At 39.9% G+C, this 461,373-nt stretch carries 384 protein-coding genes, 9 tRNA genes and 6 pseudogenes (1 of these 399 only partly in view); 195 read left to right on the plus strand and 204 right to left on the minus strand.

Going from position 1 to position 461,373, the window contains the following annotated elements:
• Positions 1–105: 105 nt before the first annotated feature.
• Complete coding sequence (locus tag N5852_RS05740; protein ID WP_262099455.1) at positions 106–1,197, minus strand: serine endopeptidase; 1,092 nt, start codon at positions 1,195–1,197, stop codon at positions 106–108.
• 428 nt (positions 1,198–1,625) lie between these two features.
• Between N5852_RS05740 and N5852_RS05745 the strand changes: the two genes are divergently transcribed.
• Together N5852_RS05745 and N5852_RS05750 are read left to right on the plus strand one after the other, a co-directional pair.
• Positions 1,626–1,715: transfer RNA gene (locus tag N5852_RS05745), tRNA-Ser, on the plus strand.
• A gap of 302 nt (positions 1,716–2,017) precedes the next feature.
• Positions 2,018–2,827: a hypothetical protein gene (locus tag N5852_RS05750; RefSeq protein ID WP_262099456.1), complete on the plus strand. Its 810-nt coding sequence runs from the start codon at positions 2,018–2,020 to the stop codon at positions 2,825–2,827.
• A gap of 251 nt (positions 2,828–3,078) precedes the next feature.
• On the opposite strand, the gene N5852_RS05755 is transcribed toward N5852_RS05750, so the two are convergent.
• Complete coding sequence (locus N5852_RS05755; RefSeq protein ID WP_262099457.1) at positions 3,079–3,609, minus strand: hypothetical protein; 531 nt, start codon at positions 3,607–3,609, stop codon at positions 3,079–3,081.
• 478 nt (positions 3,610–4,087) lie between these two features.
• Here N5852_RS05755 and N5852_RS05760 point away from each other — a divergent pair, with 478 nt between their 5' ends.
• Positions 4,088–4,297, plus strand: a complete 210-nt coding sequence (locus N5852_RS05760) for a cold-shock protein (RefSeq protein WP_262099458.1) — start codon at positions 4,088–4,090, stop codon at positions 4,295–4,297.
• Between the two features lie 340 nt (positions 4,298–4,637).
• Here the strand turns inward: N5852_RS05760 and N5852_RS05765 are convergent, their stop codons facing one another.
• Positions 4,638–5,159, minus strand: coding sequence for a hypothetical protein (locus tag N5852_RS05765; protein WP_262099459.1), 522 nt, complete (start codon positions 5,157–5,159; stop codon positions 4,638–4,640).
• 248 nt (positions 5,160–5,407) lie between these two features.
• Between N5852_RS05765 and N5852_RS05770 the strand changes: the two genes are divergently transcribed.
• Entirely contained in the window at positions 5,408–6,337 is a 930-nt protein-coding gene (locus N5852_RS05770; RefSeq protein WP_262099461.1) for an ankyrin repeat domain-containing protein, read from the plus strand.
• 368 nt (positions 6,338–6,705) lie between these two features.
• Here the strand turns inward: N5852_RS05770 and N5852_RS05775 are convergent, their stop codons facing one another.
• The 7 genes and pseudogenes from N5852_RS05775 to lipB all read right to left on the minus strand — a co-directional run bounded on the left by N5852_RS05775 (position 6,706) and on the right by lipB (position 13,582).
• Positions 6,706–7,713 carry an aldo/keto reductase gene (locus N5852_RS05775; RefSeq protein ID WP_262099462.1) on the minus strand — a complete coding sequence of 336 codons (1,008 nt, stop codon included), beginning with the start codon at positions 7,711–7,713 and terminating at the stop codon, positions 6,706–6,708.
• Positions 7,714–7,764: 51 nt separating this feature from the next.
• Positions 7,765–8,181, minus strand: a complete 417-nt coding sequence (locus N5852_RS05780; protein ID WP_262099463.1) for a MerR family transcriptional regulator — start codon at positions 8,179–8,181, stop codon at positions 7,765–7,767.
• 141 nt (positions 8,182–8,322) lie between these two features.
• Complete coding sequence (locus N5852_RS05785) at positions 8,323–8,550, minus strand: hypothetical protein (protein ID WP_262099465.1); 228 nt, start codon at positions 8,548–8,550, stop codon at positions 8,323–8,325.
• Between the two features lie 155 nt (positions 8,551–8,705).
• The gene (locus N5852_RS05790) at positions 8,706–9,287 is read right to left on the minus strand and encodes an NADPH-dependent FMN reductase (protein ID WP_262099466.1); all 582 of its coding nucleotides are present in this window, start codon (positions 9,285–9,287) and stop codon (positions 8,706–8,708) included.
• 130 nt (positions 9,288–9,417) lie between these two features.
• Positions 9,418–10,488, minus strand: coding sequence for an A/G-specific adenine glycosylase (mutY, locus tag N5852_RS05795; RefSeq protein WP_262099700.1), 1,071 nt, complete (start codon positions 10,486–10,488; stop codon positions 9,418–9,420).
• A 115-nt stretch (positions 10,489–10,603) separates the two neighbouring features.
• Positions 10,604–12,532, minus strand: a pseudogene (parE, locus tag N5852_RS05800) (DNA topoisomerase IV subunit B); the annotation flags it as partial.
• Between the two features lie 315 nt (positions 12,533–12,847).
• Complete coding sequence (gene lipB / locus N5852_RS05805) at positions 12,848–13,582, minus strand: lipoyl(octanoyl) transferase LipB (RefSeq protein WP_410004235.1); 735 nt, start codon at positions 13,580–13,582, stop codon at positions 12,848–12,850.
• On the opposite strand from lipB, the gene N5852_RS05810 reads away from it, so the two are divergent.
• The 5 genes from N5852_RS05810 (at position 13,581) to gatA (ending at position 18,350) form a co-directional block, all read left to right on the plus strand.
• On the plus strand, positions 13,581–13,787 hold the full coding sequence (locus N5852_RS05810; protein ID WP_262099470.1) for a hypothetical protein: 207 nt from the start codon (positions 13,581–13,583) through the stop codon (positions 13,785–13,787). The two genes, lipB and N5852_RS05810, sit on opposite strands and share 2 nt — an antisense overlap.
• Positions 13,788–13,817: 30 nt before the next feature.
• Positions 13,818–14,489, plus strand: a complete 672-nt coding sequence (gene gmk, locus N5852_RS05815) for a guanylate kinase (RefSeq protein ID WP_262099471.1) — start codon at positions 13,818–13,820, stop codon at positions 14,487–14,489.
• Positions 14,490–14,810: 321 nt separating this feature from the next.
• Positions 14,811–16,280: a cobyric acid synthase gene (locus N5852_RS05820; protein WP_262099472.1), complete on the plus strand. Its 1,470-nt coding sequence runs from the start codon at positions 14,811–14,813 to the stop codon at positions 16,278–16,280.
• Between the two features lie 200 nt (positions 16,281–16,480).
• A complete protein-coding gene (gatC, locus tag N5852_RS05825) occupies positions 16,481–16,768 on the plus strand; it encodes an Asp-tRNA(Asn)/Glu-tRNA(Gln) amidotransferase subunit GatC (protein ID WP_262099473.1) in 288 nt (95 codons plus the stop codon).
• Between the two features lie 100 nt (positions 16,769–16,868).
• Positions 16,869–18,350 (plus strand): Asp-tRNA(Asn)/Glu-tRNA(Gln) amidotransferase subunit GatA, encoded by a 1,482-nt coding sequence (gene gatA, locus N5852_RS05830; RefSeq protein WP_262099475.1) that lies wholly within the window; start codon positions 16,869–16,871, stop codon positions 18,348–18,350.
• Positions 18,351–18,427: 77 nt separating this feature from the next.
• On the opposite strand, the gene N5852_RS05835 is transcribed toward gatA, so the two are convergent.
• On the minus strand, positions 18,428–18,868 hold the full coding sequence (locus tag N5852_RS05835) for a VOC family protein (RefSeq protein ID WP_262099476.1): 441 nt from the start codon (positions 18,866–18,868) through the stop codon (positions 18,428–18,430).
• Between the two features lie 261 nt (positions 18,869–19,129).
• Here N5852_RS05835 and N5852_RS05840 point away from each other — a divergent pair, with 261 nt between their 5' ends.
• The 3 genes from N5852_RS05840 to N5852_RS05850 all read left to right on the plus strand — a co-directional run bounded on the left by N5852_RS05840 (position 19,130) and on the right by N5852_RS05850 (position 21,243).
• Complete coding sequence (locus N5852_RS05840; RefSeq protein ID WP_410004236.1) at positions 19,130–19,723, plus strand: cold-shock protein; 594 nt, start codon at positions 19,130–19,132, stop codon at positions 19,721–19,723.
• A gap of 368 nt (positions 19,724–20,091) precedes the next feature.
• Positions 20,092–20,364: a hypothetical protein gene (locus N5852_RS05845; protein ID WP_262099477.1), complete on the plus strand. Its 273-nt coding sequence runs from the start codon at positions 20,092–20,094 to the stop codon at positions 20,362–20,364.
• Between the two features lie 276 nt (positions 20,365–20,640).
• Positions 20,641–21,243 (plus strand): YqgE/AlgH family protein, encoded by a 603-nt coding sequence (locus tag N5852_RS05850; RefSeq protein WP_262099478.1) that lies wholly within the window; start codon positions 20,641–20,643, stop codon positions 21,241–21,243.
• Between the two features lie 112 nt (positions 21,244–21,355).
• Here N5852_RS05850 and grxD read toward each other — a convergent pair whose 3' ends face one another.
• The 7 genes from grxD to purC form a co-directional block, all read right to left on the minus strand.
• Positions 21,356–21,688 carry a Grx4 family monothiol glutaredoxin gene (grxD, locus tag N5852_RS05855; protein WP_262099479.1) on the minus strand — a complete coding sequence of 111 codons (333 nt, stop codon included), beginning with the start codon at positions 21,686–21,688 and terminating at the stop codon, positions 21,356–21,358.
• A gap of 171 nt (positions 21,689–21,859) precedes the next feature.
• Positions 21,860–22,093 carry a BolA/IbaG family iron-sulfur metabolism protein gene (locus N5852_RS05860; protein WP_182419077.1) on the minus strand — a complete coding sequence of 78 codons (234 nt, stop codon included), beginning with the start codon at positions 22,091–22,093 and terminating at the stop codon, positions 21,860–21,862.
• Between the two features lie 158 nt (positions 22,094–22,251).
• The gene (gene purL / locus N5852_RS05865) at positions 22,252–24,459 is read right to left on the minus strand and encodes a phosphoribosylformylglycinamidine synthase subunit PurL (protein WP_262099481.1); all 2,208 of its coding nucleotides are present in this window, start codon (positions 24,457–24,459) and stop codon (positions 22,252–22,254) included.
• 197 nt (positions 24,460–24,656) lie between these two features.
• Complete coding sequence (locus N5852_RS05870) at positions 24,657–25,058, minus strand: hypothetical protein (RefSeq protein ID WP_262099482.1); 402 nt, start codon at positions 25,056–25,058, stop codon at positions 24,657–24,659.
• Positions 25,055–25,723, minus strand: a complete 669-nt coding sequence (purQ, locus tag N5852_RS05875) for a phosphoribosylformylglycinamidine synthase subunit PurQ (protein ID WP_262099483.1) — start codon at positions 25,721–25,723, stop codon at positions 25,055–25,057. Before purQ ends, N5852_RS05870 begins: the two co-directional genes overlap by 4 nt.
• Positions 25,724–25,872: 149 nt before the next feature.
• Positions 25,873–26,112, minus strand: a complete 240-nt coding sequence (gene purS / locus N5852_RS05880; protein WP_182419073.1) for a phosphoribosylformylglycinamidine synthase subunit PurS — start codon at positions 26,110–26,112, stop codon at positions 25,873–25,875.
• A gap of 211 nt (positions 26,113–26,323) precedes the next feature.
• Complete coding sequence (gene purC / locus N5852_RS05885) at positions 26,324–27,088, minus strand: phosphoribosylaminoimidazolesuccinocarboxamide synthase (protein WP_262099484.1); 765 nt, start codon at positions 27,086–27,088, stop codon at positions 26,324–26,326.
• Between the two features lie 200 nt (positions 27,089–27,288).
• Between purC and N5852_RS05890 the strand changes: the two genes are divergently transcribed.
• Positions 27,289–27,603: a DUF1476 domain-containing protein gene (locus N5852_RS05890; protein WP_262099486.1), complete on the plus strand. Its 315-nt coding sequence runs from the start codon at positions 27,289–27,291 to the stop codon at positions 27,601–27,603.
• 164 nt (positions 27,604–27,767) lie between these two features.
• Here the strand turns inward: N5852_RS05890 and N5852_RS05895 are convergent, their stop codons facing one another.
• Together N5852_RS05895 and N5852_RS05900 are read right to left on the minus strand one after the other, a co-directional pair.
• A complete protein-coding gene (locus N5852_RS05895; RefSeq protein WP_262099487.1) occupies positions 27,768–28,484 on the minus strand; it encodes an MgtC/SapB family protein in 717 nt (238 codons plus the stop codon).
• A gap of 410 nt (positions 28,485–28,894) precedes the next feature.
• A complete protein-coding gene (locus N5852_RS05900) occupies positions 28,895–29,281 on the minus strand; it encodes a flagellar export protein FliJ (protein WP_262099488.1) in 387 nt (128 codons plus the stop codon).
• Between the two features lie 697 nt (positions 29,282–29,978).
• Here N5852_RS05900 and ctrA point away from each other — a divergent pair.
• Entirely contained in the window at positions 29,979–30,680 is a 702-nt protein-coding gene (ctrA, locus tag N5852_RS05905) for a response regulator transcription factor CtrA (protein WP_182419068.1), read from the plus strand.
• 60 nt (positions 30,681–30,740) lie between these two features.
• Here ctrA and N5852_RS05910 read toward each other — a convergent pair whose 3' ends face one another.
• Positions 30,741–31,235 (minus strand): DUF7000 family protein, encoded by a 495-nt coding sequence (locus tag N5852_RS05910; protein ID WP_262099489.1) that lies wholly within the window; start codon positions 31,233–31,235, stop codon positions 30,741–30,743.
• A 372-nt stretch (positions 31,236–31,607) separates the two neighbouring features.
• Here N5852_RS05910 and N5852_RS05915 point away from each other — a divergent pair.
• Together N5852_RS05915 and N5852_RS05920 are read left to right on the plus strand one after the other, a co-directional pair.
• Positions 31,608–31,684: transfer RNA gene (locus N5852_RS05915), tRNA-Pro, on the plus strand.
• A 407-nt stretch (positions 31,685–32,091) separates the two neighbouring features.
• Positions 32,092–32,397 carry an ETC complex I subunit gene (locus tag N5852_RS05920; protein WP_182419066.1) on the plus strand — a complete coding sequence of 102 codons (306 nt, stop codon included), beginning with the start codon at positions 32,092–32,094 and terminating at the stop codon, positions 32,395–32,397.
• Positions 32,398–32,659: 262 nt separating this feature from the next.
• On the opposite strand, the gene N5852_RS05925 is transcribed toward N5852_RS05920, so the two are convergent.
• Positions 32,660–33,883, minus strand: coding sequence for a UbiH/UbiF family hydroxylase (locus N5852_RS05925; protein ID WP_262099490.1), 1,224 nt, complete (start codon positions 33,881–33,883; stop codon positions 32,660–32,662).
• Between the two features lie 413 nt (positions 33,884–34,296).
• Between N5852_RS05925 and pcsA the strand changes: the two genes are divergently transcribed.
• The 8 genes from pcsA (at position 34,297) to N5852_RS05965 (ending at position 43,519) form a co-directional block, all read left to right on the plus strand.
• On the plus strand, positions 34,297–35,019 hold the full coding sequence (gene pcsA / locus N5852_RS05930; protein ID WP_262099703.1) for a phosphatidylcholine synthase: 723 nt from the start codon (positions 34,297–34,299) through the stop codon (positions 35,017–35,019).
• A gap of 616 nt (positions 35,020–35,635) precedes the next feature.
• Positions 35,636–36,745: a septal ring lytic transglycosylase RlpA family protein gene (locus tag N5852_RS05935; RefSeq protein ID WP_262099491.1), complete on the plus strand. Its 1,110-nt coding sequence runs from the start codon at positions 35,636–35,638 to the stop codon at positions 36,743–36,745.
• A 182-nt stretch (positions 36,746–36,927) separates the two neighbouring features.
• Positions 36,928–38,151, plus strand: a complete 1,224-nt coding sequence (locus N5852_RS05940) for a D-alanyl-D-alanine carboxypeptidase family protein (RefSeq protein ID WP_262099492.1) — start codon at positions 36,928–36,930, stop codon at positions 38,149–38,151.
• Positions 38,152–38,221: 70 nt separating this feature from the next.
• The gene (gene tmk, locus N5852_RS05945; RefSeq protein ID WP_262099493.1) at positions 38,222–38,866 is read left to right on the plus strand and encodes a dTMP kinase; all 645 of its coding nucleotides are present in this window, start codon (positions 38,222–38,224) and stop codon (positions 38,864–38,866) included.
• Between the two features lie 87 nt (positions 38,867–38,953).
• Positions 38,954–40,051 (plus strand): DNA polymerase III subunit delta', encoded by a 1,098-nt coding sequence (locus N5852_RS05950; protein ID WP_262099494.1) that lies wholly within the window; start codon positions 38,954–38,956, stop codon positions 40,049–40,051.
• A gap of 303 nt (positions 40,052–40,354) precedes the next feature.
• Complete coding sequence (gene metG, locus N5852_RS05955) at positions 40,355–41,902, plus strand: methionine--tRNA ligase (protein ID WP_262099495.1); 1,548 nt, start codon at positions 40,355–40,357, stop codon at positions 41,900–41,902.
• A gap of 3 nt (positions 41,903–41,905) precedes the next feature.
• Positions 41,906–42,679 (plus strand): TatD family hydrolase, encoded by a 774-nt coding sequence (locus tag N5852_RS05960; RefSeq protein ID WP_262099496.1) that lies wholly within the window; start codon positions 41,906–41,908, stop codon positions 42,677–42,679.
• Positions 42,680–42,697: 18 nt separating this feature from the next.
• On the plus strand, positions 42,698–43,519 hold the full coding sequence (locus N5852_RS05965) for an MBL fold metallo-hydrolase (protein ID WP_262099497.1): 822 nt from the start codon (positions 42,698–42,700) through the stop codon (positions 43,517–43,519).
• Positions 43,520–43,799: 280 nt separating this feature from the next.
• On the opposite strand, the gene rpmG is transcribed toward N5852_RS05965, so the two are convergent.
• The 3 genes from rpmG to N5852_RS05980 all read right to left on the minus strand — a co-directional run bounded on the left by rpmG (position 43,800) and on the right by N5852_RS05980 (position 45,936).
• Complete coding sequence (gene rpmG / locus N5852_RS05970; protein WP_182419087.1) at positions 43,800–43,967, minus strand: 50S ribosomal protein L33; 168 nt, start codon at positions 43,965–43,967, stop codon at positions 43,800–43,802.
• Positions 43,968–44,062: 95 nt separating this feature from the next.
• Entirely contained in the window at positions 44,063–45,238 is a 1,176-nt protein-coding gene (locus N5852_RS05975; protein WP_262099498.1) for an MFS transporter, read from the minus strand.
• On the minus strand, positions 45,238–45,936 hold the full coding sequence (locus N5852_RS05980) for an NUDIX hydrolase (protein ID WP_262099499.1): 699 nt from the start codon (positions 45,934–45,936) through the stop codon (positions 45,238–45,240). The genes N5852_RS05975 and N5852_RS05980 overlap by 1 nt, the downstream gene beginning before the upstream one ends.
• A 307-nt stretch (positions 45,937–46,243) precedes the next feature.
• Between N5852_RS05980 and N5852_RS05985 the strand changes: the two genes are divergently transcribed.
• The 3 genes from N5852_RS05985 to N5852_RS05995 all read left to right on the plus strand — a co-directional run bounded on the left by N5852_RS05985 (position 46,244) and on the right by N5852_RS05995 (position 49,975).
• Positions 46,244–47,473, plus strand: a complete 1,230-nt coding sequence (locus N5852_RS05985) for a hypothetical protein (protein WP_262099500.1) — start codon at positions 46,244–46,246, stop codon at positions 47,471–47,473.
• Between the two features lie 104 nt (positions 47,474–47,577).
• Positions 47,578–48,684 carry a DMP19 family protein gene (locus N5852_RS05990; RefSeq protein ID WP_262099501.1) on the plus strand — a complete coding sequence of 369 codons (1,107 nt, stop codon included), beginning with the start codon at positions 47,578–47,580 and terminating at the stop codon, positions 48,682–48,684.
• Between the two features lie 82 nt (positions 48,685–48,766).
• The gene (locus tag N5852_RS05995) at positions 48,767–49,975 is read left to right on the plus strand and encodes a DMP19 family protein (RefSeq protein ID WP_262099502.1); all 1,209 of its coding nucleotides are present in this window, start codon (positions 48,767–48,769) and stop codon (positions 49,973–49,975) included.
• Between the two features lie 24 nt (positions 49,976–49,999).
• On the opposite strand, the gene N5852_RS06000 is transcribed toward N5852_RS05995, so the two are convergent.
• Positions 50,000–51,382 carry a MocR-like pyridoxine biosynthesis transcription factor PdxR gene (locus tag N5852_RS06000; RefSeq protein WP_262099503.1) on the minus strand — a complete coding sequence of 461 codons (1,383 nt, stop codon included), beginning with the start codon at positions 51,380–51,382 and terminating at the stop codon, positions 50,000–50,002.
• 90 nt (positions 51,383–51,472) lie between these two features.
• Between N5852_RS06000 and N5852_RS06005 the strand changes: the two genes are divergently transcribed.
• The 3 genes from N5852_RS06005 to N5852_RS06015 are packed head-to-tail and all read left to right on the plus strand — an operon-like array spanning position 51,473 to position 53,002.
• Positions 51,473–51,898, plus strand: coding sequence for a GNAT family N-acetyltransferase (locus tag N5852_RS06005; protein WP_262099504.1), 426 nt, complete (start codon positions 51,473–51,475; stop codon positions 51,896–51,898).
• 10 nt (positions 51,899–51,908) lie between these two features.
• Entirely contained in the window at positions 51,909–52,520 is a 612-nt protein-coding gene (locus tag N5852_RS06010) for an FMN-dependent NADH-azoreductase (protein WP_262099505.1), read from the plus strand.
• A gap of 2 nt (positions 52,521–52,522) precedes the next feature.
• On the plus strand, positions 52,523–53,002 hold the full coding sequence (locus tag N5852_RS06015) for a carboxymuconolactone decarboxylase family protein (RefSeq protein ID WP_262099506.1): 480 nt from the start codon (positions 52,523–52,525) through the stop codon (positions 53,000–53,002).
• A 314-nt stretch (positions 53,003–53,316) separates the two neighbouring features.
• On the opposite strand, the gene tig is transcribed toward N5852_RS06015, so the two are convergent.
• The 4 genes from tig to N5852_RS06035 form a co-directional block, all read right to left on the minus strand.
• On the minus strand, positions 53,317–54,840 hold the full coding sequence (tig, locus tag N5852_RS06020; RefSeq protein WP_262099507.1) for a trigger factor: 1,524 nt from the start codon (positions 54,838–54,840) through the stop codon (positions 53,317–53,319).
• Between the two features lie 232 nt (positions 54,841–55,072).
• Positions 55,073–55,155: transfer RNA gene (locus tag N5852_RS06025), tRNA-Leu, on the minus strand.
• A gap of 323 nt (positions 55,156–55,478) precedes the next feature.
• A complete protein-coding gene (locus N5852_RS06030; RefSeq protein WP_262099508.1) occupies positions 55,479–56,681 on the minus strand; it encodes an FAD-dependent monooxygenase in 1,203 nt (400 codons plus the stop codon).
• A gap of 248 nt (positions 56,682–56,929) precedes the next feature.
• Positions 56,930–57,181, minus strand: a complete 252-nt coding sequence (locus tag N5852_RS06035; protein ID WP_182419097.1) for a zinc-finger domain-containing protein — start codon at positions 57,179–57,181, stop codon at positions 56,930–56,932.
• Between the two features lie 364 nt (positions 57,182–57,545).
• On the opposite strand from N5852_RS06035, the gene N5852_RS06040 reads away from it, so the two are divergent.
• The 6 genes and pseudogenes from N5852_RS06040 (at position 57,546) to N5852_RS06065 (ending at position 64,192) form a co-directional block, all read left to right on the plus strand.
• Positions 57,546–59,735 carry an RNA degradosome polyphosphate kinase gene (locus N5852_RS06040; RefSeq protein ID WP_262099509.1) on the plus strand — a complete coding sequence of 730 codons (2,190 nt, stop codon included), beginning with the start codon at positions 57,546–57,548 and terminating at the stop codon, positions 59,733–59,735.
• Positions 59,736–59,759: 24 nt separating this feature from the next.
• Complete coding sequence (gene ppx, locus N5852_RS06045) at positions 59,760–61,277, plus strand: exopolyphosphatase (RefSeq protein WP_262099510.1); 1,518 nt, start codon at positions 59,760–59,762, stop codon at positions 61,275–61,277.
• 223 nt (positions 61,278–61,500) lie between these two features.
• On the plus strand, positions 61,501–62,913 hold the full coding sequence (gene tldD, locus N5852_RS06050) for a metalloprotease TldD (RefSeq protein WP_262099511.1): 1,413 nt from the start codon (positions 61,501–61,503) through the stop codon (positions 62,911–62,913).
• Between the two features lie 169 nt (positions 62,914–63,082).
• Positions 63,083–63,559 (plus strand): annotated as a pseudogene (locus N5852_RS06055) (DUF4424 family protein); the annotation flags it as partial.
• 5 nt (positions 63,560–63,564) lie between these two features.
• Positions 63,565–63,903 carry a DUF4424 family protein gene (locus N5852_RS06060; RefSeq protein ID WP_262099704.1) on the plus strand — a complete coding sequence of 113 codons (339 nt, stop codon included), beginning with the start codon at positions 63,565–63,567 and terminating at the stop codon, positions 63,901–63,903.
• 28 nt (positions 63,904–63,931) lie between these two features.
• Positions 63,932–64,192, plus strand: a complete 261-nt coding sequence (locus tag N5852_RS06065) for a hypothetical protein (RefSeq protein ID WP_262099512.1) — start codon at positions 63,932–63,934, stop codon at positions 64,190–64,192.
• 571 nt (positions 64,193–64,763) lie between these two features.
• Here N5852_RS06065 and N5852_RS06070 read toward each other — a convergent pair.
• Positions 64,764–65,999 (minus strand): annotated as a pseudogene (locus N5852_RS06070) (DEAD/DEAH box helicase); the annotation flags it as partial.
• Positions 66,000–66,654: 655 nt separating this feature from the next.
• Between N5852_RS06070 and dnaE the strand changes: the two are divergent.
• Together dnaE and N5852_RS06080 are read left to right on the plus strand one after the other, a co-directional pair.
• A complete protein-coding gene (gene dnaE / locus N5852_RS06075) occupies positions 66,655–70,146 on the plus strand; it encodes a DNA polymerase III subunit alpha (protein ID WP_410004237.1) in 3,492 nt (1,163 codons plus the stop codon).
• Between the two features lie 159 nt (positions 70,147–70,305).
• Positions 70,306–71,382: a hypothetical protein gene (locus N5852_RS06080; protein WP_262099515.1), complete on the plus strand. Its 1,077-nt coding sequence runs from the start codon at positions 70,306–70,308 to the stop codon at positions 71,380–71,382.
• A gap of 104 nt (positions 71,383–71,486) precedes the next feature.
• Here the strand turns inward: N5852_RS06080 and N5852_RS06085 are convergent, their stop codons facing one another.
• From N5852_RS06085 to N5852_RS06100, 4 genes are all read right to left on the minus strand, one after another.
• Positions 71,487–71,954, minus strand: coding sequence for an NUDIX hydrolase (locus N5852_RS06085; RefSeq protein ID WP_262099516.1), 468 nt, complete (start codon positions 71,952–71,954; stop codon positions 71,487–71,489).
• Positions 71,955–72,394: 440 nt separating this feature from the next.
• Positions 72,395–72,889, minus strand: a complete 495-nt coding sequence (gpt, locus tag N5852_RS06090; RefSeq protein WP_262099517.1) for a xanthine phosphoribosyltransferase — start codon at positions 72,887–72,889, stop codon at positions 72,395–72,397.
• 619 nt (positions 72,890–73,508) lie between these two features.
• Positions 73,509–75,647 (minus strand): Ig-like domain-containing protein, encoded by a 2,139-nt coding sequence (locus N5852_RS06095; RefSeq protein WP_262099518.1) that lies wholly within the window; start codon positions 75,645–75,647, stop codon positions 73,509–73,511.
• Between the two features lie 418 nt (positions 75,648–76,065).
• Positions 76,066–77,640, minus strand: coding sequence for a TerC family protein (locus N5852_RS06100; RefSeq protein ID WP_262099519.1), 1,575 nt, complete (start codon positions 77,638–77,640; stop codon positions 76,066–76,068).
• Positions 77,641–78,216: 576 nt separating this feature from the next.
• Here N5852_RS06100 and N5852_RS06105 point away from each other — a divergent pair.
• Positions 78,217–78,292: transfer RNA gene (locus N5852_RS06105), tRNA-Lys, on the plus strand.
• Positions 78,293–78,823: 531 nt separating this feature from the next.
• The gene (locus N5852_RS06110; protein ID WP_262099520.1) at positions 78,824–80,392 is read left to right on the plus strand and encodes an SNIPE associated domain-containing protein; all 1,569 of its coding nucleotides are present in this window, start codon (positions 78,824–78,826) and stop codon (positions 80,390–80,392) included.
• Between the two features lie 75 nt (positions 80,393–80,467).
• Here the strand turns inward: N5852_RS06110 and N5852_RS06115 are convergent, their stop codons facing one another.
• Positions 80,468–81,139 (minus strand): XRE family transcriptional regulator, encoded by a 672-nt coding sequence (locus N5852_RS06115; RefSeq protein WP_262099521.1) that lies wholly within the window; start codon positions 81,137–81,139, stop codon positions 80,468–80,470.
• A gap of 313 nt (positions 81,140–81,452) precedes the next feature.
• Between N5852_RS06115 and N5852_RS06120 the strand changes: the two genes are divergently transcribed.
• From N5852_RS06120 to N5852_RS06150, 7 genes are all read left to right on the plus strand, one after another.
• On the plus strand, positions 81,453–81,656 hold the full coding sequence (locus tag N5852_RS06120; protein ID WP_262099522.1) for a hypothetical protein: 204 nt from the start codon (positions 81,453–81,455) through the stop codon (positions 81,654–81,656).
• Between the two features lie 3 nt (positions 81,657–81,659).
• Entirely contained in the window at positions 81,660–83,108 is a 1,449-nt protein-coding gene (locus tag N5852_RS06125; protein WP_262099523.1) for a replicative DNA helicase, read from the plus strand.
• Positions 83,105–84,061, plus strand: a complete 957-nt coding sequence (locus tag N5852_RS06130) for a helix-turn-helix domain-containing protein (protein WP_262099524.1) — start codon at positions 83,105–83,107, stop codon at positions 84,059–84,061. Before N5852_RS06125 ends, N5852_RS06130 begins: the two co-directional genes overlap by 4 nt.
• A gap of 44 nt (positions 84,062–84,105) precedes the next feature.
• Positions 84,106–84,717 (plus strand): hypothetical protein, encoded by a 612-nt coding sequence (locus N5852_RS06135; RefSeq protein WP_262099525.1) that lies wholly within the window; start codon positions 84,106–84,108, stop codon positions 84,715–84,717.
• Between the two features lie 192 nt (positions 84,718–84,909).
• Positions 84,910–85,374, plus strand: coding sequence for a hypothetical protein (locus tag N5852_RS06140; protein WP_262099526.1), 465 nt, complete (start codon positions 84,910–84,912; stop codon positions 85,372–85,374).
• A gap of 254 nt (positions 85,375–85,628) precedes the next feature.
• The gene (locus tag N5852_RS06145; protein WP_262099527.1) at positions 85,629–86,150 is read left to right on the plus strand and encodes a hypothetical protein; all 522 of its coding nucleotides are present in this window, start codon (positions 85,629–85,631) and stop codon (positions 86,148–86,150) included.
• Between the two features lie 221 nt (positions 86,151–86,371).
• Positions 86,372–86,851 (plus strand): hypothetical protein, encoded by a 480-nt coding sequence (locus N5852_RS06150; RefSeq protein WP_262099528.1) that lies wholly within the window; start codon positions 86,372–86,374, stop codon positions 86,849–86,851.
• Between the two features lie 96 nt (positions 86,852–86,947).
• Here the strand turns inward: N5852_RS06150 and N5852_RS06155 are convergent, their stop codons facing one another.
• Positions 86,948–87,091: a hypothetical protein gene (locus N5852_RS06155; protein ID WP_262099529.1), complete on the minus strand. Its 144-nt coding sequence runs from the start codon at positions 87,089–87,091 to the stop codon at positions 86,948–86,950.
• A gap of 199 nt (positions 87,092–87,290) precedes the next feature.
• On the opposite strand from N5852_RS06155, the gene N5852_RS06160 reads away from it, so the two are divergent.
• The 3 genes from N5852_RS06160 (at position 87,291) to N5852_RS06170 (ending at position 89,183) form a co-directional block, all read left to right on the plus strand.
• Positions 87,291–87,818 carry a YagU family protein gene (locus N5852_RS06160; RefSeq protein ID WP_262099530.1) on the plus strand — a complete coding sequence of 176 codons (528 nt, stop codon included), beginning with the start codon at positions 87,291–87,293 and terminating at the stop codon, positions 87,816–87,818.
• A gap of 154 nt (positions 87,819–87,972) precedes the next feature.
• On the plus strand, positions 87,973–88,488 hold the full coding sequence (locus N5852_RS06165) for a hypothetical protein (protein ID WP_262099531.1): 516 nt from the start codon (positions 87,973–87,975) through the stop codon (positions 88,486–88,488).
• A gap of 164 nt (positions 88,489–88,652) precedes the next feature.
• The gene (locus N5852_RS06170) at positions 88,653–89,183 is read left to right on the plus strand and encodes a hypothetical protein (protein ID WP_262099532.1); all 531 of its coding nucleotides are present in this window, start codon (positions 88,653–88,655) and stop codon (positions 89,181–89,183) included.
• A gap of 44 nt (positions 89,184–89,227) precedes the next feature.
• Here N5852_RS06170 and galE read toward each other — a convergent pair whose 3' ends face one another.
• From galE to N5852_RS06235, 13 genes and pseudogenes are all read right to left on the minus strand, one after another.
• Positions 89,228–90,235: a UDP-glucose 4-epimerase GalE gene (gene galE, locus N5852_RS06175; RefSeq protein ID WP_262099534.1), complete on the minus strand. Its 1,008-nt coding sequence runs from the start codon at positions 90,233–90,235 to the stop codon at positions 89,228–89,230.
• A gap of 253 nt (positions 90,236–90,488) precedes the next feature.
• Positions 90,489–90,743 (minus strand): RHS repeat domain-containing protein, encoded by a 255-nt coding sequence (locus N5852_RS06180; RefSeq protein WP_262099535.1) that lies wholly within the window; start codon positions 90,741–90,743, stop codon positions 90,489–90,491.
• Between the two features lie 285 nt (positions 90,744–91,028).
• Positions 91,029–91,361 carry a hypothetical protein gene (locus N5852_RS06185; protein WP_262099537.1) on the minus strand — a complete coding sequence of 111 codons (333 nt, stop codon included), beginning with the start codon at positions 91,359–91,361 and terminating at the stop codon, positions 91,029–91,031.
• Positions 91,362–91,374: 13 nt separating this feature from the next.
• The gene (locus N5852_RS06190) at positions 91,375–95,136 is read right to left on the minus strand and encodes an RHS repeat-associated core domain-containing protein (protein WP_262099538.1); all 3,762 of its coding nucleotides are present in this window, start codon (positions 95,134–95,136) and stop codon (positions 91,375–91,377) included.
• Positions 95,137–95,163: 27 nt separating this feature from the next.
• Positions 95,164–96,489, minus strand: coding sequence for a hypothetical protein (locus N5852_RS06195; protein ID WP_262099539.1), 1,326 nt, complete (start codon positions 96,487–96,489; stop codon positions 95,164–95,166).
• A gap of 1 nt (position 96,490) precedes the next feature.
• Entirely contained in the window at positions 96,491–96,910 is a 420-nt protein-coding gene (locus N5852_RS06200; protein WP_262099540.1) for a PAAR-like domain-containing protein, read from the minus strand.
• Position 96,911: 1 nt separating this feature from the next.
• Positions 96,912–98,093, minus strand: coding sequence for a DUF2169 family type VI secretion system accessory protein (locus N5852_RS06205; RefSeq protein ID WP_262099541.1), 1,182 nt, complete (start codon positions 98,091–98,093; stop codon positions 96,912–96,914).
• 8 nt (positions 98,094–98,101) lie between these two features.
• Complete coding sequence (gene tssI, locus N5852_RS06210; protein ID WP_410004251.1) at positions 98,102–99,748, minus strand: type VI secretion system tip protein TssI/VgrG; 1,647 nt, start codon at positions 99,746–99,748, stop codon at positions 98,102–98,104.
• 96 nt (positions 99,749–99,844) lie between these two features.
• A pseudogene (locus tag N5852_RS06215) lies at positions 99,845–100,809 on the minus strand (type VI secretion system Vgr family protein); the annotation flags it as partial.
• Between the two features lie 160 nt (positions 100,810–100,969).
• The gene (locus N5852_RS06220) at positions 100,970–101,098 is read right to left on the minus strand and encodes a hypothetical protein (RefSeq protein ID WP_262098495.1); all 129 of its coding nucleotides are present in this window, start codon (positions 101,096–101,098) and stop codon (positions 100,970–100,972) included.
• Positions 101,099–101,126: 28 nt separating this feature from the next.
• Positions 101,127–101,642, minus strand: a complete 516-nt coding sequence (locus tag N5852_RS06225) for an Hcp family type VI secretion system effector (protein ID WP_262098477.1) — start codon at positions 101,640–101,642, stop codon at positions 101,127–101,129.
• Positions 101,643–103,725: 2,083 nt separating this feature from the next.
• Complete coding sequence (locus tag N5852_RS06230) at positions 103,726–104,586, minus strand: DUF4424 family protein (RefSeq protein WP_262099543.1); 861 nt, start codon at positions 104,584–104,586, stop codon at positions 103,726–103,728.
• Between the two features lie 46 nt (positions 104,587–104,632).
• The gene (locus tag N5852_RS06235) at positions 104,633–105,523 is read right to left on the minus strand and encodes a hypothetical protein (RefSeq protein ID WP_262099544.1); all 891 of its coding nucleotides are present in this window, start codon (positions 105,521–105,523) and stop codon (positions 104,633–104,635) included.
• Between the two features lie 491 nt (positions 105,524–106,014).
• On the opposite strand from N5852_RS06235, the gene N5852_RS06240 reads away from it, so the two are divergent.
• The 5 genes from N5852_RS06240 to mazG all read left to right on the plus strand — a co-directional run bounded on the left by N5852_RS06240 (position 106,015) and on the right by mazG (position 109,619).
• Complete coding sequence (locus N5852_RS06240; protein WP_262099545.1) at positions 106,015–106,473, plus strand: hypothetical protein; 459 nt, start codon at positions 106,015–106,017, stop codon at positions 106,471–106,473.
• 453 nt (positions 106,474–106,926) lie between these two features.
• Positions 106,927–107,190, plus strand: coding sequence for a barstar family protein (locus tag N5852_RS06245; RefSeq protein ID WP_262099546.1), 264 nt, complete (start codon positions 106,927–106,929; stop codon positions 107,188–107,190).
• Positions 107,191–107,486: 296 nt separating this feature from the next.
• Entirely contained in the window at positions 107,487–107,837 is a 351-nt protein-coding gene (locus N5852_RS06250; protein WP_262099547.1) for a contact-dependent growth inhibition system immunity protein, read from the plus strand.
• 69 nt (positions 107,838–107,906) lie between these two features.
• The gene (locus tag N5852_RS06255; RefSeq protein ID WP_262099548.1) at positions 107,907–108,431 is read left to right on the plus strand and encodes a hypothetical protein; all 525 of its coding nucleotides are present in this window, start codon (positions 107,907–107,909) and stop codon (positions 108,429–108,431) included.
• 342 nt (positions 108,432–108,773) lie between these two features.
• Positions 108,774–109,619: a nucleoside triphosphate pyrophosphohydrolase gene (mazG, locus tag N5852_RS06260; RefSeq protein WP_262099549.1), complete on the plus strand. Its 846-nt coding sequence runs from the start codon at positions 108,774–108,776 to the stop codon at positions 109,617–109,619.
• A gap of 50 nt (positions 109,620–109,669) precedes the next feature.
• Here the strand turns inward: mazG and N5852_RS06265 are convergent, their stop codons facing one another.
• On the minus strand, positions 109,670–110,161 hold the full coding sequence (locus tag N5852_RS06265; protein WP_262099550.1) for a SixA phosphatase family protein: 492 nt from the start codon (positions 110,159–110,161) through the stop codon (positions 109,670–109,672).
• A gap of 600 nt (positions 110,162–110,761) precedes the next feature.
• On the opposite strand from N5852_RS06265, the gene dksA reads away from it, so the two are divergent.
• Entirely contained in the window at positions 110,762–111,178 is a 417-nt protein-coding gene (gene dksA, locus N5852_RS06270; RefSeq protein WP_262099551.1) for an RNA polymerase-binding protein DksA, read from the plus strand.
• 632 nt (positions 111,179–111,810) lie between these two features.
• Here the strand turns inward: dksA and cobJ are convergent.
• The 5 genes from cobJ to cobG all read right to left on the minus strand — a co-directional run bounded on the left by cobJ (position 111,811) and on the right by cobG (position 116,723).
• Positions 111,811–113,265: a precorrin-3B C(17)-methyltransferase gene (gene cobJ / locus N5852_RS06275; RefSeq protein ID WP_262099552.1), complete on the minus strand. Its 1,455-nt coding sequence runs from the start codon at positions 113,263–113,265 to the stop codon at positions 111,811–111,813.
• Positions 113,262–114,014 carry a precorrin-2 C(20)-methyltransferase gene (locus N5852_RS06280; protein ID WP_262099554.1) on the minus strand — a complete coding sequence of 251 codons (753 nt, stop codon included), beginning with the start codon at positions 114,012–114,014 and terminating at the stop codon, positions 113,262–113,264. Before N5852_RS06280 ends, cobJ begins: the two co-directional genes overlap by 4 nt.
• Positions 114,015–114,049: 35 nt before the next feature.
• Positions 114,050–114,676, minus strand: a complete 627-nt coding sequence (locus tag N5852_RS06285; RefSeq protein WP_262099555.1) for a precorrin-8X methylmutase — start codon at positions 114,674–114,676, stop codon at positions 114,050–114,052.
• Positions 114,677–114,867: 191 nt separating this feature from the next.
• Positions 114,868–115,194 (minus strand): hypothetical protein, encoded by a 327-nt coding sequence (locus tag N5852_RS06290; RefSeq protein WP_262099556.1) that lies wholly within the window; start codon positions 115,192–115,194, stop codon positions 114,868–114,870.
• 185 nt (positions 115,195–115,379) lie between these two features.
• On the minus strand, positions 115,380–116,723 hold the full coding sequence (cobG, locus tag N5852_RS06295) for a precorrin-3B synthase (protein ID WP_262099557.1): 1,344 nt from the start codon (positions 116,721–116,723) through the stop codon (positions 115,380–115,382).
• Between the two features lie 68 nt (positions 116,724–116,791).
• Between cobG and cbiE the strand changes: the two genes are divergently transcribed.
• The 3 genes from cbiE to N5852_RS06310 all read left to right on the plus strand — a co-directional run bounded on the left by cbiE (position 116,792) and on the right by N5852_RS06310 (position 123,530).
• Positions 116,792–118,066: a precorrin-6y C5,15-methyltransferase (decarboxylating) subunit CbiE gene (gene cbiE, locus N5852_RS06300; RefSeq protein WP_262099558.1), complete on the plus strand. Its 1,275-nt coding sequence runs from the start codon at positions 116,792–116,794 to the stop codon at positions 118,064–118,066.
• A 503-nt stretch (positions 118,067–118,569) separates the two neighbouring features.
• Positions 118,570–122,121, plus strand: a complete 3,552-nt coding sequence (locus tag N5852_RS06305) for a DUF2339 domain-containing protein (RefSeq protein WP_262099559.1) — start codon at positions 118,570–118,572, stop codon at positions 122,119–122,121.
• Positions 122,118–123,530: a DUF3999 domain-containing protein gene (locus N5852_RS06310; RefSeq protein WP_262099560.1), complete on the plus strand. Its 1,413-nt coding sequence runs from the start codon at positions 122,118–122,120 to the stop codon at positions 123,528–123,530. Before N5852_RS06305 ends, N5852_RS06310 begins: the two co-directional genes overlap by 4 nt.
• A 767-nt stretch (positions 123,531–124,297) precedes the next feature.
• Here N5852_RS06310 and N5852_RS06315 read toward each other — a convergent pair.
• Entirely contained in the window at positions 124,298–124,726 is a 429-nt protein-coding gene (locus N5852_RS06315) for a hypothetical protein (protein ID WP_262099561.1), read from the minus strand.
• A gap of 402 nt (positions 124,727–125,128) precedes the next feature.
• Here N5852_RS06315 and N5852_RS06320 point away from each other — a divergent pair, with 402 nt between their 5' ends.
• Positions 125,129–125,506 carry a hypothetical protein gene (locus N5852_RS06320; RefSeq protein ID WP_262099562.1) on the plus strand — a complete coding sequence of 126 codons (378 nt, stop codon included), beginning with the start codon at positions 125,129–125,131 and terminating at the stop codon, positions 125,504–125,506.
• A 164-nt stretch (positions 125,507–125,670) separates the two neighbouring features.
• Here the strand turns inward: N5852_RS06320 and N5852_RS06325 are convergent, their stop codons facing one another.
• Positions 125,671–126,267 (minus strand): hypothetical protein, encoded by a 597-nt coding sequence (locus tag N5852_RS06325; protein ID WP_262099563.1) that lies wholly within the window; start codon positions 126,265–126,267, stop codon positions 125,671–125,673.
• Between the two features lie 350 nt (positions 126,268–126,617).
• Positions 126,618–126,968, minus strand: coding sequence for a hypothetical protein (locus N5852_RS06330; RefSeq protein WP_262099564.1), 351 nt, complete (start codon positions 126,966–126,968; stop codon positions 126,618–126,620).
• Positions 126,969–127,413: 445 nt separating this feature from the next.
• On the opposite strand from N5852_RS06330, the gene imm45 reads away from it, so the two are divergent.
• Entirely contained in the window at positions 127,414–127,740 is a 327-nt protein-coding gene (gene imm45 / locus N5852_RS06335; protein ID WP_262099565.1) for an Imm45 family immunity protein, read from the plus strand.
• A gap of 640 nt (positions 127,741–128,380) precedes the next feature.
• Here imm45 and lexA read toward each other — a convergent pair.
• Both lexA and hfq read right to left on the minus strand, forming a co-directional pair.
• A complete protein-coding gene (lexA, locus tag N5852_RS06340) occupies positions 128,381–129,133 on the minus strand; it encodes a transcriptional repressor LexA (protein WP_262099566.1) in 753 nt (250 codons plus the stop codon).
• Positions 129,134–129,366: 233 nt separating this feature from the next.
• Positions 129,367–129,603 carry an RNA chaperone Hfq gene (gene hfq / locus N5852_RS06345; protein ID WP_182417023.1) on the minus strand — a complete coding sequence of 79 codons (237 nt, stop codon included), beginning with the start codon at positions 129,601–129,603 and terminating at the stop codon, positions 129,367–129,369.
• A 370-nt stretch (positions 129,604–129,973) separates the two neighbouring features.
• Between hfq and N5852_RS06350 the strand changes: the two genes are divergently transcribed.
• The 8 genes from N5852_RS06350 (at position 129,974) to N5852_RS06385 (ending at position 136,877) form a co-directional block, all read left to right on the plus strand.
• Positions 129,974–130,570, plus strand: coding sequence for a hypothetical protein (locus tag N5852_RS06350; RefSeq protein ID WP_262099568.1), 597 nt, complete (start codon positions 129,974–129,976; stop codon positions 130,568–130,570).
• Positions 130,571–130,933: 363 nt separating this feature from the next.
• A complete protein-coding gene (locus N5852_RS06355) occupies positions 130,934–131,707 on the plus strand; it encodes a phosphoadenylyl-sulfate reductase (RefSeq protein ID WP_262099569.1) in 774 nt (257 codons plus the stop codon).
• Positions 131,708–131,709: 2 nt separating this feature from the next.
• Entirely contained in the window at positions 131,710–132,675 is a 966-nt protein-coding gene (gene cysD / locus N5852_RS06360; protein WP_262099570.1) for a sulfate adenylyltransferase subunit CysD, read from the plus strand.
• On the plus strand, positions 132,675–134,321 hold the full coding sequence (gene cysN / locus N5852_RS06365) for a sulfate adenylyltransferase subunit CysN (protein ID WP_262099571.1): 1,647 nt from the start codon (positions 132,675–132,677) through the stop codon (positions 134,319–134,321). The genes cysD and cysN overlap by 1 nt, the downstream gene beginning before the upstream one ends.
• Positions 134,322–134,713: 392 nt before the next feature.
• Complete coding sequence (locus N5852_RS06370; protein WP_262099572.1) at positions 134,714–135,205, plus strand: universal stress protein; 492 nt, start codon at positions 134,714–134,716, stop codon at positions 135,203–135,205.
• A 173-nt stretch (positions 135,206–135,378) separates the two neighbouring features.
• Positions 135,379–135,948 carry a NifU family protein gene (locus N5852_RS06375; RefSeq protein ID WP_182417062.1) on the plus strand — a complete coding sequence of 190 codons (570 nt, stop codon included), beginning with the start codon at positions 135,379–135,381 and terminating at the stop codon, positions 135,946–135,948.
• Positions 135,949–136,326: 378 nt separating this feature from the next.
• A tRNA-Ser gene (locus N5852_RS06380) sits at positions 136,327–136,416 on the plus strand.
• Positions 136,417–136,801: 385 nt separating this feature from the next.
• Positions 136,802–136,877 (plus strand) — tRNA-Lys (locus tag N5852_RS06385).
• Positions 136,878–137,045: 168 nt separating this feature from the next.
• Here N5852_RS06385 and N5852_RS06390 read toward each other — a convergent pair.
• Positions 137,046–137,735, minus strand: a complete 690-nt coding sequence (locus N5852_RS06390) for an HAD family hydrolase (RefSeq protein ID WP_262099573.1) — start codon at positions 137,733–137,735, stop codon at positions 137,046–137,048.
• Positions 137,736–138,103: 368 nt separating this feature from the next.
• Between N5852_RS06390 and N5852_RS06395 the strand changes: the two genes are divergently transcribed.
• Positions 138,104–139,237, plus strand: a complete 1,134-nt coding sequence (locus tag N5852_RS06395; protein ID WP_262099574.1) for a site-specific DNA-methyltransferase — start codon at positions 138,104–138,106, stop codon at positions 139,235–139,237.
• A gap of 69 nt (positions 139,238–139,306) precedes the next feature.
• On the opposite strand, the gene N5852_RS06400 is transcribed toward N5852_RS06395, so the two are convergent.
• The 11 genes from N5852_RS06400 to N5852_RS06450 all read right to left on the minus strand — a co-directional run bounded on the left by N5852_RS06400 (position 139,307) and on the right by N5852_RS06450 (position 155,092).
• Positions 139,307–142,801: an AAA family ATPase gene (locus N5852_RS06400; RefSeq protein ID WP_262099575.1), complete on the minus strand. Its 3,495-nt coding sequence runs from the start codon at positions 142,799–142,801 to the stop codon at positions 139,307–139,309.
• Positions 142,801–144,051, minus strand: coding sequence for a metallophosphoesterase family protein (locus tag N5852_RS06405; RefSeq protein WP_262099576.1), 1,251 nt, complete (start codon positions 144,049–144,051; stop codon positions 142,801–142,803). The genes N5852_RS06400 and N5852_RS06405 overlap by 1 nt, the downstream gene beginning before the upstream one ends.
• A gap of 308 nt (positions 144,052–144,359) precedes the next feature.
• Positions 144,360–144,773 (minus strand): DUF2155 domain-containing protein, encoded by a 414-nt coding sequence (locus N5852_RS06410; RefSeq protein WP_262099577.1) that lies wholly within the window; start codon positions 144,771–144,773, stop codon positions 144,360–144,362.
• Between the two features lie 246 nt (positions 144,774–145,019).
• Complete coding sequence (locus N5852_RS06415) at positions 145,020–145,415, minus strand: NADH:ubiquinone oxidoreductase subunit NDUFA12 (protein WP_182417056.1); 396 nt, start codon at positions 145,413–145,415, stop codon at positions 145,020–145,022.
• Positions 145,416–145,507: 92 nt separating this feature from the next.
• Entirely contained in the window at positions 145,508–146,005 is a 498-nt protein-coding gene (locus tag N5852_RS06420; RefSeq protein WP_262099579.1) for a GNAT family N-acetyltransferase, read from the minus strand.
• A 5-nt stretch (positions 146,006–146,010) separates the two neighbouring features.
• On the minus strand, positions 146,011–147,510 hold the full coding sequence (gene gatB, locus N5852_RS06425) for an Asp-tRNA(Asn)/Glu-tRNA(Gln) amidotransferase subunit GatB (protein ID WP_262099580.1): 1,500 nt from the start codon (positions 147,508–147,510) through the stop codon (positions 146,011–146,013).
• A 358-nt stretch (positions 147,511–147,868) separates the two neighbouring features.
• A complete protein-coding gene (locus tag N5852_RS06430; protein ID WP_262099581.1) occupies positions 147,869–149,176 on the minus strand; it encodes a hypothetical protein in 1,308 nt (435 codons plus the stop codon).
• A 244-nt stretch (positions 149,177–149,420) separates the two neighbouring features.
• Entirely contained in the window at positions 149,421–151,529 is a 2,109-nt protein-coding gene (gene recG / locus N5852_RS06435) for an ATP-dependent DNA helicase RecG (protein ID WP_262099582.1), read from the minus strand.
• Positions 151,530–151,713: 184 nt separating this feature from the next.
• On the minus strand, positions 151,714–152,991 hold the full coding sequence (locus N5852_RS06440) for a multidrug effflux MFS transporter (protein WP_262099583.1): 1,278 nt from the start codon (positions 152,989–152,991) through the stop codon (positions 151,714–151,716).
• Between the two features lie 628 nt (positions 152,992–153,619).
• The gene (locus N5852_RS06445; protein ID WP_182417050.1) at positions 153,620–154,171 is read right to left on the minus strand and encodes an RBBP9/YdeN family alpha/beta hydrolase; all 552 of its coding nucleotides are present in this window, start codon (positions 154,169–154,171) and stop codon (positions 153,620–153,622) included.
• A 114-nt stretch (positions 154,172–154,285) separates the two neighbouring features.
• Positions 154,286–155,092, minus strand: coding sequence for a TSUP family transporter (locus N5852_RS06450; RefSeq protein WP_262078117.1), 807 nt, complete (start codon positions 155,090–155,092; stop codon positions 154,286–154,288).
• Between the two features lie 283 nt (positions 155,093–155,375).
• Between N5852_RS06450 and N5852_RS06455 the strand changes: the two genes are divergently transcribed.
• Positions 155,376–155,813: a tellurite resistance TerB family protein gene (locus N5852_RS06455; RefSeq protein WP_182417048.1), complete on the plus strand. Its 438-nt coding sequence runs from the start codon at positions 155,376–155,378 to the stop codon at positions 155,811–155,813.
• 161 nt (positions 155,814–155,974) lie between these two features.
• Positions 155,975–156,370 carry a cobalamin biosynthesis protein gene (locus N5852_RS06460; RefSeq protein WP_262099584.1) on the plus strand — a complete coding sequence of 132 codons (396 nt, stop codon included), beginning with the start codon at positions 155,975–155,977 and terminating at the stop codon, positions 156,368–156,370.
• A gap of 182 nt (positions 156,371–156,552) precedes the next feature.
• Here N5852_RS06460 and N5852_RS06465 read toward each other — a convergent pair whose 3' ends face one another.
• The 11 genes from N5852_RS06465 to N5852_RS06515 all read right to left on the minus strand — a co-directional run bounded on the left by N5852_RS06465 (position 156,553) and on the right by N5852_RS06515 (position 168,055).
• The gene (locus N5852_RS06465) at positions 156,553–157,962 is read right to left on the minus strand and encodes an FAD-binding oxidoreductase (RefSeq protein ID WP_262099585.1); all 1,410 of its coding nucleotides are present in this window, start codon (positions 157,960–157,962) and stop codon (positions 156,553–156,555) included.
• A gap of 428 nt (positions 157,963–158,390) precedes the next feature.
• Positions 158,391–158,870: a F0F1 ATP synthase subunit B gene (locus N5852_RS06470; protein ID WP_262099586.1), complete on the minus strand. Its 480-nt coding sequence runs from the start codon at positions 158,868–158,870 to the stop codon at positions 158,391–158,393.
• 12 nt (positions 158,871–158,882) lie between these two features.
• The gene (locus N5852_RS06475; protein WP_262099587.1) at positions 158,883–159,443 is read right to left on the minus strand and encodes a F0F1 ATP synthase subunit B; all 561 of its coding nucleotides are present in this window, start codon (positions 159,441–159,443) and stop codon (positions 158,883–158,885) included.
• 122 nt (positions 159,444–159,565) lie between these two features.
• Positions 159,566–159,790 (minus strand): F0F1 ATP synthase subunit C, encoded by a 225-nt coding sequence (locus N5852_RS06480; RefSeq protein ID WP_182419182.1) that lies wholly within the window; start codon positions 159,788–159,790, stop codon positions 159,566–159,568.
• A 73-nt stretch (positions 159,791–159,863) separates the two neighbouring features.
• Complete coding sequence (locus N5852_RS06485; protein ID WP_262099706.1) at positions 159,864–160,622, minus strand: F0F1 ATP synthase subunit A; 759 nt, start codon at positions 160,620–160,622, stop codon at positions 159,864–159,866.
• A 24-nt stretch (positions 160,623–160,646) separates the two neighbouring features.
• Positions 160,647–161,027 (minus strand): AtpZ/AtpI family protein, encoded by a 381-nt coding sequence (locus N5852_RS06490; protein WP_262099588.1) that lies wholly within the window; start codon positions 161,025–161,027, stop codon positions 160,647–160,649.
• A gap of 431 nt (positions 161,028–161,458) precedes the next feature.
• A complete protein-coding gene (locus N5852_RS14725) occupies positions 161,459–162,745 on the minus strand; it encodes a cell wall hydrolase (protein WP_410004238.1) in 1,287 nt (428 codons plus the stop codon).
• Positions 162,746–163,500: 755 nt separating this feature from the next.
• Positions 163,501–164,931 carry a ribosome biogenesis GTPase Der gene (gene der / locus N5852_RS06500; RefSeq protein WP_262099589.1) on the minus strand — a complete coding sequence of 477 codons (1,431 nt, stop codon included), beginning with the start codon at positions 164,929–164,931 and terminating at the stop codon, positions 163,501–163,503.
• A gap of 3 nt (positions 164,932–164,934) precedes the next feature.
• A complete protein-coding gene (locus N5852_RS06505; protein WP_262099590.1) occupies positions 164,935–165,612 on the minus strand; it encodes a tetratricopeptide repeat protein in 678 nt (225 codons plus the stop codon).
• A 177-nt stretch (positions 165,613–165,789) separates the two neighbouring features.
• Entirely contained in the window at positions 165,790–167,136 is a 1,347-nt protein-coding gene (nhaA, locus tag N5852_RS06510; RefSeq protein WP_262099591.1) for a Na+/H+ antiporter NhaA, read from the minus strand.
• Between the two features lie 214 nt (positions 167,137–167,350).
• Positions 167,351–168,055 (minus strand): L,D-transpeptidase, encoded by a 705-nt coding sequence (locus tag N5852_RS06515; RefSeq protein ID WP_262099592.1) that lies wholly within the window; start codon positions 168,053–168,055, stop codon positions 167,351–167,353.
• A gap of 268 nt (positions 168,056–168,323) precedes the next feature.
• Here N5852_RS06515 and N5852_RS06520 point away from each other — a divergent pair, with 268 nt between their 5' ends.
• The 11 genes from N5852_RS06520 to N5852_RS06570 all read left to right on the plus strand — a co-directional run bounded on the left by N5852_RS06520 (position 168,324) and on the right by N5852_RS06570 (position 179,630).
• Positions 168,324–170,414, plus strand: coding sequence for a molybdopterin oxidoreductase family protein (locus N5852_RS06520; protein ID WP_262099593.1), 2,091 nt, complete (start codon positions 168,324–168,326; stop codon positions 170,412–170,414).
• A gap of 90 nt (positions 170,415–170,504) precedes the next feature.
• Positions 170,505–171,530 (plus strand): beta-N-acetylhexosaminidase, encoded by a 1,026-nt coding sequence (gene nagZ / locus N5852_RS06525; protein WP_262099594.1) that lies wholly within the window; start codon positions 170,505–170,507, stop codon positions 171,528–171,530.
• Between the two features lie 89 nt (positions 171,531–171,619).
• Complete coding sequence (locus tag N5852_RS06530) at positions 171,620–172,426, plus strand: segregation and condensation protein A (protein WP_262099707.1); 807 nt, start codon at positions 171,620–171,622, stop codon at positions 172,424–172,426.
• Positions 172,419–173,090, plus strand: a complete 672-nt coding sequence (gene scpB / locus N5852_RS06535; protein WP_262099595.1) for an SMC-Scp complex subunit ScpB — start codon at positions 172,419–172,421, stop codon at positions 173,088–173,090. The genes N5852_RS06530 and scpB overlap by 8 nt, the downstream gene beginning before the upstream one ends.
• A gap of 129 nt (positions 173,091–173,219) precedes the next feature.
• Positions 173,220–173,462, plus strand: coding sequence for a twin-arginine translocase TatA/TatE family subunit (locus tag N5852_RS06540; protein ID WP_262099596.1), 243 nt, complete (start codon positions 173,220–173,222; stop codon positions 173,460–173,462).
• Positions 173,463–173,614: 152 nt separating this feature from the next.
• Positions 173,615–174,286, plus strand: coding sequence for a Sec-independent protein translocase protein TatB (tatB, locus tag N5852_RS06545; protein WP_262099597.1), 672 nt, complete (start codon positions 173,615–173,617; stop codon positions 174,284–174,286).
• A complete protein-coding gene (tatC, locus tag N5852_RS06550; RefSeq protein ID WP_262099598.1) occupies positions 174,279–175,115 on the plus strand; it encodes a twin-arginine translocase subunit TatC in 837 nt (278 codons plus the stop codon). The genes tatB and tatC overlap by 8 nt, the downstream gene beginning before the upstream one ends.
• Positions 175,116–175,188: 73 nt before the next feature.
• Positions 175,189–176,469, plus strand: a complete 1,281-nt coding sequence (serS, locus tag N5852_RS06555) for a serine--tRNA ligase (protein ID WP_262099599.1) — start codon at positions 175,189–175,191, stop codon at positions 176,467–176,469.
• A 195-nt stretch (positions 176,470–176,664) separates the two neighbouring features.
• Positions 176,665–177,423, plus strand: a complete 759-nt coding sequence (gene surE / locus N5852_RS06560; protein WP_262099600.1) for a 5'/3'-nucleotidase SurE — start codon at positions 176,665–176,667, stop codon at positions 177,421–177,423.
• Positions 177,424–177,515: 92 nt separating this feature from the next.
• Positions 177,516–178,178: a protein-L-isoaspartate(D-aspartate) O-methyltransferase gene (locus N5852_RS06565; protein WP_262099601.1), complete on the plus strand. Its 663-nt coding sequence runs from the start codon at positions 177,516–177,518 to the stop codon at positions 178,176–178,178.
• Between the two features lie 126 nt (positions 178,179–178,304).
• Positions 178,305–179,630, plus strand: coding sequence for a LysM peptidoglycan-binding domain-containing M23 family metallopeptidase (locus tag N5852_RS06570; protein ID WP_262099602.1), 1,326 nt, complete (start codon positions 178,305–178,307; stop codon positions 179,628–179,630).
• A gap of 374 nt (positions 179,631–180,004) precedes the next feature.
• On the opposite strand, the gene N5852_RS06575 is transcribed toward N5852_RS06570, so the two are convergent.
• Both N5852_RS06575 and N5852_RS06580 read right to left on the minus strand, forming a co-directional pair.
• Entirely contained in the window at positions 180,005–180,496 is a 492-nt protein-coding gene (locus tag N5852_RS06575) for a hypothetical protein (protein WP_262099603.1), read from the minus strand.
• 362 nt (positions 180,497–180,858) lie between these two features.
• On the minus strand, positions 180,859–182,745 hold the full coding sequence (locus N5852_RS06580) for an ABC-F family ATP-binding cassette domain-containing protein (RefSeq protein ID WP_262099604.1): 1,887 nt from the start codon (positions 182,743–182,745) through the stop codon (positions 180,859–180,861).
• A 248-nt stretch (positions 182,746–182,993) separates the two neighbouring features.
• On the opposite strand from N5852_RS06580, the gene ndk reads away from it, so the two are divergent.
• Entirely contained in the window at positions 182,994–183,416 is a 423-nt protein-coding gene (gene ndk / locus N5852_RS06585) for a nucleoside-diphosphate kinase (RefSeq protein WP_262099605.1), read from the plus strand.
• A gap of 110 nt (positions 183,417–183,526) precedes the next feature.
• Here ndk and N5852_RS06590 read toward each other — a convergent pair whose 3' ends face one another.
• The 13 genes from N5852_RS06590 to N5852_RS06650 all read right to left on the minus strand — a co-directional run bounded on the left by N5852_RS06590 (position 183,527) and on the right by N5852_RS06650 (position 197,218).
• A complete protein-coding gene (locus N5852_RS06590; protein WP_262099606.1) occupies positions 183,527–184,402 on the minus strand; it encodes an META domain-containing protein in 876 nt (291 codons plus the stop codon).
• A gap of 611 nt (positions 184,403–185,013) precedes the next feature.
• The gene (gene purB / locus N5852_RS06595) at positions 185,014–186,321 is read right to left on the minus strand and encodes an adenylosuccinate lyase (protein WP_262099607.1); all 1,308 of its coding nucleotides are present in this window, start codon (positions 186,319–186,321) and stop codon (positions 185,014–185,016) included.
• A gap of 94 nt (positions 186,322–186,415) precedes the next feature.
• Positions 186,416–187,096 (minus strand): ribulose-phosphate 3-epimerase, encoded by a 681-nt coding sequence (rpe, locus tag N5852_RS06600; protein WP_262099609.1) that lies wholly within the window; start codon positions 187,094–187,096, stop codon positions 186,416–186,418.
• 375 nt (positions 187,097–187,471) lie between these two features.
• Positions 187,472–188,032: an invasion associated locus B family protein gene (locus N5852_RS06605; protein WP_262099611.1), complete on the minus strand. Its 561-nt coding sequence runs from the start codon at positions 188,030–188,032 to the stop codon at positions 187,472–187,474.
• A gap of 325 nt (positions 188,033–188,357) precedes the next feature.
• A complete protein-coding gene (locus tag N5852_RS06610; RefSeq protein ID WP_262099709.1) occupies positions 188,358–188,822 on the minus strand; it encodes a molybdenum cofactor biosynthesis protein MoaE in 465 nt (154 codons plus the stop codon).
• A gap of 17 nt (positions 188,823–188,839) precedes the next feature.
• On the minus strand, positions 188,840–189,091 hold the full coding sequence (gene moaD, locus N5852_RS06615) for a molybdopterin converting factor subunit 1 (protein WP_262099613.1): 252 nt from the start codon (positions 189,089–189,091) through the stop codon (positions 188,840–188,842).
• Between the two features lie 85 nt (positions 189,092–189,176).
• On the minus strand, positions 189,177–189,755 hold the full coding sequence (gene pgsA, locus N5852_RS06620; RefSeq protein ID WP_262099614.1) for a CDP-diacylglycerol--glycerol-3-phosphate 3-phosphatidyltransferase: 579 nt from the start codon (positions 189,753–189,755) through the stop codon (positions 189,177–189,179).
• A 260-nt stretch (positions 189,756–190,015) separates the two neighbouring features.
• On the minus strand, positions 190,016–190,555 hold the full coding sequence (locus N5852_RS06625) for an NADPH-dependent FMN reductase (RefSeq protein ID WP_262099615.1): 540 nt from the start codon (positions 190,553–190,555) through the stop codon (positions 190,016–190,018).
• A 62-nt stretch (positions 190,556–190,617) separates the two neighbouring features.
• Positions 190,618–192,693: an excinuclease ABC subunit UvrC gene (gene uvrC / locus N5852_RS06630; RefSeq protein WP_262099616.1), complete on the minus strand. Its 2,076-nt coding sequence runs from the start codon at positions 192,691–192,693 to the stop codon at positions 190,618–190,620.
• On the minus strand, positions 192,690–193,451 hold the full coding sequence (locus N5852_RS06635) for an SDR family oxidoreductase (RefSeq protein ID WP_262099617.1): 762 nt from the start codon (positions 193,449–193,451) through the stop codon (positions 192,690–192,692). The genes uvrC and N5852_RS06635 overlap by 4 nt, the downstream gene beginning before the upstream one ends.
• 220 nt (positions 193,452–193,671) lie before the next feature.
• Positions 193,672–194,211 carry a DUF1254 domain-containing protein gene (locus N5852_RS06640; RefSeq protein ID WP_262099619.1) on the minus strand — a complete coding sequence of 180 codons (540 nt, stop codon included), beginning with the start codon at positions 194,209–194,211 and terminating at the stop codon, positions 193,672–193,674.
• Entirely contained in the window at positions 194,204–194,794 is a 591-nt protein-coding gene (locus N5852_RS06645; protein ID WP_262099620.1) for a DUF1214 domain-containing protein, read from the minus strand. Before N5852_RS06645 ends, N5852_RS06640 begins: the two co-directional genes overlap by 8 nt.
• Before the next feature lie 240 nt (positions 194,795–195,034).
• Positions 195,035–197,218, minus strand: a complete 2,184-nt coding sequence (locus N5852_RS06650) for a transglycosylase domain-containing protein (protein ID WP_410004252.1) — start codon at positions 197,216–197,218, stop codon at positions 195,035–195,037.
• Positions 197,219–197,690: 472 nt separating this feature from the next.
• Here N5852_RS06650 and N5852_RS06655 point away from each other — a divergent pair, with 472 nt between their 5' ends.
• From N5852_RS06655 to N5852_RS06665, 3 genes are all read left to right on the plus strand, one after another.
• Positions 197,691–197,930 (plus strand): hypothetical protein, encoded by a 240-nt coding sequence (locus N5852_RS06655; protein ID WP_262099794.1) that lies wholly within the window; start codon positions 197,691–197,693, stop codon positions 197,928–197,930.
• Between the two features lie 66 nt (positions 197,931–197,996).
• On the plus strand, positions 197,997–198,665 hold the full coding sequence (locus N5852_RS06660; protein ID WP_262099622.1) for a response regulator transcription factor: 669 nt from the start codon (positions 197,997–197,999) through the stop codon (positions 198,663–198,665).
• A 140-nt stretch (positions 198,666–198,805) separates the two neighbouring features.
• Positions 198,806–200,128: a sensor histidine kinase gene (locus tag N5852_RS06665; protein WP_262099710.1), complete on the plus strand. Its 1,323-nt coding sequence runs from the start codon at positions 198,806–198,808 to the stop codon at positions 200,126–200,128.
• 46 nt (positions 200,129–200,174) lie between these two features.
• On the opposite strand, the gene N5852_RS06670 is transcribed toward N5852_RS06665, so the two are convergent.
• Positions 200,175–201,509 carry an NtaA/DmoA family FMN-dependent monooxygenase gene (locus N5852_RS06670; RefSeq protein ID WP_262099623.1) on the minus strand — a complete coding sequence of 445 codons (1,335 nt, stop codon included), beginning with the start codon at positions 201,507–201,509 and terminating at the stop codon, positions 200,175–200,177.
• A gap of 642 nt (positions 201,510–202,151) precedes the next feature.
• On the opposite strand from N5852_RS06670, the gene N5852_RS06675 reads away from it, so the two are divergent.
• Positions 202,152–202,556, plus strand: coding sequence for an RT0821/Lpp0805 family surface protein (locus N5852_RS06675; protein WP_262099624.1), 405 nt, complete (start codon positions 202,152–202,154; stop codon positions 202,554–202,556).
• 231 nt (positions 202,557–202,787) lie between these two features.
• Positions 202,788–204,023 (plus strand): L,D-transpeptidase family protein, encoded by a 1,236-nt coding sequence (locus tag N5852_RS06680; RefSeq protein WP_315973238.1) that lies wholly within the window; start codon positions 202,788–202,790, stop codon positions 204,021–204,023.
• A 93-nt stretch (positions 204,024–204,116) separates the two neighbouring features.
• Here N5852_RS06680 and N5852_RS06685 read toward each other — a convergent pair whose 3' ends face one another.
• The 3 genes from N5852_RS06685 to N5852_RS06695 all read right to left on the minus strand — a co-directional run bounded on the left by N5852_RS06685 (position 204,117) and on the right by N5852_RS06695 (position 208,460).
• A complete protein-coding gene (locus N5852_RS06685) occupies positions 204,117–204,512 on the minus strand; it encodes a (R)-mandelonitrile lyase (protein WP_262099625.1) in 396 nt (131 codons plus the stop codon).
• 91 nt (positions 204,513–204,603) lie between these two features.
• Positions 204,604–205,653 carry an NAD(P)-dependent alcohol dehydrogenase gene (locus N5852_RS06690; protein ID WP_262099626.1) on the minus strand — a complete coding sequence of 350 codons (1,050 nt, stop codon included), beginning with the start codon at positions 205,651–205,653 and terminating at the stop codon, positions 204,604–204,606.
• Between the two features lie 518 nt (positions 205,654–206,171).
• Positions 206,172–208,460 carry a TonB-dependent receptor gene (locus N5852_RS06695; RefSeq protein ID WP_262099627.1) on the minus strand — a complete coding sequence of 763 codons (2,289 nt, stop codon included), beginning with the start codon at positions 208,458–208,460 and terminating at the stop codon, positions 206,172–206,174.
• A gap of 421 nt (positions 208,461–208,881) precedes the next feature.
• On the opposite strand from N5852_RS06695, the gene ccmI reads away from it, so the two are divergent.
• The 4 genes from ccmI to N5852_RS06715 are packed head-to-tail and all read left to right on the plus strand — an operon-like array spanning position 208,882 to position 212,956.
• Complete coding sequence (gene ccmI / locus N5852_RS06700) at positions 208,882–210,003, plus strand: c-type cytochrome biogenesis protein CcmI (protein WP_262099628.1); 1,122 nt, start codon at positions 208,882–208,884, stop codon at positions 210,001–210,003.
• Between the two features lie 7 nt (positions 210,004–210,010).
• Positions 210,011–210,496, plus strand: coding sequence for a cytochrome c maturation protein CcmE (gene ccmE / locus N5852_RS06705; RefSeq protein WP_262099711.1), 486 nt, complete (start codon positions 210,011–210,013; stop codon positions 210,494–210,496).
• The gene (locus N5852_RS06710) at positions 210,486–212,495 is read left to right on the plus strand and encodes a heme lyase CcmF/NrfE family subunit (RefSeq protein ID WP_262099629.1); all 2,010 of its coding nucleotides are present in this window, start codon (positions 210,486–210,488) and stop codon (positions 212,493–212,495) included. Before ccmE ends, N5852_RS06710 begins: the two co-directional genes overlap by 11 nt.
• A 2-nt stretch (positions 212,496–212,497) precedes the next feature.
• Positions 212,498–212,956 carry a cytochrome c-type biogenesis protein gene (locus N5852_RS06715; protein ID WP_262099630.1) on the plus strand — a complete coding sequence of 153 codons (459 nt, stop codon included), beginning with the start codon at positions 212,498–212,500 and terminating at the stop codon, positions 212,954–212,956.
• Positions 212,957–212,981: 25 nt separating this feature from the next.
• Here the strand turns inward: N5852_RS06715 and N5852_RS06720 are convergent, their stop codons facing one another.
• From N5852_RS06720 to N5852_RS06745, 6 genes are all read right to left on the minus strand, one after another.
• Entirely contained in the window at positions 212,982–213,680 is a 699-nt protein-coding gene (locus N5852_RS06720) for a retropepsin-like aspartic protease family protein (RefSeq protein ID WP_262099632.1), read from the minus strand.
• A gap of 111 nt (positions 213,681–213,791) precedes the next feature.
• The gene (locus tag N5852_RS06725) at positions 213,792–214,793 is read right to left on the minus strand and encodes a bifunctional riboflavin kinase/FAD synthetase (RefSeq protein WP_410004239.1); all 1,002 of its coding nucleotides are present in this window, start codon (positions 214,791–214,793) and stop codon (positions 213,792–213,794) included.
• Between the two features lie 2 nt (positions 214,794–214,795).
• Complete coding sequence (locus N5852_RS06730; protein WP_262099633.1) at positions 214,796–215,644, minus strand: TIGR01459 family HAD-type hydrolase; 849 nt, start codon at positions 215,642–215,644, stop codon at positions 214,796–214,798.
• Positions 215,645–215,975: 331 nt separating this feature from the next.
• Complete coding sequence (locus N5852_RS06735) at positions 215,976–217,244, minus strand: M16 family metallopeptidase (protein ID WP_262099634.1); 1,269 nt, start codon at positions 217,242–217,244, stop codon at positions 215,976–215,978.
• A gap of 269 nt (positions 217,245–217,513) precedes the next feature.
• Positions 217,514–218,209 carry a P-loop NTPase family protein gene (locus tag N5852_RS06740; RefSeq protein WP_262099636.1) on the minus strand — a complete coding sequence of 232 codons (696 nt, stop codon included), beginning with the start codon at positions 218,207–218,209 and terminating at the stop codon, positions 217,514–217,516.
• Positions 218,206–219,435, minus strand: a complete 1,230-nt coding sequence (locus N5852_RS06745) for an AI-2E family transporter (protein ID WP_262099637.1) — start codon at positions 219,433–219,435, stop codon at positions 218,206–218,208. The genes N5852_RS06740 and N5852_RS06745 overlap by 4 nt, the downstream gene beginning before the upstream one ends.
• Positions 219,436–219,702: 267 nt before the next feature.
• Between N5852_RS06745 and purM the strand changes: the two genes are divergently transcribed.
• Entirely contained in the window at positions 219,703–220,779 is a 1,077-nt protein-coding gene (purM, locus tag N5852_RS06750; RefSeq protein ID WP_262099638.1) for a phosphoribosylformylglycinamidine cyclo-ligase, read from the plus strand.
• Positions 220,776–221,393, plus strand: coding sequence for a phosphoribosylglycinamide formyltransferase (gene purN, locus N5852_RS06755; protein WP_262099640.1), 618 nt, complete (start codon positions 220,776–220,778; stop codon positions 221,391–221,393). The genes purM and purN overlap by 4 nt, the downstream gene beginning before the upstream one ends.
• 309 nt (positions 221,394–221,702) lie before the next feature.
• Here purN and N5852_RS06760 read toward each other — a convergent pair whose 3' ends face one another.
• From N5852_RS06760 to N5852_RS06775, 4 genes are all read right to left on the minus strand, one after another.
• Positions 221,703–222,386 (minus strand): ABC transporter ATP-binding protein, encoded by a 684-nt coding sequence (locus tag N5852_RS06760; protein WP_262099641.1) that lies wholly within the window; start codon positions 222,384–222,386, stop codon positions 221,703–221,705.
• Positions 222,386–223,690, minus strand: coding sequence for a lipoprotein-releasing ABC transporter permease subunit (locus N5852_RS06765; protein WP_262099642.1), 1,305 nt, complete (start codon positions 223,688–223,690; stop codon positions 222,386–222,388). Before N5852_RS06765 ends, N5852_RS06760 begins: the two co-directional genes overlap by 1 nt.
• Positions 223,687–225,015: a proline--tRNA ligase gene (gene proS, locus N5852_RS06770; protein WP_262099644.1), complete on the minus strand. Its 1,329-nt coding sequence runs from the start codon at positions 225,013–225,015 to the stop codon at positions 223,687–223,689. The genes N5852_RS06765 and proS overlap by 4 nt, the downstream gene beginning before the upstream one ends.
• Positions 225,016–225,564: 549 nt before the next feature.
• Positions 225,565–226,713 (minus strand): anhydro-N-acetylmuramic acid kinase, encoded by a 1,149-nt coding sequence (locus N5852_RS06775; RefSeq protein ID WP_262099645.1) that lies wholly within the window; start codon positions 226,711–226,713, stop codon positions 225,565–225,567.
• A 108-nt stretch (positions 226,714–226,821) separates the two neighbouring features.
• Here N5852_RS06775 and tyrS point away from each other — a divergent pair, with 108 nt between their 5' ends.
• The 3 genes from tyrS (at position 226,822) to N5852_RS06790 (ending at position 230,993) form a co-directional block, all read left to right on the plus strand.
• Positions 226,822–228,075: a tyrosine--tRNA ligase gene (tyrS, locus tag N5852_RS06780; protein ID WP_262099646.1), complete on the plus strand. Its 1,254-nt coding sequence runs from the start codon at positions 226,822–226,824 to the stop codon at positions 228,073–228,075.
• A gap of 384 nt (positions 228,076–228,459) precedes the next feature.
• Entirely contained in the window at positions 228,460–229,146 is a 687-nt protein-coding gene (locus N5852_RS06785) for a LuxR C-terminal-related transcriptional regulator (protein ID WP_262099647.1), read from the plus strand.
• A gap of 53 nt (positions 229,147–229,199) precedes the next feature.
• Entirely contained in the window at positions 229,200–230,993 is a 1,794-nt protein-coding gene (locus N5852_RS06790) for a sensor histidine kinase (protein WP_262099648.1), read from the plus strand.
• A gap of 98 nt (positions 230,994–231,091) precedes the next feature.
• Here the strand turns inward: N5852_RS06790 and mltG are convergent, their stop codons facing one another.
• On the minus strand, positions 231,092–232,186 hold the full coding sequence (gene mltG / locus N5852_RS06795) for an endolytic transglycosylase MltG (RefSeq protein WP_262099713.1): 1,095 nt from the start codon (positions 232,184–232,186) through the stop codon (positions 231,092–231,094).
• 402 nt (positions 232,187–232,588) lie between these two features.
• Between mltG and N5852_RS06800 the strand changes: the two genes are divergently transcribed.
• Entirely contained in the window at positions 232,589–233,050 is a 462-nt protein-coding gene (locus tag N5852_RS06800; RefSeq protein WP_262099649.1) for a RidA family protein, read from the plus strand.
• Positions 233,051–233,110: 60 nt separating this feature from the next.
• Here the strand turns inward: N5852_RS06800 and pyc are convergent, their stop codons facing one another.
• Positions 233,111–236,569, minus strand: coding sequence for a pyruvate carboxylase (gene pyc, locus N5852_RS06805; RefSeq protein ID WP_262099650.1), 3,459 nt, complete (start codon positions 236,567–236,569; stop codon positions 233,111–233,113).
• A gap of 313 nt (positions 236,570–236,882) precedes the next feature.
• Here pyc and purU point away from each other — a divergent pair, with 313 nt between their 5' ends.
• Positions 236,883–237,767: a formyltetrahydrofolate deformylase gene (purU, locus tag N5852_RS06810; RefSeq protein ID WP_262097087.1), complete on the plus strand. Its 885-nt coding sequence runs from the start codon at positions 236,883–236,885 to the stop codon at positions 237,765–237,767.
• Between the two features lie 59 nt (positions 237,768–237,826).
• Here purU and cimA read toward each other — a convergent pair whose 3' ends face one another.
• A complete protein-coding gene (cimA, locus tag N5852_RS06815) occupies positions 237,827–239,449 on the minus strand; it encodes a citramalate synthase (RefSeq protein ID WP_410004201.1) in 1,623 nt (540 codons plus the stop codon).
• Positions 239,449–240,954, minus strand: a complete 1,506-nt coding sequence (cysS, locus tag N5852_RS06820; protein ID WP_262097088.1) for a cysteine--tRNA ligase — start codon at positions 240,952–240,954, stop codon at positions 239,449–239,451. The genes cimA and cysS overlap by 1 nt, the downstream gene beginning before the upstream one ends.
• Positions 240,955–241,655: 701 nt before the next feature.
• Between cysS and N5852_RS06825 the strand changes: the two genes are divergently transcribed.
• From N5852_RS06825 to N5852_RS06835, 3 genes are all read left to right on the plus strand, one after another.
• Positions 241,656–242,708: a zinc ABC transporter substrate-binding protein gene (locus N5852_RS06825; RefSeq protein WP_262097089.1), complete on the plus strand. Its 1,053-nt coding sequence runs from the start codon at positions 241,656–241,658 to the stop codon at positions 242,706–242,708.
• Between the two features lie 259 nt (positions 242,709–242,967).
• The gene (locus tag N5852_RS06830; RefSeq protein ID WP_262097090.1) at positions 242,968–243,825 is read left to right on the plus strand and encodes a glucose 1-dehydrogenase; all 858 of its coding nucleotides are present in this window, start codon (positions 242,968–242,970) and stop codon (positions 243,823–243,825) included.
• On the plus strand, positions 243,818–245,077 hold the full coding sequence (locus tag N5852_RS06835) for a D-mannose isomerase (RefSeq protein ID WP_262097091.1): 1,260 nt from the start codon (positions 243,818–243,820) through the stop codon (positions 245,075–245,077). Before N5852_RS06830 ends, N5852_RS06835 begins: the two co-directional genes overlap by 8 nt.
• A 329-nt stretch (positions 245,078–245,406) precedes the next feature.
• On the opposite strand, the gene N5852_RS06840 is transcribed toward N5852_RS06835, so the two are convergent.
• Positions 245,407–246,549 carry a tetratricopeptide repeat protein gene (locus tag N5852_RS06840; RefSeq protein WP_262097092.1) on the minus strand — a complete coding sequence of 381 codons (1,143 nt, stop codon included), beginning with the start codon at positions 246,547–246,549 and terminating at the stop codon, positions 245,407–245,409.
• 167 nt (positions 246,550–246,716) lie between these two features.
• Here N5852_RS06840 and comJ point away from each other — a divergent pair, with 167 nt between their 5' ends.
• Positions 246,717–247,289 carry a competence protein ComJ gene (comJ, locus tag N5852_RS06845; RefSeq protein ID WP_262097093.1) on the plus strand — a complete coding sequence of 191 codons (573 nt, stop codon included), beginning with the start codon at positions 246,717–246,719 and terminating at the stop codon, positions 247,287–247,289.
• Positions 247,290–247,365: 76 nt separating this feature from the next.
• Here the strand turns inward: comJ and N5852_RS06850 are convergent, their stop codons facing one another.
• Together N5852_RS06850 and pepN are read right to left on the minus strand one after the other, a co-directional pair.
• Positions 247,366–247,794 (minus strand): organic hydroperoxide resistance protein, encoded by a 429-nt coding sequence (locus tag N5852_RS06850; RefSeq protein ID WP_262097094.1) that lies wholly within the window; start codon positions 247,792–247,794, stop codon positions 247,366–247,368.
• Between the two features lie 312 nt (positions 247,795–248,106).
• Positions 248,107–250,785, minus strand: coding sequence for an aminopeptidase N (gene pepN / locus N5852_RS06855; RefSeq protein ID WP_262097095.1), 2,679 nt, complete (start codon positions 250,783–250,785; stop codon positions 248,107–248,109).
• Positions 250,786–251,104: 319 nt separating this feature from the next.
• Here pepN and N5852_RS06860 point away from each other — a divergent pair, with 319 nt between their 5' ends.
• Entirely contained in the window at positions 251,105–252,097 is a 993-nt protein-coding gene (locus tag N5852_RS06860) for a DMT family transporter (protein ID WP_262097096.1), read from the plus strand.
• 38 nt (positions 252,098–252,135) lie between these two features.
• On the opposite strand, the gene N5852_RS06865 is transcribed toward N5852_RS06860, so the two are convergent.
• The 7 genes from N5852_RS06865 to N5852_RS06895 all read right to left on the minus strand — a co-directional run bounded on the left by N5852_RS06865 (position 252,136) and on the right by N5852_RS06895 (position 258,225).
• Positions 252,136–253,020 (minus strand): uracil-DNA glycosylase, encoded by an 885-nt coding sequence (locus tag N5852_RS06865; protein WP_262097097.1) that lies wholly within the window; start codon positions 253,018–253,020, stop codon positions 252,136–252,138.
• Positions 253,021–253,187: 167 nt separating this feature from the next.
• Positions 253,188–254,255, minus strand: a complete 1,068-nt coding sequence (locus N5852_RS06870; RefSeq protein ID WP_262097098.1) for a nickel/cobalt transporter — start codon at positions 254,253–254,255, stop codon at positions 253,188–253,190.
• A complete protein-coding gene (locus tag N5852_RS06875; RefSeq protein ID WP_262097099.1) occupies positions 254,243–254,854 on the minus strand; it encodes a DUF1007 family protein in 612 nt (203 codons plus the stop codon). The genes N5852_RS06870 and N5852_RS06875 overlap by 13 nt, the downstream gene beginning before the upstream one ends.
• A gap of 333 nt (positions 254,855–255,187) precedes the next feature.
• Positions 255,188–255,601 carry a Fur family transcriptional regulator gene (locus tag N5852_RS06880; RefSeq protein WP_262097100.1) on the minus strand — a complete coding sequence of 138 codons (414 nt, stop codon included), beginning with the start codon at positions 255,599–255,601 and terminating at the stop codon, positions 255,188–255,190.
• Between the two features lie 60 nt (positions 255,602–255,661).
• A complete protein-coding gene (locus N5852_RS06885) occupies positions 255,662–256,462 on the minus strand; it encodes a metal ABC transporter permease (RefSeq protein ID WP_262097101.1) in 801 nt (266 codons plus the stop codon).
• The gene (locus N5852_RS06890) at positions 256,455–257,270 is read right to left on the minus strand and encodes an ATP-binding cassette domain-containing protein (RefSeq protein WP_315973207.1); all 816 of its coding nucleotides are present in this window, start codon (positions 257,268–257,270) and stop codon (positions 256,455–256,457) included. The genes N5852_RS06885 and N5852_RS06890 overlap by 8 nt, the downstream gene beginning before the upstream one ends.
• A 205-nt stretch (positions 257,271–257,475) precedes the next feature.
• Positions 257,476–258,225 (minus strand): SOS response-associated peptidase, encoded by a 750-nt coding sequence (locus tag N5852_RS06895; RefSeq protein WP_262097102.1) that lies wholly within the window; start codon positions 258,223–258,225, stop codon positions 257,476–257,478.
• Positions 258,226–258,404: 179 nt separating this feature from the next.
• Here N5852_RS06895 and N5852_RS06900 point away from each other — a divergent pair, with 179 nt between their 5' ends.
• From N5852_RS06900 to N5852_RS06910, 3 genes are all read left to right on the plus strand, one after another.
• A complete protein-coding gene (locus tag N5852_RS06900; protein WP_262097103.1) occupies positions 258,405–258,776 on the plus strand; it encodes a TIGR02301 family protein in 372 nt (123 codons plus the stop codon).
• A 191-nt stretch (positions 258,777–258,967) separates the two neighbouring features.
• On the plus strand, positions 258,968–259,225 hold the full coding sequence (locus N5852_RS06905; RefSeq protein ID WP_262097104.1) for a hypothetical protein: 258 nt from the start codon (positions 258,968–258,970) through the stop codon (positions 259,223–259,225).
• Positions 259,226–259,312: 87 nt separating this feature from the next.
• Entirely contained in the window at positions 259,313–259,978 is a 666-nt protein-coding gene (locus tag N5852_RS06910; protein WP_262097105.1) for a hypothetical protein, read from the plus strand.
• A gap of 231 nt (positions 259,979–260,209) precedes the next feature.
• Here the strand turns inward: N5852_RS06910 and sodC are convergent, their stop codons facing one another.
• Entirely contained in the window at positions 260,210–260,764 is a 555-nt protein-coding gene (gene sodC, locus N5852_RS06915) for a superoxide dismutase [Cu-Zn] SodC (RefSeq protein ID WP_262097106.1), read from the minus strand.
• Positions 260,765–260,992: 228 nt separating this feature from the next.
• Between sodC and N5852_RS06920 the strand changes: the two genes are divergently transcribed.
• The 3 genes from N5852_RS06920 to cysE all read left to right on the plus strand — a co-directional run bounded on the left by N5852_RS06920 (position 260,993) and on the right by cysE (position 263,143).
• Complete coding sequence (locus tag N5852_RS06920; RefSeq protein WP_262097107.1) at positions 260,993–261,466, plus strand: DUF192 domain-containing protein; 474 nt, start codon at positions 260,993–260,995, stop codon at positions 261,464–261,466.
• A gap of 6 nt (positions 261,467–261,472) precedes the next feature.
• Positions 261,473–262,243 carry an alpha/beta fold hydrolase gene (locus N5852_RS06925; protein WP_262097108.1) on the plus strand — a complete coding sequence of 257 codons (771 nt, stop codon included), beginning with the start codon at positions 261,473–261,475 and terminating at the stop codon, positions 262,241–262,243.
• Positions 262,244–262,312: 69 nt separating this feature from the next.
• Positions 262,313–263,143, plus strand: coding sequence for a serine O-acetyltransferase (cysE, locus tag N5852_RS06930; protein ID WP_410004202.1), 831 nt, complete (start codon positions 262,313–262,315; stop codon positions 263,141–263,143).
• A gap of 269 nt (positions 263,144–263,412) precedes the next feature.
• Here cysE and N5852_RS06935 read toward each other — a convergent pair whose 3' ends face one another.
• Positions 263,413–263,841: an HIT family protein gene (locus N5852_RS06935; RefSeq protein WP_262097110.1), complete on the minus strand. Its 429-nt coding sequence runs from the start codon at positions 263,839–263,841 to the stop codon at positions 263,413–263,415.
• Between the two features lie 609 nt (positions 263,842–264,450).
• Between N5852_RS06935 and N5852_RS06940 the strand changes: the two genes are divergently transcribed.
• Positions 264,451–267,840 (plus strand): type I secretion C-terminal target domain-containing protein, encoded by a 3,390-nt coding sequence (locus tag N5852_RS06940; protein ID WP_262097111.1) that lies wholly within the window; start codon positions 264,451–264,453, stop codon positions 267,838–267,840.
• A gap of 569 nt (positions 267,841–268,409) precedes the next feature.
• Here the strand turns inward: N5852_RS06940 and N5852_RS06945 are convergent.
• From N5852_RS06945 to N5852_RS06975, 7 genes are all read right to left on the minus strand, one after another.
• On the minus strand, positions 268,410–269,240 hold the full coding sequence (locus tag N5852_RS06945; protein ID WP_262097112.1) for a cell envelope integrity EipB family protein: 831 nt from the start codon (positions 269,238–269,240) through the stop codon (positions 268,410–268,412).
• Between the two features lie 496 nt (positions 269,241–269,736).
• Entirely contained in the window at positions 269,737–271,011 is a 1,275-nt protein-coding gene (gene clpX / locus N5852_RS06950; RefSeq protein ID WP_262097113.1) for an ATP-dependent Clp protease ATP-binding subunit ClpX, read from the minus strand.
• A gap of 296 nt (positions 271,012–271,307) precedes the next feature.
• Positions 271,308–271,931: an ATP-dependent Clp protease proteolytic subunit gene (locus tag N5852_RS06955; protein WP_262097114.1), complete on the minus strand. Its 624-nt coding sequence runs from the start codon at positions 271,929–271,931 to the stop codon at positions 271,308–271,310.
• Positions 271,932–272,148: 217 nt separating this feature from the next.
• On the minus strand, positions 272,149–272,940 hold the full coding sequence (locus N5852_RS06960; protein WP_262097115.1) for a glycosyltransferase family 32 protein: 792 nt from the start codon (positions 272,938–272,940) through the stop codon (positions 272,149–272,151).
• Between the two features lie 164 nt (positions 272,941–273,104).
• Positions 273,105–274,481, minus strand: coding sequence for a Trk system potassium transporter TrkA (gene trkA, locus N5852_RS06965; RefSeq protein WP_262097116.1), 1,377 nt, complete (start codon positions 274,479–274,481; stop codon positions 273,105–273,107).
• A 3-nt stretch (positions 274,482–274,484) separates the two neighbouring features.
• A complete protein-coding gene (locus tag N5852_RS06970) occupies positions 274,485–275,849 on the minus strand; it encodes a nitrogen assimilation response regulator NtrX (protein ID WP_262097117.1) in 1,365 nt (454 codons plus the stop codon).
• Positions 275,849–278,107 (minus strand): sensor histidine kinase NtrY-like, encoded by a 2,259-nt coding sequence (locus N5852_RS06975; RefSeq protein ID WP_262097118.1) that lies wholly within the window; start codon positions 278,105–278,107, stop codon positions 275,849–275,851. Before N5852_RS06975 ends, N5852_RS06970 begins: the two co-directional genes overlap by 1 nt.
• Positions 278,108–278,901: 794 nt before the next feature.
• Here N5852_RS06975 and rirA point away from each other — a divergent pair.
• The 4 genes from rirA (at position 278,902) to N5852_RS06995 (ending at position 281,866) form a co-directional block, all read left to right on the plus strand.
• Positions 278,902–279,360, plus strand: coding sequence for an iron-responsive transcriptional regulator RirA (gene rirA, locus N5852_RS06980; protein ID WP_262099715.1), 459 nt, complete (start codon positions 278,902–278,904; stop codon positions 279,358–279,360).
• 33 nt (positions 279,361–279,393) lie between these two features.
• On the plus strand, positions 279,394–280,611 hold the full coding sequence (locus tag N5852_RS06985; RefSeq protein ID WP_262097119.1) for a bifunctional 2-C-methyl-D-erythritol 4-phosphate cytidylyltransferase/2-C-methyl-D-erythritol 2,4-cyclodiphosphate synthase: 1,218 nt from the start codon (positions 279,394–279,396) through the stop codon (positions 280,609–280,611).
• A complete protein-coding gene (locus tag N5852_RS06990) occupies positions 280,608–281,126 on the plus strand; it encodes a CinA family protein (protein ID WP_262097120.1) in 519 nt (172 codons plus the stop codon). The genes N5852_RS06985 and N5852_RS06990 overlap by 4 nt, the downstream gene beginning before the upstream one ends.
• A 533-nt stretch (positions 281,127–281,659) precedes the next feature.
• Positions 281,660–281,866, plus strand: coding sequence for a DUF3126 family protein (locus tag N5852_RS06995; RefSeq protein WP_182419324.1), 207 nt, complete (start codon positions 281,660–281,662; stop codon positions 281,864–281,866).
• Positions 281,867–281,927: 61 nt separating this feature from the next.
• On the opposite strand, the gene radC is transcribed toward N5852_RS06995, so the two are convergent.
• The 3 genes from radC to sfsA all read right to left on the minus strand — a co-directional run bounded on the left by radC (position 281,928) and on the right by sfsA (position 284,446).
• On the minus strand, positions 281,928–282,746 hold the full coding sequence (gene radC / locus N5852_RS07000) for a RadC family protein (RefSeq protein ID WP_262097121.1): 819 nt from the start codon (positions 282,744–282,746) through the stop codon (positions 281,928–281,930).
• A gap of 144 nt (positions 282,747–282,890) precedes the next feature.
• The gene (gene map, locus N5852_RS07005) at positions 282,891–283,718 is read right to left on the minus strand and encodes a type I methionyl aminopeptidase (protein ID WP_262097122.1); all 828 of its coding nucleotides are present in this window, start codon (positions 283,716–283,718) and stop codon (positions 282,891–282,893) included.
• Positions 283,718–284,446: a DNA/RNA nuclease SfsA gene (gene sfsA / locus N5852_RS07010; protein ID WP_262097123.1), complete on the minus strand. Its 729-nt coding sequence runs from the start codon at positions 284,444–284,446 to the stop codon at positions 283,718–283,720. The genes map and sfsA overlap by 1 nt, the downstream gene beginning before the upstream one ends.
• A 725-nt stretch (positions 284,447–285,171) precedes the next feature.
• On the opposite strand from sfsA, the gene N5852_RS07015 reads away from it, so the two are divergent.
• Complete coding sequence (locus tag N5852_RS07015; protein ID WP_262097124.1) at positions 285,172–286,017, plus strand: RNA methyltransferase; 846 nt, start codon at positions 285,172–285,174, stop codon at positions 286,015–286,017.
• A 6-nt stretch (positions 286,018–286,023) separates the two neighbouring features.
• Entirely contained in the window at positions 286,024–286,818 is a 795-nt protein-coding gene (gene murI / locus N5852_RS07020) for a glutamate racemase (RefSeq protein WP_262097125.1), read from the plus strand.
• A 141-nt stretch (positions 286,819–286,959) separates the two neighbouring features.
• On the opposite strand, the gene N5852_RS07025 is transcribed toward murI, so the two are convergent.
• From N5852_RS07025 to folE, 4 genes are all read right to left on the minus strand, one after another.
• Positions 286,960–287,454: a GlcG/HbpS family heme-binding protein gene (locus tag N5852_RS07025; RefSeq protein ID WP_262097126.1), complete on the minus strand. Its 495-nt coding sequence runs from the start codon at positions 287,452–287,454 to the stop codon at positions 286,960–286,962.
• Between the two features lie 517 nt (positions 287,455–287,971).
• Positions 287,972–288,056, minus strand: a tRNA-Leu gene (locus N5852_RS07030).
• A 212-nt stretch (positions 288,057–288,268) separates the two neighbouring features.
• The gene (gene hisI / locus N5852_RS07035) at positions 288,269–288,679 is read right to left on the minus strand and encodes a phosphoribosyl-AMP cyclohydrolase (RefSeq protein WP_262097127.1); all 411 of its coding nucleotides are present in this window, start codon (positions 288,677–288,679) and stop codon (positions 288,269–288,271) included.
• On the minus strand, positions 288,676–289,299 hold the full coding sequence (gene folE, locus N5852_RS07040; RefSeq protein WP_262097128.1) for a GTP cyclohydrolase I FolE: 624 nt from the start codon (positions 289,297–289,299) through the stop codon (positions 288,676–288,678). Before folE ends, hisI begins: the two co-directional genes overlap by 4 nt.
• Before the next feature lie 323 nt (positions 289,300–289,622).
• Between folE and N5852_RS07045 the strand changes: the two genes are divergently transcribed.
• Entirely contained in the window at positions 289,623–290,054 is a 432-nt protein-coding gene (locus N5852_RS07045; RefSeq protein ID WP_262097129.1) for an iron-sulfur cluster assembly scaffold protein, read from the plus strand.
• Positions 290,055–290,066: 12 nt separating this feature from the next.
• Complete coding sequence (gene yidD / locus N5852_RS07050; protein WP_262097130.1) at positions 290,067–290,438, plus strand: membrane protein insertion efficiency factor YidD; 372 nt, start codon at positions 290,067–290,069, stop codon at positions 290,436–290,438.
• A 154-nt stretch (positions 290,439–290,592) separates the two neighbouring features.
• Here the strand turns inward: yidD and N5852_RS07055 are convergent, their stop codons facing one another.
• The 7 genes from N5852_RS07055 to N5852_RS07085 form a co-directional block, all read right to left on the minus strand.
• Positions 290,593–292,047, minus strand: a complete 1,455-nt coding sequence (locus N5852_RS07055) for an NAD-dependent succinate-semialdehyde dehydrogenase (protein ID WP_315973244.1) — start codon at positions 292,045–292,047, stop codon at positions 290,593–290,595.
• A gap of 166 nt (positions 292,048–292,213) precedes the next feature.
• Positions 292,214–293,491 (minus strand): 4-aminobutyrate--2-oxoglutarate transaminase, encoded by a 1,278-nt coding sequence (locus N5852_RS07060; RefSeq protein WP_262097132.1) that lies wholly within the window; start codon positions 293,489–293,491, stop codon positions 292,214–292,216.
• Positions 293,492–293,700: 209 nt separating this feature from the next.
• Positions 293,701–295,131, minus strand: coding sequence for a PucR family transcriptional regulator (locus N5852_RS07065; protein ID WP_262097133.1), 1,431 nt, complete (start codon positions 295,129–295,131; stop codon positions 293,701–293,703).
• 78 nt (positions 295,132–295,209) lie between these two features.
• Entirely contained in the window at positions 295,210–295,962 is a 753-nt protein-coding gene (locus tag N5852_RS07070; RefSeq protein ID WP_262097134.1) for an amino acid ABC transporter ATP-binding protein, read from the minus strand.
• A gap of 16 nt (positions 295,963–295,978) precedes the next feature.
• A complete protein-coding gene (locus N5852_RS07075; protein ID WP_262097135.1) occupies positions 295,979–297,139 on the minus strand; it encodes an amino acid ABC transporter permease in 1,161 nt (386 codons plus the stop codon).
• 1 nt (position 297,140) lies between these two features.
• Entirely contained in the window at positions 297,141–298,349 is a 1,209-nt protein-coding gene (locus N5852_RS07080) for an amino acid ABC transporter permease (protein ID WP_262097136.1), read from the minus strand.
• 89 nt (positions 298,350–298,438) lie between these two features.
• Entirely contained in the window at positions 298,439–299,440 is a 1,002-nt protein-coding gene (locus tag N5852_RS07085; protein ID WP_262099716.1) for an amino acid ABC transporter substrate-binding protein, read from the minus strand.
• Between the two features lie 307 nt (positions 299,441–299,747).
• Between N5852_RS07085 and metC the strand changes: the two genes are divergently transcribed.
• Both metC and N5852_RS07095 read left to right on the plus strand, forming a co-directional pair.
• Entirely contained in the window at positions 299,748–300,920 is a 1,173-nt protein-coding gene (metC, locus tag N5852_RS07090) for a cystathionine beta-lyase (RefSeq protein WP_262097137.1), read from the plus strand.
• Positions 300,921–301,147: 227 nt separating this feature from the next.
• Positions 301,148–301,463, plus strand: a pseudogene (locus N5852_RS07095) (choloylglycine hydrolase); the annotation flags it as partial.
• A 197-nt stretch (positions 301,464–301,660) separates the two neighbouring features.
• Here the strand turns inward: N5852_RS07095 and N5852_RS07100 are convergent.
• The 7 genes from N5852_RS07100 to lptF form a co-directional block, all read right to left on the minus strand.
• Positions 301,661–301,737: transfer RNA gene (locus N5852_RS07100), tRNA-Pro, on the minus strand.
• Between the two features lie 134 nt (positions 301,738–301,871).
• Positions 301,872–302,699: a 16S rRNA (adenine(1518)-N(6)/adenine(1519)-N(6))-dimethyltransferase RsmA gene (gene rsmA, locus N5852_RS07105; protein WP_262097138.1), complete on the minus strand. Its 828-nt coding sequence runs from the start codon at positions 302,697–302,699 to the stop codon at positions 301,872–301,874.
• A gap of 176 nt (positions 302,700–302,875) precedes the next feature.
• Complete coding sequence (gene pdxA / locus N5852_RS07110; RefSeq protein WP_262097139.1) at positions 302,876–303,886, minus strand: 4-hydroxythreonine-4-phosphate dehydrogenase PdxA; 1,011 nt, start codon at positions 303,884–303,886, stop codon at positions 302,876–302,878.
• Positions 303,886–304,839, minus strand: a complete 954-nt coding sequence (locus N5852_RS07115; protein ID WP_262097140.1) for a peptidylprolyl isomerase — start codon at positions 304,837–304,839, stop codon at positions 303,886–303,888. Before N5852_RS07115 ends, pdxA begins: the two co-directional genes overlap by 1 nt.
• A 116-nt stretch (positions 304,840–304,955) precedes the next feature.
• A complete protein-coding gene (locus tag N5852_RS07120) occupies positions 304,956–307,331 on the minus strand; it encodes an LPS-assembly protein LptD (protein ID WP_262097141.1) in 2,376 nt (791 codons plus the stop codon).
• Complete coding sequence (lptG, locus tag N5852_RS07125; RefSeq protein ID WP_262097142.1) at positions 307,331–308,425, minus strand: LPS export ABC transporter permease LptG; 1,095 nt, start codon at positions 308,423–308,425, stop codon at positions 307,331–307,333. Before lptG ends, N5852_RS07120 begins: the two co-directional genes overlap by 1 nt.
• Entirely contained in the window at positions 308,422–309,606 is a 1,185-nt protein-coding gene (gene lptF, locus N5852_RS07130) for an LPS export ABC transporter permease LptF (RefSeq protein ID WP_262097143.1), read from the minus strand. Before lptF ends, lptG begins: the two co-directional genes overlap by 4 nt.
• Before the next feature lie 207 nt (positions 309,607–309,813).
• Here lptF and N5852_RS07135 point away from each other — a divergent pair, with 207 nt between their 5' ends.
• The 4 genes from N5852_RS07135 to N5852_RS07150 are packed head-to-tail and all read left to right on the plus strand — an operon-like array spanning position 309,814 to position 312,195.
• Positions 309,814–311,295, plus strand: a complete 1,482-nt coding sequence (locus tag N5852_RS07135) for a leucyl aminopeptidase (protein ID WP_262097144.1) — start codon at positions 309,814–309,816, stop codon at positions 311,293–311,295.
• 3 nt (positions 311,296–311,298) lie between these two features.
• Positions 311,299–311,748, plus strand: a complete 450-nt coding sequence (locus N5852_RS07140; RefSeq protein ID WP_262097145.1) for a DNA polymerase III subunit chi — start codon at positions 311,299–311,301, stop codon at positions 311,746–311,748.
• Positions 311,749–311,916, plus strand: a complete 168-nt coding sequence (locus tag N5852_RS07145; RefSeq protein ID WP_262097146.1) for a hypothetical protein — start codon at positions 311,749–311,751, stop codon at positions 311,914–311,916. It begins immediately after the preceding gene.
• A 12-nt stretch (positions 311,917–311,928) separates the two neighbouring features.
• Positions 311,929–312,195, plus strand: coding sequence for a hypothetical protein (locus tag N5852_RS07150; RefSeq protein WP_262097147.1), 267 nt, complete (start codon positions 311,929–311,931; stop codon positions 312,193–312,195).
• A 103-nt stretch (positions 312,196–312,298) separates the two neighbouring features.
• Here the strand turns inward: N5852_RS07150 and N5852_RS07155 are convergent, their stop codons facing one another.
• Together N5852_RS07155 and N5852_RS07160 are read right to left on the minus strand one after the other, a co-directional pair.
• Complete coding sequence (locus N5852_RS07155; RefSeq protein WP_262097148.1) at positions 312,299–313,603, minus strand: MFS transporter; 1,305 nt, start codon at positions 313,601–313,603, stop codon at positions 312,299–312,301.
• A gap of 254 nt (positions 313,604–313,857) precedes the next feature.
• Positions 313,858–314,814 (minus strand): uridine-preferring nucleoside hydrolase UriH, encoded by a 957-nt coding sequence (locus tag N5852_RS07160; protein WP_262097149.1) that lies wholly within the window; start codon positions 314,812–314,814, stop codon positions 313,858–313,860.
• Between the two features lie 756 nt (positions 314,815–315,570).
• Here N5852_RS07160 and N5852_RS07165 point away from each other — a divergent pair.
• Entirely contained in the window at positions 315,571–316,806 is a 1,236-nt protein-coding gene (locus N5852_RS07165; protein WP_262097150.1) for an RNA ligase RtcB family protein, read from the plus strand.
• A complete protein-coding gene (gene prfH / locus N5852_RS07170; RefSeq protein WP_262097151.1) occupies positions 316,799–317,419 on the plus strand; it encodes a peptide chain release factor H in 621 nt (206 codons plus the stop codon). The genes N5852_RS07165 and prfH overlap by 8 nt, the downstream gene beginning before the upstream one ends.
• 43 nt (positions 317,420–317,462) lie before the next feature.
• Here prfH and cobS read toward each other — a convergent pair whose 3' ends face one another.
• Positions 317,463–318,233: an adenosylcobinamide-GDP ribazoletransferase gene (gene cobS / locus N5852_RS07175; protein WP_315973209.1), complete on the minus strand. Its 771-nt coding sequence runs from the start codon at positions 318,231–318,233 to the stop codon at positions 317,463–317,465.
• Positions 318,234–318,330: 97 nt separating this feature from the next.
• On the opposite strand from cobS, the gene cobT reads away from it, so the two are divergent.
• Entirely contained in the window at positions 318,331–319,368 is a 1,038-nt protein-coding gene (cobT, locus tag N5852_RS07180; protein WP_410004203.1) for a nicotinate-nucleotide--dimethylbenzimidazole phosphoribosyltransferase, read from the plus strand.
• Between the two features lie 270 nt (positions 319,369–319,638).
• Here the strand turns inward: cobT and moaA are convergent, their stop codons facing one another.
• The 10 genes and pseudogenes from moaA to parC form a co-directional block, all read right to left on the minus strand.
• Entirely contained in the window at positions 319,639–320,670 is a 1,032-nt protein-coding gene (gene moaA / locus N5852_RS07185) for a GTP 3',8-cyclase MoaA (RefSeq protein WP_262097152.1), read from the minus strand.
• A gap of 63 nt (positions 320,671–320,733) precedes the next feature.
• Positions 320,734–321,627 (minus strand): peptidylprolyl isomerase, encoded by an 894-nt coding sequence (locus N5852_RS07190; protein WP_262097153.1) that lies wholly within the window; start codon positions 321,625–321,627, stop codon positions 320,734–320,736.
• A 434-nt stretch (positions 321,628–322,061) separates the two neighbouring features.
• A complete protein-coding gene (narI, locus tag N5852_RS07195) occupies positions 322,062–322,781 on the minus strand; it encodes a respiratory nitrate reductase subunit gamma (protein WP_182419331.1) in 720 nt (239 codons plus the stop codon).
• A gap of 11 nt (positions 322,782–322,792) precedes the next feature.
• Positions 322,793–323,494, minus strand: coding sequence for a nitrate reductase molybdenum cofactor assembly chaperone (gene narJ / locus N5852_RS07200; RefSeq protein WP_262099719.1), 702 nt, complete (start codon positions 323,492–323,494; stop codon positions 322,793–322,795).
• Complete coding sequence (gene narH, locus N5852_RS07205) at positions 323,494–325,029, minus strand: nitrate reductase subunit beta (protein ID WP_262097154.1); 1,536 nt, start codon at positions 325,027–325,029, stop codon at positions 323,494–323,496. Before narH ends, narJ begins: the two co-directional genes overlap by 1 nt.
• Positions 325,026–328,775 (minus strand): nitrate reductase subunit alpha, encoded by a 3,750-nt coding sequence (locus N5852_RS07210; protein WP_262097155.1) that lies wholly within the window; start codon positions 328,773–328,775, stop codon positions 325,026–325,028. Before N5852_RS07210 ends, narH begins: the two co-directional genes overlap by 4 nt.
• A pseudogene (locus N5852_RS14695) lies at positions 328,772–331,515 on the minus strand (nitrate/nitrite transporter). Before N5852_RS14695 ends, N5852_RS07210 begins: the two are co-directional and overlap by 4 nt.
• A 633-nt stretch (positions 331,516–332,148) precedes the next feature.
• Positions 332,149–332,790, minus strand: coding sequence for a hypothetical protein (locus tag N5852_RS07225; RefSeq protein ID WP_262097158.1), 642 nt, complete (start codon positions 332,788–332,790; stop codon positions 332,149–332,151).
• Between the two features lie 185 nt (positions 332,791–332,975).
• Complete coding sequence (locus N5852_RS07230) at positions 332,976–333,449, minus strand: hypothetical protein (protein WP_262097159.1); 474 nt, start codon at positions 333,447–333,449, stop codon at positions 332,976–332,978.
• Positions 333,450–333,769: 320 nt separating this feature from the next.
• Positions 333,770–336,016 (minus strand): DNA topoisomerase IV subunit A, encoded by a 2,247-nt coding sequence (gene parC / locus N5852_RS07235; RefSeq protein ID WP_262097160.1) that lies wholly within the window; start codon positions 336,014–336,016, stop codon positions 333,770–333,772.
• A gap of 477 nt (positions 336,017–336,493) precedes the next feature.
• On the opposite strand from parC, the gene N5852_RS07240 reads away from it, so the two are divergent.
• On the plus strand, positions 336,494–336,955 hold the full coding sequence (locus tag N5852_RS07240) for a TspO/MBR family protein (protein WP_262097161.1): 462 nt from the start codon (positions 336,494–336,496) through the stop codon (positions 336,953–336,955).
• Positions 336,956–337,034: 79 nt separating this feature from the next.
• Here the strand turns inward: N5852_RS07240 and uvrA are convergent, their stop codons facing one another.
• A complete protein-coding gene (gene uvrA / locus N5852_RS07245; protein WP_262097162.1) occupies positions 337,035–339,935 on the minus strand; it encodes an excinuclease ABC subunit UvrA in 2,901 nt (966 codons plus the stop codon).
• Positions 339,936–340,309: 374 nt separating this feature from the next.
• Between uvrA and ssb the strand changes: the two genes are divergently transcribed.
• Together ssb and N5852_RS07255 are read left to right on the plus strand one after the other, a co-directional pair.
• Positions 340,310–340,873 carry a single-stranded DNA-binding protein gene (gene ssb / locus N5852_RS07250; protein WP_262097163.1) on the plus strand — a complete coding sequence of 188 codons (564 nt, stop codon included), beginning with the start codon at positions 340,310–340,312 and terminating at the stop codon, positions 340,871–340,873.
• A gap of 547 nt (positions 340,874–341,420) precedes the next feature.
• Positions 341,421–342,629 carry an aq_1923 C-terminal domain gene (locus N5852_RS07255; RefSeq protein ID WP_262097164.1) on the plus strand — a complete coding sequence of 403 codons (1,209 nt, stop codon included), beginning with the start codon at positions 341,421–341,423 and terminating at the stop codon, positions 342,627–342,629.
• 157 nt (positions 342,630–342,786) lie between these two features.
• Here N5852_RS07255 and thrS read toward each other — a convergent pair whose 3' ends face one another.
• On the minus strand, positions 342,787–344,769 hold the full coding sequence (gene thrS, locus N5852_RS07260) for a threonine--tRNA ligase (RefSeq protein WP_262097165.1): 1,983 nt from the start codon (positions 344,767–344,769) through the stop codon (positions 342,787–342,789).
• A gap of 399 nt (positions 344,770–345,168) precedes the next feature.
• Here thrS and N5852_RS07265 point away from each other — a divergent pair, with 399 nt between their 5' ends.
• Positions 345,169–345,909 carry an arginyltransferase gene (locus N5852_RS07265; protein WP_262097166.1) on the plus strand — a complete coding sequence of 247 codons (741 nt, stop codon included), beginning with the start codon at positions 345,169–345,171 and terminating at the stop codon, positions 345,907–345,909.
• Here N5852_RS07265 and N5852_RS07270 read toward each other — a convergent pair.
• The 3 genes from N5852_RS07270 to erpA all read right to left on the minus strand — a co-directional run bounded on the left by N5852_RS07270 (position 345,906) and on the right by erpA (position 348,747).
• Complete coding sequence (locus N5852_RS07270) at positions 345,906–346,994, minus strand: AbrB family protein (protein ID WP_262097167.1); 1,089 nt, start codon at positions 346,992–346,994, stop codon at positions 345,906–345,908. The genes N5852_RS07265 and N5852_RS07270 overlap by 4 nt on opposite strands.
• A gap of 188 nt (positions 346,995–347,182) precedes the next feature.
• A complete protein-coding gene (locus tag N5852_RS07275; RefSeq protein WP_262097168.1) occupies positions 347,183–348,166 on the minus strand; it encodes an RgsD C-terminal domain-containing protein in 984 nt (327 codons plus the stop codon).
• A 257-nt stretch (positions 348,167–348,423) separates the two neighbouring features.
• Positions 348,424–348,747, minus strand: a complete 324-nt coding sequence (erpA, locus tag N5852_RS07280) for an iron-sulfur cluster insertion protein ErpA (RefSeq protein ID WP_262097169.1) — start codon at positions 348,745–348,747, stop codon at positions 348,424–348,426.
• Positions 348,748–348,933: 186 nt separating this feature from the next.
• Here erpA and N5852_RS07285 point away from each other — a divergent pair, with 186 nt between their 5' ends.
• The 9 genes from N5852_RS07285 (at position 348,934) to N5852_RS07325 (ending at position 364,899) form a co-directional block, all read left to right on the plus strand.
• Positions 348,934–350,199, plus strand: coding sequence for a deoxyguanosinetriphosphate triphosphohydrolase (locus tag N5852_RS07285; protein WP_262097170.1), 1,266 nt, complete (start codon positions 348,934–348,936; stop codon positions 350,197–350,199).
• A gap of 82 nt (positions 350,200–350,281) precedes the next feature.
• Complete coding sequence (argS, locus tag N5852_RS07290) at positions 350,282–352,036, plus strand: arginine--tRNA ligase (RefSeq protein ID WP_262097171.1); 1,755 nt, start codon at positions 350,282–350,284, stop codon at positions 352,034–352,036.
• A 277-nt stretch (positions 352,037–352,313) separates the two neighbouring features.
• Positions 352,314–355,280 (plus strand): SPOR domain-containing protein, encoded by a 2,967-nt coding sequence (locus tag N5852_RS07295; RefSeq protein ID WP_262097172.1) that lies wholly within the window; start codon positions 352,314–352,316, stop codon positions 355,278–355,280.
• Between the two features lie 335 nt (positions 355,281–355,615).
• Complete coding sequence (gene rseP, locus N5852_RS07300) at positions 355,616–356,734, plus strand: RIP metalloprotease RseP (RefSeq protein WP_262097173.1); 1,119 nt, start codon at positions 355,616–355,618, stop codon at positions 356,732–356,734.
• 552 nt (positions 356,735–357,286) lie between these two features.
• Complete coding sequence (bamA, locus tag N5852_RS07305) at positions 357,287–359,716, plus strand: outer membrane protein assembly factor BamA (RefSeq protein ID WP_262097174.1); 2,430 nt, start codon at positions 357,287–357,289, stop codon at positions 359,714–359,716.
• A gap of 40 nt (positions 359,717–359,756) precedes the next feature.
• Positions 359,757–360,803: a UDP-3-O-(3-hydroxymyristoyl)glucosamine N-acyltransferase gene (gene lpxD, locus N5852_RS07310; RefSeq protein ID WP_262097175.1), complete on the plus strand. Its 1,047-nt coding sequence runs from the start codon at positions 359,757–359,759 to the stop codon at positions 360,801–360,803.
• Positions 360,803–361,270 carry a 3-hydroxyacyl-ACP dehydratase FabZ gene (gene fabZ / locus N5852_RS07315; protein WP_262097177.1) on the plus strand — a complete coding sequence of 156 codons (468 nt, stop codon included), beginning with the start codon at positions 360,803–360,805 and terminating at the stop codon, positions 361,268–361,270. The genes lpxD and fabZ overlap by 1 nt, the downstream gene beginning before the upstream one ends.
• 615 nt (positions 361,271–361,885) lie before the next feature.
• Positions 361,886–362,704 carry an acyl-ACP--UDP-N-acetylglucosamine O-acyltransferase gene (gene lpxA, locus N5852_RS07320; RefSeq protein WP_262097178.1) on the plus strand — a complete coding sequence of 273 codons (819 nt, stop codon included), beginning with the start codon at positions 361,886–361,888 and terminating at the stop codon, positions 362,702–362,704.
• 782 nt (positions 362,705–363,486) lie between these two features.
• Complete coding sequence (locus N5852_RS07325) at positions 363,487–364,899, plus strand: DegQ family serine endoprotease (protein WP_262097179.1); 1,413 nt, start codon at positions 363,487–363,489, stop codon at positions 364,897–364,899.
• A gap of 86 nt (positions 364,900–364,985) precedes the next feature.
• On the opposite strand, the gene argC is transcribed toward N5852_RS07325, so the two are convergent.
• Positions 364,986–365,903 carry an N-acetyl-gamma-glutamyl-phosphate reductase gene (argC, locus tag N5852_RS07330; protein WP_262097180.1) on the minus strand — a complete coding sequence of 306 codons (918 nt, stop codon included), beginning with the start codon at positions 365,901–365,903 and terminating at the stop codon, positions 364,986–364,988.
• Positions 365,904–366,180: 277 nt separating this feature from the next.
• Here argC and glyA point away from each other — a divergent pair, with 277 nt between their 5' ends.
• The 6 genes from glyA (at position 366,181) to nusB (ending at position 371,049) form a co-directional block, all read left to right on the plus strand.
• Positions 366,181–367,488 carry a serine hydroxymethyltransferase gene (gene glyA, locus N5852_RS07335; protein WP_262097181.1) on the plus strand — a complete coding sequence of 436 codons (1,308 nt, stop codon included), beginning with the start codon at positions 366,181–366,183 and terminating at the stop codon, positions 367,486–367,488.
• Between the two features lie 291 nt (positions 367,489–367,779).
• Positions 367,780–368,253, plus strand: coding sequence for a transcriptional regulator NrdR (nrdR, locus tag N5852_RS07340; RefSeq protein WP_262097182.1), 474 nt, complete (start codon positions 367,780–367,782; stop codon positions 368,251–368,253).
• Positions 368,250–369,353 carry a bifunctional diaminohydroxyphosphoribosylaminopyrimidine deaminase/5-amino-6-(5-phosphoribosylamino)uracil reductase RibD gene (ribD, locus tag N5852_RS07345; protein ID WP_262097183.1) on the plus strand — a complete coding sequence of 368 codons (1,104 nt, stop codon included), beginning with the start codon at positions 368,250–368,252 and terminating at the stop codon, positions 369,351–369,353. The genes nrdR and ribD overlap by 4 nt, the downstream gene beginning before the upstream one ends.
• A 2-nt stretch (positions 369,354–369,355) precedes the next feature.
• On the plus strand, positions 369,356–369,961 hold the full coding sequence (locus tag N5852_RS07350) for a riboflavin synthase (protein ID WP_262097184.1): 606 nt from the start codon (positions 369,356–369,358) through the stop codon (positions 369,959–369,961).
• 159 nt (positions 369,962–370,120) lie between these two features.
• Complete coding sequence (locus N5852_RS07355) at positions 370,121–370,579, plus strand: 6,7-dimethyl-8-ribityllumazine synthase (RefSeq protein ID WP_262097185.1); 459 nt, start codon at positions 370,121–370,123, stop codon at positions 370,577–370,579.
• Complete coding sequence (gene nusB, locus N5852_RS07360) at positions 370,576–371,049, plus strand: transcription antitermination factor NusB (protein WP_262097186.1); 474 nt, start codon at positions 370,576–370,578, stop codon at positions 371,047–371,049. The genes N5852_RS07355 and nusB overlap by 4 nt, the downstream gene beginning before the upstream one ends.
• Positions 371,050–371,186: 137 nt before the next feature.
• On the opposite strand, the gene N5852_RS07365 is transcribed toward nusB, so the two are convergent.
• Positions 371,187–371,849 (minus strand): DUF2268 domain-containing putative Zn-dependent protease, encoded by a 663-nt coding sequence (locus N5852_RS07365; protein WP_262097187.1) that lies wholly within the window; start codon positions 371,847–371,849, stop codon positions 371,187–371,189.
• Positions 371,850–372,289: 440 nt separating this feature from the next.
• Between N5852_RS07365 and N5852_RS07370 the strand changes: the two genes are divergently transcribed.
• A complete protein-coding gene (locus tag N5852_RS07370; protein ID WP_262097188.1) occupies positions 372,290–375,244 on the plus strand; it encodes a bifunctional [glutamine synthetase] adenylyltransferase/[glutamine synthetase]-adenylyl-L-tyrosine phosphorylase in 2,955 nt (984 codons plus the stop codon).
• 110 nt (positions 375,245–375,354) lie between these two features.
• Here N5852_RS07370 and N5852_RS07375 read toward each other — a convergent pair whose 3' ends face one another.
• The 3 genes from N5852_RS07375 to hemB form a co-directional block, all read right to left on the minus strand.
• Entirely contained in the window at positions 375,355–376,272 is a 918-nt protein-coding gene (locus N5852_RS07375; RefSeq protein WP_262097189.1) for an oxygen-dependent tRNA uridine(34) hydroxylase TrhO, read from the minus strand.
• Between the two features lie 214 nt (positions 376,273–376,486).
• Positions 376,487–377,629, minus strand: coding sequence for a COX15/CtaA family protein (locus tag N5852_RS07380; RefSeq protein ID WP_262097190.1), 1,143 nt, complete (start codon positions 377,627–377,629; stop codon positions 376,487–376,489).
• A gap of 254 nt (positions 377,630–377,883) precedes the next feature.
• On the minus strand, positions 377,884–378,897 hold the full coding sequence (gene hemB, locus N5852_RS07385; protein WP_262097192.1) for a porphobilinogen synthase: 1,014 nt from the start codon (positions 378,895–378,897) through the stop codon (positions 377,884–377,886).
• 241 nt (positions 378,898–379,138) lie between these two features.
• Between hemB and N5852_RS07390 the strand changes: the two genes are divergently transcribed.
• From N5852_RS07390 to rnhA, 12 genes are all read left to right on the plus strand, one after another.
• Positions 379,139–380,188 (plus strand): enoyl-CoA hydratase/isomerase family protein, encoded by a 1,050-nt coding sequence (locus tag N5852_RS07390; RefSeq protein ID WP_262097193.1) that lies wholly within the window; start codon positions 379,139–379,141, stop codon positions 380,186–380,188.
• Positions 380,185–380,616, plus strand: a complete 432-nt coding sequence (locus N5852_RS07395; RefSeq protein ID WP_262097194.1) for a DUF6163 family protein — start codon at positions 380,185–380,187, stop codon at positions 380,614–380,616. Before N5852_RS07390 ends, N5852_RS07395 begins: the two co-directional genes overlap by 4 nt.
• Before the next feature lie 259 nt (positions 380,617–380,875).
• The gene (rpsD, locus tag N5852_RS07400; protein WP_182419356.1) at positions 380,876–381,493 is read left to right on the plus strand and encodes a 30S ribosomal protein S4; all 618 of its coding nucleotides are present in this window, start codon (positions 380,876–380,878) and stop codon (positions 381,491–381,493) included.
• Between the two features lie 265 nt (positions 381,494–381,758).
• Positions 381,759–382,586: a tRNA 2-thiocytidine(32) synthetase TtcA gene (ttcA, locus tag N5852_RS07405; protein ID WP_262099720.1), complete on the plus strand. Its 828-nt coding sequence runs from the start codon at positions 381,759–381,761 to the stop codon at positions 382,584–382,586.
• A gap of 46 nt (positions 382,587–382,632) precedes the next feature.
• Positions 382,633–384,072 (plus strand): amino acid permease, encoded by a 1,440-nt coding sequence (locus N5852_RS07410; RefSeq protein ID WP_410004204.1) that lies wholly within the window; start codon positions 382,633–382,635, stop codon positions 384,070–384,072.
• A gap of 11 nt (positions 384,073–384,083) precedes the next feature.
• Positions 384,084–384,926: an LpxI family protein gene (locus N5852_RS07415; protein WP_262097196.1), complete on the plus strand. Its 843-nt coding sequence runs from the start codon at positions 384,084–384,086 to the stop codon at positions 384,924–384,926.
• Between the two features lie 492 nt (positions 384,927–385,418).
• A complete protein-coding gene (locus tag N5852_RS07420; protein ID WP_262097197.1) occupies positions 385,419–385,997 on the plus strand; it encodes a YdcF family protein in 579 nt (192 codons plus the stop codon).
• A 282-nt stretch (positions 385,998–386,279) separates the two neighbouring features.
• Positions 386,280–387,806, plus strand: coding sequence for a cbb3-type cytochrome c oxidase subunit I (locus N5852_RS07425; RefSeq protein WP_262097198.1), 1,527 nt, complete (start codon positions 386,280–386,282; stop codon positions 387,804–387,806).
• A 280-nt stretch (positions 387,807–388,086) separates the two neighbouring features.
• A complete protein-coding gene (gene cyoE, locus N5852_RS07430) occupies positions 388,087–389,034 on the plus strand; it encodes a heme o synthase (RefSeq protein WP_410004205.1) in 948 nt (315 codons plus the stop codon).
• A gap of 365 nt (positions 389,035–389,399) precedes the next feature.
• Positions 389,400–390,428: a 4-hydroxy-3-methylbut-2-enyl diphosphate reductase gene (ispH, locus tag N5852_RS07435; RefSeq protein ID WP_262097199.1), complete on the plus strand. Its 1,029-nt coding sequence runs from the start codon at positions 389,400–389,402 to the stop codon at positions 390,426–390,428.
• Positions 390,429–390,446: 18 nt separating this feature from the next.
• Positions 390,447–391,415 carry a homoserine kinase gene (locus N5852_RS07440; RefSeq protein ID WP_262097200.1) on the plus strand — a complete coding sequence of 323 codons (969 nt, stop codon included), beginning with the start codon at positions 390,447–390,449 and terminating at the stop codon, positions 391,413–391,415.
• A gap of 19 nt (positions 391,416–391,434) precedes the next feature.
• The gene (rnhA, locus tag N5852_RS07445; protein ID WP_262099722.1) at positions 391,435–391,875 is read left to right on the plus strand and encodes a ribonuclease HI; all 441 of its coding nucleotides are present in this window, start codon (positions 391,435–391,437) and stop codon (positions 391,873–391,875) included.
• Positions 391,876–392,021: 146 nt separating this feature from the next.
• On the opposite strand, the gene N5852_RS07450 is transcribed toward rnhA, so the two are convergent.
• From N5852_RS07450 to bcp, 4 genes are all read right to left on the minus strand, one after another.
• Positions 392,022–392,690: a DsbA family oxidoreductase gene (locus N5852_RS07450; protein ID WP_262097201.1), complete on the minus strand. Its 669-nt coding sequence runs from the start codon at positions 392,688–392,690 to the stop codon at positions 392,022–392,024.
• 73 nt (positions 392,691–392,763) lie between these two features.
• Positions 392,764–394,650 (minus strand): extracellular solute-binding protein, encoded by a 1,887-nt coding sequence (locus N5852_RS07455; RefSeq protein WP_315973211.1) that lies wholly within the window; start codon positions 394,648–394,650, stop codon positions 392,764–392,766.
• 44 nt (positions 394,651–394,694) lie between these two features.
• Positions 394,695–394,913, minus strand: a complete 219-nt coding sequence (locus tag N5852_RS07460) for a hypothetical protein (protein ID WP_262097202.1) — start codon at positions 394,911–394,913, stop codon at positions 394,695–394,697.
• 159 nt (positions 394,914–395,072) lie between these two features.
• Positions 395,073–395,546 carry a thioredoxin-dependent thiol peroxidase gene (bcp, locus tag N5852_RS07465; RefSeq protein ID WP_262097203.1) on the minus strand — a complete coding sequence of 158 codons (474 nt, stop codon included), beginning with the start codon at positions 395,544–395,546 and terminating at the stop codon, positions 395,073–395,075.
• Positions 395,547–396,185: 639 nt separating this feature from the next.
• Here bcp and trmFO point away from each other — a divergent pair.
• On the plus strand, positions 396,186–397,586 hold the full coding sequence (trmFO, locus tag N5852_RS07470) for a methylenetetrahydrofolate--tRNA-(uracil(54)-C(5))-methyltransferase (FADH(2)-oxidizing) TrmFO (protein ID WP_262097204.1): 1,401 nt from the start codon (positions 396,186–396,188) through the stop codon (positions 397,584–397,586).
• Position 397,587: 1 nt separating this feature from the next.
• Entirely contained in the window at positions 397,588–398,265 is a 678-nt protein-coding gene (locus tag N5852_RS07475) for an HAD family hydrolase (RefSeq protein WP_262097205.1), read from the plus strand.
• Between the two features lie 26 nt (positions 398,266–398,291).
• Here N5852_RS07475 and dusA read toward each other — a convergent pair whose 3' ends face one another.
• Positions 398,292–399,341, minus strand: a complete 1,050-nt coding sequence (gene dusA, locus N5852_RS07480; protein WP_262099724.1) for a tRNA dihydrouridine(20/20a) synthase DusA — start codon at positions 399,339–399,341, stop codon at positions 398,292–398,294.
• A 291-nt stretch (positions 399,342–399,632) separates the two neighbouring features.
• Between dusA and queC the strand changes: the two genes are divergently transcribed.
• The 8 genes from queC (at position 399,633) to N5852_RS07520 (ending at position 409,472) form a co-directional block, all read left to right on the plus strand.
• Positions 399,633–400,322: a 7-cyano-7-deazaguanine synthase QueC gene (gene queC, locus N5852_RS07485; RefSeq protein ID WP_262097206.1), complete on the plus strand. Its 690-nt coding sequence runs from the start codon at positions 399,633–399,635 to the stop codon at positions 400,320–400,322.
• 75 nt (positions 400,323–400,397) lie between these two features.
• Entirely contained in the window at positions 400,398–400,865 is a 468-nt protein-coding gene (gene queF / locus N5852_RS07490; protein WP_262097207.1) for a preQ(1) synthase, read from the plus strand.
• Positions 400,866–401,122: 257 nt separating this feature from the next.
• Positions 401,123–401,893 (plus strand): 30S ribosomal protein S2, encoded by a 771-nt coding sequence (rpsB, locus tag N5852_RS07495; protein ID WP_262097208.1) that lies wholly within the window; start codon positions 401,123–401,125, stop codon positions 401,891–401,893.
• Positions 401,894–402,005: 112 nt separating this feature from the next.
• Positions 402,006–402,929: a translation elongation factor Ts gene (gene tsf / locus N5852_RS07500; RefSeq protein WP_262097209.1), complete on the plus strand. Its 924-nt coding sequence runs from the start codon at positions 402,006–402,008 to the stop codon at positions 402,927–402,929.
• A 222-nt stretch (positions 402,930–403,151) separates the two neighbouring features.
• The gene (locus N5852_RS07505; RefSeq protein WP_262097210.1) at positions 403,152–403,964 is read left to right on the plus strand and encodes a protein-disulfide reductase DsbD domain-containing protein; all 813 of its coding nucleotides are present in this window, start codon (positions 403,152–403,154) and stop codon (positions 403,962–403,964) included.
• 728 nt (positions 403,965–404,692) lie between these two features.
• Positions 404,693–405,934 carry a DNA cytosine methyltransferase gene (locus N5852_RS07510; protein WP_262097211.1) on the plus strand — a complete coding sequence of 414 codons (1,242 nt, stop codon included), beginning with the start codon at positions 404,693–404,695 and terminating at the stop codon, positions 405,932–405,934.
• Complete coding sequence (locus tag N5852_RS07515) at positions 405,922–408,114, plus strand: ATP-binding protein (protein ID WP_262097212.1); 2,193 nt, start codon at positions 405,922–405,924, stop codon at positions 408,112–408,114. Before N5852_RS07510 ends, N5852_RS07515 begins: the two co-directional genes overlap by 13 nt.
• An 8-nt stretch (positions 408,115–408,122) precedes the next feature.
• The gene (locus N5852_RS07520; RefSeq protein ID WP_262097213.1) at positions 408,123–409,472 is read left to right on the plus strand and encodes a hypothetical protein; all 1,350 of its coding nucleotides are present in this window, start codon (positions 408,123–408,125) and stop codon (positions 409,470–409,472) included.
• Positions 409,473–409,856: 384 nt separating this feature from the next.
• On the opposite strand, the gene N5852_RS07525 is transcribed toward N5852_RS07520, so the two are convergent.
• The 3 genes from N5852_RS07525 to N5852_RS07535 form a co-directional block, all read right to left on the minus strand.
• Complete coding sequence (locus N5852_RS07525; protein ID WP_262097214.1) at positions 409,857–410,018, minus strand: site-specific integrase; 162 nt, start codon at positions 410,016–410,018, stop codon at positions 409,857–409,859.
• Between the two features lie 1,229 nt (positions 410,019–411,247).
• Positions 411,248–411,472: a hypothetical protein gene (locus tag N5852_RS07530; protein ID WP_262097215.1), complete on the minus strand. Its 225-nt coding sequence runs from the start codon at positions 411,470–411,472 to the stop codon at positions 411,248–411,250.
• A gap of 22 nt (positions 411,473–411,494) precedes the next feature.
• Positions 411,495–411,803: a hypothetical protein gene (locus N5852_RS07535; protein ID WP_262097216.1), complete on the minus strand. Its 309-nt coding sequence runs from the start codon at positions 411,801–411,803 to the stop codon at positions 411,495–411,497.
• Positions 411,804–411,958: 155 nt separating this feature from the next.
• Between N5852_RS07535 and N5852_RS07540 the strand changes: the two genes are divergently transcribed.
• Both N5852_RS07540 and N5852_RS07545 read left to right on the plus strand, forming a co-directional pair.
• Positions 411,959–412,108 carry a hypothetical protein gene (locus N5852_RS07540; RefSeq protein ID WP_262097217.1) on the plus strand — a complete coding sequence of 50 codons (150 nt, stop codon included), beginning with the start codon at positions 411,959–411,961 and terminating at the stop codon, positions 412,106–412,108.
• A 475-nt stretch (positions 412,109–412,583) separates the two neighbouring features.
• Positions 412,584–412,910, plus strand: a complete 327-nt coding sequence (locus N5852_RS07545) for a tyrosine-type recombinase/integrase (protein ID WP_262097218.1) — start codon at positions 412,584–412,586, stop codon at positions 412,908–412,910.
• 91 nt (positions 412,911–413,001) lie between these two features.
• Here N5852_RS07545 and N5852_RS07550 read toward each other — a convergent pair.
• The 8 genes from N5852_RS07550 to N5852_RS07585 all read right to left on the minus strand — a co-directional run bounded on the left by N5852_RS07550 (position 413,002) and on the right by N5852_RS07585 (position 419,739).
• Positions 413,002–413,077: transfer RNA gene (locus N5852_RS07550), tRNA-Thr, on the minus strand.
• A gap of 289 nt (positions 413,078–413,366) precedes the next feature.
• Positions 413,367–413,906 carry a gluconokinase gene (locus tag N5852_RS07555; RefSeq protein ID WP_262097219.1) on the minus strand — a complete coding sequence of 180 codons (540 nt, stop codon included), beginning with the start codon at positions 413,904–413,906 and terminating at the stop codon, positions 413,367–413,369.
• 344 nt (positions 413,907–414,250) lie between these two features.
• Complete coding sequence (trpS, locus tag N5852_RS07560; RefSeq protein WP_262097220.1) at positions 414,251–415,321, minus strand: tryptophan--tRNA ligase; 1,071 nt, start codon at positions 415,319–415,321, stop codon at positions 414,251–414,253.
• A gap of 122 nt (positions 415,322–415,443) precedes the next feature.
• Complete coding sequence (locus N5852_RS07565) at positions 415,444–416,043, minus strand: ABC-type transport auxiliary lipoprotein family protein (RefSeq protein ID WP_262097221.1); 600 nt, start codon at positions 416,041–416,043, stop codon at positions 415,444–415,446.
• Positions 416,044–416,199: 156 nt separating this feature from the next.
• Entirely contained in the window at positions 416,200–416,733 is a 534-nt protein-coding gene (locus tag N5852_RS07570) for an MlaD family protein (protein WP_262097223.1), read from the minus strand.
• Positions 416,730–417,695, minus strand: a complete 966-nt coding sequence (locus N5852_RS07575; protein ID WP_262097225.1) for an MlaD family protein — start codon at positions 417,693–417,695, stop codon at positions 416,730–416,732. The genes N5852_RS07570 and N5852_RS07575 overlap by 4 nt, the downstream gene beginning before the upstream one ends.
• Position 417,696: 1 nt before the next feature.
• Positions 417,697–418,542, minus strand: coding sequence for an ABC transporter ATP-binding protein (locus tag N5852_RS07580; RefSeq protein WP_262099725.1), 846 nt, complete (start codon positions 418,540–418,542; stop codon positions 417,697–417,699).
• A 27-nt stretch (positions 418,543–418,569) separates the two neighbouring features.
• The gene (locus N5852_RS07585; RefSeq protein ID WP_315973212.1) at positions 418,570–419,739 is read right to left on the minus strand and encodes an MlaE family ABC transporter permease; all 1,170 of its coding nucleotides are present in this window, start codon (positions 419,737–419,739) and stop codon (positions 418,570–418,572) included.
• A 747-nt stretch (positions 419,740–420,486) separates the two neighbouring features.
• Here N5852_RS07585 and N5852_RS07590 point away from each other — a divergent pair.
• The 8 genes from N5852_RS07590 (at position 420,487) to cobM (ending at position 430,193) form a co-directional block, all read left to right on the plus strand.
• Positions 420,487–421,266 (plus strand): SDR family oxidoreductase, encoded by a 780-nt coding sequence (locus tag N5852_RS07590; RefSeq protein WP_262097226.1) that lies wholly within the window; start codon positions 420,487–420,489, stop codon positions 421,264–421,266.
• Positions 421,267–421,396: 130 nt separating this feature from the next.
• Positions 421,397–423,769, plus strand: a complete 2,373-nt coding sequence (locus N5852_RS07595; protein ID WP_262097227.1) for an NADP-dependent malic enzyme — start codon at positions 421,397–421,399, stop codon at positions 423,767–423,769.
• A gap of 395 nt (positions 423,770–424,164) precedes the next feature.
• A complete protein-coding gene (locus N5852_RS07600) occupies positions 424,165–424,449 on the plus strand; it encodes an acyl carrier protein (RefSeq protein WP_182419414.1) in 285 nt (94 codons plus the stop codon).
• A gap of 179 nt (positions 424,450–424,628) precedes the next feature.
• Positions 424,629–425,807, plus strand: a complete 1,179-nt coding sequence (locus N5852_RS07605) for a beta-ketoacyl-ACP synthase (RefSeq protein WP_262099726.1) — start codon at positions 424,629–424,631, stop codon at positions 425,805–425,807.
• 14 nt (positions 425,808–425,821) lie between these two features.
• Positions 425,822–427,099 carry a beta-ketoacyl-ACP synthase gene (locus N5852_RS07610; protein WP_262097229.1) on the plus strand — a complete coding sequence of 426 codons (1,278 nt, stop codon included), beginning with the start codon at positions 425,822–425,824 and terminating at the stop codon, positions 427,097–427,099.
• A 202-nt stretch (positions 427,100–427,301) separates the two neighbouring features.
• A complete protein-coding gene (locus N5852_RS07615) occupies positions 427,302–428,330 on the plus strand; it encodes a zinc-binding dehydrogenase (protein WP_262097230.1) in 1,029 nt (342 codons plus the stop codon).
• Positions 428,331–428,336: 6 nt separating this feature from the next.
• On the plus strand, positions 428,337–429,269 hold the full coding sequence (locus N5852_RS07620; protein ID WP_262097231.1) for a lipid A biosynthesis lauroyl acyltransferase: 933 nt from the start codon (positions 428,337–428,339) through the stop codon (positions 429,267–429,269).
• Between the two features lie 186 nt (positions 429,270–429,455).
• Positions 429,456–430,193 carry a precorrin-4 C(11)-methyltransferase gene (cobM, locus tag N5852_RS07625; protein WP_262097232.1) on the plus strand — a complete coding sequence of 246 codons (738 nt, stop codon included), beginning with the start codon at positions 429,456–429,458 and terminating at the stop codon, positions 430,191–430,193.
• 162 nt (positions 430,194–430,355) lie between these two features.
• On the opposite strand, the gene N5852_RS07630 is transcribed toward cobM, so the two are convergent.
• Positions 430,356–431,027, minus strand: a complete 672-nt coding sequence (locus N5852_RS07630) for a YiaD family glycine zipper/OmpA-like lipoprotein (RefSeq protein WP_262097233.1) — start codon at positions 431,025–431,027, stop codon at positions 430,356–430,358.
• 179 nt (positions 431,028–431,206) lie between these two features.
• Positions 431,207–432,526, minus strand: a complete 1,320-nt coding sequence (locus tag N5852_RS07635; protein WP_262097234.1) for a replication-associated recombination protein A — start codon at positions 432,524–432,526, stop codon at positions 431,207–431,209.
• 743 nt (positions 432,527–433,269) lie between these two features.
• Here N5852_RS07635 and N5852_RS07640 point away from each other — a divergent pair.
• From N5852_RS07640 to N5852_RS07650, 3 genes are all read left to right on the plus strand, one after another.
• Positions 433,270–437,085: a vitamin B12-dependent ribonucleotide reductase gene (locus tag N5852_RS07640; RefSeq protein ID WP_262097235.1), complete on the plus strand. Its 3,816-nt coding sequence runs from the start codon at positions 433,270–433,272 to the stop codon at positions 437,083–437,085.
• Positions 437,086–437,729: 644 nt separating this feature from the next.
• Entirely contained in the window at positions 437,730–438,827 is a 1,098-nt protein-coding gene (locus N5852_RS07645) for a cobalt-precorrin-5B (C(1))-methyltransferase (RefSeq protein ID WP_410004253.1), read from the plus strand.
• Positions 438,814–439,593 (plus strand): cobalt-precorrin-6A reductase, encoded by a 780-nt coding sequence (locus tag N5852_RS07650; protein WP_262097237.1) that lies wholly within the window; start codon positions 438,814–438,816, stop codon positions 439,591–439,593. Before N5852_RS07645 ends, N5852_RS07650 begins: the two co-directional genes overlap by 14 nt.
• A 23-nt stretch (positions 439,594–439,616) precedes the next feature.
• Here the strand turns inward: N5852_RS07650 and N5852_RS07655 are convergent, their stop codons facing one another.
• On the minus strand, positions 439,617–441,602 hold the full coding sequence (locus N5852_RS07655) for a L,D-transpeptidase family protein (protein WP_262097238.1): 1,986 nt from the start codon (positions 441,600–441,602) through the stop codon (positions 439,617–439,619).
• A gap of 720 nt (positions 441,603–442,322) precedes the next feature.
• On the opposite strand from N5852_RS07655, the gene N5852_RS07660 reads away from it, so the two are divergent.
• From N5852_RS07660 to recA, 7 genes are all read left to right on the plus strand, one after another.
• Complete coding sequence (locus tag N5852_RS07660; RefSeq protein ID WP_262097239.1) at positions 442,323–444,200, plus strand: peptidyl-prolyl cis-trans isomerase; 1,878 nt, start codon at positions 442,323–442,325, stop codon at positions 444,198–444,200.
• A 13-nt stretch (positions 444,201–444,213) separates the two neighbouring features.
• Entirely contained in the window at positions 444,214–445,239 is a 1,026-nt protein-coding gene (gene trpD, locus N5852_RS07665; RefSeq protein WP_262097240.1) for an anthranilate phosphoribosyltransferase, read from the plus strand.
• Positions 445,233–446,027 carry an indole-3-glycerol phosphate synthase TrpC gene (gene trpC, locus N5852_RS07670; protein WP_262099727.1) on the plus strand — a complete coding sequence of 265 codons (795 nt, stop codon included), beginning with the start codon at positions 445,233–445,235 and terminating at the stop codon, positions 446,025–446,027. Before trpD ends, trpC begins: the two co-directional genes overlap by 7 nt.
• Positions 446,028–446,072: 45 nt before the next feature.
• Complete coding sequence (moaC, locus tag N5852_RS07675) at positions 446,073–446,549, plus strand: cyclic pyranopterin monophosphate synthase MoaC (RefSeq protein WP_262097241.1); 477 nt, start codon at positions 446,073–446,075, stop codon at positions 446,547–446,549.
• A 130-nt stretch (positions 446,550–446,679) separates the two neighbouring features.
• Complete coding sequence (gene glp, locus N5852_RS07680; RefSeq protein ID WP_262097243.1) at positions 446,680–447,897, plus strand: molybdopterin molybdotransferase MoeA; 1,218 nt, start codon at positions 446,680–446,682, stop codon at positions 447,895–447,897.
• Between the two features lie 204 nt (positions 447,898–448,101).
• Positions 448,102–449,322 (plus strand): aq_1923 C-terminal domain, encoded by a 1,221-nt coding sequence (locus N5852_RS07685; RefSeq protein ID WP_262097244.1) that lies wholly within the window; start codon positions 448,102–448,104, stop codon positions 449,320–449,322.
• A 366-nt stretch (positions 449,323–449,688) separates the two neighbouring features.
• Positions 449,689–450,771 (plus strand): recombinase RecA, encoded by a 1,083-nt coding sequence (gene recA / locus N5852_RS07690; protein WP_262097245.1) that lies wholly within the window; start codon positions 449,689–449,691, stop codon positions 450,769–450,771.
• A 353-nt stretch (positions 450,772–451,124) separates the two neighbouring features.
• On the opposite strand, the gene N5852_RS07695 is transcribed toward recA, so the two are convergent.
• The 4 genes from N5852_RS07695 to sufA form a co-directional block, all read right to left on the minus strand.
• A complete protein-coding gene (locus N5852_RS07695; protein WP_262097247.1) occupies positions 451,125–451,664 on the minus strand; it encodes a hypothetical protein in 540 nt (179 codons plus the stop codon).
• A gap of 234 nt (positions 451,665–451,898) precedes the next feature.
• Positions 451,899–452,873, minus strand: coding sequence for a YcjF family protein (locus tag N5852_RS07700; RefSeq protein ID WP_262097249.1), 975 nt, complete (start codon positions 452,871–452,873; stop codon positions 451,899–451,901).
• Complete coding sequence (locus N5852_RS07705) at positions 452,870–454,306, minus strand: YcjX family GTP-binding protein (protein WP_262097250.1); 1,437 nt, start codon at positions 454,304–454,306, stop codon at positions 452,870–452,872. The genes N5852_RS07700 and N5852_RS07705 overlap by 4 nt, the downstream gene beginning before the upstream one ends.
• A 93-nt stretch (positions 454,307–454,399) precedes the next feature.
• Positions 454,400–454,783 carry a Fe-S cluster assembly scaffold SufA gene (sufA, locus tag N5852_RS07710; protein ID WP_262097251.1) on the minus strand — a complete coding sequence of 128 codons (384 nt, stop codon included), beginning with the start codon at positions 454,781–454,783 and terminating at the stop codon, positions 454,400–454,402.
• Positions 454,784–455,072: 289 nt separating this feature from the next.
• On the opposite strand from sufA, the gene N5852_RS07715 reads away from it, so the two are divergent.
• Together N5852_RS07715 and N5852_RS07720 are read left to right on the plus strand one after the other, a co-directional pair.
• A complete protein-coding gene (locus tag N5852_RS07715) occupies positions 455,073–455,465 on the plus strand; it encodes a c-type cytochrome (protein WP_262097252.1) in 393 nt (130 codons plus the stop codon).
• 484 nt (positions 455,466–455,949) lie between these two features.
• The gene (locus tag N5852_RS07720) at positions 455,950–456,555 is read left to right on the plus strand and encodes a shikimate kinase (protein ID WP_262097253.1); all 606 of its coding nucleotides are present in this window, start codon (positions 455,950–455,952) and stop codon (positions 456,553–456,555) included.
• A gap of 357 nt (positions 456,556–456,912) precedes the next feature.
• On the opposite strand, the gene N5852_RS07725 is transcribed toward N5852_RS07720, so the two are convergent.
• Positions 456,913–458,427 (minus strand): D-alanyl-D-alanine carboxypeptidase, encoded by a 1,515-nt coding sequence (locus N5852_RS07725; protein ID WP_262097254.1) that lies wholly within the window; start codon positions 458,425–458,427, stop codon positions 456,913–456,915.
• A 402-nt stretch (positions 458,428–458,829) separates the two neighbouring features.
• Between N5852_RS07725 and clpS the strand changes: the two genes are divergently transcribed.
• A complete protein-coding gene (gene clpS / locus N5852_RS07730) occupies positions 458,830–459,162 on the plus strand; it encodes an ATP-dependent Clp protease adapter ClpS (protein WP_262097255.1) in 333 nt (110 codons plus the stop codon).
• A gap of 538 nt (positions 459,163–459,700) precedes the next feature.
• A protein-coding gene (clpA, locus tag N5852_RS07735) for an ATP-dependent Clp protease ATP-binding subunit ClpA (protein ID WP_262097257.1) crosses the window boundary here: on the plus strand, positions 459,701–461,373 show its 5' portion. Its footprint extends 688 nt past the window's final position; 1,673 of the gene's 2,361 nt are visible here — the first part of the coding sequence; its start codon is at positions 459,701–459,703; its stop codon lies beyond the right edge, outside the window.

The following is a 461,373-nucleotide window of genomic DNA, read 5'->3' on the forward strand; positions in this document are numbered from 1 at the left end:
AAATCAAATAAAAATTAGCAATAAAATCGATATGCAATAGCCCAAACTAAAAGTTATAATTATCTCAATTAGTTTGGGCAATTTTATTGGTAGCATAACGTGAATTTAAATATTTTCAACATGTGTGCAGCCGAATTTATTATCTGTACTTGCATAAGATGACGTGCCACACGAAAAGCAAAACGGTGAAAAATTGCTTTTACGACTATGACATTTATTGCAGTGGCTAAAAATATGTAGGCCGCAATGTGGACAAAAATCCGTTTTTTCGTCTTTAAGGTGAATATTGCGCTCGCAGCCAGGGCAACGCTCTTTTTGCAAAAAGGTTAAGGCCATATCATAATCGATCTTATTGCGGCGTTGCGTTTCTGGTTCGGTTTCTAGTTCTTTTATATTACGCAGATAGTTTTTAAACGCACGAATAAGATAAATGCCGATGATAATCGATAATATTATACCTGTGATAAGGCGCACATAACCACCATAGCTTGGAAGATATGGCACCAGCTCAACAAAAAAGCTAAATAAAGCAAATATTATAAAGCCCCAAACAAATGGCCAGTAATCTGTTTTGCGTTTTTGAATATAGGCCCAGCCCGCAATAACCAGCAAAGGTAGTGTTAAGGCTAGGCGATAGAAAAAGACCTTTAATTCTTGCCAAGCCTCAGTCTTTTCTAATGTAGTTGTGGCAATTGAATAGTGCTTGGATATTTCCTCATCAATTTCATGATCAACACTATTATATGCAAATTGGGCAGCTTGTACTTTTCCTTGCTGAATTTTATAGTCATGCTCGGCTTTTTGTTTAGCCTGTTGTAAGGCATTTAGGTCATTTGTCCGTGCGATTAATTGATTGTCTTGTGAAGCAGATTGTATGCTGCGCCGTGTTTCTAACCAATTATCAAATTCTGTCTTACTTGATTTATATAATTCGTTACTTAGCTCAACTTTTTCTTGAAGTGCTTGTAATATGTCTTGCTGTTGCTGCATTTCAGAACGGGGAAGATCACGCCGCGCTTCTAATTGTGCAATGGCTTCCTTATCAACAAAATCATCAACTGAAAGTGTTGCTTCAATTTTCGGCAAATCGGCAATAATATTGGAACCTAATTGCAATAGAAACCATGCGAAAACTAAAGTTAGCATCCAAAGAAATAGCTTGAAACATTTTTCAGTCCAGCGTTGAGACTTTTTCATTTTACAGCTCCAAAGTTTTTTAGTTAATGAACAATGTTCAATAATTAAAGAAAATGCAAGTGTTATTTTAACTTACTGCAAAAAATCTGTTAAACAGCATTTATTATCGGTGAAGCGATAACGCGTCTTAAATCTTGTAATTTGGCATATTGAAGACAAGCGGAAATTGATTCAATTTTTACAAAAAAGCTCTAAAGCGCGAAATAGCACTATTCTAGCTGAAACATAAGCAGTTAATTTAAATTGGGTTTAAAAGATGTAAATTATAGGCTAATAGCTAAGTAACTGTTTTATTTAATTTTTCTGTGGTTGTTACCGATGGTTTTTAAGTTTATTAAGAGATTTTCTAAAAAGAAAGTTAAATAATGCAATAATTTCAAATTTAGGGGTTGTGTAAAAGAAAATTATGGCTATATTGCCGCCTCAATGGTGAGGTGGCCGAGTGGTTGAAGGCGCACGCCTGGAACGCGTGTATACGGGAAACCGTATCGAGGGTTCGAATCCCTCTCTCACCGCCATAAATATTTATCAACCAAATATTTGCCTATTTTTTAGTAAAATAATCGATTTATTGGCACTTCTATTTCAGTGCATTTTACTATTTGGCAAAATTTATTTACCTCCCCATTAGCATCACTGGTTTGACTGGAAGATTGCAATCAAATTTCCTTTTATCTTATTATAATGCTGACGAAGGCCTTATTTCTTATAAAAACTAATATCGTAAAGTGAAGTAATAATAGGAAAATTGCTTAAAACTATGTAATGGAGTCGAAAAGCTACGCTAAAGGTAAGTTAAGATTGATTAAGGTTAGTTAGAATGTCTATTTCTCAGCAATTATTAATGTCTATTTCTCCGCAATTATTTACGAGAATTATTAGCTTGATATTTATTTTTGCGGTTTATTCAATCATTTTCACTGCAAAAAAGAAAAGGGGCGTTTTTCTCCTTTTATGGTTATTCCTTTCTGTACCATTTTATATTGGTCTCCTTATAGCTAATGATAGAAACGAAGCTTTAAGCCAAGGCTTTGAAAATCTGAAACAATATCGTATAGCAAACCAGATTGAGCGTCCTGTTTATATGTCTTGGATCAGTGATAAGGTCGAGGATTTTATAGTTATGGCTCAAAAATCTCGAGATAAGGTTGCCCTTCAAAATAATAAAAATGATAGTTTTTTGTTGGATAGATCATTTAATAAACCCACCCGCAATAATTTGAATAATATTCCTGCATTTACTCGTATTACTGAGCTATTTAATCGGCTCAATATTGCTTGGAGGCCAGTGACAGATGATAGCTGTCTTTTGTACAATAAATGCCAATTAGCTGTAAATAACACGACATTAACGATTGGTGATGATATGGTTTCTCTATTGCCTATGGATGAAATTAAAAAAGATGACTATATCCACATGTGCTCGCTCATATTCTCAGCATTGCGGAATAAGGAGACCAAAGCTGCAGAGGATGTTATGAAGCAAGCTTTTTTATCCGCCCCTAAAGATGCGATAATTTTTAATGATGCAGAAAATTTTGTAATCCAACCCTTTGATCGTGTTGGGCACGTATGTGGCTTTTACCTCGATAGGCGTGAACTTCCAATACCAATAAAATCGCCCCAATAACTATAACATCTCTTTAAATTGCAATTTAGTTGCCTCTCTTTCTATTCCTATCACGCTGATAATTTTATTTTTTCAGATTGTGATTTGAAGAAAAAGGGAGGCGCAAAATATAAGCATGCGGGAAGGGCACAAAACAGCTACAGGTAAAATCGTTAAAAAAAGCCTATCGGCTATCCGCGTTGCTTTTTGCTTTTCTGTTGTATTGTACGGTTTTGTGTTATTTCATTTAATAAAGGGCATAAAGCCAAGAATTATTGCGTGCTGTCGGGAATTGTTAAGTCAGCATCCTTAAAATAGGAGTAAATGGTCAACAAACTGTCCTTAGCTTCTGGATCTTGAATGTCCGTAAAATACCAAATTCCACTGACTTGAAATGCTATTACTACAAGCTTTGCATCTGATGTTTTATTGTCAATTGAAACGATATGTGAGTTATAAGGTATAAGGGCATATAATTTGTCATTAGAAGTTTTACGATAGACAATTTTTTCTGGATCAAAGTCAATTTTAATTGATTTTATATCGTCAAATCTTTGCTGCATTTCCTCTCGCAGATGCGCTTCAATTTTTAATGGAATAATCTGACGCTTATATGCGGTATATCGCATAAATCCGGGAGGGGTAGTGGCCACAACTCTATTGGCATCTTTCAATTCATATCCATGGAACCAATGGGCGGCAGCCTCTTGCAATTCTGTCTTAGTGCTGTCCTCCCACTTAGCTGCAACTGCTGGACTATTGAACAGCAAAAACGCAAATATAACATAGATAATCTTTTTCATATCTTTCCTCGCGATGATATATAATTAGTATGGATAGCAATAGAATTATAGGCTGTATAGCTAAAAAAAATTTTAGCTTGCTGTCGTTTGGATGTTTTTATTTAACTCAATAATATCGGTCTTCGGTGCGTATGAAATCTGCATTCTTAAGTTTTTAAAACATACAAAGCATGACAGTGAGGGCGCTTTTATGAGTAAGGTTTTTTAACAATATAGTGAAACGCACAAATTTTACCATTTTAAAACTAGAAGAGTGAAATAAAAGTGATTAAAATATAAATTATCTCAATGTTTTTTTATATTTAAAACAACAAAAATTTATTGACATATCAATAAATATACTATATTTATGAATGACGATATTTTTTTTCGAGTTGTTTCTTTTTCGCATTATGCGTCATAATTTTCCCTCTTCTCAAAAATCGGTATAAAAATGCAGTTTTTGCATTTGTCTCTTATTGCTATGAAAGGGTTTATTATGACCACAGGCACAGTTAAATGGTTCAACTCAACCAAAGGCTTCGGCTTCATTCAGCCAGATAATGGCGGCGCAGATGTTTTCGTTCACATTAGTGCAGTAGAACAATCTGGTATGCGCGAACTTAATGAAGGTCAAGCTGTTAGCTATGACATGCAGCAAGATAAGCGTTCAGGCAAAATGTCTGCTTGCAACCTAGCAGCTGCTTAAATATTGCTATCTGTTTTCCAATGACCACGGATGTACTGGCATTGTTGAAAATAAGATAACGACGTGAGGTCAGACGGATTGTCTGGCCTTTTTTATTGACCTATTTCAATTTTAATAGATATCGCTGCTACATTTGTATTAATGATGATAGCAGTGCAAGGCTTATATCGCTTTTGTTCTTTAACTTGTATTTAAGCTGAAAGATGTGCCCAAATATCACTTTTATTAAATTAAAGCGATAAGCCCCTTATTTGCGCGCATTATTTACCTATCAGACTTGGATTTACTCACAAAAATTGAGCTAATTTTTGTGAGTACTGCTTTAAGTGTAAAATTTTTCTTATGGATTTTTAATATCATTGAATTGCGGATAGGTAGCCTTTAGTATTGTAATTGTGTTAGAATTACGTTCAAGAAAATACCACTTGCCGTCAATTTTTACCGCAACAGCTTGATCGCTAAAGCTATCTTTGTCGCCCTCGTTAAAGATTGCATAGCTCGTATAATTGATAATTGCGTATTTTTCACCCCCTGCTGTTTGTAAATACTCAATATCCTTTTTATTGTTTTTTGTGTTTATTTCATAGGTGATGGATTTAGTAATCTGAAAACTTCTATTAATATCTTGATTTGCTTTTTTTTCAAAAGCACTTACTTCCAGATTTTGTTCTTTAGCAAGATAGGCAATATATTTGGGGGGATGCAACGCAAAGACACCAGCAGCATCTTTTTTTTCAAATGCACTAAAGCTAATAGAAAATGCTTTAATCATTTCGTTCTTTTCCTCAGCTGACCAATTATTAGCCAAAGCTGAACTATTGAATATAAATAGTGCTAAAAAAGTGTAGATAATCTTTTTCATATATTCCTCATTGTAAACGTATTATTATTAGCACCATATATATAATAATAATTTTATCGATAATATGCTTTATTGGCCTATATCAACGGTTATGATCTAGTATTTTTGTCTATTGTCTCATTGCTAAACTTAATAAAGGTATATTAGAGCGCTTTTCGATCTGACTGGATCAGATCGGCGCTCTAATCCATTGTTTACACCGCGTTTTTTGTCCGAAAACCGCTTCACACTTTTCGGAAAACGCTCTAATGCTTGGAAGATTGTTTTTTATTTTTTTATTTGGCTTCTTTTACGTAAATTTATCAAGCGGGCTAAAAGCGCAAGAAGCGCCTAAGGCAAAGCAAAATAGTATAGAAGCATGGGCAACAAAAGATGCAACATCAAGGACAGGGCTGCTTTTCAAAGATGCAGATCCTGCTATTTATGCTTTGGCACGTAAGATTGAGCGCAAAGAGCCTATAAGCTTAGAGGAAGTGAAAGCTCTACCTGATGGTTCAGTTAATGCGCGCTATGGTGAAGATATAACATTTTTGTTTCATGCCTTGGCGATGCATAATACAAAAGCCGTTGATATTTTGTTACAAGCCGGTGCTGACCCATATATGGTTGCACGTTCAAACCGAAGAAGCAGATTAAATTTACCATATTATCTGGGCTTTCCTGGAAGTGATGATCTTTCAGATGAAGGCTATGAATATATGGCAGAATTAATCCGTATCTATCTTAAAAATGGTGGGGACCCCAATTATCGTTTTGCCGATAAGGGGCAAAGTTTAATTTGGCATGTAACCCTTATAGGAAATTATAAAGGTACACGTATGTTACTTGATGCAGGGGCTGATCCATTGGTAATGGATGCCAATGGCATGGCTGCGGTTCTAACTCTTTCTGGCATTAACAGTCACCCAGAAGCAAGAGAGCTTTTACGTGAAATTATTTGCAAAGGATATTATGACCATGCTGATATGGAATATGTGAAGAAAATCTTACTTTATTTAACTCCCCTAGGGCCTGACGATCCTGAAAAAGAAGCTGTTAACCGTAAATTTGCCATGCGTATTTTGCGTAACCACCATGATTATAAAGATGATATTGCAACACAAGAGCATTTTAATGGCCCTATCCCTTGGAAAGATATTTTAAATGAGGGTGAGGGGGATGTTTGTAATGGCTTTTGATGCGGCATCTATTAAAGCTATTTAATAATAGCCATAAAACTTAAGCATTTATTTATAAGTAATTTTATGAAAAGAGAGTGTTCCTGCTCATACCTTAAAACATGCTGTAAGGCCTGTTTTTGTTTGCTATAATAAGTGTTTTTTGTCTATTTGTTGAAGTTAAGGTTAGCATTGCCACGCATTATTTGGCGCTGAAAGATGTTTTACATTTTCCAATAATTGTAAATATAAGCCACTTTTTACAAAAAATTTAAAGGAAAAATTGTTAAGAGCACGTCAATTGGTTTTAAGAAACGGTAACGTGCTCTAAGTTATTTTTTCGGCCATATTGGATCACTATAAAAGTAAATTAGACCTTTTTAAAAAGCTTAGCTATCTATTTCATGGCTTGAATAGTCAGGATAACGAGCGCCTTGGGCAGGGGGCAGAATTGCGCTAATCTCTTGCCAGATGGTTGCGTCAAGTTGAATATCCAAGGCGTGTAAATTTTCATTAAGCCGTTCTGGTTTGGTGGTGCCGAAAATTGGTACAATGTGGTCGCCTTGGGCTAAAACCCAAGCAAGTGCCAATTGCGCCGGTGTAATGCCTAGCTTAATTGCATATTCTTTAAGTTTTTCAACCACAAGTAAGTTTTTGTTAAAATTTTCCCCTTGGAAACGGGGAGAATGTTTACGATAGTCATTATCCGTAAAGTCAGCTGGTGTTTTAATACTGCCCGTTAGAAAACCACGTCCTAAGGGCGCATAAGGCACGATACCAATACCAAGTTCTTTACACGTATCCATAACCCCATTGGTTTCAATATCGCGCGTCCAAAGCGAATATTCGCTTTGCAGTGCGGTTAATGGGTGGACTTTATGGGCGCGGCGAAGCGTGGCTGCTGATACTTCAGAAAGGCCGATATGGCGGACCTTTCCCTCATCGACTAAGTCTTTCATTGCGCCGACAGTGTCTTCAATAGGAACATCACGATCAAGGCGGTGCATATAATATAAATCAATATAATCGGTTTTTAGGCGTTTTAGTGATGCTTCGCAGGCCGATTTTACATAATTAGGGCTGCCATTCACGGTCTTATTGCCATTATTATTATCAAGCCCTCTAACAAGACCGAACTTGGTGGCAATGATTAGCTTGTCGCGTTTCCTGCCTATCGCTTCAGCCACCAACTCCTCATTGGTATAGGGGCCATAAACATCGGCAGTATCAAAAAAATTGATGCCCTTTTCTATGGCGCTATGAATAGTGTTGATAGCTTGTTGGCGATCTACAACGCCATAGGCCCAAGTCAGCCCCATGCAACCAAGCCCCAAGGCACTTACTTGCAAGGCGGTATTAATTTCAGCTTTTGAATTACCAAGATCTCTCTTTTGCATGATTTTTCTTCCATTCGTTACGCTCAGTGCTTCTTGTGAAGCACCGGAAGATCAGGATTTTGCAAGTTGTCTAAAGCGGCTTTCCAAATCTGTATTGGTTGTGCCTTGTTCTATTTCTTGCTCAATGGTTTGGTAAGCGATGATTTTTTTATCAAGCGATTGAAGATTTTCTTGCAACTGTTTGATATCTTGCGCAACTTTTTTGCGGTGCTGTTCTAATGTTTGCCGTCGTTCGGTAATGCTTGCATCACCTTTATCGCGTAAAGTCGCATATTCAAGCATTTGTGCTAGCGGCATACCTGTTGCTTTTAAATTTTTTAAAAAACAAACCCAAGTTAAAATGGCCTTATCATAGTCACGCTGACCACCGCCATCACGGTCTGCATAGGGTAATAGCCCAATGCGTTCATAATAGCGGATAGTATGACAGGAAAGACCACTGCGTTGTGCAAGTTCACCGATTTTCATTGCATATCCTTTCAACGCATATAGATTTACGGCTTAGAGTATACTCTAAGTCAAGCGTAAAATAAAAAAATTACATATTTATTTTAATGCTGTTTTTAAGTGAAAAGTGATGGTTAGTTATCAATAATCGTTCAAAAACGATCACTTGACATCATTCAATGTGGGTAGCTGAGTTGATATAATTGAGTATTTTTTAATTGGAGTAATATAAGTTTGCTTTAGTCTAGACCTTAAAATGCGCTGCCCACTGGTGGTAAAAAGCTTATAGGCAAAGGCTTCTAACGGCCAATTCATTGAAGCGTTTATAATACCTTCATCATCTCCCCTTTTGGCAGACTTTAAATAAACGGTTTCAATAAGATCGCTCATAAACAAAAATAGCCTTTAATCGCGGCACGGCTAGCAATTGTTTATATAACACCAGACACTATAAATTTTGCCATCGATTATCTTTCCCATCGCCGTTCTAACGCCGACTATAGCTCCTGACGAAAGTCACATCAGGAGCGAAAATTAAAATTTTATCAGTTTTTATCTAAGTTACGAATGATTTTCAAACCTTGTTCAACCTTATGTAGTTCATCTAAAACACTTTTTACACTTTTCTCAATCAAGTTATTACCGGTGAAACTACCGTCATCACCAAGATTTTCATAATAATTAGGTACTGCAATTGTATCCAAAATTGGGTACATACGCACAGCAGTCAGCATCTGGCGCGCCGCTTCTGCAGCTCTTGTGCCACCTGATACCCCGCCATAACTTAAAAAGGCTACGCTCTTATAGGCCCATTCATTGCAAAGATAGGTAATTGCATTGATAAAACTTGATGGTGGCAAGTGGTCATATTCAGGAATGACAAAAATATACGCATCACCACGGGCAGCAATATTGCTCCAATATTTGGTATGGTTTTTGGTATATTGGCCAAGGCGCGGATGGTTAGGCTCATCAAAAAGTGGCAGGTTGAGCGCCGCAATATCGACAAGTTCAACATCAAAGCGACTGTCTGCATGAGCATGTTGCAAAAGCCACTGGGCAAGGGCAGGACCTTTTCGTCCAGGTCTTGTTGTTGTGATAATGATTTGTAAAACAGGCTTGGTCAATGCTTCACTCCAAAAAATTTTTGATTAAGGCTGAATGTAATTAGAGAGACGCAGATTTGAAAATGGTAAAAATATCAAGTTTTATTGAGCTTATGTGTTTGTGATAAAAATACCGAAATATTTTGCCAAACTATGCAGCTCTTTTTATTTTGAAAGCATCGGGCAGGGCAGTTGCGATAATTTTTTTCATCACCGTTGGAAGAGCTTCATCACGCAAATCATCAATTGCAACCCACCAACCGTTTTTGAAATTTTGTTCATCAATATTATTGGCAAGATAAACCGACATTTCAAGACGGAAATGGGTAAATATATGGGTTGCTTCACCACTATAATGCCAATTGGCTTTGCTTGGTGCTTGGTTGAGATCGTGTTTTTTTTCTAATAAACCAAAATAATTTGGCACTTCGCTCATTTGCGCAAGCAAGCCTTTTTCATGCCGCTTTTGTAAAAAAACATTGCCTTCTTTGGACAATAAGATAAAGGCCGCCCCTTGCCGTAAAGGCTTATCTTTTTTAGGAGCTTTAATCGGATAAATTTCGGGATCACCTTGTGCTAAAGCTTGGCAATTGGAGTTGATAGGACATAAAAAACAGCTTGGCCGTTTGGGGCTGCATAGGCTTGCACCAAGATCCATCATCGCTTGCGCAAAATCCCCCGGCCTATCATTGGGTGAAATAAGCGCCATTTTTTCACGGATCAATGGTTTTGCAGCAGGAAGCGGCGTTGATATGCAAAAAAGCCGGCTGATAATACGCTCAATATTGCCATCAACCACAGCTTCATTTTGATTAAAGGCAATGGCGGCAATGGCAGCGCTCGTATAATCGCCAATACCGGGTAGCTTTTTCAAATCAATTATAGTGCTGGGAAATATGCCATTATAATCCTTAACAATCCTATCGGCGCAAGCTTTTAAATTACGTGCACGAGAATAATAGCCAAGGCCTGCCCAAGCTTTTAAAACATCATCAAGTGATGCGGCGGCCAAATTTTCAACCCTTGGCCATTTTTGTATAAATTTGATAAAATATGCTTTTACCGCTTCAACGGTTGTTTGTTGCAGCATCACTTCCGATAGCCAAATCTTATAAGGATCAGGCTTTAAACCATTTTGTGCGTCTTTGGGACTAATACGCCAAGGCAGCACGCGATGGTGCCTATCATACCAATCCAATAATTGCTTTGCATATATTTCCATAGCATCGATATAGGTGAGATTAGAACTAATTGAAAGATGCGCAGCTGCTTTTGGCAGCTGCGCATCTTTATTAAATAACAATGGACTGCCCATTATTTATGGGCAGCCTTGCCTATTAAATGTCAAGACTTTCTGTATCGGCAAAGGCAGCATTTTCTTGAATGAAGCGAAAACGCGCTTCTGGCTTAGTGCCCATAAGGTCACTTACGGTTTCTTTGGTCGCTTCAACACTTTCATCATCAATTAAAACCCGCAAAAGTGTGCGTTTTGCTGGATTCATGGTTGTTTCTTTAAGCTGCTCGGCACGCATTTCACCAAGACCTTTAAATCGACCTATTTCAATTTTGCCACGGCCAGTAAACTGAGTTTTCATAAGTTCATCCTTATGAGCATCATTGCGCGCATAGGCAACATTGCCGCCTTGGCTAATACGGTAAAGGGGCGGTACCGCAAGATAGAGATGGCCGCCAGTTACAAGAGCTGGCATTTCTTGATAAAAAAATGTCATAAGTAGGGAAGCAATATGGGCGCCATCAACGTCAGCATCAGTCATAATAATGATGCGTTCATAGCGTAAATCTTCTTCGCGATATTTAGAGCGTGTGCCGCAACCAAGTGCTTGCACCAAATCAGCAATAAGCTGGTTAGCTGTTAATTTATCACGGCCAGCACTTGCGACATTCAAGATTTTACCCCGTAATGGTAAAATTGCCTGATTGGCGCGGTTGCGTGCTTGCTTAGCAGAGCCGCCGGCCGAATCCCCTTCAACTAAGAATAGTTCAGCGCCAAGGGCAGAATTTTGGGTGCAGTCGGCTAGTTTGCCGGGTAGTCGCAATTTGCGCACTGCGGTTTTGCGATTGATTTCACGTTCTTGGCGACGGCGCAAACGTTCATCGGCACGTTCAATCACCCATTCAAGCAATTTGGTCGCTTCTTGTGGGGAGCTTGCAAGCCAATGGTCGAAAGGATCGCGTATGGCATTTTCAACGATGCGCTGGGCTTCTGTGGTTGCTAGGCGATCTTTGGTTTGTCCTACAAATTCTGGCTCGCGAATAAAGACGGAAAGCATGGCTGCTGCTGAAATCATCACATCTTCAGTGGTGATGATTGAAGCACGTTTATTGCCAATGAGTTCTCCATAGCCTTTTAGGCCGCGCAAAAGAGCAATTCGCAAGCCTGCTTCATGGGTGCCGCCTTCGCCTGTTGGAATAGTATTACAATAAGAATGGACATAGGCGTCGCCGCCATACCAAGCTACTGCCCATTCAACCGAGCCATGGCCACCGCGTTGATCGGTTTTGCCTGAAAATATTTCTTGGGTTACTCTAAAATCTTTACCAAGCGAATTACCAAGAAAATCTTTTAAACCGCCGGGAAAATGAAATACTGCTTTTTCAGGTATTTCCTTATTCGGATCCAAAAGGCTTGCATCGCAATTCCACCGAATTTCCACACCGCCAAAAAGATAGGCTTTCGAGCGTGCCATGCGATAAAGGCGCTCTGGTTCAAAATGCGCTTTAGTGCCAAAAATATCAGCGTCGGGGTGAAATCTTACGCGCGTACCACGGCGGTTATGAACTTCACCAAGGTCTTCTAAACCACCAAGGGGAAGCCCACGTGAAAAACGCTGGCGATAAAGGCGACGACCACGGGCAACTTCAACCTCGCAATCATCGGAAAGTGCATTAACAACCGAAATACCAACGCCATGCAAACCGCCGGATGTTTCATAGGCTTTGCCGTCAAACTTACCGCCAGCATGAAGTTTGGTCATAATAACTTCAAGGGTTGATTTACCTGGTACTTGTGGGTGATTTTCAATGGGAATACCGCGACCATTATCAGTAACTGACAAATAGCCATTGGCATCAAGGGTTACATCGATAAAATTAGCGTGCCCAGCAACCGCTTCATCCATCGCATTATCAATAACTTCTGCAAAAAGATGATGAAGTGCTTTGGAATCCGTACCACCAATATACATGCCGGGCCGCAGGCGCACAGGCTCCAAACCTTCAAGCACACGAATGGCTGACGCATCATAGGCTTGTTCTGCTTTGGTCTCATTGGTGTTAGAAAGCGGTAAACTACTCATAAATGTTTCCAATTTGGATGGTTCAGATTTATCTGTCGCAGAAATAACTGATTTTGATGTTGTCGGTTCGCTAGTTGCAATAAGTGTATCGTTTTCTCTATGTTCTTGTAAAGTTCTTATATTGTTTTTACTCAAATCTTGCGGGAAAGTAGCGAAAAGGTCATCGTCTTTTTTATCGGTCATATTCTTTCTGCTTCTTCTGTCATGCTGAATAGCTCAATTGCTCTTAGCAATTTTAAAACAAAATTGCGATAGCTTTGGTCTTTATTGTTTATCAATATCACCAAATATCTCGGCAAAAGTTTTTGCAAGGGCATTATCAACATCATCCATGGTGACAGGTAAGCCTAAATCCACAAGGCTGGTTACACCATGATTGGCAATTCCGCAGGGGACAATGCCTGAATAATGGGTGAGGTCAGGTTCTACATTAATGGCAAGACCATGAAAACTTACCCATTTTTTTAATCTGATGCCAATCGCGGCAATTTTATCTTCCGCAGGCTCCCCTATAATTGTTGATGGGCGCTCCGGCCGCACAACCCAAACGCCAACGCGATCTTCACGCCGCTCGCCCTTAATATTAAACTCTGCCAAAGTGTCGATAATCCATTGCTCAATCGCTGCAACAAAAGCGCGAATATCCTCGCGGCGCTTTTTCAAATCAAGCATAATATAGACAATACGTTGCCCAGGGCCATGATACGTATATTCACCGCCGCGCCCTGCATCATAAACAGGGAAGCGATCAGGAGCAATCAAGTCGTTAATATTGGCGCTGGTGCCAGCCGTATAAAGCGGTGGATGCTCAACGAGCCAGATCAATTCTCTTGCATTATCGCTGCGGATAGCTTCTGCACGTTTTTGCATGAAGTCTAAGGCAAATTGATAATCCGTCAAGCCGCTTTCAATGCGCCATTCAACCGGCGAATTGTTAATTTGTGGCTTAAAGCTGTATTTAATATCGTTACGAAAACTGGGGCGTATATTTTGCGTCATGGCTCTTATTTATGATGTTCCTGTTAAGAATGCCAGTGTAAATATCAGTTACGCTTGCTTTTTAGGGGAAAAATTGGCTAATCTTATGGCATTTCCAGCAAAGATTGATTCAAGTTTTGCGTTTGGACAATGCGATAAAACTTGCGTTGGGAAAATGCGCCAAAATAAAGAATTTAGAGCACAATATTGCTTTAACAAAAAATAAGTGTGCTCTAACAAAAAGAAAAGGCAAAAAATGACATTACCTCAAGATACAGCAACCAAAGTTGATAAAGCAATTGAACGCCGTGGTTTAATGCTGGTATTATCATCGCCATCAGGTGCGGGTAAATCAACGATTACGCGTCTCTTGCGCGAAGACCCTGAAATGAATTTGGCACTATCTGTCAGTGTTACAACGCGTCAACGCCGCCCAAGCGAAGCTGATGGTGTTCATTATCATTTTATTAGTGTAAAAGATTTTGAGCGCCGCCGTGATAATAATGAGCTTGCCGAATGGGCAGAAGTGCATGGCAATTATTATGGCACATTACGCGATAGTGTTGAACAGGTATTGTCGCAAGGCAATGACATGCTTTTTGATATTGATTATCAAGGAGCGGCGCAATTACAAGAAAAAATGCTTGATGATGTTGTTTCAATTTTCATTTTGCCACCATCAATGAAAGAATTAATGGCGCGTTTGCATCGGCGCGCTGAAGATAGTGAAGATGTTATCACTATGCGGCTTGAAAATGCTCGCAAGGAGATAGCTCATTGGAACTCATATGATTATATCATCGTCAATGAAGATCTTAACATTTCGCTTACTGCAGTAAAGTCAATTATTGTTGCTGAACGATTAAAGCGCGCGCGCCGTCCTGGTATGCAAAAATTTATTGATTCACTCATAACAGAAGAAATTTAAATAATCATAATAAATATAAAACCGCGCTATACTTGTAATAAACAAGAATAAACGCGGTTTTCATATACTCAACAAGCTTTCATGATACGCAAACACTTATGAAAGCAATAAACTCCGGTACGCAGTACCAAATCCGGAGTGTGAAAGCAGCTTTAAGCAACCTTCGATTAGGATAAATAAAGCAATTGTGTTAATTCGAAGTTATCAATTGCTTAAATATTTATGAATTTTGCATTTTATTGCATGGGAAATGCACTTTTTTGCCATATTTTATAGGTGAAGAGTTTTTGTGGTTTTTCAAATTGACAATAGGAATGACATTTGACACGCGCAATCATGTTACAAGGCACCGGATCAGATGTGGGGAAAACTGTTCTGGTTGCCGGTCTTTGCCGTGCACTTTACTTGCGTGGCATTAAAGTTGCGCCTTTTAAGCCGCAAAATATGTCAAATAATGCCGCTGTTGCCAATGATGGTGGTGAAATTGGCCGTGGGCAGTGGTTGCAAGCCATAGCCGCAGGTCTTGAGCCGTCAATCCATATGAATCCGGTATTATTAAAGCCGCAAAGCGAAACTGGTTCGCAGGTTATAGTGCAAGGCAAGTTAACTACAACCGCACAAGGCCGTGATTATCAGGCTTTAAAAAAACAATTAATGCATGCGGTTTTAGATTCTTATCAAAAATTGCAAAAGACTGCTGATTTTATCATTGTTGAAGGGGCAGGATCACCAGCGGAAATTAATTTGCGCCAAAATGATATTGCTAATATGGGCTTTGCCGCTGCCGCCAATGTACCGGTGATTCTGGTTGGCGATATTGATCGCGGCGGGGTTATTGCTTCCATTGTTGGAACCCATACAATATTAGACCTAAAAGACCGCAATTTAATTGCTGGTTTTTTAATAAATAAATTCCGTGGTGATTTGAGCCTTTTTGATAAGGGCATTGCAGCAATTCAAAATTTTACTGGCTGGCAATCCTTTGGGATTGTACCTTGGTTGAAGGCTGTTGCCAATCTTCCAGCTGAAGATTCCGTCATTTTAGATCGGGATTTTCACCAAGCAAGTGCTGCTAAATCTCATGCAAAACTAAAATTTGTGGTGCCTATTGGCCGGCATATTGCCAATTTTGATGATCTTGATCCTTTAAAGTCCGAGGATTGGGTTGATCTTATTTTGCTTAAAAACGGTGCGCCAATACCAAGTGACGTTGATATTATTTTGCTGTTAGGGTCCAAGGCAACACTTGCCGATATGCGATTTTTTCATGAAAATGGCTGGGCTAAATCTATTCAAGATCATGCAGCAAGGGGCGGTCATGTCATTGGTATTTGTGGTGGCTTGCAAATGCTTGGCCAAATTATTGAAGACGCAGATGGCGTGGAAGGTAAAGCAGATAAAATTGCTGGTTTAAAATTATTGGATATTGCCACTAAAATGACCAAAACCAAAACAACACGCAATGTTAGCGGCATTCATAGGACCTATAATTGCTTGGTTCAAGGCTATGAAATTCATCTTGGTGAGACTTTAGGCAATGATTGCTTGAATAGCTCTATTTATCTTGATGGAAAACAAGATGGCGCCGCAAGTCGTGATGGAAAGATCTGGGGCACTTATTTACATGGGATATTTAATCAAGGTGTTTTTCGCTCAAAGTTTTTAAGTGGTTTTGGTGCGCTGTCTCAAGGCGTATCACAACAAAGCATTATTGATGATGCCTTAAATGATATTGCCGCAGAGCTTGAAAGGACGGTAAATATTGACCAATTATTGGCTATTGCACGTTAAAACTTTACGTATTTTTGAAAATGTCCAATGGCATATTAGGTTTTAAATGGCTAATGACGTCAAATAATGCCAAGAATTTGTGCTTTTATTGGCGATAAACAATGACAAATATTGCACTTATTGCCATAGGCATGTATAGGATCTAATAAATTTATCTTTATCAATTTAGTGAAGAATACCAGAATATCAGGAGATATGGCATGTCGGTCGATTTGTCGACAGTGAAACGGGTAGCCAATTTGGCACGTATCGCTTTAAGTGAAGACGAAGCTCAAGCAATGAGTGAAGGTCTAAATTCCATTCTGGGATTTGTTGAACAATTAAATGAAGTGGATGTAACTGGTGTTGAGCCGATGACATCGGTCGCGCCAATGGCACTTGTTATGCGTGAAGATATTGTAACCGATGGTAATAAGGCGAGCGATATTGTTGCCAATGCCCCACTTACTGAGGATAATTTTTTCCTCGTTCCTAAAGTTGTTGAATAAAGACATCAAAGCCGGATTTTTTCTAACTGATCAATCTGATTTTATATGATGTAAAACGATTGTATCCCTTATAGTTAGACCTCGAAAAGAGAGATTTACTATGACTGATTTAACCGCTCTAACCATTGCAGAAGCTCGCGACCGTATGAAGGCGGGCGATTTTTTGCCAAGCGAGCTGACAAAGGCTTATATTAGCAATATTGAAGCCGCAAATGAAACATTTAATGCCTATGTTACTGTTACGGCTGATAAAGCGCTTGATATGGCAAAGGCAAGTGACGAACGCTTGCAAAAAGGCGAGGGACGTGCGCTAGAGGGTATTCCTCTTGGTATTAAAGACCTATTTGCTACTTATGATACTCATACACAAGCGTGTTCCAACATTCTTAAAGATTTTAAACCGCGTTATGAATCAACGGTTACCAGCAATCTTTGGGATGATGGCGCGGTAATGCTTGGCAAACTCAATATGGACGAGTTTGCGATGGGGTCGTCAAATGAAACATCCTTTTATGGCCCAGCAATTAATCCATGGCGTAAAAATGGCTCAACTGATGCTTTAGCGCCGGGCGGTTCATCGGGTGGTTCTGCTGCTGGTGTTGCTGCACAATTATGCGCTGGTGCAACTGCAACCGATACGGGCGGCTCTATTCGTCAGCCTGCTGCCTTTACCGGTACCGTTGGTATTAAGCCAACCTATGGTCGTTGCTCGCGCTTTGGTGTGGTTGCTTATGCTTCGTCACTTGATCAGGCAGGCCCAATTGCAAAAGATGTGCGTGATGCTGCTATTTTGCTAAAATCTATGGCATCTTACGATCTTAAGGATTCAACATCGGTTAATATTGCAGTGCCAGATTATGAGGCCGCGCTTGGCCGTTCAGTCAAAGGTATGCGTATTGGTATTCCAAAAGAATATTATGTTGATGGCATGTCGCCTGAAATCGTTGAATTATGGAATAAGGGCAAGGAATGGCTTAAAGCTGCTGGTGCAGAAATTGTTGACATTTCTCTACCCCATACCAAATATGCCTTGCCAGCCTATTATATTGTAGCACCAGCGGAGGCATCTTCCAATCTTGCTCGTTATGATGGTGTGCGTTATGGTTTGCGCGTGCCGGGCAAAGATATTCAGGAAATGTATGAAAATAGCCGTTCTGCTGGCTTTGGCACTGAAGTAAAGCGCCGTATCCTTATCGGCACTTATGTGCTTTCATCGGGCTATTATGATGCTTATTATCTTAAAGCTCAAAAAGTACGTAGCCTTATCAAAAAGGATTTTGATGATTCATTTGCTGCAGGCATTGATGCAATTCTTGCACCTGCAACACCAACTGCAGCTTTTGCTATTGGTGATGAAAAATTGAAAGCTGATCCGGTTGCTATGTATCTAAATGATATTTTCACCGTAACGGTTAACATGGCTGGTCTGCCTGCTATTACTGTACCTGCTGGGCTTTCTAATGATGGTTTGCCTTTATCATTGCAATTGATTGGTCGCCCTTTTGGTGAAGAAACCTTGTTCCAGCTTTCGCATGTGATTGAACAGGCAACGGGCCATTTTCTACCAACCAAATGGTGGTAATAACGAGATTAAAAAAAGGCCTTAAATTTTTAAGGCCTTTTTCTTTATAAGGTACAAGCTTTATCCTGCAGCAATCCTTACCAAGTGCCAGTGTTTTTCATCGAAAGCCAAGGCTCAATGGGTTCTAGGCTCTTACCCTTTTGCAATATTTCAATTGAAATATTATCCGGCGATTTAACAAATGCCATATGGCCATCACGCGGTGGGCGGTTAATTACTATACCATTATCCATTAAGTTTTGGCAAAATTGATAAATGTCATCTACTTCATAGGCTAAATGGCCAAAATTGCGGCCACTATCATATTCTTGATCATCCCAATTATAGGTAAGTTCCAATTCTGGCGAGTTATCAGCCATAGCATCTTCACGATCATCTAATGCGGCAAGAAACACCAGCGTGAAACGACCTTCTTGGTTTTCTTTTCTATGGGTTTCAGATAAGCCGAATAATTTTTTATAAAAATGCAAAGATTGTTCTAAATCGCGCACGCGCACCATTGTATGAAGATAACGCATAATCGGCTCCTTTATTAGATCACATTGTTGGTTTATCCAAAATGGATGAAAGTTGACATCCACCATTCATCTTTTTTTAAAAAACAGAGTCAAATAGCGCCAACCCTATAAAGGTTGTGATCTAAATGGGAAAATACAAGGGGAGGTCTTGCTAGAATGGTTAACATAGATGTTATCTTAATATAAGAGAATCAAAACGCATCGAGCCATATTTTCTTGAATTGATTTTTCATGAAGCGATCTCGGGCAGGAAATGACGCGATGAAAGAAAAGCAACATTCTGATGACTTAAAGCAATTGCTAGATAAGATTGAGCCTATCTCAAACGAGATGGGTGAAATGGCTACTGCGCAAGTTACAGGGAAAATCAAATGGTTTGATATTTCTAAAGGATATGGGTTTATTACGCCCGATATTGATGGAACATCAGACATTTTATTGCATGTTAATGTTTTACGCGAAGGTGGCTTTCAAACAGCGCTTGAGGGAGCGCTTGTTCAATGTACAGTAAAACAAGGTGAGCGTGGGTTACAATGTGTAGCCATTCTTTCCATTGATATGACGACAGCCGTTCATCCCGCGGAATTACCACAAAGAACGCGCGAAATTGTCGTTCCAACCAGTGGTTTGGAGCGCGCTATCGTTAAGTGGTTTAATCGCAATAAAGGCTTTGGCTTTTTATCACGGGGCGAGGGGACCGAGGATATTTTTATCCACATGGAAACATTGCGCCGCTATGGCTTGGCTGAATTACGTCCAGGGCAAGTGGTGCTTGTGCGCTTTGGCAATGGCAGCCATGGTTTAATGGCGGTGGAAATCCATCCTGATAATCCAGTGACGTTTCAAGCCCATTAATAGGCCTATTAATTATGCATTATTGTCTTTGTTATCATTATGGGCAGGACCTGTTGATTTGAATGAAATGGCACAATAAACAGCAAAAATTTACAAGGAGGAAAGCGAAAAGTGGGTGATATACCCATTTGAGCTTTACGACGCAGTAGGTTACAGCTGTTTTTGTGTCTTTTCAGGATACAAGTAAATTTTCGCGATAACTTTGTCGAATATTCTTGAAAATATTCATATTTCTCGGCGGATATTCTCACCTTTAATCTTTGGGTTCTCACCAAAATTTACTCATACCATTTTGTTCAAATTAATAGGTTCTGACCCTAATAACAGGGACGATGATCAGGGGATAATTTTTAAAGACAGGGGTCAATATGTATAAAAGCATTCTTATGCTTGCAGGGGTGTTGATGCTTACGGGTTGTTTAACCTTAAATGGAAATTATCATATTGTTGAAATCGATGCCAAGGGTAATGAAGTTCCTTCCAAGTTGCATCTTTTTGCGCAAGGAAGAGGGATTTATACTATTCGTAATGCCTATTGCGCTACAAAGCCCAATGCTATTTTGCGCATTATCAATGACGATACGGGGCAGGAATTGAAGAGTGAAAGTCCTCATCGCTGCGGTAAACGTATTTTTAATTAATAAAAAGGCATTGCTTTTTATAAGTTTAAAAAGTGAAAAACGGGTACAATAAGTAGCAAGGAATTTTTCTCGCCTATTATTGGTTGAAATTGCGCATAGGGGCATCCTCCCCTGTGACTGCAATGGGCCTCAATGCCTATGGCGACATCACTATCGCAAAATTTAGATGAAATCTATAATTTCCATTGCAATAATTATTGCAAGAAAGTTTGTTAATTTACTGTAATTTTAATATTTCCTCTTGTTATTCTGAAAATAAGCCATAACCTTAATGTCATGGCAAATATTAATCTTGATCCTCATTCACATAATTACCTTAATGGTAAACTTATCGTCGCTATGCCCCATATGGCCGATGAACGGTTTGCACGCGCCGTTATTTATATCTGCGCCCATTCACGAGAAGGCGCTATGGGTATAATTTTAAATCAGGCGCAAAATTATACTTTTCCAAGCCTTTTGATGCAGCTTCGCCTGATTGATGAGGCGGCGGCTGGTCTTTTGCCGCAATATTTATGGGATTTACCAATTCGCCAAGGCGGCCCCGTAGATAGAGGGCATGGCTTTGTTTTGCATTCTGATGATTATTGTAGTGATAGCACTTTGCCCGTCTCTGAAGATGTAGGCTTGACTGCAACAGTTGATATTTTGAATGCTATTGCTCAAGGTCGCGGCCCTAAAAAATCCTTGGTGGCACTTGGCTATGCAGGTTGGGGGGAAGGGCAACTGGAAGATGAGATTATTGATAATAGCTGGTTGATTGCACCATGCTCTCAGTCATTGATTTTTGATGGTACGCTTGATGGGCAATATCATCGTATTCTAGCATCAATTGGAGTTAATCCTATGCATTTGGTAGGGCAGGTGGGAAATAGCTAATTATCTACAGAAAGGCAGTGCCTTGCTTTTTAAATCATAAAAAAGGACATTATCCATATGGAATAATGTCCTTTTAATTTATCACTTATGCTAAAATATTAAGTTGTATGGCTTAAGCGTTTTGTACGCTAATGCCTTTATCTTCCAACAATGTTTTAAGTTCACCCTGTTGGAACATTTCACGCACGATATCAGCACCGCCCACAAATTCGCCCTTAACATAAAGCTGAGGAATTGTTGGCCAATTGGAATATTCCTTAATTCCTTGGCGCAATTCGTCAGATGTGAGAATATTTATGCCCTTATAGGCAACACCAAGATAATCGAGAATTTGAACGACTTGGCCTGAAAAACCACATTGTGGAAAGCCGGGCGTACCTTTCATGAAAAGTACAATATCATTGCTCTTAACTTCATTATCAATGAAATCATTCATGCCGGTCATTCTATAATCCTTCCTGCGCAGCTTTGGGGCTAATAGCTGCATTATTTCAAGTGCTTTACCATTAAAAAGCAACCTTGCGTGATTTAATATTTAATTTTTTATATGGTTAGTTTCTTTTACTTAACCATAGTCATTTTAAAATTATGCGATTTAACTTAATAATAACGCAAATTATTCTGGCACACTGGTTTGCAATGCAAGTGCATGTAATACACCGCCCATATTGCCTTGCAATGCATCATATACCATCTTATGCTGCGCAACACGGCTTTTGCCGCGAAAGCTTTCCGCAATAACTTCAGCAGCATAATGTTCACCATCGCCAGCAAGATCGCGAATAGTTACTTTGGCATCAGGTATGCCCTCGCGAATGAGCTTTTCAATCGCATGCGCGTCCATTGCCATGAGAAATTCTCCTATTTTGAATTGTTACAATAATATAATGGCTGTTAGTTAAATGTCAAATCACTATGGCAGTACCAATAAAATTGCTTATTTAAAAAAGCCATCTTAAAAATAAAGCCCCAAATGAATATCCAATTCAATTGAGGCTTCAAAATGGTTTATTCCTGTCCCATAAAGTCAGGGAACCAACCTTCAAAGCAATTGTTTAATTGTTCAACCGACAGGCTAAAGCAATTAGCAATATCAAGCATCGATCCTTCAACTTGGCCAAGTTGGCGCAGTTCAATACCGTTTAAATAAGCGCGGTTGGTAATATCATCAAGATTTTCAGGCTTAATTGCTATTACATAACGCGCTTGATCCTCACCAAATAGCTCACTAACCCGCGTGCCATTACCTAGCGTTACCTTTGCACCTTTATTGGATTTGATGCACATTTCCGCAAGGCTAATTGCTAAGCCGCCATCGGATATATCGTGGCATGCTGTGACCAAGCTTTTTTCTATAAGCGAGCGAACAAAATCGCCATTGCGCTTTTCTACAGAAAGATCAACCTTAGGCGGTAAGCCTTCCGTGCGCCCTAAAATATCGCGCAAATAAATCGATTGACCAAGATGGCGACCATCACCGCCAATGAGCAATAATATATCACCCTCTTGCATGCCGCCAATAGTGGCCATATGCGCCCAGTCAGCAATAATGCCAACGCCCGCCATGGTTGGTGTTGGCAAAATAGCTTCACCATTGGTTTCATTGTAAAGCGACACATTACCCGAAACGATTGGGAAATTTAGTGCCTTACAAGCTTCACCAATGCCTTTAATGGCAAAAACTAGCTGCCCCATAATTTCAGGCTTTTCAGGATTACCAAAATTCAAATTATCGGTTGAAGCAAGGGGCGTTGCTCCTGTTGCTGTAATATTGCGCCAGCATTCAGCAACGGCTTGCTTGCCCCCTTCATAGGGAGAGGCTTCACAATAGCGTGGGGTGACATCAGATGAGAATGCAAGTGCGCGTCTATCATTGCTGTCAACACGAATGACACCGGCATCGCCGCCAGGGCAAACAAGGCTATTGCCTTGGATTAAGGTGTCATATTGTTCATAAACCCAGCGCCGTGAAGATAAATCAGGTGAGCCTAACAATTTTAAAAGATCACTGCCCAAATCGCCTTGGTCGGCAATTTCACTATCATTTAGTGCAGTTGGAAGCTTTGGCTCCACCCAAGGACGATCATATTCTGGCGCTTCGTCACCAAGCTCTTTAATTGGCAAATTGGCAACTTCAACACCTTGATGAAGGACACGGAAACGCAGATCATCGGTGGTTTTACCACAAATTGCAAAATCAAGACCCCATTTTTTGAAAATTGCTTCAGCTTCAGCTTCTTTTTCTGGCAGCAACACCATAAGCATACGCTCTTGGCTTTCTGATAGCATCATTTCATACGCGGTCATATTTGCTTCGCGTGCTGGCACAAGATCAAGATTAAGCTCAATACCAAGATCGCCCTTAGCGCCCATCTCAACGGCCGAGCAGGTAAGACCCGCCGCACCCATATCTTGAATAGCAATCACTGCGCCAGTTGCCATTAATTCAAGGCAGGCTTCAAGCAAGCATTTTTCAGTAAATGGATCGCCAACTTGTACTGTGGGACGTTTTTCTTCAATCGAATCGTCAAATTCGGCAGATGCCATCGTGGCGCCACCAACACCATCACGACCAGTTTTGGCACCAAGATATACAACGGGTAGCCCAACGCCTTCAGCTTTGGAATAAAAAATCGCATTGGTTTTAGCAATGCCGGCTGCAAAAGCATTGACCAAAATATTGCCATTATATCTTTTATCAAAATTAACTTCACCGCCAACTGTTGGAACGCCAAAGGCATTACCATAGCCACCAACCCCTGAAACAACACCAGAAACAAGGTGTTTGGTGCGTGGATGGCTTGGCTCACCAAAACGCAGCGCATTCATGGCGGCTACTGGACGCGCACCCATAGTGAAAACATCACGTAAAATACCCCCAACGCCAGTTGCTGCGCCCTGATATGGTTCAATATAGGATGGGTGATTATGGCTTTCCATTTTGAAAACCACACAATCGCCCTCGCCAATGTCGACAACGCCTGCATTTTCACCCGGCCCTTGGATAACGCAATCACCATCAATAGGCAGGGTACGTAGCCATTTTTTTGATGATTTATATGAGCAATGCTCATTCCACATAGCGGAAAAAATGCCAAGTTCAGTAAAGCTTGGTTCACGGCCGATAAGCTCGATAATACGGGCATATTCATTAGGCTGCAATCCATGGGCTGCGATAAGTTCAGGGGTTATTGCAACATCATTGCCAAGGCTCATCAGGTTTGGGCTCCGTATTCCCTAAGTGATAATAAATAATTGTTAGTCTAGCCAATCAAAATATCTATTAATGTTTGTCCTTACAACAGCTTGCTATATTTTACCCTTTAAAGGGTATTTCATATAATCTGTTGGCTCTTGATCTATTTCAACCAAACCCATTTTATTTTATAAAGGGCTTAGTTGATTTTATTCGTTCAACATTTATTGTCGCCAGCAGTCCAGCGTTTGATGCTATCCGTTATTCTGCCGCTTAAATTACTGCCCATTAGCGGACCATAATGCGAAACTTGTGCAGGGCTGCCCATGGCTTCCACCACCAAAAGTGGCCGATCAGTTGGTCTGTTATAGGCAACAAGCAAAATACGGGGCTTGCCACTATAGGATTGTAATTCAGGCGCAAGGCGATAGGCCTTGAATGCATTATCCCCTGATTTAAACCAGCAGCGATTAGCGGTTAAAGCAATGTGCTCCATGGTTGGTAAAGCTGCATGTTGGCTGTTAAAAACCGGTGGCTCAACAGGTAGAGTAACCCTATAACAGGCTGAAACACCTAGCAAACACGCTCCAAGTACTATGGTTTCCTTTAAGAATTTCATGCTGCAATACCTAAAGCGCCAGCAAAAAAGGCGCGTCCATCATCGCCACCATGAGCCTTTTCAATAAGGTTTTCAGGATGCGGCATCATACCAAGCACATTGCCTTGCTTATTGATGATCCCAGCAATATCGTTGAGCGAACCATTAGGGTTGGTGTTTTGTGCATAGCGTAAAACAACCTGACCATTATCTTCAAGCTGCTTTAGGCTTTCACTATCAGTAAAGTAATTGCCGTCATGATGGGCAACGGGACAGCGAATAATTTGCCCTTTTTGGTAGCCCGTCGTAAAAGCAGTATTTGCATTGACGATTTCAAGTTTTACTTCGCGGCAAACAAATTTTAGCGATGTATTGCGCATTAAAGCACCCGGTAAAAGACCCGCCTCAAGCAAAATTTGAAAGCCATTGCATACGCCAAGAACTTTAACGCCTTTGGCTGCCTTTTCCTTAATTGCTTGCATAACCGGCATGCGCGCAGCAATTGCACCACAGCGCAAATAGTCACCATAGGAAAAACCGCCTGGAATAACGATCAAATCAACATCAGGAATGGTTGTTTCTGTTTGCCAAACAGTGATTGGTTTGGTGCCTGAAATATCGCTCAAAGCGGTGATCATATCACGATCGCGATTTAAGCCCGGTAATTGGATAACAGCCGTTTTCATTTGCAAATCCTTGAAGATAACCAAGAGCACTTTTCTGGTTTAAACGGATTTTAAGCTAAAGTGCAGCACAAATTATAATCTTAAAATTGCCAATAATATCATAAACTGGTGGTATAAGCAGCTTGCATTATAGGCAATTTGCTTTGAAATTATAAAATTTCGATGGTGAAATTTTCAATAACGGTATTGGCTAATAGTTTTTCGCACATGGCTTGCAATTCGCTTTGGGCTACGGCTTTGTCATTGGTTGCAAGTTCAATATCAAAGACTTTGCCTTGGCGAACAGAATTAACACCACTAAAATCAAGTGCTTCCAAGGCACCAACAATAGCTTTTCCCTGTGGGTCAAGAACAGCGTTTTTAAGAGTAACGGTGACACGGGCTTTCATAACTTGTAATCTTTCTACTTGGCTGATTTATGGCTTGTTGACGCGCATAAGAGATTTAATAACCAATGGAATTATTAGAATGGAATTATAAGAATAGCATTTATAGGCTATATTTTCACTAAAGGTGCAACAAATGCCATATAAGGCAAATAAATGGCTCGTTTAAGTGAAAATAAAAGCCTATAAATTCATGTCAGTAAGAGCTGGTGAGCTATTTCACCAATACCGGACCTTTAGGGCGCGGTGCTTCATTTTCATTCATGATGCCAAGGCGACGAGCAACTTCTTGATAAGCCTCAACGAGGCCACCCATGTCGCGGCGGAAACGATCCTTATCCAGCTTGTCATTGGTATTAACATCCCAAAGACGCGAAGAATCAGGGGAAATTTCGTCAGCAAGGACAATGCGCATCATATCGCCTTCCCAAAGGCGACCAAATTCCATTTTAAAATCAACAAGGCGAATGCCTATGCCAATGAAAAGTCCGCTAAGGAAATCATTGATACGGCTTGCAATTGCCATAATCTCTTCAAGCTCAGAAGGGCTTGCCCAGCCAAGTGCAAAAATATGTTCTGCGGAAACCATTGGATCATCAAGTTCATCTTTTTTGAAATAAAACTCAATAATTGGGCTTGGTAATGGTGTGCCTTCTTCAATGCCTAAACGCTTTGAAATAGAGCCAGCGGCAATATTGCGCACAACAACTTCAAGGGGAATTATTTCAACCGCATGAATGAGCTGTTCACGCATATTAATACTTTTGATGAAATGGGTAGGAATACCTATTTCTTCTAATAGAGTAAATATACGTTCAGAAATACGATTATTAAGAACGCCTTTACCATCAATCACTTCATGCTTTTTAGCATTAAATGCTGTTGCATCATCTTTGAAAAATTGGATGAGCGTACCTGGCTCTGGCCCTTCATAAAGAATTTTGGCCTTACCTTCATAAATGCGACGACGACGGTTCATGGCAACTCTCTTCACTAAATTGAAATAAACTATTTAAGCTCACTATAGCAAATCGCAAAGAATCTCAATCATGCGCAGCCTTAAGATTGTAGAAAAAACAACATTGACAACAGTTTTTAACAATTGCGCCTTGATTGTTACGCTTTTATACGGCAAGTAGTTAAAGAAGTTTCTTTGTTGCCATGAATTCGGAGGGTGCAATGAGTGGTATGAGTGAACGCGGTGAAGCGTTAGAGAATAAATTTTTTCATGATGCTGATTTGCGATTCAAGGCTGAAGCACGCCGCAATCGCCAGCTTGGCTTATGGGCAGCTGAAAAGCTTGGTAAAACCGCTGCAGATGCAGATGCTTATGCTAAAGAAGTGGTTATTTCTGATTTGAAAGAGCCAGGCGATAATGATGTTGTTGAAAAAGTCATGGCAGATTTTAAAGCTGCAAATGTTGCTGTTAGCGAAGATGAATTGCGTGAAAAAATGTTTGTGCTTTTAGAAGAAGCCGTTAAGTCTCTTACTTAATATATTTATTTTAAACCAATCTATATTTAAACAGCGCAATATCAATAGTGGTATTGCGCTGTTTTTTTTATTGGCTTTATTGGCTTTATTGGCTTAGAGCGCGTTTTTTGTCCGAAAACCGCTTCACACTTTTTAAAAAAACGCTCTAATGCAGTGCTTGGTCTTTATTCGCGGGTACTGCTTTCCCAATTGGCATGATGAACATTGCGTTCTTTTTCAAGCACGTTAACCACCGCTTCAATTTCATCCTTATCAATAGCGGTGCTGACCAGTGTTGCAATCAGTTCCACTCTATCACCAGATAGATCATATATTTCAACATCACTTACTGGATATTGCGCTTTTTCCAATAGATCTACCATTTTTTCGCGCAGTTCTGGCGCAGAATCACGATTAACCGTTAAACGAATTTCATAGGTTGCTTCGCCCGTTTCTTCATTCAGTGGAATACGATTGATGAGATTGACAAGTCGCCTTAACACCGTATTGCCAAATATCACAAAAAAGGTAAGCAGTGCTGCTTCTGCAAGCATATCGCCGCCCGCACAAGAGCCAACCGCGGCAGAACACCAAAGGGTTGCAGCAGTATTTAGCCCACGAACATTCATTCCCTCTTTCATGATGACACCGGCACCCAAAAAGCCGATACCCGAAACAACATAGGAAATAACCCTTACAGCTTCGGCATTGCCTGCCAAACGATGGCCAAGATCAACAAAGGCGGCGGCTCCTACTGCAACAAGCACATTTGTGCGTAAACCAGCAGTTCTTTGCCTATATTGGCGTTCTGCACCAATTAATGTACCAAGTACAAAAGCAGTTAGCAGACAAATAGCGGTGTCAAGAAATGGTAAAAGTGCAAAGGTTTCAGTAAATTTCATTTGTCACCTATTGGTCTTTTGCTTAGCAAAAAGCTAGGCCATATTATTAGGGGTTTATCCCCAAAACATCACATGAAATTTAAATAATATAATTTATGGCAGGCTTAATTTTATTTTAAAAAAGCTAATATTGCTATGGTAATGCTTGTTTGCAGCTGCATAGGCAAGTTATATGACAGGAAAATGACAGATTTGTCTTATAGCTTTAATCTTTACTAGGCTGAATTTGTTTAGCTTAAAACTAACTTTAAAATGTGCTTTGAAACTTAGCAAATTTATCAGCTTTATAGCGTGATTTAAGTGACACTTATTTGCGGATATATAATCCGCAAATAAGTGCAATTGCATTTGGATAATTACCCGATTACTCAGCGGCTAAGCGATCACCCAATCACTGATCGGCTAAACGATCAACCAATCATTGAGCGGCGTTGCACAAAGCTTATCGCTTCTTCTAGCGTTGACGTGCCATCACGCTCTTCGATAGCTTGGGCTTTGGCAAGCTCTGCCTCTGCTTCTTGTAATGCAATCAGTGCAGCTGCCTTTTGAATGCTCAAATCATTTGCAGAGTTTAATAGGTTTTCACGGCGTTGTCGCGCAGCCGCCGCAAAGGTTGGATAGGCAAAATGGTTATGGTCGGTTATGCCCGCTTTGCGTTCTTCATTAGCGATTTGCGTTTCAAGCTCATTAGCCATGCGTTGAAACTCAAATGCCATGGTTTCAAGTTGGGTGATTTGTCGACGCTTTTCACGCACTTGGAATAGTTTTAGCCTAACAATCGTTTCACGAGGCTTCATACATAAACTCCCTCTATCATGAAGAAGCCTATGAAACTTCATCATGTGAAATACCCTCAAAATAAAATGCTCAAATAAAAAGCTAAACCTTGCAGCAAAATTTTTGCAAAATATTTGGCAAAATATTTGATTGAGATGAATATAAAAGGCGAGACTTAAAGGGAGGTAAACAACCTTTAAAAATGTGGCAATGCTGTGAAATTATATTGGAGGAGTGGTATTGATGAATGAAGAGGCTCGCATGTCATTGATGACACCCTATTTAGAATTGCGATATAATTGATATTTAAAGGCACAATGCAAAATTTTAATATGAAAATAGTCTTTACAATAATTCATTGTTTTTTAATAAAGATATTAATTACTTAGTAAATGTCATTTTATGATTGGTTTATTAGTCTTAGCTTTAATTAACTGAAATATATGATTTTTTTTATTTATGCGTTTTTAAGGATAGTTAATAGTAGAGAATTTTTTTTAAGGACTTGCATTACTGGATAACAATTTGTTAACCATTTTTCGGCAAATTAACAAACAAGGCAACGACAGTTCCGCGTGCTGCCAAAAGTAGATAAAATAAGGGCAATAGTTGCTTGTATTTTATGGTTAATTTTTTCAATTGAGGGGTCATTTTAAAAATTGACCCAATGTTTTGTTCGAGGCGGCCGATTCGTGGTTGCGGAAAAGGGAAATTATTATGCGCGTATTGTTGATTGAAGATGACAATGCAACAGCCCATAGCATCGAGTTAATGTTGAAGTCAGAAAGCTTCAATATTTATACCACCGATCTGGGCGAAGAGGGCGTTGATCTCGGCAAATTATATGATTACGATATTATTTTGCTTGATTTGAATTTGCCAGATATGTCGGGTTATGAAGTTTTGCGCACATTGCGCTTGTCAAAGGTTAAGACGCCAATTCTTATTCTTTCTGGCATGGGTGGCATTGAAGATAAGGTTCGTGGTCTTGGCTTTGGTGCCGATGATTATATGACCAAGCCTTTCCATAAGGATGAGCTTATTGCACGCATTCATGCCATTGTACGCCGTTCAAAAGGCCATGCACAATCCGTGATTGCAACAGGCGACCTTATTGTTAATCTTGATGCAAAAACCGTTGAAATTTCTGGTCTTCCGGTTCACTTGACCGGTAAAGAATATCAAATGCTTGAGCTTTTGTCTTTGCGTAAAGGCACTACCCTTACCAAGGAAATGTTCTTAAACCATCTTTATGGTGGCATGGATGAACCAGAATTGAAAATTATTGACGTGTTCATTTGTAAATTGCGCAAAAAACTTGACGCTGTTTCTGGTGGACAAAATTATATTGAAACTGTTTGGGGGCGCGGTTATGTTTTACGTGAACCTAATGGTGAAATCTTGCGTGAAACCGCTTAAAATTTAAGATTTGATTGCTGCATATAAAAGCCCTTACCTCCTTTAAGAGGTAAGGGCTTTTTACGTTTGGGTATTAGATTCAATGAAAACCAGAATTTCACCTATATATTGCGAAGCATTTTGTAAGATATTCTCCATCAGCGCATTTTCTTGGTTAAAATCAGGCTGGTCCATAAGTTGGACTTCCAAAGTGCTGTAGCGTGGCATCGTGCTATAATTTTGCATCCATGGGCTGGTTTTAAAAATGCGCCAAAAATTCTTTTGTATCAGAGTATTTTGCCCCATCAGCCAAAGCTCAAAGGCCATATTTTGGTGATTGAGTACAATGCCAAAGCGCAAGCCATGCTGCTTTAGTAATGCGTTGTAAAATGGGAAATAGCTATAGTCCATATAACCGGGTGAAACATTACCAAACGTAAAATTTTCACCTTTAGCCTTTATAAAAAAGCCTTTAAGGCGCATCATAAACTTTATTAAATATTGATATGCGACTTTAATTTGCGGATTTTTTAATTGCTCACTATAGGCTGCAATTATTTTATTAATATCTGTCATTTTCAAAACCCTCAACTCATAAAGTCGCTGCAAGAATCATGTTATTAAAAACACGATATAATATAGCGTCTATTATAAAAATTGCCGATATTTTATTGAGGCGTTTTTCGCCCATAGGAAAATAGTTGATTGCGACGTTAAAATTGCAGGGCATTTTTTTAAATTTAGCCGATAATTTTCAACCAAGCGCATAATAGATTTTAGATTTTAGCTTTTTGGGCCAAGTTTTTTCCACAGCAGCGGCAGAATTTTTAAAAAAATGAAAAAAATGACATTTTTTTTAAAAAAACTAAAAAAAGGGCTTGCACTTTCAAAGCAAACCTTTTAGACAGCAAACACGCTTGAGAGACACACCAACTCTTAAACAAAAGTCGGAGCGTAGCGCAGTCTGGTAGCGCATCTGGTTTGGGACCAGAGGGTCGTAGGTTCGAATCCTATCGCTCCGACCATTACTTTAAATAGTAATTTGATATAAATAAATATCAAGAAAAATATATCTTCAAAAAATAAAATAATACTTATTAGATGATAGATATTGAGTTTATCAAAAATTCTCCTAATTTTTATTAATCCCCAAAACAACTTATCTTATTATTCCCTATAGGTTTATCTATGGGGCTAAAGCGTAAATGTTTCATTTCCAACCCATGTTAGAATTATTTTAATTGCAATAATTGATTGTGCGCTGTATCGCTTAACCAAAGTTGATAAGAATGCCATGGCCGTGATTAAGAATCAAAATTCTTAGCATTGGAAGTTGTAAAATAATCTTGATGGTTATTTTATTCTTTTTCTGGCATAGTGTTCTATATAATATGCTTTCAATAATTGAATTGAAATTGAAGGGTAAGTGAATATGGTTGCGCGTATCTATAGTCCTGCAAAAAATGCAATGCAGTCAGGCCAAGCTAAAACAGGTTATTGGATTTTGCAGTATGAGCCAGAACAGGCCAAAATGATTGATCCTTTAATGGGGTATACTTCCTCTGCCGACATGAAAAGCCAATTGCGCGTGCAATTTGACACGTTAGAAGATGCTATTGCTTATGCTAAGGCTGAAGGCATTGCTTATCGGGTAGAACCTGCCCATAAGCCAAATAGAGCGAATGTTTCTTATTCTGATAATTTTAAGTCAGATAGAAAAGCGCCTTGGACCCATTAATATTTTTGAAAAATTTATTGGGGTAAATAAGGTTTTATTTACTAGCACAGTCAATTAAGCAAATTGGCTTAAAAGTTAGATTTCAAAAAATTGAATATAAAAAGGGTGCAGTTTTTTTACTGCACCCTTATTTTTTGTCTATTTCATATTTATTCTTATAGCAATGATTTGCTTTATTTTAAAAAAATTAGCAAAATCCAACACAGCCAAAACTCGCGCATATCACTGAGCCAAATTGAAAGTGATATGCTTTGATCAAGGTTTAAGCTTTTTGTTTTAAAAATTTTGGCTTTAAGCATGAAAAACCTTGGCCGGGTTGCATAGCTTCATGCATGAAAAGCGTACGTAAGGGCGAAAACTGTCGCAAAAGCTCCAAACCACCACTGCGCACCATTTGCACGGGTAGAAAATCTGACAATAAAGCACGGTTAAGCAAATGCACAAAGCCGGTACGCGCCCAAATGTCGGGCTTGCGGTGACGATTATAATCATTGATTGCATTGTCCGAGCCCGGATCTTCGAGGTTTTTTGCTGCGGCATTTGTCAAATCAACAACATCGCGAATTCCAAGGTTTAAACCTTGTGCGCCAATAGGCGGGAAAACATGTGCAGCCTCACCAATAAGGATTGTTCTATTACGGGCAAAATATTTAGGCACTGCACCGCCCATTGGCCATGCTTGGACGGGTGTTTCAATGGTGACTTTACCAAGCATTGAGCCCATTTTTTCTTCAATTTGCCTCGCTAAGGCTTCAGGCCCAAGGCCTAATAGTCTATTAGCTTTTTCAGGCTTTTGCACCCAAACGAGGCTCGACTTATTGCCAGGTAATGGCACTTGCGTAAACGGCCCTTCACTGGTGTGAAATTCGGTTGAGGTGTTTAGGTGTGGTAATGGGTGTGAAAAGCTTAAAATGACGGCAGTTTGCGGATAGGCCCATTGCCGTGTTTCAATGCTGGCAGCTTCTCTTGCTGCCGAGTTTCTTCCATCTGCTGCAACCAGCAATTGGGTGGTGATTATATCACCATTATCAAGGGTAACCTGCACTTCATTATCTAAATGTTCATAATGGGTAACATGGTTTGGTAATTGTGTTATTTTTTTGCATTGCTCTACCTCCGTTTTTAAAGCAGCATTCAGTGAAATATTAGGAATGTTAAAGCCAAAAGCTTGCTCGTTGATTTCACTTGCACGGAATGTAACACAAGGCGAGCGAATAAGCCGCTTGGTGCCATCTATGATCCGCATGGTAGCAAGGGGTGCAGCTTTGCTTGCCAAATCTTGCCAAATGCCAATTTCATCAAGTTGTTTGATGGCTGGCATCATAAGTGCGGTGGTGCGCATGTCATTTTGGTCGGTGCTTGGGCCAATGAGTAAAATATTATCAAAATGTCCCGCCAATTTAAGTGCCGCAAACATTCCAGCAGGTCCTGCGCCAACAATGGCGATTTTGCTTTTGGTGTTGAGAGAAATATCGGCATCTTGCATGACAGCATCCTTTTCATTTCATTATTTTGGCAATCTATCATTTATTTTTTGCAATAAAAAGCAAAGATTGACGGAGCTTTTGTCCAATAGACATATTTTATATAGATATTTTGCGCCACATTTATCATAAACACCTATATTAGCGCGCTAATGCCGTGATCACACCATTGGAGACTATTTTGATTTGATTGTGTTATAAAACCTTAGTTATGCACTTGATAAGCTGCTATACAAGGTGGTGCCTTTGATTAAAAAATGAATATTGGTTGCTTTATTACAATTCTTTGTTGTAGCTCTTTCACTTTAATACTATTAAAAGTGCAAGATCCGCTTTTGCGGATGGATTAAACAGGGATGATGCTCGCGTGAAAAATAGTCTTTCTGAAAAGATAAAAGATGGCAAAGAACGCCTAATGGCAAAAAAAGTAACTATGCCACAGGCGCGAGCCTTTTCGGTACATCTTTTAACTGCATCGGGATCATTTTTAGCTTTCTTATCACTTGTTGCAGCGTCTGAAAAACAGTGGACAGCCATGTTTTTTTGGTTGGGGTTTGCTTTATTTGTTGATGGCATTGATGGCCCGATAGCACGAAAACTAGACGTAAAATATGTTTTGCCGACTTGGTCTGGCGAATTATTGGATAATATTATTGATTACGTCACTTATGTGCTTATTCCTGCCTTTGCGCTTTATCAACGCGGCTTCATGGGCGAGGGGCTATCATTTTTATCAGGCGCGATCATTGTGATTAGCAGTGCAATCTATTACGCCGATACCGCAATGAAGACGAAAGAAAATTTCTTCAAAGGCTTTCCTGTTGTTTGGAATATGGTGGTTTTCACGCTTTTCGTTCTGGAGCCCGGTGAGTGGGTGGCTTTTGGTGTTGTTGTGTTTGCAGCGGTTTTATCCTTTGTGCCGATATATTTTCTGCACCCAGTTCGGGTTGTGCGCCTGCGGCCGTTAAACTTAAGCGTCTTTTTAGCGTGGTGTGGTTTTGGTTTTGTTGCATTACTTTATAACCTTGAAGCGCCTTATTGGACAAAGTTAGGTCTGATGATTACCAGTATTTATATTTTTGGTATTGGTTTTATTTTGCAGCTTTTCCCAAAACTTGGACTTAGGTCAAAATCATAAGCATTTTTGCGCAGGATGAAGTTTTAGAGCGTTTTTTGAAAAGTGTGAAGCGGTTTTCGGACAAAAAACGCGAAGTAAATAATTCATTAGAGCGCCGAACTGATCCAATCAGATCGAAATGCGCTCTAAAGTAATGGCAGCCATATAGAATAATATTGACGGCTAATTACGCCTATTTTGCAAAATACCAATAAAACTGATTTGTTACATTGCGTGATCAACTATATGATTCATTTAGGTGATTTAAAAAAATGCTCGCATTCGTGGGTAGATTTTGGCAATTTATTCAACTTTTTCAAATTATATGATAACATTTTAGCTTCAGGTTCTAAAGAGATAAATATTAACTATAATTTAAAGCAAAAATAGAGTTTTTGTAGCTGATTTTTCTTAAAAATCAATTACTTATATTAGGGTTTTAAAGATGTTAGTAAAAGCATTGTTGATAAGCGTAGAAGCGCGCTTGCTAGCACTAATCGCAATATGTTACCAATTTGTAACATTATTTGATTTAAACAATTTGTGTCTATGCGGCTAGTTTCTGGTTGGTCGTCAATAAAACCTCATCGCTAGGGTTTGCGATTTGGTTGCGGTTTCATTACAGAGCGGACGAAACATGAAGCAAAAATTACGAAAATTATCGCAAAGCTCCGCATCAACAGCGGTTAAGCTTACAGGGTTTGTTGTGTTGGTAGCTGGTTTGACAGCTTGTAATTCTACAGGTCCGCTATTTCCAAGCGAGAAAGAATTAGTACGTACAACGCCCGTTAAAGATGTTGAATATGGTGCACCGCTACCTGGTGTAAAAATTTTTCAAAATGCCGAAGCCCAAATTGCTCGTAAAGCAGGGCGCGTTTTTGTTGGAAAACCTTACAAAGTTAATGGTCAATGGTTTTACCCTAAGGCTGAAATTGGTTATAGCAAAGTAGGGCGCGCTTCTTGGTATGGCGCAGGATTTCACGGCCGTAAAACGGCAAATGGCGAAATCTTTAATATGAACCATTTGACTGCCGCTCATCCCACTATGCCTTTGCCAAGTTATGCAAGGGTTACCAATTTAAAAAATGGTGCATCTGTCGTTGTACGGGTTAATGATCGTGGGCCCTTTGCTCATAATCGTTTGATTGATCTTTCTAAAAAAGCAGCTGAGACTTTGCATTTTGCAGATCGTGGTGTTGCTGATGTTAAGGTTGATTATATCGGGCCAGCACCTGCGCAACCTCGTAAAGACAGCTATTTATTAGCTTCCTATCGTGGGCCAAATCAAAACGCGGGCTCTGCTGCTGCCTTTGTTGCAATTGAAGATAATCACAAGAATAAAGCAGCTGAAAAAGCCGTTAAAGCTGTGGTAAAAGATAGTTTTGATTTGTCAGAAGCAAAGCCTGCTCTTAATTTAGCGCCGCGTTTAACCTCTGCCTATGTTGAAGAATATATTGCATCAGGACGCAATAGTGATATTTTTGCGCAAATTTTGCGTGATGAAGGTGCTTATTCACAAGCTAAACAAGAATTTATTACTTTGGGTAATTTTGCCAATAAAAACGATGTTAATGAAATTGCTCAAAAGCTCAAATCTTTTGGTGATGTTAAGTTTGTTGAAGATAAAGACCAAAATGGCAATGTAATTTACTCGGCTCATCTCATGGTCAAAAACAATCTTGATGAAGCACTTGATGCTGCATGGCAAGCTGGTGCAAATGATGCGTTTATCGTGAGAGATCATTAGTTTTTGTCATATAAAATTGGTTTTATTTTAAGTAATTACTAAAATTATTTAAGGCTGCACGTCACAAAACGCGCAGCCTTTATTATTGTTTGAATTTAAAAAATATTAATAATGCCTCGCTAAGAATGGTGAAATATCGACTTTTAGATAAAATTATACGGGATGATTGGGACTATTGGGGTATGAAATCAATAAGCAAAAATTTTACCAATCATTTATTTCGGCGACTTTCCATCGTCATTTCGCTATTTTTGATATGCTTATGGCTGGTTTTTTTACGCGTGCCAGCTTTTTCAGCTATAGTGGACAAAGATTTTGAAACAAGTGCGGCACAGGCATTATTGATAGATAAAGAAACCGGCAGTGTTTTATTTGAAAAACAAGCCAATAGTCGCATAGCGCCAGCGTCACTTGCCAAATTGATGAGCGCAGAAGTTATTTTACATGCACTTAAGCAGAATATAATTTCATTAGATGATGAATATATCATTTCCGAAGATACGTGGCGGCGCGGTGGTGCACCATCACGTACAACCACAATGTTTGCGGCGGTAAAAAGCAAGGTCAGCGTTAATAATTTATTGCAGGGCTTAATTGTCCTACAAGCCAATGATGCGGCCCTTGCATTGGCTGAAGGTGCATTTGGTAGTGAAGAAGCTTTTGTTGATAAAATGAATGAAAGAGCGGCGGAAATTGGTCTTAAAAACAGCCATTTTGTCAATGCAACCGGCTTACCGCAAGACGGGCAATATACTACACTTAAAGATTTGGCATTGCTTGGCGCTTATTTAGAAAAAGAATATCCTGATCAAATAGCGCTATATAGCCAGCCAGCCTTTGAATGGAACAAAATATTTCAGCGTAACCGCAATCCGTTAGTAGCGGCCAATATTGGCGTTGTTGGCATGGCGAATGGCTTTACGCAGGGGCAGGGCTATTCGATTTTCTTATCAGTTGAAAAAAATGACCGTAAATTATTTCTTGCACTTGCTGGTGTCCCCAAAGAAAAAGAGCGCAATGAAGAGGCAATCCGTATTATCACTTGGGCAATGAATGAATTTGTAACCCGCCTTGTTTTCGATAAGGGTGAAAACATTGGGCAAGCCAAACTATTTGGCGGCGATAATACCACGATTGGCCTAAAGGTTAATGAAGTCGTTGCTGTCTTAATACCAAAAACCAAGATAAAACAAGTAGAGGCTAAAATTACCTATGAAGGGCCAATTACAGCGCCGGTGGAAGCCAATAAACAAGTTGGTTTGGTTAAAATTTTGCTTAATGGCGATAGTATTCTTCAACGGCCAGTATTTACGGGCGAAACGGCGACAGAGGCAAGCATAACCCAAAAGGCAAAAAATTCCCTTTATGAGCTTTCCATCGGTTGGATTAGGGCTTATTGGAATTAATTGGTTCTTACGCTTTTATATTTTAAGTTTAATCCATCATAAGTCTTTAAGGAAATGAAGGAATAGTATTTTGCAGCAGGGTTTTTTTATTTCTTTTGAAGGTGGCGAAGGTGCAGGTAAATCAACGCAAATAAAACGCCTTGCAAAAGCACTTGAACAAAAGGGCTATGATTTGGTCATTACCCGTGAGCCGGGTGGCACAGCAGGGGCAGAGGCGGTGCGCTATGTATTGCTAAGCGGTTATGGCGAAAAATATGGTGCTTCGCTTGAAGCAGCCTTGTTTGCCGCTGCAAGAGCTGACCATATTGATGTTTTGATCGAGCCGGCATTAAAATCTGGTAAAATTGTGCTATGTGACCGCTTTATTGATTCAACCCGTGTTTATCAGGGCACAGCTTCACCGCAACTTGCCACAACGGTTGATGCACTTGAACAGGCCGCAATAAAAAATATACGGCCAAATATTACTTTTATTCTTGATTTGCCGGCAGAAGTGGGCTTAGCACGGGCAAATTCGCGCCGAAGTGCTGATAGTGCGGTTGATCGGTTTGAAAAAGATGATGTCGCAATTCATGAAAATCGCCGGCAGGCATTTCTTGATATTGCACAAAAAGAGCCAGATCGCTGCGTGATTATTGATGCAGAGGGCGATATAGACCAAATTGCCAATGAAATTTTGTCTTGTGTAGAACAAAAATTACATCAAACACAATGATTAAAATAGGCTTTTTGCTTCATAAAAGTATAAAGCTATTATAGTAAGCGTTGAAGGCATTTTCGCCGCGTGACATTTGAGGTTAAGATGAACGACATTGTTAGTATTCCACAATATGATGATATTGATGGAATCATCAGTCCTGCACAAAATACTTTCTTTGTCGGTCATGAGGCGCAACGTGCGTTTCTTGCGCAAATGCTGGACGAAAACCGCTTGCATCACGCGCTATTAATGGAAGGCGCAAGGGGCATTGGTAAGGCAAGTCTTGCCTATCGCCTTGGTTATATTTTATTGGCAAAAAACATTGCTGCCAATAGTATAATGGCGCAAGACCTTCGTGATATTATTAATGATGACGCTGCAATAAATTTTGAAAATGAAAATATTTGGCGCAAAATTGCCCAAGGTGCTCATCCTAATCTTTTGCATATATCACGGGCGTTTGACCCTAAAACACAAAAGTTTCGTGGGGCAATTACTATTGATGATATTCGTAAGATTACCCATTTTTTACAGCAAACCTCATCTAATAATGATTGGCGCATCGTCATTATCGACTCTGCGGATGATATGAATAGAAATGGCGCTAATGCGCTGTTAAAAACCTTGGAAGAACCACCAAAGCGCACTATTTTTATGCTTATTTCCCATAATGCTGGGCGACTTTTGCCCACCATTCGTTCGCGTTGTCAGGCAATAATGTTTAAGCCATTGGATCATAATGATTTACAAATGGCATTAGCCCATGCGGCAGGTTTTGATAATGGATCTGCACAAATGCAAGATAATGACGAGTTAATTGCCAATTCTGAAGGAAGCGTTCGTAAGGCGGCTTTAATGCTAGCTTATGGCGGGCTCGATATTATCCATGCGGTTGAAGATATTTTAAACAATAAGGCATTTTCAGTTGATGGTGCTTTTAAGCTTGCCAGCGTGTTATCTGCCAAAGATGCCGAAGTGCAATTTTCGTTTTTTATTGATTATGTGCTTGATCGTGTGGCGCAGGTGTCGCGTGATAAAGCCATTGGTGGCGATCTAGCAACGGGTGAAAAGCTATCACAATTCTGGATTGAGATTGAGCAGCAAATACGTGATGCCACCGCCTATAATCTCGATAAAAGGCAATCTATCCTTGTTCTATTGCAAAAACTACATCAAAATTTGAACGACTGTTTGGGTTAATCATGGAATTATATTATCTTTTTAGGTGACAAAGGCAAAATCTAGCATTATGTCTTTAAAGAAAAGGCGATAATGTTTCTAATCTTATTCCGTCAGATAATCATGATAAAAATCATCGCTGACATTAGTTGAAAAACTATTCAATATTGATTGAAAAGATTATGCCAAGGGTTACAAAAACAATAGGAAGATAACAGCAATAAGGCTTGTTCACCCAATTTTTGTAGCCATTTTTAAAATATTGCAACCATTCGGGCCGCTATTTGAGCGTGCGCCGTAAGAGATAATGAAGACTGAAGTTAAATGCGTGAAAAATATTATATAACGACACCAATCTATTATCCTAATGGCGAACCACATATCGGCCATGCATATAATGCGATTGCCACCGATAGTATGGCGCGGTTTCAGCGCCTTGACGGCAAGGATGTTTTTTTTCTGTCAGGTACGGATGAGCATGGTTTGAAAATGCAGCAGACAGCGGAAAAGTTGGGCATTACTCCGCAAGAATTGGCCGATAAAAACTCAGCCGTTTTCCAAGAAATGCTAGCATCATTGAATATTTCTAATGATGATTTTATCCGCACCACCCAAAAACGCCATTATGATGCTTGTCAGACCTTGTGGAAAATTTTGGAAGATAATGGTGATATTTATCTTGATACCTATGCTGGCTGGTACTCGGTTCGTCAAGAAGCCTATTATGATGAAAAAGATACGATCGTTGGTGAAGATGGTATTCGCCGCGAAACTGAAGTTGGTTCACCAGTTGAATGGAACGAGGAAGAAAGCTATTTCTTCCGCCTGTCAAAATATCAAGATAAATTGCTAGATTATTATGAAAAGCACCCTGAATTTGTTGGGCCAAATGAGCGGCGCAATGAAATTATGAGTTTTGTGCGCTCTGGTTTGCGTGATTTATCAGTTTCGAGGACCAATTTTTCTTGGGGTGTTCCCGTACCGGGTAATTCTAAACATATCATGTATGTTTGGCTTGACGCGCTTACCAATTATTTAACCGCAACCGGCTATCCAGATCCAAATGCGCCGCGTGCTGGGTTTTGGCCAGCCAATGCACATATTATCGGTAAGGATATTGTTCGCTTCCATGCTATTTATTGGCCAGCTTTTTTAATGTCTGCAGGTATTGAATTGCCGAAGCGGGTTTTTGCCCATGGCTTTTTGCTCATGCGCGGTGAAAAAATTTCAAAATCGGTTGGTAATGTCATTGATCCTTTTGCAATTACCGCGCAATATGGCGTTGATTCCATTCGCTATTTCCTCTTGCGTGAAGTATCCTTTGGCCAAGATGGCGTTATTAACAATACCGCGATTATAAACCGCATTAATGCCGATCTTGCCAATGACCTTGGCAATCTTGCCCAGCGCTCTTTATCAATGATTGCTAAAAATTGCGATGGAAAAGTGCCAAATAAGGGTGAGTTATTGGCGCAAGATAGTGAGATTTTAGATAAGGCTATTGACGTGGTTAACACTGCACGTGACGCAATGGCAAGGCAGGCACCGCATTTAGCGTTAACGGCGATTTTTGCGGTCATTTCTGATGCTAATCGCTATTTTGCAGGTGAAGAGCCCTGGGCTTTGCGCAAAACGGATCCAGCACGCGCTGATACCGTTCTTTATGTAACCGCTGAAATATTGCGCCGTGTAGCAATTCCTTTGCAGGCCTTTATGCCCGCATCAATCGACAAATTGCTTGAACTTTTAAATATTGGCGAAGATCAGCGCATGTTAAACGATGTTGCAAGCCAGTGGATTGCGCCAGGAACTGCATTGCCAAGTCCAAGCGGTATTTTCCCACGTTATAAGCTTGAAGAGCTTGAGGGTTAAATTATGTTGATTGATAGCCATTGTCATCTCGATTTTGATGATTTTGCTCCCGAGCTTGATGAGGTAGTAGAACGCGCTCATCAAGCTGGTGTTAAGCGCATGGTGACAATTTCCACCCATGTGCGCCAGTTTGATCGGATCATTCGCATTGCCGAAAAATATGAGCATGTTTTTTGCTCAGTAGGGACGCATCCCAATAGCGCCCATGAAGAACCCGATATTACCGCAGAAGACCTATTGGCATTAACCAGCCATAAAAAGGTGGTGGCGATTGGTGAAGCTGGTCTTGATTATCATTATGACTATGCAACACCGCAGCAACAAAGAGCGAGTTTTCTTCATCATATTGATGCAGCGCGACGCAGTGAATTACCATTGGTCATTCATTCCCGTAATGCCGATGAAGATATGGAAGCGATTTTGCGTGAAGAAATGGCAAAGGGAAAATTCAAATTTATTTTGCATTGCTATTCTTCTGGTATGCAATTGGCAAAGGCAGGCATTGAGCTTGGCGGCTATTTATCTTTTTCAGGAATATTGACCTTTAAGGGCGCACCAGAAATTCGTGAGGTTGCAAAAATCGTGCCTTTGCAGCAATTATTGGTAGAGACCGATGCGCCTTACCTTGCGCCAGTTCCTTATCGTGGCAAGCGCAATGAGCCTTCTTATGTGGTGAAAACTGCGGAAGTTTTGGCCGAGCTGCGCTCTCTTAGCTATGAAGATTTGGCTAAAATTACAACTGATAATGCATTTCGGCTTTTTTCAAAAATGCAGTGATTGGTTAAACAAAATAGGATGGCTGAAATATCTGTAAAAGATAAATTGCGATTTACCATTTTAGGCTGCGGTTCCTCGCCAGGGGTGCCGCGACCAAATGGTGATTGGGGTTCTTGCGATCCCTTAGAGCCTAAAAACCTTCGCTATCGCACCTCGCTATTGGTTGAGCGTGTTAGCGCAAATGGAAAAACCAGCGTTGTCATTGATACAGGGGCTGATTTTCGCTCCCAAGCCATTGATGCTGGCATCACCAAAATTGATGGGGTGGTTTATACTCATCCCCATGCAGATCATATTCATGGCATTGATGATTTGCGCACTTTTGGCATTGGACAAAATAAGCTAATTGACATTTATAGCGATGCAGCCACGTTAAATCGCTTGCATGAAGCCTTTGGCTATTGTTTTAAAACACCCAAGGGGTCAAACTATCCACCCATATTACGCGCCCATCAAATTGGCCCCTATGACCATTTTAAAATTAATGGGGCAGGGGGTGAATTAGAGTTTCAAAGCCATTTGCAAACCCATGGCGATATTCACTCGCTTGGCTTTCGTATGGGGAGTGTGGCTTATTGCACCGATGTGAGTGCCTTTCCAGAAGAAAGTTTAACTAAGCTATTTGATCTTGATGTGCTTATTATTGGTGCTTTGCAATATCAACCACATCCAAGTCATTTTTCACTTTCGCAGGCTTTGGATTGGATTGATTATTTGCGGCCAAAACGTGCCATATTAACCCACATGCATATTTATCTTGATTATCGCACTGTTTTGCGCGAAACGCCAGATTATGTCGAGCCAGCTTATAATGGCTTGCAATTTGAGGTTGATTGCTAAGTCCAACCTCTTAGCTTTGGCAAAAGCTGTATCATGTTGGCTTTATGCGCTTTGTAGCTTTAGAGCGCATTTCGATCTGATTGGATCAGATCGTGCTAATGCATTGTTTACCTTCGTTTTTGTCCGAAAACCGCTTCACACTTTTCAAAAAAACGTTCTAATAAAGACAGTTTGATTGTTTCACAACTGTAATGGTCAGCATTTAATAGAATTAAAGATTTATTTTAGACATAAAAAAACACGGCTAAAAGCCGTGTTTTTAAACATAATTTATAAAAAATTACTTGATCTTTGTTTCGCGAAACTCAACGTGTTTTCTTACGATTGGATCATATTTGCGCTTTGTCATCTTATCGGTCATTGTACGGCTGTTCTTTGTTGTTACATAGAAGAAGCCGGTTTCTGCCGTCGACAAAAGCTTGATTTTGATTGTATTAGCTTTAGCCATAATAGAGAATCCTGTCTATTTGAATCACCACACCGCCTGAATGACCCGTGGCCTAAGACGATTTTGTCGCGACAATAAGCATTCAGGATAAAAAGTCAAGAGCGTGTTAACCTTACAACCAATCTTATTACAACTAAAGCGACATAAAGACCGAAAAAAAGTGCCATTGCCATGGAAAAACCGGTTACGGGAAAGATTTCCATAGCTTGTCCAATGATCGATGGGCCAATTAACATGCCAATACCATAGCAAAAAATGAAAGCGGCATTGGCGGCAGCAAGATCGCTGCCTTTGAGTCTTGCCCCCAATTGGGCAAGGCCAATAGTATAAAGACCAGCTGATACACCACCTAAAACAAATAAAACCGCGCCAAGTAAATAATAATGCTGCGTGATAAATGGCACGAGTAAAGTGCCAATAAGGCCAATGGTTGCGCAACCAGCCAAAGCATAGCGGCGGTCGGGCAACCGATCGCTAATCATGCCAATTGGTACCAAAAGCAGCACATTGCCCAAAGCAAGCAGGGTTAAAAAATGTCCAGCCTGCGCTTCGCTATAGCCCAAATTTAATGAAAATGGCGCGATTAGGGTAACTGCACCTAGCTGAACCGCACCATAAACCAGCACAGCCATGGTTGATGTTGGCACTTTGAAAATAAATGGCAAAAATGGCACATGTTCGCTGTCTTTGAAATTAGGGCTTAATTTCCATGCTGACATAATGGGAATGCTGGCAAGGGCAATAAGCAAGCACCCTATACCAAACGGTAAAAAGCCTTTGCTGCCAACATAGGAAAACAAAATTGGCCCTAGCGAAAAACCAAAACCAAAAGTCGCCGCATAAATGGCAAGAATCGCTCCACGCCTTGCTGGTGGGGCTGAGCTATTGACCCAAAATTCTGATAGGATGAACATAATCGTCATAGCAAAATGCAAGGTAAAACGTAAGATAAACCAAACCCATAGGCCTTGAAAGCAATAAAACCCTAAAAAGCTTAACGCGCCAACAATAAGCATGGTTAAAATCGGTTTGATAACGCCAAATTTTAGCGCGATTCTTGACGTACATGCCGCAGCAATGATGGTGGCAAGACCGCCAATCGTGCCGCTATAACCAATAATACTTTCAGAAATACCATGATCCAACATCATTGCTGAAATAAGGGGCGTTCCAAGGCCAATTGCTATACCTACCGCAGCAATTGTCGCTATCGCCGCAATGATCGCCCGCATGGCATGGTTTTCGCTTTGGCTATCCGTTTCACAAGTCATCAGCTAAATCGAACCTTTCTATAATGTCTTCCCCTCACGCTATAATATAGCGTAACTGGATGACATTGCTTTAACGCCATGTTAGGCGTTATGCAATCTTTTGTATCTTCCATGATTTGTTTTGTAATGTCATGAATTTTGATGTTTGGCGGTGAAAACAAATCAACCCATTGTAAATTAGATAATTCACTTGATGGCTGCATTTTATCAATATTATTGATATTTTCTGCAAAGGTTAGAAAAAAACGTGTGTCAAACCGCCTAATATGCCCCGTTGGGGTAATTGCCCTTGCAAAATAATGTAAAGCAGATGGGTTGGGCAGCAGTTGTTGATTTTGAAAAATGCGCCAAGCAGAATTTATACTTTTTCTTAACGGAGCCTTAGTTTTTACTCCAATAAGAAGCCCTGTTTCTTCTTGTGTTTCCCGAATAGCACATAATGCCAAAGCATTTGCGTGTTTTTCTGTAAAATGGGTCTTTTCACTGCGCATCATTTTTATATCACGCTCATGAAGTGAAGTGGAGTAAAGATGGGTAAAATCAGCACGATCCATTTTACCACCGGGAAAAACATAAAAATCTGGCATAAATTTATGCGCTTCATGGCGTTTTCCCATCAATACAAATGGCTTGCCATCTATAGCTTTTAATATCAATAATGTTGCCGCGCATTTGGGTTTTAAAATATGTTTTGTCACAATTGCTTCACTTGAAAAGACACAAAATATTTATGCTAGTATAGCTAAGTTTAGCACTATCAAGCATTGTTAATAATAAAACTTTTTTTAATATATAACTTCCCTTTATGCCAATATCGTTTACTTTAAACAAAAGACGAGTTCTTCAAATTTAATTAAAAGCATATTTTATACCATCTGTAACATTAGAGCGCTTTTCGATCTGACAGGATCAGATCGGCGCTCTAATCCTTTGTTTACCTTCGTTTTTGTCTGAAAACCGCTTCACACTTTTCGGAAAAACGCTCTAATAAAGTGAAAAATGATTATGCCTAAATTATTAAAATTTTTTCAGATTTTTTCTATTATTGCTCTTGTTCTTGGTGGAACTATGACGAGCAATGCACAAGAACAATGCGAAATTCGCTATTGGGATCAATCCAAACCATTCGACTTTAATCATATAAAAATTATAAGTTTTAATGAAACCATGCAGGCAGAGTTTCATCTTAATCTATTAAGGTTAAGTGCTCAATATTTTTCCCCTGTTTCAGAAGACGTTAAAAGAAGCGGACTGTTGGAAATAGACAGCGACCTCTTATCGGATAGTGATGACCTTCAAGATCTTTTCTGGCTTTTTGCCCTTGCAGAATATCCAGACACGAAAGATCTTTTTTCTGGCCGGTTTTCTGATTTTGCCCCCTATATGGTAAGGGCGTTAAAACGCCAAAATATGGATAAAATGGCCGATCAACTTTCAACTGCTATGGCAGCTTATGGTACGCGCTATCAAGATTTTGATCCAGAGGAAAAGTCAATAAAAGCCTTTTCAATCCCTATTAGTGAACAAGAAGCTGACAATGGTTGGGGCCCCGGACACCGTGCTTTGCTACAATATAAAAAGGCGCAAGCGGTGGATATGGATGATACATCTTTTGAACGGGAACATAAGCGAGAATATGAGATGCTTTATGCCCTGACCCCAAAAACCTTAGCTGCACAAAAATTAATGGCTGAATTTCCAAGCCAAAGCGAAATCTACAGCGCGATTTATGCGCGAATTTGTCAAAATCCAAATTTAAAAAATTGGTACTATCAAAAGTTTAATGCCATACCTCATGAAGAGTTCTTATCGCGCGTTGCGTTGACACTCAGTTTTAATAGAAAAGCATTTGGACCTTATGAAAATTGGCCTGTTTATTATCAAGATATTGCATCATTGACTGTATTCCAAGTTGAGATGATGGATACAGGAATATTTAGCTACTTTTATAGTGCCTCGCCAGAAGATATTGATCGCTTATTGAAAGCGTTAAAAAATTCAAATCTCGATGACGTTTTACAAATTGCCAAGGAGACGAACGCCTTTCATGAAAAACTGCAGTCTTTAAACGATAAATTTGATTTGTCATCGCCTAACGGCTTTGAACAAGCCGAAGAATATCTTGGTGTGTCGGTCGAGCAATTTGAAGCTAAAATTGATATTTATGACATAAATGACAAAATTGATCGCGCCATTTTAAAGCTTGGCTTAGATAACAAAATTATTTCACCCTAAGAGGCGCGCCTATGCGTTTAATGCTTGATATATGTCGCAAATGCAAAGTGCAAACCAAGTTGCAGCTTGTCATGCTTATATTAGTTTTTTTGGTTTTAGGAGGAATGATGCCGATTCATGCGCAAGAAAAATGTGAAATTTATTATGCACCTCGCGAAAAAGCCGTTACTTTCGATGATTTGAAACATTTGAATTTTGATGAAACTTTTGAAATCTTTTTTAAAGACAAACGCAATGAGTTTTTGTCAGCATATGGAATAATTCAAGCTGTTGAAAAACCAAGCAAAGATCTTTTAGACGAATACCAAAAAATAAGTGGCGATATTTTACAATGGCCAGCTAATGAGCAGGATTTATTTTGGTTATATTTTTTAGCGCAGTCTGATGGTGTTATTGCATTTTTTCGTCGTCGAGATGCGGATTTTGCACCCTTTATACATCAAGCTTTAATGCGCCAAAATATGGCTGAAGTTGCTGAGACTTTTAAAAATATTATGGATATTTTTGGTAATCGCTATAGCGAGTTTGACCCCAAAAGTGGAAAAATTATCGGCTTTCCTTTAGAAAAATCAAATGTTGCCCGATTCTTTGATGATAAGGATAATGGTCAGTATTTGATTAAAGCTGGTATACAAAAGTCTATTTCGCCTGACGCCTTACGGGCATTTCCACGTCCTCAACAACTCTATCAGACATTGCGCGATAATATATGTGAAAATGAAGCGTTAAAAAATTGGTATGATAAGCGTATTAAAGCTATACCAGATCAGCAGCGCGCCCTTATATTAGTTGCCAATTTATTCGATTTTGAAGAGGATCTCGGCGATTGGCAGGATTGGCCAGAACCATATCGCTATCTTTTTTTGCTAGAAATGTTAAATGGTGAATTTTTAAATGGTGGCCTTGGACAATATTTCTTTAATCAAAGTAATGAAGATATATTGGCTATGTATGATGCGTTGGAAAAATCTGGGCTGGTTGACTTAAAGGCCTATATTGGTGCGGCAGATGAGCTTTATGAACAATCACGTCAAAAAATAAGCAATTTTGATGTAAGGCGTGGCAATGATACTTTATCGCTTTATAGCGAGTTAATGAAGACGCCACCATTTTCTAATTTTGATGAAGACATGGATTTTGAAGGCTTTGTGAATAGGCTTAAAGATGCAATGACAGTCATTGCCCGTAACCATAATATTCTTCCGCGTTGATAATATTTTGCATTTTGGTTGGGGGGCGGTTGGTATCGTGTGAAAATTTGAAAATTCCATGTAAGGACGAAAGAGGTGCACATTGAAAATTTTTAAAATCTTAACAAGTTTGCTTGCTGGCGCAGTCATTATAAGTGGCGTCAATACCACTGCAATAGCCAAAGAATGCACCGTCTATTTTGATCCCAAAGGCGATGCCATTACCTTTGATGATCTAAAATATATTAGCCTTGATGAGGTGTTAAATTTTAAGTTCCTCTTTTTAATCTGGGACATGCATGGTTATCATGTAAATCCTAGTTTTTACGATAGCAGAAAGACGCCCGTTGAAGAAATATTGGCTTTTCCTGACGATGTACAAGACCTTTATTGGTTGTTTGTTTTCTTGCGTTATCAAACCGTGGTCAATTATTTTCAAAGTAATGATTCAGATTTTGCCCCCTATATTGGGCGCGCATTACGGCGGCAAAATATGAGTGACGCAGCACGCCAATTCCAGTCGGCTATGGAGGCTTTTGGCGGCCGTTATCAAAAATTTAATCCGTCAGAAAAAACCATTAAGCATTTTATTATTCCGGCAACACAAGCTGAACTTGATCAGGCCTTTTTAAAAAAATTAGATGCTATGATGGGCGAGGGTGACCCAGATGGTTATAAGAAAATGCAGTTAGACCAACGTAAGCAAGACAGAAAATTATTAGGTGGTGGCCCTGAAAAAGATACATTGGGCTATGCAGCGCTTTATGCAACGCATCCTGATGTCTTACAAGCGAAAGATAAGTTAAGGGATTTTCCAAAGCCCATCGCTATTTTTAAAGCATTGCGCGACAATATTTGCCAAAATGACCAGCTTCACGATTGGTACAAAGACATTGTTCAATCGATGACAGAAAAGGATCGCATGAATATTTTGGCTGAAAATTTATTTCTTCTTCAAGATAGGTTTGGCGCGAGAGAAAATTGGCCAAGTGTTTATCGAGATATTTTTGCACTCAATTTATTTTCAGCACAATTTTCAAATGGCGGATTTTACCAATATTTTGATCATAATCCAAATGAAGTTCCAGCATTGCTTGAAGCGTTTAAAAGGTCAAATTTACAAAATCTTGAAGCTGATTTGCAAAAAGCAAAATCCTTATTTGAAATGGTAAATAAGCTTTCTCCTAACGAGTTAGAAAATGGTAATCCTTTAGATGATTTTGAGGATAAGCTCGATTTTACTAAAATTCTTGACGAAGTTGGTGGTGCGATGCTGAAGCTAGCAAAAGAAAATGACATTCTACCTCAATAATTCTATCGCTTATAAGCGTTTTAATTATTGGGCAATTATGCGGCTTTCATTTGCAACTTTAGCCAATTGGTTGATTGCTTGTTCTAAACTGAGCACATTGGTGTAACCAATAATTAAGCCATATTTATCTGGTTCACCTTTATACCAATGAGATAGGGGTGATACCTTTAACCCGTGTTGCTGCCATAATTGCGCTAGCTCTTGATCTTTGCTGCCTCGTTTAAGGTAAGCAATTATGTGCATGCCACCATCGGTTAATTCTATATTCAATATATCACCTAAAACTTGCTTTAATGCAGCCTCCATAATAACGCGGCGTTGTTGATAAAGCGTACGCATTTTTTTAATATGGCGATAAAAATGGCCTTCACTCATAAATAAAGAAAGTGCTTTTTGGGTAAAAAGCGGCATACCACTTTCATAGATGTTACCAATTTGCATAAATAGCTTTATTGTTTCTTTCGGCATAACGATATAACCAGCTCGCAAGGCAGGCATTATGGTTTTGCTAAAGGAACCAGTATAAATAACTCTATCATGGGCATCGATACTCTTTAATGCGCTAATTACTTTTCGTTTAAAGTGAAATTCGCCATCATAGTCATCTTCAATAATCCAACTTTTATTATTGCAAGCCCATTCTAATAGTCGCTGTTTTCGTGGTAAAGACATTGAAACAGTTGTTGGGCTTTGATGGGTCGGTGTGACAATCGCAAATTTTGCATCACTATGATGCTTTAATAGATAGTCTGTGTTTAGCCCCTTATCATCAATTGGAATATAATGAAGTTTTGGGATAATAAGGTCGAGGAATTGGGCCGCAATAAAATATCCCGGATTTTCAAAAAGAACCGTATCATTAGGTGTGGATAGTACCGCAAAAATAAGCCGCAAGCTGGCGCGGTAACCACTTGTTATAAAAATTTGCTCAGGCGAGCAATTAAGCCCGCGAGAGATATTAAGATAGCTGGCAATATTTTCACGTAATGGCTGATAGCCCATAAAAGGTGGCATGATAAGATCATTTTCATCCATATTACGGGCAGCTTTTTTTAAAGTTAAAAGCCATTTTTTATAAGGAAAGCTTTCAAGGGCTGGAATACCAAGGCGCAAATGCTTGGGCTGTGCGTTGCTTTTTTGTGCAAATTCACTCTTTGCGCCATTAGTGTTGCTATTTAAAACAACTTCAATGTTAAGTTCTGGGTTCACATAGGTGCCTTTAGCGCCTTGGCTTACCAAATAGCCTTCCCCAACAAGTATTTCATAAGCTGATGCTACAGTTTTACGCGCGACATTCAATTCACTTGCTAAAACTCTAATCGATGGTACGCGATCGCCCGCTTTAAGATTGCCAATACTGATTTCATTTCGGTACCGCTCATAAATGCTTTTGTAGCCCAAAATCATGTCCTACCTTTTTTTGTTTATTTTGGCTCTTTCTAATATGACTTAGCAGTTTAAATTGTGCAACTCAATTTAGCTTAAACCGGAGAAATTATGGAAATAACGCATTACAGCACACCAAGCGAAATATTGCAGTGCTTTGATCTAATGGCGATGTTGCGTCCAAAACTATTAAGCAAAGAAGCCTTTATAGTGCAGGTGCAACGTCAACAGCAGCAAGGCTATGCATTGCTGGGAGTTACTAACGCTACCATGCCGCTCGCATTAGCTGGATATCGTTGTATGGAAAATTTTATCCATGGTCGATTTTGTTATGTCGATGATCTTATCACCCATCCAACTGTACGCGGGCAGGGATATGCAAAAAATCTACTCGATAGTTTGGGTAAATTGGCCTTTGAAAAAGGGTGTCAGCGTATGGTGCTTGATACTGGATTGTCGAATAAAACAGCGCAAAAATTTTACCAACAGGTGGGCTATACAACCACTGGTTATCATTTATATCGCGATTTATATTAAAGGAAAAATTATGAGATTACTTCATATTAAGGTGAGCCAAGATTTAGAAGGATCTTCATCTCGCAAAGCATCAGCGTATTTGGTGGATAAACTAAAGGCTTTACACCCCGATATTTCGGAAACAATTATTGATTTAGCCCAAAATCCACTGCCGCACTTAGATAGTGCAATGATAACGGCCATTTTTACCAAACCTGAACTGCGTAACGAGGCGCAGTGGGAGCTGCTAAAAAAATCAGATGAATTGGTTGATCAGCTATTTAGCCATGAGATTTTGGTTATTTCCTCGCCAATCTATAATCTTGGATTACCATCGGTGTTAAAGGCATGGTTTGACCATGTAACACGGGCGGGTCGCACTTTTGCATTTAAATCGGATGGTACCAAAACAGGGTTGGTTCATAACTTAAAAGCCTTTTGCGTTCTTTCAAGTGGAAGTATTTTTTCAGCCGGCCCCTTTGTAAATGATGACCAGTTTACGCCATATGTGCGGGTTGCCTTGGAGTATATCGGCATTACAGATTTAACGAATTTTCGTATTGAGGGTACTCAAGACGTAAAAACACGTGACACGGCTTTAGCCCATGGCTTGAAGCAAATTGATCATTTTTTTGAGGTGTAACTATGTCAAATCGAGTAAATTTATTCAAAACCCAGCCAGCATTAGCAAAAGCTATGACTGAGCTGTCCAATAAAACAAGTGGTTCAAGCATGGATAATACATTGAAGCATCTTGTTTATATCTATAGTTCCCAGCTCAATCATTGTGCATTTTGTCTCGATATGCATGTTAAAGAAGCTAAAATCGATGGCGAGCGTGAATTGCGTTTGTTGCATATTCCAATTTGGCGTGAATCTACACTGTTTTCAGAGCGGGAAAAGATAGCCTTAGAGTTGACTGAGCAACTCACTCGGCTTGGTGAAAATGGTATTGAAGACGAATTATATTCAAAAATGCAATTGCACTTTAATGACGATGAAATAGGCCAGTTAATCTTTGTAATAGCTGTGATTAATAGTTGGAACCGGCTTATGATTGCGTCTAACATGACGCCGGGCTCCTTAGATCACTTATATGGTTTGGATAAGGCAAATTTAAAATAAAAATAAAGCCAGCAAGAAATTGCTGGCTTTTTTTTAACAGGTTATTTTTGCTGTATTCAATATGCGTTAGTCATTAAAAACAGATAATGTTGTGATACAAATATCCAACTTTAGAGCGTTTTCCGAAAAGTGTGAAGCGGTTTTTGGACAAAAAACGCGGCGTAAACAATGCATTAGAGCGCCGATCTGATCCAATCAGATCGAAATGCGCTCTAATGCTGGGTTTAATCGGTAAGCTATAATTCAGCGCGGCATTGAATATACCAATCACCATTAACTGCGCAAAAAAAAGCCCGGTAAAACCGGGCTTTTTATTATTCGCTTTTAGGAGCTGCTTTTTTAGCAGGAGCTTTGCGAGGAGCTTTAGCTTTTTCAGCTTTTTCTCCATCCGCTTCTTCGCTTTTAGCGGCTTTCTTAGCAGCTGGCTTTGCATCTGCGTCAGCATCTTTTTTCTTTGCTGCAGCTTTCTTTTTTGGCTTAGCTGCGGCTTTTTCTTCTTCTTCTTCAGCCGATGCAACCAATTCCTCAGGAGAAACTTTTTTGTCGGTTACTTTGATCTGGCTTAAAAGATGATCAATAACTTTTTCTTCAAAAATAGGTGCACGCAAATTAGCAACTGCATCAGGGGTGCGACGGAAGAAATCCATGATTTCTTTTTCTTGACCTGGATATTGTTGCAATTGTGCATAGACAGCGCGCTGCAATTCTTCTTCAGATACCTTAACTTCAGCTTTTTCACCAATTGCTGAAAGTACAAGACCCAAACGCACGCGACGTTCAGCAAGCTTGCTATATTCAGCGCGGGCTTCTTCTTCTGTTGTTTCTTCATCTTCAAAACTACGGCCAGCTTGCTGTAATTCTGTTGTGATTTGGTACCAAATATTGTTGAATTCTGCTTCAACCAAAGTTGAAGGTGTTTCAACCTTATAATCACCATCCAATGCATCAAGGATCTGACGCTTTACTTTTTGGCGGGTAATTTCACCATATTGGCCTTCAAGCTGTTCGCGTACGATTTCACGTAGGCGGTCAAGTGATTCAATGCCAAGCTTTTTTGCAGCTTCGTCATCAATAACAAGCGCATCAGGTGCAGCAACTTCTTTTGCTTTAATATCAAAAGTTGCAACTTTACCAGCAAGGTGAGCGGCATTGTAGTCTTCTGGGAAAGTTACGGAAATAACCTTTTCTTCACCAGCTTTAATACCGATTAATTGTTCTTCAAAACCAGGAATGAAGCTTTTTGAACCAAGAACAAGCTGAGTATCTTCAGCTGCGCCACCATCAAATGCAACACCATCAATTTTACCTAGAAAATCGATAGTTACGCGATCGCCATCTTCAGCAGCGCCGTCTTTTGTTGCAAAATTGCGGGTTGAAGAAAGAATGCGTTCAATTTGCTGTTCAACTTCTTCAGCTGGAATTTCAACAACATCACGAGTGATTGAAATACCAGAAAAATCTTTAACATCAATTGTTGGTAGAATTTCATAATTGATGGTAAATTCGAAATCAGCCTTACCAGAAAGAACGTTTTCTGCGTCCTTTTCATCTTCACTCATAGTAACTTTAGGCTGAGTTGCTGAACGCTCATTGCGCTCTGCCAAGATGTTTTGTGGTGTTTGATTGAGAATTTCATTTACAACTTCTGCCATAAATGAACGACCATACATTTTACGAATATGCTCTGCAGGCACTTTGCCTGGACGAAAACCCTTTAACTGAACCTTGTCCTTGGCGTCTAAAAGACGTTCTTCAAGCTTCGCTTTCAAATCCTTGGCTGGAACCACGACTTTAACTTCGCGCTTCAGTCCCTCATTAAGCGTCTCGGTAACCTGCATTACACAACCTTCACTTCTTTTAGAACATGCTTTAATTGCTGTTCATTTCAATCAAAATTCTGCATTAATGTAGATATTTTGCATCCAATGAAAACTATTTGCAATGAAATCTAAGTGAAATCTTTGCTATGGAATGCAATTTGTATCAATAAATGCATCGTACCTGTAAATACAAAACTGCGGTACCCAACAAGTTGGAATACCGCAAAATTCTTTTTGTGGTCTTTTAAAATGGTGCGGATGGAGGGACTCGAACCCCCACGGTCTCCCGCCAGAACCTAAATCTGGTGCGTCTACCAATTTCGCCACATCCGCACATGCTTTAATCTACATGACCACAGCGCACGTTCCTATAGCACTCTATTTTTAACTAGCAAAGGGCAAAACGAACTTTTTTTTGAAAAAAATTCAAAAAAAATAAAAAGTAAAATAAAAACAGTAAGTTGTATGTGTATAAAAATCGTGGAATTTGCTTATGTTTGTTTGCTTTTTTATGCTTTAAGGTAAAAAAATCGCATTTTATGCCTTTTAAAGCGCTATTTTTGTGAATCGCTTAATTAATAATTGCTCATTTATGAATCATTTGGGGGCCGTTAGCGATCATTATTACAATCGCTAACGGCCCCCAGTTGCAAATATTAGATATTTCTAGCATCAAAATCATAAAGCCAATCAAGGTCAGTTAAGAATTTTTCTTGCGGGCGCATTTTCATAAATAGGTTGCGTGCCAGCGCAACTGGTCCGCTGGCATGATAAACAAAGCGATTAAAATCACCGCGTTTGGCAACTTTTGTTAATCTTTCATGGCGGGCGGTCTCATAAGTTGTAATAGCGCTTTCAAAATCCTTGTGTTTTAAAAGTGCGCTTGCAAGGGTTGCCGCATCTTCAATGGCCATTGCTGCACCTTGGGCGGCAAATGGCGTAACGGCATGGGAGGCATCGCCAACAAATATTTCATTGTTAAGGCCGCGAAAACGCAGGCTTGGCATTTTGAATAAGGGCCAATAGGTCCAATCATCGGCCTGTTGCATAATATCTTTGATATTTTTATGCCAGTTAGAAAAATGGCTCAAAAGCTTGGCCTTGTCACCAGTTTTGCTCCAGCTTGGGCCCGGATTCTCCCCAGCGGTAATTGCAACAAAATTATAAACTTCATTTGGCCTTGCTGGATAGGTAATGAAATGACCATCGCCATGCATATAAACGCCAATGGTAGGCTTTTTATTGGCAGCCATAAAATCGGCGGGTACTTGTTCAAAAGGTAAGGTTGCACGCCAAGAAATATAACCAGAAAATTGTGATTTTTCTTTTAAATGCTTTTGGCGTAACTGCGACCACACACCATCGCTTATGACTAAAAGATCACCATTGACCGTTGTTGTTGTCTCACCTTGTTTTAGTGTGACAGTATAGCCTTGATCGAGTGAGCCGCTATAATCGACAATTTCATGGTCCAAATAAATGTCTATTAAAGGATGTTTTAAAAGGGCGTCATAGAGGATTTTTTGCAAATTGGCTCGGTGGATGGTGACGTAAGGCGCTTTCCAACGGTTTAACGATACTTCTTTAACTGGCAGCATGCTAAGAAGATCATCTTTGCGGCCATCTCTCATCATAACAGTTTCGGGCTCAACGCCAAATTTTTGAATATCGTCCAAAATATCGAAGTCACGTAATAGTCTTGTGGCATTGGGTGCAAGCTGCAATCCTGCGCCAACTTCTGCAAGTTTGGCTACTTTTTCATAAATTGCGATTTTATATCCGTTTTTTGCCAATGCGAGTGCGCTTGCCATGCCAGCAATACCTGCGCCTGAAATGATAATTTTGGCTTTGTCGGACATTATTTTACCTATCTTTATTATTGTTACATATCTGCGCCAAATTTTAGATAGCCAATTGCTGTTCCTATTGGAGGTTCAATCCAAAATAGAAATTCCAAATTATATATTTCTTGATTGGCATGGTTGTAGCGACACATATAAAAGAACAAGATGTTTGTATTTGGGATAAATCAAACACCGTCTAAATATCAAAATCTAATATGTTAAAAATCCTCAATAACCATCAAGATTATTGAGGATTGATCATTTTAAACTGCTGTTGCCAATGGTTGGTAAAAACAGTTTTCAGGCTTTGATTGGGTTGGGCCAAGGGCTGGGTTATAGCGATATAGGGTTGAGCAGTAAGGGCAAATTTTTTCAACATCGCCACCCATATCAAGGAAAATATGCGGATGATCATATGGCGGATTGGCGCCAATGCACATAAATTCCTTAGCTCCAATTTCAATCATTTTATACCCGCCATCGTTTTGGAAATGTGGTATATGATGATCAGCCATTTAAATGCTCCATTAATTGCTGTTACGATCCTATCATAGATCTGTTGATAGTGTGGCAAAAACTGTAATACCATCACTTATCTGTAATAAAAGAGATGATAATGCAAAAAAGTTATTTGCTGCTGTTATCAGAAAATATCAGCAAATAATATAATTAACTGCCAAATGCTGCAAGCTTTTTGCTATGGGGGCTTAAAAATAAAAAAGATACAAGCTTATGGTGATATATTCGTGGCGCTTTTGGAATTTTGGAGTAAAAATACCATTGCAAGGTCGAATCGTTGAGATATACTTTAAAAGTAAAAATAATTTTGTGTAAATTTGTTTGCGATCCAGTACGACTATCATCGCGGAAGGGGCTTTTATGAATACCGTAAAAAATACTGACAATAATAAGGTTGATAGTGTAAAGACTGGTGATGGAGCAATTACTTTTGATAGTGTCGAGCGTTTTGTAAACCGAGAATTTTCATGGTTACAATTTAATAATCGTGTGTTGATGGAAAGTGCCAATGCGCAACATCCATTATTGGAGCGTGTGCGTTTTCTTTCTATTTCTGCAGCTAATCTTGATGAGTTTTTTATGGTGCGTATTGCAGGACTTGCTGGGCAAGTTCGAGCAGGTATCCAAACCCGCAGCGCAGATGGGCGCACCCCGCAAGAACAGCTTGATTTCATTTTGCCAGAAGTCGATAGATTGCAAAAAAATCAACAAATGCAATTGCGTTTGCTGCGCACTGCCCTTGTTAAAGAAAAAATTGAAATTGTCCGTCCTGATAAATTAAGCAAAACGGAAAGGACTTGGCTTGAAGATCATTTTAGCCAACGTATTTTCCCAGTTTTAACACCGCTTTCAATCGATCCTGCCCATCCATTTCCATTCATTCCTAATTTGGGCTTTTCCATCGCATTACAATTGTCGCGCCGAGCCGATAAATATCCAATGACTGCCTTGCTGCGTTTACCAACAGCGCTTGAGCGGTTTATTCTATTGCCAGATGAGGATCGCGGTTCGCGTTTTATCACGCTTGAGGATACGGTTGGGCTATTTATTGGCCATTTGTTCCCTGGTTATGAAGTTAGTGGTGCAGGTACTTTCCGTATTATTCGTGATAGCGATATTGAAGTTGAAGAAGAAGCTGAAGACCTTGTACGGCTTTTTGAAAGCGCGTTAAAACGCCGCCGCCGCGGTCAGGTTATTCGTATTGAATTTGATGCAGAAATGCCGGAAGATTTACGGATTTTTGTTGCAAGTGAATTGGAAGTACCAGAAAATCGCATTAGCGTGCTTGATGGTTTGCTGGCTTTAACCATGATTTCAGAGGTTGTAGATCTTCCACGTCCTGATTTGAAATTTGTGCCTTATAATCCGCGCTTTCCTGAGCGTATCCGTGAGCATGGCGGCGATTGTTTTGCGGCAATTCGCGAAAAGGACATTGTTGTTCACCACCCTTATGAATCCTTTGATGTGGTTGTACAGTTTTTGCGTCAAGCCGCAACTGACCCTGATGTGGTGGCAATTAAGCAAACACTATATCGCACATCAAATAATAGTCCAATTGTTCGCGCTTTGGTTGATGCGGCAGAGGCTGGCAAGTCGGTGACGGCGCTGGTGGAATTGAAAGCGCGCTTTGATGAAGAAGCCAATATTCGTTGGGCGCGTGACTTAGAGCGGGCTGGCGTACAAGTGGTATTTGGATTTATCGAACTTAAAACCCACGCTAAAATGTCATTGGTGGTGCGCCGCGAAGACCAGCGCCTTCGCACTTATGTGCATTTGGGGACTGGTAATTATCACCCAATCACCGCTAAAATCTATACAGATTTATCCTTCTTTACCACTGATCCAGATATTGGCCATGATGTTGGTGGCATTTTCAACTTTATTACGGGCTATGCACGGCCTGATGAAGATATGAAAATTGCCTTTTCGCCACTAACATTGCGTTCGCGCATGTTGCACCATATTGAAAATGAAATGCAAAATGCCCGTCAGGGCAAAAAAGCTGCTATTTGGATGAAAATGAATTCGCTCGTGGATCCGCAAATTATTGATGCGCTTTATCGGGCAGGGCAGGCTGGCGTTAAAATTGATTTGATTGTTCGTGGTATTTGCTGCTTGCGTCCTGGGCTTCCGGGTTTTTCAGAAAATATTCGCGCCAAATCTATTGTCGGGCGGTTTTTGGAGCATAGCCGTATTTTCTGTTTTGGTAATGGCAATGATTTACCGAATGAAGATGCGATTATTTATTTCAGCTCGGCTGATATGATGCCGCGTAATCTTGACCGAAGAGTTGAAACATTGGTGCCAGTTTACAATAAAACCGTGCATCAACAAGTTCTTTCACAAATAATGCTTGCTAATATCATTGATAATCAGCAAAGCTTTGAAATCCTTAATGATGGCACATCGACGAAAATTCAGCGTCTTGCTGAAGAAGAAGCGTTTAACGCCCAAGAATACTTTATGACCAATCCTAGCCTTTCAGGGCGTGGTAAGTCATTGCGGTCTTCAGCGCCTAAACTTATAGCTCGTCGTAGCCGTGAACGCTAAGAAAAACAACAAGATTGATTGATTATGACACGTGCAAATGCTCAAGGTCGTCTCAAAGGGCGTAAACCAATTGCGGTTATTGATATTGGCTCAAACTCGGTAAGACTTGTGGTCTATGAAGGGTTGGTACGCTCGCCCACGGTTTTGTTTAATGAAAAAATCCTCTGCGGTCTTGGCAAGGGTTTGGCAAAAACAGGGCGATTGGAAGACGAGTCGGTAAAAATAGCACTGGCGACCTTGCGGCGTTTTAAAGCACTTTGTAAGCAGATTGATGTTGATAATATTCATGTGCTTGCAACTGCCGCCGCACGCGAAGCGGAAAATGGCCCGCAATTTATTGAAGAAGCGGGCGAAATTTTAGGCTGTGAAATTCGTGTTTTAACCGGCAAAGAAGAAGCAACCTATTCTGCGTATGGTATTTTATCGGCTTTTTACCAGCCTTCGGGTATTGTTGGTGATATGGGCGGCGGCAGTGTTGAATTGGTTGATGTTCATAAAAACAAAATTGGTGATGGTGTAACAACCCCTTTGGGCGGATTGCGCCTTATGGATATGTCGGATAATAACCTTAGCGAAGCGGTAAAAATAGCACGGCGTTATGTGCGTAAAGCCACATTATTAACCAAAGCGCGTGGGCGTAATTTTTACGCGGTTGGCGGTACATGGCGTAACCTTGCCAAGCTCTATATGAGCTTTAAGGGCTATCCTTTGCCGGTTATGCATGCCTATGAACTTATTCCAGATGACATTGATTATTTTCTTCATCGCATAGCCAAAGGCGATATTGAAACAATCAAAGGGATTGAAACAATTTCAAAAAATCGCCGTCAATTATTGCCTTATGGTGCGACGGTGCTTCTTGAAATTATCCATGTGATGAAGCCTGCAAAAATCATTTTTTCTGGTTCTGGTGTGCGTGAGGGCTTCCTCTTTTCCTTGCTAAACAAAACAGTTCGCAATTATGATCCATTATTATCGGCAACAGAAGAAATGGCGGTTTTGCGCGCTCGTTCGCCGCGTCATGCCAAGGAATTAATGGCTTGGACATTGCAAGCCTTTGAAACTTTGCAACTAACTGAAAGCGAAGATGAAAAGCGTTACCGCGAGGCCATTTGCTATCTTGCTGATATTGCTTGGCGTATTCATCCCGATTATCGCGGTATGCAAGCGGCCAATCAAATTGCCTATGGTGTTTATTCTGGTATCGACCATCCGGGGCGGGTTTTTGCTGCTTTAACGGTTTTTTACCGCAATGAAGGCTTGGTGGGTGATAAAAACGCCCCAGAAATTATTAGCCTTGCAACGCCGGATATTATTTACCGCGCCAAGGTTTTGGGTGCTTTTATGCGCATTAGTAATTTATTTTGTGCATCTAATAGTGGTATTTTACCTGAAACCTTCTGGTCTATGGAAGATGGCTGTCTTTCGCTCAATATCCCACAAAAATATCAAGATTTGGTGTCTGATCGCCCAATTGGTCGTTTGCAGCAATTGTCTAAATTGGTCAATATTCCGGCGCAATATCGTATCATTAATGATTAAGTCTTGATGCGATATTGATTTGCGCGCAATGGCGTAAAAAACTTATTATACATCTATCTCGTTTTATCGCGTAGTTTCATAAAACTGCGCGATATTTGCATGAAATGACAACAGTTTTATTGCTTTGAAAAAAATTGTTAAATTTTGCTTATTTTACAAATTGTAATATGGTCTTGCTGTCTTTAAAATAAGGTTTCAGGATTTAAAAAGAATGGGTATTGTTATGAAGCCGTTAATTGATCAATTTGATGTTTCACAAGAGGCGGTGGAGCAGGTTGTAAAAAACACCTTGGAAAATGCCGATGATGGCGAGCTTTATATGGAGTATCGCGAAAGTGAAGCCTTAGTTTTTGACAATGGCCGGTTAAAAACCGGTGCTTTTAATCAAGATCGCGGTTTTGGTTTGCGCGCTGTCGCTGGTGAAGCAACGGGCTATGCCCATTCAGGCGAATTTTCATTGGCGGCATTAAAACGGGCAGGTGATGCAGCCAAAGCAGTATCAGCCAATCATAGCGGTACTATTGCTAGCGCACCGCGCGGTACCAACCATCATCTTTATGGTGATGAAAGTCCGCTTGGCGCACCAAGCTTTGAAGAAAAAGTTGCTTTGCTTGAAAAAATTGATTCTTATTTGCGTAACAAAAATGGCGATGTTCGGCAGGTTACAGTATCCCTTGCTGGCTCTATCCAGCAGGTGGAAATTCTACGTGCAGATGGGCAATTGCTGCGTGATACACGTCCGCTTGTTCGCCTTGGTATTGGTGTTGTTGCAGCTCATGGCGATAGGCTTGAAAGTGGCTTTTATGGTTGCGGTGGCCGAAAGGCTTTTGAAAGCTTTATTACCGAACATAATTGGCAAATGGCGGCTGATGAAGCCTTGCGCCAAGCCTTAATTAATCTTGAAGCGGAAGATGCACCAGCTGGAACCTATGATGTAGTTTTGGCAAATGGTTGGCCGGGTGTTATGCTGCATGAAGCGGTGGGACATGGCCTTGAGGGTGATTTTAACCGCAAAAAAACCTCGGCCTTTTCAGGGCTTTTAGGTCAGCAAGTGGCTGCCAAAGGGGTAACTGTCGTTGATGATGGTACAATTCCAGATAGGCGCGGTTCTTTAAGTATTGATGATGAGGGAACGCCATCTGGTCGCAATATATTAATCGAAGATGGTAAGCTTGTTGGCTATATGCAAGATAGGCTAAACGCCCGTTTAATGAATATGCAACCAACCGGTAATGGCCGGCGCGAATCTTATGCCCATGCGCCAATGCCACGTATGACCAACACCATGATGCTTGGCGGTGATGCAACGCCCGAAGATATTATCGCTTCGGTCAAAGATGGTATTTATTGTGTTTCTTTTGGCGGCGGCCAAGTGGACATTACATCGGGTAAATTTGTGTTTGAATGTACCGAAGCCTATCGCATCCATAATGGTGTTGTTGGTGCGCCCATAAAGGGTGCAACACTTATCGGTAATGGGCCTGATGCGATGCACCGTATTTCGATGATTGGCAATGATCCAAAGCTCGATAATGGCATTGGTATGTGCGGAAAAGCAGGGCAAAGTGTACCAGTTGGGGTAGGGCAACCACATTTGCGCATGAATGGCATGACAATTGGTGGTACGAAAGCCTAATTAAGAGATGAGGAGTAGTTTAACTTATGTTTAGAGTTGAACTGCTCTTATTGTTTAAAAAGATGGCGAGATAAGTCTGGCTATCTATGGGGTTGAGAGGGGGCAATAAATGAAAATAATTCAAATAGTTAAATATTTGCAGTGACCTATTCTTTGTGCCTTATTTTTAGTGGTTTCCAATTATAGTGCATTTGCCAATGACAGTCTTGCTAGCCTAACCACGGGTGGTTTGGTTTTAGTAAAAAATGATGACATCGCGATGATCTCAGAAGATCTTTACATATCGCGTAACGAAATTATCGTAAATTATGTTTTTGAAAATTTAACTGATAAGGACATTGATGCACTCGTTGCCTTTCCGTTGCCAGAAGCCCCTGAATCTTACACAGGCGATATATCGGGTGCAGAATATGATGATAACGGCAACTTTATAGCTGAGGATTTTATTGGTTTTCAAGTTTGGGTTGAAGGCAAAGAGATTAAGCCAAAACTCAAAATAGAGAAAAAATTTGGAATATCTCGCGTTTGGCGCGGTGAGGATGTTTACCAGTTAACTTATTATTGGAAGCAAAAATTCCCCAAAAACAAGCAAATCAAGGTGCGCCATTCTTATGCGGCGCTTTATGGTGGTCATTTTGGGCTAACGAGTAAATCTGTTTTTTTGATGACGAAACGCAGAAACTTTATTGCCTTGATAATTCTTTTCGTGCTGCGCTTTATAAAGAATTTAAAAAGGGAAAAAATTTGGCTTGGGGTAATAATCTTGGCTATATCTTAACTACTGGCGGCAATTGGGCTGATGGGGTTATTAGAGATTTTAGATTGGTGGTTGATAAAGAAAAACCAGATACCATTGTTAGCTTTTGTGGAACTAATGTAAAAAAGATAAGCCCAACCCAATTTGAAATGCGCGTAAAAAACTTTAAACCAAGCCAAGAGCTTTACTTTCTTTTTGTTGATAAAGACCACTTTACTTCAATAGGAAAATAGGATTGGGGCGTTAAGTTTGAGATTAGCTATGCAAATGCCAAAAGCTGGTTTATTGTTAAATATAATTGGAATGATGTTTGCGCGTGTGAGCATCATCATTTTCAGCAAGGCTATCTTGGTATTGGCGGTGATCTATGGCCGCAAGGAAATGCGAATAATCATACCGCCCCCCATACCACCCCATGGTGGCTATTCGTTAATTGAGACGAAGATTTTGGCTGCCGTCGTTTTGATGCCGGAAAAAAATATCTTAACCATCATGGCCTATTTCAAACGCGTGGTGCTATAAATCAGTTCATTAGAGCGTATTTCGATCTGATTGGATCAGATAGGCGCTCTAATCCTTTGTTTACACCGCGTTTTTTGTCTGAAAACCGCTTCACACTTTTCGGAAAACGCTCTAGTGAATTAGATTTAACCAAAGTGGAAGATCTTAAACATTATCTTGCTGTTTCGATTAGAGAAATTCCATTTTAAAATTGATAGTTTATAGGACACTTAAAGCAAAAAGGCGTTATTAAAAAATAACGCCTTTTTAAAAACTGCTTTATAAAACTATAATTTCAAGTCTTTAACCGTGTTGAGGTTAGCATAAAGGCTGGAATATCATCGCCAAAACCAATAATTGGGGCGTTATCATGCTTTTTGCGGTTGTGGTCAGAATGATTATTTCTTGAATGGGGTGGCTTTGTTGCTTGCATATTTTCTTTAACTTTTACCGCTTCAATTACGGGTTCTTTGCTTTGACCATTTGGCGCTTTGCTTTGATTGTTGGGCGCTTTGCTTTGATTATTTAGCGCTTTGCTTGGCGCGTCTTTGCCCACCGTCTCATCAATTAAGGCTAATGTATCATTGGTTAAAATTGGATCTTTTGCTTTTTTATTGGTATTCTTTTTATTGCGGCCAGCTTTACCCTTATGCTCGGTTTCTTCAGCCTTTTGCGGGGCAAGGGTTGAAAGATCGCCATCAAGCCAAGCAATTTCTTCCTTGTTCATTTTTTCAATAGCTTCAACATATTTCATGTCGGCTTTGGTAACAATGGTAAAGGCACTGCCTTTGCGGCCGGCTCTGCCCGTGCGTCCAATGCGATGCACATAATCTTCAGGATGAGTTGGTACGTCAAAGTTAAAAACATGGCTGACATCAGGAATATCAAGCCCGCGTGCCGCAACGTCAGATGCAACCAAAAGTTGCAATTTGCCTTCTTTAAAATTGGCAAGCATAGTCATGCGTGAGCGTTGATCCATGTCGCCATGCAAAGCACCCACGCTAAAATTATGGCGGGTGAGCGAACGGAAAAGCTCAGCCACATCTTTTTTGCGGTTACAAAATATAATCGCGTTTTTAAGCTCATCACCCTGTGCTTTAATAAGGTCGCGCAACACAGCGCGTTTATCCCAAGATTTTGGTGGCGATTTTACTAAATATTGGGTGATTGTGCGTGCGGTTGATGATTCTTTTGCAACTTCCACGCGCTCTGGCGCATGTAAAAACTGCTCGGTCAATGTGGTGATTTCTGGCGCCATAGTTGCCGAGAAAAACAAAGTTTGCCGTGTAAACGGAATAAGCTTACAAATGCGCTCAATATCAGGAATGAAACCCATATCAAGCATGCGGTCGGCTTCATCAATCACCAAAATTTCAACGCCAGTTAAAAGCAGTTTGCCGCGCTCAAAATGGTCAAGCATGCGCCCTGGTGTTGCAATTAACACATCTGCGCCACGCTCTAATTTGCGGTCTTGATCTTCAAAAGATGTACCGCCAATAAGTAAAGCGACATTTAAGCGATGATTAATGCCATATTTTTCAAAATTTTCAGCAACTTGCGCTGCAAGTTCGCGGGTCGGCTCAAGGATCAAAGTGCGCGGCATTCTTGCGCGTGCCCGTCCTTTTTCAAGCAAGGTCAACATTGGCAATACAAAGGAAGCCGTTTTACCTGTACCAGTTTGCGCAATACCTAAAACATCTCGCCGTTGCAGAATAAATGGTATTGCACCAGCCTGAATTGCGGTTGGAGTTGTATAGCCAGCTGCATCAACTGCTGCCGTTACTTTTTGGGATAAACCAAGTTCTGCAAAAGATGTTAAGGAGGACATATTCTCTTCAATTTTTAAGGGCAAATTTTGATCTTTGTTTTTAATATCTTAGATGATCGACTAACTAGCCTCTATATAATGCAATTTTAAAAAAAATAAAAGCATTATATGAAAGCTCATTAATCCTTGTAAAAACACCAAATGATAATTTTGGGGCTTTAACCGATAAGTCACACTATATTCTATATTCAATAAGTTTCAAAATCTATCAGCATTATATTCATTCAGTTAAGTTATTTAGTTTATAACAATAACATTAAGCACTATAAATATGACATTGATAAGTCAAAGAAGACTAAAAAAACGGTTAATCTGCTTCCTTAAAAAAGTCAATAGTTTAATTTAACACGATGAATTAAAGCTATTATAATGAAGGTCGGTTTTTAGCTTTAGGACTTTTGAATAATGGTAGTTGCTTTATTAATCTTGGTATTTAATATTATTTTTTTACCTATTTAAAACAAAAATTGATCTTTTTTTGCTAAGTAATTGATCTTTTATTGTTAAAAGCTTGGTATCTATTTGGTGCAGCTTTTAATAATTGCTACCTCTTTTAATTGTGAAATGAGACGTTTATATCAATTATGTATCGTGATTGATATATAGAAATAATTGGGTTAATAGCCATTATGCCAAGTTTCAAAAAATAGGATCCATGCTGGTGAGTGAAACAACAACACAAACGCCTAAATCACTTTCTTATCCTAAGTTTGTCCATTTGCGCGTCCATTCTGCTTTTTCATTGCTTGAAGGAGCGCTTAAAACTGACAAAATCGTTGCTCATGCAGCAAGCGACCATGAAGCGGCAATTGCTATTACCGATACCAATAATCTTTTTGGTGCATTAGAATTTACCCAAAAATGTTTTAAAGCGGGTATTCAACCCATTATTGGTTGTCAATTAGCGGTAGATTTTGAAGATGATGCGCGTGATAGCCGCATCGTTAAAATGCGCACCGCCGCAGATTTTCAATCAATGGTGTTTCTTGCCGCCAATGATACGGGTTATAATAATCTCGTTGATCTTGTAAGCCGTGCATATCTTAATAAATTGGATACTGATCCACCCCATATTAGAGCGCAATACCTTAATGAAATTGGTGATGGTATTATTGTTTTAACTGGTGGTTTAAATGGGCCTATTGCTGCTGCCTTTAAAGAAGATCGCCCTGACAAGGCTTTAAGCCGCATTGAATTTTTGCAAAAGGCAATTAAAGACCGGCTTTATGTTGAACTTGAACGGCAAGGCGATTATGACCGTGTTCTTGAGGCAAAGCTAGTTGAACTTGCTTATGCACGTGAATTGCCCCTTGTTGCAACCAATGAAGGCTTTTTCTTAAAGCGTGAGGATTATGAAGCCCATGATGCGTTGCTGGCTATTGCCGCTGGCCAAGTGGTGTCTAATGATGACCGCCGCCGCATAACGCCAGATCATTATATGAAAACGCAAGATGAAATGGTTGCGCTTTTTAAAGACCTTCCCGAAGCGATTGAAAATACCGTTGAAATTGCATTGCGCTGCCACAGTTTTACCCCAACCAGAAAGCCGATCTTGCCGCGATTTACCGGCCAGTCGGATGACCCTGATGCGGCTCTTGCCGCAGAAGCTGCAGAACTTAGCCGCCAAGCGCGAGAAGGTTTAAAATGGCGGCTTGAAACCGCAGGGCTTGCTGATGGCTATAGTGTCGAAGACTATGAAAAGCGATTGGAATATGAAATTGGCATTATTGAACGCATGCAATTTCCCGGCTATTTCTTGATCGTTGCCGACTTTATCAAATGGGCAAAGAGTAAGGATATTCCAGTAGGGCCGGGGCGTGGTTCTGGTGCTGGCTCGCTGGTTGCTTATGCGCTTACCATTACCGATGTTGATCCTTTGCGCTTTTCGCTGCTATTTGAGCGTTTTTTGAATCCCGACCGCGTATCAATGCCAGACTTTGATATTGATTTTTGTCAGGATCGGCGCGAAGAAGTCATTCGCTATGTGCAGGGTAAATATGGCCGCGAACAAGTTGCGCAGATTATCACCTTTGGAACGCTGCAAGCGCGCGCTGTATTGCGTGATGTGGGGCGTGTGCTTGAAATACCCTATGGGCAGGTTGACCGCTTAAGTAAGCTTGTTCCATCAAATCCAGCTAATCCTGTTTCGCTGTCAAAAGCTATTCAAGATGAGCCAAAATTTGCAGAAGAAGTGCAAAAAGAGCCAGTTGTTGGCCGCTTGCTTGATGTGGCGCAAAAGCTCGAAGGGCTTTATCGCCACGCCTCCACCCATGCGGCCGGTATTGTTATTGGTGACCGCCCCTTGTGGCAATTGGTACCGATGTATCGTGATCCGCGTTCGGATATGCCAGTCACCCAATTTAACATGAAATATGTTGAACAAGCAGGATTGGTGAAATTCGACTTTTTGGGGTTAAAAACCCTTACAGTCTTACAAACAGCGGTTAAATTTGTTGCGCGAAAAAACATAAAAATAGATCTTTCTCACATTCCCCTTGATGACGCGCTAACCTATGAAATGATGGCGCGCGGTGAAACTGTTGGTGTTTTTCAGGTGGAAAGTGCCGGTATGCGTAAAGCCTTGCTGGGCATGAGGCCGGATAGAATTGAGGATATTATTGCCCTTGTCGCGCTTTATCGCCCGGGGCCAATGGAAAATATTCCAACCTATAATGCCCGCAAACATGGCGAAGAAGAAATTGCCTCGATCCATCCACAAATTGATTATCTTGTTAAAGAAACGCAAGGCGTTATTGTTTACCAAGAACAGGTGATGCAGATTGCGCAGGTTTTATCTGGCTACTCGCTTGGTGAAGCCGATTTGCTCCGCCGCGCTATGGGTAAAAAAATCCGCGAGGAAATGGATAAGCAAAGATCGCGCTTTGTCGATGGCGCGATTGAAAATGGCGTGTCTAAACAACAAGCCAATACGATTTTTGATCTTTTGGCAAAATTTGCCGATTATGGTTTCAATAAATCCCACGCTGCCGCCTATGCTATTGTTTCTTATCAAACCGCCTATATGAAGGCGCATTATCCGGTTGAATTTATCGCCGCATCAATGACTTATGATATGAATAATACCGATAAGCTCAACGATTTTCGCCGTGAAGCCGAGCGTTTGGGCATCAAGGTAGTGCAGCCGTCGATCCAAACGTCCTATCGTATTTTTGAAGTTGGTGATAATTGCATTTATTATTCGCTTGCAGCCATTAAAGGCGTAGGTGAGCAGGCGGTTGACCATATTGTTGAAGTGCGTGGCAATAAGCCATTTTCTTCCTTGGAAGATTTTTGTGAGCGTGTTGATACCCATATTGTTAATCGCCGCGCCCTTGAAAGCTTGATTAGTGCAGGCGCCCTTGATTGTTTTGGCATTGGCCGCGAAGTTTTGGTGGCAGGCATTGATACTATCCTAGCCCGTTCGCATCGCGTGCTTGAAGATCGCAATAGTGGCCAAATTGATATTTTCGGCCTTGCTGATACCCCGGCTGAAAAGCTCATGTTACCACAAGCAACGCCTTGGCTTAGCGCGCAAAAACTGCACCGCGAATTTCAAGCAGTTGGGTTTTATCTATCGGCGCATCCGCTTGACGAATATAAAGCTTACCTTGAAAAAATGCGCGTCCAAGATTGGGCTGTATTTTCCAATGCAGTACGTAAAGGGGCTAGTGCTGGCCGCCTTGCTGGAACGGTTGCCACAAAGCAAATTCGCAAAACCCGCACTGGCAATAAAATGGGTATTGTGCAATTTTCAGATTCAACCGGTCAATATGAGGCCATTCTTTTTTCTGAAGGTCTTGCCCAATTTGGTGACATGCTGGAACCAGGCCAATCGGTGGTGATTACTGTTGCTGCGGAAAACCGCCCAGAAGGGGTGAGCCTGCGCATCCAAAGCGTTAATTCTTTAGAAGATGAGGCGGCGCGCCTTCGTAAAATGCTGCGTTTATTTGTGCGTTCTGCCGATGTGGTGGAGCATATCAAGACACAATTAACCACTATTGGTGATGGTGAAGTTAGCCTCATTTTATTAAAAGATGATGGTGAACGTGAGATTGAAATTTTATTGCCGCGCCGTTACCGCTTAAGTCCGCAAATTGCCGCGGCAATGAAAGCGATCCAAGGGGTTGTGGATGTTGAAATGGTTTAATTGGGCAAAAGTAACGATTATTTAGAGCGTTTTTTAAAAAAAAATGTGAAGCGGTTTTCGGACAAAAAACGAAGGTAAACAATGGATTAGAGCGGTGATTTGATCCAATCAGATCGAAATGCGCTCTAATAGGTTAATTCTAGCAGGATGGGGTGTTTCATGCAGAATATAGGTAAAGTTGAAGTCTTGCTGGCGGATATAGTCAAAGCTGATAAATCCGTGCGCTCGCCAGAGATGATGCCTATTTGGGTAAATTTTCAACAAGCTGTCAAGGAAATAGATGATCCATCCCTATGGATTAAACAAGTAGGCGAGCAATTAAGCCATTTTGTTTTGCCTGAAAATGCCGCCACCCTTGCTTTGGCCTGTGGCGGCCTTATTGAGGATGGGGTGGAACCAGCGCAATTTTTTGACCATGCTTGCGCATTGCTATTGCACTATTTAGCAGAGTTTGAACCTTTTATTGGTAATGAGCCTAATGAAAGTGACAGTCGACATAATGACAATAAAGCCGCATTTGAGCAAGATTTAAAAAATTGGCATCAGGTTAAAGAAAAGTTTGAAAACCTTGATAGTGATGAAAAAGCGCGATTAGCAGACCTTACGGAGACGATTAATTGGCTCATTCTTCCCATCATGGCATGCATCATTCATCATGATGATTATTTAGAGGCTTTTAAAGCCAACCAACAATTTATCGAAAAAATTTACGAAATTTATTATAGCGATCTCATTGATATTAGCCATCTTTATTTTCTTACCCAAATGACGTCAATGAGCAATCCTGACATGGTTGTACTATTACATTCCAATAAAACTGGTTTTATTGTTCGTGGTCACCACATAAGAAACGGTTTTCACGCTATTGAGTTGTTGCAACCCTTTATTGCAGAGCGCCAAGAACATCTAAAAATTGGCAAGGCCAATCCAGCTATATTGGTGGATGAAGCCGTGCAAAAATCCTTATATTCTTGGATTCCTTGGTCTAACTGGCAAGATGAAGTGCCGCAAATATTTCCGATTATTTTGGGCGAGCCAGCGGTAGATATATGGCCAAAATGGCAAGGAAAAGTGGTTTTGGTTGCGGTTGAAGATCAAGTTCAATCCATGATTAAGCGCAGCTGGGAAAATATGACGGATCAAATTCATGTTGCGCAAAATACACGGCTTGATTTTATCCGCTATCTAACTGAAGATGAGGTAGCTGAGCTAATGGAAGGTTACAAGGCCAATTAATTATCATAAAAAAACTATGGGCTACAGTTTAAGTCAAGTCGTAGCCCATTTGATAGCTTATTGCTATTTTAGGTGTTAACCGCATAATATTAAAATATGCAATGTTAGGCTATTGCTGCATTGGGTAGAGGATTGAAATCTAATAGAATTTCTTTTAATCCTTCTTCATCAACACGCTTTGCCGCCTCTTGTGGGCTTACCCACTCATATTGACGTTGCTGTTTTTCTGGCCATTTTTTTTCTTGATGAGAAAATAAAATTGGAAAAACATCAACCGTGAACAAGTTTTGTCCCTCTGGTAGGTCATATTTCTTATATTCATAAGAGCCAATTGCATGAGCTTCTGCGGTGCCGCGCACACCTGCCTCTTCATAGGCTTCGCGCAAGGCAGCTTGAGCCGAGCTGCGTCCTGGCATTGGCCAACCTTTTGGAAAAATCCAACGGCCAGTTCCACGGCTGGTGATTAATAAAACTTCTAGATTTTTGCCCTGATAGCGATAAACAAGGGCCGCAACCTGTAATAGATGCCCGTCATTTAATAATACAATTTTTGATGTTGCTACGGCCGACATGACTATATCCACTTCTTCTTATTATTGTAGGGGTCGTCGTTTTATGATGATGCGACCGGTAAGAGTTGATATTATTATAATGAGTCAAAGTCCGTTTGGTTCAATAGCTCAGCACATATTTTTTTGGTAGTTTAGTTTTTGATCGTTTAATGATTTCGTGGTTATAAAAATGTTAAAAGTAAAAATCTAAAAGCAGTTTTTAAAAAAAATAGTCAACTGCTCTATTGCTTTTTATAACAAAATTTAGATCTGAAATTTAGCACATTCTTATAGAATGGCGCAAATCATAGCATAAATATAGCATTATGCCAAGCCTTATAGAATAGAACACCTATAAGCTATAAAAAACGCTGCATTTAAGAAAATTATTTTCACTCAGTATTAAAATACTGGCAAGGCAACCACGCCTAATCGAGTGGATACCTTGCCAAAAGTATAAATTAGGCGCCGCCTTTTGCTATAGGTTCTTGATAAGCAAGCCCCATATCCCAAGGGAAATAAATCCAAGTATCCTGACTAACTTCGGTTACAAAAGTATCAACCAGCGGGCGACCTTGCGGCTTTGCGTAAACCGTTGCAAAATGCGCCTTTGGGATCATATTGCGGATAAGGCCAGCTGTTTTGCCGGTGTCGGTCAAATCATCAACCACCAATACGCCTTCGCCACCATTTTCTAACAGGTTTTCGCTGATGCCTTTTAATACCGCCATTTCACCCTGCTTACTATAATCGTGATATGAGGCAATACAAACGGTTTCAATAAGGCGGATATTTAATTCGCGGCAAATAATAGCGGCTGGCACCAAGCCACCACGTGTAATAGCAACAATGGCTTTCCACTCAGTGCCTTGCCCTGCAATACGCCATGCAAGAGCGCGTGCATCGCGATGAAATTGGTCCCAGCTAACGGGAAATGCTTTTTCAGGAAGTGACATGATGACTCCAAATAGATAATTGATTTATTGCAAACACCATAAATTATGCAGCGAGGATTATTAAGACAGAAATAGGCAATTTATAGGAATTATCAGAAAAAAACCAATAGTTATCCACTTGATAAGCAATTTGACGATTAGCTAACTGTTGTAATGTCTTATTTCGAGTTGAAATGTTTTATTTTGAAACAGTGCCACAATATATATTGGAAATGCTCATTATTGCTGGTTTAGCTGCCGCGATACAGCCAATGTTAAAGCATTTTTGCAAAAGCTAATTTATTTTTTTGTGTTGGTGATGCGGAAAAATAGAAATCTTAGGGGGCGGGGGCCGCTTTAATCATAAATCGGCAATATCCAGCGATGTTTTATTTTGCATAATTTAAATTTTTACCTAATAGCTCGATTTTTTGTAAATGATATAGGCAAGTTAAACCAATCATGCCTTAATTTTCTGGCCTTATTACGATTAACAATGACAAATTTATGCAATCAATATGGTTTTGGGTAACAGATTCAAAAAAAGCCTCACCGTAAATTTACGGTGAAGCTTTTTAAAATCATATTACTTTGGCACGATCACGTTTAAAAGCGAGATCATGCTTAAGTCATTTTGTGACTAGACATAACTTAAATGTTGTTCATCATAGATGTTTGGCATTTGCGAACTACTATACGCGTCAAAGGCAGGAATGTCGCTATAGCTTTCATTATTGGCAACGCTTGTATCACCATCTAATAGATCATCAATGGTTAGATCGGAAGCATCATTAGAAGCCTGATTATCTGCAACTTGAACCTCATCGGCCCCAGCGCCATCAGCCTGAGCATTGTCAGCCTGCACATCATCTGCTTGGCTGTTGCTATTTTGATCGCTGTTAACCTCACCATCGGTATTTTGGCTATCTGCGCTTTGAACATCTGCTGCTTGGCTGTCATTATCGCTTACATCGATGCCAATTTCACCAAGAATATCGCTTGTTGGCGTAATTGAGTCATTGGCAGATGCATCACTGGCAGAAGCGCTGTCCGCGTTTTGGCTATCTTCGCTTGAAGATGCTTGGCCGCTTGCAGTTGCATCGCTTTCATCCAAAAAGTTACCCAAACGATAAGAGAATTCATTGGCTGAATTATCGCTAGAGCTGCTAGAAGTGTCACTTTGCTGCGATGAAGCGCTATCATCGGATTGAACATCATCACTGCTGCTTGGATTAACTGCAGCGCTGCGCGCATTGCCAGAATTATCATCAGTATTATTGTCTGATGAATCTGTATCAGCACTAGCACTTGCTGAACCATCATCTGGCGTGCTGCTTGTGTCCGCAGCGTCGGCAGAAGTTGGTGTTGCTGCTGCTGAAACGATAAATTGTGCAACATTGGTTCTAGAACTGCGATTACCTGCAGCATCGATCGCTTCAAAACTAAAATTATGTGATCCGAGGCTAAGATCATTTTCTGGTGAAAACTGCCATTTACCATCTGTGCCAATTTCTGCTCGGCCAATAGAAATGCCATTATCAAAAATCTCAATCCATTTAGCATCATAGCCAGCGCCTACAGCATTGGCTATGCCGGAAAGAACGATTTTGCGCGCAGTTGTAGTGACGCTGTTACCGGTTGTAAACTGGGTTGCATCGCCGCCATTTGCATCACTCCAATAAATGGAGGTGGCACTAATTGCAGAAGGAGCAATTGTGTCAACAGTAAATGAAAATTCACTCGTTTTGCCGCTTTCATTGCCAGCAGCATCAGTTGCGGTAATTTGAACGCGATGGACGCCATCAGAAAGGTTTGTTCCAAGCTCAATCGACCATTTACCATCGGTTCCCGTTGTTGTTGTGCCAACAACCGTACCATCAACATAAATACTAATTTTAGATCCAGCTTCGGCAGTACCTTTAAATTCAGGTGTTGCATCATTGGTGATACCACCATTTGTAATGGTGCCGGTAGGCGTCACATTATCATTAACAGTTTCAAGCTGTGGAACATCTGGCGCAATTGTATCAACAGTAAATTGTAAACTGGTTTCTTCACTGGTGGCGCCGTTTGTGCCAATTTGAGTTACCACTACATTATAGACGCCATCGGCAAGCTGTGGGAAAGTATAGCTCCACTTACCATCTTGTCCAACTGTTACATAAACAGGATCGCCACCATTTACTTTAATCGCAATTTGTGCGCCAGGCGTCGCATCTTCACCCTGCAAGGTTGGGGTATTATCATTGGTTGATGCACCACTGCGGATTACTTCAGTGGGGTTTTTATCGTCATTGATAATTTCAGTATCTGGCGCCTCTGGACGGCCAAAAGTTGCGGTTGGCGCCGTATAGCTATCGCCTTTATCATCACTGCTTTTGCCAAATACAGAGTAAATACCTGCACCGCCTACCGCTACACCGCCAAGAATACCAAGCAATGTAGTAACCGATAAGGATTCGCCCAATTGCGTATATTGGATAAGACTATCATCAATGCCGTCACCCTGATTGGTAATTGCTTTGGTAAAATCAACTTCAATCCGGTTGCCATTTTCCACAATCATTAATTTGTGAAAAGCTGGCCCATTAATGAAAAAATTGTTGATGCGCAATTCCTCGCCCGAGGAAAACTGAACAATAAGATCATTTCCCCATTGAGCATAATTGCTAATACTGGACATGCCAGATGTGATTACATAATTTTGGGAATCAACCAATGGAGCTGAAACTTGTCCACCCACCCCTACGATAACATCCTTATCTGGGCTAACAATCATTGCGTATCCTACTTTAACTTTAACAATTAATAAAACTGCGACAACTATATTTGTAGACTATGTCTATAACATTAATAAAGCTATATGCAATAATAATTAACGAGTTTACAATGGATAAAGCAATTTTTTTATGGATAGTTGCATTTTTTATTTTGTATGATTTTTTTCTAAAATAAAAATCCAATATACACTTTGGAAATTTTTGAGTTTTTATACAATATAAGTTAAGTTTTGGATTACGCTCCACCATATATAGCCATAGTGAATAGGGGCGTTATAAATGTTAAATATAAATGATCTTTATTTATTGATTTTTAAATTAAATCTTGTTGTGTTTTTTTGCTGTTCCCCTTGTGAAGACTTGTGGTGTGATGACTTAGGGTTTCCACAAGGGGAGTATTGGTGAATATTATAGTTTTTAATTTAATGCATCCGCATCATTATTATTTATTTGGCTAATGCGAACTTTGCTAATATTGCGTCTTTCAAGCTCAATCACTTCAAAGCGCAGCCCTTGTGCATCAAACGATTCGCCAAGGCTTGGTAAGTGACCAAACTGCCAAAGCATATAGCCAGCAAGGGTCGTATAGCGGTCATTGTCATCAACAAGATCACAATCAAGAAAACCACTTAAACGACGAATATCGGCATAGCCTTCAACCACCAAACTATTATCAGCATTGCGCTCCACCAGCATTTGTTCTTCCTCGTCATCAGGGAAGTCGCCAGCAATCGCTTCTAATATATCGGTTGGGGTGACAACACCTTCAAAAGAGCCATGCTCATCAACAACAATGGCAAGCTGAATGGGCGAGCGGCGCAATTGTTCCATAAGGCGCAAGACATTGGTGTTTTCATGAACAACCAAGGGCTGGCGCATGGCTTTTTGCCAATCAATTTTTTTGCCCTCTGCCAAGCTTAGTAAAATATCCTTGGTTAAGGCAACACCAACAAATTCGTCAACTTTTTCGTGGGCAAGCACAATGCGTGTATGGCGAAAATTAGGAATTTCCTTACGCATTTCCTCGTCACTGCTAGAAACATCAAGCCATTCCACCTCCTGACGGGGCGACATGATCGAGCGCACAGGGCGTTCTGCAAGGTCAAGCACCGAACGGATCATTTGCTTTTCTTCTGGTTTAAAGACTTCAGACGCCGCCGATTGTTCGGCTATAACATCAACGGTTTCAGCAAGGTTACCCTCATTACGGCCGCCGCCAAGCAGGCGCAATACAGCGCCGGCTGTACGCTCACGCAGATCATTGGTGGACACCAATTTTTCGCGGTTACGCCGGCCAATCTGATTGAAGGCTTCGATAAGGATTGAAAAACCAATAGCTGCATAGAGATAGCCTTTGGGGATATGATAGCCAAGTCCTTCAACAATAAGGCTGAAACCAATCATCATCAAGAAGCCAAGGCAAAGAATAACCACGGTTGGGTGGCGGTTAACAAATTGCATTAAGGGGCCAGAACCCCACATCATCACGCCCATAGCAACAATAACCGCAATATACATAACCGCCATTTGTTCATGGGGGATCATGCCGGTGGCGGTGATAATACTATCAAGCGAGAATACCGCATCAAGCACAACGATCTGCACAATAACTTGCCAAAATATCGCATGGGTAGCGTTGGTTTTTTTGTCGTGGCTATCACCTTCAAGCCGCTCATGCAGTTCTAATGTGCCCTTGGCAAGCAGAAACGCACCACCAATAAGCAGAATAATGCTGCGCCAGCTAAAATCAAATTCACCGATAGAAAAAATAATTTCTTTTAGTGAAATAACCCAGCCGATAATAAGCAACAAGCCAAGGCGCATGACAAGCGCGAGCGAAAGGCCAGTTAGTCGGGCGCGGTTACGTTGGTGTGGTGGCAGTTTTTCTGCAAGAATTGCAATGAAGACAAGGTTGTCAATACCAAGTACAATTTCGAGAAAAATTAGTGTTACCAAGCCTAGCCATGCATGGGGATCGGCAATCCATTCCATAATTTTATCCTGCTGTCTTATATAAATAGTACAAGATTAAAAATCTTGCCAAAAAATAACATTTAAGAAATTTAAATTTTCATTTTGATTCGCATAATACTTGGCTATTCAAGCAATCTGCTTTCTGAAAAGTGTTTTTTGATGCTTCTTGAAATAGAAGAAAGAATAGCATTGAAGTTGAAAGCTGTTCGGCTTTTTAATGGTTTTACTTTTTTTGCTAAACTAATGTTTTTATAAGGAAAAAATGGCGGCATTAAATGCCGCCTCATACTGCTTGCAGGGTCTTCACATGATGTGCCGGGCATTACGCTCGATCAACCTTTTCAATAACACAGCTTTGGAAAAAATCGTCAAAGCCGAAGTTGGAAACAAAATACAGCATCTATAATGATATTTTTTGTTAAAACTATCAAGAGGCTATGTCGGGTTTTTAAGTAACGATAATGCAAATTGAAAATTTTCGCATGAAAATTTATGGATTATGACAAAAAAATGAAAAAAAATAATTTATGGACTAGACATGATGTTTTTTGATGTTTATAGATCGCGACACAAGTCGTGTGACTGATTTGGTAAGGGTGATTAGCTCAGTTGGTAGAGCAGCTGACTCTTAATCAGCGGGTCGCAGGTTCGATCCCTGCATCACCCACCAATTTTTCAAAAATTCAATATTTTTATGATATTTCTTATCACCTTAAGGTAATATGGCTTGCTCCTCTTTAATTTTGTCTAATCTTATATCCAATATGATAGTGCGCTAAAACAATAAGCCGTTCGCAGGTTAAAAGCCGCGGTTGCTTTTGTGGGCAAATGTGCCGCACCTTAATGGAATATTGGCTGGAACATCTGCGAAGCTTTTAGAATTAAAATTTTCTAATTGAGTTAAGCTAGCCTGCAAATTTTGTAAAAAGTTTCTGGTTTGTAGCGTTATCTGCTTGATTAGCCTTTAGTAGATTGCAGGTAAGGAATATGGTGCAAATAGGAGCGCGTAAAACAAATAAGGTCAATAATCAAAACGAGTGATTGACTATTATCGAAGATAAAAAATTATAATGCTTACAAAGCAACTCGATTGCTTATATAGGCTAAAGCCACAGTTGCAGGTTTTTGCATGACCCTCTCACATTAAGCAAACAAAGCGCGGTGGCTAGATTTGGCAAGGGTGCTCATAGCAAGAGATGTTATGTTGACAGACCATTTAAAGTTTGCAATCTTCTATTTATTTAGAGGAGGGATGCAAAAAGTTATGGATATAGTTTTTGCTTTTATACTTATTATTTGCCCATTTTTATTTGTTCTTTTTTTGGTTTTATATTGCTTGTGCAAACGCAAAATAAGTAAACAGGCAAAGGTAAATGTTACGATAGCTCATGCATTAATCGAAACGCAAGAAGGTTTAAAGGCTGCTCAAACTCGATTGGCAGATATGGAGCCACAGTTCGGTAATTTTGCCAATTTAGCAGCCGAAGAAAGACGGTTACAGACAAATATTGATAGTTTAGTAGCTAAAACTTTGAAAGTTTCTCAAATATATGATGAAGCTTATGAAGCGGAAATGAGGAACAGGAAACTTCAATTAGAAGAATTAGATAAAGATATTTTAAAAATCCGTGATGAGTATTCCAAGAAAAGAGAAATCTATGAGCGGCTAATCAAAGAAGTTGCAATTTTTGATGAACGATTATCTTTTGCTGAAATGGGTGTTTATGAACCCCACTTTGATTTTGACAGTAGCGACAAATATAAACAGCAAATTGAAAAAATAAGATCCGAACAAAAAAGTATGGTGAAATCCCAAGAAGCTGTATTTTGCAATACAGTTTGGCATGTTGAGGGTAGCGTAGCTAAAGGGAAGGTTTTAATTAACAATTCAATTAAGCTTGTATTACGTGCATTTAACAATGAATGTGATGCAGCTATCGCCAATGCACGATGGAACAATGCGATAGCAATGGAAAAAAGAATAATACGTGCGTCTGAGCAAATAGCTAAACTAGTAAATGCGCAAGCTATTGTCCTTTCTGGAAAATATTTAAATTTAAAATTAAAGGAATTACAATTAACTCATGAATATAAGGAAAAACTAAAGCGTGAAAAAGACGAGCGTGCAGAAATGGCACGTTTAGCGCGTGAAGAACAAAAGCTTCAACGTGATTTGGAGCAAGCTGAAGAAGATGAAGATAATTACAAACGCTTGCTGAAAAAGGCTAAAGACGAAGCCCAATCTTTATCTGGTGAAAAACTTACAGCCTTTGAAGAAAAAATTAAGTTATTAGAAGAAGATTTACAAAATGCACATGCGCGTGTTGAACGAGCACAGGCGATGGCTGAAAGAACACGGTCTGGTTATATTTATATCATATCCAATATTGGTTCATTTGGTGAAGGTATCTTTAAAATTGGCTTGACACGAAGATTAGATCCTATGGATAGGGTTAGAGAGTTAGGTAGTGCAAGCGTTCCTTTTATATTTGATGTGCATGCAATAATTTATAGTGATGATGCACCTGCATTAGAATATTCGTTGCATAAAGAATTCGACAAGGGACGTGTTAACATGATTAATCCGAGAAAAGAATTCTTTAATATTTCCATAAATGAGGTCCGCGAGGCGGTTAACCGCTTAGCGCCAGACGCACCGTTTTTTGATGATATTGAAGCACAAGACTATAAAGAAACTTTAGCTAAAAGACATAAGGAGTTACTCCCTGATGAGGATAGCCTCATTGATGGACTACCCAAAACTATTTAAAAGTGCAGTTGCTGGATTTGGCAAGGTAGGTTTAAAAGGGAAACCATAACTCAAACTTACTATTGTTGGTTTTTATTAAACCTCTCCAGCGACGGCAATAAAATGCACCGAAACCACTCGGGCATGGGGAAATTTTAATTCCATCGGTGGGTTGAATTGCGATAGCACCAATTCTTGCGCATTGTGGCGCACAAAGCGTTTGACAAAAGCATGAGGTGTCGAAAATTCATCCATTTGAATTTGTGCAACCACATAATCATTTTGTTTAACCCGTCTTTGTGGGTTGAGAAAAACAACCTCGCCATCTTCATAGCGCGGCGACATAGAGTCTCCGCTTACCACAACACCATAAGCATTTTGAACATCGGCTAATTGCGGTGGACACAAAACCTCGTAAAGAATATTGCCGTTAAGCATAAACTCGCCATTAATGCCAGCAACCGCTTGCCCGTAAATGGGGATCTTGCGGTTGGTTGCAAGTTTTACTGGCCCCAAAATCTTCGCATTAGGCTTTTCAGCTATCATTCTTGTGGCGTGCTCCGGCGTGCTTGCTTCCATAAGCTCAGCTATATCCAACTCAAGTGCCTGGGCTAATTGGGCAAATTTATCATTGCGAAAAGATTTTTTTCGTCCTGATAAAAAGTCGCGAATATAGCCCTTTTCAAGCCCAACCTTGGTGGCAGCTTCAACTGCACCTATGTTGAGCGCTTGCAAACGCTGTGCAATGATTTGACGTAATTTTTCCATATTTGATATTGTAGGATATATCCAACCAAAAGAAAAGAGGTAAATTTACGTTGCAAAGTTGGATAAAACCAACTATTATCCAACTATGGAAAATCGAGTCGTTACATTTTCTAAATTGGTTCAATTCAGATATTCTGAAAGTGGTAAGCTATGGCTTATGGGCTGCAACTGCGTATCTCGCGGTAATTTTTTAGGAGCGGATCCAACACACCAAAAATCACTTAATAATTGCCTGCCGCATAATTTGCGTGACTTGGCTTTGCTATTTATCGTTTCGCGTTGGTTGGAAATTATTTTAAAAAAGTGGGGGGCTATGAGTGAAATTTTTTCGCAAGCTGCAAAGCGCCTATTGGTAAGGCTTGATGTTAGGGAAAAATTAGTGCGCTTGCCGATGACGCCAGCTGGCCGCGCTTTATTGCGGCGCGACCTTGCGCAGGGCCGCCACATTGCGCTTGAAAGTCGTAATTTTGATTATGAAGCAATGAACAGTTTTAACCTTAAAACAAGTGAGCATTAATTTATGGCCGAATTTTTAAATGGAACGGTTAATCAAAATGCTTTTATACCTGAAATCGAGCAAGATTTGCTGGGTGGTTGCCTGTTGGAAACAGAATGTTTCATTAAGGCATCGGCTATTTTATCGGCCGATAATTTTGTTGAACCACTGCATCAAAGCGTTTTTAATGCCATGCAGCGCGGCTTTGATACCTATCAATCAACCACTTTGCCAATCATTGTAAAAGGCTGCCCTAAAGGTGTTGAAGAACAATTAAAGGCGCGTGGCTTAGTAAGCTGGGCTGAATATTTGGTGCGCCTTACGAGCAATACTATTACCCGTCCTGCTAGTGTTGAAGAACGGGCAATGCGCGTGCTTGAGCAATGGGGCAGGGTGCAATTATCCGATCACGCGCAAAATATCGCCATTGCTGCTAAAGACCCGTTAGCATCGCTTCAAGGGCTTGTTTCATCGAGTGTTGCAGCCCTTGATGATATTTTGGTAAAATGCCGTAAATCAACTAGCAAAAACGCTAGAACATCTCTTTCACGCGCTATGCAAAGTGCCTTTATTGCTGCAAGAAAAGCAGCAAGCTCTAATAACGGTTTAACGGGTTTAAACTGGGGGCTTGTTGATTTAAATGCGATTACTGGTGGTATTCAAAAGCGTGATTTAATTTTAATTGGTGCGCGCCCATCCATGGGCAAAACCACTTTTGCCACCGCCATTGCCCGTGCGGTTGCTAAATCTGGCAAGCATGGCGTTGGCATTATTTCGCTTGAAATGGATAAGGATAAGCTAGCCGCGCGTATGGCAAGCGATATTGCCTTTGATAAGCGCATGGATATTCCCTACACCCATATTATTAATGGCAAGATTGCGCTTAATGATTTGGAGCAAATGGAAGAAATTTGCCAAGCCATTGGTAATTTGCCCATTTTAATTGATGATCAATCAGGCATTACCATTGCGCAAATCCGCGCTAAGGTTGAAGCCATGAAAGCCGAATTTATCAAAGGCGGCGCTGAATTATCAGTATTGATTATTGACCATTTAGGGCTTATTCGCGCCAGCAACCGCTATTGTGGCAATCGCAATAATGAAATTGCTGAAATGACCGCAACATTAAAAGCTATTGCCCGCGATTTTGATATTGCTGTGGTGCTGTTATCGCAGCTTAACCGCGAGGTGGAAAAGCGCAATGATAAACGCCCTCAACTATCCGATTTGCGCGACTCTGGTGCCATTGAGCAAGATGCTGATACGATTATGTTTTTGCATCGTGAAGCCTATTATCTTGACCGCGAAAAATATGCTGATTTTGACATGGAAAGTGCGCGTGTCGAGCGCTTAATTGATACGCAAAATACAATGGAAATTATTGTGGCCAAGCAGCGCAATGGCCCGTTGAAAACCATTGGCGTTTTTGCCGATATGGCATGTGCGGCAATTAGAAATGGAGCAAGACCATGAGTATTAAAGCTGTTGCTTGGGTTTTAGATCAAACAATAAAAGACCCAACCGCCAAACTGGTGCTTATATCATTAGCCAATTGCTTAAACAGCAAAACAGGCAAATGCTTCCCAACTTTTGAGCGCATCAGCCAAGAAAGTAGCTGCGCGCGCAGCACGGTTATTCGCAAATTGCAATGGCTTGAGCAAAATGGCTGGATTAGCATTAACCGTGAATTTGGTGATGATGGCCGCCAACTTGCAAATAGCTATATCTTGCATTTTGCCGGTGGCAATTTGCTATCCGCGGATAGCATTTGCAAAGGCGAGGGTGGCAAGCTGCAACGGGAGGGTGTTGTGGCACATACGGGGGAGGGTTGCATTGTTGATACTCCTTATAAGAAACTGGAAAAAATACCAGAAGATTATTCTTTGTCGGAAAACCATTCCGACCTACAGGAAAACTTAGGTGAAAACCAAAAAGAAAAATCACAACAAGAATTATTCGCGTCAAAAGCTAAAAATAAAAAACCAAACTATCCACAAGCATTTGAAAATGCATGGAAATTATACCCAACTGACTGCAATATGTCAAAAAAACAAGGTTTTAGCGAGTGGCAGCGTTTAGATGCGAGCGACCGTGCTTTGGTGCTTGCTGCTATCCCTAATTTTAAGGCGCATTGCCAGAAAAACCCCGATTATCGCCCTGTACATTTTTGCCGTTTTATCAGCCAAAGGCGTTTTGATGGCTTTCAACCGCAAGAGGTAAAACCTTTGGCGCACGAGTGCAATATTGGTGGCTTTGATGATCAACGCTGGCAAAAAATACTAAATTTTGGCCGCAGCCGTAAAGAGTGGCAGGTAAGCCTTTGGGGCCCAATGCCCAATCGTCAAGGCTCACTTGTGCCAGCTAAGCTTGTTTTGCCAAATGATGGCATAGGCTGGGCTGAAACATATTTAGCCGCCGCACAATAGTGCCACAATAACGCAATTTATCAATTTAAAAAAGGAGAATGACTATGGCACAACAAAAAGCCAAAACAAAAGCATCTAAAACTGGGCATGTTACAAAAAGAGGCGGTCGTCCACGCATACATGGCAAATTGCGCGAGCCTAATGGGCGTGTTTCAAGGGCTAAAGGGCCACAAGAACCAATTGATAAATTAGCAATTGAAGTGCGGGCGCGCCGCTTTGGTTTAAATGTTCATGAGGCGAGAAACCCAATGGCCGCGACTTTTATTGGCCGGCTTGCGATGAAAGGCGCTGCCAACGGTTTAAGCCAAGATCAATATGATGCCGCGCTGCAATTTTTAAAAATCCGCAATGACTATCGCTGCTCGCTACTGTCGCCTGGTGCATTTTACGAAAAAACAGGGCAGTCCATGAATGTTGATAATATGCAAGAATATACCGATTGGGTGTTGCGAGCGCGCCAGCGTTATCAAAATGCGATGAAAGCCATACAAGAAGCGCAATTTGATAATGGCCATGAAAATCTTTATGCAGCACTGCAATATGTGATTATTAATGATGTTGAACTTGAAAATTTAATTGGCGCCGCCCGCATGGTTTTAAATGCATTAGTGCGCCATTTTTGCGCCAAAACCAACGCTCCCCGCCGTTTTTCATAAAAAATATTTTTGTCAATTTTTTTGTTGACGAAGCATATGTCATAAACCTCTTATATAAATTGCGACTAAAGAACAAAACGTGAAATTGGTTGCAGTTGTTAAGACCCTTCAAGACTTAGCAGTTATGAAATTTATACTACAAAGGCTTTTGTTAAAAAAGCCGGCATGTGATTTAAATGAAAGGAATTTAAAATGGTTGATTTTATTCAAACTGATAGTGATGGACGGAATTTAATTAAAGGCGGGGTGAAGATTGCTTATACCCAGATGACCGCTTTTACTAAAGATGGCTTTCTTGTACCTTTTGGTCATCCTGAAGGAATTGTAGTGGCCGGTGCTATCGCAACTTATGAAGGAGTTGATAACACTAATGGTCAAGATGGCGATGTGTCAGCTGCCGCTTATAATTTCATGCAAGGTGGTTTGAATATATTTGCATCAGATTTGACTGAAGAGTTTAAAGTGAAAATTGAGAATTTTTATCAACCAGTTTACGCATCTTCGCTTAAAACCCTTTATACTATGCCTGGTACCGGTCGTTTGCCTCTTGGCATTCTAACTGCAATTAAGAAAAATCATAATATAGATCCAAGCCGTGATCCAAATGAAATTGTTTATGAAATTGATACGAGCAAGATCACGCCTCTTTATCGTTAATTTTGGGTTGGCATGCTGCTGATAAAGCGGTGCTGTAAAGGCGATGCTTAATGCCAAATTCTCAGCAAATTATAAAAATATCTGCTTAGTTTTTTTAACGAAGCATAGGTTGGAGACTTCTTATATAAATTGCGGCTATAGAACAAAACGTGAATATAGCCGCAATTGCTGAATGAATTTAAACTGCCAAATTTAAAAACTGCCACTGCTAAAGCGAGGCGGGCAAAACGAAATTTATTTGAAAGGAATTTAAAATGACACATTCAATGATAGCTAGATATTATCCAGAAATAAATCGAGGAGTAAAAGGTGGTATCAAACTCGATTTTGATATGCTATGCGCATATACTAATGAGCGCTATTTGGTACCGATCGAGCATCCAGATGCCCTTATTTTTGCTGGAGTGACAGTCGAATTGCCTGCAACAAGAGATCCCGCAACAGGGGAAGCTGTGATTAATCAAGATTCTTATGATATGTTTATGCAGGGCTTTCTTGATAATACTAATGGCCAAGATGGTGATAAAAATGGTCAATGTTTTATAGGAACTTATGGTTTCCCTGTTGCAAGTTTAACCCAACCTTTGGAAGTTAGTTTGCAAGATCATGGCCAAATTATCTATGCGTCTGGCAATCGCACACTTCATAAAACGCCTGGTAAAGGCCGTTTTCCTATTGGTATTTATCTTGTGACTGCACCTATGCAAGGCGCAAATCCAACGGAGCTTTTCCATTGGATCGATACAAACGTTAACCTACCACGCTATAAAGCGTAAGCTTATATTGTAAAATATATAAAGGCAGCCAATATGGTTGCCTTTTACAAACAGTCTATTGGCTTGGAAAAGCATAAATCAGAAACTTCTTATATAAATTGCGGTTATAGAACAAAACGTGAATATAGTCACAATTACTGTATAGATACAGAATATAAAATTAAAAATGCCGCTGCTAAAGCGAGGCGGGCAAAACGAAATATACTTAGAAGGAATTTAATATGATTATTAAAGGTGTAACTGAGGCTTATATAGATAATAACTATCCAGTAAAAGCGGGCGTTAATTTGCGAGGAGGTAATTTATTAGCATTAACAAAGAATAGATTGCTTGTTCCAATTAGTCATCCTGATGCTGTTGTATTTATTGGTTACGTGTCAACACAATACGATGAGGGCATGTATGACAATACAAATGGAGAAGACGGCGATATTAAAGTTCGACCAATGCAGGGGGGGGACGTAACTTTTATGGCTGATGCTTTGGTAAAGCCATTAGACGTAACAATCGTTAATATTGGCCAAACTATTTTTGCATCAAATCATGATGCGTTACATTTATCACCGGGTGAAGGACGTTTTCCAATAGGCATTTTAAAAGACATTGCCCCAGCTACGCAATGGTCTATTCCTGTTGGGGGAGACGCCAATGCAATTTATTATCAGCTCTCATTAAACACTTTGCCTGTATTCTCTTCATAAATAAGATTTAAGGTTTAGCCCTAAATCTTAAAGTTCGGGCACTATTTACGAAAAAAATGTTGGGCAGTAACTAAAAAAAATTCTGCTCAACATTTTTTAATGCTGATCGACTGAAACACCATTTTCGTTAAGTTTAAGTTCAATGCCTGATGGCTGTTTTTCTTGTTTATAGGTATAGTAACTAAAACCAGCAACAACGACAATAAGCGCACCAATAATGAGATAGAGAAATCGGTTCATAATTACGATCCTAAAAATATTGTAACTTTAGATCTATATGGAGCGAAAATAAACGATTCAAGGTGTGGCGAAATATCATTATCGATTTTTGATAAGTTGTAGCAATTGTAGTTGATTGGTTTTGCTCTCTTAATTGTGACTTGCGGTTAAGCTAAATATGGATATTGATGCACATATTTCATGTGTTGGAAGTAATAATATGACGTCATTATTTGTTAGAACGAACCCCAAAGACAGGCTGTTTGGAATTGCGACTATTGTTGGTTTAGCCGGTGGCGTAATCTCAGGTTTTGTAAAATCTGGTATTGAAGGTGTTCTGCCTCCGCGTACCCCAGATAGATTGATCCCACCTGCCGAAGTGTTGCAAAGCTTTGGCATAGATTCCAGCAATATGATCTATCATTATTCTGACCATATTGTTAATTGGGGCATATCGGGTGTTCATTACTTATTTTCGATTGTTTTTGCCGTTGCTTACTGTATCGCTGCCGAAATCTTTCCAAAGGTAAAACTTTGGCAAGGTCTTCTATTTGGTGTTGTCGTAACCATTGGTTTCCATGGTTTGGTATTACCAGTTGGTGGATGGGCGCCGCCAATTTGGAAGTTGCCTTTTGATGAATTATTTTCTGAAAGCTTTGGACATCTTATGTGGGCATGGACGATTGAAATTTTCAGGCATGACTTGCGCTTTAGGATGAGTGGAAAAGCTGATGTCATGGCAGCTTAAATATAGTTTTTGCGACTATATTGGCAGATGTTTATATATTCTTTAAAAATTAGAAGGCTGCTAAAGTTAATTTGGCAGCCTTTTTATTTATTTATTTTATTTGAAATATTCATTATAGTATTGATTGAGATAAAAAATAAGTGGCAGCAAAATAATGACAACTTGTAATAAAATTCATATTGATGGGCTATCATTTAAACAATATGTAGCCATTAATAAGTTGGTTTTGTCTAAACTGGCAGTACCACAAACAAGAAAAAAACGGATATTGAAATATATTTTTGGTATTTTTATAATATTTGCTATAGTTAGCGTTTTAATTTCATTTTTTTTAGGTATAGATAAAGTCATTAATTCCTTTTTTTTAGGTTATTTTTTAGCAATATTTTTATGTTATATTCTGGCGATATACAATAATAATAATATTTTAAAAAGGGCTTATAATCAATCCACGATGATAAAAAATGGTTATGATATAAGCTTTGGAGTTGATAGCTATAAAATTGAATATAATAAAACTTGCACGATTACCAATTATAGCGCGATCGATACGCGAAAAAAATATAATGATATTTGGGTTTTTTCTTTAGGGCTTACTTATTTTTGGTTGCGCGATGAAGATCTTGCTGGTGCTGATGAGGAGGTAAAAAGATTGTTAGAGATTGCATAAAAATCCTAAATATCTTGGTAATTGGTTGATTGTTGGATATACCAACTTAAGGCTTACGCCGTTTGTTTTCCCAAGTTCGGTTTGCTAGTGCAATAGTCTCAATGATTGTATTTTACAAATAATTTTATGTATATTTTTAAAAACGAATAAAAGGCAGAAAGCCAATGATAAAATATAATACAGTTCATGTTGAGGGATTAACGTTCCAAGAATTTTTAAGTGTTAATAAGGCAGTTTTAATTCAATTCAAAAGATCCAATAAAACTCCATCATTGACAAAACAATTGGTGAGACTGTTAATAGTTGTCATTGCGACATTTATAATCGTTACACTTTTAACAAGATATGTCATAGATAAGAGTTATGTAAACAATTCTATGGTGTTTGTTGTAGTGTTAGCTTGGTTTATTTTTATCGTTCTGGGGCGATTTAACAACTATGTTGCGCTGAAAGATTACTATAATCAATCATATATGATGAAAAATGGTTTTGATTTAACCTTTGGTGCCGATAGTTATAAGAGCGAATATAATGACATTTATTCAATATGTAATTATAAAGCGATAGATAGTCGAACAAAATATAATAATATTTGGATTTTAATTATAGATCGCACGTTTTTTTGGGTGCGTGAGGAAGACCTTGCTGCCACTGGTGCACCAAATGAGGTAAAAAGATTATTGCAGATTTCATAAAATTATAAAGGGCTGCATTTACGATACGCAGCCCTTATTATTTATTATTGGTAACCTTCGGGGTTTTTTACTTGAAAGTTCCACATATCCGCGCACATTTTTCTTAAATCGCGGTTTGCTTGCCAATTTAATTTATGCTTTGCCGTTTCAGGATTGGCATAAAATTCGCCAATATCGCCGGCGCGGCGTGGGCCAATTTCATATTTAATTTCACGGTTTGAAATATGTTGAAATTCTTTAATCACTTCCAAAACGCTATAGCCTTTGCCACAACCAAGATTAACCACTTCGCAATTTGGTTTATCGGTCAGCTTTAACGCGCTAACATGGCCATTTGCTAAATCTTCAACATGGATATAGTCGCGCACGCCAGTGCCATCACGGGTTTTATAATCATTGCCCCAAATCATTAAATGGTCACGCCGTCCTGCTGCTACTTGTGCAACAATTGGCATAAGATTATTGGGAATGCCTTTTGGGTCTTCACCAATTAGGCCGCTTTCATGGGCGCCAACTGGGTTAAAATAGCGCAATATCACGACGCTCCAATCGGGTTGGCTGGTATATAAATCGCGTAGCATATTTTCAACGGTTAATTTGGTTCTGCCATAAACACTTTCTGGGGCAAGGGGATGTTTCTCATCATAGGGTAGATAGGCTGGCGTGCCGTAAACGGTGGCGGTGGATGAAAAGATGATCTTTTTAACGCCAGCTCGTTGCATGGCTTGCAACAGCCTTAAGGTGCCACTGACATTGCAATCATAATAAAGCAATGGCTTTTCAGCAGATTCACCTACGGCTTTTAAGCCAGCAAAATGAATGACTGCCGTGCATTTATGGCGGGTTAGTACAGATTCTAAAAATTCACGGTCACGAATGTCGCCCGGCTCATTAATTACCGTGCGGCCGGTAATTTTTTCAATGCGCTTGATAACCTCTGGGTGGCTGTTGTCAAAATTATCAACAATAACCACATTATAGCCAGCATTTAAAAGTGCTACACATGTATGCGAGCCGATATAGCCGGCGCCACCTGTTACAAGAATTGTCATCACATCATCCATTTATGATTTAAATTTTAGTTAGTTTATTTTACTTATATGAAATAGCCAAAATATGTTCAAAAAATATGTCACATTATTTTTATCATTAAGTTTTTATCTCGCCTTTTTAAATTATAGTGTCGTTTTAGTATTGAGTGGTCATTCTATATAGTGCTTTTTGCGCAATGCTGGCATTAATTTTAAAAATACGTCGCCCGAATGGATCATAATGATATGTCCAGCGTTCGCCCGTTGGTGTTGTTCAGCCAATCAGCCTATCTTTAGCATCCCATTGATATTTCCAGATTTTAATGCGGAAGCCATTTTTTTTAACCCGCCGTTCAATCACACGATTGCGGCTATCATAGGTTAGATGAACGCGCTCGCCATTAGGGCCTTTGGTCTCACTGATTACGCGGCCAAGGGCATCACGCTTGAAAGCAACGACAGCCGAATTATTTTCAGCACGGCTTAATAAGCCGGTTTGATCATAATGATAGATGGTTTCATCTTGCAAGCTGCCATCGCTAGCAAATACTTGTTCTTTTAATAAAAGACCTGATTTATCATAAGCAAAATTTAACTTTGCACCATCAGCATATTGCGTTGCTATAACGCGATCTGCTTTATCATAACTATAATTTTGAATAAGGCCGGCAAAATCTATTTCTTTAATGACGCGGCCAGCCGCATCACGTTCAAAAAGCCATTTTTGCCCTAACTGATTGCTTAGGGTTGATCTTACTAATGGCGCAAAAATATCACGCCATTATTCAAATGCAAAGTTATTCTGGCAATGCCCTTATTTAATTATTGCCCATTCCCAATTACTGGAAAGAACATCTTTTTTTGTAACATGAAACTTGGGGTCTTGATTATCACCGAACCAAATGCCGTTAGATACTTTATCATTGGCTGTAAATTCAAAACCACATTTTAAACATTTAAAATTTGAATCGTTTACAACTTCTTGTATATTGTCTGGGTTAAAGAAAAAACCTCCTTCATCATATTCATATAGATATATTGTTTTGCATTTAGGGCATTTAAAAAAATAAAAATCACAGCAATAGAGTTCTTCGCCTAATTTTTTTTTAAATTCTTCATAGTTAACTTTAATATCATTATTGAACATTTTAAAATCCTTTTTAAAGTGACGGGAAGGCAGTAATAACATGGTTTGTGCCAGGTTTAGTAATAATAGTTACGTTATTTAAAATAGGATTGCCTAGCTTTGCACCTTCGACACCACCCATTATACCCGCACCGGGTGCTGGAATTGTATACTTCCAGTTTCCGTACTTATCTAGTGTTGGTATTATGCCTTGTTGTTTGGCTATTGCCCAAGCATCTTCTACTTGCGTAATTGCATTGTTCGAAAAAACACCTTGAATATCTTTGGTGGGAATATCTGTTTCATGAGCAATTACATGGTCTTTACGTGATACTCCATGTTTATCAACACCACTCCAATCTAAATTCCCACTAGGCCCGCAACATGGCACTGGAACTGGTGCTCTTGCTAGCCCCCACGGATCAATCCATGCATTGGGATTGTGGACATAGCCATTAGACCTCAACCCACCAGCCAAACCAATAGGATCAGGAGAGATATATTGCGCGGCGAGTGGATCATAATAGCGATAGCGGTTGTAGTAAAGACCAGTTTCCGCATCTTCCCATTGGCCTTGAAAGCGGATGGGGCAGGTTTGCGCGGCTTGTGCCTCCACCGTGTCATACTTGAATGCTAAATTGCCACGTATTGGTGGCGGATAGGGGCCACGAATATCATTGTCATTATCTGCTTGCCATATTTTATGAATTGCGCCCCATGTGCGATATTGCGCTGCCCAAACAAGTTTACCGTCCTCGCTAAACATTTCGCGCGGTGTGCCAAGATGATCATTGACGATGTAGAACAGTTCACTATTTGCTGTTTCTTTAGCAATTGGCCTAAATGTATTAGGCTCATAATGCCATTTGGTGGCTTTATCCCAATCAGCTTCACCACTTGCTTTTAATGGTGCTTCTTCAGCTATTGTATGTGCATCCCATAGATAGGCTGTGCCGACGATAGTCTCCCCCGACATATCGCCACTGCCGCGTTGGTGTTTATCTTCATGATAAGCACCGCGATTCTTTTCCAACTCTGTCACATTGGGCGATTGTGCTAATAATGCCTTTTGCGCAATGCTGGCATTGATTTTAAAGATACGCCGCCCGAATGGATCATAATGATATGTCCAGCGTTCTCCCGTTGGGGGTATACAACCAATCAGTCGATTTTTTGCATCCCATTGATATTTCCAAATTTTAATGCGGAAGCCATTTTTTTCAACACGCCGTTCAATCACACGATTACGGCTGTCATAGGTTAAATGAACGCGCTCGCCATTGGGGCCTTTCGCTTCACTAATCGCACCACCTTGGCGCGATAGCCATTGCTCAAACTTTGCAGTATCTGCAGTGTTTCCACCAGAAAAGCCGCTAATATTTAAGGCACTATCATAACGGAAGCGTTCAACGGTGCCATCAATTGATGTGCTCTCGACTATTTGGCCATTAGCATCATAATTATAAGAGGTATTACCCCATCTTTTATCATCAATAGCAAGGGGTTCAAAACTTTTGTTCCAATTAAAATAGCGTTCAACTTGTGAGGTGGCTTTAGAAGGATCAATGCCTTGTTGTTGTGCGGCCATTGCCCCTTCAAGGCCACGACCTAATGAGGCAATGGCAAAGCCGCCAATCTGGCTTTTTAACTGGCCAAGCACATCATAGCTTTGGTTTAAAACAAAACCAGCCGCACTTTCACGTTTTAATTCACGCCCCAATGGATCAAGCGTCATTTTCAACGCTGCGTGATCACCAATTGTTAGTTCTGAAAAACGCCCCATCGGGTCATAAAGGGTTTTTACAAAATTCTTATCATTTATTAAACGCCCAACCCGCCGACCGCAGCAGTCAAAAATATTATCTACTGCGCGACCATTGAGCTTTTCTTGCGAGACGCGCCCAAGTTTATCGCGAATAAAGCTAATAACTGCGGAATTATTTTCAGTACGGGTTAAAAGACCGCTATCATCATAATTATAATTGGTTTCATCTTGTAATTGCCCATCGGGAGCATAGGCTTGTTCCTTAATTAATAAACCCGATTGATCATATTCAAAAAGGATTTTTGCGCCATCTACATATTGAACTTCAATAATACGATCTGCTTTGTCATAAATATATTTTTGTGTAAGGCCCGAAAAATCAATTTCTTTAACCACGCGACCAGCCGCGTCACGTTCAAATAGCCATTTTTGCCCAAGTTGATTGGTAACACTGGCTAATTTTTCTTGCCCATCATAAGTAAATTCGAGCTTGCCACCTTTAGCATCTTCAATGGTTTTTAAAAGTGCAAATGGCCCATAATTATAAGTGGTATTACGATTTTCACCATCTTTAGTGCTATATTGTGTACCATTTTTATCAATTTTTAATTCAATAAGAGCCCCATCAGGACGGCGAATAGCTGACGCTTGCCAAAAATTATATCCTGCAATATCTTTATAAAACAAAGATGTTTCATGCCCCATCGCATCAATGATGGTGGTTAAACGTCCAAATTCATCATAGTTATATTTAGATCTGGCAGAGCTAAAATCTGACGATATTATTAAATCGCCAAATTCATTATATTTCATTTGCTGTAAGTAGCCATCACTACGCATAACAGCTACGGGCCTGCCAAAATCATCATTGTTTATCTCCATAAGAACTTTGTCTTCTGGAGAAATGATTGCTACAAGACTACCATTTTCATCATAACGATAGCGCCATTTGCGCCCCCTACCATCAATATCAAGTTTAAGATTACCCCACTCGTCATAGGAATAAAAATGTTCGCGGCCTTCGCCATCATTAATAAATGTAATATTACCACTTTGATCATACTCATAAGATGTAATATTACCTTCACCATTTATTTCGCTAACAAGTTGGCGGTTCTGATTATATTCCCGTAAAACCTCTTTTCCTAAGGGGTGGATTTCACGATAGACTTGCCTATTATGATCAGAAAAAAATAAAATCTCTTTTTCTTTTTTTCCTTCAGGAAAAAAATGCGTTATACCATTTTCATCATAGGAAAAAGCATCACCATTATAAGGGCCATTGGTGATAGTTTTAACAACGCGTTTTTGATCATCATAATAATGTTTCGTATGCGTACCAAAAGAATCCGTCCACTCAACCAACTGATCTTTTTCATCATGAAGAAATTTAAAGCTTTTTCCATAATGATGAATAACAGCACTTAGATTTTTACGGCTATCATATTCATAGCTTAAAATATGCTGTTTAGTGCCTAGCCTACCAATTAAATAGATTTGTGTGCGTAAATTATTTTGATATAAAAATTCAAAAGAAAGACCGTTAGGAACAGTAATTTTAGCAAGATTAATATCAATATAGGTATAAATAATTTTATTGCCACAGCGATCTTCAATGGATTGAATGCGCCATTTGCCATCATCAAATTTTTGAAAATAAGTGGTGAGTTTTTGTTCTTTTAAAATAAGTTGACGGTTTTTACCGGCATATAATTTTAAACCACGAAAAACGTTATTAGATGAATACTTACCAGGCGATGGAATGGGACGGGCAAAATGCACATCACGACCAAGACCGTCAAAATAGTGCAATAATTTGGGATCATTTTCATCGGCTATGATAAAACTATCAATGGAAGAAAAGCGTGACCGGCCAAGAGGGGTGATATTGGATTTGGCTGACGAATAATGCCTATCAATAATAACGGGAATATCAAATGAAATAGCAAAATCAATATCACTTCCAATAAGCTTACCATCACTTACTGAGACCGGATCACTTACAACTCTTAAATCATTTAAAAAATTCATTTTCCCGCCTTTTAAAAAATAAAACTATCAATTACCTGCGCAGCGTGCGCAAGAAGGGTCTTTTTGCGAAGTATGAGTATCGCGCTGACCTTTGACGGCGGAATGTTCATTTTTAAGCTGATCCTGCCGCTGTTTAGCTTTTTCTTTAATCTCTTCTACAAGTTTTCTACGTTTAGCAGCTTGCTCTAACAAGGATTCTCGCATTTCTCTTGTTAAACCTGGGGTTTTACTTAATATTTCAGCAGCTCTTGCATGAGACATTCTAGCCAGGCTAGTGGCTTCACGTTCCAACAGTGCTGCACCGGCTTTGGCCTTTTTAACTGCCCAGGCAGCACCTTTACCCGCTGCTCCCGCTAAAGGAACGGCACCTGCCATTGAAAGTGCGGCATCACTTAACTCACCTTTAGCGGCATAATAACCAGCCAGTATTAGCGATGATGCAGTACCTAAACCCGGAATAAATCCGCATACATCCATGACGAAGACAAATTTTTCACCATATTGTTCATCTAAACTTCGAGAGGAATTGGCATCAAGCTTACTGCATTCTTCAACCTTTTTTGTATATTCATCTACAATAAGTTCAGGTGCTTTTTTTTTCAATTCTGCTAGGCGACTATTAACAGCGACATCATGCCCCCATCTTGCCATATACTCATCTTCCATAACTATGGGTCTATTGGGCCGATTGGCTACCTCTTGTTTAATTTCTGCAAGTTCAGCCTCATCTTCACTTCCGCTAAAAGTATCTCTATTTTTGTCATATCGATCTAATATTTCATCTTCTTGTGCTGCACATTGCATACACGTTTTCCAAGCTTCTAAAATACCACGCTTTTTCATAAATGGTTCTAAATCTATTGGCTTATTTATTTCTTTAGCCAATTTATAATATTGATCTGCAATAGAGCTTTCATTGATTCGTTTATCTATTAAATCACTAATTTCTTTTGATGATTTTCCTAATCTTACTTGAGCTTGATAAAAATCTTCCATGTTATAAGAATCATTTATACCTTTTCTCCAATCACTATTACTTTCCATAAAATTTTTGGCGTCTTTAAAAGCTTCAATCTTCGCACGCTTATCTTTTTCCGCTTCAGCTGTTACCTCCTTTTCTATACGTTGACACCAATTATCTGTTTCTATGGTATCAACTACCACTCGTGCATAAGCATTAGCATCATATAGAGCTTTTGCTTTCTTTAACTGATTTCTATAATCGATATTATTTTTTATAAATATTTGTCTAAATGGATCATATTCTTCAATCTTTTCAAGTTCTTCATCAGAAAGGTTTTGGATTGATTCAACATATGCAATATTACTTGAATAGTCTATTTTTTCATCCATTTTACGTCTCTTCGGTTTTCGTCAAGGTTATATTTATCCATGGAGCTTGCATTTCTTGCGCTTGCTCAGTTGGGCTATTGATCATCGCGGGGTCGCCATCTCTTACAATTTGAAAACCATTAGTATAAATATTGGATGTCGATTTTTTGGGCCCACCAAAAGCACAATAACCAGGCACAAAAATTCCTTTACCCGTACCAGGTTCATGGCCTGTTACACCTTTTGCACGAGTATTAAGATCAAAATCGGCAAGCTCATTATCATTAACATCATGTGATGCACGAGTTGAATTATCAAAAAAAACAATTGAATAATACGGTACAGGCACCTCAATTGATCCCATAGGTGTCCAGCACACATCTGGACCTATAGAATGGATAAAATTATCGCCTGCACGCCTTGTTGAAATTGGATGTGCCATATTAATTCTCCATTTTTTCAGCAACTTGATCGGGTGTGGGGGGCGGCAGAAGTGAAGGCATTAAATGCTCTGGTCGCATCCAATCTGGGCTTTTGTTGATTGATATGCTCTCAACATTTTTCATATTGTAAACAAAACGCCAAACACAAAAAATTCGCCATTTTTTTATATCTTTATCTAAAAAGTCACAAATGATGGTATCAAGATTGACATTATTATAGGTTTCGTTTTCCATATCATCGGTTACAACAGTATAGATAATTGGATTTGCTATCCTAAACTCCAAATTCCCTTTAACAGATAAATTTAAAAGTTTCAAATTTATATGATAACTGATAAAATTTCCTGTTTTTAATTGGCTTGATGACGTATTATTAAATTTAAAATCATAATCTTTTGGCCAGTTTGGCCAAACATGATCAACCCAGTTTTGATCATATGTTCCACCAAATTTTCTGCGAGGTAACCATGCTGCTGGTATTGCGCCGAAGCCTGCAGGTAGATAATCTTTATATGGTTCAACAACAGGTTGTCCCAACTCCTCAATTTGAGGGGCTGGAACAGGTTTGGTATGATCTGTAAATTGTTTATTTATACGTCCGCGCCCGACGGTATTGTATTCAAAAGCATCAATAATTGTTTTATCGTCAACAATTTTTTCAATTGTTCCACCATAAGCATATTCATAACGGATCGGTACCGATTTTATTTTTTCTGCCTCAGATAAAGACCAACCATCAAAGTAGTTTATATGATCTTTCCAGTCTAATTGTTCTTCTTCATTTAAACTTTTTTTCCATTTAGGAACCCAAAAACGTGGGCCATAGGCCTTTAACTTTTTGAAAAAATCTGTACCGTTCTGGTCGGTTATTTGAAAACCAAATTCCCATGATGAAGCTAACTCATTATTCGGCGCATAGGTGATGGCGTTTATAATAATATCTGTTTCAGGCTTATAACTAACCAAATCTGAAGGTTGTTTAACGGAGGTTTTATTAAGCTCACCATAAAACTCATCCGTAAAACAAAATGGCTCCTGTTCAAATGATGGTTTAAAAACACCATCATTTGTATAATCAAAAGCACATTTTACCATAATAATTCCAAATTCCCGCCCCTGATTATCAAGGTTAGAAAATCTCATCATTGGTAACTCAGTGAAATTTTTAAGTGTTATTGCCATTTTTGAAATCAATTCATTTGAATATTTTCACTACGTTCCTGAATAACATCTGAACCTTCAATTAATATTTTCTTGCCTTTCAAAACAATATTTCCTTTATTATCCATCATTAATAATGACATGGGTTCTTTGGTATCTTCATCCTGTCCAACGGCAAGGACGAATTGTTCACCAATGAACATCTGTTTTGTATGCCCAACTTGTTCAGTTGAAACTTTGCCAACAGTAGTTACCTTCACCTGTCCGACCTGTTCGGTCGAGCCTATACCAATGGTATTATTGTCAAATTTGGCAACGGTGGTATTGCGAATACCTGTTTCGATAAGCCCACTGATAATTTGTGATAGGCCTGAGCTTGCCGCTGCCATACCTGCACCACCGCCAGAGCGAAGCCCAGCTTGCGTGGCAACGTTTAGCGCACCGCGCAACATATCCATTTTCTCACCAGAACCAGCAAGTGAGGCAAGGGCAGAACCCGCTGATAAAATTTTGCTAAATCCCTCAGTTTCCTTTTGAATGGCTTCTGCACTATCTGATAAAGGCTTAATCATATTTTCAAGGCCTTTTTTCTCTAAGGCTTTTTCAGCCTTTCGCTCTTCACCAGCCTGTATCAATTGATCACGTGTTGATAGCTGTTTAGCTTGTGCGCCTTGGGTGGGTGATTTTTGCATTGGTGCTTGTTCGGTCATTGCCGCAGACTTTACTGCACTGCTGCCCTTATCATTGCCAGAGCCAGACTTTGCAGCGCTTGCTTGCATGGCTTGGGCGGCAATTGCCATGCCTTGTTGTAGCAGCCCTGCTGATTGCCCCATAAGGCCTTGTAAGACATTGCCCAATATTCCCGATGCAGCACCACCAACCGCCCCAACAACCATATTCATGCCACCGCCGACTTGGTGATTAACGTTTTTGGCAACTTCAATAGCTTGGTTAGCGCCGATGTTTTGAATAGCATTGGCATCGATGCGCTGTGTTTGGTTGTTTTTAACCTTGATCGTCTGGTCTTTTTCCGCATGCATAAACATGTTTTCTTGACCATTTTCATCCTCAAAGGATAGCTCATTAAAACCGCCATTGCCCTTATGAGAATTGGAGCGGATAGCCATTTTGGTTTTATGATCAGGCAGTTTATAGGGCGAAACATTCATTTCATGATAGGTTCTCCCCATGATAATTGGTTGATCGGGGTCGCCCTCGAGAAACTCAACAATCACTTCATGACCAATGCGCGGAATGGCAAGGTTACCATATTCACCACCACCCCATGCTTGGCTCACCCTTATCCAACATGATGAATCCTCGGCCTTTGGGTCTTTGTGGCGGTCCCATGGGAAGTGAACCTTAACGCGGCCATATTGGTCGGTGTGGATTTCTTCACCCTCTGGCCCAACGACTGTGGCTATCTGTGGGCCATCGATGAGAGGTTTGCTGGTCTGCGGTGCGCGGTAAGGCAAATGCGATGGCTGCACGGCAAAGGCATTGGCATAGACAGTGGCGTTATCTGCACCATTATTGTTGCTAGCAATGGCTAGCCCCATGCGACGGTTTAAACTCTGAGTAAGCAAGTTGGGGCTTTGCGATGAGGTCGTGCCAAAACTAAGGCCTGACAGCGTTGTACCATGCAAACCAGGCGCCACAATGCCGGTATCAGCCATGCCTATCCCTTGTGCATCCTCGCCCCATGCTTGCGGCTGCACACCCTCATGACGAATGGTGAGCAAACGCCATTTCTGGTTTAACCGATCATCAGGATGCTCAAACAATGTAATTGCATGGCCGGTAAGCAAATGCGGTGCATTGGAAACACCATAGCCAAGTGACGCATCAACACGGGTTGCTTCTAGCTTATAACGGGTGAAGGCTTTACCGGCACTATCCTTCTTATAGCGACCTGGATAATCATAAAGCTCATAATCATGCTTTTCGCCATTGGGGTTTGCGGTCTTTTCCTTATGCTCCTGATTATAAACTGGGTTCTTGAAGGTATAATCGCGCTGCACAACGGTTGTGGCGCGCAATTTTCCCGATAGGAAAGCGATGAGCAAAATAGTCCTTTGACGGAGCCTGATGAGAGAGAATTATATTCAATCTCTTTTAAGCCTGGGCAATCATGTAAAACATTGGGCTTATCGGAGATGATAAGCTTTAAAATCCCTTCCTTGTCATGCTCAAAGTAATAGAAAATGCCTTCTTCAGCCAAAATACGTTCAACAAAGCCAAGATGGCTTTCGCGATATTGCACGCAATATTCACGCGCATCATGAGAGCTTTTATCAATATCCCATGTAACATTGTCAATGCCATGCTTGGAGAATATCTCTTGTACAATGTCGTCAACTTTCTTGGTCTGGAAGATACAGCAATCAGAACCATGATCCAAACGATAAAGACTTGGCATAAGCACAAGACGATAGGCGGTACGGTGATGACCTCTGTCACCGCGCTCCGCCTCTACCACAACGCCGGAGAAGTGACGCAAAGTGTCCATATATTTATGATGCACGGTTAAAGTGCCAGGACTATCAAGCAAGGCTTGCAAATCAATATTATCATCACTGCTTGACAGCATGACTTCAATCTTCGTCATGCCAAAGATTGCTTCATCGACCGCAAAGGCAGTGACGACAAAGGTATCATTAGGCGCTTCCTTCATCCAATAGCTAAAGGCAATATCTTGATCTTGAAATTGTTTTGGCAATATTGGCATAGCGCTCATAGATATTCTCCGGATGATAAAGTAAAAGCAGGACTATTCAGAATTAGAAACAAGGCCCAAAGAGCCAAGTCTTCACTTCAATGAGGCAAAAAAATAAACATCGCCCCATTGTCTTTATTTAAAAAATATTATTTAATTTTATAAAGCCTTAAGTACATAGCTAATGGTTTAACAGCATCGGTATGGATATGCCCCGCAAAGCCATACCGATGCTTGTTCCCTCATTCATAGCTCTGATCTTATCAATGAGGGAGGTAAGCAAAGTGAAGCGTTTATTTTTAAACCCCATATAAACGCTTCATTCCTTGCCTAATGGCTTAAACCTTAGGCGCACGCCAGTCGTCAGCACCTGAAGTACCAGCAACAGCATGTTCCCATTCAATCTTACGATAGCTGAGTGATACAGTTACCAACTGGGTAAAGTCTGCATTTTTTGCATCTTGGCAATGCGGCATGTTGCAATCAATATCAACAATGATCGCATCGGTAAGCTTGGTGGTGAAGAAATGTTCTTGCTTACCAGATGTATTGGTACGATACCATTTTACTTCACAAGTGCTGAGCATCTCGCCTGAAGTAAGCGCATTATAAAGCAAAGGTGTTGCTTTGCTCAAAGCTGCTGTGAACTTGAAAGGCTTATGAACGCGCTGACCTGAAGGCTGACCTGATTGTGGATCACGAGGAATGGTTACAACATGGTCAATGGCCTGAACGAGGATTTCGTCTTCATGGCCTTCTTGCCAGATATTGCCGATTGAATCTTCAGAAGCTGCACCTTGAGTGATTGGGCCCTGTGTTGTACCTTCGATTTTAATATAGGCTGGTGTTGGCATTTCTTTATCCTTTTATATAAACAAACAAACTTACATTTTAAAAACTGACGGCACTTTACCCCCGATTGAGAGCTTAAAATGATAATAGCCAACAGTCCTGTGAGCAAAGAAAGTTCAAAAGAGAAATGAAAACCCTTGCCCACACCAAATATGAAGCAAGTTTCATGCCAATTTAGCGCAAATACAAAAATAAAAAGACAAGTAATTGAAAATAAAAATGAAAATAAATTTTAGCCCTCAAAACACAAAACATTAGAAAATACTAATAACTGCAAAAAATTGCAGTCATTTTTGGGTGAAAACAAATAAAAACGCACCTAACAAACGGAAAACAAACAGAAAAATACCGGACTGCAAGAAATTGCAGTCGACTGCAATTTCTTGCAGTTATTAGTATATTAATAATATTCTAATATAAAAAATCCTTGATATTTATCAATTGTATCAAGTAAACCGCAAAAAAACCAGAAAACAGCTAATATCAAGCCGCTTTAAACAAACCATCTCGCGATATGATTTATAATCTTTCGTAAATTATTAAATACAAATTGCATTTTACTAAAAGCTGCCCTTGAACATTATTGCTAAAGCTCAACCAGTCAATCGGCTTTCATAACTGTAAAAGATTTAGGCTTTTTACAAGAAATTGTTTTTATTATCATTAACTAAAGCTGTAACAACTAGACCTCGTAGAGCAAGATAGACGTTGAGCATTTATGCGAATAAGTTAGGAGTAATGTTTGTGCGTAGGCCTACATTATACATCTTGCCATACTCACTAAAATTTTTTTTCTTCAATCTTTATCAAACTTGTTCTTTTTATAAATTTTACTGAAGTACAATAACTTACAACAAAATGGAAGAAGTATGCATGAAATGGAACTAAAATGATAAAGTTGCCTAGGGTGCTGTACGCGTAGTCTTATATCGCAATAAAGACCTTATTTTTAAATTATTAGATCAAAAATATTCGCAAAAAATGATCTTGGACGAAATTTTTAAAAAATTGTTCAATTCAGATATCCCAACAGTCATTATCAAAGTTTATTAAACAATATAAAAATCAGGATAAGATTGTAAATTTCCATGATAAGCTACCTTAGAATATTAGATACTGTCTATTTGCCATTTAAATAATTATAGAGCGCGATATTATCTAAATTTATAGATAAAATTGAATTATTGTTAAAATCGTTTCTATGGGATTTATTTTAATTTTCTTTGGCATTTCTTTTTCTCTCAAGAGTGATAATTACATTTAAGCTGTTATAAATAGTTCAGGAAGGAGAGGATTTGAGAAATTTACTTAGATAAAATTGAATAGTTATCCATATGGTTATATGGTTAAATATATTAAGTTAAATTGCGCGGGTTGGGACAAAAAATATCTTTACAATCTATTGTAATTAATAAGCTATTTTTTTATCTGGTATCTAGATGCCCGTGTAGCATGGTATCTGGATGCCCGTGTTTTAACCCCTTATTGGTATCTGGATGCCCGTGCTAATTCACAGGCTATTTTGTTATTTTCAATAGGTTCATTTTGAAAAATAAATGACAATTAATTAAGTAAAAAAGTAATTCTGTAAAAAAGTAAAAATTAAGCTACTTAAAAAAGTATAAAATTAAAAGATCTTAGTATCTGGATGCCCGTGTCTCACTGATATGATTTTTATAATTTTTTATTTAAATTTCTGATTAGATCGGCAAGTTGTTTTCGTTCTCCCTCCTTATGCCTCTGATAAAAACTAACCATATCAGTATCTATATCAAAGTAAATTCTATTATCGGGTAAGTGCTAGCTAAGCGAAAGCTGCTTAATATTTTTGTGGTTGAGCTAGCAATTACAATACCGTCATAGAAAGTCGTACAAGCCGTGTATAATTTTGCTTACCATGAATAAAAGATGATGTTCCTTGCGCAATAACCCTTAAGCACAATGCATCGCGATGCAGCTCTAGCCTGCCATCAAACCAAGTGATTGAAAAATAGACTTTTAATTAAATTATTTTTGACGAATAAATGGTATGAAATGATGTTGCACATTTGAAATGGGCATGTTTTTCATGTGGCCTCGCTCGCATCAATCATGACCCCATTTTTTAATAATCATAATATCAAGATCTTTTTTCGGTTTAAAATTTTTTGCGCGCATTTCAAATTGAGTAGGACTAATTTTTTTTACATTATTACCGCAAAAAGTAATGACTGAACTAGGAGAGCCTTTATCAACGACTAAACGGAAATCTTCAATTGTGCCACCCGCCCAGTTGCCGCCAGTGGTTAAAATATAGCCAATTATTATTCGTGTTGCATTGTTAAAGCCATTTTGCTGCTTAGCTTTAATCGTTTTTTTAAAATTTAAGTCAGGACAGTATTCATCTGTAGCAATATAATCGAGGAAAATATCCAAAGGTTGAGGAACACCACTTCCTACCATTGGTGTATAAGCATGGCGAACTTTTATTTCTTTTTTAGCGGGAAATGTTTGTTGCCAATAAAATGAAGTTGAAAATGCTAAATTTCTATCATCTACTTCTTCGCCATCCATAAACTTTAGTCTTTTTTTATGCACTTTAGGCTTTATTTTAACACCATTAACAATAACCGTAAAGTTATAGTTATTTGCATCTTTTAAATCATTTTCTGCTAAAAAGTATTTTTCATCTTCTCTGGAATAATCTTCAATAATATGATCTGGTAGAGGAAAAACTACCGGTGTTGTTATTTCGTTATCTGTCATATTCTTGAAAATATAATTAACTTCTATTTTTTCTTCAGAAATGTATAAGTCTTCTGATACCATTTTAATATTTTCATTTTTTTTTAAAACAAGACCACCGGCAGCAAAAAATCCCTCAGTGTCATTTGCATATGCATTTATTGAAATTAGGTGAGTAATTACCAAAAAAATAAACATATATTTATGGTGTTTAGTAAGCATTTCTTATCCTTTTAAATACGACCCTTATCACCACCTAAAATAATGACTATTGATCATGATGTTCCATATCATAGTTAATCTGTGCTTGTTTTTCCCTAGTTACATGGTATTTTTTAGCTGTGATTAAATCACCACAAGCTTTTTGTATAGGATTTCTATTTTGCGCATCCATATAAAAAGATTGAAATCTTTGGCACATTGTTGGCACCATTATGTTCCATGCCTTATACCATTGCGGAAATGTTTTTACTAATTCTGGGGAGGCATAATTAATTAAAGTGCCATTTTGCATTTTTTCATCAAAATCTTCTGTAATAAATACAAAATCACCAACCGGAGCTAGTGTGACTAGCAACATAAAATGAAGGACATAGTCATCGCTTTGCTGCCTTAATAGTTTTAAAAAGGCATCCGTTCGTTCATGATTATAATCATCTGGTAGGTCAGCGCCAGGAAAAACAGGTAAGGCAATATTGGGGTCCATATAATTAGGTAGTTCATACCAATAAACACCATAAAAACTACCTAACTCACTAATATTATGTTTAAGATTTGTTATTTTATTAATATTAATAGGGTTTGCATTCATTACATCTTGATATTTTTTTATGATCATTTCAACAGGAACAATAGAAGGAGCTTTATTTATAAAATCAGAACATTGTTTACCTTCTGGCTGGTAAATATAATCCCATTCGTTTGTATATTCTGGCCCCATATAAAAACTTGTTGTACCTTCATCCGTCACCGGCAACAATAGATATATTTGTGCGGTGCGCTCTTCAATTGATAAATACTGGTTGGTGCAAATCGCTTCTATCTGCTTTCTGACTTTAATATAATCAAAATCCACCGCATCCTTTGAGAGTGTTGGGCTTATATTTAATATTAAACAGAATAAAATTAGTCCTATATTTCTTAATGTGTAATATAACATTTAATATCCCTCATCTTATAAAGACTTACATATGATGGCCTTTTTGCCAAGCTTATATTTGACATATTTACGCTTTAAATGCCATTTTAATTATTTTTAAACGATTTATACTTCCAAGTATATCGTGGTGCAATTGGTTTTACTATAGGGTAATCCACGCATTTTTTGACTCAAATTCTTTTAGTTTTGATACTGGCTCGAAGCCACTTATCCTTAGCTTAGCTGTCCTCAAATGATTGAAAGCCACAATAAATATTTGTAAAGAAAAAGAATTTTTTGGGGTAAGTACGAGTTAATCAGTTACGAAATATTTTTAATCGTTCACAATGGAATGGAAATCAATTTGATGTTATTAGAAATATTATTACGCCAGCTGGTCGACCATTAGAAATAACAACGGTGTGGCAGATAACAGAAAAGGGGGCGGTTGATCTCGTCACAGTTATGCCGCGTCGTTAATTTTATAATTATTTTAAATAAGGTAGAAAAAAATGGCACTAGAGTATGACACAAAAATAATAATTGGGTTTAATAAATATTATTTTGAAACAAAAGATGATAATACAAAATTATATATTAATGGCGAACTGAAATATGATATTCAATCTGATTTTTTTCCTACGAATATAACAATTGAAAATCAGAATAGTTTTTATTGTTGGTTTTGCACTCAAGTCCTTAAAATAGAAAATAATAAAGTAGTGATGGATTATATAGAAGATAATCAGGTTAGTGCTATATATATTCTCAAAAACAATTTGGTCCTTATCGTAACTGAGTTGTCTATTATGTGGAGATCAACAATTGATTGGTCTAAAGAATTTGAATATGATTATAATGAAGTAATTTTAAAGCATAAAATATTAAATGAAAACGAAGTTTTATGTGAAGATTTTTATCAAAAAAAATTTATTGTTAAAAAAGGGCAAAATATTATTAATTTAGATTAGAATTTCGGTGGGGTGTCTCGAACTTTCGCAAGTCATTTAATTAATTTTGAGCATATTTTAATATCCACCTATTCGTTTTAAGGGGGATTAAACTCAGATCAACCTTGATGACGCGCTCCAATAATTGCTCAATAATATCTCATTAGTTTAAATAAAAGTGGAGATACGTTGCTGCCACTTGAATAATGATTATTGCGTCAAATTGCCGAACTATTTAAATTGCCTTTAAAATCATTCATCGCATGACAATATAAGCTATCGACATATAAATGATGGTACGCCATTCAAGAATAAAGAGGGGAGATCACCAGTGAAGCCATATAGTTATTGCACTGAATATATCGTGCCAATATCTCTATTTAAAAAAGTTGGCCTACAATGATTGTTTATGGGTAAACGTACTTTACGCCAGACTATTATATAACTTTTATTTCAGTAAAGTAGGATAATATTATGCAAATTAAATTTTCAGATATGTGCTTATCAAAAACAATAGGTCATATATTTAATTTTAATGTTAATCCTTTTTTGAAAAATGAAGAGTTACTCTCGTTTTATTATTATTCCTTCTGGTTTCCTAAATATTTTGGCTTTAATTGGGATGCATTCGATGATTGTATGGAAGATTTAGAATGGATCGATGCAGATATAATACAAATAGATCACGGTGTAATGACTAACTTAAGCGATAAAATGCTAGGTTTTTATGCTAAATAATTAAATGCCATAATAGAATTTCATATGCAAAAAAACAGTAAAAAAATATCTGTTATATTTTTAGATAAACAAAAAAAATCTATTATGGATAAATATAATTGTACATTAGCTGAAGTAAAAATGTAGGATTTATTACCTAACTACATTATTCTAATTTGCTACCAAATCTAATGGCAGCAATCTCAATATTGTTAGCCCCGTTGATATCAAGGTTTTGGCAAAGGCTTAATGGTTTTTTAAAGAAAAGATTCATCAATGTCTATAGGATATAGAATACAAACAGGATTTCCAAAGCAATGAACATTAAAACTAAATTTCCAAGGTTATATTATTTTTTAGCGGCATATTTTCACGTAGATTGTCGTGCTGGTGGGGAAACTTTTGATGATATAGTTAATGAATTTATGGTCCAACATGATAACAATACTAAAGTTACACTCTTTACAGAAATTGTTGAGTTTTTGACCCTTTATCGCAATGAACTAAAAAAGACATATGTTGATAATTTTACATACGAAAATATAATGATTAAAGCTGGTGTTAGTTCTATGCCAATGTCTGATGATATGTCTGCTTATGACTGGTTGGTGATGATTAAAGAACGATTGATAAAAGAAATAGGTTCAAAGAATTTAAATTCCAAATAGTGAAAAACATCAATATCAGTATCACTTTAATAAGTTTTAGTTTTGTCAAAACGAATAAGTATTAGATCCATGATCAATCAAAAATTAATAAATTATCTTCGCTCAGTTTATCCCGAATTACCCTTTGATATAAGCTATGTAAGGGGATATACTGACAATGAAATTGCACAGATCGAGCGGCTTTATGATATAAAGATAACCGATCAACTTTACGATTTTTTAAGCTGCATGGGCCGTTGCAGTGGCGGCTTATTTGGTGATGATCCATTATTGTTTTATCGTGATCAATGGAGTGTGCGAGGCCAAGTATTATTTCAGAATGGCTATACAGATGAAGTAATTGAACTGAATATAATTGATTTAGCTAAGAGAAAACCTTTTTTTATTTCTATTGAATCAGAAACTCAGTACTATTTTTTGTTAACTGAAACTGATAATCAAAATTTAGTTTATCATTACGATACAAATTATAGCACAATAAGTGCTACCCAATGGACTTTTAATGAATATTTACGAAATTCTATTGATCAGGATACAAGAAGATATCCTAATTCTGTTCCTTTAGACCGTCACGGTGAATTAATCATCATTTAAATGAATTATCTTGAATTAAAAAACAATATATGTGCTATACCTGATCCAGGTGCCGTGAATTATTTTTATGTTCTGTCTTCACAATTTGCTTATATGAAACAAACTAAGTATCCAGATCTAGAAGTCGTCTTTTTTGATTTGATAGATATTGTTAAACAAGGGCATTTGTCATGCTTTTGGGATGGAAAATTTCCAAATGGTACATTATGGGTTTATTAAAGTTTAAATTACTATTGCTAGATTAATTTTGGATAATTAATTTTGTATAGAAAACACCTTTTCATCATTTCCATAGGCTAAAAGGTGTAAAAACTTTTCAAGCCAATAATGAAAGCCGATATAATGAGCCATTCTAACGCCGAAAAAAGCGTGGTAAAAGTGTCACGCGATATAAATGACCTTATTGATATTATGGCGGCATTGCGTGATCCTAAAACGGGTTGCCCTTGGGATATTGAGCAAAGTTGCGAGACGATTATTCCCTATACAATTGAGGAAGTTTATGAAGTTGTTGATGCAATTCGCCGCAATGATCCGGTTGATTTATGTGACGAATTGGGCGATTTGCTGCTGCAAGTTATTTACTATGCGCAAATATGCAGCGAAAAAAATCTGTTTTCCTTTGGTGATGTGGTTGAAGCCATTACCGCTAAAATGATCCGCCGCCATCCGCATGTTTTTGGAAGCGAGGAGGAGAGGCGGCAGGGCATGCAAAAGGGGCAGTGGCAGCAAATCAAACAAATAGAAAAAGAAATGCGCCGCTTAAAAAAACAGGCAACAGGAATGGCATTAGTGGTTGAACCGTCTATTTTATCAGATGTTGCAACCGTGTTTCCAGCGCCGATTGAAGCGATGAAATTGCAAGATAAAGCTGCGAGTGTCGGTTTTGATTGGCCCAAAGCGGATGAGGTGATTGACAAGCTAAGGGAAGAAACGGCTGAAATTGTTGAGGCGATAGAAAGCAATAATTTCCAAAATATAGAGGCAGAATTGGGCGATATTTATTTCACCGTGATTAATCTTGCCCGCAAACTTGATATTGATCCAGAAAAAGCCCTTGCTCGCACCAATGCAAAATTTCGGCAAAGATTTCACCATGTCGAAAAGCAAGTGGCGCAAGGTGGACAAAAGCTGGAAGATTGTCCCTTAGCCGAAATGGAAAAGCATTGGGTAAATGCCAAAGAATGATAGATTTATATTTTAAAGCTATTATTGGCTTTTGCTGCGTTTTTTACATCTTATGGCTGATGAAATGCAAGTAAATTGCCGCAATGGTGATTAAATTCGGTTTCATCTTTAGCAAAATCAAGTACCGCAAGCCCAGCAGTTGGATAGCTATAGGGCAATTTGATTTTAGATTTTGGTGCGGCTAAAAACTGCAATAATGCAAAAATAGATGGATTATGCCCAACCAATAACACGCTTTCATATTGGCTGTGGTTTTTTACAGTATTAAGATAGTCTTGTGGCCCCCCGTCATATAAATCATCAATAAAGATTAGGTCTGATTGGTCAAACAGTTGCAATGTCTCCACCGTTTGGCTTGTGCGCTTAGATGGTGATAATAAGACTTTTGCTGGCCTTTGGTAATCTTGCCCGATAATCGTGCCAATATTAGCCGCTTGGTGCAAACCTTGGGCACTTAAACAGCGATCAAAATCTGTTTGGCCTTTTTGCGCTGGCATTGCTTCAGCGTGGCGCAATAAAAAAATTCTCTGCAAGTGGGTCATAGTAAAGCCTATCAATCAAAATATTTAAAAAATCAACAGTTCTAGCTTAGCTGCAAATGGAAAAAAAAGAAATTATATTGCAACGATTTTTACTTTGATGCGTTAAATAACATGGCTTCAATTATATGCGGTCAAAGAAAGTTGAATTTTAATTGCGCTATCATTGCGATAAGGTAATGCAGTGAAAAGATTTTGATGATGGGAGAATCAAAACAGCTTTGATGATTATTCTCATTGCTATATTGGGGGTAGTCCCTATTTTTCCTTATGATCAAACGCGCTATAAAATATGGGACGAAATAGTTAAGAAAATTTGATTTTCTTAAAATAGATTTTATTAGAAAAAATGTAATATATTATATTGCTAATATAATAGAATTTGCTTTAAATCATGCATATTTTAGATGATTGATTTTAAATATAACTATTTTGTCATATAGATGAAATAATTTCATGTTATCTAGAAGTTTTATAATTTACGATATGCTCAATCCATTTGTTTTTTAATATAAAATTGTGTATTTTTTAAATTTTTGTGTTGTATATTTAAAAATACCACAATATATAGGGGCTCTCAACCAAGCTGTGGAGGCTTCGTACATGAGCGAACAAATAAATTTGGACTATCACCCAAGTGACGACGAGCCATTCATGAATGAGCGTCAAAAAGCTTATTTCCGCGCAAAACTTATCTTTTGGAAAAATGATATTCTAAAAGAGTCTCGTGAGACACTGGAAAACCTTCAACAAGAAAATGCAAATCTTCCAGATATGGCAGATAGAGCATCATCTGAGACAGATAGGTCTATTGAGTTGCGTGCGCGTGATCGCCAGCGTAAACTTATTTCAAAAATAGATTCTGCTTTACAGCGTCTCAATGAAGGCACTTACGGATTTTGCGAAGAAACAGGCGACCCAATTGGGCTTAAGCGTTTGGATGCAAGACCGATTGCAACCCTTTCTCTTGAAGCGCAAGAGCGTCATGAGCGCCGCGAAAAAGTGTATCGCGACGAATAGGCCCTGTTGATGAGCTGATGCGATGAGATGCGGCTATTGGCCCTGTTGATTGGCATTGTCTATTAGCTGATGCGGTTTAAAATAAACCGAATAAGCGTGGTGTTTATTCGGTGGTGCTGCAAAAGCGCTTAGGCTAAAGGTTAGGTGTGTTGCAAGGTGACGCGGTTTAGCGTTTTGCGATTTAATGCATTACATATGCTTGTAATGCAAATTACATGCATGTGACGCAAACTAAGCGCATGTAGTGTACGTGGCGAATAGTTATGCTATGCTTTGCGGTGTGATGCTTTGCGATGTGATGTGTTGGCGCATTCATAATATGGTTGCGTTGAAAACTTGCTAGTTTTTTGTTAAAAATGCTGGTGTAAAAAAGCATGAAAAATCTTGCTTTATTGCTATGGCTTCTATCAGGCCAATAGTTTTATCATGCCATTAATGGCACACAAATATTTCCCGTCGCGCAACTATTGAACTTATTCATAAGCTGTTAGGGTATGGGCGGTTGAGATATGGGTAATTTAAGCAAAATGCGCTGGTTACAGTGCTATGTCGCTTAAATCAGCAAATTATGCGGTTATCGCATTAAAAAACATTAAAAATCTTTACTGCCCAAATCATGATTTTTAAAATTGCTAATCATCACTTAAGTAAGATCTTGGTGTATAAAACCATTTTTTATCATTGGCACAAATGATTTTAGATTTTGACGAGCCGATGATGACAATGGTTCGGCTGGTAATATCATCAATATCAACTGCGCCAAGGGTGGTGATTTTAAGGTTTTCGGTCGGCCGTGAAATATCATGGCCAAGACCAATTGGCGTGTCACTTTTGCGAATAGTTTTTATAATATCCAATGCTTTGATGATCTGTTCTGGGCGGGCTTTTGATACAGGGTTATAAAGTGCCAAGGCCATATCAGCTTCGCAGCAGGATTTTAGCCGTTTTGCAATAATTTCAAAAGGTTTTAAATTATCGCTTAAGGATATGATCGCGAAATCATGGCCAAGTGGCGCACCCATTTTGGCAGCGCCAGCAAAAGCTGAGGTAATGCCCGGCTCAACAATAATATCAATATCGGGCATATGATCTTGCCCAGCTTCAATTCCCGTTTCGATTCCAGTTTTAATTATTGTATCAAGCATTTCAAAAACCGCCGCTGCCATGGCAAAAACACCTGGATCCCCAGATGATACAATCGCAGCTTTGCGGCCACCGGCTGCAAGTTCAATCGCATATTTTGCCCGCTCTAATTCTCGGCGGTTATCACTTTGGTGAATGGTTTGCTGTGGCTTAAATGGTGCGGCTAATTTGATATAAAAATCATAGCCTAAAATATCATCAGCCTCATCAAGGGCTTTTTGCGCCGATGGTGTCAAATAATTTTTGTCACCCGGTCCAAGGCCAATAATCGACACTTTTCCCTTGGGCAATTGCGCCTTTGCTAATTGATTATTGGAGCGTGTTTTTTGGTAGGTTAGGGTTTTTTGTTTAACTTCTATCACTTCATCATGGTCAATAAATTCAATGGATAATGATGATGCTTCATCTAAAGGTAATGATGCGCTATCAAGCCAAGCATGATTGCCAATCAGCCTAACCGTTTCGCCATTAATAATTTGCGATATAAAGGATTTGGCATAGTGCGGATTAATTAGCTTTAAACCATCTGGTGGATCAAGAAGGTTGATGCCAAGGCGTCTTTCGCCATTAGAAGTAATGGCGCAAAAGCCATCGGTGATAGAGGCAATTTCATTGGCAAGGCGATTGCCACCATTTGCCGCGCCAAGCAAGGGCACAATAAGCTTGCCATCTTCACTGATGCAGATAACTGGTGGTTCGCCATATTTATCTTGTAAAAGTGGGCTAAGGGCGCGAATAATAATTCCAGTGGCACAACAAGTAATCAGTGCAACATCTTGTTTATAAAGCTTTTGTACCAATTGGCTGAACGAACTAAAACTTGTGTCGCAGCATGTTACGCGCTTTTCAAAGCCATAAATGGTGGCGTTTTTAAGCTGGCTTTTAATCTTATCAGCAATGGCAAAAGCAGAATTGGATAATATGATAATTGCAATAGGTTTCAAAGGTTTACACCTTTGCTTTGTGTAAGTGCATAAGCCTCGCCGGGAATGAGAATAAGCGAAAAATAAGGCGTGCAGCTGCTATCGACTTCGCTTAGCGAGCATATTTTTTCATCTTTCATGCTGGCGCGCTCGATATAAAGTGCTTTATCAAAAAGATGTAACTCTTTTAAAATATTGATAATTTTGTCAATGTTACGCCCCAGCTTCATGATTGCAAAGGCACTTTTTTCTGCGAGTTTTTGTTTTAATATTGCTTCATCAAGCACAGCGGAAAGTACGGTAAATGTTTCATTGCGGTAGCATAGTGGCGTTGCAAGGGCAGCAGATGCGCCTGAAATGGAGGTAACACCGGGGATAATGGTTGTGTCAAATCTATCAGCCAAGCGGTCATGGATATACATGAACGAGCTATAAAATAGCGGATCACCCTCGGCCAAAACCGTTATAGTTTTGCCTTGTTCAAGATGGCTTGTAAGCTCTAGTGTGATGTCATCATAAAATTTTGACAAAATATCATCATAGCTAAGATTGTCGGGAGGTGCTTCAGTCGTAATTGGGTAGATAAGTGGCAAAAGGCTTTGGCTATCCTTTATCCAACATTCTGCAATGGTAAGCGCATTGCTTTTTTTGTTTGCTGCTTGATGAAAGGCGATAATATCTGCGCTTTCAATGGCTTTTAACCCCTTAATGGTGATAAGTTCGGGATCGCCCGGGCCAACGCCAACGCCGTAAATCTTACCTTTTTTCATGCCTATTGCCCTTATTCGCCTTATTTAATTTCGCTTTATTCAACTTCAGTTGCAAGGGCATTGACTGCCGCTGCTGCCATAGCACTGCCGCCACGCCGACCAGTTACTGCGATATAAGGAATATTAAGATCATTGTCGATTAAAGCCTGTTTAGATTCAGCCGCACCAACAAAACCTACGGGAAAGCCTAAAATAAGGGCAGGGCGCGGCGCACCCTTTGCCAACATTTCTAAAAGATAAAATAAAGCTGTTGGAGCATTGCCTATAGCAACAATGCTACCCTCTAAATGTTCGCGCCAAAATTCTAGTGCTACCGCAGAGCGCGTATTGCCAAGCTTTAATGCCAGTTCTGGCACTCTATCATCATTTAAAGTACATAATACTTCATTATTTTTGGGCAGGCGGGTGCGGGTAACGCCATTGGCAACCATGCGGGCATCACATAAAATTTTTGCACCATTTTTTATGGCTTCGCGGCCAATTGAACCAGCATTTTCAGAAAATTGCAGATTGTCAACAATATCAACCATACCGCAGGCATGAATAATTCTAACGGCTATTTTTTCCATGTCGCTAGCAATGCCAGATAGATTTGCCTCTTGTCGAATAATGGAAAAGGAGCGGTCATAAATATTTTGGCCGTTTTTTATATAGTCGTACATTGTTGTCCTTTTAAACCGAAAGGAAAGTGAGCCGTTTCGGTTTGATCCTTAAAATGCAATTTGCTTAGAATCCTTTCTTACTCTTTTTAGCGATAAATGCGAAACAAAATTCATTGATGTCCCCATCAGAAAGCTACACCCTAATGAGAAAGTTACACGTTAATGAGAAAGCTAAAAGCTAAAATAGTGCTTTATGGTTTTGAGGGTGGTTTCAAATGAAGTGACTCATAGGTTATTTGCCTATCTGCATATAAACGCGGTTGGCCTTTTAAAAAGCGATCCGCATCAATGGCTAAACTGCAAATATAATATATACGCTTTCTTTCTGGTATTCTTTGACATGCTTTTATTTCTTTCTCCCTTTCGTTTTGGTCAAGAACAAATTTTCTTATGAAAACTTCTTCCCTTGGCTGATCGCCAATGCGGTACGAGCTACCATAAAAATTGAAGTCAAAAGGCCCGCAAGCAGTTAAGAAAAAACACATGCTAATAATAATTATTTTTTTATTTCCAAACATCTTACAATCTACCCCTAATATAGTTGCGATATTTATAAAAATAATAATTTATATTAAATAAGTAATATTTTTTAAATATATATTTATAATATTAAGGCAAGATTTTGAAGTTATTTAAAAAATATGAAAATAACTAAGTTTAGATAAAACAACCAAATATTTTATATTTTTGCAGCTAATTTATCTCAAATAATCGGTAGGGCTTTGCGGTTAATCAGTTTGGCTGCTTGTTTAAGGTTAAGTTTGTGGCCAATTAATGTGCCAAATCCTTGTTCCTTTGGGGCAAGCGCGCTACTATAAATGTCATAAAGACCATTATCTATGGCGACAAAAGTTGTCGGATATGCCTTGGTTGCAGCACAAGATTTGGGGCAACCAGTAAGGTGCACATTATCCAAATCATCGGGTAAAAGTAAGCTCGCTAAGTTTTCTGCATCTAATAAAGTATTTGATAAGGCTTTGGCGCATTTTGGCGCACCGGCGCAAGCAATAATTTTGCCCCTAACGTCATTTATATCGACTATAAAGCCTTGCTCTGCCAAAATATTGTTGATGTCATTGGCTTGTTTTAGGCTGCAATTGGCAAATATTATGCTTTGCCAAGGGGTAAAAATAAGCCCTTGGCCTTGTGTGTACTCATCAACAATATTGGCGAGCAAATTGAGCATTAAAGGCGTTAACCGCGCCAAGGGTGGTTTTACCCCTAAATAATAGTGATCGGCTTTTAGGCTTGCATATATGCCAAGGTAATGGCTGGTTTTACTATTTCTTATAAAATGATCAGCTGGATAAATATCAAGCTGGCGCGATTTTAAATAGGCAATGATGTCTTCATTGCTTATTGCTTCTTGCAAATGTTTCATGCGCTGAAGCTGCGGCGCGTATTTTTGCCTTTCAAATAATAGATCAATCAGCGCATAAATAAGTTGGTGGCCTTGCTCAAAGACAATTTTTCCCAAAGCTTGTGTGCGGGATGTAGATGTGGTTGGGCAAGAGGCAACACCAAAAGCAAAATTTTGCCCCTCATCGCAAAGCGAAAGCCAAATATCACTTTTATGATCAAGCACGGCACATGATTCGCCGCCATCAATTAAAAAGGAAAATTTAGGCGAAAGATTTTGATAATGTGTCTGCACATAAAGTGATAATTCTTGGGCAAATGGCCTAATATCACGCAAGGCAAGGGGGTCAAAACCTGCGGTTGGATTAACCATGATATTGCGAACATCATCACCATTTTTAATCTTGGGGCCAAAGCCCGCCATGACCAGTTTTTGTGAAAGAGAAGCGGAATTATCAGCGGTTACCCCACGAATTTGCACATTTGCCCGCGTTGTCACTTCCAAAAGACCATCGCCAAAACCATCAACTAGCTTGGCTAAAGCGCGTAATTGTGTCGCATCAACCTGACCTTGCTCAAGCTTAATTCGGCAAATACCACCATCTGCAGACGCCGGCATTCGGAATAATCCGGGGCAGGCCCAACGCCGATCATCATGATTTTGGTTATTTGATTTAGTTTTAGTCATGTCATTTTCTTTTTCAAAAAGCAGCCTTTTGTCTTGCGCTTGATGCAAACTGATTTTATTGCTTATTCATGACAAATCAAGATGAAACATTGCCAAAGCGTGAAGATGATATAATTCAATCGAAAGCGTGGCTAAAAATAATTGGTATTGGTGAAAATGGTGTTGAGGGCCTAAGCGAAGCTGCTTGCCTTATCATTAGCAATGCTGAGCATGTTTTTGGCGGCATGCGTCACCTTGCCTTGCTTGATAAAATCATCCATGGCACTGCCCATATTTGGCCACAACCCTTTTTAAACGCTATTGAAGAGTTGAAATTATTGCGTGGCCAAGATGTGGTTGTGTTAACCACTGGCGATCCAATGCATTATGGCGCTGGGGCAACAATTTGTCGCCATTTTGATCTTTCTGAATTGTCAATTATATCACATCCATCATCTTTTTCTTTGGCCGCAGCACGCCTTGGTTGGGCCTTGCAAGATGTTGATTGTCTCTCCATACATGGTCGCGCTGTTGATAGCTTTGTTCGTTCAATCACCAATAAGCGCAAAATGCTTATTCTTGCCAATGATGGTGCTAGTGCGAGCTTCGTTGGTAAAGAGCTTTGCGCCCGTGGTTATGATCAAAGCCAAATTTTCGTTTTAGAGCATCTTGAGGGCAGACTAGAGGCAGTCCATTTCTTTCTGGCGAAGGATTTTGAGGGGCAGCATTTTGCTAAATTAAATATAATTGGCGTCAATTGCTTAATTGATCCAGCCAAACAACAATTGCCTAGTTTTTCAACGCTTCCTGATGATGCCTTTATCCATGATGGGCAAATATCAAAACGGGATATTCGTGCCATTACCATGGCACATCTTGCGCCAACCTCGCATGAATTATTATGGGATATTGGCGCCGGAAGTGGCTCTATTTCGATTGAATGGTTGCGCCTTGGCTATGATTGCCGCGCTATTGCCATTGAAAAAAATGTACAACGGGCCCAAAATATCCGGCAAAATGCCGATAATCTTGGTGTTTCTTCACATTTGACTTTAGTTGAAGCAAGTGCCGTCGATGTGTTAAAGCACTTAGAAGAGCCAGATGCTATTTTTATCGGTGGTGGTTTAAGCAATAATGGCCTTTTTGATCAATGTTGGCAAAAGTTGAAATTGGGTGGCCGCCTTGTGGTCAATGCAGTTACTTTAGAAAGTGAAGCATTGGTACTGGAGATCAGCCGCAAATATGGTGGGCATCTTCATAAAATTGTTTTAAGTTCAGCCGATGAACTGGGAAATTTCCACGTATGGCGGCAAGCATTGCCGATCACTATGCTCATTTTGCGAAAAAATACCACTCGGATGTAAAAATAGCTTTGACTTAAGTTTATCGATCGTCTTTCTCATTTGCTTTTTTCAAAAACAAATGCGCTCAGCATTTATGATCGCTCGTCTTTCTCATTTGCATTTTTCAAAAACAAATGAGCTCAGCATTTTATGATCGCTCGTCTTCTTCATTTGCTTTTTTCAAAAACAAATGCGCTCAGCATTTTATAGCCGCTCGTCTTTCTCATTTGCTTTTTCAAAAACAAGGCGCTCAGCATTTATGATCGCTCGTCTTTCTCATTTGCTTTTTTTCAAAAACAAATGCGCTCAGCATTTATGATCGCTCGTCTTCTTCATTTGCTTTTTTGAAAAACAAATGCGCTCGCTTTAAAAACTCTATTGGATTTTGTAGCAAAATGAAATATTATTCAAAATACTGATTTAGATCTATACTAAATTATTGCGTTAATAACCTTTAATTTATTTTATTTTACTTAAAATTATTACCAAAAATAATTGATTAAAGGCGGCTTGTAGGGGATTCTATGCACATTATAGGTATGGTATTGGGGTGCTTCTTAGGAGGTGCATTTTTTGGGTGGTGGGGTGCATTATTTGGCACATTAATAGGCCTAGGCATAACCGCGCAAATTGCTCTATCAGAATCAAAAAGCCAATTTTCGCTATTACAAAAAAAAGTAGAGTTTCAAGAAGCAAAAATATCTGAGCTTGAACAAATAGTTTCAAGCTTAACGCCAACATTGCCTGAAGAAACCACGCCTAATGAAATTATCTATAAATTTGGTGCTGCAAATGAAGCGGATATGATAAATGAGGCTGAAACGCCCCTTGATATTTCACAAGCACCGCAAAAGCCTAAAGAAGCCTTAGCTGTTAATCAACAAGCGATTGTTTTAGAAAAAGAAACGAATGAGGCTGTTATTTCTGAATTGCCAGAAAAAGCACAAGAAAAAGCACAAGAAAAAGCTCAAGAACAAGCTCTTAAACAAGAAGTTGAGCAGCCAAGGGTAAAAATCAATAAGGTTAATATCCCCGTTGCAGAACCAGTTTTTGTTTATCCTATTGGCCAAAAATCTAATAAGCCATTAGAGCGCAATGACAGTTTAGCAGATAATGTTAAAGATAAAAATCAAGCGCAGTCTTGGACTTATGAGAGCAGAGCCAAGCCAAAAAGTGAAAGCACTGAAGCCGAAGATTACGCCAACCAAGAAGATTACGCCAGTCAGGGTGAAAGTCAATATCGCGCCGATGATCTGCCGATTATGAAGTTGTTTGACAAAGTGTCACGCTGGTTTTTACGCGGTAATCCAATTTTAAAAGTTGGTGCCATTATTCTATTTCTTGGGCTTGCCTTTTTATTACGCTATGTCGCAGCCCATACTTATTTCCCTATTGAGCTTCGTTATGCGGCGGTGGCTTTTGCGGCCTTTGCGCTTACTGCTATTGGCTGGAAAGTGCGAACGAAAAACCCAGCTTCAGCTTTGATGCTGCAAGGCTTGGGAGTAGGGGTATTCTATCTTACTATTTTTGCGGCTATGAAGCTGCATCCGCTGATTGATCCTTATATGGGATTTGCCATTTTGGTGCTTGTTGCAGCCGCCGCAATTGTTTTAGCGCTTTTGCAAAATTCCTTAAGTTTAATGCTTGCTGCAACAATTGGAGGATTTGCTGCACCAATTTTGGCTTCAACCGGTGGTGGTAGCCATATTGCGCTATTTAGCTATTTTGCAATTTTGGATATCGCTATTTTAATTATTGCTTGGTTTAAAGCTTGGCGTTCGCTTAACCTTGTTGGTTTTTTTGGCACTTTGTCGATTGGCGGCGCTTGGGCAATGCGCTCTTATGAACCATCTTTTTATCTTAGCACTCAGCTCTTTTTGATTTTGTTTTTCTTGCTGTTTTTGGGCATTGCTTTATTATTTGCCAAGCGTCAGCTAATCGAAAGTTTAGACGGCAAAAATGGCGATATAACATCATTGATTAAAGCCGCACAGAAAACTTATTATGTTGATGGCACATTGCTATTTGGCGTGCCAATTGTTGGCTTTGGTTTGCAATATGCGCTGGTGCGCAATTTCGAGTTTGGCCCTGCATATTCAGCTTTTATACTTGGTGGGTTTTACATTATGTTGGCATTTGCCGTCTTAAAACGTGGGCAAAATGCATTACAATTATTATTTGAGTCTTGCCTTGTTTTAGGTTTAATCTTTGCGTCCTTAGCCGTGCCGCTTGCCTTTGATGCTGAGTGGACAACATCAATATGGGCGCTCGAAGCTAGCGCTATTTATTGGCTTTCATTGCGGCAAAATCATTTAACCTCACGCTATTTTTCCTTAGCAGTGTTAACGGGTGCCGTGATAAGTTGGTTTGCAACCTTGGATGCTAACGGCACAGACACTGTTCTTAACGCATCAAAACTTGGCACGGTGCTTATTGTTTGCTCCTTGGTATTTACATGGTGGAATGCATCAAGGGCTGATAAATCGCGTTGGAAAGAGTGGGAAAGCAATATTCCAGAAATATTGGCTGGTGCGTCGGTTGTGGCAATCGGTTTAAGCCCGTCGGTTTTCTTTGCCTATTATGGCGCAACAATTGTAACCGCAATTTTATCTACTATCATGGTTATTATTGGTCTAAAATTGCACAATTGGGTGGTTAAATTTTTTGCAACTATCTTCTTCTTTTATTCAGGGGTGGTTTATCTGCAGGGCATAAGTGTGCAAAATGCTTATGCTGAATTTAAGCCCGATTTTCTTCCCATATTTATTTTGTCATTGTCATTATTAATTGCCAGCTTTATGGCGCAATATCAAATTAAAAAAGATGACGCTAACAATGATGGCACTCAAAAAGAAGATTTGACCGATAGAATTTTCGAAGGAGTTTTTGTTGGTCTAATGGTGTTGTCATGGGCGTTTATGATTTTGGCAACCATTGATTATAATGCGGCTGGTTTAATCAAAGTTCATGGTGTTCTGGCTGTTTCTATTGCAAGTTTTATGGTTTGGGCTTTACTTGCACAAAAATTTCAATGGCGCATTTTGGCAAATATCTGCCTATGCTTTGCGCCCTATGCGCTTATTATCTTTGTTTGTGCCTTTACCCAAGATTTTTCGGCTGTGCCGAGCGTAGACGATATTTCTCAATTTGCTGTTGCTGCACTTTATAAGCCTTGGGCCAATTGGGGTTGGTTACTGTGGCCTGCAAGCTTGTTATTACATGGCGCAATGTTGTTTAAGCTATTGCCTTTAGGTCAAAAAGACATTGCGCGTGTTGTGCATATTGCTGGTGCTTGGTTGGCTGTTTGCTTGGCGTCTGCAACTTGCAGCGCGCTGCTTATCGATGTTGCAGGCAGCTTTAATGCATGGCGTTGGCTTGGCTGGCTTGTAGGGCCGGTTGGCTATCTCATTCTAGTTACAGCCAAGGGGCAAAAATGGCCGTTGACGAGTGATCCAATGGCCTATCATGTAATAGCAGCTACGCCTGTTGCTGCGCTTACTTTCGGCTGGATTTGGTTTGCCAATATTATTAATGATGGTAGTGCAGTACCGCTTCCTTATATTCCGCTGGTTAATCCACTTGATCTGGGGCTACTAATTTCGCTTTTTGCTTTGTTTATGTGGAGCGATCGTGAACTATTTATAAAGGAATTTTTGTCTCGTCAGGCCATTTTATTGATATTTGGTGTGACAGGTTTTGCTATTATAACCGCTATAATCTTGCGCTGCGTTCATCACTTTGCTGGTATTGATTGGCAAACGGCAACGCTTTGGTCATCAACTATTGCTCAAACAACCTTGGCAATTGCTTGGACGGTGATTGCACTTTCCGCTATGCTGATAGGTAATCGCAAAGGCTTACGCGTATTATGGATTTGTGGTACAACGCTTATTGGCGTTGTTGTTCTCAAATTGTTTACGGTTGATCTAGGCGGTAGCGGCACTATGGAGCGGATTATTTCCTTTACCGGTGTTGGTCTGCTCTTGTTGATTATTGGTTATTTTGCACCCATGCCACCTAAAGAAATGCAAAACCAGTTTAATCAGAAAAAAGACGGTGGGGAGCAAGAATTATGATGCGCTTTATATATGTTTTTGTAGCCCTTTTTATTGGTTTGCAAATACCAAAAGCACTACTAGCGGCAGAAGTAATTGAGAAAGATGCAAGCTTGGAGCTTGCTGGCAAAGGCCCTTGGTACCAGTTGCCGCTTGATGCTACGCTGCAATTACAATCAGGCAGCGCGGAGCTAGGCGATATTCGCATTTTAGACAGCGATGGCAAGGCGCAGCCCTATGCCTTTTTTAACCAATCTGATTTAAGATTAAACCAGCCTAATTTAGTGCGCCGCCGACAGCTACAAACGGAGCTTTATCCATTGCGTGGAAATGACGCAAAAAATGGCTACCAGTCTAATATAAGTATTAATAATAGCCGTGATGGCACGTCTATCATTATCAATAATGATGGTGTTAGTCGCCCCAATGATGACACCGTGCTTGGCTTTATAATAGATTTAAAGCAGGTTGTTACTGGCATTGAGCAATTGGAAATTGATTGGGCGCCATCAAAGGATGGCTTTTTTCCTTATCGTTTAGAAATTAGCGATGATTTGGTGCGTTGGCGCTCGCTTGAAAATGGTGAGCTTTATCGTTTAACCAATGATAATAGTGAAATTGCCAAAACAAGTCTTGATATCAGAGCTACTCAAGGTCGGTACTTGCGTTTAATGTGGCTTGATAAGACAAAGACGGCCACCATAAAACAAGTTGGTGTTAGTTCTCGCGAGGTTATCGCTGCAAATTTAAAGTTTGAACCAGTTTGGAGTGCTACTTTACCAGCTAAGCGTGTTTCTAAGGACAATTTAAGCCGTGAAATTTATGAGCTAACCTTTGCTGCACCGCATAATATAAATGGATTAAAAGTCCAATTACCTGATGGTTACAGCTTGGCACCATTTACGCTTTATGGTTCTAATTTTACCAATACTGGTAATTGGTTTTTGTTGCGCCAAGGCATGTTTTATCAACTGCAAGGAAAAGATGGCGAGTTAACCCGACTTGATAGTGTGGAATTGCGTGATAATTCCTTATCCCAGATAAGAATTGAAATTGATAAGCGCGGCGGTGGGCTTGATCTTGATGTTTTGCCCGTTGAAGTTGCTTTAGAGCCTACTAGTCTTGTATTTTTGGCTCGCGGTAAAGCACCTTTTTCCTTGCATATTGGCCAAAGGCAGCAAAATTCTATGGCGCTTGAATTTGCCAATCTTGTGCCAGGTGCCATTGATATTGATGATGAGCGCATTAGCCATGCAACCTTAATTGAACCGTTAAAAAATGTTGTTGAAGCACCGATTGTTGAGACGCCTGCTGAGACAAATTGGAAGCAGTTTGTGCTATGGGCCGTTTTGATTGTTGGGGTTGCGTTTTTGGTGTTAATGGCGTTTCAGCTCTTGCGGCAGGCCGAGCAAAATAAAAATAAAACGTAAAATTTAAAGCTTTGCTTTGATTAGATTTTCTGCAAAGGCATAAGGATAAAGATTTAAAGCTTCTCGAGTTATGAGGGGCTTTAACTTTTTATCCTATTACGTTTTCAAATCTTTCATCATCAATTTGTCATAAGTTTTCATTTTACACTGATAATTAGATTATCTGAATGTTGATGGTTAGAGTTTGCAGTTGCAAATTTTATATTTAAGACAATAAAACTCTAAGTTTAAATCCTATCCAACAGGCGATAAATGAGCCTGCAATATTACAGCATAAATAGTCATCAATCGATGAGAGCTATCTTCTAAGTTTTAAAAACATAGAAGAAAATTTAAAATTTTAACGCAAATTCTAACCTTGCTCAAAGGACAAAGCTATGCTGACCCTAAAATCACTGCCAATATATTATAGAAATATTTCATTGACATAGGCAAAATTAAATACCAAATAATCTATGCCAATCATCAAAACTAACCTTATTTTAATAATTGCAATGTTTTACATTATTATAGCTTGATGTTTTCAAGCTGCATTTACCTACCAATATAACAAGTTTAGATTTTCCCTTAAGCTAATTGCAACGATGCTTAACTGTTATGAACAGCGCCTGAAAGAATTGTAAAAGACTTAATGGATAACTATAAGCCATATAAGGTAAAATTAGGCTTCACGTACCCCAATGCTTGTATAGAGATTAAAACTTAATTGAGATATAATGCAGCTAACTTGAAGTTCGCGGAAAGTCCCTCACAATGCCCGAGCTTTTCTATTTCTTTGCAGTAAAAAACCGAAATAAAGATCCATCTGTAAGTTTACAAACACCTGTTGTATTGAGCTGTCTGATATTGACAATATATTCGCAATTTCCCCGCATACCGCTAGATGAGTAAATTGTAATAACACCCTGCATTGCAGAAGGTGATATATTTGACGACTGATAATTCGCGCTCGTACTCCCTCCAATCGCGACCGCACCACCATAAGAATTGCTCACATAGGCACTACCAGAGGTCTGAGAATAAATCGTCCCCCAATTCCGATAACTTCCGTCTACGGTCATAGCTTGTCCTTCGAAGTTTTTTCCTGACATTTGGAAATTGAAATTGACATGTCCCGTAAGTGGATCAACATAATCAAATTTTACCAAGCCGTGTTTACTTGCCGCAGAATTTAACGGATAAAGGGATGCCTGCATCAAAACACCACGATTATTTAACGATGTATTTTGTGTACATGCACACAATATAAAACAACAAGTTATAATGAAGGCCTTGTAAGAGTAGTGCATGTAGTCCTCATGAAAATGTTAAGAAAAATTGGAAAACTTAATAGCGAAGATAATTCAAAAAATTTAATTGTAAAGCGCCTCCAAAGCATTATATTTTTGTGACTGCTGTTTAAAGTAGTATTTACAACCAATAGAAATATTATGATATGTTAAATAACAATTGAGGGATGATATAGCTAAAAAATTCAAATCAATGATTTTAGAAAAAATGCCGCATTAAAAACGTAAATATTTGATGTAAACCATGAAAATGCATTAAATAAAAGCACATTTTAATCTTGTTATTCGTCGACTATCTAAAGGGACGTAATGATGAAATATATTATATTAATTAGTATGATATTTCTTTCTAATTTCTTATTTATTGATAATTCAATATCGAGCGATGCTGTAAAATATAATATAAATTATAATGGCTTAAGGGCTTGCTATATCGTTAAAGATAGCAGTATTAGCGTTGATAGCAAAAATATTGTGGTTAAATTTTTATCAAACAGTATAGGGCCACGTGGTATAGGTGGCTGTGGTTGTACCTCAGCCTTATTAAAGGTTAAAATTTTAAATACTATAAATGGCGAACAAATCGCCCAAAAAATCATTGATCCGCAATCAGATTATAAATTGGTGAAATTTAAAAATAAAGGTTATAAGCATATTGAACTGCGCCTTAGCTGTAATAATACTTAATTGGCAAAATCGATGTAACTAACGCGATGATATGCGCAGCAGCTAAAAGAAGCGTGATAGCTGTATAGCTTTGCTTATGACAAAACAGACCGCGCGGCTTGCCATTTATTACCAACCCTTTTTGGCCTAAAGTATAGCCAGCCTATATTTTAAAAATGAATAATTTATTGATAGTGCCAATTAGCTTCTAAACATAGCTTAACTGGTTCTTGCCAAACATTTTTATCACCTTTAAATGGATTGGTAAATTTTTTAAATTCATGTACATTCATTAATTTTCCATTTGCAAAGATAATTATTTTTTCTTTGTTTAAAGTTTCATCAAAGGCAACATCTTGAAAATGAAAATAGTAAACTTTTTCTTGCCCACGCTTTAAGGCTATTAATTTTAGTATTTCCTCGCTATACCATATTGGTTCCTCACGTAATGTGATGAAATTTTTTTTACTCTTATAGTTTTTGTAATATAAAACTATTGATTCATAATAAAAATCTTGTTGCCATTTTATGTCTTTATCATAAGCAGTAAAGCTTACGGCTATAAGGGGATATGTACTCTCAAATTTTTTGGAAAAATCTGTTTCAATCATTCGATTGGTTTGCTTATCAACCACGATAGGCGCGGTCACATATAATTTTACCTGCATACCATCGGTTATAATTTCGCTCTTGCAAATATCGTTTTCTAAAGTTTCAGCTTTTGTTTGAAAACTAGAAAACATTAAAAAGCTAAATAAAAAAAATCTACTTAACCTAGACATTGATAACCTCGTTACCGGCAATTAGAGCGCATTTCGATCTGATTGGATCCAATCGGCGCTCTAATCCATTGTTTATACCGCGTTTTTTGTCCGAAAACCGCTTCACACTTTTCGGAAAACGCTCTAAATGGTGGTTCTTTTAAATATGTTTTGCGGCCCAAAAAGATTAAAGGACAAGTTATTTAAGCATGTAAGAGTTGAGTTGGCAAACAATGATTGTGAAGGCCGTTTGAATTTTTTGCCACTTGGTTGCGTGTAAACGATACGGTTAACCTGCGTCATTGCAAATATATTGGTTATCAATTGCTATAACTCAAACATTAATAAAAAAAGCTTTTAGAATGTAGGACTTAATCCGCATATGACCATTCAATTTCTTGGCAGACGGTAAATGGTTCTTGCCAAATATTTTTGTCATTTTTATATGGATTAGTAAACTCAATAAAAGGGTCGATTTCTTTAAGCTCAGCTAATTGTCCCGATACGCCAACAATTGCTTTATAGCCCTGTTCTTTATATATTTGTTCAAAATACGGGCGATGCAAATGGTTGAAGACTACTATAGAGTTGCCTTGTTTTAGATTAAAAACGTTAAGGATATCTTTTTTTGTATGCCCATATGCTGTTAACGCACCATGAATATCAGCATGATCTTTCTCATTGGAGCGACGGTACCAACTGTAAATGCCTTTTTTATACAAATCTTTTTGTATTTTTATATCTTGATTAAGTGCAGTTAATATTACAACAAGGCCAGGAGACTCATAGTCTATACCGTTTAAAATAAAATTACCGTCATTAAGAATGTTATCGGTATCACGTTCACCCTAATGGTTTTGGGGACAAGTAATTCAATTTTCATATTGCTAAGGTAAAGGACATTTGGCAGTTATTAAAATCTATATCAGAAGCACTTGTTTTAGATATATGAAATAATAAAACCGTAAATAATAATATTCTGATTAGTATGACCACGATAAAATCCTTAATAAATCTAATTTACCAATATAAATATTTTTTAATAATAGGCGATAACATTATAGAATTTTAAATAATTATATATATTATACTTATATCAATAAATAATATTTAAATATAGCTTGCTAGCAACAATTTATTTTGGATGACACATAGGTCAATAATGCGATGATAAAATTAAAAGATTATAAAGAAGCATTATTAAGGCGAGGAAATGTATTGAGAGTAAAAGGCATATATCCTCATGAAGCGTTTGTTGACTTGATGATCTTTGAAACACAGAAAGCAATTTGTCCGCTAGGTCTTATAGTTACAACTGGGTATAAGGCTGGTTTAATTCTACAAACATATCCTGAGGAAGCTTATGCATATCCATTAAGCGGCATATATAAGCATTGGCTAGTAGAGAACTGGATAAAATGGGGGTATCCAAGCTGCGATATTGATGATGTATATATTATAGAACGTTATTTTACCGCAACGGTCTGTTTTTAATTCGGTAAAATTGGGCTGCCCGATTTTAAAAGGCTTAATGCCGGTTTTGCTTGGTTTCTTTCATTGAGCAGCATTGAAAACTAAATTGATAAATTTTAGCATTATTGAAGGTTTCATTGCAAATATCTCGGTTAAGCACTTGGCTTTTGTGTCGAGAGCCAATCTTGCAGCTTTTACCAATCCCTTTTACTAAAAACAGACGCATCGCCACCAAGTCATTTATTCATAGCTTTTGAAGGTTGAAAGCAAGCATATTTTGCTTTTGTTTTTTTAAATGGAGATTAGTTGTCTTTTATAAAGTATTAAGGCTGAGGAGGCGGTCATTTGCTAGCTTAAAGGGGAGGGGCTTTTAGTTGATAATTGTCAACTAGTCTCGCCTTATTGTTTCAATGAACATTGGCAACCTAAAAAGAAAATGTGTTGCTATCTCAATCTCAATCTCAATCTTTGCCAAGGGAATGGATTGGCAAAGAGTTTATTCTCCTTAAAAAACTTGCGAAAAAGGAATGATTGCTATTTGATGCGATTATAAAAAACTAAGGCCAATACCTTAAAAATTATTTTCCCATGACAAGAATATTCCCACATTACCTTTGTAATTTTTAAATATAGCTTATCATCGACATCAATAGCGCCAAGCCTAATAACTGCGGAATAATCCTACCAACTTTCCTTGAATATTAACGCGATTGGCTGGTAGAATGCGGCTTTCATAAGCGGGGTTTGCCGCCTCCAGCTCAATAAGATTTCCCTTTGGCTTATAGCGCTTCAAGGTTGCTTCTTCATCATCAACCAAGGCAACCACAATTTCGCCAGTTAGTGCCACGTCAGCCTTACGGATAATCACCGTATCGCCATCATGAATACCAGCTTCAATCATCGAATCGCCCTTAACCTCAAGGGCATAATGTTCGCCCTTGCCAATCATATCAATTGGCATAGTAATGCTGCTTGTTTGGTGCTGAATTGCCGATATGGGTACGCCAGCTGCAATTCGTCCCATAACAGGAATGTCAACATTACTATTAGCAGCGACAAGGCGATTAGCCGAAATTGTGCCATTGCCAGTGACTGTGCCATTACCAGCGACTGGAAATTTCGATTTGGCAAGCGAATTTGGCGAAGCCAAATTGCTATTATCCGCCATGCTGCCATAATTATAAGAGGGGCGGTGGGGCATATCGGGAAGTTTAATAATTTCCATTGCGCGGGCGCGGTTTGGTAGACGGCGAATAAAACCACGCTCTTCCAATGCGGTGATAAGCCGATGAATGCCCGACTTAGATGCTAGTTCAAGCGCATCTTTCATTTCATCAAATGATGGCGGTATTCCTGTTTCTTCCAGTTTTTCATGGATGAACATCAGCAATTCACGTTGTTTGCGCGTTAACATAAAAACCCCATAAGTCGAATCATTGGCACAAATAGTGAACATATCATATATGTTCCACTATTGTTCTGCAATAGGGGCAAATAATTTAAATTAAATTGCAATTTTGAAGTGGTATTGCATTTTTATAATTTGTTTAAGTACTGTTTTTATTGGCTTATTGGATTTGATGTTTTTAAACAAAAATGCCGGCTGTGTTAGCCGGCATTTTATCAAAAATATTGCATGTTGAAGAATTAATCTTCTTCATTTTCAAACATTTGCACTGGCTGGCTTGGCATGATTGTTGAAATAGCATGCTTATAAACCAATTGCGAATGACCATCTCTACGCAATAAGACGCAGAAATTATCAAAAGAGGTGACAATACCGGTAAGCTTGACGCCATTTACCAAGAAAATTGTCAATGAAATTTTTTGCTTTCTTACGGCATTCAAAAATAAATCTTGAAGATGTTGCGCCCGTTCTGCCATTGTTTTTACCTTTTATTGCGAACCGCATAACTAATTATTTTTATTTCATAGCATGCTAACAGCAAGGGCTGTCAAGTTAAATTCAAAATTATTACAATATATTACAAAATATTTTGTTTTTTGGCTTGTAATTGTAGGATTTTCGCCGCTAACGCTTTTGGTTTCGAGCAAAGATCGGCCGTTGGAGCGGTTGGCGTTATTTATGTTCAATTGGTTTAAACGCCCATTAATAATTATTGAATTGATAGGGCCTATACTCGCCTTAGTTTTGCGCTTTGTTCATTACTATGTAAAAATTGTTGCGGCAAGCTGTTCAGCAACAGTTCAGAATAATGGGCTATCTTTAAGGCAATGATACGAGGTTACTTTTATGAATAAGATTTCGGCACTTTTTTTGACATTGCTTGGAACGGCGTTGATAGCGCCATCGGTTGGTTATGCAAAAATGACAATTTATACCAATCCGCCAGCAGCTGCTGCGCCATTGCCACCAGCGCAACCAACACAACCCGCACCGCCACCACCGCCAGCACAAAATCAATATCCGGAGCGTCCTGTGCAGCCTGCACCACCACCAAGTGGTAATCGTCCGCAGCGCCCGATGCCACCGCAAAATGATAGGCCAATTGTTGTGCCAGGTCCCGTTGCGCCGCAATATGACAATGCCTATCCGCAGCGCCCAATGCCGCCACAATATGACCGCCCACAATATGATAGACCGCAATATGATAGACCGCATCCTCCGCGTCCTATGCCGCCGCAAGATAGCCATGGCTATCCCTTAGACACAAGACCAAATTATCAAGGACCAAATGGTCAAGATTACGATAGGCCAATTTATAATCCAAATGCACGGCCGCAATATAACCGACCAAATTATAACCCACCACGGCCAAGGCCACAAGACCAACGGCCAGTTTACCGTGATGATGATAGGGGCTATTATGATCGTCCATCGCTCTATTAAGAGTGGTGATGAAATAAAGTTAGTTTAAAAGTCAATTAAGGCTGGAAATAGACAAAAATTGGAAATGGTTTTGCCAATTCTAATAGTCTATTTCCAGCCTTTTATTATTTGTTACTGGTAAATATTGGGTATAAAACCTGTTATTGCATTAATCAACTGCCATAGTTTTTTGCCAACTGAGCCAAAATTTATCCCTATTGCTGCATGCAGATAAAATTTATCTCAAATGCAATGAATGTAAAAATTTGTTTCGGTTGTGTGGCATATTTTAAAAACCCTATCGGCGCAAAATAACTAGAATAAGTTTAAATTCCTGTAATCGGCTAACAAGTGCATTTTGCTATTTTGATTGCGGGGTTGGACATGACGGATTATTTAACCAATATTGCAGGTGAACTTAATAGCAAATTCGCGCGCTTAACTGTTCTTGAGCGCCTTGAAGCCGTTGCCACATCTTTTCCTAAGGGCTGTGTTTTTACCACCAGTTTTGGCCTTGAGGATCAAGTTCTTACTCATTTTATCGCGCAAAACCGTCTTGCTATAAAAATTGTTACCTTAGATACGGGGCGCTTGTTTCCGCAAACCTATAGTCTTTGGCAGGAAACAGAAGAAAAATACGGCATTAGAATTAAAGCAAAATACCCCCAAAGTGAGGGGCTAGAAGCATTGATTGATGATCAAGGCATTAACGGTTTTTATTTTTCGCCTGATATGCGCAAACAGTGCTGCTTTACCCGAAAAATCGAGCCTTTAGGCCGCGCATTAATCGGGCAACAGCTTTGGGTAACCGGTTTGCGTGGTGATCAATCTGCAGCACGTCATGATTTGGCATTTGTATCGTTTGATAGTGGTTACAATCTTATTAAAGCAAATCCGCTTTATGATATGAGCCGCAACGATCTTGTATTGATTGCGAAGCAAAATGACATTCCGATTAATAGCCTACACCAGGAAGGCTTTTTATCTATTGGCTGCGCGCCATGTACCCGCGCCATACGCGCTGGCGAGGAGGAGCGTGCTGGCCGTTGGTGGTGGGAAACTGAAACTGCCCGCGAATGTGGCTTACATGTGCAAAATAGCCATTCCTTGTCCGCAAAAACCACCAATCAAGCCCAAGCAGCTTTTGAGAAAGTTTGACAATGTATTTAGAACAAAGCGGCCAACCGCAAAACCCAAATAAACACCTAAACTCAAGTAAAAATCATGCTTCTCAAAGCCATTTGCAACGCCTTGAATCGGAAGCTATTTTTATCATTCGTGAAGTTGCGGCAACGGCTGATAATCCGGTAATGCTCTATTCCATTGGTAAGGACTCTGCGGTTATGCTTCATCTTGCCATGAAAGCCTTTTACCCCGGTATTCCGCCATTTCCATTGCTGCATGTGGATACGGGGTGGAAATTTCGTGAGATGATCGAGTTTCGCGATGAAACGGTAAAGCGTCTTGGTTTAAACCTTATCGTTCATAAAAATGAAGAAGGCATCAAGGCAGGAATTAACCCTTTTGATTCAGGTTCGCGCATCCATACCGATGTAATGAAAACAGCAGGCTTAAAGCAGGCATTGGACAAGTATAAATTTGATGCCGCCTTTGGTGGTGCAAGGCGAGATGAGGAAAAGAGCAGAGCAAAGGAACGGGTTTTCTCGCTGCGCTCAAGCGAACACCGCTGGGATCCTAAAAAACAACGGCCAGAGCCTTGGTCATTATTTAATACGCGCAAAAATAGTGGTGAAAGTTTTCGAGTGTTTCCATTATCCAATTGGACTGAAAAAGATATTTGGGATTATATTGCTTTGGAAAATATACCGGTTGTGCCGCTTTATTTTGCCAAACCTCGCCCTATTGTGCAGCGTGATGGCATGCTTATCATGCGTGATGATGATCGCATGGTTTTACGCGATGGTGAAAAGATTGAGCAATTATCAGTGCGCTTTCGCACTCTTGGCTGCTATCCATTAACGGGTGCCATACAATCAACTGCTGCAAATCTAGATGATATCCGCGAAGAAATGCGCCTATCTCGCACATCAGAACGGCAAGGCCGCGCGATTGATAAGGATGGCAATGCTTCCATGGAACAAAAAAAGCAAGAGGGGTATTTTTGATGTCGGCTGCTTTGAAAATAGATCATTCACCTTCTGATGAAGTTTCACCATCTGATGAGGTTTTAAAGTCATCGCTTGATGTTTCTTTGCCAGTACAAATGCCGCAACAACGCTCGCTATTGCGCTTTATTACCTGTGGTTCGGTCGATGATGGGAAGTCCACCTTGATTGGCCGGATTTTACACGACATTGGCGCTATTTTTGATGACCAGCTTGAAACATTGGAGCAAGATTCGCGCAAATTTGGCAATAAGGACGATGTATTAGATTTTGCACTTTTGGTTGATGGTCTTGCTGCCGAGCGCGAGCAGGGCATTACTATTGATGTGGCTTATCGCTATTTTTCAACGCCCAAGCGTTCCTTCATCATTGCTGATACACCAGGCCATGAAGAATATACCCGTAACATGGCAACGGGCGCATCAAGTGCTGATCTTGCTATTATTTTGGTGGATGCGCGAAAAGGCATTTTGCCACAAACCAAACGCCATTCCTTTATAACCTCAATGGTCGGTATCCGCTCGGTTATTGTTGCGGTTAATAAAATGGATCTCGTTGATTATGACGAAGAAACATTTCAACGCATAGAAAAAGACTATCGGGCATTGCTGCCAAGTTTGAATTTTCAAGATATTATCTTCATTCCAATGAGTGCCAAACTTGGCGTTAATGTCACCCAAAAAGATGATAAGCTCAGCTGGTATCAAGGGCCAACGCTGCTTGATTATTTGGAAGATATCACGCCATTGACATCAAGTATTAATTTTGATGAGCCACCGCGTTTGCCCATTCAATGGGTTAATCGTCCCAATCTTGATTTTCGTGGGTTTTGCGGCACGTTGAGCAGCGGTGTTTTAAATGTCGGTGATGAGGTAAAGTCCCTGCCAAGTGGTCGTACAAGCCGCATTAAGGAAATTATTGCCCCATCAGGCTATGTAACCCAAGCCATAAATGGCGATGCAATAACTGTTACGCTTGAAGATGAGATTGACAGTTCGCGCGGTGATGTTTTGGTGCGCCAAGATGATCCCATCCGCCCATCTAAAACGCTTAAGGGTGAAATCCTATGGATGAGTGAAACACCATTGGAAAATGGTCGGCGGTTGATTTTAAAACTTGCTAGTAATGTGACACCTGCAACCACGGACACAATCGAGCAAAAATTTGATATTCACAGCTATAAGGGTAGCCCTAGTCAATCGCTGCAAATGAATGAGATTGGTCATATTTATATCACGGTTGAAAAGCCAGTGGTGGCAACGCCTTATAATGATAATAGGGGGCTTGGATCTTTCATTTTGATAGATGCGATAAGCAATGAAACTGTCGCCCTTGGCGTTGTGCGCAATTGCTTTGATTATAAGTTTTCAAATGATGAAACTGAAAAGGCGACAGATACACCTACCTTATATCATCTGGCACAAATTTGGCTAAATGCGCCGCTCAGTAAAGCACCTGCAATTATTTTGCTGCGTGCCATTGCCTCGCTGGTACTTGCTGCTATTCCATTGGCTTTTGGTGCACCAGCATTGGCCGCTTGCGCAATTTTTGTGGTTGATTTTCTATTTCGCCCATTTTTACGACTGGTTATTGATGACCATACTAAAACAGGGCAAAATGACTTTGAAGAAGGTGCTGGCATTTAAATCAGGCAGATCCTTAACTGCTTTTTAACAGTTGAAAAAAAAGGGGCAAAGCTCCCTTTTTGGTTTTAATAAGATAATTTTTGCTAGGTGTTGTTTGCTTAAAATAACACCTAGCAAAATGTTCACCAGCCAAGCATTGATAATTATATTTTATGCCGATAGAGTAATCCTATCGGCTATTTGCATCTTGACCTGTGATAAACTATTAATAATCATTGATCGATCTATTATTGGTTTCCCTTTTTTTTGCCGTAGGATAAAATACAATTATTATGAGTTTGTATTTTATGGTTTTGGGTGTTTTCCTATTGGATCATAATGAATAAATTGGCGACCGTTATAATTGATATTTGCGTAAAACGGTGGCCAAAGCGAAATGGCAGGCGAATTATATGGTATCTAGAAGATTAAGTCATGAAGATGGGCATCGCCGCAAGTTTTTGGTGGTTATTGATGAGACGCCGGAATGTAAAAGAGCTGTTGCCTATGCCTCTCGGCGAGTAAAGAATACAAATGGCGCCCTTGTTTTGCTGTTTGTGATTGATAGTTCAGAATTTCAGCATTTCCTTGGCGTTGGTGATGTAATGCGGGCAGAGGCGGAAGAACGGGCAAAAACCACCTTGTCTCAAATTGCTGCCGAGGTGCGTGAAGGTTTGGGCATTGAAGCTGAACAAATTGTTCGCGAAGGCAAAGCTGCCTTAGAAATAGCAAGCCTCATTGAAGATGATCAGGATATTGCGGTTTTGATTCTTGCAGCTGGCGCTAATGCAGAAGGGCCGGGGCCATTGGTGGAGGCGGTTGCAGGGCGCAATTCGTCATTTGCAATTCCTGTTACCATTATTCCGGCAAATCTAAGCGATGCTGATATTGATGCTGTGACATAAATTCCTATATAAACGCCTAAAGAATATTAAAAATTAGGCTGCTTTTAGTATTATTTCTTTTTTAGAATTTTTTTGTCGCGCTGGTTAAGTTTTTAGTTAACGGAAATTGTCTTTAAGACAATTATTGGTGATGGCAGCTTATTAATAGCAGCAATAGAATAAGGTTATGCACTATGTTTATTCAAACAGAAACTACTCCTAATCCGGCAACGCTAAAGTTTTTGCCCGGTAAAATTGTTCTTCAAGATGGCGTTGAAGATTTCCGCGATGCCGAAACAGCCTCCGCGCGCTCGCCGCTTGCAGCTAAATTATTTGCAATACCAAGTGTTTCAGGGGTGTTTTTTGGCTTTGACTTTATAACTGTGACTAAGGCTGATGGCGAATGGGCGCATTTAAAGCCTGCTATTCTTGGCACAATTATGGAGCATATGATGGCTGATTTGCCGATAATGGCGATAAGTGCAAATCAGCTTAATCATGACGAGGAAGAATTTTTTGCCCCCCAAGATCAGGAAATTGTTGATACGATCAAGGAATTACTTGAAACTCGTGTCCGTCCTGCGGTGGCTCAAGATGGTGGCGACATTACGTTTCGTGGCTTCGAGCACGGTGTTGTTTATTTGAATATGCGTGGCGCATGCTCTGGTTGCCCATCATCTACTGCAACGCTTAAACATGGCATTGAAAACCTATTACGTCATTTTGTGCCTGATGTTGTTGGTGTTGAGGCAATGCCGCAATAGGTAATATGCGCGTTTTCGACATTTGCTGATAACTTGCTGTTAATGGAATAATCGCAGCATTTTTAGTTATCTATATGGTTTGCAATCGCCAAATCAAAGTGGCTATGCAGTTCTATTTAAGAAAGGCCCAAGTGGAATCACTTGGGCTTTTTTTATAAAACTGTTATGAATTAGTGCAGACTTAGCAATGATAATGAAAATTTATTCATGAGTGTTTTTTTTTGATGAATTTTTTAATTTTTGCTAACTAATTGATATTATTTATTTTATTTAAAGGTCTTACAGTTTTCTCTTTTATCTATGTCTTTTTTTTAAAAAAAATAACATTTTAATGTTGACGTTTCAGAATACTTCTATAAAGAGGTGTTCACCTAACAAGGAGGGGTGGCCGAGCGGTTTAAGGCACCGGTCTTGAAAACCGGCGTGCAGGAGACTGTACCGTGGGTTCGAATCCCACCCCCTCCGCCATTTAGACATTTTAATGTTTGATTTATGTCTTTTTACAAATCATCACAAAAAAAATAAAATTATTAGATTATGGCTTTGCTTTAGTCGTTGGGCGGGGCGCCACCAAATCTATTTCACTCATACATTGCCAAGTTGATCTGACCTCGCTTGATAATGGTTTAATGGTATCAGCAAAAAGGCCATGATTCTTAAAAATTGGCTCTGCGGTATGACGGTTTGTCTATTTATTGTATCTAATATAAGTTTTGTGTATTTATTTTTTTCTTTAAAAACAGTCTGTTAGATGTAGAATAAAAGAAAATTGTGTTTTTTGGATAAAAACTGTTGACGTTAGCGGTTCTCGAACGTATGTTCCGCCCACTTCTCGCAGAAACTTTCTGTAAGGGAGCGCGTAGCTCAGCCGGTAGAGCAACTGACTTTTAATCAGTAGGTCCAGGGTTCGAATCCCTGCGCGCTCACCATATAATTTTCCTTAATCATTCATCTCATATATTTTTGTTGAATTTTCATTCAATTTGCTTGGCTTGTTTTGCGTTTTAATGGCACTCAATCTAACGGTTTTTGGCAGATACAAAATGGGGCGCTATTTGTATGGATAGCGACCCAAGTCTTAAGCTTAAATGGCTTGGTTAAAGAACGTCTTGCCAACTTTCCATTGCGGTAATGACAGCTTTAATATCCTTATGGCGATTTACAACCGTTGCTGCACCGACTTCGGTTAAAGCGTCTGCTAGGCCGGGATAGACATGGGTGCCGCCGGTAAAGCCAATAACGCGCATGCCAGCGGCAACAGCAGCCGTTGCGCCAGGAACTGAATCTTCAATAACAACGGTATTTTCTGGCGCAATATTAAAAGATTTTGCCGCAGAAAGAAAAACATCGGGGGCAGGTTTTGGTTTTTTTGATCCAGTTTCTGGCGCCGAGAAAATCTTGCCTTCAAACAGGTCATAAAGAACGGTCGCCTGAAGCATTTTTTTGATATTTTCACTGATAGAGTTTGAGCAAATGCAATAGGGCAGATCAAGCGAGTTGACCAAATCACGAACGCCATCAATGGCAAGCAATTCACTATCTATCCGACGGACAAATTCACTATGGGCTTTATCGAGCAAATTGGCCGATAGTGGAATATCAATTTGCTTTTCAATTGCTATTAAAGTGTCTTCAAAGGTCATGCCATTATATCGTTCGGATAATTCTTCACCGGTTGTGGCAAAGCCAGCATCGGTTAATAATTCGGCTTTAACTTTCGACGATAAATATTCTGAATCAACCAGAACACCATCGCAATCGAAGATTACCAGTTTTATCGCAGTCATTGTTATTCCTTAAATCTAGCACTATTGGTAAAATTTATAATCATGCTTCTATAGATAAGGGTAACTGGCTTATATTGCAAAAAATATTGTCGATAAAATAAATTTCCATCCAAAATCTATTCTTAAATGGACTTAACCCGAATATCTAAATTGTGCCTTAGCCAAGACAGTGATGAGGCGAAGTTTTTAAATGGCTGGTTAGGCTTTGCTCAATAGTTTGCGACTCGCTAATGGATAAGAAAGTTTAAAAAAGGCGAAAAAATGCTTTCAACAAGAATTTTATTTGCCATGCTTAACGTCATGTTTACCATGTTGGGTGATTATGGGGTTCATTAGTAACGGTGTCCAAATTGTTAGTTGAGTATCCCATGCAAAAATTGAGTGTTGTGAATGCATTGCCAAAAGAAGCCACGGAATTAGAGTGGTGCAATACAATCATAAAAGGAGACTGCATTTCGGCATTGGAAAAATTGCCAACCCATTCTGTTGACGTTATTTTTGCTGATCCTCCTTATAATTTGCAGCTTGAAGGTGCGTTACACCGCCCCGACCAATCATTGGTTGATGCTGTTGACAATGATTGGGACCAGTTTGAGAGTTTTGAAGCCTATGACGCTTTCACCCGTGCATGGTTGCTGGCTTGCCGGCGTGTGTTAAAACCAACCGGGACGGTTTGGGTTATTGGTTCATACCACAATATTTTCCGTGTTGGCGCCATTATGCAAGATATGGGCTTTTGGTTGCTTAACGACATTATTTGGCGCAAAACCAACCCTATGCCTAATTTCCGTGGTCGTAGGTTCCAAAATGCCCATGAAACTATGATTTGGGCATCGCGCGATAAAAATGCCAAAAGCTATACGTTTAATTATGATGCTTTGAAAGCCGCCAATGAAGATGTGCAAATGCGCTCTGATTGGTTATTTCCTATTTGCACCGGCAGTGAGCGTTTGAAGGATGATAGTGGCCATAAGGTTCACCCAACCCAAAAGCCAGAAGCTTTACTTGCTCGTGTTTTGCTTTCGTCTACCAAGCCGGGTGATGTTATTCTTGATCCATTTTTTGGATCTGGCACAACTGGCGCGGTTGCCAAGCGTTTAGGACGTAATTTTGTTGGTATTGAGCGTGAACAAGATTATATTGATGCTGCAACAGCGCGTATTGATGCAGTAGAGCCTTTGGGTAAGGTGGAACTAGAACTAATGAAAGGCAAGCGTGCCGAGCCGCGTATCGCCTTTAACAGCCTTATTGAAGCAGGCCTATTAAAGCCAGGCATGGTGCTTTATGATAAAAAGCGTAAAAATGCGGCAATCATTCGTGCCGATGGTACAGTTGCTTGTAAGGGTGATGCTGGTTCAATCCATATGATGGGGCGTAAGGCGCAAAATAGTGAAAGCTGTAATGGTTGGACTTTTTGGCATTTTGAAGAAGATGGCAAGCTAAAACTCATTGATGAATTGCGCTCACAAATTCGCCGTGATCTTGCAGCCGCTGGCGCTTAATTCTTGTTAATTTTAAAGATGTGAAACTGATTGCTTTTAAAAGGCAATCAGTTTTTTGTTTTTAAGGCATTATGCTAAATTATGAATGGTTACATTATCAACTGCAGCAAGGGCTAAATCACATATATGGCGATGATGGGTTAAGTAAATGACTTGACCGCTTTTTGCCATTATGCCCATCAGCCGCAAGGCTTCACTTGCACGCGGTTCGTCAAAGGTTTCCATAATGTCATCAGCGATAAAGGGGATTGGCTCATGGTTTTGTGCAAATTCTTGATAGCCAGCAAAGCGCAAGGCAAGATAAAGCTGGAAGCGAGTGCCTTTGGAAAGGTCTGATGATAGTTTAGATTTACCGTCCTTGTCGATGGCGATAAGTGTTTCTTGGCTGCCTTTTAGCTGTGTGGTTAAACCGCTATAATGACCCGAAGTTATTTCATGAAAGGCTTGCGAAGCTCGCTTTAGCATTGAGCTACGATGGCGATCACGATAGTGTACTAAGGCTTCTTGTGCTAATCTTTCGCCTGTTTTGAGCTTTAAATATTGGAAGGCCAGTTCTTCTATTTCTAGCCTTATGGTTTGCCTTTCACTTTCAATCCTTGCCACTTTATCATCACCGCCAATGGCATCAAGTTGTTTGCGTTTTTCATCAAATAAAGCAAAGGCTTGTTCTTTTTCAGCGCTTAATGGTTGCATTGCAAGCTTTAACTCACCAAGCGCAATAATATCACTTGGGCCCCCATCTAAATCTATATTTTCAAGGGCCGCATGAATATCATCGCAATTATAGTCGCTTTTTATTTCATGCTCGCATTTGGCTAGCTCTTGTCTTTTATCGGTAATGTCTTTAGCCAATTCCAGCTTTTGTGCCAGATCATTTAAATCATCAACGGCAAAATCAGAATTGGCAAAATGGTCAAACCGTTGCTTAATTATTTGATGATGCGCCGCAAGGTCATGAATGATGGTTTGATATTGTTTTTCAACTTCCTGCAACTCTTTATAGTTTTTTTGATTTTGATCGGCTTTTTGGATTGCATCAAGAACATTTGTTTGTAAATCACTAAAAGCAATAAGCGGATCGTTAAAATCACTTTGATCAAAATCTGGTTTGGCAATGCGATAAAGCGACAAGACTTCATTATGAAAACTTGCCATATCCTTTTCCATTGCGGTTATGCGGTGCTGAAGATTATCGCATTGCTGCTTTAAATCGGGTAAAAGTTCTAACTTATTGATATAATGCTCAATAGTTTCAATAGGGGATATTTCTGCAAGCCAAAGGCCGTTTAATGCCTCATTCCACTCATTTTGCCATTGCGCGGCCTTTTGCAGGACTTGCTCGCTTGCTTTACGTCTTTCTGCAATATCGTGATTGGCTTTTTTAAAAGCACGTTCGCTCTCGCTTTTTTTATGCTTTTGTTCGGTTTGGCTTTCGATGAATTTTTTGCCAAGCACCATAAGTGCTTTAATATCCATAGTGTCATTGGCATTTGGCACATTTTGGCAAATATCGGCTTGGATTTTAGCAATATCTGCTTGCACCGCAGCAAAACGCGCCTGCATCGTGATGATTTCATTGCTTATTGTTTGATAATTTTGGCGTTTTATCAGCCAATCTTGCAAAAATTTCATTGCAGCAAGGCTTGGCATTGCTTGTTCAATACCAATTTTTTGCAAAGTCTCAGTTACAAATTCATCAATCTTGATGCGCTCTTGCTCTTTATGCTGCATGCTGTCTTCAAGGTTAATTTGCTTTTTTTGTTCCTCATTCCACTCTATTTGCGCTTGCTCTAACTGGGCAATGCGCTCAAAATGGGCGAGGCGGCCTTGTAACGCATCATCATAATCGCCCATAGCAAGAGAAAATTGATTGGCGCTTTCATGGTCAAGTTTATTATAATGGTTTTGCCAAGCAAGCAGCTTTTGCTGCGCCAATGTTTTTAAGGTTTCGCTGTCAACCAGATTGCTTTGCTTTTTAAGGGTTTCAATCCGTGTTTCAATATTGGCAAGCTTATCAGCAATTTGCCGTTTTTCTAAAGCAAAATCATCCAATTGTTGGTTTAATCGCTGAAACTGGTGATATTGCTCGTTCCAATAATCTTTGTCAGCAATAATTAGCCCATTAAGATCACTTATTGTGCCGCTAAATGGCGCAAGCGCAGCAAAAGCTTGCTGTTGTTCATTTTGCAAGCGTGTGAGATTGCTGGCAAGATTTTGGCTCTCAACAAGCATGCCTTTGTCGGTTAACTCAGTTAGCTTTGCTTCTAGCAAAAGTACTTTATCTTCATCAAAGGCAAGTGATGGGGTGTCAAAACCTGTTTCAAGCTCTTGCAAGGTTTTTTCAGCCAGTTGTAATTCCCCTTGTGTGGAGGCAATCTGACTATCGATTAAAGGCTTTTTGTGTAACAAATCTTTTAAAGGCGCAAGGCGTAATTTATTAATCAAAAGCTCATCTATCGAGCGTTCTGGTTGATTAAGTTGCTTTATAAGTGAAGAAAGTTCCGCTTTCTTTTGCATAAGCTCATCTTGGCGTTTTGCAATGTCATTTTTTGCGGTGATAAAGCGCGATTTTGGTTCATCTGCCAGCAGTTTTATGGTGTCGCCAAGCTTAATAAGCTTTGGTTCAAAATTACTTTGCTGAAGTTTTTCCTTTAAACTCGCAATTTGCGCGGTTAAATAGTCTTTCCTTTGCTTAAAAGCACTATCATTTTGCCAAAGCTGCGCCATTTCACTGCGCCAAAGGTTAAGTAAATCATTTGGCGGCACTGGAAAACCAGCAAAATGCTCAAGGCTTTGCACTATTTCAGTGTAGTTTTTTAATTTTTTGCGCAATTCAATTTGCTGGTTTAAACGGTCTATTTCATTTGTTTTGCTAAGTAGTGTTTGACTTTTTTGGTTATAATCTTCTTCTGCCTCGCGCTTTTCTTTAACCAATCTTTTATAGGCAGATGCCGCAACGTCAATTTCGGCACTTTCTTGCTTTAGCTCGATTAAGCGCTTCTTTTTTTGCTGGATTGCGGTTGATGACGCGCGGCTTCGATAAATGGCATCGGCAGCTTTTTCTATTTCTGCAAGTTTTTGGCTTACACCATCAAGGCCAGCAGTGGCGGAAAATAAAATTTCGCCAAGGTCGCCTTTGCTGTTTAATATATCATTGCCGCCTTTCTCAAGGCTGTCATCATCAAGGGAAAACATGGCTTGATAGCTATCGCGGTTAAGACCAGCCATATTGCTTAGTAAGGCTATTTCACTAAATGGGTTGGCCGCACCATCAATTAAGGAGTTTTTATTGGCTTTTATGCGTTGCAAATCTAATATTTGGTCGCTTGTTTCGAGCTTCGCACCGATTTTCATTGTGGGATATTTGTGTAAAAAACTATAGGAATTTTCTTTTCCCATGCCGAATAAAAAATCAAGCCAAGCGGTAAAAGTGGTTGATTTGCCAGCCTCGTTTAAGCCGTAAATAATATGAAAATCACTGATTCCTGCTTGTTTTTCGCCAAAATCCAAGGTGAAATCGGTAAATTTGCCATAACGGGTAAGGTGGAGCTGCTTAATTCTCATTATGCTTTTAACCGTGCAATAATATCACGGCTCCCCTCATTAATAAGCTGGTCAATGAAGCTATCAAAGCTTTCCTCATCATCGCCCATAAGGCTATTGAGGCCTAGTTGGGGATCATTGCGTAGTGAAGTGGCCGTTTCTTTGATGAATTTGCGTATATCGCTGCGGTTTTTTGCAATATCTGCCATAATTAATGCAAGTTCACTTGTTGGGTCAGCGGTGCTGTTTTGCGCAATTGCGGGCGTGGTGCGCACCAAAAGCTTATCAATCCACATATTGCCAATTTTCTCACCAATGAGTTTGGCTTCCTCTAACAATTGGCTGTCATTGATTAACCGCCAGTTTAAAGGCGTTGCACCAATTAATTCAATGCGGGCAACCAAATGCTGCGAGAGTGCTTTTTCCTTGGCAAGCAGCATAGCGTGTTCGATTTTTGGAACAACAGTATTAAAGTTTTCAATGCCGCTTACATCAACAGCAATAGGGTCAAACTGCGCTAGGCTTATAGGTTTTTCATCTAAGCTTATGCTGCCATCATCTGCCACCGTGACTAAAGTTACTGATTTATAGCCATTTTCATTAATATCTCGTCCTTGCGGAATACCCGGCATAACAATTGTGGTCTTTGTCGTTTTATCTTCAATGACTTGTCTTTTATGGATATGCCCCAAAGCCCAATAGTTAAAATCGCAATTTTGCAAATCTTTAACACTGCAAGGCGCATAGGGGTCATGGCCACTTTGGCCATCAAGGCTTGTATGCATGAGGCCAATATTAATATGGTCGGCAAGTGGCGCTTTATATAGCGGTAAAAGGCTATCGGGCGCCGTTTTTTCTTTAAAACTAATGCCGTGAAGTGCAATATTAAGCGTATCGGTTTTAATGGTTTCAACGCCGGCGCGTGTTTTAAAAACTGTTACATTTTGTGGTAAGGTCAATTCATGGGTAATGGTAGAAGCTGCATCATGATTGCCGCGAATGATGAAGCAGGCAATATTAGCGTCATCAAGCCGCTTTAACTCCATGCTTAAAAAACGTGCCGTTTTCATTGAGGTTTGGCTGCCATCATAAAGATCGCCAGCAATGATAACTGCATTAACCCTTTCTTCAATAGCAAGGTTAATAATGTTGGATAATACAGTGCGGCTGGCATTACCGATAAGATTGCCCAACTCTTCATCACGTAAGGATAGCGAGCGTAAGGGTGAATCAAGGTGAATATCTGCCGTATGAATGAAGCGAAACGCCATGATTATATCCCCGTATTTATATTAGCGCGCATTTCGATCTGATTGTATCGGATCGGCGCTCTAATCGGTTGTTTACACCGTGTTTTTGTCCGAAAACCGCTTCACACTTTTCGAAAAAAACGCTCTAACGGAAACAATAATACAGCGATTAATATAAGGCAAGCATTGACGCGCAACCGCTTTTATATGGAGAAATCTTTCACTATTTCAAGTCAAGTTTATTGCATGACTATCAATGATAAAATATCACAGCAATTAGGTTATAAAGCGTGAAATGACCATATGGTTTAAAAATCACCAAACAAAAACTAATTGGCAGCAGGTAGCTTTTGTTTGCAATTGGTAAGCCAAACATCATAAATTGGGTGTTCTACCGCATTTAGACCAGGACTATCAGCAAACATCCAGCCTTTAAAAATAGGTTTAATTTTTTGGTCCAAAGTGACCTCATTTACCTCAACAAAGCCATCGGTTTTAGTTGCTTCGTCGGCGCTGCTGGTAAAGCAGGCACGCGGTGTCACTTGTAAAGCGCCAAATTGGTAGGTCTCACCTATGGTGATATGAAAAGTGGTCGTGCGTCCAGTTATTTTATCAAGGCCAGAAAATTCGGCAATGGGATTGCTAATGCGCTCAGCCAATGTTGGGCTTGCAATAGCAGCTAGGGCCAAAACAGCAAGGCTTAAAGATTTCACGAAAGAAAAAGGCTTTAACAATTTTATCATAGCGACCATTCGAAACTTTAAATTATGTGGCTGTATTTGTTATAAATACAAGTCATGAGCTTTAAACACAAACTATGGCAATAAAAAACCAAATTTACAAATAATCATAATTAAATTGGCTTTTTTTAAAAAATAAACATGCATAAAATTAATTATGCATGTTTGGAATGTTTTATATCAACTGAAATAGAAAAAAGCTGCATCAATTCTGCTAAATTTCAAAGTCCAGTATAATATTTCTGCTGCTTATTCCGGTGACCAAGCATTATAATCGCCAGTAACTTTAGGGCGCTTACCATGATTCTCAATCGAGCCTTTAGGTGTATAAGCATTTGCTGAACCAGTCTGGTTTGACAAATGTTCTTTTTCCCATTCAAACGGCACATAATTTTCTGCAGATGGCGGTGTGTCAACGCGGTGATGCATCCAGCCATGCCAACCGGGTGGAATTGTTGACGCTTCAGAATAGCCATTATAGATTACCCAACGGCGTTTATAGCCATCTACGTGCCAACCACCTTCATAATAGACATTGCCAAACTCATCTTCACCAACGCGTTTACCCTTGCGAAAGGTGAAAAATCTTGTGCCAATTGTCGTACCATTCCACCAAGTGAAAACTTGTCTTATTAAACCGGCCATAGCCTTAAACTCCTCAATCATGCCAGCAAAGGGCACAAAATGAATATGTAGGGTCTCTTATGAGCCTATAATGGCATAAATGCAAGAAATAATTAGAATAGTTCTTTTTCCATTACAATTTCAAAAACATCTTTTTGCTCTTGAATGGGGGTTGGAACTCCAATTTTCTTGTAGCCTTGGCTTTCATAAAATTTCTGTGCGTCTGTACTTTTTTCCAATATTATAACACGGCATTTACGTGCATTGGGAAAAGATTCTTCAACCTCGATCAAAAGACGTTTACCAATGCCTTGACCTTGATATTTGGGGCGCACCATCAGCTGTTGAATAAGAACAGTTTCTGGAAAACCTTTTACGCCACCTTGTAAGGCATATGCCGCACCTTTTAATTCGTCACCATCATCTGCAACAATAAATTCAGAAGAGGGGCGGGTGAGGCACTTTTTAAAATGATCAACAGATTGCCATTTGCCAATAATCTTATCAACAGATTCACTGCTGATAAGATTATCATATAGTTCATGCCAAGTGGCAAATAACAGTTCGCGAATTGATTCTATATCATTTTTTGTAGCGGTTCTAAGCCACATAATATTTATTCCAACCCTAGTTTAGCCTTAACAATGTCATTAACTGCTTGCGGATTTGCCTTGCCACCTGTTGACTTCATCACTTGCCCAACAAACCAGCCAGCAAGTGTTGGTTTTGCCTTTGCTTGCTCCACTTTGTCTGGATTTGCGGCAATAACATCATCAACCGCCTTTTCAATGGCGCCGGTATCAGTTACCTGCTTTAACCCGCGGCTTTCAACAACTTCACGCGGATCACCGCCCTCAGTCCAAATAATTTCAAAAAGATCTTTGGCAATTTTACCTGAAATAGTGCCTTCAACAATAAGCTCAATGATAGTGCCGAGCTGTAACGGGCTAACAGGCGTTTCTTCAATTGAAAGACCAGCTTTATTTAAAGCACCAAGCAAGTCGTTAATCACCCAGTTTGCTGCAAGTTTGCCATCACGGCCTTTTGCTACTTCCTCAAAATAATCAGCAATGGCTTTTTCAGTAATGAGGATTGATGCATCATAGGCTGAAAGACCAAGAGAGGAAATAAGACGGTCTTTTTTATCGTCAGGTAGCTCAGGCAAGTCTGCGGCTAGTTGGTCGACCAATTCTTGGCTAAATTCTAGCGGCAAGAGATCAGGATCTGGGAAATAACGATAATCATGCGCTTCTTCTTTAGAGCGCATGGCGCGTGTTTCGCCCTTTGCTGCATCAAAAAGCCGTGTTTCTTGGTCAATTGTACCGCCATCTTCCAAAATTGCGATTTGGCGTCTTGCTTCATAATCAATGGCTTGGCCAACGAAGCGAATGGAATTAACATTTTTAATCTCGCAGCGTGTGCCAAATTCACCGCCTGGGCGACGAACCGAGACGTTAACATCGGCGCGCATGGAGCCTTCATCCATATTGCCATCGCAAGTACCTAAATAGCGAACAATAGTGCGCAATTTGGTGACATAGGCCTTGGCTTCATCAGCTGAGCGCATATCCGGTTTTGACACAATTTCCATCAAAGCAACGCCAGAACGGTTAAGGTCAATACAAGACATGGTTGGATGGTGATCATGGATTGATTTACCTGCATCTTGCTCAAGATGCAGGCGTTCAATACCAATTTCAATATCTTCAAATTGTCCCTTATTATCAGGGCCAACTGAAATGATAATTGCACCTTCGCCAACGATAGGTTGTTTGAATTGCGAAATTTGGTAACCTTGCGGCAAATCTGGGTAAAAATAGTTTTTACGATCAAAAACCGATTTTAGATTAATCTGCGCCTTTAGGCCAAGGCCAGTACGAATGGCTTGTTTTACACACTCAATATTAATAACTGGCAACATTCCCGGCATTGCTGCGTCAACCAATGAAACATTTGCATTGGGCTCAGCGCCAAAAGAAGTTGAAGCGCCCGAAAATAATTTCGAGTTTGAGGTTACTTGGGCATGTACTTCCAAACCAATAATGACTTCCCAGTCACCAGTGGCACCAGAGATGAAACGTTTTGGTTCTGGAATTCTATTATCAATGATGGTCATTGCCAATCCATATATTCAAATCAATTCAAAGAAATTCTGAAGATATTGGCTACTGCAAATGAGCAAAAAAGGCAAGAGGAAGCATTGGTTTAACATAGTGTTCCGCAAGTTTTTGATTAGTTTTGCAGTAATTTTAAAAAACAATGGAGAATATAAATCACGTTAGATGAGGTTTTGCCCAATGATCTTACAATTTTACTTTTTTAAAATATTGAGATGAAATCAAGCTAGCTGACGTTTTTTGTTATCTTAGTTAAGCATTGATCGGTAACTACACCACTTAAAAAGCAGCCTATTGCCGTTTAAGGATGCTGTACTCAACATCCTTAAACTGTTTAATTTTGCAAAATATCAAAACTTAGTTGCGCGCTATTTCAGAAGATTGAAATGCGCGATGCATCGCCTGTGCGCCTTCTTTTTGCATATTGATGCGCATTTTTTCTTCAGTTGCTGCTAATAATTTAGCAACGGTATTATTGCGCTTGGCAACGGGATTTCGCTCATAACCTTTACGCAAGAAAAAATTCGCAGTTGGCACAATTTCACGCAATTCTTGCGGCATGCTAATCATGTCATAGCCATTGCCATCACCAGTAAGGTTAAGCATTTCAAGTTCTGCGCCGGTTAATTGGCGCGTTACGCCTTTGGCATGAAGAAAATGCATCGATGTGCGTAATTTATGGGTTTGCAGTAGCGGCCCAACATCTTTGTCTAATGTCATAGCATGAATACCAAGGCCGGCTGGCGTTTTGGCAAGCTCTGCCTGCGCAGTCCATTGATGGGGTACGGTGCGCGCCCTTGCAGTCATTGCGCTAACAACATCTGCTTTACGCAATAAGCGTTGGCGATTTGCCCCTTGTGCCCTTTGCGCTTGGGCTTTAAGTTCGCGCACGATTTCAGGGCCAAACTCATGCATGACGCTAACACTTGCGGTTGCAACGAGCTGATTATAACCAATAGCGGTGGAAATTGGTCGCGCATTAGCATTGCTTTTTAGCATGCCGGCTTGCAAGTCATGAGTACCATCGCCACCTGTTTCAAAAGCATAAAGCGCAACCAGTTGGTAGCGTGTTAGGCCAGCTTGCGAAGCTGCATTGGCATAAGCGCGCATGAATTCTTCTTCATTGCGCGGGCGGTCGGGGGTAAAACCATAGACAGATTTAGCCGCAGCTAGAAAATCACCAGTACCTGGAATTCTTGCACTTGGTTTTGCTGGTGCTATTTGCCCAGGCATTGCGGGTTTTGGTGGACCATCATAGACTGGAGGCTGATTTAAAACATAATCATTTTGGGTGATGGCTTGGCCATTACGGCGTTTTTCATTGCGCTGTTTACGCTTTGCTGAAACATCATCCCAATATTTTTCCGCCTTTTTGCTGTAAGCGGCATGGGCGACTGCCCAGCTGTTGCTGGCCGGATTGGTTGGGCGATAGGCTGTAACGCTGGCTGTTGTCTCAACGGATGGTGTCGGGCGGTTTTGCGCAATTGCCGCACTAGGTGCTATATTGGCAGTATTGCTTTTAGGTGCAATGCCTTGCGATAAACCACTCATGGGATTTGAAAAACCACATGCTGTTATGGATAGTGATGCGGATGCTAACAAAAACGCCGTTAAAGCGGACTTGTTGAATTTGCCTGTAGCCTTGGTAAAAAAGCGAAATATCACTATGCTATCCTGTCATCGAGTTTAAAAGTTTAATCAGCATAGCAATTTTAAATATTTATGAAATAAAATATCTAATGCTTGGTTAGCCAATTATTAAAAATGCTCAACATTACCATAATTAGCAATGACGATTTGAATTAGTTTGTCATAGCAATTTTTAACAGAATATGAATTTTTGCCAAAACAAAGGTCATACACAGTTTTTTGTCAATCAACGGCAGTAATTTTAGTCAAATTGCCAATTTTACCCTGCGCGTAACAGGCGTATTGCATCATCACGCCTAAATAAATAGAGCAAAAGCCGTAAGGCTTGTCCTCTTGGCGAGGTAAGGTCTTGGTCTTTTTCAAGTATAAGACGCGCATCTTGGCGCGCCATTTCCAATAAATCAGCATGGCTTTCTAGATTGGCTAACTCAAAACCGGGAAGACCTGATTGTTTGGTTCCCAGCAATTCACCTTCACCGCGCAATCTTAAATCTTCTTCAGCAATACGAAAACCGTCTTCCGTTTCACGCATAACATTAAGCCTTGCAGTTGCAGTCAGCGATAATGGCGATTTATAAAGCAAAATGCACGATGATTCCTTGTTCCCGCGCCCAACACGTCCGCGCAATTGGTGCAATTGCGCAAGCCCGAAGCGTTCAGCATGTTCAATAATTATAATTGAAGCATCGGGAACATCGACACCAACTTCAACAACAGTAGTGGCAACTAGCAAGCGAATGTCGCCAGTTTTAAATTTGGCCATGGCTTCATCTTTTTCAGCATTAGCCATTTTGCCGTGGACTAGGCCAATTTTGTCACCAAAATATTTTTGCAAATTCAAAAAGCGATCAGTCGCCGAGGTGAGTTCCAGCACTTCTGATTCTTCAACCAAGGGACAAATCCAATAGATTTTGTCGCCTTTTTTTAATGCTGCATCAACCCGCTCCAATAATTTATCAAGCCGTTCTAATGGCAATGTGGCGGTTTGTATTGGTTTACGCCCTTTTGGCTTTTCACGCAGCTTTGACACATCCATATCGCCAAAAGCTGTTAACACCAAGGTGCGTGGAATGGGGGTTGCGGTCATCACCAGCATATCAGGGGCTTGACCCTTAGCTGTAAGTTGCAAGCGTTGATGGACACCAAAGCGGTGCTGCTCATCAATAATTGCAAGGACAAGATTATGATAATCGACTTTTTCTTGAATAAGCGCGTGGGTACCGATGATAATTGCTGCTTCACCACTGGCAATATCGTCCAAAATGGCTTGCCGTTCTTTGCCTTTTTCACGCCCTGTTAATAAAACTGCTTTAAGGCCAATATTAGCAATTAAAGGTGCAATGGTTGCATAATGTTGGCGCGCCAATACCTCTGTTGGTGTCATTAAAGCTGATTGGCCATTATTTTCTGCCGCCTGTAACATAGCATAAAGGGCAACGATGGTTTTACCTGATCCGACATCGCCTTGTAACAGCCGCAGCATGCGCTCAGAAGAAGCAAGGTCCTTTGATATTTCTTCAATGGCTATTTTTTGCCCTTGGGTCAGTTCAAAGGGTAGGTAAGATTTTAATGCATTGATATATTTGCCAGTGGTTAAAAGTGGGGTGCCGGAAAGACGTTTGGTTTTTGCTCGCACCAAGCCAAGCGCCAATTGTCCTGCTAAAAATTCATCATAGGCAAGCCTGCGGCGCGCTGGGCTTAAAAGCGCAATATCTTCAGGTGTTTTAGGCGTGTGGACTTGGCTTAAAGCATTTTGATAGCTTGGGAAGCTTTCGCGTTTTATAAGGTGTTCGTCCTGCCATTCGGGTAGGTTAGGGATGTGGGTTAAGGCGTCTATAATGGCGCGAGATAAGGTTTTAGGTGAAAGGCCAGCCGTTAGCGGATAAACGGGTTCTACCAGTAGCAGCTTTTCTTCTTCATCAGCGCTAATAATATGGTCCGGGTGCACCATTTGAGCGCGGCCATTAAAATGCTCCACCTTACCAGAAACAAGAACTTTCGATCCCACTGGCAGTAGGTTTTCAAGCCAAGCTTTTTGCCCACGGAAAAACACTAAGGCTATATCGCTGCTATCATCATGGCAATAAACGCGATAGGGAATATTCTTTCTATTTGCTTCAGGCGGGTAATGGGTATCAACCACCAGCTCCAAGGTTACAATTTCATCCTGTTTGGCGCCAGTAATGAAAGGTCGATTGCGGCGGTCAATTATTGATGTCGGCATTAAATGAAGAATATCCACCAAACGTGGTTCGCCAATATCATGGCTAAGGTCGAGCAATTTGCTTATTAAGGCACAAATCTTGGGGCCAACACCAGCAAGGCTGCGAATGGAAACAAAAAATGGATCAGTAATTGATGGACGCATTTAGCCAGCCTGAAGAGTGTAAATTAATTAGATTTCATTTGTTTTCAATTGGTGTTTTAGTTGACTTTAACAATAAATCAAAAAAGCTATTATTGAATGTATTTGGTAAAATATAAAACGCCAAAAATCCATTATCAATATAGAAAATGCCCCGTTAAGGGCATTTTGTTTCGTTTAATATCCGCTATTTAATAGTTTTCATTTTCGCTTTGCTGGGATCTGCACTTACTGTTCTAAATAATTTACCATCTTCAGCAATAAGAACGAGTATTAATGCTAAAATGCCAACAATGAAAAAGCCTGCGGCAATTGGGGTGATTGTGCCGTGGAAAAAATGGCTGATAAGTAAACCACCGCCAGCACCAATAAGCGTTTGCATAAAGCCAAAAACTGATGATGCTGTACCGGCAACTGCCCCTAAAGGTTCCATTGCCAATGAGTTGAAATTGGCGCCAATTGCGCCAAATGCAAACATAATGATGGTAAATAACAGCATATAGGGAATAAAGGGCACATGGGTTGGCGTTAGCCATGCCCATAAAAATAACACAAATGAGGCTGCCACAAAAGCTAAAAGTAGAAAATGTGAAATACGGCGCATGCCAAAGCGGCCAACAAAGCGCGAATTTAAAAATGCAGCCAATGCTTGGAAAGCAGCGACGGCGGCAAATGCGGCTGGAAACCATTTGCCTAAACCGTAAATTCCGTCATAAATTTGTTGGGCAGTGTTAAGTGCGCCAAAAAGCGCACTTAAAATAACCGAAAAAGCCAAATTATAGCAAAATGAAATCTTATTAGATAAAACAGTTTTAAAGCCTTGAGTAATGGCGGAAAATGTTAATGGGCGTGGAGCAAAAAGCGTTTCTGGTAAACGCTTCCAAACCCATATCGCCATAATAATACCGACTGCCGCCATGACAAAGAAAATAAGCTGCCATGGGCCAAGCATGAGAATACCTTGCCCTGTTGCTGGGGCAATAATTGGCACAACCATGAAAACCATCATCACAATGGACATGACTTCTGCCATTTGGCGGCCGCCATAAAGATCGCGAACGACTGAAACGCAAAGCACGCGCGTTGCTGCAGCACCAATGCCTTGTATGGCGCGCAAAATTAAAAGGCCGATAAAAGATGGCGCAAATGCACAGGCAAAAGATGCTATTGCATAAAATATCAGGCCAATAATTAACGGCACACGTCTGCCTAAACGGTCCGATAGTGGGCCGACAAATAATTGCGTAATACCAAAGCCGAGCAAATAGCAAAAAATAATATAATGATGCGCATTTTCGCCAAGTACTCCAAGGCTTGCTTTAATGTCGTCAAAAGCGGGCAACATAATGTCAATGGCAACGGCGTTGGTCGCCATGAGAGCGGCAATAAGAATAATAAATTCTTTAACGCCAACACGTTGCTTTATTGCTGCGATATGCTGTTCTTGTGCCATATCTTGGGTCATAGTTTTGTCTTTAGTCTTTCAATAATGGGCCGTATTTATTCGGCATATGGTCGGTTTATTTTTAAATATTTATCAATGGCTTAGGCTGGTTATTTAAACGCACTTTATTGGGTATAAATCCATATTATTTGTGGCACCTGACTTTAATTTATTGGCATATCAAAAAAAAATGAAGAATTATAGAAAAACAAATAAAATCAAAAAGTCAGGTTAAATGAGCACATAGACATATTTAAACACAGCATATCAACATTTAGGTGCTGACCCTATTGCGCTGTTTTTTAATATAAACATTTACTGAGCATTTTGCTTTTGTAATCTTACGGGCGCATTGCCCCAAAAATTGCGACCCAAAATTTGCCTAGCCATTTAAAGCCTGAAAACTGGTTATAGTATTATCTATAAGTTGAAAGGAATTGCAAAGCAATTCTAAAATCTGAGTTTGGTAAAAATATAAATCGATTTAAAGCTATAGGTTGAAAATGTGATATTATACAAATTTTTTGCATAATATTTTGTTTTAAAAGGTTTTTAGCCTTAAACGATCACTTGCATTAAATCATTATATGTTTTTGGGAAAATAAGGCCCATAATTGCTAAAATGAGCCTTATAAATGCAATTTGTCCCTTAAGATAAATTACCTATAAATTGCGTAAATACCATAAGGCCCTCTGGCCAAGGGCCGTGACCGGATTTGGTGTTAATGTGACCTGCTTCGCCAGCATCTAAAAATAGCGAACCCCAATCTTCCCCCAGCTTTTCAGCCACAGAAAACTCGCAATATTCATCATTCCGGCTGGCAATTAGAACTGATGGAAAGGGCAGCTTTTCGGTAGGGTAGGGTCCGAAAGTCATTAAATGCTTAGGCCGTATATTGGGGTTGGCAACATCGGGAGCAGCAACTAGAAAAGCGCCTTTTACGCGTTTGCCAAGTAAAGGTACTGCTTGCACAATGGTTGCAACGCCCAAAGAATGACCAACAAGCAAAACGGGACGTTCAGATTTTTCAACTTCTTCGCGAAGCCGCGCAATCCATTCGCTGCGCACTGGTTTTGACCATGCATCTTGCTCCACCCGACGCGCAGTCGTTAATTTGCGCTCCCAGCGTGATTGCCAATGGTTTTCATCAGACCCTTGGTATCCAGGTACCATTAATATATCTAATTGATTTGCTTTCATATTTTATTTTGTTGCCCGTTTTTGCAACATCCTTTATCAAATAATCAAACTGAGTTTTGTTAATATATAGCTATATAGTTGCTAAATAAAAGAAATTTAACCCTAATGGTCCTTTTATGATGGATTAAAAACACTGCGGATGAAGTGATTAAGAGGATTATCTGGCTCTAGCATTAATTTTATTGCTAATATTGTACATATGATAACAAGAAGTGGTTTTATAAGTTTGGTGCCGATTTTCATGGTTAGCCTTGCGCCAATTTGCGCGCCGATAAATTGGGCCACTCCCATGACAAGGCCAATTTTCCAATTAACGACACCAACTGCGGCAAAAGCTGCAAAACCACCAATATTAGATGAAAAATTAAGCAGCTTTGTATGGGCAGTTGCTTTTAGCATACCAAAACCAGCAAGAGATACAAAAGCCAGCATGAAAAAAGAACCGGTGCCCGGGCCAAAAACGCCATCATAAAAGCCGATTAAAGGCGGTATTGTCATGGTAAATAAAAATTGCCCCATGCGCCGCGTGCGATCAACATCGCCTATATTGGGTTTTAATGCAAAATAAAGCGCGACGCTTACCAGTAAAATCGGTAAAAAGGCAGTTAAGACTTCTTTGGGAAGCTTGGTTGCGAGCAATGCACCTAGTAGTCCGCCAGCAAATGCTAATAATGCCTCCCACCCTTGGCTTTTAAGGTCAACATGGCCAGCACGCGCATAAGCAATGGTTGCGGATAGTGAGCCAAAGAGTGATTGCAATTTATTGGTACCAAGCGCTGCAACCGGTGAGCCGCCAAGCCCTAGATAAAGGGCAGGTACAGTAATTAGCCCGCCGCCGCCAGCAATGGAATCAATAATACCAGCAATGAGAGCGGCTGCGATCAACATTAATGTTGTTGGATCAAGAAGAAAATCAATCATATCGTTCCCTTATATAGTATGATTTCAACATTCTTCTCATGATTGAAACCTTCAACCGTTTTGCACTATTTGATGATGCTCTGCAATTTCAAAATTGCGATGGTCATTTTAATGTGATGGAGCAAACTATACGGCTAATTATTTACGGAAAAAAATATTTTTTAAAACTGATTGAACTTTTTCAAAAAATATATGTTTATAAATGGGTTACCCAATTAAATAACAGTCATTAATCAGCTATGGTTTGTTAACTGCAAAATAGCTATTTACATCGGAGCGCTTGATGAGCGAAGGTTTCTTTCATAAAATTGCTAATTACTTCACTCGAAATAGTGTGGTAAGTAAAGTTGCAGGCGATCCAGCTATTGCAGCTGAGCTTCTCCTGCTGATCAAGATTATTTTTGCCGATGGTGAACGCGGCCACGCAGAAACAGAAGTTTTTGCGCAAATTGCACAGCAACAATTTGATATTCCTGCCGATGCACTGCCTGATGTAATCCGCTATTTGGGCGATTATGGATATGAAACAACCACCGCCCAAGCCGCAGCATTGTTTAGTGATTTAGCACCTGAACGACGCATATCATTGGTGCGTAATTTGATGGCGGTTGCCTCAGCCGATAATTATATTGATGAAAATGAAGTTGCCTTTATTGAACGCGTTAGCGCGATACTGGGTATTAGCCCCCAAGAGGTGGATGAAATTTGGAAAAGTAATTAGGGTAGAAATCACCAGCTAGAGCGCATTTCGATCTGATTGGATCAGATCGGCGCTCTAATCCATTGTTTAAACCGCGTTTTTTGTCCGAAAACCGCTTCACACTTTTCGTGAAAACGCTCTAATATTAGCTTCATTGTTTCACTATAAAGCCTTATGACATAATGATGTGTGATATAATTAAAAAAAAATATTGCTTAGCTGTTGGCGCCTCGTCCAAGGCTAATAATATTGATGCGGTAAAAGAATTACAACAAGCATTGGATGGACTTGAAATTCAATTCTCTTTTATTGCAACATTAGACAAGTTTCGCCATTCTGTATGGTTACCTTATCTTGAAAGCTATTTTGCGGTGCCAATTTTTCTTTTACCAATCAGTTCTTTACAAAAACATCAACCACATATTGAAAAACCTTCCATGAAGGTTTTTCAAGAAACCGGCTATTATGGTATTGCTGAGGCTTTAGCGCTTGCCGCCTTTGATGGCAATGCTAAATTGATTGTTCCTAAAACGGTTTGTTGTGGTTTCACCTATGCCATTGCGTGTGAAAATTTTTGATAATTGCACCACTGAACGTCTTGATAAGGTCAATTATTAAACTTAACCCTTTGATTAAATCAGTGTATTGCTTTTGCCGTAAATGCTAATTTCGCACGTGATGTGATGAAGGACTAAAACGTATACTGCCTAGCCCATTCATCATGTTTCCTTAGAAAATTCTTAACGCCGTTTGGATTGGATTAAAGCATTTTTCGCGGATTCATAATACTATTTGGATCAAAGGCTAATTTTATTTTTCTCATTAAATCGATAGCGACTGGGGATTTAAAGGCGACAAGTTCTTCTCTTTTGAGTTGCCCAATACCGTGTTCTGCAGAAAATGCGCCGCCATAGCGCATGACAAGTGTATGTACATGATGATTAACATCAGCCCATTTGTTCAAAAATTCTTGGCGATCCATGTTAATTGGTTGGGTGATATTATAATGAAGATTGCCATCGCCCATATGACCAAAGCAGACAATGCGGGCCGAAGGAATGAGAGTTTCAACCAATTCGCCTGCTTCAGCAATAAAATCAGGAATCGCAGCTACAGGCACTGAAATATCATGCTTAATAGAGCCGCCTTGTTTCTTCTGTGCTGGCGACATTTCTTCACGCATTGTCCAAAATTCGTTTTCTTGTGTTTTATTAGAGGCGATAACCGCATCTAGAATTATATTTTTTTCTAAGGTCTCGCTCAAAATATCTTCAATGAATTGGCGTGCTTCAGCATCTGAATGAGGAGAGGAAATATCAATCAACACATACCAAGGGTAGGGGGCAGAGAATGGATCGCGACTTTTAGCATTGTAATCGACCGTAAATTCTAGTCCTATGCGCGGCATAAGCTCAAATCCAGTCAGCATAGTACCAGCCTTATCATGGGCTATAGTAAAAAGTTGAAGTGCTTCAAAAGGTGATTTTACACCAACATAAGCAACGGCTTTGCCTCTAGGCTTTGGGTATAATTTTAGCACTGCCGCTGTAATAATACCAAGCGTACCTTCTGCACCAATGAAAAGGTCTTTTAAATCATAACCGCTATTATCTTTTTTTACTTGGCGTAAATCATCTAAAATGCGGCCATCTGGCAATACAACTTCAAGGCCAAGACATAATTCGCGGCTATTGCCATAGGATAATACAGCAGTACCACCAGCATTAGATGATAGGTTGCCGCCAATTTGACAAGAACCTTCTGACCCGAGTGAAAGCGGAAAAAGGCGATTGGCCTCATTGGCAGCGTCCTGCACATTCTTTAAAATAACGCCGGCTTCGGCCAATATAAGATTACCCTGTACATCTATAGAGCGAATTTTATTGAGCCGCGCAAGTGAAATAATGATTTGGTTGCCACTTGTATCAGGCTGTTGGGCGCCGACGAGACCAGTATTGCCTCCTTGCGGAACAATGGCGGTTTTTGTTTCATTGGCAAGCTGCATTATTTCTGAGACTTCTTGAGTAGATTGCGGGCGTAATACAAGCGGCGTCTTGCCGTGATAAAGCCCACGCTGCTCAATCAAATAAGAGCTTAAAATATCAGGATCCGTAATTGCATTATTTATGCCCACAATAGCAACAAAGCGCTCGATTAAATCTGGTGTCATGTTTTACCTCTTGAATCAAAAAAGTTGCTAATATTGGCACAGCTGCCAGCGTTTAAAGTAGTTATGATAAAGTTATATGAAAAGCGTTGACTTTAACAGTAATTAAAATTTCTTAAAAAGATTTTTACTCTCACCGCACCAAGTTTTTGATCCTCGACGGGCTTTCAGCTTTTATACAAACAAGGTGAAAAGTTAAAAACACCCATTAAAATTATTTGCCAAGTGAAGAGGCAAGTGAACAGCCAAGTAGTTTCGGCTTGTTAATAGGCTTAGCCAACTTTTCTCTATATCTAACCGTTTTTATTATCATTAGTGCTTTAAGCTTATGGCTTGGTATAGATGGTATTTTTAGTAAGGGGGCATAAAATAGTGTTTATAAAAGCAAAAAAGCCGCCCAGTGGGCGGCTTATTATTTGAGAAAAACAAACTTAATTAAGTTTTGTTTTTACCTGCTCAAGCGAATTATGAAACAATTTATCTGATTTATTGCTATCTAATTCTTCGCTAATTATTTTTCCAGCAGCTGCGATTGCAATGTCAACTGCTTTTGAACGTACTGCAGCAATTGCATCGGCTTCAGCAAGAGAAATTTTTTGCTCGGCCAAACGATTGCGGCGCTCTACATATTCTTCGGTCTTGCGACGTGCATCTTCAGTTAATGCTACTGCTTCGCGTTGCGCAACTGCAATAATGTCTGCGGCTTCCTTTTCCGCTTCAGAACGCTTGCGCTGATATTCTGCTAAAAGCTGCTGAGCGTCTTCACGTAGGCGGCGGGCATCTTCCAATTCAGAAGAAATGCGTTCCGAACGTGCATCCAACGCTTTGCCAATCCAACTAGGAACTTTTAAATAGGCTAGAATGGCCAAAAAAAGTATAAGCGCAATAAGGGCCCAAAAAGTATCGGTCATTATGTTCTCCTATTATTCGCTTACGGATTTAACGGCTTTAGATAAAGAATCAGCAGTTGCTTCGCTGCCAATAAAATCTTGAACAATTTGCTGCGCGGTATCGGCTGCTATTTGGCCAACATCTTGCATTGCACGGTCTTTAATATCACCAATGCGCTTTTCTGCTGCAGCTAATTTTTCTTCTAATTCAGCTTCTACGGTTTTACGTTCCCGTTCAGCCTTAGCTTTTGCTTCATCATTAGCAGCTTGTGCAATAACAAGGCCTCTTGCGCGTGCCTCTGAAAGTTCTTTTTCATAGGCGCTAACAGCAGCATCTGCTTCTTGTTTCATACGGGCTGCTTGATCTAAATCAGATGCAATACGATCGCGTCTATTTTCAATGACAGAACCGATGCGTGGAACAGCAACTCTTGCAATAAAAATATAAAAAAGACCAAAACAAATGATCAACCAAAAAAGATGGGATGCAAAATAGGTCGAATCAAAGGGAGGGAAACTGCTGCCACCATGCCCAGCTGAGGCATGCTCTGCGGTGGATTCAACGCCTTGTGCAAAAGCTGAGGACACGAACATCCAATTCATCCTTCATAGAAGCAATAAACCTTAATCGGCTTATCGAAGTGTAATCTGATACAATCTGGAACTATAGCTTAAAAGATGTGCCCAAATTAAAGGGCACATCTTTAAAAGTGTGATTATGCGAACAGAAGAATAAGAGCAACGAGCAATGAGAAAATGCCCAAAGCTTCTGTCACAGCAAAACCAAATACAAGGCGGCCGAACTGGCTGTCAGCAGCTGATGGGTTGCGCAATGCACCTGAAAGGTAGCTACCGAAGATGTTGCCAAGACCAAGAGCTGTTCCTGCCATACCAAAACAGGCTAGACCGGCGCCGATGTATTTTGCTGCTTCCGCTTCCATAAAATTCTCCTTTGAATAAAGCGCGTATGTGGTTTATGCGCATATTGGAATGTGGCGGTGGACCGCCGGTTGGTTAGTGACCAGGATGCACTGCATCATTGAGATACATACAGGTCAATACTGTGAACACATATGCTTGCAAGAATGCAACCAAAAATTCAAGTGCTGTAATAGCGACATTCATTACCAAAGGCAAGATGGCGCCGCCAAAACCAATTGGCCCCATTGCAGCTAAGCCAACGCAAAAACCTGCAAACACTTTCAATGTAATGTGTCCTGCCAACATATTGGCGAACAAACGAACTGAAAGGCTGATGGGACGAGATAAAAATGAAATAACTTCAATAACTGTAACGATTGGCACAATGATCGCTGGCACGCCCTTAGGGACGAAGAGTTTGAAAAATCCAAAGCCATGCTTAAACACGCCATAAAATACGACGGTCAATATAACCAACATAGCTAAGCCAAAGGTGATCATAATTTGTGTTGTAACGGTGTAGAAGTAAGGGAAAAGACCAATGAAATTGGCAATTAACACGAACATAAACAAGGAAAATACAAGTGGGAAAAACCGCATGCCTTGTGTTCCAGCAGATTCGCGCAGGGTATTTGCAACAAATTCATAAGCCATTTCTGAAACTGATTGACCGCGTGTTGGCACAAGGCCACGACTTGATGAGGTCAAAAGCAAAAATGCTGCTGAGGCGACAATAGTTATAACCATAAAAAGGGATACATTGGTAAATGATAAATTCCAACTACCGATATTAATATGGATCAGATCTATTATTTGAAACTGATGAATAGGATCCAACGTTGCCTCCTTAATGAGCAGTCAAATCAGCCTTGCGGCTTAATTATCTTTATCTTTATTCTGCTTGCCGATAGAGTTTTCATCCATCATACCAACAGAACGTAATACATTCATAACGCCAGCAGCAAATCCTAGAAAGAGAAAAACAATTAATCCCCAAGGATTTGTACCAATTAATTGATCAAAGCCAAGACCTAAAACAACGCCGACAACAATGGCTGCTAAAAACTCACTAGAAAGTTTTATCGCATAGCTTGTATTCGGTGGTGTTTTCTCTGGTTCTGGTTGTTTAAACGCTCCTTTTTGGATCAAAGCCTGTTCTAGGCGATGTTTGCGCTCATCCAAATCCATCATATCAGAGTGTTGATGCTCATCAATGGCGTCACTGTTTGGCTTGTCAGGCTGATTCCCTTTGGCCATAAATGTCCCCTATTAATGAGTGGCAACGTACTAACTTTAACCTTTTAGGTTGCGCGCAACATATTGTTACTGGAGCAATTCGTCAAGACTTGAAAATAGCCCTAACACAGAGAAAGTCCTAGTTTTTTGGCTGTTAGATCTTAAAATCACAGTAAATGGTTTTGCTAAAAGCAAATTGTGTCCATAATTTTGCCAAAAATTTAAATTTCTTCTTTCAAAGATCAAGTCTATTGAAGAATTTTTGCGCCTGAAAATGAAAGACTCAGTCGCTGGGCCTTGGCGTTAATGCTTATTTTAGCAGGGTATTTAATGATTCTATTGCATGATAAAATAGTAAAAGACACCAAAATTTAGTTTGGTATCTTTTGTTATCTATGATTGGATTTTATCCTAAAATATTTTGCGTAATAAGTGCTAATGAGCGCTAATTATTAGCCCCAGCCGCCATTTTTGGTACGGTAAAAAATATGAAGGCCAATTTTTTCCATCTTATACATTGAGCTTGCCCAATTAGGGCGTACATAGGAGGCATGGTAATGAGTGGAAGAACCAACATCTGGCAACCAAATTTGGCCTGCTGAAACTGCCTTAGCAATATCTTGGGCGATGCGCCAATGACGTTTTTCGGTGACAAGATGCTTTTTACCATCGCAGGCAAAAGAAAATTGGCAGCGATTGCGCCAGTTTACATTTTGATAGACAACACCACATATTGTATTAGGATAAGAAGGATTTCTGACACGGTTTAGAACGACCTGAGCTACTGCAGCCTGACCTTTAATTGTTTCGCCACGTGCTTCAAAATAAATTGCCTCAGCAAGGCATTTTTGTTCTTTTGCCGTAAATGAAGATGCAGGCAATGGAGTTGCTGCCCATGCATGGTCCTTTGGACCAATAGGTGGGATAAAGCGTCCAGCAGTTTTATCCGCATCGGTCAAAATAGAATCAAATGGCGATTCCTTAGCTGTCCCTGCATTGCTTGGTGCATAGCCAAGAGCGAGAATGTCTGGCTTATCATTGGTAACTAAAGATGCCAACATTTCTGGCACTGGAAGTTTTGGGAGTTCCTTGCGTTTTGGTACCGGAATGATTCCTAATGCAATTTGGAATTGGCCCTTAGCTTTCTCAGGTGGAACAAGGCGCGCTATATGTTTTTGCTCCAATTGGGACATTGCAGGCAATTTTATCGAGCGATCTATTTGTGTGCCTGCTAGTACAAGACGCAAATCCCCTGATTTGCGTGGCATGAAAGCTTGCTTGGCATGAGTATTTATGCGTTGTTCATTGGAAACGGAGCTTACCAAATCACCATCAAGTTTTGGCTCCAATAATAAACTATTTGCTAGTCCCTCACTCAGCTTTACTTTTTCATTAAACCGTTGGCGACTTGCTTCCAATGTAGCAACTGTATCATTTTGTAAAATACGATCAGACTTTTTATTCGCTGCAACTGTCGCAGAACTTACGAGAAGTGTCGTATTGGCTGCAATAAGTGGAGTGGTCATCTGCCTTTGTAGCGTTGACATGCCGACAATAGAAATTCCAGCGCCAAGTATGAGCGGAAAAATATAGCGGGTGGGGGAGCGTTTTTCAGGCAGCATTAAAGGTGCCTCGTAATAACGCCCTTCTGGCAAATGATAGCTGGCAGGGGCAGTAAGTTGGTATAACTGATGATTCTTAGGCGATTGGCGGCCAAAAAAGTTTTGAATAATGCTCACCGCTTAAACTCCAGCGCAATAAAAATAATTAAAGAATAGAATCACCATGTGTTCCACCCGTGTGATTTGGGTAGAATGCAACAGTAAACTTTATTTAAGGTTAACAATGTGTGTTCGAGCGAACGAATGGTTAATAACATTGGTTAACGCATTCGTATATGATTAATTTAGAAAGAAAGACATTTTTTTATTCGCTGTAATAAGCCGTGTCTATTATTGGTGGCATAAGATGATATTTCAGCGTATTTCTGGGCTTTTTCATAAGGCTTATTTTGAGCTTTTTTTAAAAAAATTTTTTTAATTTTTACCAAAGATAAAATGGTTAAGATCTAACTTAATAAATTTACGTTGCTCATCCGATAATTGCGTCTTGTATATTAACTATAATCTGCTGCGTGGAAAAATTAAAATGGTGCACAATAGACTTGATTGGTGCTTAAGTAAGTTGGGATTCATTTACTGAATATGTAGCGTGTAGGTTTTAAGGCAAAGCTTTTAGCGGTGCGCGCTCATAGCGCTATTAGTCATTCTTGAAAATTGGTAGAGTGACTGTGAGGTGTGATCTTTGATCTGCCGCTAATAATGCAAATAATATGGCTTTGATACAGTGTTTAAAGCGCATTAATATTTAAAACGCGTTGCTATTTAAAACTAGATCTTGCTTTTAAATCAAATAGTTGCAGATATATTTGAATGTGAAAAGCGCCGATGCTTTTATCGCAACGGCGCTTAAACTAATAATAAATATGATTAAATTAATGCTTTTTCTTAGCGCGTCCGGCAAATGGATTATCTGGTTTGCGCATCGATAATCTTATCGGAACGCCGGGCATCTTAAATGTCTCGCGTAAGCTGTTGACAAGATAGCGCAAATAGGATTGCGGCATAGCATCTGGGCGCGAACACGATATAACAAAGCCGGGTGGTCTTGTCTTAATCTGCGTCATATATTTAATTTTTAACCGGCGGCCGGATACTGCTGGCGGTGGATGGTGGGTAATAATCCCACCAAGCCAACGATTAAGTTTTGCTGTTGAAATGCGCCGGTTCCATATACGGTGAACCATTTCGACATTTTCCATCAGCTTATCAATACCTTGGCCGCGTTCACCGGAAATAGGAATAGCGCGTAAACCGCGAACTTGCGGCAGAAGCCTGCTGCATTTTTCGAGTAAGTCGGTTAAGGTTTCCTGCCGGTTTTCGATTAAGTCCCATTTATTGAAAGCAATAATTGGTGCGCGACCTTCACGTATAATAAGGTCAACAATTTGCAAGTCCTGCTTTTCAAATGGAATTGTTGCATCAAAAAGAACAATAACTACTTCGGCAAAGCGAACAGCTCTTAAAGTATCGGCAACAGAAAGCTTTTCCAACTTTTCTTGCACACGAGATTTACGTCTTAAACCAGCTGTGTCATGAAGTTTAATTTTTCTGCCGCGCCATTCCCAATCCACTGAAATAGAATCGCGAGTAATACCAGCTTCAGGGCCGGTCAATAAGCGGTCTTCCTCAAGCATGGTGTTGATTAATGTCGATTTGCCAGCATTAGGGCGGCCAACAATGGCGATACGCAGCGGCTTGGTATCGTCATATTCTGGCTCTTCAGCATCGGGATCATCAATGTCATCACCAATGGAAGCAGATTCGATCTTGAGGCGTTCTTCCTCTTTTTCTTTTTCAAATGCTTTTTCTGAACCAACGGCTTCAACGATGGCATCACGCAAGTCCGACATGCCAAGACCATGCTCGGCAGAAATAGGACATGGTTCACCAAAGCCTAATTTCCAAGCATCATAAAAATTGCCATTTGCATCCTTTGCTTCGGATTTATTGGCAATGAGAATGATTGGCTTGCCAGATTTTCGCACAAGTGAAGCAAATGTTGTATCAGCTGGCGTAAGGCCAGCTTTTGCATCAAGCACGAAAAGAATAAGATCTGCTTCTTCAATGGCCGCGCGTGTTTGCGCTCGCATACGGCCTTCAAGTGTGTCATTGGCAGCTTCTTCAAGGCCGGCGGTATCAATAATGTCAAAACGTAAATCTTGTAGACGCGCGGCATGATGCCGGCGGTCGCGGGTTACGCCTGGTGTATCATCGACAATTGCTAGCTTTTGACCAACTAGACGATTAAATAAGGTGGATTTCCCAACATTGGGTCTTCCAATAATAGCGATTGTAAGGGCCATAAATTAGCCTTTTGTACTTTCTGTGCGGCTATTGATCAGGCCCAACATAAGTTGAGCTCGGGCTGCTAAGCCTGTGCCGTCACTTTCACTTTCTTTAGTGATTTGTTGAAAATATTTTTTGGCTTCGGCTAAATTGCCAGCTTTCCATGCAGAAAGCCCCAAAATTTCCCATGCTGAAAATCGCATTGGATTATTATCGGAGGCGAAAACAGCAACGCGTTGGCTTAACTCGTTAAATGTTGCTGTGTCGACCAAGATATATGCCGCACGAATACTGGCAACATCTTTTAAGCCATTTGGGGTGTCGCTGTTTTGAGCTATTTTATCAAACATAGCAACAGCACCTTGTTTATCACCTTTTTCAAAGGTTAAAGCCGCTTGGCGCATTTGTGCAAGTGCTGAATAGCCACCAAAATTGGAATCTTCAACTTGCTTAAGACTTGCCATTGCTTCATCGATTTTGCCGCCTTTAGCAAGATCGGCTGCAAACAGCATTGTGTCGCCAATTCCGGCAGCTTTATTGTTTTGCCAATAGCTATAACCCTGCCAAACTGCAGTACCAAGAACAAGGGCAACAGCACCGCCGATAATCATCGGCCCAAAACGTCCCCATAAAGCACGCGCTTTTTCTTGACGAATTTCTTCGTTAACTTCGCGAATAAAGCTGTCGTCTTCTGCCATTACAAAACTCTCTATGGTAATTTATCTCGTTAAAGATAGCTTTTAAGCATAAATGCGGCAATAGCAAAGCTATTTTTTGCACTTGAATAATTTTTAACTGAACTTTGATCATTCTAGCACTTCATCAAAGCTTTTTTTTGAGGATAGCTTGTTTAAATTGCGATAAATTTGAAAAATTCAATCCAATTCAATACAATTTAATTCAATGTCATTGGCTTTTGCTGGAGTATTGGAGCGTTTAAGCGTTAGGCTGATTTTTTTGCTGATAAAACGTAAATATAAAAAACCATAAATTAGTCCAATAATTGCTGATAGTCCTGAACCTAATAACACACCGATCTTAGCGCTTGCTAATTGTTCGGGATTGCTAAAAGCCAACATGGCAACAAAAATTGCCATAGTAAAGCCAATGCCAGCCAATAAGCCAACCAATATCATGGCGCGCCAGTCAACTTGTGGGGGCAGGCGGCAGGCACCCAATTTAACGGCGATAAAACTCGTTAAAATAATGCCGAGCGGCTTGCCTATGATAAGGCCTGCCATTACCCCGATGGTTATTCCTAATGTACCATTAGCAGAAAGATTGATGTCGCCAAGGTAGATTCCTGCATTGGCAAGCGCAAAAACCGGCATAATAAAAAACGCAACCCAAGGATGAAGATGCTTTTCAACAATCGCGAGTGGATTTATCAAAGCCTTATGGGGCTTATTGTCTTTACCAAGCTGTAAAGGTTGATAAATAATTGGCGTTAAAAGTCCAAGAACGACACCCGCAAGAGAGGGGTGGATGCCGGCTTTCCAAAGGCCAAACCAAAGCACACTTGCTGGTAATGAATAAGCAAAAGCTGATGAAATACCAAAGAAATGAAAAATATAGATAAGACCAATAGCTGCAATAGCAATTAGCAGTGCTGAAGCGTCAATGCCATTGGAATAGAAAACTGCAATAATAAGTACGGCGATAATATCATCAATGATCGCAAGTGAAAGCAGTACTACGCGAATATTGCTCGGCAAAGAACGCCCAAGGAGGGCTAGAATACCAACAGCAAAGGCGATATCGGTGGCAGTTGGAACTGCCCAGCCGTGATGGCTAATTGGATCTGTGTTAAACAGCATATAAATGAGGGCTGGTGCTAAAACGCCGCCAAGGGCTGCAATAATTGGTAATGTTGCCTGTTTAATGCTTGAAAGTGCGCCATTATGGATTTCTTTCCTGATTTCAAGGCCAGCAATGAGGAAAAAAAATGTCATCAAGACATCATTGACCCAAAAATGCAGATCCCAATTTAAAGAAAACGCGCCTAGTGAAATACCAAGTTTTGTATGCCAAAAACCAACATAGGTTTCATAAAAAGATGAATTGGCCCAAAATAGCGCAATGGCTGCGGCAGCAATTAAAAGGACACCTGCAAAAGCTTCCAAGTGCATAAGCTTTTTGATTTGAATTAAAATGCAGAAATAAATTTTGGCAATGAAATGGGGTTTTGTTACCGATTGCGATGGTTGATCTTGATAGTTCATAAGTATAGCTCCGCTATCTCAGCGGCCCGACCAAGAACATTCCTGCCAATAGATTATTCTAATTGACACCCTCGCATTTATTATAAGATATTTTTTCGTTTATTCAACCGTTTCTCATATGACAAACGAAAATTGAATTTTATTGTCTAGCCATGGGAACCAACTTCTTCCCATGGCTTGTTTAAACTCTAATGTTTTCAGCTTGGTTCTTACACTAGATTTGTTGCGCGACTTGTTGGTGATCTGTAGTGCGAGGAATAACAACAACTTTACTACCCACAGTAACGCGGTTGTAAAGATCGATGATATCTTGGAATAGAAAACGGATGCAGCCAGACGATACGTTTTTACCAATACTCCATTCTTCCGTGGTTCCATGCAAGCGGAACAAAGTATCGCGCCCATTACGGTAAAGATAAAGTGCCCGAGGGCCTAAGGGATTTTGTGGGCCAGGTGCCATGCCGCCGCCAAGATGTCCATAACGCTCTGGCAATCTTCTCATCATGCTAGGGGTCGGTGTCCAAGATGGCCACATTGCTTTACGACCAATAATCGCATCGCCGCTAAAGTTTAGAGTATTATTTTCGGCAATGCCAACACCATAACGGATAGCCTGATCGTCTTCCATGACAAAATAGCAAAAATAATTATTAAGATCGACGACTAAAGTGCCAGGTGTATAAGAACTTGGATAAGCAACAATTTGGCGCCAATAGATTGGGTCTATTTTACTAATATCTGAAGCTTTGACGGGGTAAGGTTCACTGTCAATTGCACCATACATTTCAAGATAATAGGGATTAATTTTTTTGGCTGGCGCTGGGGTTGCGTCAGCAATATGGCGTCCTGTTGCACTGCATGCACCTAAAGCAAGCGGTGCGGAAAGCATAAATATTCTTCGGCTCAATTTACCTGACATTACTTCAACCTTGATTCGGATAGAAATTGTTTCGCATAATTGTGGATGTGGCTAATTTAAGAATTTGGCATAAACTTGTTGGTGATTATCTTTATAGATAATTATGAAAAAATTTCTTAATCATTGCTGATAAACGTGTATGATCACAAAAAGTTTCACGTTATCATGCTTATTTATTGGTAATAGCTTGGTTATATTTAAGATAATGGTTGTGATTAATAAAGCCTAAGTCATCAATTTTCTTGGTTTTAAGAGAGGCGAATTTCAAATGAATTTGCGTATAGGACATTCGGCATGTCCTCATGATTGCCCCTCGACATGCGCCTTAGATATAGAATTATTGGCAGATAATCGCATTGGTCGGGTAAGAGGATCGAAAGATAATAGTTATACTGCTGGGGTGGTTTGTGCCAAAGTTGCCCGTTATGCCGAGCGTGTCCATCATAGTGAGCGCTTATTAACACCTTTAAAGCGCATTGGTGAAAAAGGTGCGGGGCAATGGCAAGCTATCGGGTGGGAAGAAGCGCTAGATATTATTGCAGAAAAAATCACTGAGCAAGTTGAGCATTTTGGGTCACAAACGGTTTGGCCTTATTACTTTGCGGGCACAATGGGCTTGGTGCAGCGTGATTCGATTAATCGTCTACGGCATGCAGGAAATTTCTCCAAGCAGTTTTCTACTTTTTGTACCAATACTGCGGTGACTGGTTATTTTGCTGGAGCAGGGCGTATTGCAGGCGTTGATCCGCGTGAAATGGAAAAATCCGATTGCATTGTCATTTGGGGCACCAATGCTGCGGCTACGCAAGTTAATGTGATGACCCATGCCGTGCGCGCTCGTAAAGAGCGTGGAGCAAAGATTGTTGCGATTGATGTTTTTGAAACCGCAACGGTAAAGCAAGCTGATATTGGGCTTATCTTAAAGCCTGGAACTGATGCGGCGCTTGCTTGTGCGGTGATGCATGTGCTTTTTCGTGATGGTTATGCAGATTATGCCTATATGAAAGCCTACACCGATGATCCTTTTGGGCTTGCGGCTCATGTTGCCAATAGGGATCCATTATGGGCTGCGAAAATTACTGGTTTAAGTGTTGCGGAAATTGAAGAATTTGCCAAGGTGATTGGTGAGACCAAACGCTGTTTTTTTCGTCTTGGTTTTGGCTTTACCCGTCAACGCAATGGCGCTGTTGCTATGCATGCGGCACTCTCTATTCCTGCTGTACTTGGCTCTTGGCAATATGAAGGAGGAGGGGCATTTTTTTCCAATTCTGATATTTATGTGCTAAATCGTGATGAGATTACTGGAAAGAAATTGGCGGACCCTACTATTCGCAGTCTTGATCAGTCAAAAATTGGTCGTATCCTTTGTGGGGATAAGGATACGCTTTATGGTGGCCCTCCAGTCAATGTACTTTTTATTCAAAATACCAATCCAGTTAATGTCGCTCCTGAACAGCGCCTTATTCGGCAAGGTTTTCTGCGAGATGATCTTTTTACGGTTGTGCATGAACAGTTCATGACCGATACCGCAAAGCTTGCCGATATTGTTTTACCTGCAACTATGTTTGTCGAGCATGATGATATTTATTGTGGTGGTGGTCATCAACACATCATTCTTGGACCAAAATTGATTGAGCCACCTTTAGGGCCAAAACCTAATTTGTTTGTCATTAACCAACTTGCACAGCGTCTTGGCTTTGCAGGGTTTGATTTTGACGAAAAAACATTGATTGATGATTTATTGGTAAAAAGTGGTTTTGGTGGTTTTGAGGAGTTGCAAGAAAAACGCTGGTATGATGTGCAGCCATCTTTTGATGAAGCGCATTTTATCAATGGCTTTGGTTGGGATGATAAGCGCTTTCACTTTAAAGTAAATTGGCTGGATGAAAATTTTCCTAACCGTCCGCCAGCCTCAATGGGGTATCAGGGAAACTGGCAAGAAATGCCGCAATTTCCTGATCAATGGGATAATATTGAGCACATCAGTGAAGATTGCCCATTTCGATTGGCTACATCACCAGCGCATAATTTTTTAAATTCTACTTTTGCTGAAACGCCAACATCATTACAAAAAGAGAGGCGGCCGGAACTCTATATCCATCCAGAAGATGCTAAAGTGCTGGATATTGAGGATGGAGAGATTGTTGCAACAGGAAATGCACGCGGGGAAGTGCGGCTGCATGCTAAGATTTTTGCTGGGGTGCAACGCGGAGTGCTTATATCTCCTGGTATTTTCCCCAATAGTGCATTTATGGATGGCGAGGGCATAAATACGTTAACAGGCGCACAGTCACCTGCACCTAATGGTGGTTTAGCCGTTCATGATATTAGTGTGTGGGTTAAAAAATGCGCAAATTAAAATTGTTAGATTAATAGAATTTCAATCAACATAACGGCATTTATTCAGTTTTAATGAATCAGCATTGGGCTTGTGCCAAAGGAATATTAGATGGAAAATTGTAAAGCATTTATCACTGGCATTGCAGGTCTGTCATTAAATGATCAAGAACGTGCCTTTATTAAACAGCATAAGCCATGGGGATTTATCCTATTTGCACGCAATATTGACAATAGCGAACAATTATCTGCGCTTACTGATGATATAAGACTTGCATCTAATAATGAAAATACTTTGATTTTTATAGATCAAGAAGGCGGAAGAGTTCAGCGTTTACGCCCACCACTTGCTCCTAATTATCCAACGGCAGCCGCTCTTGGTGATATTTATAATAAAGATAGCGAGCAAGGCTTGCGCGCAGCTTGGCTCATGTCGCGGCTTCATGCTTTTGATTTAAAAAAATATGGCATTAATGCTGATTGTTTGCCGCTTTTAGATGTGCCAATTGCTGGTAGTCATGATGTTATTGGCTCGCGTGCCTATGGTCATACACCTGAGATTGTCACCGCAATGGGTAAAGCTGCAGCACAAGGACTTATTGACGGTGGTGTTTTACCGGTTATGAAGCATATACCTGGCCATGGCCGTGCCATGTGTGATACGCATTTGGCATTAGCGCGGGTAGAAGCCGATATTAATGAATTAAAGCAATCTGATTTCATTCCATTTAAGCAATTAGCGCATTTGCCAACCGCAATGACAGCACATGTTGTCTATGAAGCAATTGATCAAGAGCAAACGGCCACCCTATCATCCAAAGTTATTTCTGATATTATTCGTGGTGATATCGGCTTTGATGGCCTGTTAATGACCGATGATTTATCCATGAAAGCACTGTCTGGAACGATAGGTAATTTAGCACGGCAGGCATTTATAGCTGGTTGTGATATGGCTTTGCATTGTAATGGTAATTTTAGCGAAATGTTGGAAGTTGCTGAAAATAGCCCATATTTACAAGAAAAGGCCGCGCAAAGAGCCGCTAATGCCGAATGCTTTGTTGTAAATATGATAGCTGCTGATGAAAAAGAATTACGGCAAGAATTTGCTCAATTTTTTCCAGAAACGCTAAGTTTTTAATTGTTTTATGCTTTTTAATCAATAGGCTATAAGGAATATTTGTTATTTTGGCTTTAGCAGGAAAAACACCGCAATCTGATGCACCTCCCATGAGCGAATGGTGGGATGATGAAGCGCGCGGTGTGAGTGAGCCGGAATTGGTGGTTGATGTCCAAGGTTTTGAGGGGCCTATGGATCTTCTCTTGCATCTTTCGCGCACGCAAAAAGTTGATTTAACCCGTATTTCGATTGTCGCGCTGGTTGATCAGTATTTACAGTTTATCAAACAAGCGCAACAGGTAAGATTAGAGTTGGCAGCTGATTATCTGGTTATGGCTGCTTGGCTTGCTTATTTAAAGTCACGGTTATTGGTTCCTAAAAAACAAGGGGAGCAAGAAGCAAGTGGTGAAGAAATGGCGGAAATGTTGCAATTTCGCTTGCGGCGTTTGGAAGCCATGCGCGATGCTGCTGGTAAATTGATTAATCGCAACCGTTTGGGGCGCGATGTTTTTAAACGTGGCGCGCCAGAAATGGTTGTGGTTGAGCGAAAAAATCGTTTCAATACGACACTTTATGAGTTGTTAACGGCCTATACTGGAATAAGGCAGCGGCAGGCGGTCAGTCATGTTGAAGTTGGCAACCGTAAGGTCTGGCCACTTAAATATGCTCGGCAAATTTTAAGCCGTATGGTGGGTGAGCTTTCACATGATTGGTTGGCGCTTGATCAATATTTGCTTCGTTTTATCAGTGATGACAAAGAGCGTAAGACTGCAATTGCCAGTGCTTTTGCAGCAAGTCTTGAAATGGTGCGTGAAGGTCAGGTAGAACTGCGGCAAAGTGGGGTTTTTTTACCGCTTTATATGCGTGTTAAACAAGACGATAGAGATGAAGATAGGGAACAGCTTAGCAATGGTTGAAAAGCCCAAATTTGACAATTCGCCTTTGCTGTTACGGATGGTAGAAGCAATTCTTTTTGCGTCATCCGAGCCCGTCTCGCGCAATGCATTGGCGGAGCGATTACCAAAAAATAGCAATATTGATTCCATAATTAACGAGTTAACTGAAATTTATAGTGGTCGCGGTGTTAATTTATGTCTTGTTGGCAATGCATTTGCTTTTCGTACCGCTCCTGATTTAAGCTTTTTATTATCCAAGGAAGAGCAAACAGCGCGAAAGCTGTCACGTGCAGCCTTAGAAGTTTTGGCAATTATCGCCTATCATCAGCCGGTAACGCGTGCGGAACTTGAGGATATACGCGGCGTTGAAACCTCCAAGGGAACACTTGATGTTTTGATGGAGACCGGTTGGATAAAAATTCGCGGTCGAAGACGAACACCCGGTAGACCCGTCACTTATGGTACAACCCAAGATTTTCTTGATCACTTCACCTTACCCGATATTGGCGATTTGCCGGGTATGGAGGAGTTGAAAGGGGCGGGACTTTTATCCTCGCGCTTGCCTGAAAACTTTACTATACCGATTCCTTCGGTTCATGGCGATGAATTGAGTCTTGAAGAAGATCCTTACGAGGATATTGACTTGGAGCAGCTTGGGCTTTTGCCGCCTAAAGATAGCGATTAAGCTTTTTAGATCAATAAGTATTGATATGGGTTAATAAAATTGCCAAATTTGCATAGTAGCGTTTGAAACTTGGATGAAAAGCTTCTAAAGTGTTAAAGTTGAATTGTTGTAATAAGGAAATTGACGCAAATGGGTTTCGGTTCTATTTGGCATTGGATTGTTGTTTTAGTGATTGTGTTGCTATTGTTTGGTAGCGCTAAAATTCCTAATTTGATGGGTGATGTGGCAAAGGGTATTAAAAACTTCAAGTCCGGTATGAAGGATGATGAAGATGAAAAGCAGGCTGATACCAAAACGATTGATGCAAAGAGTGGTGACGCTGTTGCCAGCAATAAAGCATCGGTTGATGAAAAATCTTCAGAAAATAAATGATTTAACATGGGTTGGACTTTAAAATAGTTGTCCGCTTTAATGTTGGCTGTAGTAATTTAATAGGCTATCTTCCAATATCTAATTGTATTTATTAATGTATATAATCATTAAGTAGTCATAAAAAGCCATTATTTGTTGCGCGAGGGTTGTTGATGTTTGGAATTGGTTGGTCTGAATTTCTGGTTATTGCTATTGTAGCAATAATTGTAATTGGACCAAAAGATTTACCAAAGGTGATGCGTTCTTTGGGTAAGGCAACTGCAAAAATGCGCAGCACCGCAGCAGAGTTTCGTCAACAGTTTGACGACGCGATGAAAGACGCGGAGCTTGATGACGTAAAATCCGCGCTTGATGAGGTTCGCAATCTTGATCCAAGGCGCAGTTTTACGCAGGTATTTGATCCATTTCGTGATGCTGCTAATGATGTAAAACAATCACTAAGCCAAACAAATGATGCGTTGAAAGGTATTGCGTCTCCCTCACTAAAAGACCAAGCTATTTTGGATAGTAGCAATTTATTGCCGCCTGCAAATTATCATGATGATGATAATTATCTGATGAGTGAAAAGCCACACAGTGTAAATCAGCAAGACCATTACGCATTTGATGCTTCACCGCATCATCACGGTAAGGGTGTAAAACGCCATGCCAGCTTTGAAATGAAGCGTCCTTTGCGTAAACATCGCTTGAAGCATAATAGCGGGCGTTTTTCACGCAATAGCCATGGGAAAAAAGCCGCCTATTATTTCGAGCGATCTATAAAGTCGCCGCCATTGGGTCAAATTTTTAATAATAAGAATGGGGCGCAAAGTTCCGATGAGTGAAAGCAAAAATATAGCGGCAGATAAAGCAGAAAATATGGATGATAGTGCGGCGCCATTAATGGATCATTTAAATGAGCTGCGCTCAAGATTGATTTGGTGCATTGTCGCCTTCTTGATTGCTTTTGTTCTATGTTTTACTTTTGCTGTCGATATTTTTAATTTTATTGTCCGTCCTATGCAATGGGCGATGGTTTGGCATGGTGATGACCCTGCTAATTTAACTTTGATATATACTGATTTATTTGAATTTGTTTTTGCAAAGATTAAAATTGCCGCTTTTGGTGGCGTGGTTATTGCTTTCCCAGTTATTGCAATACAGCTCTATCGCTTTATTGCGCCTGGACTTTATAAAAATGAGCGCAATGCATTTTTACCATTTTTAATAGCTGGCCCTTTATTATTTTTGGTCGGTGCAGCTGTTGCTTATTATCTTGCAACGCCGATGGTGAGTTGGCTTGCGCTTTCAATGCAGCAGGTGCCGCAAGCTGGCGTTGATTTGCATGGAGCTGCAAAGATTGTATTATTGAACAAAGTGTCGGAATATTTGCGGCGGGTAATCTCCTTCGTGCTGGTTTTTGGTTTAATTTTCCAAATGCCAATTGTCACAAGTTTGCTGGTTAAAGTTGGTATATTATCCGCGCAAGGGCTTGCAAGTAAACGGCGATATGCAATTGTAGCTATGTTCGTTGTTGCGGCCGTTGTCGCGCCGCCCGATGTATTGAGCCATATTACGCTTGCACTTCCAATGGTGCTCCTTTACGAAGTATCGATTATTATTGCACGTATGATTGAAAGAGGACGAAAAGCAGCTGAAGATGATAGTGCTTAACTTGGCATTTGGTCTATAAAACCAAGTTTTATTTGTCTTCAAATCATTAGCTTTTTAAAAATGGTGAAAATTTATGCTTGATATTAAATGGATCAGAGAAAATCCACAAAGCCTTGATGAGGCTCTTCAAAAACGCGGCGCAGCTGCGCAATCTGCTGAAATCATAGCTCTTGATGCACAGCGTCGTGCCCATGTTTTTAATTTGCAAGAAATGCAAGAGCGCCGCAATGCTGCATCCAAAGAAATTGGTCAGGCGATGGCCAGTGGCGATAAAGAACGGGCAGAAAAATTAAAGGAAGAGGTTTCAGCCTTAAAGTCAGCCTTTAGTGAAGCAGAACAAGAAGAGCGCCGTTTAAATCAAGCGCTGGAAGATGTTTTGTGTCGTACGCCCAATATTCCGCTTGATGATGTGCCGGTTGGTCCTGATGAAAGTGCCAATGTTGAAGTGCGAAAATATGGCACGCCGCGCGAATTTAATTTTGCACCAAAAGAACATTTTGATATTGGTGAAGCATTAGGCGGTATGGATTTTGAACGGGCAGGGCGCATGTCTGGTGCGCGTTTTACGATTTTATCGGGTATGTTGGCGCGCCTTGAACGTGCACTTGGCCAATTCATGCTAGATCTTCATACCAATGAACATGGGTATCGTGAAGTGTCCGCGCCTATTCTTGTGCGTGATGAAGCGCTTTTTGGTACCTCGCAATTACCAAAATTTTCGGAAGATCTTTTTCAAACCACCGATGGCCGTTGGCTCATTCCTACAGCGGAAGTGCCGCTTACTAATTTGGTGCGCGAAGAGATTTTAGACGAAAGCATATTACCATTGCGCTTTACTGCATTAACCCCTTGCTTCCGCTCTGAAGCTGGTTCCGCTGGCCGCGATACGCGCGGTATGCTGCGTCAACACCAATTCTGGAAAGTTGAAATGGTGGCAGTAACCGATCGTGATTCTTCATTGCTTGAATTAGAGCGTATGACGGAATGTGCAGAAGAAGTGCTAAAGCGGTTAGATCTTCCATTCCGTACCGTTGTATTATGCACGGGCGATATGGGTTTTGGTTCTAAAAAAACCTATGATATTGAAGTTTGGTTGCCTGGCCAAAATGCTTATCGCGAGATTTCTAGCTGCTCGGTTTGTGGAGATTTTCAGGCTCGCCGTATGAATAGCCGTTATCGGGTAGAAGGTGAAAAAGCTTTACAATTCGTCCATACGCTTAATGGTTCAGGAACTGCTGTGGGACGTTGCCTTATTGCTGTACTTGAAAATTATCAGCAAGAAGATGGTAGCGTTATAATTCCTGATGCACTTGTTCCTTATATGGGCGGCGTCACGCGTATTGCTGCCCTTTGATATCATCATGCTGTCATAAAACGGCAGCATGTTTAATAAAGGATTATGCTGCTAAATAGCTTTTCTATTTTAAAAATAAGGCCAACATATTGGTAATAAATCTGATTTACCCAATATATTGGCCGTATAATTAAAGTTGCATGTCCATCATAATTCTATTCAACTTAGATTTTTAAAAATTTCAAGGAGTTTCAGATGCGGATTTTAATCACCAATGATGATGGTATTCATGCCGAAGGTTTAGCTGTCCTTGAAGATATTGCGAGATCTTTAAGTGATGATGTCTGGGTTGTTGCTCCTGAAAAAGATCAAAGCGGTTTGTCTCATTCTTTAACTCTTTCCGATCCCTTACGCATGCGGCAAATTGATGAACGGCATTTTTCGGTTCGTGGAACACCGACCGATTGTGTCATTATGGCGATCAAACATATTTTGCCGCAAGCACCCGATATTGTTTTATCTGGGGTAAATTCAGGTGGTAATCTTGCTGATGATGTTACCTATTCTGGTACCATTGCAGCTGCCATGGAAGGGACTTTATTAGGCGTGCGCTCTTTTGCTCTGTCGCAGGAATATGTAGGCGATAATAATGAACGTATTATTCCTTGGGATACTGCCCGCCAGCATGCACCAACAATTTTGCAAAAATTGATTGCTTTACCCCATAAGCAAGGCGTGCTGACTAATATTAATTTTCCAGCTTGCGCTCCAGATGAAATAGCAGGTATTGACGTGACCTGCCAAGGGCATATCGCCCATGATATTTATATTGATGAGCGCCATGATGGGCGTGGCTTTCCTTATTTTTGGCTCAAATTCTCTCGTAATAGAAGCTTGTGTGCTGAGGGAACCGATGCATATGCTATAGACAAAAACAAAATTTCTATCACGCCGTTACATCTTGATCTTACTGCTGATGAACAGCTTATTGCGTTAAAAAAAGCTTTTGCTTAAATATTGTTTGCTATGATTGGTGTGGTTTATATAACAAGGTGAAAAGCATCTAACATGCTTTTCATCCTTAGAATTGAAGAGTTTATAAAATTATGGTCGCTGAAAATAATGCAATGTCTGAATATGAGGCGTTGGCCAATTTAGCTTTGCGCTTGCGTTCAAAAGGAATTGACGTTTCAAATTTATTGTCAGCTTTAGAGCAGACGCCGCGACGCAATTTTATGGATCCTGCATTTTGCAATATTGCCTATAGCAATAGTGTTATACCCATTGATTGCGGCGAATATATCGAACGTCTTGACGAGCAGTTGATTTTGATTAATGCGTTGCAATTGGAGAAAAAAAGTCGGGTTTTAGAAATTGGCACTGGATCAGGATTTACGGCAGCGCTGATTGCGCGCTTTGCAGGAATGGTGACAACAGTTGAGCGTTATAAAACTTTGTGCGATGAAGCGCGTATACGTTTCCAAAATTTAATGCTTGATAATATTATACTAAGACAAGCAGATGCCATGCGCGGTATTTCATTTAACGGTCCGTTTGATCGTATTATTATTTGGCCATCAATGGTAAAAGAACCGCTGCCCTATATGGAATTATTAGCAGGTAATGGCATTTTACTTGTTCCGCTTGGCGTGGATGACGGAATGCAAACGATTATACGCTATTCAAAAACAGGCACACGATTTGAGCGTTCCGATATGTTTAAAGTACGTTATCAACCCTTTATTGAGGGGGTTGCTGAGATTTTATGATTATTTTAAGGCAAATTATAAGAAAAATTGCATTTTTTTAACATTTTTTTTCCAATCTTAACTCTCAAGTAAGATTAACCCTATTTAATGGTGCTTGACATTGATTATCGGGTACAGGCAAATCAGATGCATTTAAAAATAATTGATAAGGTTTCACGCCGTTACATTCAGGGGGCGGCACTCATAGTAATTACTGGTTTAGTTGCTGGTTGTAGTTCTGATACTATGCGGTTTACCGATGGTCTCTTTACAAATTCTACACCATCGCAGCAAGCAGCAGTAAATCGTCCTATTCCACAACAGCAGCCACAGCCGCAGCAATTGCCGCCGCCAGTGCAAAGCGGAACTATTCAAAGTAATGCTTTGCCGCCAGCGCAGCCGCAATATCAAGCTGCGCAGCAGCCACAATATCAAGCTCCGCAACAGCCACAATATCAGGCCCAAACGCCACAATACCCGCAGCAGCCAACCCACCAATTGGCACCGGGTCAAGTGGCTGGCACTGGTGAGCCACCACGTAATCTTGGTACATTGCCAGCAAGTGCTGTGCAAGGTGGTCACGCCTCATCAAGCGTTGGTAATCGCAGCTATATCGTGCAAAGTGGTGATACGCTAACGCGTGTGGCTAACCGTAATGGTGTTAGTGTTAATGATATTAAAAACGCTAATGGCCTTTCAAGTGGTGCTATTCGTGTTGGTCAAAATTTGATTATTCCAGGTCGTGGCTCTGCGGGTCAAGGAACAGCGGTTGCTGCTGCAAATCCGCCTGTAACTCCGGTAAGTGTTCCACGCACGCAAGCTGTGGGGCAAACCGCAGCCGTTAAACCTAATATACCTGCAGCGCAAACAACAACAGGAAATCAAAATACAGCGCAAAATACCAATCAAGGCAATGTAATTGAAACTGTTGCTGTGCGTATGGAACAGCCTACCACAGCACCGCAAAAAGTTGCTCCAGCCCAACAGGCGACACCGCAACAGCCTGCTGCACAAGCACAAAATGCTGTCGCTTCCAAAAATGATTCGATCGCCCAAGCTGAGCAAGTTGCTGCCGTTGCTCCACAAGCAACTGGTATTTCGCAAATGCGTTGGCCTGCTCGCGGACGTATTTTGAGTAGTTTTGGCCAGCTTGAGGGTACTGTAACCAATGATGGTCTTGATATCATGGTTCCTGAAGGCACATCAATCCGCGCAGCTGAAAATGGTGTTGTTATTTATGCTGGCGATGGCTTGAAAGAATTTGGCAATACAGTACTTATCCGCCACGAAAATAACATTGTGACGGTATATGGGCACAATAGTAAAATTCTTGTAAAGCGTAATCAGCAGGTACGCCGCGGCGATGAAATTGCAAAATCTGGCATGTCTGGTAATGCCTCAACGCCTAAATTGCACTTTGAAGTTCGTAAAAATTCTGTACCGGTTAATCCAGTCAAATTTCTTGAAAACTAATAAGCTATTATAATTAATGTAAAAATGACTATGTTGAAATTTTTCTATTAACCCGATGATACATAATAGTTAAGTATCAGCAATAGTTATTTTCACTCTTTGTTAAAAAAGCCTGGCAATCATGTCAGGCTTTTTTTGTGACTATTTAAAATGCTTTTTAAATATTTCTGCCGTTTATCAACCAAAAAATTTTTTCAATTTTGTAGTAAATGTTGCGTCATAAAGCTATTCAAAGCCCAATAGACTGTTAGATATCGCGAATACTTGGGTTGCACCATCGCCCAGCATGTATTTTTGATAATGTCACTTCGATTATTGGATAAGCATAAAAAACACAAAAAAACTGCTGTTTTAACTCATGATAAGTGGATATTTTAACTAGCAGCATTTGGGTTGTTTAAAATGAGCTTTTTTTCTAGCCGTTTAATGTAAAAACTAATGCCGTTCTCATTTTCTATTTTCTTATTCACTTCATTTATAAGAACAAATAAATGGTGGCAATCTTTTGCCGATATTTGCTTGTTTAAAAGAGGTGCGGCTTCATCAATGATAAATAAGCGGTCATTGAGTTTGAAATAAAGATTTTCAGCGACAACTAAGGACGAACGAGCATTTGCCTTGTCGGTCAATTGTGCCAATATATCGCTTTCAATCATATTGCCTAGTTCATTATCACTATCCTTATAAGATAGGCTTGCTAAACATAAGAGAGCCGCCAAAACCGTTGGCTCATCTTTAAGTGCTAAAAGTGAGGTTAATTTATCGTCAACTGGTTGACGTGGTAAGGAATGTTTATTTCTATTATTATTGTAATAATATACACCAATTAAAACACCAAGCAGAATAACAAACAATAAAAATGGCATGATACCCCCATAGATTAAATCGCCTTGCGCAATAAATTATGATTTTTAAATATATATATAATTGTTTAGGACTAGAACACCCTTAATAAATGTTTTATCACTTTTTAAGATTTATTATAATTTTTGAAAAAAAAGTTATGCTAACGCTCTAGTTAAATCGTATTAGCATTGATTGCGTTTTTATTATGGAAAGTGCCCAAATATCGATAAATATTTTGGTTTTGGGGATATAGAAAAGTTGTTAAATATATCGAGTTAAATTTCACCTATCAGACGTCACAGGTGATATCGATATGAAAGCTTGCAAAAATGGTTAGAAAAAAAGAACTACCATGAAAAAGCATGATAGTTCTTCGCAATTATTATTCAGCGATAGCGGCTTCATATTCTTCGGTTAATAAAAGCCAATTGGTTTCGCTTTCTTCCAATTGCTTTATGTAATTGGCTCTTTCAATTGATTTTTGTGAGGCTTTATCGGGTGATGAAGTATAAAGGCTTCCATCACTTAATTCCGTATCTAAACTCGCTATTTTTTTCTGCAATTTTTCAATGTTCGCTTCGTATTTTTGAATTTCTTTGCGTAAAGGCGCTAATGCCTGCCTTTTATCAGCACTAAGTTTACGTTGGTCTGATTTAGGCTTTTCGGGCTCGGCGATCACTTTTTTTTTAGAGTTAGAAGATTTATTCGAGTTGAGAATTTCAATGCGATAAGCATCCATATCGCCCTCATAAACGCCAACTCCACCATCGCGAACAATCCACAAACGATCCATAGTTGCGTCGATCAAATGGCGATCATGGGCAATAAGAATAACAGCTCCGTTAAAATCGTTAAGCGCTTCAACAAGCTCGGCACGGCTATCAATATCCAAATGGTTGGTCGGCTCATCAAGGATGAGAAGATTAGGGCCATCAAAAGTCGCCAACCCCATTAAAAGCCGAGCCTTTTCACCACCTGATAATTCTTTTGCTTTGGTCATCATCTTAGCGGTGGAAAGCCCCATACGCGCCACACGAGAGCGAATTTTAGCTTCAGGTTCTTGTGGCATTAAACGCCGTACATGCTCAATGGCATTTTCATCTGGATATAAATCATCTAACTGATGCTGAGCAAAGAAGGCAACCTTTAGATTTGGTGATAGGGTGATGGTTCCGCTTTCGCCTTTTAGTCGGCCAGCAATGAGTTTGGCGAAAGTTGATTTACCATTACCGTTTGATCCCAAAAGAGCGATGCGGTCATCATTATCGATTCGTAAATCAAGATTTTTCAAAATTGGTTTATTCGGTTCATAGCCAACATCGACATTCGAAAGCGCGATAATTGGTGAGGCCGCAACTTTTTCCGCATTAGGAAAGCTAAATGGTTCTACTCCTTCGCTTTTCCAAACGGTAATTGGCTTTAATTTTTCTAGCGCTTTTAAACGTGATTGCGCTTGCTTCGCCTTGGTAGCCTTGGCACGAAACCGAGCAACAAAAGCCTCCATATGGCTTTTTTTCGCTTCTTGTTTTACAGCTTGTTTTTGCTGAAGTTCCATGGTTTCGGCGCGTTGACGTTCAAATTGGTCATAATTACCGCGCCAAAAGGTAAGTTTTTGGTTTTCCAGATGTAGGATTGATGTGGCAGCACTATTCAAAAGATCTCTATCATGGCTAATAATCACCACCGTATGAGGATATTTTTTAATATAATCAATAAGCCACACTATACCTTCAAGATCGAGATAGTTGGTTGGTTCGTCCAATAATAAAATATCTGGCTCGGCAAATAAAACAGCTGCTAGTGCAACACGCATGCGCCAACCACCAGAAAAAGACGATGCTGGGCGCAATTGCGCCTCATTATCAAAGCCAAGGCCAGATAAAATGGTCGACGCACGCGCTTCAGCCGAATGGGCATCAATATCAGCCAATCTTATATGTATCTCAGCGATGCGCATTGGATCCGTTGCAGTTTCAGCTTCCTGCATTAAAGCATTGCGCTCTTTATCGGCTTCTAAAACAATTTCAATCAGTGATTGTGCAGTTGCCGGCGCTTCTTGGGCTACTTGGCCGATCTTAGCGCCTTTTGGTAACACAATTTTTCCAGTTTCCGTGCTGAGCTCGCCAACAATTGCTTTAAATAAAGTGGATTTACCGGTACCATTGTGGCCAACAAAACCAGTTTTCGAGCCCTCTGGTAAAATTGCACTACTATGGTCAATCAATAATTTGCCAGCCATTCGCACGGTAACATCATCTAAAATCAACATTTCAAGCTGGCCTTTTGTAAGTCTGTGGTTATTAAATTGTAAATGCCCAAAAAACTCCATAATCAAAGCTACAAAGGTGCATTTAGTCTATTTATGATGTTTAAATCTCACTTGGCCGATTATTTTAAAGCCATGTAGTATAAAAACAATGTTGAAAGTGATATAAGTCTTCTCGCTTCACTTGGCAAGCATGACGAACATCGCTATACCACAGATGCAATTGATTTTAACTTATAAAGGGCGAAAAAATGGCTATTGAACGCACATTTTCGATGATTAAACCTGACGCAACCCGCCGTAACCTTACTGGCGCTATCGTAGCTATGATTGAAGAAGCTGGCTTGAAAGTTGTTGCTTCTAAGCGCGTATGGATGAGCTTGCGTGAAGCAGAAGGCTTTTATGCAGTACATAAAGAACGTCCTTTCTTCCAAGAATTGACTGAATTCATGTCATCTGGCCCAACAGTAGTGCAGGTGCTTGAAGGTGAAAATGCAATTGCAAAATATCGCGAATTGATGGGTGCAACCAATCCTGCTAATGCAGAAGAAGGCACAATCCGCAAAGCCCATGCTTTGTCAATCGGCGAAAATTCAGTTCACGGTTCAGATGCAGTAGAAACAGCAAGTGAAGAAATTGCTTACTGGTTCTCACAGGTTGAAGTTGTTGGATAATGACTGCTAAATTAAGCAGCCATATATTTATGTAATAAAAAAGCCCGATTTTTTTAATCGGGCTTTTTTTAAAAACGACGATCAGTTTTTAAATGAGATTAAATAGGTTTTCAAATCGAATTATTGGTAACAAAACGCGCAATTATATGATTATATTCATCTTTAAGATTGAGGGTATTGTCTTTGTCAATCTCATAGCTACGTACTTTTGAAATCATATTAACGAAACGGTTTTCCTGTCCTGTAACCGTTTCTGGGCAGCTTATAAATGTCATTCCAAGTGGATCGAATGTCAATGTATTTTTTTTCTCGTTAATGAGTGCCATTGAAAAGAACCGGTTACACCCACCAGAACCATTGACAATATAATGATTGGCTACAGCTGAATTATTATTAATACCTAATGCTGGCATTTGCATAGGATTGCTTATGGTAAAATTTATGTTCAAACCTTGCGGCGGTTGTATATTATTGATTTCACGCGCTATCCATTCAGATCCAGTTAAACTTTTTATCTGGTTTGGAGCGGATTCTTGCTGACCAATAGACGCGAGGCGCATAATGTAACCAGACTGTTTGGGGTCAATAATTGTTGGTGTTTCACTTACATAGATAAGAGAATCACCAATAGAAATTCTGGCTTTCAAGCTGTATTTATGGTCCCTACTTAAATCTGCAAGTTCGATAGGTAATTTAAACTCAGTCTTTCCTGAATTGCTTGCAGGAATGCGCGCTTCACTAATTACTTTTTGCGAACCAGCTGTACTTTGGTCAATCAGTTGCACCAGCAAATTAGCCTGACTTGGCAGCGGACTAGCCTGATCATAATGCACTTGGCCAAAAATTTGCTTTTCAATGCCAGCAGCATGAGCATGACCAACGCCACTTATTTCAGTGTAATTTGCCATTATGTGGTCTTTGCTCAAATGCAAAAAAGCAACGAGAGCAACACCTATAGAAGCAAAAGTAATTAATTGACGTTTCATATAATGCAACTCATCCTCATTTATCAAAAATTGCTTGGCGGAAATTTGCCATCAAGATAAATATACGGTTTGGAGTATATTTAAAAAACAATCGTCTTGTTTGTTCGTCATCAAATTTTACATGCAAATTAAAAAACTGTTTTGACCTCGGTAAATTATGGAAGATAAGGTTTAAAATAGCTGCCTTTTTTTCTTCAACTTTCCTTAAAGCCTCATCTTTTGTGTTCTTTTAAAGTTGCACGATAACAAACATAACAAAACAGGGTTAATTAAGCACTAAAACAAGGCGAAAGGCTGGCAACGCACATCCTTATTGATGAAATAATTTTTCAAACTGCAAAAGCTTGTGAGATTCATAGGTTGTCAGCTAAATTTAAAAAAAAGCTGAAAATGTTGGCTAGGTTATATTTACGCTTTTTTTGTGATGGCTTTTTAAAAGGCGAGCTAAAAAAACTAAAAAATATGCAAATTAGGCTTTATGCTAGGTTTATAAACTAAAGTTAAAATCAATATTTGCTAGTTTGTAAGATATTAAAAAACGCACCCAGCATTTAATAAAATATTGGGTACGTTTAAAACTTATTTAAAAATTAGTGCATTAATTAAATTGGTTAGTGCATACCAAATACGCGATTGAAGATCGTGTCAACTTGTTTGGTATGATAGCCAAGGTCAAATTTTTCACGAATTTCTTCTTCAGATAATGCATTGCGAACATCCGCATCATTGAGCAATTCTTCTAAGAAATCCTTACCTTCTTCCCAAACGCGCATGGCATTGCGCTGCACAAGGCGGTACGCATCTTCACGGCTAACACCTGCCTGTGTTAAGGCAAGTAATACGCGTTGAGAGTGCACAAGACCGCGGAATTTATTTAAATTCTTCATCATGTTTTCTGGATAGACAAGAAGCTTTTCAATAACACCAGTAAGACGAGCCAAAGCAAAATCCAATGTAATTGTCGCATCTGGTCCAATATAACGCTCAACGGATGAGTGTGAAATATCGCGCTCATGCCAAAGCGCAACATTTTCCATCGCTGGCATCGCATAAGAGCGTACCATACGTGCAAGACCGGTAAGATTTTCAGTTAATACCGGATTGCGCTTATGTGGCATGGCCGATGAGCCTTTTTGGCCAGGTGAAAAATATTCTTCAACTTCGAGCACTTCAGTGCGCTGTAAATGGCGAATTTCAATTGATAAACGCTCAACAGATGAAGCTATAACCCCTAAAGTTGCGAAAAACATGGCATGGCGATCACGAGGAATAACTTGTGTTGAAACCGGCTCTGGGCGCATGCCGAGTGATTTTGCAACATAATCTTCAACGCGTGGATCAATATTGGCAAAAGTGCCAACCGCGCCTGAAATTGCACAAGTAGCAATTTCATTTTTAGCAGAAACAAGGCGGTCACGACAGCGGTTAAATTCGGCATAGGCTTGTGCGAGCTTAACGCCAAATGTTGTTGGCTCTGCGTGGATACCGTGGCTGCGTCCAATGGTAACTGTATCCTTATGCTCAAAAGCACGCTTTTTTAAAGCTGCAAGGAGCTTATCAAGGTCATCCAATAGGATGTCGCTCGCGCGCATTAATTGAACGTTTAATGTGGTGTCAAGCACATCTGATGATGTCATGCCTTGATGGATAAAGCGGGCATCAGGGCCGACAAATTCAGCAAGATGGGTCAAGAATGCGATGACGTCATGCTTGGTAACCGCTTCAATTTCATCAATACGGGCAACGTCGAAAACTGCAGCAGATCCTTTTTCCCAAATGGTCTTGGCAGATTCTTTAGGGATAACGCCAATTTCAGCCAAAGCGTTACACGCATAAGCTTCAATTTCAAACCAAATACGATATTTTGTTTCTGGGGACCAGATAGCAACCATATCGGGGCGAGAATAACGTGGGATCATTTGTTTCTTTCCTGTTTGGCAGATGAATTATTTGAAATATTTATACAAAAACAATCGATAGTTTAACACTAGACCTAAAATTGGTGGTAATAGCCTATTTCACCAAACCGCTTTCAGCAGCGCACCGAATAGCAGATATGCGCGGCCCGTAAGTTGCAATGTCACCACCCTTATAAATGGCAGAACCAGCAACAAGAGCATTGGCACCAGCCCGCGCAATAGCCTCAGCATTTTGTGCTGTTACCCCACCATCAACCTCTATTTCAATTGGGCGATCGCCAATCATAGCCTTAACCCGTGCTATTTTTTCAAGACTTGAAGGAATGAAGCTCTGACCGCCAAAGCCGGGATTTACGCTCATAACTAAAATAAGATCAATATCATCAAGAACATATTCAAGTGCGCTTTCAGGTGTAGCAGGATTTAACGCTACGCCAGCCTTTTTTCCAAAACTGCGTATGGCTTGCAGGGATCGATGTAAGTGTGGACCCGCCTCGGCATGAATGGTGATGATATCGCAACCAGCCTTGGCAAAGGCTTCAATATAGGGATCGCAAGGTGCAATCATTAAATGCGCGTCAAAAGTCGCGTCGGTCAATGGGCGTATAGCTTTTACAACATCGGGACCAAAGGTAATATTGGGTACAAAATGTCCATCCATGACATCAATATGAACCCAATCTGCACCTGCTGCCAGAACATCTTTTACTTCTTGACCAAGTTTTGAGAAATCTGAGGCAAGAATAGAAGGTGCAATAATTATTTCTTTGGACATAGCTATTTCCTATAAGCGCTTAATATTAGCAAAGATGCCATTTTTGAAATTTATTCAAATCGCATTGAATAAATCCAAATGAAAAAATGAGAAGTGCTTTTAGATTTCTTTTAATACAAGATAGAACATAACGCAAAAGATATAAAATGTAATCAAAAGGATTTTTATGTCAGCAAGGAAATGCGATGATCGTAGTCAATGCAATCAAATGTTTGGTGGTAATTAAACAGACTTTTAAATGGCAAGTGACATTTAATAAAGTCGATATTGTTAGCCCTAAAGTATAAAAGCATTTCAACACAATTTGGTGTTTAGAAATGCTTTTATCAATATTGGCGATGATTGCTTAAATTTATCAAATTGGTAAAATAAGGCTTATGGCAGCGCGTTATAGGCAGCCTTTACACCATCAAGACTGATGATGCCACCCACGCCATCTTGTGGGGTGGTGAAGACGTAGAAAGTTGCATTTTTACCATTTAAAAATGCGTTAAGCTCGGTGTTACTAAGCAGTGCTTCACCAACACAGCTATCACCCAAACAGCGACGGTACGGCATACTTCCCATATCTGTTGTACCATCAATCATAATGCCGATCCCCAGCTGCAACTCGACGCGAATGGGAACAATAACGCGTAATAATGTGCCTTGTTCTTGCGAGGGGCGTTTTATAAAAGACACGCGAAAAGAAATATCAGGACGATCTTTGGCGCGCGCACTTTGGGTTATTTCGCATTGTATATTGGGCGTACCGGAAGGTTGCGAACAAACCTTGGTCCAAGAACCGAATGTTTGATTTTGCGGAACATCTTGTTGGCTTGCAGACTGTGAAAAAGCCGGCATTGGAGCCATGCCTAGGGAAACAAACAATCCGGCTACAGCTGTAGCACGCATAGTTTTATTTAAAGATCTATAAAAATTTCCAAAAGCTGACATAAGAACTCCTGCTCGAATCACGCAATAGATTATCGCGTAAAAAGATGTTTAAAAAGTAACACCAATAAAAATAATTAGCCTATATGTTTTTTACCCCCAAAAAACACATAACTTGTACCTGTTCTTGATAATCTGTTATTCTTGAATAGCCTAACAAGGATATAAAAGAAAACTTAACCTATATAAGCGCCTTTTTAGTAGCGTTTAATATCTCTTTTTTAATAATATTAAAAACATTGTTTTAATAAATCATTTATTACCAAAGGGAAAGCCGATTTTTAAACAATATCAATTAAGATAAAAGCGGCCTTTAAAGAAAATGCGGCTAGCTGTTTTGCCAATGATCCCGCTTTATTTGGTCATCTTGTTTCGCTTCAACCCAATTGCCGATAGTGCCGTCTTTTCTATGTTCTTTTTTCCAAAACGGTGCATCGGTCTTTAAGTAATCCATAATGAAGTTGGCAGATTGAAAAGCTGCGCTGCGATGTTTTGAGGCGGTGATTACTAAAACAATATTTTCGCCTACTTCAATAAGACCATGACGGTGAATAACTGTTACGGCATCAAGCTCCCACTGCTGTGCAGCGTTTTCGGCCATTTTTGTAATTTGCTTTACTGCCATATTGGGGTAATGCTCAAGTTCTAAAGCTTTTAGCGTACCAGCTTCATCGCGGCAAAGGCCTAAAAAACTGACTACCGCACCAATGTTTTTATTGTTATTGGTTAATCGTGCAATTTCATCATTAACATCAAAATTTTTGTCTTGGATACTGATGAAGATGTTTTCCATTTTGCTATTAGTCAATATCAGCCTCCTGTCATCGGAGGAAAAAAAGCAATTTCTTGTGCGCCTGCAATAAGAGTATCGTGAGATACTTGTTCATGGTCTATTGCAACATTAATGATTGCCTGATTTTCAAAGGCTGCCGCATATTTTTCATCACTATTTTTTAAAAATGAAAAAAGCTCGCTAATGTCTTTGACCGCTTCCGGCAACTCAATATTTTCTTCTGCAGCGCCAATTTTTTCTCTGACCCATGCAAAATATACCAGTTTCATATTTAAATTTCCTTAGACAAATATTTAAGCGCTGTAATTAGAGAGTGGAAAAACGCAGCCAAAGCATTTCAGTGATGATTAAACCCTAAATTATATGCTTCAATCCAGCCCTGAAATAATCCCAGCCCGTAATTAAAGTCAATATTGCTGCAATCCACAATAAAACAAGGCCGAGTTGAGTTGTGTAGTAAAAATAAGGTTCGCCAGCTTCACCAATCAGCAAAATCATTAACGCTATCATTTGAACGGTGGTTTTCCATTTTGCTAGGCGCGAAACCGGAACACCTACTTTTAATTCAGCTAGATATTCACGTAAACCTGAAACCAGTATTTCGCGGCAAAGAATGATGATTGCTGCCCAAAGTGACCAGCCTGCAATGGTTCCGTTCGCTGCCAACACTAAAAGGCAGGTAGATACGAGCAATTTATCGGCAATTGGATCAAGCATGCGACCTATATTTGAGGTTTGTTTCCACATGCGTGCAAGATAACCATCAAAAAAATCGGTTATACTTGCAACTACAAAAATAATAAATGCAGCCCAATGGGCTGAGTTTGATGGCTTCCATTCACCTTCATGAAAAAAACAAAGCACAACCATAGGCACGGCTAGAATACGCGCATAGGTCAATATATTAGGAAAAGAAAGAGCATTATTTTTCATGCGTTGCGCCGTATTCCAACTTCTAGAGAGCTTTATATTTTACTAGCATGTCTTAATCGCGTTGTAAAATGACAGAAAATTTAAAATAGTTTTATTATTAAAATTTTTTCCATAAAAAATATCATATTTAAATAAATATTCCTTGTATTAAATATAATATTAAATTCATTTAATATGCTTTCATTTAGGATTTAAATAATATTATTTGATTGAAATGCTAATATATTAAATTGTAAATTTATAAAATTTACATTTTAAATTTATTTAAACATCTTATTGGTTTCTAGAATTAAATTATCTTTGTATTTTGATAAAATTTTCGAATAGGTATCATCACTAATATTTTGGCTAAAGTCAATTTCAGAAAGTTTTATTTCTATGTTACTTGTTGTGACCTTGATATGTACACTTTGTAAAACTTCTCTTAATTGGTTTGCAGCTTTGCCGCCTCCCATATTGGCATAGCTAACGATCACTGCCGGCTTATCAGCCCATTCGTGATAAAGATGATCGATAGCATTTTTTAAAGCTGCCGGATAACCCCAATTATATTGCGGAAAAACAAATATATAAGCATCACCGCCGGATATTTTTTTACTCCATAATTTTGTATGATCATTAATATAAATACCATCTGCTGGCAAATTAGGCTCATCATCCATTGGCAAATGCCAATCTTTTAAATCAATAATTTCGGTTGAAAAATCGGTAGCAATTTCCTTGTTTATCCAATTTGCAATATGAGGCCCTATACGCCCTTTGCGAACACTACCAATGATGATTTGAATATGCGGTTTCATCTATGTTTCCTGTGGGGTAACAAATTCATATTTATTAAAAATCAAAAAACTAAAAAATATTGTTATTTTTCATTAAAATGATCACTGATGAGCTTTGCTATTGATTGCGATATGCCTTCAACGCGCATAAGGTCTTCAAGAGCCGCGCGTGATACTGCTTTGGCGGTACCAAAATGGCTTAATAAGGCGCGTTTACGAGCAGGCCCAATACCTTCAATTTCATCAAGTGGATTTTTAATCATTTCTTTTTTACGTTTGGCACGGTGGGTGCCAATGGCAAAACGGTGCGCCTCATCGCGTAGTCTTTGAATGAAATATAGAACTGGATCACGGGGAGGCAATGTAAATGATGGCTTGCCTTCTACAAAAAAACGTTCACGGCCAGCTTCACGATCCATACCTTTAGCAACGCCGATAGCGATCATCACGTCATTTATTTCTAATTCGCGTAGAACTTCATGGACAACTTTCATTTGTCCTTGGCCGCCATCAATTAAAATGACATCAGGCCATGGCGGAAAACTATCATCATCTTGGCTAATATTTTCAACAGGTAAACCATTTTCCTTCAATAGTCGGGAAAACCGCCGCTCCATCACTTCACGCATCATACCATAGTCATCGCCCGGCGTGATGTCTTGAGATTTTATATTGAATTTTCGGTATTGGTTTTTGACAAATCCTTCAGGGCCAGCAACTATCATGCCGCCAACGGCGTTGGTTCCCATAATATGTGAATTATCATAGACCTCGATACGTTTTGGCACATGGTCTAGTTTAAATGTTTCCGCAAAGCCTTGTAAAAGGCGAGCTTGAGTGGAGGTTTCGGCTAATCGCCGCCCCAATGCTTCGCGGGCATTGGTAAGCGCGTGATCGACCAATTCTTTTTTTTCACCGCGTTGCGGTTGCGATATTGTGACTTTGCGATTTGCTTTTAAGGTTAGAGCTTGGGAGAGAAGCTCTTCTTCTTCAATTGCTTCGCTGATCAAAATCAGTGATGGAATTGGCTTGTCATCATAAAATTGGGCGATAAAAGCTGATAATATTTCACTTGTAGAAATGGATGAATCGGCTTTTGGGAAATAAGCGCGGTTGCCCCAATTTTGCCCTGTCCGGAAGAAAAATACTTGAATACAGCTTTGCCCACCTTCAAAGTGCAAGGCAAAGACATCGGCTTCATCAACCCCTTGCGGATTAATGCCTTGGTGGCCTTGAATATGAGCAAGGGCAGCAAGGCGGTCACGATAAACTGCTGCGTGCTCAAAATCCAACATTTGTGACGCATGCTGCATGGATTTCAGCATATCCTCTTTAACCGCATGGCTTTTACCTGAAAGAAAATCCTTTGCCTCTTTGACTAAAAGCGCATAGTCATTTTCAGATATTTCATTGGTACATGGGCCAGAACAGCGTTTGATTTGATATAAAAGGCAAGGGCGGGTGCGTGTTTCTAATACTGAATCAGTGCAAGTACGTAATAAAAAAGCACGCTGTAAACTGTTTATCGTGTGGTTTACCGCTCCGGCTGAGGCAAATGGGCCAAAATAATCACCTTTTTGGCTGCGTGCACCGCGATGCTTAAATAAGCCGGGGGCTCGATGGTTCTTGGTCAGAACGATGTAGGGGAAGGATTTGTCGTCCCGAAGTAAAACATTATATCTTGGCCGTAACCTTTTGATAAGATTAGCTTCTAATAAAAGCGCTTCAGTTTCAGTATTGGTAACCACAAATTCCATATTATGGGTCGCACGGATCATGCGGCTGATGCGGTTAGAATGGCCAGTAGGGCGAGTATAATTGGCAACACGCTTTTTTAAGTTGCGGGCTTTACCGACATATAGCACTTCATTGTTTTTATCAAACATACGATAAACACCGGCCTTGTTGGGTAGGCGCTTTACAAAAGCGGCTATAAGCTGCGCGCCCGTTAGTCCATCGCTATCGCGTTCTTCTTCTGAGTTTTCCCATTCTATAGCTTGCACTGCGTCGGCGCTTGCTTCATACAAGTCTTCATTATTTGTGTCATCCACATCACTATTGGTAAGCGCATAATTTTGTCCTGCAAGATCATTGTCCGCAGGGTCGTTTAGTTCCAGTGAATCAATATCGCCATGATTAGGTTTCTTAAGTTCATTCATTCATTTTGCCCAATTACATCAGGAGTTTGCCAAGCAAGATGTTGGCCGCCGTCAAGGGCAATCATTTGTCCGGTAACTGATTGGGTTTGCCATAAATAACGTATGGTTGCGCCAAACTCAGTTAATTGGGGACCATGTTCCAATAAAAGTGCATGGCATTGTTTGTCAAAATCTTCTTCACTTTGACGTGGGCTTTTAAGGCTAGGGCCGGGGCCAATGGCATTGACCCTAATACGCGGTGCAAGGGCTTGTGCGAGGGTTTGTGTCGCCGTCCATAGTGCTGATTTTGATAATGTATAGGAGATGAAATTGGGATTTAGTTTTAAAACCCTTTGATCTATCATATTAATGATTAGGCCCTTGTGGTCCAAGGGCAGTAATTTATGCATCGCATTGGCAAGCATAACAGGTACTTTAACATGCAGGTTGAAATGATTATCCCAGATTTGTTCATCAAAATGACCAATACTATCAGCTAGAAAAATCGACGAATTATTGACTAATAGGGCGATAGGCCCCATTTCATCACTAATCAACTGCATGAAACTGTCTAAATTAACGGTTAAAAGATCACATTGAAATGCTCTAGCTTGCAGCCCGCCCTCGCGCAATTTGTCAACAAATTCTTCTGCTTCGTCTTTGGAGTCATTATAATGGATCGCGACCTGAAAACCGTGCCGAGCAAGATCTTCAGCTATTGCAGCTCCAAGACGCTTAGCGCCACCGGTAATCAATGCTACAGCTTGGCGATTATTCATTAGATGTAGATCTCTTTCATTAGGGCCGTAGGTTTAAGTCTATATTGTATGGGTTTTTTGCCATTATTTTCCATATGACGTTGCTTATATAGAGTGCATATTGCGATTGTTCAACTGGATGGACAGGCGACAAAAATTATATTGATTGAATTTATAAGGCGTATTTTAGTGTTTCAAAACATGCCCAGTTTTGATAGGCTAAATATTGGCGGTATCGTAATTAATCCGATATCTCACTGCATTTTGCTGAACTGAAAAATGTGTCGATATTTTTTTGCCAATCGTTGCTAGGTTTTAAAACACGTAAAATTGCAAATCCGCGATCTAAGCTCTGTTGGGTAAGGACCGGTTTTTTTATCTTGTCAGCTATTATTTGACGATAATCCATAATTTGAATCGGATCGCCAAGCACAAGATCTAATATTTGATCAGGTGAGGTGCGGTCATTAATGCTATAAAGATTATCGCCTTTGTCATTATAAATCGAAAGTGACCAAAAAGCGACATTACCTTTTGCATAAAAATGAATAGGATTATTGCTTAGGTCAAAATGACATAATCTTATTTGGGCAATTGGATCTGTTTCTTGAATGATTGAGTTTTGGGCAGGCAAAGCGGTAAACTGATTAGCAGGTGCCAATTGTTTTATTTCCCCCCAAAAGACTTGTTGCTGCAATGTTGGATATAGAAATAATAGCGTAATATGGACGATAATTGCACCCAAAACGGCCATCAATGCAATATAAAAAATTCTAATCACAGCGGCCATCCTTTATGCGTTCAATTTTTGGCAATATTGGATTGACCAAACCTGTTTCTGAAGCGACCGGTGTATCATAAAGTGTCATAACAAGGCCGTAATGCTTGCTTGGCGCGACATAAAGCCAATTGCCGGCCTTGGCTGTAGACGAGATTGCAATTTCTATATCGCCATTGCTTTCAAAAATAAGCGCATCTGAGTTTAGTTTGGCCAAATAGGGGGGGGCTGCATCAAGCGGGCGAGCATTTTCATCAATGGCATAAAGGGTAAAAAATCGCAAAGCAGGCAATTGGCCAGTAATTTTATAATTGCAATTGGAGTTAAGGGGCTTGTCTTCCGTGTCGCGCCAAGCGTGAAATGTTAATCCTTCAGCTCTTCCAAGAGCAAAGGCGTTTTGTTGCAAGCGGTGCGCTCTTGCATAGACATCTGCTTCAATAGTACCAGCAAGTGGTGCAGCATGCCACGAGTTAATAGTGAATTGTGAAAATCCGCCAAAGTTTTTAAATATATATTCACTTCCATAAAAGCCGCTAGGAATGGCAATGAACAAAGCTATGACAACAGAAATTATGTAACGTATCATGAATACCAATGGTTCTAATAAAATGCTTGCAAAATAATCGGCCTATAGATCTACTGCTTTTAGGCTTACAATATGTTTAAAGGCAATATCATAATTCCTCGCACCATTAAAATCGCAAATACTATAATTTAGTATTAAATATGCTTAGCATATGGGAAAATTGCTTTTTAAAGGTCTGTTTGCCAATCCATTATCTTTAAAATAAGTTCTCACTTTAGAAAAATGTCTAAATATCATCTTTTATCGGATTTGTTGGATATCGGAGGATACGAGGCGCGTGCGATCAATACCGTTAAATTCTGGTGGTGATGATAAGGCGTCTTTAATCTCTTTTAAAATTCCAATCGAAGCTGGTGATAATACTTGCGGCAGGTTCGCAGATGGCGATGTATCTGCAGTATTGGCAACAATATTTTGATTGTTGGAAATATGGTTTTCTACCCCATAAAGTGGCTTTAATTCAATATTGTGATGAGCATATAGCATCATGCGCTGCCAAATCATAGCTGGTACTACGCCACCGGTTAATCTGCTCATTGGAGTAAAGTTATCATTCCCCATCCAAACCGCGGCGGAATAATTTCCCGTATAGCCTACAAACCATGCATCGCGATAATTTTGTGATGTACCAGTTTTGCCGGCAACGCGCGTCATGGGTAGGGCGGCACGGCGACCGGTTCCGCGTTCTGGGACTTGTACAAGCATGGAATTGATTGCTTGGGTGGCTTTTTCACTCATGACGCGGTGAGGTTTTTCGCCATCGCGTTGCCAATCCCATAAGATGCGGCCGTCTTCAGTCATGATTTGGGTAAAGCCATGACGATTGCCAGCCATGCCGCCATTGGCAAAAACATTAAAGCCAGTGGCTTGATCAAGCGGTGTCATGCCAGAGGTGCCAAGAACCATAGTTTTATGCGAGCTAATGGGAGATTCTATGCCCATTGCTTCAACAAGATCCACAATTTCTTTAGTGGAGCGGTTAAGGTATTGATAAGTGATGCGCACCGGTACAGTGTTTAAAGATTTGACGAGCGCTGTTGCAAGATCAACGCGCCCAGCATAACCGCGGCCATAATTTCGTGGCTGCCATCCTGCCCAGTTTATTGGCGCGTCTGATATTACTGTTTGTGGCGTAAGACCATGCTCCATTGCTATTGCATAAACATATGGCTTAAAGGATGAGCCAGCTTGGCGCTGCGCATGGGCTGCACGGTTAAACTGGCTTTTGGCATAGTCAACGCCGCCAACCATCGCGCGTACTGAACCATCATTTTCGATAATTACCGTTGATGCTTGGGTTGCGCGATATTGCTTGCCATATTGGCTGATGTGATATTCAACCGATTCTTCCGCAGCTTTTTGCAAGCCAAGATCAAGGGTTGTGCGCACCACTAGCATACGGGTCGATAATTTATCGCCCATTTTTTGCACTTCATCATAGATCCAATCAAGGAAATAGTCGGGGGCATCATTATTAAGGCTGGCAACAACCGTTGCAGGGTGAAGTCGCGCAGCTGCTACTTCACCATCACCCATAAAGCCAGCATCTACTAAATTAGATAAAACAACATTGGCACGGGCACGGGCGGCTGGTAAATTAATATGGGGGGCATATTTGCCCGGTGCTTTAAATAGTCCAGCAAGCATTGCAGCTTCTGAAAGTGATACGTCTCTTATATCTTTACCAAAATAATATTTTGCTGCTGATGCAATACCAAAATTACCGCCGCCCATATAAGCGCGGTCAAGGTAAAGCTGTAATATTTCTTTTTTACTAAGATTGGCTTCTAGCCAAAGCGCTAGATAGGCCTCTTTGACCTTACGTTTAAAGGTTCGCTCATTGGATAGAAATACATTCTTGGCTAATTGCTGGGTAAGGGTGGAGCCACCTTGAACCACACCATTTGCACGCATGTTTTGGCTAAGAGCACGCGAAAGGCCATAAAAATCTATACCCCAATGCTCAAAAAAACGGCGATCCTCCGTGGCAAGAACAGCCTTAATAACGAAATCTGGCATATCGTCAATGGCAATATTTTCTGCATGCATTGCACCACGTTGCCCAATTATATTATTATGGCGATCAAGCATAGTCATGGCAAATTCATCAGGTGCACGCCAGTCGCCATCAGTGGCCTTATAGACGGATAGTCCCAAAACGACAAATAATGTCAAGCCAATAAGACCAAGTGTCATTGCTTCGTCGGCTATTTCAACGAAAAATCGTTTTTTACCACGAACTCTGAACTTCTTTGAAAAAATTGAAAGTCGATCCCAAATGCGACCAAAGGAATAGGAAAATTTATATAATGCATTATCAACCCAAGCGTCTAAACCGATAAATAAAGGACTGCGAAAGCCTTTACCGGTTTTTGTACCCTTTGATTTTTGTTTCCGACCGACCATTATACTGCGCCTGCCTATGGGTTAGATAGAGTAATTATATTGATTTAAATCCGTTATATGCTTATTTTTTAATTAAATTTCCTGTGAAAGTTTTTAACCTTTCACTGCCTCCATTACAATCATTATCGTTAAAATTTGGTGATTGAGACTTAAAAAAATCGCAATTTGGTTAATGCTAATTATAGGGGATTCTAATATAATTAGTTTATTTTATAATGGTTATATTATCGGTCTGCGCTAGTTGACCGTGATAAAACCAGCAAAAAAAACGGATTATATGCTTTAATCGTTCTGTTCTTGCACAAAAAGTTTAAATGGTTAAATCAATTGATTAATGTCATTTTCAGAAAAGTGATTCTACTTGCAAAAATTTTATCAAGTAGGTTTTATTATCTGAAGGCTATGATTGTTTTTATGCCGGATATTTATAAAGGACAGTTGGTCGCTGTTCATGCAATATTCAGGTAAACTATATTATAAGAGGGTCATGATGAAAAAACTTACATATTCAATTATTGCACTTGGTTTAACTAGCATTAGCATTTCCCCTGCTTTGGCAGCAGATTGCAATGCAGTGGGTCAGAAAATTGCCGATGAACAAGGTGGTCAGCTCTCTAAGGCGACGCCAACCGTTCAAAATGGTAAAGATGTTTGCGTCGTGGTAGTTATTATTCCTGGTCGGAATGGAGAGCAGCCTCGCCGTGTAGAAGTTGCGGTACCAGCTAATTAAGACTTAATTCATCAAATAAATTGAATTTTAGTTTGGTCGCTATTTGGTCTAAAATCGGATTTTTTAATGCGTATTTTAATTGTTGAAGATGATCGGGAATTGAACCGCCAGCTTGTGGAGGCAGTGACTGAGGCTGGTTATGTTGCTGATTGTGCTTTCGACGGTGAGGAAGGCCACTTCCTTGGTGATACAGAACCTTATGATGCCGTAATTCTTGATATTGGCTTACCAATTAAGGACGGCATCAAGGTTTTGGAAGAATGGCGAAAAGACGGACATCGCATGCCAGTTTTATTATTGACTGCGCGCGATAGATGGTCTGATAAAGTAGCTGGCATTGATGCTGGCGCTGATGATTATGTTGCAAAGCCATTTCATATGGAAGAGGTTTTAGCTAGGTTGCGCGCTTTGATTAGGCGTTCTAGCGGTCACGCTTCAAGCGAATTTCATTGTGGCCCAGTGTTTTTGGATACGAAGACTTCCAAAGTGACTGTAGACAATCAAATTATCAAGCTTACCTCCCACGAATATCGTTTGCTTGCTTATCTCATGCATCATGAGGGTGAGGTAATATCGAGAACTGAATTGGTTGAGCATTTATATGATCAAGATTTTGATCGAGATTCCAATACTATTGAGGTATTTGTTGGGCGTTTACGTAAAAAGCTTGGGGTTGATATTATTGAGACTATTCGTGGTATGGGCTATCGTTTGAAGAAACCAACCGCTGTTTGATTGATTATTTATATATATTTTCTTTTTTATTTTTCTATTCAATGGGTTGAGTTAAAAAAATCACAAAAGGCGCTATTTTGAATTTTTTCTCCAGAAGATCCTTTACCTTACGCTTGGGGATATTCTCAACCCTTTGGGTAATGGTGGCCTTGATAATTGTCGCCTTTACTGCATCAGCCCTTTATCGCGAAGCAAATGAACAAAGCTTTGAAGATTTGCTATCTGCCCATTTATACTCACTTATCGGTTTTGTAGATGTTTCGCCACAAGGTGTTTTGCGCGGTAAGCCCGAGCTTGGAGATATCAGATATACAGATGCAAATTCGGGTTGGTTTTGGGAAGTGACGGCCGTCTCTTCTAATTTGCGTGGCAGATTGCAATCTTATAGCAGTGGGGCCGGGCGTGTATTATCACCATCTGAAAGTGAAGTGCCTTTTGATAGCCATTTTATGCGCTCGTATCGAGCCAAAGGTTTCCAAGGGCAGGATGTATTGGTTGTAGAAGGTGATGTGCTACTTGATCAGGAAGATCGTGTGGCAAGGTTTCGCATCATTGGTAATCTTTATGAAGTTGAAAAACAATTTATAAAATTCCGCGATACAATGAGTTTTTATCTTGCTGGCCTTTGTATCGCCAGTATTATTATCAATGTTATTGTTATATTGCTTGGCCTTTCGCCGCTTTTTAGGGTGCGCAAAACCTTAAAGGCTATTCGTACTGGTAAAGCAGATAGGCTTGACACAAATTTACCGCTAGAAATTGCACCTCTTGCGCGTGAGATGAATGCGCTTATCGATAATAATCAACGTATTGTTGAGCGATTTCGAACTCAAGTTGGTAATCTTGCTCATTCACTTAAAACACCGCTCGCCGTCTTGAGTAATGAAGCTGAAAAAATTGGTGGCCAACAAGGAAAAATCATTCGCGAACAAAGTTTAGCAATGCAAGTTCAGATTAAGCATTATCTTGAACGGGCGCGAATAGCGGCCCAGCGTGATAGTGTTGTTTACCGCACGGATATGGTACCAACTTTAGAGCCGATTATTCGTGTTATGCGCAAACTTAATCCTGATAAGCAAATTGAAAGCCAATTATATAACGGGCAGATTATTTTTGCCGGTGAAAAAGAAGATATCGAAGAAATTATTGGTAATCTTTTAGAAAATGCTGCCAAATGGGCTGTCAGTCTTATTAAAATAGATTTAGCATTGGCTGATCGTGACGATAAATCTCCTAAAAGATTTATAATTTGTATTGAAGATGATGGTCGAGGCCTTGATGAAAGTGATATTAGTGAAGCTTTAAAGCGTGGACGAAGATTAGATGAAACCGTGCCTGGTACAGGTCTGGGGCTATCTATTGTGGTTGATACAGTGCGCGAATATGGCGGCGAACTTAAACTTGATCGCTCACAATTAGGGGGATTGCGTATCCGTATTTATTTACCAGTTGCAGAAGATTGAAGCCAAGTTATTCATTTGAGGATAATATCGTATTTTAAACATTTTTTTAAATCAGAATAACGGATGATGCCGCTTTTAGTAATTCATAATCGGGTAAGTTATATCGCTGACGCAAGGTTTCACCAGCAATTGGTGGCGTGCGTAACTTGCGCTCTTCAAGAATGGGAATAACTGTTTTTCCAAATAGATCAAGTTCATTGGGCAATATTGGGAATATGACATTAAAACCATCTGCGGCTTCTTCATCAAACCATTTTTGCATATCATCAGCTATTTTATTGGGTGGCCCCATTAAAAGAAGGTGACCGCGTGAACATAAAAAACGTGCCTTAAACTCTTGCAAACTATAATTATTGCGTTTTGCTGCGTTAAGTAACAGTTTTGCTCGCCCTGGGGTCTGCGGATCCTCTGCCTTATCTAGGACACATGTCGGCAATGGATCACTAAGATTATATTGTGAAAGATCAAAGCCCAATATTTTAAACAGCTCGTTCCAAGCAAAATTTGCCGGAGCAAGATCGTTAAGTCTCGCTATTTTTTGCTCTGCTGCGCTATAAGTGTCGGCAATAACAGGCACAAGGCCAGGAAATACCAAAATTTTTCCTTGTCCGCGACCAGATTGCACCGCGCGTTGTTTTATATCTTTATAAAAATCCTGTGCGTCATCTAAATGACATTGCACAGTAAACGAAATATCTGCATATCGACTAGCAAAATCTCTACCATAATTCGATATGCCACCTTGAGTAAGAATTGGGTGTCCTTGAGGTGAAGGCGGAACGGTGAGAGGCCCCGAACTACGTATGTAATGGCCACGATAATTAGCTTTTTCAACCGCTTCAGCTTGAAAATATACGCCGCTTTCCTTGTCGGCTAACCGCGCATTTGGCTTCCAGCTCGACCATAAATAAGATGCAGCCTCGACCACGTCTTTTGCCCTTGCATAGCGCTCTTCATGGGGGGCAAGGACATCTCGTCCAAAATTTTTAGCCTCAGGAAGAGTGGAAGACGTAACAATATTCCATCCTGCCCGTCCATTGCTAATGTGATCAAGCGAAGCAAAGCGTCTAGCTATATGAAAAGGGTGGTCATAGGTGGTCGATGACGTGCCAATTAGTCCGATTGATTGGGTGACAGAAGCGATTGCTGATAAAACAAGAATAGGATCAAGCGAACCGATAATTTCAGCTGGAGATTCATGATGAAGTGCTAAAATTTCCCCAAGAAATATGGCGTCAAACCGAAATTTTTCTGCGCTTTGAGCAAGATTTTGCCAATAACCAAGCTTGGTTACTGCAAGTGGGTCTATTTCAGGAAGCCGCCATGCCGATATATGGCTGCCAAGTCCATAGATCATTGTATTTATATGCATGCGTCTCATGGCATTATCCATCTAGAATTATCAACTTAAAAAAAAGGGTTCTATTATAAAATATCATGGTTATGGATTTATGGCTCATAAACGAAATTCCGGTCATAAACAATAAAGCCACGCTGGTATTTATTCGTGTTTACTATTGTAGTTTGCAATAAAGTAAAATCGAATTTATTGCTATGTTGACTATTCAGGTTGTTTACTAAAATGGCCTATTTAAAAAGGAATGCGAGTCAAATTATTGCGAGCTAATGGCAATTTGCCAAATTGTTTAATTGAGATAGCCCAAATTGTTTAGTTGAAATAGCAAAGAATACAAAATTAGAAAGTCAAATCGTTGCTCAGTAAAGCAGTTTTTTAATGCATGACTTAACAACTTATTGTCAGCATAGCTTTTTTTGTGTTTTTGAGGCATTAATATAGCGACAATTTGTCTCCAACTATCTTTATATGAAAAGCATAAAACTAAAAATACAATAATAGAGCAATGTTTTTCCAATTTATTTTGTTTAAATGTTATATTTGATTGATTTTATCGTATTTTTTTCACTGGTATAGCTTCACAGTTTTTCAAAAATGCTCTAGTTATTCACTGTTTATATTTTTATGTGGCTATAATTTTAGCCGCACTGATTCATGGTATTGAAAATGAAAAAATCGGCTGTCCTTATAACAATGTTGTGTGTTCCTTCACTGGTTGCAGGTTGTGTCAACAAAACTCATCCTGTAACGACTGCGACAGAAAACCTGATCTATAATGCCATGGGTACGGGGCTTCTTGGTGATTCTATTTCGCAAATCCCTAGCAACCAGCGCAGCCGTGCATTGGAGGCCGAATATAAGGCGTTAGAATATACCCGTTCAGGCAATACAATTAATTGGGCGACTAATGATGGCGCTGCATCAGGCACAGTAACGCCGGGGCAGCCTTATCGTGTTGGTTCGCAAAATTGTCGCCAATATAGCCATAGTTTTACGATTCGTGGAGTTCCCCAGACCAATCGTGGCAGTGCCTGTCGAAATGACGATGGTAGTTGGTCACCGTTAAATTAATATATATATGCTAATGCATGCAAATTATAAAATTACATAAAATTTTGCTATTTAGGATTGCTGTTAATTAAGTGATTTTATGTCAAGAACATTATAGTTGACATTTTATCACCATAAAATAGTAGCATGGTCCTCGCTAATGTATCAGGCTTGACAAATATTAGCCTGTTTAAGGTTTTTTAAGGCTGTTTAATTATAATGTTAGCAGCTTTATCACATGGGTTTGTAGAAATGAAAAAACAGGTTAATCGCCGGATGGTATTGGGTTCTGCTCTTGGGTTAGGACTTTTCGGCTTGGTAAGTAGTGCAGGAGCACAAAGAGCTTCTTCTTGGGGTGATCAATTTGATACGCAGGCAGCTGGTGGCCAGCAGGTGGCTTCCAATATTCCTGTTTTAAGTGGTGCAACTGTAAGCTATACACAAGTTGCGATATCTCAATATGAGGCGATCGTTGCGCAAGGTGGTTGGCCTCACGTTCCAGCAGAGCAGGGCAAATTACAGCTTGGCATGAACCATCCCGCTGTAGAAATTATGCGTCAACGCTTGTTTATTTCAGGTGATTTGGCGCGTGAAGCTGGTTTGTCAGTAGCTTTTGATACTTATGTTGATGCAGCTGTTCGCCGTTTTCAGGCGCGCCATGGTTTGCCTGCTGATGGCGTTGTTGGTGATATTACCTACCGCGCCATGAATGTTAGCGCAGATGCGCGTTTGCAGCAATTACGTGTCAACCTTGATCGTTTGCAAAAAGAAGCTGCAAAAACAGCAAATGAACGTCGTTTTGTTATGGTCAATATCCCTGCCGCACAAATTGAAGCCGTTGAAGATGGCTCTGTTGCTCAGCGTTACACCGCAGTAGTTGGTAAGATCGATCGCCAAACGCCGCTTCTTGATTCAAAAATTCATGAAGTGATTTTAAATCCAACTTGGACAGTTCCTGCATCAATTATTAAAAAAGATATTATTCCATTGATGCGTAAAAGCCCCAATTATCTAACTGATAATAATATTCATCTCTTTAATGGGCAGGGGCAGGAAGTTTCGCCAGAATCGGTAAATTGGAACACGGATGAAGCGACAAGATTGCGCTTCCGCCAAGATCCTGGTAAAATTAATGCAATGTCTTCAACCAAGATTAATTTCCACAACACTCACTCGGTATATATGCATGATACACCGCAGCAGACGCTTTTCAATAATTTGATGCGTTTTGATTCTTCGGGCTGTATTCGTATTCATAATATTAGAGATTTTAACGTTTGGGTTCTGAAAAATACGCCAGGTTGGGATAGATCTCGGATGGAGCAAGTTATTGGTCAGCGCGTTAATACTCCAATTGCAGTAAGTGATCCAATTCCGTTGCATTTTGTTTATATTTCAGCTTGGTCTACAGGTAACGGCGTAACACAATTCCGCGGTGATATTTATCACATGGACGGTGCTAGTGAGTTAGCATTTACCGAAGCTTGAGATTAAAAAAATTGGTAAAAAAGCCGCCTTTGTTAACCATTGGCGGCTTTTTTTATCATTCAGTTATGTGCGATAAATGATTTCAAGTGTTTATTAGCGTGAATATTGTGCATCACTGACTGGTTCTAACCATTCAACGGTTTTGCCATTTTCAAGCTCTTGCACTGCAAAGTGTGACATGGCTGTGTTTGGGGAGGCGCCATGCCAATGTCTTTCACCAGGTTCAAACCACACAACATCACCGGGGCGCACTTCTTCAATCGGTCCACCTTCTTTTTGCACAAGGCCAAGGCCAAATGTAATAATAATTGCTTGGCCTTTTGGGTGAGTGTGCCAATTTGTACGTGCAGATGGCTCAAAAGTGACATGGCCACATGTAACATTGGCACCTTGATGCTCGTCAATCACCGCATCGAGGCGGGCAGTACCGGTAAAATAATCTGGCGATAATTTGACCGATGAGCGGCTGCCAGAGCGAATAATTTCCATAACACTAATCCTTTATTTAAGAATAAAATAAATATTATATAGATTGGTAGATGCTCTATCTCTTTTAAAAAAGCGGGGTATAATTAGTGGTTTAGGCTTTTGACATATCCATGACAAAACGGTATTTTACATCGCTTTTTAGCATTCGCGCATAGGCTTGTTCAATTTGACTTGGTGCTATGAGTTCGATATCTGCGGTAATATTGTGTTCGCCACAAAAATCCAACATTTTTTGTGTTTCTGCAATGCCTCCAATGGCTGATCCAGCAAAAGAGCGGCGATAGGGAATAAGGTTGAAAACCTGCACAGGGAGGGGCTCAACTGGCGCGCCGACTTGTACCAATGTACCGTCAACTCTAAGCAGATTAAAATATTGGTTGATATCATGCTGCGCGGCTACTGTGTCAATGATGAGATCAAGGCTTTTATTAGCTTTGGCCAAGGCTGTCGAATCTTTGGTCAATACGATGTTATCTGCGCCAAGACGATGTGCATCTTCAACCTTGTTGACGGATGTGGTTAGCATGGTGACTTCAGCCCCCATAGCATGGGCGAGTTTTACCGCCATGTGACCAAGGCCACCAAGACCAGCAACGCCTACTTTTGTGCCCTTGGTAACCTTCCAATGATTAAGGGGGGAAAAAGTGGTAATGCCGGCACAAAGAAGTGGGGCTGCCGCAGCAAGATCAAGATTATCAGGGATTGATAAAACGAAATTTTCATTCACGACAATTCGCTTAGAATAACCACCAAAACTATATCGATCAGGGCCGGTTTCTGGGTCGGGGCTGTTATAGGTTAATGTATTACCATTTTCACAATATTGCTCCAATCCTTGGCTACAATAATCACAGTTTTGGCAAGAATTGACCATGCAGCCAACGCCCACACGTTGGCCGACTTTAAATTTGGTTACTTTGCTACCGATGCGGCGAACGGTACCAACAATTTCGTGACCCGGAACGCAAGGATATTGGGTGCCAGCCCATTCACCACGCGCAGTATGCAGGTCAGAATGGCAAATGCCACAAAAGGCAATGTCAATATCAACATCAAAGGCTAGAGGATCACGGCGTTCGAAACTAAAGGGCTGAAACGTGTCGCTAGCTGAGGATACGGCGAAGCCGTCACAAATAAACATTTAAAAGCTCCAATTTAAATATTAAAATTATTGTTTAGGATCATTCCAGTTAGATTGGGTTTACATATAAAATTGCAAGTATTTGTATTTAGGTTCATTTTTATATGAGGAAAGTTAGCATCGGCCTTTTTATAAAATGCTTTGAGCCGGATCACATATGAAGTGGTGAAAGGTTAAAGTTAATTTATGAGAGATGGTTATGCTGTGATATAAAATGATAATTTTTCCAATGATGTTTCTTTTAATGGCGAGATTGAATGGTGCTATAAATACAAATATCTTTATGGTTTAATTTTACGTTATATAATTCTTTTCGATAATAGTTTATTTTCACTAATAGTTATGAGTGAAACTCATTAATGTGATGGCAGATTAAAAAATATTAAATGACTTTGTTTAATTCATGAGGCTGTTTTTTTTGTAATAGATAGAAAGCAAAAAGCCATTTCCAGTGGTTGGAAATGGCTTTAAATTTGGTGCACTTGCCGGAAAATATATAGTTTTGGCTTATAGGATTTTTAAAATTTTGCGCCTATATTAATGACAAAGCTGCGCCCCGATGTTGGAATAGCCCGTGACCCACCCATATAGGATGTATAATTGGTTCTATCGGTAAGGTTATAGGCATTAACACTAAAACGCCATTTTTCAGTTTCATAAGATGCCATTGCGTCAAGAGTAAAACTATGGGGAATGCGGCTTAGGCCATTGCTAGAAACTGGAACTGCATCGCGATAGGTCATTCCGCCACCGATCAATAATTTGCCATTCAAACTATTAAAATGCGGAGCAAGATCATAAGTTGTCCAAAGGGATGCGGCATTTTTTGCAGCACCAGGAACGCTGTTGCCGATCACTGAACTTGTTGCTGAGTCGAGAATTTTACTCTGCAGATAGGTATAAGAAGTATAGACATCCCACTGCTCTGTAATTTTTCCTGTAAGACCCGCTTCAAAACCGCGTACCCGCTGTTTTTCGCCAGATCTTGTAACAGAACCATCAGGATTATTATAAAGCGCGTTATTTTTTTCTACCTGAAATAATGCGCCAGTTAAACCAATGCGGCCATCAAGTAAGTCAATTTTACCGCCAAGTTCGAATAATTCACTTTTTTCCGGATCCCAATCAACGCGTGCAGCCGTAACTGGATTGAAATCAGAAGTGATATATTGTCCAAAAGGTAAGTTGTTAGATACAGACCATGAAAAATAGTAAGTTTGTTCTTTTGTTGGTTCCCAAATAACGCTTGCTTTAGGGCTTATATAATCTGCTTTTGCCATGAGCGAATTTATTCCCGCCGCTGTGGTTACATCATAATTAATTTTTTGATAATCCCAGCGTAAGCCCGCCATAATCGAGAATTGTTCATTAAGCCACATGCGGTCGCTTAAAAAAAGTGCCACGGAACGTGAGTTTGAGTCCTTGTAATTGTCAGGATTTGGCACAAGGCTATAATAGCTAGAATCCATGTTTTCTGTCCAAAGGCTTGGTGCGCCTAAGCTTTTGGGAGATGTATATCTATAACCTTGGCGTTGATCATCTTGATACATCATATCAAGGCCTAATACGGCTTGATGGCGGAATGCGCCAGTTTCAAATTTTGCAACAGCAGTTGAAATATTTTGCAACCCCCAGCTTTTTTGATCATAAGTGACACCGCCACCACCACCATAGGCCATAAGCGGATTTCCACCGCCGCCAAATAGGGCATTGGTACATTGAGCAGCAACCGCACAACGAATAGGCGTTGCGCTAAAATAGCGTTTGAAATGAGTATAGCGTGTGTCATTTGTAAAGGTCAGCCACTCATTGATCTCATTGCGATAATTTGAAGTGACCATGTGGATCTCGGATTTATCACGATCGCTATTTTTTCCGTAAAAAATGTTTCTTGGCAGACCATATTCAGTAGCTGGGCGTGAAATGCCATTTGGATCAGCAACAAATGGAATGCCATAATCGGGAAGGCGATCAGTTTTTTGGTAAAAGTAACCTAAATGCCATGTTTGATTTGTGCCAAGTCCAAAACCTGCAGATGTCGCTAAGCCCCAACGGTCAGATGTAACATGATTGCGGTCAACAACATCTTGCCAATTACCCATTACATTAAATCGGACAGCCGTTGTATCATTGATTTGCTGATTGTAATCGATTGTCGGACGATAAAGCGGACCGTTACCTGTTGAAAAATTTACAGCGCCAAAAGTACCTAAACGAGCGCGTTTTGAGGTCGAATTAACGGCTCCGCCCGTAGTTCCGACGCCAAAATTTTCGCCATTTGGGCCTTTAAATACCTGAACTTGTTCCATGTTGAAACTGTCGCGAACGTAAACGCCGATATCGCGCAATCCATCACTATAAGTGTCGCCGGTTGCGTCAAAGCCTCTGATTCTAAAGCGGTCGCCATTCATACCGCCACCGCCTTCACCAATCGTTGTGGTGATACCTGGCACATTTTGCAACGCTTGTTCGAGTGTCATGACGTTTTGCTCTATCAAGACATGCTCTGGCACCACATTCACAACTTGTGGAATGTCGCGGATTGTTCCTGGTAAACGCGAAGAGCCAGATTGCGCTGCATTGACATTGGAAATACTTGCATTGCCACTAATGGTGACTGTTTCTAAAGTAGAATTTTCACTGTCATTACTCGTAACAGTTGTTGCGTTGTTATTAGATGAAGTTTGGCTTTGCGCGCTTACTGCATTTGGAAGTGTTGCTAAAGATGCAACAAGCCCTGCTTTGATCGCCATATTACTAATGATGCGGCCATTACTGGTGGCCCCCCTGCTATTTAATAATTCCATGAAAATACCCTCATTTAAAATCCTTACCCTGCATTCATGACTTTAAAACTCATGTTTTATCAAGGACGTTGATATTAAAATTAGGCCAATTATTAAAATTTTTTAATACTGTTGTAATAAAGTAACGTATTATAATTATTCTTATTGTAAAAAGTAATATAATTTAATTTTTTAAATAATTTAAGTAAAACTTATATTTTGTAAAACTTATAAAGTAAAATCGTTATTTTTGTTATAATGTTGTTTGTTTTCACAAAGCGAAGGATTTCACATTTTAGGCTAATAGGCCTTGCTCCTAAAACTGCATTTATGAATTTGCGATTGAATTTTTATTTTCGTGATAACTATAAATAAAAGGTGAAAAAACACGAATTATAGGTATTGTTGTTAGACATTTTATCTGGATTAGTTTTTATAGCTTATGTTTTTTTGGTTTATTCTAACGCTTATAACTATTGGTGTTGTTTTTTGGCTTGTGCATGCACTTGGCAAGGATGTTGGTTTTTCTGTGTCTAGGTCTAATGATAATATTCAAAGCGATATTGCCGTATATAAAACACAACTTATTGAAATTAATGAAGAAGAAGAAAACAACCAGATTTCTCCTGAAAATGCCAAAGAGGCAAGGCTAGAGTTGGCACGACGTATCCTTGCGCGTGAAAAGACAGCTTATAAATTTACATTAAATAACTATAAGGACGCTAATAATCGATTTTTGCAACGGGTTCTCTTTACCGGTGTTTTGCTAATTATTACAGCAAGTTGGGGAATGTACTTTTTAATGGGAAATCCAGATTTGCCGCAAAAGCCTTTTGAAGTTTTAATGGCCAAGAATGATGACACTCTTGATCTTAATGCAAAAATTGTTAAGAGCGAAGCCTTGCTTGCTCGTGATCCTAGTAAAGGAAGCTTATTGGATGCGCTAGGAGAATATTATTTGGAAGCGGGGCGCTTTCGTGATGCGGTGAATATACTCAACCGATCTCTTAGTGTGAATGGCGAAAGTGCTGAAAGATTTTTAAACTATGGTGTCGCCCTTATGGCTCTAGAAAATGGTGTCGTTACTAAAGATGCTGAAAGCGCATTTCATCAAGCTATTAAGTTGGGTCCAGAAAATCCACAGGCGCGAATTTTCTTAGCGCGTGGCCTTATTCAAAATGGCCAGCAACAGCAGGCAATAGCATTGCTGGAAAAATTTGTTGAAGATCATGGTGACGGGCAAATTTGGGTAAAGGACATGCAGCAGGTCATTGAACAGTTAAAAGAAACTGAGCCACAGCCAACCCTAAATCTAACCAAGGAACAGCATGATCTTATCGCTAATAATATTGGAAATCTGGAAGAAAAGCTAAAAGGAACCCCACAGGACGTTGAAGCATGGTTGATGCTCCTCAATGCATATTTTCTTTTGGAACAACCAGAAAAAGTAACAGCCACTTATAATAATGCCTTAGAAGTCTTATCACCTGAAAATAGAAAAAGATTAATCAAGAGCTTAACCGCGAAGGGTTTTTCTGCGGCCGCTATAAAAGGGGCAAGATGATATGGTAATGCACGACAAGAAAAATAGCTTTCAATTGCATTTAAAAAAAGCACGAAGAAAACGATATATCTTATTGTTTTTAATAGTTTTTGTCATGGCTGTCGCCATTGGTTTGGTTTTTATTGCCCTTGGTGATACGGCAAGTTATTTCCGTATGCCATCAGAAATTACCGATGAAGATATGATGTCGCAAAGGCCATTGCGACTTGGTGGCTTTGTTGAAAAGGGCAGTGTGGTACGCAATAAAGGCACTGAGGTATCGTTTAATGTGACCGATTATAGCAAAGTCGAAACAGTAAAGTTTAATGGTGTTTTGCCTGATCTATTCCGTGAAGATCAAGGTGTTATTGTGGAAGGCAATTTTAATTCCGATAAGATTTTTATTGCCAGCCGTGTTTTAGCCAAGCATGATGAAAAATATGTCTCAAAAGATGTAGCCGATCGTTTAAAAGCCCAAGGCCTTTGGGAGGAATATCAAAATCGTGGTAAATGAAATTGGTTTTTTCCTTGCAATTCTCGCCTTTTGTCTTAGTCTTTTCCAAACTTTATTGGTTCCTATTGCCGTTTACAGTGGTCATATTGCAACCATGCTTGCCAATCGTTCGATTAGTATTCTCGTATTTATTTTAATTGGTTTTGCTTTTTTATCCTTAACCTATTCCTATATTATTTCAGATTTTTCAGTTTTAAATGTGGTTCAAAATTCCCATTCGGAAAAGCCGCTATTATATAAAATAACTGGCGTTTGGGGTAATCACGAAGGGTCAATGTTTTTATGGGTGCTCATTCTCACCTTTTTCAGCGCTTTGATTGCAATTTTTGGTAAAAACTTACCAATTAATCTTTCAACGCTAACTTTATGTTGTCAAAGCGCTATTGCCAGTGCGTTTTTAGCTTTTATTCTTTTTACATCCAACCCATTTACAAGAATTGATCCGCCAGCTTTGCAGGGCAATGACCTTAATCCACTTTTGCAAGACATAGGTTTGGCTTTTCATCCTCCTATGCTTTATCTTGGCTATGTTGGCTTTTCTGTTTGTTTTTCTTTTGCAATTGCGGCACTTATTACCGGTCGAGTAGATGCAGCCTTTGGTCATTGGATGCGCCCGTGGGCGCTTATTTCATGGGTGTTTTTAACCGGTGGCATTACCATGGGTTCTTATTGGGCTTATTATGAATTGGGTTGGGGTGGTTATTGGTTTTGGGATCCCGTGGAGAACGCATCTTTAATGCCATGGCTTGCAGGGACTGCCTTGCTACATTCGGCTATTGTGCTTGAAAAACGCGCAGCATTAAAAGTTTGGACTATTCTACTTGCCATCATTACTTTTTCATTATCGTTACTTGGCACCTTTTTAGTGCGTTCTGGCATATTAACTTCCGTCCATAGCTTTGCCGTGGATCCAAAACGCGGCATTGCTATTTTGGCGATTTTAGGGTTTTTCATTGGTGTTGCTTTGCTATTATTTGCAATCCGTGCACCCAATATTAAAAATAGCGGCCTTTTCCAGCCTATTTCGCGCGAAGGTGCGTTGGTTTTTAATAATATATTTTTATCGACTGCAGCTGCCACGGTGTTAATTGGCACAGTTTATCCTTTAATAGCTGAAATGCTATGGGGGCAAAAAATTTCAGTTGGTGCGCCATTTTTCAATATGACCTTTGGGCCATTATTTATTCCGCTATTGGTTGGTGTGCCATTTGGAACTTTGTTGGCGTGGAAGCGCGGCGATCTTTTATTGGCAGGTAGCCGTCTTTCTATGTGTTTTATTTTGGCACTTATCGCAATGATTGTTAGTTTCTATCTTAATGGCGACAAAAAGGTTTTATCCTGTTTAGGGATTGGGCTAGGTATTTTTGTAATCTTTGGTGCATTCGCTGAAATAGTGGTAAAAAGCGGCAAACAGGGTACATCGCTTAAAACACGTATTATGCGGCTTAAAGGTTTACCGCGTGCCGATTGGGGGGCAGCTTTTGCTCATATGGGGCTAGGTGTCACGCTTTTTGGTATTGTTGCTGTTGCGAGTTTTGGCCAAGAACGTATTTTGACCATGGAGCCGGGACAAAGTGTGGAAATTGCAGGAAAAAATATTCGATTTGATGGATATCAACCCTATAATGGTGCTAATTATCAAGAAAACCGTATGCATTTCACCATGTTCAATGGCAAATCCAATCAATATCTTGGTGAGGTAACCGCATCTAAACGAACCTTTCCTTCAAAAAACATGCAAACAACTGAAGCGGGACTTTTGTGGCGTGGATTATCTCAATATTATATAGCGCCAGGCAATTATGTTGAAGGTAATGCAATCATTGTTCATATTTGGTCTAAGCCAAATGTTTTAATGATTTGGGGAGGCGGCTTTTTAATGATGTTAGGGGGGCTTCTTTCTCTTTCAGATCGACGATTGCGCATAGGCGCGCCTAAAGGGGCTAAAACTCGCCAAAAGCTTTCGCTAAGTCCATTATTGGCTGAGAAGCAGGTATAGACATGAAAAAAGCTATAGGATTGATGTTTATTCTAGTCTTTATTGGGGCATGCTCTGCGGCAAAAGCGGTAGAACCCGATGAAATTTTGTCTGATCCTGTAATGGAGGCAAGAGCTCGCGATATTTCTGCACATCTTCGCTGCCTTGTTTGCCAAAATGAAACAATCGATGATTCTAATGCGTCACTTGCGCGTGACTTGCGCTTATTGGTGCGTGAACGCTTGGTCAAAGGAGACAGCAACGAGCAGGCAATGAGTTATATCGTTGCCCGCTATGGTGAATATGTTTTGTTAAAACCTCGCTTTGAAGGTGCAACTATTTTGTTATGGCTATCACCAATATTAATTCTCTTTGCTATTTTTACTTATGTTTTTTTTAATTTAAAGGGAAAAAGACATTCATCACAAGTGGAACTTACAGCAGAAGAAAAACAGCATTTGCAAAAAATATTAGATGAGTAGGGTGCATTATTTTTAGACGTTTAGCCTAATCAATCAAAATAAGTTGGTCGCCGCGAATTGATGTGCTTGATAGTGTATTGATAAAATTCATACCAAGCAAATTTTCAGATAAAGCCCCAGATGGTGCGATTAATGCGCTTATTTTTTTGCGGGTAATTGGCCCAATGCTTAGACTATCCAACCTTATCCGCGCGGTATTGAGTTCGCCGTTGGCTGTAGATACGTTTGTAGTATAATTTAAGTCATTAGCATCTATTCCAAGATCCATCGCGGTTTCAAAGGTAAGAACTGTAGCTGTAGCGCCTGTATCGATTAAAAAGTTTACTCTCTGATCGTTAATGCTACCACTTATTTGATAGTGGCCATTGCTACTACGATTAATGGTAACCGAGTCTCGCCCTGAAAGGTCAACGGTTAATATACTGGCTGGAATAAGACCGCCGCTAATATTATGCGCAATATCTTGCAAATGGTAACGATTATTATAGCCAATAATTAAAACAGAAATGATAGCCACCCAAATAAGAATGTTTTTGAAAATATGGCTTAGCTGAATACCGGAGGACAGTAAACCGGCTGCAAGGATCGTAACCCATAATCCGCCTGTTGTCATTCTTGCTAAGTCTGTATTACTTAAAGAAGATGACACCATATTATCATTGTTTAAATACAAAAACAAAGCAACGATACCGCAGATGGTAAGGCAAATCCATAATAAGCGCATGCTGAAAATCCTATTTATTATTAACTTATCAATATAATCGTATAAGACTATGCTTTATTGTAATAATCTATAGTTTTTATCAAGCTAAAAGCAAATAAATTTAAAGCTAGTTTATTTATTCCATTCATCAAAAGCTAAATATTGGTCTAGTTGGTTAAGTGGTGCTACATGGGTTAATATTTCACGCGCTTCTTCTTCATCTTTTTTGATTTGCTCAATCATTGGTTCTAAGCCATTAAATTTTAATTCGCCGCGCAAGTAAGAAAAAAAGGAAACAAAACAAGTTTGTCCATAAATATCTTCATTAAAATCAAAAATGAACGTCTCTAATAATGGCTCTTTTAGCTGATTAACCGTGGGGCGCAAGCCATAGCTTGAAACACCATTATAAATAGCTCCATTTTGCGTGCGAAAACGCACTGCATAAACACCAAATTTTAAGCCGGTTTCGCTATCTAATCGCATATTAGCCGTTGGGAAACCAATTTGTCGCCCAAGAGCTGCACCATGAATAACATTGGATCGAATTGTATAGCGGTAACCAAGAAGGCCAGCAGCCTCTTCCACTGCGCCGCAACTTAGGGCTTGCCTAATGCGGCTAGAAGATACGAGTTCGCTATTTTCATCAAGAAAGCCATCAACAATAACGACGTCAAATCCACAATTCTTACCCTCATTAATAAGGAAATCTGGCGTTCCCGTCCGTTTTGCCCCAAAGTGAAAATTATCACCTGTAACCACAACACTTGCTTTTAAACAATCACGCAGGATGGTGTCAGTGAATTCTTTTGCTTGGTGTGAGGAAAATTCCTTGGTAAAGCGTTGCTCAATAACCGCATCAAAGCCAAGCTGCGCCAAAATTTCCGCACGTTCATCGGCTGGCGTAAGGCGATATAACGGCTTGCCTGGATTAAAAAAACTGCGTGGATGCGGCTCAAAAGTAAGGACAATTGCTGGTCTTCCAAGAATACGCGCTTTTTCCAATGCCGTTTCTAATACAGCGAGATGCCCACGATGAACACCATCAAAGTTGCCAATTGCGATAACGCCGCCCTGTAAATGGTGTGGCAGCACACCAACATCGGGCAGGCGGATAATTTTTTTTGATTGCACGCCTATTCAAGCTCCATCATATCAAAATTCGGCACCAATGAATATGGAGCAAAGAATTCCTCAAGCCGCTCTTGGTCTATTTCGCCGTCAACACAATATTCATTGGCATGAACACCACGCGCAATATACAGCGTATCAAAGCCATTATTAACGCCGCCTTTAATGTCAGTTAAGACACCATCGCCGATGACTAGAATTTTTTGCTTATCGGTATCGCGCTTTAAAATGGCATGCAGTTTCTTTAACGCCAATTCATATATTGGATGATGAGGCTTGCCAGCAATCATGGTGCGACCACCCAATTGCGCGTAATCACGCGCTAGCGCACCAGCACACCAAACAAGCTTGTCGCCGCGCTCTACCATAATGTCGGGATTAGCGCATATCATTGGCAAATTGCGCATACGTAGCCGCTGCAATAGCTCCGCATAATTATCAGGTGTTTCAGTTTCATCATCATAAAGCCCTGTGACCACAACACCACTTGCTTCGAACTCCTCAACCAATTCACAGTCAAGCCCATCAAACAAGGCAAGATCACGATCAGGACCAATCAGAAAAAGCTTCTTTGGGCCTTCTTTAATTAAGTCTCTTGTCACATCACCGGAAGTGACAATATCATCATAACAATTGGTATCAACGCCCATATCTGTCAGCTGTTGGGCAACACCATCACGCGGCCTTGGTGAGTTGGTTATAAGAATGACGTGTTTGCCAGCTTCCCGCGCAGCTTTTAAGGCTGCTTGCGGCTTTGGAAAAACATGTATTCCATTATGTAAAACACCCCATACATCGCAAAAGAAAACATCGTATTGACCAAATATATTATCAAGGCGGTCGAGGTGTTTCATAAAGTGCTCCCAAAGTTAAAGGATTAATAGCCAATCAAAATTAAGCTGCATTCCTATATAGGCAATTCGCTTCCATTTGCCAACATGCAAAGTCTATTTGCATGATGGTCTGTATTCAAAAACTGCCCAAAGACGATGAATAAACAAAAATTTAAAAAGCGTTTATGGGTGTCATCAGTAAATGCATAAGCAATTTTGTCACCTCAATATGACGACTTTATTATAAAGCATGGTAAAAACTGTCAAATGCTTCGATCATGCTATTTGCGTGAGTTTGCAAGGAATAAAGCCTTGATTGCTAGCTTAAACGCTATTTCCACAATGTCATGATTTAATGGATTCGCAATTTCATTTGCATATCTTCAAATGGCATAAGCTTTCCAATCGGTCCGATCGCTGCCATCGTAGGTTTTGAATCCAAAAATAAACGCCTTGCAAGATCAGTGAGGCGATCGCTATTGACTTGCGAAAGGCGCTCTAGCAGTTCGGAATTTGGAATAACGCGGTTATAAAGCAATAATTGCCGTGCAATATGGTGTGCTTTACTCATAGAGCTTTCCGATGAAATCATTAAGCCGGCACGATACTGAGCTTTGGCGCGTTTAACTTCTGCCTCGGTAATGTTTTCACTCGCCTTATAAAGTTCATCAAGAATAACTGGCACAAGTGGTTCTAGGCCATCATGTCCGGTTGCCGCATGAATACCAAATAGTCCCGTGTCAGAAAAGCCCCAATGAAATGAGTAAATGGAATAGCATAGACCGCGATTTTCGCGGATTTCCTGAAATAGACGTGAGGACATGCCGCCACCAAGAACAATTGCTAAAAGCTGAGAGGCATAAAAATCACGCATATGGTAAGCGCGGCCTTCAAAGCCAAGTAACAATTGCGCATCTTTTAAATCGCGAAATTCTCGAAAATCGCCGCCGACATAATTGGCAAGATCAGGAATTGTACCAGAGGAATGGCTTCTAAAGTCGCCAAGACGCATCTCGACTTCCTTAACAAAGCTTTCATGCTCAACGGCCCCAGCGGCAACAACAATCATATGGCTGGCACAATAATGATCTTGCATGAATTTACGTAAATCATCTGCACTAAAACTTAAAACCGTGTCGGCTGTGCCTAATATGGGACGGCCAATGGTTTGGTGTCTGAAAGCGGTTTCAGAAAAATGGTCGAAAACAACATCATCGGGCGTATCATGTGCGGCGCCAATTTCTTGCAAAATGACGTTTTTTTCTAGTTCCAGCTCTTCTTCGTCAAAAAGCGGATTGGTTATGATATCGGATAGGATATCGATAGCAAGGGGTACATCATCAGCAAGAACGCGGGCAAAATATCCAGTTGTTTCAACGCTAGTTGCAGCGTTAATTTCGCCGCCAACATCTTCAATCTGCGTGGCAATTTGTAACGAAGTGCGCTTTGCCGTACCCTTAAAAGCCATATGTTCCAATAGATGGGCTATGCCATGTTGGTCGCTTTTTTCGTTGCGTGAGCCAGCCTTTATCCAAATGCCAAGTGCAACAGTTTCAACCTGCCGCATTGTATGGGTTGCAATTGTCAATCCATTGCTTAAACGACTTATGTCAACACCCATTACTCGATATGCTCCCAATAAATAATATTACTGCTTTTGTATAAAAAACCAGCTTAGAATTTTTCGATTATGTTGAAAAGCCTTTTAATCGGTTTTTTATTCACAATTATAGGAAAAACTATTTTCAATACAAATTTTTTTGACTGTGGATTGTAAGGCTGCGTTTTGCTTTTTTAAAAAGGCAAAAGATGATCTAATATTCACTGGCTTTAGAGGGTAAAATAGTCTTTTTGCTTGCCTTATAAATTTTAATAGGTTGATGCTAAAAACTAAGAATCAACCTCCATCTTTGTTAATACGTTGGCAATCAAGCTGCGGTTTATACGGCTTTTTTCTTCAAGCGCCATCGCATCGGTAAGTGCGACAAATTTTGCTGCCGCAGCTAAAGACCTTTCAATGCGGCTAGCAATGAATGGGATTAAACTAGCGTCGATATTAAGCTGCCTATCGGCAAATAGCTTGGTAATAACTGCACTTAAAAGCATTTCATCCGGTGGTGAAAGCTCTATTAGCGAAACAGCATTTAACCGTGAAGCAAGGTCAGGCAGTGCAACGCGCCAATCAATGGGGCGTAGGTGCGATGTCATTAATAGTGAGCTTTGTTTATTTTCAATGCGAGTTTGTCTTATGGTATTTATAAGATGAAAAAGTGCTGTTTCATCAAAACTATTTGGCTCCATATCTTCGATTAATATCGGCGTACCCAACAAAGCCGCTTTTATGGCGGCATCTATTTTTTGACTATTAAATTCATGGGCGTAGCTTTGTGCTGCCCAAACTGCGGAAAGATGGGTTTTACCTGCGCCTTTAGGGCCAACAAGTACCGTCACTGGTGAGGGCCAGTTTGGCCAACTCTCCAATAGATTAAATGCGGTATTATTGGCGGGTGTTACAACAAAATCGTCAATACTATAGCGCGCCTCGGGCTCTAAAGCCAAAGGTAGTTGCCTTGGTGTTACATTCATTCACCGCTCTCCGAGGCATCTTTGCCCTTATAAACGGGTGATTCTAAATATGTATGAAGTGCAAAGCGCACAAGTACTCCCACTGCCGCAGCTGCTGGCACGGCAATGAGCATGCCGGTAAAACCAAATATAGCGCCAAAAGCAAAAAGGGCAAACATTAACCAAACAGGGTGAAGGCCAACCGACGAACCAACCAGTTTTGGTTGTAATATATAGCCTTCCACAAATTGGCCAACAAAGAAAAGGCAAGCAACGACTACAATCCAGCCCCAATTATCTGGCCAATATTGAAAGGCTGCCATACCAACAGCCAATAAAAGCCCAATTGCAGAACCGACATAAGGAATAAAGCTAATAAAGCCAACAAAAAGGCCAATAAGCAAACCAAAATTTAAACCTGAAATAGTTAGTCCAATTGCATAATAACAACCAAGGATTAAGCACACCGAACCTTGCCCACGGATGAAGCCAGCAACTGCCCGATCCATTTGTGCAAAAATACTGCGAATAGTTGAAAGGTGATCGCGCGGAATCCAAGAATCAACTGTGTCAACCATTCGATCCCAATCGAGTAGCATGTAAAATGCCACGACTGGCGCCATAATCCATAAGATAAATACATTAACTATAGCACGCCCTGAATTTACGAGTGATTGAACTAGCCCCGTAAAAAATGTCGAAAGCTTATCGAAAAGGCCCTGTAAACTACCTTGTATGGTTGAGGTGTCAATATTGAATTGGCTCAACCAAGTTAGATCACGATGTTTCAAAAAGACAACAAGCGAGTTGACATAACTTGGTATGTTGTCACTAAAATTTGATAATTGTTGAACGAGTAGCGGCACGAGTAAGATTAATGCCAAAGCAAATATAACCACCACAAATATCACAATTGCAACAGTTGCCCACATGCGTGATAGACCTATTTTTTCTAAAAATTCTACCACAGGATTTAAAAAATAGGCTAGAGCAATGCCCGCAACAAAGGGAAGTAAAACATCACTAAAAACGATAAGAAAAATGATAAAAAACAATAAAGTACCAAGCCAAAAAAAGGCTTGCTTACGCACATTACCTTGCAAGGGTACCAAAACAAAATTGGCCTTAGAGCGCAAGGCTTGTGCTTCTTGGCGCTCTTTACGCTTTAATTGCCGCAATTGGCTGGCGGAAATCGTTACGATTTCATCGCTTTTATTTTTGCCACCATCTTGCTTTTCATTTTGCATATTGACCGCCTAATTTACCATAGCTCATTTTAGGTGAGCTTTTTTATCATTGCTTCATGACCACATAGTGACCAATCTTTGATAAAGATTAATGTACGCAAGTCTATTCAGATATGTTGAGAAATACCATTGGTCAAGGCTGCTATCCATAAGTCTTTTGCTTAAAAGTGTGTTTTTTTGCAAATTATGCGGTTTTTTCTTGCGGCTTTGGGCGTGGCATGGCAAATGCATAATTATTGCGCTATTTTAATGCAAGGAAACCTAAAAATGGTTAAAGATAGTAAAGACCAAACTGTCGGCCTCACTTATGCACAATCAGGTGTGGATATTGATGCGGGGAACCACATGGTTGACCTGATTAAGCCACTGGTGCGTTCAACAAGCCGGGCAGGGGCCGATACAGAAATTGGCGGCTTTGGTGGGTTGTTTGATTTAAAAGCAGCCGGTTTTAAGGATCCGATTCTCGTTGCTGCTAATGATGGTGTTGGTACCAAGCTTAAAATCGCGATTGACGCGGGCTACCATGATGAGGTTGGCATTGATCTTGTTGCCATGTGTGTGAATGATCTTGTCGTGCAGGGTGCTGAGCCGCTTTTTTTCCTTGATTATTTTGCAACTGGTAAACTTGACCCCAACCAAGGTGCCGCGATCGTATCAGGTATTGCAGAAGGCTGCCGTCAATCAGGTGCTGCATTAATTGGTGGTGAAACTGCTGAAATGCCGGGCATGTATCGTGATGGCGATTATGATCTTGCTGGTTTTGCTGTTGGTGCAGCAGAACGTGGTACGTTACTGCCCCATAAGGATATAGCTGAGGGGGATGTTATTTTAGGTCTCGCCTCATCAGGTATTCATTCCAATGGTTTTTCTTTGGTGCGTAAAATTGTTGAACATTCGGGCCTATCTTGGAATGATCCTGCACCGTTTAATCCAGCTTTACCACTAGGACGCGCATTATTAGCGCCAACGCGTATTTATGTGCGTTCCATATTATCGGCTATAAAGGCAACTCAATCCATTAAAGCCCTTGCCCATATTACCGGCGGTGGTTTTCCTGAAAATATTCCACGTGTTTTGCCTAAAAATCTGAGCGCAGAAATAAATCTTAATGCCGTAAGCGTACCGTCAGTATTTAAGTGGCTGGCAAATACTGGCAATATTGAAATGCATGAAATGCTGCGTACTTTTAATTGTGGTATTGGTATGATTGTTGTTGTTGCACCACAAAATCTTGATGCTGTTAAAAAAGCATTAGAAGACAGTGGCGAAACGGTCAGCGAGATTGGTCAGCTTATAACGCGGCAAGATAAGGGTGTTGTCTATAAAGGGCAATTAGTATTATGAGTCGTAAGCGGGTTGTCGTTTTTATATCGGGCGGCGGCTCGAATATGGAAAAGCTCATTGAAGCCAGCAAAGCGAAAGATTATCCAGCAGAAATTGTTGCTGTTTTTTCAGATAATGCCAATGCTGGTGGTTTGGCTAAGGCAAAATCACGGGGTGTTGAGACCTTTGGTTTTGAACGCGCGTCTTTTGCCTCTAAACAAGCTCATGAAGATGCAATTTTGCAGCAATTAGATGCGTTGGCTCCTGATATTATTTGTCTTGCGGGCTATATGCGTATTATTTCTGCAAATTTTATCAAGCCTTATGAAGGAAAAATTTTAAATATTCACCCTTCTTTATTGCCACTTTTCCCTGGGCTCCATACCCATCAAAGGGCAATTGAAGCAGGGGTGAAAATTGCCGGTTGCAGTGTGCATATCGTCACAGAAGGTATGGATGAGGGGCCTATTTTGGCGCAGGCCGTTGTCCCCGTTTTAGCCACCGATAATGCTGATAGTTTAAGTGCACGTGTTTTAAAGCAAGAACATCAGCTTTATCCGCAAACATTGCGCAATTTTATTGAAAAAAAATCAAATATTACCGATGAAAAGCAATTTATAATTTCCTTTGGTTGAGTATTTAATAAATTAGCTAATCTTGATTAAAGAGCCACTTAATATTCATTCTATTAAGTGGCTTTTTTATGTATAAATTTTGAAAAAATAGGGCTTTATCTCGTTGTGATATAAAGATTTGTAGCAAAGCTAATCTTGATTAAAATCAGTGTGAAAAATGAAAGGAGGGCATCTAGCCCTCCTTTTAAATTTATTAATGAAAAAAATGCCGAGCAAATCATTTGATTTATCAACTAGAAGTTAATAAAGGACAATAGAACTTTAAGCCCCTTGAAACCTTTAGTACCCTTGAGACAGTTGCGTTGGATTTTATGGCAACTCAACTATTTTTCCATTTTCAAGTGTGATGCGGCGATCCATTTGCTTAGCAAGTGCATGATTATGTGTTGCAATTAGTGCGGCAAGCCCAGATTGCTTAACCAAAGCTTGTAATGCTTGAAATACATAATTGGATGTAACTGGATCAAGATTACCTGTTGGTTCATCAGCAAGCAATACCATTGGTACATTTGCAACAGCGCGCGCAATAGCCACCCGCTGCTGCTCACCGCCGGATAATTCTGATGGCCGATGTTTAACCCTATGGCCAACCCGCATATATTCAAGTAGCTTTTCAGCGCGAGCCGCAGCTTCTTTCTTCTTTAAGCCGCTAATTAATTGCGGCATCATGACATTTTCAAGCGCTGTAAATTCTGGCAACAAATGATGGAATTGGTAGACAAAACCTACTTCGGAACGGCGTATAGCTGTGCGTTCTCCATCTGATAATTTAGAGCATGTTTTGCCACATAATTCCACTTCACCGCCATTGGGCTTTTCTAACAAGCCGGCAATGTGCAAAAGGGTTGATTTGCCAGCACCTGAAGGTGCAACCAAAGCAACTGTTTCACCGCTATTTAAGGTAAAGTTAGCTTTATCTAATATTGTTAAAGCTTGATCGCTATCATTATAGGTGCGATCAACATTAATGAGTTTTAAAACAGGCTCAGCCATTATTCATACCTTAATGCTTGAACGGGATCGAGGCGAGACGCACGCCATGCAGGCAAGATGGTTGCCAATAATGACAGCGATAAGGTCATAATGACGACGGTTCCAATCTGACCGACATCCAAACGCGATGGTAATTGCGTTAGCATATAAATTTGCGGATTAAATACTTCCTCTCCAGAAACCCAAGTGACGAATTTCTGAATATGCTCGATATTAAGGCTGGTAACGATACCGAGTAAACCGCCCAATAATGTGCCGATTACCCCAATAACCGCGCCAGTCATAATGAAAATACGCATAATTGCACCGCGAGTTGCCCCCATAGTGCGCAAAATAGCAATATCATGCCCTTTATCTTTAACCAGCATAACCAGTCCAGAAATAATATTAAGGGCAGCGACCAACACTATCAGCGACAGAATAATAAACATAACATTGCGTTCAACTTGTAGGGCTGAAAAAAACGTTTGGTTACGTTGTCGCCAATCAATCATATAGACATTTGGAATAGTGCCTTGGTCGATTAAAGGGCGAACTTCTTGTTCTATTGCCAATCGAATGTTGTCAACGTCATCGGGTTTTTCAATGAAAACCTCAAGAGACTGTACTTTATCTTCTTGATTAAAGAATAGCTGTGCTTGTGATAACGGCATAAATATCACCGCTGAATCAAACTCAAACATACCAACTTCAAAAATACCACCTACTTTATATGCTTTTTCGCGGCGGGTAACGCCAAAGGGGGTAACATCGCCCTCAGGACCAAGAATTGTGACATAATCATCAACGGTAACGCCAAGCTTTTGTGCAAGTCCACGGCCTAGCAAAATGGTTTCACCCTCATCAAACTTATTGATGCTGCCTAACTTAATATTATCAGCAACTGCTGACATTTTTTTTAGATCAGCTTCGCGCATGCCGCGTACAATGGCTCCGCTACCATTTTTGTCATATGTAGCAAAGGCTTGCCCTTCAAGCACAGGAAGAATAAATTTAATCCCGTGTAACTTTTCAAGCTGCGGAATAAGATTATTATAATTATCAATGGAGCCGCTGTCGGATTGCACAATTAAATGGCCATTAAAACCCAAAATGCGATCGAGTAAATCGGCTCTAAAACCATTCATAACCGACATAACCACAATCAATGCGCAAACACCGATCATGATTCCTATAAGGGATATGATGGATATAATTGAGGTGAAAGCTTGTTTTTTGCGTGGTATCATATAGCGAAAGGCCACCATCCACTCATAATAAGCGAATGGTTTGCCTTGATGAATTGGCTTTGTGTCGTTACTCATTGGGTTTCAATCATCCGGTTTAAGGCTGCATCAAGAGATAAAGTCATTTTTTCACCGCTTTTGCGATTTTTAATTTCTACTTCTCCATTTGCTGCACCGCGTGGTCCAACAACAATTTGCTCTGGCAGACCAATAAGATCCATAGTCGCAAATTTTGAACCAGCACTTGCATCTGTATCATCAAGCAACACATCAAAACCGGCATTATTAAGACGCTCATAAAGATTATTCGACATTTCATCGCATTGTTCGTTACCTGGCTTCATATTGATGAGGCCAATATCAAATGGTGCAAGTGCTTTTGGCCAAATAATACCCTTATCATCGTGAGATGCTTCAATTGCTGCAGCAATCAAACGTGAGGGGCCAATACCATAAGATCCCATTGAAACGAGATGATCTTTTCCATCGGGACCTGTTACCTTAGCACCCATTGGTTCTGAATATTTGGTACCAAAATGGAAAATATGTCCTACCTCAATACCGCGAGCCGCAACTTTCTTATCATCTGCAACAGATGCCCAAGCAGCTTCATCATGCATTTCTTCTGTTGCAGCATAGGGCGCTGTCCATTGTGCAACAATATTAGCTAATGCTTCGCTATCCTTAAAGTCGGTATCGGCACCAGGAACTTGCATATCAAGATATTTTTGATCGCAGAAAACGGCGCTTTCACCAGTATCTGCAAGAATAATAAATTCATGACTCAAGTCGCCACCAATAGGGCCTGTATCGGCTCGCATAGGAATAGCATGAAGGCCTGCACGAGCAAAAGTGCGAAGATAGGCAACAAACATACGATTATAAGCAGCTTTGGCGCCATTATAATCAAGATCAAAAGAATAGGCATCTTTCATCAAGAACTCACGCGAACGCATAACACCAAAGCGTGGACGTATTTCATCGCGAAATTTCCATTGAATATGATAAAGATTAAGCGGTAAATCCTTATATGAACGCACATAGGACCGGAACACTTCCGTCACCATTTCTTCATTGGTAGGGCCAAATAGCATATCGCGATCTTGGCGATCCTTTATGCGCAACATTTCCTTGCCATAATCATCATAACGACCGCTTTCACGCCAAAGATCTGCCGGTTGAATGGTTGGCATTAAGATTTCTAATGCGCCTGAACGGTTTTGCTCTTCGCGAATAATGGCACATACTTTGTCCAATACTTTTTTACCCATCGGTAACCAAGAATAAATACCTGCAGTTTGTTGATGTATCATGCCGGTGCGCAGCATCAACCGATGAGAAACGATTTCCGCTTCTTTAGGATTTTCCTTAAGGATAGGGAGAAAATATTGTGAAAGACGCATAGGTAATACCAATCCTGTAATGTAAACACGCGATTCGCGATTTTTAGTTTTTCTACAATAACGACAATCATTAAAGAATGAAATATAAGAACGTAAGCATGAATTTTTATCAAAAAATGGCGAGAATACGGCTAATCGTCACATTGTGGCAAAAATACGCCATTTATATTTTTTCTAATGACAGCCATAATAAAACATGATAGAAAATTGGTGATAACAAACTTAGGTAGATTAAACTGCCTAAATGACGCGAGAGTATTTGGGAGGATCAGGTTTTAGGGCGCGTATAACGCTGCCCCCTTAAGTTTAAGGATTAAAACCATCGCGTATAATTATCAAAGCAAGGCTTTCGAGCCTTGCTTTTTTTATGCCTTTTTTTAAACTATTTTAATTTCAGTTTTATGACATAATTGTTACTTATGTATAGATATGGATATATTAAAATAATCTGTAACTTGGTGTCATCAATCGCAATATCTTAATCTGCCGCTAATTTTGATAAATAAGCGAGTAAGCTCGATTAATTCATGAGATATAACACAAAAAATTTTATGGTTTTGCTGATACAAAGACACCACCACTTACAGCAGTTATACATCCTGTTGTTTTTGGATAAGTGAGCGGTAAAGATTTCATTGAACGTATGGCAAGGTATCCCCAAGCTTCCGCCTCGATAAAGGCTGAATTTAAACCAATGTCATCAGCCGCGATAATATCTATATCGAAAGGTTTCCCGAGGAATTGTAAATACTTAATGATCGCTTTATTTCTAACACCTCCACCACTAATAATCAGTTGCTTTGGCTTTTCACTTAAAAACTTAAAAGAAGAAAAAATCTGTTTGGCGGTTAAAAACGCTAAACTTGCTGCGCCATCTTCTAGCGATATGGTTTTATCGGTAAGCGGCTTGAAGTTTCTCCAATCTAGGGATTGTTTGGTGTTTTGTTGATAAACAATATCCAACATAATAGCATCAAGAACTTGTTGATTAACTTGTCCTGCTAGCCCCGCCTGACCATCCTTGTCAAAATTGCCTTGATTATTTAAAGTCATCCATTGATCAATTAACACATTGCCGGGGCCGCAATCAAAGGCAATGATATTATCATCACTTTTTAAATTTGGTGTTTTTACTAATGTGAGGTTGGATATACCGCCGATGTTAATAAAAGCAACTGGAAACTTTAAATAATCATGCCTCATTGCCGCAAGAGCCGCATGATAGATTGGCACGAGTGGCGCTCCTTGCCCTTGATAACGCATATCATTGGCACGCATATCGAAAACCACATCAATGCCCGTTCTCCTCGCAAGCAAAGAGCCGTCGCCTAATTGCAGTGTTAAGCCTGTATTGGGCCGGTGTAAAATAGTTTGCCCATGAAAGCCAATAACATCAATCAAGTCTGAATTTAGTTCAAGCTTTTCTAAAAGTGATTTAACAACCATCACATGTTCTAGGGTTAAATCATGTTCAAGCGCATCAAGTCGATGAGGCCGAGCAGTACGATCTGTAACGCCCTGCGCAAGATCAAGGCTTTGTTTCAAGCGATTGCGAAAATCGGTCGAGTAAGAATGGCTGAAAGTTGATATAATGCGCAATTGGCTAAGACCATCGCTTTCAATTAAGGCTGCGTCAATACCATCCATAGATGTACCGCTCATTAAACCGATCGCCATTTTTAAATCTTGTTTTTTCATTTCGCACCCAACACTGATTCCTTGTTATTTATAACCGATTCATGCTAGCAAGTGATAGCGCGTTTCAATGCGTGCATAATTTCAATTTTATAAATTCAGGAAAGATCGATGTCGGGCTTTAAATCAGATTTTCTTCGCGTCATGCAAGAGCGTGGTTTCATTCATCAAGTTTCAGATGAACAAGGTTTAGATGACCTTTTTGCGAAAGAAACCGTTTCAGCCTATATCGGCTTTGATCCAACAGCCAATAGCCTTCATGTTGGGCACATGATGCAAATAATGATGCTCTATTGGCTACAAAAAACAGGACACCGTCCCGTTGCACTCATGGGCGGCGGCACAGGTATGGTTGGTGATCCATCCTTTAAGGATGAAGCTCGTAAATTGATGACGGTTGAAACAATTGCAAATAATATTGAAGGCATTAAACATGTCTTTTCAAATTACATCACTTTTGGCGAGGGCCCTAATGATGCAATTATTGCAAATAATGCGGATTGGTTGCGCAATCTCAACTATCTTGAATTTTTGCGCGATGTTGGCCGTCATTTTTCGGTTAATCGCATGTTGTCTTTTGACTCGGTTAAATTGCGCCTTGAGCGCGAGCACTCACTGTCATTCCTTGAATTTAATTATATGATTTTACAAGCCTATGACTTTGTTGTGCTTAATCAACGTCATGGTGTGAGCCTACAAATGGGGGGCTCGGACCAATGGGGTAATATCGTCAATGGTATTGAACTCGGCCACCGCATGGGGACCAGCCAATTATATGCACTAACCACACCACTTTTAACCACTGCTTCTGGCGTAAAAATGGGCAAATCTTTAAATGGCGCCGTTTGGCTTAATGCTGACCTTGTCAGCCCATATGAGTTTTGGCAATATTGGCGCAATACTGAAGATGCTGACGTTATTCGCTTCATGAAGCTTTATACAACTTTGCCAATGGACGAAATTGCTCGCCTTGCCCAGCTGCAAGGTGCGGAAATTAATGATGTCAAAAAAATCTTAGCAACAGAAATCACTGCAATGCTACACGGCCGCGAAGCTGCTGAGCTTGCAGCAGAAACGGCCCGTCAAACCTTTGAAGAAGGGAAACTTGGTCAAGATTTGCCAGTGATGGAAATTGCAAGTTCTGAACTTTCAGATGGTATCGGCATCTTATCTCTATTGGTAAAAGCTGGTCTTGTAAAATCCAATGGTGACGCACGTCGCAATATTCAAGGTGGCGCTATCCGTGTTAATGACATTGCCGTAAGTGATGAAAGCCGCATCATCAATAATAGTGATTTAGGTGATGAGAATGTAATAAAGCTTTCTTTTGGTAAGAAAAAACATATATTGGTAAAACCAATTTAATTTCCGAGGCAGGACCTATTAATTTGAACAAAATGCTATAAGACATTTAATAGGTCCTGATCTGATATTCGTGATTTTTTCTATTTAAACATTAATTGATAAACCACGAAACAATGAAAACATCACGAACTTCTGGTGATAATTGTCACGCAGTAAGGTAAAATACCTAATTTCTTTATATCAATAGTTAAGAAGAATAATTTTGCGTTTGATTTTATACGCGTCAGTGTTGCAACTCGATCATAATTTAAATTATGAAATAGGTAATTTGTGATAAGAATTTATATATAAAAAAATAGATGCTTGTGATATTCTAGCTGAGACAAATTTCTTATCAGATGCAAAGACTATAATTCTTCTGCTATTTTTATAAATAGGAAAAAAATGGTTATTCAAACAATTGCCGCTGATTTGACATTGGAAGCACCAGTACTGTTGGTTGAAGATGATCCAATGGTTTATCGCAGGATAAAGACTTTATTACTTGCCATGGGATATGACGAACAAGCAATTGTGCATGCAAGCTCTTTGAGTGCTGCACGTCAATCTATCAAAAATTTGTCTTTTATAGCTTTGGCGCTTGTTGATCTTGGACTTCCCGACGGTAATGGAATTGATTTGATCAGCGAATTGCGAACTAGGGATATCAATCTGGGCATTCTTGTTATTTCTGCTTGGAGTACTCAGGACGTGACTTTTGCCGCTCTGCGTGCTGGTGCAACAGGATATATTGTCAAAGAGCGGGATGATTTAGAAATTGCGTTGGCTTTACGAAGTATTTTGCGTGGTGGCGCACCTATTGATCCATTTATCGCGCGTAGAATTATTAATGAACTACCCCTTCCAAAAGTAGAAGATCAAAATAGTGTCGAAATAGAAAGGCTAAGTCCGCGTGAACATGAGATACTGGTTTTGGTAGCTCAAGGACTAGGTAATCGCGAAATTGCCGATCAGCTTTCTCTATCGCGTTATACTGTTGAATCTCATATTAAACATATCTATCGAAAACTTGCAGTTTCGTCTCGAACCAAAGCTATAAATACTGCTCGCAGACGGGGTCTTATTTGCTAAGATTCATATTATTTTGCTTATTCTTTTTCATGGGGCAAGCATATGCCTGGACGATGAATACAAATACGTGTTTGTTTCAAGTTCTATCGGTTAAGACAACAAAGGCAGATGTGGATGGAAGTAAACCAGCAATGTGGGGCGCTTGGTTAGAAGTTACCTTGCCAGACAATTGGAATTTACGTCGCTCTAGTGTTGAAGATATAGTTTGGTATAGAATTGATTGGCAACGTATATGTGATGGGGGGAAAGTAGTGCCTGCCGCTTTGGTCTTACATTCCATCCAAATAGCCGGCGAGATATATGTCAATGATCAACAATTATGGCGAGATCAGCATCTCTCCGAGCCTTTGTCACGTAGTTGGAATATGCCACGATACTGGCAAATACCAAAAAGCTATTTGCGTAAAGGGATAAATACAATATGGATTAAAGCAATTAGTGTGCCTGGACAGCCAATTGGAATTGGCCGTATTTATTTAGGTGATCCTAGCGAGATGCAAACGCTTCATGATCGGCTTATCTGGAATAGTCGCTCCATAATTCTCGTAAATATCATTCTAATTTTTATAATGGCGATATTGCTGTTTTTTATCTGGATTGCTAATCGAAAGCAAAGTGCTTATGGACTATATGCAATAGCAGCACTGTTCTGGTTGTTTTTTCTTAGTTATTTTGTAACAAATAGTCCGTGGCCTTTCTCGACTACCTATATGAGTGCACGCGTAAATACTATTGCGTTGCTGCTTGCTGGTACATGCTTTTCTTTGTTTATATTGCGTTTTTCGAAGCAAAGATTAGTTCGCGTTGAGTTCTTTTTTTGGGTGGTCATAATAAGTTTAATAACATTATCTATATTTATCAATGATGTAAATATTGTTATTGCCCAAACAGCTGCGGTGGTGGCAATAACACTCATTATTTTATTCTCTTGTCTGCAAACACTTATCTATGGAATACGGCACAAGCTACGTTATATTATCGTTGTTTCATTGGCCTGGTTTTTGGCTTTAATATCTTATATACATGATCTATTACGTTTTTTAAATATGATAGACAGTCCTGTACCGCTGTCAGCCTATGTCGTTATCCTTGTGACGCTTTTAATGATTTGTTTAATTGGCTGGCGTCATGCCCATTATACCCAACAAATTGCATCATTTAATGAAGAGTTAAGTGAAAGTATTGCTAGGGCTAAAAGTGAATTATCAGCAGTTCTTAAGCAAGAATATGCATTGAGTATGGAAAATGTACGCCTGCAAGATCGCTTGCAGATTGCAAATGATTTACATGATGGTTTAGGAGGCTCGTTAGTCCACATGATGGCTTCTATCGAGATGACGAAATCACACTATAGCCCTAAAGAGGTTATCGCAATGTTGAGCCTCATTCGCAATGATCTTCGCCAAGCAATAGATAGTAGTTCAAGTCAAAGTGTAAAGGTTCCCGAAACCCCCAATGAATGGCTCGCGCCGGTGCGTCATCGTTATTCAACCCTTTTTGATGAGTTGGGAGTCGAATTCAAGTGGAATATTGAACAATCATGGCTGATAATTCCAACAGCTATACAATGTCTTGCTTTGACGCGTCTGATTGAAGAAGCTTTGACCAATATCATTAAGCATAGTCATGCTCATTTTGTTGAAATTAGCTTGAAACTACCAAAATGTGATGAACTTATTCTTATTATTGAAGATGATGGTTTAGGTTTTGATGTAGAAGCCGTAGCTCAATCGGGCATGAGTATTGGTATGCGCAGCATGAAAATGCGGATCAGTCGCGTTGGTGGTTCTCTAGACGTAACTTCCACTCCTGGAAAGACACGCTTGATCGCTACGTTAAAATTATAAATTTACCAAATACAATTGGCTGCTTCTTACATTATTTAGCGTCTTGGTAAAAATAGCCATGCTTTTAATTTAGCACAGCTATTTTTGTCGTTTTAAGTCTAGTTTGGAGATAAATTATTGGAGCGTTCAACCTCACGCCATTTGCGGACATTTTGGTTATGCTCATCAAGTGTCTTGGCAAAGGCATGGCCCCCAGAGCCGTCAGCTACAAAATAAAGATCTTCGGTCTTTGGTGGATTGGCAACGGCCATTAATGCATCCTTGCCGGGAATTGCAATTGGTGTCGGCGGCAGGCCATTAATCTTGTAAGTATTATAAGGTGTTTCCTTATCTATGTCTGAACGATAGATTGGGCGTCCAGAGGGCTTACCTGCACCACCAAAAAGGCCATAAATGATGGTAGGGTCTGATTGTAAACGCATATTTTTACGCAATCGATTAATAAATACAGCTGCAACTTGTGGGCGTTCAGATGCAATGCCAGTTTCTTTTTCAACAATGGATGCCAGCGTTACAAACTCATTGATGTTTTTGATCGGTAAATCTGCGGCTCTTGTAGCCCAAATTTCTTTTACCAGTTTGTCTTGGTTTTGTTGTAACCGCCGCACAATATCAGCTCGTGTTGTACCACGTAAAAATGTTACAGTATCAGCCATGAGGGCGCCTTCTGGGGGCATTTTATCACTGGCTAAATCACCTGTTAAAACGTCATTACCGCTAATGCGGTTTAGTGCTTGGGTTACCGTCCAACCTTCAGGTATTGTTATGCTATGCTCGATAGAGCGACCTAAAACCAATATATTCATGACATCGCGCATGGAAGCATGGGCTGGTATTTCATATTCACCAGCCTTTAGCGCCTTGGTTTTTTGTTCCCATCCAATGCCATAGACAAAGATTTGATCATTGGAAATTATATTATTGCTAGCAAGCAGTGTAGAGATTTCTTTTATACCTGACCCAGGTTTAATCCAAATGACTTCAGCCTGTTGCAAAGGGCCCTGGTCATTAAATGTTTTTTTTAAGTAATAAATACCAAATCCAGCGCCTAATGCGGCAAGTATAAGGAGTGAAAAAACAAGGTTCGCTAAAATAATAAAAGGGTTGCGCGCAGCCTTTGAGCGCCGTGTTTTCTTGGCTTTAGCGCTTGTAACCGCATTATTGGGCGCTGGATCAGCCTTGTTTAGTTCCATATTATTTTGCTCATTTGGGGCAGGAGATGTCATCGTAGCTTCTTTATGTTTGGTTTGGAGATTATCCAATTCAATTTCTAAATGGCTTTCAAACCAAGAATATTTTCAAGATAATGTTGCGTCAAGATAAATTTAATTGCTGCAATTTAATTAGATTTTGCTGCTATTTGGTTAAATTAACAAAGGCTTTTGGCTTTTAGATGGCATAAAGTGTTTTTTCTAAGGCCTATGCTGAAATAGACTATGCTATCAGTAGTTGTTAAAAGAAATGCGAGTTTTCTTGCTTAAGAAAGGATGTGGCGTTAAGTCGGGTTATTGATAGGCCTATATTTTTGTTTTGTCGCATTATTATTTAAATTGTGTATAAATGTGCTTGATTTATTTTTGATGGAAAGGAATATCATGTCAGATTCAATTAGCCAAAGATTAAGTGATTTAGGAATTACTATACCGCAAGCTGCGGTTCCTGTTGCCAATTACGTCACTTATGCGCAAAGTGGAAACCAGTTATTTATTTCGGGGCAATTACCACTCAAAGATGGTAAATTATTAGCTACGGGCAAAGTTGGCCAAGATGTTACCATTGAAGACGCTAAAAAAGCAGCGGAAGCCTGTGCGATAAATGTTTTGGCGCAAGCACAAGCCGCTCTTGGTGATCTTAATAAAATAAAGCGAGTTGTCAAAATTGTTGTATTTGTTGCAAGTTCGCCTGATTTCTTTGATATTCCGCAAGCAGCAAATGGCGCATCTGACTTGTTTGTAAATGTATTGGGTGAGGCGGGTAAACATGCACGCTCTGCGGTTGGTGCTGCTAGCTTGCCATTAAATGCCACAGTGGAAGTTGAGGCTATTCTTGAAATTTAAGCTTTAACCGCGAAACTTCCCTTTTTGAATGAAGGCAGGTTTCGCGGTTTTATTAAAAATCTATTCAAAAGTAATTAATAGGTCTTTGGCATCTATTTGGTCGCCTGGCTTTACAAAGACTTCAGCAATTATGCCATCTTTTTCTGCATGAAGTGCTGTTTCCATCTTCATAGCTTCAATAGATAGCAATACATCACCGGCTTGAACCTTGTCGCCAGTTTTTACTGCAACTTCTGAAACAACACCGGGCATTGGCGCACCAATCTGATTTATATTGCCAAGCTCAACCTTCGTTCTGGTTTTAACTGCGCCTGCATGTAGACGATCGGGTACTTTAACGCGCCGTGGTTGGCCGTTAAGCTCAAAAAATACCGTGATCATGCCATTTTCATCGCTTTCGCCAATTGCAAGATTGCGGACGACCAATGATTTGCCCTGTTCAATTTCAACCAATATTTCATCGCCATGGTTGAGGCCATAGAAATAAATTGGTGTTGGCAGCGTGGCAACTGGGCCATAAAGATTGGCAGCTGCGATAAAATCAGAAAAAACTTTTGGATACATCAAATAAGAAGCAAATTCACGGTCGCTAATTTTACGATTAGCTTTTTCTTCTATTTGCCGGCGCTCATTATTAAGATCAGCGTCTTCCAATAATGCGCCGGGGCGTACTGTAAAAGCTTGTTCGCCTTTTAATATTTTTTTCTGGAGTTGTTTTGGCCAACCACTTTCCGGCTGTCCCAAATCACCGCGCATCATTGATACGACCGACTCTGGAAAAGCGATGTCCTTGTTGGGATTTTCAACATCTTCAACACTTAGATCTTGCGATACCATCATCAAAGCCATATCGCCGACAACTTTTGATGAGGGAGTAACCTTAACAATATCGCCGAACATTTGATTTACATCAGCATAGGCTTGGGCAACCTCGTGCCAGCGCGTTTCAAGCCCTAAGGATCTTGCTTGTTCTTTTAAATTGGTGAACTGGCCGCCGGGCATTTCATGAAGATAAACTTCTGATGCTGGGCCTTTTAAGTCGCTTTCAAAAGCCGCATATTGTTGGCGCACCGCTTCCCAATAAAATGATACTCGCCGAATAAGATTAGTATCTAAACCGGTATCATGATCACTTCCCTTCAATGCTTCTACAATAGAGCCAAGGCAGGGTTGCGATGTATTGCCTGACAAAGCATCCATTGCGCCATCAACAATATCCGCACCACTTTCAATCGCTGCCAAAACAGTCGCGGCAGCAATGCCTGATGTGTCGTGGGTATGGAAATGAAGTGGCAACGCAGTTGTCTCACGCAGTGCTTTAAATAATATGCGTGCTGCGTTTGGCTTCATTAGTCCAGCCATATCTTTGATTGCAATAATATGGGCGCCAGCTGCTTCCACTTCACGGGCAAGTTTTAAATAATAGTTAAGATCATATTTAGGTCGAGCAGAGTTTAAAATATCGCCTGTGTAGCAAATAGCTGCTTCACATATTTTATTTTCTTCTAAAACGGCATCCATCGAAAGACGCATATTTTCAACCCAGTTAAGGCTATCAAAAACACGGAAAACATCAATGCCATTTTGTGCAGCTTGGCGAACAAAATATTTTACCACATTGTCGGGATAGCTTTTATAACCAACGCCATTGGCGCCGCGTAAAAGCATTTGCAATAAAAGATTGGGTGCAGCTTCTCGTATTTTATTCAAACGCTCCCACGGATCTTCAGTTAAAAAACGCATGGCAACATCAAAAGTTGCCCCCCCCCAACACTCGAGCGAAAACAACTCTGATAGGCCTTTTGCGTAGGTTGGAGCGATATTAATAATATCATGGCTGCGCATGCGGGTTGCTAATAAGGATTGATGACCATCACGCATGGTCGTATCTGTAATAAGGGCGCGTTTTTGCTCCCGTACCCATGCTGCAAATTGTTTTGGCCCCAATTCATCAAGTCTTTGCTTGGTGCCAGCTTTAATTTCTTGGCTTTTGGTTTGCGGAATAACTGGGGCAGCGGCATTGGCTGCAGGTGTTGCACGCCCTTTTGTTTCAGGATGGCCATTTACGGTTACATCAGCAATATAGGTTAATAATTTGCTGGCGCGATCTTGCCTTTTTACCGATTGGAAAAGCTCTGGTGTGGTGTCGATAAAGCGCGTTGTATATTTATTGGCAGCAAAATTAGGGTGGGAAATAATTGCCTCTAAAAAGGTAAGATTGGTGGCAACCCCACGAATACGAAACTCGCGTAAGGCTCGGTCCATTCGGGCAATAACTTCATCAGATGTTGGTGCCCAAGCCGTTACCTTTTCGAGCAATGGATCATAAAAACGCGTGATGACAGCGCCACTATAGGCGGTGCCACCATCCAAGCGAATGCCAAAGCCAGTTGCACCGCGATAAGCGATAATACGGCCGTAATCCGGGATGAAATTTTGCTCAGGATCCTCGGTAGTAATACGGCATTGCAAGGCATGACCATTTAGCCGAATTTGTGCCTGCGGCGGTACACCAGATTCTGCTGTACCAATCGTTTCGCCTTCAAGTAGCTTGATTTGTGCCTTAACAATATCAATACCAGTAACTTCTTCGGTCACCGTATGTTCAACTTGGATGCGCGGGTTAACCTCAATGAAATAGAATTTTTCTTCATCGGCATCCATTAAAAATTCAACTGTGCCAGCGCCAATATAATTGGTAGCATGGGCAATTTTTAATGCATAAGCAGCAATTTCTTTACGCTGTGTATCATTTAGATAAGGGGCTGGTGCGCGTTCAACCACCTTTTGATTACGCCGCTGGATAGAGCAGTCACGCTCATATAAATGTACAGCATTGCCATGGGTATCGCCTAAAACTTGCACTTCAACATGGCGCGCGCGCTCAACTAGCTTTTCAAGGTAGACTTCATCCTTGCCAAAAGCAGCTTTTGCTTCGCGTTTTGCTTCTAATACTTCGCGGGCTAAATCTTCTTCCTTGCGGATAACGCGCATGCCACGGCCACCGCCACCCCATGATGCTTTTAGCATGAGTGGAAAGCCAACGCTTTTTGCAAGTTTGGTTATTTCATCAATATTGTCGGGCAGGGGCTCTGTTGCTGGTACAACAGGAACGCCAATATCAATAGCAAGGTTTCTTGCTGCAACCTTATTGCCTAATTGGCGCATGGTTTCTGGTTTGGGGCCAATAAACAATATATTATTTTGCGCACAAGCCTCTGCAAATTCGGGACTTTCTGACAATAGACCATAGCCCGGGTGAATAGCATCAGCGCCAGAAAGCCTAGCAACACGGATGATTTCCTCAATCGATAAGTAGCTTTCAATCGGCCCCAACTCGCGTCCTAATTGTGGGTCACGGCCAATTTGATAGCTCTCATCGGCCTTGAAACGATGAAGGGCTAATTTGTCTTCCTCCGCCCAAATGGCAACGGTTTTAATGCCCAATTCATTGGCGGCACGAAATACGCGGATCGCAATTTCTGACCGGTTCGCCACAAGTAGCTTTTTAATGTGCATTATTAAGTTCCTCCAAACCTTATATGCCGATATTTAAATAATATAGTTGCTGACAATGCAAGCGAAACAAAATAGATTTTATAACAATTATTTGTAGTAATTTATTTTATATGTATATATTTAATATTGTTTTGCGTTTCTTTAGGATGATTAGGGTGCAATTAAGCATATATTGTCGACTGCTTTAGCTTTATTGCATGTTCTTAAATTTGGTTTTTTTGCAAATGCACTTTGAGAAAAAACTAGAATATGCAGATAAAAAGCTCTAAGTGGCATATCTTAAGAAATAGACCTATAGGGTGTTGGAGTTGTTATGAGTCGTTTTATTTTAACTGTTTCGTGCCAATCTATGCGTGGTGTGGTTGCAGCCATTTCAGGATATCTTGCCGATAAGGGTTGTAATATTATTGACTCTTCGCAGTTTGATGATCTTGAAACAGGTAAGTTTTTTATGCGGGTAAGCTTTGTGTCAGAACTTGGCGCAAGCTTGAGCGAACTTGAGGATGGTTTTGCAGATATTGCGCAAAAATTTACCATGGATACGCATTTTTACGACTCAAAAGAACGTATGAAAGTTGTCATCATGGTTTCCAGTTTTGGCCACTGCCTAAATGACCTTTTATATCGTTGGCGCATAGGCGCTTTACCAATAGATATTGTTGCAGTGGTATCCAACCATTTTGATTATCAAAAGATTGTTGCTAACCATGATATTCCATTTTATCGCATTAAAGTAACTAAGGAAAATAAGAAGCAGGCCGAACAAGAGCTGATGGATGTTGTTCGCCAAAGCGGTGCGGAATTGATTGTTCTTGCCCGTTATATGCAAATTTTGTCTGACCAGCTATGCAAGGAAATGTCGGGGCGCATTATCAATATCCACCATTCCTTCTTGCCATCTTTCAAAGGTGCAAATCCTTATAAGCAAGCTTATCAACGCGGTGTTAAGCTTATTGGTGCAACTGCTCATTATGTAACCGCAGATTTAGACGAGGGGCCAATTATCGAACAAGCGGTAGAGCGTATTACCCACGCACAAAATGCCGAGGATTTTGTCACCATTGGCCGTGATGTTGAAGCACAAGTTTTGGCGCGTGCGGTTCATGCGCATATCCAACATCGTAATTTTATTAATGGTGGCCGCGTTGTTGTTTTTCCGGCAAGTCCTGGAAGTTACGCGTCTGAACGTATGGGGTAGTTAAATTAATTTTTTAAAAAAGCCTGCTATCATTATTTGATAGCAGGCTTTTTTGGGTTTTAAGCACTTTGTTGGTTTAATAAATTCTCGTCTTGTATAGTGCGGTTTTTTACCAGCTTATACACAACAGAATCAAGTAATGCTTGGAATGAAGCATCAATAATATTATCGGATACGCCAACGGTGCGCCAACGCATGCCAGATTTATCTTGGCTTTCAATCAATACGCGGGTGATCGCTTCTGTGCCGCCATTTAAAATTCGCACTTTAAAGTCAATCAGTGACATATCGGCGATTTCACTTTGATACTTACCAAGGTCTTTACGCAGCGCAATATCAAGAGCATTGACAGGGCCATGCCCTTCGGCAACGGACATATGGATTTCATCATCAATACGTAGTTTGACAACCGCTTCTGACATTAAAGCAATGCTGCCATTGCCTTGGTGTCTTCTTTCAACACTACAGCGAAAAGATTGGATATGGAAAAAATCTGGTACAGTGCCAAGATGCTTGCGTGCTAAAAGCTCAAAACTTGCATCTGCTCCTTCATAGGCATAACCAGATGCCTCACGCTCCTTAACAATATTAATAAGGCTATCAAGCCGTGGATCACTTTTTTCAACCATAATATTGCGCTGATGGAGCTCGGCAATAAAATTGGCTTTGCCACCTTGGTCTGAAACCATGACGCGGCGGCTATTGCCGACTAATTGCGGTGGGATATGCTCATAGGTTTCAGGTTCCTTCAAAAGAGCTGACGCATGAATTCCAGCCTTGGTTGTAAAGGCTGATGAGCCAACAAAAGCTGCTTGCTCATTGCTGTTGCGGTTTAATATATCGTCAAAGCTGCGAGAGATTTGCGTTAATTTTCTTAATTTTTCAGGTGTAATTCCTGTTTTAAACCGTTCTGACCAAAAGGGTTTTAAGCCAAGCGTTGCCATTAATGTAATAAGATTAGCATTACCGCAACGCTCACCAATACCATTTAAAGTACCCTGCACTTGCCTCACACCTGCTTCAATTGCTGCTAATGAATTAGCAACGGCTTGGCCTGTATCATCATGGGTGTGGATGCCAAGATGATCGCCTGGTACCACTTTGGTTACTGCTTTAATAATATTGGTAATTTCACTTGGCTGAGTGCCGCCATTGGTGTCGCATAAAACCACCCAACGTGCGCCATTATCATAGGCTGCTTTGGCGCAGGCAAGGGCATATTGCGGATTTGCTTTATAGCCATCAAAGAAATGCTCGCAATCGACCATTGCTTCTTTGCCGGTATTGTGCACAAATTGCACAGATTCAGCAATTGATTGCAGGTTTTCATCGTTGCTGCAATTGAGTGCAACGCGCACATGGTAATCCCATGTTTTAGCAACTAAGCAAATGGCATCCGATTTTGCTTGCGCTAACATACTAAGACCTGGATCATTAGAAGCTGAAATGCCAGCCCGCTTGGTCATGCCAAAAGCGACAAATTTAGCTTTATGAGTTGGTTTTTGCGTGAAAAAAGCCGTATCGGTTGGATTTGCACCAGGATAGCCGCCTTCAATGTAATCAAGGCCAAAATCATCAAGCATTTTGGCGATTGTCTGCTTATCTGCAAGCGAAAAATCAACACCTGGTGTTTGCTGTCCATCACGTAGGGTTGTGTCATAAAGGGTTATATAATCACGCATTATTTTTTCACTTCCCAGCTGGTTACACGTTCTCCGGTTTCAGGATTTTTTCCGTCCTTTAATAAGATATTATGCTTGGCAAGGTTATCTCTAATTGCATCACCTTTTGCCCAGTCCTTAGCGGCTATGGCTTCAAGTCTTAAAGCAATTTGTTGATGAATTTCATCGTCTGATAGTTCCGCTTTGCGGTAAAATAGCGGGTTTTGTTGATTGTCAATCAAATCTTGGTGGAGAAGACCAAGCAAAGCCATACCTTCGCCCAATGCTCGTGCATCGCGTTCTTTGTAAAAGCGCCTTAAGGTGGTGATTGCATTCCATGTATTAAGATCGTCGGATAACGCCTCTATCACCTCATTATCCGCACTTGTATCGATGCTGCCATCAAACTTAATGTCTCGTAATAGCTCATACCAGCGGTAAAGTTCTTCTGCACCTTCGGTTAAACGTTGTTTCGTCCAATTTATTGGTTCGCGGTAATGGGTTTGCAACATAGAAAAACGTGCCGAGAGCCCCGCCCAAATGTTGCGCAATTCTTCGCTCACTTCACCAGTAAATTGCGGTAAATCTTCATTTAAAACTTCGCGAATGGTGATGAAATTGCCAAGGCTTTTTGACATTTTTTGACCTTCAACTTGTAAAAAGCCATTATGCAACCAATAATTTGCCATACGCTCATTGCCAAAAGCCGAGCAGCTTTGGGCTATTTCATTTTCATGATGAGGGAATATAAGATCAATTCCGCCAGCATGAATATCAAAAACATTGGCCATAGGGTCATCGCATTGTAGGCCACCACCAAAAGGCTGCAATAATTTTGCCATCGACATTGCCGAGCATTCAATATGCCAGCCAGGGCGCCCATTAACGGTTATTCCAGCTGGTGAGGGCCAGCCAGGTTCGCCATTAAGCGATGGTTTCCATAAAACAAAATCCATTTCGTCACGTTTATAGGCCGCAACATCAACGCGCGCGCCAGCAATCATATCATCAAGAGAGCGGCGCGATAAAGCGCCATAGCGTGGGTGAGCACCCATGCTGGCAACGGAAAATAATACATGGTCTTCAGCTACATAGGCGTGACCTGTTTCAACAAGGCGTTCAATCATGGCGCGCATTTCGCCAAGGTGGTCGGTAGCTCGTGGCTGTTCATCAGGTGGTAAGCAGCCTAATGCTGTAACATCGGCTTGAAATTGATTGTTGGTTTCTTCTGTGAGTTTTCTAATTGCATCATTCAGTGGCAAATCTGGATAATCACGTACGGCTCGCGCATTAATCTTATCGTCCACATCCGTAATGTTGCGGGCAAAAAGCACATGATCTTGGCCATAAATATGGCGCAATAAACGATATAGAACATCAAAAACAATGACGGGGCGCGCATTGCCTATATGGGCATAATCATAAACAGTTGGACCACAAACATAAAGGCGTACATTGTTTTGATCAATCGGATGAAAATCATCTTTTTGTCGTGTGAGGGAATTATAAAATTTCAACACTGCCATGGCACCAACCTTTATGTGCGTGAATTCTTGCCGCTGATCTGGGCGCTAATCTCTGCTTAAAGGGATAACAGTGATGAAAACAACCAGACCAGCAATGAGCTAGTCAATAATAATTGTAATAATACAAATTGTGGTTTCAAATGTTTTCATAAAACATATTTAGCGCGCTTTACTAATCTGCGTCAAGGGATGTTAGAAAAATTCAAACAAAGAAATTTTATAACATCATCTCAATTCAAATTTCAGTGAACACTTTATCTTGACTGGTGGATAGTTGTTTGCAGCAAAAATCTAAAAAACTTGATGTGGCCAAAGTTTAAGCAGCGTTTAATTAGGTTATTTGTTAATAATTATCATTAATTGTTTAAGTTAACTGGTTGAATGTTTATGATTTTAAATATTCTGTATAGTTAGATTTATGGTGGCTAAAAAATGTTGATTTATTTTTGCACAATGCATGCTTTACAGCGCTATACGTATAAATTCTGGTTAATGATGCTGTGGGCTGAAAATAAAATATTGTAACTTGATTTTTAAAAGCGTATGAGAGTAAATGTTATATTATAACATTGCATATGGTGATGGTTAAGTTGTGCGGGGCTTTAATGCCAGTCTGTTAGTGTTTCAGCTTTCACCTTATATGTGGGTTAGATTTGGTATTTAAAATTTTATCCGTCAATAACGCTCTTAAAGGATGCAAAATGACAAATTTGGTTAAAAGCTTTCGCAAGTTGCTTGCCGCTTCTGTTTTTGTTTCAGTTTCTGTTTTTTCAGCAAGTGCTTTTGCTGAAGTTCCTAAAGTTACCGCTTCTATTAAGCCAATCCATTCTTGGGTTGCAACGGTTATGGAAGGTGTTGGCACGCCTGAATTGATTGTGAAAGGCGCAGGATCAGAACATGGTTATTCCTTGCGCCCAAGTGACGCTGATAATTTGGCCAAAGCTGATATTGTCTTTTGGGCCGGGCCAAGCATGGAAACATTTTTGATTAAGCCTCTTGATAACCTTGCTGAAAAAGCAGACAAAGTTGCTCTTTCTGAAATTCCGGGCATTGAGCTTATTGATATGCGCGAAGGTGGTATGTTTGAAGCCCACAGCCATGATCATGACCATGAGCACGAACATGCAGAGGCTGACCACGATAAGGCAGAAATGGCCGATGCACATGACCATGCTCATGAGCATGCCCACGATCATGAGCATGAAAGTGCAGAAGCTGATCACGACCATGAGCATGAACATAAGGATCTACATTTCTGGTTGGATCCTGAAAATGCGAAAGTAGCAGTGAAAGATATTGCTGAAGTTTTAGCAAAAAAAGATCCAGAACATGCCGATCGTTATCGCGCAAATGCAACGGCTTACATAGCAAAACTTGATACCCTAATTAAGCAAGTTAATAGCGAGCTTGCACCGGTGCGCGGTAAGCCATTTATTGTTTTCCATGATGGTTATCATTATTTTGAAAAACGCTTTGATATTCCAGCTGCAGGTTCCATAACTGTAAATCCTGAGCAAGCACCAGGTGCAAAACGTATTTCAGAAATTAAAGAAAAAGTAAAAGATTTAAAGTCCGCTTGTGTCTTTTCAGAGCCTCAATTTGAACCCCGCGTTGTAAAGACTATTCAAGAAGGGGCAACGGTTAAAACTGGTGAACTGGATCCACTTGGTTACGATATTCCAGAAGGACCAATGCAATATGAGCTTATGATTGAGAAAATTGCCCATTCATTGAAACATTGTCTTTCTGAATAATTAAAACTTTTTGGCCCGCTTGGTTTATAAGCGGGCCATTTTATCTGCGACTTTAATTAAATTTGTGATTGGTAAATTATATTTTACTAAAATATTATGTATCAAAAATTGGCTTTTTAAATTTTATCTAATTGATATTTAACGCAATTTTTTTCTTTTTTTGGAAATACGGTTTAGCGTGCAAATTTAGCTATATTTTTAATGCAACCATTAATGCTTGCCTCCGTTTAGCTTTAATAACCCAAACGGAGTACGTATTATGAAAATTCCTCCACAATCTCAAGATCAAATGCCAGGTGTAGAGTCTAAATTAGTTCCACCAGCGCAACACATCCGCGATAGCTATAAAGGTTCAAGCAAACTAGCTGGTAAAAAGGCACTTATTACAGGTGGAGATAGTGGTATTGGTAGGGCCGCGGCTTTGCATTTTGCTCGTGAAGGTGCTGACGTTGCTATTATTTACCTTGCAGAAGAGGCTGATGATGGGCAGGAGGCAAAGAAACTCATAGAAGCAGAGGGTGTGCGAGCCCTAGCGCTTGAAGCGGATTTACGAAAAGTAGAAAATTGTAATAGTGTCGTTAAAACTGTTATTGAGCAATTTGGTGGATTAGATATTATCGTAAATAATGCAGGTATTCAAAAGGTCGCTAAAGACCTTGGTGAAATTTCTGATGATGATTGGCATTGGCATTTTGATATTAATGTGCATGCAATGTTTTACTTAACTAGGGCGGCGTTACCTCATTTACATAAAGGTGCATCGATTATAAACACGACTTCGGTCAATGCTTTTGCTGGAAACGATATGCTCGTCGCATATTCAACTACCAAAGCAGCTCAAGCAGGTTTTACGCGCGCTCTGGCATTACAACTAGCAGATAAAGGTATAAGGGTGAATGAAGTTGCGCCCGGTCCTATATGGACACCAATTCAGCCTGCTGGATTTGGACCTATCGATCCTCAGATCGTGGCCGATATGGGAAAAAGTGTTCCTTTGGGGCGCATTGGTCAGCCAAGTGAGGTAGGGCCGGCCTATGTTTATCTTGCCAGTGAAGATTCATCATTTATCACTGGGCAAACCATTCATGTTAACGGTGGCATGATTATCAATGGTTGACACATTAGCATCTGTTTCACCATCAGAACAAACATGGTTACATAGCCAGCGACATCATCGCTGGCTAGAACAGCAAGGGCAAAGGCTGTTAGATTTTTCAAAAGAGTCTCGCGTAAAAAACGGTTTTACCGCTCTTAACGATCAGGGTAATCTTCCGGACAACGCGGTTGCTCAAACAATCATAACTGCCCGTATGACTCACGCATACGCCTTGGGTTCTATATTAGGCTTACCTGGTTGCGCGCCGCTTGTAAAACATGGTATTAAGGCTCTTCTTGGGCCATTGCATGATGATAAGCATGGTGGTTGGAAACAGGCAGAAGATCAACCACAAGCAAGAAAAATTGCCTATCTTCATGCGTTTGTTGCCTTGGCTGCGTCATCAGCAGTTGTCGCGAAAACCGAAGGGGCTGAGCTTCTTCTTAAGCAAGCTGTTGATATCCTTGAAGAATATTTTTGGTCGGAAAATGAAGGAGCCATGCGCGAAAGTTTTGCGGCAGATTGGTCTGACGAGGAACACTATCGCGGTGCAAACAGTAATATGCATTCTGTAGAAATGTGTATGGCGCTTGCTGACGTGTTAAATTCTTCTATTTGGCGGCAAAGAGCTTTGCGGATTGCCCATCATATTATCCATACCAATGCGCGTGCACATAATTATCGAGTGCCGGAGCATTTTGATAAAAATTGGCTGTTAATGCGCGATTTTAATAAGGATAAACCTTATGATGATATGCGCCCATTTGGTATGACACCAGGTCATTTTTTGGAGTGGAGCCACTTGCTGCTAAAGCTTGAAGCGGCTTTACTTCTAAATGGTGAAGAAGCGCCATCATGGTTATTTGAAGATGCAAGCAAATTATTTGACGCAGGTGTGAATACTGGATGGGCAGCAAACGGCCAGCCGGGTATTGTTTACACAATTGATTGGAATGATAATCCTAATGTGAGTAATCGCGCTCATTGGGTGCAAGCCGAGGCTATTACTGCCGCCGCTGCGCTTTTAAAACGTACTGGCAATATTAAATACGAAGTTTGGTATCGTCGATTTTGGGATTTCCTCGATTTACACATGATTGATCGGAGAGGAGGTAGCTGGCATAATGAAGTTGATGGCGACAACAATCCCTCGAGTAAAATTTATGTAGGAAAGCCAGACCTTTATCATGCTTATCAATCAACCTTAACGCCGATATTGCCTTTAGCTCCTTCGCTCGCAACAATGCTTGCTCAACGTATGCATTCAAACTAAAATGAGTTTGTTCACCTGTTTAGTCATTTAATCATTTAGTCATTTTATCATCGGGCCTCATTGCATTTTTTTGAAATAGGCATAAAGCTGGATAGTTAAATGTAAGCGAAAATGAAAAAAATATAAATAAACATAAAAGGCGCCCCAAAATTGTTATAACTTATGCGCCTTTTATTTTTGATCTTAAGGTCCCTGCAAAATTTGTGTCATATATGAACAATAACGGGGAAGCCTTTTTTAATTACTTGCAACTCTTCCATAGGGATAAAGCTTAATTCATTAAAATATCGTGGTTTGTAAGACATTTTATGCTTTGATATAACGAGGTGTTAATTTAACGATTGTTTGATGTTTTGCAAAGCTTCTATTGCCTCTTGGTCTCCCTGAGTTGCGGCCATTTGATACCATTTGATGGCTTCGTAGGTGTCTTGGTTGACGCCATCGCCAACCAAGTACATCCTTCCCAGTCGAACTTGCGCTATGACATCATTTGAGCTCGCTGCCATTATGAACCATCGAGCCGCTTCTTTCTTGTCTTGCTTAACGCCATTACCATTATAATACATTGAAGCTAATCTATACTGATAATGAGTGTTGCCGAGCGCGGGTGCTGCGAGCCTAAGTAATTTAACTGCTTCATCCATGTTCTTTTCAACGCCATACCCATATTCATATTTAACGCTTAATTTAAATTGTGCTTCAGCGTGGCCGTGTTCTGCGGCGATCTTATACCATTTTAATGCTTTTACCTCATCTTCGGGAATGCTCGAAGCTCCATCATATAATCGTGCTAATTGATACTGGGCTTCAACGATGCCTTGTTCGGCTGCGAGCCGCATCCATTTAATCGCCTCAATATTATTATCACCAATACCATGGTGACCATCATACATTAGGGCCATATTATACTGGGCATTTGCGTCGCCTTGTTCTGCCGCCATTTTATACCATTTGATTGCCTCGTCCCTATCGCGTGGTACCCCATCGCCTTTAAAATATATTAAGCCTAATTTATATTGCGCCTCTGTAGCGCCTTGCTCAGCTGCGCGTTTAAACCATTTAATTGCTTCAGCCTTATCTTGTGCAACGGCATAGCCATTATAATAAATGATGGCTAAATTATATTGTGCGGGAGTTACGCCTTGTTCTGCGGCAAGTTTAAACCATTTAATAGCTTCACCCGTGTTGCGCATTAAACCATCACCCTCATTATAGATTAAACCCATATTATATTGGGCTTTAGCATGGCCTTGTTTAGCTGCCCGTCTAAACCATTTATTGGCGAGGTGCGGATCTTCATATTTAAATTTGCCATCATGGTATAATTGCCCCAATTCAGCTTGCGCAGAAGCAATTCCTAAATCAGCCTTAAGCCTTAATATTTCATTGTCTCGATAGTGAAAAGAAATAAAATTTATAAATATAATGCCGGTAAGAAATAAAAATAATGCAATTTTAATATATTTTTTCATATTAGTTTCCTAAAATATATTGGCTAAATTGTAATGATATTATACTGTTATACGGAGATAATAAATAATGCTTATTGTATTTGTGTGGATATAAAATTAAAGTGTTATATTATTTATCATGTAGTAAAGGTTGAAATATAATATTATAATTGAATTGGAAGATATTTATGCAAGATATGCTGTTACATTTATTGGCATTATTTGCTTTATGTTGCACATTTGGGGGAAGTGCATTGGCTGAAGAACATCAATATATAATTGAAAAGCCGATATCTATTACCCATGGTCAAGTAATTGTTTTTGATCAGTCAAATCCAAAATATTTATTGTGGACTGACGAGCATGTGGCACAAGGTTTTGGTTGGTTAAATGGATCAGTTTCCTTTGGTATCCCCGACCGTGATGGTTGGCCGCTTGTCAGGTTGAAAATAGTGGATGAGTTCCCCCCATTAACACCAGATGTAAGGCGAGCTATTAGGGTGCCTTTCCATAGTAATTCCAATATTGTAATTGCAACTATTGTTGATGACATACCAACCCCTATTGGCGCAGGAGATTACAGTATTGAATTTAGGATGGTAGATGTGCCGCCGCCAGCTGATGATCTTAAGGATCCTTCATATGTTATTGATTTTTTGATCAAAAAGGGTAAGTCAGACGAGTTTAAAATTTTAAGAAAGTCTGATGAAGTGACTTCAGATGATGTTATTACAAAAACTGGAAAGCCTGTCGGATTTTAGTTTGATAAAACAAAATAATAAAGGCGCCCATCCGATAGGGTGAGCGCCTAAATTTGAATTTTTTAATAATCAGAATTTAAACAATCTTGATTTGCACTTCCACATTGCCGCGTGTGGCATGAGAATAGGGGCAAATTTCATTATGGGCAGTAAGTGCCGCCATTTCAGCTTGTTGCTTATCAAGGCCATCAAGATGAACGTTAAGTGTTACAACTAATTGAAAGCCACCTCCCTTACGAGGGCCAATACCAACATCGGCTTTAACCCAGCTATCTTCACCAATTTTCATGCCCTTTTGGGCAGCAGCAAAACGGGTTGCTGATTCAAAGCAGGCTGCATAGCCAGCTGCAAAAAGAGTTTCAGGATTTGCGCCGACTTTGCCATTGCCGCCCATTTCTTTTGGTTTGATCAAGTCTAGGTTGATGGCACCATCTTGGGATGTAACATGACCTTCGCGGCCGCCTTTGGCTGTTGCACTTGTGGTATAAATAACTTTTTCTAACATGTTTGCTCCTAAAATCTTCAAGTGAATATTGCCCAATTGGGGGTGGAGTTAAGTTGTATGCTATTGAGTTAGGTTAATTCGTCAATTCTGTTTTATCGCAAAATTCTTACTTATTTTGCAAAAAAGTTTTTGCCTAAAAGTGGTTCTGCTGGTTATCACATCGTATATTGAGTAGCGATTGAACATTTTCATGATCCAAACAATTGATTACTATGCTGTTAAATTTTAGCATAGTAATCAAATATCTAATCAATATTACTCCATTATATAGCGTCTTGTTCTTATTGAACAAGATTATAAGTGGTCTTATAATCACTTATTTTTATGGTTCTTTTTATCGGTCTTTTTATCTTTATCACCACTTAGTAATCTGGCGATAATATCATTAACATCGTTGGATAAATTTTCTGCTTTGGCGATTTGTTTTAAGGCGTTTTCAAGCTTGTGACGGCGGTGTTGCTCTAGTGAGCGCCATGACCGTAGAGTTGTTAAAAGGCGAGCTGCAAGTTGTGGATTTTTTCGATCAATGTCGATGATCGTTTTCGCTAAATAGTCATAACTTGCTCCGTCTTTACGGTTAAAAGCAACGGGGTTGCCACCAGCAAAGGCACCAATTAATGCACGCACTCGGTTTGGATTGTCAAAGGAAAAATGTTTGTGCTTGGTAAGCTCTTGCACTTTTTCAAGGGTTTCCACCCTTGCGCTGCGCGCTTGTATACCAAACCATTTGTCGATAGTTAGCACATCATCGTCAAAACGCTTTTCAAAGTCATCAAGAGCTGATTGTGCTTCTTTAGATTGGGCAAAGTTTTGTACTAAAATATTAAGTGCGGCAAGCCGATCGGTCATGTTATCTGCCTGATTATATAAAGCACTTACTTGTTTAGGCGAGTTTTCAGCCATTGCAATATAATAAAGCAATGTATTAGCTAATGCGCGCTTTCCAGCATTAATTGCATCAGGCGTGAATGGCTTGGCAGGCGTGATAGCTTTATAAAGTGCGTTAAAACTTGCTTGATTTTCTTTCGCAATAATTTCAACCAATATTTTCCTTGCTTCATGGATGTGATCGGGATTGATATTTTTTTCGACAATTCGTGCAACTTCCGCTTCGCTCGGCATGGTCAAGGCTATCGCGCGGAAAGCTGGTTCAAGGCGCTCATCATTGGCAACATTGTCAACCAGCTTGGCAAGTTTAATGCATTGCTTATGGCGCAATTTTCCTTCATGATTATGCGCATGTACCAGTTCATCCATCAAAAGATCATTGAGTGCCTGCCAACGGTTAACTGGATCTTGATCATAGGTGGCAAGGAAAAAACGCTCCTTTTTGCTTAGATTTGTTTTAAGGATAATTGGGGCAGAAAAATCACGCAAAAGCGATACCAAAGGGCGTTGCTTTATCCCCTTAAAGTGGAAGCTTTGTTTGGCCTCGTTAAGCACCAAAAGATTATCTTTACCAGCGCTTTTGGCCACGCCACTCAGCTCGTTGCCCTCACCATCCAAAAGCGCAAAGCGAATAGGAATGACCATTGGTTTCTTTTTCTTTTGCCCTGGGGTTGGGTGGATTTTTTGCTCCAGTTTAATGGTAAGGGTTTCATGTTTTTCGCTATAATCGAATTTGGCTTTTACGTGCGGTGTACCCGCTTGATCGTACCAAAGCATAAATTGAGAAAAATCTTGTTTTGAAACCTTCGCAAAGCAAGCAATAAAATCCTCAATTGTACAAGCTTCACCATCATGGCGTTGAAAATATAGATCCATGCCTTTTCTAAACAATTTATCACCGAGCAAGGTGTGAACCATGCGGACAACTTCCGCACCTTTTTCATAGATGGTAGTTGTATAAAAATTATTGATTTCGCTATATTCGGTAGGTCGTACGGGGTGGGCAAGGGGACCAGCATCTTCCGGAAATTGCGCAATTTTCAATAAACGAACTTGGTCTATGCGTTGCACGGGACGCGAGCGTTGGCTTGATGAGAATTCTTGATCTCGATAAACCGTAAGCCCTTCTTTTAAGCATAATTGGAACCAATCACGGCAGGTAATACGGTCGCCAGTCCAGTTATGGAAATATTCATGGGCAACCACGCGTTCAACATTGGCAAAGTCCGCATCTGTTTCAGTTTCTGCAGCGGCAAGAATATATCGATCATTAAATATATTCAGTCCTTTGTTTTCCATAGCGCCCATATTAAAATCAGATACGGCAACAATATTAAATATATCAAGATCGTATTCACGGCCAAAAGCTTTTTCGTCCCATGCAAGAGATCGTTTCAGCGAGTCCATTGCATAAAGCGCACGCTCAGTCTTACCTTTCTCGACATAAATGCCAAGGTCAAGTGTTTTACCGCTCATTGTTTTGAAGCTATCACGGGTAACTTCAAGATTGCCGGCAACTAAAGCAAATAAATAGGATGGTTTGGGAAAGGGGTCATGCCATGTTGCAAAGTGCCGATCCTTGCCAATATTGCCGCTTTCAACACAATTACCATTAGATAATAAAATGGGGCATTGTTTTTTGTTTGCTTCAATACGTACAGTATAGACCGAAAGAACATCAGGACGATCATAGAAGTAAGTGATCCTGCGAAAGCCTTCTGCTTCGCATTGGGTGCAAAAAACACCGCTAGATTGGTAAAGGCCCATTAATTGCCGGTTAGCCTTGGGATTGATTTTTGTAACAATTTCTAAGGCAAACGGATCGCTAGGTGGATTGTCGATTTTTAATTGGCTTGGGGTGATGGTAAAGTCTTTTGGCTCTAGTGCAATATTATCAATGGCAACGCGCACCAGTTCTAGCTCATCGCCAATGAGAATAAGCGGTGTGCCTTTTTTTGTGCCATGCCGTCTTTCCAGTGCGAGTTTTGTTGTCACTACTGTGTTTTCTGCTTCAAGAAGAAAGTCCATATGGGTTGTTTTTATTTCATATGGGGTTGGCTTATAATCTTTTAAGCGAAAAACTGGACGCTTTACCGTGTTCATGAACTTAAATCCCGATTGTTAACTTGCTTTAAGGTAGGAATAGACTCTAAAGGCTGCAATAGATTTTTTAAAAAAATATCTATAATCTTTGCATTATACTCTATTAGTTTATTAAAAGAACAATGATATTAAATAAAGCGTTATGATAATTAATTATTTATTATATGCTAGTAAAGTAGATGTAAAATTGCACAAATAATGAGCATGTGTGGTTTTGGTTGGTTGGCTGATGAGGTGGTGTTTGCAATATTATATTTTATTAAAGTAATAATATGATTTAGTGTTGGGATGTTGGGATTGAAATGGTGTTGGCTTTAATATGGGATCTATAGATAAATCGCCTGTTATTTCAGGAAATGTAATGGTCGGTATCTGGATGAAGATCACCGCCGTTGCTCTTTTTGTCAGCATGTCCACACTACTAAAAGCTGCGGTTGGAATTCCTGTCGGCGAACTTAGTTTTTTTCGCTCTTTCTTAGGTCTATTGCCAGTTTTTATCTGGTTGTTTATGCGTGGTGAGTTGCGCAAAGCTTTTTATACCAGCAATATTATTGGGCATATTTGGCGAGGTCTATTTGGTATTTTGTCGATGATGTCAAGTTTTTACGCTTTAACCTTATTGCCATTGCCTGAGTCTATCGCCATAAGCTATGGCGCGCCACTTATTTTAGTTATTTTAAGTGTCATTTTTCTACGTGAAAAAGTGCGCTTATATCGCTGGAGCGCAGTTTTTGCAGGGCTTATTGGTGTTTTAATTGTTATTTGGCCACGTATGACCGTTTTTTCAGCACAGGAAATGGATACGTCAATTGCCTATGGTGCTATTGCTGCCCTTGCAAGTGCTGTGTTAACCGCTATCGCACTTTTATTGGTGCGCCGTCTCGTTTTTACCGAGCATACCACAACAATTGTGCTTTATTTTATGATTTCTGCAAGTTTATTTTCCTTGTTAACATGGCCACTTGGTTATTTTTTAGACCATTTTGGTATAAAAAGCTCATTGCTTAATATTTGGGTTTGGCCAGATTGGCATAGTGCTTGCCTATTAATTGGCGCAGGTCTTTTTGGTGGTGTTGCTCAAATTTTTATGACGGAGGCCTATCGCTATGCTGAGCCATCAACCGTTGCACCTTTTGAATATGTGTCCTTAGTGCTAGGACTTATCATTGGTTATGTGGTTTTTGGTGATGTACCAACCACGCAAATGCTGATTGGCAGCTGTATTGTCGTTGGTTCTGGAATTTTTATTATTTATCGTGAAAGTCGATTAAATTTGTTAAAACCACAAGAGCGGGCCGCAAATTCTAAATAAAATAGTTTATTTAATAATTGGGGACAGCCAATAAATTTCTAAAGAGGTTCGTTTGATAATTCACGCATTTTCATTTTTACACTAAGTAAATCTTGCCACGTAAATTTTTTATGAAGGGGATTTCTTAATAAATAGCGTGGGTGAAATGTCGGCATAATACCAATAGTTTTACCGCCAGAGGTTACAAATTTTAACCAATTGCCACGCATGCGCAAAATACCTTCATTAACACCGGTAAGCCATGTTGTCGTGGTGCCACCAAATGCTAGTATAATATCAGGATTTGCAAGTTCAATTTGCCGATAAATGAATGGTTTGCATAATTCTACTTCATGTGGTGTTGGTTCGCGATTACCGGGCGGACGCCATGCGATAACATTGGCAATATAAACATCTTCACGATTAAAACCTATTGCCGCTAACATTTTGTTAAGCAGATCACCTGAAGGACCGACAAAGGGTAGACCTTGTAAGTCTTCCTCACGTTCTGGAACATCGCCGATAACCATAAGCTTACTTTTTATGCTGCCATCAGCAAAACACGTATTTTTAGCGGTAATTTTTAGCGGGCAGTCATCAAAATTGGTTAAATTTTGACGCAACTCATCAAGACTATTTGCACGCATAGCAACTTCGCGTGCAAGTTTAATCTGGTCGTCAAGGGGAACATAATTGGTTTTACGAGCGTTGTTTGAAGGTCTTACAGGTGGCTTTTTATTGTCAGTCGCTTTTGTTGAGGTTTGCAGCGGTTGTTGATTAGCTATTGTCTTAGTTACAGATTGGACATTTGTAAGTGCAGGCTGCGCTATAAGCCGATTGATAGGTTCATCTAATATTGCGATATCAACACCAGACTCTTGATAGAAGCGTAAAAGCTCTTCAAATGTAAAGGCTTTTTTCTGTCCAATAAGGTTTTCGCTCACGCTTAGTCTTCCTGTTTATCGCCGTTAATTTATTAGGAAATAATGAGATTTAATAATCTCATTTGTTTGCACATTCAAGGCGTTAAATCTTATATTTTAAAGCAAATTACGTGGTTCTTAAATTTAAGCCTCTATCCAAATACTCACCATGCCACATTATAAAAATCTTAACTTATTATCGAGGTTAAAGTAAGCGAAAGACCCGTAACGAAGATAAAAATTGCGGCGCACCATTCCAATGCAGATTTGAAAAACTTAAAATGGCTTTGCCTATTGGAGATTTTAAGTGCTAATGCTTTTGCATAGACAGCAAGAGAAGCCAAAAGCGAAACGGTTATAAAAGTGCCAAGCGACATAGCTAAAACTGAGACAATGCCAATAAACCAAAGATGATTGAGCGACACGAAGCTCATAACAAATATTGCGCCATTGCAGGGCCGAAGTCCGACAGATAGGACTGCCATAAGGGCAGGGCGCCATTGTAAAGGTTCTTTTACAATATCGGGATTGATCATATGGGCTTGGCCACAATCATTGCAAATTTCACCTGTGCCGTCAAATACATGATCAATCCCGCCTTTTTCATAGTTTAATCGTGGCTTATTGTTTAATGTGCTTTTACCTGAAAGGCTTGAGCTTAAGCTTGTTGGTTGATTAAATGCTAGGGACGATGTGCTTTCAAAAACGGTGGTTTTAATATTTTTTTTGTGAAAATACGGTTTAATTTTACGCCAAATCATAAAGATTCCTAAAAGCGTAATCAGAATAAAACTGCCGGTTATTAGAAAATTTGTTGCCTCGGTCAAACGCGCAGGCAAAAGTAAGAATATCAATAGAACGAGAAAAATAGCGCTAACTGCTTGCAAAATAGATGAAAAAAAAGATAGGATTATTCCGCGCTTTAAACTTGCATCATTGGCAACTAGATAGGAAGAAATGACAGCTTTGCCATGTCCTGGCCCTGCTGCATGTAAAATGCCATAAACAAAAGAAAGACCAATAAGCCAAATTGCATTTTGTGGATTTTCTTTTATGCCAGTAAGATATCCGCCTATTGTGTGTTCAAAAACCTGTTGCCAGCGAAGAATATGCATATAAAACTGAGAAAAAATTGATGAACTGTCAATTTGCTGCTCAGGTGCGCCGATACCAAGCGGTGATCTCGCAAAGGCATTTGTTAGCATGCTATAAAAAAATAAAATAGCAATCAAAGGCATAAATTTTATTTGTCGCATATTACTTCCAATTTGGGCGCAAGGCGTTGGGCTAAGTCAAAACTTGCATCGGGATTGGCAAAAAAATCTTCTGTTTCATTGGCAAGACTTTTGGATAATATCTTGTCGCCATCAGGGCGAAGCATGTAGCCTTTGCAAAAGGAAGGTAGTCCCACGAAAGAAATATCGACATCTCGTTTAAAGTTTACAGCAACATAAAAAGTTGGATCATAAAGGGTAAAACTATAACGACCACCACGTTTAATATATAGTGGGCTTTGTGGCTTGTTCTCAATATGAAGCGAAAGCTGGTTATTCTTCATATCAGCAATGAGCTTATCAGGGTTGGCAAATTTTACCGATTTACCATCGACTGTTGCCGATTGAAAATAGTCAAACTCCGCCAAAGATTCGCGAATAGTTTTGCTAATTTCGGCAAGTTCTGACGGATCAAGAAAACGGTCGCCATTTTTGTCAAAATCTAAAATTACGCCAGCTGAAAATAGAGCATCAAACAACCAATCTTGCGTGAGTTTTTCAACCTTGCCATCTTTATCAAGTTGAATTTCAACTTTTGCATCAACGAAAATATGCGGATGCGCCTGTACAATCGCAGTCATTGACCCAATGAATAATGTACTTAAAAAAAACTTCGATAGAGTTTTGATCATTTAATTTAAAAAAACCTTACATGCATTCGTTGATTTTTGATCTATGCATAACAAACTGCTTTTACATATTGTTAATAGTTGAAAGCAAAGACAAATGTTGCAATAGGATCAAAAATTGCTCAAATTGATTCATTCGAGGAAAATATGCTTTAATTATGACAAAAAGAAAACACAGACCATAGAGTAAATAAAAAAATCTAATATCAGTATATTTTTAGCTTATTAGCTTTGAAATAACTTGCCAATAAGGTTGAATGATCGATATGAAGTCTATAGGTGATACTAGGCATTACTCGGTTCTTCAGCACAATTTTCGCAAAGGCCACGAATTTCCAAAGTTGTTGCATGGGGGCGGAAATTAATCTTATGCATGTGGTCGTGGACTTCATGTTCGATGACGTGATTACTAAATTCATGAACCTTGCCACAGTTTTTGCAAATAGCAAAAGCAACGAGATGATGGTCATCACAATCGGGATGGGCGCAGGCAATATAGGCATTTAAACTTTCAAGCTTATGCACTGCACCAATGGCAATCAATTTATCTAAAGCGCGATAAATTTGTAGCGGAGCGCGAAAGCCATCATTACGTAACTGGTCAAGAATTGCGTAAGCGCTTAACGGTGCCCGTTCTTTCTTGAGAACATCAAGAACGAATTTTTGGTTTTTTGTTAGATCACCAATTGGGGACATCATCGATTACTCTTTTCATAAGTCATACCAGCAAATATCAGCTGATAATCACGTTTAATGCAGCTAAGTTTTGTTTTTTAGCAAGCTGAATGGTAAAAGGCAAATAACAAAAAGGACAAAGGCGGCAACCACAATTGATGGCCCTGAAGGCGTATTGAATATTTTTGACATTTGCAATCCAGCTGTTGAAGAGATAATGCCGATGACGCTTGAAAGCAAGGCCATGATTTCAGGTGTTGATGATAAACGCCTTGCCGTAGCTGCTGGCAAGATTAAAAGAGCAGTAATGAGCAAAATGCCAATAATTTTTATAGCTACTGCGATGATAAGAGCTAGCATAAGCATAAAGATGATTTGCGCCACTTCTGGGTGCAGGCCTTCTGCTTTGGCAAGGTCATTGTTAACAGTGCCAGCAATGAGTGGTCGCCAAATAATACAAATTATCGCAATTGCTAAAACGCCACCAAGCCATATCATGGCAAGATCAAGCCTTGAAACTGATAATACGTCACCAAATAAATATGCGACAAGATCTTGGCGTACCGTTGTTAAAAAGCTTAAGATAATTAAGCTAATTGCAAGGCTGGAATGGGATAAAACACCAAGCAACGAGTCATTTGAAAGTGTGTGTCGGCGTTGCAAAAGTAAAAGGATAATAGCTAGCATTGTTGTGACAATGAAAATGCAGACAGTCATATTGATGTTTGACATAAGGGCGAGCGCAACACCAAGTAGCGCAGAATGGGCCATAGTATCGCCAAAATACGCCATTCGCCGCCAAACAACAATGCAGCCTAAAGGGCCGGCTGCCAATGCAATACCGATGCAACCAACCATGGCGCGCACAAAAAAATCATCAAACATTGGCCTTATCCTGTGGTTTTTCGTCTGGCTGGATTAAATGATGATGTTTGCCATTTTCGCCATATGTATCGCCTTGGCAAATACTACCATCTGGGTGGTGATTGTGATCATGTTGGTGGCGATAAAGTGCAGCAGAATTTTTGCCACTTCGTGAAAATAACGCAACATATTCAGGGCTTTTTGCGACTTCTTCTGGCTTGCCACTACAGCAAATATGGCCGTTGAGGCATATCACACGGTCGGATGCTGCCATTACAACATGTAAATCGTGAGAAATTAATAAGATTCCACAATTAAGCCGTTCTCTATATTGGGAAATCAAATCATAAAGCTCTGCTTCACCACTAAAGTCAACGCCTTGCAAAGGTTCATCTAAAACAAGTATATCAGGTTTGGTTGCCGCAGCTCGTGCCAACATTACTCTTTGTAATTCTCCGCCTGATAGGTCGAGAACCTGTGCGGACCGCAAATGTAATGCACCAACCTCAGCCAGTGCTGCATTGGCATCTTCTATTTTTAATTTATGGGTCAGTTCCATGAAGCGCCCGACACTCATTGGCATGCTACGGTCGAAATTAAGCTTTTGTGGTACATAGCCAACCCGTAAGTTCGGTGCTTGCCAAACGGTACCCTCATTGGGCTTTAAAATTTTGAGCGCCATTTTTGCAGTGGTGCTTTTACCTGAACCATTAGGGCCAATAAGAGTTATGATTTCACCACGCGATAATTCCATGTCAATATTGCGTACTAGCCAGCGATTATTACGAAAAATACCGGCATGTTGAAGTTTTATCAATGAGGACGACACGAAATTAAACTTTCTAACAAAGGGCTTAATCTATTGTTTAAATGATAAATAAATTGAGTATGTCCGCTATATACACATAAATGATTTGGCCTTGATAACAATCAATGCTTTAAAACATTATTGCGCTAGTTAAAGACATATAATTTTTATTGTTATAACATAACATTTAAAAACGCAATTTTTAAAATAAGCATTATTTATTTTTTTAAAAAAGGGAGAGCTGGTCAGGGTGGCTTTGGGATTTACTGGTTGTTTCTAATTCTTGTATTTCATCTAAAAGGTCTTCGCTGCGATAATTAACATCATTAACCTTAGTTGATATTTTTCGCACTAAGAATTTTTCCGTACCAAGTGGGCTTAGCATTCGCAAAACATCTTCACCACGGTAGTTGCGTACATCTAACCAGGTTTGATAGTTTTCTTTTGAAATAATAAGCGGCATACGTTGATGTATTATTTTTATGTCATCATTGGCGGCGGTGGTTATAATTCCTGCGGTATCAATTTCGGTACCATCTGCACCGCTCCATGTTTCAGCAAGGCCTGCAAAGCCGATGAGCGAACTATTGGCAGAGGTAATATAATATGGCTCGTTCTGCTTAGTTTTATTTTTTTTCCATTCAAAAAAACCGCTTGCCGGAATGATAATTCGCCGGTGGTTAAGAGCATTTCTAAATGATTTTTTTATGTGTACCGTTTCCGCCCTAATATTAAAGGTAAGCGGCCATTTATCCGGCTCTTTGGCAAAGGCTGGGATAAATCCCCAGCGCATTAGGCTGGTATCATGAGGAGGAAGGTTGCTGTTTTCAGGTCGTGCAGCTTCTGGGTGCTTAATGATTAGAATTGGCTGAGTTGGTGCAATGTTAAATAATTGTGGTACTGCTATTGGAACAATCGTGCCAAATTGTTCCTCAATTTTTGCTGTATCAGCCAAAAGGGTAAAGCGACCACACATGAAATATCCAGTTTAAAATTTTTCTTCATTATTATAGACTTAAATGAACAAAATAATAGATGCAAATAAGCAATATGTGTAAAAACTAAAAACTTAATAATAAAAAGATTTAACCTTATTTAACAAGTTTTTGACAAGATACGCCTTTGTTGCAGTCGTTTATTAAGGTATTTTTGTTCGTGAAAAACCGTGTTTTAGCTATTATTATTATTATCGCCAATATTATGCCTATATCTCAAGGCTTCACCCAAAATATTAGCTATGATAAGAAGTTAACGCGTTTATCTGAAGTGTTAGGTTCGCTCCATTATCTCTACAGTCTATGCGGTGATGAAACCTCATTATGGCGAGATAAAATGAATTTACTCCTAAATGCCGAGCAAGCTGATGCGTCAAGAAAAGCAAAATTAACTAATGCTTTTAATAGTGGTTATCGTGCTTTTTCAGAAAATTATTATCAATGCACCCCAGCGGCATTAAGTGCGATAAAGCTTTATAATGATGAGGGGCAAAAGCTTTCACAAGAGTTAATTGATCGTTTTGGTAATTAGTCTATTTGTTGAAGTTATAGCTTTAGTATTAAATTAGCATTCGTTGTTACGCCTAGCATCTCTGTGTCATTGGATTATAAGCAAATTAACCTTTTTTCCAGTTATATTACCAAAGCCAAAACAATTATGATATTCTAAGGTTGAATTATAGTGCCGTCGCTCTTTGCGTATCAATAGAGAGATAACCAAGAATGAAGAATAGTCAAAATGACCTGGCATTAATCATTGCTCAGGAAAAAAAGCTTGTTGCTAGTGAAACGCAGGCAGAAGCTTGGGCAAATGGTATATCTAACGGTATTGAACCGGAAATTTTGGCAGAGGCTGCCTTTGCGACTGCGCTCGAACATTTACTCTTGTTTAAGCAGGAAGAAGATGCGCTAAATTTTGTGGATGTTATTCGCGAGCGGATAATTATGGGGGAATTTCTTAACCATAAGACGGTACAATAGCCTCGTCGCCTACTATTCGTTGCAATATATGATTTTCAGGTTCAAATAGGCCGTTAATTTCATTCACAGTTATAAAATTTGGTAAACATGTTAAAAAGCATAAATCAATCTATTCTGGCACTGGGGCTTGCATTCATATTGGCAAGTGCTCCGTTGCAAAATGCTTTTTCAAAAATAGAACAGCCAGATTTTCGTGGAGTTATCGACAAGAATATCCCAGATCCAGAAAGTGCCTTTGGGCCATTTGATGATGATGCAAGTAAAGGCGATTTATTTGCTCATCCTTTACCTGTTGTTCTTTATGATCAAACTGCTTTGCCAGCAATAGTTGGTGATATGCGCTTAAAGATTATAAATGCTGCAAAAACGGGTGAGATAGAGGCATTAAGACCATTGCTTGGTACAGGTGACAATGAAACGCAACTCCGGCTCACCGATGAGGGGGGTGATCCAATTGAGTTTTTAAAAGAGATTTCTGGTGATGGAGAAGGCCTTGAAATCCTTTCGATCATTATTGATTTGCTTAATTCTGGCTATGTCCATCTTGATCAAGGTACAGACCAAGAAATTTATGTTTGGCCTTATTTATTTGCCTATCCAATAGATAAGTTGACCAAAGCCCAAATGGTTGAAACCTTTCAGATTATGACAGCTGGTGATTTCGAGGCGATGAAAGATATTGGCGCCTATTCTTTTTTTCGTATTGGGATAACACCTGATGGAAAATGGCAGTTTTTTGTCAGTGGGGATTGATTCTAAAGAATATATTTTAAATTTTTTTATAGCGTTGCAGGTACTCAATCTTCACCTTAACAGTAACATTTTTACGATTGGATAAAGAGAATTTTGCATAATATCTGTTGTTTTGGTAAAGTTATTTATTTTGTCTGTTGCGAATACATATTTTGAATAATTAGAGCACGCTTTTTGATTGTTGAAGCGATAACGCGCTCTAAATAATTTATTCTATTGTTAAAGGCATAATTATTTTATCACACCGCAAGCCATCCTAGCTCCGCCGCCGCCAAGTGGATGAGGATGATCTGAGTAGTTTTCGCCACCAATATGGATCATGAGTGATCGATTTTTAATGCTTGCAAGGTTTTTTAATTTCGGTGCAAGGACTGGGAGGTTGGCGTTGCCATCAGCATCAGCATAGAGCGGCGGTAAATCCCCTAGATGGCCTGTGTCATCCCAAGGCGTTGAATGCTTTCCAGTATTTTCTGGGTCTAAATGACCGCCAGCTAAACCCGCCGGAATTATTTTGTCTCCATCTTTTTTAGGGCCACAATCGGCATTACTGTGAACATGAAAACCATGGATACCATGTGTTAAACCTTTGATATGCGGAGTAAATACTAAGCCATAAGGTGATTGTTCCACATTAACTGTTCCCAATTGGCTTCCGTTGTCTTGATCTGTTGCCTCAAAGATTTCAATGGTTAAGTTATTTTTATTATCCGCATGAGTTTGCGCTTGTAAACTTTGTGGGATTAAAAGTGTTGCCAAAAAAAATGTTGTCGCTAAATATTTTTGCATTTCATCCTCCTAAATTTGATTGGGCATTTTAAAAAGTATAGTTTTTATCGTGCCGTTTATATTGTAACGAGTGGCCATTTCAAAAATATGGCACTGACCGTAAATTAAAAAAGGCAGACTTGGTTAAATATATTGCGATATGCTGCTCGCCATGATTTTATGAATTTTTGCTTGCAAAATAAGATCAGCTTTTGCAAGGTAAAGCAAATCATCGATGGGGATTTAAAGATGAAAACGATATTTGTAGCTATAGTTTCTATATTTATGCTTTCAATAAATGCAATGGCGCAGGAGCCAATGCGTTTGGAAGTTAATTCTGCGCCAATTAGTTTTTTAACCGCGAGTGGAACACATAATTATTCGGTTGAAATTGCGCAAAAACCTGAAGAACTAGAAGCAGGGCTCATGTTTCGTAGGGATTTTCCAACCGATCGGGCAATGCTTTTTGTTTTTGCAGCACAGCGCGATATCATGATGTGGATGAAAAACACGCCTTTACCACTTGATATGGTTTTCGTTGATAATGACGGTAAGGTTGTCTCCCTTGCATATAACACCACGCCGGAATCAACTATTCTTATCTCTTCTGGTTTTCCAACCCGCTACGTTGTTGAATTGAATGCTGGCGAAATTAAAAAAATGAATTTAAAGCAAGGTGATTGTGTGGTTCACCCTGCTATAGAAGCAAAATGTGTTAGGTAATAAAAAATGCAAAAAGATGATGTTAAATATTTTGAAAGTGATGGCTACACTCTTGCCTATCGAGATAAGGGTGAGGGGGAACCCATTTTATTGATCCATGGTTTTGCATCATCTTCATGGGTAAATTGGGTTGCACCAGGTTGGTTTCGTACCTTAAATGACGCGGGATATCGTGTTATTGCAATTGACAATCGTGGGCATGGTTTCTCCCAAAAACCTCATGACGAGCAAGCTTACACACCTGAGGCTATGGCCGATGATGCAGTGCGCCTCTTAGACCATCTTGCTATAGAAAAGGCTCATATTATGGGCTATTCAATGGGAGCAAGAATTACTGCATTTGCGTGTTTGCGGCACCCAAAACGTGTAAAAAGCGCTATTTTTGGCGGTCTTGGTATTGGTATGGTGACGGGAGCTGGTCGTTGGGAGCCGGTCGCGGAAGCCTTATTGGCAAAGGATGTCGATAGTATCACCAATAAACGTGGTTTGATGTTTCGCAAATTTGCAGATCAGACCCAGAGTGATCGTTTGGCTTTGGCAGCTTGCGTTATCACCTCAAAAAAAGAACTCACGGCTGGTGAGGTTTTCCAAATAAAACAACCGGTGCTGGTAGCTGTTGGTAGTGCTGACGAAATCGGCGGCGATCCTAGCGCGTTGGCAGCCTTATTGCCCAGTGGTGAATCCTTGATTATTGAGGGGCGCGATCATATGTTAGCTGTCGGCGACAAGATTTATAAAAAAGGTGCTTTGGATTTTCTCGCACGCCATGCTATCTAATAGAGGTAGAACCGTTCCAGTTTGGCGTTTTTATCAACGCTCAAAAATGCCAATTGAAAGATGAACTTGATGAATTCCGCCGCTAATCCAATATTTTTTGATAGAAAACTTGCTGTTGATGATTTATGGAACCGCATATATTTTGAAGCTGAGGCTGCCATTAAACATGACCATACAATGTCGGGGTTTATTTATCCCGCAGTTTTAAAGCATAAAAATTTGCGCATGGCGGTGATTAATCGTTTGGTTGATCGGCTTTATCATCAAGATCTTGATCAAGATGTTTTGCGGCAAACTCTAACCGAGGCCGCTGCAACAATTAAAAATTTTGATGAAATCTTGAGTGAAGATATTGCTGCTGTTTTTGATTTGGATCCTGCATGTCATCGTTTAATGGATGCCTTGTTATATTTTAAAGGCTTTCATGCTTTGCAAACCTATCGACTTGCCAATGCTTTATGGCAAGCGGGGCGCATAGATTTTTCCTATTATTTGCAAAGCCGATCATCTTCAGTTTTTCAAACAGATATTCATCCTGCTGCAACCATTGGTAAGGGTATTTTTCTTGATCATGCCACAGGTTTAGTTATTGGTGAGACCGCAGTTGTTGAAGATCATGTTTCCATCCTTCATAGTGTAACATTAGGTGGTACAGGCAAGGCTGGCGGTGATCGTCATCCTAAAATCCGGCATGGTGTTTTGATTGGTGCAGGCGCAAAAATTTTAGGCAATATTGAAGTTGGTCATTGTTCAAAAATTGCTTCAGGTTCTGTTGTTTTAAAAGATGTGCCTGCTGGCGTTACAGTTGCCGGAGTGCCTGCGCGCATCATAGGCGAGGCGGGCTGTACTGAGCCAGCGCGCAATATGGATCAAACCTTAATAGCTGGTGACGGCATTTGAAATCAATAAATTTTATACAAAATTCATTAAGCTGAATTTTTAAGTCAAAGCTAGCGTGCTTGGCCGTTAGAGTTTCACTTAATCTTTCTAGTTTGTGTGGCATAATTAGGTTAATTGATAATTTCATAACCATGTCTTTCTATTAAGTAATTGAAACCGATATTAATTTGGTTTCCTCATTCATAAAATTTAGGCATGGTCATGATCAGTTAGTTGAATATAAGTCAAATTTAAATTGGGGTAAGCTCTTAAATTATTGAAAAATATGATTATTTTTCAATGACTGCACGTATCTTTTTTGCTTGTTCTTCAAGGTGATTTGCATCTGCCATGCCGCCAATATGTGGTTTTAAGGCAATGCCATCAAAGCGCGGTATGACATGAAAGTGAAGGTGGAAAACACTTTGGCCACCTGCAGTCTCATTAAATTGCATAACGGTTACACCGTCGCTATTAAAAGCTTTTTTTACGGCATTTGCAATTTTTTGTACGGTAAGAATGGTCTTCATTAATGCTTCTGGTTCTGCATCAAGAATATTACGTGAAGCTTTGCGCGGAATAATGAGAACATGGCCTTCGCCTTGGGGCATAACATCCATAAGTGCAATCGTGTTTTCATCTTCATAAACACGAATTGAGGGAATTTCATCGCGTAAAATTTTAGCAAAAATATTGTCATTGTCATAGTGTGTTGTCATTTTATCTCTCCAATAATAACGGGGTAGCGGTTTTAAAATGGAAAATATGCTGATGGTAGCGAGTATAATTAAAAAAATCTCTATAAAAACCTAAAATAACATTAAGTACTTAAAATTCTAGTGGTTGATGTTGCTCCTACCTGTTCACACGAAAGATTTTAAACCAGATTTTTTATCTTGCGATAGCTAAGGCTGCGTATAAATTCATATATTTTTTAATTTCATTATATTATGAATAGTTTATATAAAATTATATGTAATTATAAGATTATAATTATAATTTGTATGTTGATTAAGAATGTTTAGTTGTAAATGATAAATAATTTATATTATTATTTATTAAATTAGTACTAAATTATTTTGTTTATTTAAAGAAAATTTGAAAAAATCTATTGATGTTTTCTGTGTTTTTATAGTATTGATGAACTAATTTTTATTCGGGGTTTTGCTTGGGGTTAGGAAGCAGTTTAATTTATTGCTAGGGTGTTTTAAAAGGCGATGATTACTGCAAATTATTTCAATGCAAAGAAATATGATTTGTTTAACTTCAGGCTTTTGGTTGCATAATGTTACCACATTGCTTGGTAGTTTTTGAAAAGGCGGGGAAATATGGCTGCAATATCATTTGTTGGAACTAGTACTTCTGATCACAAAATTCATCTTGGTTTTGATTCCAATCAGGAGAAAAAAGTTCTTTGGTTCAATATTGAAGATTGGGTGGCTGGCTCTGAGGTATTTTTAACATTATTAAGTAATCCAGGTGTTGTATATAATGGACAGTACGATGCGGCTACAGGTTATTGGATGGTCGATTTAACTAGTGCTCCTGATTTTAACCCTGGTTTTCTGTCGTTCTCAGCAAGTATAATAGCGCCCACAACGGCAGATAGTGCTAATCTTTCTGGTAGACTTCATATTTTGCCTCCGATAGCGGAGGTGCCAGAAATAAATACGTTTACTGATAATGTTGGACTTAAGCAAGGAAACTTTGATTCTGGTACTGAAACTGATGATCGTACAATTACTCTTAATGGTAAAGTTGGTGATGACTATCTAAATAATCCTGAAAAAGATTACTACAAGCTGGTCATCTATCAAGATGGTGTTCGCATTGGTACGGCAACTATTGATGCGAGTGGTCAATGGTCTTACGATGTACCTGATGTTTTGGAGCATAATAAAGATTATAAATTTGAAGCTCGTTTTGAAGATGATGGCGGAAATTTAGGCAATTATTCTAAAGCATTCGAAGTGGATGTTAGATTAAGTATTTCTGTAGATTCTCTCACAACAGAAGATACTACTCCAGTATTAACTGGTGATATAGGTTTTGAGGTGTTGCCCGGTGAATATGTTACTGTGACACTAAATGGCAAGACCTATAGTTCTGCCAATGGTCAGGTTGTTGTTGATCAAACCAAAATGACATGGTCTGTGCAAGTTCCGGATAGTGATGAATTAGATGAAGGAACTTATGAAGTAGTTGCAGCTTTACATAAGTCTACTGGCGAAATTATTGTACAAGATAATACTGCTAATGAACTGCATATTGAAATTCCTATACCACCACCAGTTGTTGAAGCCAATGATGATGAAAAAGCAACAGCGATGACGCTTGGCGAAAATGGCCAATGGAAAATTTTTACTAACGGAACTGTGCTGGATCAAAACGCAACGGATCGCAAGACTTTTGGCTCGTTTGATCAGACACATTTGCAGGGTAAAGATGTTTATGGTCCAATAAATAAGCCAACTGCTGGAACCCAAAATGGAACTTGGTTAGATATAAACCGTGATGGCTATATGGATTTTGTTTCCAATGATGGTAATGCTGAAACCGGCCAACAAATGTATTATAATATTGGCAACAATGTTTATTTGTCTTATCAAATTGGTAGCCAATATAGAAATGGACCAGATTATAATCCGAAGGCCAATGTAATGGCTCAATATGCCGGTGTTATTGGCTTTGACAAAAATGGTGATGGCTATGCTGATATTGCCTATGGTAACATCGCTCCCGGTCGTTCTGGTTTTGTTACATCACCTGGAAGTGGTTCAACTTCTAATCGTACATGGGACAGTCAAATCGTTAGCAATATCAACGGCAATGTCCAATCAATGGTAAAAGACAAAAACTTTACCGATTCTCGTCTTGGTGACTCTAATTTTAATTATTCTTCAAATGCCTATAATGCGCAGCCTGGCCCTGAAATTTCAGGTGTTGATCTCAATAATGATGGTATTGTTGACCTCGTTTATCATGGCGTTAGTGGTTATAGTAAGCTTGGTAATGAAAGGCCGGATGTTCGCCGTATGAGCAATGATCAACAACGTTTGGTTGTTGTGTCAAGTGACGGTAAAGATGGTTACTCTACAAGTCAGATTATTAATGGTGTTTTCCAGAATACAGGCAAAGCAAATTCCACGACCAGCAACGCTATTTCCATGACATGGGCCGATTTTAACGGCGATGGTTTCATGGATTTGTTTATTGGTCGGGGCAAGGCTCAAGATGGCCATTCTGAGTATGAAAGTCGTATTCTCTACAATGATGGCAAAGGCAATCTAGGCTCGACTGCTCCCAATGGCATTGGTACAGCTAATAATATCCATTGGTTAGGGGATGATTTGCAGGGTGGACCATCGATCGCTGTGGATTGGAATGGCGATGGTAAAATGGATATCATCGAATTACCGGCCTATTCTGTTGGTAATGGCGTTACTGCAGATGGTACGACGGGTACGGTTAATCTTTATACCAATAATTCAACTTCAGCTGGTAATAGCTTTACAACATCTAATCTTTTGGGCGGAACTAATACTATCGGTGTAAACGGTACAGTTAATGCTCATAAGAGTCCTGGTAAAAATGATCCGGTAACGGGTGCAATTGTTGCCGATATTAACTGGGATGGCGCGCAGGATCTTATGATTTTCACGCAACAAGGCAATACCGAAATTGTACGAAACAAGACGACAATTGCGCATGGTACTGCTTTGCATTTCCGCATTCTTGATCAAGAGGGCATCAATTCCTTCCTTGGTAATACGGTGCAATTATATGATTCAAAAGGTAATCTTGTTGCGTCCCAGATCTTAAATCCGCAGTCAGGAAACCAAACAAGTGATACATCAGGCATTGTTAATTTTTATGGATTAGATCCTAATGAGACCTATTCACTTAAATTACTACGTAACGTAAAAGGCGTAAGTGCAAATATCGACTCTACAGTTAATGAAGCTTGGGGCGGATTTGTAGCTGGTGAAGCATATGATGCCCATGTATTGACTGCGGAGCATGGGGATAGTTCAAAAAATGCTAATTTAGGTAACGGTATTGTAGGCACGGGGTATAATGATACATTCTATGCTACAAAAGGTACTGATAAATATGATGGTGCCGGTGGCTGGACTGTTGTTAATGGTGTAAAAAAGTGGAGTGATACTGGCGGTCTTGATATCATTGATTTTAAATTAGCTGGTAATACTGCGATTAATGTCGATTTAAGCAAGACAACCTATCAAAATACCGGGTTTAATACTGTGTCGTTGAAAAATATTGAAGGCGTTGCAGGCGGTAATGGTAATGATACCTTTACAGGTAATGACCAAGATAATTATTTCAATGGTCGTGGTGGGGATGACACCTTTAATCTGCATAATAATGGTCATCATACTTTGATTTATGAACGTATTGACCAAAATGATGCAACCGGTGGCAACGGGCACGATATTGCCAATGGTTTCACAGTCGGTGACTTTAATAGCAATGCCAATGCTGATCGCATTGATCTTTCTGGCTTGTTGATCGGTTATCAGGATGGAGTTAGTGATATTTCAGATTTTATTTCTGTGCAGCAACAAGGTAATAACACTATTATCTCAGTGGATATCGACGGGAAGAATTCACAGTTTTCGAGTTCTGCGATACTGACCTTAAACAATGTGCTGACGGATTTGGATACACTAGTTAATAATCATCAGATTATTGTTTAATCACTCCTATCGTTCAAATTTAAAATTTGCTTCTCATGCCATCAGGTGTGGGAAGCATTTTAATTTGTGCTGGGTAATTCTAAAAAATGCAAGCTCTAGGTTTCAATAATTAAAATGGAACGGCGCTATAGGCAGCAAGTTAGACCGCCGAAAAAATGGCTGATGGTTTGATTATGTTTTATGCCGAAGTTGAAGGCTTGTTTGGGCCCTTTTAAAATATTGTATTTTTATGTCGTGTTTGTTGGATAGGGCTGAAAATATGCGATTTCCAGCATTACTAGCTTTTATCTAATAACGTCAGTTTCTTTTATCCAATGAAAATTTCGCTTGCATTGGCTAAAAAATTAAAAAACCTGTGCCTAAGCTTTCTATGCTGGTTTGAATGTTAGGTGGGGCAGCCAAATCAAGATATTCAAATTTAAATAAAATGCAATTTGATGCTTTTTTTAAACAAAAAGTATTAAACTGCACTCCATTTTTTTGGTAAAAATACTTTTTTTATCCTTTTAGCTTGCCAGTATGTTTAAAAACTTCAGTTAACTCTAATTGCGTTGAAGTTGATTTAGCGACTAATTGCAGTCGGTCTGTCCCTTATCAAGCAATTCAATTTTAATCAGCTTTCCTTTAATGGAAAAATCGCCATAATCCATAACTAGGTCGCGGGTTACACCATTTTTGTAAAGTAAAAAACTGGTGCGATAGGTCGGGAGACCGTCTTGATTATTGCTATCATCAAAATAAGAAATATTCACAGGCCATGCTGGCTCTTCACCAAGCTTGCCCATGATTTTGGTCTCATCGTCGGGCTTTGGTGTGATTGATTTACCAATCACCACATTGGTTGGCGTTATTTTATCGGCATCTTCGGAGCCATCAAAAATATTGGTGTTAAAAAAATAATTATTATTCAAGGCATGATTGATGATTTCAATTGTATGGGCAGTTGGAAAAACAGCTTTTTCTAACTGGAGATTTGTTAGTTCAGGTTTTTTAAGTTCAATTTTTAAACCATCATCGTCAAGCTCCGCGCTACCATCTACTTCTTTGGTTAACTCTTGGTCGGTAAAGCTTTTGCTTTTAAAACTGAATTTCTTGCCATTGGCGCTTTCCACAGTTGTTACCTGTTGATCGCTCATTCGTTGGGGTAGTTCACTTAAATCAACTTTGCTAACAAAGCGAAAATTGGTTGTAAAACCTTTGCATTTATTGCCGGTGAATTCATAAACCATTCGGCCAGAAAAGCCAGAAATTCCTGACTTATCGCTGGCATTATCTAATTGTAATTCATAAACACCGCGATAGGGAGCAAGCTCATCGATTGTTGCGGCAAAACTAAGAGACGGTGTTAATGTTGAATATAAGCCGATTGTTAAAATCATTGGGCTGATATAGCGATGCATAGGCTTACTCCTAATCATGAAAATATCTCGGTTTGTTAATTAACTTGTCCCAAAAAATTGAGCAATATAGTTTAGACACTAACCATAAAAGGTAAATGAATTCCAATTTTTTTATCGTTGTTGAAAATAACTTAAGGGCAGGGCGTATCAATTAACAAATAAACCCGATAATCGCAAAAATTAAAATAAATAAAGCGGCAACTCGGGGAAGCCAAATATGCATTAAGATACTGACGATGTCGGCTTTTTTTATCTTTTGAGGATATAGGAAAGTTTTGTCACGAACTTATCGAGCAGCCACTAAATCGTTCATATTTTTATGCTTCTTCTCAAATATAGGCTTTTGGGAGCTTGCAAAAAAATGTTCATACTATTTTGTTTAAACGATTGGTTCGTTATCCTAGATACAAAAACCGCATATTGATAAGGCAATAAAGCATTTTCAATATGCGGTTTTAACATTTGATTTCTAAAATGAGGTAGCTAATACCTATCTTTATGCGGTTGCATTTTCCTTTGCGACCTTGCGATCTGCATAGATATAAAGTGGCCGCGCATCGCCGCTTACCACATCACCAGAGATAACGACTTCGCGCACGCCCTCCAATGTTGGAAGTTCAAACATAGTATCAAGCAGAATTTTCTCCATGATTGAACGTAAGCCACGAGCACCAGTTTTGCGTTCAATTGCTTTATTAGCGATAGCGCGCAAGGCATCATCATGAAAAGTCAATTCAACGTCTTCCATTTCAAAAAGGCGTTTATATTGTTTAACCAGAGCATTTTTAGGTTCTGACAAAATACGAACTAAAGCATCAACATCAAGGTCTTCCAAAGTTGCAATTACAGGAAGACGACCGATAAATTCTGGAATTAAGCCAAATTTTAGCAAATCTTCTGGCTCAAGCTCGTGGAAGATTTCGCCAAGCCGGCGATCATCAGGCCCTGAAACATTGGCTGCAAAGCCGATTGATGTTTTTGCTCCACGCTCTGAAATGATTTTGTCAAGGCCTGCAAAAGCTCCACCACAGATGAATAGAATATTGGTTGTATCTACCTGCAAAAATTCTTGTTGTGGGTGTTTGCGTCCGCCTTGTGGTGGGACGGATGCAACAGTACCTTCCATAATCTTTAGTAGTGCTTGCTGTACGCCCTCACCAGAAACATCGCGAGTGATAGAAGGATTGTCTGCTTTGCGACTGATTTTATCAACTTCATCAATATAGACGATACCGCGCTGAGCACGCTCTACATTGTAATCTGCTGATTGCAATAGTTTTAGAATAATATTCTCAACGTCTTCACCAACATAGCCTGCCTCAGTCAAAGTTGTTGCATCGGCCATGGTGAAAGGCACATCAATGATACGTGCAAGCGTTTGGGCAAGGTAGGTCTTGCCGCAACCAGTTGGCCCAACAAGCATGATATTAGATTTTGCAAGTTCAATATCCGAGTTCTTTGATTGGTGAGCAAGGCGCTTATAGTGGTTGTGGACAGCTACAGCTAACACGCGCTTTGCATAGGATTGGCCAATCACATATTCATCAAGAACCGTCATAATTTCTTGTGGGGTTGGAACTCCATCAGTTGCGCGTACTGAGGAAGATTTATTTTCCTCGCGAATAATATCCATGCACAATTCAACGCATTCATCACAGATAAATACGGTAGGTCCAGCAATTAATTTGCGAACTTCATGCTGGCTTTTTCCGCAAAATGAGCAATAAAGCGTATTCTTGGATTCGCCGCCGGTGTTTCCAACTTTGCTCATCACTGTTTCCTTTCATACAGATATTATACGGGTTTATAATATCTGCTATTTAATTCTGCTTAAGCAAGATATCTAAATCCAGAAAGATTAAATATCTTTTCCCCTTTTAAGCCATATTTCCAGTTTTTGGATAAATGGCTAGCAATTTTTTTGTTTTTCAATCAAGCCGTTTAGCCTAAAGAATGAAAAACTTGGCCAATTTTTATGTCAATATTAAAAAGCAAATATTATACACTTAAAAAGGACGTTTTAAAATCTTTAATCAATAGCGAGGTTGGGCCTCGCTAATAATTGTATTATTCAGCTTCATTAACAACGCGTTTTTCAATGACATCGTCAATGAGGCCAAAGTCTTTTGCTTCTTGTGCAGTCATAAAATGGTCACGATCAAGCGTCTTTTCAACCATTTCATAGCTTTGCCCAGTATGTTTTACATAGATTTCGTTAAGGCGTCGTTTTGCCTTAATTAGATCTTCGGCATGACGTTGAATGTCCGAGGCCGCACCTTGGAAACCACCTGAAGGCTGATGCACCATGATGCGAGCATTGGGCAGAGCAAAACGCGAACCTTTAGCGCCCGCTGTCAACAATAATGATCCCATAGAAGCTGCTTGCCCCATGCAAAGGGTTGAAACATTGGGGCGAATAAACTGCATTGTATCATAAATAGCCATGCCTGCACTCACCAATCCACCTGGTGAATTGATGTAAAGGTGAATATCCTTTTTAGGATTTTCAGCCTCAAGGAACAAAAGCTGCGCACAAACAGTAATTGCCATATAATCTTCAACAGGGCCATTTATAAAAATAATACGCTCTTTTAAAAGGCGCGAAAAAATATCATAAGCTCGTTCGCCGCGATTGGTTTGCTCGACCACCATAGGAACAAGGCTCATTGCAGTTTCAATCGATTCACTCATTATATGGCTTTCATTTAATTAATTTTAATCTACAAAAAATAGATCAAATCTTAGTAAAATCTCGAATCACTGACTAATAGCGATAAGTTTAGTAAAATAGATAGGGTACTAGTCCCCCCTTTCGCAATAGTGAAAAAAGATAAGTTTTGTGTTAATGTGTTTTTTTATCAACAAATAGGTGATTGCTGTCGGCAATCGCTTATCTTTTTTTACAAAATTACGAAAGTGGTGTTCTTTTAATTGCCCAATCAAAAAAACTACCTTCAATTGGTGGTTGCTCTGTTTTGGCTTTTTTGTGAATGTGAAAGCCGATAAAATCCTTATGCAGTGTTGGTACAATGCCAAAGGCTGGATCAAATATTTTCTCAGCATCACGCCCTGACCAGTAATAGAAGCTTTCTCGAGGTTTGGCTTTATCAAAAAAATGATATTTTTTTGCAAGTCGAGATAGGCCGTCATTGCCAAAAACCGTTATACCAAGTCGATTAGGCTGTACTGGTTCACCTTTTAGCTTAAGTAAAAATGGCAACCATACCCGCTTTTTAAAGCCAAGCCATGAGGGCACAAGATTACTTCCCTTTATATAGTTTTCAAAATCGTTGATAATTGGATTATCGTGTGGGAGATAAAGGGCTGAAACGCCAATGCGTCTGGCATTATCGCTGGCAAGCCAAACTTCGCTTGGATTTGGATGAAATTGTTTTACTAAATATATATCCGTATCAAGCCAAACGCCTTTTTGGTATTTCATCAGCATAACGCGAAAAATATCAGAAAACTGTACGATAGAGCGTGAGGGCTTAAAGTTTGGAAAGCTAGGGTCAAGCTTATAGAGCAGTGAAAGCGGCAGGATAGGTTCAGCATCGCATAGCTCAACACCTTCTGGCACACCTTCTACGTTATTATGCGCATATAATTTAACATGCTGGCCAGTTTGTACCATAGATGCAAGGCAAAGTCGGTCAATATAGCGGAGTTTCTCTCCATACCAGAAGGTACAAATATCCATAAACATTTCCTGATCAAAGTAGTGTTCTACTACTTTAGAGTATTTTAGAGGTCATTAAAATACGTAATTTGGCTGTTTTACGCATTTATTTTTAATATTTGTAACCTACGTTAATGTGCAAGGTGAAAATCAAGCGAACAAGTTTTTTAAAGAACAAATGCTCGTTAAAAAAATTCAAAGCTCACCCTAAACATTTGCTCTACTTCTTTGACTGCGTCAGCTAACGCGAAAATAACCACGCGATCTTTTGCTTGAAGCCGTAAGTCACCTGTAGGTCTTATTATTTCATCTTTACGATAAATAGCACCAATTCGTAAACGATTTGATAGTGCTAATTCCTTAATCGTTTTGCCAACTAACGGAGATGTCTCTACAGCCTCTACTTCTAATAATTCGGCCTTGCCGTCGGAAATAGAGTGTACCGCCCTGATGCGTCCGCGTCTTACATGCTGTAAAACTTTTGATATGGTTGCATTACGAGGGTTGATATGGGCATCAATACCATCAGTTCGCGTAAATTCTTCATAAACAGGATCATTGATAAGAACCATATTGGCCGATGTGCCAAGACGTTTTGCCATCATCGCACTCAAAATATTGACTTGATCTTGATTGGTCAAAGTTACGATAAGATCTGCGGTTTCAGCTCCTGCTTCTTGCAAAAGCTCTTGATCCAATGCGCTGCCATGCAAAACAGGTGTTTTTTTCAATCTATCGGTGATGTACAGAGCGCGTTCTTTATCAAATTCAATCATTTTGACTTTGGCAGGATGGTTCTGCTTTTCTATTTCTTGTGCAACATAAAGACCAATATGGCCACCACCTGCAATAATTATGCGGCGCGCCTCTTGTTCTTCATGGCCAAACAGCGCCATAGTGCGGCGTACTTGCTTATCTGCAACCGCAACATAAACCACATCACCAGCATTTAATTCATCATCAGCTTGTGGAATGAATAATTTACCATTGCGTTTTGTACCAACGACCGTTGCTTGTAGGTCGGGAAATAAACTGCTTAACTGCCGTAGAGGCGTATTTACCAAAGGACAATCATCACTGCAGCTAATGGCAAGAAAAATAACTTTACCATCACAAATACTTAAAACATCAAGAGCGCCAGGCTCAGCAAGGCGCCGTAAAATAAGCTTTCCAACTTCAATTTCAGGGGAAATAACAACATCTATGGGAAGGTTTTCGCGCGAAAAAAGATCTTGATAGCGCGGATCAAGATAGGCTTGGGAACGAACGCGGGCAAATTTTGTTGGTACGGCAAAAAGGGAATGGGCTACTTGGCAAGCAACCATATTAATCTCATCGTGGAGGGTAACGGCAATTAGCATATCCGCTTCATCAGCACCTGCGGCAGCTAGCATATCAGGATGAGAACCATGGCCGACAAGTCCGCGCACATCTAGTTCGTCTCTTATTGTAAAAATAAGATCGGGGGAAATGTCAATAACTGTCACATCGTTTTGCTCTGCTGCCAAGCGTTCGGCAATGCCATAGCCCACTTGGCCTGCACCACAAATAATAACCCGCATATTTTAATATACCCCTAGAGACTTTAATTTTCGATGCAAAGCCGAGCGTTCCATACCGACAAATTCTGCTGTGCGCGAAATATTACCACCAAAACGGTTTATTTGGGCAACAAGATATTGCTTCTCAAATAGTTCGCGCGCTTCACGCAATGGAAGAGCCATAATATGCTGGTCATTATCGGTCGGGACGCGGGGTAGGGAATCGCCAATTTCTGCAGGTAAGTGTTCAGCCGTAATCGGTTCTTCATTATTATCATCGCGGGTTAAAATCAGAAGCCGCTCTACATTGTTGCGCAATTGCCGCACATTGCCAGGCCAACTATGCGCCTGTAAAACCGCCATAGCATCTTCACTAATAACGCGTGGTCGGATTCCTGTTTGGCTAGCAATTTGCTTGACGAAAAAGTCAACAAGGGTAGGGATATCCTCTCTGTGGCGTGATAACGAGGGAACAGACAAGGGAACGACTGCTAGACGGTGGAAAAGATCTTCGCGAAATAAGCCTTCAGCAATCAGTCCTTCAAGATTTTGTGCGGTTGATGAAATAATCCGCACATCAACTTTGACCCGTTTATTACCACCCACTCGCTCAAATTTTTGCTCGGTTAAAACACGCAAAATTTTATTTTGTGTTTCGCGCGGCATATCGGCTACTTCATCGAGGTATAAGATACCACCATGAGCTTCTTCTAAAGCACCGATTTTGCGTTCGCCACCGTCCATTTCGGTACCAAATAGCTCAATTTCCATGCGCTCTGGTGTAATTGTCGCCGCATTTAAGGTGACAAAGGGACCGTTAGCGCGTGTCGATAGCGCATGAATCATCCGTGCTGCCATCTCTTTACCAGAGCCGGAAGGGCCCGTTATCATGATGCGACTATTGGTTGGGGCGATTTTTTCAATGGTTTGCCGCAATTGGTTAATAACTAAAGAATTTCCAAGGAGTTCTGGTGTATCGGTTACTTTTTTGCGTAGTTCTGTAACTTCACGCTTTAATTTTGATGTTTCAAGAGCTCTTTCTGCGACTAAAACTAGTCGGTCAGCTTTGAAGGGCTTTTCAATGAAATCATAAGCGCCACGTTTGATTGCTGAAACCGCTGTTTCAATATTGCCATGGCCAGAAATCATTACGATGGGAAGGTTTGGATATTGTCTCTTAATCTCATCAAGCAAAGAAAGGCCATCAAGACGGCTTCCTTGCAACCATATATCAAGAAAAATCAGGCGGGGAACGCGCTCATTAATAGCGGCCAATGCCTGATCTGCATCGCCTGCCATACGTGTCTCATGCCCTTCATCTTCTAAAATGCCAGCAACGAGTTCTCGAATGTCCATTTCATCATCGATTACAAGAATATCAGATGCCATTATTTTAAACCTTCTTCTTTAGAAGACATGTCTATGTCTATATTTTTATAGTTATTTTCTATTTTAGGAAAAATAAAGCGGATCATTGCGCCAATGCCATCATAAAAATCGCTAGGTGCATCATGCAATTCCATATAGCCACCATGTTCTTCAACGATTTTTCGCACAATTGCAAGACCAAGACCAGTGCCTTTTTCCCGTGTTGTCATATAAGGTTCTAGAAGTTTTTGCCGGTCATCTTTTGGTAGCCCTTTACCATTATCAATAATATCAACATAGATAGTACCATTTTTATCATAAGACCGCACGAATATATGACCATGAAAATCGTCGCGTCCCGAAACAGCATCAATCGCTTCGCTGGCATTTTTAATAACATTACCAAAAGCCTGCCCGATAAGGCGATTATCGAAACTGCCAATGAGAGGTTCTTCACCAAAATCCCGTTCGAATTTAATTTCATGGCGTGAAACTTCAACGAGGAAGCTAGCTTCACGCAAGGCATTACGTAAATCTGTGGTTGCCATGACCGGTTTGGGCATGCGTGCAAATGAAGCGAATTCATCGACCATGCGTCCAATATCACCAACTTGTCTTATAATTGTATCAACACATTGATCAAAAACTTCGCGGTCACTTGTGATAACTTTGCCGTAACGACGGCGGATTCGCTCGGCAGAAAGCTGGATTGGCGTTAATGGGTTTTTAATTTCATGGGCAATACGGCGGGCAACATCAGCCCAAGCTGATGATCGTTGCGCGTCGATCAGGTCGGTGATGTCATCAATTGTTACCACCCATGAATGTGCTTCGTTTTTTGAATCTTCCATTGTGGTTTGAACGCTAAACACACGTGCCCGACCATGATGAGTGATCGATATTTGTTCGCGATGAATTTTTTTAGCTGAAGAGCGCGCGACTTCAAAAACGCGGCCAATTTCGCAATGCACTGAAATGAGGCTGCGTCCAATAACTTCTTCTGGCTTGAATTCAAGCATTGTCTCGGCAGACTTGTTAATAATGGTAATGTCAGCGTGATCGTCAACACCGATAACAGCGGCACTTACTCCCGATAAAACTGTTTCTGAAAAGCGGCGCCGCTCATCAATTTGATCTTTGGCTGAAATTAACAAATTTTGTTGATTTTTAAGCTCAGCCACCATGTAATTAAAGGTCTTAGATAATTGACCAACATCGCCATCGCGTGCCCTTACTGGAACGAGAACATTCATATTGCCTGATGCAACATCATCTGCCGCACCAATTAATAGGCGGATAGGCAGAACGAGCTTATCAGCCACAGCAATTGCTGTCCAAATTGCCGATAAAAGCATGATGAGGAAAAGGCAAAAATAAAGAACAGCAAAAGCAATTTGCATGGTGACACGATTTGCTTCCATGTCGCGATAGCGGTTGGTATTATCTTCAGTTAAGCGAAACGCGTCCAAAACACGCGGATCAACTTGGCCGACCACATATAACCAAGCATTATCGATATTTTGCATCTTTAGGATAACGCCAAAATAATCATATTGACCCGGTCTAAAAGCAACAGGCTTGTCACTTTGAGCTTCTTCAATCCATTCTTTACGGGGGATGGGTAAATCTAAACCCTCAGCTTGATCACTTTGGACGATAATTGATCTATCTTCGCGTAGCAAAAAAGCGCCACTTAGATTTCGTCCGGTTACCTGCAAGGACAGTTGTCGTTTATATTCAACTGGATTTAAGTTTAATAATTGGCGGTTATCCAATTGTTGTGCCATAGTATAAGAGGCCGCTTGCAGCGAGTTTAGTGTCGCGCTTTCATATGCATTTGCAAAATTAACCGATGAATCAACAATTTGGCGGGTGTTCACATCAAACCAGCGGTCTAGCCCTAAATTAAGTGTAACAAGTGCGATGACCGCAATAACTAAAGCTGGAAGAGCGGCGACCAATGAAAAAAGCGCTATGATGCGAACATGCAGTTTTGATGCCGCCCGCCGTGCGCGCCATGCTTTAATGATTGGATAAAGCTCATGAATGATGACCGCAATCAAACAGATAATCATTGCCACATTGGTAAAAATTAACACTATTGTGACCGGACGGTCAGGGGGGATAGGCGTCAATCCAATAAGAATGAGAAACGATATTGCAGCTGTTAATAACGCAAGGACGATTATTGAAAGACCAAAAGCTGCACGCCGCTTTTTTAAAGCCTTTCCTTGAAGACGTTCTTCTTCAGTCAATCGGGGCGCTTTAAAACCTTTCATTGGATGGCCTTGCTTTTATTCTTTTTTACCAATGAATTGGTCATGATCTACCTTTTAAATATAAGGATCTAATGATAATTAAATTTTTGAATCTATAAGTTATTTTCAATTTAGTTAAGCTAATAAAAATGAATAAGGTCGAATAATGTTTGTGTTTAAAACGTTTTTCTAAGTTTGACTTAGCTTGAAAAAATTAATCGAGAATCTTAATAATTTAAAGCTTACAGGATTTCAGTGGTAATATTGCAACATTTTGTGTCGAAATTGCAACAAAGATGCATAAATGTGATAAAAATATGAAAAAAAATTAATCTGACTTTTTACAGTCATGTTCCTAAGACATAGAAAGCAAAATTTAGACAGTAAAGTTTTTTAGGAAAGATATTTGGTTTTATAATATTGTAAGCTTGATTTCCACCCAAGTAGACTTATGTAGTTGAAATATGCAATATGGTTTATGATTATTCACTAATTATTGTCGTGAACGGTGAAAAATGCAATAGTCTTGGATAAAAGCATGACATGATGTGTTTAAATGCCACATTGATAGTTTAGTTTTTTTGCTTATATCTCAAATAGATAATCTAAAATTATGATACTTGTTCAGTGGGTAGTTTGTTTTTAGGTTTATTTTGGAATTGATTTTTAATGTGATTTTTTGTTTTAACAGTATGAAATTTTAATATTAAAAAACACTTTCTTTTTTTTAGAATAGTTATAAACTGGCGCGCGTCAGTCAAGGCATTTGCCTTATGGAAATGGTCGTAAAGTCGGCCAATATGGAAGGAACTATTATGCGGCTTACAAAACAAACCAATTATGCAATTCGGATGCTTATGTATTGTGCCGCCAATGAAGGTGAGCTTAGCAAAGTACCTGAAATTGCTAAGGCCTATTCAGTTTCTGAACTATTTTTGTTTAAAATTTTACATCCTCTCGTTGAGGCAGGCTTAATGCAAACAGTAAGGGGCCGCAATGGCGGGGTTAAGCTTGCTAAGCCTGCTGTAGAGATTAGTGTTGCGGATGTTGTCAAAGTAACTGAAGAAAACTTTGCGATGGCGGAATGCTTTGAAAATGATGCTGTTGAATGTCCACTCGTCAATGCTTGTGGTTTGAATGCAACTCTATCAAAGGCATTAAAAGCTTTTTTCGATGTTTTGTCAGCGACAACCATTGCAGATTTGCAGCGTCCACAGTTTAGAAGTCGGTTGGGCATTGAACAAATTGAAGAAAGCTGCAAAATGGCAGGCTGATATTCTCAAAAGAGATGAGGCTTTATTATTTCAATGTCAAAAACGGTTGCAGCGATTATTCTTGCTGCCGGTCGCGGTGAACGTGCTGGTAGCGTCGGGCCTAAACAATATGAAAATTTGCAAGGCGAGGCAATTATATGTAAAACCGTGCAGAGATTTGTTGATTGTCCCAGTGTCGGACAAATTATTGTTGTTATCCACAAAGATGATTTAGATCTTGCAAAAGCAGCACTTCAGCGCTTTGAAGCGCGTATAAAGCTAGTTGTTGGTGGAGCTACACGGCAAATATCTACTTTGGCTGGTCTTGAATATTTATCATCATATTCACCAGAATTTGTGCATATTCACGACGCTGCGCGTCCCTTTATTACGGTACAACTTCTTGATAATATCCATAAAAATCTTTCAGTGGAAAGCGGGACTATCATTGCAATTCCTATCTCAGATACTTTGAAAAAGGTGGATGGTAATAATAATATTATTGCAACAATTAAGCGAGATGGTCTATTTAGCGCGCAGACACCGCAGACATTTCCTTTTTCGTTGATTTTTAACGCCCATAAGAAAGCTCATCAAAATCGGCAAGATCATTTTACTGATGATTCAGCTCTTGCTGAGGCTTTTGGTATTCCGGTCAAAGTATTGATAGGCTCTGCCGATAACATAAAAATAACATGGCCGGAAGATTTTGGTCGCGCCCAACAAATTTTTGCAAAGCAACAAGGTAAAAGCCAGCAGAAAGTGAATTGCATGTATCCTGATATACGTACTGGAAATGGTTATGATGTCCACTGTTTTGAAGCGGGGGATCATGTTACACTTTGCGGTGTGGATATTCCTTTTGATAAAAAGCTGTCAGGCCACTCAGATGCTGATGTTGCATTACACGCCTTGACCGATGCGTTATTAGCGACAAGGGGAGCTGGGGATATTGGTACCCATTTTCCACCATCTGATCCGCAGTGGCGTGGGGCTGCATCCCATATTTTTGTCCGCCATGCGGTGTCAATTGTTAAGCAATATGGTGGGCGTATTGCTAATATTGACATTACCTTAATCGCTGAAGCACCAAAAGTTGGGCCTCATCGTGATGCGATGCTTGCTGCATTAAGCGAAATGCTTGGTATCACCAAGGATAGAATATCGGTCAAAGCAACGACAAATGAAAAACTGGGTTTTATCGGTCGTGGTGAAGGTATTGCGGCAATTGCAACAGCCAATGTTATTTATCCAGGTGAGGTGCCTTTATGATTGATGCCAAGATTATTGATGAGCTTGCCCGCGAAGTATTAAAGATTTGCCGACAGCGAAAGCTTTTATTGGCAACAGTTGAATCTTGCACTGGTGGCATGATTGCGGCGGCACTTACCGATATTGCTGGTTCATCAGATGTCGTGGATTGTGGTTTTGTTACCTATTCAAATGAAGCCAAAATGAGCATGGTCGGTGTAGATCAATGTCTGTTAGAAAAATATGGTGCAGTTTCAGAGCCGGTTGCGGTTGCAATGGCAAAGGGCGCTTTGCTCCATAGCAGGGCGGATATTAGTATTGCAGTCACTGGTATTGCTGGACCAGATGGTGGCAGCAATGAAAAAACCGTTGGTCTGGTTCATCTTGCTGTGGCGTTAAAGCAATTTGAACCGTTGCATTTTAAAGCACATTTTGGCGATATAGGGCGAGGGAATGTAAGACAAGCTACTGTGATAAAAGCTTTTGAACTAATCGTTTCTTATGTAAAAAATAATGTAAAATGCTTGCCTCGTTGAGCTGTTATCATTTATTATAAGGAAATAAAAATAATTTTTATAAGGCTCGGCGCTATATATCTTAGGAGGTTGCTTAACCTTTTAAATGTTCTTTTGATTGTAAGCTTTAGTAACTGAACAGAAAAATTTTAATAGCTTTCATTTTGGCTAATTTCTTCTTTTTAAAAAAGGTAAGTAAAATCTGCAAATTAATTTTGCAAATCAATGCAACGGATGTGTTATTACTTAAAAAGTGATCATTGAAATAATTATTGATCGGCTTCGGTCATATTTAGGTGAAAAGGTACATATATCGCAATGATCAGTGGAAGTGATGCAGATTTTATACATTTAATAACTCAAAATTATTGTGTTAAGGCGTTTTTGTTTACTTCTATCAAATAAAGTTACATTTACGAGCATCTTTAACCGTAAAAATACCAACCTATATAATAATTACAATGGAATTAGATTTAAAATAAGTAGTAGCTAATATGATTGTTTATTTGCTATAGACATTTTAAAATGCAGTAAAATATTAGCAGGAGAGTCTTATGAAGCCTGAAGAGATCAAAAAATTAGATGCTTATTTTAAGCGTACATTCGGTAATGCGGCGATTAGTGTTAAGCCTCGGCCACGTAAAGATGATTCATGCGAAGTTTATATTGATGATGAATTCATTGGCGTTGTATATGTTGACGATGACGAGGGTGAGCTATCCTATAATTTTTCCATGGCAATTTTGGATATTGACTTGTAAGCATAGCCAATTGATACATGAAACGAAAGCCAGCTTTTTTCAATCGGAAAGTTGGCTTTTATTATATGAGATCAAGGGATTTTAGGCTGATATGGCCATTTCTTCCGATGATCAGATGGTCTATTATGGTTATATTTAAACCTTTGGCAACTTCCATCAGTTTTATGGTCATGGAAATGTCTTCTCGTGAGGGAGTAGGATCTCCCGATGGGTGATTATGGATAAGGATTATAGCCGCAGCAGAAAGTTCTAAAGCCCGCTTCATCACTTCTCTTGGATAGACAGGGATATGATCAATCGTTCCACTTTGATGAATTTCGTCAGTAATTAAACCATTTTTTTTATCAAGAAATAATATACGGAATTGCTCAATAGTTTCATGCGCCATGACAGATGTGCAATAATCTATAACCTTATCCCAAGATGAAAAAATATTGCGTTTATTAATGCTTGCCCTATTGGCTTTTGTGATTGTCGTGCCAATAATTTTAAGGTCTAATGCAATTGAATCACCACACCCTTTTACGTCAGTAAGGCGTTTTATATCTGCACCGAGCACATCTGCCAATGTGCCAAAATGTTGCAAGAGAGCTTTGGCTAGTGGTTTTGTGTCTGCACGAGGAACCGAGCGGAATAAAAGGAGTTCCAGCAACTCATAGTCAGCTAGTGCTTGCCCATCTGTTTCAATGAAACGTTGTCGAAGCCTTTGCCTATGCCCTTCATAATGCATTTTCTCTTTTGGCTGCTTGGTTTTACCTTTTTTCGTATCCAGCAATTTTGTATTTTCGTGGGTGTTCAATTTTACCTGCGGTGCTATTTGACCTACAAGGCTAAAAAAATCAGCTTCCTGAAAACTGCCTCTATTGTCCTTATCCGACATGGTTCTCCCCCTTACATGCCTGCATAAAGCCTCTTATTAGGTAATTGCAGATGACTTATATTATAGCATTTCAACAATCCTTTCCTGTTTTTAAGCCATCATAAACAGGAAGGAATCTTTAAGGATAAATATTATAAGTCTCACTCAATCTTGTGGCGGTATATAAAACATGTTGGCTGGAGATACTGTAAATATTTCACAACCATCTGCGGTAACCCCAACTGTGTGCTCATATTGCGCAGTCAAGGACTTGTCATTGGTGACGGCTGTCCAGCCATCTTTTAAAATTTTAACATCAGCCTTGCCAAGGTTAATCATTGGCTCAATCGTAAAAATCATGCCTTCACGCAGTTCTGGGCCATCACTTGGTACACCATAGTGAACTATATTGGGTGTATCATGGAATAATTGTCCAACACCATGACCGCAAAAATTACGCACAACTGAACATCGCTGACTTTCAGCATAGGTTTGAATTGCATGCCCTATCGCACCTGTTCTTGCGCCTGGTTTTACTGCCGCAATAGCAAGCATGAGAGATTCGTGCGTTACTTCCATTAAGCGTTCGGCCGCGCGTTTAATCTTTCCAACCGGATACATCCGGCTCGAATCGCCGTGCCAGCCCTCAACAATAAAGGTAACATCAACGTTAACAATATCACCCTCTTTTAATATGCGCGCGCCTGGAATACCGTGGCACACCACGTGGTTTAATGATGTGCAGCATGAATGGGTAAAGCCACGATAGTTAAGATCCGCTGGCAGTGCGCCTTCTTTGGCGCCAAAAGCGAAAACAAAATCGTCAATGGATTGGGTAGTAATGCCAGGTTTAATGAAGTCAATCAATGCATCAAGGCAGCGGGCTGCTAAATTGCAGGCCTTGCGCATGCCGTCAAAACCTTGCTTGTCAAAAATGCGGATCTGTCCTGTATATTCAATTGGTACTTTTTTATAATCTATATAGGAAACCATTAATTATCCATCGATTCTATAATTGGCGATTCTATAATTGGTAGCGGCCGATAAGCCTCAATTTTTTCAATATCTATTTTGCACCCTATAGCAAAAGCCTCAACCCCTTTTTTACGTGCAAGTTGAAATTCTTCACCATAAATAGGATCTAAATCGGCGCAAATTGACATTTTGTCGCAATCTTCTCGTTGAATAACAAAAAGCATGATCGCTCGTTTGCCTTGTTCTACCATCTTGGCTAATTCGCGTAAATGCTTAGTGCCGCGCGTAGTTACTGTGTCTGGAAATTCTGCTAAACCTTTTTCTCTCATAAAATGAACGTTTTTTACTTCGACATAAGTATCAACTTTATTCGTATCTCTTAGCAAGAGATCGACACGGGAATTGCTGCCATAGTGCTGTTCACGTAAAATAGAGCTATAACCAGACAAGTCGGCTACAAGACCTATTTGGATCGCTTCTTCAGCAATTTTATTGGGAATAGACGTATTGATCCCTACTAAAATATTGTTCGATTCTACGATTTCTAATCTATACTGATATTTTCGGGTGGGCGAAACAGAATGGGAGAGCCAAACCCTGCCATTTTCATGAAGTAATCCGCGCATGGAACCAGTATTTGGAACCGACACCGTTATTTCATCGCCATTTTCAAGAATGACATCGGCTAAAAACCGCTTATAGCGTTTAATGAGACGCGCCGGTGTAAGAGGAGAAGTAAAAAGCATAGCATATGATAGGATATGGCCAATGAAAAAGCAAATCGCTACCCATGGGAAATTAAAATCTATTTAGATTGAAATATTTATACGAGATCCTCGTCAATTAATCAGCTCTACTTATAGCACCTATCATAAAAATTAATATTCAATGATAATAAGCTAAGAATTGCAATTATTGAACAAAGTAATGAATAATATCTGAGATCGTAAGGTTTGCGCCAAAAACCATGATTATAGCAATAAGTCCTGTTGCAAAAAGCGCGACGGTTGTTCTTGTTTCACTTTTCATTTTGAACCTCATCAATCTGTCTATATCGGTCAAGTAAATTATTTCTATTTCATGAAGGCAAAACTGGACTGCAAACAAGGCTTCAGTTAGGCAAAAAAATGATCATCTCTGACCGTTTTTGTGATTTTTTGAAGAAAAAAATAAATAACTTAGAATAAGGTTGCTAAAAGGTTAATATCTACTGATGCTATGGGAATGCACTTTAATCGATATTAAAAAAAGCGCATGATCGGTTGAGTTAAGGATGCATAATTGCAAAGCGATTTTTATATTGTATGGTTAAGTAGATGTTGACTTACTTAGCCATGCTAAGTTTTGGTTCGCTATTGACTTTACCATGATAATGTCAAAGAACGATCAAAGGTTTTTTAACTTCTCTTTGTTGGTGATATTGATCTTTCAACAATGTTTAATTCAGGTGAAATAGAGAAAATATATTATTATGGCTGGTACAGATAAAAATCGCGCAATGATTAAAGAGGGGCCTGCAATCATTCTTGTTAATCCGCAATTGCCAGAAAATATTGGCATGGTAGCACGTGCAATGGCCAATTTTGGTTTGGCTGAATTGCGTCTTGTTAATCCACGCGAAGAATTTCCTAGCGAAAAAGCATTTTCTGCAGCAAGTAAAGCTGATCATATTATCGAAAATGCGGTTGTTTTTGATAATTTGCGCGATGCTGTTAGCGATTTGACATTTATCTATGCAACGACAGCCCGTGAACGAGATGGTTTTAAACCAGTGCGCAGTCCCGTCGAAGCAACACAAAGGTTACGAGTATTAGAAACAAATGGCCAAAAAACAGGCATTTTATTTGGGCGTGAACGTTTTGGACTTTCTAATGAAGAAGTTAGCCTTGCTGATGAAATTGTAACTTTTCCGGTTAATCCTGCATTTGCCTCTTTAAATATTGCGCAAGCTGTTTTACTTATGTCTTATGAGTGGATGAAGACCTCGTTAGATAAAAGCACTGACACCGCTTTTCGTGGCCCAGATTATATACCAGCTGAAAAACATAGTCTTTATGGATTTTTCGATCAATTGGAAGATGCTTTGGATGTTAGGGGCTATTTTAGACCGGTAGAGCGCAAGCAAGTAATGGTTGATAAAATTCGAGCGGTTTTAACGAGGGCAGATTTCGGCGATTCAGAGCTCAAGCTTTTACGCGGCGTTATCTCGTCACTAGATAGGTTTTCGCCGCAAAGGCCACGCGGGGCAGGTGCACCCGAGGGTGAATCACTGCGTAGGGGTAGGGTAGATAAAAAGCCAATCGATGATTGCGAGTAGGAATTTATGAGCGAGCGTATTCGTCCTGTTCTGTTTTTTGATAGCGGTATCGGTGGCCTATCGGTACTGCGTGAAGCACGTATTGTAATGCCTGATCGCCATTTTATTTATGTGGCTGATGACGCAGGTTTCCCATATGGTACTTGGGATGAGGATGCGTTGCGCGAACGTATTCTTATTTTGTTTGAATGGCTTTTACGCCGTTATGATCCTGAGCTTTGCATTATCGCTTGCAATACAGCTTCAACGCTTGTTTTGGCCGATTTGCGACGACATTTTAGCAATGTACCATTTGTTGGAACTGTTCCTGCAATTAAGCCAGCAGCCGAGCAAACATTAAGCGGAATTATCTCTGTTTTAGCGACACCAGGAACCGTAAAACGTGCCTATACCCGTGACCTTATCGCGTCTTTTGCGCAGCAATGCCAAGTGCGTTTGGTGGGGAGTGAAAGCCTTGCAATGATTGCAGAAGGCTACTTGCGTGGCATGGCTATTGATTATGAATTGGTACGCAGAGAAATTGCTGGTTGCTTTATTGAAAAGAGCAATGGCCGCACTGATATTGTTGTGCTTGCTTGCACCCATTATCCATTTTTAATCAATGTTTTTCGGAAAGTTGCCCATTGGCCTGTAGACTGGCTTGACCCTGCCGAAGCGATTTCGCGGCGTGCGGCCTCTTTGCTAAAGCCTTTATCTGAACAAATGGATCTTGCTGCAGATTTGGCTTTCTTTACATCTCAAACTTCAGATTTTGCAACGCGGCGTTTATTGCATGGATTTGGTCTTCAATGCGATTGGTGATAATCTCTTATCACATATTGTTTCTATGATTTGATATTTCATTTTCTATAGGCTAACTAGCTGTTTGAAACTGTCTATTCCAATATCAGTGATCCATATTGGAATAGCAGACGCGATTATGTTTCAAAATATTAGTGTATTCTAATTATTGTGGGCTTGAGCCAAGGATTTTGTATAGGAATTGGCAATTTTTTCAGCAATTTGAATTTCTACATTGCGTATAGCACCACTAACGCCAACTGCACCCACAACAACGTCATTATTGAGTACTGGTACCCCGCCACCAACTGGCACCAAATTAGGCAGCGTTGCGATAGCAGGTTCAGCGCTATTAACGCGATCCATATTGACCGATGTTTTAATTTTGTAAAGAGCCGCCGATTTTGCCTTTGCTATTGCGGCATCAATACAGCTGAGTGGTGCTCTATCCATACGTTGAAAGGCAATCAACATCCCTGATGGATCAACGATGGCAACGCAAATATTTGCCTTGGTTTCAATAGCGGCAGTCGTCCCTAAATTGATCATGCTTTGCGCGTCATTGCTATCAAGGGTTGAAATTGAGTATTCCGCAAGGGCGGGCATTGGTAAAGCAATTACACATGATAATATTGCCGATTTTAATATGGCTTTCATCAGAGTCTCCATAGGGCCGCAGACAGTTTTAATTAAGGTTATTATTCGTTAAAAAAGTAAAAAAAAATTGCACTTTTTTGATTAAAAGAAGTGTAGTAAACCAAGATAAAATTTTCTTATAGTCAAAATGCTACACGAATCTTTAAATAGCATCATTATGCAGTTTCTAATCCTTAATTAGGTACCATTTCTAGGCAAAGCTTAGTCAAAACTGTGACAATTGGTTTATTTTCCATGACCATTTGATATAAATGTTTGTTGTATAGAATTGCTTGGAATAAGTTGTAAATTATAATATTTGCAAAATAACTTTGTTTAGTGGATATCAACTGTGAGAGCTATCTGCATTTTTATAGAAAGCCAATTCTCTTAAGTATTTTTAGGAAACGCGATATTTTTATCAAAGTTAATGGTAGGCGCAGTTTAAAAGATATAATAAAGTGGAGAAAATTGCTGGACCAATCGAAAGGTAAAATAAGCAATAACACTTTTTTATCGAAATTTAAAAGTTAAAAAATGGTGCGGTCGAGAAGACTCGAACTTCCACGGGTTGCCCCACAGCGACCTCAACGCTGCGCGTCTACCAATTCCGCCACGACCGCACGTGGTAGAAGCTAAAATAAATCAGCTAGCGGCATGTAACAAATGTGTAACTTTATGACAAGCACTTTTTTTTAAATATAACAATTTTTTTAGATGTTGGTTATCTTAGCACTTAAATGAAGCAATATGTTGCCTAAAAGATGAGGCAAGTGCGTTTCAAGAGCTAATTTTAAAGCAAAGATGCTCAATGATTTCATTGAACCATTATTCGTTAAACTTTTAACAATAGTGATTTGCCGTTTTTAACTTGAATGCTACGATAAAAACAACTCTGTCTTCCCGTATGACATGTTGGTCCGTGACCTTCCACTTCAACTTTAAGCAAAAGTGCATCTTGATCACAATCGACAAGAATTTCTTTTATTTGTTGCATATTGCCTGAAGTTTCGCCTTTTTTCCAAAGTGACTGGCGAGAGCGTGACCAATAATGAGCAATGCCAGTGCTTAAAGTAAGCTCCAAAGATTCTTTGTTCATATATGCTAGCATCAAAACTTCGTTGGTTACATGGTCGCAAGCAATGGCTGTAATTAAGCCATTTTGGTCAAAGCGCGGCGCGAAAATATCGCCTTCTTCCTGCTTTTCCTTATCAATAAAAGGAGAAGAAAAATTTTCAGACTTCATCGAAATCCCCTTATCATATTCATAAATTGCGCTTGTTCTTGCGGATTATTTTGATAATGACCGCGAAATGCGACCGTTATCGTGGTTGAACCCTGCTTTTTTACCCCGCGCATTGCCATGCACAAATGTTCCGCTTCAACTAAAACAGCTACACCGCGCGGCTTTAAATTATTGTTGATTGCATCGGCTACTTGGGCGGTCATTGTTTCTTGTGTTTGCAGGCGCCGCGCAAAAACATCAACAACTCTTGGTAGTTTTGATAAGCCAACCACGCAATTATCAGGAAGGTAAGCAATATGAGCTTTGCCAATGATCGGCACCATATGATGTTCGCAATGGGAAAAAAACTCAATGTCACGAACAAGCACTGGATCATTGTAGCCAGCGACTTCTTCAAATACAGTTCCCAAGATATCTTCCACCGATTGCTCATAACCACCAAATAATTCACCATAGGCTTTGGTAACGCGTGCAGGAGTTTTAACCAAGCCTTCCCGATCAGGATCTTCGCCTGCCCATAAAAGCAATGTGCGAACGGCTTGCTCAGCCTCTTCACGACTTGGGCGTTTTTCAATAGATAATGGTTTTTTACTAACGGGATTCGGCACGAAAACATCCATTCTAAATTTCAAACTTTTAATTAATTTTACTCGTTTGCTTTATAAAATAATCATAAAGCTAATAGTCAACCTTTAATCACTTACAGTCCTATTTAGTTCCCTATATTCTTTATTAAATAACATAATTTAGAATATATCTAAGGGTGGCAGTAAGTTAATATGGTCTATTAATTTGAATCGGTTATAACTGATATCGCTTCATATTGGAGAATATATAGTTTACCTTTATATGGCATTAAAGGAATTTCATTCCTATATAATGGTTTATTCGTGGAACGAAAGTCCCAATCACTGGATTTAGAAGGATTTGGTATCAATAAATTATGATTGATGACATCTATAATAGCAAAATATTATCAGCCGCAGCTCATATTAGCCTAACTGGACGCCTTAGTGATGCTGATGCATCATCGCGCCAGCACTCTAAAATTTGTGGGTCGATTATCACGGTCGATATTAAAATAGCCAATGGTATTATTACAGAATTTGCCCAAGAGGTGCGCGCTTGTGCATTAGGTCAAGCCTCAGCATCGTTGCTAGCCAATCATGTTATTGGTGCAAGTACTCAAGAGTTAATTGAGCTCAAAGATGTTATGTATGCCATGCTTAAGGAAAATGGCCAACCGCCAATAGGCAAGTTTGAAGAACTTGGTTGTCTGCAGCCGGTAAAGGACTTTAAAGCCCGTCACGCATCGACTCTGTTGGTGTTTGACGCAGTTGTTGATTGTATCCAGCAGCTTGAAATTACAGGTTAGAAACCAAGGCTTATGGTAGATCAAAAACGCTATAATCGTAATTATGATGGTCCATGGCGCAAAACACCGAGCCGAATTATAGGCATTGTGTTTATTCGCTTTTATCAGCTCACGCTTTCATCACTGATTGGCAATCAATGTCGGCATCTCCCCACATGTTCTGAATATACTTATGAGGCAATAGCGCGTTTTGGACTGTGGAACGGTGGTTTTATGGGGTTATTTCGTATTGTCCGTTGTGGCCCGTTTGGAACCCATGGCATTGACCCTGTGCCAGTTGTTTTGGATGACTATTATAAATGGTATTTACCATGGCGGTTTTGGAAAATTGCCAAGAAAAAAAAAGATTCAAAAAAATGCAATTGCAAGGATATGGTTGAGTGATTGTTTATTTAAAGCAATTGGTTAAATTTGAATTTTAATCTTGTTTATGAATTTTTTAGCCTGTTTTTTTAATTAAAAAAGGCTTCATTAAAGAATGAAGCCTTCTTATCATTTTATAAATCTTATATATCTTATTGCAAGCACGTGTTATGGTTTAAGCAATTTCACCAAGGCAGACATATTTAATCTCAACAAAGTCATCAATGCCGAAATGTGAACCTTCGCGGCCAAGTCCAGATGACTTGATACCTCCAAATGGCGCTTCTGCCGTTGAAATGAGGCCAGTATTAACCCCAACCATGCCATATTCTAATGCTTCACTAACGCGGAATACGCGGGCTAAGTCCTTAGCATAGAAGTAGGATGCAAGACCAAATTCCGTATCATTTGCCTGTTGGATAACGTCATCCTCATTAAAAAAGCGGAAAAGAGGTGCAACAGGGCCAAAAGTTTCTTCACTGGCAACCAACATATCCTTGGTTACATCGGCAATAACGGTTGGTTCAAAGAAAGTGCCACCAAGGGCAGATGGCTTACCACCGGTTAATACACGTGCACCTTTGCTGACCGCGTCTTTAACATGCTGCTCGACCTTTTTAAGGGCAGGCTGATCAATCAGCGGGCCAAGAATAACGTCTTTTTCCATACCATTGCCAACTTTTAATTTAGCAATGGCATCGGTTAATTTTTTAGCAAATATGTCATAAACGCCATCTTGCACGTAAATACGATTTGCGCATACGCATGTTTGACCATTATTGCGGAATTTAGCAATAATACTGCCAGCAACAGCTGCATCAATATCGGCATCATCAAAAACGATAAAGGGCGCATTGCCACCAAGTTCTAGACCGAGTTTTTTAATTGTCGGTGCGCATTGCGCATAAAGCATTGCACCAACTTCTGTAGATCCAGTAAAGGTCAGTTTGCGTATAATTGGGCTGTCAGTCATAACTTTGCCAATTTCTCTCGCGCTACCAGTCACCACAGAGAAGAGACCGGCAGGGATGCCTGCTCGCTCGCCAAGTATAGCAAGGGCAATGGCTGAAAATGGAGTTTGAGCCGCAGGCTTTAACACCATTGCGCAACCAGAAGCCAAAGCAGGGCCAGCTTTGCGGGTAATCATAGCATTAGGAAAGTTCCATGGCGTTATCGCGGCGACTACTCCAATTGGCTGCTTCATCACGAGGAGACGTTTGTCGCGCTGATGGCCAGGGATAATTTCACCATTAATGCGGCGTGCTTCTTCAGCAAACCAATCAATAAAGCTTGCACCATAGTCAATTTCGCCAATAGCTTCATTAAGGGGTTTACCTTGTTCAAGGGTGAGAATTTTGCCAAGATCCTCGCGGTTCTCTACCATAAGATTGAACCATTTACGCAAAATAAGCGAGCGTTCCTTAGCCGTGCGTTTTGCCCATTCTTTTTGAGCCGTTTCAGCAGCTTTAATCGCTTCAAGCGTCATTTCTTGTGTGCAGTTCGGAATATAACCTAAAATTTCTCCCGTTGCAGGGTTAGTAACTTCTGTGCCATTGTCCTTGTTGCCTGCAATCCATTTGCCAGCAATATAGGCAGCCTGTTTAAAAAGTGTATTATCTTTCAACATTATATCAATCCTATCCCATTGCTTCTTATTCAATATTTTTGGCTTTACGGGAAAGCCTATCCGCTTAATTACAGCGAGAAAAACTAGGGCACCTTATTGTTACAAACCTAAGTGATTGTGCCCTAATGTTTTATTTTATCTATTTGATTGCAAGTGTTAAAGCCATCAACTAATTGGCGGCTTTGACTTCGCGGATTGATTGCTCTAAAATATCAAGGGCTTCATTGAAAATCTTGTCGTCAACCGTGATTGGCGCCAAAAAGCGGATAACATTGCTATAGACACCGCAGGTCAATAAGATAAGCCCTTTTTCAAGAGCCTTAAGGCGGATTTTATTAGCAAAGTCAGCTGATGGCTTGCCGTTTTTGTCAAAAAATTCAACTGCGGTCATGAAACCTGGACCACGGATATCCTTGATTTCCGGTACATCGTCCTGAATGGAAGCCAAACGTTGGCGCAAGCGTGATCCAAGATGGTTTGCTCTTTCACAAAGCCCTTCTTCTTCAATTACATCAAGCACAGCAAGCGCCGCTGCGATGGCTAATGGGTTGCCGCCATAGGTACCACCAAGGCCACCCACGCCTGGAGCATCCATGATTTCAGCCTTGCCAGTAACCGCTGATAGTGGGAAACCGCCGGCTAAGCTTTTTGCCATGGTGATGAGGTCTGGGGCAACGTCATAGTGATCCATAGCAAAAAGTTTGCCTGTTCTGGCAAAGCCTGTCTGTACTTCATCGGCAATCATGACAATGCCGTGTTCATCACATATTTCGCGAATGCGGTTCATCAGTTCTGGTGGTGCCTGATAAAAACCACCTTCACCCTGAACAGGTTCTAAAATAATAGCCGCAATGCGTTTGGGATCAATATCTGCTTTAAGCAACGTATTTAACGCATTTATACTATCTTCAACCGTTACACCATGTATAGCATAAGGGTAGGGAATGTGATAAATATCACCAGGCATTGCGCCAAAGCCAACCTTGTAAGGCACAACTTTGCCGGTTAACGCCATGCCCATAAATGTACGCCCGTGGAAACCGCCAGAAAAAGCAATAACGCCATCGCGTCCAGTATAAGCGCGGGCGATTTTAACGGCATTTTCAACCGCTTCAGCACCGGTGGTTACAAAAACAGTTTTTTTCTTAAAATTACCGGGCGTTGCTGCATTTAGTCTTTCTGCAAGCTCGACATAATTCTCATAAGGAACAACCTGATGGCACGTGTGAGTAAAGCGATCAAGCTGCTTTTTTACCGCTTCAATTACTTTTGGGTGGCGGTGGCCTGTGTTAAGCACTGCAATGCCCGATGCAAAATCAATAAAGCGTTTGCCTTCAGCATCCCAAAGTTCAGTATTTTCTGCTTTATCCGCAAAAATTGGCGTTGTTACACCAACACCGCGCGCAACGGCATCTGAGCGGCGCTTTGAAAGTTCTGCATTTCCCATGATTAAATCCTCCATCTTAGCTTAAAAACTGTATGATTGGATCAAAAGATAATTAGGTTGAAACTATTATAGATCATCCCAGAACTTATCATTTTGACACTGTTGAGGATAGATTAATCTATTTTTTGTCAAAAAATATAGACAATCTGTATAATCATATTTAATTTTTTATACATATTGGATATTTTTGGGGTCATTTATTGATGAGATTACACGGAAAATATTTTGGCAATTTTTAAAGCGAGCCATATTTTATTACGGCTTTCAGCATTTTGGATATCAAGACCCGTAAGGTCATTAAAGCGGTCAATGCGGTTGCGAATTGTGTGGCGGTGAACGTTAAGCTTTTGTGCCGTTTCATGGAGGTTAAAACCGCTATCCAACAGCATCTCGATGGTCGTAAGTAATTCAGCAGATAGATCTTTGTGAAGAATGGCGTTTTGGAAAGCTTTGGCTGAGACGGGGTCTAATAAACCAAGCATGGTTTCAATTGCCATATCATCACTATCATAAAGGCCTGCTGCTAAATTTTGCGCCAGCATTTGTGCTTGCCGTAAGCCCGTATGTAACTGATCTGCTTTAACTGGTTTACTAACCCCTATGCTACAGTTGGGACAAATAGTCAGCAATGGCGCTAAAAGTTGTTTAGGGGATAATCGGGATGAAATTGCAAAAAAAACAATAATTTCATTGTTGTAAATCTGAATTATTGAGTCTTTTGGTAAGTTCGTAGCAATTGAATCTGCTGTCTTTTTTAAATAACCATTAAGGGGGTGTATAACAGCAAATCCAAAATTGCTATCGGGGTCAAAGCCAAGTGAAAAAAGCTTGTGCCTTATTTCTTGTAAAGGTAAAAATGATTGCATCAGCATGGAAAACATATCAAGTTTTAAGCGGCTTTCAGCGCGCTTTACCGCATTGGTGCGATTGATAATGATTCTTGCTGCCAAAATCATTTCATGAATAAATGCCTTATCGGTTAATGAAAAATCTTGCGATTTGCGTTTAATGCGCAATTCAATTGTGTTGGTGCAAGAAAAGCTGGTTAAATCATTATGCTGGTTTATTGCTTCCTTGGCTTTTGCCCCTTTACTGCGTACCGCCTCGGCTAAGATATTTTTATCCTGCTCGATGATTTGGCAGTCTGCCAATAAGCTATTGGCTAGCCGCATCGTAATATCGGAAAGCTGTAATTTTTCATCAATGGCATCATCAAGAATTTGGCTGTAATAGGATGTATTGCCAAGGTGGCTTGGCTTATCGACAAGCTGTTCTGCGGCAATCTGCGTTATATGGGCAAAACTTAATTCATAAGGCACTTCGCATAAGGGGAGTTTAAGAGCATTTGCTCTTTCAATCATGATGGCTGGAATTTTACTAAATTTAAGCCCTATACCAAAGCCAATGCCAGCAACTCCACTTGAATAGAGTTGATCCATGTAGCGGATCATTGCCGCATCATCATTAAGGTTCCAACCTGATATGAGATTAAACTCACCACCTCTTAACCAACGACGTGGCTCGGGATTATCAGAAGCAATTACCCAGTTAATACGGTTTTTAAGCCCCTCAAGACCTGCAATGGGAATGAGAGCAGGTTTAGTCATGCTACAAAGGCGTTCAACAGTTAGGGGCATCATTTATAAACTTTAAGTTTTGCTTTTAGTTATTTACAATTAAATGAACTATAAATTTCTACATCATTTTAGCATGTTCATTTATAGTATTTGCTCTAAAAATGTTTTTGTGCGTGCATTTTGCGGATTGGTAAAAAGATTTGTTGGGGTATTTATTTCCATAATTTGTCCCTCATCCATAAAGATAATGCGATCTGCTATTTCGCGAGCAAAAGCCATCTCATGGGTAACGCAAATCATTGTCATACCAGTTTTGGCAAGTTCTTCGATTGTATCTAAAACTTCTTTTATCATTTCAGGATCAAGCGCCGAGGTCGGTTCATCAAAAAGCATGATTTTAGGGCTCATACACAAAGAACGAGCAATTGCTGCGCGCTGCTGTTGTCCACCCGATAATTGCCCGGGATATTTATTGGCCTGGTCCTTGATGCGAACCTTATCCAAATAATCCAGTGCTAAATCATTGGCTGCGCTGCGGTTCATATGGCGAACCCAAATTGGGGCTAAAGTACAATTTTCTAAAATGGTTAAATGGGGGAAAAGATTGAATTGCTGAAAAACCATACCAACTTCACTGCGAACCTTATCAATATGGCGGCTATTGGAATCAAGCTGGATACCCTCAACCGTGATTTGTCCGCTCTGATAGGATTCCAATGCATTTATGCAACGGATCATGGTTGATTTACCTGATCCTGAGGGACCGATAACCACAATTTTTTCACCCACCGTGACAGATAGATTAATATCACGCAAAACATGGTTGTCACCAAACCATTTATTGACCGTATTCATTGCAACGGCAAGGGGACTGTCATTTGTTTGGTCAATCATGATGTTATTCATTTCATTAGTTTTGTAATTTTCTTGAGGCATTGAGATGGCGCTCAATAAAATGGGCATAGCGTGACATGGCAAAACAAAATAGCCAAAAGATAAAGCCAGCAAAAATATAGGCGGTTGCAGGTGTTACCGGACTTATCCAATTGGGTTGTAGGGTGGCATTTTGGGCGGCACCCAGCAAGTCTTGCATATTAATTGTATAGATCAAGCTAGTATCTTTAAACATTCCTATCAAAATATTGATGACACCGGGAATAACAAGGCGAAAAGCTTGTGGCACAATGATAAAGCTAATCATTTGCCAATAACGCAGCCCGAGCGACCATGCAGCTTCATATTGCGCCTTAGGCACTGCTTGCAAACCGCCTCGAATAACTTCTGCAATATAGACTGAGGTAAAAAGCGCTACCGCAATAAGTGCTCGTAAAAAATTATCAAAATTTAGATCTTGCGGAAAAAATAATGGCAACATGACATTGGCGACAAAAAGCACTGCCACCAAGGGTACTCCACGCAAGGTTTCGATAAAAATTACACATAAAAAGTGAATGATTGGCTTTTTCGATTGCCGTCCAAGTGCCAACAAAGTGCCAAGCGGTAACGAAACGATTATGCTAGAATAGGCAATGATTAAAGTTGCAAGTAAACCACCCCAACGTGCCGTTGGCACGCTCGTTAATCCAAACGCACCACCATAAAGCAAGATATAGCAAAAGATTGGTACAAAAATAAACGATAAAAGGGCGTTGATGACTTTGAACCTTACTCTCGGCATCAATAGTGGAATATTGACTATAATCACCAATAACAATGCGCAATGAACCCGCCATAATTCGCTTTGTGGGTAAATACCATATAAAAATGAACTCATATTAGCGCGGACAAATGCCCAGCATGCGCCTGACCAACCATTGGGTTGAATGCCGCCTTGTATGATAGTTGCGCAAGCCGCACGATCATTGCCTATCCAACTCGCGTCAATAAACAACCAACGTAAAGTTGGAATGGAGGTGTAGATCAAGGCTATTAACAAAAATATGGTTATTAAGCCATCAAGTGGATTTGAAAATAGTCGGCGTTTTAGCCAGTGCAAAATACCGCTTTGGCGTTTGGGCGGCGGTAGTGCAGGTAGCAACAGCTTACGAGAAAAGGCGCTAATTCTTTCCATTTTAGCGTCCTTTCAAACTGGTTTTATAATTAAACCAATTCATCACCAGTGAAATAAGTAAGCTAAGGCTTAAATAAACGATTATCCAAATAACCGTCACTTGGATGGGCTGCCCTGTTTGATTGTAGATGGTATTACCAATCCGCATAATCTCGGTATAACCAATAGCTGTTGCGAGTGAAGTGTTTTTCATCAAGCTCATATATTGGCTGGAGAGTGGTGGAATAATGATGCGCAAGGCAAGCGGTAAAACAATAAGCCTTGTAATAAGGCGAGGCTTTAAACCAAGTGAAGCTCCAGCTTCCTTGTAGCCATAATCGACACCTTGCAAGCCACTGCGCACAATTTCAGCAATTAAAGCCGATGTGTAAATGGAAAGGGCTAAAAATAATGCGGTAAATTCTGGGGTTATACTTGTGCCGCCGCTGATGTTAAATCGCCCTGCTTGCGGTATATTAAAGCCTGAAAATTGTAAAATTGGCATAAGAATTAAAAAAACAGCAATAAAGATTAAAATATAAAATGGCCATAAAAGCAAAGCCTTACCGCTTTGCTCAAAGCGTTTTTTGCTCCAATGATGCAAAGAGATACATAAAAGAAGGCTAATAATAACTGCTACTGCAAAACTCAGCACAATCAACCAACCACTTTGGCCAAATATTGGCTGTGGTAAAAAGATACCACGTTGATTGATAAAAACATTAAACGGTAGTGCAATACTGTCACGCACCGATGGGAGTAGAGCTTGAATTATTGCAAAATACCAAAAAAATATCACCAAAAGTGGAGGAATATTACGAAAAGTCTCAATGTAAAATAGGCAAATTTTTGAAACTAACCAATTATTAGACAGCCGACCAATGCCAATTAAAAGTCCCAATAGGCTTGATGCTATGATGCATAGAACGGCCATCACTATTGTATTGACAAAGCCAGCAGCTAGCGCTGTGAGATAGTTAGAATCTTCGCTATAGGGGATAAGACTATTGGGAATAGAAACGCCAGCGCGCTGAAGTAGAAAGCCAAAGCCAGCAGTCATATTATTGGCTTGCATGTTGGTAATCGTATTAGTGATAATCCATTGGGCCGTTAATCCAATAAAAATAACTACCAGCAATTGAATAAGAAAGCTAACACTTAATATGGAACGCAAAAAGGTGCTAAACGCACCTTTTTTTATCGGGGAGGGCCGTGGTTGAATAGGTACCAAGAGTACAATGCCTCATAAAATTATTTTGGTAAGTAAAACAAGTTTTAAAAATAAAACGGGTGATCAATACCCGCTTTATTTACAGGTGGTTAACGAATAGGCACGCCATATTGTAAACCACCTTTGGTCCATAAGGCATTTATACCACGTGAAATTTTAAGCGGCGTGTTTTGTCCTATATTGCGCTCAAAAACTTCTCCATAATTACCAACATTTTTAATGATTTTGATAACCCAATCCTGATCAAGTCCTAAGTCCTTACCAATATCGTTACCTTGCTCTGCACCAAGCATGCGCTTAATGTCGGGATTATCAGATTTTGCCATATCATCAACATTAGAACTGGTGATACCAAATTCTTCGGCGTTAACCATTGCATAATGAGTCCAACGAACAATATTTGCCCATTGTGCATCGCCTTGGCGTACAGCGGGGCCAAAAGGTTCTTTTGAAATGATTTGCGGTAAAACAACATTTTTATCAGGATTTGCTAATTGCAAGCGAGTTGCATAAAGCGATGATTGATCTGTCGTATAAGCGTCACAACGGCCAGCATCATAAGCCGCATTGACTTCAGTGAATTTTTCAAAAACCACTGGTTCATATTGCATTTTATGGTTGCGGAAATAATCTGCTAAAGTCAATTCAGTTGATGTACCAGATTGAACACATATGGAAGCACCAGAAAGTTGCAAAGCAGAGGTTACGTCTTTTAACCGGTCAGAATTAATCATAAAGCCTTGGCCATCATAATAATTAATTCCAGTAAACTCGATACCAAGTGACGTATCGCGGCTCATCGTCCAAGTTGTATTGCGGATTAGCACATCAATCTGCCCAGATTGAAGCGCAAGAAAACGCTCTTTTGCGGAAAGAGGAACAAATTCAACTTTGGATTTATCGCCAAAGATAGCGGAGGCAACTGCTCGACAATAGTCAGCATCAAAACCTGTCCAATTGCCTTTTCCATCTCTGATGGCAAAGCCAGTTAACCCCGTATTGACACCGCATACCAAATGACCACGGGTTTTAACTGCTCGTAAGGTTGCACCCGCATTTTCAAGGCTAGGGTCGCCCAATGTTACTTTCATTTCGCTAGTAACTACATTGCCTTTAACTGGTGCTTGAGCTGCTTCACTTTGTGCATTTGCCAATTGGCTTTGAATGCCGCTTAAAGCTGTTATCGCCAATAAAGCTGTCAGAAATTTGGTATTTAATGCCATAATCACCCTCTTAGATTTAGTTTGCAGTTACAATATCGATTTGGAACGTAGTTTGATTGCAAGTTCAAGCAATTTTTTTCCATTGTTTTCTTGCAAGTTAGCATAAAAATAATCTAACCTAAACATCAAATTTGGTTCCATAGGTCGTAGAGCCTAAAAAGAGGATAATAAGGCAATGGCAAAAACTAAAGATATGGATAATTGGGGTGTTAATACAAAACTCGCTCATGGTGGATATAATCCCCATGATTATTACGGTTTTGTTAATCCACCAGTGGTCCGCGCCTCGACCGTTCTTTTTCCCGATGCCAAAACGATGGCTTTGGAAAACCAGCGCTATACTTATGGCACACATGGTACAACAACCACTGATGCGCTTTGCCATGCGGTAGATCTTCTCGAAGGCTCGGCGGTTACTGTGTTAACGCCATCTGGTCTTGCAGCTATTACTATGCCGTTGCTAGGTGCGCTAAGCAGCGGTGATCACCTACTTATTACGGATTCCGTTTATTTTCCCACCCGTCGTTTCGCGGATACGATTTTAACGCGCTTGGGAGTTGAGGTTGAATATTATGATCCGTTAATTGGCGGCGGTATAGAAAAGCTATTAAAAGACAATACGCGGATTGTCTTTACCGAGTCGCCAGCATCTAATACTTTTGAAATGCAGGATATTCCTGCAATAGCATCAGCTGCTCACAAAATTGGCGCTATCGTTATGATGGATAACACATGGGCAACGCCGCTTTTATTTAAAGCGTTAGATTATGGGGTTGATATTTCCATCAATGCGGCGACCAAATATCCTGCAGGTCATGCTGATGTGCTGATGGGGATGGTGTCGGCCAATGAAAAATATGCTGAACTTATCAAGGAAGCTCACAAAATTACCGGCATGAGTGTATCGGGTGACGATGCTTATCTCGTTTTGCGTAGCATGCGCACCATGAACATACGTCTTGCTCATCAAAGTAAAACAACAATTGCTCTTGCTTCATGGCTAGAAACTCTACCGCAAGTTGCTGAAGTCTTGCATCCGGAATTGCCAAGCAATAAGGGACACGCAATTTGGAGTCGTGACTTTAAAGGTTCAGCCACTATTTTTTCCATTGTTTTGCAAAATGGGGGTATCGAAGAAGCAAGTCGTTTCCTTGATAGCTTACAGCTTTTTGGGCTTGGCTATTCATGGGGCGGTTATGAAAGCCTTGCAGTTCATGTTAATCTAAAAGACCGTGTAGTCGCCAAAAAAGATTATGCAGGGCCTGTTTTGCGCTTGCAAATAGGTATTGAAAATTTTGAAGATTTGCAAAAAGACTTACAAAATGCAATCAATGCAACTGGCTTATAATTAACTCCATTTTTTGAACAACCAATGAAGCCTGAAGGCAAGGTCTACTGCTTCATTGGTTACATAATGGATGGGAGGTCGAAGAAGATTGCACAAACTATCACTTTACAATGGGCCTTGTGGCCTTCGTTGCAGTGCAATCTATGTTGGCAAACCCGGTTGCCAATGCATTTACTCGTTTTGTATATCATGGTGCAGATGATAAACTTATTACCGCTTGTTCCTTATTCTATGTAAATGGAATACCAAAAAGCCAAAGTCTTGTTAAAGCCATTGCAAGTTTTTTCAGTATTATTCCCAAAATATCAATCCTTACGGAATTACGACACCAGATCAGCCTAATATATTGTCAACGCGCTGGTGCACAGTTTGGGACCATAAATGTAAGCTATATTTTGGGGGCGATCTGACAAAAGTAGATTTTACTAAGGATACCGGCAAGGTCAAGAAGTTTGATTTTGGCCTAATCAGACTCATATCCATTTGCGCATGGCCAATGAAAATTTTAAAAAATTTGTGCCGTTCAAATTTCTTGGGCTATAATCGCGTAGCCCTATTGCTTTAATCTATTTTAAGCTTTGATCCAGGTTATTACCTAAGCATTGAGAAGAAAAATCGTAATTTTTTTATTTGATCAAATACTGTTCTACAATCAACAATTCAACTTGAAGCCATCTCAATATAGAAGTGCAAAATTAGCAGTTTTAAAGCTAATATGTCAATTTTGGGGGAAAATTACATGGTCGGAGCGGCGGGATTCGAACCCACGACCCCTTGACCCCCAGTCAAGTGCGCTACCGGGCTGCGCTACGCTCCGAGCCGTTAGGCTTGATAGAATATGATGCATATAAAGGCAAGCTTTTTTTCTAACATAGATTAAAAAAATCTATGATGTCATTTGATTCCAATTTAATGGAGTATAGGCACTGTAACATTTGTCCTTAGAAAATTTCATAATAAATTGGCAAGATTAACAAATTCTTCAATTTCAAGGGTTTCTGCTCGCCGCGTTGGTTCTATCTCGGCTTTATTTAGTAAATGTTCACCACCAAGGCTTTTGAGGCTTTGACGTAGCATCTTGCGTCTTTGCCCAAAGGCGGCATGTGTAATTTTTTCAAGTTTTGCAATATCAACGGCAAGCGGATTGTTTTTTGGTATGAGGTGGACGATTGATGACGTTACCTTAGGCGGTGGTGTAAAAGCCTGTGGAGGCACGTCAAAAGCGATGCGTGCTTGGGTACGCCAGCCAGCCAATACACCTAGGCGTCCAAAGTGATCATCATTGGCCTTTGCTACAATACGCTGTGCGACTTCCTTTTGAAACATCAAGGTAAGAGAATGATAAAAAGGTGGCCAATACTCGCCGACTAACCAATTAATTAATAATTGCGTTCCAACATTATAGGGTAGGTTGGAAATTATACGCGGCTTTTCATTGTAAGCTGAAAACAATTCTACACAATTTACCTCTAAAGCGTCACCATGGATAACATTTAAGCGATTTGGATAGGCTTGTGAAATTTGCTCTAATGCTGCAAGGCACCGCTCATCACGCTCAATTGCTGTTACTATTGCCCCTTGTGCTAGTAAGGCTCGCGTTAATCCACCAGGCCCAGGACCAATTTCTAGCACTGGCTTATCTTTTAAGTCTCCTGCTTGTTTAGCGATTTTTGTAGTTAGATTGAGGTCAAATAAAAAATTTTGGCCAAGGGATTTTTTGGCGGATAGACCAAAAGTTTCGATCACTTCACGCAATGGGGGAAGATTATCAATGGCCATGATTACACCTTATATTTTGACATACTTTCCGCATCGGTAAAACATTGCAATGGCAAATGCAAGATAGCATGCTTCTAGCGCATAATATCACTTTAAAAATTTTGATGAGCCACCAAATATTCACTTAAGTCATACCCTTAGATGGACCGCCAGACAAATTATCAATCTTGCATTTATTAATGTTTAAGTGCGGAATTTAAGGACAGTTTATCTGCTAATTGAATTGCTGCAATAAGACTATCAGGCATTGCAACTCCCTCATTAGCAATATCAAAAGCTGTGCCGTGGTCTGGTGAAGTGCGAATAAACGGCAATCCCAAAGTAACATTGACAGTTTCGTCAAAACCTATGGTTTTGACAGGGATGAGAGCTTGGTCGTGATACATACAAAGCGCAACATCGTAATTTTGGCGCGCGCGTGTATGAAACATAGTATCCGATGGCATAGGATCACTGACAATAATGCCTTGTTGGCGCAGCATATTAATAGCAGGCTGGATGATATCTCTGTCTTCTGTTCCCATCGCGCCCGACTCGCCCGCATGAGGATTTAGACCTGCAATGGCAATGCGTGGCTGCCCAATACCAAATTTTTCAATAAGGTCGCGATTGCAAATAGTTGCAACTTCAATGATAAGTTCTTGGGTGAGGTCTAGTGGTACTTGCTTTAAAGGAATATGCACCGTCACTGGCACTGTCCGCAAATGCGGCCCCGCCAGCATCATGACTGGTTTAACTGCTTTCCCAGTATATTGTTGGCTGAGGGCGGCTAAAAATTCTGTGTGCCCTGGAAACTTAAAACCCGCTTCATAAAGATTAATTTTCGCAATAGGGCAAGTGACAATTGCGCGTGCCTTTTTAGCAAAAATTAAACTGACACCTTGTTCTATTGATTCAATGATGCCAGCTGAATTCTCTTTCAACGGAACACCAACTTGATTAATCTGTTGCTGAGTGAGAGGCAGTACCGGTAGGGCAAAATCGAAATTTTTAGCAAGATTATCTTTGTTGGTTACTTCGATATCTACATCAAGGCCCAATAATTTTGCACGTTGTGTAATAATCGTGGCATCACCAATTATAAAAAAAGGTGAAAGCATTGAAGACTTGCGATTAAGCCAAGCCTTCAATGCGATTTCTAATCCGATTCCTGAAGGGTCTCCAGATGATATAGCAATAGGCAGCATTAAGGTGTTTGGATCCTTGCAGCTTTCCGAAGTTCGGCGATATATTTCTTTTCTAGTTGGGCTGCTTTGGCTTCACCATTACTGCCTTCTTGAATTGAAAAGACAAGCTGCGCTACCCTATCATCATTTACTTTGCGGATAGAGCAAATAGTTAAAAATTCGACACCGCGAGCGGTTTCTTGCACAGCTGTTGCTTTTCCAGAACTTGTCGCTTTTACGGTCTTTTCCCACTCTGGTGGCAATTGTTGTTCAAGAACACGGCCTAGATTACGAATTGTAATATCGATTTTGCCTTTGACCAATTCACGCGTTGAATCACAACCATTAACTCGTGCGCGCAAAGCGTTTGCTTCTTGGCGGCGTTGATTTAATATTGCGCCACGACGATTGGCGGGTATAACAAAGATCACCTGCTGTAAAAGATATTCATTGGCTGTTGGTTTTACACCGCCATTTTTCAACATGCGCTGCACAGCTTCACCTTCTGAAACCATACCTTCTGCTCGGTAACGCGCGCTAACCAAGCGCCCCCATCCCATTTGCACCATTATATAAGCTTTAAAATGGGCTGGTGTCAAACCTGCTTGCGTTAACATCTGCCCCATTTGCTGAGGGGACATATTATTACGTGCGGCAAAATTGTCATAGGCAGCATTAACTTCTTGTAGGCTGACTTCAATGTTGCGGCGTTTCATTTCTACACGCTTTAACATTTCGTCAGTTAACTCTTCGCGAGCTAACTGGGTAAGATTACCGCCGCGGTTTTGAACCTTTAGAAACGCTTTACGTTGTTCAATATCAAGATTTGTGATTGCATTACCATTTACCACCAATGCAACCGTTGTTGATGCTGCTTGAGCCGAATGCAAGCCTGCTAAATCACTACCAACAAAACTAACACTTAAGGCCGCGGACATTAAATATGCAAAAAGGCGGCTTTTTATTCTTACCATATTCCAAGCTCTCATCTTATTAAATGTCATAACGACATGTGTTTTAACGCTATTATAGTGAAATAAAAGGCAAAACAATGACAGGTTCAATTTGAACCCTATTAACAGAAGCAAAATTAACGGGCGGTCCCAGAACCGAAATCACCAATTGTACGAAACGATAACATGAAATTCCAATTATGCGAAGATGCTGTTTCGCCGGGATTACGTGTTTGCGAATAACCAAAAAGAATACCGAAACATTCATCTTGATAATTTATTGCAGTACCTGCACGCACCACCGTATCAGAAACAATATCATAACTAGTATTGGCCGTTACATTCCAATTCTCAATGATCTTAACACTTCCATTAACGGAAACTTCTTGTCTATCATTGGCATAACCATAATTTGCCTGACGTTCAATATAGGCATATTGAGTACCAAGCGATAGGCTAGACCATTGCTTGCGAAGATCTATTTCACCGCGCCGCACTTGAAGTGAGCGTTCATCAAATCGACCACGCGTGGCCAAGGATAGGCCTGATCCATCAGATAAGCCTAGCATTGCGACATAGTCTGAGCGTGAAGTCTCTAAACCAGAATTTGAGCCGACACTAACTAAATCGTTGCTGTCAAAGGAATTTATGCCTGCAAGTTGAAATGACTGACCGGCAAGACCATAAAGCGACCAATTATTATCAAAGTTTCCAGAATAGCGCACGCCAACATTGGCTCTTGTTCCACCCTCGACACGATCATAACCAGAAAACTTATCGCGCTCAAATAAGGTAGTTGCATCAAATACAAAACTCTGAGCATCTTCATTTATAAGCCGCCCAGCATATTGTTCATTATTACGAGCAAAAATTTGAGCTGTTGGCTCGATAATATGGGTTGAATTACCTGCGCTAATCAATATTGGATATCGAATTTCTAAGCCTGCTGTTGCTATGCCACGGAAGGCATTGTCCTTAATGTCGAAATTGCTATAGTCTATGCTGGACGACAGGGCCTTACTATAATTATCGTCCGGTGATATCACGATGCCATCGCCACGCAAGGCAAATAAAGGCGTTATCACCAAACCTTGGTCGGATATGAAATCACGCTTCCACTCGACTTCACCAGTAAGACGTGATGATGTTCCATTGATGCCGGCTAAACGCGCTCTGTCAAGTGCATTTCCATTCCAATCTGCAAAAGCATAATCGGCATTTTCTCTATATAGAGATTGGAAATTGGTCGTAACTTTTAATTCACCACCCAAAATAGCCTCATCAGGAATGAATGTGTAGTCAATCCTTGGTAAAACCCAAGGTTGCTTGGTATTGCGTTCATTGCTGTTAGATTTGAGTAGATCTTCTTGAACATCGAAATGATAGAAGCGCATGTCAAAATAATTGCGCTTATTCAAACCCGTCAAGTATATTTGCGACCGGTTAACCTCCGAATTATAATCAGCAATACCGTAGGTTCTGCTAAAATTACGATCTGATTGTGCAAGAATGTCCCAACCGAAATTCCAACGCGGATTAATATTAAAATCACCCTTCGTAGTCAAAGAGTAGCGATTAGTTTGGCGCTTATCAATTGACCAGCTATCAAAGTCATCACGATTTAATTGGTTGATATAATTAAGACGAATGTCATAGCTGCCATTTTCTAAGCGATGACGCCATTCACCCGAGACCAATGCGCCTTGCTTAGAATATCCTGTTGTCGACAGAGTAAAATCATAATTGGGTGCTAAATTCCAAAAATAGCCGCTTGAAACACCAAAACCTAAATTATCTTTATAAATAAAGCTAGGTGAAAGAAAACCGCTTTTTCTTTTGACTGAAGGATCCGCCATTTCAAAAACAGGAAACCAAGCGATCGGTACGCCATATACTTCAAAGCGGCTATCTTCAAAGCGCATGGTTTTAGTTGTGCCGTTCCAGATAATTTTGCGCGCCTTAACCTGCCAAAGCACTTCACTATCAGGCTTTTGGTAACAAGGCTCACAAGCTGTATAGGCTCCATTATTAAAGACGGTCATTTGTCCGCCGCTGCGCTCAGCGCTTTCAGCGGCAAAACGCGTATTATCGGCGGTTTCAGCACGAAGGCTATTTACAAATCCTTCACCAAGATCGTCGGTTAAATCAACCTCTTGGGCATATATTTTTACACCTTTTGCATCGACAATCTCTACATTGCCACGCCCCATCACACGCTTAGTTTGTTGGTTATAAGTAACTTCACGTGCAACAATACGATTGCCATTATATTCAATTTGAACATTGCCTCGAGCCGTTACTGTATGCTGATCTCTATCCATTACCATTTCATCTGCTGATAACAACATTGGAGCGTTATTATTAGCAGAATTATTAGTGGTTAAAGATCCGATATTTTGGGCATAGGCAGAGGAAGGTAGTCCTACAGTTCCTAAAACACAAGCAAGTGCAGTACCACAAGCCAAGGCTTGTAAGTAACCAATGTAATTACTGTGTTTATTTAATTTATTCACTAGCCATCCTCCTTATGGAGCAAAAATGAAACTCCAAAGAACATTGCAATCAAAACTGGTACCCATGCAGCAACTATGGGGGGGACATAGCCTGCATCACCAAAAGCTTTAACCATTACTGATACAACATAAAGCACGAAACCTGCAAGGATGCCAGCTAAAATCATTATACCAGACTGACCAAATCGTACAAATTTCAATGAAACAGTTGCTGCGATTAATGTCATTGCCACAAGAAGGGCAGGTAATGCAATGAGAGATTGCAATTGCATGTTAAAATTATTGGCCGAATAGCCAAAAGAGCGGGCAACTTCAATTTTACGAGGTAGTTCATAAAATGGAATGGTTGTTGGATCAGCTAGCCGCTCTTCCAGATATTCAGGGCGTAATTGAGTAGGTATTTCTAGGGTTTTAAAAGACTTAGGCGGCATTCCAGCGCTTGTTTGGGTAACATTGTTTAAAACCCACTTGCCGGATTCTAAGCTTGCGGTGCTAGCATTGAGCCAATCTTTTATTGTTTTGTCATCATTATAGCGAACAAATACGGCATCTTGTAAAACGCGACCTTTTTCGAGAATCAACGATGCGCCAATAGTGATCCTGCTATCCCCCGTACTTTGTGTTAGCCAAGGGACACGATTACCTTTAGCGCTAAATTCAATATTAGTCGGATTGCTCCATTGAGCTATAAGTCTTTCAGCTTTTGCTTGGCTCCACGCTGCAAGTGGGTTAACGATGACAACAGCTGCAAGGCCAAATAATAGTGCTCCCACACAAGCCGGCAATAAAAACTGCCAAGCAGAAAGGCCGATAGAGCGCGCGATAACAAGCTCGAATCGGCGATTTAGAGACATTAATGTTGCCATTGCAGAAAATAGCGCAACAAAGGGAAAGAGTTGTTGCATTATAAAAGGAATGCGTAAGGCAGATAAAGCTAAAGCTCCTAAAGCTGAATAGCCCGGCAGGGAAGCTAGTCGCCCAGCATTTTCTGAAAAATCTATTAGCATTGCAAGGGTAAAAATACCGATGACGAAATAAAAAGTAATACGGATATAGCGAATGAAAAAATAGCGTCCAAGTGTCCAACCGATCATTTAGGGACTCCTTCGTTTGCTGATTTTTCAGCTTTTTTAAATCGCATTTTTGAAAATATTTTTGCTAAGCGATCTTGCCAAATTTGCGGAATCGATAATTGACGATTAGTCAGCAATAAAAATAACAGGAACGCGATTGATAAAACGGGAACCGCATACAGAAAAGGAATATAAGCAAGATCATTGTCGGCCTTGTCACCCAAAAAATAACCGAGCCAAAAAATAAAAAACGTGCAGCCTAAGACAACCAAAATTGCTGATGCACCACCTTGCCTGTGAGAGCGCGCGTCGCCAACAGTTGTCAACGCAATCAAAGCGAATACAATTGGATAAAGCCATGAAGAAAACCTGCGGTGCAATTCGGCTGTATATTGTTGCGGACGCCGCTGAAAATTGGGGTCATTGGGGTTAGGGTGGCGTAATTCTGATAAAAATTGGTCTTTAGGGTAAGTGAATGAGGCACGTTCTTCGGGAGCAAGTTCACTTAAATCAAATGTATATTCGTCAAATTTAATAATGGTAATTTTAGCGGTCTTATATTCGCGACGTTGAACTTCGCCATTTTTTAATATTAAAAAATCTCCTTTTTTATTGTTGGCTACATAACCATTAACCGCGTAATAATTGACTTCAACGTTTGGGTCTGTGCGATTGACAATAAAAAGCTCACCAATTTTTCCATCAGCTGTACGTTCACCAATCTCTAGATAGATATTGGGCTGTATTTGACTAAAAGCTCCCGCTTGTAAGAATAAATTAATCAAATCTGAATTAGCTGCAGCTACCATTTGTCTCATATTGAGGCGCGCATATGGTGCCACATAATTTGTAATAGCAAAGGAGCTGATAGATGCCAAAATCGCTAATATTAATACTGGCCGCCAAATAACATAACGTGGACTACCCGCAGCAGATATAACGACGAGCTCCGAATCTTGGTTCATCATATAAAAAATGATTACAATCGCGATAACCAGCGCAAACGGAATAACGAGCGGAATAACCGATGGAATGATAAGGGTAGATAGATTAAAAAAAGTCCAAAAGGTTTGGCCGCTAGTTGTTAAAAAATTTATGTGGCCGAGTAGCTGGACAATCCAAACTATCCCGATTGAGCCCAGCAAAACGGCAAAAAATAAAGTTAGAATCCTGCGCAGGATATAGGTCTCGATTAAATGCATAAAAAGAGTTGAAACTCCTGCTCTCTTGGGCGAATAGGCCATTTAAAAATTATCAATTTGTAAAATGAAACTTAATTTATCATATTACCGATAAGAATCGCATATAAAGCTTAATTATTTTACTTTTGCCATAGGTTTTTACATTTTTTCAAGAAGCTATCACAAATTGTGTAATTAAACGGTAAATCCAAAACAAAGGGATGCTCAATGTCAAAGATTATTTCGCCTAAGATTTCCAGCGTTGCCAAGCCCAAAAAAGGTGCTTTTATAATATTTAATGGGGCCAATATAAGGCCAAGTGATAAGGTTTTAAAAATTGCCAATGAAGATTTCGTCAGCCAATTAATTAAAGTTCATGGTTTTAAAGGCGAAGTTTCAACCTCTGTCGAATCTATTCAAAGCACAGATCAGGGCTATGATCGCCTTATTCTAATCGGTGCTGGTGAGGTCGATAAATATAATTTTGATGACTGGATGAAGCTTGGTGGCTCAACTGCAGCACAATTTGGGGATAGTTCAAATATTACCGTTGCCCTTTCTTTTGCCGATATTACACTGTCAAAGCGTGATATTGTCGATTTTATAACTGGTATAATGCTGCGGCTTTATGATTTTGACAAATATAAAACTAAAGCAAAGAAGGACAATAAGGCGACGATAAAGCTGACTATTCAAACTGATGATGAAAAAATTCTAAGCGCTGCCTTTGAAAAGTCTCAACAAATGGTTGAAGCCATTATTTTAGCTCGTGATCTTGTTAATGAGCCTGCAAATGTTTTGGGCCCTGTTGAATTTGCCGAAGAAATACAAAAGCTTGAAAAACTAGGATTAAAAATTGAAATTCTTGGTGAAAAAGAATTACGCAAACTTGGTGCTAATGCTATTTTAGGGGTAGCGCGTGGTTCTGCGCGTCCACCGCGCCTTGCAATCATGCGTTGGAATGGCAGCGCATCGAAAGATAATCCTATTGCCTTTGTTGGTAAAGGCGTTGTGTTCGATACTGGTGGCATTTCGCTCAAAGGTGGTGCCGGCATGGAAGACATGAAGGGAGATATGGGCGGGGCTGCAGCTGTTGTTGGTGCAATGCGCCTTCTTGCTGCTCGTAAAGCCAAGGTAAATGCAGTTGGTGTTGTTGGCTTGGTTGAAAATATGCCAGATGGTGATGCACAACGTCCGGGTGATATTGTTACTTCCATGTCCGGGCAGACGATTGAAATAATCAATACTGATGCTGAGGGGCGTTTAGTTCTTGCAGATGCCCTTTGGTATACAAAAGAAAAGTTTAAACCAAAGTTGATGATTGATTTAGCAACTTTGACCGGCGCTATTATGGTGGCTCTTGGGCACGAGCATGCCGGTCTTTTCGCCAATGATGATGCATTGGCTGATCATCTGCTTGATGCTGGCCGTTTGACCGGTGAAAAGTTATGGCGCATGCCATTGGGTAAAGAATATGACAAAATTGTTGATTCCAAATTTGCGGATATGCGCAATAGCACTGGTCGCCTTGCCGGTTCGGTAACGGCTGCGCAATTCTTAAAGCGCTTCGTTGGTGATACCCCTTGGGCCCATCTTGATATCGCTGGCGCAGCAATTGATTCAATTAAAAATGAGTATAACCAATCATGGGCATCCGGCTTTGGCGTGCGTCTGTTAGACCGTTTTGTTGCTGAATATTATGAGGATTAAGTTTTGAGTGAGGTTCTATTCTATCACTTAACGCAAACAACATTAGACAAGACCTTACCGGGTCTTGTCGAGCGTTCATTGGAGCGAAAATGGCGAGTTTCAATTCAATTTGATAGTGAAAAACGCCGTGATGAAATGGATAATCATTTATGGGCATTATCACCCATATCATTTATTCCCCATGGGTTAGATAGTGATAATTGGCCTCAAGAGCAGCCTGTTATCTTGACCTGCACGGACGAAAATCCAAATCTTTCAACTGTACGATTTTGTATAGAGGGTGCACAGTGCAAAAATATTGATAATTATGAGCGCATTGTCATCATTTTTGACGGGCATAATAGCGATCAGCTTAATCGTGTACGCGCACAGTGGAAAGAGTTTAAAACAGCGGGCCACACAGTTACTTATTGGCAACAAAATGAAAACCAAAAATGGGAGAAAAAAGCTTAAATGCGTGTTACACCAATTTTATTAATAGCCATTGGTCTTTGGGGCTTGGCAAGGCCAGAAACTTTACTTGATCCAAATCATTTAGAATATGGCCGCTGGATTTTTGTTGTTATTATCGCCCTTGGTGGCTATGCACTGTGGCGGACAGTTAAATCTATGCGGCGTTGATAGGTTTTAAATATGTCGATTTTACAACGTATTTTTATTTTATCTTGGGCTTTAGCAGCTTCGTTACTAATGCTTTCATTCATTGGTTCCAGCAACCTTACCTCATCCATTTTTGGTGAGGCTCATGTTTCAATGGCAGTTGATGCAAGCTTCATAGTCTTTACTGTCATATTCGCCCTTATTTTTTCGCGGATTTTTAAACGACAATTTTCAATCCCTGTAACTATTTTATTGTTTTTGCCACCACTTGCCGTACTTTGGCTCGTTCTCGCTCCTTGATGGATTTAATTAAGTTTTATAAAAAGCATAGTTTTGCTTAAAAAGCCCTTTTATAATTGATAAAAGGGCTTTTTATTGTTTGCTATCTATTCATAAATTGCGGTTAGTGGCCGATTTCTTCGTCTTTGAAGGAGATAAAGGCAATTAAAGAAATAACTGCGCTTATGCAAAGATAAAAGCCAAGATAAGGAAGACTGTGGAGTTTATCAACGAGCCAAGTCGCGATAAATGGTGCAAAAGATCCACCTAAAATTCCAGCTAAATTGAAAGTCATTGACGCGCCACTATACCGAATGCTGGTCGGGAAAGGTGATGCTAATACAGCACCAATTGGACCATAGGTTAACCCCATAAGCGATAAGCCAATGATTGATATTGCAAATAGTCCCCAAATATCTTGACTGAGGAAATAGGGAACAGTGAAGGAAAATAAAGCGATAAAGATGGTAACGTAAATCATCAAGCGACGGCGACCAATTTTATCCGATATCCGCCCTGCAAAAGGAATGAAAAGTGCAAAAAACATTGCTCCAACGATTTCAACTTCCAAAGCTTCGGTAAAGCTTAACCCCACGTTATTTTGTGAATAAGTTAGAAGATATGCGGTGAATAGGTAAAACAAAACAAATGTAGTCATACCGGCAAAAGTGCCTAATGTTAGCGCGCGTAAATGTTTCGTAAAAACATCTCGCATAGGAACTTCTACGCGCTCCTCCCGTTCAATTGCAGCTTTAAATTGCGGTGTTTCACTGATGGAAAGACGAACCCAAAGGCCTATGACAATAAGGATAATGCTAGCGAGAAATGGAATTCGCCAGCCCCAATTATATATTTGCTTCATATCTAAGACAGTTAACATAACCCAAAACAAGCCGGCAGATAAAATAAGACCGATTGGGGCACCAAGTTGCGGAAACATGGCGTACCAACCGCGTTTTTCTGGTGGCGCATTTTCAGTTGCAAGCAGCACAGCTCCACCCCATTCACCACCAAGACCAATACCTTGACCAACGCGACAAAGTGTTAGTAGTAACGGCGCAAACCAACCGATATCCTTATAGGTAGGCAAGCAGCCAATGATAACAGTTGATATACCCATGGTGAGCAAAGCAGCAACTAAAGTGGCTTTTCTGCCAATTTTATCGCCATAATGACCAAATATAATGGCGCCAAGCGGTCTTGCAAAAAAGGCAGCGGAAAAAATAGCAAAAGAACTCAGTCTTGCAAGTAAGTCTGCGTCAGGGTTTGATATGTCGCCTTTTGCAAAGAAAATATCTGGGAAGAATAAAGCTGCGGCGATTGCAAAGACGTAGAAATCAAAAAACTCTATAGTCGTGCCAATAAGACTTGCGAGTAACACCTTCGCTATAGAGTTTCTAGGTGGGTGAATTTGAGAGGTGGTTGACATTTTATTACGATTCTACATTGTTAAAGGTATGATAATTACAAAAAATTAGTATAATTTATAATTTAATTTCTATTTTTTGTCTATAGTCATAAAATCACAATATAGAAAATCGTGGTAAAAAATTGTTGTTTTTGGATAGCTTCAGAGGAGGTTTAAAAAGCCAAGAATAGTTTTAAATATCATGTCTTTTAACTACAGAATTCTTTACAACAAAAGTTGAAAAAAAGGGCATCAAAGATGCCCTAAAATTCCATTTAAATATTTACTTCACCGATGCGATTTAATGCATCTATGATGAGATCCCAAAAGCCTTCGCGATCGAGTTCTGTTGCTACTTGCGTATGGCAGCTTTCATCAACTGGGAAGCGGAAGTCTGCAACAGTCATACCAAGTGTTAGTGTTCCTGTAAGTTCAATATCTACTGGAACGCGCTTGGTCTTGATAAGATTTGGATTGATAACATAGGCTACAGCACAAGGATCATGCACTGGTGGCGCGGTAAAGCCTTGCGCTTCTTTATACATTTTGCCAAAAAATTCTAAAAGCTCCACAACAAATTGCGCAGGTTTTGTGCCAATAGCAGCAATTTTTTCGACAATATCGGGCGTTGCAAGTGCTTGATGGGTAAGATCAAGACCTACCATAGTGAGCGGCCATTTTTCGTTGAAGACGATATGAGCAGCTTCTGGATCGATTTTAATATTGAATTCTGCAACAGCACTCCAGTTACCAACGTGATAACCGCCACCCATTAGTACCACTTCTTTTACCCGTTCAGCAATGCGTGGTTCTTTACGAACTGCCATAGCAATATTGGTAAGGCCAGCGGTTGGTACGATTGTGATCGTTTTAGGCGGGTGTGACATAATTGTGTCAATGATGAGATCAACGCCATGGCGTGGATCAAGATTTAATGTTGGCTCTGGTAGTACGGGGCCATCAAGACCAGAATCACCATGAATATCTGGCGCAACTTCAATCGCGCGAATTAATGGGCGCACACAACCTGCTGCAAAAGGTACATTGGTAATATTAGCGATACGTGCAACTGCAAGTGCATTACGTGTAACTTTTTCAAGAGTCTGGTTACCTACTACCGTTGTTACCGCGACCAGTTCAATATTTGGATTGCCATGAGCTAACAACATGGCAATTGCATCATCATGACCTGGATCACAATCTAAAATGATTTTTTGTTTTGTCTCGCTCATAGCTTTACCCTTATATCTTACAGTGTTTTAATCTGACTTAAGTTTAATATATTTGGCATAGATTTTACAACGATTCATCCAGCCGCGAAAGTTGTTGAACAAAAACTTTGATAAACTTTTGACCATATGCTTGCAATATATTAAATTTGTAAATTCTAATATATAATTTTAAGTAATGTTCTATTAAAAAATGAAACTAAGAGCATAAAGGTGTTCACAACAAAAAGGTAGAATGTGGTCTAATCATCGATTGATGTAATTATACAACATAGAGTAGAATTGAATTTTAGCCAGTCTTTTCTTTGATATTTAATATTGTAAAATGTTTAACAATATGGTTATTGTCAATTGCACAGATATTGTTATCTGTAGTTTAATTTAAAATACTTATTATAGGAGGGCTAAAAATGAAAATAATTAATAATAAGCCCGCATTGGCTCAATAATAGCATTAAATAGCTTATTTAATTTTAATCTAAATTATTGATTATATTTTGCTTATTTGACGCTTTGCCTTACTTTCCAATTTAAATATTACATATAAGAGCTTGGTCTGTATTGATCGAGCTCATAAATTGGCAAATCTGGTTGTTATAAATACAATCTAACTGAAGGCTAGAAAATTGTGCCTCTGCCCATGAGCTTTGTGCTCATTTTCAAAAAATTATAAATATAATCTTTGCATATAATCAAGCTCTGTCAGTGCTCTAAAGCACTTTGGGCATTGATGTATCATGCTCCATTGGATCGTATATTATGGGCAATTTTCCTTTGGTACATAAACCAAAAAAACTACAATTGGCTAATGAGCCAAATAAATATAATTTAACAAAAGTAAATAACTATTTTTCCGATGATTTTTGGGTTGAAGGTAAAGCCCTACAACAGCTTGATCAATTAGCGTTAAATAGCAATATTAAAAAAATTTCAGCTTTTCCAGATTTGCACCCAGGTAAATATGGACCAGTTGGTGCCGCTATCTTGGCAGATAAAATCTATCCGATGCTGATAGGTAATGATATTGGTTGCGGTATGGGCTTTTTTGAGCTGGATATTCCAGTAAATAAATTGAAACTTGGCAAAATTACTAAACGTTGGCGCGCTTTGGAAAACGGTAATTTAGAAAATACTGAGTGCTATCTCAATGAAGCTAGGTTAGATGATAGCCATATCAATAAGCTTGGCACAATTGGTGGTGGTAACCATTTTTGCGAGTTGCAGGTGGTTGATGACATTTTTATGGACGGATATTTGGATAAAGCAAAAGCCTATTTGCTGGTTCATTCAGGGTCGCGTTCGTATGGCAATATGGTCTTTGATGAAATGGCAATGGGGGCAGCATTAGGTTTTGATGCACATAGTGAAGAGGGGATTGCATATCTTGCAGCCCATGATCGCGCTGTTGCCTATGCTGCTATTAATCGCCGTTTGATTGCTGAGCATGCTGCTACGCTTTTAAATGCTAATATGCGTCTTATTGTTGATGTACCACATAATCTAATAGAAGCAACAAAGGATGGTTTTCTGCATAGAAAAGGTGCAGCTAAAGCTAGCTTTTCACTCGTGCCAATAGCAGGCTCAAGAGCTTCCTTAAGTTATGTAGTGCAGCCAAGTGCTAATATTGAACAAGCCTTATGCTCCCTGTCTCACGGAGCAGGGCGCAAATATGATCGCCGATCAATGTTTGAGCGCGGTGCTAAAACGCGCTCAGCACGCGATGCTTTAAAACGCAATGATTGGGGGGGGCAACTTATTTGTGATGATAAAAAACTGCTTATTGAAGAGGGAGCTGATGCTTATAAGGAAGCAGGGCAGGTAGTGAAGCAATTGCAATCTTTTGATTTAGTTACACCTATTGCCGCTCTTCGCCCTCTTGTTACTTTTAAATGTGCTAATACTGAAAGTGAAGAAGGAAAAGGCATTAAAACATTGGGTAAAAAATCTAAAAAACCGTTTTTACGTGTACAAAAGAAAGGATGGTTCGATGTCTAGTGCAACATTATTTGTAACAAGCGGCATGGGGCCAGCCGAATGTCGAATGGCGCTTTCATTTTTCTTACAAAAAATTGAACTTGAAGCAAAGGAAAAGTCCCTTAATATCGAAATAACAGTCAATCAAAAAGGGCAAAAAAATGGACCAGCATCGGCAATTATTGTTTTATATGGCGATGAAGCAAATAATCTTGCCAAAAGCGTGACTGGATCAATTTGTTTTAGCTTTACAAGTCCAAGGCGGCCAAATCACAAAAGGAAAAATTGGTTTATTGGTGTAAATCGAATTGATGATTTGATGCTTGAACCTGATATTGCTATTAATCAATGTGATATTCGTTTTGAGACATTGCGAGCAGGTGGCCCAGGTGGCCAGCATCAAAATACGACCGATAGTGCGGTGCGAGTGATTCATTTACCAACAGGTTTTATGACGGTTGCAAGAGAAGAGCGCTCACAACACCGTAATAAAGCCATTGCTGTAAAAAGATTGGCAACCATGCTAGCCCTTTTGAAAAACGATGCAGAAGAAAGTCGTAAGCAAAAGATGTTTCTTCAACACCGTCAATTAGAGCGTGGCAATCCAATTCGTCATTATAAGATGGAAAATTAACAACGCTATAACTTGCCCGATCTTTAAACCAGATTGGGCAAGTTTAAAATATTGAAACGCCGATGAGAAAGGCCAGCGCGGATATTTGCTGCAATGCGCCAAGGCAATCGCCGGTGATGCCAGCGATCTTACACTTGCAAAGCTGCATGAATAAAAAGGCTGTAAGGGCGGTTAGCAGACATGAAAGTATAAAATGAAAGAGGTTGAAAAACGGTACAATAAGAACAAAAAGTAATAGAATTCCTATAATTAAACCGCGTCCCATATTGCTTTGACTGGGTGCACCCGATGCAACAGCAACGCCATTGGCCTTCGCAAATGGCAAACTATACCAAAGCCAAATCATCATTGTGCGACTTATTGTTTCAGCACCAACCAAGCCAATGAATGCACAGCTTATACTAAATTGTGTAGCTAGATTATTCAATAAGGATATTTTTAGCGTAATTGATAAGATAAGTGACAAAGCACCAAAAACGCCAATGCGCGAATCTTTCATAATTTCAAGGCGCTGGTTGCGATCTTTGGGAGCAAAAAAACCATCGAAAGTATCGCTTAAGCCGTCTTCATGAAGGGCTCCAGTTAAAAATATAATAGCGATTGTGCTGATAATAGCAGCGACTAAATTTCCTAAGTTTAAAAATATCGCAATTAAAAAAAATGCAGCACCAAATAGACCAATCAGAAAACCTGCAATTGGAAAGCTTGCAGCGTCATCGCTTGGCAAATATGCCCCCTTAAACCATCTTTTATTGATTGGTAAACGAGTGAGGAAGCCTAAACTTCGACATATTGATGCAATAATCGCCAACAAGATAGTAAGATCCTTTGAAAAATCAAATTGAAAAGCGTATAAACCAACGCAAAGAGATTCACATTTATAACAATTAGAAGTCTAGCAGGATATTCTCGTGAGCAATATGGCAAGCCCCTTTGATGATTTTCGTGCGCTTTTGCACAATCTTCCAGAACAAAACCAAGAATCTATGGCGCAAGCGCGTCTGCGTCAGCAACAATTAACCAAGCCAGTCGGTTCGCTTGGCCGTTTGGAAGATATTGCCATTTGGCTTGCGGGTTGGCGTGGTCAAGATAAACCAGTAATTACTCGCCCATTAGTTGCGGTTTTTGCTGGTAATCATGGTGTGGTTGAAGAAAATGTAACGCCTTTTCCGCAAACGGTTACTCGTCAAATGGTTGATAACTTCGCAGCAGGCGGTGCGGCTATTAATCAGATTTGCATTACCAATGATTTAGGCCTTAAGATTTATGATCTTGCTCTTGATTATCCAACCATGAACATCACCAAAGATGCAGCAATGGATGTGCGCGGTTGTGCTGCAACCATGGCTTTTGGTATGGAATCGATTGCTGGTGGCACTGATCTTTTATGCATTGGTGAAATGGGCATTGGCAATACAACCGTTGCCGCTGCACTTTCTTGTGGTTTGTTTGGTGGCGATGTTGAAGAATGGGTGGGACCTGGTACGGGCTCTACAGGCGATTATTTCACCCGTAAGGTTGAAGCTGTTCGCAAAGCTGTGATGCGCAATGAAGGTCATTTAGACGACCCGTTCGAGGTATTGCGCCGCTTAGGTGGTCGTGAATTTGCAGCAATTGTGGGGGCAATTCTTGCCGCACGCATGGAGAAAATTCCAGTTATCTTGGACGGTTATGTCGTAACTGCTGCAGCGGCGGTTCTTTATCGCTGCTTACCAGCTGCTCTAGATCATTGCATGGTTGGCCAATTATCAAGCGAACCCGGCCATAAAAAACTATTGGATATTATGGGTAAGAAACCGATTCTTGATCTTGGTATGCATTTAGGTGAAGGTACTGGTGCGGCATTAGCAGCAGGTATTGTAAAAGCTGCAACGCTTTGCCATAGCCAAATGGCAACATTTGATCAGGCTGGCATTGATAAAAAGGCCGCTCCTCAATTTGATGCTTAAAACTAAATAGTTGTATTAGACCGATTAAGAAAAGCACTTTGGTGATTATTCACCAAAGTGCTTTTTTGTTGAGCTATATTAAATTGAGCTACCGAAGAAATTATTCTACTTTAATTTTTTCACAACTAAACATAAGCGGAAACTATTATAGCTTCATTCTTTGGTTGATTTAGCTTTATTTTCAAATAGCTGTGTGATTATAAGGCGAAAAAATTATGTAAGCCCACAAAAACCAAAAGATAAATGTGTTAAAGTGAAGGTTTAAAATGTCTAACCGCCAAGTTCGGACATATGACGAGCAATTCCAAAGACTTTGTCTTTTTCTATTAAAAAATCATGTCCCTTTGGCTTTCCTGCAATTGCCGAATATATTTTTTCAATCAAATGATCATTTGCTTCACTTGAACGTAGAACTTCGCGCAACTCGACCATACCAGTTTGTCCCATGCAGGGATATAAACGCCCTGTCGAGCCTATGCGAACGCGATTGCAATTGGAGCAGAAATCACAAGACAGTGGTGTAATAAAACCAAGCTGTCCGCCGGTTTCTTCAACTGTGACATAGCGTGCCGGACCGCCGGAGCTTTTAGCCGATGCGTTAAGCGTCCAACGTTGTGACAGACTTTCGCGTAGCTTAGTCAATGAAAGATGGGTTTCAGCGCGATCATGTCCCGTGTAGCCAAGCGGCATTTCTTCAATTAATGTAAGGTCCATGTTGCGCGCATGGGCAAAACGAATAAGTTCATCAACCTCACTTAAAAAATGCCCATTCATAGCAACGGTATTTATTTTAACTTTCAGCCCTGCTTCAAGTGCCGCGTCAATACCGCGAAAAACTTTAGCAATATCACCCAGTCTGGTTATATCTTCATAACGGGCAGGGTTCAGCGTATCCAATGAAATATTGACCCGCTTGACGCCATGGGACGCAAGTTCGCCTGCGTAGCGGTCAAGTAATGTGCCATTGGTGGTTAATGTTAGTTCATCAAGGTCTTTGCCAATATGGGGTGCAAGCATGGCAAATAACTGCATGATACCACGACGAACCAATGGTTCGCCACCGGTAAGGCGAATTTTTTTAATACCAAGATTAATCATGGTTGAAGAAACACGATAGAGTTCTTCAACGGTCAATAGTTCTTTTTTGGGCAAAAACACCATGTCTTCAGACATGCAATAAACACAACGCAAATCACAACGATCTGTAACAGAAAGACGCAAATAGCTTACATTTCGTCCAAAGCCATCTTGTAATTGCGAAGGCTTTACTGCTGATTTATTGTTTTTGATTGGGTCATGCATGTCTTTAACTTTCAATAAGTGTAATCACAAATATCACACTTCTAAAGTGAACGTAAATATCATTTATTGCACAAGTGGACCTTCAGATGGCAAGACTTCAATACCTTCAATTTTCGCATTTCCGGCCAAAATTAAAATATATTGTGAAACTGCACGCGACCAGCTTGATGCCTCCAGCCAAGCACTGACACGATCTTTTACCGCCTCAAAAGGAAGAGGGGTTCCTGGAATTTTACGAATAATGTCAACGACATGAAAGCCGTAACGGGTTTCAACCGGATTTTTAATTAGTCCAGCACCTTCAGCAATTTTTAATGCTTGTTCAAATTCGGGTACCGTACTACCAGTGGTTAATTGTCCAAGGTTGCCACCATGCATAGAAGAAGGACAATCAGAATATTCTTTTGCAAGCTCATCAAAACGTGATGGGCTTAATTCAAGGTTGCGGATGATTTCCGTGGCAATCGTTTTTGCGCCCTCACGGTCAGCCTGCACTTTAGGATCAGCACTAATAAGAATATGGCGCGCTTCTACAATCATATCAGACAAAAAGCGGGCGGTATTATTGCTGTAAAAGCGTTGGCAATCCTCAATGGTTGCATTTGGAACGGATATTTCTTGATCCATTAATTTACTGATTGCAATATCTTGCGGTGTATCACTACGCTGGTCGCTGATTAGATCATCGCTATAAAGATTGAGGCGTTTTGCTTCTTGTAATAATAATTCGCGGATAACCAATGCGCGTGCTGCTGCTGTAAGCGCTTCGCCAGGATTTTCAGCTGGATGGTTTTGTGCTTCTGCCAAAATATCTGCTTCTTCTATAGCAATGCCATTTACACTAATTTGGTTGAAAACTGGCTTTGCTTTTGGCGGAATACGAGTGTCAATATCCTGTTTTTTGCTATAGGGTTTTGGTGTATTATCTTCGGTTTTACTATTAAAAAGGGTTACCATAATTTACTCCATAGCGTTTGCAGGGTCTTTTATCAAAGATAATAAAACAAGTTTTTAATGTTTGTTATATTCGTAATAAAAACCGTATTTTTTATAATAGTTATAACTTAAATTCTGGTTGTGTCGCTAAAATTAGTAAAAATAATAGAATTTTTAACCGAAGTTTATCGACTTATCGGCGTTAAACGCATGATTAAACAAGTTGTTCCCAATTTGGAACAAAATCTAAAATTTAAACCATGGTCCTGCATTTGATTTAGGCTTGGCACCCTCAAGATGCGGGGAAAACTTGAGGGTGCCAAAACAGTTTAACTTCTAAGCCATTATTAAAATGGCTTTTCGAGTTTTTGTTTTTTAAAAAAGATATGAAAATTTTATTCTAAAGGGTGGGGATCCTTTAACGGGTGTATGGGAGGTAAAGGATCCCCTAACTGTTATTCTGCGGGTTCACGCACCATAGGTGCATTTTTTTCAGCCTTACGAACAATTTGATAACCTGGGCGCCAAATATAACGGACAGGAACGCTCAACATATGAACAAGACGAGTGAATGGGAAAACCAGAAGAATAGTAAGTCCAAGGAAAATATGCAGTTTGAACACAGCCGCTGTATCAATAATATAGCTTGATGCTGCAATGTTGAATGTAAAGATACCTTGAGCCCAATTCATAAATTTCACCATTTCATGACCATCAAGATGTCCAAGTGATAAAGGAATGGTTAGAAGACCAAGCATCAATTGAATCCAAAGTAAAATGATAATCATTGTATCAGAAAAACTTGAATTGGCGCGAACACGGGCATCAAACAAGCGGCGGTGAACAAGTAATGTTGCACCAACAATACCCATAGTACCAGCAACACCGCCAAGACAAATAGCTAGTAATTGCTTGAATGTATGGCTAATTCCTAATGCATCAAAAAGTGCAAGAGGTGTAAGCAGACCAACAAGATGGCCGCCAAAAATCAACAATACACCGACATGGAATAAAACCGAACCCCAGATAAGCTGTTTGCGTCTTAATAATTGGCTTGATCCTGAACGCCAAGTATAGGGATCAAGATCATAACGGGCAATACAGCCTAGGACCAAAACAGTGAGGGCAATATAGGGATAGATCCCAAATAAAAGTGTATTAATATACGAATACATGGGGTGTCTCCTTAATGATGGCTATGGGTCGCGTCGCGATTTGCCGCCCGCAGCCTTGTACGTAAACGATCTGGTCCGCAGGCGTTTTCACCTTGATTTGCACCAAATGTTACGGCTTCTTCTTCCCAGATGCGGTCAAGCGCTTCAAGGTCGTTTGGATCATCTTCTTCCATATTGCGAAGTTCATCTAGCAATGCCTTATCAGCGCCACCATTTGAAAGGGCTTCCAATGCGGTAAATGCTGCTGCATAAGGAGAATTGCGCTTTTGTAAACGCTCGCCGATTGCTGTTACAATGTGCAAGATATCGCTAATGGATTGACGAGCTTCATCTGCGGTTCTTGTTGAAAGATATTCAAGGAACATGGGCAGATAGTCAGGCAATTCACTGGCATTAATTTCAAGGCCAGCTTCTTCATACATGATTTTCAAATCAACCATCGCTTGTCCACGATCACGGCTTTCGCCGTGAACATGTTCAAAAAGATGTAATGAGAGTGAGCGTGTACGGTCAAACAAAGTGACATATTCTTCTTGGCTTTCGAAAATATCACGTTCACCAAGGGTTGCGATCAGTTGTTTGACCTTAGCTAATGTTTGCGCATCAAGCTCACTTGTCTCTTCTAACGTTGCCGCAAGAAGGCTAGCATCATTCTTTAGTGATTCTTCAGGGTAAGCTAATAGAATGGATAGAATTTTAAGATCCGTATGCATCATGCGCTCTCCTTCAACATTCCGCTTGCTGTATGGTGGCGAGGTTTTTTGCTACCAAAAAGCTCAGCAGTAGAACTACTACCTGAACAACCATTACCAAATGAAAATCCGCAAGATCCACGTATTTCATAGGCATCTTCACTGACTTCGCGATGGGCTGTTGGCACCACAAAGCGGTCTTCATAATTAGCAATCGCCATGACATGATACATGTGTTCAATCATTTCGCGGTCCATGCCAACTTTTTCTGGAATTGATGGATCAATCACGCCATCAACTGTTTTTGCACGCATATAAGCACGCATGGCTAGCATACGTTCAAGCGCTGAAATAACTGGCTCTTCCTTACCTGCGGTTAAAAGATTGGCCAAATATTTTACTGGAATACGCAATGAGCGAACATTTGGAATGAAATCATCCATTTCAATTTTACCAGCTTCAGCTGCTGACTGCAGTGGTGAAAGTGGTGGAATATACCAAACCATTGGCAAGGTGCGATATTCTGGATGAAGTGGGAAAGCCACTTTCCATTCCATTGCCATCTTATAAACGGGTGAATTCTTTGCAGCGTCCAACCATTCTTCAGAAATACCATCCTTGCGAGCCTGATCAATTACAGCTGGATCATTGGGATCCAAGAACATCTTCAATTGCTCTTCGTAAAGATCTTCTTCGCTCATAGTGCTGGCTGCATCAGAAATCTTGTCGGCATCATAAAGAATAACACCAAGGTAACGAATACGTCCAACGCAGGTTTCAGAGCAAACTGTTGGCTGACCACTTTCAATACGTGGATAGCAGAAAATGCATTTTTCTGATTTACCAGAAGACCAGTTATAATAAATCTTCTTATAAGGGCAGCCAGAAACACACATGCGCCAACCACGGCACTTATCTTGATCGATTAAAACGATTCCATCATTGTCGCGCTTATAAATAGCGCCTGATGGGCATGATGCAACGCAAGCAGGATTGAGGCAATGTTCGCAAAGGCGTGGCAAATACATCATGAATGTATTTTCAAATTGTCCATAAATGTCTTTTTGAACGCCGTTAAAGTTATAATCCTTTGAGCGCTTTTCAAATTCGCCACCAAGAATTTCTTCCCAGTTTGGACCCCATTCAATTTTTTCCATGCGCTGTCCGCTAATTTTTGAGCGCGGACGAGCAACTGGCATTGCTTTGCTTTCCTTAGCGGTTTGCAAATGCTCATAGTCAAAATCAAATGGTTCATAATAATCATCAATTTCAGGTAGGTCAGGATTGGCAAAAATCTTTGCCAATACCCGCCATTTTGAACCGATTTTAGGTTCTAGCTTACCGTTAGACTTTCTAACCCAGCCGCCGTTCCAACGTTTTTGGTTTTCCCAATCCTTCGGAAAACCAATGCCTGGCTTTGATTCAACATTGTTGAACCAAGCATATTCTACGCCTTCACGATTTGTCCAAACATTTTTACATGTCACCGAACAGGTGTGACAGCCGATACATTTGTCCAAATTGAGGACCATACCTATTTGTGCGCGGACCTTCATTGTGCCGCCTCCTTTGCTGCATGTTCGGGTAATTCATCATCCAACCAATCAACTTTTGCTAATTTGCGAACGACGACGAATTCATCACGGTTAGCACCAACCGTGCCGTAATAGTTAAAGCCATAAGAAAGTTGAGCATAGCCACCAATCATATGGGTTGGTTTAGTAATAACGCGGGTAACCGAGTTATGGATACCGCCACGTTGGCCGGTTAATGGTGAGCCGGGGACGTTAACAATTTTTTCTTGCGCATGGTACATGAACATTGTTCCGTCTTTCATGCGTTGTGAAACAACTGCACGGGCAACCAAGGCACCATTACTGTTATAAACTTCAACCCAGTCATTATCGACAATGCCAGCACGCTTGGCATCTGGCTCTGAAATCCAGACAACTGGGCCACCGCGGTTAAGCGTAAGCATAAGCAAGTTATCAGAATAGGTTGAATGGATACCCCATTTTTGGTGAGGTGTGATGAAGTTCAAAACAAGATGTGGCTGCCCATCGGCTTTGGCTTCTAATGCAGGTGTTACAGTCTTGGTATCAATAGGAGGACGGTAAACGCAGAAGGCTTCACCAAATGCCCGCATCCATAAATGATCCTGATAAAGCTGTTGACGGCCACTAATTGTACGCCAAGGAATAAGCTCGTGAACATTGGTATAGCAAGCATTGTAGCAAACTTCTTCAGATTCAAGCCCTGACCATGTAGGTGAAGAAATGATCTTACGCGGTTGGGCGACAATATCACGATAGCGAATTTTTTCATCTTCTTTTGGGATAGCAAGATGGGTATGGTCGCGACCAGTAATTTTACTTAAAGCAGACCATGCTTTAACTGCAACTTCACCATTTGTTTCCGGCGCAAGCGACAACACAACTTCTGTTGCATCAATATCGCTTTCAATCTTAGGCATACCTTTAGTTACGCCTTCTTCTTCCACAACACCGTTAAGTTTTGCGAGGAAGTCAACTTCATGATCAGTATTCCAAGCAATACCTTTACCGCCATTACCAATGTTTTTAAGTAATGGTCCAAGAGCTGTAAAGCGCTTATAAAGATTTGGATAGTCGCGTTCTACAACAGCAACTGTTGGCATTGTCTTACCAGGAATTGGTTCGATTTCGCCTCTTTTCCAATCTTTAACATCAAAAGGCTGTGCAAGTTCATTTGGAGTATCATGCAGAGTTGGTACAAGAACAACGTCTTTTTCAACACCAAGGACTTCTGGAGCAATCTCAGAAAAGCGCTTTGCAATGCCTTTAAAGATTTCCCAGTCACTGCGTGCTTCCCATGCAGGATCGGCAGCACTTGATAAAGGATGGATGAAAGGATGCATATCTGAGGTGTTAAGGTCGTTCTTTTCATACCATGTTGCGGTAGGCAAGACGATGTCAGAATATACACAAGTTGTGGACATACGGAAATCGAGCGTTACCAAAAGATCTAGTTTACCCTCTGGAGCTTCATCATGCCAAACAGCTTCAACCGAGCCGGCACGACCTTCTTCACCCAAATCCTTGCCAAGTACACCATTTGAAGTGCCAAGCAAATGCTTGAGGAAATATTCATGTCCCTTACCTGATGAACCAAGCAGATTTGAGCGCCAAACAAACATATTGCGTGGCCAATTTACTTCCGCATCTGGATCTTCACATGACATTTTCAATTTGCCTGATTTTAGGCTTTGTGCCACAAAATCCTTAGGCTCCATGCCAGCTTCTTGAGCTTGTTTTGCAAGATCAAGTGGATTGGTTTCAAGCTGCGGTGCAGATGGCAACCAGCCCATACGTTCAGCTCTGATATTATAATCAATTAATGAGCCTTCCCAAGGACCTTCAGGCGCAGTCGGTGAAAGCAAATCGCTTACCTTAACTGTTTCATAACGCCATTGATCGGTATGGGCATAGAAGAATGATGTTGAATTCATGTGGCGTGGTGGGCGCGCCCAGTCAAGACCAAATGCAAGAGGTGTCCAACCGGTTTGCGGACGGAGCTTTTCTTGTCCAACATAGTGGCTCCAACCACCACCAGATTGACCAATACAACCACACATAATCAGCATATTAATAATGCCGCGGTAGTTCATGTCCATATGGTACCAGTGATTCAAACCAGCGCCAAGAATTACCATTGAACGACCATTGGTCTTTTCAGCATTACGCGCAAATTCACGAGCAACAGAAATAATATTTGCACGTGGTACGCCAGTAATTTTTTCGGCCCAAGCTGGGGTGTAAGGAATGTTTTCATCATAGCTTGTGGCGCAGTTAGGGTCTTTGAAACCGCGTTCAAGACCATAATTAGCAACAAACAAGTCAAAGACTGTCGCAACCATAACTTCCCCCTCAGGAAGTTTCAATTTGCGGGCAGGGACCTTGCGTGTAAGGATGCTGTCGTGGTCTGTGCCTTCAAAATAATCATGTTCCTTATTGCCAAAATAAGGGAAATCAACATCTGCAACGGCATCATGGTCACCTTCAAGCATAAAGCTCATTTCCAAAGTGATGTCGCGACCCTTGCCATCTTTTTGTTCAAGGTTCCATTTGCCATCTTCACCCCAACGGAAACCAGCAGAGCCAGTTGGTGCAACATATTCGCCAGTTAAACTATCAACCGCAATTGTTTTCCATTCTGGGTTATTGTCTTCACCAAGGTTTTTATCAAAATCTGAAGCACGCAATAGACGGTCAGGAATATAATGACCATTTTTGCCAGTAAGGCGAACAAGCATTGGCATGTCTGTATAACGGCGGCAATAATCATCAAAATATTCAGCTTGGCGGTCAAGATGGAATTCACGCAAAATAACATGACCAAATGCCATTGAAAGGGCGGCATCAGTACCTTGTTTTGGATGAAGCCACATATCAGCAAATTTGGCTGCTTCAGAATAGTCTGGACAAACGACAACTGATTTTGCGCCTTTATAACGAGCTTCGCTATAAAAATGCGCATCCGGTGTACGCGTTTGCGGAACATTCGAACCCCAAAGCATCAAGAAGCCAGCATTATACCAGTCAGCTGATTCAGGAACGTCGGTTTGTTCGCCCCATGTCATTGGTGAGGCTGGTGGCAAATCGCAATACCAGTCATAGAAGGACATGCAAGTACCGCCAAGCAATGACAAGTAACGTGCACCAGCAGCATATGAGATCATTGACATTGCAGGAATTGGTGAGAAACCAATAACGCGATCTGGACCATATTTGCGCACAGTGTAGGCATTTGCCGCTGCAATAATCTCGTTCATTTCTGCCCAAGTTGCACGCACAAATCCACCAAGACCACGAACCTTTTGGTACTCGCGACGTTTTTCAGAGCTTTCCTGAATTGCAGCCCATGCACCAATGGGTGTTTTAAGAACGCGCTCGGTACGCCAAAGTTTTAAAAGGCGTGCACGAATAAGTGGGTACTTAACGCGGTTTGCTGAATACATATACCAGCTATAGCTTGCGCCGCGCGGACAACCGCGTGGTTCATGGTTTGGAAGATCAGGCCGGGTACGTGGGTAATCGGTTTGTTGGGTTTCCCAAGTAACGATACCGCCTTTTACATAGATTTTCCATGAACATGAACCCGTGCAATTTACACCATGGGTTGAGCGAACGATTTTGTCATACTGCCAACGCTTGCGATAACTATCTTCCCAGCTGCGGTCTTCATCGGTTGTTATACCATGGCCTTGGGAAAATTTTTCACGCTTATGGGCAAGAAAGTTGAGACGATCGAGTAAATTACTCATTTGTTTTGGTCTCCTGTCGATTGGATACGCTTTGCGCGTTGACCTTCAATGTGTAGTATTGCGCCCTTACGGGTGTAGCAAAACCAAGTAATAAAAAGGCAGATGAGGTAGAAAATTAGGAAGCCGAAAAGAGCTGCTTGTGGACCACCATAATAAAGCTTTGAAGCGTTAAAGCTGATTGGGATGATGAAGAAAGCATAAGCAGCGATTGCAGCAGTAAAACCAGTGATTGCAGCAGATTCACGCTCTGTTTGATGGCGTTTTTGTTCAGTTGTTGCATTTGGCATAGTGTTATCAATAACGCGGCTCATAATGGCTGGAATCATTTGGAATGTAGATGCATTACCAACGCCCGTTGCAAAGAATAGCACCATGAATGAGGTAAAGAAGCCACCAAAAGCAATTGGATTTTCTGGATTTGCCACAAAGTAGAGTGCAGCAAGAAGAGCAGCCATCATAATGATGAAAGAAATCAATGTCACACGGCCACCGCCAACGCGGTCACTCAAGCCACCGGAACCAGCACGTGCAAGAGCTGAAATTAATGGCCCCAAGAAAACATAATTAAGAACATTTACTTCAGGGAAAGTAACTTTCATCAAAAGAGGAAATGCAGCAGCAAAACCGATAAACGAACCAAATGTACCCATGTAAAGAACGCACATTAACCAGTTGTCTTTGCGCTTAAAAATAATTGCCTGATCAGCGAATGAAGCTTTAGCATCAGCAATATCATTCATACCAAACCAGCTAGCAATCGTACAAATAATGATGAAAGGCACAAAAACAAACGCGCCATTTTGTAACCAGATTGATGATGTTGCACCATTAGCTTGGGTGATTGTCTGTGGGTTGCCGCCGAGCCAGCCAAAAACGCTAGTGGCGATAACAAGGGGAACAACCAATTGAACAACTGATACACCAAGGTTACCAATGCCAGCATTTAAGCCCATTGCTTTACCTTTTTCGCTCTTTGGGTAGAAAAAGGAAATATTAGCCATTGATGATGAGAAGTTGCCGCCACCAAAGCCACAAAGCAATGAAAGTGCAACCATAACCCAATAAGGAGTTTCTGGGTTTTGTACGGCAAAACCAATACCAATTGCAGGAATTAGAAGCGATGCAGTGGTAAGAGCTGTCCAACGACGGCCACCGAAAATTGGTACCATAAACGAATAGAAAATGCGTAGAGTACCGCCTGAAAGACCGGGAAGAGCTGCAAGCCAAAACAATTGCGTTGCTGTATAATTAAAGCCAGCTTTAGGCAGTTCTGATACGGTTACGGACCAAACTTGCCAAATAGCAAAAGCTAAAAGAAGTGCAGGAATTGAGATCCAAAGATTTTTGTTAGCTATTGCTCGACCAGTCCGTTGCCAGAATGACGCATCTTCAGGGTTCCAAGTGGTTAGAACGTATTTATTATTAGGATTAGACATTAGCGTAGCTCCGGAAATTCGGCAAGGGTTTCACCCATTTCGGCAAGGCGTTGTTGTTCCATGCGGCGGATTGAAAAATGCATCCAAAGGAGGGAAACGGCGGCAATTGCGAAAAGCACCATAAAACAAGTAGTATAGACGCCGGTAATTTCAAGAATCTTTCCAAAAATGATAGGTAGTATAAAGCCGCCAAGACCACCAATCATACCGACCAGACCACCAACAGCACCAACATTTTCAGGGAAATAAACCGGAATATGCTTATAAACTGCTGCCTTGCCAAGTGCCATGGCGAAGCCAAGGATAAACACAATAATGGTGAAGGTAATGTAACCTGTTGCCATATGGAACGAGATTGGACCATTTATGCTTTCAATAGTATATTGTGTTGGCGGGTAACAAAGGAAAAAGGATGTGATAACCGATACAGTAAGCGTCCAATACATAACCTTACGAGCGCCAAGTGTATCAGAAAGATAACCACCGTAAATACGGAACAAACTTGCAGGGATTGAGAAAAATGCAGCAACAATACCTGCGGTTCTTAAATCAAACGCATAAACATTCATAAGATATTTAGGAAGCCATGCAGCAAGGGCGATAAAGCCACCAAAAACAAAGAAATAATACAGTGAAAAGCGCCATACTTGCAATTTGGCGAGCGGGGAAAGCTCTAGCCAGCTGCTATTAGGCTTTTGACCACTTTTACGTTGTGCAACAAGTGTAGGATCGTCTTTGGTAAAGACAAAGAATACAATACCAGTCACAGCAAGAGCTATGGCCCAAACAATTGCCACTGCATGCCAGCCACCGCCAATATTAGAAACAGTTGGTGCAAAAAGCTTTGTAACGGCTGCGCCAACATTGCCAGCGCCGAAAATACCAAGTGCGAGACCAAGGCGCGGGCTACCTTTAAACCAACGAGCAACATAAGCAACGCCAGAGGAAAAGGCACCACCAGCAAGACCGATACCAAGAGCTGCTAGAAGCATTTGATTATAGGTCGTGGCAAAGGTCAGTAGATAAGTAGCAATAGCAGCTAGAAGCATTGTTATAAGAGTAACAAGACGTCCACCATATTGTTCGGACCAGATGCCGAGCGGAATACGAACGAGCGAACCGGTTAAAATTGGTGTACCAACTAAGAGTCCAAATTGGCTTTGGGATAAACCTAACTGGTCTTGGATCTGAACGCCGATAATTGCGAATATAGTCCAGATGGCGAAACAAATGGTAAAAGCAAAAGTGCTCAACCATAACGCGGAGTTTTGCCCAGCGGGGGCCTTGATTTGTTTGTTTTCCATTTTTTTGTCCAGCAAATTTAGTCTGGTTAAAACGCAACACCAAAAAATTGGTTGCGTCGATGCTGGCAATATGGACCTAGAATAAATACAGTCGTTGATTTGAATCAATCTAAAGAAGGAAAGATAGCCGAACGTTATGCATTTGATTTTATTGAATCTGTATATGATTAATATGGAATATACGATTGATTTTTATTATTGCTCTAATTGATCTATATCAATTTACTGTTTAGCATTTAAGAAGTGAATCGATTGCTTACATGAAGTGATTTTAAACATGAATTGAGGGGAGGTTATTATTGGGAGGATTTTATTTGGTTTTTATAAAAAAACTGGCAATTGAAATGAAAGCAATAACTATCTGCTATCCAAGCTAAATTGATAATTACAGATCGATCTCATATTAAGCGTATTAGTAATTGCCTATAGCCTAATGTTTTGTGTTATTAGGCGAAGGACAATACGCATGTGCCTACCTTTTTAAATATTCATCTCATTGCGAATTTCAGTAGGCAATTATCACTTTAATTCATTTGGTGATTGTTCGCTTTATGCCATCCGCCTCTTGGCACATAGAATTAAACTTTCTTAGTGGTTTCTTTGACAAAAGATTAAAAAGTCTTCCTTGATCCATTATTCTTGCCTAATAATTTGTCCAAAATTATCTTCGTAAATAATGGTTCCATTTGAATAGGTGGTTTCTTCACCAACATTATTTGTGAGGATAGCAAGCCACGGATTGTGCATTGTTACATTCAGCCCCTGAATTAAGCGTTCGAGTAAAACATCTTTGCTACGGTATTCAATCTGTAGCCATAGATTAACATAGCGAAGTTGGTAGAAGTCGTTGCCTGCTAAAATACTAAGTACTGACCAAAATGTTAAACAATCCATTTCACCAAAATTTTGTTTATGGGCTTCGGTAAAATGGTCCGCAATTAATGCATCGCTTTGCAGTTGCGATAAATTGGAAACATATTCAGGTAGTGCAAGACGGAGAAACTCAAGCGTTAATTCACGCATAAGAGCTTCTTTATCGGCATCGGGATAATAGCGCAGCCGCAATAATCTTGATTGCTGCACATATTTTTTTGCATCTAATCGTGAAACTACCATCGGTTTGAGAGAGGGAGATGGCGGTTCAACTCTGGGCCATGGCCCCTTCAGTGGTTGGCTTTGGGTGAGGCTATTACTATGACGCGGCGGCCACAAATCTGGCCAATTAAGTATGCATAGCGCTGTTTCATCTAGCAAATGTGCATAAGTTTTTGCCACAGTTGCGTCACTCCCATGTGAGCATAAGGCCAAAACACAAGCCAAACTTAACTTATGCATTTGCCGCCGCGTAATTGATGAGAATAAGTTAAGATGATTTCCCATATAAAACCAGATAGTCGTTGCTTAACACTAATTTCCTAAGAATGTATTCTCAGATTTAAGCCAATTCTTAGGTCTAGCGTTTATTCGTATGAATCGTTCCAAAAACCAAACTTCGTCATTAATTCACGATCAACATGCCCCCGCTCCATCGTAATCCGGCTCCAAAGCTCTTCATCTGATATGCCGTGTTTGTAACGTGAAAATTCGCCATATTCGTTGAAAAAAATGATCTTATCCACTTGATCAGGATATTCTAAAGCAATTTTTTTTATGAACTCAAATAAAAAGATGGTAGATCCGTCTTGAAGACTAAATGCAGTTCCCTCTTCCGATATATAACCTGATATCTCCCCGACTTGCCAGCCAAGATCCGCGCCCCATACAATGGTAAACACATATTTAGGGTTACGCGTTTTCCTCCAGTCTAGATATTGCCAATTCTTTACATTCCAGTTTTTGCGGAACCATAGTTCAAATGCAGCAAAGTCTGTAATCAGTGGCTTGCTGTTATCATCGCTTAAAATGGAGGGTGCATCCAAATGTTCCATTGCCATCGTTAGAGCTTTCATTCAGAAGTAAAAGTTCTATGCCGTTTCAGTTATTTTTAAAATGGAAGATGCCTAATTAGTGTCGATAAATTTTTGATTTATTGTTACTATTTTAGGTGGTATTAAATCATATCCCATGATGAATACGATAATACATGGATTTATAAACGTCAATTAATCTACAAATCTGAACGCATAAAGTTTTAATATTGTTAATTACCCAAAATGCTATAAATTGCTTTTCCAATATGCTTTGGCTTTAAAGTATTTATATCATAAAAAAACGCCGAATAAATCGGCGCCTTAATTTTTAAACTTAAGAACTATTAATTAAACTTGCCAGACCGTGGAAAACCTTTCGGTACCATACGCCCTGCACCTGCACGGTTACCAATCCATTCAATCAGTTCTTCCTTGCTGCGAACAAAACTTCTATCAGCTGAATCTTTCCAAGTTAAACCATCATCTAAATTAAAGGTGATAATATCGCTCATGCCACCATCGCGATAGCGTTGCAAACGAACACCTTTGCCGCGCGACATTTCAGCAATTTGTTCAATCGGGAAAACTAGCAATTTACGGTTTTCACCAACAATTGCAACGCTGTCACCATTTACTCTAATGCAACTTGCCGCTTCATCAGGAGCTTTCACATTCATCACTTGTTTGCCTTTGCGGGTTGTCGCAATGACATCATTTTCAGGCACAATAAAGCCGTGGCCAAGATGTGACGTGATGAGCAACTTAGTATCTGCTTCATGCACAAAAGCAGTCAAAATGTCTTGGTCATTATCCATGTCAACAAGAATACGGATTGGTTCGCCATGTCCTCGCCCACCGGGCAAGCTATTTGCTGCAATAGTGTAAAACTTACCACCAGTGCTCAATACCAAAATTTTGTCGGTTGTTTGTGCGGGGAAGGCAAGTTTTAGGCTATCACCTTCTTTGAATGATAGACTAGAATAATCAGAAATATGACCTTTTAAAGCGCGTAACCAACCTTTTTCGGAAACAACAATGGTGATTGGTTCTTTTTCAATCATCGCTTGTTGAATGTCATCAATGTCATGGTCTGGTGCTTTTTCAAAGCTGGTACGACGTTTGCCAAGATCAGTATTTTGCGAAAAAATCCATTTAACTTTTGAAACTTCGGAAGAAATAGCCTTCCATTGTCGTACATTAGAGGCAATAAGTTCTTCAAGTTCTTGTTTTTCAACCGTTAGCTTGTCAAATTCCGTCCGGATTTCTACTTCTTCGAGTTTGCGCAGTGAGCGTAAACGCATATTTAAAATAGCTTCCGCCTGATTGTCTGTTAAATTAAAAGTAGCAATCAGTTGCTTTTTAGGCTCATCTTCTTCGCGGATAATACGAATAATCTCATCAAGATTAAGATAGGCAATGAGATAGCCACTCAAAAGCTCCAGGCGCTTCTCAATTTCTTTTAAGCGATATTGCGTACGGCGAATGAGAACTTCTTTTCGATGTTCAAGCCATTGTTTTAATGTTTGATCTAATGATAAGACATTTGGAATTTTGCCTAAGGTCAAAACATTTAAGTTAAGTGAAATCCGCGTTTCAAAATCAGTTAGTTTAAACAGAGATTCCATTAAAATCTCTGGGTCAACACTGCGGTTTTTAGGCTCTAAAACAATGCGAATATCTTCCGCAGATTCATCTCTAATATCTTCAAGTAATGGTAGTTTACGTTGAATTAAAAGCTCTGCTGTTTTTTCGATAAGACGGGCTTTTTGAACTTGGTAGGGGATTTCCGTTACAACAATAACGTATGAGCCGCGCGCACCTTCTTCTTTGTGCCAGCGCGAACGTAAGCGGAATGAACCGCGTCCTGTGCGGTAAGATTCCGCGATGGATTGCGTTGGCTCTACCAAAATACCGCCAGTTGGAAAATCTGGCCCTGGAATAAATTGAATCAAATCATCCGATGTTGCATCGGGGTGGGCAATAATGTGTAAGGCCGCATCACAAAGTTCGGCAACATTGTGCGGCGGAATAGATGTTGCCATACCAACGGCAATACCTGATGAACCATTAGCAAGAATGTTAGGAAAAGCACCCGGCAATACGATTGGTTCTTCATCTTCCTCATTATAGGTTGGACGAAAATCAATCGCGTTTTCAGTGATACCCTCAAGCAATAATGTCGATACTTCAGTCATGCGGGCTTCGGTATAGCGCATTGCTGCTGCACCATCACCATCAATATTGCCAAAGTTACCTTGGCCATCAATTAACGGATAGCGTACAGCAAAATCTTGTGCGAGGCGCACAAGTGCATCATAAATTGATGCATCACCATGGGGGTGAAACTTACCCATGACATCACCAACAATACGAGCGCATTTGGCATAGCCTTGATCGGGAAACAGCCGAAGAAGCCGCATAGCGTGAATAATACGCCGATGCACGGGTTTTAAACCATCACGTACATCGGGCAGGGCACGATGCATAATAGTGGATAATGCATAAGCAAGATAACGCTCTTCAAGAGCAGATTTCAAGCCGACTTTTTCGATATGCTCATCAAGAGCGGAAGGAATCACATTTTTTGCCATAAGATTGAATATCAATAGGTTTTTGTTGAAGCAAGAGTTTAGGGGCAGGACCCATTAATTTAAATGAAATGGCACAATAAACAGCAAAAATTTACAAGGAGGAAAGCGAAAAGTGGGTGGTATACCCAGTTAAGCTTTACGACGCAGTAGATTACAGCTGTTTTTGTGTCCTTTCAGGATATGATAAATTTTCGCGATAACTTTGTCGAAGCCCCTTGAAAATATTTATATTTCCTGCGGATCTTCTCCTTGTTCTCACAAAAATTTTCTCATACCATTTCGTTCAAATTAATGGGTCCTGACCCTAAGCAATAGATATATTCTATCTATTGTTTTTTTATTAAATTGAAATAATCTGCAACCAATTTCCAAGGTAAAACGTTTAATTTTTCTATGAGATTATGATTTACATCATTTGGTAAATGGTAAAATTATAGAGCTTTAACTTTAGGTTTTTATAAATCGCGGAAAGTAAAAATGAAAATTATGCACAAATCATTATATGCAGTTTTGTTTATTGTTGCGATTTTTATAATCGGTGGTGCGATTGGATATAATTTTGCACCAACGTCTTGGTATCAAGAATTAAATAAACCTTTTTTTACCCCTCCTAATTGGTTATTTGCTCCTGTTTGGTCAATTCTATATATAATCATTGGCTTTGTGGGCTGGCGGATATTTATTGATAGGCCAAATGATCTCTTAAAAACAATGTGGTCTGCGCAATTGGTGATCAACTTTGCATGGACACCGCTGTTTTTTGGTTTGCATCAAACAGTTATCGCGCTCTTTGCTTGTATAATCATGCTGCTATTGGCGATAATGATTATTTTAAAAGCATGGAATAGCGACAAATTGGTTGCCATTTTGTTTATTCCATACGCACTTTGGCTTGCTTTGGCAGCAGCATTGAATGCTGGTGTTGTTTTATTAAACTAAATATTTTTACTTTTTATATAACAGTGAATTACCCACCATATATCATTCATTTTCTTAAGATATATGGTGGGTGTTTACTTTAAGTTGGCCGGCGTTCTAATAATTCTTTGAGAAAATGACCGGTATAAGATCTGTCTTCTTTTACAATATCCTCAGGTCTTCCAACTGCTACAATTTCGCCGCCGCCGTCTCCGCCTTCAGGTCCAAGATCAATAACCCAATCGGCGGTTTTGATGACTTCAAGATTATGCTCGATAACTGCAACGGTATTGCCTTGATCAACCAATTCATGCAGAACTTCCAATAATTTTGCAACGTCATGAAAATGCAAACCAGTCGTTGGTTCGTCAAGAATATAAAGGGTCTTGCCAGTGGCTTTGCGTGATAATTCTTTGGCGAGTTTAACGCGCTGTGCTTCACCACCTGATAGTGTGGTTGCCTGCTGACCTACCTTTATATAGCCAAGACCAACTTTCACCAATGTATCAAGTTTGTCGCGCACGGCAGGCACGGCTGAGAAGAATGCTGCGCCTTCTTCTACCGTCATATCAAGGACATCGGCAATAGATTTTTCTTTAAAGGTTACTTCTAAAGTTTCACGATTATAACGCTTACCCTGACATACATCGCAGGTGACATAAACATCTGGCAGGAAGTGCATTTCAATTTTAATAACACCATCACCTTGGCACGCTTCACAGCGACCGCCTTTCACGTTAAAAGAAAAGCGTCCGGCTTGATAGCCCCGTGCTTTTGCTTCAGGTAAGCCAGCAAACCAATCGCGAATTGGTGTAAATGCCCCAGTATAGGTTGCAGGATTGGAACGAGGTGTGCGGCCAATCGGTGACTGGTCGATATCAATCACTTTGTCAATAAATTCCAACCCATCAATACGTTGAAATTCTGACGGTATCTCCCTGCTGCCCATGATGCGGCGTGATGCGGCTTTATACAAAGTTTCAATAAGAAAGGTAGATTTGCCACCACCAGAAACACCGGTTACACAGGTAAACGTGCCAAGCGGAATATCGGCGCTAACATTTTTTAAATTATTACCAGTAGCGCCAACAACTTTAATTGCTTTTTTCTTATCAATTTTTCGTCTTTGCTTCGGTAAAGGCACAAACATTTTGCCTGACAAATATTGCCCAGTTAAAGAAGCGGAATTATCCATGACTTCCTTTGGCGTACCTTTAGCGATGATATTGCCACCATGAATACCAGCTGCGGGACCAATATCCACCACGTAATCAGCGGTTAAAATTGCATCCTCATCATGCTCAACCACTATGACTGAGTTACCTAAATCACGCAAATGACGTAATGTTTCAAGTAAGCGTTCATTGTCGCGTTGATGAAGACCAATCGAGGGTTCATCAAGCACATAAAGCACACCGGTCAAGCCCGAGCCAATTTGCGAAGCCAAACGAATACGCTGGCTTTCACCACCAGAAAGCGTACCGGAGTTGCGCGCTAATGTTAAATATTCAAGGCCAACATCATTCAAAAAACGCAATCTTTCACGAATTTCTTTCAAAATTCGTTCAGCAATGCCCCGTTGCTTATCAGTAAAACCTTTGTCAATAGAGCTAAACCAGTCATCGGCTTTGGCAATTGACATGGCAGTTACTTGCCCAATATGCAGTCCACCAATTTTAACTGCCAAAGCTTCTGGCTTCAATCGATAGCCATGACAAGCAGGGCAGGGCGTTGCGGTCATATAACGCTCAATCTCATCGCGAGACCAAGCTGAATCTGTTTCTTTCCAGCGGCGTTCCATATTAGGGATAACCCCTTCAAAAGGCTTTACAGCCTTGTAGGATCTCGCACCATCATCATAAACAAATTCAATATCTTTTTTGCCCGTACCATATAGAACTGCCTGTTGGGCTTCCGGCGTTATTTTATTCCATATATCGGTTAGTTTGAAACCATAAGTGCGGCCAATAGCTTCCAAAGTTTGATTATAATAAGGTGATGAAGATCGCGCCCAAGGAGCGATAGCTCCAGCTTTTAAGGTTATGCTATCATCAGGTACAATTAATGCCGCATCAATTGCTTGTTTTTGACCAAGGCCATCACAAGTCGGGCAAGCGCCTACTGGATTATTGAAGGAAAACAGCCTTGGCTCAATTTCTGCAATGGTAAAACCGGAAACGGGGCAGGCGAATTTTTCTGAAAATAAAATGCTTTGATGCGTGTCGTTTTTGGATTTATTGGCTGAATTGGATGCTAATTCAGCCTCAGGTAAGGGCTTATCCGCAAATTCGGCAATGGCCAAGCCATCAGCCAAGCGCAAACTTGTTTCTATACTATCGGCAAGTCTGGTTTTGAGATCATCACGCACCGCAACGCGGTCAACAATGACGTCAATATCGTGCTTAAATTTCTTATCAAGATTAGGCACATCGCTAATTTCATAAAAAGTGCCATCAACCTTAACCCGTTGAAAGCCTTTTTTTTGTAATTCGGCAAATTCCTTTTTAAACTCACCTTTTCGACCGCGTACGAGTGGTGCAATAATATAAAGTCGCGTTCCTTCGTCTAAAGTCATGATGCGATCCACCATTTGGCTAATCGTTTGACTCTCAATAGGTAACCCAGTCGCAGGTGAATAGGGGACACCAACACGGGCAAATAAAAGCCTCATATAATCATAAATTTCGGTAACTGTGCCAACTGTCGAGCGCGGATTTTTACTCGTTGTCTTTTGTTCAATTGAAATTGCGGGTGAAAGACCATCAATTTGATCAACATCCGGCTTTTGCATCATCTCAAGAAATTGACGCGCATAGGCTGAAAGGCTTTCAACATAGCGTCTTTGCCCTTCCGCATAAATAGTATCAAAGGCTAATGACGATTTACCAGAACCTGATAAGCCTGTCATAACAATGAGTTTATCACGGGGCAGGTCAATATCAATGTTTTTAAGATTGTGCTCGCGCGCGCCACGGATAGAAATATACTTCTGCTCAGACATAAAAAATCCAAAATTAAAGAGTAGAACAAAAAAAGAACAATTGCTAAATAATGTAATTTCATCTATATTACAATATGGCAAAATGATTTGTTTTAATGGTTAAAACTAATATAAGATTAAAATGCTAATTTACGAGGGTAAGGCACGAAAATGTTAACATCTGTGGAAAGGATGTTTATTTATCGGTATTTGTTTTAACCTTGTGAATAAAGCGTATAAGGTGGCGTTTCAAAATACAAAATATTTACCTCTTTTGTTGAGTTATGATGTATTTATAGTTTTTAAACAATGGGTTGAGTATTTTATCCCGATGAGGGAAAGTGATAGGGTGAACTGATTCACCATTTTAATTTGCATAATATATGGAGATAGTAATGGCCGGTAGCGTAAACAAGGTAATCTTGGTTGGTAATCTTGGAGCCGATCCAGAAATTCGCCGTATGAGTTCTGGTGATGCCGTTGCAAGTTTTCGCATTGCTACCTCAGAAAGCTGGCGCGATAAAAATACTGGCGAGCGTAAAGAGCGCACCGAATGGACCAATGTTGTGATTTTCAATGATAATTTGGTTAAGGTCGTTGAGCAATATGTCAAAAAAGGTGCTAAGCTTTATATTGAAGGGCAGTTACAAACCCGTAAATGGCAAGATCAAAACGGCAATGACCGTTACACAACTGAGGTTGTTTTACAAAAATATCGCGGCGAATTACAAATGTTAGATAGTCGCGGTGACGGTGGTAATGCAGGGCGCGGTGAAGTAGGTAATTATAATAGCGGTGGTTATAATAATAACCGTAATTCTAATTTCAATAATTCCAACAATTCGAATAATTCTGGTAATTCTAATGAAGATCGCGGCTTTGGCGGCGGTAATGATTTTGGCAATCAAGGCGGTGGGGGCAACTTCTCACGCGATCTTGATGATGAAGTACCATTTTGATTAAAATGCAAATTTTATAACGAATTGATTTGACTGGTTTTATTTTAAAAAACGGTTGAAATCCAGTTTTTTGGTTGTTTAAATTATTAGCCCCATTAATTTGTTATAAGATTGATGGGGTTTTTCTTTGCTGGTATTCCTGTAATATAATGCGTTTACCGTACACATAGGCAGGTTTCATAAGTGATAGGCTCTGAGCCTGAAGGCTTGCGGTTTTAACTAACTTCCCAATGTTGATGATGTTAATATTTTTTTGGAAGATATGTTTTTGCTATGTCATTTTCATAATCACTCATCATATCTATCACTAGAATAGATCATCGCTTACTTTCAAGATTATGCGATATTGTTAAATCTTACAAAATTGTCATTATTAAAAATTGTTATTATTAAAGAATGGCCTTGCAGGTCGAAACTGTTGTTGCTAACACTTAATCCAGCAATCATGGGGGTGCTTTTAGGGGCAAGGTTTAAGATTGAATAAGGGTTTCTTTCTTTAACTCCACGTCATGACGTATTATTTATCTTTAACTAAGAAAGTTATGCTATGAAAATTGTTTCACGAATTAATAAGTCACTTAAAATATTATCTCTTACTGCAGCTCTCGGCGTAGGTTTTTCTTTGCCAGCATTTGCTCTTGATGGTGATGCTTTTTTTGCGCGCGTTCAGACTGAAATGAAAAAGAGTGGTTACGATATCAAAGCTGGAAAAATTTCAGTCGATGGCGCTAATGTTAATGTTTCTGATGTAAAAATTATTGAAACTGAAGCCTCGAATGAAAAAGCGGTTGCCATTAAGGAAATTAATTTCCAAGATGTCGAAGAAGATAAAGATGGTGGTTATCTTGTTGGCCGCACAGTGATTGATGAATTCCGCGATGACACGTCAAGTAATATTGGGCAAGTTGGCACTATAAATGGCGTCGAAATAACCAAAATGTTGCTAAAATCTGAAAAGAATGAAGCAGCCTATGAAGGTACGCTACCATTTGGAATGATTTCGGTAAAAAAAGTAGCATATGACGAAAACGGTAAGTCTACTATAACCGTGGATGACCTTTCTTTTGGCTATTCTGAATATGAAGTAGGAAAACTATTAAAATTTGGTGGTGAACTTGGCAATTTAAAAGTTCACCTAGAAAATTTGCCAAATGATAAGGAAAAAGAAGCCCTTACCAAAATGGGCTTCAATCAGCTTGATATTCAGGGTAATTATAAATTTGCTGCAAATCTTGTCGATGGTCATGTTGATGTGACCTTTCAAGGTAATATGAATGATGCAGGACAATTGAACATTACGATTAGTCTTGCTGGTCTTACCAAAGATCTTGCTGATGAACTTGTGCGTCTTACCAGTGAAGCAAATACTGCTACAGATAAACAACAGCAAATTATTGCAATGTCCATTGTAGGTTTAATTCAGCAGCTTAGCTTGAATAGCATTGATATCAAATTTGTAGATAATTCTATTACCAATAAAATTATTGATCTGCAAAAAGAACCTGATATGAAGCGTGAGGATTTTGTTACGCAACTCAAGATGTTTTCGTCTTTTGGTTTGATGTCATTACAGCATCCTGATTTTGCAGAAAAAGTATCGACCGAAATTGGCAAATATTTAGATAATCCTGAAAATATCGAGATTACAGCAAAGCCTGATCATAGTACACCTTTTGCAGTGATTACTTCTACCGCTATGACCTCGAAAAAGGATCTTATTGATCTGCTTAAGGTTGATGTAAAGGCAAATCAGTAATTTGATAAGGGGCAACCGCTCACTGGTTTTGTTATATTTTAATTTAGGGTGTTTGCATTAAATTGTAAGCACCCAAAGTAGGTTTAATAAAACGGGTTGAATATCAAGATAATAAAAAAGGCGCTTAGAGCGCCTTTTTTTATTTGTAGCTAAGAGATCAAGCAAGTGCTTGTTGTTTACGCAATAAATCTGGTGGTGTTGCTTCTTGCTTGAGTCTAGCAATTGCATCCACCAAGCTTAGTTCTTCTTGGTCGCGTGAACCAAGTCGGCGCATATTAACAGTGTTTTCTTCCGCTTCCTTTTTGCCGCAAACCAAAATAACTGGCACTTTTTGTAATGAGTGTTCACGTACCTTATAATTGATCTTTTCATTACGTAAATCGGCTGTTGCTAATAGGCCCGCAGCTTTAAGTTTTGCAGTAACACTTTGGGCATATTCATTTGCTTCAGATGTAATTGCTGCAACGACAACTTGCTGTGGCGCAAACCAAAGCGGCATATGACCTGCATAGTTTTCAATTAAGATACCTAAGAAACGTTCCATTGAGCCGCAAATTGCGCGATGGATCATGACTGGTTCACGTTTTTCTGATTCATTATCGATATAAAATGCGCCAAAGCGTTCCGGCAAGTTAAAGTCAACTTGGGTAGTACCACATTGCCATTCACGTCCAATAGCGTCTTTTAGCGTATATTCAAATTTAGGGCCATAAAATGCGCCTTCACCCGGCAAGATACCTGTTTTGATACGGCCGTTTGATTTTTTTTCAATGGTTTTTAACACATCGCCCATAACTTGCTCGGCGCGGTCCCATAATTCATCGGAACCAACACGCTTTTCCGGACGGGTTGAAAGCTTGACCATAATTTCATTGAAACCAAAATCGGCATAAGTTGAAAGGATAAGGTCGTTGATGCTTAAGCATTCTTCGGCTAACTGCTCATCTGTACAGAAAATATGTGCATCATCTTGGGTGAAGCCGCGAACCCGCATTAAGCCATGGAGTGAGCCAGATGGCTCATAGCGGTGCACTGCACCAAATTCCGCCATTTTAATCGGTAAATCACGATAAGACTTTAAACCATGTTTAAAAATCTGTACGTGGCCAGGGCAATTCATCGGTTTTAATGCATAAACACGATTATCATCAGCTTCATCACCGGCCGGAGTTACCTTGAACATATTATCGCGATACCAACCCCAGTGACCTGAAATTTCCCAAAGGGACTTATCAAGCACCTGCGGAGCGTTTACTTCCATATAATTATCATCATCAAGTCGGCGACGCATATAACTTACTAAGTTTTGGAACATTTTCCAACCCTTAGCATGCCAGAATACAACGCCTGGCCCTTCTTCTTGAAAATGGAAGAGGTCCATCTCACGCCCCAAGCGGCGATGGTCACGCTTTTCAGCCTCTTCAAGCATGGTGAGGTATTCTTTAAGATCATTGTCGCTGGCAAAGGCTGTACCATAAATGCGGGTTAGCATTGGATTATTAGAATCGCCGCGCCAGTATGCTCCTGCAACTTTCATTAATTTGAAAGCATTGCCAATATGGCCGGTTGATGTCATATGCGGCCCACGGCAAAGGTCAAACCAATCGCCTTGATAATAGATTTTTAGATCTTGATCTTCAGGGATGGCATCAACTAATTCAACCTTATAAAGCTCGCCCTTATCAGCAAATACCTGCTTTGCTTTATTGCGCGCCCAAATCTCTTTGGTGAATGGCTTATTGCGTGCAATAATCTCGCGCATCTTTTTTTCAATGACAGGAAGATCTTCACTGGTAAATGGTTGATTACGAGCAAAATCGTAATAAAAGCCATTTTCAATAACAGGACCAATAGTAACTTGAGTACCCGGAAAAAGCTCTTGCACGGCTTCAGCAAGGACGTGCGCACAATCATGACGTATGAGTTCTAAAGCCTTAGGGTCTTCACGCGTAATGAGTTCAATATCGCCAGATTTTTGAATCGGATCGGCAAGGTCTCGTAATTCACCATCAATAGCAAAAGCAACGGCTTTTTTAGCTAGAGATTTGGAAATAGATTGAGCAAGCTCAAGTCCTGTAATCGCGCAATCATATTCGCGCACTGAACCATCGGGAAATTTAAGGGAAATTGTTTGTGACATAAAAGCCTCTATTTTCCAGTCCCGCGAACGGATGCGGGTGGGTTGTTAATATGTGCCATTTAGATAAAAATCTAATTGTGTGAGTTTGTTTGCTTTTTAGTATAATTTTTTGAAGCTGTGAAGCCTCTTAAATTAAATTTATTATAAATTGGCATGTTGTAAAGCATTTAACATTATAAAATGTATTTTTGTGCCTTTATATATATTAATCAAAATTAAGTGTTTTAAAAATGGCTGTAAAAATCACTTTTTAGCTTATCATATTTAAGTAACAGGAGTATAAAATTCAAGATTATGCTCGAAATGAAAAATAATCGATTTTATGCATAAATTCAACTTGATAGCCACTTGTTAAATAGGCTAAAACAATAAAATATATCACAAAGAAATCTATTGCTGATGACAGATCAATTAACACAAACGCCTCAGTTTTTTTTGACTGCACCTGGTAAATGCCCTTATTTGCGGGGTAGGACCGAGCGCAAGGTGTTTACTTACCTAAATGGTGAAAGTGCAATCGAGCGCAATAATATGTTGACCTTTAATGGTTTTAGGCGTTCACAAAATATTGCTTATCGGCCAATTTGTGATGGTTGCAATGCATGTGTGTCTGTTCGAATCCCGGTTGATGATTTTAAAATGTCGCAATCTATGAAGCGCATCATCAATATGAATGGTGATCTCCTGTGTGAAGTGGTTGCTCCTAAAACTACTGATGAACAATTTGCTTTGTTTCGCACCTATCTTGATGGTCGTCATATGGATGGCGGTATGGCCAATATGAGTCGCGAAGATTTTCGAGTTATGGTTGAGGAAAGTCCCATAAATACATGTCTTTATGAGTATCGCTTAAAGAAAAATGATAACAATGAGGCGTGTTTAATTGCCGTTGCTTTGACTGATGTTTTGGCAGACGGCTTTTCAATGGTCTATTCTTTTTATGATCCGCAACAAACCAAGCGTTCTTTAGGTACTATGATGATTTTAGACCATATTATACGGGCTAAAAAGACAATGCTTCCTTATATTTATCTTGGATATTGGGTAAAAGGATCTAATAAAATGGATTATAAGCAAAAGTTTAAACCATTAGAATATTTATTCCGTGATAAGTGGGCAGAAATTCCACAAGAAGATTAATTGGTAATTTTACCTAAAATATATTTGGCACTAAAACGAGCAATGATTGGGCCAGTTATGGTAACAATAATAAAACGCACAGATTGATAAGCCATGACAAAAGGTAAATTAACATTTGTACTTGCTGCAATGATCGATATGGAATCGGCTCCACCAGGACTAGTCGCCAAATAGCTAGTTAACAAGTCAACATTAGCGAAATAACTCAAAGCAAGAGCAAAACCTCCGCATAAAACTATTAATGCGACGATAGAAATGAATAAAACTGGGATTGCATGCAAAGCATGCATCAAAATTGTTCGAGTAAATCTTAATCCTACCGTCCATCCAATGATTATATAACTTGTTGCCAAAATCCATGGTGGCAGCTCAAGCGTTATAAAACCAAAATCTTGCAGAAAAACAGCGATAAGAAAAGGAACGAGCATTCCACCTGCTGGAATGCGTGAATATTTTGCACCAAGCGAACCGCCAAAAGCGATTAGCAAAGTAATGGCAAATGCTTCCCATGACACGGTGGGAAAAAAATCAATTTCAAAGGCTGTATTGCCACTTGGGGAAACAAATCGAGCTAGGATAGAACCAAGGGCGGCAACTATGACAACACGCATATATTGCATAACTGCAACAAGACGCTCATCTGCTCCATAGGCTTCAGCCATGATGACCATGGTTGATGATCCTCCAGGTGCAGAGCCCCAAATTGCAGTAGTGCCGGGTAATATTTGTCTTTTTGTCAAAAATAAACCGATAAGGGTGGATGCGAAAATTACCGCAAAAACACCACTTAAAAATAAAGGTAGGTCGTGCCAGACTTCTAAAACTATTTCTGGTTTTATTGCTCGCGCAATCATACAACCCACTATACCTTGTGCCAAGGTAAAAAACAGTTTGGGTATTTTGGTTTCTACATTACTAACGGCAAGGATAATAGCAGAAATCATTGGCCCTAACAAAAGCGCTGCTGGTATGTGAGCAAGCTCTAGGCCAATAATGGCAATTGCTGTGAAAGCAAACAAGCATAGCCATTTTAATGGCTTTGGAAGATTGACTAGATCAGGCCATTTCAATTTATTCCATGACATGAATATTCAATCGCCTTCTGCTGCCGCTTAACATGCTAAATTAAGTCGAACAATTAATAATTAAAATATCTGCTTATTTTTGCTCTAACAATTATTTTTAATTATTTAAAATATTGATTTCTTTCAAGTGATTTTTTGGTGAACAAGAATCGAATAGGCAAGATTTAAAGACCAATTGATGCTCGGTGTTAGTCAAAGTCACCATTACTATGAACATAGTTTTGTGGTGATGCTACAATCTCAACTTCGCTGTCTTTACCTGATTGAACAGTAAACTCTTTTTGGTAGATCTGATCCTTATTCTTGGCAATTGCTACATAATCGCCTTCAGATAATACAATATAAACATAGGCATTAGCAGTTTCGCGGACGATGTCGCCAGAATCATTTTGGATAACCCAGCTCGTATCGGCTAATGCTTCGCCACCTGCTTCCCTTACCAGTTTAAGCGTTATTTGGGCGGCATAATGCTCCAGCTTTACCTCGGTTAATTTACCGCCCTCTACGGTGACATTGGTTCTTGAAATTGCATTGGCATTTCCATAGCTAGAAACAACATGATATTGGCCAGCGCTAAGCCGAATTATGGCATTGGCCTTAACGTTGCGCATAATCAAGGCCTGCTCGTTATTTTCGTTATCCCCTGCATAAATAGAAAATGTTAACCGACTTTCATTCAGCTTTCCATTGGGGTTTGTTGCTTTAACCTCTATACCGCCAGCATTTAAAACCAAGTTTTCATGATAGTTTTTTTTGTCTTCAACAAGAATCTTTTTGGTAATGCCGGCACGGCCAAAAGCTGCATGAATAAGATATTCTCCTGCAGGCAAATTAAAACTGACACTGCCGCCTTCTTTAGCTGCGATAAGTGGCAAAGTATCATTGTTGCCGCCAGTCGGCGAAAATATGCGCCAAACAATTCCTTTGGTAATTGGAGCCGATTTTTCCGTAAGTCTTGCCTCTAATTCAACCGTACTTGATCCAAGCAGAGGATTGAAAGGGTAATCAACAGTTCGGGAGCTATTAGTTTCTCCATCATTTGAGGTTGGGTTGCTTATTGAAGGCAAATTATGAACATCATTGCCTCCGCCACTAATAGTTTGCCCTAAAACTATGGGTGTCCAAAATAAAGAAAAACTTAAAATGAGTAGGGAGCGGAGAGAAAAATACAAGCTTGTCACCTTAATAAAATTTCTTAATATTTATAAATAATATATTGATAATACAATTCAATTTTCTTTTTATTAATCGATAGGATAAAACTAAACAAGTAACTATTGGGTGGTTTGTTGCGATAAGTATATCTTATAGAAAACACGCTATCTTTTAACTTGATACAGCTTTAATAATCAAAATTGATAGAGGATCATGCTAAAATCAAATGCTCTTTTCCACTGTAGTTTAAATTGTAATCTAAATTGAATGTAATCTAAATTGAAAAACTTGTACCGCAACCACAAGATGACACAGCGTTGGGATTGTTGATTTGAAATGCTTGTCCCATCAGATCGTCAACAAAATCAATTTCTGATCCTTCGATAAAAGGGAGAGAAATTGAATCAATTAAAATCTGCGCGCCATTTTTTTCAATAACAAAGTCGTCCTCATTTTGTGCATCGACAAGTTCATATTTATAAGAAAAACCAGAACAACCACCACCCTCTACCGAAATACGTAGAGCTGTTTTATCGGGTTCCTTGGCAAGGATTAAATTTATCCGCTTGGCTGCAGAATCTGATACCGCGACACTCATTTGTCTTATTCCTTACGTAAGCGTCTAAAGCGCATTTACTTAAAATTGGATAAGTAAAGTGCCTAGTGCTCTGTTTTTTTGCATTTTTATCAATAAAACGCTTCATACCTATTCGAAAATGCACTAGCCTATTGGCAAGCAAGTCAAACCGTTCTTTAAATCTAAGGCGAGATTAGGTAAAGTGCAATGGAATTAGCAAAAAAAGAAAAAATTAACAGTATTGGTTACGGATATGAACCGCGAGCTGCTTTTGCTACCCTGCCAGCTTTAAGTCGTGGACGGTTAATCGCAGAAAGCGAAAGTGCAACTAGAACGCCGTTCCAAAGGGATAGGGATAGGATAATTCACTCCAATGCATTTCGGCGATTAAAACATAAAACCCAGGTTTTTGTTGCAGCTGAGGATGATCATTATCGAACCCGCCTTACCCACAGCATTGAAGTGTCGCAAATTGCACGCGCGCTTGCTCGCGCCCTGCGGCTTGATGAAGAGCTGGCAGAAGCCATTGCACTTGCTCATGATTTCGGCCATACGCCTTTTGGTCATGCAGGAGAGGATGCTTTAAATGAGATGATGGCAACTTACGGCGGATTTGACCATAATGCCCAAGCCCTCCATATAGTAACTGCTCTTGAACATCGTTATGCCGGCTTTAATGGATTAAACTTAACTTGGGAAACGCTTGAGGGTTTAGTTAAGCATAATGGTCCTTTGGTTGGGCAATATTCCAAAAAAGAGGCACTTTCGCCTATTATTAAAAATTTCAATAAAGTTTTTGATTTGCATTTAGATCAATTCGCAGGACCAGAAGCACAATGCGCTGCAATTGCCGATGATATTGCTTATAATGCTCATGATATAGATGATGGTTTAAGAGCAGGTTTAATTACAATCGAGCAGCTTAGAGATGTCCAATTAACGGCTCGCCTTATTAGCCAAGTGGAAACTGCCATTGATAAAGCTAATGATGGGTATAAAATATCGGATTTTGATAAGGGTGATGTTGCCTATCAACGTGTTGCCTATGAAATTGTGCGCAGGCAGATAACTATAATGGTGGAAGATGTAATACAAGAATCTATTCGGCGCCTAAATGACATTAATCCCCAAAGTGTCGATGATATTTATCGCGCAGATCAAGCGGTAATTAGCTTTTCAAACGAAATGCGCAATGAAGAAAAATACTTGAAAAAATTTTTGTTTGACAACCTATATTATCATGAAAAGGTTTTGGTGCAACGGCGCAAGGGCGAACTTATGGTCAAGGCATTATTTAATGCCTATATGAATGACTTTACTCTTTTACCCATTGATTGGCAAAATCAGATCAGTAGTCAAAAAGATTTGCGGCAAACAGATTTAGCTCTCGCTATGGTTATTTCTGATTTTTTGTCAGGTATGACTGACCAGTATGCGATAAGAGAATATGAACGTCTGTTTGACCAGACATGAAAATTCATTTAAACAGTGCGAAATAGTTGTTTGGGCGATGAATCCTATCAAGGCTCGTCTGGTGGATAATGGAATTAAGTGAATGAATATTTTTACCGTATTTGAGAAGCGCGTTAAAGAAATATTGGAAAAATCCGATATTAAATCGCCAGATGGTGAGGTTCTAGACTTTGGGCGCGTAGCTGTGGAGGCTCCACGCGATCCATCCCATGGTGATCTTTCTACGAATGCGGCTATGGTTCTTGCTAAGGCTGTTGGCATTAATCCACGTGAATTAGCTGCACGCTTGGTACCACTTATCGAGCAAAGCGATGATGTTGCAAGTGTGAATGTTGCAGGGCCTGGTTTTATTAATATTCACTTGACGGATAATTTTTGGCGCAGCCTATTGGCGCAAATCAATGTTGAAGGCAAATTATTTGGTCGTTCGACCATGGGGCTTGGCAAAAAGGTCAATATTGAATATGTGTCAGCTAATCCAACTGGTCCGTTACATGTCGGTCATTGTCGGGGCGCAGTTGTTGGTGATGCGCTTGCCAATTTGTTAAGTTTTGCAAGTTTTGATGTTGTCAAAGAATATTACATTAATGATGCGGGCGGGCAGATTAATGTTTTGGCTGATTCTGTTATTTGGCGTTACAAAGAAGCCTTGGGTCTTGTATCATTGCCCGTTGCCGATGGTCTTTATCCAGGTAATTATCTTGTGCCTGTTGCTAAAGAGCTTGTTGCAGAGTTTGGCGATAGTTTACTTAAACAGGATGAAGATCAGCGTTTGGCTTTAGTCAAAGAACGTGTCATTAATGCAATGATGCAGCTTATTCGTGATGATCTTGCTGCAATTAATATCCACCATGATGTATTTTTCTCGGAGCGTACTTTGCATGCCGATGATGAAAAAGCTATTAGATCAACCATTAATGATCTAACAATGCGTGGATTTGTTTATAAAGGTAAATTACCGCCCCCAAAAGGTATGCCTAGCGAAGATTGGGAAGATCGCGAACAGATTTTGTTGCGTTCCACCGATGTTGGTGATGATATTGATCGTCCCTTAATGAAGTCCGATGGTAGTTACACCTATTTTGCCGCCGATGTTGCTTACTTTAAAGATAAGTTCGAGCGCGGATTTAATGAAATGGTTTATGTGCTTGGTGCCGATCATGGTGGTTATATAAAGCGTTTGGAAGCTGTGGCAAAAGCTGTCGCAGGTGATAAAGCTCACTTAACTGTACTTATTTGCCAATTGGTAAAGCTTTATCGAAATGGTGTTCCATTTACCATGGGTAAAAGGACTGGCAACTTCGTAACACTTCGTGATTTAATTGATGAAGTCGGCCCCGATCCAGTGCGCTTCATGATGCTTTACCGCAAACCTGATGCGCCGCTTGATTTTGATTTTGATAAGGTGACCGAGCAATCTAAGGATAATCCGGTGTTTTATGTGCAATATGCGAGTGCTCGTTGCCACTCCATTTTGCGTCAGGCGTTCGATGTTCATGGCTTTGATAAGGTTGATGATAGTGTCACTTCTCCTTATCTTCATCATCTTGTCGACGAAAGTGAACTAACACTTATTCGTAAATTGGCAGAATATCCGCGAGTTGTTGAGCAGGGCGCGTTGCACCAAGAACCGCATCGTATTGCGTTTTATCTTTATGATCTTGCAAGCGCATTCCATGCCCATTGGAATAAGGGGAATGATGCCCATAACCTTCGTTTCGTGCAAGATGATAAAGAAATTACCCTTGCTCGTCTTGGTTTGGTATGTGCCGTGCGAGATATTATTGCGTCTGGTTTAAATATTATCGGTTCTGAGGCGTTAACTCAATTACGATAAGTTAATAAATTTGTTTAATAATTGCATAAAGTGGGGAATTGGTAGATGCATATCCCCCACTTATTTGTTATAGTTAATATGTTGTTGAGTTTTGACAATGTGGGGTTAAAATCGGGGAAATTTATTTGCTGATCTAATTAGATTTGAAAAATCGCCTTCTGTGTATTTCATAAAGTCAATAATTAGGTTATTGAAATTTAGAATCTTTTCTTTAGATTGCCTGCCAACGTGTTAAAAATCAGGCAATATTGCTTTGCCCGATGAATTAGGATGCAAAATGACTGACTTTGAGCGTAAACCTGGCGATAAAAAGAATATAAATTCCACTGGATCAGATCCTATGATGGAATTGACGCGTTTGTTGGGTCGCAACAACCTTTCATCGGGTCATCAAGTTGACAGGAATGCTGCTTCATCGCCCGTTGAGCAAGATCAGTGGCGTAACGAAGATGCCGGTTTTAATCCATATAATGCGAATAACTCCACTTCATCTGAATATAGTCAAGGTGTAGGCAATGCTTATGCAGAAGACAATGATCCAATTTATCCGCAGCAGGAAAATGCCTACTGGTCTGATGAAGGTGATGTTTCATCAACTGGGCTTTATGCTGCTGCTGGAACTTTTGACAGCTCAAATTATTCAACAAATGCGAATTATGATCAGCAGCAACCTGATAATTTTTATACAGAGACCAGCTATTCAGACGATAGTACACAAGGTTATGGTTGGAGCGAGTCAGGTGGTGCGCCGCTCTCACAAGATTATGGCTATAATGCATCAGGTGAGCTAGATAGCCAGCTAGATAATGCGTTTTATAATGATAAGGCTTTGCCCACGCAAGGCTATTCAGTAGATCGCGACTTTGATGCAGGTACTCATTCTTATTCGTCTAATTACCAACAAAATAATGTTGCTGATGAAGAGACATATTGGGCAAATGGTTCTGGCGAAGCTCCATCGTATGACAATAGTGCTGTTGAAGGACAACAATGGACGCAGTCGCTTGATGAAACTGAACAATTTGAAAACGAATATGGTTTTGAGCCCAATGAGGGTGTTTACCGAAACGATCCCATTTCGCAATTATCCTATGATGAAACTGTTGTTGGAGAAAATGGCTTCACTAATCAACAAGGATTGAGCGATGGAGGGGCATTAAATGAGTCGTATTACGTTGAGGGGCCTCAATTTGTTGATGAGTTGTCGCAGGGGCAAACTTATGTAGCTCAGCCTGTTGATGAACATAGTGAATTTGATTTTGCTCAACAGACCGGCCAGCAATATCAGGCATCTGATTTTGAGACTGGTCGGCCATTGGGATCAATTATTGCGCCAATGCGTATGACAACAAAACCACAATCTTTTCTGGGTTATGGTCAGGCTGTTGCTGTTTTACCCTCGCTAGGTGAGGTGAAGGATTCGCCAAGGCAAGCCAATAAATCGAATGCTAAAGCAGGGCTTTCTCTTGGTCGTAGCAATGCAGTCGAGGTAAATAGGTCTTCAAATAAAACCCAGTCTGCCAGCAGTAACGCGCCGATAGGTCGTGGGGTTAATCCATTTACCTTGGATAGAACTCCGCAACATAGCCAAGTCGCACCGCAAACTCACGATGGTAACGATTTTGAGGATGCGCTTAATGATTTCAATCTTACTATAAAAGGCGATGGAAAAAAACGGTATAAACGCGATCCAAATCTAAGAACAGTTCGTCCAGATCAAAATGCTGTTCCTGAAACACAAAGTTTTGATTTGCCATCAGTTAATTATGGCGATGTGAGGCAAACTAACAATATAGATAATGCATTAGATCACGAGTTTTCCGACGTGTTATCCTCAGGCCTTCATGATACGACTGTTACGTCCTATGGTGATCCAATTCATGGTTCTTCCGGAGGGCTTGATGTATCAGTTGGTGGGACGCAAGATTCTGGATTTACGAATACTGCCCATTCTCAAGAAGGATCTTTACCTTTTGATGCAACAGCAGCTGATGCAAGTAAATATGATTGGGGTGCATCAGAAGGCGCTAATAAAAATACGGTTCAAAGATCTGGAGCCGTAAAGAAAATAGTGCTGTTGTTGGGGCTTTTGGCAATAATTCTTGCTGCTATTGGAGTATATTATGCATTTTTCACGGGTAGTGATGCCCCTAGTCAGCCCGTAGTGATCCATAGAGATGAGGGGGATGTGAGGGTTGCACCTCAAGGAGATTCTGCTGCATCCGATGTCAATGAAGATCGCGCCATTTACAACCGGGGTGACAACAGCGCAACTACAGCAGCGGGGCAGTCACAGCTTGTTGACCAAAGTGAAACCCCAGTGGATCTTGATAAGGTAGATGAGCAAGCTCCCCATGCTAATGAAGCTAGTCTTGAGCCCAATTCGGTAGAAGCACGCGTTTTACAGGCCACTGAAAATAGTCTTTCTGTTCATGAAGTGCCGACAGTTACTATTCGTGACAGAGAAAATGTAAGTGGTGATGATATTAATTCTATAATTGCCAATGATCGTGATGATGTGCTGGTGCCGGGTCAAACATTTAAAGAGCATTTGCAGTCGCAGAGTTCAAAGCCACAACCATTGCCAAGTGTTGATTTGCAATCGGATTCACCCGTTTATGCGAATACCGATATTCAAGGGAATGGCGGTAATGCTGCATCTTTATCAGATGACAATACAAATGCGCAAAGTGGTGCGGGTGATAGGCAGCTATCTTCTACTTCAGGAGGAGAGACTGATGTTAACAGCTCGCAAAATGCGCAAGTTGATAATAATGGTGATACAGTTGGTGGATTAGCATCACTTTCTGCTAATAATAATGGTGTTGCACCAAACCAATTAGGCGAATCGCCAGTTTTATCAGGTTCTAATGCTTCGGCTAATGATGTGGCAACGGGAGCTCCGGCTCAATCATCGCATCAAACTACTTCCACTCAAGTGGTCGGTACTGACCATAATCAAACGGCTCAGGTCGGTGGCGCAACCCTTCCAGCTGGTACTTTTTATGTGCAAATTGGCTCGCAGCCAAGCCGCGAAGCTGCCCAGCAGTCTCTTGCGGATATAAAAAGGCAGCCTCAGGCCAATTCAATCATTGGTAATCGTCAGGTGGTGATTGTTGCAGCTGACATTCCAGGACGCGGTACTTTTTATCGCGTTAGGGTAGTTGCCAGTAATCAAGCTGCGGCTAATCAACTATGTGAACAACTAAAGGGGCATCAAGTCAGTTGCTTTGTAGGTAAGTGATTTAAATATTTATCGCTATTGATTGGCTTATTTTTTAATATTGCTGCTAAACATAGTTAAAGTGATAATATATCTGTGCGTCTGCTTTACGAAGGACTTTTTTAAAATTTAGATTGGTTTACTTATCAGTCGATGAAATGGATATCTTGGTTTGTATATCTTCAATGAAGCGGCTCTCTTAATTGATTAACGCAAAAATTTAAGATTGGTATTTTTTGCTTTGGATCTTTTCGGCTGCTTTAATTTTCCTTTACAAAAGTAAAAATTGTAGGGGTTTATCGTGTTTGATTGCGCTCTCCTTTAGAATTATGTTTTCCAGTACTTGAAGGTGATTTTTGGAACTTCTTGATTTATTTTTTTCCATTGTAACTATTTTTATTCGTCTTTTTGGCGTGGTTGCAGTCTTTGTCGTTATTATTTTCATCCATGAGATGGGGCATTATCTCGTGGGTCGATGGTGCGGTATAGGCGCATCAGCGTTTTCAATAGGTTTTGGCCCGGAATTATGGGGATTTAATGATAGACGTGGTACGCGTTGGCGCGTGGCCGCTATTCCCTTGGGTGGGTATGTAAAATTTATTGGCGACGAAGATGCTGCAAGTATGACGACTAACGCTGCTAGCGCCCAACGTCCTGACTCCTTTGCGGCTGCGACTGCATGGAGGCGTGCGGCAACGGTTTTCGCAGGCCCATTATTCAACGGAATTTTGACTGTAGTTTTATTGTCAATTTTATTTTTTACTTCTGGACGAATTATATTGTCGCCAATTATTACGGATGTTTTACCGAACATGCCGGCTGCGGCTGCTGGATTTAAGCCAGGTGACAAAATTATTTCAGTGCAAGGTGAAAAAATTGCCAGCTTTAATGAAGTTTACCGTTATGTGATGATGCATGAAGGCGATAATATTGCCTTTGTTGTTGAACGCGGCGGTCAAACCATTGATTTAAATGTCGTCCCGCAAAATGTATCAATTGATGATGGAACTGGTTCTAAAATTAGAGTTGGACAAATCGGTATTTCTAGTAAGATTACGCCGGAAAATAGCAGCCGTGTTGAGTATGGGGTTTTTTCCGCTATAGGTGAAGGCTTTAAAGAAAGTAGCAATATTGTTATACAAACGGGAAAATTTTTAGGCCGCCTAATTGAGGGGCGTGCAGATCGCTGTCAATTAAGCGGGCCGGTTAAAAGCGTTCAGATTACCTGGAAAGTAACTGAATCTGGTTTTATCCAATTGGTTCAACTGATTGCTTTTTTCTCTTTGAGTATAGGCCTTTTTAATCTTTTACCTATTCCACCTCTTGATGGAGGGCATTTGCTGTTTTATGTCATAGAAGGTATTATCGGCAGACCTGTGAAGCCTGAACTTCAAGAAGCAGTGTTTAAGGGAGGATTACTCATAGTATTAGCTTTTATTTTGTTTGCCGTCATTAATAATATGATTCCGTGCTAAAAATGATGGATTGCAAGAAATTAGGGTTAAGTGGGTAAAAAGCGGATTTTATGATTTTAAACTAGATTTAACTGTAAACTGGAACCCAAAATCACAATGCTGACATGGTTTTGTGATTTCAAATTTCAAATAATTGGTTACATTTTTAATGGAATTTACTATTTTTCTAAAAAATTAAGTTTTTTTGTTTCAAGATTTGATAATTTGAGATATGAGGAACAAATGATTTTCTTGGTTTGCTATTAATAGGTAATATCAAGTTAGAAGAGTGTGATGCAAAATTATGGATAATTGATTTTGGGTTGCTACTAATTAGGGATAATTTATTTTAACCTTGGTTGTTTATTAAGAAAACAATAATGCTTTTACGATATAAAGGCAGGGATTTATAAACGGCGTGTTTGCGAAAGTGCTAGGCGTGACTTCTAAGTCACTATTGAAGTTAAATTGAAATAATTTTGTAAAACTAGTTGCTTGTCGTGGAAAAAACGCTAATAAATGTAATATCTATTCGGTTTATCCGGAATAATTGAAACAAGGGTATAAAAGCCAATGACGGCCAAAACAAAATTTCTTGGTGCAGCCTCAGCTCTTGCCTTAACAGTGGCGATTGCAGTTCCTTCAACGGTTGTGGTTTCTGTCTCTACTGTTAGTGTTGCGCAAGCTGCTGTTGTTAGTAGGGTTGAGGTTCGTGGTAATAAGCGTGTTGATGCGCAGACTATTCGCGATAATATTGGCATCACATCTGGCCGTAATTTTTCCAATAATGATATTGATGAGGCTTTGAAGCGTCTTTTCAATATGGGGCTTTTTTCCGATGTAACTATTCGCCAGCAAGGTAATAGTCTTGTTGTTAATGTTGTTGAATATGAAGTTGTTAATCAGGTTCTTTTTCATGGCAATAAGCGTATTAAAGATGCGGATCTAGAGCGGGTATTGTCCTTAAAGTCGCGTTCTCCATTTGATCGTGCTAAGCTTTTGTCGGATGAGGATACCATTAAGCAGGCTTATGCCTCAGTTGGCCGTGAAAGTGTTACTGTTAATGCTCAGACTGTAAATCTTGGTCAGGGGCGTGTTAATGTTGTTTTTGACATTAATGAGGGTGAACGCACCAAGATTAATGATATTGTTTTTGAAGGTAATCATGCCTTTGGTAACCGTCGTTTGCGTGACGTTATTACGACAAAGCGTAGTAATATGTTGTCATGGTTGACACGTGGTGATGTTTATACTCAGGATCGCTTAGAGGCTGATGAAGAAGCTCTTCGTCGTTTCTATTTTAATCGCGGTTACGCTGATTTCCGTGTTATTTCATCTAATGCAACTCTTGATCCAGCTACCAATAAATATACAATTAACTTTGTGATTGATGAGGGTCAGCGTTATCGCTTGGGTGATGTTCAGGTTGAAAGTACCGTTCCTGGTGTTGATACTGAGAGTATGGCTCGGGCGCTTAAAACACGTAATGGTGATGTTTATAGTGCAAAGCGGATTGAAGATACTGTTCTTGCTTTAAGTGATCGTATCGCTGATTCTGGTTATGCTTTTGCTAAGGTCGAGCCTTTAGGTAATCGTGATTTTAATAATCATACAATTTCCTTGGTTTATAGTGTAGATCAAGGTCCGCGTGCCTATGTTCAGCGCATTGAGATTCGTGGTAATAATAAGACGCGCGATTATGTTATTCGTCGTGAATTTGATTTGAGTGAAGGTGATGCCTTCAATCAGACTATGGTTCAGCGTGCAAAGCGTCGTCTTGAAGGATTGGGTTTCTTCCAGACTGTCAATGTGACGACTGCTCCCGGTTCTGAGCCGGATCAGGTGGTTCTTGTTGTTGATGTTGTAGAGCGTTCAACGGGTGAATTCTCTATTGGTGGTGGTTATACGACCGGTGGCGATAGTCCTGGTGCTTCAGTTGAAGCTTCGATTACAGAGCGTAACTTCCTTGGCCGTGGTCAATATGTTCGCTTAGGTGTTGGTGCGGGTCAAAATGATGCGCGTAATTATAATTTTTCTATTACCGAGCCTTATTTCTTAGGTTATCGTTTGTCTGCAGGTGTCGATGTGTTCCGTCGTACCTATCGTATGAATGATGATTATGATGTCCGTCAGACCGGTGGTACGCTTCGTTTCGGTATTCCTATTACTGACGAGTTAACCGCAAGTCTTGGTTATAATTATGTTGAAGAAGAATATAATCTAGATACCTCTTGGTTTAAAGGTCAGTATCCTGACACAATCAATGGTGAGACTGTTGTTGATCGCTATAAACAGTATCTTTATGGTGTTTACTCCGGTGCTATTATTGAAGCTTCTGAGCATAGTCCATGGCGTCGTTCTTCAATCAGTTATGGCTTGACTTATAACGCGATTGACGATCTTAAAAATCCCCACGATGGTCTATTCTTGCAAGTTTCTCAAGAATATGCAGGTCTTGGTGGCGACGCGGATTATTTGAAAACTTCTGGTAAGGCAATGCTTTACAAGACACTTTCAGAGCAATATGACGTTGTTGGTCTTGTAAGCGGTGGCGCCGGTTACATTCATGAAAATGGTGATGGCGGTACTCGTATTTTTGATATGTTCAAAAGTAATACGGATATGATTCGCGGTTTCAAGTTTAACGGTATCGGTCCAGTTCAATACTCAGCTAATGGCGATAAGTATTTCTTGGGTGGGACAACTTACATGAATGCAACCGCCGAAGTGCAATTCCCTATGCCTATCGTACCAGATAGCTTGGGTATGCGTGGCGCGTTGTTTGCTGATGCGGCTACCCTATACGGTAATAATTATACGCCGACAGCTTCATTTGAAAATGCTGTTCTTAATACAAGTAGCTCATGGCGCTCTTCTGCTGGTGTCAGCTTGATGTGGAACTCACCATTTGGTCCACTGCGCTTTGATTATGCTTGGCCTATCAATAAAGAAAAAGCTGATCGTGTCCAGAACTTTAACTTTGGTGTTTCTACTAAGTTCTAATTCTCTTTCTCCTTGTTAAACAAGGAGAGAAAGTGTTTTGATGTTGGATACGAAGTTTTTTGTCCCATCTCAGGAGATGTCTGCCGGAAAGGCGGCATCTCTAACTGGTGCTCGGTTAGTGCAATCTGAAATGGCTGATATGGTTATAGATCGGCTTGCGCCGTTGGATAACTCCACTTCAGGTTGCTTAACTTTTATTGACAATAAAAAATACAGTGATTCGTTAAAGACGCTTGTCGCTTCTGCAATTTTCTGCCCGGAGCAATTAGTTAGCACTATTCCAGCAGGCATTGCGATTCTTGTATCGTCTAATCCCCATAGCGATTTTTCTCTTATTGGGCGTATCCTTTTTCCGCCAGCTGTAGAGCCTTATCCGTCGACTGGATGCTGGGGTATTTCCTCGCAAGCTCATATTGATACTAGTGCTCAGTTGGAAGACAATGTAACCATTGAAGCAGGTGCCGTTATCGGCAAAAATGTTGTAATTGGTGCTAATAGTGTTATTTCTGCTGCTTCGGTAATCGGTGAAAACTGCAAAATTGGGCGCAATTGTTATATCGCTCCCAATGTTTCTGTTCAATATTCTTTACTTGGCAATTATGTCTATCTTTATTCGGGCTGTCGCATAGGTCAAGATGGATTTGGTTATGTTGGTGGTGCACGAGGAATAGAAAAAGTGCCGCAACTTGGTAGAGTTATTTTGCAAGATCATGTTGAAATTGGGGCTAATTCAACGATAGATCGTGGCGCATTACGCGATACCATAATTGGCGAAGGTACTAAAATTGATAATTTGGTTCAGATCGCTCATAATGTGCATGTTGGCCGTTACTGCCTTATAGCTGCTCATTGCGGTATTGCTGGCAGTGTAACTATTGGTGACTTTACTCAATTGGGTGGACGTGTTGGACTTGCCGACCACACCGTAATTGGTTCCAATGTGCAAATCGCTGCTGCAAGTGGTGTTATGAATGATATTCCCGATGGCGAAAAATGGGGCGGTATTCCTGCTCGGCCGTTCAAACAATGGTTTAGGGAAGTTGCTGCCTTGCGCAGTATCGGCCGTCAACCCAAGGAGAAAAAATAATGAGTGCCAGTGATACGGGCGTTGTTTTGACATCAATGGATATTATGGCGATTCTTGCAACTTTGCCGCATAGATATCCGTTTTTGCTCATTGACCGAATTATCAATGTTGAAGCCGATGATTCAGCAACAGGTGTGAAAAATGTGACTATCAATGAACCACATTTTACTGGTCACTTTCCTGAAAATCCGATCATGCCAGGCGTTTTAATTATTGAAGCCATGGCGCAGACTGCGGGTGCTATTTGCCTTCATGCGCGTGGTGTAGATCGTCCAGGTGTAGTCTATTTTATGACTATTGATAATGCTAAGTTTCGTAAACCGGTTGTACCTGGTGATCAGTTACTTTTACATGTCAAAAAGATGAAAAGTCGCGGCAATATTGTTAAGTTTGCATGTACCGCTGAGGTTGATGGAGACAAGGTTGCAGAAGCTGAGGTTACTGCAATGATTGATACCAAGGGGTGAGTTTTTAGCTACGTTGCCTTTTTGTCCAAGGTGATATGTCGATTATAAAATGATTGTTGGAGGCTTTTAGCTCGCTAATTATTATTTGAGGTTGATATAAATTCGAGGTTGGCTATTGTATTTATGTGCGAATTTAAAGGCGAATATTACTGATTAGGTTACTGTTTTTATTTCATCTTATAGCGTTTAAATGCTGGCTATTCTCGGTAATAAATTGGAAGATTATTAGATCGCCATCGTTTGCAAAACAATTTTAAATTTTTGAGATGAGATTTAAGGTTCTGCGGAGCAATGTTGTGTAGGCGCTGTGCAAGCGTGTTTTTGCCAATATGCTCCTTTACCCCCCCAAAAAAATTTTCGGCTCAAATAATTTATTTTGACGCTAGAGATAAAATATCGTTCAAAGCCTCTTTCGTTATTTTTTAGGTAGAAGGCATGCTAATACGGATTAAGTGAATATTGGGTTTTACCAATATAATATTTGTTTGTGCGACGCGATATTTTCAAATATATAATAGCAATGTTTTGTTCCAATTAGATAAGCTATTTTGATGCTTTATTAGTAATTGGATGTATAATATATTTTCAAATAAAACTAAATGAAGGTGACTTATTATGGCTGTTGCTCAAATTCATCCAACTGCATTGGTTGAGCCTGGTGCCAAGCTTGGCGACAATGTTGTTATTGGTCCATTTTGCCATATTAGTGCTGACGCCGAGATTGGCAATAATTGTGAAATAATGAGTCATGTGGTGATTATGGGCGCTACTCATTTAGGTGAGGGGGCAAAAGTTTATCCGCATGCAATTTTAGGTGCAGATCCACAAAATAATAAGCATAAGGGTGGTCGCACTACTCTTGTTATTGGTAAAAACTGTATCATCCGCGAGGGTGTCACCATGCATCGTGGTTCTGACAACTCCTTGGGAACGACTATTGTTGGTGATGATTGCCAATTTCTTGCTTATGCGCATGTAGCACATGATTGCGTATTAGGAAATCACGTCACATTTTCAAATAATGTTATGATTGGCGGCCACGTAGTTATTGGGGATCATGTGATTATCGGTGGTGGTGGCGCGGTGCACCAGTTTGCTCGTGTTGGTCATCATGCCTTTGTTGGTGGGTTAGCAGCTCTTGTCGGGGATCTTATTCCTTTTGGTAGCGCAATCGGCGTCCATGCGCATCTTGGGGGGCTCAATATCATTGGTATGAAGCGTTCAGGGTTGCAACGATCTGAGATTCATGCCATGCGCCATGCCGTAAATATGCTTTTTGATCGTACCAAGCCTATTCGTGAGCGTGCCGAGGATGTACGCCAAGAGTATCCATCGTCCATCGCTGTCGCTGATATGTTGAGCTTCATCGAAAATCGCGGCAAACGGTCTTTTTGTACACCAAAATTGGATATTGAAATGAGTGATAGTGATTAATTAAGACTTAATCAGATCCTTTAATTATAGACAATGGCTAAAGTGTTTTTTGTTTTCAAAAGACAATATGAAAGAAGAAGAACGGTTTAAGCTAAATTTAGCTTAAACTGCCTTATGTAAATATAAAACAGTTAGTGCCACCTTTCTAAAAATTTTCGCCCTTAGTTTTAAGGTGTTTTATTAAGTGCTTTTTAGATTTTTTTTCTAATTTGTAATAATAAGATTTTCGCATAGCCTTGTTGCATACTTTATACTCGAACCAAATATTTTCTCAAAATCCCTTTTTACATAGCATTTTTCACTTGACCATTTACACGTACGGCGCGACGCCTTTGGTTTGGCTTCACAGTGTTCATGTATCTTGTATCTATTTTCTTTATCAAGTTTTAAACTTGCCGGATGCCTTAATGGTTGTTAGCCTTGATATGCTTTTACATTTAAAAGGCACAATTCATTCCAATGGATTTTGATAATGGTATTATAAATTCGATATTGAATGATTACCCAAAAAAATGAGGCTTTTTATGTGTTCAAAATTGCTTTATTGTTTTGGTGAATGTTATATTGCTCAATGATATTTTGAAAGTGATATTTACTTAGATTTAAATCATTTGTTACTAAGCGCAGCGAGCCATTAATATATTTTCATTAATAAAAATTTAGTGTTTGGCTAAACAATTCGTCGTGAATGATGTATTTTGCATTTTTTTAGCCATAAAAGCTTTTTAAATCTATTTACCCTATTGAAACATAGAGTAACTGGTAAGATCAGGAGCCAGGATATGATAAAAAAATATTTAGCCTCTTCTATTGTACTTTTAGCGATTTTTTCGGGCAGCTTGGGTGCCAATGCGCAAGAAGTCCAACGACACGTTCCGCAAAATCCAATGGAAATGCAGCTTTCCTTTGCACCTTTGGTAAAAAAGGCTATGCCGGCAGTGGTTAATGTTTATGCGGCAAGGCAAGTTCGGCGCCAAGCAACACCTTTTGATGGTGATCCATTTTTTGAACAGTTTTTTGGAGGCCGTTTTCAAAATCAGCCTCCCCGTGTTCAATCTTCGCTAGGATCTGGTGTTATTGTTGATCAAAGCGGTTTGATTGTTACAAATTATCACGTTATCCGTGGTGCTGATGACGTAAAGGTAGCCTTGTCAGATGGGCGTGAGTTTGAAAGCAAGGTTTTATTGAAAGATGAGGCAACAGATATTGCTGTCTTAAAAATAGATCCGCATGGTTTGCATTTCCCAGTTTTAGCGCTTGCAGATTCCGATAAGGTTGAAGTTGGTGATTTGGTTTTAGCGATTGGTAACCCCTTTGGCGTCGGGCAGACTGTAACAAGTGGTATTGTGTCGGCCCAAGCGCGAACTAAGGTTGGAATTTCTGATTTTGACTTTTTCATTCAGACCGATGCTGCAATTAATCCAGGTAATTCTGGTGGCGCACTTATCGGTATGGATGGAAATCTTATTGGCATTAATACTGCAATTTATTCACGCACTGGCGGTTCTATTGGTATTGGTTTTGCTATCCCCTCCAATCTTGTTCGATCAGTGGTTGAAACAGTAAAGCGTGGTGGCAGTAATTTTGAGCAGCCTTATCTTGGCGCATCGTTTCAAGGATTAGATACAGCATTGGCTGAAAGTCTGGGTATGGAGCAGCCTTATGGCGCTTTAGTAACCGATGTGCAAGCCAATAGTCCGGCAGCTAAGGCTGGTTTATCGGTTGGCGACATTATTTTAACCGCTCAAGGGCAAAAAATTGAAAATCCCGATGCGCTTGGTTATCGTCTATTGACTACTGGAATTGATAAAACTATCGATTTTGATATTATGCGCAATAGCAAGGTTGCCAAAATAACAGTTGTTCTTACAGCTATGCCAAGTGATGCATCAGGTGCTGCCGAGGTTATTACTGGTAATTCACCCTTTACGGGCACTGAAGTCTCTAATTTGACGCCAATTAATGCGCGGCGCTTTAATCAGCCACAAAATGCTAAAGGGGTGGTTATCAGTAATGTCGATGATAATTCACGCGCGGCAAATGTTTTTGCTAAAGGTGATGTGATAAGAGCGGTAAATGGCCAGCTTATTAATACGGTTAATGATTTGAAAAAAGTTTTAAATGCAGGTCAGCCGCAAATTTGGCGACTAGAATTTGTACGTAATGGAGTTTTAATCCGACAATTCTATCGTTAGACTTAAATTTTAAGCATTTTAATTCAAAAAAAGCGTATTTAAAGCCAATTAAATACGCTTTTTATATATCGATGATAAACTACTAATTAACCGATCATCAGGTTTAGATTTTGTACAGCAGCACCAGAGGCTCCTTTGCCAAGATTATCAAGAACTGCAACGACATTTATAAAACTATCATTACCTGTGATATAAATTTTTAAACGATCAGTATTCACCAGTTCCTCTGCATCTATACGGCTGATGATGGCGGTTTGTTCCAAAGGATCAATCTCAACAATATCTTGGCCACTATAATGGTGGCAAAAAAGATCATATAACGCTTTTTTATCTATCTTACCATTAAGGCGTTCGAGATAAAGTGGCACATTAACAATCATACCTTGTGCAAAACGCCCAACACTTGGAGTAAAAATAGGACTATGCCCCAAAAGCCCGTGCATGGTTATTTCTGGAACATGTTTGTGTTTTAAATTTAGTCCATAAAGAAAATCATTAGCATGAATTGCGTCTTCACGTGTTAGATCTTCCATTTGTGCAATAAGTTGTTTTCCTCCGCCAGTATAGCCCGAAACAGCATTAATCGTGACAGGATAATCCTCAGGAAGAACGCGAGCTTCGCGCAATGGACGTAAAATTGATATTGCGCCAGTTGGATAGCAACCCGGATTTGCAACATATTGCGCATTGGCGATGCGTTGGCTTTGTCCCTTGCTCATTTCAGCAAAACCGTAGGTCCAATTTGGGTCGGTCCTAAAAGCGGTTGAACTATCAATAATGCGGGTAGGGCACCCCTGTAGCATCTTTACTGCTTCTTTTGAAGCATCATCTGGCAAGCATAAAATTACAATATCGGCACTTCGCAAATAATCGGCGCGAATATCAAGATTGCGGCGATCTGCTAATGGGATGGACAAAAGTTCAATATCATTGCGCATTTCAAGCCGCTTTGCAATTTGCAAGCCTGTTGTGCCGTGTTCACCATCAATAAAAACTTTTGCCATTTTAGTCTCCAAAAAACTGTTTGATGATTATATACATGGACTAGTCTATTTAAAATAGCATTTTTGAACTGTTTTTATAAAAAATGTGATGTGTTTTTTGCTAAAAATGTGAAATGAAAATAGATAAGATTTGGGTAGCTATGATAAAAACTGTTTTCTCAATCAAGACGGTGAATGGTTCATTTTAAAATCGTTTAAAAAATATATCGGTAATAGCCTATTGGCTTCATTTGTGTTATTGGCAAATGAGTTGCTGTTATAATAGAGGAAACCGCTCATGGTACAGTCCGCAAGCATGTCTTTAGATCGTTTTTTCAATGGTGATTTGGAATCAGTTGATTCCGATGTTTTTAATGCAATTCGTGGTGAACTCGGTCGTCAGCGTCATGAAGTTGAGCTGATCGCTTCAGAAAACATCGTATCTCGTGCTGTTTTAGAAGCGCAAGGATCCGTTTTTACCAATAAATATGCTGAAGGCTATCCAGGTAAGCGTTATTATGGCGGTTGCCAATATGCTGATGTGGTAGAAGAACTAGCGATTGAACGCGCCAAAAAATTGTTTAATTGTGGTTTTGCTAATGTGCAGCCTAATTCTGGTAGTCAGATGAATCAGGCGGTTTTTCTAGCATTGCTACAGCCGGGTGATACCTTTATGGGGCTTGATTTAAATTCTGGTGGTCACTTAACCCATGGTTCGCCAGTCAATATGTCAGGTAAATGGTTTAATGTTGTTTCATATGGCGTTCGCCGTGATGACCAATTATTAGACATGGAAGAAATTGCCAATCTTGCTCGCCAACACAAGCCTAAGCTTATTCTTGCAGGTGGTACTGCCTATTCTCGTATTTGGGATTGGGAGCGTTTCCGTGAAATCGCCGATGAGATTGGCGCTTATCTCATGGTTGATATGGCCCACATTGCAGGCCTTGTTGCTGGTGGACAACATCCTTCCCCGCTACCTTATGCGCATGTTGTTACCACAACTACCCACAAATCTTTACGCGGTCCTCGTGGTGGCATGATTTTGACCAATCATGAAGATATTGCCAAAAAAATTAATTCGGCGGTTTTCCCTGGGCTTCAGGGTGGACCTTTAATGCATGTTATTGCCGCAAAAGCAGTTGCATTTGGTGAAGCATTACAACCAGAGTTTAAAACTTACGCACAAAATGTGGTTGTAAATGCAAAGGCGCTAGCGCAAACCTTGCAATCTAGTGGTCTTGATATTGTTTCAGGCGGTACTGATAATCACTTAATGTTGGTAGATTTACGCCCCAAAAATGCAACAGGTAAGCGTGCTGAGGCAGCTCTAGGTCGCGCTAATATTACTTGTAATAAAAACGGTATTCCGTTCGACCCTGAAAAACCCTTTGTAACATCAGGTGTTCGTCTTGGTACGCCTGCTGGTACTGCTCGTGGTTTTATGGCTGGTGAATTTACCGAAATTGGTAATTTAATTGCTGAAGTCCTTGATGGTCTTAAGGCAGCTAATTCGGATGAAGGTAATGCAGCAGTTGAGGAACATGTTCGCAAGAAAATTATTACTCTTACCGAGCGTTTCCCGCTTTATTCTTATTTAGGATAAGCTTAAATATTTTTAATCCTTGCTCCGGTTCAATATTTACTGCAAAAAGTTTATGTGCTTTATGCCTTTAAATATTAAACCGGAGTTTTTATATAATCGCTTTGTCTCATTAAAAAATGTAAAAATACGCACTGTGATTTGAGTGTATATGCTGATTATTTATAACCTTTAACATCGATGAGTAATTACTAAATTTAAAAAATCGATGTCATTGATCTTATGTTTTTAATCTTTTCTAACGCTATCATAAGGTTATGAATTTTAGACTAGAATAAAGAGAGTGACCACGATATGCGCTGCCCCTTTTGTCAATGTGAAGATACACAAGTTAAGGATTCACGTCCAACAGAAGATGGATCGGTCATTCGCCGACGGCGTATTTGCTCACTATGCGGCGGGCGCTTTACCACTTTTGAGCGTGTGCAACTTCGTGAATTAATGGTGATAAAAAAAAGTGGTCGCCATATGCCTTTTGACCGCGAAAAATTAATGCGTTCCATCGATGTTGCGCTGCGCAAGCGCGAAATAGATAAAGAAAAAATTGATCGCGCGGTTTCTGGCATTGTACGCCAGCTGGAAAGCTCAGGCGAAGTTGAGGTCACCTCCGAGGAGATTGGTCGGTTGGTAATGGAAGCATTAAAGCGCATTGATGATATTGCTTACATTCGATTTGCATCGGTTTACCGCAATTTTAGTTCGGCACAGGATTTCCATAATATTATCGATGAGGTAAAAATTTCACCGACTGACGAGGTTAAGGAATGACACTAGATGACCAGCAGATGCATCAACGCTTTATGGAAGCAGCTATTCGTTTGGGACGGCAAAATCTAGGGTGCACTGCAGAAAATCCAAGTGTTGGTGCGGTGATTGTTAAAAAAATAAACGGCAAGCCAATTATCATCGGTATTGGTGTTACAGCCGTTGGTGGTCGTCCTCATGCAGAGCCGCAAGCCCTGCAGCAAGCGGGGGGTAGCGCAAAGGGTGCAACTGCTTATGTGACTTTAGAGCCGTGTTCTCATCATGGTAAAACCCCGCCTTGTGTTGATGCATTAATCGCGGCAGGTGTGAAAAGAGTGGTTATCGCTCTTGAAGATCCAGATCCGCGCGTTAGCGGACGAGGGATAGCGCGGCTTAAAGCTGCTGGTATTGATGTTGTTCAAGATATTGCACGTGAAAAAGCTTTTGAAGGTTTAGCAGGCTTTTTAACGAGAATTACTAAAAAACGCCCCTTTATAACCCAAAAGCTTGCTCTTTCCCAAGATGGATATATAGGCAGAGTTGGCGAAGCAAATACGCCGATAACTGGAAATTTGTCAAAAGCTCGCACGCATATTTTAAGGGCTGAAAGTGATGCCATTTTAGTAGGTGTTGGAACCGTTAAAATAGACGATCCAATGTTAGACTGTCGCTTGCCGGCGTTAGAACACCGCTCACCAATTCGCATTGTGCTTGATGGTCATTTGAGTATTTCAGTTGAAAGTCGTCTCGTGCTTTCGGCAAAGCAAATTCCAGTTTGGATTATTTGCAATGAAAAGAATGATCAAAATAAGCAAAAATTACTCGAGGCATTGGGCTGCCGTATCATTCCATTTGGTGAAAACATTCATAATCATTTAAATGAACTTATGGAATTTTTAGGGCGCGAGGGGATTAATAATTTGCTTGTTGAAGGTGGTACTAAGGTCGCACAATCTTTTTATGATATTGGTTTAATAGATAGGCTCATATTATTAAAATCAAATCAAAAAATTGGAATTAATGGCTACGCTGCCCCTCAATTTTTAAATTTGCGTGAAAGCTATCGCCAAAGCACTCAAAAACGCTATGACGATGATATTTGGTGCATATGGGAAAGGATTTAGTTATGTTTACTGGCATTGTTACTGATATAGGACGTATTGCACAAATAACGACGCTTGATGAAGGTTTGCGCTTTCGCATTGCAACGACATATGATCCCTCAACCATTGATATTGGTGCGTCAATCGCATGTAGTGGCATTTGTTTAACGGTTGTTGCCCTGCCTGAAAAAACAAGCACGGATTCATGGTTTGAAGTGGAGGCTTGGGAAGAGGCTTTACGACTTACAACCATTGGGTCTTGGCAGATCGATAAACAAATCAATCTTGAACGCTCGCTAAAACTTGGAGATGAGATGGGCGGTCATTTGGTTTCAGGTCATGTCGATGGTACTGCAGAAATTATAAAAAAGGATAGTGAGGGGGAGGCAACAAGATTTACCATTAAGGTAGATGAAAAATTAGCACGCTTTATTGCACAAAAAGGGTCGGTTTGTCTTGATGGGACATCTTTGACGGTTAACAAAGTGGAGCGCGCGACATTTGATGTGTTGATAATTCGACATACGCTCGAAGTTACAACTTGGGGGCAGCGTGAGGTAGGCGATATTCTTAATATAGAAATTGACCAATTAGCTCGCTATGCTGCCCGTTTGGCAGAATTTTCTTAACCATTTTTAATTGGAATAGCAAAAGGGCTGATAATATGCCTTTAATTCCTTAGTATGATTATTATCAACTTTGCCAAATAATGCGAAATATAAAGAGTTTTTCTTTTCATTTTATCGCTTTGGGAGTATTGATAATAAAAACATTTTTTGGAGATGGCAATGAATTCTAAAAAAGAACGCCCTTTGCATTTATTGATTGTAGAAGCTCGTTTTTATGATCATTTGGCTGATAGTTTGCTTGAAGGTGCTAAAAAACATCTTGATGCAGCAGGTGCGACCTATGATGTTGTAACCGTTCCTGGCGCATTAGAAATTCCTAGTGTTATTGCCAATGCTTACAAAAGCTATGATGTAAATTATGATGGCTACATTGCGCTCGGTTGTGTTATTCGTGGTGAAACTTACCATTTCGAAATTGTTGCTAATGAGTCTTGTCGTGGCATCATGGAATTGACAATGCGCAAGCGTCTTGCTATCGGCAATGGTATTCTAACCGTTGAAAATGAAGAACAGGCTATCGCGCGCGCCAGTGTCCTAGATAAGGACAAGGGCGGTTTTGCTGCAGATGCCGCATTAAAAATGATTGCACTAAAAAAGCAATTTGGAGTAAGTGAGTGAGCGAAGAGAATAAAAAGCCATCTGTACGTCCAGCAAATAAGAGAGGTGCAGCACGTCTTGCAGCAGTACAGGCCTTGTATCAAATGGATATTGCTGGAAGTGGTGTGATGGAAACAGTGACCGAATATGAGAATTTTCGGTTAGGCAAAGATATTGATGGCGATCAATATCTGGAAGCTGATGCGCAGTGGTTCCGCTCTATCATTGCAGGCGTTGTTGCCGAACAACGTGAAATAGATCCACTCATTCATGATTTTTTGCCCGAAGGTTGGCCTTTATCGCGTATTGATACAACCCTACGTGCGATTTTACGTGCAGGTATTTGGGAATTAAAGAATCGTCCAGAGGTTCCGCTTCCAGTGATTGTGTCTGAATATGTTGATATCGCTAAAGCATTTTTTGGCAAGGAAGAGCCAAAGCTAGTTAATGCCTTGCTGGATAATTCAGCTAAGCAATTACGAAAAAGCTAAAATAGATATTTTAAAATTATAATGAAAGGTACTGTTTCGGTTTAGAAGCAGTGCCTTTTGTTTTATTTTATGTTTAATATTTTGACTAAAAATTTATTTATATTTCCTAAATTTTAGCTTTTGGTCTAAAATCTACGTTACTGCTTTAATAATAAATTGATATGATTTAAAATTTCCATAGCATCAATATCGACCATTCCTGTCTTACTTTTTTTGTCATTCTTGCGGCTGTATAAATCAATTAGTTGATAACCAATGCTATATCCTGCCCAGCGTGGTAAATCACCCGTTCCAAAAATCCATTCATAATGGTTGTAATTTTCATTCCTTAGCTGATCTTTTGCAAGATTAATTATCTGATTTGTTGTTGCAACTTTGCACCAAGGCGGCACAGGCATTGAAGTTATTAATGTTGAAAAATAGTCGGCGAGACCTTCGGAAATGATGGCTTCGCCAAGCGTTTCTCCATAGCCATGTCGTGCCCATCGCATCGCATGATGCAATTCATGTGCAATGGCTTGTGAAAAATGACCGTCGGAAAGTTTAGCTGCAAAATTTTCATTAAGTGAATCAATGCTAATAGAAATAAGCTCTGTTTTATAGCAGTTCCCGCCCACGCCAATTTCGGGAATGATATTAGTGGGATCATTGCCAATTAAAATATCAATGGCAATATTATGATCCTTAGTAGGTACAATTTTTTCAATCTTTAAGCGTAGTGCTTCTATCTGAGTTCGAATAATACCTTTCCAACAAGATAAATCGCCTGCTGCTTCAAGAAAGTGCAATCGTAAATCCATAGATTAATCCTTAATAATAATTAATGATTAAATTGCTTTCTGGGTAAGGAAATTTTTAATATCATATATTTATTAAAATATAAAGTTTTTTAAAAAACCGTGTAATTATCATTTAACTTAAAATATATTAAATTTATAAAATAAAAATATTAAATAATTTTGTTCTAAATATATTTTAAAAGTTTAAATATTTCTTATAGTCTTGGGTTGCAGCTTGAATATAGGTTTACGGTTTAATAAAATTACAAAATGAAAATGATTAATCCAATTAAATGCTATTTATACTTGATAGATTATTGGGGAGGTTAATAGCTTGTCTGCTTAAAAGTTGGATAAATTGATTTAGCATTGCAGGCTTTTATTAAACCTCGTTAAATATGGCATAATTTTATAAAATGCATTATGATATTTTAAAATGATGTTAATGGTTTGGATTGAACATGGGTCAAGGCATTTTTTCTTCGCAAGCTTTTTTGTTACATAGTTTGAAATCTATCACGCCATTTGATGATAAATCTGATTTTTGGTTGGCTGAATTGTCAAATCGTGCCAAACAACAAGAACAAGGCCAATTAATCCAATTTCTTCAAACACCAAGCCAAGCTATTAATTTTATTGGTTCCGTCATGACCTTGTCGCCATTTTTGCGCGAGATTATGCTCAAAAATCCTGAAATTTTAACACCTTTATTGCAAATAGACATTAAGAGCCGCCTTGATGAGGTTTTAGCCCATATTAAAAGCATTGATCAAATAGACGGGATCAATGAAACTTTGTTAATGGCCCAATTGCGTCGTGGTAAGGCCGAGGCTCATTGTTTAATAGCATTGGCTGATATTGGTGGTTTATTTACCTGTGCTGAAACATGCGATTGGCTATCTAAGCTTGCTGAAGCAACTCTGAAGTCGAGTTTACGTTTTTTGCTACGTGAAGCGCATAATGCTAAAAAGATTACCTTGCCAGACCTTGAACACCCTGAAAAGGATTGTGGTCTTATCGTTCTTGGTATGGGTAAGTTAGGAGCAGGCGAACTTAATTATTCATCTGATATTGATCTTATTGTTTTTATTGATGTTTCATCGTCTGCTATTAATGATCCTTTTGAATCAGTTGATATTTTTTCTAAAATGATGCGGAGACTTATTCGAATCATGCAGGAGCGCACGGGCGATGGTTATGTTTTCCGTGTTGATTTACGACTACGTCCAGATCCAGGGTCAACGCCGTTAGCTATGCCGGTGGTAGCCGCGCTTCATTATTATGAGGCAAGGGGGCAAAATTGGGAGCGCGCCGCAATGATTAAAGCGCGTCCTGTTGCTGGTGATATAGAAGCGGGTGAAAAGGTTTTAAAGGAATTGTCCCCCTATATTTGGCGCAAATATCTTGATTATGCAGCAATTGCCGATGTTCATTCGATAAAACGGCAAATTCACGCTCATAAGGGACATGGTGAAATTGCTGTCAAAGGACATAATGTTAAATTAGGGCGTGGTGGCATTCGTGAAATAGAATTTTTTGTTCAGACACAGCAATTAATTGCTGGCGGCCGTTTTCCTGAACTGCGTGGCCGCCGCACGGTCGAAATGCTGGCAGCATTGTGTGAACTTGGCTGGATTAATGATGAAGCACGCAATTCCCTCACAAAAAAATATGCTTTTTTGAGACGTGTGGAACATGCTATACAAATGGTTGCAGATGAGCAGACCCATGTTTTACCGGAAGATGAAGAAGGTTTTTTACGTGTGGTACGCCTATTGGGTTATGAAGATGCCGATAGCTTTTCTCGCGATTTTTTAGCGACATTAAAGGCGGTCGAAGCGCATTATGCAGCCTTGTTTGAGCATGAACAAGAACTTGGCGCCGATATGGGAAACCTTGTTTTTACCGGTGAGGATGATGATCCCGAAACCCTTACAACCTTATCGCGGCTTGGCTTTGAACGCCCAAGTGATATTTGCCGCACTATACGCACGTGGCATTTTGGCCGCTATCGAGCCACTCAATCAGCGGAAGCGCGTGAAAGGCTAACGGAGTTAACACCATCACTTTTGCAAGCCTTTGGTGCTACCAAGCGGGCGGATGATGCTTTGTTGCGTTTTGATGCATTTTTGCAAGGGCTACCAGCCGGTATTCAGCTTTTTAGCTTGTTAAACTCCAACCCAGCACTTTTAGGCATGTTGGTGTTAATTATGAGCGCGGCACCGCGCCTTGCAGATATTATTACGCGCAAGCCCCATGTTTTTGATGGTATGCTGGATCCGACAACCTTTGCACAGTTGCCCACCAAGTCTTATCTCCAAGAAAGACTTGATTTCTTTTTGGCGCAAGCTACGTCTTATGAAGAAATTCTTGATCGTTTGCGCATTTTTGCTGATGAACAGAAATTTTTAATTGGTATCCGTTTGTTGACCGGTGCAATTGATGGAGAACGGGCAGGACGCGCTTTTACCGATTTAGCGGATCTCATGTTAACCAAAGCTTTGGATGGAGTAAGACAAGAATTTTCACAAAAGCATGGTGTGGTTGTTGGCGGCACGATTGGTCTTTTAGGCATGGGTAAACTTGGCAGTGATGAGCTGACGGCTGGGTCAGATGTTGATATTATATTGCTTTATGACCACGATGAAAAAGTTGATATGTCACAAGGCGATAAACCGCTTTATGTGTCGCAATATTATATGAGACTGACACAAAGATTGATAGCAGCTCTCTCAGCTCCAACGGGTGAAGGTGTGCTTTATGAAGTAGATATGCGCCTACGCCCATCAGGCAATAAGGGGCCGCTTGCAGTTTCCTTTATGGCTTTTGACAAATACCAGCATAATGAGGCTTGGGTTTGGGAACATATGGCATTAACGCGCGCCCGTGGTGTGGCAGGTGACTCTCAATTCTTATTAAAACTTGATGGTGAGATAGAAAATATTTTAAAAACAGCCAACAAAAACGATGATATAGCGGCGGAAGTTGTTAAAATGCGCCTTCTTATCGAAAAGGAAAAGCCCCCCATCAATAAATGGGATATTAAGACTATGGCAGGTGGCATTATTGATCTTGAATTTATCGCCCAATTTGCAGTTTTATCAGGCCACGCACCTTATGAGAGCGGAAAAACCACTGGCGATGTTCTTGGCTCAATGAGTGATAAATTTTGCTCGCCTTCAGACAAAGATATTTTGTGTCATGCATTTAAATTTTACACCAATCTTAGTCAAACCCTGCGTATATGTTTAAATAATGATTTTGATCCCAAGTCAATGCCGCCTGGTTTTGCTGAGGTATTACAAAGGGCAGTTAATGAGCCAGATTTTGCTCATATTGAAAATCTTATCAATGAAACATCGATTGCAGTACGCGCATTATTTTTTAAATTATTGAATGCCAATAAAAAAGCATAGTGTTTTAAAAAAAAATAGAAATTGGCATTTTGATAAAATTTATTTTAATTAAAATAAAAAACGGGCATTAATGACAATGCCCGTTTTTTTTAAATTTTATTCAGGAAATCCTATGGCCGAATATGGGGAAAGCTGCCACGCGTTCTTGCAAGCTTAATTTGCTTATTGCGTTCACGGTAGCGGTCTCTATCTTCTTCGCTACGCTCACCATAGCAAGCTTCACATGAAATTCCAGCCTCATAATGAGGCTTAGTGAGATCTTCTGGCGATAATGAGCGGCGGCAAGCGCGACAAAGCACGAGATTGCCTTCTTGCAAACCATGTCCAACAGAAACACGTTCATCAAAAACAAAGCACTCACCATCCCAAAGGCTCTGCTCTTGTGGAATTTCTTCTAAATATTTCAAGATACCACCTTTAAGGTGATATACTTCATCAAAACCTAAACCACGGACATAGGCGGTTGATTTTTCGCAACGAATACCACCCGTGCAGAACATTGCGATTTTTTTCTTTTTACGCAACTCTTCATCATGATCAGCAATCCATTGCGGAAATTCGCGGAATGTTTTAATATTAGGATCAATAGCACCTTTAAAAGTGCCAACTTCTAATTCATAATCATTACGCGTATCGATAAGAATGGTGTCCTCATCTTCGATCAAGGCATTCCAATCTTGCGGAGCAATATAGGTGCCCACTTTTTTAAGTGGATCAACGCCTTCAACACCCATCGTGACAATTTCCTTTTTAAGGCGCACTTTCATGCGTAAAAAAGGCATTTTCGATGCATTGGAATATTTAAGTTCAGGCTCGGCAAGCTCAGGCTGTGCTGTAATAAAATCTACAACGTTTTTAATGCCTTCTTCAGAGCCTGCAATGGTGCCATTAATGCCTTCATGAGCAAGCAATAATGTACCTTTAACGCCGTTTTCTTTACAAAGTGCTTTAAGTGGCGCCTGCAGCTCTTCATAGCGATCAAAGCGTGCAAAACAATAGAGGGCGGCAACAAGATAATTCTGGGTCATAGCAATAGTATTTACCGTTCGATTAAAATTTGGTTTGAAGAATAGTTAAGCTTATCGTGTGCATTTTGCACATAAATCTTGCTTAATCATCCTGTCTAACTGTTTTGCATATTTTTTTAAAATCTAAATTTTTGATTTTTAAATATGCTTCACATGTGATTCTTGTGATATTTAGAAAGTTATTTATCACAATTTTACAAAAATTTCGACCTATTCATTTTCCAGCTACTGCTTGGTTTTTAAAAAGGCTTGCAAATGATTTAATAATATTTGTCGGGCCGGATAAAGGACTTGGCTTCATCATGCCTTTGGTTCCTATCCAATGAGCGACAGCAAAACACATAACGAGCAACGCAAATCCTTGATGGATAAGGCCCCATTCAATTGGTACATGTGTTAAAAGAGTAATGATGCCAAAAATTGCTTGCGCAATGATAAGAAGAAGTAAAATCATTGCCCTGCGTGCATGCGCACTACCTGGAAGCAATTTTTCAACCTTAAAGGCGTGAAAAATAGCCGCAACCAATAAAATATAAGCGAACATGCGATGAACGAATTGCACGGTCAATGCATTTTCAAAAAGATTTTTCCATAATGGATTTTGTGATAACAAACCATCTGGAATAAAGCGCCCATCCATAAGCGGCCAAGTATTATAAGCAAGACCTGCATGAAGGCCTGCAACAAGTGCCCCAAGGTAGATTTGGAAAAGAACTAAAAATACCATCCATCCGGCATATATTTGGGTCGAACGTGATGCCGGTTTTTCTTTATATACTGCAAGACTTCGTGCTAAGGCAAAAACTGCGATGATAATAATACAGGCAAAAACAAGGTGGATTGCCAAACGATATTGGCTAACGCTGGTTAATTGGCTTTTACCAAGACCTGAGGCAACCATCCACCAGCCAATCGCTCCTTGCATTCCCCCTAAGAATAATAGCCCTAATAGACGCCATTGAATTTTTTTCTCCAGCCTTCTTGTTAACCAAAAAGCCAAAAGAGGGATTGCGACCGCAAAACCAATAAAGCGAGCCAAAGCGCGATGGCCCCATTCCCACCAGAAAATTCCTTTAAATTCCTCTAGTGTCATGCCTTTATTAACATGCTGATACTGAGCAATTTGCTGATATTTTATAAATTCCTCATTCCACTCTGTTTGGCTTAACGGAGGAATCATCCCATGAATTGGTTTCCATTCAGTTATAGAAAGTCCAGATCCTGTCATACGGGTTGCGCCGCCAACCAAAACAAGGGCCAAAAGAAGAACGAGAACAATATACAGCCACCAGCGCACAAATTTACGGTTTTTAGTTTGTTCCGGGCTCAGCTCTAACGCGAGTACACCAGCATCCATTATAGTAGCTCCTTATGCGATGAGCCATATCAAATAATTAAGTTTCGTGTGGCGGCATCGTTTGAAACATGGTTCATACATTGTCTAGAAATAACGTATGAATTGGAAAAGTGGGGACTTTAGCAAGTTGTTACAAAAGGCTTAAATTTCCATTTTAATATTGCTCTTTTTGGCGTAGGATCACAAAAATTACAAGTATCGGCTAATGTGACATGCCGTCACAGCTTAGAATACTTCAAAGAGAATAAATTTACTCAACTTATCTTATTGTGAAGAATTTTTTGAGCAATATCCTTAGCAAAATAGGTGAGGATACCATCACAACCAGCTCGTTTTAAAGATAAAAGCGTCTCAGCAATAATTCGCTCGCCGTCAACCCACCCATTATTAATTGCTGCCATCATCATCGCATATTCACCCGAAACTTGGTAGGCAAATAAAGGTACAGAAAAGTTTTCTTTTAATCGATAAATAATATCAAGATAGGGAAGACCAGGTTTAACCATAAGCATATCTGCACCTTCATCAAGGTCTTGCGCTGCCTCTCTAACCGCTTCATCGCTATTGGCATGGTCAATATAATAAGTTTTTTTATCGCCCTTTAATAGACCTGCTGTGCCAATTGCATCGCGATAGGGGCCATAAAAAGCAGAAGCAAATTTGCAGGCATAAGATATAATTGCAACATCTTGAAAACCCTCTGCATCAAGTGCATCACGTATAGCGCCAATGCGCCCATCCATCATATCCGATGGGGCAATAATATCGGCACCGGCACGCGCTTGCGATAAAGCACCTTTAACTACCATCGCAACCGTTTCATCATTTATGATAACGCCATCACGCAATATACCATCGTGGCCGTGGGTGGTGTATGGGTCTAATGCTGCATCGGTAATAATGCCAATATTAGCATTATGGCGTTTTAATTCACTGGTGAAACGATTGGTGAGGTTTAATGGTGAAGCCACATAAGCTCCATCTTCACTTTTTATTGAAAAATCCTCTCGCGAAAACGGTGCTATGGCTGGGATGCCTAAGGCTGCTGCTTCAAGACATTCTTCGACGGCAACATCGACTGAAAAGCGGTGTACCCCTGGCATAGAAGGAATTTCTTCACGAATGCCTTGCCCATCACAGAGAAAAATTGTCCAAACAAGATCATTGGTACCAAGTACATTTTCTTGCACTAGTCGACGCGACCAATCAGCTTTACGCATGCGTCTAAGTCTGCGGCCGGCGGTGATTTGATCAATTGTCCTAGTCATTTTTTTCCATCTTGATAAGGGGTGAGTGATGAATCGCATTTTGCTTTTAACATAAAAAGCGAAAATTTCATTGTATTTAATTTTATCGTATGAATTGTATTAATTGATCACATTTATGCAATGAAAAGGTAAGGCATCTTTAACTTATCAAGTGAGCCAATTAATAAAAAGCCTTTAAACTTTAGTTCTAGTGATTTAATGTGAAAGTTTAAATGGTGAAACCAAGCGGAGAGCATAAATAATGCAAATGGATTTTGGTGGTGGTGATGATATAAGTTTTGCCAAAGAAGGGCACGTTGGCCTTATTAGACTTACACGGGAAAAGGCGCTCAATGCCTTAAATTTTTCGATGATCAATGCTCTTAATAATGCACTTATTGCTTGGGAAACGGACGATGATGTTGCTTGTGTGATTGTTGAAGGCGAGGGGCGCGCTTTTTGCGCCGGTGGCGATGTCGTAGCAGCCTATAAGGCGGGGCAAGCTGGGCAGCCGCTTTATAGCTATTTCGAATCAGAATATAAAATGAATTATCGGATTGGTAATTTTCCAAAACCCTTTATTTCTTTTTTAAATGGTATTGTAATGGGCGGCGGCGTTGGCCTTTCAATTCATGGTTCGCATCGCATTATTACCGAGAAAACCATTTTTGCCATGCCCGAAAGTGCAATTGGCTTTTTTCCAGATGTTGGAACAAGTGCTGTGTTGCCGTGTTTGCCTAATCAGTTTGGTCTCTATCTTGCGCTAACTGGTGAAAAAATAAAACAAGGTGATTGTTTGCAATTTGGTCTTGCAACCCATGCTCTTCATGAAAGTGATTTGGCAGCATTTAAGCAAGAATTGATAAATACGGGTAATCCTAGACCATTTTTAGAAGCTAATGCGGTAGAGCTAGATTTTGACACGCCCATTGAAACGCGCAATTTGATTAATGAGTGCTTTTGTGCGGAAAATATTGATGAAATATTTGAAAAATTGCAACAAAAAGCGGAAGCTGATAGCGAATTTGCAAAGGCCTGCCTTGAGACATTGCAAAAACGCTCACCCACATCTTTGAAAGTCATTTATCGCCAGTTTTCAGCTTGTAAACCTTTATCATTAGGGGATTGCTTAATTATTGATAATCGTATTGCCAAACATATGTTAGATAGCCATGATTTTTATGAAGGTGTACGTGCTGTGTTGGTGGACAAAGACGGTAATCCAAAATGGCAACCGTCAAAGCTTGCAGATGTAACGAATGAGCAGGTTGAAGTTTATTTTTCACCTTTAGATAAAGAGTTATCGTTTTGATTGATCAATATATAGGTAAACTAAAAGCAAGTTGGAACGAGCGTGGTTTTGCAATATTCTTAGGGGTGTTAGCGCTGTTTTGCTTAACCCTTGGTACAGGTTACTGGGTAAGACTAATTGGTGTTTATAATGAACCTTTATGGCGCTATGATCTTATGCCTTGGAATTGGCGAATTTTGTGCTGTAGCCTTGCTATTTTATATCCCATCGCCGCTTGTGGTCTATGGATGGGATCAAAATGGGGGATAATCTTATGGCTAATCGGTGGTTTTGTTGAAGCTGTTTGTTATACTCTTTACGCGTCATATTTTGAATTGCATTTAGTGGTGCCTTTTATTCACACAATATTTGTAATTGCTTATGCAACACTTACTTTTTTAAAAATTAAAGAAAGTCGTAAACCCCAAGAAATTGTGGTCGAATATTAAATATACAAGTTGAAATCACATATTACTGGTTTCATGCTTGACATAATATTAACTATGACATAAAAGCCCCAAATCGTGGTTTTTCTAAATCACAATAATAACGTGTCCCGTGGATAAAGACGCAAGATTTGCGGTTTTATCCTGTCAGTCTTTTAGATTTTTATCTTATTGTTTTAATTAAGATAATTAAAAAGGCAGAGGAGGGCGCGTTTCCTTAAAACTAGCTGAAAAGCAATAAATAATATTCAAAGGAAATGCGATGAGTAAGCGCGAATCTGCAAAGTATAAAATTGATCGCCGCATGGGCGAAAATATTTGGGGTCGTCCTAAGTCCCCAGTTAATCGCCGTGAATATGGTCCAGGCCAGCACGGTCAGCGCCGCAAAGGCAAGCTTTCCGATTATGGTGTTCAGCTTCGTGCAAAGCAGAAACTTAAAGGTTTCTATGGTGACGTTTCTGAAAAGCAATTCCATAAAACTTATGAAGAAGCTGCACGTCGTCGCGGTGATACTGGTGAAAACTTGATTGGTTTGCTTGAAAGCCGTCTAGATGCAGTTGTATATCGTGCAAAATTTGTACCAACAATTTTTGCTGCACGTCAGTTTGTAAACCACGGTCACGTTAATGTTAATGGTGTTCGCACCAATATTCAGTCTTACCGTTGTAAAGCAGGCGATGTGATCGAAGTTCGTGAAAAGTCAAAACAATTGGCTATCGTGATCGAAGCAACACAGTTGGCAGAACGTGATGTTCCTGACTACATCGAAGCAGATCACAACAAGATGCGCGCTACCTATCTTCGCGTGCCAAATCTTGCCGATGTTCCTTACGCTGTTGTAATGGAACCAAATCTAGTAGTCGAGTTCTACTCACGCTAATAGATTTTTTCGATTATCGAATTTTGAAGGGGGCTTATGCCCCCTTTATTATATTGGACATTTGAGATATTTTATAAAATTATGCTTTTAAAATATTTTTGGTCTTATTTGATCAATAAAATGATCTAGTTGGTTCGTTATTAGTGAATTACCTTATATAACAGTTACAGACTATGCCGAGGCAGCAATGAGTTCATCTCGAGTAAATCTTATCGAAGTTAGCAGTGCAAAAGGTGAAACTTTTGCCGATGATGGCTGTCATCCGATGTTTCGAGATGTTAGTTCCGCAGTTGAATTTAATAAATTACGCAAGCGTTTGTTGCGCCATATGCGCCAAGCTATAGAAGATTTTGCTATGATAAATGGCTCATCGCTTAAGGGTGAGCGTTGGCTTGTTGCGTTGTCTGGTGGCAAAGACTCCTATGGCCTGCTAGCGCTTTTATTGGACTTAAAATGGCGCGGACTTTTACCTGTTGATCTTATTGCTTGTAATTTAGATCAAGGGCAGCCAAATTTTCCAAAACATATTTTACCCGATTATTTAAAGAGTATTGGTGTTGAATATCATATTGAATATCAGGACACTTATTCGGTGGTGACGGATAAACTCGATCAAAGTCAGACCTATTGCTCACTATGTTCACGCTTACGTCGTGGCATTCTTTATCGGTTAGCGCGTGAAAAAGGTTGTTCCGCGCTCGTGCTTGGTCATCATCGTGATGATGCATTGGAAACATTTTTTATGAATTTCTTTCATGGTGGGCGTTTGGCATCTATGCCGGGCAAGCTGCTCAATGATGAAGGTGATCTTTTTGTATTGCGGCCACTTATTTATGCTGCAGAAGATGATCTTGCAAAATTCGCCGAAATTATGGATTTTCCAATTATTCCATGTAATCTTTGCGGCTCTCAAGATGGATTGCAACGAAATGCTATGAAGGCAATGTTGTCGGATATTGAAAAGCGGATGCCAGGCCGCAAAGATACTATGATCCGCGCGCTCGGTAACGTACGTCCATCTCATTTACTTGATACTAAGATTTTCGATTTTTTAGGATTAACTGCCAAGTCTAACGAAGAGCAGTTATCGTAGATTTATAAAAGACCAGAATTTGTTGTAAGCGGTTTTTGAAAGGAATGTGATGGAAGGTGATAACAGGAATTTGCGCCGCGGATTAAAAAACCGTCACATCCAAATGATTGCATTAGGTGGAGCTATTGGTACAGGCCTTTTTTATGGCTCGGCCGAAGCGATCAGTCTTGCAGGGCCTGCGACTATTCTTTCTTACCTTATTGGTGGGCTTGTTATTTATCTTATCATGCGGATGCTTGGTGAAATGTCAACTGAAGAGCCAGTTGCAGGTTCGTTCAGTTTTTTTGCCTATAAATATTGGAATGGTTTTGCTGGTTTTTTTGCTGGCTGGAATTATTGGTTGCTTTATATTTTGGTCAGTATGGCGGAATTAACGGTTGTTGGCATCTATCTTGATCATTGGCTGCCCATAGATCATTGGATTAGTTCTCTTGTCGTTTTAATGGTTATTACTGCCGTGAACCTTATAAATGTAAGGTTTTATGGTGAGTTTGAGTTTTGGTTTGCCTTAATTAAAGTCATTGCAGTTATCGGTATGATTGTTTTTGGTGTTATCCTAATCATAACAGGATTAGGGGGCGCCAATGCAACGGTTTCGAATCTATGGAGCCAAGGTGGTTTTTTTCCGCTTGGTGCATCTGGCATGATTATGGCGTTTGTTGTGATTATGTTTTCATTTGGAGGAACTGAACTCATTGGCGTTGCTGCAGGTGAAGCGGAAAACCCAGAAAAGACCATACCAAAAGCCATTAATCAGGTTATGTGGCGTATATTAATTTTTTATATTGGTGCAATTACTGTCATTATGATATTAAATCCGTGGAATTTGCTTAATAAAGATAATAGCCCCTTTGTCTCTATTTTTACCAATATCGGTATTCCTGCTGCCGGACATATTTTAAATTTTGTCGTGCTAACTGCTGCAATTTCAGTTTATAATAGCGGAATTTATTCCAATAGCCGAATGCTTTATTCATTGGCAGAACAAGGTAATGCGCCGCGTATTTTTATGAAGCTAAGCCATAATCGCGTTCCATTTATTGCAATTTTAGTCTCATCGCTTTGTACAGCTGTTGCGGTTATCATTAATTATCTCGTACCAAATGAAGCATTTATGCGGGTTATGGCCGTTGCTACGACAGCGGCTGCTATGACTTGGGCAACAATTATTCTTGTTCACTTGAGATTTAGACGTGCAAAAAAACTGAAAAATAGTAAAACTAAGTTTCCCTCTCCCTTGTTTCCTTTGGCTAACTACATCTGCTTACTATTTTTATTGCTGCTTGTTTCATTGATGATTTTAACCGGTTTTAGTGAAAATGGTTTAATGACCTATCTATTAAAGACTTTACACATTATAGACAACAATTCGCCAGCATTTTTTACTCTTGCAGCTCCAGATATGAGTCTGTCTGTGCTTGTTATGCCTATTTGGTTCTTTATTCTCTATCTTGGTTTCAAGTTTAAAAAGCCTAATGTTGCATAGGGGGTATTGGGGTGACAAAGCTTTTACCTAAAGGGCGTACAGCCATTATTGCAGGTGGTGGTAAACTGCCCTTAGCTGTTGCCCAATCATTGAAATCTATGGGGCAAGATCCCTTTGTCGTTCCCTTACGTCATGAGGCTGATCCTGATATTTATAAATTTGAGCATTGTGAGATTTCAATTGTTGAATTTGCAAAGCTTATCAGGGCAATGAAAAGTGCCAATGTCAAAAATGTGGTATTAGCAGGTGGTGTAAAAAGTAGGCCACATCTATCTAATTTACGATTAGATGGCCCAACATTGCGTGCCTTAACACGCGTGTTTTTTGCTTTAGCGCAAGGCGATGATGCCTTACTCCGCGCTTTCATCAAGGTACTTGAATCTTATGGTTTTGAGGTGCTTGGAGCCCATGAGGTGGTACCCGATTTGCTTGCGCCAGCACCATGCCTGTTATCTGACTTGGCACCTTCTAAAGTAGAAGAAAAAAATTTAAAGCTTGCGCTTGCAGCAGCACATATGCTTGGTGATCTTGATGTCGGGCAGGGTGCTGTAGCTGTTGGTGGCAGAGTTGTTGCACTTGAAGGCGCCGAAGGCACTGATAATATGATTAAGCGTATTGCCTTAATGCGACAAGAGCGGCGCATCCCACAACAAGGTGGCGTTTTGGTAAAATGTGCCAAACCAAACCAAGAAAAACGTGCAGATTTGCCCACCATTGGACCTGATACTATTGAACAAGCATTTCAATCGGGGCTTGCCGGTGTTGCCATTGAAGCAGGATCTAGTTTTATTCTTGATTTTGAAAAAACCATTGAGGTTGCGGATAAAAGAAAAGTTTTTCTTGTAACTTTTTAACAAGCTATTTTTAAATTAAATTATATATTAAAATAAAAAGCGGTTTTTCTGCATATGCGTTTCTTTTATCAAAATCACCTAAAGTCAATAAAAAGATCCTAAAACCACTCGTGATATTGCGTGCACGTTTTATTTCATCTCGTTAATTTGTGGGGTGGATCACACCAATAATAATTGCAGGATGCTTTGAAATTAAATAAGATTTTAAATTATACATACCTCATAGTTACGCTTGTTAACGTCATCTACTATGGTCTTGTGGATGGTTCTTTAATATGGCGAATGACCTCATTTTTAAACCTAATCAGCTATATCGAAATGAAATTATTAAGTGTAAAATTAAAAAAAATAGCTGGTTGTATCTCTAAGATAGATGAGTTTGAGTGCTTGCAAGTTAAAATACCATAAAAATGTTTAATTTCGAATTTATTTCAACCATAGTTTTGAGACTTAAAATTTAATAGTAGTTTATTATCGTTAGGTATCTATTTTATGAAAAAAATAATTGTATTTTTATCTATACTTCTCGTTATTCCTGTCTTTGCAGCATTGGTTGTTGTTTTAATCGGTGTCCGTGATCATAAGGAGAAGGCTGATATAGGAGTGGTTTTAGGTACGGCGATTTTTGCTGACGGTTCGTTGTCTTCGTATTTAAAGGGGCGACTTGATGAAACAGTAAATCTTTATCAAAAAGGCTTTTTCCCTTTAGTTGTGGTGAGTGGTGGCGAAAACGAATTTGGTTTATCTGAAACAAAGATAATGAAGGAATATCTCATTGCCCAAGGTATTCCAGCTAATGTTATTATAGAAGACCCTGAAGGCGTAAATACTGCTGCGACTGCGAAAAACATGGTGGGCATAATGCAAAAGAACTCAGCCAAAAGCGCCTTTATTATAACACAATTTTTCCATGTTCCTCGCACACGCTTAGCTTTTTCCTGCAATGGCATCTCACCGGTTTATTATGCACCAAGCCAGCAATGGAATGTAAGAGATCTCTACTCGTTGTTACGCGAAGTTCCAGGCAATATGGTTTATTGGTGGAATTGCAAAAGAAATGATAACATCTAAAGAGATGAATATCATATATTGGTAACCTCCAAGCAATAACTAATAATGCCGTTTGTAGTGGGAGGTTTGGGCATGCGTATCAAGGCTGTGTAATTATGCCACATCTTTAAATCTTGTGTCTTAAGCTAGATATGGTAAAAGAACAGAAATTTAAAAGTTTTCCAAACTACATCGTTTTTGCGTGGGGCTAAGTTAAACCGCGTAAGTTAAAGGTGAATAATATTGGTGGACTTGATGGGTAATGAAGCAGATAAATGCTGATAATGCGAGAAATAGAGTCTTATGAAAACAATTTTTTCTTGTAATCATAAAAAAATTGGAACCAATTATTTGGTTTTTGCCATTATTGCTGGGATCGTTGGTGTTTTGCTTTCTGTTGCGATGCGCCTTGAACTCAATGAGCCTGGCATTCAATATTTTCATGGACTAGCCAGCTTACTATATGGTTATGAGGGAATATCTGCTGTTGAAAAAGGACGTGAAATGTTTGCGCTTTTTTCCTCGGCTCACGCACTTATCATGATTTTTTTCATGGTGGTACCGGCTTTATTTGGCGGTTTTGCCAATTGGCTTTTGCCCATGATGATTGGTTGCGAAGATATGCTATTTCCACGCCTAAATCGCTTCGCATTTTTGTTATTATTTCCGGCAATGTTTTTATTGGTCGGTAGCCTGTTGTGGGTTTCATCTGCGCAGACTGCCTGTGTATTAATGATAGCGATGATTCACCTTGCTGCACTTTCTGCAATTTTGACTGCTGCCAATTTTATTGCAACTATATTGGTAGCGCGCGCGCCTGGTATGGGATTTAGATATTTACCTATTTTTGTCTGGTCAGTTTTAGTTTCATCTTTTTTAATGATTATTTGCATGCCGACTATGACTGCGGCGTTAAGTTCTTTGCTTTATCATTTCGGCTTTGATAGTTTTAGCATGTCAGCCGTTGACGGTAAAAATTTACAAATTATGTTGTGGTTCTATTCGCATCCAGAAATTTTCGTGCTAATTTTGCCAGCCTTTGGTATTATTAGTGAAGTTGTTGCTACTTTTGCAAATCGCCCACTTGTTGGACGTAATTATGTTATTTCGGCTATGATATTTATTGGTGCTGCTGGTTTCCTTATTTGGGCTCAAAATCTTTTTTCAGCATCTAATCTAGGGGATATTAAAAGCTATTTCTTCGTGGCTTTGCCAATTATAGCTATTCCTGCTTTTGTAATAATCGGTTCTTGGCTTGCAACTATTGCGATCGGGCATATTCAATATAAAACACCAATGCTTTGGGCTTTGGGTTTTATTTTAATGTTTGTTATCGGTAGTTTTTCCGCCATTCATTTGGCCTTAAATAGCCCTGTTAGCAATGGTAATCCTGCATTTGTCAGTCATTTTCATTATATTTTGTCACTTGGCGCAGTCTTTGCAATTTTTGCCGCATGGTATTTTTGGTTTCCCAAAATCTCAGGTTATGAATTGCGTGAAGCTACTGGAAAGATACATTTTTCGATCATGTTTATTGCTGTTAATATGATCTTTCTTCCTCAGCATTTCCAAGGTTTTGAATATGCTAACAATAGTGTTGTTTTTTTGATTGAAAATAGCATTGGTTGGAACAAGATAATAACACTAGGTGCAATGATCGGTGTGCTGTCACTTATTGTTTTTCTATATGGTATCTGCGAAGCGTTTTGGCGTAAAAAAGCCGTAGCCGGCAATCCTTGGGGTGAGGGGGCAACCACACTTGAATGGACCTTGCCATCACCGGCTCCAATCCTGCAATGGCAAGCAGTACCTGTTTTTAACAAGCATTAAGCCGCGGGGGCTTGTGGGGTGGCCTTTAACTTGTGTTGGGGCCATCCCATTATGGATAAAAAACTCTACATTTTAACTAGAGTGTTTAGCAGTGATGTGTTAAAAATGGGATATAAAAATTTTGGTCTTTATTAAACCTATAAAGTCAAAAATAACCAGCAATGTAAATTCATTACTAATCTAGTGAAAAATGCTAATATTTGTAAATTGAAACGGCATATCTTTATAATATTGTGCTGTAAAGTTTAACCAATTTGAGCCAATGCTCGATAGGCGTTTAATGTCAATACCTAGTCAAATTAATCAAACGCCTGAAATGGCGTATATATCCATGGCAGACAGCCGTGATTATATCACGTTATTAAAACTGCGTGTTATGTCTTTGGTGGTTTTTACTGCCTTTGTTGGTCTTGTTGTTGCGCCTGGCACAATCAATCCCATTTTAGGGTTTCTTGCTATTTTGTGTATTGCTGTTGGTGGCGGTGCATCCGGTGCATTAAATATGTGGTATGATTCTGATATTGATGCGGTTATGAAACGTACCAAATCAAGGCCCATTCCATCAGGCAAAATTAGCCGCAGCCAAGTCTTGATATTTGGTTTGGTTTTATCAGCGTTTGCCGTTGGTGTAATGGGTGTATTTATTAATTGGTTTTCAGCCTTATTTTTGGCCTTTACTATTTTCTTCTATGCTGTGATCTATACCATTTGGCTCAAACGTTCTACGCCGCAAAATATTGTTATCGGCGGGGCATCAGGGGCTTTTCCGCCAATGATAGGCTGGGCTGCAGTAACAGGGACAATTAGTATTGATAGTATTGTTTTGTTTTTGATTATTTTCATGTGGACGCCACCGCATTTTTGGGCGCTTTCATTGTTTAGCACAACAGATTATGAGGCTGCTCATATTCCTATGATGCCAAATGTCAAAGGTGAGCGTTCAACTAAAAACCAAATTTTGGTTTATGCAATATTAATGGCGTTAATCGGTGTTTTACCGTTTGTTTTGGGCTTTGCTGGTATTGTATTTGGTATTATTTCTACAGTTTTGGGTATTGTTTTTATTATTCGTGCATTCCAATTATGGAAGGCAGATGCACGTGAGCAAACTATACCTGCTGCAAAAAAGTTGTTTTTCTTTTCACTCTTTTATTTAACTGGGGTTTTTGCAGTTCTCTTATTTGAAAATCTTGCCATTAAGGCATTAGCAGTTTGGGGTTATATCTAATGGTCAAGCCATCTGATAAACAGTCTTACCTAACTCTTACAAAAGAGCAAAAGGCTGCAAGAAAAAGCCGCGCGATAGGTATAATAGTGGTTGTGCTACTATTAGCATTTTTGATTTACATTGCAACTTATGCTAAATTTGGTGCATAAATCTGATTTTAGCTTAAAAGCATCGATTAAAGCCTTGGAGAAACTATTTCCGCTATAATTTTCTGGCTGGATTATATAGGGTTTAATCGCTATATGTAATAAGAATATTTTCAAAGTGGTGTGTAGTTGAATTTAAGCACTATTTTGATTGCTGATGTGTTTTAAGGTTCTGAATAACCTATGCATGTTATTTATTTGACAGAGGAACAGAATTTTATGGCCGCAAAATCCCCCCTGACTATACGACTGTGCGGACCGCGTGGATTTTGCGCCGGTGTTGACAGAGCTATTCAAATCGTGGTCGCTGCCTTAAAAAAGTATGGCGCGCCTGTATTTGTTCGCCACGAAATCGTTCATAATGGCTATGTGGTTGAAGGGTTAGTGGCGCGCGGCGCGGTGTTTATTGAAGAGCTAGATGAAATTCCGGAAAATCTTCGCGATCGGCCTGTAGTTTTTTCGGCTCATGGTGTGCCAAAATCTGTTCCTGCCGATGCAACAGCTAAAAATCTTTTTTATCTTGATGCCACCTGTCCTCTTGTTTCCAAGGTGCATAAACAAGCTATAAGGCATCGTAAACATGGCCGCCATGTCATTTTGATTGGTCATGCTGGGCATCCAGAAGTAATCGGCACCATGGGCCAATTGGATGAAGGGGCGGTAAGTCTTATCGAAACGATTGAGGATGCGCAAACTTATCAACCACTAGATCCAGAAAATCTTGGTTTTGTTACGCAAACAACCTTATCGGTTGAAGATACAGCCGGCATCATTGAAGTGCTCTATCAACGCTTTCCACAAATGCAGGCTGCTGCAGCTGAATCTATTTGTTATGCGACGACAAATCGGCAGGACGCTGTTAAAGCCGCTGCGCCAGGCAGTGATTTGTTTTTGATTGTTGGTGCTCCCAACTCTTCAAACTCACGGCGCCTTGTCGAGGTTGCAGAAAGAGCAGGAGCTAAAAAATCTATTTTAGTGCAACGTGCGTCTGAAATTGATTGGTTAAATCTCGGTTCTTTAGGGGTTGTCAGTTTATCAGCCGGTGCTTCTGCCCCCGAAATAATAGTTTCTGAAATTATAGAAGCTTTTCGCGAGCGTTATGATATGAGCATTGAACTTGCGGAAACAACACAAGAGCTTGAAAACTTCTTGGTAAATCGCGAATTGCGTGATGTTATCCTAACCAATGATGATATGGCTTTTGTTAATGGCGTCGAGGGTGATTCCGCGCTTAATGAATTAGCCTAACAAGAAAGGTCGTCGGCAATGGCTGTTTATACCGATATTAGTGAAGAGCAGCTTGCAAGCTTTTTAAACGAATATGACGTTGGAACGCTTCTCTCTTATAAGGGCATTGCCGAAGGCGTTGAAAATTCTAATTTCTTGTTAAGGACCAAAGCTGGTAACTTTATTCTTACTATTTATGAAAAGCGCGTTGATGAACGCGATTTGCCGTTTTTTCTCGGGCTAACGCAACATCTTGCTCAAAAAGGCATTCCTTGCCCACAACCTATCTTACGCAACGACGGTGCAATGGTAAGTCAATTAGCTGGAAAACCGGCAGCTCTTATAAGTTTTCTCGAGGGGATGTGGGTTAGGAAACCAACAGCTTTTCATTGTGGAAAAGTAGGGTCTGCACTTGCCAATCTACATGTTGCAGGCGCTGATTTTGCAATTCAACGCAAAAATAGCCTTTCCATTGATGGTTGGCGTCAATTATGGAGCGATGTGCGTTATCGTGCAAATGATATGGCTCCAGACCTTGAAAATGAAATTGATAATGAATTGGTTTTTCTTGAAAAGAATTGGCCCAGTGATTTACCATCTGGGGTCATTCATGCCGATTTATTTAATGATAATGTGTTTTTCCTTGATGGCGATTTATCTGGCATAATTGACTTTTATTTTGCTTGTAATGATGCTCTTGCCTATGATTTGGCCATTTGTTTAAATGCGTGGTGCTTTGAAGCCGATTTGTCATATAATTTGACAAAGGGGAGTGCACTTCTATCCCATTATGCTGCACAACGTCCGCTTTCAGATCGTGAGCGCGATTTATTGCCAATTTTGGCACGCGGTGCTGCTTTACGTTTTTTCTTAACCCGGGCTTATGATTGGTTTTTTATTGATGATAGCGGTTTTGTAGTCAAAAAAAATCCGATAGAATATTTACGCAAGTTACGTTTTTTTAGGCAGATAGAACGTAGTAGTGAGCTTGGTCTTCCCAATCATTAATAGCTGACAATAAGTGATGATGAAACAGATAGTTATTTATACTGATGGCGCGTGTTCGGGCAATCCTGGCCCTGGGGGGTGGGGCGCACTTTTACAATATAATGGCCATGAACGTGAACTTTTTGGCGGTGAAAAAGAAACAACCAATAATCGCATGGAAATTATGGCGGCTGTTGAAGCTTTAAATGCCTTGAAAGAACCATGTAAAGTCGACCTATTTACCGATTCAGTTTATGTACGTGATGGCATTTCAAAATGGATTGAAGGTTGGAAGCGTAATGGTTGGCAAACTTCTGCCAAAAAGCCAGTTAAAAATATGGATCTTTGGCAAGCACTTGACGAGGCTCGCAAACGTCATGACGTTGTTTGGCATTGGGTTAAGGGGCATGCAGGGCATGCCGAAAATGAACGTGTTGATGCCTTAGCGCGGCAAGGTGTTGCGGAGATAAAAGCAGGTTAACATAGCTAGATCTTATATATCTTATAGCTTATTTTAGTGAACATCTTTTATTGACAAAGTGCCAATTTAGTTTTGTAAGTTAAATTGGCACTTTTATAATTTTAGCTAAATTTTTATTAGCTATAAATTTTTTTGCAATTTAATATTCATCGGTCTTCACTACCTTGTGGTTCAAATCCGGCGCTTATTTGTCCAATTGCATCAGCAAATTGCTGCGTTGTTTGTGCGCCCATAATTGCATATTTTTTATTGATTATAAAACACGGAACACCTTGAACACCAATTTTCTGGGCAAGGGCGATATCATCCGTCATTGTATTAATATCGATATTAGTTTCAAGAAGCTTTTCTATGACGTCACTGCGCATGCCCACTTCGTTTGCAATATCAGTTAGGATATTCGTCTCTCCAATATCTTGTCCTTGCTCAAAAAATCTTGAATAAAGCTCATAAGCAACTTTGGTTTGCGTGCCGCTTTCAGCTTGTCCTGCCCAATAAGCAAGTCTATGGGCATCCATTGTATTGGGCATAATTTCGATTGTTTCAAAATCAAACTCAATCTCGAATTCTTTGCCAAGTTCAATCAGCTGGCGATGAATTTCATCAACCTTGTCCGTGCCGCCCAGTCTTTGCTTTAAATAGCTTTCATAAGGGCGACCAAGCTTTGGTATGGTTGGGTCAAGCTGATAGGGCTTCCATTCAATTTTAGCATTGTCAATTTCTAACAATTTAAGCGCTTTATCAAGGCGCTTGCCGCCAATATAACACCAAGGACAGACAAAATCAGCAATAATATCAATAGTTAAATTAGTCACAAATAGCCTCGTAATTGCATGGTTTTGATGGTTTTTTAATATAATCAATAAGTAGAAAAGCCCAAAATCATTTTTAATTTTTTAACTTTGTTTTTTCACTTTCATCTATCCACCAAGCTGGAATACGATAGCCATAGAGCGATGTATAATCTGGATGTTTCACATAATTTCGCCGTGCTACTAGTTGGCGTGGAAGGTGGTATAGCGGTAAATAATAATGGCCTGAGATAAGGACGCGATCAAGAGCGCGAACACTATCAGTAAATTGCTCTTTACTGCGCGCCTCAAGCATTGTCTTTATCAAAGCGTCAACCGCAGGATTAGCAACGCCTGCATAGTTAAAACTTCCCTCCATGTCGCGCGATGACGAGGCCCAACGGCGTATTTGTTCATTGCCAGGCGAAAGTGAGGCACTTAGGTTGCCAATAATCATGTCGTAATCAAAAGTACCAAGCCTAGTTTGATATTGACTATCATCTATCGAGCGCACAGTAACAGTAATACCGATGCGGGCGAGGGAGCGTTGGTAGGCAAGAGCAATTTTTTCCTCCTCAATAGAACGGGTCATGATTTCAAAAGTAAAGGGATGGCCTGTTGGTGTATAGATTTGATAGTTTTTACGTGTAAATCCTAAATCTTTTAACTCTTGCCAAGCTTGCTGTAACCCCGAACGGTTAATTCCTGATGCATCAGTTTTTATTGGATGCCAAGTGCCATCTAAAACATCTTGGTTAACAAAATCAGGGTAGGGCGCAAGCAATTGCCGCTCTAATTCACTTGCAGGTCTACCAATAGATGACAGCTCCGAACCATCCCAAAACCCCTCAGTACGCTCATAAAGATTATCAAAAAGATTACGGTTAATCCATTCAAAATCTAACACGTTGGAAAGCGCGCGCCGAACTCTTTTATCTGCAAAAAGTTCTCGTCTCGTATTGAATACAAAACCGATCATGGGGGCAGGTGTCCCTGTTTTGAACTCTTCTTTTAAAATTTTTCCTTCTTTAACTGCTGGAAAATTATAACCTAAACGCCAACGATTGGGTTGATCTTCAATAAATATATCAAGAATGCCTTTCTTAAATGACTCAAATCGCGCATTATCATTGCGATAATATTCAATGCGAATTTCATCAAAATTGTTAAGCCCCTTGTTAACAGGCAAATCCTTGCCCCAATAGTTTTCATCACGTTTATAGGTTACGCGTTGTCCCGCAGTGAATTGAGCAATTTTATAAGGCCCAGATCCTAATAAGGGTGTAAGTCCATTTGTGGCAAATTTATTGCGATCAATAGCATGTTTCGGTAAAACAGGTAGAACACTCGCAATCAACAATGGTAGCTCGCGATCGCCATCAGTATTAAAGACAAATCGCACCGTTTGGTCATTAATTTTTTCAACTATTTTGATACGTTTAGCATAACTATTAAAGGGTGGGCGGCCATGTTCACGCAGTAGATCGATAGTGAAAATAATATCTTCAACTTTTATAGGCGCGCCGTCTTGAAATTTTGCTAATGGATTTAAATGGAAAACAGCTTCAGTTCTTGCGTCATTAATTTCAACTCCATCAGCAATCAAACCATAAAGTGTAAAAGGTTCATCGCGCGAGCGTACCATCAAGCTTTCAAACACCAATGATCCTAATTGTTCATCGCCAAAAAGACCTCTAGCTGTCGTGCGCATGCTGGGTAAGATAAAAGGATTAAAACCATCAAATGTACCTATAACACCAAAAGAAAATTTACCACCTTTTTGAGCATTAGGATCAGCATAAGGAAAATGGTTAAAGGTTTTAGCTAATTGTGGGCCGCCATGCATAGCAATACCTGTTGCTATATCGTTAGCTTGAGCTTTTGCTGCATTCTCAGCGCATAATATGGCAAAAGTTAATGCCAGAAAGCTGGTTATTAATCGTCCTGATTTTGCGCTAAAAACCTCTTTTAAACTTTTATGCATGACAATTATCCAATTTTAAAAAATGCGTAAAATATCAATTAAAACTAATGGGACAGAATATGATTACCGGTAATAATTGGATCAATGCCAACAATGTATTTATCTTGACTGCTGCTAGATTCTTGGTCGGCAATATAGTTGGTTTTTGCGGGTAGGGGTTGACTATAGGGTTGAACGTTATCATCTAAAACATTGTTTTTAAGGGATAAACTATCGCTTGGAAAAATGATAGCGGTAGATAATAAAATAAAGGCGAATTTCATAATTTTTACGTTCCTTATGCGTTGCCAGCAAAGCATAGCAAGCCATAAAAAAGCGTTAATTTATCGGCAATTAACAATAAAAAGTCAGCCTAGCACGATAAGCCAACCCAATGTTATCATATTGGATTGGCGTGACACGTATCAGAAATTAGCGGACTTTTACGCAACCAAGGCCTGTGCTGCTTTCAATACCGCTTCAGCATGGCCAGTTACCTTAACTTTACGCCAGATTTCTACGATTGTACCACTGGCATCTAAAAGAAGTGTTGTACGCTCAACACCCATATATTTACGTCCATACATAGATTTTTCGACCCAAACACCATAGGCACTTAAAACTGCTTTTTCTTCATCAGCCAATAGCTCAACGTCAAGTTGGTGCTTTTCTTTGAATTTATCATGTTTTTTAACGCTATCAGGTGAAAGCCCAAGCACACGCACACCAATATCACGAAATTGATCAATCAGTGCGGTAAAGTCCAAAGCCTCAGTAGTGCAACCGCTCGTATCGTCCTTTGGATAAAAATAAAGCACAACCGGTTTTCCTTGCAAGTCTTTTAAAGACACTAAATCGCCATTGGCGTCTGGCAAGGTAAATTCAGGTGCTTTATCACCAATATTTAAGTCTGACATGATAATATCCTTGATTAAATAAGCTTTTATCTATCTATAGCATATTGTCGCTGTTTCAAACTAAAACATGCCATTTCCCAGTAGATATTTTAAAATTAGTTCCATAATATATCTTATGCGATTATTATATCGATTTTAATAGATGTGGCTTTAGCGGCTTTTGCAGTTGCCTTAATTTCATGAATTAGCCCTAGCCTATTAAAAGGTTTTGAGGTTGAATTGTAAAGCCAAGATCGGTTGCGAAAATTACTATTATAGTCAGATGGTAAAAGGTGCGAAAGCCACCAAGCTAACTTGCCAGAAGTGCAGGAAGCGTTTAAAGAATCTTACAAGCATTGTTTTGTCGAAAGCAGCAAAACGTAATCACAAATTTTTTTGCTAAAATGATAAAAAGCTTTTATGTTGTTTTTGATAAAAAAAATGGCCATGTATTGCTATCCTAGCGCATGCTTAAGCTGTGCTAATGGTAGTGTAAAGATCAAAAATGCCGATGCATATGATCTTTATGGTGTTATGGTTTAATATTATTCAAACACTATGATTTATGTTTTAAATCAGAGTGTTTTCTTTAACTCTTTAAGCGTGGTTATAAGTTTAAAGAGCTCAGTTTTATAGAGTTTGAACATTAGAAAGATAGATATGTCAGATTTAGATAATCAGGCTTTGCATATTATTGGTGGTGGTCTTGCAGGATCTGAAGCTGCGTGGACCGCAGCCGAGGCCGGCGTAAAGGTCGTTTTGCATGAAATGCGCCCTACTCGCGAAACCGATGCTCATAAAAGTGACCATCTTGCTGAATTGGTTTGTTCAAATTCTTTCCGCTCTGATGATAGTCAAACCAATGCCGTTGGCGTATTACACGCTGAAATGCGCCTTGCAGGTTCTTTAATTATGAGCGCAGCAGATGCTCATCAAGTTCCAGCTGGTAGTGCCTTGGCCGTTGATCGCGATGGTTTTGCTGCAGAAGTTACCAAACGGCTGTCTAATCATCCAAATATCGAAATCCGCCGTGAAGAAGTTGAAGGTCTACCACCCAAAGAATGGGGTAGCACGATTATAGCCACTGGTCCCCTCACCTCGCCTGCTCTTGCCGATGCTATTCTAGCATCGACTGATGAAGCTGCTTTGTCCTTTTTTGATGCTATTGCGCCGATCATTCATAAAGATAGCATCAATATGGATATTTGTTGGTATCAGTCGCGATATGATAAGGTAGGGCCTGGTGGCAATGGTAAGGACTATATTAATTGCCCCTTAGATAAGGACCAATATGAGGCTTTTATTGACGCTTTGATTGATGGGGAAAAGACAGAATTTCGTGATTTTGAAAATACACCCTATTTTGATGGTTGCCTTCCAATTGAAGTGATGGCAGAGCGCGGCCGCGAGACCTTGCGTCACGGCCCAATGAAACCAATGGGGCTTACTAATTCGCATCAGCCGGATATAAAAGCCTATGGTGTTGTCCAATTGCGTCAAGATAATGCACTGGGTACGCTTTATAATATGGTAGGCTTTCAAACCAAGCTAAAATATGGGGCGCAAACGCAAATTTTCCGTATGATCCCAGGACTTGAAAATGCAGAATTTGCGCGCCTTGGTGGTTTGCATCGTAATACCTACCTGAACTCGCCGCAATTATTGGATCCCTATTTGCGCCTAAAAAGCAATTTAAACTTGCGCTTTGCTGGCCAGATTACTGGCTGCGAAGGCTATGTCGAATCTGCAGCAATTGGCTATATTGCAGGGCGTTTTGCTGCGGCTGAAAAGCTACAAAAATCGATTACTCCGCCGCCTTTAACCACCGCATTTGGTGCATTGTTAAATCATATTACTGGCGGCCATATTTCAGTAGAAGAAGAAGGTGGAAAGCGCTCATTTCAGCCGATGAATGTAAATTTTGGTCTTTTCCCTCCAATTGATGTGCCAAAACCAGAGGGCAAAAGACTGCGCGGCAAAGAAAAGACCATCGCCAAAAAAATGGCATTAAGTGCTCGCGCTTTAGAAGATTGGAAAATTTGGTTAGAGGAAAGCAAATAAAATGGCTAAACCTATTATAGTATTCGATCTTGATGGAACCCTTGCCCAAACAGCTATTGATTTGTTGGATAGCTTAAATTTTTGTTTACAAGAAAAAGGCTACAAAACAGCGGATTTAGATGATTTGCACCAGTTTTTGGGGCAAGGTGGTCGCATTATGATCGAACGCGCCTTAAGCGATCAAAACATCACTTTTGATGATGCCATGCTTGATGAAATGGTAGCAATATTTTTAAAGCATTATAAGGCACATATTCCGGGGAAAACAACTTATTTCCCTGGCGCTAAAGAGGCTGTTAAACGCTTTGAAGAAGCTGGCTTTTTAACTGCAATTTGTACAAATAAATTTATAGATGCTGCAAGACGCATCATCAATGCAATCGATCCACAAAACCAATATAGCGCAATATGTGGTGGTGATAGTTTTGCATGGCGTAAACCCGATGGCCGCCATATCTTATCAACCATAGAAGTCGCTGCTGGTGATCCAAAACAAGCTGTTATGATTGGCGATAGTGCCGCAGACATAAATGCTGCGAAATCAGCTGGCATTCCTGTTATTGCTGTTGATTTTGGCTACACCAATATACCTGTCTCCCAGCTTGCGCCTAATCACATTATTAGCCACTTTGACGAACTTACCCCCGAATTGGTAAATAGTATTTTAGCAAAGCAGTAAAATAATATTTTACCGGTTCAAAAATATTAATTTGAACCGGTATCCTCGCTCTCACCGTCTTTGCTTTCTTGCTTGCCGCTTACATCTACTGCGGCAAAAGCTTTTCTAATGACGCTCGATGTTGCATCATAATTGGTTGCATCGGTTGACAATATTTGCCGCCAGCGCCTTGCACCTGGAAAGCCATGAAATAATCCCACCATATGCTTGCTTATATGCGATAAACGCCCCCCTGCCCGAATATGGGCATCGGTATAAATACACATTGATTCTATTATGCTTTCAAAGTCAATTTCACGATAGGTTTCATCATAAACAACATAATCAACATGGCTTAATTGCGCAGGATTTTGATAAGCAGCGCGCCCAACCATAACGCCATCAACATAATGCAAGTGGTTTGTAGCTTCTTCAATGCTAGCAATACCACCATTTATACCAATAAATACGTTAGGATATTTGTTTTTCAAACGATAAACGCGCCCATAATCAAGCGGTGGCACATCGCGGTTTTCCTTGGGGGAAAGCCCTTTTAGCCAAGCTTTTCGCGCATGAACCCAAAACGCGTCACAGCCAGCAGCAATAGAAAGACGTGCGATATCATTGAGCGCGGTTTCAGTATCTTGTTCATCAACACCAATGCGGCATTTGACGGTAACTGGAATGGAAACGACGTGTTTCATTGCTGCAACAGCAGTAGCAACAATGTCGGGTGACTGCATAAGGCATGCCCCAAAAGTGCCCGATTGCACACGGTCGGATGGGCAGCCTACATTGAGATTAATTTCATCATAACCAAAATCTTCACCAATTTTTGCCGCCAATGCCAATTTTTGTGGATCGCTTCCGCCGAGCTGTAACGCAATGGGATGCTCAATACCGCTAAAGCCAAGCAAACGTTCCTTAGGCCCATGAATAGCTGCGTCAGCCACCACCATTTCACTATATAGCAGCGCATTGGCACTTAATTGACGATGGAAAAATCGACAATGGCGGTCTGTCCAATCAAGCATAGGCGCAACTGCAAACGTTTTTACAAATGGTCGCTTATAAAGTGTCATAACAATCAACTGCATCTGGGACATTAAAAAGGTTAGCTTTATAGCTTACCATTTTAAATGTACAAAATTAGGGAAAATAGATATTCATCTCATATATTCGACAAAGATGGATATCTTATGAAGATATTTAATGTTTGATAAAACGAGCACAGCATTTGCTAGTCTTATTAAAACAGCTTCACAGTTTCGGCAAATTCATATATAGGCCATGTGATATATGATTGATAGCTCTGATTTATGCAAGAGTTATTGATAATAAGAATTGAATTCCGGTCGCAGCCTACCCGGTTAAAACAAGGACAAATTATGAAAACCTATCTCATCTGCTCTGGCGGTCTCGATTCTGTGTCTTTAGCTTATATTTTAGCTGAACGCGGAGACCTTCATGGTATTCTTTCATTCAACTATGCGCAAAGACATAAAAAAGAACTGTACTTTGCAAAATTATGTGCAGACAAACTTGGTGTACCCTTTGATTTAATCGATATTTCATCAATTGGCCAAGCTATGTCCAATACCGCACTTACTGGTGATATTAGCGTTCCAGATGGTCATTATGCTGAAGAAAGCATGAAAATAACCGTCGTACCCAACCGTAATGCTATTTTTTTAAGCATTGCTTTTGGCTTAGCAAGTGCCAAAGGTGCAAATCAAGTGGCATTAGCTGTGCATGGCGGCGATCATTTTATCTATCCCGATTGCCGGCCAGATTTTATCAATAGTTTTGCTATAATGGAAAATTATTCGCTTGAGGGCAGTGTTGGCCTTTACGCTCCTTTTGTACAAAAGACCAAGGCAGATATTGTTTCACTTGGCAAAGAAGTAAACACGCCTTTTATTGAAACGTGGTCTTGCTATAAAGGGATGGAGCTACATTGCGGCCGTTGTGGTACCTGTGTTGAGCGGCGCGAAGCGTTTTATTGTGCAGGCGTTGAAGACCCTACCCTTTATCTTGATGATAATTTTTGGAAAACCCAAATTGAATTGGGACATTAAAATTGGCCAAAGCCACTTTTATTTCAATTATGAAACCAAATTACATAGATAAGCAAATTTTGCTTGGAGAATTTCATGACGAGTACAACTAATATTTATCAAGGCCTAACCCAACTTGGAGGCGACAATAGTCTACCAACTTCACCAGAAGTGGCAATTTTAGAAAAAGTTGCAAACCCCCAGGCTGATATTTCTTATAATGTTCGCTTCACAATTCCGGAATTTACCTCCCTTTGCCCAATAACTGGCCAACCCGATTTTGCCCATATTGTGATTGATTATGTTCCAGATCAATGGTTGGTTGAAAGCAAATCTTTAAAATTATTTTTGGGGTCCTTCCGCAATCATGGTGCTTTTCACGAGGATTGCACTATTCACATCGCAAGGCGTTTGGTTGATCTTTTAGCGCCAAAATGGTTGCGTATTGGCGGCTATTGGTATCCACGTGGCGGAATTCCAATTGATGTATTTTGGCAAACGGGCAACTCGCCTGATGGCGTCTGGATTCCCGATCAAGGCGTGCCATCTTATCGCGGACGTTAAGCACCGCGCTATTTTTTTGGTGTGGTTAACAATTTGCGATAAAAATCGTCATACAAGATACATATTAATGCTCTACTTTGCTAAATATGAGAATTTCCAGATAAATTATCATTGACAGCTTGCTTTTTAGTCTCACCTCCTATAAAGGCAAGCTATTCCACACACGAGATAAGGGCCATACCAATATTAAAGTGGGTCCGCCGGTGGCAGTTTTGCCTCATTTCGTGAAGGTATAACCGGAAACTAAGGAAATTAAAATGGCAGTGCCTGATTTTTCAATGCGCCAGTTGCTTGAAGCTGGTGTTCACTTTGGTCACCAAACACATCGTTGGAATCCAAAGATGGCTCCCTATATTTATGGTGAGCGTAATAATGTTCATATTATCGACCTTTCACAGACTGTACCTATGTTGCACCGCGCTTTGCAGGTGATTTCAGATACAGTTGCTCGTGGCGGCCGTGTTCTTTTCGTTGGTACAAAGCGTCAGGCTTCGGAAATTATTGCTGATGCTGCTGATCGTTCTGCGCAGTATTATGTTAATGCTCGCTGGCTTGGTGGTATGCTCACCAACTGGAAAACAATTTCTAATTCAATTCAGCGTCTTCGCAAATTGGATGAAATTTTGGCCAATGAAGGTCAAGGCTTCACCAAGAAAGAACGCTTGAACCTTGAACGTGAGCGTGAAAAATTGGATCGCGCTCTTGGTGGTATCAAGGATATGGGTTCTGTTCCTGACTTGATGTTCATCATCGACACCAATAAGGAAGCTATTGCTATTCAAGAAGCAAAGCGTCTTGGCATTCCTGTAATCGCTGTTGTTGATACCAATTGTGATCCAGATAATATTGATTATCCAATTCCTGGTAACGATGACGCAGCGCGCGCAATTTCGCTTTATTGCGACCTCGTTGCTCGTGCAGCTCTTGACGGTATTGCTCGTCAGCATGGCGCAAGCGGTATTGATATTGGTGCGCAGGTTGATGCACCAGTTGAGTCGATCGTTGAAGAAGCTGTAGCTTCTAACTAAGAAAACAAATATCAGCCCATAAGGCTAGTATTTGAAACTGAAATTATTAGCAGGCGTGCGTGAGCCGAAAGGTCATCAAGCACGCTTCGCTATTTTTAACAAAGAGGCTAAAATGAGCATTTCCGCATCTCAAGTTAAAGAACTTCGCGAATTAACCGGCGCCGGCATGATGGATTGTAAAGCCGCACTTGCTGCAACTGATGGCGACATGGAAGCAGCCGTTGATTGGCTTCGCGCTAAGGGTATCGCTAAGGCTGATAAAAAGGCTGGCCGTACAGCTGCTGAAGGTTTGATTGGTCTTGCATCCAATGGCAATACTGCTGTTTTGGTTGAAGTAAACTCTGAAACTGACTTTGTTGCACGTAACGATGCATTTCAGGCACTTGTAAATGGAGTGGCCCAAGCTGCTCTTACAACTGATGGTTCAGTTGAAGCTGTTGCTGATGCAAGCTATCCTGGTTCAAGCAAAACTGTTGCAGACACTATTAAGGATTCAATCGCAACCATCGGCGAAAACATGAATTTGCGCCGCGTTGCTAAGCTTTCCGTTGATAAGGGCGTTGTTGCAACCTATATCCATAATGCTGTTGCTGATGGTCTTGGTAAATTGGGTGTTCTCGTTGCTATTGAAACCGATGGCGACGCAACTAAAGCACAGGCTGTTGGCCGCCAGATTGCTATGCATATTGCTGCAACCAATCCACTTGCTTTAACTTCAGAAGAAGTTGATGCTGGTGCTATTGAGCGTGAAAAATCAGTATTTTCTGAGCAAGCTCGTCAATCAGGCAAGCCAGAAAACATCATCGAAAAGATGGTTGAAGGTCGTATGCGTAAGTTCTTTGAAGAAGTTGTTCTTCTTTCACAGGCTTTTGTTATCAATCCTGACATCACCGTTGAAGCAGCATTAAAAGAAGCTGAAAAAGAAATTGGCGCACCAGTTAAGCTTGTAAGCTATGTTCGCTTTGCTCTTGGTGATGGCATTGAAAAAGAAGAAACAGACTTTGCTGCTGAAGTTGCAGCTGTTGCAAAAAGCTAATTGGCTTAAAGCATATAGTCGTTTTTATGTAGAAATGATTAAGCGGAGCAAGTTTGAAACTTGCTCCGCTTTTTTATTGCTGCTGAAAAAGCACAAAAATTTCATTGGCGATTGATCCTAAATTAGCCCTATTTTTATCATTAATTAGTTGCCAAGATCCAATTTAAATTATGTCTTGCAAAGAATTTTAAAAAAGACAATGAACATTGTAGGTTTTTATAAATGGCGATTGAATATTTTAAAAGAAATATTACTTTACAAATTGTTACTGCATTATGTTTATTTTTTTCATTAAGCCTCGCGAATGCTCAAACGGTTAATCATACTGCGATGGAAGGTGCCGATATTTCCATTTTTTTCAGCAATGAGGAAATAAATAACGAACCGCAATGGCGTTATGGATTAATTGACGTAAGCCTACACCCCAATTGGAAGACCTATTGGAAAAACTCAGGCAGCTCTGGCCTTTCACCGCAATTACAAATTGAAAATGGCATCAACAGCGAATTATTGTTTCCTGTCCCTCATTTATCACAGCAAGGTAGAGATTGGGCTTATATTTATAAACAACGTGCTCAAATTGTTTTCCGCATAGCGACTACTGACGTTTCAACTGATACAATAAAAGGAAATTTATTGATCGGAATTTGCGATACTATTTGTGTGCCGGTTGATGTTCCCTTTATTTTCAATAGCAAGTCAGCCAATAATTTCGTCAGCCAGTTAAAGGTAAAAGCGGCATTAAATGCTTTACCAAAAAAGGCTGATAGAAATTTTTATGCAGAAAAACTTCAAATCCTCGACAAATCTATTCAATTAACCCTGCACGTCCCCAATAATAATGAAAATACAGAGATATTTTTGGCCGCAGAAAATGCACAAATAGGCGTAGCTAAGCCGATAAGCGAAGAACTGGGTAAAATAGTCTTTTCTGCACCGATATTGTCAGGGAAAATCGCAAACGAGCAAAAAATAGACTTTATTGCCAAGAATGGCAATGATGCTATTTCTGGCTCTTTAAATACTGATCGTTAAGTAAATATACTTATAATTTCACATTTAAATTGCAATCGAGGCAGCTATTATGAATGATGCAATTAAGTTCAGTGGTATGCATGTGTTAGATACGATGCGTTAAAAAAATACAAATTTTGATGGCGCTTCTAATAAAATTGCCGCTGAAAATCGTGGTAATATAGAAATTTTTACGAAAATATTATAAGTTTAGCATTAAGACGTGAATGAAGCACTCATTAATGGGTTGTCATTGTGCCTGATCGTGCCATTGGCGTTAATGCTCTGACGCATATACTGGATTAGTTGGCTTTAAACACCATCTGCTGCAGGTTATCTAAACGAATAACTGTAAAAAGTTTTTAAGTTTAGCATTATACTGAATTGGGCACATGGGCGTAGTGTGGATCTGTCCCTGATCTAGCTAAGAAAGGCCAGTAACCAGAATGCCACTATTGCATCATTTAACAGGCATTTTCGTGATAAATGTTTCAATGAACACTGGTTTAATAATCTGTAGCAAGCTAAGATTATGATCAAAGCATGACTGCAAAAATATGATGAGAGACCGAAAAAGTCATTGGGCTGATTAACACCGAAATCTTATGCTGGACTTCTGCAAAAAAATACGCCTATATCGTCAACTAAAGACTCTAAAACAAAGCATCATTCTTAATGAAGATAAAGTTAATAAATACTATGTCGCCTCCAATGAAAATTTTGTATATATAAACGGCCATGAATAAAAGATGAATACAAAAAAAACACTAACATACATAGATCTTTTTGCTGGTGCTGGTGGACTTTCAGAAGGGTTCATTAACAGAGGCTTTGAACCAATTATCCATATTGAAATGAATGCAGATGCTTGTTATACATTGAAAACGAGACTAGCCTACCATCATTTATTAAAAAATAATAAACTTGGTGTTTATGAAAGTTATTTGAAAGGTAGAATATCTAAGCAGGACTTATATAGTCAATTGCCCGCGAGCTTTTTAGATACTGTTTTAAATTTAAGAATTGAAGAAAATACGTTAGACCACATCTATAATCAGATAGACAAAAATCTTAATTTACTAAATATTAGATCCGTTGATTTATTAATTGGAGGTCCGCCTTGCCAATCTTACTCACTTATTGGACGTCATAACGTAGATTGGGATACTGACCAACGTGTGAGTCTGTACAAATTATATGGTCAAATTCTTGCAAAATATAAACCTAGCATGTTTTTATTCGAGAATGTTCCGGGTATTCTAAGCGCAAACAAAGGCGAGTATTTTAATGATCTTAAACATTATTATGATAAAATTGGATATGACGTCAATTATCAAATTTTAAAAGCAGAAGAGTTTGGTGTTCTGCAATCAAGGAGGCGGGTCATTATTATTGGAAGCTTGAAAGAAAAAAAGTTAGTATATCCCGAATTTGAAAAAGAAACACCGCTATATACAGTAGCTGATGTTTTCCACGATTTAAAAATATTAAAACCTGGTGATTCTATAACCGTAGATAAATATCAAAAAGAAGCATCCGACTATCAAAGAAAATATCGGATTAGATGTGATTTTAATTTTTATACCCAACATATTGCAAGATCTCATAATAAAAATGATCTAGCTATTTATAAGATTGCGCAAGATAAATGGAATAATGAAAACCATCGATTGAAATATAATGATCTTCCTAAAAGATTGAGAACTCAAAATAATGTTTCATCTTTTTTAGATAGGTTTAAAGTAGTTGACATAAATGGTCTTTCACATACTTTAGTTGCGCATATTGCAAAAGATGGACATTACTATATTCATCCAACTCAACTTCGCTCAATTTCTGTTAGAGAGGCTGCAAGATTGCAATCGTTCCCAGATAATTATTTTTTTGAAGGCTCACGAAGTGCAGCATTTACCCAAATAGGAAATGCTGTGCCACCCTTAATGTCATATGCATTAGCTAAGAAAATTCAGGAGATATTATGGGAAAGATAAAAGCAAAAAGTCATATTCTTAGCTTGCTAGGTGATCAACTTATTGGGAGCGATGGCTTAGCAATTTTTGAATTAGTAAAAAATGCTTATGACGCTGATGCAGAAAATGTGAATATTGAGTTTAAAAATTTAAATACGTCAGATCAAGAAATTATTATTGCAGATGATGGGCACGGAATGTCTACCGAGGTAATAGATAAAGTTTGGTTCACTGTTGGAACTGACTTTAAAAGAAAGGTAGATGGTAAAAAAAGTCCAAAAGGGCGAGTTTCTTTGGGTAATAAAGGTGTTGGTCGACTAGCTGTTCATAAGCTTGCCAGACAAATTAAAGTTGAAACAAAAACTTTAGAACAAGCTACCTATAGTGAGTTTATTATTAACTGGAGGGAGTTAATTGATTCACAAGAATATATACAGGATCTAGAGGTGGAGATTGAGCAATGTAGTGCGAGCGCTGATAAATTCCCAAAAAATCAAGGCACTATAATTACACTTTCCGGTTTATATAATACCAATTGGAGTAAGACCCAATTGCGCGATGTTGTTCGCGCAATTGAAAATATTAAAAATCCATTTAAAGACATCGATGGTTTCAATGTGATTGTTAACGCTAACGAAAAACAGGTTTGGCTTGAAGGATTGAAATCATCAACAGATATTTTACGCGATAGTTTATACCAATTTGAATTTGTAATAACACCTTGGATTAAGGGTGCTGACAATAAAAAAAATATTGACCCCAATGATATTGCAGAATTTCGTTGGAAATATGTTTTCAATCCGTCGAGCCAGATAAATATAGACAAAAGAAACATAGATTTTCAGCCTCTTTCTACAGGAGTTGAAAATAAAAACTTATTATTAGTTGGGAGTATATTATCTAATTCAATAGAAGGTGTTACAGACACTTCAAAATATCTACGAAATAAAGATATTGAACGCATAGGCCAGATTAGTGGTCGCTTTTATGTTTTTAATTTGCATAGAAAAATACTAGAATCAAATTTTGGTGGGCAAATTACTGCAGTTAAAAACTACATAAATGAAAACTGTGGAGTTAGAATTTATAGGGATAATATAAGAGTTTTTAATTATGGTGAACCATCAGATGATTGGTTAGGGCTTGATTTACAAAAAATACGCAGAACAGGTGATCATTTTGGTCGAAAAGTTACTATTGGAGCTATAGAACTAGATTTGGCAGCTAGTGATAATGGATTACAGGAAAAAACTAATCGAGAAGGCTTCTTTGAAAACGAAGTATATAGTCGTCTTAAAAATATAGTTAATGTCGTTTTTAACTTATTTGAGAATGAGGCAAAAAAAGACAAGGTAAAAATTGATGAATTTACTTCAGGTCAAGCACCTATAAAAAAAATTGGTTTTTCAGAAACTGTTCAAGAGTTAATAAATAAATTAGAGCAAAAAGGATTAACTAAAGAATTTGGACCTTTGATCAATAAAGTTAAGCAAGATTATGATGAAATGAGAGATATCATGGTTAATTCAGGGATGACGGGGCTTAACTTAGGGGTTGCATTTCATGAAATTGAACGAGAAATGCGCTATATAGATAAAGAATTGATGATACCCAATATTGAAATGCAATCTATCAAAGACAAAGTAAAAGATTTAATACAATTATTAAGCTTTATCTCTCCATTATTAAAACAACAAAAAAATGTTGAAATAAAAGTTTCTAAATATATCAATAATCTCAAATTAAGATATGAAGGGCGATTTAAGAGACATAATATTATATTTTCAAGTCCAATTCTAACAGGAGAAAATGAAGATTTTAAAATTGTAGGACAATCAAATTTATTGGCTAATACATTTTCAAATATGATCGATAATGCTATTTTTTGGTTGGAGGCTCGTTATGACCGAGAGTCTAAAGAAACCTATAAAAAAGGATTATATATCGGTACAGATATGAAGTCTTTCGGTGGCCCAGCCGTTATTATTGCTGATAATGGAACAGGATTTACTCAAGATCCGGAAACATTAATCACACCATTTGTTTCAACAAAACCAGATGGCATGGGCCTAGGCTTGTATTTTTCTAGTATGGTTATGGATATAACTAAAGGTAAATTACTATTTCCTGATGTGGAAGATTTAGATATACCTAAAGTATATGATGGAGCATGTGTGGCTTTAGTTTTCCCTAACAAGTAAGGATCAAAATGTTCAGAGATAATAAAATAATTATTGTAGATAATGAAGAAAGTGAACTTAATAGATTAGCTTCTGTCATTTGGAAAGAAGGTATTGCATGTAAGGCTTTATTATATGATACTCTTTATGATACCCCTCTGAAAGGTGTTAGAGTTGCTTTTTTTGATGTAAATTTAACCAGTTTAATTGCTCCTAACTCTCAAGTTTATGATTACAATAAAGATTCTTCACTTAGGGATATATTTGCTAATTTAGCATTTGCTATTCAGCAATACATTGCAAACGATAATGGTCCTTATACATTAATATTCTGGACAAAAAATCAAATATTAATTAATAATTTTAAAGTTTTTATGGATGATCGGGGCAAAGATTATTCGATGCCAAATCCTATTTATATTGGTTGCATAGATAAAAGTCAATTTTTGCATAAAGAATCTACAGGAGATAATACGTTATACAGTACTATCCATGATATAATAAAAAAATCTCCCGTACATCTACTGTATGATTTAGAAAAAAAAGCAAACCAAGCTATTACAAATACGATTAATGAATTACATACAATTACATTAGATGCTAATTCCACATGGACAAATCCAATTGACAATATCAAGAAAACTTTTATTGAAATAGCAAAAAATACCATTGGTGAAAAGCATGTAAAAGAACATTTTGGAGAAGGTATTATTTCTGGATTAAACCCAATGATTAATTTTCATATGGAGGAATTAATAACATTATGTGAAGATACAAGAGATTTATTTCAAGTTTCAGATGATGAAATGACTTCAAATGGTTTTAACGATGTAGAAAAGAAATATGAATTAAATACTGTCTTTCATATTAATAAAAATGCAACTCGCTGTGAAAGAGGAGCTGTTTATGCTTGTAATAATGATTTGCAAAAAAAATATATAGGTGATGAGAGTGATAGGCTCGATTGGATTAAACAATTAATTAACTTTAAAGATAGTACAAAAGATGAGAGTGAAATTCAAAATATTATAAAAAAAATCAAATTTATTCTTGTGGAACTTAGTCCCGCATGTGATTATTCGCAGAAAAAAGATCGATTATTAAAATTTATTCTTGGTATTAAAACACCAGAAATTCAGAGAAAATTATTATCAAGCTCAGTACCTGCGTATTCATATTTTCCAAAAACACTTTTTAAAGATCAAGATAAAGTATTTCAGCTTATTTTTAATTTTAACTACACAATATCTTTACCTCGATCAAATATTAATGAACCTATAGGTGATTTACTTTTTTCATTTAAAAAAGAATATATGGATATGCTCACAACCAAATATGCTAACCATATTTCCCGGATAGGGGTTACAGAGTTTAAATGATTGTTTACGTTGAAATGGCATTGTCAGATGAACTTTAAGTTTTAATCATGGTGAAATATTTTTGCGCCATGAACAAAGAAAATACATTCAAATATTTAAAAATCTCACCCAAAATTATCCGTTTGGTGGTTATGTACTAGTAAGGTGTCCACTTGGTTTTCGTTAAGTTGAAGATATTTTACATGATGGAGTTATTTATATTTTCTATGATGGGGAAAAAAGGTGTTCCGCCGAAAAAATTTATTGAGCGTGTTGAATAGATAGTTTTTTTATCTTGGTATCTCGAAAAACATGGGGCAACTTCTGCAATACGGCGAGAGCAAAGCCTATCAGTAATACCTTTCTGATGGATAAGCGCATTTTGGTCTCACGCCGTTTACCCTGTTAGGTATATGGCGCAATTTCTACATGTGGCACTTTGGCATTAAGATGAATACACTCAGGGGTTAGATGGGAAATCTCGGCAAGTCTTGCGCCTGTATTAATGGCAACAAGCAAGATAGCACGTGCTTCTTCATTTAATCCATTAAGCACACCTTCCTTCAATATCCTGTCTTTAACCCCACTCAATTGAAAATGGTGGGCGAGTGGTTTATTATCTGTATCTTTAAAGCCAAGGACATCAAAAGGATTAGGGTAATTTGTATCGCCAATATATTGATAATAATCATTATAAAAGCTTTTTTGCCGCGCTAGTTGTGTTTTTCTAAATGTGATCTAGAATGTGTAATTCACCTTTTGCAGGCGCTAACTTGTCCATAATAAACTTATAGAACTTTTAAGCACCTTCAAGACTAATATTCCGTATATCCTTATCACCTATGACGTCCCTTAACATATTAGAGCTATAAATGCGTTCTTTGTTGCAGTATTTTTTCTGAGCAGGATTTTCATTTTTGATAATGGGTGGTGCAATATGATCAAAAATATCTTTTCACCTCCTGTCAATGTGATTTAGGGCTCTTTAACAAAGCCAAGAATCGCCGAGCATTCCTTAGTATTGCTTTACTTTTTCAGAATACGTTGAATTCTTCTAACCAAGTTTTTTAAAATTGTATTAGCAAGTTCAAAGGTTGGCTTATAGCGACCCTTTAATGCACGAGCCGGTGCTTGCGTTGCCCAATAAAGATGTTTTGCAAAGTACTATCATTGTTAACAATAAGCGAAGCCGAAAAACCATTATCTGCCTCCTCAAGAATATCTCTTTGTTGGCGTGCAAAAAATGGTCTATTTTTTTGAGTGCTTAGCGAAGATAGAAAGAGCAATTATTCAATTGATGGATTTCTATTGGTGTAGGGGACTGTATCATTTGAGACAGAATTACACGATATTTGGGTTGGGTGGATTTGGATGGATTTTTTATTAATTAATTGAAAATAAAAATAAAATTTGCAATTGATTGAAAAGTTTTTATAAATTATTAACAACTGGAAAATAGATCATTTTTTATCGAAGGATGATCAAGCACTATCATTTTCTTTTAAATCTTGATCACTCTCTAGCCCTAGAGATATCGGCCTTAGTGGCTCGGTTGTTAATAATAATTACCACGATATTTGAGACAGAGTATAATTTATGGTGGGAAATACGCTTCAAATGCTAAAAAATACCGCTATAAAAAATCTAATAAAAACATAAGGTTGGCAAAATTAGGGTTATCTAAATAAAAGAGCTCGGTGGGAAGTGTAAGGTTTAACGATTCCCCCAAATAATTTGGGAAACTTCAATTTTGGCTTTGATCCTTTAGGTTTTGCTAAACCTATATTTGCCTAGCTCTAGATAAATATTCCCTGCACTTGATCCATCAAGGTTAATATTACATAGCGCGCTTGAGTACTCACATGGCTGATTCTGCAATCGCAAAGCTTTAACGTTTGACCGAGATAAGCATAATCATTTAACGCATAATCTAGAGACGAAACAGTGCGCAATTCTTCGGCCTGGGCAGCGATAGGCATTGCCAATAGACAAATAGATACCGCAAGGATTGATTTTCTCATGGAGTTGCTCAGTTATTAATAATCAGTTTAAGGCCGCCGCCTTGCCGGGGTTGATATTGCCATTAAGAATGCGCTTTTTAAGCTTAACCATCTCAAGGGCTATTGTTGCGGTTAGCTCATCATCATTAAAGTCTATACCGGTATTGAGCATGTCGTTATAAATATCAGCAGCAACACCCGTAATTTGGGCCTTAGTTAGACGCTGCCCCAGACCTTTATATACATATTCAACCTTACCAGCAATTTTAATAAATGTCATATTATTGACAGTGCGCAAGCTACTAGGTGCGGATGCCGCATTTGGGTACCGCAAAAATGGCACGAGGGGCATGAGTTAAACTCTATTGGCGAGAAAGAAGCTAAACTATTAATCGAGAGCAAGGGGGGCTTAGGAAACTTCACTATTTAAAGGTCACTGCCATGCTAAAACCTCGTCCACAATATTAACAAAAAGAAATAGATAGGCATGGCAACACTAGGTGGTATTTGAGAATCAGACCAAACCCACGCATTGCAATTCATGGCGATTATGGAACCGCCGAATTTATGGAAATTTACCGCGCTGCTATTGGTGGCGTTAAAAAAGCATCAATAAGCCCGACAAGTCATTCATTAACTTGGCTAATCGCTCAATAGCAAAAGCACCGAATGGATTGAATTATCGCAAGCAACACGCCGACAACGTGAAAACATATTTCTAAGCGTGATTAAAAAAGGTGATAACGCGCTAAGCAAAGCGATAACTAAAAAAGTCATCATCAATAGTCGCGATGAAAGAGCCGCCACCCCTGCTCAAGCTGGTAATTTTTAAAAGGCCATGTCTGGCTTGTTTTAATGGGCTGTAAAGTATGAATATATAAGCGATAATCTGTGTATAGGTGTAAAAGCTCCAAAGATACAAAACCAAGACAACTTTGAAGCATGGAACGAAAACGACATTAATGCCTATTTTGCAAAATGGCCGATAGGAACTAAAGAACGTGTTTGGCTTGATATTCTTCTATATACTGGCTTGCGCCGTGGTGATGCTGTGAGAATAGGAAAGCAACATATCCGCGATGGTGTAGCAACCATTAAAACGTAAAAAAGCGGATTTAAAACCGAAGTTACGTTGCCGATTTTTCCGGTGCTGCAAGAAACACTGGAAGCTGGCCCAACAAGTGACTTAGCTTTTATTGGTGGGGCCAACAAACAGCCATTAACCAATGAATCATTTGGCAACCAATTCAGAAAAGCCTGTAGAGCCGCAGGAATTGAAAAATCAGCGCATGGAGTAAGTAAGATAAGCGCGGCCCGTGCTGCTATTGCTGGGGCAACTATAGCGCAATTAAAAGCATTGTTTGGCTGGGAAAATGATGAAATGGCTTCACATTATACGAAGAGCGCCGACCGCAGAGCAAAGCAAATTATTGGAAAATTAGGTAATCGGAACAAATGAAAAACTTCTTCGCACTAACCTTTTAAATCCTTGCCCTAACCTAAACTATTAGCTAATAAAACTAATGACTTGCAAGAATAAAAAAAGCAAATGGTGCCCCCAGAGAGACTCGAACTCCCGACCCCCTGATTACAAATCAGGTGCTCTACCAACTGAGCTATAAGGGCAATGTGTTTTGCGTTACATGCATTTAGCATATTGATCTAAACTTGCAACCCCTAAAATTCATTTTTTTTAAAAATATTTGAGATTGTGGATAAGTTTTTTCTAAAAAAACCAAAACAGGTCGCAAATATATGCCGCTTTGTGATTTTGAGGACAAAATCATGTTGTGTTCCGTGAAAAAAGCACTCGCACTCTGCATTGTTTTTTAAGATCGACTTATAATAATTTACACAATATCGCTTTTAAGCGGTAGCTTTAAGGCTATTTACATCCATCGATATAAAAGGTTTTTCAATATTCACCATTTGTAGCATGATAATCAAGAGCGGTTAGAATTTCATTGCTGATTTCATCGGGCGCGATTGATATAGAAAAGCGCGCTCCAAACTCATCAATTTGCAAAGATTCTAATATTGCATATTGGGAATCAAGTAATGATGCCGGCATATAATCGTGTTGGCGATTTGAAATTCGCTCGGCCACCAAAGTTTCGGGGCCGTAAAGTTCTGCAAAAAATATATTAGCATGCTGTGTTTGCCGTAATATGTCACGATATATGCGCTTTAACGCAGAACAAGTAATGATAGTATTTTCACTATTTTGCGCATTTTTATCAATTAAATTCTTTAGTCGTTCAAGCCAAGGTTTGCGATCTTCATCATTAAGCGGTATCCCAGCCGCCATTTTATCTTTATTGGCTTGTGGGTGAAATTCATCAGCTTCAGCAAATCGCCAATGGGTTTTATTGACCAATAATTGTGCGATCGTTGTTTTTCCAACACCTGACGGCCCCATAACGACGACACCTATAGGTTTTTTAATTAATTGCATTGCTTCTTCCCCAACTTGTTTATGTTTTATTTTAAACATTTACATCTTAAAGACCATCTATTTAATCAATATGGCAAAGATATTTGTGCTAATTTTATTTCGCACCCATCAAGCGTTCGATACAAAAGCTAAAAAATTCTTGAAGGCAATTGGTAATTGATACTGGTAAAAAATCGGTAAGCCATAAAAAAATCCCTTAACAAATTTAGGTTTGTTAAGGGATTTTTTTATGCGTTTTCAATAAAAGTTAAATGAACTTTTATTGGTCTATGATTTACCCAAATAGGTAACTTAGAAAATGCTTACATCTCAAATATTAAAAAAGACGTGTTATAGTTTTTAATTTATCCGTTTTGTAAAAAGCCAACAATGTCGCGTACAGATTTCATTGTTTTTTCAGCAATTTCACTGGCGCGTTCCCCGCCCTTTTTCAAAACCGCATCAATATATGCAGGCTCATTATTAAGACGACGTAAATTGGTAGCAATCGGTTCCAATTGGCTAACAGCCAAATCAGCAAGTTGCGGCTTAAATTCTGAAAATTGCTTGCCAGCAAACTGCGCTAGAACATCTTGTTTTTCCATACCAGCAAGCGCGGCATAAATACCGACGAGGTTATTAGCCTCGGGCCGGTCTTTTAAACCATCAACCAACTCTGGCAAAGGTTCTATATCAGTTTTTGCCTTACGAATTTTTTTTGCAATGTCATCGGCAGTATCAATAAGATTAATGCGCGACATATCAGATGGATCAGATTTCGACATTTTCTTAGTACCATCACGCAAAGACATGATCCGCATTGAAGTTTCACCGATGAGCGGTTCTGCCATTGGAAAAAACCCATTTATGCTTTTATCACCAATTTGCATATCAACGCCAACATTGAGTTCGCCGATCCGTGCCGAATAATCATTGTTAAACTTTTGTGCAATGTCGCGTGTAAGTTCTAAATGCTGCTTCTGGTCTTCACCAACCGGCACATGGGTTGCGCGGTAAACAAGAATATCAGCAGCCATTAAGCTTGGATAAGCAAATAAACCAAGCGATGCGTTTTCACGATCTTTGCCAGCCTTATCTTTAAATTGCGTCATGCGGCTCATCCAGCCCATACGCGCAACACAATTAAAAACCCAAGCAAGTTCGGCATGTTGGTAAACACGGCTTTGATTGAAAATAATATGCTTTTCAGGATCAATGCCCGAAGCAATAAATGCCGCTGCAACTTCACGAGTATTTTTAATAAGCTCAGCAGGATCCGGATTTACCGTTAAGGCATGCATATCAACGACGCAATATACACAATTATAGCTTTGTTGCAATTCTACCCAACGCTTAATTGCTCCTAGGTAATTCCCAAGTTGCAAGTTTCCTGTTGGTTGTACACCAGAAAACACGAGTGGATCAAAGCCAGCCATTTCCAATATCCTTATCGATCATCAATTAAAAATTTGATCTATCAATTATCAATTTTTCAACAGAAATCAATAGCACTATTAAAGTTGAGCATTTTCAATATAAAAATGCTCAATTTTATGCATTAAACCTTAGTTAAGGTCCAATTAACGATTTGTGAAGTTACTTCAGAAAAAGCAGCCTCTAATGCTTTTGCATAGGCATCGTTACCCGTGCCATGAACAGGGCTTTGAGCTTTGAATATTTGGGTCGCACGAACATTACCAGTGCGGTCATCAAGTATTTTCACAGCAATCTCAACATCAGCCTTTTCTGGACTTTGGGCAGAATTAATACCAAATATGCGAATATCGCTGATGATTTGATAATTAATAGCAAGACCGTCACCAGGGCGACCTACCCCTGCAAGCTTTCTGGTATCTTCAAAAGCTTGAACAAGACGAGCTTGCACAAGATTTGGCAACCGGTCTGCCCATTGTGAATCTTTCAAATAAGAAATTGACGCACCATTGCTTTGCACCATGATATCTTGACCATCAAGTGCCTTTAATGCAGATGGATTGGCAATAAGAATCTGAACCGGTTTACGCTTTACAACGTTTGATTGATTAACAACTGCCAAATTTGCAGTCGAAAGATCAAAGGTTTGCTTAACAGTAACAGTTGAACATCCTGCTAAACCAATAGTAGCAAGCAAAATACCTAAACCAATAGGCTTTTTCATAATATTTCCTTTTAATTTAAACGTCCAGTTCACCGAAGTGTCCTTTTCTATTCCGTCAGGTAAGTTCTTTCAAAATCTGATTGATACGTCTTAATAATTTTTCAAATATTATTTTTAGCACAACTTGATTAAAATTTAAAAAATTAAAAGTCTAAATCACTTACAAGGATTTTCAAAATTTTTATTTACAATAATTTGCGTTATTAATCCTTGCTTTGAATCAGCTTTCACAACATCTTCATCACTTTTATCACTATTGCTTAATTCAATCTGACACATACCAGTTAGTCCCTGAAAGCTTAAATGAGCTACTGTTGAACGTGAAACATGATATTTTGAATTTATCGCAACTCTAACAACAGTAGTTGTCTTTTCATTTTCGGCAAAAATTTCTTTAACTGTCCCGATACGTATATGATTGAGATAAACAGCTGCCCCGCTATTTATTCCTATCTGCGTTGCAGGAAAACTAATATCCAGAACGTGAAATTGCGGTTCGTCTTCAGTTGCCAATTGAAAAGCTTTTATTACCCCATCGCCAAATGAAACGATTTGGGCGACAATGTTTAATGTCCCCTTATCTGTTTCAAAGCTGCATGCAGGTAACATTGTAATTGATACCAAGGCGACTAATCGCGCATAAGTTAAATTTATTTTTATAAAATTAATTATGCGCGATCTAAAACTCATCGGCGGTTGCGTCCATCATATTGTGGCACGCTGCTACCACTACCGAACAAGATTTGTTGCGGATTTTTCTCAAGGTCGGTTAAAGCGCGTTCAATGCGTTGAACTGAAACACGGCTGTCATTAACCAGCGCTTCGATATTACGAAGCCCCTGCCCTGAAAAACGCTCAACATTGTTAGCAATTGGTTTGATGTGAGCGTTTAATGTATCAGACGTTTGCTTAATAGAAGCTAGTGTTTCTTGTGCCTGAACAACAACTGAATTTTTATTATCAGGCGATAGCATATTATCTAACTTTGCCATGATTGCATCAGTTTTTTGGGAGGCGTTACTAAGGCGTGCCATCATTTCACGCGTATCAGTTATAATCTTATCAATATCATCGCGATTATCAACTAATGTTTTGCTAAAAGCTTGCGCATTTTTTGCTGTTTCAGTGAGTGGACCACGTGCGTCATGAATAAAACCTTCAAGTTGTGTTAAGGCTTCGTTGGCGCGAGCAAAAATATCCTGAGCGGTTGCGAGAAGATTGTTAATTGTTGATGGGTCGGCATCAATTAGTGCTGTAGCACCAACAGATTCTGCGGACTTCAACAAATTATCTTCATCAATGCTACCACCCTTAAGTTCGATAAATGCAAGACCAGTTAAGCCTTGAAAGCCAAGGGTTGCTTGCGTCGAACGTGTAATTGGAGTAGTTGCGTTAATCTCAGTTTTAGCGATAACGACATTTGGGTTGGTTTCGTCAAGCACAAGCCGGCGCACTGTACCCACTTTGATACCATTAAACAATACAGCGCTACTTGCACCAAGACCAGTAACCGAGCCTGGAATACGTACATCCAGTGGCACCAAATTGCGATTATCGAAATATTGTCCGAAATATAGAATGATTGCAAACGCTGCTGCTAATGTGGCCAGCGTGAAGCTTCCAACCAATACATAACTTGCTTTGGTTTCCATTTTAAATATTTGCCTCCGTCTTTGCCCCTTTACGGCGCCGGGATGAATCGGTACTTATGCTGCGTGAACGCTTGCCATGGAAATATGATTTAATCCAAGGAAGATCACTTTCAAGCATATCCTCAATTGTTCCTTCTGCTGCAACCTTTTTGCCACCTAAAACCGCTACGCGATCACAAATAGAGTAAAGACTGTCAAGATCATGGGTTACCATGTAAACGGTAAGCCCCATTGTATCACGTAAATCAGCAATAAGTTCATCAAAATCAGCCGCACCAATTGGGTCAAGACCCGATGTCGGCTCATCAAGAAATACAATATGCGGGTCTAGGGCCAATGCGCGTGCAAGAGCTGCACGTTTTATCATACCACCAGATAATTCTGATGGGTATTTGTCGGCCGCATCAGCCTCTAAACCCACGAGCTCAATTTTCATGCGCGCTAATTCATTCATAAGTTTGGGCGGCATGCGTAAATATTGTTGCATGGGAATACGAATATTTTCCAATACAGTAAGGGCCGAAAACAATGCCCCGTGTTGGAATAATACACCCATGCGCATATCAATTTGCGTTTTTTCCCTATCGCTTATTACATCAATATTTTTTCCTAAAATATTAATTTGTCCTGATTCTTTGGAATTTAACCCAAGAATAGTGCGCATTAAAACTGATTTTCCTGCGCCAGAAGGACCAATAAACCCAAGAATCTCCCCACGCTGAATATCTAAGTCTAAACCATCAAGAACAGTTTTAGTTCCAAAACGCACGGTTACATCGCGCACAGAAATAATCGCGTTATCCGGCGCGGGTTTCGTTATTGGTGCTTGGTGATTAGATTTATTCATTTCTTTATCATTCATAATCTAATTCTTTTAAAAGTTGATCGCTGCATAGAAAATTGCAAAGAATCCATCCAACACAATAACCACAAAAATGGCTTTAACCACGGACGACGTTACTCTAGCACCAAGAGATTCTGAGCTGCCCTCAACCTTCATGCCTTCAACCGATGCAATAATACCGATTACCATTGCCATAAAGGGTGCTTTAATAAGGCCAACAAAAAAAGTGCTTACGGTGACCGACTCTGAAAGGCGATCCATAAAGGCGCCAAATGGTATCCCTGAATAAGCTAACAATACACAAGCCGCTCCTAAAAGGGCGGCCAAATCAGCGATTACTGTTAATAATGGCAAGGCAAAGACTAAAGCAACCAATCGCGGAAATACTAAGACGCTAACAGGGCTAAATCCCATAACCTTCAAAGCATCTATTTCCTCTTGCATTTTCATCGAGCCAAGCTCGGCTGTAATTGCACTACCAGAACGACCAGCGATCATAATGGCAGTCATTAATACGGCCAATTCTCTAAAAACGAGAATACCCACAAGATCAACAGCATAGGGTTCCGCACCAAAATTTCTCAATTGGAATGCACCTTGCTGGGCGATGATTGCGCCAACAATAAATGACATGAGCGAAATAATTGGAATCGCGCCAACGCCCATTTTTTGAACTTGCGCAACAATAGCCGTAAAATTGATGCTGGTACGTCCATCCGCACGCTTACCTTGCGGCCCAGCCAAGGTAGCACCTAAAATATTCATAGCCATCATAAAATCGCTAAAGCCGCTGACCATAACACGACCTAGGCCACCAACGGTTCTAATCAGCGGGTTGTCTCTATTGGGCTTCTTAATCTCGTCTTGCGAGGGGACTGCGGCACCAACAGATTTTAGCAAGGATTCCCAGCCTGGCTGTGCTCCTTCAATTGTCACCTGACACCGATTATTGTGAAGGCGATAAGCAAGACGCTCAATCAACCATGCGCCACCCGTATCAAGTCCATCAATATTACTTAATGAAAGAACTGCACTTTGGGTACCTGTTTTTTCAAGCGCGCGCATTTCCTTATCAACTAAATAAATGGTGTGCGTTGTCCAATGACCACCTAATGTTATGGTTGTTACACCATTTTGGCTCTCACTCGTAACGCTTGGATTTGCCGCATTATCGGGCTTATATTTTTGTTTTTCTGCCATTATTTCCAAATCACTTTTGGCTGCAATACGCAGCAATAGATTCTAATAATACATTTTTTACTATTATGGTTAATTAATTACTAATAAAATTTACTCATAGCTAACCAATATTTATATATTTTACAACTAGGGAGATTTAAATAAAAAACACTAATTAAAAAAATATTATGAAATCAAAAGGATCGCCGATTAAATTGTTTTTTTAATTCAACCTTTTGGTGCGATTAAAACTCTATCGATTTCTTTATGACACTCCTTTTTAGGTTCATTATTGAATTTTATAAAATTAAAATATTAAATCCTCAAAAAAACAAAATGCTTCAATATCTAAAAAGATAAATTTAGTTACCTCATAAAGGAAGAGCCAGTAATTTTTCTGTGAGTGTTTTAAAATCATATAGTTATGCTTTAAGGCTATATTCGCAATATAAGTTTTAGATCATTTATTGATAGCTTCTCTACTCAACCATATTTTTTATCAATAGCATGTGTAGCGAAATCTGCTATCCACCGCGTTTCATTTAACCAAATTATATGATTCACTATGTTTCTCACATTATTTTGAAATTGCTCTGAGCTTTGAAAAATGCTTAAAATGCAGTTGTACATTTGGCGTTTGATGGATTGAATTTATTTTTCGCATAAGTATAAAAAGGCAGATTAAAGGTTTTAAGCTAGGTGACATCCGCGACTTAGAGCACTTTAAAATAGCTGTTAAATGATAGACCTTTGCGTAAGGAGACCAAAATGGATCTTGGTTTAAAAAATAAAAAAGCGATTATCTGTGCCTCTAGCAAAGGGCTTGGCAAAGCTTGCGCATTTGCATTGGCGCGTGCTGGCTGCGAAATTACTATCAACGGAAGAGATAAGGAAATCTTGCAAAAGGCTGCCGATGAAATTCAAATGGCTACCGGGGTTAAAGTGTCGATTGTTAATGCAGATATATCGACTAAGGATGGCCAGAAAGCGCTTTTATCTACCTGCCCTGATCCAGATATCCTCGTAAACAATAATGGCGGACCTGCTTTTAAGAACTTTAGGCAACTTGATAAACAAACAATTATGGCCGGGCTTGAACAGAATATGATTACTCCAATAGAGCTTATTCAAGCCGTCATTGATGGTATGGTTAGCCGTAAATTTGGTAGAATCGTAAATATCACGTCTACGTCTGTTTATCGCCCTATTCCTGGGTTAGATCTATCATCGGGTGCTCGTGCTGGCTTAACTGCTTTTTTAGCAGGGGTTGCACAAGTTGTGGTATCCAGCAATGTTACCATTAACAACCTTTTGCCAGGGGCGTTTGCCACTGACCGACTAAAGGGCTCACTCGAAAATGAGCAAAGGACAAGTGGACTCCCATTAGATGATATTTATAAGCATCGCATGGCGCATATCCCTGCAAAACGCTTTGGTAATCCAGAAGAATTTGGTGATGCTTGTGCCTTTTTGTGCTCTTCCAAGTCTGGTTACATAACAGGGCAAAATTTAATTATCGACGGTGGCTCTTATGCAAGTGCTTTTTAAATTATTTTCATAAATGCACGACAAATTTAAGTATTGAGTATCAAATAGATATCTTTTGCAATGAATTAAATGTAAATGCTTAACGATTATACAGCCCAAAAACGCGCTAAACAGCAATAAAGGCAAGATGATGACAACGAAAAGCGGTAAAAAGAAACTTTCGGAGCTTGAAGAAGCAGCATTATTTTTTCATCAATATCCAAAGCCGGGAAAATTAGAAATCCATGCAACTAAACCCTTAGGGAACCAACGTGATTTGGCGTTGGCATACTCACCAGGTGTTGCCGCTCCTTGTCTCGCTATTCATGATAACCCCAATCTTGCTGCTCAATATACGTCAAGAGCTAATCTTGTTGCGGTTATTTCTAATGGTACGGCCGTTTTGGGCCTTGGCAATATTGGTCCTTTAGCGTCTAAACCGGTTATGGAAGGTAAGGCTGTCCTTTTCAAAAAATTTGCAAATATTGACGTTTTTGATATTGAGATTGAGGCTCCAACAATTGAGTCAATGGTAAAGACCATTTCGTCTTTAGAGCCTACTTTTGGCGGTATCAACCTTGAAGATATTAAAGCACCTGAATGTTTCGAGGTTGAAGACCAATTACGTAAAATCATGAAAATACCGGTTTTTCATGATGATCAGCATGGTACGGCCATTATTGTTGCGGCTGCTGTCATCAATGCGCTTTCTCTTGCCAATAAGCGTATTGAACATGCAAAAATAGTGACTTCTGGCGCTGGTGCAGCTGCCCTTGCCTGCCTCAATCTTCTTGTTTCACTTGGTGCTCGGCGCGAAAACATCTGGGTCAGCGATATTGAAGGTGTTGTGTATGAGGGGCGCAACAGCCTCATGGATAGATGGAAAGAAGTTTACGCGCAGCCAACAGATGCTCGCACTCTAAGTGAAGTTATTAAAGATGCCGATATTTTTCTTGGTCTTTCAGCTGGCGGGGTGTTGAAGCCAGAATTATTAAAATCAATGGCTGAAAAGCCTCTCGTTATGGCTCTTGCCAACCCAACACCAGAAATTATGCCTGAAGAGGCGCGCAAAGTTCGTCCTGATGCGATGATTTGTACTGGACGTTCTGACTATCCTAATCAGGTCAATAATGTTCTGTGCTTTCCGCATATTTTCCGTGGCGCATTAGATGTTGGTGCAACTGCTATCAATGAAGAAATGAAACGCGCGGCAGTATTCGCCATTGCAGCACTCGCGCAAGAGGAAACCTCCGATACAGCTGCAAAAGCCTATAGTGGCGAAGTACCCAAATTTGGTCCAGATTACCTAATTCCCTCGCCTTTTGATAATCGCCTCATTTTGCGCATTGCTCCAGCCGTTGCCAAAGCTGCAATGGAGACAGGTGTTGCCTTACGTCCCATTACCGATATGGAGCACTACCTTGAAGAGTTAAATCGCTTCGTTTTCCGTTCGGGCCTTATTATGAAGCCCGTTTTTGCCACGGCAAAAAGCTCCAAGGTAAAACGGGTGATTTACGCAGATGGTGAAGATGAGCGTGTATTGCGGGCTGCTCAAGTTGTATTAGAAGAAAAGACAGCTATTCCGATACTTATTGGAAGGCCTAATGTTATCGATGTAAGGCTAAGACGCTTTGGTTTAAAAATTAGACCTAATGAAGATTTTGAGCTGATAAATCCCGATGACGATCCACGCTATCGTGATTATGTGGATCTCTTTTTAAGCTATACAGGTAGACGCGGCGTCACTCCAGAAGTTGCCCGTACAATTGTTCGTACATCAACAACAGCAATTGCGGCTTTAGCTGTTATGCGCGACGAAGCGGATGCTATGATTTGTGGTCTGGGCGGCCGTTTTGAGCGCAATTTGCAATTGGTTGAACAAATAATCGGCCTTGAGCCGGGCGTATCTGGCTTCTCGGCATTAAGTTTGCTTATCTCACAGCGCACGCCAATATTTTTTACCGACACCTATGTTAATCAAGATCCAACAGCAGAAGAATTGGTTGAAATTGCTTGGCTTGCCGCGCAAGAGCTACAGGGCTTTGGTATTGAACCCAAAATTGCTTTTGTTTCTCACTCTAATTTCGGTTCGAAAAGCAGCAAAAGCGCCGAAAAAATGCGTGAAACCGCTAATTTATTTGCTCAACGTTTTCCAGAAATTGAAGCAGATGGTGAAATGCATGGTGATTCAGCTTTATCACAAGCCTTACGTGATCGCGTTTTACCAGGTTCACGCTTAAAGGGTGAAGCAAATCTTCTGGTATTTCCTAATCTTGATTCAGCCAATATTACCATGAATGTTGTCAAGCAAACTCTTGATGCATTGCATGTTGGCCCTATTCTAATGGGACCTTCACGACCAGCGCATATTTTAACACCTTCGGTTACATCACGCGGCGTTGTTAATATGACTGCCCTAGCTGTAGTTGAAGCAAACCGAAGAAATGCACTCTTAACCGCAAAGGATAAAGAGGTTGACACGGGAGATTATTTCCGTCGCCATCGCCGTATCATCCCAACCTAACGAATTATGTTGGCTAATGAAGTTTTGCCCCCTTGCAAATCATTACTAAAACACATGAGTTGGAATTTTTTTGCAAAAAAAATGATAAAATATTATCTTTGAAACAGTTAAAAGGGTGAAAAATATGTTTTTCACCCTTTTACTTCACTTGCAAAGCGATTAGATAGCTATAAATCAACATTTGGATTATAGCCTAATTTCGTATATAACGAATAGCAGGATGAATAAGTGGTCTTTAAGAAGAGGTCTATGGATTTAAATTAGAGACTATTGTACACTCTCACATAAGCCGATAAGCTTAAATGAGAATAATAGAGCGTTAACAAATTTATATGTGATGTGTTTTTCAATTCATGAAAAACTTATTATATATTGCTAAAACAAGGAATTGCACATTGTCCTCAACATTTGACAAAGTCGCCGATATTATTGCTGAAACCAGCGAAATTGATCGTGATACAATTACACCTGAAAGCCACACGATTGATGACCTAGGGATCGACAGTCTTGATTTCCTTGATATCGTTTTTGCTATTGATAAGGAATTTGGCATTAAAATTCCACTTGAGCAATGGACCCAAGAAGTTAATGACGGCAAAGCTGAAACTGAGGAATATTTTGTTCTTAAAAATCTTTGCGCAAAGATTGATGAACTTGTTGCGGCAAAAGCTGCCAGCTAATAATTTGTAAAATTATAAACCTATCTCCCGATATAATCGCGCTATGAATGCTTCACTTGGCATTGGGGGATAGGTGAAAGATTAAGTGAAACGTACACTTAACTAGCAAAAAATTAACATTTCTGCTGACGATTTAAAAAAATTGTCCTTTGGCAGTATATTTATGGGCATTGAATATGATGCAAGAAAAATCCGTTTTCATCACCGGTATTGGCTTAATCTCTTCGCTTGGTGAGGGTGTGGATCATCATTGGCAACAAATAAGCAAACAATCGCAGCCTAATTTAGATAAGACACGCTTTGCGCCCTATATGGTTCATACCTTGGGAGATGTTGATTGGAATAGCCAAATTCCAAAGCGCAGCGATCAACGTCAAATGGAAACATGGCAGCGTCTTGGTACCTATGCCGCAGGTCTTGCGTTAGAAGATGCTGGCATAAAAGGTAATGAAGCATTAACTTCAACTATGGATATGATCGTTGCAGCTGGCGGCGGTGAGCGCGACATTAATGTTGATCAATTGATTTTAGCTAAAGGCAGAGAAACAGGTATTGACCGCGAAATATTGCTAAATAAGATGCTATCAACTGAATTGCGGCCTACCCTTTTTCTCGCTCAGCTATCCAATTTGCTTGCAGGGAATATTTCCATTGTCCATAAAGTAACAGGTTCATCACGCACATTTATGGGTGAAGAAGGTTCTGGTATAGCAGCGCTTGAAACAGCCGCTGCTCGCATTAGAGGGGGCCAAAGTACCCATACATTGGTTGGTGCATCTTATAATAGCGAACATTATGATATGTTGCTTGGCTATGCTTTGGGCGGCTATTTGCAAAAAGATAAATGGTCATCGGTTTGGGAGCGCGATTCTTCACATGGTGGCGGCGCTATAACTGGCACAAGTGGCGTTTTTCTTGTTCTTGAAGAAGCTGAGCAAGCAAAGGCGCGTGGCGCCACCATTTATGGTGAACTGAAAAAAATTGTTACCGACCAGACAAATCGAAAAAAGCAGCCATTAGAATTAAGTCTAACCAGCATGTTGGATAAGGTTGGCACAAAAAATAATGATTTTGCTATTAGCGGTGCATCGGGTATCATTGATATTACCAATCAAGAGCGAGCAGCTCTAGAAAAAATGGGTCTCTCTTATCGTGGCTTTGCCAGTCTTTTTGGCCATATGCGTGAAGCACAGTTTTTATTTGCAACAGCCCTTGCAGCAATAGCCGTAAAAAAACAAAGTGCATTCCCTCCTCTTAGCATCACCGAAAAAAACTATGAAGGTGACGTAAAAGATGCATTTGCCATTACAGCAGGTGTTTCCCGCGCAGAAGGCATTGCGCATATTACGCGCGCATAAGGAATATTTGTAACATGTCTCAATATCTTGATCACCTAGGTCGTCCAATTGTTGCCATTACTGGTATGGGGGTTGTTTCCTCGCTTGGGATTGGCAAGGAAGAAAATTGGCATAAATTGACCAATGGCATAAGTGGCATTCATGCAATTAGCCGTTTTCCAACTGAGGACCTTGCAACGCGTATTGCTGGAACCGTTGATTTTTTACCAGAAAGTCAGCTTGGCGCCTCTGCTTTATCGGAAAAATTGGCATTACTCGCCGGACGAGAAGCGCTTGAGGAAGCGGGTTTTGTCGGCAAAGATTTTGATGGTCCACTTGTTTTAGCAGCCCCACCAGTAGAACTTGCGTGGAAAAGTCGCTTTGCCTTGGATGATGAGGTACGCGACCAAGGTGAAGCATCCTATCAATTGGCTTTACAAGCATGCGCACAAAGGCCACATGATGAATTTTATAATTCTACCCAATTTGGCTTTATTGCTGAGCGGGTTGCAGACGAATTTGGAACGCGTGGTTTACCAGTAACTTTATCGACAGCTTGCGCATCAGGGGCCACCGCAATTCAAACTGGAGTTGAAGCGATTAGGCGCGGCGAAGCAGATCGTGTATTGGCAATTGGAACCGATGGATCGGTAACGGCCGAAGCACTTATCCGTTTTTCCCTTTTATCTGCCCTATCCACGCAAAATGAACATCCAGAAAAAGCCTCTAAACCGTTTGCAAAAGGTCGCGATGGCTTCGTTATTGCTGAAGGCTCTGGTGCTTTGGTTTTAGAGTCAATGGAAAGTGCAATTAAACGCGGTGCCAATATATTGGGAATTTTGGCTGGCTGTGGTGAAACCGCCGATGATTTCCATCGTACACGCTCTAAGCCAGATGCGTCTCCTGCTATAGGGTCGATCCATAAAGCTTTGGCTGATGCAGGCCTTAATATTATGGATATTGGCTATATTAATGCCCATGGCACTTCAACGCCTGAAAATGAAAAAATGGAATACCTTGCCATGTCCACGGTATTTGGCAATAATATTCAAAATATCCCAGTATCTTCCAATAAATCGATGATAGGCCACACCTTAACTGCAGCAGGTGCTATTGAAGCGGTATTTTCATTATTAACAATTCGCTCAGGTATTTTGCCGCCAACCATCAATTATCAAGAAGCTGATCCAACAATACCACTTGATGTTGTGCCTAATATTGCACGTTCAGCCAAAGTCGATACGGTATTATCTAACTCTTTTGGCTTTGGCGGTCAAAATAGCAGTTTGGTAATTAAATCCTACAACAACTAACAATTAGATTAAGGTGACTTGGACGCAATTGTCGAAGCCGCCTTGCTAATCAATATTGCAAATTTCAATCCATTTGGTTTATTTTAAAACTTTTATATGGTATGCGATATCACGAGTATAAGCTTTAAGAAGCTTTTAAAAGCTTGCTTATTTTTATGCTGCATGCTTAAGGGCAGCAAATTTATTTGAGAGGACTATACATATGCGCGCTCTGCAATTGCTGGATGATCGCCGCCTTGAAATTACCGATATAGCAGAACCAGACGCGCCCGCTATTGGCGAAGTTACTGTACGTATTAAAGCTGTCGCGCTAAATCATATTGATGTTTGGGGTTGGCGTGGAATGGCTTTTGCCAAACGCAAAATGCCACTTGTCATAGGTGCAGAAGCTTCAGGTGAAGTGATTGCTATTGGAGAAGGTGTTAGTTCTGTTTATCCAGGACAATTGGTTTCAATTTATGGCGCTCGAACTTGCGGGCTTTGCAAGGCATGCCGTGAGGGCCGCGATAATCTATGTGAGCATGTAAGTGGTGTTCATGGTTTCCACTTGGATGGCTTTGCCTGCGAAAAAGTGAATTTGCCAGCACGTCTATTAGTGCCAGCTCCTCCCGGAGTTGATGCGATTGGCGCAGCTGTTGCACCAGTAACTTTTGGTACTGTTGAGCACATGCTTTTTGATAATGCCAAGTTACAACCAGGTGAAACGATTTTGATCCATGCTGGCGGATCCGGCATTGGTTCTGCGGCTATTCAACTTGCCAAGAAAATGGGATGTACAATTATAACCACTGTTGGCTCAGATGATAAGATTGAAAAGGCACGTGCATTAGGTGCCGATCATGTTATTAATTACCGCGAAGATCGCTTTGAAGGTGTAGTACGCAAGCTAACCCGCAAAAAAGGTGTTGATGTTGTTTTTGAACATGTCGGCGCAACTACTTGGGGTGGTTCAATGTTATGCATGAAACGTGGTGCTCGTCTTGTGACTTGCGGTTCCACCTCAGGCGTTTCAACTCAAATGAATTTGATGCAGCTTTTCCAACAACAATTGAAGATTTTAGGTTCATTTGGTTGCCGCATGGAAAATATGGCAGATGCTATGCAAAAGATGGCCCAAGGCTTGGTTCATCCGGTAATTGATACCATCGTTGGTTTTGAAGAGATTGATACAGCACTTAACCGCATGGAAGGTCGAGATGTCTTTGGAAAAATTATTCTAAAGATAGATTGATCTAAAATGTTAAAACTTCGTATCAAGTTATTTATCTACCGTCTTAAAATGAAATTTAAAGATTGGTGGAATTGGTTATGGGCGCATATTGCGGCTGGCATGTTGGTATCGATTAAATTTTTACCAGCAAAGCCAAGTATTGCGTTTTTTGCAAATTTTGCCAGCTTAGTTGGGCCAATGACCCCTCGTCATCAGGTAGCACTCAATAATTTACGAGCTGCTTTTCCTGAGAAAAGCGACAAAGAAATAAAGTCGATTGCGCGCGAGATGTGGCGCAATATGGGTCGTCTTTTTGCTGAATATGTTTTTCTTGATGAAATTTTCGATTTTGATCCAACATCAGACAAGCTCGGCTTTGTAGAAGTTGAGGGTGAAGAAATATTCAAGCGCATCAAAGATGAGAATAAGCCACATATTTTCTTTACAGCTCATACTGGAAATTTTGAACTTCTACCAATTTGTGCTGCAACCTATGATCTTGATGTAATGGCGCTATTTCGACCACCGAATAATCCCTATATAGCGAAGCGGGTTTTAAAAGCCCGCCGCACTAAGATGGGGCATTTGGTTCCTTCTAAAGCTGGATCAGCATGGGTTCTTGCTGGCCGCTTACAAGAAGGTGGTAATGTGGGCATGCTAGTAGATCAAAAATTTCGCCGTGGCGTTAACACAACATTTTTTAGTTTACCGGTTAAAACCAACCCATTATTAGCTAAATTAGCCCGTCAATATGATTGTGACGTTTACCCTGCCCGTTGTATCCGTTTACCTGAAGGTCGATATAAGCTACAACTTTTTGATAAGGTTGAACTCCCTAAAAATGATGAAGGTGTGATTGATACTAACGCTAGTGTTCAATTGATAAATGATATTGTTGAAAACTGGGTTCGCGAATATCCTGGGCAATGGATGTGGTTCCATAAAAGATGGGAAAAATAGTTTTTTAAAAAACTTGGTAAATTAAAAAATAAATTTAAAATCCTTTTGATAGCGCTGTTTGTTAAGGTTGATTATTAACAAACAGCGCTATTAATTTTTATATATTTATGTAAACTGTTATTTAATAAACCCATTAGCTTTTCAACCTTCTTCGATTATTAATAATGGATAAAAACAGGGCTTTCAATGACCGTTCATTTTATTGGTGCAGGGCCAGGTGCTGCAGATCTTATCACCATACGTGGCCTTAGATTATTGCAATCCTGCCCTATTTGTCTTTATGCTGGTTCTCTAATTCCAAAAGGCTTACTTGATGATTTACCCCCCAATGTTAAGCGGATAAGCAGCGAAAACATGAGCCTAGATGAGATTTTTGCGGTCTTTAAGAAGGCAAATGATAAAGGGCAGGATGTTGCGCGTTTACATTCTGGTGATCCATCAATCTATGGTGCAATTGCAGAGCAAATGCGCTATCTTGATGAATATGCGATCCCTTATGATATAACCCCTGGCGTTCCATCCTTTGCGGCTGCCGCGGCAGCTATGAAGCAAGAATTAACATTGCCGGGCGTCAACCAATCAATTATACTTACCCGCACATCGAAAAATTCATCAGCCATGCCAGAACGCGAAACTTTGGCCCATTTGGGGGCATCTCGCGCAACACTCGTTATACATTTATCTGCTACCAATCCTGATATCATTATTAAAGAGTTATCGCCTCTTTATGGTGACACATGTCCAGTGGTAATTGCTGCCAATATCAGCTGGCACAATGAAAAAACTATATCTACAACTCTTTCAAAACTTAAAATAAGCCTTGAGGAACATAATATTTCTCGCACGGCAATTATTTTTGTTGGCCCAGCATTATCTTTAAAGAGTTTCTCTAACTCATATCTTTATTCAAAAAATAAAAATTAATTAAAGCCAACTTTGGGATCTATACGACGCATTCTGCCAAAAAACATTTTTATGATTAAAGTTTATAATATTTTTTCAATCTATTTTTATGTTGGCAAATATAAGGAGAGGACCTATTAATAAATAGATCCTCTCCGTAATATTGATCTCGGCCGGGCTTTTTTAATAGCCACCTTGGCGCAATGGCGCTATCTGAATTTCAACGCGCCTATTTTGTGCCCTGCCCATTTCCGTTGCATTTGATGCAATTGGATTAGATTGACCATAACCAATTACAGAGAAACGGCGTGGATCAACACCTTGGCTACCAAGATATTGTGCAACAGCACCAGCACGGCGTTCAGACAGACCTTGGTTATAATTGGCATTACCTGTAGAATCGGTAAAACCAAATACGTCTACGATGGATTGATCAAATTTCTTCAATACAAGAGCGACCGAATTTAAAGTATTATAAAATTGTGGCTTAACTGCATCTTGATCGGTATTAAAGGTTACATTACCAGGCATGTTAAGAATAATCTGATCGCCATTACGAGTGACAGAAACACCGGTACCTTGCAATTGCGCTCTTAGTTCTGATTCTTGGCGATCCATATAATTGCCAATTGCACCACCTGCCAATGCACCAACACCAGCGCCAATTAATACAGCATTACGTTGGGCACGGCTTGAACCACCAACAAATAAACCACCTAAGGCGCCAATCCCTGCCCCAAGAGCTGCCCCACCGGCTGTTTTTGATATTTGTTGCTGACCTGTATAGGGATCAGTTGTCATACAACCACCCAAAAAACTACCGGCGGTTAATAAAATGGCGATTTTCTTGATCATTAATGGTTTCTCCATCAAGTGCGATAATTACAAAAACCCAAGAAAAAATAAATGGGCACAAAGAATATTTACGCTTTAATATATAACTTAGGGCAATTTTATGAGCAATCCACTAAATTCACTTAACGCCCGAATGGTTTAGATATTTTAAAGGTGCCTGTGTAAGACATAGCTCCATCTCAATTAGCATTTCCTCTTTCCCGCCTCAGCTTTGCCCACCAATCGAGCCGTTTTTGCAATTCCCGCTCAAAACCGCGCTCAACAGGTTGATAGAATTGCTGACGTTTCATTTTTTCAGGAAAATAATCTTGACCTGAAAATGCATCAGGCTCATCATGGTCATAGCGATAACCGCCACCATAGCCTTCTTCTTTCATGAGTTTTGTTGGAGCGTTTAGAATATGACGTGGCGGCAATAATGACCCATTTTCTTTGGCAGCGCGCATAGCAGTTTTATAAGCAAGATATCCGGCATTAGATTTGGGAGCTGTTGCCAAATAAATGCAAGCCTGCGCTAAAGCAAGTTCTCCTTCGGGCGAACCTAAATAATCATAAGCATCTTTGGCGGCGTTTGTCACAATAAGTGCCTGAGGATCAGCAAGACCAATATCTTCAACAGCCATGCGCACTAAACGCCGGCCAATATAAAGTGGATCTTCGCCTGCATCAAACATACGACAAAGATAATAAAGTGCGGCATCAGGATCAGAGCCACGCACCGACTTATGAAGCGCTGAGATTAAATTATAATGTCCATCCTGCCCTTTATCGTAAACAGGTGCACGACGCTGCAATACATCTTGCAGCGAATTTGCGTTAAAAATTTCACCTTTTCGCGCGGCCCGCCAAATTTCTTCAGCAAGAGTTAAAACTGCGCGACCATCGCCATCAGCTAATCTAATCAACACGTTGCGGGCCTCTTCTTCAAGCGGTAATGCTTTATTTTCAATCGCTTCAGCACGAGATAACAGAACCGCAAGACTTTCTTCACTATGAGCTCTAAAGCTTAATACGCGTGCACGTGATAATAATGCGGCATTTAACTCAAAAGATGGGTTTTCAGTGGTGGCACCAACAAGAATCACTGTTCCGTCTTCCATAACCGGCAAAAAGCTATCCTGTTGGGCTCGGTTAAAACGATGAATTTCGTCAACAAAAAGTAGAGTTTGACGGCCATTACTGTGATTTAACCGCGCCTTTTCAAACACTTTTTTCAAATCGGCAACCCCTGAAAAAATTGCTGAAATCTGCTCAAAAGCAAGGTCCGTTTCATTGGCTAAAAGCCTTGCGATGGTCGTTTTTCCAGTTCCTGGCGGGCCCCAAAAAATCATCGAGCCAAGGGAGTGTGAGGCAATCATACGGGTTAATATGCCCTGCTCACCGGTTAAATGTTCTTGTCCGGTCACTTCATTGAGTTTTATAGGGCGCATTCTCTCGGCAAGTGGACGATTTTGGTCAACAAGTTTATCCTGTTTTGGGGATTGAAATAAATCATCCATGATATTGAGAGCCTATCCATTACATATGATATTCAATAAGGTAGATTTAGTGCTTTTGTAAAAAATTATCAATGTTGGATTGAGACACGAATCTTTTATCTTCAAGCCAAAATAATTTTTATAAACTGTTCTACATACCAATTTTTGTTGTGTGGATACCTAGCCCGCCCGCTTAACTTTTTGCTTTAAGCGCTTGTCCAAAATGACCTAATATAACTATCCCCAATATTCACAAGTAATGAACAGTTTTTTTTTAAAATCTATGTTTGATAACCACAAGATGTAGTTTTTTAGCTTATATTAAAACAAGTCCTTGACGATCTATTTTTTTTAATCCTTTATGCAAAATTGAAGCAGAAATCACAGCTTCATCATTGTTTTTGGGTTTTGTGCCCTATGTAACGGTTTATCGGAATTTTAAATTTCGTTGGCCGTTTTTTTTAATAGCACTTTTTATGGTAAATGCATTGTTAAAAAAATACCTACACCTACTATATTTAGTGTTGATTTTGCACTTTAGATGGTAGATATAGATTTTTACAAAAGCAAATCGTTAAGAATGAATCGCCTGCAAGTGAGTAAATTACCCCCCTCATTTTTTTGCAGGTTATTTTTTTTGCGCTTTGATGTCTCTTTTGGATGGTACACATTCAAAAAGAGATAACAGGATAGGTTAATCTTTATGGGATGATATATTCCCATAAACGCTATATGCGCCACAATATATAGATAAGGTCAGACTAATGAAAATTGCCCGTTATTTCACCAAAGCAGGTCAATCACCTTATGCTGAGATTGAGTTTCGCCATGCAACGAGCGAAATAAAAAATCCAGATGGATCGATTGTTTTTCGCATGGAAAATATTGATGTACCGGCACAATATAGTCAGGTAGCTGCCGATATTTTGGCGCAGAAATATTTCCGTAAGGCTGGCGTTCCCAAGTTTTTGAAAAAAGTTGAGGAAAACGACGTTCCATCTTGGCTTTGGCGCTCGGTCGCAGACGATATCGCGCTTGCCAGTACTCCGCATAATGAGCGCTATGGTAGCGAAAGTGATGCAAGACAAGTATTTGACCGCTTGGCAGGAACTTGGACCTATTGGGGTTGGAAGGGTAAGTATTTTTCTAGCGAGGAAGATGCTCGCGCTTTTCGCGATGAACTTGCTTATATGTTAGCGACACAACGCGTCGCGCCCAATAGCCCGCAATGGTTTAATACTGGTCTTCATTGGGCGTATGGTATTGATGGTCCTGGCCAGGGACATTATTATGTTGATTGGCAGACCGGCCGTTTAACCAAATCAACTTCATCTTACGAACACCCACAGCCTCATGCTTGTTTCATTCAATCTGTTGCCGATGACCTTGTTAATGAAGGCGGCATTATGGATCTTTGGGTACGTGAAGCGCGCTTATTCAAATATGGTTCAGGTACAGGTTCAAACTTCTCGCAATTGCGCGGTGAAGGTGAAAGCCTATCTGGCGGTGGTAAATCATCTGGTTTGATGAGTTTTTTAAAAATTGGTGATCGTGCTGCTGGGGCAATTAAATCCGGCGGTACAACGCGGCGCGCGGCTAAAATGGTGGTGGTTGATGCGGATCATCCTGATATTGAAGCCTATATTGATTGGAAAGTTAACGAAGAGCAAAAAGTTGCCGCTCTTGTAACTGGCTCAAAAATTGTCAAGAAGCATTTAACCGCTATCATGAAAGCATGCGTTAATTGCGAAGCCGATAATGATGATTGCTTTGATGCACAGAAGAACCCTGCCCTAAAGCGCGAAATTCGTGCGGCCAAAAAAGATATGGTGCCTGAAAATTATGTTCAACGTGTTATCCAATTTGCACGCCAAGGGTTTAAAGAAATTCAATTTTCTACCTATGACACAGATTGGGATTCAGAAGCCTATTTAACCGTTGCCGGCCAAAACTCAAATAACTCTGTATCGGTTAAAGACGAATTTTTACGTGCAGTTGAGCAAGATGCCGACTGGAATCTTATCCGCCGCACCGATGGCGGTGTTTATAAAACACTGAAAGCTCGCGATTTATGGGATCGTATTTCATATGCAGCATGGGCTTCAGCTGATCCTGGTTTGCACTTTAATACCACAATGAATGACTGGCATACATCACCTGCAGCAGGTCCTATTCGTGCATCAAACCCTTGCTCAGAATATATGTTCCTCGATGATACTGCTTGTAATCTTGCCTCTATCAATCTTTTACCTTATCGCAAACAAGATGGTAATATTGATATAGCAGCTTATGAACATACCGTGCGCCTTTGGACGATCGTACTTGAAATATCGGTGATGATGGCGCAGTTCCCATCGCGTGAAATTGCAAGACTGTCCTATGAATATCGCACATTAGGTCTTGGCTATGCTAATATTGGCGGCCTCTTAATGACATCTGGTATTCCTTATGATTCTGATAAGGGACGCGCATTAGGTGGTGCATTAACAGCTATTATGACGGGTGTTGCCTATGCAACTTCTGCGGAAATGGCGTCCGAACTAGGTGCTTTTACAGGTTATCCTGCAAATGCTAGTCATATGTTGCGGGTTATACGCAACCATCGCCGCGCAGCCTATGGGCAAACGCAAGGCTATGAAAAACTTGCGGTTAATCCTGTTGCATTAAAGGATGTTGATTGTCCCGATTACCGGTTAATTGAACGTGCTCGCCTTGCTTGGGATAAAGCCTTGCAATTGGGTGAAGTGCATGGCTATCGCAATGCTCAAGTAACAGTAATTGCACCAACCGGCACTATCGGCTTAGTTATGGATTGCGATACCACAGGTATTGAACCTGATTTTGCTTTGGTAAAGTTTAAAAAACTCGCTGGTGGCGGTTATTTTAAAATTATTAACCGTGCTGTGCCAGAAGCTTTGCGCACCCTTGGTTATAATGAATCACAAATTGCTGAAATGGAGGCCTATGCGGTTGGCCATGGGAATATTAATCAAGCGCCAGCAATTAACCCATCTACTTTGAAGGCCAAAGGCTTTAGCGACGACAAAATTGAAGTCTTAAATGCTGCTCTTAAAAGTGCATTTGATATTAAGTTTGTCTTTAATAAATGGACGCTTGGCGAAGATTTTTGTAAAAATGTTTTAGGCCTCACTGACGCACAGCTTGATGACTTCTCTTTTGATATGTTGCAAGCCCTTGGTTTTTCAAGAAAAGACATTGAAAACGCCAATATCCATGTCTGCGGTGCAATGACATTAGAAGGCGCACCATTCCTAAAAGAAGAGCATTACGCTGTTTTTGATTGTGCTAATGCTTGCGGTAAAATTGGCAAACGCTATTTGTCAGTGGAAAGTCATATTCGTATGATGGCAGCTGCACAGCCATTTATTTCAGGTGCTATTTCAAAAACCATCAACATGCCAAATAGTGCAAAGATTGAAGATTGTGCCAAGGCCTATATGCTTTCTTGGAAACTTGGTCTTAAAGCCAATGCCCTATATCGTGATGGTTCTAAACTATCGCAACCATTGAATTCATCGCTTATTAGCGATGACGAAGATGAAGATGATAGCGTTGAAACTCTTTATGAAAAGCCAATGGCAGCGCGCGTTGCAGATGTCAGCGAAAAAGTAGTTGAAAGAGTGGTTGAGCGCGTCATTGAAAAAGTGGTTGAGAAAGTTGTTCATGACCGCGATAAATTACCCAATCGCCGCCAAGGTTATACACAAAAGGCTATCGTTGGTGGTCACAAGGTGTATTTACGCACTGGTGAATTTGGCGATGGCCGTCTTGGTGAAATCTTTATTGATATGCATAAAGAAGGCGCAGCTTTCCGTGCAATGATGAATAATTTTGCGATCGCGGTGTCACTTGGACTTCAATATGGTGTTCCATTAGAAGAATATGTTGACGCCTTTACCTTTACCAAATTTGAGCCAGCTGGTATCGTTCAGGGCAATGATGCTATTAAAAATGCAACATCAATTCTTGACTATGTGTTCCGTGAACTTGCTGTTTCTTATTTAGGTCGCAATGATTTGGCCCATGTTGACATTTCAGATTTTTCCAATACTGCGCTTGGCAAAGGCGTAAAAGAAGGAAAGACAAATCTGATTTCTACTGGCTGGACACGTGGCTACAAACCCAAAAGCTTAAGCCCTCTTTCCAATGAGCCTAAAGCTTCCAGTAATGTTGCTCCAATTTCAGCAAATTCTAATGTCACAACATTAAAGCCAGCCAATACAATTAGTATTGTCTCTTCTTCACAACCAACCGCATTGTCAAGCGATGGCGCTACAGCTTTCAAACATGATTTTGCACCCGAAATCAGTGAAGAAGCGATTGACGATTTTGAAATTGATGCTTTGTTTAATGATGATGAGATTAGCAATGCTTTATCAATAAAAGATGCAGAAGCACAGCAGGCGGAAAATAAAAAGAAAACCGCTAGCCGGCGTATACAGGCAATGATGCAAGGATATACGGGCGACATGTGTAGCGAATGTCAAAACTTTACTATGGTGCGTAATGGTACGTGTTTAAAGTGCGATACATGTGGCTCAACCAGTGGCTGCAGCTAAAAATCTTCCCCGCTTAATATTTTAGGCGGGGATTTTTTTAATCTAAGCTATTATTAACAAATTCCTCCTAATCAGGGTGCAGGTGCTCATTGATTAGGAGGGAAAACAACCGATATCAAGATAGATATTGTACAAGCACATTTGATGCGAAATCTTTCTTATGACGGCCTAAGGACCTTGAAAAATTGCGATTTGGCAGACATTTCTTCGTGTTAAGGCCCAAGCTATAGGTTTGCCTATTAGAGATTATCTCTTCAACTCTGGCGTTTTTTGATATATAATTCGCTATGACATGCATAACTTGATAAAAATGAGTTGAAGATTTTCCTCCGCCTTCACAAAAATGTAACTTTATCAGCAAAAATAAAATTATTTTGCGTAAAGGGAGCCCCTAGCCTATCAAGCGATTGCACATAGATTTATATGAGTTATGATTATTAAAGCGTTGTTTTTTCAAATATACAACCTAGTATGCGTTAATTAATTTAAAACTTTGAAATTGATAGGGTCTTTACGGCCTATGCCCTCTACTTAAAAAAATTGGTGAACCATTGTTGCGCCAATGATTAAAGCAATTCAATTCAAATAATAATATATAGACTTTGCCACACTTAAAAATAAATTAAAAAAGCGACGAAATGGCTATGAATGACAATGATATCCCTCCGTTGAATGATACGCCACTTAGAACGGGATGGACAACTGGCGCATGCGCCACGGCTGCAACAAAAGCGGCTTTGACCGCCCTTATTACTGGAGAATTTCCAGACCCCGTTGGGATTATTTTACCAAAAGGCGAAGTCCCCTATTTTCAATTGGCCATGGAAAGTCTTGGTGAAGACTACGCGAGCGCTGGCATTATAAAAGATGCTGGCGATGACCCAGATGTGACTCATGGCGCCATGATTATTTCAACAGTATTCCCGGCACCAGAAGGAACAGGCATAATGTTTGTAGCTGGTGATGGTGTTGGAACCGTTACAAAAAAGGGGCTCCCCATTGAACCTGGTGAGGCTGCAATTAATCCAATACCACGCCAAATGATGCGGAATGTTGTTGAAGAAATCTGTAGTTCTTATGGTTTACCAGCTGATGTAGTTATCACTATTTCAGTTCCTGATGGTGAGGAAATAGCAAAGAAAACATGGAATAAGCGACTTGGTATTGTAGGGGGAATTTCCATTCTTGGCACTACCGGCATTGTCCATCCATTTTCTTGTTCGGCTTGGATCCATTCCATTCATCGCGGCATTGACGTATCACGCGCACAAGGGGCACAACATGTATTGGCTGCAACGGGATCAACCTCAGAAGATGCCGCACAAGAATTATATCATTTACCAGACTATGCCTTGCTTGATATGGGCGATTTTGCTGGTGCTGTATTAAAATATTTGCGTAATCACCCAGTCCCAAGTCTTACCATTGCTGGTGGGTTTGCAAAAATAACCAAGCTTGCGCAAGGAGAAATTGATCTTCACTCTTCGCGCTCGACCATTAATCGGCAATTTTTGTGGGATATAATTAAAGAATTAGGGCTAGATGATTCTTTCGAAGAAAGGATATTAAATGCAAATACTGCAAAGGAAATTCTCGATATTGCACTTGACAATGGCATAAACCCAGCACCGCCAATTGCAACACTTGCAAAACAAACCGCACTTCATGTTTTAAATGGGGCGCCAGTTGAGGTGGAAATAATCATAACCGACAGAAAAGGCGCCATACTTGCAAGAAAATAATCATTATTCCAACATGCTTGAAATTGCTAAGCCCAAACAACTATCTATACTTATACTCGGAGGAACGACCGAAGCATATCAACTTGCCGAAATATTAGAAAACCAGCCGGTTAATGTAACGACCTCGCTTGCTGGTCGCACCTCTTCTCCACGCATCCCTAAAGGTAATTGGCGCATAGGCGGCTTTGGCGGTGTCGAAGGTTTGATTACTTATATCTTAAAAGAAAAAATAGATATCATTATAGATGCGACACATCCTTTTGCCCGCCAAATGACCGATCATGCCTATGAAGCATCACGAATAGCCAAAGTACCGCTTATAAGGCTAGAGCGACCACTTTGGCAAAAACAAGACGGAGATAGTTGGATTAGCGTCAAAAACATTGAGGAAGCGATAAAAGTTGTACCTAAAGATAAAACCATTTTACTAGCTATTGGACGTCAACACATTGCACCATTTGCTCAATTGAAGGATTCAAGGTTTTTGGCGAGAATGATTGATTATCCCGATAATCTTGATGAGCTAAGCAATCTTGAGTTTATTATTGGCTACCCCAACGATAGTGCAAGTGAAAAAAAACTATTGATTGATAGAAAAGTTGACTGGATAATATGCCGTAACTCGGGTGGCAACTCGTCTTATGGTAAGGTAAAAGCAGCAAGGGAATTATCAATCCCCATTATTATGATCGAGCGGACCTCATTGCCATCAACAACTACCGTCCACTCTCTCGATGCCGTTCTTGATTATTTAAAACATGTATAACATTTTATATAAAAAGAATGAGGTTACATATTTTCAAGACGCATTTTCTTGATTTTGTCGCTTGCTGTTTGCTGCGCACCATCACGATTATAGACATCATCGTAATATTGAATGCTGCCATTTTCTGCGTCAGGCCAAGCGGTGAAATATGCTAGGTAAACAGGCACTTTCACATCTAATTTTACGGTTCTTTCGTCTTTACCAAAATAACGCTTTAAACCATCTTTTTCCAACCCCATGACAGCTGCCGCCATCGCCCTTGGATCAGCTAAACGAACACAACCATGGCTAATTGCTCGCATATCGCGTTGAAAAGCAGCTTTTGATGGAGTGTCATGAAGGTAAATATCATGCTTGTTTGGAAATAATATCTTAAGCTCGCCAAGCGCATTGCTTGTCCCTGGCTTTTGGCGAATATTAACACCATAGCCCTTAGTTGCTACACTTCCCCAATTGACTGAACCTGCATCAACCTTTTTGCCTGACGCGTTAAATACCTCATAGCCATTACGAGAAAGATAAGCTGGATCTTTTAATATACGAGGCATCATTTCATTCATGACAATAGAACGCGGCACCCCCCATGTTGGATTAAAGGTCACTAAACTAATATCATCATAGAAAAAATAGGTTTGATGCCGCTGAGAACCAACAACTACCTTCATTGCCAGTACTTCTTTTCCATCTTCGAAATATTGTGCTTTATAGGCTGGCTGATTGATAAAAACATAACGCTCGGAAAATTCATGGGGTAACCACCGCAATCTTTCCAAAGAAGTTATAATTTTTTGCCTCTTAGCCGCGACATTATCACCCTGTAACGCTCTAATGGTTGCAGGTCCAATAACCCCGTCACTCGCTTTACCCAAAGCCTTTTGCAAATCTTTAACGGCTACCACCAATTCATCAGAATAAACAGTGTTTTGACTATTATCTTCAAGTAATTGCCGATGCACACCAAGATAGGTTTGCGGCGCCTTATCAAGGATTAACGAAATAATTTTCGGCAATTCGTCATTCGTTTTGCCAGGTTTAATAACAGTATTATTGGCAATTTCAATTCGTGGCGCACTTTCTTGAGCGTTTAAAATTGCAAGCTCGGCCTTTAATTTTTTATACCATGGTGAAAGTGGCTCAAAATTAGCAAGTAATTTTTCTGGCTGGTCGCTTTCGGCTAGTTCTTTGATGATATGATCAAGATCAATTTTACGTCGCGGCAAATCATGAAAAGCTGACAAACGATCAGCAACTACTCGGCCTGCCCCAGCATCAACACTATAACGCAATAAACGGGCGGTAAATTTTACATCGAAAGCTAAAATAGCCTGAGCATCTTCGGCACTACCGTCTAGTTCAGGGAATTCAACCATATATTCGGTTGGATCAAGACCGTCATCGGACGCATTTTTCAAAAATTTTTGTACAGCTATAGCCTTATCGCTCAACATATTGCCAGACGACCAAATCAACTTTGGATGAGATGCATAATATTTAACCAAAGCATCACTTACTTGCTTTTCAGCCTTGATTGCAGGCAGTGCCCGCGCATTTTCTACAAATTGCGTCTCATCAGGATTTAAAGCATCAGCTTGTACTTCAACTAGACCATCATTATCATCATTGTTAACAGCTTCAACATCGCTATTCACTACTGCATTATCAAGCAATAGATTGACATCATCAGCTACCAATGCTGGTTTAAATTCTACATTCGAAAAATCTATTTCAACCAATTTATCTGGGCGATAATCGAATATTTTCGGAGGTTCTACAACCACCCGCTTGATTGGTTGCGGGGCGGGATCTACCGGAGCAATTTGCCGTGGCTGCACTTGTTGCTGCATTAACTGTTGTTGGCGCATTTGCTGCTCACGCTGTAAACGCTCTTGTTTTTTTTGATTAAAATAATCAAAAATATTAGCACTATTGGCTGAATTTACTGAAAGAGACGCTAAAATTGCACCACTAATCAGAATGCAAACCGATTTATAAGATGATTTTTTAGCCATAATAATTCATTAAACCCAAAATATTTTATTGAAGCAAAGTAAACACAATGCGTACAAACCGAACTTTATTTTTAATATGCCAAAATTGCCTTAACAATAGGTTATTTACAATCTTGGAAATATTCAAAATTGTCAATAAAATATGAAATATTATCCCCTACCAAGTCCAATTACTAAAAAAATCCTTAAGGGTAAAAAAGATTAAATTTTATAATAAATCCATATTCCTGTAATTTAAACCTATCATTCAAATCGGTTTTCACTTTAACTTTGTAATAAAAAAATAAAATAACTCATGTTAATATTGTGATATATATATCTACCCAATTTTATTTTTAACACAATAAGTAAGACCTATAACCAGATTCATAATTCAACTAAAATAAACTAGGAAATTTGCATTTCAAAACAAGCAGTTAAAATTGAAATATTGTCGATTGTTTTTGCTAAAACATTCCTATCTTAAAGGCGTTGCCATTGGCTCTTACAGCTTAGCAATTTAAATCGTGACCAACAAACTTTGAAAGCGCATTTGTCTTTTTACAAAACTATATTAATTACATGCAAAAGCCATTTGATGTTGGTGAATATTGGTTAAATATCACTGCTTATAGCAATTAAAGCCAAAAAAATGCAGGCAACATCTTGCATCTGCCATTTTAATAGGGCAAACAAATGCCTTAATATTCCGACTGATACTTTAACACATGGAAATATCTTATGTTAGATCACATGCGCGCAGCAGCCAACACTATGGTAGCAAAAGCATTTCTTGGCTTACTATTATTAAGTTTTGCATTATGGGGAATCCCGCAAGCTTTCTACGGACAAGGAAGTGATGCCATTTATCAGTCGGGCAAGTCTGAAGCCACCGCAACCGACTACCAATTTGTCGCTCAAAACCAAGCCATGCAAATTTACCTTAGAACAGGCAAATATGTAGCTCCAAATCAATTTCCCCAAATGGGTATTGCTAATGAAATTTTGCGGCAACTTAAGGGTTTTGTTTTGCTTGACGAAGAAGCGCGATTAATGAAAACCAATACCGGACGCGATGGCACCTTGCGCGTTCTTGGTTCACAACAAATCTTTCATGGCATGACGGGGCAATTTAGCAAGGCTTCATTTCAGCAATATATTGAACAGCTAGGCATTTCACAAAATACCTATTTAGATCAACTGACAAAAACCGGTACGCGTAATCAGATTATCGAATCTGTTCGTGGAAATATGGCTATGCCTGATGTGTTCTACTCAGCACTGGTGCTTAACAATCGCGAACTGCGCAATATTGATTTTATCGCCGTGACTCCAAGCCTCATTGGAACGATTGCCGATCCAGTTCAAGATGTTTTAGCCGCATGGTATGAAACTCAAAAATCCAATTTTCGCGCTCCTGAATATAGAAAAGCTTCCTATATTAGTTTAAACGCCAAGCAATTGGCGACGCCCACAGCAATTACCGATGATGAGTTAAAAGAAGCCTATCAAAATGAACCGTCTAAATATGTAATTCCCGAAAAGCGTTTACTTGATGAGTTGCGTTTTAACACCCGTAAAGAAGCTGACGAGGCTGCCCAAAAGCTAAAAAGCGGTATGAGCTTTGATGAATTGGTGGCTTCTCTAAATATCAACCCTGAATCTATTCGCAAAGGTCCAATCAGTCGTACTGATCTATCTTCCCTGGTTGCAGCAGAAATATTTCCTTTGCAAGAAGGGGCTATATCGCCTGTCATAAATGATTTGCAAGGGCCAGTTATTATTCGTGTCATCAAAATTCTGCCTAGTATGCCGGCACCATTTGACACTGTATCTGAGCAAATTCGCCAAAAGTTAAGTGAAGAAAAGGCACGCGATGCTTTATCCGCCCTCGTTAAAACTATCGCCGATGAGCAATTAGATGGTATTCCCTTGGATGAAATTGCCCAAAAGCATAATTTACCAATAACGACGGTAACTGTTGATGCTGAAGGTAATAATCCTGAAGGCCAAGCAGTTGAAAATATTCCAAATAAGCAAAACCTTATCGGCGGCATTTTTGCTGCAACTATTGGTGTAGTTTCTGATCCGCTTACAAGTGATGAAGGCATGCAATGGTATCAAACCGACGATATCATCAACAGCCGTGATCGTACGCTTGACGAAGCGCGGCCAGCTGTCATCGCTGCTTGGAAAATACAGGAAATGGATCGCCTTATTGTACAAAAAGCTGAAAGCTTTAATACCGAACTTGCTAACGGCAAAAGCCTTGCACAAATTGCAAGTGAAAATAATCTTCAGGTTGAGCAAGCAACTGATTTAAGCCGTTCTGGTGCAGGATTAAACCTTAATAAGGAAGCGCTCACGGCTATATTTAGTGGTCCAACTAACTCTACCGGTATAGCACCAAGTAATGATGAACAAACAAAGCTAGTATTTAAAGTAACAAGCACAACCGAACCAGCCAGCACAAGCCCTGATTCACTAGATCCAGCGATAAAGCAACAACTAAATTCAGCGTTAGGTCAGGACGTGCTCGCACAATATTTGTTCGCAGTAGAACTAGCACACCCAATCCAAGCCAATAATGCAATCATACAAAGCATTTTAAACCCATAGGTGGACAAGAACCATGGCCGATTTAAAGCCTTTTATCAATAAAGTCGCGACGGCTACGCCGTTAACACAAGATGAAGCAGAACAGGCTTTTACAATAATGATGTCAGGGCAAGCGACCCCTTCACAAATCGGCGCGTTCTTAATGGCATTAAGAGTGCGCGGCGAAACAATTGAAGAAATCACCGGCGCTGTTAAGGCAATGCGGGCTAAAATGCTGCCGGTTAAAGCACCTGAAGATGTCATTGATATAGTGGGCACTGGAGGTGATCAATCTGGCTCTTACAATGTTTCAACTGCGACTGCTTTTGTGGTGGCAGGCGCAGGACTACCAGTGGGCAAACACGGCAATCGCGCTTTGTCATCACGCTCGGGCGCAGCAGATGCATTAAAAGCATTGGGCATAGACATTGACATAAATGCCGAACAAATCGCAACATGCATTGCAGAAGCTGGTATTGGCTTCATGTTTGCTCCAACTCACCATTCTGCCATGCGCCATGTAGGGCCAGCACGGGTAGAATTAGGCACGCGAACTATTTTTAATATTTTAGGGCCCCTTTCAAATCCTGCTGGCGCAACCCGTCAGTTAATCGGGGTGTTTTCCCCCTATTGGCTTGAGCCTGTTGCTCGTACTTTACAAGCCTCTGGCTCAAAATCATTATGGGTTGTACATGGTGATGGCATGGACGAATTAACAACATCTGGCGAAACTGAAGTCGTTGCCATCAAGGATGGTGTTTTTTCACGCTTTATCGTGACGCCCGAAGAAGTTGGATTAAAACGCGTCAGTAAGGATGACTTAAAAGGGGGCGATCCTGAATATAATGCGGCAGCATTAAAGCGTGTCCTTGAAGGTGAAAAAGGTGCCTATCGTGACATAGTGCTTTTAAATGCAGCGGCAAGCTTTATTATTGCCGATAAGGTTGCCAATTTGTCTGATGGCGTAGAGCTTGCACGCGAAAGCATTGATAGTGGACGCGCCTTAAATAAGCTTCAGCTTCTTATTTCTGTTTCCAACCGGCAGGAAGCCGTATTATGAGTGATATTTTAAAGAAAATTGAAGCCTATAAACTTGTCGAGATTGAAAAATCTAAATCAATAACATCTCTTGATGATTTAAAAGCAAAAATTTTAGAACTGGATAAACCTCGTGGCTTTGCTAATGCATTAAGGGCAAAAAATGCTGCTGGGCTTTTTGGTTTAATTGCAGAAATCAAAAAAGCAAGTCCATCTAAAGGGCTAATTCGCGAGGATTTTAACCCTCCTTTGCTAGCTAGTGCTTATGAAGAAGGTGGAGCTGCTTGCTTGTCGGTACTTACGGACTACCCGTCGTTTCAGGGTAAACCGGAATTTTTAAAGCAAGCACGTAATGCTACTTATTTGCCAACAATAAGAAAAGATTTCTTATTTGACACCTATCAGGTATATGAAGCACGCGCCTTGGGCGCAGATTGTATTTTAATCATTCTTGCAGCCATTGATGATCATTGTGCTAAGTCTCTTGAAGATACCGCTTTAGAACTTGGTATGGATGTTTTGATTGAGACTCACAATGAAGAAGAAATGGAACGGGCCTTACGACTAAAATCAGAAATGATCGGCATAAATAATCGTAATTTGCGTGATTTTCATGTTGACCTAGCAGTCACAGAGCGACTAGCACCAATGGTGCCAGAAGACAAACTTTTGATTGGTGAAAGTGGAATTTTTACCCATGACGATTGCTTACGATTAGCCAAAAGCAATGTACAAAATTTTCTGATTGGTGAAAGTCTTATGCGGCAGGATAATGTTGCATTAGCGACCCGTCAATTACTTGGTATTTAAAGTGTTTGGCATTTAAAGCTTAAAATAAGGCAGTAGGAACATAATATGTCAAATAAGCTTACCCATATTGATGAGCATGGCGCTGCTCACATGGTTGATGTTGGCCAAAAAAGTGAAACAGACCGTAAGGCCGTGGCTGAAGGCTGTGTCATCATGGCCACAGAAACGCTCAACGCGATTAGCGAAGACCGTATTGCAAAGGGTGATGTATTAGCTGCTGCCCGTATTGCTGGTATCATGGGGGCTAAAAAAACATCAGATCTTATTCCGCTATGTCATCCACTTATGCTTACCAAGTTAAGTGTTGATTTGGTGCCAGATGCCACTCTTCCGGGTATAAGAGTTAAAGCAACTGCGGCTCTTACAGGCAAAACTGGCGTTGAAATGGAAGCATTGACTGCCGTTTCTATTGCCTGCCTTACTATTTATGATATGGCCAAAGCGATTGATAAATCAATGACGATTACCAATATTGAGCTTAGTGAGAAAACCGGCGGTAAATCTGGAGACTGGCATAGGTAAAAGACTAATTATTTTATTTTCGTCAATATTCTTTTCTTTTTATGTGCAAGCGCCAAATAAAAATCAATAGGCTTTAAAAGCAAAGAATTATCGGGCGTTGTTTCAATTAGATGATAAGATAGGATAGATAATGGCACTTATGACAGTTGATGAGGCCCTTCATCGGTTAACCGAAAAAGCAACTCTTTTGGAAAGTGAAACCATTGATATCAGCTTTGCCGGTGGTCGTTTTTTAAGTGAGCCTCTTTTAGCCAAGCTTACACAACCACCTTTTAATTCATCGGCAATGGACGGCTATGCAGTCAAATCAGATGAGGAAATTGCGGCAGGAACTCGATTCAAGGTTGTAGGTGAAGCAGCAGCTGGCCATATTTTCAAAGGGAAAGTCAATAAAGGCGAATCCATTCGTATTTTTACTGGTGCAGCAGTACCCGAAGATGTTAACAGTGTTATCATACAAGAAAATATCAACAAGCTTGATGATGGATTTATTGAATTAACCCAAAATAGTGCTGCCCATGCCAATATTCGTCCTGCTGGAGGTGATTTTACCAAAGGCGATGTGATTTTACCGGCAGCTACGCAGTTAACTCCATCCGCAATTGGTCTTGCCGCAGCCAGTGGCCATGCTACGGTTTCAGTTATTAGATCACCTCGCATTGCTATTTTATCCACTGGGGATGAATTAGTACCAGCTGGAACGATACCGGGGGAAGGACAAATTGTTGCTTCAAACGGTTATGCTTTGGCACAATTGGCGATGGATCATGGCGGTGAAGTTATAGACCTTGGTATTGTTGCCGATAATCGCTCGCAAATTCATTCTGCTATTCAAGCGGCTAAGCAGCAAAAAGCCGATATTCTGATTACCAGCGGCGGTGTCTCGGTCGGTGACTATGATCTTGTTCAAGAAGTCATGCAGGAAGCTGGCATGGAACTTGATTTTTGGAAAATTGCCCTTCGCCCTGGTAAGCCATTAATGTTTGGTACCATCAAAAATGGTGAACATAATATGCTCGTTTTGGGACTACCTGGTAACCCTGTTTCAGCAATTGTGACAGCAACACTTTTTCTTTTGCCGATGATGGATAAAATGCGTGGCAATCAATCTGCTCAACGGATAATGAACGCCAAACTAACCAAAGCCCTTAAAGCGAACGGCCCTCGCCGCCATTATATACGCGGTACAATGAAAAGCGATGAGCAAGGCATATTACACGTCACTCCAGCGGCTTCAGCTGATTCATCATTGATGAAAATAATGGCCCAATCTAATTGCTTGATTATCAACGAGATCGATGCACCTGCTTTAAATATTGGGGACACAGTTAAAATACTTATTCTTTAAACCAATACAAAAATTTTGGCTTTAGCAAGCAAAACACATTTTATAATAACCATGTTATATTATGTGTTTTTGCAGTTTTTTATTTTTATGGCTTAATTAGTTTAATATTTTTTTTAATCGGTTATATTTACTATAATTTATTCAAAACCGAATGTAAAATACCAAATTCTCAAATTGCATATCTGACATGCTAAAGGTTAATTTATGAAGATTTTTTTAGTTTCATTAATACAAGCATTCGTTTTATTATTTATAGCCAATTTATCAATAAGTTATGCGCAAAACTCAAATACGCAATCTTCCATTGCTGCAAGTTCATCATTAGATGTAAAGGCGTTCAGTGCTCGTTTTAAAAAGAGCTTTGGCAATAAAGCTAATGTAAACATTGGTGGCATAACAACCGACAATCAAAATATTACTTTAAAAGATATCACGATTAGTGGTGATGTTTTAACACCCAATACAAAGTTTAAAACAATTATTTTTCAAAATGTAAGAGCTGTTCCTCATGGCGGCTTTTTAGCTTCTAATGTCTTGATTGATTCGATTATCTATCAATATGAAAAAAGTACTCTTTTTGTAAACACAATACGCTTGACTGGTGCCGCGCTTCCCCCAAATGAAGGAATATATAACCAAAATATTGGTTTTAGCTATGATATTGGTAGCTTTAAAACAATAGAATTATTTGATGACAAAAATAAACTTCTTGGGTCACTCCAAAATGGTGACATTAAGTTAACCCGTTCCATTCGCCAAAATCCAGTGAAGTTTCATATAAAAATAGCTAATATAACTGTTGAAGTAAAAAACTTTCCTGATGGTACATCACGAACGGACTTCATAAATATGGGTTATAGTCGTGCAACCGGAAATCTTACCCTTAGCGGTGCCTATGGTGGCACAAATGCACTATTGCAACTGGATCAGTTTAGCCTGAATCTTAATAAGGGTGGTCAGCTCAACGCCAAACTGAAGATGGATGGCATTACGATAGATTCCCTCCTCACCCTTTTAACTTTACAGCGTGATAATGATCATGGAAAGATTGATAAATCTCGCATGGCGTTAGGCATGCTTAGCCAGATACAAAGATATAATTTTTATAGCGGATCGTTCATTTTCATTGATAAAGGCCTAACAGATAAATTAGTAAACGCGCAGTCAAAGCGGGAAAAGAAAACGCCAACGCAGCTAAAATCTGAATGGGCCAGCGGTTTGCCAGGTTGGCTTTCATTTGCTAAAAAGACTAGTTTTTTTGACCAAGCAAAAAATGAAATGATTACATTTATAAATAACCCAAAAAGTTTGCGTTTTGAGCTAAAGCCTATGGGACGCACTTCGCTGGTAATGTTGGCTTTAGCTGGTAAAATCAATCCTGAAAGCCTCATTAAACAATTAAAGCCATCGCTTCACGCTAATTAACAAAATTTCCAAATAGCACAGAAGCCACCTATATTTAGCTTGGAAAAAGTATTTTAACTTAAGCGAAATTTTAATAGGTAATCTAATGCATTAATGCATTCTGGTTACCTATTAACGATTCTTACTATATTAAAATTTTGGCAAGAAAATCAATTATCTAAGAAATCATCAAATCAGTTGAACATAAAAGCTTTGAAGCTATTTGTTTTTATTCGCCCGAACAAACAAGAACAAGAAATGAACAAAAAATAAAAAATGTTTACTTTCAGACAGTTATCAGTATTGCAAAGCTAGAACAAATAGTGTACAAATGATTCATGTGAATAATTAATCCAGGGTTTAAAAATCCTGAAAAGGTGGTGTAAGATGTCTCAGAAAACATTACGACTTGTTGAGGATAATACCGTGGATAAAACCAAAGCATTGGATGCAGCTCTGTCCCAAATTGAGCGGGCATTTGGCAAAGGCTCGATTATGCGTCTTGGCCAAAATGATACTGTTGTAGAAATTGAAACTATCCCAACTGGGTCTTTATCACTTGATATTGCACTTGGTGTTGGCGGCCTACCTAAGGGACGTATTGTTGAAATATATGGTCCTGAAAGCTCTGGTAAAACGACTATGGCACTTCACACCATAGCAGAGGCTCAAAAGCTAGGTGGTATTTGTGCATTTGTTGATGCAGAACATGCGCTTGATCCAGTTTATGCTCGTAAACTAGGCGTTGACCTAGAAAACCTTTTGATCTCGCAGCCCGACACTGGTGAACAAGCATTGGAAATTACTGATACTTTGGTGCGCTCTGGTGCAGTTGATGTATTGGTTGTTGACTCTGTTGCAGCTTTAACGCCAAAGGCTGAAATTGAAGGCGAGATGGGCGATAGCCTTCCTGGCTTGCAAGCTCGTTTGATGAGCCAGGCATTACGTAAGCTAACAGCTTCGATTTCACGTTCAAATTGCATGGTTATCTTTATCAACCAAATCCGCCATAAGATAGGCGTTATGTTTGGTTCCCCTGAAACCACAACCGGCGGCAACGCTCTTAAGTTCTATGCATCTGTGCGTTTAGATATTCGTCGTATTGGCGCACTAAAAGATCGTGATGAAGTTGTCGGCAACCAGACTCGTGTAAAGGTAGTTAAAAATAAGTTAGCTCCTCCATTCAAACAAGTTGAGTTTGATATTCTTTATGGTGAAGGTATTTCAAAAGTCGGCGAGCTTGTTGATCTTGGTGTCAAAGCAGGAATTGTTGAAAAATCTGGAGCATGGTTTTCGTATAATTCACAACGTCTAGGACAAGGGCGGGAAAACGCTAAACAGTTTTTGCGTGAGCATCCTGAAGCAGCACAGGAAATTGAAACAGCTTTACGACAAAATGCTGGTCTTATTGCTGAGAAGTTTTTGGAAAATACAGGTCCAGAAGCAGATGATGAAAGTGCAGTAGGTTAACACCTATTTTAAGATAACTAATCGTAAAAGAGAGACAATTAAAAATGTTGTTTCTCTTTTTTACAATCTGGTCATTGAAAAACTCAGATTGCATCTTAACTTTTTCTATTTGACATATAATGTAAGTCTATTAGCTTTTTGTGTACATTGTTTTAAATCTGACATAGGAAAAATTACGATAATCCTTTTATGCTTATTTAAATATAAATAGCTATTTTTTTCTAAGGCAATGTAAATTGAAAGTTAGGCCTACCAACTGTGAGCATTAGACTCTTGAAATAATGTTCAATATAATATTGAACATTATTTTTAATAAAAATTCATTATTTTTTTATCAATTATAAAAAATAATATTATTTAAACTCGTTTTGTGCAGTATTTTGTACTGTGTTTTTACCATTGCGTTTCAGCTTAACACCTACAACAGGCACCATATCCTCGGATACTTTTACGGATAAAGTAATATTCATAGTATCATTATCAGCCAGATGTGCGGTCATCGTACCATTGATATTTTCGCGAACCAAACCAAATACCATGTGCTTTTTGCCAATGCGACCCGATGTGATGTCCATACCATCTGCCTTAGCACCATTATTAAAAGTACCTTGGTAACCTTTTTCAATGCGAACGACACGCGCTTTAACTGCTTGGCTAAAAATTCCTACACGGCAAGAACCATCTAAAGCCATACCAACCTTTGTCTGTTCTTGTGCGCCAGAAAAAACACAGGTAAACTTTGTTCCTTTATATTTTCCAGCAACAACTTCGCCTGCCCCAGCCCACTGTCCTTCAATTTTTTGAAAAAATACTTCTTCAGCATCATGAGCTGCACCATGCGCAGAAGATGAGCATATAAAAGCTGCAAAAAGTGGCAATAGAATTCTTTTCATTGAAACAGCTTTCCTTTTTACAGCATCACCGCACGCGAAAATTACAATAGCTAATATTGTAACTTAAACACCCTAAGGACAGAGAATTTTGATTTAACGCAAGGGAATAATGTTAGAGATTCTTGAATTTAAAAATCGCAAAAAATGGTTAATAAGATATTTCATTTTGGCGTTTAATTGAAAATTATTTGCCTATACTATCATGCGCGAAATCTTCATAGTTTCATTTACGCATTAATCCTTATTTGAAAAATTAATTAGGTCACCAGCAAAATCTCCGATAGTTGGACGCTTTTCCCCATCGAAAGGAAATGGTCGAAGAGCATCCATTGCGGCAATGCCAATACGCGTTGTCATTAATCCATTAACGACACCTTCACCTAATTTAGCTGAAAGCCTAGCTGCTAAGCCCTGGCCAATAAATTGCTGTATAAAACTATCACCCATTGCAATCGTTCCAGTCACAGCCAAATGAGATAAAACTTTCCTTAAGATTGCAATAAATCCAAATCGACTTGGTCGACATCCATAAAGTGTAGCTATTGCACGAATAAGCTTAGTCGATTCATAAAACACATAAATAATATCAACAAAAGCGCGTGGACTGACCGCTGTCACCACCGACACACGTTTGGCGGCGGCTAAAATTAGATTTCGTGCCTCTTTGTCCAATGGCCGCAATATTTCTGCTTCAGCTATATGGATAAGTCCACGCCCATCAATTATATCATTTTCAAGAGCAGTAATTACTTTACGCCCACTACTACTTAGCGGTTGACCCTCAACCAGTTTATTAAGTGAACGAATTGCATATTTTGCTTCATTCATATCATCGCGCATAACTGCATCACGAGCTTGGAAACGTATTTCAGCAACTGAACGCAAACGCAAAATTGCACGTATTTCATTAAAAACAAATATTATAAAAGCCAAAGCACCTAACAATGCAATTACGAGGGCAAACCAACCAAGTGCAATATAGCGCGAAAAAAGTGTACGAATAAGATCATCAACCCATAGACCAACTGCCAAGGATAGCAATATGCCTAGAGCGGACAGAAAAATTTTACTCCAAGTAAAATTGCTTTTTTGGCCTTCCTCTTCCTGTGCTAAAATATCTAAATCAGATAGATTAGTATCATCAAAAGGCGCGTTCGTTATCTCTATTTTATCAAGCTCGGAAATAGCCCTTGGCTTACGCTGTGTCATGCAAGGTAATCTCCTAGCAAAAATTCTAAACTCCGATCTAATCGGATATGAGGCAAAGGATCCGTAGCTTTAATAAGCGGCGGAGAAAAATGTATAAATTTCATATTTATTTTTTTGCTAGCATCGATAATATCATTGGGATTTTTGGGTAAATCACCAGGGAAAATTGCTGTCTCCGTTTCACCGTCAAAGACTATACCATCAATAATTTCACCCTTCAAAGGCGTTCCTATAATGACTGGCAAATCTTCACCGTTAGTTTTTGCTAAGGCTTCACGGGTGGTACGCAATGAAGCTAACGCGATACTATCGGTTTTCACTCCATTTAATTTTGCCTTTTCCAGCGCGTTAGATGTCAATAGTCTCACAATTGCCTCAAGCCTATCATGACTTTCATGGTGAAGCTGATCCGCTTTGGTTGCTGCGATTGCGATACGATCTATTTTGTGACTGATGAGCTGGCTTGCCCAATTATTAACACCCGGGCGAAAACAAGCTAAAATTTCCGTCAAAGAATCTTGTAGATCTTCAACCGCATGAGCACCAGAATTAATCGCCTGCATCGCATCAACAAGAATAATCTGCCGATCCAAACGTGCAATATGATTTAAAAAAAATGGTCTAACAACATGCTTTTTATAAGATTCATAACGTCGCTCCATTATGGCGGCGATAGAATTGGTTTCAAATGCCTTATCACTTAAATTAGGTAATGGTGCGAAAGTAAGTGCTGGCGAGCCATCAAGATCCCCTGGCATGAGAAACCTACCAGGCGGCAGCATGGAAACGGCACTTTTATCTTGCTTTGCGCGCTTCAAATAAGTTTTAAAAACCGAACTTAAATTATCGATTACCCCATCATCAGCTTTTTCAAAACTATTAATATGATGTGCAATCCCAAGCCAATCTTTTGCAAATTCCTTATGCAATTTTTTATTGGCGCGTTCAAAAGATTCCGCTGAGAATGTGCGATAATCTTTTGCTAACAAAGGAAGATCGAGCAACCATTCCCCTGGGTAATCTATGATATCAACAGTTAATTTACCGCGTGAGAAATATTGGCTAAACATCGACCTCGATTGATATTTTATTGTGAGCCGCAATTGGGAAAGTGAACGTGTTGAATTGGGCCATTGGCGTTTTAATATAAGACTGTCAATGTGTTTTTCAAACTCAAAGCGGGGCAATGTATCATCAGGCTGATGTTCTATATCAACAGCAATTATACGCTTTTGTGACATAGCTTTAAATAGCGGCAACCGGCCGCCTTTTAACAAATTTTGAATTAATGAAGTTAAAAAGACTGTTTTACCTGCGGTGGAAAGCCCCGTAACCCCAAGCCTTATGGTTGGATGAATAAGTCCTGAAAAACGATCTGATACAGTATTAAGGGCTATTCTTGCTTCATCGCCAAAAGATGTTAATGATGCCAAAACAAATACCCTTCAAAATATATGCCACTTAAACAACAATAAAACACAGCTTTGTTCATTTGCGTGGCTTAAAATTTGTTTGTTAAAATTAGGTTATACAGCCTGCGCTCGCCGTTTCTCTAATATCTCCATAGTTACTGGAGTTAGTTCCACTGATTCACCGCACCCGCAAGCAGATGTCTGATTGGGATTATTAAAGACAAACCCTGTTCGAAGTGTCGTCATTTCAAAATCCATTTGAGTGCCAAGCAAGAATAAAACCGCATCACGACCGACAAAAACGCGTGCACCGTCTTTTTCAACAATATCGAAATTGCCGTCAGATTCCTTCATTAGATTAATTGTATATTCCATACCAGCACAGCCACCCTTTTTTATACCAATGTGGATGCCTTGGGCGTCAGGATTATTTTCCATAATCTCTTTAATACGTGCAACAGCGCTGTCTGTTAAAGATATAACGGCAAAACGGCTCATTTTTTCAACCTTTCAATCGGTTTTATATGTAGTGCGCATGATTGATAAACGCAAGAACTCTCGCAATAATTTCATTGCACTTGCAAATATCCATTGTAGATTAAATATTCATAGCTGACAATTTTAATCGTCTTGGTTTTCTTTTGGTGTTTTTACTACTGTTAATTTATGAAATGCAGTGGCGATTTGCCGCCATAGACAATTGTTGTATTCCATTCTATCTAGAACTGATTTAACTTGAAGCAAAACTTAAAGATCAGCAACTTAACCAATCTCTATGAAAACACATTTGATAAAATATTTTTTGGCAGTAACAATATTTGCTCTTCCGGTTATTTCAATTGCCCAAGAGGCGCAAAGCGATTATGAACGCGGCGCGAAAATTTACAAACGCTGTGCTGTTTGTCATTTGATTGATAGCGATAAAAACCGCGTCGGCCCGTCACTGCAAAATATCATCGAGCGAACGGCAGGTTCATTACCTAATTTTCTCTATTCACCCGCCATGAAAAAGGCGGGGGAAGAAGGACTTGTCTGGAATAAGGACACATTGCGAGAATTTTTGCTTGGCCCCCAAGCGATGATTAAAGGCAATAGAATGGCAAATATTCGCTTTGCAAGCGATGAGAATATTGATGATTTAATTGCCTATATTATAAAATATTCTTCAGACAATAGATAAATTAATAGATAGTTTTATCTTGCCCTTACACCATCGGATACATTTATAATAACACTATTAGTCCTAGTTTTTAGTGAACGCAAAAAAACATCACTGCTAGCGCACATTATTGCAATAATATTATTGCGCTTCTATTTTATGATTACAAATATCAGTAAATTTAGATAAATATTCAATACTCTATTTTTGATAATTAATAGGCTGCATTGGAGGGTCGAACATATCGAAAACGGATATTGATGTAGGATAAACGTTAATTGGCTAAACGAAATTTTACCCGGATGAATTCCTACACGCAAAGTCACTAAAAGAAGATTTTGGGGGAAATTCTGACTAATCATTTATGAATATACAATCAAGCAACTCCCGTCTAAAACTATGTTTTAAAATTTTTCACAAAAAACTTGCACTTTAAAGCGAAAAACAGGTAAGAAATGCGCCTACCCTCTTGACTTGGTGCGCGATAAATGTCGAAAGATTTTAAATGAGTAAAAATATTTCGATCAATAAAGCTATCAATCGGCTGCGCAGCAATATTGGCGAGCGCTCGCTGGTGCTTGTTGGTTTAATGGGAGCGGGTAAGACGACGATTGGCAAAAGACTTGCCCACTTTCTTGGTCTAGATTTTTATGACGCTGACCATGAAATAGAACACGCTTCACAAATGAGCATTAGCGAAATTTTTGCTCAATATGGCGAACAAGAATTTAGAGATCTTGAAAAGCGGGTTATTTTACGCTTATTAAATAAAGGTCCTATTGTTTTAGCAACGGGCGGTGGTGCTTATATTAACGAGCAAACACGTGAAGCAATTCACAATCAAGCGCTTGCTATATGGCTTGATGCTGATCTCGATACTTTAATGGATCGTGTATCACGCCGCAGCCATAGGCCGCTTTTACAAAATGACAATCCACGCGCCGTAATGGAACGCTTGATAAAGGAGCGTTACCCAATTTACGCCAAAGCTCATCTTTCAGTAATGAGTACACGTGGCAAACGTGACACGGTAACACGGCAAGTTATTAAAAATGTTGACGCCTATCTTAGCAGCCAAAATGAAACTATTAGTCCAATTGCGGATCAATAAAAAAAATTGCATTAGCTCATTGTTAGAGCCTATTAGTTTTAGAAAAAGATTGCATAAATACTGGTTAAATAATTCATTATGCATTCTTAGCGATAGATCTTTAAATAACTGGAATTCTTTGTTTTAATATAGGCTGTGCCTTTAATCAGCAAACTGCCAAAAACTTTAAACGCTCTTATGACTTTTACTGTATGCAGAACCTTAAGCAGGCAATGAATAGCATTATGGTAAATCTATTTAAAAAAATCAGCGTTGAGCTAACTTGTGAATCTAACTTCAAATAGAAAAAGTCAGGCCTACCGATCCAACGGGGAGCCTGACCTAAAGCATAGTTTCATGCTATTTATATATTAAATATTAATCTTCCAAAGCATAGCAGGCGATTCCTGCATCTTTAAGACTATTACAAGCCTGCCAAGCTGCTGTTTTTGACTGAAAACCTGAGAATCGTGCGCGGTAAAAACGCTCATTTCCTTGATCAAAAACTGCAAGGAAAGGATCCGCACCAGCTAATGCCTGACGTCCAGCAGCGCCGGCTTGCGCTAAGGCTTCATTAGCTTCGGCAGTAGTTGATTTTGACCCTACTTGAATAACCCAACCTTTTTTTGAATTGCTGATTGACGAGGTAATAACGGTATCCAAATCATCTGGCACAGGAATAACATCATCTTGCGGCACAGCAATCACATCATTATTTATTGTACTAGCAACAACATCTTCTACAACAGCGGTATTGTCCTTAGCATTCGCTTTACTAAAGCTTGCCTTAAACACGGGCTTTGGTGGATTTTTAATCGGCGAACTTTCAATTACAACATCATTGGCAGCCGCAATTGCGGGTGGTAGTTTCGCATTGCGAGAAGCAAGAGCCGTCAATAATGCTGCATCATGTTCTCGATCTGTTACGCTAGCAACTTCAACTTTTGCTGCAGGTTGAACTTGGTTGTTACGAGCAACTGGAATTGGAGCCTCATGGCCCTTTGGCAATTCAAAACTACGGCTTGCAACAAGCGGGGCAGCGCTGCGGTTACCGGTACCACCATCAATATAGGTAAGCAATAATTCACGCATATGCTGGTCACGCAACGGCCCAGAGCGACCACCCATAACTACACCAACGATTGATTTATTGCCTACACGCATAGAGGTTGCAAGATTAAATCCTGACATGCGTGTGTAACCAGTTTTGATTCCATCAACACCTTTCATTGCACCGACAAGGCGATTATGACCATTGATGGTTTTACCGCGAAAGTTTACACTTGTTGCGGAAAACCAACCATATTGACGAGGAAAATGCTCACGCAATGCTAGTGATAGCAACGCCATATCGCGCGCAGTAGTGTAATTGCGTGGATCAGGCAAACCAGAAGCATTGACAAAATTTGTATTCATCATGCCAAGGCGACGTGCTTTTGCTGTCATCATTTGGCCAAAGCGTGCTTCCGAACCACCAAGATATTCAGCGATTGCTGTTGCAACATCATTTGCTGATCGCGTTATTAGCGTTCTCGCAGCAATTTCTGCAGGAATTGTTTGCCCTGCTTTAAAACCAATTTTTGTCGGAGGACGCGAAGCAGCATAAGCAGAAACAGGAATAGGTGTATTAGATGAAATACGCCCTGATTGCATGGCTTCAAAAAGCATATAAAGTGTCATCATCTTGGTTAATGATGCTGGATAACGCTTTGCATTAGCATTTTCCTGAAAAAGAGTTTTACCTGAATTCGCATCAATAACAATTGCAGCATATTTATCGGCATAAGCTCCCTTGGGAGCAGCAGAAGCAATATTTGCACCTAACGACACCGCAACAACAGCTATCGTCGACTTGCAAAAAAATGATGTTAATTTTCCAATAGTTTTACGCACATCTACACCCTGCTTTTAAGCATTACACTTCAGCGCTAACAATTCGCTTAACGATGATTTGGTGTTAGATTAGTGTAAACAGCGTTACTAATCCGTTTACGCCCGTTCAATTTTCAGATTTTTTTTAAACAATTTTCATTATTTTAACGTGAACAAAAGAAGAAAGTAAAAAGGCAAAAAGAAAACAAATCGTAAACATTAAAAATATTTACGTTAAAAAACAAATATATAACAAAATTAACCATAAAATAAATTAGTAACTAAACAATGCGACAATAAATGAAGAAACATTTCAATAGTTGCAATCATCCTATAAGGGGGTAAAATTACTAAAATTTATTTTATGAAAGGCTTTAGACAATGCTCTTGCCCAAGGAAGCAAAAAAATTGGGGAATCTTTATATGCAAAAAGACAGCACCAACAGCCATAGCGAAAGCGATTCTGAAATTGCTGTAGAGGCACGTACGCGGCCCAAAATAAAAAAGCCGAATCTATATCGCGTTATTCTGTTAAACGACGATTATACGCCCATGAATTTTGTAATCGATATTCTTTTGGAGGTTTTTCATAAAACTTTAGAAGAAGCTACAGCCATTACTTTTTCGGTTCATCATCTTGGTGCCGGTGAGTGCGGCATATATACTTATGAAGTGGCGGAGGAAAAAGTTAATCAGGTGTTGAGCTCTGCACGCAAGGAACAACATCCACTCCAATGCATTATGGAAAAAAAATAAAATTTTTTATAAATTTTAGTGCCTGCTTTTAAAAAGTCATAACATAAAAATTTTTCATCGTTAGAATATGGTAATCCTTCCAAGCCATGATCGATTATATTTCACTTGATTTTATCAATGATCCTCAAAATACAATCTATATAACACGCAAGTTGCGTTGAAAAAGTAAAACTAAATATGTAAAATCAATAAATGGTAGAAACCAAAAATTTAAAAATTCTAGCCAATGCGGGCTTGATTGCTTAGTCTTTGCTAAAATTATGGATAAAATTCAATTTATTAAGCTTGTAAAATCAAAAAAATATGCCGCCGAATGTTAGTTTTACACCAATAAATTTTGCTACCCATATTATTACAAAGATTTTCGACAAAACACTTGAAGAGACTAAAGCAATTACCTATTCTGTAAACCAACATGCTGCTGCAAATGTGGTATTTACACATATGAAATTGCTTGAGAGAAACTTGCCCTATACGTCTGTTTGCAAACTAGTCGCAATATTCTCTACAAGGCGTAATGGAAAATAAGTGAGGTTGTATGCCATCTTTTACCCCTGGCCTTGAAATGGCTTTACACCGCGCATTAACATTTGCGAATGAAAGTCGCCATGAATATACAACATTGGAACACCTTCTTCTTGCACTGATCGAAGAAGACGATGCCGCTAATGTTATGCGTGCATGCGGTGTTGATCTTGATATATTAGCTGCGAGAATAAAAGATTACATCCAGACTGAGCTTGATAAGCAGGTTATGGCAGATGACCATGACACCAAACCCACTACCGCTTTTCAGCGGGTCATTCAACGTGCAGTCATCCATGCGCAGTCGGCAAGTAAAGATGATGTAACCGGCGGCAATGTTTTAGTTGCTATTTTTGCAGAGCGTGAAAGCCACGCTGCATTTTTTCTGCAAGAACAGGAAATGACACGCTACGATGCAGTCAATTATTTGTCTCACGGCATAGCCAAGGCCGGTAGTATTCCCGATAATATGATTTTTTATGAAGATTTCGAAGTCAATGATGATGACGACATCGACACCAAAAAAGCATCTGATGCCTTATCATCCTATTGCGTGAATTTAAATGAGCGAGCCAAAGAGGGGAAGATTGATCCACTTATTGGTCGCGATAATGAAGTTAATCGCACTATACAGATTTTATGCAGGCGCTCAAAAAACAATCCGCTATATGTGGGTGAACCAGGGGTTGGCAAGACTGCTATTGCTGAAGGTTTAGCAAGACGCATTGTTGATAAGCAAGTGCCGGAAGTTTTAGCAGAAGCCACAATTTTTTCACTTGATATCGGTGTCTTATTAGCTGGAACTCGCTATCGTGGAGATTTTGAGGATCGCTTAAAGCAAGTTGTAACTGAGCTTGGCAATCAACCAAAAGCGGTGCTTTTCATTGATGAGATCCACACAATTATTGGCGCTGGCGCTACATCAGGCGGTACGATGGATGCTGCAAATCTGTTAAAGCCTGCGCTTGCATCAGGTGCAATACGCTGTATGGGGTCGACCACTTATAAGGAATATCGGCAAATCTTTGAAAAAGATCGCGCTTTGGTTCGACGCTTTCAAAAAATTGACGTAAAAGAACCAACACTAAGTGAAGCGCTCGACATTATGAAAGGCTTAAAGCCATATTTTGAAGAATATCATAGTGTAAAATTTACAGATGAAGCATTAAAGGCTGCGGTTGATTTATCCGCCCGTTATATTTCTGATCGTCAATTGCCGGATAAAGCGATTGATGTCATTGATGAAACGGGAGCAGCTCAAGTTCTTTTACCGGAAAAAAAGCGTAAAAAAACGATTACCGCCAAGGAAATCGAAGCAACAATCGCAAGTATGGCACATATACCACCTAAAACCGTGTCACGCGATGACAGACAAGTTTTATCTAATCTTTTCAATGAATTAAAACGCGTTATTTATGGTCAAGATAAAGCGATTGAAGCATTAACTAGTTCGATTAAGCTTGCGCGTGCCGGCCTTCGCGAACCGAACAAACCGATTGGCAGCTATCTTTTTTCTGGCCCAACGGGGGTTGGTAAAACCGAAGCCGCAAAGCAACTTGCATCTTCTTTAGGCGTTGAACTATTGCGGTTTGATATGTCTGAATATATGGAACAGCATTCGGTATCGCGCTTAATCGGCGCACCTCCCGGCTATGTTGGATATGATCAAGGTGGACTAATCACCGA

Source organism: Bartonella sp. HY328, assembly GCF_025449335.1.
Lineage (GTDB): Bacteria > Pseudomonadota > Alphaproteobacteria > Rhizobiales > Rhizobiaceae > HY038.

Coding starts and splice junctions, on each gene's coding strand:
- N5852_RS05985 (WP_262099500.1), top strand. CDS start 46,244: ATGCCTAAATTATTAAAATTTTTTCAGATTTTTTCTATTATTGCTCTT.
- N5852_RS06975 (WP_262097118.1), bottom strand. CDS start 278,107: ATGAAAGGTTTTAAAGCGCCCCGATTGACTGAAGAAGAACGTCTTCAA.
- rpe (WP_262099609.1), bottom strand. CDS start 187,096: ATGTCCAAAGAAATAATTATTGCACCTTCTATTCTTGCCTCAGATTTC.
- lipB (WP_410004235.1), bottom strand. CDS start 13,582: ATGACGCAAAATATACGCCCCAGTTTTCGTAACGATATTAAATACAGC.
- N5852_RS06905 (WP_262097104.1), top strand. CDS start 258,968: ATGAAGAATAGTCAAAATGACCTGGCATTAATCATTGCTCAGGAAAAA.
- N5852_RS06265 (WP_262099550.1), bottom strand. CDS start 110,161: ATGACCCACTTGCAGAGAATTTTTTTATTGCGCCACGCTGAAGCAATG.
- N5852_RS06995 (WP_182419324.1), top strand. CDS start 281,660: ATGAAGCCTGAAGAGATCAAAAAATTAGATGCTTATTTTAAGCGTACA.
- gpt (WP_262099517.1), bottom strand. CDS start 72,889: ATGTCACTTCCTGAAAAAGCATTTCCCGTTAGCTGGGACCAATTTCAT.
- purL (WP_262099481.1), bottom strand. CDS start 24,459: ATGAGCCTTGGCAATGATGTTGCAATAACCCCTGAACTTATCGCAGCC.
- N5852_RS05870 (WP_262099482.1), bottom strand. CDS start 25,058: ATGAAATTCTTAAAGGAAACCATAGTACTTGGAGCGTGTTTGCTAGGT.
- mazG (WP_262099549.1), top strand. CDS start 108,774: ATGAGCCATTCTAACGCCGAAAAAAGCGTGGTAAAAGTGTCACGCGAT.
- scpB (WP_262099595.1), top strand. CDS start 172,419: ATGGTTGAAAAGCCCAAATTTGACAATTCGCCTTTGCTGTTACGGATG.
- N5852_RS07375 (WP_262097189.1), bottom strand. CDS start 376,272: ATGACCCAGAATTATCTTGTTGCCGCCCTCTATTGTTTTGCACGCTTT.
- comJ (WP_262097093.1), top strand. CDS start 246,717: ATGCAAGATATGCTGTTACATTTATTGGCATTATTTGCTTTATGTTGC.
- N5852_RS05950 (WP_262099494.1), top strand. CDS start 38,954: ATGAACGACATTGTTAGTATTCCACAATATGATGATATTGATGGAATC.
- N5852_RS07070 (WP_262097134.1), bottom strand. CDS start 295,962: ATGATTGACCAAACAAATGACAGTCCCCTTGCCGTTGCAATGAATACG.
- N5852_RS06170 (WP_262099532.1), top strand. CDS start 88,653: ATGATAAAATATAATACAGTTCATGTTGAGGGATTAACGTTCCAAGAA.
- N5852_RS05960 (WP_262099496.1), top strand. CDS start 41,906: ATGTTGATTGATAGCCATTGTCATCTCGATTTTGATGATTTTGCTCCC.
- tatB (WP_262099597.1), top strand. CDS start 173,615: ATGTTTGGAATTGGTTGGTCTGAATTTCTGGTTATTGCTATTGTAGCA.
- map (WP_262097122.1), bottom strand. CDS start 283,718: ATGGTTTCCTATATAGATTATAAAAAAGTACCAATTGAATATACAGGA.
- N5852_RS06785 (WP_262099647.1), top strand. CDS start 228,460: ATGGTTATTCAAACAATTGCCGCTGATTTGACATTGGAAGCACCAGTA.
- N5852_RS06150 (WP_262099528.1), top strand. CDS start 86,372: ATGATTATTAAAGGTGTAACTGAGGCTTATATAGATAATAACTATCCA.
- N5852_RS06875 (WP_262097099.1), bottom strand. CDS start 254,854: ATGACTGCGATTGTACAGGCGCATCCGCATATTTTCGTTGATGCAAAA.
- N5852_RS07285 (WP_262097170.1), top strand. CDS start 348,934: ATGGAATTAGCAAAAAAAGAAAAAATTAACAGTATTGGTTACGGATAT.
- N5852_RS06465 (WP_262099585.1), bottom strand. CDS start 157,962: ATGACACCAGATTTAATCGAGCGCTTTGTTGCTATTGTGGGCATAAAT.
- cyoE (WP_410004205.1), top strand. CDS start 388,087: ATGTCAATACCTAGTCAAATTAATCAAACGCCTGAAATGGCGTATATA.
- thrS (WP_262097165.1), bottom strand. CDS start 344,769: ATGTCACAAACAATTTCCCTTAAATTTCCCGATGGTTCAGTGCGCGAA.
- N5852_RS06040 (WP_262099509.1), top strand. CDS start 57,546: ATGAATACCGTAAAAAATACTGACAATAATAAGGTTGATAGTGTAAAG.
- trmFO (WP_262097204.1), top strand. CDS start 396,186: ATGTCAGATTTAGATAATCAGGCTTTGCATATTATTGGTGGTGGTCTT.
- N5852_RS06370 (WP_262099572.1), top strand. CDS start 134,714: ATGGTATCTAGAAGATTAAGTCATGAAGATGGGCATCGCCGCAAGTTT.
- N5852_RS07255 (WP_262097164.1), top strand. CDS start 341,421: ATGAAAATTGTTTCACGAATTAATAAGTCACTTAAAATATTATCTCTT.
- N5852_RS07530 (WP_262097215.1), bottom strand. CDS start 411,472: ATGAGAAAATCAATCCTTGCGGTATCTATTTGTCTATTGGCAATGCCT.
- N5852_RS07630 (WP_262097233.1), bottom strand. CDS start 431,027: ATGATCAAGAAAATCGCCATTTTATTAACCGCCGGTAGTTTTTTGGGT.
- N5852_RS06120 (WP_262099522.1), top strand. CDS start 81,453: ATGAGTGAAATTTTTTCGCAAGCTGCAAAGCGCCTATTGGTAAGGCTT.
- N5852_RS06480 (WP_182419182.1), bottom strand. CDS start 159,790: ATGGAAGCGGAAGCAGCAAAATACATCGGCGCCGGTCTAGCCTGTTTT.
- N5852_RS07015 (WP_262097124.1), top strand. CDS start 285,172: ATGGCTGGTACAGATAAAAATCGCGCAATGATTAAAGAGGGGCCTGCA.
- N5852_RS06605 (WP_262099611.1), bottom strand. CDS start 188,032: ATGTCAGCTTTTGGAAATTTTTATAGATCTTTAAATAAAACTATGCGT.
- hemB (WP_262097192.1), bottom strand. CDS start 378,897: ATGACTAGGACAATTGATCAAATCACCGCCGGCCGCAGACTTAGACGC.
- N5852_RS07075 (WP_262097135.1), bottom strand. CDS start 297,139: ATGGAAAGAATTAGCGCCTTTTCTCGTAAGCTGTTGCTACCTGCACTA.
- N5852_RS05975 (WP_262099498.1), bottom strand. CDS start 45,238: ATGACTTGTGAAACGGATAGCCAAAGCGAAAACCATGCCATGCGGGCG.
- cobG (WP_262099557.1), bottom strand. CDS start 116,723: ATGACTAAAACTAAATCAAATAACCAAAATCATGATGATCGGCGTTGG.
- N5852_RS07615 (WP_262097230.1), top strand. CDS start 427,302: ATGCGCGCTCTGCAATTGCTGGATGATCGCCGCCTTGAAATTACCGAT.
- rpmG (WP_182419087.1), bottom strand. CDS start 43,967: ATGGCTAAAGCTAATACAATCAAAATCAAGCTTTTGTCGACGGCAGAA.
- ttcA (WP_262099720.1), top strand. CDS start 381,759: ATGTTTCGAGATGTTAGTTCCGCAGTTGAATTTAATAAATTACGCAAG.
- moaA (WP_262097152.1), bottom strand. CDS start 320,670: ATGCATGACCCAATCAAAAACAATAAATCAGCAGTAAAGCCTTCGCAA.
- narI (WP_182419331.1), bottom strand. CDS start 322,781: ATGTATTCGTATATTAATACACTTTTATTTGGGATCTATCCCTATATT.
- N5852_RS06570 (WP_262099602.1), top strand. CDS start 178,305: ATGCATTTAAAAATAATTGATAAGGTTTCACGCCGTTACATTCAGGGG.
- N5852_RS07060 (WP_262097132.1), bottom strand. CDS start 293,491: ATGGGAAATGCAGAACTTTCAAAGCGCCGCTCAGATGCCGTTGCGCGC.
- recG (WP_262099582.1), bottom strand. CDS start 151,529: ATGCGTCCATCAATTACTGATCCATTTTTTGTTTCCATTCGCAGCCTT.
- trpD (WP_262097240.1), top strand. CDS start 444,214: ATGGCCGATTTAAAGCCTTTTATCAATAAAGTCGCGACGGCTACGCCG.
- N5852_RS06220 (WP_262098495.1), bottom strand. CDS start 101,098: ATGGGGTTTAAAAATAAACGCTTCACTTTGCTTACCTCCCTCATTGAT.
- proS (WP_262099644.1), bottom strand. CDS start 225,015: ATGCGTCTTTCACAATATTTTCTCCCTATCCTTAAGGAAAATCCTAAA.
- N5852_RS07325 (WP_262097179.1), top strand. CDS start 363,487: ATGATAAAAAAATATTTAGCCTCTTCTATTGTACTTTTAGCGATTTTT.
- N5852_RS05965 (WP_262099497.1), top strand. CDS start 42,698: ATGGCTGAAATATCTGTAAAAGATAAATTGCGATTTACCATTTTAGGC.
- N5852_RS06455 (WP_182417048.1), top strand. CDS start 155,376: ATGAGCGAAGGTTTCTTTCATAAAATTGCTAATTACTTCACTCGAAAT.
- N5852_RS05860 (WP_182419077.1), bottom strand. CDS start 22,093: ATGGCAATGGACGCGCATGCGATTGAAAAGCTCATTCGCGAGGGCATA.
- N5852_RS06760 (WP_262099641.1), bottom strand. CDS start 222,386: ATGGCTGAGCCTGTTTTAAAACTCATTAATGTTGATCGCACCTATAAT.
- N5852_RS06800 (WP_262099649.1), top strand. CDS start 232,589: ATGTCAGATTCAATTAGCCAAAGATTAAGTGATTTAGGAATTACTATA.
- N5852_RS06680 (WP_315973238.1), top strand. CDS start 202,788: ATGAAAAAACAGGTTAATCGCCGGATGGTATTGGGTTCTGCTCTTGGG.
- N5852_RS05785 (WP_262099465.1), bottom strand. CDS start 8,550: ATGAGCGATCTTATTGAAACCGTTTATTTAAAGTCTGCCAAAAGGGGA.
- N5852_RS06460 (WP_262099584.1), top strand. CDS start 155,975: ATGATGTGTGATATAATTAAAAAAAAATATTGCTTAGCTGTTGGCGCC.
- N5852_RS06155 (WP_262099529.1), bottom strand. CDS start 87,091: ATGAACCGATTTCTCTATCTCATTATTGGTGCGCTTATTGTCGTTGTT.
- purU (WP_262097087.1), top strand. CDS start 236,883: ATGAGTCGTTTTATTTTAACTGTTTCGTGCCAATCTATGCGTGGTGTG.
- hisI (WP_262097127.1), bottom strand. CDS start 288,679: ATGAAGTCTGAAAATTTTTCTTCTCCTTTTATTGATAAGGAAAAGCAG.
- N5852_RS07460 (WP_262097202.1), bottom strand. CDS start 394,913: ATGAAATTCGCCTTTATTTTATTATCTACCGCTATCATTTTTCCAAGC.
- sodC (WP_262097106.1), bottom strand. CDS start 260,764: ATGCAAAAATATTTAGCGACAACATTTTTTTTGGCAACACTTTTAATC.
- N5852_RS06690 (WP_262099626.1), bottom strand. CDS start 205,653: ATGTTTATTTGTGACGGCTTCGCCGTATCCTCAGCTAGCGACACGTTT.
- N5852_RS07065 (WP_262097133.1), bottom strand. CDS start 295,131: ATGATGCCCCTAACTGTTGAACGCCTTTGTAGCATGACTAAACCTGCT.
- cysE (WP_410004202.1), top strand. CDS start 262,313: ATGAATTCCGCCGCTAATCCAATATTTTTTGATAGAAAACTTGCTGTT.
- glyA (WP_262097181.1), top strand. CDS start 366,181: ATGGTACAGTCCGCAAGCATGTCTTTAGATCGTTTTTTCAATGGTGAT.
- fabZ (WP_262097177.1), top strand. CDS start 360,803: ATGAGTGCCAGTGATACGGGCGTTGTTTTGACATCAATGGATATTATG.
- N5852_RS07590 (WP_262097226.1), top strand. CDS start 420,487: ATGGATCTTGGTTTAAAAAATAAAAAAGCGATTATCTGTGCCTCTAGC.
- N5852_RS06635 (WP_262099617.1), bottom strand. CDS start 193,451: ATGAATAATCGCCAAGCTGTAGCATTGATTACCGGTGGCGCTAAGCGT.
- N5852_RS06945 (WP_262097112.1), bottom strand. CDS start 269,240: ATGCATCGCTATATCAGCCCAATGATTTTAACAATCGGCTTATATTCA.
- nhaA (WP_262099591.1), bottom strand. CDS start 167,136: ATGAACTATCAAGATCAACCATCGCAATCGGTAACAAAACCCCATTTC.
- ccmE (WP_262099711.1), top strand. CDS start 210,011: ATGCACGACAAGAAAAATAGCTTTCAATTGCATTTAAAAAAAGCACGA.
- N5852_RS05750 (WP_262099456.1), top strand. CDS start 2,018: ATGTCTATTTCTCAGCAATTATTAATGTCTATTTCTCCGCAATTATTT.
- N5852_RS06440 (WP_262099583.1), bottom strand. CDS start 152,991: ATGACCCAAGATATGGCACAAGAACAGCATATCGCAGCAATAAAGCAA.
- N5852_RS06935 (WP_262097110.1), bottom strand. CDS start 263,841: ATGACAACACACTATGACAATGACAATATTTTTGCTAAAATTTTACGC.
- N5852_RS06115 (WP_262099521.1), bottom strand. CDS start 81,139: ATGGAAAAATTACGTCAAATCATTGCACAGCGTTTGCAAGCGCTCAAC.
- N5852_RS05840 (WP_410004236.1), top strand. CDS start 19,130: ATGAAAGAAAAGCAACATTCTGATGACTTAAAGCAATTGCTAGATAAG.
- N5852_RS06285 (WP_262099555.1), bottom strand. CDS start 114,676: ATGTACGACTATATAAAAAACGGCCAAAATATTTATGACCGCTCCTTT.
- N5852_RS06580 (WP_262099604.1), bottom strand. CDS start 182,745: ATGTTGATTTTAGATGATGTTACCGTGCGAATGGCTGGCAAATTATTG.
- N5852_RS06235 (WP_262099544.1), bottom strand. CDS start 105,523: ATGTTATATTACACATTAAGAAATATAGGACTAATTTTATTCTGTTTA.
- N5852_RS07655 (WP_262097238.1), bottom strand. CDS start 441,602: ATGGCTAAAAAATCATCTTATAAATCGGTTTGCATTCTGATTAGTGGT.
- N5852_RS06730 (WP_262099633.1), bottom strand. CDS start 215,644: ATGAAACACCTCGACCGCCTTGATAATATATTTGGTCAATACGATGTT.
- N5852_RS05900 (WP_262099488.1), bottom strand. CDS start 29,281: ATGAAGCCTCGTGAAACGATTGTTAGGCTAAAACTATTCCAAGTGCGT.
- N5852_RS07240 (WP_262097161.1), top strand. CDS start 336,494: ATGAAAATTATGCACAAATCATTATATGCAGTTTTGTTTATTGTTGCG.
- N5852_RS07535 (WP_262097216.1), bottom strand. CDS start 411,803: ATGCCCCTCGTGCCATTTTTGCGGTACCCAAATGCGGCATCCGCACCT.
- dnaE (WP_410004237.1), top strand. CDS start 66,655: ATGCTGGTGAGTGAAACAACAACACAAACGCCTAAATCACTTTCTTAT.
- der (WP_262099589.1), bottom strand. CDS start 164,931: ATGGCCCTTACAATCGCTATTATTGGAAGACCCAATGTTGGGAAATCC.
- N5852_RS07610 (WP_262097229.1), top strand. CDS start 425,822: ATGTCTCAATATCTTGATCACCTAGGTCGTCCAATTGTTGCCATTACT.
- N5852_RS05780 (WP_262099463.1), bottom strand. CDS start 8,181: ATGAAAATCGGTGAACTTGCACAACGCAGTGGTCTTTCCTGTCATACT.
- N5852_RS06160 (WP_262099530.1), top strand. CDS start 87,291: ATGACGTCATTATTTGTTAGAACGAACCCCAAAGACAGGCTGTTTGGA.
- cbiE (WP_262099558.1), top strand. CDS start 116,792: ATGACAAATCAAGATGAAACATTGCCAAAGCGTGAAGATGATATAATT.
- N5852_RS06505 (WP_262099590.1), bottom strand. CDS start 165,612: ATGGCAGAAGACGACAGCTTTATTCGCGAAGTTAACGAAGAAATTCGT.
- N5852_RS06225 (WP_262098477.1), bottom strand. CDS start 101,642: ATGCCAACACCAGCCTATATTAAAATCGAAGGTACAACACAGGGCCCA.
- N5852_RS06325 (WP_262099563.1), bottom strand. CDS start 126,267: ATGTCTAGGTTAAGTAGATTTTTTTTATTTAGCTTTTTAATGTTTTCT.
- N5852_RS06190 (WP_262099538.1), bottom strand. CDS start 95,136: ATGAATTTTTTAAATGATTTAAGAGTTGTAAGTGATCCGGTCTCAGTA.
- N5852_RS06245 (WP_262099546.1), top strand. CDS start 106,927: ATGCAAATTAAATTTTCAGATATGTGCTTATCAAAAACAATAGGTCAT.
- gmk (WP_262099471.1), top strand. CDS start 13,818: ATGACATTACCTCAAGATACAGCAACCAAAGTTGATAAAGCAATTGAA.
- purB (WP_262099607.1), bottom strand. CDS start 186,321: ATGATCCCACGTTATTCTCGCCCCGATATGGTTGCTATCTGGTCCCCA.
- N5852_RS06790 (WP_262099648.1), top strand. CDS start 229,200: ATGAATACAAATACGTGTTTGTTTCAAGTTCTATCGGTTAAGACAACA.
- pgsA (WP_262099614.1), bottom strand. CDS start 189,755: ATGAAAAATAATGCTCTTTCTTTTCCTAATATATTGACCTATGCGCGT.
- N5852_RS05910 (WP_262099489.1), bottom strand. CDS start 31,235: ATGACAGATATTAATAAAATAATTGCAGCCTATAGTGAGCAATTAAAA.
- lexA (WP_262099566.1), bottom strand. CDS start 129,133: ATGTTAACGCGCAAACAACGTGAATTGCTGATGTTCATCCATGAAAAA.
- N5852_RS05990 (WP_262099501.1), top strand. CDS start 47,578: ATGATGCCGATTCATGCGCAAGAAAAATGTGAAATTTATTATGCACCT.
- N5852_RS06610 (WP_262099709.1), bottom strand. CDS start 188,822: ATGGAAAACATCTTCATCAGTATCCAAGACAAAAATTTTGATGTTAAT.
- argS (WP_262097171.1), top strand. CDS start 350,282: ATGAATATTTTTACCGTATTTGAGAAGCGCGTTAAAGAAATATTGGAA.
- moaD (WP_262099613.1), bottom strand. CDS start 189,091: ATGAAACTGGTATATTTTGCATGGGTCAGAGAAAAAATTGGCGCTGCA.
- N5852_RS07420 (WP_262097197.1), top strand. CDS start 385,419: ATGAAAAAAATAATTGTATTTTTATCTATACTTCTCGTTATTCCTGTC.
- recA (WP_262097245.1), top strand. CDS start 449,689: ATGTCTCAGAAAACATTACGACTTGTTGAGGATAATACCGTGGATAAA.
- N5852_RS07645 (WP_410004253.1), top strand. CDS start 437,730: ATGAATGACAATGATATCCCTCCGTTGAATGATACGCCACTTAGAACG.
- N5852_RS07370 (WP_262097188.1), top strand. CDS start 372,290: ATGGGTCAAGGCATTTTTTCTTCGCAAGCTTTTTTGTTACATAGTTTG.
- N5852_RS06885 (WP_262097101.1), bottom strand. CDS start 256,462: ATGTTTGATGATTTTTTTGTGCGCGCCATGGTTGGTTGCATCGGTATT.
- purM (WP_262099638.1), top strand. CDS start 219,703: ATGGTTAAAGATAGTAAAGACCAAACTGTCGGCCTCACTTATGCACAA.
- N5852_RS06355 (WP_262099569.1), top strand. CDS start 130,934: ATGACGGATTATTTAACCAATATTGCAGGTGAACTTAATAGCAAATTC.
- N5852_RS06085 (WP_262099516.1), bottom strand. CDS start 71,954: ATGTCGGCCGTAGCAACATCAAAAATTGTATTATTAAATGACGGGCAT.
- rpsB (WP_262097208.1), top strand. CDS start 401,123: ATGGCAGTGCCTGATTTTTCAATGCGCCAGTTGCTTGAAGCTGGTGTT.
- N5852_RS07575 (WP_262097225.1), bottom strand. CDS start 417,695: ATGGAAACCAAAGCAAGTTATGTATTGGTTGGAAGCTTCACGCTGGCC.
- N5852_RS05920 (WP_182419066.1), top strand. CDS start 32,092: ATGGTTGCGCGTATCTATAGTCCTGCAAAAAATGCAATGCAGTCAGGC.
- N5852_RS07355 (WP_262097185.1), top strand. CDS start 370,121: ATGAATTCTAAAAAAGAACGCCCTTTGCATTTATTGATTGTAGAAGCT.
- N5852_RS06405 (WP_262099576.1), bottom strand. CDS start 144,051: ATGGCGTTTCGCTTCATTCATACGGCAGATATTCACCTTGATTCACCC.
- N5852_RS06250 (WP_262099547.1), top strand. CDS start 107,487: ATGAACATTAAAACTAAATTTCCAAGGTTATATTATTTTTTAGCGGCA.
- purC (WP_262099484.1), bottom strand. CDS start 27,088: ATGAACCGTCGTCGTCGCATTTATGAAGGTAAGGCCAAAATTCTTTAT.
- N5852_RS06540 (WP_262099596.1), top strand. CDS start 173,220: ATGGGTTTCGGTTCTATTTGGCATTGGATTGTTGTTTTAGTGATTGTG.
- purN (WP_262099640.1), top strand. CDS start 220,776: ATGAGTCGTAAGCGGGTTGTCGTTTTTATATCGGGCGGCGGCTCGAAT.
- N5852_RS06740 (WP_262099636.1), bottom strand. CDS start 218,209: ATGAATGTAACACCAAGGCAACTACCTTTGGCTTTAGAGCCCGAGGCG.
- mltG (WP_262099713.1), bottom strand. CDS start 232,186: ATGGAACTAAACAAGGCTGATCCAGCGCCCAATAATGCGGTTACAAGC.
- N5852_RS06100 (WP_262099519.1), bottom strand. CDS start 77,640: ATGGAATGGATTGCCGATCCCCATGCATGGCTAGGCTTGGTAACACTA.
- N5852_RS05935 (WP_262099491.1), top strand. CDS start 35,636: ATGAAGCAAAAATTACGAAAATTATCGCAAAGCTCCGCATCAACAGCG.
- N5852_RS07685 (WP_262097244.1), top strand. CDS start 448,102: ATGAAGATTTTTTTAGTTTCATTAATACAAGCATTCGTTTTATTATTT.
- N5852_RS06390 (WP_262099573.1), bottom strand. CDS start 137,735: ATGACTGCGATAAAACTGGTAATCTTCGATTGCGATGGTGTTCTGGTT.
- narH (WP_262097154.1), bottom strand. CDS start 325,029: ATGAAGGTCCGCGCACAAATAGGTATGGTCCTCAATTTGGACAAATGT.
- N5852_RS07700 (WP_262097249.1), bottom strand. CDS start 452,873: ATGACACAGCGTAAGCCAAGGGCTATTTCCGAGCTTGATAAAATAGAG.
- N5852_RS06840 (WP_262097092.1), bottom strand. CDS start 246,549: ATGAAAAAATATATTAAAATTGCATTATTTTTATTTCTTACCGGCATT.
- clpX (WP_262097113.1), bottom strand. CDS start 271,011: ATGAGCAAAGTTGGAAACACCGGCGGCGAATCCAAGAATACGCTTTAT.
- sufA (WP_262097251.1), bottom strand. CDS start 454,783: ATGAGCCGTTTTGCCGTTATATCTTTAACAGACAGCGCTGTTGCACGT.
- N5852_RS07555 (WP_262097219.1), bottom strand. CDS start 413,906: ATGCAATTAATTAAAAAACCTATAGGTGTCGTCGTTATGGGGCCGTCA.
- N5852_RS06895 (WP_262097102.1), bottom strand. CDS start 258,225: ATGTGTGGTCGCTTTACCCTTTTGGCTGATACAGCAAAAATTGAGGAA.
- pcsA (WP_262099703.1), top strand. CDS start 34,297: ATGGCAAAAAAAGTAACTATGCCACAGGCGCGAGCCTTTTCGGTACAT.
- N5852_RS07160 (WP_262097149.1), bottom strand. CDS start 314,814: ATGAGCGAGACAAAACAAAAAATCATTTTAGATTGTGATCCAGGTCAT.
- N5852_RS07620 (WP_262097231.1), top strand. CDS start 428,337: ATGTTAAAACTTCGTATCAAGTTATTTATCTACCGTCTTAAAATGAAA.
- N5852_RS06310 (WP_262099560.1), top strand. CDS start 122,118: ATGATGCGCTTTATATATGTTTTTGTAGCCCTTTTTATTGGTTTGCAA.
- N5852_RS07045 (WP_262097129.1), top strand. CDS start 289,623: ATGATTGATGACATCTATAATAGCAAAATATTATCAGCCGCAGCTCAT.
- N5852_RS07585 (WP_315973212.1), bottom strand. CDS start 419,739: ATGGCAGAAAAACAAAAATATAAGCCCGATAATGCGGCAAATCCAAGC.
- metG (WP_262099495.1), top strand. CDS start 40,355: ATGCGTGAAAAATATTATATAACGACACCAATCTATTATCCTAATGGC.
- parC (WP_262097160.1), bottom strand. CDS start 336,016: ATGGCAAAAAATGTGATTCCTTCCGCTCTTGATGAGCATATCGAAAAA.
- N5852_RS06135 (WP_262099525.1), top strand. CDS start 84,106: ATGGCACAACAAAAAGCCAAAACAAAAGCATCTAAAACTGGGCATGTT.
- N5852_RS06530 (WP_262099707.1), top strand. CDS start 171,620: ATGAGCGAATGGTGGGATGATGAAGCGCGCGGTGTGAGTGAGCCGGAA.
- N5852_RS06195 (WP_262099539.1), bottom strand. CDS start 96,489: ATGGATGAAAAAATAGACTATTCAAGTAATATTGCATATGTTGAATCA.
- N5852_RS06735 (WP_262099634.1), bottom strand. CDS start 217,244: ATGGGTGTTGACATAAGTCGTTTAAGCAATGGATTGACAATTGCAACC.
- erpA (WP_262097169.1), bottom strand. CDS start 348,747: ATGAGTGTCGCGGTATCAGATTCTGCAGCCAAGCGGATAAATTTAATC.
- N5852_RS07605 (WP_262099726.1), top strand. CDS start 424,629: ATGCAAGAAAAATCCGTTTTCATCACCGGTATTGGCTTAATCTCTTCG.
- N5852_RS06230 (WP_262099543.1), bottom strand. CDS start 104,586: ATGCTTACTAAACACCATAAATATATGTTTATTTTTTTGGTAATTACT.
- N5852_RS06010 (WP_262099505.1), top strand. CDS start 51,909: ATGAGATTACTTCATATTAAGGTGAGCCAAGATTTAGAAGGATCTTCA.
- ppx (WP_262099510.1), top strand. CDS start 59,760: ATGACACGTGCAAATGCTCAAGGTCGTCTCAAAGGGCGTAAACCAATT.
- ctrA (WP_182419068.1), top strand. CDS start 29,979: ATGCGCGTATTGTTGATTGAAGATGACAATGCAACAGCCCATAGCATC.
- murI (WP_262097125.1), top strand. CDS start 286,024: ATGAGCGAGCGTATTCGTCCTGTTCTGTTTTTTGATAGCGGTATCGGT.
- N5852_RS06940 (WP_262097111.1), top strand. CDS start 264,451: ATGGCTGCAATATCATTTGTTGGAACTAGTACTTCTGATCACAAAATT.
- N5852_RS07595 (WP_262097227.1), top strand. CDS start 421,397: ATGACAACGAAAAGCGGTAAAAAGAAACTTTCGGAGCTTGAAGAAGCA.
- N5852_RS07640 (WP_262097235.1), top strand. CDS start 433,270: ATGAAAATTGCCCGTTATTTCACCAAAGCAGGTCAATCACCTTATGCT.
- serS (WP_262099599.1), top strand. CDS start 175,189: ATGCTTGATATTAAATGGATCAGAGAAAATCCACAAAGCCTTGATGAG.
- N5852_RS06625 (WP_262099615.1), bottom strand. CDS start 190,555: ATGAAACCGCATATTCAAATCATCATTGGTAGTGTTCGCAAAGGGCGT.
- N5852_RS06830 (WP_262097090.1), top strand. CDS start 242,968: ATGAAAATTCCTCCACAATCTCAAGATCAAATGCCAGGTGTAGAGTCT.
- N5852_RS06695 (WP_262099627.1), bottom strand. CDS start 208,460: ATGGAATTATTAAATAGCAGGGGGGCCACCAGTAATGGCCGCATCATT.
- N5852_RS06985 (WP_262097119.1), top strand. CDS start 279,394: ATGTCAAAAACGGTTGCAGCGATTATTCTTGCTGCCGGTCGCGGTGAA.
- cysD (WP_262099570.1), top strand. CDS start 131,710: ATGTATTTAGAACAAAGCGGCCAACCGCAAAACCCAAATAAACACCTA.
- N5852_RS05755 (WP_262099457.1), bottom strand. CDS start 3,609: ATGAAAAAGATTATCTATGTTATATTTGCGTTTTTGCTGTTCAATAGT.
- N5852_RS06775 (WP_262099645.1), bottom strand. CDS start 226,713: ATGAAAAAACAAGATTTAAAAATGGCGATCGGTTTAATGAGCGGTACA.
- N5852_RS07660 (WP_262097239.1), top strand. CDS start 442,323: ATGTTAGATCACATGCGCGCAGCAGCCAACACTATGGTAGCAAAAGCA.
- imm45 (WP_262099565.1), top strand. CDS start 127,414: ATGATAAAATTAAAAGATTATAAAGAAGCATTATTAAGGCGAGGAAAT.
- N5852_RS06410 (WP_262099577.1), bottom strand. CDS start 144,773: ATGATAAAATTGTTAAAGCCTTTTTCTTTCGTGAAATCTTTAAGCCTT.
- lptG (WP_262097142.1), bottom strand. CDS start 308,425: ATGATCGGTTGGACACTTGGACGCTATTTTTTCATTCGCTATATCCGT.
- N5852_RS06095 (WP_262099518.1), bottom strand. CDS start 75,647: ATGATTGTTAGCCCAGATAAGGATGTTATCGTAGGGGTGGGTGGACAA.
- N5852_RS06870 (WP_262097098.1), bottom strand. CDS start 254,255: ATGCGACAAATAAAATTTATGCCTTTGATTGCTATTTTATTTTTTTAT.
- N5852_RS06375 (WP_182417062.1), top strand. CDS start 135,379: ATGTTTATTCAAACAGAAACTACTCCTAATCCGGCAACGCTAAAGTTT.
- N5852_RS06960 (WP_262097115.1), bottom strand. CDS start 272,940: ATGGATATTTGTACCTTCTGGTATGGAGAGAAACTCCGCTATATTGAC.
- N5852_RS07270 (WP_262097167.1), bottom strand. CDS start 346,994: ATGTCATGGAATAAATTGAAATGGCCTGATCTAGTCAATCTTCCAAAG.
- moaC (WP_262097241.1), top strand. CDS start 446,073: ATGTCAAATAAGCTTACCCATATTGATGAGCATGGCGCTGCTCACATG.
- N5852_RS07695 (WP_262097247.1), bottom strand. CDS start 451,664: ATGAAAAGAATTCTATTGCCACTTTTTGCAGCTTTTATATGCTCATCT.
- N5852_RS06280 (WP_262099554.1), bottom strand. CDS start 114,014: ATGAAAAAAGGTAAGATTTACGGCGTTGGCGTTGGCCCGGGCGATCCC.
- rirA (WP_262099715.1), top strand. CDS start 278,902: ATGCGGCTTACAAAACAAACCAATTATGCAATTCGGATGCTTATGTAT.
- tatC (WP_262099598.1), top strand. CDS start 174,279: ATGAGTGAAAGCAAAAATATAGCGGCAGATAAAGCAGAAAATATGGAT.
- N5852_RS06590 (WP_262099606.1), bottom strand. CDS start 184,402: ATGAAACGTCAATTAATTACTTTTGCTTCTATAGGTGTTGCTCTCGTT.
- N5852_RS07505 (WP_262097210.1), top strand. CDS start 403,152: ATGGCGATTGAATATTTTAAAAGAAATATTACTTTACAAATTGTTACT.
- ispH (WP_262097199.1), top strand. CDS start 389,400: ATGGCCGCAAAATCCCCCCTGACTATACGACTGTGCGGACCGCGTGGA.
- N5852_RS07510 (WP_262097211.1), top strand. CDS start 404,693: ATGAATACAAAAAAAACACTAACATACATAGATCTTTTTGCTGGTGCT.
- N5852_RS06165 (WP_262099531.1), top strand. CDS start 87,973: ATGACAACTTGTAATAAAATTCATATTGATGGGCTATCATTTAAACAA.
- N5852_RS05740 (WP_262099455.1), bottom strand. CDS start 1,197: ATGAAAAAGTCTCAACGCTGGACTGAAAAATGTTTCAAGCTATTTCTT.
- N5852_RS06910 (WP_262097105.1), top strand. CDS start 259,313: ATGTTAAAAAGCATAAATCAATCTATTCTGGCACTGGGGCTTGCATTC.
- N5852_RS05835 (WP_262099476.1), bottom strand. CDS start 18,868: ATGCGTTATCTTCATACAATGGTGCGCGTGCGCGATTTAGAACAATCT.
- N5852_RS07380 (WP_262097190.1), bottom strand. CDS start 377,629: ATGGATGCTGGTGTACTCGCGTTAGAGCTGAGCCCGGAACAAACTAAA.
- N5852_RS06645 (WP_262099620.1), bottom strand. CDS start 194,794: ATGATACGTTACATAATTTCTGTTGTCATAGCTTTGTTCATTGCCATT.
- rpsD (WP_182419356.1), top strand. CDS start 380,876: ATGAGTAAGCGCGAATCTGCAAAGTATAAAATTGATCGCCGCATGGGC.
- N5852_RS06015 (WP_262099506.1), top strand. CDS start 52,523: ATGTCAAATCGAGTAAATTTATTCAAAACCCAGCCAGCATTAGCAAAA.
- tldD (WP_262099511.1), top strand. CDS start 61,501: ATGAAGCCGTTAATTGATCAATTTGATGTTTCACAAGAGGCGGTGGAG.
- yidD (WP_262097130.1), top strand. CDS start 290,067: ATGGTAGATCAAAAACGCTATAATCGTAATTATGATGGTCCATGGCGC.
- N5852_RS06655 (WP_262099794.1), top strand. CDS start 197,691: ATGAAAAAACTTACATATTCAATTATTGCACTTGGTTTAACTAGCATT.
- N5852_RS06290 (WP_262099556.1), bottom strand. CDS start 115,194: ATGTTTGGAAATAAAAAAATAATTATTATTAGCATGTGTTTTTTCTTA.
- N5852_RS07570 (WP_262097223.1), bottom strand. CDS start 416,733: ATGAGTTTTAGATCGCGCATAATTAATTTTATAAAAATAAATTTAACT.
- pdxA (WP_262097139.1), bottom strand. CDS start 303,886: ATGCTGCCTATTGCTATATCATCTGGAGACCCTTCAGGAATCGGATTA.
- N5852_RS07135 (WP_262097144.1), top strand. CDS start 309,814: ATGTCAAAGATTATTTCGCCTAAGATTTCCAGCGTTGCCAAGCCCAAA.
- lpxA (WP_262097178.1), top strand. CDS start 361,886: ATGGCTGTTGCTCAAATTCATCCAACTGCATTGGTTGAGCCTGGTGCC.
- N5852_RS07265 (WP_262097166.1), top strand. CDS start 345,169: ATGACAGATCAATTAACACAAACGCCTCAGTTTTTTTTGACTGCACCT.
- N5852_RS07565 (WP_262097221.1), bottom strand. CDS start 416,043: ATGAAAAAGCCTATTGGTTTAGGTATTTTGCTTGCTACTATTGGTTTA.
- N5852_RS05890 (WP_262099486.1), top strand. CDS start 27,289: ATGAGTGGTATGAGTGAACGCGGTGAAGCGTTAGAGAATAAATTTTTT.
- ndk (WP_262099605.1), top strand. CDS start 182,994: ATGGCTATTGAACGCACATTTTCGATGATTAAACCTGACGCAACCCGC.
- folE (WP_262097128.1), bottom strand. CDS start 289,299: ATGGATGTTTTCGTGCCGAATCCCGTTAGTAAAAAACCATTATCTATT.
- N5852_RS06765 (WP_262099642.1), bottom strand. CDS start 223,690: ATGAGTAACGACACAAAGCCAATTCATCAAGGCAAACCATTCGCTTAT.
- argC (WP_262097180.1), bottom strand. CDS start 365,903: ATGGCAAAAGTTTTTATTGATGGTGAACACGGCACAACAGGCTTGCAA.
- N5852_RS06350 (WP_262099568.1), top strand. CDS start 129,974: ATGAATAAGATTTCGGCACTTTTTTTGACATTGCTTGGAACGGCGTTG.
- uvrC (WP_262099616.1), bottom strand. CDS start 192,693: ATGAATGAACTTAAGAAACCTAATCATGGCGATATTGATTCACTGGAA.
- N5852_RS06400 (WP_262099575.1), bottom strand. CDS start 142,801: ATGAGAATTAAGCAGCTCCACCTTACCCGTTATGGCAAATTTACCGAT.
- gatB (WP_262099580.1), bottom strand. CDS start 147,510: ATGACCATCATTGATAATAGAATTCCAGAACCAAAACGTTTCATCTCT.
- tyrS (WP_262099646.1), top strand. CDS start 226,822: ATGTCGGGCTTTAAATCAGATTTTCTTCGCGTCATGCAAGAGCGTGGT.
- N5852_RS06030 (WP_262099508.1), bottom strand. CDS start 56,681: ATGTCCGACAAAGCCAAAATTATCATTTCAGGCGCAGGTATTGCTGGC.
- N5852_RS06125 (WP_262099523.1), top strand. CDS start 81,660: ATGGCCGAATTTTTAAATGGAACGGTTAATCAAAATGCTTTTATACCT.
- rsmA (WP_262097138.1), bottom strand. CDS start 302,699: ATGGCCATTGATAATCTTCCCCCATTGCGTGAAGTGATCGAAACTTTT.
- N5852_RS07390 (WP_262097193.1), top strand. CDS start 379,139: ATGCAAATGGATTTTGGTGGTGGTGATGATATAAGTTTTGCCAAAGAA.
- hfq (WP_182417023.1), bottom strand. CDS start 129,603: ATGGCAGAACGGGCGCAACATCTTCAAGATTTATTTTTGAATGCCGTA.
- ssb (WP_262097163.1), top strand. CDS start 340,310: ATGGCCGGTAGCGTAAACAAGGTAATCTTGGTTGGTAATCTTGGAGCC.
- N5852_RS07440 (WP_262097200.1), top strand. CDS start 390,447: ATGGCTGTTTATACCGATATTAGTGAAGAGCAGCTTGCAAGCTTTTTA.
- queC (WP_262097206.1), top strand. CDS start 399,633: ATGAAAACCTATCTCATCTGCTCTGGCGGTCTCGATTCTGTGTCTTTA.
- cobM (WP_262097232.1), top strand. CDS start 429,456: ATGACCGTTCATTTTATTGGTGCAGGGCCAGGTGCTGCAGATCTTATC.
- N5852_RS07365 (WP_262097187.1), bottom strand. CDS start 371,849: ATGGATTTACGATTGCACTTTCTTGAAGCAGCAGGCGATTTATCTTGT.
- N5852_RS07350 (WP_262097184.1), top strand. CDS start 369,356: ATGTTTACTGGCATTGTTACTGATATAGGACGTATTGCACAAATAACG.
- N5852_RS06990 (WP_262097120.1), top strand. CDS start 280,608: ATGATTGATGCCAAGATTATTGATGAGCTTGCCCGCGAAGTATTAAAG.
- N5852_RS06005 (WP_262099504.1), top strand. CDS start 51,473: ATGGAAATAACGCATTACAGCACACCAAGCGAAATATTGCAGTGCTTT.
- N5852_RS06565 (WP_262099601.1), top strand. CDS start 177,516: ATGGTCGCTGAAAATAATGCAATGTCTGAATATGAGGCGTTGGCCAAT.
- N5852_RS07025 (WP_262097126.1), bottom strand. CDS start 287,454: ATGAAAGCCATATTAAAATCGGCAATATTATCATGTGTAATTGCTTTA.
- N5852_RS06130 (WP_262099524.1), top strand. CDS start 83,105: ATGAGTATTAAAGCTGTTGCTTGGGTTTTAGATCAAACAATAAAAGAC.
- lptF (WP_262097143.1), bottom strand. CDS start 309,606: ATGCATTTAATCGAGACCTATATCCTGCGCAGGATTCTAACTTTATTT.
- tig (WP_262099507.1), bottom strand. CDS start 54,840: ATGCAGGTTACCGAGACGCTTAATGAGGGACTGAAGCGCGAAGTTAAA.
- N5852_RS06825 (WP_262097089.1), top strand. CDS start 241,656: ATGACAAATTTGGTTAAAAGCTTTCGCAAGTTGCTTGCCGCTTCTGTT.
- uvrA (WP_262097162.1), bottom strand. CDS start 339,935: ATGTCTGAGCAGAAGTATATTTCTATCCGTGGCGCGCGCGAGCACAAT.
- N5852_RS06205 (WP_262099541.1), bottom strand. CDS start 98,093: ATGGCAATAACACTTAAAAATTTCACTGAGTTACCAATGATGAGATTT.
- N5852_RS07085 (WP_262099716.1), bottom strand. CDS start 299,440: ATGAAAGTAACATTGGGCGACCCTAGCCTTGAAAATGCGGGTGCAACC.
- bcp (WP_262097203.1), bottom strand. CDS start 395,546: ATGTCAGACTTAAATATTGGTGATAAAGCACCTGAATTTACCTTGCCA.
- N5852_RS06000 (WP_262099503.1), bottom strand. CDS start 51,382: ATGATTTTGGGCTACAAAAGCATTTATGAGCGGTACCGAAATGAAATC.
- surE (WP_262099600.1), top strand. CDS start 176,665: ATGCGGATTTTAATCACCAATGATGATGGTATTCATGCCGAAGGTTTA.
- sfsA (WP_262097123.1), bottom strand. CDS start 284,446: ATGCTTTTTACTTCTCCTCTTACACCGGCGCGTCTCATTAAACGCTAT.
- N5852_RS07230 (WP_262097159.1), bottom strand. CDS start 333,449: ATGGCAATGGAACATTTGGATGCACCCTCCATTTTAAGCGATGATAAC.
- N5852_RS07515 (WP_262097212.1), top strand. CDS start 405,922: ATGGGAAAGATAAAAGCAAAAAGTCATATTCTTAGCTTGCTAGGTGAT.
- N5852_RS06675 (WP_262099624.1), top strand. CDS start 202,152: ATGAAAAAATCGGCTGTCCTTATAACAATGTTGTGTGTTCCTTCACTG.
- mutY (WP_262099700.1), bottom strand. CDS start 10,488: ATGGAAATATATGCAAAGCAATTATTGGATTGGTATGATAGGCACCAT.
- N5852_RS06475 (WP_262099587.1), bottom strand. CDS start 159,443: ATGTTCGTGTCCTCAGCTTTTGCACAAGGCGTTGAATCCACCGCAGAG.
- N5852_RS05845 (WP_262099477.1), top strand. CDS start 20,092: ATGTATAAAAGCATTCTTATGCTTGCAGGGGTGTTGATGCTTACGGGT.
- ccmI (WP_262099628.1), top strand. CDS start 208,882: ATGTTTTTTTGGTTTATTCTAACGCTTATAACTATTGGTGTTGTTTTT.
- N5852_RS05760 (WP_262099458.1), top strand. CDS start 4,088: ATGACCACAGGCACAGTTAAATGGTTCAACTCAACCAAAGGCTTCGGC.
- N5852_RS06315 (WP_262099561.1), bottom strand. CDS start 124,726: ATGCAGGCATCCCTTTATCCGTTAAATTCTGCGGCAAGTAAACACGGC.
- radC (WP_262097121.1), bottom strand. CDS start 282,746: ATGTCGGATAAGGACAATAGAGGCAGTTTTCAGGAAGCTGATTTTTTT.
- N5852_RS07190 (WP_262097153.1), bottom strand. CDS start 321,627: ATGGTAACCCTTTTTAATAGTAAAACCGAAGATAATACACCAAAACCC.
- N5852_RS06925 (WP_262097108.1), top strand. CDS start 261,473: ATGCAAAAAGATGATGTTAAATATTTTGAAAGTGATGGCTACACTCTT.
- N5852_RS06520 (WP_262099593.1), top strand. CDS start 168,324: ATGAATTTGCGTATAGGACATTCGGCATGTCCTCATGATTGCCCCTCG.
- N5852_RS05765 (WP_262099459.1), bottom strand. CDS start 5,159: ATGAAAAAGATTATCTACACTTTTTTAGCACTATTTATATTCAATAGT.
- pyc (WP_262099650.1), bottom strand. CDS start 236,569: ATGCACATTAAAAAGCTACTTGTGGCGAACCGGTCAGAAATTGCGATC.
- N5852_RS06240 (WP_262099545.1), top strand. CDS start 106,015: ATGGCACTAGAGTATGACACAAAAATAATAATTGGGTTTAATAAATAT.
- tsf (WP_262097209.1), top strand. CDS start 402,006: ATGAGCATTTCCGCATCTCAAGTTAAAGAACTTCGCGAATTAACCGGC.
- N5852_RS07210 (WP_262097155.1), bottom strand. CDS start 328,775: ATGAGTAATTTACTCGATCGTCTCAACTTTCTTGCCCATAAGCGTGAA.
- lpxD (WP_262097175.1), top strand. CDS start 359,757: ATGTTGGATACGAAGTTTTTTGTCCCATCTCAGGAGATGTCTGCCGGA.
- N5852_RS06035 (WP_182419097.1), bottom strand. CDS start 57,181: ATGGCTGATCATCATATACCACATTTCCAAAACGATGGCGGGTATAAA.
- N5852_RS06685 (WP_262099625.1), bottom strand. CDS start 204,512: ATGGAAATTATTCGCTCTGGCAGCCGCTCATCGGTCAAATTATCGCCA.
- N5852_RS06140 (WP_262099526.1), top strand. CDS start 84,910: ATGGTTGATTTTATTCAAACTGATAGTGATGGACGGAATTTAATTAAA.
- N5852_RS07455 (WP_315973211.1), bottom strand. CDS start 394,650: ATGCATAAAAGTTTAAAAGAGGTTTTTAGCGCAAAATCAGGACGATTA.
- cimA (WP_410004201.1), bottom strand. CDS start 239,449: ATGCGTGATTATATAACCCTTTATGACACAACCCTACGTGATGGACAG.
- prfH (WP_262097151.1), top strand. CDS start 316,799: ATGTCTAGTGCAACATTATTTGTAACAAGCGGCATGGGGCCAGCCGAA.
- N5852_RS06420 (WP_262099579.1), bottom strand. CDS start 146,005: ATGTGGCTTAGAACCGCTACAAAAAATGATATAGAATCAATTCGCGAA.
- N5852_RS07720 (WP_262097253.1), top strand. CDS start 455,950: ATGAGTAAAAATATTTCGATCAATAAAGCTATCAATCGGCTGCGCAGC.
- N5852_RS06860 (WP_262097096.1), top strand. CDS start 251,105: ATGGGATCTATAGATAAATCGCCTGTTATTTCAGGAAATGTAATGGTC.
- dusA (WP_262099724.1), bottom strand. CDS start 399,341: ATGCAGTTGATTGTTATGACACTTTATAAGCGACCATTTGTAAAAACG.
- N5852_RS06395 (WP_262099574.1), top strand. CDS start 138,104: ATGCAAAAATTGAGTGTTGTGAATGCATTGCCAAAAGAAGCCACGGAA.
- N5852_RS06145 (WP_262099527.1), top strand. CDS start 85,629: ATGACACATTCAATGATAGCTAGATATTATCCAGAAATAAATCGAGGA.
- N5852_RS07145 (WP_262097146.1), top strand. CDS start 311,749: ATGCGTGTTACACCAATTTTATTAATAGCCATTGGTCTTTGGGGCTTG.
- N5852_RS07475 (WP_262097205.1), top strand. CDS start 397,588: ATGGCTAAACCTATTATAGTATTCGATCTTGATGGAACCCTTGCCCAA.
- tssI (WP_410004251.1), bottom strand. CDS start 99,748: ATGGCTGATACCGGCATTGTGGCGCCTGGTTTGCATGGTACAACGCTG.
- cysS (WP_262097088.1), bottom strand. CDS start 240,954: ATGGCAGTGTTGAAATTTTATAATTCCCTCACACGACAAAAAGATGAT.
- N5852_RS07115 (WP_262097140.1), bottom strand. CDS start 304,839: ATGGTAAGAATAAAAAGCCGCCTTTTTGCATATTTAATGTCCGCGGCC.
- N5852_RS06835 (WP_262097091.1), top strand. CDS start 243,818: ATGGTTGACACATTAGCATCTGTTTCACCATCAGAACAAACATGGTTA.
- N5852_RS05810 (WP_262099470.1), top strand. CDS start 13,581: ATGGCTCTTATTTATGATGTTCCTGTTAAGAATGCCAGTGTAAATATC.
- N5852_RS06320 (WP_262099562.1), top strand. CDS start 125,129: ATGATGAAATATATTATATTAATTAGTATGATATTTCTTTCTAATTTC.
- N5852_RS07155 (WP_262097148.1), bottom strand. CDS start 313,603: ATGTCAACCACCTCTCAAATTCACCCACCTAGAAACTCTATAGCGAAG.
- N5852_RS07520 (WP_262097213.1), top strand. CDS start 408,123: ATGTTCAGAGATAATAAAATAATTATTGTAGATAATGAAGAAAGTGAA.
- gatA (WP_262099475.1), top strand. CDS start 16,869: ATGACTGATTTAACCGCTCTAACCATTGCAGAAGCTCGCGACCGTATG.
- N5852_RS07635 (WP_262097234.1), bottom strand. CDS start 432,526: ATGGATGATTTATTTCAATCCCCAAAACAGGATAAACTTGTTGACCAA.
- N5852_RS06415 (WP_182417056.1), bottom strand. CDS start 145,415: ATGGCCGGTTTAATAAGACAAGTTTTCACTTGGTGGAATGGTACGACA.
- N5852_RS06665 (WP_262099710.1), top strand. CDS start 198,806: ATGGTGGCCTTGATAATTGTCGCCTTTACTGCATCAGCCCTTTATCGC.
- N5852_RS06450 (WP_262078117.1), bottom strand. CDS start 155,092: ATGATTGATTTTCTTCTTGATCCAACAACATTAATGTTGATCGCAGCC.
- N5852_RS07580 (WP_262099725.1), bottom strand. CDS start 418,542: ATGAATAAATCTAATCACCAAGCACCAATAACGAAACCCGCGCCGGAT.
- N5852_RS06110 (WP_262099520.1), top strand. CDS start 78,824: ATGTTGACAGACCATTTAAAGTTTGCAATCTTCTATTTATTTAGAGGA.
- cysN (WP_262099571.1), top strand. CDS start 132,675: ATGTCGGCTGCTTTGAAAATAGATCATTCACCTTCTGATGAAGTTTCA.
- dksA (WP_262099551.1), top strand. CDS start 110,762: ATGAGCGAACAAATAAATTTGGACTATCACCCAAGTGACGACGAGCCA.
- N5852_RS06670 (WP_262099623.1), bottom strand. CDS start 201,509: ATGAGACGCATGCATATAAATACAATGATCTATGGACTTGGCAGCCAT.
- N5852_RS07165 (WP_262097150.1), top strand. CDS start 315,571: ATGGGCAATTTTCCTTTGGTACATAAACCAAAAAAACTACAATTGGCT.
- N5852_RS05895 (WP_262099487.1), bottom strand. CDS start 28,484: ATGAAATTTACTGAAACCTTTGCACTTTTACCATTTCTTGACACCGCT.
- nagZ (WP_262099594.1), top strand. CDS start 170,505: ATGGAAAATTGTAAAGCATTTATCACTGGCATTGCAGGTCTGTCATTA.
- N5852_RS06715 (WP_262099630.1), top strand. CDS start 212,498: ATGAAAAAAGCTATAGGATTGATGTTTATTCTAGTCTTTATTGGGGCA.
- N5852_RS05850 (WP_262099478.1), top strand. CDS start 20,641: ATGGCAAATATTAATCTTGATCCTCATTCACATAATTACCTTAATGGT.
- trkA (WP_262097116.1), bottom strand. CDS start 274,481: ATGCGGGTTATTATTTGTGGTGCAGGCCAAGTGGGCTATGGCATTGCC.
- clpS (WP_262097255.1), top strand. CDS start 458,830: ATGCAAAAAGACAGCACCAACAGCCATAGCGAAAGCGATTCTGAAATT.
- pepN (WP_262097095.1), bottom strand. CDS start 250,785: ATGAACACGGTAAAGCGTCCAGTTTTTCGCTTAAAAGATTATAAGCCA.
- metC (WP_262097137.1), top strand. CDS start 299,748: ATGGCAAAAACTAAAGATATGGATAATTGGGGTGTTAATACAAAACTC.
- trpS (WP_262097220.1), bottom strand. CDS start 415,321: ATGGCTGGCTTTGATCCACTCGTGTTTTCTGGTGTACAACCAACAGGA.
- N5852_RS06080 (WP_262099515.1), top strand. CDS start 70,306: ATGCAGAATATAGGTAAAGTTGAAGTCTTGCTGGCGGATATAGTCAAA.
- N5852_RS06490 (WP_262099588.1), bottom strand. CDS start 161,027: ATGGCCAAAGGGAATCAGCCTGACAAGCCAAACAGTGACGCCATTGAT.
- N5852_RS06660 (WP_262099622.1), top strand. CDS start 197,997: ATGCGTATTTTAATTGTTGAAGATGATCGGGAATTGAACCGCCAGCTT.
- bamA (WP_262097174.1), top strand. CDS start 357,287: ATGACGGCCAAAACAAAATTTCTTGGTGCAGCCTCAGCTCTTGCCTTA.
- N5852_RS06920 (WP_262097107.1), top strand. CDS start 260,993: ATGAAAACGATATTTGTAGCTATAGTTTCTATATTTATGCTTTCAATA.
- grxD (WP_262099479.1), bottom strand. CDS start 21,688: ATGACCGGCATGAATGATTTCATTGATAATGAAGTTAAGAGCAATGAT.
- narJ (WP_262099719.1), bottom strand. CDS start 323,494: ATGCATACGGATCTTAAAATTCTATCCATTCTATTAGCTTACCCTGAA.
- N5852_RS05925 (WP_262099490.1), bottom strand. CDS start 33,883: ATGCAAGATGCCGATATTTCTCTCAACACCAAAAGCAAAATCGCCATT.
- nrdR (WP_262097182.1), top strand. CDS start 367,780: ATGCGCTGCCCCTTTTGTCAATGTGAAGATACACAAGTTAAGGATTCA.
- N5852_RS06470 (WP_262099586.1), bottom strand. CDS start 158,870: ATGACCGATACTTTTTGGGCCCTTATTGCGCTTATACTTTTTTTGGCC.
- N5852_RS07295 (WP_262097172.1), top strand. CDS start 352,314: ATGACTGACTTTGAGCGTAAACCTGGCGATAAAAAGAATATAAATTCC.
- N5852_RS06200 (WP_262099540.1), bottom strand. CDS start 96,910: ATGGCACATCCAATTTCAACAAGGCGTGCAGGCGATAATTTTATCCAT.
- N5852_RS05770 (WP_262099461.1), top strand. CDS start 5,408: ATGCTTGGAAGATTGTTTTTTATTTTTTTATTTGGCTTCTTTTACGTA.
- N5852_RS06065 (WP_262099512.1), top strand. CDS start 63,932: ATGCAAATGCCAAAAGCTGGTTTATTGTTAAATATAATTGGAATGATG.
- purS (WP_182419073.1), bottom strand. CDS start 26,112: ATGAAAGCCCGTGTCACCGTTACTCTTAAAAACGCTGTTCTTGACCCA.
- N5852_RS05940 (WP_262099492.1), top strand. CDS start 36,928: ATGAAATCAATAAGCAAAAATTTTACCAATCATTTATTTCGGCGACTT.
- rnhA (WP_262099722.1), top strand. CDS start 391,435: ATGAAACAGATAGTTATTTATACTGATGGCGCGTGTTCGGGCAATCCT.
- N5852_RS06850 (WP_262097094.1), bottom strand. CDS start 247,794: ATGTTAGAAAAAGTTATTTATACCACAAGTGCAACAGCCAAAGGCGGC.
- N5852_RS06720 (WP_262099632.1), bottom strand. CDS start 213,680: ATGCGCTTATTATGGATTTGCCTTACCATCTGCGGTATCGTTGCTTTG.
- queF (WP_262097207.1), top strand. CDS start 400,398: ATGACGAGTACAACTAATATTTATCAAGGCCTAACCCAACTTGGAGGC.
- glp (WP_262097243.1), top strand. CDS start 446,680: ATGGCACTTATGACAGTTGATGAGGCCCTTCATCGGTTAACCGAAAAA.
- N5852_RS06445 (WP_182417050.1), bottom strand. CDS start 154,171: ATGAAAGCAAATCAATTAGATATATTAATGGTACCTGGATACCAAGGG.
- purQ (WP_262099483.1), bottom strand. CDS start 25,723: ATGAAAACGGCTGTTATCCAATTACCGGGCTTAAATCGCGATCGTGAT.
- N5852_RS06880 (WP_262097100.1), bottom strand. CDS start 255,601: ATGATGTCCCCAATTGGTGATCTAACAAAAAACCAAAAATTCGTTCTT.
- N5852_RS06255 (WP_262099548.1), top strand. CDS start 107,907: ATGATCAATCAAAAATTAATAAATTATCTTCGCTCAGTTTATCCCGAA.
- N5852_RS05775 (WP_262099462.1), bottom strand. CDS start 7,713: ATGCAAAAGAGAGATCTTGGTAATTCAAAAGCTGAAATTAATACCGCC.
- N5852_RS07150 (WP_262097147.1), top strand. CDS start 311,929: ATGTCGATTTTACAACGTATTTTTATTTTATCTTGGGCTTTAGCAGCT.
- N5852_RS06970 (WP_262097117.1), bottom strand. CDS start 275,849: ATGGCATCTGATATTCTTGTAATCGATGATGAAATGGACATTCGAGAA.
- ribD (WP_262097183.1), top strand. CDS start 368,250: ATGACACTAGATGACCAGCAGATGCATCAACGCTTTATGGAAGCAGCT.
- N5852_RS06745 (WP_262099637.1), bottom strand. CDS start 219,435: ATGCAAAATGAAAAGCAAGATGGTGGCAAAAATAAAAGCGATGAAATC.
- N5852_RS07425 (WP_262097198.1), top strand. CDS start 386,280: ATGAAAACAATTTTTTCTTGTAATCATAAAAAAATTGGAACCAATTAT.
- N5852_RS06305 (WP_262099559.1), top strand. CDS start 118,570: ATGCACATTATAGGTATGGTATTGGGGTGCTTCTTAGGAGGTGCATTT.
- N5852_RS06955 (WP_262097114.1), bottom strand. CDS start 271,931: ATGAGTGAATCGATTGAAACTGCAATGAGCCTTGTTCCTATGGTGGTC.
- N5852_RS06575 (WP_262099603.1), bottom strand. CDS start 180,496: ATGCCATTTTTATTGTTTGTTATTCTGCTTGGTGTTTTAATTGGTGTA.
- N5852_RS06515 (WP_262099592.1), bottom strand. CDS start 168,055: ATGTCAGGTAAATTGAGCCGAAGAATATTTATGCTTTCCGCACCGCTT.
- gatC (WP_262099473.1), top strand. CDS start 16,481: ATGTCGGTCGATTTGTCGACAGTGAAACGGGTAGCCAATTTGGCACGT.
- N5852_RS06185 (WP_262099537.1), bottom strand. CDS start 91,361: ATGTTCAATAATGATATTAAAGTTAACTATGAAGAATTTAAAAAAAAA.
- galE (WP_262099534.1), bottom strand. CDS start 90,235: ATGACAATTCTTGTAACAGGTGGCGCCGGCTATATCGGCTCGCATACA.